The following is a 461373-nucleotide window of genomic DNA, read 5'->3' as shown; positions in this document are numbered from 1 at the left end:
GCCTGTGTGCCGGTCTTTCGCCAAATGGCGATTTTTCTTTAAAACCGCCTTCGCGTTTTTTGAAGCCGCCTTCGGTAGATCGTGGTGCAAATTTACGCTCGCCGCTTGTATCGCCGCCAAAGCTTCGTTTAGGTTTGCCCTCAAAGCTGGCTGATGAACGGGTACGTGGAGATGAGTAAGGTTTCTTTTCACCCTGTGATTCGCCGCCGAAACTTCTTTTAGGCCTTTCGTTGTCACCGGTTGTTGGCCTGCCGCTGTAAGGTTTACGCGGGCCGCCACTAAATGATTTCCTTTCGCCTGTGTTATCACCGCCGAAGTTTCTTTTTGGCCTGTCGTCGCCGTCGCTTGCAGGCCTGCCTGAGTAAGGCCTTGGCTTAGCGCCTGATCTTTTATCGCCAGATGATTCCCCGCCCCTAAAATTGCTTTTGGGCTTATCTTCACTGAACCTGTTGCTTTGGAATGTTTTTTCCGGCCTGGAAAGTATTTTTTTCTCTCCGTTTGGAGTAGCTTTACCTTTTGGGGTTGATGCTGATTTTTTTGGTCGGTCGTCGGATTTTGAACTCCTTGATGACGACTTTCCGGGTTTGTCGTCGCGACTACCTGCTGGTCTCTTAAATACCATAATTTTTTGTTTAGCGCTTTCGCAGCGTGAGGGTCAAAGTTACGCTTTTTTGCCAATTTTTATCTAAAAAGATCAAAAAAATATCGTCTTGCAAAATCGCCGTTTAAACGGTTTTAAACGCCGTTTTTGAACCAAAAACCAACTCTAAAAAAGTTAGCAAAATGGTAAGTATTTGATTATGTGATCTGTATAACCTACCTTTGCAGCACATTCTACCAAATGTATAGTTAAATGATAGGAAAAGAAATGATTAAAAAACACTTACTTACGTGCTCCGTAACACTGGTGCTGGTTCTCATTTCAGAGCTTAATATTTTCGGTACAACGATCATCGAAAAGGCTGCAAAAGCGGCAACTTTAAGCACCCGAACCTCAGATTTTATTTTTCTCAAAAGCTCAAAGGCAGTTGCTTACAACTTTGCCAATGAGGCTTTACCAGTTAATGACGCAAGGGTTACGCGTAAACTCAACAAATCGCTCAGGCAGCACGACTTTAAAAGTGTGCAGAGCAATGTATTGCACCGGAAAGCCGAGCTATGGTTTCCGATCATCGAGCCCATTTTAAAGTTTTACGGTATTCCTGAAGATTTTAAGTACATCCCCCTGGTTGAGTCGGGCCTTAAATCGGGCACATCACCAAAGGGCGCGTCGGGCTTTTGGCAATTTATGCCGGGTACAGCACGTACCTACGGACTTAGAGTAGGCCATGGCGTTGACGAGCGGAAAAACCTTCGCAAATCAACTATTGCGGCTTGCAAGTATATCAAAGAACTATACGATGAATTTAACAGCTGGACACTGGCGGCTGCAGCTTACAACAATGGCTCAATCAAATTAGCGCGTGCCATTAATAAGCAAAATGAAGATAACTACTTTCGCATGAAGCTGAACCGCGAAACCGGTTCATATGTTTACAAGCTTATTGCTATGAAAGCTATTATCGAACAGCCAAAGCAGCATGGGTATGATAATTATTTTTATATCCCGCCTGCATCACAGTTGTTAGCAATTAATTAATAGCAGGTAATCATACTGTAAATTAATTAAAAGATTACATTACGGAGCACTTTGAGGCCGGTTATCCACAGTGGATGATCGGCCTTTTTTGCTTATATTTGTAGCAAACTGTTGATGGTTTAAGCCAAAAATTTTAGGAAAGCAGCGTTTTGTAAAAATCTGGCAACTATAATAATTAGCTTCAAACAATGTCAATAAATCCATATTAATAAAGTATGAGTACAAAACCTCTTGTTGACCTGGGCGAGCAAAGTGAAGTTGAAGTTTATGGTGCCCGGGTGCATAACCTGAAAAATATAGATGTTTCGTTTCCGCGTAACCAACTGGTGGTAATTACCGGCTTAAGCGGGAGCGGCAAATCATCGCTGGCATTTGATACCATTTACGCCGAAGGCCAGCGCCGTTATATGGAAACATTTTCGGCCTACTCGCGCCAGTTTATGGGCGGTATGGAAAGGCCGGATGTGGATAAGGTATCGGGCCTGAGCCCGGTTATTGCCATTGAGCAAAAAACTACCAGCAAAAACCCGCGCTCCACTGTAGGTACTATTACCGAGATCTACGATTTTATGCGTTTGCTCTTCGCCCGCGCCGGCGATGCCTATTCTTATACCACCGGCGAAAAGATGGAGCGCATGAGCGAAGACCAGATCCTGAAAACCATCAGCGAGAAATTTGACGGGCAGCCGGTTAATATCCTGGCACCGGTGGTAAAGGCACGTAAAGGCCATTACCGCGAATTGTTCGAGTCGATCCGAAAACAAGGCTTTTTAAAAGTTTGGGTTGATGGTGCCATTGCCGATGTTGAGCCCAAAATGCAGGTTGACCGTTACAAGATCCACGATATTGATATTGTGGTTGACCGTTTGGTAGTGAGTGAAAAGGACAGCAAACGTTTATACACCTCCGTTCAGCAGGCTTTGAAAATTGCCAAAGGAATTATCCGTATTGCCGATAAGGACAATAATGTATCCTATTATAGTAAATACCTGATGGACCCGGTTTCGGGTATCTCGTATGACGAGCCTCAGCCAAATACTTTTTCGTTCAACTCGCCTTATGGTGCTTGTGAAAAATGTAACGGACTGGGTTATATTTTTGAGGTTGATGAAGCTTCGGTGATCCCTAACCCGAAACTGAGCATCATGAACGGCGGCTTAGCCCCTATTGGCGAGTACCGCGAAACATGGATTTTCCAGGTATTGAAATCGCTGGCTAAAAAATATGAGTTCTCGTTATCTACCCCTATCGAAAAACTTAACCGCGATCAGCTGGATATGATCCTGAACGGCGCACCGGAGACCTTGAGCGTTGCTGTTGAATATAACAAATGGAACGTTCAAAGCTACCAGATTACGTTTGAAGGCATCATCCGCATGCTGGAAGAGCAGCAGGAACGTCGCAATGACGAAGGCATGGACGATATGGAGAACTATCGCGTGCTCCGTACCTGTCCGGTTTGCGAAGGTGCAAGGCTCAAAAAAGAGTCGCTGCATTTTAAGGTAGATGGTAAAAATATCTTTGAGCTGGCCTGTATGGATATCAACCACCTGCAGGAGTGGTTCGATGGCCTGGAAGACCGTCTTAACGAACGCCAGAACGTCATCGCCAAAGAGATCCTGAAAGAGATCCGTGCACGTATTGTATTTTTATTAGATGTTGGCTTAAGCTATTTAACGCTCGACCGTACAGCCAAAACCCTTTCGGGCGGTGAAGCACAACGGATCAGGCTGGCCACACAAATTGGTTCGCAGCTGATGAATGTGATGTACATTTTGGATGAGCCAAGTATCGGCCTGCACCAGCGTGATAACGAGCGCCTGATCAACGCGCTTAAAAACCTTCGCGATTTGGGTAACACCGTACTGGTTGTTGAGCACGATAAAGACATGATACTGGAAGCCGACCATGTAATTGACATGGGCCCGGCCGCGGGTGTACATGGCGGGCAGGTAGTTGCCGAAGGCACTCCGGCCCAGCTAATGGAAAAACATACGCTCACTACCTCATATATCAATGGCGAACGTGAGATAGCAGTGCCCAAAAAACGCCGCGAGGGCAATGGTAAAACCCTGAGCCTGAAAAAGGCTACCGGCCATAACCTTAAAAAAGTATCGGTTGATTTCCCTTTGGGTAAACTGATCGGCATAACCGGTGTATCGGGCAGCGGTAAATCGAGCCTGATCACCGAAACTTTGTATCCAATACTTAACCATCATTTTTTCAGGGCGAAGAAACAGCCGTTGCCTTATGAAAAAATTGAGGGACTGGAGCATATTGATAAAGTAATTGAGATAGATCAAACACCAATCGGTCGTACGCCGCGTTCAAACCCGGCTACTTATACCGGGGTATTTTCGGATATCCGCAACCTGTTCGTGGCGTTACCGGAATCGAGGATCAGGGGCTATAAACCGGGTCGTTTCTCGTTTAACGTAAAGGGCGGCCGCTGCGAAACCTGCCAGGGAGCCGGCATGAAAGTAATTGAAATGAACTTTTTACCCGATGTGCAGGTGCCATGCGAAGAATGCGGTGGCAGGCGATACAACCGCGAAACGCTTGAAGTACGTTACCGCGGCAAATCCATCAGCGATGTGCTGGATATGAGCATTGAAGATGCAACCCCATTTTTTGAACATATCCCATCTATTTACCGTAAAGTAAAAACACTAAACGATGTAGGTTTGGGCTATATCACCTTAGGGCAGGCCTCAACCACGCTATCCGGCGGCGAAGCACAGCGTGTTAAGCTCGCTACCGAGCTATCCAAAAAAGATACTGGCAATACTTTTTATATCCTGGATGAGCCTACCACCGGTTTGCACTTTGAAGATATCAACGTACTATTAGGTGTACTTAACCAATTGGTTGATAAAGGCAACACCGTTTTGGTAATTGAACACAACCTTGATGTTATTAAAGTGGCCGACCATGTAATTGACCTTGGCCCCGAAGGCGGCTCGGGCGGCGGTAATATCCTGTTCTCCGGCACACCCGAAGGTTTGTGCAAAGTGAAGAATAGCTTTACAGGTAAGTTTTTGAAAAAGGAAATGGGGTTGTAAGTTTTGGTTTTATACCTTTATAAAAAGCAATCACGATGGAGATTACAACTTACACTGCCTTCAAACAGCAGCTAAAATCTTTTTTAGATAAAGTGCGAAATGATCATAAGCCTTTGATCGTGACGAGCGCCAATGCTGAAGATATTGTTGTAATATCGAAAGCTGATTATGAAAGCATGGAGGAAACCTTCTATCTTTTGAAAAGCCCCAAAAATGCAGAAAGATTACTTCTGGGTATTGAAGAATATGAAAAGGGTTTGGGCAAAGAAAGAAAACTACTTGAAGAGTGAAGATAACTTTCCAAAATCCTGCATGGGAGGATTATCTCTATTGGCAAACCACAGATAAGTCCGTTTTAAAGAAGATTAACTTCCTCATCAAAGAAATAGAACGGACTCCATATGAAGGAAGTGGAAAGCCGGAACCTTTAAAACATACTTTAACGGGCTGGTGGTCGCGCCGAATAAATCTCGAACACAGATTTAATTTACAGGGTTGAGATAGACTCGATATTTATTCTGCAATGCAGATACCATTATTAATTATATTTTCCTTTCAGTAGCTTTATCTTTTTAAATTGACTCCTCATGAAAAAAATATTACTCGCACTATTCATAGCAGGTTCGTTTGCGGCCTGTAATCAACCTAAATCAACAGACACCGCCAGCGGAATTCCGGCCAATAAAGACCTTGCCAAAGTTTTTGAAGATTATTTTCAAGATGGCTTGAAGCTTTATCCGCTAAACGCTACCTACATTGGCGACAGGCGCTATAACGACCTGTTACCTAACGACGGCTCGGCTGAGTTTTTGAAAAAAGCGCATGATTATAACTCAGTCTATCTGTCAAAAGTGAAAAACTTTGAAAGGGCAGAGTTAAATGCTGATGACCAGCTATCATACGATATTTTCACCTATGAAGTGCAACTGGCGCTTGATAATTTTAAGTACCATTTTGAGTTTATGCCTTTCAACCAGTTTTATGCCCTGCCAATTACCATGGGGCAGCTGGGTTCGGGTTCGGGCGCACAGCCTTTTAAAACGGTGGTTGATTATAACGACTGGTTGAAACGCTTATCAGCTTTCCAGGTTTGGGCAGATACTGCAATCTCTAATTTTAACAAAGGGATTAAAGCCGGCGTTGTACTGCCAAAATCATTGGTTGTTAAAATGATCCCCGAAATGCAGGATTTGGTATCAAAGGACGTAGAAAAAAGCTTGTTCTACGGTCCGGTTACCAATATGCCCAAAGATTTTTCGGATACGGATAAAAAACAACTGACCGAAGCCTATAAAAAAGCTATCGCTACCATAGTTAACCCAACCTACCAAAAACTGGCCGATTACCTAAAAAACCAGTACCTGCCGCACGCACGTGCTACTTCTGGCTTTTCATTCTTGCCAGATGGTACTGCTAAGTACACCTACCTGGTTAAACAGCAAACCACTACCGATAAAACTCCGGAAGAGATTTATCAGTTGGGCCTGAAAGAAGTTGCCCGCATCCGCGGATTAATGGACAGCATCAAAACCAGTGTAGGCTTTAAGGGCGACCTGAAGGCGTTCTTCGAATACATGAAAACCGACCCTAAGTTTACGCCTTACAAAACGCCGAAGGATGTGCTTGATGCTTTTGAAAATATCCACAAACGCATGGAGCCAAACCTGAAAAAAATGTTTAACCATGTGCCTAAAACCCCGTTCGAAATCAGGCAGACTGAAGCTTTCCGTGCGGCATCAGCCAGTGCAGAGTATAACCAGGGGTCGGCAGATGGTACCCGCCCGGGGATTTTTTATGTGCCGATACTGGATGCTACTAAGTTCAATACCACATCGGGCATGGAGTCGTTGTTTTTGCATGAGGCAATTCCAGGGCATCATTACCAGATCTCTCTAACCCAGGAAAACGCTTCATTGCCAAAATTCCGCCGCTTTGACGGCGGGGAAACAGCTTATGTGGAAGGCTGGGCACTGTATTGCGAATCATTAGGTAAAGAGCTTGGCTTATACACCGATCCGTACCAGTACATGGGCGCGTTAGGTGATGAAATCCACCGCGCTATCCGTTTAGTTGTCGACGTAGCCATCCACACCAAAGGCATGACCCGCGAACAGGCTATTAAATATATGATGGATAACGAAGCCATCAGCGAGCAAGGCGCAACTGCCGAAATTGAACGCTATATGGCTATCCCGGGCCAGGCGCTGAGCTATAAAATAGGCGCACTCAAAATCCGCGAATTGCGCATCAAATATGAAAAACAATTAGGCAGCAAATTCAATATCGCCGAATTTCATGATCAGGTGTTAAAAGACGGCGCAATGCCAATGGCGGTTTTTGAGGCTAAAATGGATGCCTGGGCTGCGAAGAAGTAAATTAAAAACTAAAAATTGTCATTTCGACCATAGGGAGAACGATCTTATAAACCCTGTACCGTCCAATTTGCAAGGTGGAGGAGATTTCTCCTTCGGTCGAAATGACAATCAGTTTTATTTTTTATCCGGGAACAATATCTTATCCAACTGCTTGCATTCTTTTTTGCTCAGCAATTCAACGGTCATGGGCACATCTGTGACAGGGCGGTCATTAGCACCTTTTTTAACGGCAGCAATACGATCTACCATATCGATACCTGAAACAACTTCGCCGAAAACGGTATAGTTTTGATCAAGGTGCGGTGAGCCTCCTACCGATTTATACCATTCGCGCTGCCATGCCGGAATTTTGCGGCCTTTAAGGCGGGTATTTTCCAATGTATCCAGTTTGCCGTCGGTAAAACGTTTGCCTTCCACAATATAAAACTGGCAGCCACTCGATTCTTTTTTAGGGTTATCATCCCGCGCGGCAGCAAGAACCCCACGTTTATGAAACAGGCTGTCGCGAAATTCGGCCGGGATGGTGTAACCCACTTCGCCATTGCCCAACTCGGCGCCGGGCGTGGCTTTTACCGGGTCTTTTGAATCCGGATCTCCCCCCTGGATCATAAAATTCTGGATCACCCGGTGAAACAGCGTACCATTATAAAATCCTTTTTTGGTAAGCTTGATAAAGTTATCGCGGTGCAAAGGCGTTTCATTATACAGGCGAAGGATACAATCCCCATATGCCGTATGGATCCGCACATACTGGTTTTTAGGTGACCCTGCAAACGCGGTACTAAGGGTTAATAAAAGAATGCTTAGGGTAAAAAGTTTCTTCATATATGACCGTTGATTATTTTTGATTTCGCTGATTGCGTTGATTTTTTTGATGAAGATAGATTAATTGTTTAAAATGTTCTAATTCCCTCCTTGGGGATCATACTGTCAATTTAAGGAGTAAAAAGCTGGGGAGTGCGCGATTCCCCTCTTGAGAGGGGCGGAGGGGTGTGTTTCTGCTTTGACAAGCTTGTAGCAGAAACACACCCCTGCCACCACTCGTTCCTCCGCGCCCCCTCTCGAGAGCAGGGCTGTTGCATTCTAATTTAATAGTTGTTTTAACCTGTTGATATCGTTGCAAACAAGCCTTTGCGCTTGTGCGAGGTTTGGGTAATCATTTATTCTAAATACATTAATAACTATGTTTCTGAACACAGAAGTATTTTCAGGCGCATTGGATGTTCTAATTCGTGAAGCGTCTTCGTTAAATGTCACGTCCTTTACCCAATGAAGACTGTTTTCTATACTCCAATGGCTTTTAATACCATGGCAGAATATTTGCGCATTACCGATTAAGCTACTGATGAAAAAGGCGTATTCTTCCCGGATACGTCCTTTTTCTTTTACCCAGCGATGCACTTTAATAAGTTGGCTTACCCCAGCCCATGTGTTACTGATTTCCTCTGTTCCCGGGTACACCCAAACTGTTCTACGTTCTATTCGCCCTTTGTTTTTCAACAACTCAACAAACTTACTACAAACCATTGCCTCGTCCGATGTAATGGTTTCGATCTTTTTGTAAAGGTTCTTTTGATTCTTCTTCACGCCTATTATATAATTGTTATCTGTATCAATAATAGCCTCTACCGTTTTTTTTGACAATGTAATGCGTCAAGTGTAAACGTTACCCCCTGTAATCCTAAACTGGAAATAAGCTGCTGAACTACAGAGATTTCACTTTGTTTTGAGTTGTCAACTAAACCATGGCCAACGACTTGATTACTCCTGCTACTATACAAGCTTACCAGGCTTACAAATCGTTGTTTGTCAAGAGAATAATCGCTCATCGTCCCTTTCATTGCCTTACCATCTATATGTAGCCATTCATTTTTAGACAAATCAATATGCTGACTGGCCCATTTATGGAAACTCTCATTTAAGCTGTTAAAGTCTAAATCTTGTATTACACGTCTTATAGTATAAAAGCTTGGAAGGCGGGCTTTATTAGGCTGAAAGAAGGCCAAAAGATCGACTTCATTCCGCTTTATAAAATCACCCATCGAACGATAGCCATGATAACCGCTCATTGTACTCATTAACACAAGCAACAGAATGAAAGTCTGGTCATGGCGCTGGCCTGCCTTTCGCCTTATATCCGGTAACTCTGATAAATACGCTAATATGCTCTTATCCATCCTAACTTTTTTGACCTCAAGTTAACTTATAATATTTAGAATGCAACAGCCCTGCTCTCGAGAGGGGATTTTTAAAACCCTGTTATCAACCCAACAAACTACTCACTAATCTCCCCCCTCCATTTCCTCAAAGTAATTTACAATGAGCGATTTCATCATCATTTCCTGCTCGAGCAGGGTATAGTTGGGGATAACTTTTATGCGTTTCCAGTGCGGCCAGCCATCCTGGTCAAGGCCTTCAAGTTCGTAAAAGCCCATCATGCTCATTAAGCGGCAGGTGGCAATATGCATCAGCTCCTCTTTTTGGCGCTTGCTGAATTTACGCGGCCCCTGGCCCAGCTCCTGCACGCCAATCAAAAAAAGCATCACCTTTATATCGGGTTTCTCGTTATCAAAATCATCAGCTATCTGCTGCTGTAGCGCATCCCATTTTTTATTGATCTCGGCAGGTGTCATAGGGTGCAAAGATAGGTTAGTTCATGGTTCATGGAGGATGGTTCATAGTAAAAAAAGCAACGTAGCCTTCCTTAGCTGTTTACTAAAGCCATGAACTATTAGCAATGAACCATGAACACCACATTATTGTTACAATGTTGCATTAGTATTCCCGTTTTAATACTTATTTTTGCGGTATTCCGTTAAAGGGATGTTGACTGTGAAAAAAAAACGCCTACATATTGTATTTGCGTGGCTGCTGCTTATCTGCTTTGTGGCTGGGCAATATATGGTTTATTCACACCAGCACGCCCTTATCAAAGGGATCACCAAACACAGCCATGTAGCCGCTGGCCAACAAACTGTTAAAGAAAAATGTTTACTGTGTGATGCCATGCACCATACCGAGGCTGTGGCCGTGAGCAATAGTTCATTTTTTACCCCTCTTGTAACTTCTGAGCATGTTTTTAAACCCGGCGATTACAATTTTGTAAGTATTGCCCTTATCCTTGCGGCAGGCAGGGCCCCTCCGATAGCTGCATAACGTTATCTTATCTTTTTCTCAAAACATGGCCGTTGCGAATAACGGTATTTATTGATTTTCTTAATCTTTTATCATGAAATTAAAGCTTATAAGCTTCATTATATTGCTGTTGGTGCAGGTTTCTGCATTTGCGGATGTTATTATTGTTAAAGGCCGGGTGGTCGACGCGCAATCAAAACAAACCCTACCGGGGGCGGTGATTACGATCCCCGAATTAAAAATATCTGCCATAACCGATCCTAATGGTGAATTTTCCTTTAAATCATTACCAAACAGAGGCAGGTTCCTGTTCTCGATAGAATATGTGGGGTATAAATCCCTTACCAAAATAGTTGATCTTTCGGCCAGCGTTCCGCTGGTTTTTGAGCTGCAGTCAAGCATTATCGAAACCCACGAAGTGGTTATTACCGGCACAGCCATCAGCGCTAATAATAAACAAAACAGCACATCAGTATCGGCTGTGGGGCGCGATGGCTTGTTAAGGCAGTCGACCAACCTCATTGATGCGCTTGCGCACCAGGTGCCGGGCATGTCGCAGATCACTACCGGCCCCTCTATTTCCAAACCGGTTATCCGGGGCTTAAGCTATAATCGTGTAGTTACATTGAGCGACGGGGTTAAACAACAAGGCCAGCAATGGGGCGATGAGCACGGTATCGAGATTGATCAATACAGCTCGGACAGAGTAGAGGTGCTTCGCGGAGCAGCTTCACTGCTATACGGATCGGACGCGCTTGGTGGTGTCATTAACCTGCTTGAGCCACTTACCCCACCCGACGGGCAGATCAAAGGTGAGTTTTTAACCAACTACTCAACCAACAACGGCCTAACCGGAACATCATTAATGCTTACCGGTAACGAAAACGGACTGGTATGGCGTGCCCGCGGCAGCTACAAAAATGCCTACTCCTTTAAAACGCCCGATTACTATTTCCCTAACTCGGGTTTTAATGAAACCGACCTGAGCGGTATGATCGGCCTTAATAAATCATGGGGTTACTCGCATATTAATCTCAGCTATTTTAAAAATAACATTGGCTTTTACGATCCGGAGCCAGATAATGGCCTCAACTTTCTACATGATGACGGTACGCCATTTACGCATGACGAATACAAAAGCCGTACGCTTGAATACCCTAAACAGGACATCCGTCACTATAAAATAAACTGGGACAACAACTTCATTACCGAAGGGGGCAATCTGAAAGTAAACCTCGGCTATCAGAAAAACCAGCGGCGCGAGCTCGACGGACCGGATCCTTCCCTGTTCTTTGATCTGAATACTTACTCGGGCGATGTAAAATATTATGTTACCGAAGCAAATGGATGGCAGCCTGTTTTTGGCGCAAGTTCGGATATTGGCCATAGTTTAAACAAAGGCTCGGAGTTTTTGATCCCGGCTTATGATACTTATGGCGTGGGCGCTTTTGCATATATCAAAAAAACCTGGGATAAAAACACCTTCAATGCCGGTATCAGGTATGATTATCGCAAAAATGAGGGCAAAGGCCTGGTTGAGGATGGCGAAACCAAATTTACCCCATTTACCAACAAGTTTTCGAACGTAAGCGGAGCGCTTGGTTATACCCATGAATTTAATGACAATCTGAATTTCAAGGCCAATGCAGGCTCAGCTTTCCGCGCGCCAAACCCGGCCGAACTTGGCTCCAACGGTGTACATGAAGGTACTTTCCGCTATGAAATAGGCAATCCTAACCTGTCGCCCGAAAGAAGTTACCAGGTTGACGCTACCCTGCAATACGATGACAAAATTGTAAGTGCCAGTTTAGGGATTTATGAAAACTACATCCACAACTATATTTATGCATCGCACAAACAAGGGGATGTTGCACAGGCCGAAGATGAAAGCGGCAGCCTGAGCCAGTTTGATGTGTACCGCTACAACCAGGTTAATGCTAACCTGTATGGCGTTGAAGGTAACTTTACCCTGCACCCGGTAAGCTTCATCCATTTTGAAAACACCTTTGGTTACACTTATGCCCGTAACAATACGCTCGACAGGCCGCTGGCATTCATCCCCGCCGGTACGCTAAAAAACACGCTGCGTTTTGAACCAACTATTAAAGGATTGAAACAATCATATATTTCGGTAGGTATTGATAACTTTTTTAACCAGTACCGTTATGATACCGCTTTTGAAACCGGCACCAAAGGCTACACGCTGTTAAATGCCGGCCTGGGTACAACGGTTAACTTTGGCAAACAACCAGTTAAACTATATGTATCAGGGAATAACCTGGCCAACATCAAGTACTACGACGCGCTTAGCCGCCTCAAACCTGGCCGTATAAGTTCGGAAGATCCGGAATTTGGTATTTATAACATGGGGCGCAACATTACCTTCGGTATTTATTTGCCATTGTCCATCAACTAATCATTAATGATGCTTCAGATAAAAAGTCCTGCCGCCCGGCGGGACTTTTTTATTTTCCCGCCCCTTCCAACTGGCGCAAGTATTATGTGACTGCCCGTGCAGGGATTACTTGTGCATTCCTGGTCCTGGATGTTGCGCGTGAGCCGCGTTAGGATTGCGGTGTAAAGCCCACAGCGTGAGTAGGGATTGCGGGCAGGAAAGGCGAGGACTTGTAACGGAAAGCCCGGCCCGTTAGCTAACGGGAACGCCCATATTATAAAATCGATCGAAAAATACACTTAATAATCAATAGCTTATAATCACCTCATTATAAGATTAACCATATCCATCTAACAAAACACTTCTTAGCGCACACCGCCTAAAATTTTGTTACTTTTGCTCATATTGCTATACTTATTTATGAGCGAAGAAAGATCACTGAACTTTATAGAGGAAATTGTTGAAGAAGATTTGGCTGCCGGTAAAAACGACAACCGTGTACTTACCCGTTTCCCGCCCGAACCAAACGGTTACCTGCATATTGGCCATGCCAAGTCAATTTGCCTTAACTTTGGTTTGGCAAAAAAATATAATGGCCTTACCAACCTCCGTTTTGACGATACCAATCCCGTTAAAGAGGATGTTGAATATGTTGACAGTATTAAGGAAGACGTAAAATGGCTTGGCTTTGATTGGGCCAACGAGCTTTACGCTTCCGATTATTTCGATCAACTGTATGCCTTCGCCGTTGAACTGATCAAAAATAACCTGGCTTATGTTGACGACAGCACAGCCGAAGAAATTGCATCGCAAAAAGGAACACCTACCGAACCAGGCACGCCAAATCAATACCGCAGCCGCTCTGTTGAAGAAAACCTGCAACTGTTTGCCGATATGAAGGATGGCAAGTATCCTGACGGCGCCAAAGTACTGCGTGCAAAGCTCGACCTTGCATCACCCAACATGCACCTGCGCGATCCGTTGATGTACCGTATTAAACATGCCCACCACCACCGCACAGGCGACAAGTGGTGCATTTACCCGATGTATGATTTCGCGCACGGGCAATCAGATGCAATTGAGGAGATCACACATTCTATCTGTACGCTGGAGTTTGTGCCCCACCGCCCGTTGTACGACTGGTTTATTGAGAAATTAAATATCTTCCCATCCAAACAATATGAGTTTGCCCGCTTAAACCTTAACTATACGGTAATGAGCAAGCGCAAGCTGCTGCAACTGGTTAATGAAAACTATGTTGATGGCTGGGATGATCCGCGCATGCCTACTATCAGCGGTTTACGTCGCCGTGGTTATACCCCTGCTTCTATCCGTGAGTTTTGCGAGCGCATCGGCGTTGCCAAACGCGAAAACATGATAGATGTTGGCCTGCTGGAGTTTTGCATCCGTGAGGACCTGAACAAAACCGCATGGCGCCGTATGGCTGTGCTTGATCCTGTTAAACTGATCCTGGATAACTATCCCGAAGGCGAAACCGAAGTGATGCATGGCGAAAACAATCCCGAAGTTGAAGGTGGCGATGGCGGCAGGGATATTCCATTTGGCCGTGAGCTGTGGATAGAGCGCGAGGACTTTATGGAAGTTGCGCCTAAAAAGTTCTTCCGTTTAGGTATCGGGCTGATGGTTCGCCTAAAAAACGCTTATATCATTAAAGGCGAAAGCATTGTTAAGGATGCTGATGGCAATATCACCGAAATTCATTGCAGCTACCTGCCCGAGTCAAAATCAGGCCATGATACCAGCGGCATCAACGTAAAAGGTACCATCCACTGGGTAAGTGTTGAACACGCTAAAACTGCAGAGGTAAGGCTGTACGATCGTTTATTCCAGGTTGAAGACCCTTCAAATGAGGATGGCGACTTTAAAGATTATATCAACCCTAACAGCCTGCATGTATTATCAACTGTATACATAGAGCCCGACCTGGTTAACGCCGAATTAGGCAAACCGGTTCAGTTTATGCGTAAAGGCTATTTCACCTTAGATAAAAACTCGACCAAAGATAAACTGGTGTTTAACCGCACAGTGACATTGAAAGACGGCTGGGGCAAAAAGTAAGCCTTTTGCCCCCCGGCCCCCTGAAGGGGGAGTTAGATAGTATAATATAAAAGCGTCATTTAGAGGTACGAAGCAATCCCCTATTTGCAGGTCTGCCCTGTATAGTTTGGGATTGCTTCGTACCTCGCAATGACGCTTCTTTTTGTTAAGCAGCTTTTAGGATCAACCCTTTTTTGTATTCGCTGCCTGGCCCCCTTGTTGGTGTTGTCACAGGTGTTCGGAAGAAAATAAAAAGTTCGGGATTGTGCGATTCCCTCCCTTGGGAGGGTGTAGGGAGGGGTTTATTCGCTTAAAACAGTTCATAAACCCCTCCCTGCCACTACACAACTCTGCCGCACCCCTCCCAAGGAGGGAATTAAAAAATGTTCCGAACACCTATGGTGGTGTCACCAAAAAGTATTCAGGCACTTGTTATAGTTGATACTACAAGAGCCGATTATATCGGAGTTATTCGCCTTTAAACTCCGCCTTCCGTTTCTCCATAAACGCGGCTACCCCTTCCTTAAAATCTTTTGTGCCGAAGCATTTGCCAAATTCGGCTATTTCGGTTTCATAGCCGTTAACGCCATCGGTATAAGCGGCATTAATGCTGCGGATGGCTGCGGCAAGTGCCAAAGGGGCACGGGATAAAATTTTATTCAGGATCTCTTCGGCTTTTATCAGTAACTCCCCGGCTGTAGTTACGTGGGTAACCAGTCCATATTGCAGGGCATCGGCCGCTGTGATCATATCGGCGGTCAGGATCATTTCCAGGGCTTTCCCTTTGCCAACCAGTTGGGCAAGACGCTGTGTGCCGCCATAGCCGGGGATCAGGCCCAATGTAACTTCCGGCAGACCCATTTTGGCGTTATCAGATGCTATACGGATATGGCAGGCCATAGCCAGTTCAAGTCCTCCGCCTAATGCAAAACCATTTACAGCGGCTATTACCGGCTTGCTGCCATTGGCTATCAGGTCAAAAACCTCGGTATGACCGGCGCGCGAAAGCTGTGTGCCCCCATTTGTATCAAGGGCCGCAAATTCGCTGATATCGGCCCCGGCAACAAATGCCTTTGGCCCGGCTCCGGTAATGATAATACCACCTATCTCCGGGTTCCGAAAAGCTTCAGAAAAAGCGCTGTGCAGTTCGGCCAGCGTATCTTTATTAAGAGCGTTCAGTTTGCTTTCGCGATTAATGGTGATTTGCTGAATGCGGCCTTTGTTTGTTATCAGTAAGTTTTGAAATTCCATGGGTATTAAAAATTACGGTGTTCATGCACCCAGCCGGTTATGTATTTAACAATATCCTGCGTGCTGGTGCCGGGAGGGAAAAGTTGGCCTACGCCAAGCTTTTGCAGCTCCAACATATCTTCATGCGGAATAATCCCCCCGCCGGTAACCAAAACATCATCCATTTTTTTCTCTTTAATGAGATTGATGATCCGCGGGAATACCGTCATGTGCGCGCCCGAGAGGATAGAGATACCAATGGCGTCAACATCCTCCTGCAGGGCTGTATTCACCACCATTTCGGGCGTTTGGCGCAACCCGGTATAAATCACTTCCATACCTGCATCGCGCAGCGAAGTAGCAATAATGCGTGCGCCGCGGTCATGGCCATCGAGCCCTACTTTGGCAACTAAAACACGGATTGGTCGGTTAAAGGTATTACTCATGAATAACCTATTGGTTTTTGTAAAAGTAATAAGAAAATTATGGAAGTTGTTTTATGTTTCTTGCGAACGAATAAAACCCTGGAGAAATATTTCATTGCGGACGATTATGGTACACGAATGCATTCAATCATCAAAAAAGGCCGGACCCCTCCATAAAGAAGAGCCCGGCAGATATAGTGATTAGGATTAGGCCAAGTTTAACGGTGCTATCTTTAAATAGAATTGCTTTAAGGTTTTTCATATTTTCAATACTTAAAAGTACTTTGAAATTCAAAGTTTATGGGTAAAAAAAATTATAGCTTTTGTTGTTTGATTAAATTTTCGAGGGCAAGGAGGTGCAATTTGAAGGCGGCCCGGCCTTTTTCGGACGCCAGGTAACGTGTATTTGGTTTGCGGCCGATGAAAGTTTTCTCTACCTGGATATATTCTTCCTTCTCCAGCGCTTTCAGGTGCGATGCCAGGTTGCCGTCGGTGAGGTCAAGCAGTTCTTTAAGGGAGTTAAAGTCGTAGCTTTCGTTGGCAACCAGTACGCTCATGATTTGCAGGCGGATGCGGTTTTCAAAGGCTTTATCAAACTGATCTAATGATATCTTCACTTATCGTATCTAAAATGCATTACTGTACCATAAATAATGTGGAGCAAGCCAAAACCAACGCTCCAAAAAATTAAGCCGTAGCCCGGCATCACAGCACACAGCAAACCTAATAAAATCTCCAATATCCCCAAGCTCATAATACCCGAATATGTATAATGACTGCCCGCAACTAATGACATACCATAAAATATCATGGTAGCTGGTGCTACAATGCCATAATAACCACGGTAAACAAGTATAATGGTAAACAAACCGCCGCTTACAAGGGGAATAGCCATGTTGATGAGCAGGCGTTTGCTGCCTGGGTTCCAAACCGACTGTCCGGTTCTTTTAGCTTTACGCACCGATAGCCAGATCCCTGTGCCAATAGAAAGCACAAGTACGGCTACTGCCACAATGAACAATTTAATGATCAGCATTTCTTCATTATAGGTATGACGTTCCCGGAGTGTGGCATACTCGCCTTGCAGCAGGTTATATCCTATACCTGCGCCAATAAACGCGTAGATGCCGGCCAATACACCTGACAGGCCACTAAGCGAAATAAACTTGGCCGAACGCTCCATCAGGTCGCGGATGGAACTTAACTCTGCGTGAATGTCTTTGTCTTTCATCAAAAGTACTTTGTTGTTCAAAGCTATATATAAGATTTGATTTTACAAGAGGGAGAGGAAGTTTTCTCAAAATTATTTAAATGCATCACGCATAGTTAACTCACCCGGTCTGCGCTTCGCTGCACCACCCTCTCTCCGGCTTCGCCGTGAAGAGGGTATAGAAAAAAGAAAATCCCTCTTTACGCTTGCGAAGAGAGGGGTGACGAACGCAGCGATGTCGGGGTGAGTCAATAACACGCTGTTTTTACTTAAATTTAATTTTCAGTATTTATTGAAAGTTTAAAATATATTGTATATTTGTTTCAGAAAACACTGAAAGTTATGAAAACGCTCAAGAACCACATGATCCTGTTTGACGCCGAATGCCCCATGTGCCGTGTTTATACCCATGCATTTGTAAAAACCGGGATGCTTGATCCTAATGGCCGCTCTGCTTACCAGGAGGCACATACGGGTACCTGCCCTGTTTATGACAGGCAGCGGGCAGTTAATGAAATTGCTTTGATCAACCTGGAAAACGGCGAGGTTACCTATGGCATTAAAAGCTTGTTCAAAATAATTGCGAATACCTGCCCCGTATTTACCCCCTTGTTTGCATTTAAGCCCTTCATCTGGCTCATGAGTAAAGCTTATGCTTTTATATCATACAATCGCCGGGTTATTATTCCCGCTGCCGAAACCGGGTTTGAATATCAGCCTACGTTTAAACTTCATTACCGTTTATTGTATTTGCTGTTTACCTGGTTCTGTACCGGTTTTATACTAACTGCTTATGCGCACCTGCTTGTTGGTGCGGTACCTTTAGGCAACCCTTACCGCGAATACCTGATCTGCGGCGGGCAGATTATTTTTCAGGGGGCCGCTATATGCAGCTTTGACCGCCGCAACCTGTGGACCTACCTCGGCAACATGATGACCATTTCTTTTGCCGGTAGTTTATTACTGCTGATAGGGTTGGCTATAAGTCACCTTTTTCAATTCGGTGCCGCCGTTTATACCCTGTATTTTATGGCTGTAGCAGGCTTGATGTTCCTGGAACACACTCGGCGTACCAAATTGCTTGGGCTTGGGTGGGTGCTCACCATTACCTGGGTAACTTACCGTATTGTTTTATTGCTGTTTATTTTAAACCTTAACTGATCATGAAACCTTATAAAAAAATTGTGCTGGCCGGCGGTAACGGTTACCTCGGTACGGTATTAGCCAAATACTACCGCGATCTGGCAGATGAAGTCATCATCCTGGCCCGCAAACAAAAACCGGTGAACGGCAATGTGCATACCGCTGTTTGGGATGGTGAAACCGAAGCCGGATGGACTGTTCACCTTGCCGGTGCCGATATGCTGATTAACCTGTGCGGCAAAAATGTAAACTGCCGCTACACCGAAAAGAATAAAAGAGAGATTATCCACTCAAGGGTTGTGCCTACCGAACTGCTGGGTAGGGTGATCAATAAAATGACGAATGCACCAAAGGTTTGGATCAATATAACATCTGCCACCATCTACCGCCATGCTGAAGACCATCCGCAGGATGAGGAAACCGGCGAAATAGGTTATGGTTTTTCTATCGATGTGTGTAATATTTGGGAAAGCACTTTCTTTAAAACGGATACGCCCCACACCCGCAAAATTGCCCTGCGCATGGGGATTGTGTTAGGCCGAAGCGACAGCGTTTTTCCAAGGTTGCTTAACCTGGTGAAGTTTGGCCTCGGTGGCAAACAGGGCGATGGGCAGCAGTACCTGGCTTGGGTACACGAGCATGACGTGGCCCGCAGCACGCAATGGCTGCTGGATCATCCCGAGCTACAGGGTGTGGTCAATTGCACGGCCCCCAATGGTGAACGAAATACCGATATGATGCATATTATTCGTAAGGCCTATGGCGCGCCGTTTGGTTTTCCTGCCCCGCAATGGCTGCTTGAAGTCGGTGCTGCGGTTATCGGCACCGAAACCGAACTGATATTAAAAAGCCGCTGGGTAGTGCCCAAACGATTATTGGATAGCGGTTTTAAATTTCAATATGAAAAAGCTGAGCACGCGGTGCATGATATTTTGAGTATCAGGGAATAGATGATTTAGTAAATTTAATAGATAGCTGCTCCCAAAGTGGAATGACAAAGCTAATAAAGATCGAAGTTTTAAAAACTAAATCTGGTTTCTATTACCTATTATAGGTGGGATAGTTTTTATACCTGTACAATCATTTTCCCTTCGTTTTCACCCTCAAATAAACCAATCAAAGCTTTGGGAAGTCTGTCAAAACCAACAAGCGGCGGCTTGTGCACTCCTGCCATTTTTAGCCCGAAGGTAGGGAAACGGAAATGTACAAAGTTTTGAGCAGCAATTTACCTGTTTTAATTGCGGGCAACTCTTCAAAACCGAAATGAAAATTGGCTTCCCGCGGTATTCCTATCGGCAGGGAAGCCAACCTGATCAAATTACTTTTCATTAGATGCCGTATTTTCCGGTGAGTGCTTTTAATTCGATGCTTTTGGCGAAAAGCGGTGTTTCCTCATGATTGTGGAGGTCTGATGCGGCCTGGCGACTGGCGGCGGCCTGCGCCAATGTAACGCCATGCTCTTTAATAAAAGCTAAAAATTCAGGGGTGGCAGTGGCGTGAATCTCGTTGGTATATTCGCAGGTATCTGCATCAATCGGAGTGGCTTTGAGTTCCCAAAGTACCTGCACGGTGCTACGGCCGCTTTTACCAAATACGTCAGACACTGATAGCATACGGCAATAATCCGGGCGATATTCTGTCGCCACATAATGCTGTATCACCATTGCATCGCCTATCATTTCCACGTTGATAGACATTGGCTCACCATCATAGGTACGGGTAAAACCGGCGGCTATGTGATTAACGGAGCATTTTTGATATTCTGCATCGGGCAGGTTGAAGAGCCAGTCGGCAATGTTTACTTTTTCAATGGGAGCGTTGATGGTAGCTTTTACTACAGAGTGAGATAACGCGTTTTCGGGAGTTTGTTGAATTTCCATGATCTTGTTGTTTAATTTGTTAAATCAAAGGTCTGCGATAAAACTTAATCGTCTAAACTCATTTTTTAGATATAGTTCATTGATAAAACCGATTATAAGATATGAATTGCCTATCTTAGATCATGGAACTTCGCCAATTGAAATACTTCATAAAAGCTGCCGAATTACAAAACTTTACCGACGCCGCAGCGGCGGTGTTTATTACCCAAAGCACGCTATCGCAACAAATTAAACAGCTGGAAGATGAATTACAGTTACCGTTGTTTGATCGTGTGGCCAAGCGCGTACGCCTTACCGAAGCGGGTAAGTCCTTTTTGCCTTATGCGCAAAAAACCGTGAGGGATGCCGAAGAAGGGCGCGATATGCTTAAAGACCTAATGAACCTGCAAAGCGGCACCCTTACCGTTGGCACCACCTACGGGCTTACAAATTTGCTTACTAAGGCTGTGTTGGATTTCAGTGCCAAATATCCCAATATCAAATTGCAGATCGGCTTCGGCACAACGCAGGACCTCCTCACGCAGTTGGAGCAGGGCAGACTGGATATGATGCTATCTTTTATGCCTGAGCAACAAACGGCTGCTATCCAATCGGAAAGGATCTTTTCATCCTGCCTTGCGCTTATCGTTCATTCAGATCATCTGCTGGCTCAAAAGAAACAGGTAAATCTAAGGCAGCTCAGCGAAATCCCTTTGTTATTGCCCTCGGCAGGATATAGTATTCGTAATTACCTTGATAGCGTATTGCTAAAACACCAGGTAGCGCCCAACGTTAAAATGGAAGTTAATGACATCCATATGCTCCTGCAACTGGTTGATACGGGCAGATGGGCCACTGTACTCATGGGCTCTTCGGCTTTTAATCATCCCAGTCTCAAAGCTATCAAGATCACCGGCGCAGGCATGGCCCGGGAAGCAACAATTGCCTGGCCAAGGAACGCCTACCGCAAACGCTCCGCATTGGCGCTGGCACAAAACCTCACAATTTATGCAACAGATTATCATGTAGACGAAAGCGATATCGCCTCGTGAATATTTTTACATTTCTCCTTCCTTCTTCTTCACTTCCTTGGTCATCTTCAAAGTCAAAAACAACAGCAGACCTAACGAAACTACGATCGCAACCCAAATCAGTGCCGTATAATCTTTTTTGGCAGGTTTAGCCGCTGCCGCATAGTTTGTATTTTTAATAACAGCCTCATGTTTAATAACCGGAGTGTTTCCACCAATACTGTCTGCAAAAAACTTAAGATCATATTCCGGTGCCTGGGCCGAGGAATCACCAACCAGTACCCGGTAGCTTTGCTTAGCTTCCAAATAGCTGATCAAATATTCGTCAGATTGCCAGGCTTTGATCTCGCCGATGCTCAGCGGTTGGTTATCGCCATTGCTGATTTCTATTAACAGGTGATTGGTTTTTGCAGCAATTAACAGATCAGGCGTTTTATCTGATGACAGTTCGGCTTCGCTCAATAGCTCTTTGCCATTTTTTACAAATTGGTAGATGGCAACGCCGCGTTTGTAATATCTCGGCGCGCTGATGTTGAGGTGCAGTTTGTTTAACTGGTAATTGTCATTCAGCTTAATATCAATAAAGGTGGTTTTATTACTATCGGCACGGATAATGTTTAACGGCGCAACAGGCGTATAACTTTGAGCTGTTGAGGCGTATTCCGTATAAATGCCGGCCTGTAAAAACTTAACAGGGTTCTTGTTTTTATCATTTACCTGGATTTTTAAATAGCGATAGTTACTCGCCGGAAAGGATAACGATTGCAGGTAAGTGCCTTCACTGTTTTGCACAGCTTCCTGCAACGGAATATCTTCCTGTATGGCAAACCACTGGTTTAAATCGTCGCTGCCCAGCAGGTTTACTTTACGTTTTACGGCGGTATTTTGCAGCCTGATCCAAAGGCGGTCGAGCACCAGGCCTGTTTTATTTTCAATAATGAAAACGGTACCGGTATCAGTCCTGGGCGTGTTGCCGATCTCCGGGAAAACAACAAAACTTTTCTGGCTTTTTTGAGGCAGACTGCCTGCCTGAATGTACGGCACAAAGTTCCCTTTAGCATCCAAAATACGAATGTCTGATAAATCGGGTTTGGCTTTCGCTACCAAATCCGGCTGTAAGCCAATCCGGTAAAAGCCGGTGCTGTCAATCTTTTGCAGCGCCGCTTTATATTTTAAATTTTTCTGTGCCGATGCGGATAATATAACTCCGCAAAGCAGCAGCGTTAAAAGCGTTAGCTTATTCATTTTTTTTAGCTTCATCATCGGCGATGGATTTTTTTGCTGTTCGCTGGTACATAAATGCCACAATAAGCAATAGTACCCCCAAACAAAAGAAAGCAGCTATTTTACCCCAAACCGGGATATTTTTAATATCGAACAAAAATAATTTTAATAAGGTAAGCGAGAACAATGTTAATGAGGCCACGCGCATTGCTTTGAGTTTATACTTCATCCCCAGCCACATCAGCGCGAAGGAAAGCAAGCCCCATAGCACAGGCAAGCCCGTTTTAACGTATACGGTTTCTATGCTATCTATAGTGTTGGTTTTGCTGAAGAACATCAGGTTGCTCATCAGGCTTACCTCTAAACTCAAAAATAAAACAACGCCGGCACTCAATACCCAGGTAAACACTTTTTTCGCGCCCTCATCCAGGGTTTGCTGGCAAAGGCGGATCACCCGGTAAAATAGTAATCCTACAAATACAGTACCTATCCAATGTGCAATGAAATGACTGGCAGCTGGTTTGCCGCCCTCAAGCATTAAATGCTGAAGGTCATAGTATTGCGGCATCAGGATCAGATAAACGGTAACGCAGGCCAGCAAGATGGCAAGTTTTACGCCATTGGCAAAGTTGATGACCTCTATTTTTGCGGATAATGTGTAATAGATGAATACGAACACAGGCGTGTAAACCATCATGTACAAGGTATTAAGCCCGCTGCCCGGATAATGGTTCAGGAGCTGGTGATTGATTTCCAGCAAACCGCTTAAAAATAAAAGTACCAATGCCGCTATTCCGAAAAGCTGCTCACTGAAGGCGGCCGCGTAGGCTTGTTTGGATTGGTCGCGTTTAACCAATATCGCAAGAAGGAACGAGCTTATAGCAGCACATAGCGTAGTAATAAAGCCTTTGTTAGCGATAATGGTTAGCGCTTCGTTGGTCATGGTATAGGTTTGGTACCAATCCATCGCCAGGCTCAGCAGCATGGCTATCCACAGCAATAATGAAGTGATTTTCATAAGCTGGATGCCCGAACGCTGGTAAAGCCAGTAAAGCAATACTGCTTCCGAAGCCCAGAAAATGGTGATGTTATTACCATGCAGCTGGATAGGGGCCGCTAACGAAATAAAGGTTAAAGTAATACCGATAAGCAGGTATAATATATTGGTATCCACCTTACGGTTGCGGAACAGGATGTATGACAGCACCAGGTTCACGACAGCCAAACTCACACAAAATAAACCACGGTACTGCTCATCATGCATCCTGGTTAACAGGTACAAACCGACAGCAAAATATAAACCGGTATTAAGAAGCAAAATGCTGAAATCGGAGGCGATGAATTTTTTGTTTTCGCGCACGTTATTGGCTATGTTGATAACAAAGTAAAGGGCGTAAAAAATGCTGGCATAAATAAAGCCGAAATGGTAGGTAGGCGGGGTAAGCGTATACAATACTGTCGAAAAAACAATCACAGTAAATCCGAACGATACAATATTAAGCACCCGCCATGCCTTGTAATAAGCAATAATGAGCAGGCCGGTATTCAATATCAACAGGTAAATAAACAAAGCATTATAATTGGCGCTGCCGTTACTAACCATGAACGGGCTTGCAAAGCCGCCAACCAAAGCAATTACGGCCAGCTCCTGCTTATCATATAACAGGGAGAGTGCCACCGCAAAAATGGTGATCACAATTAAAATAATGAACGCTGTTGTTTGGCTATTAAACAAATGAAACTGTTGATACGCCAGCGTTATGGTAAAGTAAAATACCGCTAAACCACCGCCTACCAGCACCGAGCTGAATGCCTTATAGCTATTACGAAGTGCATGCGCAACACCAATTAAAATACCACCGCAAACTATACCTATGCCTACACGGCCAACTAAGCCAATCCAATCGTTATCAATAGCGTATTTTACAAAGAACCCGATGGCCAGCACCAGGATGGCTATACCTATTTTATTGATGAGGTTTTCACCGATGAATTTCTCCAGATCGGGATGGCGCTCAAAGAAAGACGGCTTGGGCTGTAACGGTTTTGCAGGTTCAAAGTCGCGTGTTTTTATTGGGCGATTGATGATTGATAAGCTGTCTTCAATAACTTCGGGTTGCCTTTCAATAATTGGCGGCTTGGGCGGCTGAGGTTTTATTTCGGCCTCAACCGGCGGCTGTGGCTTTTCAACAGGAGACTCGGGGGTGATCGGGGTAACAGGTGCAGGGGGCGGAGCGGTTGCCGGCGCAGGCCCTTCCGCTTTTTTAACGTCCTCGTTAACTATCCGGGTTATTTTAAGCTGCTCAACAAGGCGCTTTAATTCAAATATTTTAAATTCGAGATCTCTGATCTTATTATTTAAACTGCCTTTGTGGTTCAGCATCATTATAATGACAACCACTAATAAGACAACCGCTAATACATCCATAGTTTTAGGTTTGTAAAAAATAAAGATAACGGAATTATAAAATAATCCACTATCGGGACAGATAACGGTCGGAGAAATCGTCTTTAAAATGATCAGACCTGTTAATAAATGGGTATGAAAAATTTTTACATGAATTGATTTTCAGGCTCATCACAATTATATCGAATTACACGAATTAAGATATGACAATTCGTGCAATTCGATCAATACGTAAAAATTCGTGTAGAAAATTTCTGCCTGTTTATTCAAGAACCGAAAATTGACCATGTGTTTAATAATCCGGCTTTAATTGTAATTTAGCTGTGCAGGCAATTGCCAATCACCTATAAACCAAACTACTTCATGAAGATATTTTTTAAATGCTGCTTTTTTGCGCTTTTCCTTTTTACTATAACATCCGTTTTCGGGCAAACCATCAATCCGGCGCTTTTAAAACACCAGTGGAAAGCATCCTGGATCACCGTTCCCCAGGAACCGTTAAAAGATTATGGTGTGTATTACTTCAGAAAAAATATTGAACTGGCAGCTAAACCGGCATCATTTGTAGTTCATGTTTCTGCCGATAACCGCTATAAGCTTTATGTTAACCAAACGCTGGTTTCATTAGGCCCGGCCCGGGGAGACACCTATTACTGGAACTATGAAACGGTTGATCTGGCCCCGTATCTTCAGGCAGGCAAAAACCTTATCGCCGCTGTAGTATGGAATGATGGTGATTATCGCCCCGAGGCGCAGATCTCGCTGCAAACAGGTTTCATTATGCAGGGTAACACCCCGGCCGAAGAGATCATCAACACCAATAAAACCTGGAAGTGTATCCGCGATAAATCATTTCAACCTGTAACCGGTATTGGCTGGCATCCTTATTATGTTGCAGGGCCGGGTGAAAGGATAGATTTAAACCAATCTATAAAAGATTGGAACACGACCGGGCTTGATGACAATAGTTGGAAAAACGCTATCCGTATTGACAACGGGAATCCAAAAGGAATAACCAATGCCTTTGGCTGGATGCTGGTTCCATCCTCAATACCCGCCATGGAAATGACCCTGCAAAGGATTCCCGTGTTAAGAAAAGCCGATGGCATCAGTATACCATCCTCATTCCCTGCAACCAAAACAACCATTACTATCCCGGCTAATACTTCAACTACTTTACTGCTCGATCAAACGTATTTAACCAACGCTTATTTAACGCTCAATTTCAGCAAGGGGAAAAACGCCGGTATTGGTATCACTTATACCGAATCGTTGTTTAAAAGTTTAAGCGGCCCGGAAGGCCCGGTTAAAGGGAACCGTAATGATGTAGACGGAAAGATCTTTGTTGGCAGGCGGGATAGCATCGTTTCGGATGGAGCTACGGGTAATTCATTCACCACCTTAACCTGGCGTACTTTCAGGTATGTTGAAGTAAAAATAACAACCAAAAATGAGCCCCTGGTTATTGACGATATCTACGGAACATTCACCGGGTATCCCTTTAAGCTGAATGCCAAACTGGACACGCCAAACCCCGAAATGCAGCAGATGCTGGATATTGGCTGGCGCACCGCCCGCCTTTGCGCCGGCGAAACCTATACCGATTGCCCTTATTATGAACAGTTGCAATACGTAGGCGATACCCGCATCCAGGCGCTGGTATCTTTTTATAACAGCGGCGACGACCGGCTGGTCCGCAACGCCATCAACCAGATGGATCATTCAAGGCTGGCGGAAGGGATCACGCTGAGCCGCCATCCTTCATTCTCACCCCAAATTATTTCCACCTTTTCGTTATGGTATATTGGCATGCTGCATGATTACTGGATGTACCGCCCCGATAGTTTATTTATAAAAGATAAGTTGCCGGGGATGCGCGATGTACTGAACTTTTTCAGCAAATATCAACAAACTGATGGCTCATTAAAAGATACTCCCTACTGGACATTTGTTGACTGGGTAAATGATAAAGGCTGGGATTTCGGCCAGGCGCCTAAAAGCGCCAAAGGTACATCGGCTATATTGGACATGCAGTTGATGTGGGCTTACCAACAAGCTGCCGAAATGGAAACTAAGATGGGGATGCCTGCATTTGCCGCAATGTATAAGGCCAAAGCTGCACAGTTAAAAACCGCTATTCAAAACAAATACTGGGATGCAGGCAAAAAACTTTATGCCGATACCGAGGACAAGCAATTGTTTTCGCAGCACACCAATTCCATAGCAATATTAGCCGGTATGGTAAATAACGCGACTGCGCATGACATCAGCTTAAAACTCTTGAGCGATACCACGCTCACCAGGTGTACCATCTACTTTAAATATTACCTGCACCAGGCGATGGTAAAAGGAGGCTTGGGCGATGGTTATTTAAACTGGCTTAACATATGGCGCGATAATATCAAAATGGGTTTAACCACCTGGGCCGAGATCTCCGATCTTGACCATAACCGCTCCGACTGCCATGCATGGGGAGCAAGTCCTAACATTGAATTTTATCGAACTATTTTAGGAGTGGATAGTTATGCACCCGGTTTCAGTAAAATAAAAATTGAACCGCATTTAGGGCAGATCAAAAATATTAGCGGCGAGGTACCGCATCCTAACGGAAAAGTTTATGCCAGGTATATGTTTGAAAAAGGGAAATGGAATATAAATATAACCTTGCCGCACAGTACAACTGGCGTTTTTGTATGGAAAGGAAAAACTTTTACACTTAAAACTGGTAATAACAGTTTAAGTATTTGAAAAAATTAACAGGGGTATTAACATTTTACCTTAATTGCACTGATTTTGCCACGCATAAGTAAAATACTTTTAAAAATTGGTTTGGTAAATAAAAGCAACACTAACTTTACTTTTATTGCTTTAAGGACTAAATTGATTTTATCGCATTATTTAACAATTTGATATTATTAAAATGTGATATTTATGCGCTGGGAACTAAGGGGTTCACCAAGAATAACTAACCAGCTAAATAAATTACGCTAAATGAAAAACACACCATCCCAGTTAAGAGTCCTTTCAATCGATATCGGTGGTTCGCACATTAAAGCCACTATCCTGAATAAAAAAGGGGATTTAAAAATGGAGTATGATAAAATTCCTACGCCGGCACCGGCAAATCCCGAAAACGTTATAAAAGCTATTAACACCCTCGTTAAGGATTTTCCGGCATATGATAAAATATCGGTTGGTTTTCCTGGTTATGTAAAAAACGGGGTTGTTAAAACGGCGCCCAACCTGGGTACCGATTACTGGGCAGATGTTGATTTGAGCAAAAAATTGGAAAAAGCATTAGGCAAACCTACCCAGGTAGTTAACGATGCCGACATGCAAGGGCTTGGTGTGGTAGCCGGTAAGGGCCTTGAAATGGTAATTACCCTGGGCACCGGTTTTGGTACAGCTTTGTTAATGGACGGTCATTTATTGCCACACTTTGAACTTGCCCACCTCCCGATAAAAGAAGGTATTACCTATGATAACTATATAGGTGAAAGAGCTTTAGAAAAAGAAGGCAAAGAGAAATGGAACAAACGCATGAAAAAGGTTTTCAAAATATTGAAAACTGTATTCAATTACGATACTTTATACATTGGCGGCGGCAATTCAGACGAGCTTACCTTTAAGCTTGATAAAAACATGAAGATTGTTACCAATGCCGATGGAATAAAAGGCGGCGCAAGGCTTTGGCTCAATGAAGGTGAAAGCAAAACCAAGCGCAAAATTGCAACACCTACCGAATAAATAAAACTAACACTAACTACAATACCTGATAACAAAATGGAAAACCAACAAGACATAGAAAAATTGGCGATAGATACCGTAAGGGTATTGGCAGCCGATGCTGTGCAAAAAGCAAATTCAGGCCACCCTGGTACAGCTATGGCGCTGGCACCAATGGGCCACGTTTTATGGACAAAGTTTTTAAACTACAACCCGAAAAACCCCGATTGGGCAAACCGCGACAGGTTTATCCTTTCGGCAGGCCATGCTTGTATTTTACAGTACAACTTTTTGTATTTAATGGGCTATGATCTTTCTTTAGATGATATCAAACAGTTTCGCCAGCTGAACAGCAAAACCGCCGGTCACCCGGAATATGGTTTGGCTCCGGGCATTGAAGTAACAACCGGTCCGCTGGGACAGGGCTTTGCCAATGCTGTAGGTTTTGCCATCGCACAAAAGCATCTTGCTGCGCGTTACAACAAGCCTGGCTTTGAGCTGTTCAACTACAATATTTACACTATCTGCAGCGATGGCGATTTGATGGAAGGTGTAACTTCCGAAGCTGCATCACTGGCGGGTCATTTGCAATTAGGTAACCTGATCTATTTATATGATGATAACCACATCTCTATTGAAGGCAGTACCGATATTGCTTTTAATGAAGATGTAAGCGCCCGTTTCCGTGCATATGGCTGGCATGTGCAGGACCTTACCGATGTGAACGATACCCACGCGCTGGAGCTGGCCCTCATCAATGCCAAAGCCGAAACTCAAAAACCGTCATTTATCCGCGTTCGTTCGCTGATAGCTTATGGCAGCCCTAACAAATCGGGAACTGCGGGCTCACACGGTTCTCCGCTTGGTGCCGACGAAATTAAACTGGTAAAACAGTTCTTTGGTTTCGATCCTGAAAAATCATTCAACGTATCTGACGAAGTGCTGGATTACTACCACAAAAAAGGTGCAAGAGGCGCTGCTGTTGAAGAAAAATGGAACAAATTATTTGCCGACTATAAAGCAAAATTCCCTGAATTAGCTGCCGAATACGAGGCTGCCTCCAAAGGTGAACTACCTGCCGGCTGGAAAGATAAACTGCCGGTATTTAAAGGTTCGGACCCTAAAATGGCAACTCGCCAGGCATCAGGCAAAGTATTGAACGCTATTGCCCCGGCATTGCCAAACCTGATTGGTGGCGCGGCCGACCTTGCCCCATCAACCGAAACCAACCTGAAAGAATACGATTCATTTACATCAGAAAACCGTGCAGGCCGTAACTTCCACTTCGGCATCCGTGAGCATGCCATGGGCTCTGCTTTAAATGGCATGGCTTTAACCAAAGGCCTGTTGCCTTTCGGCGCTACCTTCCTGATGTTCTCTGAATATATGCGCCCGCCAATTCGTTTGGCTGCCATCATGAAAATAAACCCGATCTTCGTTTATACACATGATAGTATTGGTTTAGGCGAGGATGGTACCACCCACCAGCCTATTGAACAATTAGCTTCATTGCGCTCGATACCAAACCTAACGGTGATCCGCCCGGCCGATGCTAACGAAAGTGCTCATGCATGGCGTGTTGCTATCGAGAAAAAAGGCGGCCCAACTGTATTGGTATTCACCCGCCAGGGCTTACCTATCCTCGACCAGGATAAATATGGCAAAGCCGAAAACCTTGAAAAAGGTGCCTATGTGCTTTCAGAAGGCAGCAAAGGCCCGGATCTGATCCTGATCGCTACCGGATCTGAAGTGGCGTTGATCATGCAGGCACAGGAAAAGCTGGAGGCTGAAGGTATTTCCACCCGTGTGGTAAGTATGCCATCATGGGAGCTGTTTGAAAAACAGGATGCGGCTTACAAAGAGTCGGTATTCCCTAAAGCAAGCAGAAAACGTTTGGCTGTTGAAATGGCATCACCAATGGGCTGGCATAAATACATCACCGATGAAGGCGATATGCTGGGCATGACCACCTTTGGTGAATCGGCCCCTGCCGAAGATTTGTACAAACACTTCGGCTTCACTGTTGATAACGTTGTTAAAAAAGCAAAAGCTCTTTTATAGACGCAAGAAATCAAGAGTCAGGAATCAAGAGTTTTCCTGGCTCTTGATTTAAAAAAATATACAAGTAAGAATCAAACGGTAAGGAAATAAGTTTTTCTTCCTGCCTCTTGGTTCTTGACTTCTTGATTCTAACCAAAATGAACTGGAACAGCAACCTGATAGATAACCTGGAGTGGGCCGATAAGATCATCAATATTGAAGGCAAACAAAAGGTAGCTGCCGAAATTGCAGCAAAAGTTAAGGATGGCGATATAATAGGTGTTGGCTCGGGTTCAACATCATACCTGGCCCTGGTGGCCATCGCCCAAAAAGTAAAAGATGAAAGGCTGAATGTAAAGGCTATCCCTACTTCGGTAGAACTTTCTATGTTTTGCGCCAAACTGGGCTTGCCGGTTACAACACTGTATGAATATAAACCCGACTGGCTATTTGACGGAGCCGATGAGGTTGACCCCGACAAAAGCCTGATCAAAGGACGCGGTGGGGCCATGTTTAAAGAAAAGTTACTTATCAGTTCAAGCGCAGTTAGCTATATTATAGTTGACGAGTCGAAAATGGTTGATAAATTAGGCTCGAAATTTCCGGTGCCTATCGAGGTTTTTCCGCAGGCATTGCCTTATGTGGAAAAGGAATTGAAAAGTTTAGGGGCTACAGAAATAGCCATAAGGCCGGCAAAAGGTAAAGACGGCCCGATAATTTCAGAAAACGGCAACCTGGTATTGGATTGCAAATTTGATGAAATTGGTAAAAGTTTCGAAAGGGATATTAAATCGATAACAGGAGTAATCGAGAGCGGTCTTTTTATCGGCTTTGATGTAAATATTATCATGGCCTCGAATAATTAGGTTTAGCCTTAAGTTCGAAGTCTTTAGTCCGAAACTTTAAAGAAAATGAGACTTTTAACTTGCTAATTCTAATTTAAGAATAAAAACCGGCATTTACTGCTAAAAACTGCAGACTTAGCCCGGAAATGTTAACAAAGTATGATATAAATCTTACAATTACTGACATTCTTATTAAGAACTTTACATAATAGACCGATTTGGTAGCAATTTTTACTACCTTCATCGCGCTTTTAACAAAATAATTAACAAACAAAAAAACAAACCCTATTATGGCAACTAATAACGTAGCGCAGATACATGGTTTCGGTCAGAGCATCTGGCTTGATTTTATTGACCGTGAGATCATTTCTTCAGGAAAGCTTAAACAATTAATTGACGTTGACGGCGTACGCGGCGTTACCTCAAACCCTGCAATTTTTGAAAAGGCTATCAGCAGCAGTTCTGATTACGATGCTGATATAGCCGCACTTAAATCTGAAAGCGATAACGAAAAGCTGTTTTTTGAAATAGCTGTTAAAGATATCCAGGCTGCTGCCGACCTGTTTAAAGGTGTTTACGAAGAATCAAACAAAGTTGATGGTTATGTGAGCCTTGAGGTTTCTCCATTTTTGGCTTTAGATACCGAAGGTACTGCCAAACAAGCCGAAGAACTTTGGAAAAAAGTTGACCGTGAAAACGTAATGATCAAGATCCCTGGTACAAAACCGGGTTTGGCCGCTATTCAGCAATCAATTGCAAAAGGTATTAACATCAACGTAACCCTGCTTTTTGGTTTAGAGCGTTACGAAGAAGTAACTGAAGCTTACATTGCAGGCCTGGAAGAGCATTTAGCCGCAGGTCATAAAATTGCCCACATTGCGTCAGTAGCCAGTTTCTTCCTGAGCCGTATTGATGTTGTTGTGGATCCTATTATCGAAGCAAAAGGCGAAAAAGAGCTGTATGGCGAGGTCGCAATCGCATCAGCTAAAAAAGCTTACGAAATTTATAAAAGGGTATTCAGCGGCGAAAGATGGCAAAAACTTGCCGATCAGGGCGCACAGCCACAGCGTTTGCTTTGGGCAAGTACCGGCAGCAAAAACCCTGCATTTAAAGATACCAAATACGTTGAGGCATTAATTGGCCCGGATACTGTTGATACCGTTCCGCTGGAAACTGTTGACGCTTTCCGTGATCATGGTGTTGCTGCAAACACGTTAGAAACCGGTTTAGATAAAGCTACCGAGATCTTAGCCAAACTACCTTCTTTGGGTATCGACCTTGCTGCTGTAACTCAGCAACTGGAAGACGAAGGTATCGAGAAATTCAACAAGCCGTTTGAAAAGCTGTTGAACGCCATCGAAACACAGAAAAATAAGTAATAAGTTCTAAGTAGAAAGTCCTGAGTTCAAGTCGGAATAGTTTTTTTTGACTTTGAACTTAAGACTCTCGACTAATAAATACTACCACCTATGGAAGTTGCTGATCTGAAGATCCTTTTTTTTGACGTGGGCGGCATTTTGCTGTCGAACGGATGGGGGCATGAAGCCCGCGAAGAAGCGGCCAAACGTTTTAACCTCGACTATGCCGAGGTTAATGCCCTGCATAATTTTATTTTTAACGTATATGAAATTGGCAACGTCACGCTTGACGAATATCTTGATACGGTGATATTTAACCACCCAAGGGATTTTGTACGCGAAGATTTTAAGGATTTTATCTATTCTACATCTGTTGAATTGCCAATGCTGCAATTCCTTAAGGATTGGAAAAAAGATTGCGGCTTCCGTATTATATCAGTGAACAATGAGGGTAAGGAGCTGAACGATTACAGGGTACGTAAATTTAAACTGCATGAGTGTTTTGATGCCTTTGTATCATCATGCGAAGTAAAAATGCGTAAACCAGATCCGGGTATCTGGCAGTTAGCTATGGGTATTGCCCAGGCGTCGCCTCAGCAATGCGTTTATTTCGACGACAGAAAAATGTTTGTTGATACCGCGCAAAAACTGGGCATCCGTTCGTTCCAGCATACCAGCCTCGAAAGCACAAAAAAAATTTTAGAAACTCTTAAAAAAGAAAACCTCAAAACAAAATGAGCGCAACAGAAAACAAATACGCCTTTGGTATGATAGGCCTGGGTGTTATGGGTCGCAGCCTGCTGCTGAACATGGCCGATCATGGCTTCGCGGTTGCCGGGCACGATAAAGATACCGGTAAAGTAGATTCATTGAACCAGGAAGCTGGTGACAGGGCCGCTAAGGGCTTTGCCGATGTTAAAGAATTTATACAGAGCCTTACCACGCCAAGGGCTATCATGATGCTGGTACCTGCCGGTAAAATTGTTGACGCTGTAATTGAGGAATTAACCCCGTTATTGGAAAAAGGCGATATCCTGATTGATGGCGGTAACTCGCACTTTACCGATACCAACCGCCGTGTTGAGGAACTGGAAGCTAAAGGCTTACACTTCTTTGGTATGGGCGTATCAGGTGGTGAAGAGGGTGCCCGTCGTGGCCCGAGCATGATGCCGGGTGGCGATAAGGATGCTTACGCTGTAATGAAACCTATTTTTGAAGCCATTGCTGCTAAAGTTAACGGCGAACCTTGTGTTACCTATATTGGCCCTGGCGCATCAGGCCACTTTGTTAAAATGGTGCACAACGGTATCGAGTACGGGATCATGCAGGTAATTGCCGAAACCTATGAGATCCTGAAAAAAGGCTTAAAGTTAGGTAACGACGAGATAGGCGACCTGTTCACTAAATGGAACGAAGGCCGTTTACAGTCATTCCTGTTAGATATCACCAAAGATATTTTCAAATACAAAGCACCGGGCACCGATCATCTGTTGTTAGATGATATTAAAGACGAAGCTAAAGCTAAAGGTACCGGTAAATGGACCTCGCAGGTGGCTATGGACCTGGTAACCCCTATACCAACCATCGATACCTCAGTATCCATGCGTGATCTTTCAAAATACAAATCACTGCGCGAAAAAGCTTCAACCCTTTACAATGACCCTATCGAGCTTGAAGGCGATAAAGAAGAGTTGTTGGTTGCTTTAGAGCAGGCTTTCTATTTTACCAGCATCGTTACTTATGCACAGGGTATGCACCTGCTTACCAAAGCATCTGAAGAGTACAAATATGATCTTCATTTAGGCGAGATTGCCAAGATCTGGAGAGGTGGCTGTATCATCCGTTCAGAATTTTTGAATGACATTTACAACGCTTACAATAAAGATCAGGCATTGCCTCACCTGTTACTTGACAGCGATATCCAGGCTCTTGTTGCCGGCACTTTACCGGGCATCAGGAAAGTATTATCGGCTACTGTTGCTGCCGGTGTTGCTGCTCCGGGCTATGCTTCGGCATTAAGCTATTTCGATGCTTTCCGCAGCGAAAGGATGCCTTCAAACCTAACCCAGGCTCAGCGCGATTACTTTGGCGCACATACTTATGAGCTTATTGGTAAAGAAGGTACTTTCCATACACAATGGGCTCCGGTAAACGATTAATTGACGCTATTAATTAAAACAAAACAATGAGCACAACAGCTAAATCAGACCCTACCATATTTATCATTTTTGGTGGAACGGGAGATTTAAACTCCCGGAAAATTGCGCCGGCCCTATATAATCTGTTTTTAGACGGATGGATGCCTAAACAATTTTCCATTATTGGTACCGGTCGTACCAAGCTTACCGACGAGCAATTCAGGGAGAACCTGTATAAAGATATCAACCAGTTTTCACGCAGCGGTAAAACCGATGATAAACAATGGGCCGAATTTGTAAAAAACGTTTATTACCAGGTATCTGACGCTACTGATTTTGAAACGTACAAAGAGTTTGGCAAACGCATTGAAAAACACAACGCCGAGTGGAAAACCAAGGCCAATGTATTGTTTTACCTTGCAGTAGCGCCTAATTTCTTCCCTATCATTGCATCAAACATATCAAAAGCTAAACTGGCCGATGATAAAAAACGTGTAAGGATCATCATTGAGAAACCATTTGGTCACGACCTGGAAACTGCAAAAGATCTGAACCAGTTATTGAAAAGCATTTTTGATGAATGCCAGATCTATCGTATTGACCATTACCTGGGTAAAGAAACTGTTCAAAATATCATGGCTTTCCGTTTTGCCAACTCCATTATGGAGCCGTTATGGAACCGGAACCATATTGAGCACGTACAAATTTCAGTTACCGAGCAGTTAGGCGTTGAAGAACGCGGCGACTACTATGATGGCTCAGGTGCAATGAGAGACATGATCCAGAACCACCTGCTGCAATTGCTTTGCCACGTAGCTATGGAACCCCCTATCAGCTTTAGCGCCGATGAGGTACGCGACCGTAAGGTTGATGTGCTGAAAGCAATGCGCAAATTTACTGCTGAAGATGTACGCAATTCGACAGTTAGGGGCCAGTACGGCAGCGGATGGATGAAAGGCAGGGAAGTACCGGGATACCGCGAGGAGCCAAAGGTTAACACCGAATCAAATACGGAAACCTTTGCCGCCATCAAGTTCTTTATTGACAACTGGCGCTGGCAGGGCGTTCCGTTCTATTTACGTACAGGTAAAAGAATGCACCAGTCATCATCGGTTATCACTATCCAGTTTAAAGATGTTCCTCACCAGATCTTCCCGGCCGAGGCAACTGAAAGCTGGCAGCAAAACAGGCTTATTATCAGCATTCAACCTGAAATGAGCATCCGTTTACAGGTTCAGGCTAAACGCCCGGGTATCGATATGGTATTAAACGCCGTTGATATGGTGTTTGATTATAAAGGTACCTACACCAATCAGGCTCCTGAAGCTTACGAAACATTGATCCTGGATACCATGATGGGAGATCAGACCCTGTTTATGCGTGGTGACCAGGTTGAGGCAGCATGGGAGCTGGTAATGCCGATACTAAACACATGGCAAAATAAAAAGAGCCTTAACTTCCCTAATTATTCGGCCGATTCATGGGGACCTGAAGCTGCAGAAGCTTTAATTGCCCGCGATGGCTATAACTGGTTTACGTTACCTGTAAACGGTAAAAAATAAGAAGCTGATGAAACTGAATATCTATAACACAGAAGGGGAGGTTTTAACCGGGCTGGCCGATCATTTTGTTACCCTGGCTACCGAAGCCATTAACAAAAACGGCAAGTTCAGTGTGGCGCTTTCGGGCGGCAGCTCACCTAAAAAATTATATGAGCTGTTAGCTTCAACAACTTATGCCGACCAGGTAAACTGGGAAAAGGTTTTCTTCTTTTTTGGCGATGAGCGCAATGTACCTCATGACCATAAGGACAGCAATTACCTGATGGCTAAAAAGGCGTTGTTTGAGCCATTAATGATCAGCCCGGCACAGATTTTCCCGGTTGAAACATCATTTGGCCCTGCCGAAGCTGCCGCTAAATACTGGGAAGTGATCTCGGCATTTTTTGACGACGATGAAGCAAGTTTTGACCTGGTATTATTAGGCCTGGGCGATAACTCGCATACCGCATCATTATTCCCTTATACGCCGGTGCTGCATGACCGCGTGCCCGGTGTAAAAGAAGTATGGCTGGACGATCAGCAGGTATGGCGCATTACCCTCAACGCACCGCTTATTAATGATGCTGCCCAAATAGCATTCTTAGTTTACGGAGCAGGTAAGGCCGAGGCTGTAAAACACATCCTGGAAGATGACGAGGATATTGAACTTTATCCGGCACAGCTTATTGATTCCATATCAGGCGAAGTAGAATGGTTCCTTGACGAACCGGCTGCTGCTGAATTGGAGAATAAAGAATAATATCTGCTATTATCTTGGCAATTAAAGGGCTTGGGCATTTGCTTAAGCCCTTTTTTGTTCGCAGGAGTGTGGGGTGGTTTTATCGCAAGTTGGACCGAAAGGCGCTATAGCTCTTAAATTAAGCCATCAGCTTGAAAAAGCATAAGTCATCCAATGCTTATATCTCCTACACAGCACCTGGGCTAAAACGAACGGGGGAGAGGAGAGATTGAGGTATAGCGTTATTTCTCCGTTAATACAGTAAACTTAAAATCAAGCGGTTCAAACAGGCGGATGAGTTCATCAATAAAGGTCTGCCCCCATTTTACATACATGAGGCCAAAGTTTTCAGAACGCTCCTGCAGGCTTTCTTTTGGGAAAAGCTCGGCTTTAACAGCGGTTAACTGCTCTAAACGTACACTATAGTTTCTCTTTTCGGCGCGGATCAGTTTCCTTTCAAGATTATCCATGGCCTTTTTAAGGCGGGCCTGTACAGCCGCAGCTGATGGTGAAAGCGTAGGGTCGATCTTATATGCGCGGAGTTTTATTTTCTCAAAAAGGCTTTCCATTTCGCGCCATTCTTCAGCAATACTCAGGTTATGGCCGCTGTGCTTTTTAATCCAGTAGGTTTGCAGGGCATCGCTTTCTTTAAACAGGTCAATGGCATCCAGGCTCATACGTTCAATCTTGGAGGCCTGCTCTTTTTTGATTACCAATGCCGAGTTGCGAAGGATCAGGATCGGGAAATCAATTTTATAATGATCAAAGTTTGATTTCAGCTCCAGCCAGTAAACCACTTCAGCACCACCACCAATATAAGCAATGTTTGGTAAAATACATTCCTGGTACAACGGCCGCATTACCACGTTAGGGCTAAAACGCTCGGGGTATTCGGCTATCTCTTTTTTCAGCTCAGCTTCGGTAAACTTAATCCCGGTGTTGAGCACCTGATAACTGGCATCTTCAAAAACTATTCGTTCGCGAAGCTGATCTTTCAGGTAAAAGAAATTGATTTCGCGTGGGTTAACCTGGATATGCACACCAAGCTCATGAAGCTTATGGTTGGTTTCGGTGATGTTTTTAAAACTATGCTGACCAATGATGTCCTGCTCCATAATTGGGGCGAACTCTTTTTTAAACTCGTGGTCATCGGCATCTATAATAACCAGGCCATACTGCCCAAACAATGAGTTAACTAAATAACGGGTGGCATCAGCCAGTTTATCAAATTTGGTATAGGCAGTTTCAACAATCCCGGCAAGGTCGGTAGCGTGGCCTTCCATGCCTAAAACACCTTTGTACTGGTTAAGTGCCTGGCGCATACTCACCGGGTCGATGCGTCCGGTAGCGCCCGAAGCCTCATACCACCAATGTACTTTTTTACCGCCAATGTTGGTGTAGTTGATCTCGGCAAAGTCATGATCCTCACTGGCCATCCAGTAAACGGGTACAAAGTTTTTATCGGGATGGGCGGTTTTCAATTGCTGCGCCAGTTTAATGGCCGTGGCAATTTTATAAAGGAAATACAGCGGCCCCGCAAAGATATTGAGCTGATGTCCGGTTGTAATGGTATACGTATTATCCTGCTTTAGCAGCTCCAGGTTCAGCCTTACCCCAACCCTCTCCGGGAGAGAGGGAGTAGTGCCATAACTACCTTCCGACTTTCCGGCTTTCCGGCTTACGGACTCTAAACACTCGTATTGTTTGGTTAAAACACGCACCAGCACTTCACGATCTGCAACTACCTTTTTGTTTTTCAAAAATTCGGCAAAACCGGCCATATCAGGGCGGTAGCCGTAAAAAGATTGCAGTTCGGGTTTATTGTCGATGTATTCGGCAACTGTGTGTGAAAAGAAACCGGTGTCTTTATAACTTATACAGGATGCGTCCATTTTTTATTCGGGTTTTGGATGCTCGGTTTCAGATTTGGCCTAAAACAAAACATCAGCAAATAAAATTAAATGCTGATGTCGAAATTAGATTATAAATCGCAAATCGCTTTACAGCAAGCTGCAAATTACTATTATTTTACAATTTGTCCATAAAGGTCAAAGTCTTCGGCGCTGTCTATCTTTACGTTAACAAAGCTGCCAACAGTAGCATAATCAACGCTGGCATCAATCAAAACTTCGTTATCAACCTCGGGCGAATCAAATTCTGTTCGGCCAACAAAGTAACCGCCATCCTTTTTATCAATCAGCACTTTGTAGATATTACCGATCTTCTCCTGGTTTTTATCGAACGAGATACCCTGTTGAATTTCCATAATGGCATCGGCACGCTCCTGTTTTACTTCTTCAGGCACATCGTCAACCAAACTATGGGCATGGGTCTTTTCTTCGTGTGAGTAAGTGAAACAGCCCAGGCGGTCGAATTTGGTATCCTCAACCCATTGCGCCATCTCTTCAAAATCCTGTTGGGTTTCGCCGGGATAACCGGTAATCAGCGTGGTACGCATCGCTATGCCCGGTACTTTATCACGGATCTCGTTTACAATGTCAATAGTTTTTTGCTTGGTAATCCCACGGCGCATCGATTTCAGCATATTATCAGTAATGTGCTGCAAAGGCATATCCAGGTATTTGCAAATGTTTTCGCGCTCGTTCATCACATCCAAAATCTCCATCGGGAAACCTGAAGGATAAGCATACTGCAGCCTGATCCACTCAATACCGTTCACATCAGATAAACGGCGAAGCAGTTCATCCAGGTTACGCTTGCCATAAAGGTCAAGACCGTAATAGGTTAAATCCTGTGCAATAAGGATCAGTTCTTCTGTGCCGTTTTTAGCAAGTTTCTTAGCATCCTCAACCAATTGCTCAATAGGCGAACTCAGGTGCTTGCCCCGCATTAAAGGAATAGCGCAAAACGAGCATGGGCGGTTGCAGCCCTCGGCAATTTTAAAATATGCAAAATGCGACGGGGTGGTTAACAAACGCTCACCTATCAGTTCATGTTTGTAGTTAGCCCCTACCGATGCCAGTAAATTCTGCAGATCATTGGTGCCAAAGTAAGCATCGACATTGGTGATCTCTGCTTCAAGCTCAGGCTTATAGCGCTCACTCAGGCAACCGGTAACAATCACCTTTCCTACCTTACCCTGCTCTTTAAGCTCGCTGTATTGCAGGATAGTATCTATCGATTCCTGCTTGGCGTTATCAATAAAGCCGCAGGTATTAATTACAATAATATCGTTTTTGCCTACCTTCCCGGCCTCATGCACCACATCAAACTGGTTGCCCTTCAACTGCCCCATCAATATCTCCGAATCGTAAATATTTTTTGAACAGCCTAATGTAACCACATTTACACGGGGTTTGGCTATCTTTTTGGGCTTATCTAACTCTTTCGTCCTCATTATCTTTTTTTGGGATTTCACCGATTTTTTAGTGATTTCGCCGATTTTTTTATTCTCTGGATTACACCGATTATTATATGATTACACCGATTTTTTCGAGTAATTTCATTGATTGCTAAATGGAGATCCTCTTTATTTCACAACTTGAATTGCCAAAGTTAATCAACAATCCGGTTTTAATTTTACTCGCTTTTAGATATGACAATACTTGGTTTGTAAATAGCACGGGCATAATTCCAGTAACTGATTTAAGTTCAACAATCACCATGTTTTCAACAAACAGATCACATCTAAACTTACCGACATATTGATCCTTAAAGAATACGTTAAATTCCCTTTCGGCTTCAAAAATTAAACCTTGTGAAGTGAGTTGATATTGCAATGCATTCGCGTAAATTTTTTCATTAAATCCGGGACCTAAAAACCGATGAACCTCATAACAACACCCAATTATCTTTTCAGTAAGCGGATCATTTTCAAACTTTCCCATCAAAAAATCAAAAAAGAATCAATCTACAATCAAAAAAAAATCGGTGTAATCATTCAATAATCGGTGTAATCCCAGAAATAAAATGCTATTGTTTAAACAATGAATCCACAAACGCCTGCCTGTCAAACAGCTGCAAGTGATCCATGCCTTCGCCTACACCTATATATTTTACCGGAATCCTGAACTGATCTGATATACCTATTACTACACCGCCTTTGGCTGTACCGTCAAGCTTGGTTAACGCCAGGGCATTTACATTGGTAGCCTCTGTAAACTGCTTGCATTGTTCAATGGCGTTTTGCCCGGTCGAGGCATCCAGTACCAGCAGTATCTCATGCGGGGCACCGGGGATCACCTTTTGCATTACGTTCTTGATCTTGGTAAGCTCGTTCATCAGGCCAACTTTATTATGCAAACGACCGGCAGTATCTATAATAGCTACATCATCGCCGTTGGCTACCGCCGAGCGAAGGGTATCATAAGCAACCGAAGCCGGGTCTGACCCCATGGCCTGGGCAACAACCTTTACGCCAACACGCTCTCCCCAAAGTTTAATCTGGTCGACTGCGGCTGCGCGGAAGGTATCGGCCGCACCTAAAACTACCTGGTTACCGGCCTGTTTTAGCTTGTGGGCCAGCTTGCCTATAGTAGTGGTTTTACCTACACCGTTAACGCCAACCACCATAATTACATATGGCTTATGGTCGCCATATTCAAAATTGCGGAAGTCGTTACTATTATTTTCGGCGAGGAGTTGCTGAATTTCATCTTTTAGCAGGGTGTTCAGCTCGTTGGTGCTTACATATTTATCACGGGCAACACGGGCCTGGATCCTGTCGATGATCTTAAGGGTGGTGCTTACGCCAACGTCTGATGTAACCAGGATCTCTTCCAGCTCATCCAACACATCATCATCAACGGTTGATTTACCGGCGATGGCTTTGGTGATCTTTGAAAAAAAGTTATCCTTGGTTTTTTCCAAACCGGTATCAAGCGCTTGCTGTTCCTGCTGCGTGTTTTCCTTTTTCTTAAAAAAATCAAATAATCCCATAGTGATCAGAATTTTCAGAATTATAGAATTTTCTGAATTTAAATATGTTTTCAGAAATATCAGATATTAATTCAAACAGCATTCTGTCAATTTATTAATTCTGTAAATTCTGATTCAGACAATCATTCAACAAAAAAAGCCCTCTCGTTAAAACAAGACGGCTTCAATATTTAAATCAAAGAGTGATTATATAGTTTTACCTGCAATTGCATCCTTAACTAAATCGTTAGGGACAATTTGCTCTTTGAATGAATAAGCACCGGTTTTAGGTGATTTATTCATGGTGATCACTTTTGAATATTCTTTGCCTTTACCTGCTACTTTCAGTGTTGCAACTACTTTCTTTGCCATGTTGTTTAATTATTGAATTAGTGAGTTAGTGAATTATTGAGTTGGCTATATCAATTTAAGACCTGACCTGCCAATCAACCCGGTCAACTAATTATTTAATCTCTTTGTGAACTGTTACTTTCCTCAAAACAGGGTTGAATTTTTTCAACTCTAATCTTTCAGTTGTATTTTTTTTGTTCTTAGTGGTGATATAGCGAGACATGCCTGGCATACCGCTTGTTTTGTGTTCGGTGCACTCTAAAATCACCTGAACCCTGTTGCCTTTTTTTGCCATTTTCTTTTTATGTTGTACGTGTCACCTCACGGCTTACGTAATTTTTTCAATTTTATTATACTGCTAAACTTGCAAGCCAACTACTAAATGTAGCCTTTTTTAACAAATTTATTGATGCAGGCGGTAATACCGTTTTTGCTGATAGTTTTTACAGCAGAAGTAGATACCTTTAAGGTAATCCATTTATCTTCTTCAGGAATATAAAACTTTTTAAGTTTCAAGTTAGGATGAAACCTGCGTTTTGTTTTAACGTTTGAGTTTGAAACGTTGTTACCTACGATAGATCCTTTTCCTGTTAGATCACAAATTCTTGACATGACAAATATTTTTAATTATCAACCCTTTATCCAAAAAGAGTTTGCAAATATCAGACTTTTAAATCAAATATTCAACAGTGATTTGAAAAATTTTCAAATTCTTTTTACTCAGTGGCATTAGAGTAAAAACAACGCTTAAAAACAGCAGCGTAAATTGGCTATAATACAATAGAAATTACCACACTAATTTTTTCGAATTAGATCGAATTACACGAATTTGAACAGAAGGGAATAATAATTCGCGTAATTCGACCTAATTGAGCTTATGTCGGGTGTTGTCACCATAGGCTTAAACAGTAATAACACAATTCAGACATCCCGCCAATCCGTTAATCCTAAAAATCATGGTTCAGAATCTGGGCGTTGCCAACGGGCCGGGCTTTCCGTTACAAGTCCTCGCCTTTCCTTCCCGCAAACTCTACACACGCTGTGGGCTTTTCACTGCAATCCCTAACGCGGCCCTCGCATCAACCCAATAATAATACCAAAATCTAAAGCCGTTATTCGCCCAATAATTACTTTTTAAAAAAATTTAAAAAGTAGCGATTTTAGTTTACACATCGCACATAAATTATTAAATTACGCCCACCATTTAAACCAGCATGAAACTGGTACGGGGCAACAAAAAACAAACAATTTAACCCCGGAACAGCTTCATCAACCAAACAACCAACCGATGAAAATTACATCATTTGAAGAGTACAAAAAAGTTTACCAGCAAAGTGTTGAGCAGCCCGAGCAATTTTGGGCCGGCATTGCCGATAATTTTTTATGGCAAAAAAAGTGGGACACCGTATTGGACTGGAACTTTAAGGAGCCTAAGATCAAATGGTTCCAGGGGGCAAAGCTCAATATTACCGAAAACTGCCTCGACCGCCATCTGGAAACCCTTGGCGATAAACCAGCCATCATCTGGGAACCAAACGATCCGGAAGAAGATCACCGGATATTAACATACCGCCAGCTGCATGATAAGGTTTGCCAGTTTGCCAACGTGCTCAAAAACAATGGTGCAAAAAAAGGTGATCGTGTTTGTATCTATATGCCAATGATCCCTGAGCTGGCTATCGCTGTTTTAGCCTGCGCCCGTATTGGTGCTATTCACTCGGTAGTGTTTGGTGGTTTTTCTGCACAATCCATTGCCGATAGGATTAATGATGCTGAATGTAATATCGTGATCACCTGCGATGGTGGTAAGCGTGGCAATAAAGAAGTGCCACTTAAAACTGTGATCGACGATGCATTGGTACAATGCCGTTCGGTGAAAAAAGTGATCGTACTTACCCGCAGCCGTACTCCGGTATCCATGATCAAAGGCCGTGATGTTTGGTGGGAAGATGAAATTAAAAAAGTTGAAACACAAGGTAACCCAAGCTGCCCTGCCGAAGTTATGGACGCCGAGGATATGCTGTTCATCCTGTACACCTCAGGCTCAACCGGTAAACCTAAAGGTGTGGTACATACCTGCGGTGGTTACATGGTTTATGCGGGCTATACTTTCGCCAATGTATTCCAATACAACCAGGGCGAGGTATATTTTTGTACTGCCGATATCGGCTGGATCACCGGGCACTCCTATATAGTATACGGCCCGCTTTCGCAGGGAGCCACTACTTTGATGTTTGAGGGTATTCCAACCTATCCTGATTGCGGCCGTTTTTGGGAGATTGTAGATAAATTTAAAGTAAACATATTATATACTGCGCCAACAGCTATCCGCTCACTGATGAGCTTCGGGTTGGACAACGTAAATAATAAAGACCTGAGCTCGCTTAAAAAATTAGGCTCTGTAGGCGAACCTATTAACGAGGAAGCATGGCATTGGTTTGATGACAACATCGGCAAAAACCGCTGCCCAATTGTTGACACCTGGTGGCAAACCGAAAATGGCGGTATCATGATTTCTCCTATCGCCGGCATTACCCCAACCAAACCGGGTTATGCTACTTTACCTTTACCGGGAGTACAACCTGTTTTGGTTGATGAAAACGGACAGGTGATTGAAGGTAACGGTGTAAGCGGCAATCTGTGTATCAAATTCCCTTGGCCGGGCATGCTGCGCACTACTTATGGTGATCATGAGCGCTGCCGCACCACTTACTTTGCTACTTACGAAAACATGTATTTCACCGGAGATGGCTGCCTGCGCGATCAGGATGGCTATTACCGCATTACCGGTCGCGTGGATGACGTGCTGAACGTATCCGGTCACCGCATCGGCACTGCCGAAGTGGAGAATGCCATCAATATGCACAGCAGCGTGGTTGAATCGGCAGTGGTTGGATATCCGCATGATATTAAAGGCCAGGGTGTTTATGCATACGTGGTTAGCCCTGATAAACATGGCGATGAAGAAATTACACGTAAGGATATCATCATGACGGTATCGCGTATCATTGGCCCGATAGCCAAGCCTGATAAGATCCAGTTTGTAACCGGCCTGCCAAAAACACGTTCGGGCAAGATCATGCGCCGCATTTTGCGCAAGATTGCTGAAGGCGATACCTCAAACCTTGGCGATACCAGTACGCTGCTCGATCCATCTGTAGTTGATGAGATTAAAGCTGGAGCATTATAAAAAACTAATTCGCATTCTTCCTGAATGCGGCCCAAACATAAAATGGGATGCCGGCCATAAGCAGTAGGAAACCATAATATACTGCCTCCTGTCCGGCTCCCGCAATAGCCCAAAGCGCATAAGCAAATGCCAGTATAGCCAATGCTATAGCTCCGGCCCAGCCTCCTGCCTTTGGGCTTTTTCGTACCCGGATAACCAGGTAAGCCGCCGCCGATAACAAATATGGGATTAAAACACTCAACAACGAAAGCAGCAGCAGGAACTTAAACTGTGCTACCAGGCCCTTGGTATAATTCATAGCCATAAACAGCGATACCATAATACTACTGATGATAATACCCATATAAGGCACACCCTTCTTATTAGTGCGGCTGAATATTGGCGGGAAAAGTTGATCTTTTGAAATGGCATAAGGCACTTGTCCCTGCAATAACGTCCACCCGTTCAGCGAACCGAAAGCGGCGATGGCAATACCTGCGCTAACCCAATAACGGGCGCTGCCGCCGTAGATGATCACCACGGTATCGGCATAAGGCGTAAGCGATTTTTGCAGTTGTGCTGCCGGGATAATGCCGATAACACTTACACTCCCCAATATATAGATAAAAGTGGTGATGAGTAGCCCAAGCATGGTTGCCCTGGCCACCGTTTTTTCGGGATTAGCTACACTGCCCGATGGTACAGTAGCGCTTTCAATGCCTATAAACGCAAACATGGTCATAGTAGCTGTTGCCTGCAGGGCGCTGACTATACCGGTACCGCTGGCGTTAAAGGGGCTGAAGTTTGCCGCCTTGATAAAAAATAAACCGCCGATAGCTACCAGCAGCAGTGGTAACACTTTTAAAATAGTGGTAACCAATTGTAGCTTGCCGCCGGTAACAACGCCCAGCGTATTTATATAAGCTAATAACCATATCGAGCACAAACCCGTACTCACCGCAATAACATTGCTGCTGCCTAATATTGGAAAAAAGGTGCTTAAGGCACTCACAAACGAGATAGTGATGGCCGCGTTGGCGCAGGCCACTGCAAGATAATATCCCCAGGCAACTAAAAAGCCAATGAAATCGCCCAGCCCGTCGCGGGTGTAGGCATATGGGCCGCCGGTGGCGTGAGGGAGAAGCTTGCTCAGGTTACTGAAAACCTTCGCCAAAAAAAATGAGCCTATCGCCGAAAATACCCAGCCCAGTAAACCAATGCTCCCGAATGATGCCATAGCCGCCGGCATCAGGAAAATGCCTGCACCTATCATATTGCCAATCACCAGCGAGGTGCTGGTCCACAGGCCTAATTTGTTTTTCTCGGACATTATTATCGGGGACTACAGATTTTCCAATGTTGTTATCCAGTTGTTAAACCGGGGGCTTTTATTCCTGATCTTTATCAAGCCAATGTTTTCGGCTAAAATTGAGCCATAAACAATTTTATTATAGCCCTTTATTAAACGATTTAACCTGTGCGATGGAGCGTTTTGAGGCGTGTCATTAATCAGTTCAGGATTAGGGTAATTAATGATGGTTTGTTCCAACTCTGTTTTGCCGATAAGCTCGTGTTGAGAAAAGTTGGCATTAAAGACTTCTATATCGTTAAATAATAATCCTTCAAATTCATGTAATTGCATGTAGGGTATAAAACGGTTGCTTATATCAACGTCGATTGCTGCGAACATGGAACTTTCAAGAAAAGTCATCTTAGCATTCTTGTCAATCATTTGTTTTGACATTCCCCATTCCGGAAAATTATGCTTGTCATGAATGCCGTAATAATCAACAAAGGTTGTTACGAAAGCTTCTTTATCCTGTAGTAAATGATTTTCTATTTGTTTCTTAAAAGCGGGCCATGGTACTATTCCACCACCTGATCTCTTAATCGTAGGAAGGTGCAGGTAAATTTCTTTTGAGTTGAAATGAGGCTGTAATACATCTTTGCAAAATTCCTGCTCGGTTTGGCCCTCACATATTATGATAATTCTTTTCATAATTGAATTATGGTTGCCCTCCCTCAAGGATATTTCTTTGCCATAGATCTCCTATTGAATAGTCTTCAAGCCAGGTTGCTAATTCTTCTTCATGTAACCTTTTAAATTCGGTTTGGCCGTTGATCTGGTCGACGGTAATAATATCCATCGCTTCAAAATGATTAATGAGATCTGACGACTGCGTTGCAACTATTACCTGGGTTCCTCTTGAGGCTGCACTTTTAATCATACCTGCCAATTTTGTGATAGCGAAAGGGTGTAAACCTAATTCAGGTTCATCGATGATTATACTTTTGCGTAATTTCGGTTGCATAAATAATGCAGTTAAAGCAATAAACCTGATTGTGCCATCAGATAAATCTGAAGCGCCATAGATAGTTGAACTATATTTATCCTGCCATTGTAATCGTATATGCCCTTCTTCATTTGCTTGTAAAAAGAAGTCGGAGAAATATGGTGCAACGCTTTGGATCATTTTAATGATACGATTGTAAATTATCATGTCATTTTGCTTTATGTGGTGCAAGAATGATGCAAGATTTCTGCCGTCTTCATAAAAAATATAAGAGCCATTTAATACGTTGCTCATTTGAGTAAATGGCGAATTCTTACCGGTTTCATGAAAGTGATATTTCTTGAAGCTATTTAAATCTTCTCTTATGTACTGTGCCCGATAACCGGTTGCTGTTTTTATTGAGGCTTCTGGTTTAAAGGAAGCAAAATCCCTGGCATCATCATTAAACCACAATAATTCTTTAGTGAAAATAAAAGTATCATCCTCACTCTGAACAGTAAATGAATAAGTATTTGTATGGTTTTTGAACGAAACCTCAGCGCTTATTTGAGATGTTATTTTACTTCCCTGATATAAGAATTTTTCGGCGCCACCATTCAACCCAATATATTCTCTAAGGCTTTGGTTGCTAACTCTATTTAAGAAGTCAAAAAATGAAATAAAGTTACTTTTGCCCGAACCGTTAGCGCCAATCAATATATTGATCGGTTTTAACTCAACTTTGGCTTCCTTGATGGATTTGTATCCCTTTATCTCAATATAGTCCATAAATACAAATTTATCATTTAAATGTTAATCGATATCAATTTACAAAACCTTATCTTTTTAATGTAGTGTTTCATTAATTCATAGTTCTATCACTCGGTTTCAGATAAAAAATAAGAACCCTACCTAAACATTTACCTGCTAAATTGCTTTTATAGCAGGACGTTGCTTTTTAAGCAATGATCCCGCATTTAGATAATCTGTTCGCATCAATAATGAAAAACAAAACAATTGCGATTGGCATTTTGCTGATCCTGTGCGCACTGTCTGTAACCAGCTTTAAAGATATCGGGAAGAAAATCATGCCGCCGGCAAAAGATACCACCAACGGCGGCTTATTCCTGCCCGGCAAATTTAAAGCGGTAGTGGTGGTTGACAGCCTGGAAGGGCGTGCGCGGCATATAGCGGTGAACACTAACGGTGATGTTTACGTAAAGCTCCGCTTCCCTGATTCTATCGGAGGCAATGTTGCCTTGCGTGATACCAATGGCGACGGCCGGGCCGATATCATTAAAAAGTTTGCCAATTATGAAGATAAAGGCCCCTATGGTACAGGTATGCGGGTACATAAAGGTTACCTGTATTTTAGTTCGGAGACCAACGTTTATCGGACAAAATTAAATCCGCAAACATTGGTGCCCGATGCACCGCTCGAATTGATTTTGCATGATGCTACTGCCCCGCACGAGCACGATGCTAAGCCGCTGGCCTTTGACAATGCCGGACATATGTATGTAGCCTTCGGCGCACCCTCAAACGCCTGCCAGGAGCAAAACAGGGTTCCAGGCTCAAAGGGAATCAAGGGCTGCCCGTTATTAAAGCAATACGGAGGCATCTGGCAGTTTGATGAGGCTAAACCTAACCAGGTACAGGCTGATGGGATCCGTTATGCTACCGGCATGCGCAGTATAGTGGCTATGGATTGGAACACTGCCGACAATTGCCTGTACGTTGTTGCTCACGGCCGGGATGACCTGCGTTTACAGTTTCCTAAAATATTCAGCGCCTGGCAAAGCGCCGTACTGCCCGCCGAAGAGTTTATTAAAGTAAAAAAAGGCACGGATGTAGGCTGGCCTTACTATTATTATGATCCTATTAAAAAGAAAAAACTCCTGAACCCCGAATACGGCGGCAATGGTGTAAAAGCCGGCAATGGTGCCCGGTATGCTCAACCTATCATGGCTTTCCCGGCGCACTGGGCACCTAATGATCTGTTTTTTTATACCGGCGATCAGTTCCCGGCAAGATATAAAAACGGCGCCTTCATCGCCTTTCACGGTTCAACCAACAGGTCCCCTTACCCGCAGGCCGGTTTTTTTGTATGTTTCGTGCCTTTTAAAAACGGCAAACCTTTTGGGCAATGGGAAATTTTTGCCGATGGATTTACCGGAAAAAACACCGTAGTGAGTGTAAGTGATGCTGTTTACCGGCCAATGGGGCTGGCCATGGGGCCTGATGGTTCGTTATACATCAGCGAAACGGAAGAAGGGAAGATCTGGAAGATTTCCTACACAGGCAATAAAGCAGGGTTCGGCAAAACCGAGCTTGCCAAAATGGAGCTTCGTAAAAAACTGCCGGCTTTCAGGTTGCCCGATGTTTTAAAAAACGACCTGCAAACCGGGATGCTTAAAGGCGGCGCTAAAATTTACAATACCTATTGTGCCAACTGTCATCAAAAAAATGGCCGTGGCGATGGTAATATGATCCCGCCGCTCAGCGGATCGGAATGGGTAACCGGCGGTAAGTTTATGGAAAAAGACCTGGCCATAAGGGTATTACTTAACGGCCTCGATGGCCCCATCAAGGTGAAAAACAGGCCTTACAACAGCGCCATGCCCAAGCATAATTTTTTAAGTGATGCAGATATCGCGGCGGTGCTTACCTATATCCGCAATAATTTTGGCAACAACAGCAGCCTGGTTACAGCGGCGGAAGTTAAAAAGGTAAGGGCAGAGAAATAACATCTCCAGGAAAAATCACCAAACCCGCATATTTTTTTTACAATTAAAAACCTACTTTAGAGTTTTTGTACTTATATATAACTATTACTGAAAGTATTAATGATAAACAATTTTCCGCTTAAAAAGCTTGTGCTGGTAGCCGGGCTTTGCTTACCTGTGTTCACTTATGCGCAGGAAGCTCCAAAAACTAAACCTAACTGGCAAAACCTTGATCTTAAAACCGATTCTGTATTTGGGATCAGTACCGAAAAAGCATACAACGAACTGTTAAAAGGTAAAAAACACGTTACCGTGCTGGTAGCCGTAATTGATGGGGGTATTGATGTTGACCATGAGGACCTTAAAAATGTGATCTGGAACAACCCGAAAGAAACTGCCGGGAATAAAAAGGATGATGACAAAAACGGCTATGCCGATGACATGCATGGCTGGGATTTTATAGGCTCGGCCAAAGGAGATGTACATTATGATAACCTGGAGCTTACCCGGCTGGTACGTATCAACAACACCCGCTTTGCCAATGTTGACAGTACCAAACTTACGGGGAAAGACCTTGCTGATTTTAAAGCATACAGCGCCATGAAAGCCGATATGGATAAGCAGGTTGCCAAAGCACAGCAAACATATACTGTTATCAATAAATTTAACACCCTGCTTGATGGGGTGCTGGCGAAGTTGGGCAACCAAAACCCAAGCCTTGATGATATTAAAAAGTTTGAGCCTAAAGACAATGGCGAAGCTTATGTTAAACGTGTACTGGAAAGCGCCCTGCCTTCGTTTAAAAATGTAGCCGAGTTCAGGGAGAAAGAGGTAAACGGCGGCTTAACCCACTTCAAAGAACAATTGGATTATCACCTCAACCTTAATTTCAATTCGAGGGATACCGTAGGTGATAACTACAATAACGCTAATGAACGTTTTTACGGCAATAATGACGTAACCGGCCCGGATGCCGATCATGGCACCCACGTTGCCGGGATCATAGGAGCGGTAAGGGACAACAACCTCGGTATTATGGGTGTGGCCAATGATGTAGCCATCATGTCGGTACGTACAGTGCCTACCGGCGATGAACGCGATAAGGATGTAGCAAATGCTATTCGTTATGCTGCAGCTAACGGCGCTAAGGTGATCAACATGAGCTTCGGCAAAAGTTATTCATACAATAAAAAAGCCGTTGATGAAGCTGTGAAATTTGCTTTAAGCAAGGATGTGTTGCTGGTACATGCCGCCGGTAATGACAACAATAACACCGAAGTTGAACTGAACGTCCCTAACCGTACTTATGACGATAAGAGCGGCGTAGCCGGTGCCTGGATAGAAGTTGGCGCGTCGGGCCCTAAAGACGATGAAACGCTGAAAGCATCTTTCTCCAATTATGGCAAAACCAGTGTTGATGTGTTTGCACCGGGCGTAGCCATCAATTCAACCACACCAAAATCAACTTACGGCGAGCACGATGGCACCAGTATGGCGGCACCGGTTGTAACCGGCCTGGCAGCGCTCATCCGTTCATATTATCCAAAATTAACGGCTGTACAGGTTAAGGAGATCATCATGAAATCGGTAGTGAAAATATCGCATAATGTAGAGATTAAAGATGGCGAGACTAAAAAAGAAGTTCCGTTTACCGATCTTTGTGTAACCGGCGGCGTTGTTAATGCTTATAACGCGCTTCAGCTGGCTGCCACTTATTAAAGATCGACCATTTTATGAAAAATATCATCCGCCGGATACCGGTATGCACTTTTCTGTTAGGTATTGTTTTCAGCTTTAACTCAAACGCTCAAACAATTGTAACCAAAGTATCAGGCGGATGGATAAAAGGTATTGAAGAAGGGCCAACCCTGGTATTTAAAGGCATTCCGTATGCCAAACCACCAGTTGGCCCTCTGCGTTTTATGCCTCCTCAGCCAACCGCCTCATGGAAGGATACGCTTGCATGCGAAAAATTTGGAAGCCCGGCATCACAGGGCGGCGGCCAGGCCGGACTAAAAGGCAGCGAAGATTGTTTGACATTGAATGTATATACACCTACAACAGCAAGGGATGCCAAACTTCCGGTGCTGGTATGGGTCCACGGAGGCTCACTTACAGGCGGCTCGGGTATGGGAATGAACGGACATGCATTTGCCGATGACGACAGCGTGGTTACTGTTACCATCAATTACCGTCTTGGTGTTTTCGGCTTCATGTATTTGGGTGATGTGAGCAAAACCTACCAATCGTCAGGAAATAATGGCCTGCTCGATCTGATCATGGCGCTAAAATGGATCAGGCAAAATATCGCGGCTATGGGCGGCGATGCTTCCAATGTCACTGTAATGGGCGAATCAGCAGGGGCCAAACTTACCAGCGCCTTACTGGCTACCCCTCAGGCTAAAGGCTATTTCAACCAGCAGATTTTAGAAAGCGGTGCTGTGCAATGCATCCGGGATTCTGTTACCGCTAAAGGCATCAGGCAGCGGCTAATGACCGAGCTGGGTGTTAGCAAACCTGCCGACCTCCTCAAAATCTCCGCCGAAAAACTTATAGCAGCACAGGCAAACATCAGCAATGGGGCACAGGGTACCAACTATTTTGGCCCGGTGATAGACGGCTCAGTTATTTTAGAGGATCCGTATCAATACATTCGTAAAAACAGAAATGACAAATTACGTTTCCTGATCGGTACCAATAAGTTTGAAAGTAAAATGTTCATGGGTTTTGATAAACGTCTCAATCACCCCGATAGCGCGGTGCTGTACGGATGGTTTGGTGATAATTACCGTTATATTTTATCAAACTTTGAAACTGAGGCTAAAAATGGCAATGCAGATAGCGCCGCCTTAAAAGTACTCACCCAATACATGTACCAGATGCACAGCTACCGGCTGGCCAACACTTTAGCGCAGGCAGGCAGCCACGTTTGGATGTACCGCTTTGATTACAAGCGCGATGGTACCGGCGCTACCCATGCCGATGAATTAGGCTATGTTTGGTTTCTACCCAAACAAAACAATTTTAATGATACGGAACTAAAACTGGCTAACCAAATACACCAAACCTGGGTAAACTTTATAAAAGGTAAAGCCCCGGGCCCGGTTAATGATAAGCCATGGCCGTATTTTGTAGCCGGCGAGAACAATATCATGGTTTTTGATACCGTTTCGGGGCCGGCGCAGCTTAGCGGTATTTATAACGATAAGACCCACCCTTCTTCCTCCTTGGTACTGAAATAATTGCCTTAACTGTTCATGGCTTATTTAAGCCGGCGTAAGTGGGTGGAAAAGAAAAAGGTGCAGGTTATGCTAAATCTGCACCTTTGACAAACTAATAGGAATACAAGCGTTATAATCCGGGCTGTATGTTTATACGAGCAACTGGCACTTATAGCCATGATCGTCAAGGATGCCCATAACCAATTGCGTTGAAATATCCGGGCCCTCTATCCTCAATACTTTATCACAATCTTCCAGGTCAAAATTTACACTGCTGTTTGTGATGTGTTTTTGAAGCAGGCCCACCAATTTTGCTGCCTGCGCCGGATCCTCAACATTTGTTTTAAAAACCTCGACCATTGAATTAATAGTTGTTTCCATTGCTGCGGTTGATTAATGTTATACATTGAGAAGGAATACTTGCACCGGCTTCGGGCTAAAACCGGTAGCTGATCCCCGATTCGACGGTAAAGCCGGTCTTTTTTAATTCGGTCAGTGGAACACGTTTGTTCAGGTCATTAAATGGTGCCCAGTTAACTTTTTGATCTTTATTATAAAGGTCAAGCTTCTGTACAAAATTGTAACCGCCACTTATTTGTACCGAAAAGTTTTTTGCCAGCTGATAATTGTAAAAGAGTGTGTTTTTATACTGCTGAACCTGTAAATAATTGGATCCCGTTTTCTTCGATAGGCGATATGATCCTCCGCCAATACCAAAATCGCTGCTGAAGCCGATGATACTTTTATCGTTGAGCTGGTACTTTAATTTTTCGGAAACGGGCAGCGTGCCGCTAAAGCTTAGTTTTTCGCTGATCTGCCACTCTATCCCAATAACCGGGAGCAGAATCGTACCAAAAAACTGCCGTGAATAACCCGCACCAATAGCGTAGGAAAAGTTTTTCGACTTGCGGATCTTGAGCATGGCAAAGCCTGAGTATAACATGTCTTCGCCCGAAACATCTTTCAGGTCGGATGATAAAGTGGGGATTGCTGATACCAGCAGCGCATACTTTGCAGAAAACGATTTTTGAAAAGTGATGGGCACCGAAATAGAATAAAAATCATTACCGCCAAACGTTTTCCCCATACCGGATAAGGTAAGCCCGCTGTAACTAACGCCGGCAAGCAAAAAATCAAGCTTTCCGTCACTGAAATTATTTATAAGCGGCACGTTAAGCGAAGCATTCACTTGCCTGATGCTCATTTTTTTATTTTTAACGGTAAACGGCGAGTAGGAGTAACCGGCATCGAATGATCCGATTTTGGGCTTAAATACAGAATCAGTATTGGTTGCCATTTTTTGCTGGGCGCCTGCAGTAAATTTAAACGAAATCAAAAAGATGACAAGATAGATCAGGGATGTTGCTTTCATAGCATTTGTGTTGTTAAGACGATTATTAAAATTTGTCTCTTAAACACGCCTGAAGCATTTTACCCTCATTGCTGTTGATGATATTTTTTTAAAAAAGTGGATTGGGGTGATCTGTAAGACAATAAGCTTCCGCAATTAAATGCTGATAGCTGATATATAATTTACCTCTGGGTATCATGTTACATTTATATAAGCGGCTATAATTATAATTGAAAGTAATGATATATTAGCGCATTGCCAAGACCATCCATGCGCCTGAAACAAAAACTACCTGTAACCTATCTGCTATTCACTTTTAACGGCCGCTTATCGAAAGGAGTTTTTTGGCTGGCTTCGCTGTTTTACTGGTGTACTTTTTATGTGCTCTATAATTTGTTATTATTTGCCATAGGTGAGGGTGCTACGTTTATACTTTATCCTTTATTATTCTGGATCATTATGGCTACTTCCATTAAGCGCCTGCATGATCAGGGCTATTCAGGCTATTGGCTGTTTGCTGTTTTAATACCCGTGCTTGGGCCGTTATGGTTATTCTGGCGATTAGGTTTCAAGAAAGGGAATTATACGACGAATCAATATGGCCCGGTACCGGGAGCGGCGCCAGATTATTTAAAAAATGACGAAGGTAAAGAGATTCCCCACCTTAAAACAGATGAGCGTATTATTGACGACGTAACCCGGCTGAATCCCGTATTGGTTAGTAAAATTGAGCGTCCAGCTTCGGTCGGGGAAACCTGCGAAATAGTAAAAAACGCTGCAGGAGCTATCTCTGTAGGCGGCGGTCGTTTTAGCATGGGTGGGCAAACAGCAAGCCCGCATAGTTTGCATATTGATATGCGCGGAATGAATAAGGTACTGGAGTTCTCGGCAACAGAGAAGCTCATTAAAGTGCAAACGGGTATCCGCTGGTGCGATATTCAGCAATATATTGATGAATATGATCTGAGCATCAAAATTATGCAAACCTATGCCAACTTTACAGTAGGTGGCGCATTGAGTGTTAATGCACATGGGCGATATATGGGTATGGGACCGGTTGTTTTATCAGTACGTTCAATTGATGTTGTATTAGCCGATGGCTCGTTAGTGCATGCTACCCATACAGAAAACCCGGAAATATTCTTTGGCGCCGTTGGCGGATATAATGGCATTGGCATTATCGTTCAGGCTGAGCTCGAGTTAGCCGATAATCTGGCCATTAAGCGAATTGATAAAAAAATGAAAGTTGAAGAATATAAGGATTACTTCTTCAAAACCATACGCGATAATCCACAGGTAGTTTTCCATAACGGGGATATTTACCCACCAAAATATACGCGTTTACGAGCTGTAAGCTGGATAGAAACCACCGAAAAACCGACAGTTAAAACCCGCCTGATGCCGTTAAAAGAATCTTATCCACTGGAGCGGTATTTCCTATGGGCTTTTACAGAAAGGCCGCTGGGTAAGCCGTACCGGGAGTTTGTGATTGACCCTTTATTGTTTAGGGGGGAAAAGATCCACTGGCGCAACTACGAAGCTGGTTATGATGTTGCCGAACTGGAGCCTAAATCACGCATCAATAGCACTTATGTATTGTTGGAATACTTTGTACCGGTTGATCGTTTTGAGGAGTTTGAACAGGCCATGGCCGAAATATTTATCCGGTTTAATGTAAATGTGTTAAATGTCTCTATCCGCCATGCCAAAGCCGATCCGGGAACCTACCTGGCCTGGGCACGGGAAGAGGTATTTGCTTTTGTAGTTTATTATAAGCAACGCACAGACCCAGCATCTAAACATGCTGTGGCTGTTTGGACACGTGAACTGGCGGATGCGGTTGCAGCTGTAAACGGTGCTTATTACTTACCTTACCAGGTACATCCAACCGCCGAACAGTTTCATAAAGCTTATCCCAACGCGCAAAAGTTATTCGACTTAAAAACCAAGCTTGATCCTGATTATAAATTTAAGAACATTTTTTGGGATACTTATTATAAACCGTTAAAACCACAAAGCAATGGCTAATACATCCGAATTTAAAGCCGTATTTAATGATACCAAATGGAGCGACGATTTTTACCGATTTTTGCAGGTGATATTCCATTTGTATCCCGAAGATAAATTCCATCACCTAATAAAAGAAGAAACCGCTGCACGCAAAACGGATGAGGAAATCTATAAATCGGTACAAAGCAAGCTGAAAAGCATCAAGCCGTTCTTATCGGAACTAACCTATGCCTTACCGGCACTTAAAAAACAAAAGAAAGAGATTACCCGGCAAACGCTGGAATTATTGGGCGGTATAAAACAGATCGACGGTTATGCCGAGATTGGTTCTACGGGCCGTTATATCAGTCAGCTGCGGAAAGAAACCAACGTTACCGGGCCGATATATTTGATAAATGACCTGGCTCCAACCAATTCACCGGGCGATATTATGGAACGCGGTCAGTTAGGTAAGCTGGGCGCTTTCGTGGATATTAATGGTTATGCCCCCATTAGCAGTTCAATTATCCCCGATGCCAGCCTGGAGGTGGTTACCTGCTATATTGGTTTACACCATTGCCCGATAGCTAAACTGGATGGGTTTGTAAAATCAATTAACCGCATCCTGCGGCCCGGCGGTTCATTTGTTATCCGCGATCATAATGTTAAAACGCCCGAGATGGCCACCTTTGTATCCCTGGTGCATACCGTGTTTAATGTTGGATTGAACGAGACCTGGGAGTTTGAAGCTAAAGACTTCAAGAACTTTAAACCGGCAGATGAATGGGCAGCAATTATAGAGCAGGCTGGTTTTAAAGATGCCGGTAAACGTATACTACAGGATAAAGATCCATCCGACAATACCTTAATGTTATTTACCAAAATACAACCATGAGAAGGCTGCGGTTACTAACATTAATTGCGCTGCTGCTGGCTATTATAACGTTTGCTGTTAAAAATAGTAAGCCTTCTACTATGCCAGCCGGGAAGGGATTGTTGGTTGATAAAGCCTGGCTGACAACCAATAGCCAAACGTTAACGCCACAGGCGGACATACGCCCGCCCGATCAAACTTTCCTGACTTACCCCGAATGGTTCCTGGTATTTAGTCCGGCTGAGCAGGCGGATTACTTTAAAACGCACACTTCAACCACATTTCCATACCTAAAGCATGTTGACCAAATGTGGGGTGGTTATGGCGTTGTGTATGATCAGATCAAAGGCAATTTCCCTTTCAATACAGGCTATCATGTGATGATATGGGTAATAGCCGGCAGTACAACAATTGAATACGGTATCAAATCATTTTACGAAACCATTGTCGGCCGGGTCACCGATACCAGCCCCAATGAAGAAATGACCGCCGAAGATAAGTTTAACGCCGGCTATGAACAGAGCTATGTGAAATTTATTGAGGCGCTGCCATGGTACGAGTATGATTTTAACCATCAGCTTAAAATGTTGTGGAGCAATACTTCCATTTCCGGTCCGCATTTACTGCGTAAACTGGAAAGGCGCTATTATCTAACCACCGAGCTATTGGTTAAAAGCAGCTATGGCTGGCTGATTGGTCTCGGCACCAAATCGGCTTATGAAACAGCCTCGTTGCAAACAACGGTGGTAATGGATAGGCTACCCGCAGGGCTGGATACCACCGGATTTTTTCATAATGTAAAAGTATTGCCAAACGGTACGGTGCTGGCTAATTTACCCCGTTACGCTGAATTTAATACAGCGGTTAATAAGCTGGCAAAAAACGGTGTTAGTTTTACTGAGATTGCCGGAAATAAAAGTGCTATTATGCTTACCATTTTAACCGATAAATCTTTAAATGTGATCGGGAATTATAAAGTATTATTTAGTCAGCCGATCTTTACCAAACCTGGTTTAAACAGGATTGCTTTAGTCACAACGGTGGGAAACCTATGCTCGCTGGTAAGCACACTAAAACTAAAACAGGTGACGATAGAGCATATTTATGACTATTAATTAATTGTTTAAAAGCCACAACTTATGAAATTTAACCTGCTAAACGCTCGATTAAATTGGACTATTGGGAACGGATCATGAAACTAAAGCTTGCAAAAGACACAGGATGTACCGCTAATTACTGAAAGGATGTTTCGCTAAAATTTTGAAAGGTCCCGCCTTTGATCTTATGCAGCCTATACCGGTGCGGGTCAAAATTGTACGCCGGCATATAACTGCCCTTTCCATTCTTTTCCCACCTTAGCGCAAATACATCTGCTCTACCTTTAAATAAGGATTTATATAAATTCAGTTGAGCATCGATCATAATTTATCGGTGTTACGATAAGTAGTATCAGGCAATGATACTGTAAGCCGTATTTCGACCACCACCTGTTTCTTTTTCTAATATCCCTTTCTCGATCAGATCCTGAATATCCCTTAATGCAGTGTCGGGGGAACTCTTTGTCATCTTAGCCCATTTAGTACTGGTTAGCTTTCCATAAAACTCATCCAATAAGGCAGTGACCATCTGCTGTTGGCGACTATTTAATATAGTTTCCCTATGCTTATCCCAAAACCGGGTTCTTTTCGCTACGGCAGATAATGTTTCCTCTGTATGGTCCATCGCATAATACAGACAATCTAAAAACCACTTCAGCCAGGGAGTAATATCCAGGCTACCCTTTTGCGTTGATTCAAGTATATGGTAATAAGCTGCTTTTTCCTTCATGATCTGAGCTGACATACTATAAAACCGTTGTGATGTCCCATCCGCACGTGCGAGCAGCATATCGGTAATAGCCCTGGCAATACGGCCATTGCCGTCGTCAAATGGATGTATGGTTACAAACCATAAATGCGCTATGGCAGCTTCCAACACGGCATCAGTATTAGACTCTGCGTTGAGCCAATTTAAAAAAATCTCCATTTCTCCAGATAGCCGCTCTGCTTCCGAAGCTTCAAAATGTATTTTTTCCTTGCCCATAGCTCCCGAAACAACCTGCATAGGTCCAGCCTCCGGGGTGCGCCAGGCCGCAACTGTAATCTTGTGCATACCACTTCTTCCGGTTGGGAATAACGCTGCATGCCAATCAAATAAGCGATCTGCTGTCAGGACATCGGTATATTTCTGAGTCGCATCCAGCATCATTTCTACTACTCCCTCCACGTTACGATCGGCAGACACAGCACCTGCTATTTCGATACCTAACCTTCGGGCTATAGAAGATCTCACCTGGTCACTATCCAATTTTTCCCCTTCTATCTCACTGGATTTAGTAACATCTAATGTCAGCGTATCTAATAATGCATTTTCCTTCAATTTAAAGCCAGCCGAACTCATCAAACCTAAAATATGCCCCTGCCGATGCCTTACTTCGCCTAAACGGATAAGTATAGCTTCAGTGTCCCATGTAAAAGATGGCCAACCCTTTAATTGATGTATATACATATCTTAGTGCTTATGCGGTAAATATATTTATTTTTCTCCGCAATTTTGCGGAATATAACTGGTTTGTTTTCCGCATAAGTAAAACATAAACACCTGCGCATAACAAAACTTTAATCGAAAAACTTAGGCTTAGCCGACAAAACACATGATCTGGTTTGAGACAAACTCTTACGCCGCTTAATTGAAACGTAAGATTGGATTGATCGCATTAGCACATAACCTTGCCAAAAGGGCTGCTTAAACCATTGTTTACCTATCTGAAAATTTGAGTATAATATCCAAAAGATCAAATCGAATATCTTTACTCTAAACATAAACAAAAAGAGGCTGCCCTTTTGAGACAGCCTCTTGATTATCAGTGGAGAATATCGGAGTCGAACCGATGACCTCTTGCATGCCATACGAAAATTAGCAAAAATAAAATAGTTGCACATAGCGTATAAATAGCTAATTATCAATAATTTAATTTAATTTATTTACTAAAATATTTGGCATTTAAACTTATCTTTCTCTACTTTTGCTTTATCAGAGCTTCATCACAACGGTTTGTAGACAGAGCTCTTGCATACATACTTGCATGCAAAAAAATACGATAAAAAAAATATAATGGACATCGTAGTAACACCTATAGTTTGGACTTATAGAACAATATTAGAAACAGACAAAAATTACACAATCGGAGAACATGAGGTTCGGATTAGAATGTGGCAAAATCGCACACCGAAATACATTTCCACCGGTTACAGTACTAATCTTGAAAACTGGGACAAGAAACACGGGATGCCTAAAAGCTCTCACCCTAAATATCTTGAGTTAGCCTCACGGATAAAAAAGATAATCGCCGATATTGATTATGAAATAAAAACTGCTGAAAAGGCCAACCGCCCAATTACTCACATAGAGATTAAGGCTAATCTTACAAACCATGTAAAGTTATCGGACGCTCCTGAAAAACCGAATAAGATTATGGCTTATGTCCAATCCATTATTGATTATTACGACTCGATGGATAACCCAGGATATTCAAACGTATTTTACAATCTTAAGCTGACTCTAAAAAAACTATTGAAGGACAAGGATAAATTGTTTCTTGCTTTTACTAAAGCGGATCATGAGGCTTACGAAAAGCAAATTTCAGGAACTTCGGAGTCTACAATGAGCCATTATTTACGCACCTATTACAGGGTTTGGAATTTGGCTCTTGCAGACGGCTTGTGCACAAAAGATCATCACCCCAAAAAGTATATCAAATTTAAAGCCTATAAGCGGATCAGAACAAAGAAGCGTTCTATTAAATCCGATTACTGGGAAAGGATCTTGAAACTTAAGCCCGCAAGAGAGACCAGAATATATCGGTCGCATCTGTTAATGCAGTTTATGTATTATGCCAGGGGCATGAATTTCAACGATATGCTTAAGCTTAAACGAGAGAATTTTGTCAATGATGGTATTGTGTATAAGCGTTCAAAAAATAAAAGGAATTACGATTTTGAGTTGCATCCTGGCGCTGTAAAAGTCATTAAGATATTTGAGACGTTTCCTGAACAATCAGATGCCGGCTATATATTCCCATTTATCATGCAAGAGCATAATACAGCGAAGAAAATAGACGTGCGCATAGACTCTGCACTTAAAGATTTTAATGAAGATTCAAAAGCTATGGCAGAGGCCGTTGGGTGGCATAAACAGTTTACATCAAACGCCCTACGACACGGATTTGCAAGCCATTTGAATGAAGCCAATGTTGACATCAAAATTATTCAGGAAGCAATGGGGCATGAAACCCAAGCGGATACGCGCATTTATCTGGCTGATCTTGAAGATAGTGTAATTACAAACGCAATTAATAATGCATTGAAATAAATTAACTAATCGATATAGGTACAACAAAAGGTCATAGGTTCGACTCCCGTCAAGGGATCGAGAAAACTTCTCTAACTCGTATAAATTCCGTGATCTGTCATTGATTCGAACTCCGGCCAGTTTATGATCAAATATGTCTACTAGGATTGGAAAGATCCAGTCAATTCAGAAACCGATTTGCATCTTGAAATTTATAAGATTTACTCATTACGCAAACTTTTGGCGGGCTTGGACATGCTGCCTTGATAGCAGTTTAGCCAACTGTCGCCAACGAAAAGGATTACGATAAAAGCTCAGGCCAATGAAATTACAACTTAAATTTTATGGATACAGTAAATTTCGATAACTATAAGTCGGTTGGCATGGTGGATATAGAATTTGAAAAACTAATATCAATTAAATTCCTAGCTTATTTTTCGGATGCTATAATTGATGTTGTTGTAACGATTGCGCGAAAACGGCGTCTTTATAGGAGAAAATTATCTTGGTGATATGATCGAAATTTTTCAAGATATTCGTAAAACGTACAATTTTGACCGACCTTCGGATGAGTTGGCGGACGTCGTTGAGTTCTATGGAGAGACTTGCAAGGAAAAAACCAGGCTGTATTTGGACGGGCGAAGTTATACGATCAGGATGTTCCCGAGTTGGACACCAACCTTTTACATTAATCTTGGCGAACCCTACCAAATGCTGGTCGGTACGCGCTCTCACGGAATTGCGCAGCAAAAAGATGTCCTGATCCTGCGCAATTCAATTGTTGAACGGTTCAATCACCCCGCAGATCATATTTACATCGTGAAATTCCATCCTGGTGGAATGGAAGGATTATTTCACATCCGGCAATCTCTGCTTGCCGACCAGGTGATCGATCTCAGCCAGGTATTGCCCTTTGAATTCCTGAACAACCTGAAATTAGCAGGTGATTTCCGTCAAAGGTGCGCTTTGATGGATAATTACCTTTTGGGCCTGGGCAGATCACACAAACAAAAGGACCATTACCTGAAGCTTGTTCGCAGTGCGATAGGCGAATACAATAGCGGCGCCATGCAACTTAGCGTATCTACAGTAGCCGAAAAAAGTTTCGTTACTTCAAAAACGATCAGCCGATATTTTAAACAGACGATCGGCGTCTCGCCGAAGGCCTACTTTTCCATGCTTCGTTCGCGCACCGCATTGGCCGGTTATGTGCAGGACAACACGCAGTTCAATCCCTACCAGTATGGCTATTTTGATCACAGCCATTTTTATAAAGATGTCTTTCGGTTTACCGGTCAAAAAATATCGGAACACCGTTTATGAAATTGTCCGTTTTTTACCTTTTTTTATTTTCACCTGGTACGGTACTTTGTATATATGAATAAGACCAGAACAACACTTCTTCTCCTGCTGTTTTTTATGCTGGCAGGGAACTATGTTAATTCCTTCGCGCAAAGCTATAAACCGGCCATTGAATGGAAAAAGTTCTTTCCCGCTGATCCGCGGCTGATTATCAAATCTGGATACCTAATTGTTCCCGAGAACCGGGAGAAACCACAGGGCAAAAAGATCAAAATGCCTTTCATATTCATCCGAAGACCTGGCCAGGATCCAAAAAAAAACATTTCCTTGTATAGCGTCGGCGGACCCGGTTATAGTACGATAGCCGGTATCGATAGCATCGGCTATGAATTTGGCTACCTAAAATTCGGTGGGACAATCATGTTCGACCAGCGTGGTACCAAAAATTCATTTCCGAGCTTGGTAAGTCCCGAGATTGACGACGCAATTCGGCAGAGTTACCGCAAGGGTTTGAACAAAGATAGCCTTGTCAATTTGGCGGCAAAAACTGCCCGCGGGCGCTTCACTAAGGCCGGCATTGATCTTTCCTGTTATAACACGTTGGAATGTGCCGAAGACATCAATGACCTGCGGCAGGCTTTAGGCCTCGACTCGTTAAACCTGATCGGTTTATCTTACAGCGGCGGGCTAATGCTGACGGTCGCCAGGAATCATCCTGAAGCCGTCAGGACATTGATCTTGAGATCCCCGCTGCCAGGTTTTGTCAATTACGAGGAGCACGCGCTCGTCAACTTTAATGAGGCATTGGAACAGGTGTTTGCCAACTGCCGGGCAGATTCTGCAAACCGGGCCTATTTAAACTTAAAAGAACGTTTCCATAAATACTTCTCAGACATCAGCGGCAAAAAGTTCACCATAAATTACTTAGAAAAAGGAAGCAGGGATAGTATCCCGGTTACTTATGATAAAAGCGACCTGCTGACGGTGATCGATGATATGCTTAGCGGCGGCGATGCGCGTGGTGCGCCAAAAGCGATGGTCGATATCATGGCCGGGAAGCATGCATCTTACATCCGTGAACTGCTGGATGGGTATTTTGCCGGCAATAGTGCTGTCGCCAGGGGCATGCGTTACTCCGTGTTTTGTTCAGAACAGGTTCAATTTGCTGATGGGCGCGTAAAACAACAGCAAAACCGCATATTACCTTGGTTGGCCGATTATCGTTATAATAATGTAAATCCTGCAATATGCAGTTGCTGGAAGGTCAAATCCGAACCGGTCAGCGTGAAGATCCCGGTCGCGTCTTCTGTTCCGGCAATTATTGTCGGCGGCGATTCAGACCCCGGCTGCAGTCTTTTCTATAACCGGCTGATCAAACGTACAATACCCAACAGCCAGCTCTTGATCCGACATAATGAAGGCCATGGCAGCGGCTTTAAGGTGGACGGCGTCGATTACCTTGAATTGTTTCTTGCGCATCCTTATCAAAAATTGGTATCGCGTTCGAAGGATCTCATCATTGAATAATGTCAGTAGCTAGTTTAATAACGTCAAATAGTCCTCTTTTATCCCGATGAAGGTGGGAGGCCTTCTTAATTCGTACGCAAAAAAAGTTAAAATAAAAGACAAGGTCTCATGTTTTTTAGTCATCAAATATCCCGTTATGTACATAATATGACCGAAGCAGTTCCATTTTTTTAAGATAAAATCCCTTAAACCAGTCTGTGTAGTCCTTAGCGATGCTGGCTGTCTGGCGACCGGAATAAAATGCCAGTTTTACGCATTCCGCTGCCTGTATACCGGACATCAAGGCCATCAAGAGCCCCTGGCCAGAGGCTGGGTCAAGGATGCCGGCGGCATCCCCGCAAAGTATGATGCCTTCATAGGCCAATTTATCGTAAAGGCGCCAGCGCATATTCCGGTGTACGGATTGGAAAGAGTTTCCTGCCACGGGCGATATCGGCCTATGCGCATTACGTAAGGTCGAGACCGTAGTCCATGTACAATACTGGTGATCCTCTGGCGCTAGCCATTGCCAACCATGCCGGGTCATATCGAACGAGGTATGCAGTTGTGAAAATACATCATCACTGATACCGCTTGTTAGCCCTGTCCAGCAGTATAGAACGGGAGAATAAAAACTTTTTTTGAGGTTCAGTATTTTTCCGGCGATCTGACTATGCCCACTGGCATCGATTAGGTATCGGGCCTGATAGGTAATACCGGCCGATACTTTTACGACCATCCGGCCACCGTTTCCTAAAGCCAGGCTGGTTATCTTTTCATTGGAAAGAGTTTCGGTTCCTGACAACAGCGCTGCGGCGATGAGACCCTTTACAAATAAGGGCTTGTCGAGATGATAGCCCTGCCACTTCCCGTGAGCGTCGGAGCCCAGAAAATTTACAGAATTTCCTGTCGCGATCCCGTCATACCTCCCGCGACAGGACGCGGCCAAAAGATTAAATGCGCCTAAGGCGTTCAGAAGCGTTTCGGCCCCTGGGTGGACACTTTCGGACGGGGTTGTTTGAAAAAGCACATCGAGCGGGTTAAGGTTGCCGGTGATCATCAGGCAACGAAGCCCTGACTGCCGGCAGCGGATCGCGGTGGCGGCGCCAGCAACACCGCCACCCGCTATAATGACATCGAATTCGTTATCCTTTACCATTGTTCCACTGAACTTCTGCCGGACTGGACTTGCCCGTTGGCGGTATGACACACCAGACGAGATCCTCTTTGGTCACCTGGCAAACGTAGATATTTTTCAGGTTCAGTAGCCGTCGTTTACTATCGGGATGTGTCCATTGATATTGGTCCGGCGTCCGCTTAAATTCATAATACGGATCGACAAATACATATAAAAAGCCCGAGCCGTTCTTGGGGAGCCTAGAGATTGTGGCCCAGGCTTTATCCTGGCCTACAAGGGTTTTCGGAATTCCGATCGCCTGCGCTCCTGTTCTCCAGTCAGCGACCTCTTCAGCACTGACCAGCCAATATTTTGAATAGCGGAACTCTTCACCTTCGATCAACTCCTTACATTTCCGAAGGCATTCTATCCTCTCTACAAGTTGGGTGCAGGTCAGTTCCCTTAACCGGGACATATTAAACCCAGGGGCACTCTTCCCGATCAGGTTCTCTACGTAATCGGCTCGACCAATATCGGTAAAATGTACTTTGAACTCATCGCCGGCACGAATTAGGAACGGTCCTTGTTCGCCGTCCCATCCGAAGGAGGGTCCCATGACTTCCGCTTCTGCCACTCCCGGGTGTTCCGGGTGGATACCGATCTCCAAATCCATTAGAGGTATGGCTGTTGGGGGGACCGTCTGGTCTAGTATATGTTTTAATTTTTTCGGTGTTGGCAGCGGTTCCAGAGACCCCTGAAAGGTGCGTGCGGCATCTGGCGAAGCTACCGGCCACATGCCATTGGCTGCAGCGCATAACTTCATGTCCTCCGGGAATGGTGAGCCCAAGCCGAAAGTAGCGAGAAAAACTCGTTTCGGATCATCACCAGAGGAATAAGTGGCCTCCCAACCGGGTGCGAAGACAAATGCGGAGGTATCAGACAAAAAGCTGTTTACGTGGTAATCCCGCATTTTTGGCTGTTTGTAGATCTCTTTTGCTTTATAGGAGGTGTTGGTTGGAGTTCCGACGCTAGATACGATTGCCAGCATGGTGTCCGACACCTCGTACTCCAGATTAGTACCTTCGCCTTTAGCGATATTATTTTGTTCGTACTCAGGTGTGTTCGTCGTTTTCCTGAAAGGGAAAGCAACGGAGTCTTCTACCGGGTCCTGGATAGCTGGGTTAGGTCCAAGACGACAATAGCTAAGGTTCTCGACACCACCTTCAAGAAAACTACTGTTTCCTCTTTCATCATAATCGGTAAGGTCATAGCTATCGGATAGCGGAAAGAAATCAGGGGCCGTTGAAAGCGAAAATGCAGGCAGTACTTTCAGTTTTTGTCCAGTGATGACAGCAGTTACGCAACCCTCGCAGATATTGTCCTCAAATAATGCGGTATTATAACCCCCTTCTTTGATCAATGCCTCAAAATCCTTAGTTTCCGCGCCCAGATTTTCCGTTGTGCTATTGGAATTGATCATTCTATTACGGATGTTAACAAACATAGGCGCATTGCGGGGGGCGCTGAAGCGCGTTGCTTTGTATTTTGGATAAATACCCTCAGTTAGCACAAAATCGGCGATATCACTAACCCTTTTGTTCAGCAACTTCAACGACGTATATCTTCGGTCCGATTTGAACCCGTCCCCACCTTTGATCTTATCAACCTGAAAGTATACGATCTTCCCATTCTGTGTGGCTTTTTTGACCAAGGGAGCTGGCACTGGACTGACCAGTACAGATGAGCCTGCTGTGCGAAGGCTGATCAATTCACCATCGCCTTGTGGAGGTTGTCCCTGGGTTACATGAGACCTGTTCGTTTTGACAAACGGAGCTTGTCCCCGCTTGAATTGCGCCGGGATAACAACACCGCCATTTCGGTCCAGTTTTTCCAATTGCTCATTGATATGGCTTTCATGGAAAACAAGATTGGCACCGCCGATCATCTCGTCGCCGTCGAATATTTTCCTGATCGGCTGAAGAAAACTTCGCTGGGTTGCAAAAGGGAATATGCCATGGTAATCCCGGCGTTCCGCGCTGTAGAGGTTCACATCCTGATACCGCAACTTTTTGGCCAAGAACAATCCATATCTTGCGGGCGTTACCGCGATACATTTATTAGCCTCTGGGTCCTGCGGTTTGTTGGTAAAGCATCGCTTCGAGGCATCATAACTTAGCTGTTGGTCTCCAATACGGGCGATACCCGTGCGTGAAAATACATGGTCGGCATAAGGGCTGTCATCTGGGGTCTTAAATGCCGGACGGTATTCGTAACTGAACATGGCCAGAACAAAGTCGTCAGGTAAGCGGTCCAGCGGATATTGGAATACGTGTTGTGCATAGATATAGTTTTCCAAGATATCTAACTGCTCAAGGCTTGGAAAGCATGATGCCGGCATTGGGCTGCCATCCAAAACGGGTTTGACACGCGGACTGGCAAGAACGTGATATAATAGGCTCATGGAAGGCCTGCCGGGTTCTATAAGGCGCATTCCTGCAAAATCATCTAAACCTGAAAAATTGTTCATATTATTCAATGGCTTGGCAAACACTGTCGCCAAAGCATCCGCTGACACATCAAAGTGAAGATTCGTTACTGAAGTCAGGTACGTATGCCAGCCTTTCGTCTTTAGCCATCCGAAAAGGTCCCAAAACTGTTTCTCAATGATCTGCGGGGCACGAGACGGCTTAAACAACTTTAAAATGGAATCATCGCTGTCAAATTCAAAAGCTACCGGAACAATTCGCTTGCCAAAAGCTGGTGTAGCAGTTGCTGACACAGCAGCTACTGCTATATATTCTATGAACTTTCTTCTTTTCATGTTATACTAACCTCGAGGTATTTATTAACGAAGATCCTCTGGCTTAATGAAGGATAGTTCCTGCGGACGAAATGTAAGTTGTTTAGATAAAGTAGAATCGCCTAAAAAACCATGAACTCCATCAATACTGCTTTGCATGATGTTAAATCCTTCTACATCATAGGGTTTATTTACGACCGGTTTAAAGAATTTTACGATAGGAATGCCGGTTATGCCATAGGACTGCAGGCTGTAATAGACCTGGGTCTTACCGCTTTCTAATTGTACGTTCGCGGCGATATAGGGAAGTTTATCGATACTTAGCCCTTTTTTCAGTTTTTTGATGAGCAGGTGATAAGAATACCCCACCCCGTAAACTTTTTCTATATTATTACACACGACGATCTTTGGCTCGACATAATAAACATTATAGCTGATCTCTTCTTTCTCCAGTTTTAAACCGCCGAAACCTGGAACACTTACGCCTGCTTGATCTTTGCCATTGTATATTTTAATAACGGTCTTATAGTTATCCAATTCCTCGCGTGTCGTAGGGCCAGTACAACTGTTCATGGGCAAACCGTTTTTCTTAAATGACGAAGCATTAGCTAGGTAAGGGAAATTTTTTAATAGCAGTTCGCCTTTGTCGGTAACAGCGCTACCGGGGACAAAGCCTTCTCCTGATTGGCAGGCGTACAAAAAAATGCTGATGCAACACAGGAATAGTGTCTTCTTCATGATAAGGTAATTAGATAGTTAATGATTGAACTTCCGGCGTTCAGGTGCCGTGCATAAATATACTACATCACCTACTGATATTCAAATAGTTAAATTAAAATAATAAAAATATTTATTGTAATAAAAAAAATCACGCTCTGAGTCGGGCAAACTCGGAGTATTCCGAAAAGTGATAAACGGAACTTTGGTCTGCCGATAGCGGCAATGGGACCGCTAGAAGGGTATTTAAAAAAAGGGATCCAGTTAATCTTTTTTATAAATTTTTAAGCAATTGTTCCATTTCCCGTTGATGTCCGGTAATAAAGCCGGCCAGCTCTTCCTGTTCATCTACACTTAATTCATTACCATCATAAATCCAGTTATCATTTTGATCGAATAAGATCCGGCCGATGAACAATTCCGCAAGCGCGTCATACAATTGATAACCGTCGCCTTTGTCCGGCAATACTCTGATCCATCGCTCTGTATTGGTTTTAGCCATTTCCGGCTGTTCTTCAAATAACTTACTTCTCATAAAACAAAAGTGAATAAAAAAATGTAAAAAAGTATAATAGAATGCTAATATTTTTAGCATAGTTTTGTAGTCCCCAAATTGATCGTCATGACAGCCGCAAAAGAAGATATCATCAATCAGCTCCGGCAGGATATCCTGCAATGGGAAGGATTCAGACCGCCGCAGCCAGGCAGCACCGGCAGTATCGGACTTGGCCCGGTCGAAAACGCTTTTCCACATGGGGTATTCCCTACAGGCGCTATCCACGAATTTGCCAGCCTGTGTCCTGAAGATACGGCGGCTTGCGGTGGCTTTGTTGCAGGATTAGTAAAAACGCTGCTTGACCAGGGTGGTGCCTGTTTATGGATCAGCTGGTCGCGGCGTATCTATCCGCCCTCACTCAAATTATTTGGTGTTGAACCGGACCGGGTGGTTTTTGTCGATGTGCCGCAAATGAAAGATGTGCTTTGGGTAACCGAGGAAGCGCTGAAATGCGAAGGAGTCGCGGCGGTGATCTGCGAAGTGAATCAAATGAGCTTTATGGAATCCCGAAGGCTTCAACTGGCCGTAGAACAAAGCCATGTAACCGGTTTTGTTATTCAAAAAGGAGCAAAGAAGTTTGGTGCGACCGCAAGTGTCGCCCGATGGCGGATAACACAAGTGCCAAGTCAATTACGTTCCGGCATGCCGGGCGTTGGCTTTCCGCGCTGGCAGGTCGACCTGCTGAAAGTAAGGAACGGCAATCCGGGAAGCTGGACAATAGAGTGGTCAGAACGAAGGTTTACGGCGATAATACCACAGGCAAGTGTAGAAACGGTGCGTCAATATGCCTAAACGTTTTGTTTCCATATGGTTCCGACATTTGTTGACCGATTGGAAGGTTATCCGTCAATCATCGCTCAAAGGGCGTCCTTTTGTTTTTGCGGAGCCTGATCACGGGCGGATGGTCATTACAGCGGCAAGCAGCGCTGCCGAAAATTTAGGAGTGAGTGAAGGTATGGTGGTAGCTGATGCCAAAGTGCTTACTCCTGATTTGCAGGTGTTTGACGGTAAACCCGGACGTAACCTTAAATTGCTTAAAGGCCTGGCGGAATGGTGCCTGCGTTATTCTCCGCTGGTGGCAGTTGACCCGCCGGACGGTTTGTTACTGGATGTTACCGGCTGCACGCATCTCAAAGGGGGCGAAAGGGAATTTTTAAAAGATATGGTAATCCGGTTAAAGGGCTTAGGTTACGACGTCCGACCGGGAATGGCCGACACTATCGGCTGCGCCTGGGGCGTAGCCCGCTGCGCTTCATCCGGTCTGATCGTGCCGGAAGCCGGGCATCGAAATGCCCTGATGCCATTGCCGCCGTCCGCACTACGCCTGCCCACTGATCTGCTTCTGAAATTACAGAACCTTGGTTTATATCAAATCAGCAGTTTTATTCATATTCCAAGAGCCGTACTGCGGCGCAGGTTTGGAAAAAATATGGTTTTAAGAATGTTACAGGCCCTCGGTCAGGAAGAAGAATTTCTGCTTCCGATGAAAGAGCCCGTTCCATATAGTGAACGGTTAAGTTGCCTGGAACCTGTCAGTACACGTACAGCTATCGAAATCGCCGTTAACAACCTGCTGGATAATATCTGTAAACGCCTTCGAAATGAGGGCCTGGGATTGAGAAAGGCGACGATAACCTATTATCGTATTGATGGTGAAAAAGGCACGATTGATATAGGCACCAATCACGCCAGCCATCACATTGAACATCTTTTCAAACTTTTCAGCCTCACTTTGGATACGGTCTCACCAGGTATGGGCATCGAACTCTTTGTGTTGGATGCCTGGCAAACAGAACCTGTAGATGCACAGCAAAAGGATCTTTGGGCCGCCAAACCGGGAGCGGACAGCAAACAAGTTGCAGAGCTCCTTGATCGCGTTGCGGGAAAGATCGGTTCTGATGGGATCCTGCGTTTTTTGCCTGATGAGCATTACTGGCCGGAGCGGAGTACAAAACCAACAAGCGACATCAAAAAAAAGCCGGAAACAGAGTGGCCTGCCGATAAACCTCTGCCCGTACAATTGCTGGCAGTGCCCGAGCCTATTAAAGCAACGGCATTAACACCCGATTACCCGCCGATATTATTTTTATATAGAGGCCGGAGGCATGAAATTAAAAAGGCAGACGGCCCCGAAAGGATTGAGCGGGAATGGTGGATCGAGCCTGGTGAACACCGTGATTATTATGTTGTCGAAGATCAGGACGGCCGGCGTTACTGGATCTTTAGATCAGGGCATTACAACGGCATACAGGAAGATCACTGGTTTTTACACGGCTTTTTCGCATGAGTTACGTCGAATTACAAGTCACGAGCAATTTCAGTTTCCGGCGCGGTGGTTCTCACCCCGAAGAACTGGTTGACCAGGCGGCTGACCTCGGCTATGACGCGATCGCAATTACCGACCGGAATACGTTTGCCGGGGTAGTTCGTGGCTATGTCGTAGCAAAAGACCGGAACATCAGGATCATACCGGCCTGTCGCCTTGACCTGCTTGACGGGCCGAGCTTACTGGCCTATCCAAAAGATAAAGATGCCTATGCCCGGTTGTCTGCTTTATTAACCTTAGGCAACCTGCGTGCAGAAAAAGAAAAATGTTTTATCTATAAAAAAGATGTCTACGAATATGCTGAAGGCAGCTATTTCATTGTTGTGCCGCCCGCGAACCTGAATCAAAGCTTTGAGTTTGAAATGGTGTTCAAAAATGATCTGCGGGAATTTCAAGCGCATTTTAAGGATGCACTCTACATTGCGGCAACAAAATATTATACCGGCGATGATGCCAAACGGTTATTTCTCCTGGCTGAATTAGGAGTGCCATTAGTCGCCACGAACGATGTTCATTATCATCATCCGTCCCGTCGTGAGCTCCAGGATGTATTGACTTGTGTAAGGGAAAAATGTACCATTTTCAATGCCGGCTATAAATTGCACAGGAATGCCGAACGGCACCTGAAAGCCAGGGAAGAAATGGAGCGATTATTCCGGAATTACCCGGAAGCCATCGAAAATGCCGCTAAGATCGCTGACGGTTGCCGGTTCGATTTGAAATCGTTGAAATACCAATACCCGCGGGAACTGACCACGGATGGCCGTACCCCGGATGAACAACTGGAGGTTTTGGCCTGGGAGGGTGCAAAGAATTATTATGGCGAAAACCTGCCGGATAAGGTAGTTAAGCAAATCAGATACGAACTGGACTTTATCAAAAAGACCGATAATGCGAATTACTTTCTGACCGTGGAAGACTATGTACGCTGGGCCCGTGAACATGGTATACTTTGCCAGGGTCGTGGCTCAGCGGCGAACTCGACTGTATGTTTCTGCCTTGGCATTACATCCGTCAACCCCGATAAATTCAATCTGCTTTTTGCCCGGTTCATGTCCGAAGCCAGGAACGAGCCGCCGGATATCGATGTTGATTTTGAACATGAAAGAAGGGAAGAAGTGATCCAATATATTTTTAACCGGTTTGGCCGTGACCGTGCTGCGATCTTACCGACCGTGACCGTTCTCCATCAGAAAGGTGCGATCCGGGATGTGGGCAGGGCCATGGGGTTGTCGATGGATACCGTTAGTCGCCTGTCCAACGCGATCTGGGAATTTACGGACGAGTGGTTTGAAGAAGGCAAACTACTGGAAATGGGGCTGAACCCGAAGGAACCGCTGATGCTGAAAGTATTGGAACTGACCTCTCAACTGATCGGGTTTCCCCGGCAATTGGGGCAGCATACAGGCGGTTTTGTGATCACCGAAGGCCAGCTGAGTGACCTTTGTCCCATCTTCAAGGCAAGAATGCAGGACCGCACCAACATCGAATGGAACAAGGATGATATCGACGCGCTTGGTTTTTTAAAGGTGGATGTCCTGGGCCTGGGCATGCTGACCTGCATTCGCAAAGCATTTGACCTGGCTAAACAGCATTACGGGTTGAACCTTACATTAGCCAATATTCCGCAGGATGATCCAAAAGTTTATGAAATGATCACAGCGGCCGATACCCTGGGCGTTTTTCAGATCGAGAGCAGGGCACAAATGTCCATGCTTCCCAGGATGAAACCCACCTGCTTTTATGATCTCGTAATAGAGGTTGCGATTGTCAGGCCCGGACCAATACAGGGAGATATGGTACATCCGTACCTGCGCCGCAGAACAGGTGAAGAAGCCGTGGATTACCCGTCGGAGGAAATCAAGGCGATATTGGAGCGAACATTGGGCGTCCCTTTGTTCCAGGAACAGGCGATGGAAATTGCTATTGTCGCTGCCGGCTTCACACCTGCCGAGGCTGACTTATTACGCCGGAGTATGGCTACATTTAAATTCAACGGGCTGGTTACCAAATTTGAACACAAGCTGATAGGCGGCATGGTGGAACGCGGGTATACCAAGGAGTTTGCGCAACGTATTTTTAAACAACTCGAAGGGTTTGGGAGTTACGGCTTCCCCGAGAGCCATGCGGCGAGTTTCGCCCTTTTGGTCTATGTTTCCTGCTGGCTCAAATATTATTACCCGGATGTGTTCGCAGCCGCGCTTTTAAACAGCCAGCCAATGGGTTTTTATCAACCGGCACAAATTGTCAGAAACGCCTCGGAACACGGCGTCAAAATTTTGGCCATAGATATTAATCTTTCTCAATGGGATAATCTATTGGAACATAAATGCGGAGATTATTATGCATTACGCCTGGGCTTTCGGCAAATCAAAGGCATCAGAGACGATGAAATAAAGATGCTGATCGCAGGACGGCAAGGAAAATACACAGCTGCAAACCAGTTATGCGAGGCAGGCGTGTCGGTCGCTACGCTTGAATTACTCGCCAATGCTGATGCTTTCCGTTCAATGGGTATGGACAGACGGCAGGCGCTTTGGGAAGTAGCTGCGCTGAAAGACCGGCCTATCGGCGCCTTTGAAGGTCAGCCCTCCGAAAGTGAGTTCGAACCACAGGTCCAATTACCCTTAATGAAGACTTCAGAGCACGTAGTACAGGATTATGCGACTACCGGTCTATCTATCAAAGGACATCCTGTAGGCTTTATACGCGACAAACTGAATTTGTTCAATGTGCTATCCTGTAAACAGTTAAGTGACTGTATCGACGGCCAAATAGTCAAAGTAGCTGGATTGGTGTTAGTACGTCAGCGGCCCGGTACGGCAGGTGGCGTTTGTTTCATTACGCTGGAGGATGAGACAGGGAACAGCAACCTGGTTGTATTCCCCCAGCTTTTTGATAAATACCGTAAAGAAATACAAAACGCCCGTCTGCTGATGGTGGAAGGCAAAATCCAAAAAACTGAAGTCGTTCACGTTATCGTTCGCCGTTGTTTTGATTACACCAGTCTTTTGAGTAAATTAACGGCTATTCAAAATGATCAGCAACCTGTTCTTACGTTATCGCGTGCAGATGAAAAAGCATCGCCATTCGTTCCGGTAGATAAACGTACGCAAGTTCGTGGGCCGGCTCCGGATGAATATTTAGATAAGGGTAGGAATTTTAGATAACTAAGTGTTTATTTAAGTTTCAATATTTAAGTACGATATGCGTTTTGCAATGGTTGACGACTTGCGAATTGAAGCACAAACCGGCTTGGCCGGGCTGTGCCCCAGATGTGCAAAGCCTGTTATTGCTAAATGCGGATCTCGAAGAATTCATCATTGGGCCCACCGCAGCATGACAAGGTGCGATAATTGGTGGGAGCCAGAAACCTATTGGCATCGCTTATGGAAAAATAAATTTCAGGCAGAATGGCAAGAGTTTATTCTTTCTGATGAACTAACTGGCGAGAAACATATTGCCGATGTCCGCACCAGTCAAGGCTACGTCGTTGAATTTCAATATTCGTCTATCGATCCAAAAGAAAGAGCCGCACGAGAAAACTTTTATCAAAACATGGTCTGGGTAGTTTACGGCATGCGGAAAAAGAAAGACTATGGCCATTTTTCCAAAGGCAAAAAGTGTTTCATTATATTGAAACCCGGCATATATCTCGTAGGATACCCACAAGGATACTTTCCATTAGATTGGCTACAGTCGTCAGTGCCGGTCATCTTTGATTTTTGCAACGTGGACGAGACCGGTGAATATAAAGAGATAGAAGAGTTACTGTATTGTTTATTTCCTGTACGTTTTGACAACTGCGCAGTTGTCGCTGAGATATCACGCAAGGCTTTTGTTAATTGTTTGATTAATGGCTCATGGCCAACAAGGATTAGGGATTACATGACTTTGCTAAATCAGGAAAAGGAAAAGAGGGTAACTGACTTCGAAAAATTACGGCCGAAGCCTGATGAAATGAATGTTGAGGGCTTTTTAAGGGATGCACAACGACATAAAAACAGAGGTTTATAAATAAATACATCTTTTTCGTTCGCTATCTATGCTTTATGTTGTATCAAGCAGCAGGATAAAGCAGTGTTTCCTCGGTATCCATATAACTCATATCAATTGGTGGCAACATATCGTAGGTTGTGGGATTTGCCTCTCGTTGTAAGTATTCTTTGGTGATAGTGCAATATTCCATTTCTTTAGACGGTACCTGTGTACGGGCAATTTCCTGCATTCTTTCAACAGATGGATTTCCAAGCAACCATTCATAAGCAACGTCATCGCTCACAACTGCCGGCATCCGCCACTTGTTATCTTTATTGTGAATTTGACGCATCAGGGCATTAGCTTTGGTCGTAGCAAAAGCGAATGTATAAACCAATTCTCCGGTTTCTTTATCCAGCACCTGATTATATAAACCAGGCATCCACCAGTATTCCTTATCTTTTATAGTCACCATATAAGGATAAGCATCCGTGGTTTTTAAAGGTTCGCCTTTCTTTCCAATTTTATTGATATGCCGGTTTTCTACCATGCCGGTGGAAAGCACCAGGCAGGTCCGTCCATTTTTAACCGCACTTGCCCACATCGAAGGTTCTCCTTTATCATTCAGGAGCATGTTTTCAGATTTGAAGTTCATTGTGGTGTATTTCCGCAAAAATAATTGCGCGTCTTCGTGCGTTTTAATACCGTAAGGCATGTAACCCCAGTGCGCCTGCACCAGTTCAAAATCTGTTTTATCGCTGTTGGCAATGGCGATGGCCGAGGGCTGGAACATGAAGCCATTATGTACGCCTACATTTAGAAAATTATACCGGCGAACTTCCTTTTCCAGGTTTTTTAATCGAATAAACTCGGCACGGGTGACTTTTTGTCCGTTGTAGTAACACATATCTGTATATTGCTTCTAAGATAACTGGCAACAAGCTTGCCGACTTCTTCAGCCAATGCTTGCCGCCCTTCAGGAATTGACGTCCAAAACTTTTTATCATCCTCGTCATGGGCAACAGTGATGATCAAGGGCAGGAGCGCGCGTTTCGAAAACTCGATACGAAATACCCGGCCTGATTTCAAATCATGTTCGGTCACAGTTGCCGGAGCTCCGTCATAAACGATATCGAATTGCTTAATTACTGACATTTGAAGTTACAAAGAATTCAGGAATAATACAATGCTAATATAGTTAGTATTTTGTGATTTCCAAACCCTTATTTACATTTTTAAATCTCGTTCCACTGTTTACTTTGATTTTTGATCACCTTCCCAATGATAAATTAACAGGGTTGTCTTTTTGATATTACACAGTAAAGCTAAAAACTGCTCAGGCCAGCGTCGATCTGCTCGCCAATTCCGCTAATATCATCCAGACTAAGCCCGGTATCGCCAACGTGAATATAGCCCCCAACTGTTTTACAAATTGTTCCGATAATGTCGTTATCTTGTTTTAATAAAAAACAGGGACCTGCGTGTCCGGCACATTCAGTTTCGATAGCTTCCATATCGCAATGCTTGTCACCGATAACACAAGAGATTTGTAGAGGGTCCATGGCTTAATCGTTAAAACTTTCAATCTTTGATACGAGTTTCTCGAACAACTCGGCCGGGAGCGGATCACCTGCGATTTGCTCCCAGTCTTCGTTATGTTCAATAACGCCAATGAAAATGCCGTCTTTTTCGATTCCGAAATGTCCCTCATTGTCCGTGATCCGGTAATGGTGTTCCGTGCCATCTACAATCTCTGAAAAAGCAATTGAATCAAACGGTTCCTTTTCTTTTATGAATTCCACGATCTGATCTTGTTCTGCACAGCTGAATGCATCGCCCGTAAACTCCCATTCCCCCACCTTGTAAAGATGAAAAGCTACTTCCCCCAATTCCTTCCCGGTCAAGTCAGTATCTGTTAATCGATAAACGCCTGTAAATTGTTTGGCCCCTGGGAGCTCTATCAGCACAGGCTCTATGGTGACGGTCTGTTTAGAGCCATCATCTTTATTGACTGTAAATGTGGTGATATTGATCATAACGATGTTTCCTATATAGCAATCCATAAGAAAAAATGTTTGTATCATATCCGTCTGACGAATATCATGCGTAACTTCGGCCTATGCATTTTGGAAGAATCGAAACAGATTTATCTAACGTTGATTATAGCTTGCCTGCTGATAGTGCCATGACTATATCTACTTTGCAAGGCTCTCAGCCCTCAAGTGGGTTTCAAGCTTATATAGGTGCGCCGAAGTGGGGTTACAAAAACTGGATTGGTACAATATTTCCCAAGGGTACGAAAGATGCGGACTTCTTAGGCAAATATGCCAGGCATTTTAATTCAATTGAGTTCAATGCTACATTTTATCAAATCCATTCTCCTGAGCGGATTTTTGCCTGGAAACAAATGGTAGAAGAAGTTCCATATTTTAAATTCTGTCCTAAATTTCCGCAAAGCATCTCTCACATACGACGGTTCCGAAACGTGGAAGAACAGACCAACGAATTTTATACCAGCATATCCGTTCTTGGTACTCACCTCGGTCCGTTGTTCCTGCAACTGCCGGATAACTTTTCGTCGAAGTTCTTATCAGAGCTGAAGACCTATTTGATAACACTGCCGGCTGAGGTACCGGTATTTGTTGAAGTACGTCATAAGAATTGGTTTATTGATAATGGGGAACGTGATAACCTGTTTAACTGTCTTAGAGAATTAAACATGGGCACAGTTATTTCCGACACCGCAGGCAGAAGAGATTGTCTTCACATGACCTTGCCAATTCCACATGCCTTTATTCGATTTGTGGATAGTGGCGATGAGCCGACCGACTTGCTGCGACTAGAGGGATGGATTAAACGTTTGAAAGAATGGAAACAACAAGGATTGCAATCCTTATACTTTTTTATCCATGCAGGTGACGCGCCGTCATTGTCATTGTACGATTATTTCATAACCAAACTCAACCAGGAACTCCAATTAAATATTCAGTTGCCAGGGGAAACGCCCCATTAACATACTATGGAAGATCAAACTCCGGTATTTAGTTTCGAAATAGAATACGCAGGCGAAACCGTAATTTGTAAAGTGATCATGCAGTCGATAAACTATGATGTGCTGTTTAACGAACGCTTTATGGCTACAATAGGGCATACCGGCGAATGGACGTGGATACAGGAATCCGGCGTGATATTGCCAGATTCAGTTATTGAAGAAATTGGCTACCGGATAGAGAGTGAATATAAATAACCTTAAAAATAGAGTCATGCCAGAAATACCGGATCTAAATATATTTAGCAGCAATCTTACTAAAAAACTTGTCGGAAAGACATTATCGTTAGTTGATATTCTGATAACCCGGCAACTTAAAGTCCCCGCCGCAGACATCAAGACGGCGTTGGAGGGCCAGCTTTTAAATAAGATAAACAGAATAGGTAAGGAGTTACGTTTTGAATTTCAAAATGGCCGTGTGTTAAGTATTCACCTGATGCTTCATGGTACTATGTTTTGGTTTGAGGGTAAAAATGAAAACAGATTTACCATCGCTGAGCTGTTATTCGATGATGGTACTGGATTGGCAATAACAGACTGGCAAAAGGCTGTCATATTAACCTTGGATCCAAAACCAGCTACGGCCCCTGACGCTTTGGCTATCCCACCCGGTTATCTGCATTCTGCTCTGTCAAAACTCTCGAAACCGATCAAAACCGTTTTAACTGAAGGCAAGACTGTTCAGGGGATTGGCAACGCCTATGTAGATGAGATCCTATATGCCGCGAGAATATCGCCCTTTTCTAAAGCGAATAAAATTCCTGAGATGAATATCGACATCCTGGTTGAGGCGATCAATACGGTCTTAGTTGATGCAGAAAATCATATCCGTCAAAATTTTCCGGATACCATCACCGAAAAAGAGCGTGATTTTCTGCAAGTACACCGGCCAAAGCAAACCTTGACGCTCAATGGTGAGGTGATTCTCAAAGCTGAATTGGATAAGCGTAAAACGTATTATGTTGAAAGTCAGCAATTTTTCGAATAATATTCTATTTTTATAAATGCTCGTAATAATTTTTACAAGAATTGGATAGCATTTCACAAAGTTCCAATTATAAGATAATTAACAGATTGGTAAATCTATGTGTCTAAACCAATCCGGATATCTTTTAAAAGATTCAGTCGTGTTTTGAACAGATGTTTACCATTTCAACATATTTTTTGGAAAGTCATCCGGTATAGATTCGAAGAAAGTTTTATTTCCCGGAGAGGTTTTTATCCTGTGGGCAATCGACCGATATATCCAACAGCGACGAAGAATAGAAAAAAATCGGAGGTCCGCCTCTTAAGAGGCGGATTTATTATCTTTGGATAAAGCCATCAATAAACCTTGTTGCTTAAGTTAATATGTCAAATCACAATAAACTGCTGGTATCTATACGCGATTATTTATCCAGGTTTCAAGTTCAGGTCAAAATTGCCACTGCAAACTCAGAGTACGACATTAATCAACATGCTGAAAATATCATTATTCCAATCCTGAATATCGCATTTGAAGCGAGGTTTCGCAATACCAACGAGACAGATAGAAAGAATGCAGAAAGCATAGATCTTGTTGACGACCAGCTCAGAAAGATAGGAATTCAGGTCACCGCAACGAATTCGCTTGAAAAAGTTAAAACGACTTTAAACAAATTTTTAAAGTCCGGTTACTCCAAACGTGTCGACCGGGTATTAATTTATATCCTAACTGAAAAGCAAAGAAGTTATTCGCAAAGCTCAATTGACAGTGTTACAAAGGGGAAAATTAAATTTGACGTTAACAGTCAAATCCTAGATGCCTCGGATCTTTACGCACTGATCAAACACTTGAATGATGTTCGCAAGTTTCAGAAAATAAACGAATTATTAGAATTGCAGTTTTCGGATTTAAAGATCGATAATGACTTTAACTACTCCGATTATGAGAGTTTTCGATTGTCATACAAAGACAAATGTTTCAATAATTTTTCCCGACTGAACTTTTTTGGGCTATCCGTGACTAAACAACGTCCCCGCGAGGTGGAATTATACGAACTTTTTGTCCCTCCTTTATTTGATTTCGGATTAAACTGGAAAAACAGTAATTCCGGAATAATTGAAATGGCTTTAACTTTTCCAGATTTATCCCTGGCAAAAGCCTTGAATGTAAATATGTTGAAGCAAGCTTTTGCAGACAATGCGAGCCGCCGTATAAAAGGAGTTTTTCCTTTAAATGATTTTCAATACAAAGGATCGTTTGGCGGTGAATTTGAATATCTTTTTAACCACGGTCAGAGACTGGTTATTTTAGGAAACCCTGGTGCCGGCAAATCTTCAATTATCAAATATGCTATTTGCAAGATTCTGGAAAATGATGAGAGAGTCTTTGAAAACAACGATATATATCGCTACCTGCCATTCCGCATTGAATTGCACAAATATAATCAGGCGAAAGTAGCTCATGGACTCAGCTTTGCAGCATTTCTTGTCAATACTTTAGCTAGCGAATATCAAACTGATATTTCTCTGGAAAGGATAATCCGTATCCTTTCTTTTTTCCCCTGCCTGATTTTCTTCGACGGTATCGACGAAATATTTGATGTACAGGACAGGATCAATGTCCGCAATGATATTGAGAATTTCACCGCGACTTATCCTGACGCATTTGTTATTGTAACTAGCCGTTATGAATCGTACGAAGAAGTTTCCTTTAATAACTTTTACGAGCTTGAAGTAAAGAATTTTAACCAAGAGCAACTCGAGGATTATGTTGGTAAATGGTACGCTTTGGAGGAAAAGGATTTCCAACGTCGAAGATCAGAAATTGCCGGTTGTGTAGCACAACTCGCATACGTCGACAATGAATTGAAATTTAACCCATTATTGCTGTCTCTCATTTTGATTCTTTATCGTAATGAACTAGAATTGCCAACCAATAAACTTAGTATTTATGAAGGCTGTACTAATACTATTGTGGATCATAGGGATGAGAAAGAAAAGAAACTAAAGTTCAACCTGCAAATCCATAATAAAACTTCCGTATTTTCTTCTATTGCTTACTGGCAATTTGATAACCCCACTAAAAGAATTAATAATACAGTCGTCCAAAAGCACATCAAACAATACCTGATGAAAAATGGAGAGATTGAAGACGAAAGCGAAGCAGAAAAAGCAGCGGTAGAGTTTCTCGATTTTGCGAAGATCCGTTCCATTTATTTCGAGAATAAGTTTACTCACAAAACTTTTCTGGAATATTTTACAGCTTACTATATTTTTAGTAAGTTTTACATCGGACAAAACCAACGGCGTTTTAACGATATCTTAGATAAAAATATAGGACTTTCGTCTTGGGCCGTGGTGCTTGAATTGCTGATCTGTAAAATTGACAGTAATTTGATCGAATCTCGTGCTATGGGTAAGATTATCGATACCCAGTTGCAAAAAAACAAGAATGATGCTTTGCTTTTTTTTCTTCAAATTTTAAAGTACTTAACAAACATCAACGAAAAAATTACTTTTAATCTCATTGTCTCCGCCATTAAATCTTGTTTTACAACTGAATTTCCGCTCAAAGAAAGCAAGATTAATCATAAGGAAGTGTTGTTCGGCCAACTAGCAAATATTTTCCGAATATCACGTTTCTCCAAAACGTTTATTAAGGCTTTTGATTCAATAGCTCAAAGCGGCGAGTTGACTATCTCCCAGCTAACAAATTTTGCATATGAAATTTCCAACCCAACTAGAAACGGAGGTCTTATCAAAATAATCAATACGAATCATACGATTGTCGAATCTCCTGAATTGTTCATAATAAGAAACTTTATAAACATCGATAGTCCGGAAAAGTATTTGGATCTGCTCAGGTTTTTTGTAAGCCGTTTCGGGACGGAGAACCTTGATAAACTCTATAAATCAGCCTTCGGGCAGCGGTTATTCTTTGGCGGTGATTCCTTCAGTTGGATAACGAGCTTTATAATTTCTACGCCGCCCGAAAATTGTTACAATCAATATCAAAAGCTGAAAAGCATAGGTTTGTCACATGCAACTATTCGACGTGGAATTAATCATAAGATGCTAACTGCGTCTATAATTGAACCCTATTCAAATTTACTTAAGGGGTTGTCTCAATCAGGTTTTCGTGATTTCATCTTAGCTTGGGTCAAACCTTTCCGTAATAAACAGCATTCGGGGAAAGAAAAGTTTTATGATGTCTTTTATCAAAAGCATAAATAATAATCTTCGCAAGATCTTTATTGGCCTGCATGAGAATGCTGATGAATTGCGGTTCGCAAATCGTAGTTCAGTCTGTGGTTCATTAATTGCCGTATTTAAATATGGCAATTGATATATTCATCTCTAATAATGTTCGGGATAATTGAAAGCGTTTACGCAATTTCAATTAAAGCAAGAAGTTTCAGTTGCTCCGAAATTTGGTTCGAATTATGTCCAGTCTGGGGACTGGAGCGGTATCCTGAGGAGCAAATACAACTGATGGGCCAGTCAGAAGGTGCCTCCGACATCCCCAATTGGCTAATAAACTTCAAAAATTATAATATCTTTAATTTTAATTCAGAAAAGAACACTAATGGATTATATCAAGAAAAGAGCAGAGAAATTCGTTAGTCACTACATAGAACATCAGGTAGATGAACATGAGAAAGTAATCAATGAAGCACAATCGGAACTATACAATATTAATAGCCCTTTAGATAAAATAACTTTCCTACGTGTGATCCTCGAAGCGAATGATAAAGAATATCGAAAGCATATTTTAGTCTGCACCAATAAAGATGAATGCCAGGTCAATTATGAACACGAGTCTATTCACTACTATTTAGCAAAAGAACTGGATGATTTGGGTATCCGTATAAACGAAGATCAGTTTACAAGAGAAGAACAGATTGCTGCGGAAGCAAAACTTGATCAAGTATTGCAGGAATTGGAAAAAATAAAAATGGGACAACAAATCATCTATGATGACCTTTCTGCTGAACTTCAGGAACTAAAAGACTTTTACATACTTGGTAAAAAGAAATGGTACCAACTTTTTTTAGGTAAGACTACGGAAATGGTGATAAGCGGCGTGATAAGTGAGACAGTATCTAAAGAACTAATTTCAGCAATGGGTGATATTGGACGTAAATTACTTCTATAATGTTAAAATACAGTCTTCCACTGAGTAACACTCTATACGTGAAAAATTTAAAGTCCTATTTACTGCTTGCGGATGATAACCTACAACGCTTTAAGGATCAGAATGATGATTTTACGGAAAGGGTGATTAAAAATGAGACGAGTAGCGATTGGCTTGATGAAGGCAGTCATCTGAACAATATTGAATGGCTTTTCGTAAATTCAATTTTTGTGACCATGTATGCCTCCTTTGAACATTTTCTCATGAAAGTGGCAAGCACTTTGGAAAGTCAACCAAACATCCATATCAAGCTAAACCATATTTCCGGCAGAGGAATTCTGGAACAATACACTAATTATCTGTCTCTGGTAGGAAGGCTAGTTAGCGCATCTCGTGAACATGCCCCCTGGGGGCGACTTGCACACTACCAAAATATCAGAAACCTTTTAGCCCATAACGGCGGGGTTATGCAGGATAATGAGGAGAAAGCTTTGGATAAACACAAAGATTTTAAGTTTTTACAGCAGGAGCAGGTAAGTATGGCCGGCAGCGTTGGTCTAATCAGGATAAGGAATAAAAAAATCCTTGAATCCTTTCTTAAGGATACTTCTCTACTAACGAACAACATTATTAAAGAATTTAATGAGAAATATCCTGCTCTATAGATACCAATCGTTAGTCGTTTTTTACTTCAGTTCGCGTTCTCTTGAAAATCAACAATTATTTATTTAAATATTGAGGGCTGACCTATTGGCTGATTGTATTACTTATTCCTGTATCGGCCGGACATTTCTTTACTAGTAAGCGACCGATAGTCAACGAAAAATGAGCAAATTAAGCTTTTGGTTTCATTGATGAAAGAGATTCATATTGAAACTTAATTTTAAAGTAGTTCCGTTATTAGTTAGAATCTGAAGATTTCCTCCCAAATCATAGTCCGCCAGGCCAGACATTAGTTTTATACCAAATGATGTTGACTTCTCTAAAAGGAAAGTATCAGGCATACCACAGCCATCATCCGTGATAATTAAACAAGCAGCATCCTCCGATGCAAATAAATTAACTTTAATTTCTCCTGCCGACTGTTTATTAAATGCGTGTTTGATCGAATTTGTAATCGCTTCATTTATGATCAATCCAATAGGAACTGCGATGCCTACATCGAAGAAAAGCGGTTCAATATTTATTGAAAAAGCTATTTTATCACCACTATCGAAACTTTGTTTTAAGTAGTCGACAAACTCTGCTATATATTCTGGCATGTAGACAGTTGTGCCAAGCTCCCCTTTGTAAAGTTTTTGATGAATTAGCGCCATCGTATAAACTCTGTGTTGGCTATCCAAGACCGCGCTTAAAGCCGTTTTGTCCTGCAATCCCGCGGATTGAGAATGCAGTAAACTAACAATTGTCTGCATGTTGTTTTTTACCCGATGATGTACTTCTTTTAAAAGCAACTTATTATCGGTATTCAATTGTTCCAATAGAGTATTCTTTGATATAATTTCTGTTTGTTTCTCGCGAAGCAGTTTAATATTACGACGCCTAAGCCGATTTCGACTATACAAAGCTGCGAGGATAATGGTCAGCAGAACGATACAAGCTATAAAATATCCCGAACGCTCCCTATCCATCAGGGCTTGTTTCTTAAGTAAAGCTATATTCTTATCTTTTTCGGCTGTTGCATACTTTAATTCCATATCCGAAATTTGTCTGGCCTTCGAAAAATTTAGAATTGTATCTTTAATCAGTTGGTAATTTCCATAGTGCTTGATGGCAGATAAATAGCGATTATTTCCCGAGTCTGTCTTGAACTTAATCAGCTCGATTTCGCTTTCGGTAACTTGATTGGTTATAAACTTCGGAATGGAATCCAGTTCGGTTATATAATGTGCGGCTTTTGTATAATTTCTTCTGCTCAGATAGAAATTTATTATGGTTAAATAGTTATTCACCTTAGTTTCTGAAATCGCGCCTATCGTTGACATATCTCCTTTCCCAAATTTCAATAATTTCAGATAGCTATTCTCAGCGTTTTTATTATTTCCAATAGCCTGGTAATAGGTCCCCAGGCTACGATAATAGAAGCTTGTATCATACCAGGTACGCAGGTCTATGTTTTTCTTATTATTTAAAAAAAAGAGGATAGCTTCTTTTTTTCGTTGTAATTTGATAAGGTCGTTCATAAACCTCCAAGTCAGCTCCCCTTGCGTTGGATAGAGTGCGAAGCTTTTTTTGAGGTAATCCAGCGCTAAACTGTATCTTCCCATCCCTTCGTAGGTAAGAGCCGCTTTAAAAAAATAATACGCTTTTTCCCATTTTGAGGTCGTAGCCGGCATGGTAGAAAAGACCTTCATTCGATACTCAAGTTCTTTAGGCAGATCCCCTCTTAAAGCGCTGGAACTAGCCAGTAAGAAATAAACTTCATGGATTTTTTGAGGACTAACCTTCTTATAAATTTGTAAAACCCTTTTTAGCTGGTTGTCAGATGAATCTAGATTCCGGATATACAAATTTGCATCTCCCATGTGTTTGAGCGCTAATGCTGCACCATAGACATCCTTTTTTGCCAGCAATATCTTTCGTTCCTCATTACTGAAAAATACGCTCCTAGACACCATTTTAGCATTGATATTCGTGCCGAATAAAAACATGGAAGAAAGCGTATTATAGGTTTTCGCCGCGTTGACTAAATCGTCACGCTTGAGATAAGGAGCAACGGCCATCTCACTAAAAGACTCACTTGTCTTCCATTCATTTTTCTTTGCATACTGAATGGCGAGCAAAATTGATGTTTGAACGATTTTTCGCTCATTCCCAGCTGCCGTACTAAGCTTGTGCGCCTTTAACAGGTATTTTATCGAACTGTCAACAAAGTGGTATGGTGCCAGATTAGCATAAAAATCACCCTTATGGATCAAAGAGTCTGTGATAATAAGCGATTTCGATATAGTCGCGTGTTTTAACTGGGCTTTACTTTGTTGAAATGAGAAACAGAAAACGGCTGTAGCTATGATATAGAAAAGCAGGACTTTTACTTTTTGAGCCGTCATATAGGGGTAATCTGTCATCACTATTAAAGGATTAGTCAAGCGCAGTACTAAATTTAGTGAAAAACGCGCATTTGACAATCGCAAATCCCTTTAAAAGTTATGCATTGCAATCAAAGTTAATACAATATTAATAAAGCTAGTAGTTGCATAGCTATAACAATGGCCTCCCGGCTTATAGAACCCCCAACGTTACCAGATATTTTGTAAATAATGACCAACCTATCTGACTCAAAAGTTTTTGACGAGAAATTTTACAGTAACACAAAAAAAACTTAACAAGGGTATTTATCATAGAAAATATCTCAGCTTGAAAAGAGTAATCGTATATTTGTTATTTATCCCTGTACTAATTACGCATCATGCCAAACATAGCATTGCTTCACGATTTTCCCGGAAAAATTCCTGTAGAAAGGGACTACATTCAAAACTGGAATATTCGTGTAGTTAATTGTAATAATCTTGTTTGTGATAATTATATCTCTCCTAACCGCAGAGATTTTTACAAAATATTATTTATAAGCCGAGGAGAAGGATTGTTCTCATTAGGAATGAACAATTACCATGTTGACCGGCCATGCATTTTCTTTATCCATCCAAACGAGATAATATCCTGGCGTAGCATATCGCCTACCCTGTCAGGCCATTATTGTCTGTTTAAGAAGAAATATGTTGATTCATATCCTACGTTGAAATACGCGATGGATAAGCATAAGCTTTTCTCAGATATTTCAAGAAGTGTGATCAACCTGGATCAATCTGCTGTAACTGCAATTGATGCACTCTATGAACAGATGCATACGCAAGTTGCAGAGGGAGGCGAATTGACAGAGGAAACATTGCAAGTTTATCTGCAATTGATCATCATTGAAAGCGTTAAATCAGCTGACATCCCTGTGCCAAATACTGTTTTGGAAGAATACCGGCACATTCATCAGTTTTTTCAATTACTGGAGACTGAAGCTTCTGACATCAATCAGGAAAGCCCAATACGTATCAAAACGGCAAAGGAATTTGCCAACCATCTTGCTTTGCATCCCAATTACTTAAACGCGTTATTAAAAAAGCACACTGGCCAGAACATTAGCACGCATATTCGGGATCGACTACTTGAGGAGAGTAAGGCTTTGCTATTACAAACGGATTGGACTTTAAACGACATCGGTTATTCGATTGGCTTTGCTGAACAGCCTAATTTTACACAATTTTTTAAAAAGAACCTAGGTATTACGCCTAGCGAATACAGGAAGAGTTATTCCTTCCAAACGTAAAACCATATATAGCACAAAAGGTAACGGCATTTTAACAATAGTTCATTACTTCTCCTTAGATGTTAATAATGAAGGGCTTTAGTTTTATTTTGTCATTTTTTAGCTCAATGCATCAGAAAGTCTTCTAACAAGTTTACCTTTGTAAATAGACAGATCTGTGTGTTATATTCAGCGTTGTAAACGTTGAATTTATTGATGATTTATTATGGCAACAACTAGTTTAGTTCCCAAAGATTTACGAACTGAAAATATAAAAACCTTAAAGCCAAGGGAGCGCATATTAAAAACAGCGTACGCGCTGTTTAATGAATTTGGTTTCAATACGGTCGGTGTTGACCGTATTGTCGCGGAGAGCGATGTGTCTAAGCGGAGTTTCTATGATCATTTTCCGTCAAAATCTGATCTGATGAGTGCCACCTTAGAGTTTCGGGATTGGCTACGTTTCTCTGATATGGAAAAACGTGTTTCAGAAGGCACACATGATCCTAAGCAGGAGATCCTGGCAATTTTTGATTCGTTAAAAGATTGGTTTGCAGAAGAGGATTTTAACGGATGCGCTTTCAATCGGGGTTTAAGTGAATTCAATATTAAAGAATCTAAACCTCTCCGCGATAAGGTCGGAGCGCATTTTGAAAAATGGAATGATTTTATCAGAACGCGCCTATTACTATTAACCACTCCCGATAAGGTTGAGATCCTTCTCCCTCAACTATTGACCTTAATCACAGGAGCGCCAATCGTAGCACAAATTTCAGGAAACGGCGATGTTGCCGCTTTAAATAAAAAAATAGCTGAACGCTTGTTGAACGAACTTTAAAATCGTTGCAGTATATTTTGCCTTCAATAACGAAATGGCATTTTACAGCAATTCAGATTTTTATAGTATCGAGAGCGTCAGCTTAAGAATATGCCGCTATTCATTAACGAAAATTGGCAAAAGAAAAAGGGGCAGAAATCAAATTTCTACCCCTTTTTCTTTCCTGGAGTTAATAATGACTTGTTAGATAGTCTTATAGCCCCGGTCTGTAATAACAGGGATTATTTTGCCAACGCCTTTTTAATTTCAGCGGCTGCATGTAACATTGCAGATTGAGTGCCCGGTACTTTAGCCAATGGGTTTAACAAACCCCAATCGTGAATCATACCATTGTAGCGGATAGAGCTAACCTTAACACCGGCTTCATCCAGCTTGCGTCCATAAGCTTCGCCTTCGTCACGCAATACGTCATTTTCCGCAGTTTCAATCACTGCTGTAGGCAACCCTTTTAATTGATCAGTTGTTGCCTGTAGAGGTGAAGCATAGATCTGGTTGCGATCCTCAAGGTTTGGAGCATAGTTATCCCAGAACCATTTCATCATATTTTTTGTAAGGAACCTGCCGGTAGCAAACTGGTTGTAAGATCCAGTCTCGAAGTTAGCATCAGTCACCGGCCATAACAACACCTGCAGTTTTAGCTCAGGGCCCTTTTTATCTTTTGCCATCAACGCAACCACAGCAGCCATGTTACCGCCTACGCTATTGCCTACTACTGCTAGTCTTTTTCCGTCTACATTTATTTCGGCACCGTGAGCAGCAACCCATTTTGTAGCACTATAAGCCTGGTTGATAGCCACAGGGTAGTGAGCTTCCGGTGACGGGGTGTAATTTACGAATACAGCAGCAGCACCTGAATTAACCACCAGGTCGTGAACTAAACGTTTGTGTGTTGGAAAATCTCCGAGTACCCAACCACCACCGTGGAAAAACATGAATACTGGTAAAACGCCTTTAGCATTGGCTGGTTTAACGATATCCAATTTTATTTGCTGTCCATCTTCTGTAATGATTTTTTCGGTAACACTGATATCGCTGTAGTCAAATTTTACTGATTCTTGTGCGCCGACCAGTACTAAGCGGGCATCTTTTGGAGAAAGCTGTTCTATCGGTTTACCTGTTCCTGAATTGAGCACGTTCAAAAATGCTTTCACATTACTTTCAATGTGTGGATCCTGGGCAGGGTCAATAGGTTGAGTTGTTTGTGCAACTGCTGCGCCGCCTAATGTTAAGGTTAGAATTACAGCTGAAATTCTGCCGGCAATAGCTGAAGTTTTCATTTTATTTAATTTTAATATATTATCCTTTATTGAACAAGACAAAATTACTGTGCATATCAAGGCCATTCAATGCACCGAATTCGTCGTGAACAGGACAATTTCCCCCGCCAGGACATACTTAAATAAAATAATATACTATACTGACTTCAATTTGAAGTCCCGGTAAAATTTAACTGATTGATGCTACCCGAATCTTTGGTTTGATATTGCAACCGGAAGTTTTGTGGCGAAGTTGCTGCATGTTTACTGAATAAGCGAATAAAATAAGAGGGATCGTCGTAACCCAGCTTATAGCCGATCTCTTTCACGCTTAAGGCAGTATGTACAAGAAGGCGTTTGGCCTCCAGGATAATACGATTTTTTATGATATCGTTAGGAGATATATTACTGTACCGGCTTATGCGTTTATTTAATGCCTTGGGCGTGATACTAAGCATATCAGCGTAGTCTGCTACGGTATGTAATTTGGTATAATGCCATTCTACCATTTGGCTAAATGAACGAGAGAATTCAACTTCCTGCCGTGCTTCTTCCGAATTGACATGATGTTCGCTTTTCCAGATCCGTGTTGAACGAATAATGATCTGTTTAAGCAATATCCTTAGCATCTCTTCCATACTACTGTCGTTTGCATCAATTTCGGCCTTTATGTCGCGAAAAGTGGCTTGCATTGTTGACGAGTTCTTTTCATCCATCAATACTTCAGGAATGTCGTAGACATTATGAAAAAGTATGCCGTCGCAGGCAACTTCTTTATCGTGAATTTCAACGCAATAAAAATCCCGGTTATAATAAAGCATCGTACCCTGGCATGTATCATCAAGCTTATGATACTGTCCTTTGTTTATAAAAAAAAGGGCGTCGCGATTGAGTTGGTATTCTTTAAAATCAATAACGGCATGGCCTCCTGCTTTGACGAACAGTATGCGGATAAATTCGGTATAGTCACCCCGCTGCATTTGAGCGGCGTAATCCTGGTGAAAATCAAGGTATCCGAATTTTTTGAATGAAAACTGTTTAAAACCTGACATAATTCTAATTTATTGTAGTCAAATTTAGTAGACAAAATCGAAGCGAAAGAATCCTGTCTTTTTCCCAATGTTATTGAATAATCCGACGGGGCAAAAAGAAAAAGAGGCCACACTGTAATCATGTTTAGCACTTTTAGTTTAATGCAATTAAGGCATTTCTGTGATAGACCTACAATCGAAGTTAAAAGCACCAATGTTGATTATGGCATAGCCTCTTTACGCTGCTGTTCTCCACGGAGTTTATCAGGCGACTAAGTTAGCGATCTGGAGCATTGGAAGACACCGCAGATTTATCCCACCAAAGCTATTCGCTAAAGGGAGCACCATTAAGGAGAGACTGAGGCTCTGGTATTATCTGCGTCAACGTACCTGAACGATGATGTTCAATACATGAACAAAAGTGAAACTTATGCGGATAAGGTTGCTTTCTGTCAAGTTCATCATGAAATAATTCGTAAAAGCTTTGCTTAAAACCTAAACGCGGATAGCGATGAACTACTTCAGCAACATCTCTCGGATCGATTTTTATTTCAGGAGGCAGCGCAACCAGATCGTAAAGAATACCGAATTGCAAAATTCGGCTTCCTTCATCCTTGTAAAGGCTAATATCAGTAGTGTGCAGGGCTATGTTATCCCAAATTTTCCATGCCCGGTCATCAGCGACGCCATGATCCAAAAGAAATTTCCGGGCAGCATGAGCGCCTTCGATCTCAAATCTATTTTCCCCTCTTCCGGCATCGGTAAAACCGAGGTCATGCAGTACTGATGATAGGAACATGAGCTCTCTATCTACCTTTGAGTTTTCTTGCTGAGCAAGGAGTTCGCCGAAGTAATAGCATCTCATCACATGGTTAAATAACATGTCGGAAGACACCGAGCGTGCAAATTCTTCGGCTTGCCGTGCAATTGCACTGTCAGGAACTATAATATCAGAAAACATAAGCTTTTAATTGTAGATACCATTTAATGGATACCTGATTAATGAAATTTAATTGTAAATGCTGTCAGAATTTTGCCGACCAAAAAGTGTTATGCTTTGTCTGTTTCCGGAATATCCCGAACAACTTCAGTCAGCTGTTGAGAACTCAGATCATAGAAGAAACCATAAAGGTTAACATGCTTTGGTATGGCAATGCTGGAGCGAAGCAGATCGATATCATATTTTATCGACTTTTCATAGTCAGAAATCACAAGGCTTTCCGGGTCAAACATTTCTGAAACGTCGACATGATAATGATCATGAAATTCTGTATTAAAATGATCTGGCGTAAACGAAGTTAGACCACAGAATGAGTGATGAACAACAACAACATTCTTCAGGCTGAATAAGTATTCCATAGCGGCAACTGATTGAATAGCATTTATTGCGCGGCCGCCACCATTAGTTTCCGTAAACAACGTCCGCGTATGGCCGATCCGGTTACCAGCTTCATCGAGGATGTTTTCGCCTGGATATACTTCATCTCCGAAATAAGCAGCGACTGCTTCCGGAATATCTGATGCCCGAGGGTCAAAGCAATAAATTACCAGTGTTTTCATAGGGATGGCCTGGTTAAATCCCTCAAAATTGTCTTGATCGAACCAGGGTTGATTCCTGAATTCGAATTGGCTAAAATCTGTCATTTTATTTTCGTTTTAAATTGTTTTTAGAACACCCTCAAAAGTACACAGATCTGTATACTTTTCAAATAAAAAGCACACCAATCTGTGTGTTTTTTAGAATTTGACCAATCTATGATAAATAGAGGATTTGTTAGAAATCTAATAGATGTTCGAGGTTTCCTTGTTTGGTGGATACAATTATGGACTGATACAAGGACTATTTAAGCTCACCAACTGAAAGATAGTTGAAATTCATAAATAGTCCTTTGATTGCGCTAAGGTGAAGTCGTGGCTATTGCCAGAACTTTGAATCAACAAATTATAAAAGAAAATGAAAGCAAAAATATGGTTCATAACCGGAGCCTCAAGAGGATTCGGTTTGGAGATCACCAAAGCGGCCATAGCAAATGGCGATAAGGTTGTAGCCACCGTGCGAAGTCAACCTGAAAAGCTGATAAGGGAAATCAGTAGTGAGAATCTGCATGTTGTTAGGCTGGATGTGACACAAGAAGACCAGGCAAAGTCGGCACTCAGACAAGCAGTGGATCATTTCGGCCACATCGATATATTAATTAACAATGCAGGCTTTGGACTTTTAGGAGCAATAGAGGAAGCAAGCGATAATGAAGTTCGTCAATCTTTTGATACAAACGTATTTGGCTTACTTAACGTAACCCGTGCGGCGTTACCCTACTTTCGCTCACAACGTTCTGGTCACATCATCAACATTTCATCTGTAGTCGGGCTTACCTCACCCTCAGGTTGGGGGCTTTATGCTGCTACTAAATTCGCAGTTGAAGGCATTACGGAAGCACTTGCTGCAGAAGTAAAGCCGCTGGGAATTCATGTAACTGCTATAGAACCCGGTTTCTTCAGAACTAACTTTTTGGATGGATCGTCGCTCAAAGCTGCTGAAGCAGTGATTGAAGATTATTCGTCAACTTCGGGTCAAATGCGGGCATTTGCTTCTCAGATTAATTACAAGCAACCAGGAGATCCGGTAAAGCTTGCGGCAGCAATTATGAACCTTGTTGATGCAGAGCAACCTCCTGTTCATCTGCCGCTTGGAAATGACACGCTGCTTTATTTTAATCAAAAAATGGAAAAGTTTAATCGGGAAATTCAAGACTGGCATTCCGTTATCACCAGCACAGATCATAATGTATAATCAAAAATTTAAAAAATAATAAAGATATGAAAACGCAAATAAAAGTATTAGTAACAGGTGCAGCCGGTAAAAGTGCGGGTGCCGCTATAGAAGAATTATTAAAAAATGGGGTTTCGGTAAAAGCATTAGTTCATAAAGCAGATGAGCGTGCGAAGAAACTCGTATCAAAAGGAGTAGAAGTGATCGTTGGGGATTTTCTGAACTTTGATGATATCGCCAATGCTATGCAAGGTGTGGACAGCGCCTATTTCTGTTTCCCAGTGTTGGTGCCTGGATTATTACAGGCGACTGCTTATTTTGCTCAAGCTGCTAAAGATGCAGGCGTAAAAACGATCGTCAATATGTCACAGATTTCTGCAAGGCGGGATTCGAAGAGCAATGCAGCACAGGATCATTGGGTCGGCGAACGCATTTTAGATATGACCGGTATACCAGTGACTCATTTAAGACCAACCTTTTTCGACGACTGGTTCCTTTACATCAGGGAAGAAATTCAACAGGAGAACTTAATTACACTTCCTTTTGGAGATGGTCGTTGGGCCCCGATTGATTCTGCGGATCTTGGTCTGGCCGTAGCCAAATTATTGGTAGACCCGAAAGATTATAGGGGAAAAACTATAAGACTTTTCGGCCCGGAAGAATATAATGTATATGAAATGAGTGAAATTCTGTCCAGTGTGCTAAACAGGAAGATAACTTATAAGCCAGTTAGCATGGAAGAGTTCACCAGTATAACTGACAAAAAAGGCGCACATCCCCATTTTATTCAACACGTAACTCACGTTGCACAGGATTGTGTGGAGGGATTGTTCAGTGGCACAAGCGATGACCTTGAGCGTATTACCGGCGCAAAACCAACCACGCTTGCGGAGTTCTTTACCGAAAAGAAAATGGCATTCTAATTCCCGTTAGAAAAACTGTTATATCAACATAGATTCTTAGTCTGTTGCTTAGAAGAAAGGCACCGAACAGTATGTTTGGCGCCTTTCTTTTTGATAACAAATGTTTTTTAGGAATTATTACCAGTAATTATAACGAAGGTTTAGGTCTAGGCTATTCGTCGAAAGGAGCGCTATTAAGCAATATTGCAGGATCGGGTATTTCAACAAACCCAGTTTTATGATAGTCGATACAGGCACAAAAGTGCATTTTGTTCGGATATGGCTTTTTTCGATCAAGTTCGTCACTTAGCAATCCATAAAAACCCTTTTTAAAATCCATCCTGGGGTGGAGGTGTACTATCTCTGCGACATCCCTGGGATCAAGTTTTATTTCTGGAGGCAGGGCTATGATATCATAGAGAATTCCAAATTGTGAACAGCGAGATGCATCGTCTTTATACAAACTGATATCTGTGGTGTGTAGTGCAATGTTATGCCAAACTTTCCAGGTAAAATCATCCGATACACCGCGATCCAAAAGAAACTTCCGGGCCGCATGAGCACCTTCTATCTCAAATCTGTTTGAGCCACCTCCTGCATGTGCAAATCCAAGGTCGTGCAACACGGCTGATAGAAACATCAGCTCATTATCTATTTTTGCATTTTCCTGCTGTGCGAAGAGCCGGCCGAAATAGTAGCAACGCATAACGTGGTGGTAAAGCATTTCACCGCATTTTTCTCTTGCGTATTCTTCGGCCTGGCGAATGATACTACTGTCTGGAATTTTAATATCTGAGAACATAAGTGTAAATTTTTAGTGTCAGGTTAAACTTCAAATTAAGGTACTAGCAAACGATATTATCGTTTAGATGAGTAGTATCAGCCATATTGTTTTAAGCCTGCGTTTCTCCAGGAACGTCCCGGACAACCTCAATCAACTGCTGAGAACTTATCTCGTAAAAGAAGCCGTAAAGATTCACATGCTTTGGAACAGCAATGTTTGAACGAAGCATTTCAATATCATATCTGATTGATTTTTCATAGTCCATAATGGCTATGCTGTTCGGATCAAATAAATTTGAAACGTCCACGTGGTAATGATCATGGAATTCCTGATTGAATAATTCAGGAGTAAGGGAAGTCAACCCACAAAACGAATGATGCACAACCACAACATTTTTAATATTGAACAGGTACTCCATAACTGCCACAGATTGTAAAGCGGACACCGCCCTTCCTCCGCCATTAGTTTCTGTAAAAAGTGTCCTGGTATGGCCAACCCGGTTTCCGGCCTCGTCAAGAATGTTTTCACCGGGATAAACTTCGTCCCCGAAGTAAGCGGCAACTGCCTCCGGAACGTCTGATGCCCGCGGATCAAAGCAATAGATTACTAAGGTTTTCATCGGGATAGCGTTATTCCATCCTTCGAAATTGTTCTGATCGAACCAGGGCTGATTCCTGAATTCAAATTGGCTGAAATTAGTCATGTGTTTTTCTTTTGATATAACTATTGAATCGAATTAACTGGATCACGTGTTCACACGTAACATTTAATTATTCAAATTTCAGGCAATTCAGATCAGTAAGATTATCAATATCAAATGAATGATGACAAATATCAAAGGTTAATAAATTGGTGCCCTGCGAATATTCATCACGTAAGCCGTGTTACCAATAAATAGTAAGAAAAGAAGCTTAGGCTAACGTCTTAAAAACAGGGCTTGAATCGAGGCTCAAGCTAGTACGGAAGCTTAATTTAACTGGTTAAAATAAGCTCAATTTAACCAGTTTTTCCTTAAAACAGCGTGATCGCATTGAAAATTTAAAGCGATCTGAAAATTACAATACCATTGTGTCCGCCAAAGCCAAATGCATTGCTCATTACTGTTGTTACAGGAAAATCAATGGTTTCCCCGATAACGATATCGAAGGAAGAAGGAATTAACGGATCAATTATTTCGGTATTTATAGTAGGTGGTATGAGATGATCCCGCATGGCGAGCAGCGATATGATAGCCTCGACCGCGCCTGCGCCACCCAATAGATGGCCAGTCATGGATTTGGTAGCACTGATCTTCGCTTTAAGCTTTTCGCCGCGGGTAAGTTTGGTCAATGCATTTATTTCCGAAAGGTCTCCTACCTGAGTTGAAGTAGCATGCATATTAATGTAATCAATCTGCGCTATTTCCAGACCAGCTTGCAGGAGCGCTTTTTCCATGGCTTTAGCAGCACCAATACCTTCAGGATGAGTAGCGGTTATGTGATATGCATCTGATGTCATTGACGCGCCGACAACCTCGCCATAGATGCGGGCTCCCCGTTTTTTGGCGTGTTCATACTCTTCCAAAACTAACGCCCCTGCGCCTTCAGCCATAACAAAGCCATCCCGATCCACATCGAAAGGCCTGGAAGCATGTATCGCATCATCATTTCGCGAAGACATTGCTTTGAGTGAGGCAAATCCTCCGACGGATGCCGGTGTCAAAGGTGCTTCAGATCCGCCGGTTACAATTACCGTAGCCTCACCTAAACGAATGTAATTATAGGCATCCATTATAGCGTTATTCGATGTTGCGCAGGCGGACACGGCTGTATAATTTATTCCCATAAAGCCATTTCGTATAGAAATTAAACCGGATGCCATATTCGCGATAAGCTTAGGCACGAAAAAAGGGCTAAAGCGGGGTGTACCGTCTCCGAGGGTATAATTCTTGACTTCTTCCTCAAATGTCTCCATGCCACCTTGTCCTGTTCCCCAGATCACACCGATCTCAAACGGGTCGGGCATTTTATCCTTAAATCCCGAATCTTTGATCGCTTCATCAGAAGCAATTAGGGCGTATTGCGTAAAAAGATCTGATCTTTTAATATCCGACCTGTCCAGGTAATTTTTAGCATCGAAGCCTTTAACTTCACATGCAATCCTAGTTTTATACAAAGAAGCATCAAAACGTGTAATCTTACCCGCTCCACTTTTTCCAGCAACTACATTCTGCCAAAATGATTGTACATCGTTGCCCAATGGGGTTACAGCACCTAAACCAGTAACCACAACTCTTTTTAAGTTCATGATTTGTCTTTTGTCAGCTTGCAAAATGCAAGCTTGCAAATGTAAAACTTTTAACTTGCATTTTGCAAGCTGATATTTTATTTTTGTCAAATGAAAAAAGGTACCCCACGTTCGGACTGTCCGCTCAGCTTGTCACTTGACATCCTTGGCGACAAGTGGACATTGATCATCATCAGAGATATGGTGATTTACGACAAGGTGTCCTATAATGAATTTCTTCAGTCAGAAGAGCGCATTGCAACGAATATCCTCGCTGACCGTTTGGATGCTCTTGAACATCATGGATTTATAACCAGAAAGGTATTTTCTGGAAACAAAGGCAAAGTGATTTGCAGTATGACAGAGAAATCCATCGACCTGATACCGATCATTATGGAGTACTATCTTTGGGGTGCAAAATACAATCCGGAAAGTAAAAAATTTTTATTGGACAAACTTAACTCGGACAAACAAGGAACGATAGCGGCATATCAGGAAAAGATACGAAAAAGGATCATGGTAGATTAATGCCCGAGTTTCATTATCCATAGAAACAAAAGCAGCACATGGCTGCAAGCATTGGAGATAAGGTATTGATTTATTAGCGGGTTAATTTTTGGTACCTGCTATGGCAGCAATTTCAATACGTGCATTTCTGGGAAGTTCGGCAACAGCAATGCAAACCCTTGCCGGGAACCTGTTTCGGAAATACCCGCTGTAGATTTTGTTAACAACTTCATAATTCTTCATACTGGTAAGATAAATTGTAACTGAAACAAGATCATCAAACTTTAAATCATTGTGTTTTAAAATAACTGCGAGATTTTCCATTGCCTGCGTGGCTTCCGCGTCAAATCCTCCAAGAGGAAATTTATTGGAAGCGGGATCAATGCCCAATTGCCCCGATATGTAAAGTGTATTGCCTAAAGCGACAGCATCTGAATAAGGACGACTTTGTTTCCCGGTTTTTAAGGAGTCTGGTGCAAATTCCAATATTTCCAGGTAATCGTTTTGTGGAGCTTTTACTGAGAAAACTTTGCTTGTAATGTTTTTTGGCTTGAATGAACTTTTTCCAGGCATTGTGCTGGAATACGAAGCAATCGGCAGCGCAAAACTGAGAAGAACTGGCAAGAGGAGATTTTTCATCGAGGTTTTATTGAAAAAGGCATAGTGCGACACGTCGTAAAAACGGGTGGCCTATGCCTTTAATATTTAAAGATTATTTACTTTTTGATACATTCTCAGCTGCCTGGAGAATAACGCTGGCAACAGCATCTGCATGTGTGATAAACACCACGTGGCTGGCTTTAATCTCAGTAACTTTTGCGCCTGCATGTTTAGCCATATTTCTTTCGATGTCCGGATTGATCGCTTTGTCTTCAGTTGCTACGATTGCATAGGCGGGTTTAGTTCTCCACGCTGCCACTGAAATTGGCGCTGAAAAACATTGTGCAAAAATTGGGCCTTGCGAAGCAGCCATAAAATCAGCATCAGCTTTGCTTAGATCCGCTGCAAATCCGGCATGGTATTTAGCTCTGTCAAAATAAACTACGCCATTAGCATCCGGAGGCAGGATACCACTTTCCGGTGCAGCAGGAAGTGAAGAAATCAATTGCCCTGCAGTTTCTCCGTTGTCAGGTATAAAAGCGGCGATGTAAACCAAACCGGCAACCTTAGGGTTTACGCCAGCTTCTGTAATTACAGCTCCACCCCATGAATGGCCTACAAGTATCACCGGGCCGTCTTGCTGATCGATGATTCTGTTGGTCGCATCAACGTCGTCTTTTAGTGAAGTCAGCGGATTTTGAACTACCGATACATGATAACCTTTTTTGGTCAGGATGTCATAAAGTTTTTTATAGCCTGAACCGTCAGCGAAAGCGCCGTGTACAAGGACCACGTTTTTAATTTGTTGAGCATTTGCGTTAGCGGTAAAACCGAATATCGCTGCCAAGGCAATTATAGCGGTGAATATTCCGCTCCTTAATTTGTTTTTCAATATTGAACTTTTCATTTTCTTTTCATGCTGATTTTTTTGATGTCTTAATCAACAATACAAAGGTGCGACGAAAGTAGCAGGCAGGGAATGGGATAATTTCCCGATATACAGTGATTATTTCCCGGCCTCCACTAGTTCCGCATTGTTCCTGAATTCGAGCGGTGGCAGCTGGGTTAGTTTTTTAAAAAAACTGCTGAAATAAGCCGGGTCTTCAAAGCCCAGTTCGTAGGTGATCTGTTTAACAGATTTGCTGGTGTAGTATAACAAGCGTTTCGCCTCTGTAAGTATTCGCTCGCGTATTACTTGCTGTGGGGTCTTTTGGTTGTATAGCGCAAAAATATTGGACAGTGTCTTTGGCGATTTATTCATGGCCATGGCATAGTAGTTTACTGAATGTTCCGACCGGAAATTCTGCTCTACCAGTAAATTAAACCTGCGGAAAATATCAAGTTTCTGATCGTTCAGTTTTGACTCCGGAACATATTCGCTTTTTGCCAGTTTGGTCACAAAAATAATCAGCCGCTTAAGCAGTATCGTAATCATTTCGCTCTGGATATTGTCCCTGGTATTCAACTCTTCGATAAATATGTTGAGCAGCAAACTCAACTTATAGTTTGCATTGTCATCCAAATCAATAAACAAGAGATCTCCCATGCCAAAAAGAAAACCTACACAACTCACCTCGGCATCATGGTCAATAATGCAATAAAATTCACGATTGAATTGCCAGGCTACAATATCGGCCGGTCGTTCAAAGCTGAACGTTTGGTCGAACATTAGAGATACAATTGTATTGTGACTAAAATCATGCTTTATGCCATCAATGGTTATGGTCTGGTGTTCACCCCGGTTCCATGCAATGGTAAAGTATTTTTTTTCTTTATCTCTCGAGTAGAAGAAGCGGTCAAAATTCGTTTCTCCGCTTAACAACAAAAGGTCGCCACCCGTTTTTCGGTCACTGATTGTCAGTTTCATAGTAATGCAATAGCGTTAATTGATTTTAAGCGTCCATAGTTTGGATGAGAAAATCAGTTCAAATATCAAAAATATACGAAGCAGACACCTATGCTTTTCAAAGATGTAATTGTAAATATCAAAGATTCTGCAAAGAAAGGGCAACGATTCAGACCTGGTTTCGAAATGGGCGGCTTGTTTGGGTATCGCCTTAACTGTACTGATAAAGTCCGTTAGGAGAGCGCGCTATAAGGGAGATGGATGGTTCTTAAGATTAAGGAATCACAGTTATATATCTGATCAACGCAAAGCATTGAAAAATTCAGAAGATAACCAAGGCATGAGGCTTCACACCTTGGTTACCATTATTATTATACAAGTTCGGTCAGGAGCTCACGTGAAAAGCCTTTTATTTCATCTTCACGTCCTTCCTTAATCAAGCGTGCCCATTCAGGGTTTGCGATCAAAGGGCGACCAATTCCGACAAGATCGAAATCCCCCCTGTCAAACCTGCGCATCAATTCATCCAGCGAGCTTGGGTCCGACGTTTCACCTCCGAATGAAGCCATAAATTCTCCGCTTAGTCCTACTGATCCAACTGTAATGGTTGGTTTTCCGGTAACTTTTTTTGTCCAGCCAGCAAAATTAAGATCAGATCCTTCGAACTCATTTTCCCAGAACCTTCTTTGCGAGCAATGAAAGATATCAATACCCGCATCAGCCAAAGGCGTTACCCATTCTTCCAGCTCCTGTGGAGTGGTGGCAAGTTTATGATCATAGGCTGCAAGTTTCCATTGAGATAAACGAATGATCATCGCGAAATCATCACCAACCTGGCGACGTACTTCGCGGATCACGTCAACGGCAAAGCGTGTTCTTTCGGTTATTGTTTTACCCCCATAAATGCCTGACCTGCTATTGGTACTATCCCAGAAAAACTGATCGAAGAGGTAGCCGTGTGCGCCATGCAGCTCTACGCAGTCAAATCCGAGGCGCTTCGCATCTGATGCTGCCTTCCCAAAGGCGGCGATAACATCGGCTACCGCCGAGTCCGACATCGCGTGACCGTTAGCAATACCTGGTGCATGAAATTCAGATGCGCCTTCAAACGGCACCGCTGGTGTCCAGCCTGATTCATGGTTATGAATGATGCCCATATGCCATATCTGCGGGCCCATCTGGCCGCCGGCACTATGTACTTTGTTAACTACGTTTTGCCATCCTGCAAGGGCAGCATCGCCATAAAAATGTGGAACATTAGGATCATTGGATGATGAAGGGCGGTCGATCACTGTGCCTTCAGAAAGAATGAGACCGACTTCTCCCGAAGCGCGACGCTCATAGTAATCTGCTACGTTTTCGCCCGGCAGACCATCTGGTGAAAAAGAACGCGTCATGGGGGCCATAACAATGCGGTTCCTAAGGTTCAGACTTTTCAGCTGAAAGGGTTGAAATAAACTGTTGTTCATGTTTTCTATTTTATTAATAATTAGCGGTGTGGCACGACAAGGCATACCACTATTGATATGGATTATTTTCTTTTGCTATTAAATGCTATTCCCAGCCGCCGCCAAGTGAACGATAGAGATCTATGACTGCTGCCGCTTCTGCACGGCGAATCGAAGCCAGTTCAAGTTCCGCGGATAAGGCATTGCTTTGCGCTGTGATAACATCGAGGTAATTGGCCATACCGTTCCGGTACATATAGCCGGCATTCCTGGTCGCGCTTTTTAAGCGGTTTACCCTTTCACTCGCAATTATTTGCTCGCTGTTTAACTTATCTATGCCGACTAGCGCATCTGAAACTTCCTGAAAAGCAGTAAGGATTGATTGACGGAACCGGTCTACAGATTGTTCCCGTTTCAGAACAGAAATATTGTATTGCGTGCGAAGTTCCCTTTTTTGCAAGAGCGGGGCCGCCACAGCGCCGTTAACGATACCGAACAAAGCGCCCGGAATACTGAACCAGTTACTTGCTTTAAGTGAATTAACACCTCCCTGGGCGGAAATCGTTATTGCCGGATACATATTAGCGCGGGCAAGGCCGATTCGGGCATTTGCGGCCTGAAGCTCCAATTCGCTGGCTTTGACATCTGGCCTTCTGCTTAACATTTCTGCGGGAAGTCCGGCACCAAAACCTGACGTTACTTTTATCTCATCCAGGGACCCTGAACGGCGAATCGATCGTGGAGGAATACCAGCTAATACGCTTAACGCATTTTCCTGTTCATTGATCGCTTTTTCAAGGCGCGGAATTAACCCTGCAGCTACCAGCTTTTGCGCCTCCGTTTGTTCAATGGCGAGCGAGGAAGCCTGGGCAGATTGATATTGAAGTTTGATGATATGCAAGGTGCTGTCATTAAGAGATAGGTTTCTTTTAGCAATTTGCAATTGTTCGTCCAGCATGAGGAGGTTATAATAGGCCGTTGCCACCGACGAAACCAATAGCGTTTTTACAGCTTTCTGAGCTTCTTTGGTTTTAAGGTATTCCGCCAGCGCTTCCCTCTTTTGATTTTTAACTTTTCCCCAGATATCGGCTTCCCAGGAAACATTCAGGGCGGCAGTATAATTGTCGAGGTTGTTGCTCCCGACAAACTTATTAGCGGTTAAACCGTTGAGACTGTTATCGGAAGGCAGGCTATTGCTGGATGCAACTACTACGCCGACCTCTGGAACTAAACCATTTTTTGCCTTTTTAAGACTTTCATTCGCGATCTCAATTTCCTTGATGGCCAGTTGTAGATCATTATTTTTCAGCAAGGCTGTATCAATAAGTGCGGCCAGCTCTGGATTAGCAAGAAATTTTTTCCATGGCAGCGAGGCAATACTGGCCGTTTGCGCAGCAGTAGTATCGTTTCGAAAAACTTGCTGTTCAATGCCGGCGGTAGATTCTGCGCTTTTAGGAACCGCACATCCTGTAAAAATGGCTAGTATAAGCGCAACGAAAGCTACTGCACTATTTTTATGGTGATTTTTCATTGGGGAATAATTAATAATTTAGGTCATCTGAAGCTGAAGCAACTTCTGTATGTTGTAAGTCGGCTTCCTTGTCATGATTTCTTGAAACCTTTTCGTGGAGGTATTGAAATATGACGAAAAGTACGGGAATGATGAAGAGCCCCAGTATTACACCACTGATCATACCGCCTGCCGCACCGTAACTGATAGAGTGGTTACCGTTTGCTGACGGCCCGGTAGCCCGCGTCATTGGAAGTATACCGGCCACAAAGGCGATTGAGGTCATGATGATCGGCCGGATACGTGCCTTTGCCGCATCAATAGCTGAATTGATCAACGTTTCACCAGCCTTTCTTCGCTGCACTGCAAATTCCACGATCAATATGGCATTCTTAGCCAAAAGGCCGATCAGCATGATCAGTGCAACCTGAACATAGATGTTGTTTTCAATGCCGGCCATGTTAATGGCAGCAAATACGCCGATCACGCCGGTAGGTATAGATAGCAATACTGAAAACGGCAGGATATAACTATTATACTGCGCAGACAACAAAAAGTATACAAAGACAAGCGACAATAGGAAAATATAGAATGATTGACCACCTGAAATAATTTCTTCACGTGTCATCCCCGAGAATTCGTATGAATAACCTGCGGGAAGCGTCTCTGCAGCGACTTGCTCTACCGCATGGATCGCGTCACCTGTACTGTAGCCTGATTTAGGATTGGCGTTGATCTGGATGGAATTATAGAGGTTGTACCTTGTTACGGCTTCTGGTCCAAGAACCGGTTTCAGTGATATCAACGAACTGATAGGTACCATTTCACCTTGTTCGTTTTTTACACTGATGTTGTCTACGGAGGATGGTGTTGCGCGATCTGTTTTGTCGGCCTGCACCATAACGCGGTAATATTTTCCAAATTTGGTAAAGTCAGATACCTGTTGACTACCATAATAAGCCTGCATGGCTTTTACCACGGCGTCTACATCAACACGAAGCTGCCCGGCCTTTTCTTCGTCTACCACCATTTCCAGCTGAGGGTAATCAGCTCGGAAGGCTGTATACGCTAAAGCGATTTCCGGGCGCTTATTCAAGGCAGCCAGGAATTTTTGAGAAATACCGGCAAACTGATCAAGTTTACCACCCGTGCGGTCCTGTAAAGCAAAATCAAGTCCGTCAACGCTGCCGAATCCGACTATGGTTGGTAACGTAAAGATAATAACGGTCGCGCCTTTGATGTCAGCCACTCTTTTGCGCATTTCGTCCATCACTGCCTCCATTCCGCCCAGTCCGTCACGTTCCTTTGTCGGAACCATGAAATCAAGGGCAGCTTCAGGACTGGTTGCCCCGGTCAGGATGTTCATGCCACTGATCTGATTTAAAACCTTGATCGCTTTCATACTCAGCAGGCGGTCATTAACTTGTTTAACTACTTCTTGAGTACGTTGCATGGAAGCTCCGGGAGGTAGCGTTATGGAAACCACCGCGATATTTTGATCCTCAGATGGGATAAAGCCAGTTCGGGTGTGGTTAACCAATATTGCTGAAATGCCAATTACTGCAACGAGGCCAAGCATCGCTACGATTTTATGCTGGACCAACCATTTCAGGCCTCTGGTATAACTACCCGTTACCCTTTCGAAACCAGCATTAAAACCGATAAAGAATCGTTGCTTAAAAGTGGTTTTCTCCATCGCATCACCGTCCTGGTGAACATTTTTAAGGAACAAGGCAGCGAGCGAGGGGCTGAGTGTCAAAGCATTGATTGCCGAGATAAAAATAGCAATGGCCAATGTAAAGGCAAATTGCTTGTAGAAAACACCTGCTGATCCTTCCATAAATCCCACCGGAAGGAAAACAGCCGCCATGACCAGCGTAATGGAAATGATCGCGGGGGTGATTTCGTGCATGGCCGCCAGCGTTGCCGGTTTGGCAGCCATTTTTGTATGCTCCATTTTAGCGTGCACGGCTTCTACAACCACGATGGCATCATCAACTACAATACCGATCGCAAGCACTAATGCAAAAAGCGTCAGCAAGTTGATGGAAAATCCGAATATGGACATAAAAAAGAATGTGCCGATAAGCGCAACAGGTACTGCAATTGCCGGTATCAGTGTTGACCGGAAATCCTGAAGAAACAAGTAAACAACGAGGAATACCAGTATGAACGCTTCGACAAGCGTATGTAATACCTGTTCAGTAGACTGATCCAGCAGGTCTTTAGAATTCCAGATGATCTGGCGGTGTATTCCTTTCGGAAAAGATTTTTCGGCCTTTTGCATGACCTTTTCGATCTCGATCAGGATAGCTCTGGCATTGGTATTCGGTAATTGGATAATCTCAAGCGTCACAGCCGGCTTGTCGTTGAAATTGGGATCACGAATCGTGGTCGTGTTGAAGGAGTCATAGGTATAAGAGCCCAGTTCAACTTTGGCAACATCTTTCAGGTGCAGCAAGGTTCCGTCACTGTTGGTACGGATCACCATATTCTCGTATCCCTTTGGATCATTGTATTTACCCTTATATTTGATCACATACTCAAATGAAACATTACTGTTGGCGCCGATCCTACCGGGAGCTGCCTCCAGGTTATGTTTTTGAATTGCCGAAGATATTTCCGATGCACTGATATGATACGCGGACATTTGAGCTGTTTTCAGCCATACGCGCATCGAGTAGTCATTATTAGCGCCGATTATGTGGGCAAGGCCAACACCCGGTATGCGTTGAATTTCAGGTAGTATATTTATGGTAGCATAGTTGGCGATAAAAGTTTTATCAAACGCGTTTTCGTTATCGGAAAACATGTTAAACGCCATGATGATACCATTCTGCGTTTTTTTGGTGGTGATGCCTGTCTGAACTACTTCCGGCGGTAATAAGCCGGTCGCTGAAGACACACGGTTCTGTACATTTACCGCGGCCTGGTCTGCATTAGTACCCAGCTTGAAATAAACATTGATTACTGCCGAACCGTCATTAGTGGCTGAAGAGCTCATGTACGACATGTTCTCGACACCATTAATAGATTCTTCCAGTGGAGGAATAACTGCGCGAAGGATGGTTTCTGCGTTAGCGCCGGGATAAAATGCCCGTACCTGAACGGTTGGTGGTGCGATATCCGGGAAGCGTTCTACGGGCAACCTTAATAGGCCCACACCACCCAGTATCACCAGGATGATAGAGACAACTGTCGCTAACACTGGCCTTTCTATAAATTTTTTCAGCATGGCTTTATTGATTATGATCTGAATAATCAGGGCAAAGCATCCCCATGCAGTGTCGAAAAGATGTCGGCACTGCCTGACAGAATGCTGTCCTTTTGTGTCTAATGATTAATTACCGGTTGTACGCGACTGTATTGTCTTTTGATGAAACAGGTTGGATTTTAGCCCCATCCTGAAGGCCTTCGACGCCTTCCAGAACGATTCTGTCACCTGATTTTAGTCCCTCTTTGATATAGAAGTTGTTTGCGGAACTACCAGAGATCGTCACGACCTGTTTGCGTACTTTGCTGCTGTCACCAACAACGTAAACAAAGCGTCTGTCCTGGATCATTGTGGTTGCTGACTGCGGAATAGCAATTACATTCCCTTCCTTAAAGGTTAAGATGATACGCCCGGTATTGCCTGAACGAAGCAAGCCGTCAGTGTTTGCGAAGGTTGCTCTGACAGAAATTGCCCCACTGTTCTTATCAAACTTTCCGTTAACCATATCGAGTTTGCCATTCACCGCATAATCCTGACCGTCTGACAAACGGAGTTTTACAGATGCAGCGCTCTTCAATTTTTCAGCGATGGTGTTTCCGGGCAGACGGCTTTTCAGGTCAGAAAATTCAGCTTCACTCAATGAGAAATAAACCCGAACGTCTTTTATGTTGGACAGGTCAGTCAATTCGTCAGCATCAGTTACCGCGAGTAAACTACCAACCTTTTTATTTAGCCGGCCAATGTAACCGGATACCGGTGCCTTTATGAGGGTATATCCAAGTTTAATTTTTGCGTCAGCGAGAATAGCTTTAGCCTGCGCTACCTTGGATCGTGCAGCATTCAGATTTGCCGAAGCCGTCTTTAGTTGCAGATCGACTACAACTTTGTTCTCCACCAGTGGCTGTACCTTATTAACTTCTATTTGTGCATTTTCTGCGGCAGCTTGTGCAGCACCAAGTTCAGCTGTAGCATTATTTACCTGTTGACGATAAACCTGATCATCGATCTGGAATAAGGGCTGTCCTTTTTGTACGAATGTGCCTTCGTCTACGAATACTTTTTCGAGGATGCCGCCGACTTGCGGCCGGATCTCAACCTCAGATTCACCTTCTATTGTTGCTGGATATTCATTCTGTGTCTCCGCGTTACCCTGGCTAACCGTGATTACGGGAAGCGACGCTGGTGCCAAGGATGTTGCTTGCGGAGTTGTAGAACATCCGACAAGCAGTGCAGCCAAAGATGCTGCTATTATCGTTGGAATTGTTTTCATGATTGTTTTTGTAATTATGTGTGTTGCTGTTTATAAATTTCCGCTGATTCAGTAATGATTTTTTTATCTTCCATTACCACATCATACCTACTTTTACTATGTAATCATACCAATTCATGATATGATGATCCCTTGGAATATAACCTGAAAGATGGTCCGGCTGGCGAGGATCTTTCTTAAAAGCATGTTCCGTTTGAGAGCCTGATTGTTCCTCGAAGAGCACGTCATCAGTTTCTATCGTTGGTATGTTGATGTCCTGATTCATTTGATTTAATTTTTGAAACATACTACTTAGTATGTTTTTAGCGCAAAAAAAAATTATTTTAGATCGTATACGAATTTTTTGAATCCTTTAAGAAACAGGCCGTATGCGCCGCTGCCGAACATTTTACCCATATTTCTTGCGCCGGCATAATTAGCCGTTATGTAAGTAGCAACCGCCTTGGGGTCGTTTGATTTATTTAATTCACCTTCTTCCTGAGCTTTAATAATCGCCGCTTCGATAGCGTCCTGCCACTCCTGGATAATACGTTTTAAAGCCGCTAAAAACGCCACATTCAACGGCGCCATTTCGTCAATCAGATTTACTGCCGGGCAACCGTAATTCACCTTAACAAAGGGAGCTTTAAATAAAAGATCTTTCATCATTTCATAAAGGTCCTTGCGAATATCACCGCTTGGATGATCAAGCGATCCACTCATGTATGGGATCAGGCCCGGATGCATAATCTCATGAATGATAGCCAGCCCCATTTCCTCTTTGTTTTTAAAATGATAAAAAAGAGCGCCCTTTGTCACAGCAGTCGTTGCGATGATCTCATCTATACTCGTAGCCTGGTAACCTTGCTTGTAGATCAGCTCGGAGGCCCGCTGTAAAATTAACATCCTTGTATCCTGTGCTTTTGACATAAAACATACTAGTTAGTATGTTGCAAATGTAAGGACGTATTTAATAAAGTAGTGTCATCGGTTTGAAATATTAATTAGCCGTGTCTTTTAAAGCAGCGCTGACAGGTCATTGAACTTAAATTATTTAACCCAAGGAGATTATTATTTATTTATCGTATGCGGTTCGTCGACATTGATCATCATAGCTATATAACAAAAGAGGCCTTTCCGGGGTTGGAAAGACCTCTTATTACATCAGGCATCATTAAAAGTCGGGATGTAATTCGACCTGGTTACAATTTAGAGACTAACTCTGCTATCCTGTTAGATATTCCTACTTCGTTGTCATACCAAGCCACTACTTTTACCATTTTATCAATGACTTTTGTCAGGGTGCCATCAACGATTGAGGAGTGCGTGTTTCCTAAAATATCTGATGAAACAAATTGCTCCTCAGTATATTCCAGGATGCCTTTCAGGGAGTTTTCCGCATAATGTTTAAAAAGGCGGTTAAGGTCGTCTACCGAAGCCTCTTTTTTCAGATTGATGGAAAGATCTACTATCGAGGCGTCGATAACAGGTACGCGGTAAGAATAGCCATCCAGTTTACCTTTCAGGTTAGGAAGTACGTCTCCAATAGCTTTTGCGGCACCTGTGGTGGTAGGAATAATGGAGTAAGAAGCTGCACGTGCCCTGCGCAGATCTTTGTGCGGAGCATCCTGTAAATTCTGATCAGCAGTGAATGCGTGGATGGTGATCATATAGCCTGATTCAATTCCGAATTCATTGTCAAGGATATGCAGGATCGGCGCAATACTTCCGGTAGTACAAGATGCCGTCGAATAAATGAGATCTTCGCTAATCAGGTCATTATTAACACCGTGCACAATTGTTTTCACCCCTCCTGTGGCAGGCGCTGTAATCAAAACTTTTTTTGCCCCGGACGTAATGTGTGCCTGTGCAGCGCTTTTGTCAGTGAAGCGCCCGGTTGATTCTATAACGACGTCAATACCAAGATCTCCCCATGGCAATTTCAGTGGATCTCTTTCGCTTAACATCAGGATTGGTTTCCCGTTAACGATGATCTTATCACTGTCAGCATTTACTTCGCCGGGAAAGCGGCCATGCGCAGTATCATATTTTAACAAGTGAACCAATGTCTTAACGTCTGTTAAGTCGTTTACGGCCACAACTTCGATATCTTTTTTGTCTTGTAGCGCTCTCAACGTCATTCTACCGATCCGGCCGAATCCATTTATTGCAATTTTCATTGTACTGTTATTGAATTTGTTATTTAATATTAATTTTTAAACGAAATCTTCTATCGAAGGAGTTGTAAGAGAGCTCCTGAAAGCCCGCCGGTAATCCGATGGAGTGATCATTAAATGCCTGAAAAATGTGCGCCGCATGGAAACCATACTACCTAATCCACATTTATCCGCAATGATTTCAATATTGGTATCCGTGTTTTCCAGATATTTGCGAGCCGTTTCAATCCTTAGCTTTTCTATGAATTTAGCCGGTGGCAAACCTGTTTGCTTATGGAAGACGCGGGTAAAGTTCCGCCTGCTCATATTCAGGTGATCAGCTATTCTCGATACGTCCATTGGCTCATGCAGATGCTCTTTAAACCAATCCTGGAGTTTACCAGCGATGTTGGTGCTTTCATACATCGGCAGCAGGTCTCCAAACTGAGCCTGATATCCTGGTCTATTTAAGTAAAAAACCAATTTCCTGGCTACCTTAATGGCCAGGTCCTTTCCATAATCTTCTTCGACCATGGCCAGGGCAAGGTCAATGCCGGAAGACACGCCTCCGGAAGTATAAATATTACCGTCGGTGGTAACGAAGGGATTGGTGTCAACTTGGACGAGCGGAAACCTCTTTCTTAATTTATCGCTAAGATCCCAATGAGTAGTCGCTTTGCGTCCGTTCAGCAAGCCGGCTTTGGCCAGGGCGAACGCGCCACCACAAACGGATCCCGTCCTGCGCGTATTACGCTCGTTAACTCCTGCCAGCCAATTAAAGAACGGCGCGTATGATTCTCCTTCAAATTCCGACAAATGGTTGCCGGCAATGATCAGCGTATCAATCGGTATTTGAAGATCCATTGCGGAATGGGTGCAGCGGATTTCCATCCCCGTGGGGGTTTTGATGATCTTGCTTTCCGTAGGGGAAACAATAGAAACATCGTAGCCTGCTTCTGTCCCGGACTCGAGTAGAAACAGGTTAGCATTAGTAAAAACGTCGGCCGGACCAGAAAAATTGATCAGCATGTTGCCGGACATGGCCACGATAACGACCTTCTTATATTTCGGATGGCAGGCATCGATTAATGACGCTGTTTTCATTTTATAAAGTTACCTACTAAAACAAATGTAGCAAAGGACATAAATGGTACACTTTGGGCCATATTAATCAATAAAAAAATGCCGTCACGCAATTCGCAACGACATTTACAATCCAACTCAAAAAATTATTATTGCTGACTGTTTAGCATATTGAACGCTTGCTGAGGGTCAGAAAAGAAGAAATCCCGGAACTGAGCGGTCATTCCTACATGGATTTCATATTGATCATTGTTGAAACCTTCGATCAGCGCTTTAGCAACATCTGCCGGAGGCATACCGTTTTTGTCGCCGCCAACTTCTTTTGAAAATTCCGTATTAACTGTAGGTGGCATGAGTTCAAATACTTTAATGTTAGAATCCTGCGCCAGTGTGTGACGTAAAGCCAATGTGTAAGAATGAACTGCAGCTTTGCTATCCGAATAGGTTGGGATAACCGACCATGGGGTAAATGCAACGATGGAGCTAACGTTTGCTATCGCAGCTTCAGCCTGGCTTTTAAGTATCGGAAGCAATTTTTCAGTTAACCTGATCAATGAAAAGTAATTTGTTTCCATTTCCTGTTTCGCTTTGTCGAACGCTCCGGCATTTTCAGAATGTTGGTAGGCAAAGGCAATACCTGCATTGTTAACCAGCACACTTAGATCCGAATATTTAGCACCTATCTCTGCTGCTAAATTGTTGATGTCATCTTCATTTGTTATATCGCATTGGATAGCAGTGGTATTGTTTAAAGATGCGGCAGCTTCTTTAAGTTTTTCAACAGACCGGCCGACAATGATGACTTTGTTGTCCTGGCTTAACAATTTAGCGGTTTCATAACCGATGCCTGATCCGCCACCGGTAATCAATATAGTCCTGTTTGAAATTTTCATGGTATTGTTATTTAATTCGAATTGAAATTTTAGGGAATTTGTATGTTAATTTATTCTTATTAATTTTACTTGCATTTTGCAAGTAAACAAAGGTATATTATTTTACTTGCATTTTGCAAGTAAAATAATTTTTTTATGAAGGGTATAAAACATCGCTCAACTTGTCCCTTGAGCTATACACTAGATTTTCTTGGCGATAAATGGTCTTTTCTGATCATCCGTGATATCATGTTGTACGGGAAATCCACCTATGGCGAATTCCTGGCTTCGGAAGAAAAAATAGCCACTAATATTCTCGGTGACCGGCTCAATATGCTCGAAGCACAGGATTTTCTAACCAAACGCGTATCCCCTGACAAAAAGAATAAGTTTATCTACAATTTAACGGAAAAAGGTATTTCCCTTGTGCCCATGGTCATGGAAATGGGCCTTTGGGGATCCCAGTATAACCCGCCCGGTCTAGCGCAGGACATTGTAGATCAATTAAAAGCAGATAAAGTCGGGACGATAGCAGCTATTCAGGAAAAACTCAGATCTGTGCTGCATAAAAACGAATGATCAAGCCTTTTTAGCTAACTGTCTTCACTTCTTTTTTGAATATGCAAGAACAGCGTGATTCGTTGAGTTACTGTGCTACCGGTCTATCATTACTGCTTTCACTATACGTTTATTCGTCGAAAGGAGCTCCTGCCAACCACGCTTTTGGATCCGGTATTTCGAGCTTGTGTCCCTGTTCGTGTGCGATGCAGGTACACATGTGGAATCGATGAGGATATGGTTGTTTGCTTTCCATTTCTTGTTTATGCATTTCGTAAAAACCATTTTTGAAGTTCAAACGCGGATAGCGAGATACGATCTCTGCCACATCTTTAGGGTCGAGACTCAGCTCAGGCGGCAACGCGATAACATCGTACAGGATGCCCAGCTGCGAAATCCGGGCTTCATCTTCCTTAAAGAGGTTGATGTCCCAGGTGTGCGCTGCAATATTAGTCCAAACTTTCCAGGTGCGGTCGTCGGTTTCCCCCCATTCTTTCAGGTATTTCCGTGCCGCGTGAGCACTTTCAACTTCGAAACGGTTCGGGCCGCGGCCATAGTCGGTAAAGCCGAGATCGTGCATTGTTGTTGAGAAAAAGATCAGCTCGCGATCTGGCTTAGAATTTTCTTTTCGTGCATACAATTCAGCGAAATAATAGCAACGCATCAGATGGTTATAAAGCATATCGTTAGATGCTGTGCGGACGAGATCGTGGGCTTGTTTGATGAGTTGGCTGTCCGGTAATTTAATGTCTGAAATCATAAATATGTTGTTTTGAATTGGTTTAAATGCAGGAATACTGTTTAGCTAAAACGAATACTATAGTAATTCTAAATGAAGCTGTAATTGAAATTGTCTTGATCAAACCAAGACTGTTTTTGGAACTCAAGTTGACCGTATGCTATCATGTTTCTCTTATTTTAAATTCATGCGATATATAAAATTTATGCTACCGAGTGATTTGAAGCCACTGATAGGATGATATCCGCGATCAGCATTCCTCTTTCACCATTTCCGTTTTCGACAGTATGGATGTATTTAAAATTCCTGTTTAGATGGTCATAGCCTAAGTCAACCAGATTAATCACAGTATCGTCAAGGCGCGTAAACAGGTTGTTTTGAATGCAAAGCAATCCGTTTCCTCCAGCGATAACGTAGTCCAGATCGTAGCCTTTAGACTGTAATTCAATTATCCTGCGAGTAATCAGGCTATTGATCTTTTTTTGTTTTGACTTTGAGATCATAGTGTCTGTATTTGGATTTCTAGTTGTTCAATCAAACAAATGTGCCATTAGTTAATATTTTGATTATTAACCAGTTGCGTATCTTCGTCTAAATTACTTCCCGACCTATCGTTAAATAATCATTATTAAAAGCGAAATAGCAGTATTGGTGGCTGGGAATAGCCTGGCACTTTAGAAGTGAAAATTGATGGTTTAGCGGGATGGAGTAGGTCAACCTGCGAAGATTAGCTCGGGTGAGAGCTATGAAGGACTATTGTTTAATAGTTTAAGTGGAGCATTTTATTTTTGAGCCCCGTGAATTTTATCACAGGGCTCGGTTTTGAGAATACTGTCGTTGCCGGCGTTTTTTCGTAAGAGGCAATTACACCTTTGCTTCTTTATGGTTTGTTGATTTTCTTCAGAGGTATTTGCAGGTTTGTGGGCCGGTTTTCAGGTTTATTAAAGGGCTTACCATCGATATGACGTGCGCCGTTAAATAACATATTTTCGAAAATAAAAATCAAATCATATTCTTTGAATGGCTCGTTAGCCGACAAACCAAAAGCCGGAACTGATTTAAGAAATACATTCTTAGATATCCCTATCGACCATGCGACCGAATCGGCAGCCGGACCTTTGTTTAGTGCCGACGTAACCTGTTCATGTAGTGGCATGATCTCGAAAGCTACATCGGCTGCATAGTCAATTTCGTATGCACCTTCCAAAATAGGATGTTGTGCGCCAATTGAGATGTGTCCGGCCATTTTCATTTCCACCAGGGGATATTGACCGTAAGGATCCGCGTAAGTGATAAATTTAAGTGTAAATTGATCGTTTGCTGGGAATGTGAATTCCCTGGTGCAGTAAAGAGGTTTAATGTCGCCGTTTTCGGATTTAACGATACCTGGCCTGATTTCAGTGCTGAGGCTTACCCATCTTCCTTCTTTAAGATTGGTTAGCAGTTGTTCAATTGACATAGGATTTATGTGTTGATGTTTGTGTTTTTAATAAAGTTGCAGCATTTATCATGTTTCTGCAAACACCCTTTCCCGCTAACAGGCATGTCTCGATTGCAAATACGGTGAACCGTTAATTCACCATCAGCTTAACTGAATATCGTTAATATCCAGCGCTTAATTTGCTGATAAGTAGCTGATTATAAGAAAATTAAAAACAATAGAAACTTATGCGATCGCTAAAAAGAAAGTTCCTTGTTTATTTTTAACAATTGGTACCTGCCTACGGACCATCAAAGTATATTTAACTGATCCATTAACTTTACGAAATTTCAGGGAAGGTAATTATGGGATTCTAAAATAAGGCCTGCCTGCCATCGGTGAAAATGGCCATGGAACGGATAAAAGAATGATCAGCAGCGCAATCGAAAAGGTTATGGCCGCGATTTTATATTTCCCTTTGTCAGTTTTCATTCTTTTGGCTTTAGCTGAGCCGATAGTTATAATTATGATGGATAGTAACATCATAGAACTATGCTCCATACTGAAAAAACGGATTTCTCTTTGATGCGCCGCGACGTGATAATTATGCCAAAAATAGCTGATCAGCGGGCTGATAAAATAAAGCCATAAACCCAAAATAAGTTGAATATGTGCTATCGTGGCCGTCCAGTGCCTTATCCTATTATCCAATACAGAATATTGCTTTTTTAACATCCAGCCGCGAAAACTACGTACGATTGCAAAGATCAGACTTGCTAACACCAGCCAGCGGAAGAACGAGTGGAATATTAGAACGATAAGATGCATCGAATTGAAATTTGACGCGAATGTAGCAAAGGAAACATACTGCATAGTATGTTTAATGTAAAAACTACTTGATCGTCAAAGTCAATTAAGGGAAAATAGCTTACGGATTTCGGGTTCTGCCAGGATATTAGCTATAAATGTCCTTTCGTCATCAATCTTTTCGTAAATCTGCTCTTCATAGAAGGTCAGGTATTTACGTTCCATCAGTTCATCTAATTGCTTGTTTTTTTTGGGCGCGATTTCGGAAATACGAGTGACCGCCTCAGCAGAAAACTGTTTTGTCTGTGGGTCTATCAAGCCGTCCTTGATGAAACCCTTTGTTTTTTTGTAGCATTTACAAGGGTTCGCTGGATTTATTAAACCACATTTATCGTCCATGAATTGAAAAAGGTCGGTCTTGGCTCTGGACAATTGCTTTCTGAAATTTTCCGCTGTCATGTTTAGCATTTGTGCCGCTACCGGACTTTTCAGATTAAAGACTGTTCCTAAGATTAGAACCATTCTTTGCTGACGATCCAGGCAAAGCAGCATGGAAGCGGTACACTTGTTCCGGAAAGCAATAATTTGATCGCTGTGTTGGCGTTGCTCCTCTGCTGACATGCTTTGATCATCATAAAGTTTATCCAAAACATCACCGAGTTCATCAAAGGAAATCATCGTTAATTCTGACTTTTTTCTTTTGCTCATCAGGAAATGATTCGTCGCAATCCGGTATAGCCAAGTCCTGAAACTGCCTTTAAATTCGAACTGACCAAGTTTTGTCAGCATGGTCATCAATATTTCCTGAGTCATATCTTGAGCATCATTGACATTTCCGATGAGCTTTAATACAACATTATAAATAAAACGTTGATGTAGTTGCACCAGATGGCCTGCCGCCTCCCGGGAGCCGCTACGTGCCTGCTCGATAAAGCGGCGCTCTTTGTTTTCGTCATAAGTTTCCGAAAATGGTGTCATCTGATATTTCCCGTATGCCAGTTTACAAAGGTAGAATTAAACTTGACTGCAATATCTTTTTGGTGGGCTTTGAAATTATCATGACTATCTCGTCGACGTCTGATAGCTTAAACTAAATATTTATTTAGTCAATAATTGAAACGAATTACCGCTTCGTGATTACATGAAATAACCGAATATCGTTAAGGCTATATCGTTTTAATTGTATAATTATTTGGTATTGAGTTACATGCACAATGGCTTAAGGTTGGAATAATTTATCTTGTCGGTACTACAGGTGATTACCGCATGGTCTCTTGTCTGGCCGTGCTTGTATCAGAGTTGTCACACTTTTTACATTCCGCATCTTACTTATAAACGTAATAAAATTATAAACATGGACAGTTTAAGGATCGCTATTAACGCCAACATTGTGGAATTTAAATCTCTCGGCAAATTTTTCAGTGAAATTTTTCCGACCAAGGAGGTACATGACGAACCTGGCTTGAAAATTATCGAGCTTCTTCCACAAAACTTATTAGAACTACATGGACCGGGTGCTTTTTCTACTCCCTTTCTTTTTTCAGAAAGTGATATAGTCATTCATTTCGGTATCGATAACCTAGACGAAGGTATCAGAATCGCAAAGAGACTGGGGTTTACTATAATTGATGAATTAACTCAAAATGAAGAATTTTACTTTCCATTCGCTTACGTTCGGATTCGCAATGGGTTTGTGCTTGGACTTTATCAAAACGTTAAGCCATGATCGATAGATATCAATTATTGAAAACTTTCAGGAAATACCTGGATGACAACATTAGCGTTACCGAACAAGACTGGAAAAAAGTCGTTGCCGCAACACAGATCATTTTGATTCCCCGTGGTAAACATTTGCTTAAAAGCGGGGAATTAAATAATAAGCAGGTTTTTATTTTGAACGGATGCCTGAGAACTTATCAGATCGGAGATACCGGCAAGGAAAATACCATGCTTTTTAAATTTGAAAACTCCTGGGCTAGTGAACACGAAAGCTTGTCATCACAAATGCCGTCCAGGTTCAATATTGAGGCAATCGAACACACCTGGGTCGCCATAATTAACGATGCTGATTTCATTTCACTTTATGAATATCTTCCCGGTTTTAAGCAACATATAAACGAGATTTTCAGAAAAGCTTTTGTGGCTTCAAATCAGCGGATCCATGCGTCCTACTTTCTCGGGGCATCAGAACGCTATTTGCAATTGCTTGCACATAACCCAGAGGTTATCCTTCGGGCGCCTCAACATATGGTTGCATCTTATCTTCAGATCAATGCAGAAACGCTGAGCCGGATAAAAAGAAAGACAACAATGAGGGCTAAACAAGCTGTTTGACGAACAAATAATTTCAATTTCTTGACTTTTTTTTATTGAGGTCAAGAAATTGTCGAAAAAGGAGCAGCGGAGGGAACGGTACATAATTTTGCAACGTTCGAATCAAACAAACGAACAATAACTATCATGTCAGCATATATTCTATTTCAACGACTTAATCAAAAAGACGCAGCGGAACTGGATTTTTACGAACAAAATATCGGGACTGCTATCGGTGATCACCCCATTGAAATTTTAGCTTACGGCACCAAGCATGAAAATCTTGAAGGACAGCCTACTGAAACAGCAAGGTTAGTGAAATTCCCATCTATGGAAGACGCTAAAAAATGGTATTACAGCGATGCTTACACCGCATTACGTGCGCATCGCACAGCAGGCGGTGATCACATGGCTGTACTGTTTGAAGGTAACGAATAATTTAAATTACCAGTTGATCATCGACTTGAAAAGCTCTCGGTTTTTCCCGGGAGCTTTTTAATTAAAAATGAACTCAGCAGAAACTTATTGTCGAAAAAGAGGGTGTGGAATCATATATATGATCATAAGATTTCTAAAAAATGAACATTGAGTTTTAGCGTCGCTAAATGGTTTTTTGCTTGTTTCCCTTTTATCCCTTAGCGCATCGTTTTTATTTTCTTGATTAAAATTTATCTATATGAAAACAAATTTCAATATCGTACTTGTTCATGGCGCATTTGGCGACGGTTCACACTGGAGATATATTATCCCGGCTTTATCCAACGCCGGCTATACCGTAAGAGCGATGCAACTTTCATTGGCTTCCTTGTCTGAAGATATCCAAAAAACGAGCGACCTGGTGAGTGCACTTAATGGCCCAACCCTTTTAGTCGGTCACTCTTACGCAGGAATGGTAATCAGTGCAGTAGGGAATCTACCAACTGTTAAAGGCATGGTGTACGTTGCAGCATTTGCTCCGGAGAAAGGGGAGTCCGTGGGAGTTTTATCCCATATCGGGGAAACACCAGAAGGTTCAACTGCTGTTGCCACAGGCCCGTCTGGGTTGCTATTTCTGGATTATGAGCGGTTTCACGAGCTTTACTGTCCGGAGGTTTCAGAAAATGAAGCCATGGTCTTGGCGTCTGCCCAAAAACCGATCTCGCAAGCGATCATCGACGGTGAGTTTGATTTTGAACCAGCATGGAAGGACAAGCCTAGTTGGTATCAGACATCTGTAAAAGATAAAATGATCATTCCGGCGACTCAGGCATTATTTATCGAAAGGATTAGGCCGATAAAAACCGTAACACTGGAGGCCGGGCATGCTACAATTATTTCTCATCATGAACTGATATCGTCCCTTATTCTTGAGGCCGCTGATTCGCTTCTCCAGGACTCCGAGCTCATGCAATAAACAATATTAACACCTGTTTTATTTTAAAGGCACTTGGTTTTAAATCAAGTGCCTTTAAAATAAATTTATATACTACGTTTGGTGAGTTCCGCATAAGAATCTATGCGGCGATCTCTAAAAAATGGCCAGTGGATACGGTAGTGCTCAGTATCATCTGTATCCACTTGCTGAACTATTACTTCTTCATTGTCAATTGAACCTTGGCGAACAATACCTCCAAAGGCGTCTGTTAACAAAGAGTTTCCGGAGAACTTTATACCAGCCTCTTCACCCACTTTGTTGGTGCTGACGATCGGAATTGCGTTAGCTACAGCATGGCCACGCACGATAGTTTGCCATCCCTGAATCTGCTCCGAACCCAGGGTCGCGTCCATATTTACTGACCAGCCAAGAGAAGTAGGGCAAATCAGGAGTTCAGCCCCCATTAGCGAAACGATTCGGGTAGCTTCAGGATACCATTGGTCCCATCCGATCAATACGCCTATGGTAGCGAACTGCGTTTTAAATACTTTATAGCCTTCATCACCCGGACTGAAATAGAATTTCTCCCGTAATTCAGCCGTGTCGGCAATATGCATTTTGCGGTATTTTCCGAGATATTTTCCGTCCGCGTCGATAACTGCTGCCGTGTTGTAATATTTGCCATTGTTGTCCAACTCAAAAAAAGAAGCAACTATCACCACCCCAAGCTCGGCCGATAACATAGACAGTGTTTGGGTCGATTGCCCAGGAACGGGCTCTGCTGCTTCAAAGTTTACTGGATCTTCGGTTTCGAGAAAATAAGCAGTTGTAAAAAGCTCTGGCAGACAGATGATCTGCGCTCCTTTTGAAGCAGCGTCACGTATCATCAGAATTGCCTTTTCAAGGTTTTCTTGTTTGTTGGCGATACATTTCATTTGTACCTGACCTATTTGAACTTTAGCCATATTTTGAAGTTTGCTGCAAAACTATGGCATTTTAAAACATACTAGGTGGTTTGTATGTAAAATTTGAAAGACATATTAGCTCTGATCGATATTAGCTTTTATTCTCTTTTACAAAAGGCATTTAGCTGAATAAACTGATATTTACTGATTAATGACAAAGAAATCCTTTGATAAGCCTGAATCATCAATATCTTTGTCGGATACCAGGCGGTATGTAAATGTCAAAAGCTCAAACAACGCGATCCGAAATATTGCAAAAAGCATTCGATCTGATTTATCGTAAGGGATATCAGGCAACGAGCGTTGATGATATTCTGGCGACTACCCAGGTGACTAAAGGTGCTTTTTACTATCACTTCAAGAACAAGGAAGAGATGGGATTGGCTACCGTCAATGAGGTTATCCACAAGGCTATACGACCATTGATCATCAAACCCCTGGAAGGAAATGAGGATTTTAGGGAGGCTATTTATGGTATGATGAAAGCGATGCTAAACGATCACACTTTCTTTAAGGTCGAATACGGTTGCCCTCTTGTAAATCTTATCGATGAGATGGCACCACTAAGCGAAGGTTTTCAGAAAACCTTAAAGTTGCAGCTTTTTGAGTGGCAAAGTGCAATCGGGCATGTTCTTAATAAGGGCATAAATGCCGGCCAGTTATCCAAAGATCACAACGCTGAACAGATCGCACTTTATATAATTGCTGGTTACAGCGGGGCCAGGAATATCGGAAAGATATACGGGAGGGAATATTACTCATCATTCCTGAATCAGTTCAAAAACTATCTCCATTCACTTAAATAATTCATTTAGCACATTACACAAAAATTCAAAGCCGACAGTGAATAGAGGTGCTTAGTGCCAAAACAGACCACCTGGTATGTTTCATAGCTCTTTAAGCTCGACTAAACTCCTGATTCACGTCAATAATAAATAATTATGATACAGAAAAACTACAAACCACTGATCTGGATATTAACACTCGTAATTAATGGTTTGATCATCATTGCTTTTTTTCTTCCAAAGCTTGAAGTGCTCAGAGGGTATAATTTTTCCCTATTGCCACTTTTTAACGCTGTTATGAATGGCTTGACATTTTTGTCATTGTTGGCCGCGCTATCAGCTATTGAAAAAAAGAATATTAAAAGGCATAAAAGTTTTGTTTTCCTTGCCTTTGCTTTTACGTCCCTTTTCCTGATTTCTTATTTATTGTACCACTTTTCGACTCCCTCTACCAAATTCGGCGGCCCCGGGTATTTGAGAGCCATTTACCTGTTCATTCTTTTAACTCATATTCCGCTTGCTATTATTATTGTTCCTTTAGCGATGGTCACCATGGGTTTCGGGTTAAACAGAAATATTCCAAAACACAGGAAAATTGCTAAATGGACCATGCCAATATGGTTATATGTTAGTCTCACGGGGGTCATTGTTTACCTGATGATATCCCCTTACTATACTCACTAAACTCTTTTTTTAAAACAAAAGGGGCGACAATAAAAATGTGCCGGGATGTTCATTGATTTATCTGACGCCGCAATTTGTATTTAATGGCTGCGCATGCTGGAGTAACTGATTGTTGTATGCCCAATAATTCGTCGACATGAGACATGCCGTAAATGTTTGAGATCTCTTTCAGAAAAATGGACGATAAATAGACTTTATTCTCGCCGTATTGAAAGTAAGTGAGCAGGTTAACATTTCTTGTTAATTTATGCCAGCTTCTAAGTTGGACCCGAGCGAAATAATCGTCTAATTGCTTGACAATAAGATTGCATTTTTCCGGCTCTGGCTGAAATTTAATGACGAGGAATAGCTGTTGGAATTTCTTGATAATGCCCTTCGATTCCTGGATTACTTCTGATAAAGCTGGCTTGATATCTGCGAAATCAGTGTTCATGTCAATCTCGGATAACCTTTCTTCCAGATGACGGTAAACGCAATATATGGACAGCAAGTGTTCATTGACGTATTCCTGGATATCGTTTGTTGCATTCAAACACACATTTTTCGCTTGGGATATCATCATGTTCAAATTTGAAAGCGATTGAATAACTGGTTCATTGATCTGATGTCATTTGCGCCATGCCGATTTTCGTGCGCGACACGATACAAGTCCGTGATTAATGCAAATAGCGTGCGATACGCCAAGTAGCTTATATACAGTTATTTATTAATTAACAACTTCTGGGTTATTACGATGGGACGTTAATTTACTGCAAGTGGTAACGAAAATGATTATCAGTAAACCCCAAGAGGAATGCTTTACCCCTTTTTCACGAATTTCGGTTAGGATAGGCTGGCTTGACTCGACTACAAATATTACCCTTTGGTAAATCTAGTTTAAAGAAGGCATTGGATTTTTAATCATATTCAGGGAATGTCACCTATCACAAAAGATGTTCTGCAACTCATCAGGTGATCGTAAAATATCGAATTGCCACTATGGTATCACAAAACCGGTGGAGTCGGTTTTATCTTTAACCCAAATAAATTTTGAAAGTATCAAACATAAGATTAAAAGCAAACCAACAATTATAATTAATCCAAATGCTTCTTTTATAGCTAGTAATGAGGCTTGCGTTTGAATTGCACTATACATGCTTTTTATAGATGAATTGACCGCGCCCTCACTTCCAAGCCCGGATTTTATGGCATTATTGTAAATGGGTTTGTAACGATCCTGTTGATAGTTATTTGCAAGATCAAGTTTTGATGCCAGTAAGTTAATATTTCGTATCGTCCGATGATAGAAGAAATTAGAGAAAAAAGATGAAAATATAACCGGCCCGATAAATTGGCGTATAGTCAGATAGTAAAACACCACTGAAAAAAACTGCAAAAAAGGAATACCGTTGGCCACGTAAATCCCAATCGCCATGTAAGACAATAGTATGGCGATACCCCTGAAAAACAGGGGAGCGAAAAAATCTGCAGAGGTTGTTTGTGTTGTAGTTAGAAAATATAGTTGTATAAAAGAAATTGTGTAACAAGTCACCGTGGCTATAATGATAATTCTAAAGTCCTGAAATCTGGTATAATACAAGTAACCTAATATTGCTGCTACTATATAGCCAGGTATCATATACAAGGAGATTTTGGTGCTTTCGATAGGATCATTTTTAACAATGATACTGATCATTGCGGTTTGTAGGTTACCTGCGCCAAAGAAAATGCCAAGAATAAACATCATCGCCAGCCCTATGGACACATTAGGATATTTAAATATTGAGAGATCAAGAAATGGTTTATCTACGATAAAAGTGCGCGCAACGACAAGTAAAAGAGATATCAGGCAAAAAATTGCAGCGACAGAAATGTCACGGGAAACAAACCAATCCTTTACCTGCCCATAGGTTAAGACATAATTTAACAGCAGCATAAATATCACGGCAAAAACCAATCCGAACCAATCGAAATTTACCAGCGTGACGCGCTTGCCGGGAAAATTGGGATGGACTAAAAAGATAATGATTAGCAATGCAAAAAACAGGGGAATATTTAGAAACAACTGACTGATTTGCCAGTTAAAAGTATTTGCCAGCCATACAAATACGATGGCAGTTAACTGTGCTATAATGAGACTTACCGGGTAGTAGACACCGTAAAGCCGATGGCGTTCTCCCTTTGGCATCAGTATCGGCAGAAGCGTTGCCAGGATTTCTAAAAGGCCGACAATCTTCAAAAAACCAGTTACAAAAGATATCATGACAAGCATAAGCGGCTGATCAGTCGTACCCAATGCAACGTTAGCCACAACAAGGCAGCTAAACACGGATATCAGGATGATCTTACTGCTGTAATGCTGTTTCAAAGACAAAACCATTGGAATTCCGCAAACCAGTCCTATCGCATAGGAATAGGAAGCCATCGTGATATCAGCAGGAATTGCGCTTAAGCTGCCTACCATATATGTTGACCCTGCACCAACAACGCCATTCGCCAAACAGATCGCGCTTAGTAAAAGGATCAAAAGAAATAAATGCAGCTTTTCATGCACCCATTCATGGAATATTTTATTTGGTTCCATTGAGGCTTAGTTAATTAATTCCACTTCTGCGTTCATTCCTGCACGGAGCAGTTCAATGTTGTTTTTTTCCGTGGTGTTGATGAAATCAATTCGTACAGGAAAGCGCTGTTGGACTTTAACAAAATTACCGGTGGAGTTGTCAACGGGGACTGCGGAGTATCTGCTGCCGGTAGCACCGGCCATGGATGTTATCCGGCCGTAAAATACCTTATTGCTGAAAGCATCTATATGAATTTTTACTTTTTCGCCTGGCGTTATCGAAGCCATTTGCGATTCAGTATAGTTTGCGGTAATCCACCGCTCGTCGCCCCTCACTATATTTACCATCGTTTGTCCCGGCTGAACGAATTGTCCTTCTTCGATAATCTTTCGTCCCACAACTCCATCATACGGTGCAGTGATTACCGTGTAGGAAAGATTTAGCATCGCATAGTCAAGTGCAGCATCTGCACGGAGAATGCCGGCCTTGGCTACGTCAATCCGCTTCCCGATTTCCTCGCTCGTGAATTTAGCACCTTGTTTGGCGTGGATAAGCGCATCATATTTAGCCCTTAGCGCATCCCTTTCAGTTTTTTGCTGGTCATATTGGAATTGCGTGATAACATCTTCCTTTAATAGGTTCGCATAGCGCCGGAAATTCACTTCGGCGTTTTCAAGTCTTGATTTGATTTCAGCAATATTGGCAGTTGAAATAGCCACGCCATTTCTTGCAACATCTTCGGTGACATTAATTACGATTTTTCCCGCTTTCGCATCCAGTACAACAGCCTCCGCCTGTTTTACCTGGATTTTATATTCGCGGTCATCTAATATTACTAACGTATCACCTTTTCTTACATGTTGATGTTCAGAAAAATTAATCGTGCGTATATAACCTTGAATCCTGGTATTAATCGGATTGATGTATGATTCTACCTGCGCATCGTTAGTGTAGACTGTTTTATCCAAGTGAAAATATGTTATTGTAGCCCATGTCAAAGCCATAAGCACAACAATAAGTGAAATGATATTGAAAAGCCAAACCCGTCTTGTCTGTTTTTTCGGTTTGGTTTCCTGTGTAACTGATTGAGGTAAGTTTTTTTCTGTTTCCATGGCTTTTGTGGTTCTGAACGGTTTATTAAAAGTTTCCGCTGGCTTTTTGTAATCTGTACCATTGGTTGATGATGTTGATCCTCGCATTGCTCAGCCGAAGTTCTGCGGCGAGTTTGGCAGTGCTCGCATCCAGAATATCCGTTATTTGCGCGAGTTGATTGATGTATTTTTTTTCAACCACCCGAAAATTATCGTCCGCTAATTCAAGACTTATCTCTAGTGTTTTATAGTCATTTTTTGCCTCCTTAAACTTCGTATACGCTGTATTTACGCCTATTTCCGTTTGTTGTTTTTGCAACTCCGACCTGGTGCGTTGTTGTGCCAGTTCCAGGTTAGCCTGCCTGATTTTGTCTTTTGCATGGTATATTGACGATATGTTGTATTGAAGTTTAATACCTGCCTGATAAGCATTGTAATAAATGTCTAACGGTTCCAGTGTAAGTAAAAACGGGCGCTGGAGTGCGTCGCCGGCATATAGCGAGAGCACCGGATATCTGGCAGACTTTTCCATTATTACGGTTTGCTCACCGATTTTTTCGTTGATTTTAGCCGCTTTCATTTCTGGTTGTTCTGCATACGCAGATTGCTGGTAATCGTATAATGTTTTTTCCGCTATAATATTATTAATAAGGGTTGTGTCAGGAGTTATATGCGTCTGTTGAGATATGCCCAATACTACACAGAGATCATTGTTAAGGATGTCGATATTGTTTTCGATATGGTCAAGGTCTAGCTTAAAATCAGCTATTTGTAACTGGTTTCTGATTAGGTCATTATGGGTAACGAGTCCTTGCTTTCGCAATTTGGTCAAATCTCCAAGCCTTCGTTGAGCCAATTGAATATTTTTGAGATATATTTTTCGTCCGTTAAAAAACTGGTAAAGTTCAAGGTATTTGCTTAAGAGAAGGATTTTAATTTCCTGTTTATCCTTCTCGTAATTGAGTGACGCGAGTTCTTCCACGAGTTTTGCGCGCTGGACATTGTGATTAATGAAGCCTCCCTTCGATAATATCTCACTTGCTCCTATAAAGTAATTATTGGATACGTGCGGCGTAGTGACATTGGAATGAAAAGAAAAATCGGGATTAAGTATCGCAATTGTGCTTAGATAACCCAAATCAGCAGACGCCCCTATTTCCGGTAGCCTGTCTGCTTTTGCAATTTCGATCCTGTTGCCGCTTATACCAATACTTTGATGAGAAACCGAAAGCAACTTCGCATTGACTTCTGTCATTTCAAACAGTTGCTCAATGGTTATCACGCGAGAGGCGGTATCCTGAGCCGAAGAATGTTGAAAGAAAAAACCGAAAATGATGAAAATTATAAAATACTTCATAAAATCTCCTTTAAGAACCTGCAGATACATTTCGTCTGCGACTCGTTTTGCTGGCACCCTGAATTGTCGCCGTTATTTTATTAAATGGAACTCGATGCCATTTTTCATGCTATTCACTTTCAAATGTTTAAATTGAGTTCATTGTAAACCTTAGTCTTAATTGCCAATGCTTTTAAGTTTCATTTCGCGGATTCTTCCAAAAGCTATTATTCTGTGAAAAGAAATGATCAGGCAGAAACATAAAATTTTAAATATCTGTGCTAGAGTGTTGCCGTGAATGAAGCTCTTTGAAGGAATAATAACACATTACATGGTCATAAAGCCTTTCTCCACATTTTTCGCGGGCGAGCACTTCTGAGGGGCGAATTATGCTAATGAGCGGAATTTTAATATCTGAAAACATGATCTTATCTTAATGTTGCTTACAACCCTTGTTGATCAGATCAAATATCAGCGTGTATTCATCGCCAGACTTATCAATTTCAAATGACTAGTGATAAATATCAAAGGTTAGTACCCAAATCTTCCTCTGTCATCAGTATTGTTCCGTTTGATATTTTCATAAAGTGAACCAGTAATTAAGTGAATAACTTTCCCAAATAATGAAGGGCTGGCTGGCAACTCTCATAAGTTTTCTGATCGGCTAAAACCGCGCACATTGGATATCAGGCTGAATTTGCCTTGACCAATCGACGGTATTTCGACTTCAGTAATGGGTGATTAACGAAATATCCTGAAGTTTTCCATCAGGTTTTTTTTTATAATATTGTTTAACAGCGCCTTATTATCCGGCACCGATTTGGTTTTAGCGATATAAACGTTAATATCATGAAAGTCACTTATTATGGGCACTCTTGCTTTTCGGTTGTGATCCAAAACAAACATTTAGTATTTGACCCTTATATTTCAGCAAATCAATTTGCGTCAGATATTGATGTTGATCAGATTAAGGCAGATTACATCTTCGTTTCTCATGCCCATTTCGATCACATTGGAGATGTTGAACGTATTGCCAACAACACAGGTGCGGTCGTCATTTCAAACTGGGAACTGACGGATTATTTCAAAAGGGAAGATCTGAAAAACGTTCGTCCAATCAACCCGGGCGGACAGTTCACGGCAGATTTCGGCACGGTAAAATGTGTTTCCTCCATTCACTCTAGTAGTCTTCCCGACGGTACTTATGGAGGAATTGCCTGTGGCTTCGTCTTTAAAAGCGCAGATGGAAATTTTTATTTCAGCGGAGACACCGGTCTTACAATGGATATGCAACTCATTACGCGATGGGCCAAGCTGGATTTCGCAGTTTTGCCAATTGGGGATGTGCTGACTATGGGGATTCAAGAAGCAATTGAGGCTTCCAGGTTTGTAGGCGTGAATAAAGTTTTGGCCGTTCATTACGACACTTTTGCAAGTATCAGAATCGATCGTCAGAAAGCAGTCGCCGAATTTGAAGCAGCGGGAATCGAACTTTTTCTGATGGAAATAGGTAGCACTATTGAATTATAAAATTTCATCCCAATTGCCGGCACTTTATTTCGTTAAAGCGATTGCCCTTGCTTTTTATAACGACCGTTCATGCTTATGTGTGATGCCCGCTTTACTTTAATATAAAACTATAAATCATAAAACAGACCGGGTAACCCGCCTGATATTATTCCATGACCAACAGAAAAACACCAAGCTTTGCCAGCCCGGATAACACGATTAAAGCCACCTCACGCTGGCTTGCATTAATGGTGATATTAACTGCTCCGCTATTATCGGTTGTTGATACCTTCATTATCAATGTAGCGATTCCCTCAATAAAAACAGGGCTTGAAGCTTCGGACGGACAATTACAACTAGTCATTGCCGGCTATCTGCTTGGATACGCTTCTTTTCTGATAACCGGGGGAAGAGCCGGGGATCATTTCGGAAGAAAAAGAGTGTTTTTTTGGGGAATGTTCGGCTTTACGCTCATTTCCTGCCTTTGCGGATTAGCGCAGACACCCCTTGAGCTCAATTTGTTCCGCTTTTTCCAAGGGGTAAGCGCCTCATTTATGATGCCTCAATCCATCGCGTTTATCCAGGTTCTTTTTACAGATCATAAGGAACGGTCAACGGCTATCGGCTATTTCGGTATTACGCTTGGGCTTGCAGCAACTTTAGGGCAGGTACTTGGTGGCTATTTATCGCAACTACATACTTTCGTTGCGGGCTGGAGACTCATATTTTTCATCAATCTACCAATTGGTTCAGCGGCGCTGGTCGCGACGCATGCGTTGCTGCCTGAAACTAAAAAAAATCACGAACAACTTTTTGATTATTCCGGCGTGGTTATTCTAACTGCAAGCCTTTTCTCCCTAATTATTCCACTAGTAGAGGGAAGGGAACACGGTTGGCCGTTATGGAGCATTGGCTTACTGCTGTTTTCCTTTGTTATTTTCGCATTATTTATCAGTGACCAGCGTCGGAAGCTGCGCAAAAAAGGCAATCCCCTTATCGATGTGACCCTTTTCAGAAACAGGCAATTTAACCTTGGATTGATTGCGGTACTTTTCCAGTATATGGCGCATACTGCATATCTTCTGATAACTGCCTTATATTTTCAAAATGGTATTGGCTATAGTTCGCTGCAATCAGGTTTGTTTTTTGCGTTATCCGGCGTCACATTCACAGCGGCGTCGCTCATCGGCTCGAAGCTGATCCCTAAGTATGGAAAGCGAATTGTGCAGTTCGGGGTAACACTTATGATCATTGGGTTTGCCGTCCAAATTATCCTTTTTAAATCAGGTGTTGATGTTTTCGTCGTTTATGGCTTACTGGCTTTTTACGGCTTTGGGAATGGTTTTGTGCTTTCTTCCCTTTTAAACATCACACTCAGAAGTGTTCCTCAAAAATTTGCGGGCGCGGCGGCCGGAGTATATAGCACTTTCCAGATGACGGCATCTGCCCTGGGGGTTAGCATAATTGGGGGGATATTCTTTTACATTGCTGAATTGCATCCGGGGCATCCGGATTTTAACCGTGCATTTGTCGCCGGTATCAGCAGTATAATTATAAGTCTTTTGTTGGTGTGGATTACCCTTGCAGTTCTCCCGGCAGTGAGCAATGGAAATACGGAGGGAAATCATCTGTCTGAATAATTTCAGAACGGTGGTACAGCAGGTTTCTATGGAAATTTGCTGTATCACCGAAGATCTTCAGGCGTAGTAATATTTAATTTCCATCGCGGTCGCTTAAGTTAAAATCCATCGGGAATCTAACAATGTTATAAAGATAGTTAGCGATCGTCGTTTCGCCGACAGCCATCATGACGTCAACTAATTGTTCCTCAGTATAGCCAGCGTCAAAGAATTTCTCAAGTTCAGCATTTTCAATATTACCGTGATTATTAACGGCCTGAGTAGTTAAGTTGATCAATGCTTGTAAACTAAGGTCGAAAGAGGCGGTCCCGTTTGCCAGCTCTTCTACCTGCTCCCGGTTAAATCCGAATTGCAGGGCAAGGGTACTGTAAGCTTTCAAAGAGTAATAACCTTGTTGAAGGTGGCTTACAGTGAGGTTAACAACTGTTTTTTGTCGGGCATTTAACGATGAATCGAAATGTTGGAGGTTTAAATAGGCTTTTACAGCGTTATCAGAATAAGCGATAGCCCTGTATAAATTTGGAACGTAGCCAAAAAGTTCATTTAAGCGTTGAAATAATGCCCGGTTTTCACTCGTCAACTGGTGGTCTTTCGGCAGACTAAATGTTTTCATAAATATTGGAACAGATGTATATGTTAATTAGCGATGCTTTCCATCAGTGCTTCGATTGAAGCAATCACCTGTGACATCCTAATCGAATCGCCACTCTTGCGCCAGATCATTAAACCGCCTTCCAATAGTGAAATGATCGCAATTGCGACTTGCTTTGGGTCTGTTTCTTTGCGAAACTCTCCTGATTTCATACCCATTTGAATAAGATCAGCCACCGTTTTTTCCTTTCTAAGAACAGCACTTATCGCCCGGTCTTTCATTAGTACGCTGATTTCATCGGTATCGGGGGAATTATATAGTAAAGAACCGCAGGCAGTAAAAAGCGGATTATCATTAACGGATTTGTGGACATTCACCAGCACCATTATTTTAGCATGAAAGCTTCTCTCGCGTTCCATCATCTTATCTACGGCACTCCGGGTTTTGGCGAAATTAAAATCAAAAACGGCCAGGGCAATTTCTTCTTTACTTGCAAAGTTTCCATAAATAGCGCCTCTAGATAACCCGGTGGTGGCTTCTATATCAGTGATCGACGTACCAGAGTATCCTTTTTTATTGAAAACATCGGACATGCTTTCAATGATATACTGTTTCGTTCGATCTGCCTTAGTGAGCTTTATTTTAGTTGAAATCATCATTCTAAGAATTAACCGTCATTAAATACAGAACGATTCCAGTTCCTTTTTTAAACTGGAAATCACAGCTTTCATTGGCCTTTGAGAATTTTTGATCCGACAAAAGAGCAAAGCCCCTTCGATCGCTGTAAACATTTTATATGCGAATTCTTCCGGCTCAAGTGTACCAGAAAACTCATGGTTGGTTTTTCCGGCTTCAAGAATTTCAATAAGCATATCTGTGTAATCATCAACTTCTTTGCGAAGTACTTTCGAAATACCAGGATTAGTGTCGTCTGCCTCGACCGAAAGGTTCATAATCGGGCATCCACCAAATACAGGCGTCCTCAGTGGTTGTTTGTGCATATCAATAAAGCGCCATATTTTTTCTTTTGCAGATCGCCCACTCTCCAAAACTTTTAACCTTGGTTCCCGATTGGTATTGAGCAAATAATCTGTGCTTGCCAATACCAGTTCCTCTTTATTCCTAAAGTGCCCGAGTAAGCAACCTCTCGTAACTTTTGCAAACGCTAAAACATCCTCGATAGATGTTCCTGCTATACCCTTCACATTGAATAAGTCAGAGGCTTTTTCAATGATTGAATGTTTTGTAGCCTCGCCTTTTTTTGTCATGAATTGACTGTTTTGTTGAACAAAAATATAACGTAGAGTCTTTTTTTTGAACATCTCAATGTCATATACAAAGTGAGCATTGTCAATCGATTGTCAATGAAGATTCGGCCGATAGAAAAAATACTACTGTTAGATTTTCTTACAATTTAACATAATAATCTGCTTATCAATTATTTAAAATTATTTAGATAGTTGTTTAATTGAAAGCTAAATGTCGTTTGCTGTTTTTTGGTTCAGCAGCAGCGTCATTGTAAACACCTGTTAAAGAGTAATCTTTGTTTAACAAAATAGTCAATGTTGACTATTTACTATTAATCATTTTTAGCTCTTGAAAAGTTGAATAATGGGAACATTAGAAAGAAAGAACAGGCAAAAAGCAGCAACCAGGCTCAGCATTTTAGACGCAGCCATGGAGATCGTCTGCCAGGAGGGTTGGCAAGCCTTGAGCATGAGAAAAATTGCGGACCTGATAGAATACACTCCGCCGGTAATCTATGAATATTTCGATAACAAAGATTCATTGTTGGCTGAGCTCAGCAGGATCGGATTTTCGAAGCTTAACCGCGTGATGAAGATTGCAGCAAAGGGTATATCGGATCCTGTACAGAAATTAGAACGAATGTGGCTCGCATACTGGGATTTTGCATTCTCTCAAAAGGAACGGTATCAGCTCATGTTCGGTGTCGGAACTTTTTGTTGCGACAAGCTCATCCAATCAGAAGTGACGGCGCCGATTTCCGAACTGGTGATGCCGGTAATCGCCAAGATGCTCGGGCAGTCGAACCAGGACGCTAGTCAAACTGAACGCAGGTATTTCGCCTGCTGGTCGCTTGTCCACGGCCTCATTTCACTGAACCTGATTAAGCGCGGCAGTTCCGAACAGTTCAACAAACGAGTATTGGTTGACGGAATTCATGGGCTGGCAATTATGGCGTCTTAAATGAGACCGTCGATCTACCACATCAAGACGGGATGACAATTATCGCTTCGCTGATTTAACGGCACAACGTTAGGTTTTTTTTATTGTAAATAATAAAACCCTGTAAATCAGATGCATAAACCATTGGCATAACTATAGAAAATACATAATGAAAATTTAAAAAAAACGATAGGAAGCGAAAATCACCAACCGCATGGCAAGAGGCGGCATCGGAACACACAAAAATTCCATCGAAAGCACTAAGAGCGGTTATGGCGGCCTGCTATTATTAAATAGAATAAAATAAAATGACCACAATAAAATATAAAAACATGAAAAAGATCCTTATTTCCACACTATTAGGCTCCGTGTTGTACGGTTGCTCTACAGCTCCAAAGCAGCAGCCTGCTTCACCGCCCTCGCTTAAGGTCGTGACAGTTCAACCACAAGAGGTGACCACTTTTCAGGAGTATCCCGCATCTGTTCAGGGTGTAGACAATGTAGATATCCGTCCGCAAGTCAGCGGGATACTTGAAGAGGTATTCGTAGACGAAGGAGCTTTCGTTAAAGAAGGCCAACCATTATTCAGAATTGACGAAAGACCATTCAGGGCAGCTTTAGGAAATGCTATTGCCAGTTTGCATGCCGCCCAAGGTGCTGCTGTAAATGCTGACCTTGAAGTGGAGAAGCTAACACCCCTTGTACAAAATAAAGTTGTATCAGATTATCAATTAAAAAATGCGAAAGCAGCTGCTGATATAGCCAGAGCAAATATTGAACAAGCGAAAGCGAACATCACGACAGCGCAGATTAATTTAAATTATACGCTGATCAAAGCGCCGGTAAGCGGTTATATCGGCCGCATGCTTAGAAAAAAAGGAAATCTGATCGGTCCAAATGATCCTGCTGCTCTTACCGCTTTATCAGATGTGCACAATGTACATGTATATTTTGCGCTTGCAGAGAAAGATTTCGTTGACTTTAAGGATCAATACCCCGGCGCGACACTCGACGATAAAATCAAGCAGCTGGCACCTGTCTCCTTGGTGCTAACTGACAGTAAAGAATTTCAGGAAAAGGGCAGGGTCGATATGATCGATGGGCAATTCGATAAAAATACAGGGGCTATCGATGTGAGGGCCATTTTTCCAAACCCGCAAGGGCTGCTTCGTGACGGGAACACAGGGAAAATCAAATTATCGCTTTTACATAAAACTGCGCTAACAATTCCTCAATCATCAACAATGGAATTGCAGGACCAGGTTTACGTATTCGCGGTCGGCGACAGCAATAAAGTCAAAAAGGTATTTATCAGCATAACTGGTAAAGCAGGTAAAGCTTATTTAGTTGGTGACGGATTAAAAGCCGGGGACCGCGTTGTCATTGAAGGCATAGGTACACTACAGGAAGGCATGATCATTCACCCGGAAGCCGCTGTAGAAAAAATTGCTGTTTTAAATAAATAACCGACTCCCAAATCTGAAAATCATGTTAAAGAATTTCATAAGTAAGCCGGTATTGGCCACCGTTGTGTCCATATTATTGCTCATACTCGGTGCGCTGGGGCTTAGCCAGCTACCCGTGCAGCAATTTCCGGAAATAGCTCCTCCCTGTGTTGCTGTGCGTGCGGTTTATCCGGGTGCAAACGCGGAAACCATTTTGAGATCAGTGACACCATCACTGGAGGAAGCCATCAATGGTGTTGAAAATATTACCTATATGTCCTCCGTCGCCAGTAACGACGGTACGCTGACCATCAGCGTATTCTTCAAACTGGGCACCAATCCGGACCAGGCAGCTGTAAATGTGCAAAACCGCGTTTCGCAGGCCACCAGTCAACTGCCTCCGGAAGTTGTTCAGCAGGGCATTGTTACCCAAAAACAGCAAAACAGCTTTATCGAAATCATTGGCCTTAATGCTGATGACAAACGATACGACCAGACTTTCCTTGACAACTATGCCTCCATCAATATCCTTCCTGAAATCAGGCGTATTGAAGGTGTCGGACAGGCTGCATTAGTTGGCGGAACTATGGATTATTCCATGCGGGTTTGGCTGAACCCCTCATTGATGCGTGTCCACAATGTTACACCGGATGAAGTGGCCGCGGCTATCCAGGACAAAAGTCTTGAAGCGGCCCCGGGGCGTTTTGGTGATCTGAGCAATGAAGTTTTTGAATATGTACTGAAATACAAAGGCAAATTAAACAAAGCTGAGGATTACGAAAATATTCCGATCAAGGGTAATTCAGACGGTTCGATCTTACGCTTGAAAGATGTAGCCAGGGTTCAGTTAGGGTCAGTTACTTATGCGTCGAATTTACGCCTCAACGGACATATAAGTGCCGGCTTGGGTATCATACAGCTTGCAGGTTCTAATTCCAACCAAATACAGATAGAGGTTGGTAAATTAATGACCGAGGTTTCAAAGAAATTCCCGAAAGGGCTTTCTTACCACCTTGTTGTTACCAATAAGCATACGTTGGATGAATCCATAAGCCAGGTTGAACATACATTGCTGGAGGCTTTTGCGCTCGTATTTATAGTAGTTTTTATCTTCCTGCAGGATTTTCGTTCAACGCTTATCCCGGCTATCGCCGTACCTGTGGCAATTGTTGCTACTTTCTTCTTTATGTACATTTTCGGTTTCACCATTAACCTCCTTACGCTTTTTGCGCTTGTGCTGGCGATTGGTATCGTAGTCGACGATGCCATAGTCGTTGTCGAGGCGGTACACTCTAAAATGGAACATGAACATCTTCCTGCGCGACAAGCTACGATAAAGGCAATGCACGAAATTACCGGTGCAATTATCTCCATCACGCTGGTTATGGCAGCAGTATTCCTGCCAGTGGGATTCATGAAGGGTTCTACAGGGTTGTTTTACAGGCAGTTTGCATTTACAATGGCTATCGCGATTGTCGTTTCTGCGGTAAACGCCTTAACCTTGAGCCCGGCCCTCGCAGCGTTGTTTCTTAAAAACCAACATATCGCAAACGATAGCGATGCCAAGAAAAAGACCTATACCCGCCGTTTCTTTAACGTATTTAATGTTGGTTTCAAGGCGGTAACAACCCGCTATACCGGTATAATTGAGTTTTTAATCAAGAGAAAGTGGATAGCGCTGGGAGGTTTGGTTATAGTCATTATTGCTACCGGCTGGATGATTAAAACGACTCCGACAGGTTTTATTCCAACCGAAGACGGGGAGCTGATATTTGTAGCGACTGCGACACCGTCCGGTACGTCACTGACCGAAACTAATGAAATCGTAAGGCAGGCAGAAAATATACTCCGCAAAGAAGAATCGGCGCTGCATGTGGTAGGCATTCCAGGGTTTAACCTTTTAACCACGTCGAACAGTCCTTCGTCGGCAGTCGTCATCCTGAGGCTAAAACAGAAAGAAGAACGAGGCAAGGTAAAGGACATCAATGAAATTATCAATAAAGTAAACGGAGAACTTAACGGCACAATAAGAGGAGCTTCGTTTTACGCATTCTCCAATCCAACGATTCCGGGCTTTAGTAATATTGAAGCAATAGATATGGAACTTCAGGACAGATCAAGCGGTCCGCTTAATATATTCTCTAATGATGCCAACAGTTTTATTGCAGAGTTAAATAAACAGCCAGCCGTAGGAGCCGCTTTTACAACCTTTAAGGCCGATTATCCGCAATATGAAATCGGCGTGGATGATGATAAGGCAACACAACTCGGAGTGAAAGTCAAGGATGTTCTGTCAGCCATCCAGGGATATTTTGGCACGATTCAAGCATCTGATTTTAATCGGTTTGGTAAATACTACCGGGTTAAGCTGCAGGCTGACGGCGAAAACAAGCGCGACTTAAGTTCGTTGAATGCCGTTTATGTCAAGAATGTTAATGGGGACATGGTGCCAGTTAATAGCCTGGTTACCTTGAAAAGAGTATTTGGCTCGGAAACGGCCTCCCGTTACAATCTTTTTAATTCTATCCAGATTAACGTTATTCCTAAGCCGGGGCACAGCAGCGGGGAGGCTATACAAGCTATCCGGGATTTGGCTGCCAAACGGCTTCCGGTCAATATCACTTATGAGTTCTCCGGACAGACTAAGGAAGAAATTACCTCAAGCGGACAATCAACCATTATTTTCATCCTCTGTCTCGTTTTTGTGTATTTTCTGTTATCGGCGCAATATGAAAGTTATATCCTGCCGCTTGCAGTTATTCTATCGATCCCAACTGGCGTGTTTGGTGTATTCGCGATGATTGGTATGAAAGGGATAGATAACAATATCTATGTTCAGGTAGCGCTGGTCATGCTCATTGGTTTACTCGCGAAAAATGCAATTCTTATCGTTGAGTTTGCCGTTCAGCGCCGTCGCACCGGGATGGGGCTCGTGCAGGCTGCCGTAGAAGCTTCGACACTCCGCTTACGCCCGATTATCATGACTTCACTCGCCTTTATTTTCGGATTGTTTCCGATGAGTATTGCGGAAGGCCCGTCCGCTCAGGGTAACCATTCTATCAGCTATGCTGCCGTTGGCGGTATGCTGGCAGGTGTTGTGCTTGGTGTACTGCTTGTTCCCGTGCTATTTGTGATTTTCCAATCCTTACAGGAAAAGCTCCGCTTAAAAATGAACATTCACCAGGATGACGATACCGAGTTTGCCCTGGCAGGAAAATTTGAAGAACCTCAATTGAAATAAAAATGAAAACGTTGAAAAAACATACATCACTGGTTGTGCTTCTAACGACTGTGGCCATTTTTGCCGGCTGTAAAGTATCAAAGGATGTGACTGTAAAGGATGTTCGGGTGCCTGAGGCCTACGCGAACACAACGACTGATACATCCAGTATTGCAAGGCTTCCCTGGGAAAAGTTTTTTAATGACCCTGAATTAAACCAGCTGATCTCCGATGCGATCAATCATAACTTCGATCTACAGGTTGCTATTAAAGATATTGATGCGGCGGCGCAGGTACTAAAGCAAAGCAAATGGAATAATGTCCCGGCTGTAAATGCCCAGGCGACTGCCAATACCAGCCGTCCATCTGATAACAGCCTGAACGGATTAAGCCTTGGGCAATATTTGAATCAGAAGCATATTGAAGATTATACGGTATCTGCTTCTCTTTCCTGGGAAGCAGACCTCTGGGGAAAGATCAGGAGCCAGAGTGCAGGGGCATTGGCAGCCTATCTTAAAACACAGGAGGCGACAAAAGCAGTACAAACCAAAATTGTTAACGATGTAGCCAAGGGTTACTATAATCTGCTGATGTTGGATGAACAACTTCAAATTGCCAGGCAAAATGTAGCATTAAACGACAGCACTTTGTCGATGATCAAGCTGCAGTACGCCGCCGGAAAAGTCACATCCCTTGCCATCCAGCAGGCTAATGCGCAGCGTCTTGAGGCTGCTGGCCTTGTTCCCCAATTTGAAGAACAGCTCAACGCCCAACAAAATGCGTTATGTATTTTAACGGGGAAGTACCCTGCTGAAATCCCTCATAAGCGCAGGCTTACCGAAGTTTCCTCCGAGGGTATCCTTGCGGCGGGTGTTCCTGCCGACCTGTTGGGCAACCGGCCCGACATTAAGCTTGCCGAACTCGATATCGAACAACAAAACGCGGCGGTCGGTTACGCGAAAGCGAGTATGTATCCCTCGCTGACTATCACAGCGCAGGGCGGGCTCGATGCCTTTAAGGCAAGTAATTGGTTCAACATTCCCTCATCCCTGTTCGGCGCTGTTACCGCTGGTTTAGCCCAGCCGCTTTTAAACCAGCGAAGGCTTAAAACAAATTACGAGGTAGCTAAAGTACGAAGAGAGCAATCGGTCATCAGGTTTAGACAGTCGGTATTGGCAGCAGTAGGGGAAGTATCAGATGATCTTGTAAAAATTAATAAGTTCCGCGAAAAACAAAATCTTGCAACAGAACGGGTAAGCACGCTTGAGCTGGCAACCAGAAATTCACAGATGCTGTTTGGCAATGGCCTGGCGACTTATCTCGAGGTAATTACGGCGCAAAGCAGCGTTTTACAAAGCCAGCTGGAACTCTCAAGCGTTAAAAAATCTGAACTTGATGCAAGGGTTGATTTATATCGGGCTGTTGGAGGTGGCTGGAGGTCTGCCCAACAGTAAATAATCAAAGATTGCCGCGCCCCGACAGACCGTTGGTTTTCTGGAAATAATGAGTGGTCATTTACACCGGTTTTAGGGGCCAACGGCAATTTTAGAAAATAAAAGAATTTTTAAATGTATAAGTTAAACCAGTTTAATGAAGAATAAAACGGTAGAATTACAAGACTGGGGACTCATAGATTTCAAATCAGCCTGGGATAAACAGGAAGAAATATTTGAAAAAACGATAAGACATAAAATAGATATGAGGCAGCTGGAACTGTCCGCTACAAATGACCCGGAAATTGCCAAACAAAATATCCAAACGTCTAATTATTTAGTTTTTTGCGAGCATCCCAATGTATATACACTTGGAAAGAGCGGCAAGGTCAACAATTTATTGCTGGATGAGGAAGGCTTACATGCGCGGAACGCCCGGTATTACCATATCAACCGCGGGGGGGATGTTACCTTCCATGGTCCGGGACAGCTTTTATGTTATCCCATCTTAGACCTGGATAATTTCTTCACAGACATTCATCTTTACCTGAGGACATTGGAGGAAGCCGTAATCAACACCCTTTCTGATTTTGGATTGTCAGCCGGCAGGTATCCTGGATTCACTGGGATTTGGTTCGATGCGGACAATGGCAATGCGCGCAAAATTGCCGCGATGGGGGTACGTTGCAGCAGGTGGGTGACCATGCATGGCCTTTCACTGAACGTCAACACAGATCTAACATATTATAATGACATCGTGGCCTGCGGGATCAGTGATAAGGCAACTACTTCTATGGAGGCTGAGTTAGGACACCGGGCAAACATACAGGATGTCCAGTCAAGCCTGACACGACACATCAGTACTCTTTTTGATATGACAATAAGCTGACCTTCGGCGAGGCCGGCGATTTTTTATAAAACTAAAAATGCGGTATGATTTGATAGACTCACTCATACCGCATTGACTTTTGAAACATTGCAGCAATCAATCAAGGAGAAATGATAATGCTGGGTCTAATAATATAGCCAGTTGCCCAGGCCTTCAATTTTCTGCTGATCATACGGCGGAATAAGATGAGATATTTCTTTGTCCGCAGGAGACATAAGTACTGACTTAGGATGCGTTAGCGTATCAAAGCCCCATTTCCCGTAATAACTGCCAATACCAGAGGCCCCCACTCCACCGAAGGGCAAGGTTTCGATATACAGATATATATTCACTTCGTTCACGCAGCCTCCGCCGAACGAAATTGAATTAAGTAATGAGGCAATCTGTTTTTCATTTGTGCTAAAAATGTAAGCAGATAGTGGTTTCGGCATTGATTTGATCTTTTTTACGACTTCAATGATATCGCTGTAAACGATCACAGGAAGAACCGGGCCGAAAACCTCATCTTCCATGATTTTATCATCCCAACTAACAGGGTATACAATTGTCGGCGCGAAATACCGGCTTTCCACATCGTAATCACCGCCGGCAACAACCTTATCCGGATCGACCAATTCGGCTAGCCGGGATACGGCATTTGTAGTCACAATCCTTGAAAGGTCCGGTGAGTTGCGGGGCTCGGTTCCGTACATGTCAATAAGCGCCTGTTTAGCTTCGGCGATAAACTCTTCTGCGATGGATTCATGTACACAAACATATCCCGGAGAGGTACACCATTGTCCACCCCAGGCGGTCGCCCCCCAGGCAACCTTTTTTGCAGCATCCTTGACATCAGCGGTCTCGTCGACGATAACTGGATTTTGCCCTCCTAATTCCAACAGCACCGGAGTAAGATTTTCCGCAGCCGCTTTCATAACAACCTTGCCGACCTTTGAACTGCCGGTAAAAAAGATATAACTAAAAGGTAACTGAAGCAGGTCAGTAATCTCCTGGCGTCCACCTGGGATTACGGTAAAAGAAGAGTCTTCAAAATATTTCGGTATCAGGTCAAGGAGCAAACGGCCCGAATAAGGTAAAGATTCGCTTGTTTTCAGGATAACCGGGTTTCCTGCCGCTATCGCGTTAATGACCGGCCGCAACGAAAGTAATAAAGGGCCGTTGGATGGACCGATGACAAGTATAACACCGAAAGGTTCTCTGTAAACCATTCCTTTGTAGCCGTTCTCTGCGAGAAATTTAGGAATAGGGGTAATTTCGACCGGTTCCATCCATGACCTCAGCTGGGCTTTGGTATTTTGAATGGAGCCTAATGTTCCTGAGGTTTCAAAAAGCTGCTCTGCGAATGAGGTCTTAAAATCTTTTCCAATAGCTTCCTGAAAGGATTTTTCATTTTCACTCAACATCCTGGCCATGCGGTCAAGCTGATCGATACGCCATTCATAGGATTTGGTTACATCGGTATTAAAATAGGCAAGTTGTTTGCCGAAGATTTCTGCAAATGGATTCATGTTTTGGTAATTAGATAGAAGTTTAAGGTGATGCCGGCCAATTGAGTACATCGTTTAACCCGGCATCAAGAGATTGAGCTTATTATTTTTTTAATCCGTTCGCTACGCGCTGGCCGTAATCTGGATCGCAAAGCGTAAAATGTTCGATCATTTTATCCTGCACCTGTTTTTCGGCTTGTTCCAGCCCACTAACAATATTGGCTATCAGGTCATCGCGTTCCCAATCTTCAAATGACCTGTATCGTTCTCCGGCCTGTGTATATACATTAGTCCGCTCTATTCTTTTACGAACGAGTTTTCCTTCATAGTAAGGTTCATGGTCCGGATAGTTTTTGGGAGCTTCTTTAAGCCCATTATTACTAGATGGTTCATAGTTAACATGGGGATTTGCCCCCGGAGCGACATCGACGCTGTAAGCCATACTACCGTCACGCTGATTGGTTGCGACCTGAACTTTCGGTGCATTAATTGGCAACTGCAAATAATTGGTTCCGACACGATAGCGTTGAGTATCGGAGTATGAAAACGTCCTGCCCTGAAGCATTTTATCGTCTGAAAAATCAAGGCCGTCTACCAGGACGCCGGTGCCAAATGCAGCTTGCTCTACCTCCGCAAAATAATTTTCCGGATTTTTGTTCAACGTCATCTTGCCGATTGGATACCATGGAAAAGTTTCCTTGGGCCATATCTTAGTATCATCCAGGGGATCAAAATCCAATTCAGGATGTTCGTCGTCTGACATGATCTGCACATAAAGTTCCCATTGTGGAAAGTTTCCTCCGGCTATAGCTTCGTAAAGATCCTGGGTCGCATGATTGAAATTTGTGGCCTGTATTTCGCTGGCCTGCTTAGAGGTAAGATTGCGGATGCCCTGAAGCGGTTCAAAGTGGTACTTTACCAATACGGCAACACCATCAGCATTTACCCATTTATACGTATTAACTCCCGAGCCCTGCATTTCACGATAATTTGCTGGTATACCCCATGGAGAGAATAGCCAGGTAATCATGTGGAGGGCCTCCGGTGAATTGCTGATAAAATCAAATTGCCTGCCGCCATTTTGAAGATTTGTTAGCGGGTCAGGTTTAAATGAGTGAATAAAATCGGGGAACTTGATAGCATCCCTGATGAAAAAGACCTTAAGATTATTGCCCACCAGATCCCAGTTTCCGTCTTCAGTATAAAACTTTACTGCAAAACCCCGCGGGTCACGAAGCGTTTCCGGTGAATGGTTTCCGTGAATTACGGTCGAAAATCGTACAAATACCGGTGTTGTTTTACCTGCTTCCTGAAAAAGTTTGGCTCTGGTGAATTTCGAGATTGGATCGTCGCCGACCATTCCATAAGACTCAAAGATGCCATGTGCCCCTGCGCCGCGCGCATGTACCACACGTTCTGGTACTCGCTCGCGATCAAAATGGGCCATCTTTTCTATAAATTGATAGTTTTCCAGGGTGGCAGGTCCACGATCGCCAAGCGTGCGTGTATTTTGATTGTCTGTTACAGGGTGTCCTTGCCTGGTAGTGAGATTCTTGTTGTTATCCATATAAAGATTTGAAAGGGTTACTTGGTATTTGTTTCGCGAATAAAATCGTTTGCAGCGGCGGCTAAAATCTCATAGCAGGAATCATTCTCCTGAACCCGGGCGTGATCGACGGGATTCTTCCCGGTCAGGTCACGGATCATTGGATTTGCCCCCCGGTCCAGCAAGAGCCTGACCAGCTCAATATGCCCGAACGTCGCCGCAAATGTCAGTGCGGTAGCCATATTCCCATTAACGGCATCTACCGCCGCACCTTCATCGAGCAGCATTTTGGAAAGTTGAGCGTACCCTTTAAAACAAGCGCCCATTAGTGCAGTGTTGCCCATGGCATCCGGAAGATCAGGGTTAGCACCTGCTTGAAGCAACACCGCTGCGGCTTCGACGTGGTTGTAGTAGGCAGCGATAATAAGTGGCGTTGAGCCCCGGGAATCAACAGCATTAACATCCGTATTGATCAGTGCCGTTTCGAGTTCATTGGTATGGTTTGCGCGTGTCGCTTCAAAAATATCCATAGTTATCAGTATATGTTTATTCGCTCCAGGGTGAATGAAGTATGCAGTCACAGAAATTTTTCCGGTGAAAGTTGGGTATCATAAATGCGCAGACATCAGCTTTGATATTGCCAAAAGTCGTTTCGGTTTTATGTTCAAACCCTTCAAAAAACTGTGGGATGATTTTCTTCTTGAAATCTGTTCTCGGAAAAGCGGTAATGATCTCTTCGCGTTGAGCGTTGCTAAGATTTTCGTAACCGTCGCCCATAACGTCGAGCCCCACGCCTGAGTAAAGCAGTGCAACTTCATTTTCCTTATGCTCCGCCACACCGATAGTTGTGTGTAAGGCAATCGCGTCCCATACTAGCTGCAATGAATCGTTCGGCAGCCCATGGCTTTTCAGGAAATTTCTTGCGGCATTGGCGCCATCAACCTCAAAACGAAGGTCTGGGCTGCTGAAAGTTTTTGTAAGGCCAAGGTCATGAAAAATGGCACTTACGTACAATAACTCAGGATCATAATCCAGGCTGTTTCGCTCACCGTTTAGTGAAGCGAACAGAAATACCCTCAATGAATGGTTGTAAATAAACTCATTGCCGTGGCTTAAAAGAAGCTCTGTGGCTTCATTGGCGATTTTGCTGTCGGGTACTTTAATACCGGCGACAGTGGGGAAGCGGTTAATTGGCATAGATGGCGTTTTTTGTTCGTTTGTTAGTTTTCTACCGTCGGCGTAATCTTGCACCCGATCAGATCAAGCCTCTCCTTTTTGGCTGAGCGATGACCATAACGGACACGTTAATAAAAGGAACGAGAGTAGTAACACCCCGACGATTTTAGTGTTATTGTTAACAGTAGAGGAAATAGTTGTACCAAATGACTTGGCATTGCAAATCAATGATTTACAATTGAGCCAGTATCAAACACAACGAAATTTCAGGAATTCATGATGGATTACAGCGATATTCAACAGGGCTGCGGAGGGTTATAAACAGTACTTAAAAACGAAAGAGGATTTAATACATGTTGCGTCGGCAGTTCAATTGAACTATTACAGTCAAGCTTGATCGTTAGTATTAACAACCACCATTTTACTGTGTCATCTATTGTTATTTTTAATGACACATTTAGTTTCGCTTCTCTTTTGATCGTGGAAGTTTTGGCTAAACCAGATAGGTCCGATTCCTTAATACGGGCGATCAGGTTTGTAGAAGCGATAGGTGTTTATCAATAGATGTATTTCCAGGCTATACCGAGTTTTTTCATTTTAGAGTTTAGCGTTGTGGCAGGAAGATTCAATATCTCAGCCGCTCCACCTTTGCCCGATACGCGCCCATTACACTTCTTCAGTGCGGCAATTATATGATCACGGTCTACTTCTTCAATTGTTCGAAAATTCCCCTGCTGAAGATCTTCGGGGGCTTCCAGGGCGATCACGTCTTCAGGGAGATCAATCCGGGAAATGACATTTGAAGGACTCAGAACAACATTTCTTTCTATGGTATGCTGTAACTCTCTGATATTTCCCGGCCAGGAATAATTCATGAGTCGCTGCATTACGGCAGTTGTAAGCTTTTTGGGTTCACTTCCCGAAAGAGCGGCATGCTGCTCCAAAAAATATGTAGTAAGCAATGGGATATCCTCTTTGCGTTCCCTGAGTGGAGAGAGTAGGATTGGAAAAACATTTAAACGGTAGAAAAGGTCCATTCTGAAGCGTCCATCTATAACGTCCTTTTGCAGATTTCTGTTGGTCGCAGCAATTACACGCACGTCAATTTTGATCGTAACGCGTCCTCCGATCCGCTCCAGCTCTTTTTCCTGGAGCACCCGTAATAGTTTCGTTTGCACTTCAAGAGGCAATTCCCCAATTTCATCAAGGAAAATTGTTCCTCCCTGTGCCTGTTCAAATTTACCAAGCCGTCGTTCGTAAGCGCCGGTAAAAGAGCCTTTTTCATGCCCAAAAAGTTCCGATTCTATGAGCATTGCCGGAATTGCAGCGCAGTTTATTTTGACCAAAGGTCTTTTCGCCCTTCCGGATAATTGATGTATGGCCTGGACGAGTCCTTCTTTGCCAACACCTGTTTCGCCGAGAATCAGTACAGTCATGTCGAAGTTGGCAACCTGAACTGCCTGATCGAGCGCCCGTAAGAGCTTAGGGCTATTTCCAATGATACTGTTAATGTTGGGAATCTTTGTTGCAAATCGATGAGTTTCGTCGTTGCTATTGTTATTTATCAATAAGCCAGAATGACCGATATTGTCGATCACCATCGCTAAGAGAGAGCGTATCGGTAGCAGCAATTCCCTATGATCAAGTGTATACATGTCGCTTTCCTTGCTGTAAAACCGTATGCTCATCCGGTATCCCGATTCCGCAATCAAGGGAACGATGATCCTTGACTTTGCACCGGAACGTTCAATTAGCATGTTTAAAAAGGCATCTTTTTTACATGAGAGTTCCAGTTCTTCCGAATTCTCTAATATGATCTGCTGATGGCTGGAATTTACACTTCTCCATTGCCTATATTCGTTTTGGTCAAGCTGAAATTCCAGTTCGACCTTCCGGCAGTCATGAGTTTCGTATTCGTCAAACCCAATCCGTTTTAAAGAAAAGAGCGAATTGTTATCGCTACTGTCAGCGTCAGTATCAATAAATATAAAATCAAACGGTATAAAGGTTTTGAAAGCCCGTGCCAGCTTAACAAGCTTTTCGCGGGTTCCGCTTTGTTCGCCAAGAATACTTGCCAGGATCGTCATTAACAGGCCCTCCTGTTTGTTAAAAAGAGCTGCCTGATGCCTGTGCTTGTACTCCGCAATATCAAGTGCGACAAGTACATCTCTTTCCCGGAACGGTTTTACAAGAAAACCATAAGGACGGGTTAGTTTAGCTTCTTCAAGCACAGCCTGGTTGGAATTGGCAGAAAGATATATAAAGGGTATATTCTCTTTTGATAGTAAAACAGCAAGATCTAACCCGGTAAGTTTGCCTTTCAAAAAGATATCGAGCAAAACGATATGCGGGCGGACTTGTTCTATATGCAAAAGAGCATGATCATAAGACTTGGCAATTCCACATACCTCGTGCCCCGCTCCCTCGAGAATTAATTTGAGGTCATTCGCCTCTATAAACTGATCTTCTACAATTAGTATTTTTAGACTCATCTTAACTGAAATACAATATTTTGGTTGCCTTTAAAACCATGTTATTTCCTGCCTTTTTTAACTGTTAAAAACAGCTATCTCAAAAGCCACCGCATGTTTAAATGATACATGCTAATTTAAGCATTAATATCCGACAATGTATCTTTCCGCATGCAGGTAGTGCAAGTTATATACCTGATTATAATAGTTTGATTATTAGCTGTTTAAATACAGATCAACAATGTGAATTAACGAAATTTCGTTAATTCATTTCATGACGTAATTGCATTTCGTTAAGCCAATCAAATACAGGCCGAAAAAGTGCTTGTTATATGACAAAATCCACTCAAAAAAGGCTTTTTTGAATGTTAAAGCGATGATTTGAATTGTTATTCTCAACGTTATGAAGGTTGGGTTCAAAGCCATATTTCGCTACTTTTTGCGGTGAGATAACGATATATAATCACGTTTTCTTTTCGTGAATTACATAAGAAACTCAATGTCAGTAATTAATAAAAGGGACTACTGTTTGACCGAAGAATGCGTATGCCTTAGACAAACTGAATGATAAACGATCAACCACAAGGCGTACCTATAATCAAAAAAATTCCTAATCATTGATTTATCATCTGATAACACACGATCAAAATGAGCAAGAAATTGAAAGTATTAATCACCGGAGCAACCGGAAAAAGCGGAAGCGCAGCAATAGACGAATTGCTTGAAATGGGAAACCCCGTAAGAGCTTTTGTACACAGCTTGGATGAACGGTCAGAAAAACTTGCCGCAAAAGGCGTGGAAGTATTCGCCGGCGACCTACACAATTTTGACGAGATCTCTGTAGCAATGAAGGGTATAGATACCGCATATTTTTGCTTTCCTGTGCTTGTGCCTGGGGTATTGGAAGCAACATCGTACTTTGCAGTAGCTGGAAAAGAAGCCGGCTTGAAAGGTATCGTTAACATGTCCCAGATTTCGGCACGCCGTGACGCTAAAAGTCATGCAGCTCAGGACCACTGGATTGGCGAACAGATTCTAAATATGACCGGAATACCTATTACTCATTTGAGGCCTACATTTTTTGACGATTGGTTCCTATATATCCGGGAGGGTATCAAAAAAGACAATAAAATCGTATTACCCTTTGGAGATGGGCGTTGGGCACCTGTCGATTCCGGAGATCTTGGCCGAGCGGTCGCAAGGATAGCTGCGGAACCGATGACCTATGCAGGAGAAATACTTAAGCTTTACGGGCCGGAAGAATATAATGTTTATGAGATGAGCGAAGTGCTTTCCAGTGTACTGGGCAGAAAGATCAAATATGAGCCTGTGAATATCGAAAGATGGGCTGAACTGGATGCCGAAAGGGGCGCCGATGATCATTTCCTTCAACATGTAACCAATGTTGCGCTGGATTGCATGGATGGTATTTTTGCCGGGACAAACGATACGCTTGGAACAATTATAGGAGATAAACCCACTACATTATCCGAATTCTTTACGACCTGGAAAGCCGCCTTCTAGTGGCCATTACAAAAATTTAAATCATCTAAGTATAAACCTTTAAAAAGCGACGATTCGTTATGTAGCGCTGTAAACCGGGTATGCAAACACGGAAGGCTGGAAACTGCTTCCGGTCTTCCAAAGTCGGCAGGGCTTTTATTGATGCCGAAGCCACAAGTCATTCTTATTAGCTAATGGCCGGGCTTTAACGCATAGGTAACACAGAAACAGGATCAATAAAGTAATCTTTGATTAAATTTCATTCCTTTTTATTTCTACCTATTTGTTTGTAATCACTTATAGATAATATAAAAGAGCTCTAACAAATGGAAATATGTTATAAATAGGTATGTCCTGACGAATTCAAGAGGGCCGGGTGGAGCAACATTCCCATTTTGAAGCTGACCAAGAGCAGGATTGATCGTATTTCCGTTGCTGATTTCAACCTGTCCTGAATCGCAGTTCATTGGGTCTGGTAATGCTGTTTGTTTTTCCATGTGTTCAGCTTCTAATTATTTGTGAAGGGATATTCATTTGGCGTGCCAAATAATAAATAGCTGATAATCAAAGCCATAATCAAGATTCTGCCCACATTGTAAAGACGGTATTTCATTTTTTAGCGAAACGACAGATTGGGAGATCACATATGCAGCCCTGCGCAGGACGTTGCCTGAATAACCGTGCGCGTCTTACCACTAGTAGTTGTAATGTATTTTATGAACCGACGGGACCGAATATTCTTACAAAATACCGTAATGAATATTCGCTAAATAACGATGTCTCGTTTGATTTTCGATTGATTGAAATTATTATTTGCTGTAAATCAAGCATTTGAATACAGGCATTGAATTTTCCTATCCGTTTTGGCTAAGACGCAATTTTTGAAATACCTGACTAATCCTATTAAGCAATGTTTATCAAGCTACCTAAAATTCTTTTAATCGGCGTTGCATTACTTCTGATCTCCTGGCAGTATCCCAGGGAAAAATGGCCCGCTGACGCAGCGAACTTCAGGCTTCAGCTGGATAAGGCCGATTCTGATACCGCACGGATTACGAAAATGATCCAGCTTGGTCTTTACTATATCTACACACCTGTAGCTGTAAAAAGAAAGCCCGACAGTGCAATGGTTCTTGCAAAGGAAGCTTTGCAGTTGAGTCTAAAAACAAATGATCATAATAAACTTGGTTTCAGTAAAGATTTTTTATCAAGGATTTATAAGTTTCGCGGGGATATGGAACAGGCAATAGAACTCGAAAAAGCCGCGATAGCAGAGTTTAAGATTAATTCGAATTGGGATGCAGTTGGCTACGGCTACAAACAACTAGCCGGTTATTATACCTATACCAATGATAAAGACCTGAGTCAAAGAATAAGTTATACCGAAACAGCGCTACTATATTACCAGCGGAGCAACAACAGGTTCAAACTGGGGGAGACTTACCAGGAATTAGGGAACTTATACGGGCTCCATTCCCAACAGTTTATCGCGATACGTTACCTGAAAGAAGGGATCGCCATGTACAATTCCATAGGCTATAAAGCTCAACAGGGTCTGTATAATATGCTCAACGAATCCTATTGCCAGGCAGGCGATTATAAGCAGGCTATTGGCTATGGCCTGAAAGCAATACAACTTTCAGAAGAGAACAATGATACGCCGGAGGAAAGAGCTGCAATATTCAACCACGTTGGCATCACATACATGCGGCTTACCCAGTTAGATAAAGCTGCTTATTATTTTCGACAGGGTCTGAGCATTGCAAAAGCCAATCATGATCAGGAATCTTACGATGTAATTGCAATAAATTTTTCAGGTGTGCTTAATGGACTTAAGAAACCTTACGAGGCGATATCCATACTCAAAACAGTTGATGCTGGTAGTGATCACGAAAAGGCAACTATCATGTATTCAAACTTCCTGAGAGCGTATATGCTTTTAAAGGACTTTAATATTGCTGCTGGTTACCTCACCCGGATAAAACAATCAATCAGCAAAATGGATAAAATGTCGGCCATGCGGGAAATCGCATATATGAACATGGTGAGTTTTTATTTTGCTAAAAACGATTTCGAAGCGGCCAGACGGGTATTGGTAGATCTGGGAAACGTTTCACGTTTCAATTTATCGACTGCGACCAAAGCCTCCAATGAACATTGGCTGTTTAAAATAGATTCCGCCGAAGGCAGATATATATCAGCCATTCGCCATAGTCAATTGGAAAAGAGGATCCAGGACACATTACTTAATGATCAAAAGAACAGAAGTATTGCAGAGTTGGAGGTTGCATATGAAACCGAGAAAAAAGCAAGAGAACTAACCCTTAAAAATCAAAGTATCCAGATACTTACCAAACGGACCCAGGTCCAGGGAGCCGACCTGCAGCAGGCAGCATTGTTAAGGAACGTAACAATTAGCGGTATCATACTGCTCGGGCTACTTTTGGCCGTTAGTTTCAGCAGATATCGGATCAAACAGCGCAACAACTTAAAATTGGTCGCGCAGCAACGCATCATTGCAAGTAAAAACACATCACTGGAAAAATTGGTAACTGAAAAAGACACTTTATTAATTGAACGTGAGTGGCTGCTAAAGGAAATCCATCATCGGGTTAAAAACAACCTGCAAATCGTCATCAGTCTGCTTAACTCGCAGACTATTTACATAGAAAACGGCGAAGCGTTAGAGGCTTTAAGGGAAAGCCAGCACCGAATGCAATCTATTTCACTAATCCACCAAAAGCTTTATCAGTCTGATAATCTGGCCCGTATCGATATGTATGAGTACATCAGTGAGCTGGTTCAGTATCTATCAGAGAGTTTCAATCTGAAGAACCAGATAGAAATCATCCAGGAAATAGAACCGATTAGCCTGGACGTTGTACAGGCTGTACCGATCGGCCTGATCCTGAATGAAGCCATTACTAATGCGATCAAATATGCGTTTCCATCTGGAACAAGGGGATCGATCTTTATCGGCCTTGACGAACCTATTCCAGGCGACCTATCCCTGATCATTTGCGATAATGGCAAAGGATTACCGGCAGATTTTGATATAGAGCGCTGCTCCACCCTTGGAATGAGTATGATTAAAGGCCTTGCAGGGCAGTTACACGGAGAGTTGAGTATCTTATCAGGAGATGGCGTAAAATTGGAACTAACCATTTTAGGATACCTGACAAAGGTTGGCCCAACAGAGTCGACGAAACTTATGGCGGACGGTGTTGCGTTATCCTGATGATAATCGACGAATTTAAAAGCCAAATAAAGATAAAAAGCGAAATGCCGCTTTTGAAAAAATGGTGTATTTTTTTACAAAGTCTTGTTTATTAGTTTTTTATAAAAATCGGCACTCTGATTGTTTCGCTCGAATAGGCGGGTGATCATAAGCGATATTTCCGATTTTACAATAAGATAATGAATGAGATTAAGCAAACTGTCGCCCTTTTATGGTTGACGATAAGGTTGATTGGGTGCGGAAAGGGTAATGTCATCGGTAATATGGTCAACAAATTGAACGAAATCAGATTTGATGTTTTTAATAGCCTGGCAGCTTCGGAATCATCACCTGTGTGGCAGTCAACGTACAGAAATATTTTGGTTGTTATAAAATTACCAAATGTTAAAAGTTTATCCGTGTTAAGTTTGACAGGTCCTCCCAGCTCAGAGCTTCTGCTGGACGGCAGTTTATGCCTGCTTGCAGTAACGGGAATTGCGGCTGGCATAGTATATATCAATGAAAGAAAGAAAAATTCAGAGATCATTAATTCGTTAAAACGGGACCTGGTAGAAAAAAATAATTCGTTGGATACAGCCAACGAAAAGAACGACTGGTTGATTAAAGAGATCCATCATCGTGTTAAAAATAACCTGCAGATTGTCATGAGCTTACTGAATACCCAGGCGGCTTATCTCGATCATCCGGAAGCCCAAAAGGCAATCCGCAATTTTCAACACAGGATGTTTGCGGTTTCACTGGTGTACAGGCGGTCCTACCAGGAAGAGAATTTGTCGCGCGTTGAAATGGCTGATTACACTTATGAACTGTTGGAATATCTGGAAGATGTATACGATAATTGTTCCAAGCAAATTGAATTTAACGTTGAATTGGTGCCATTGGATCTTGAAGTTTCGATGGCGGTCTCTTATGGACTGATATTAAATGAAGCGGTGAGCAATGTTTTTAAATATGCATTTGCAGGAAAAAAAGGCGTGAAGGTTGATTTATCGTTAATAACGACTGATGTGGGCAAATACTGTTTGTCGATTGCTGACAATGGAGTGGGTGATAATCGGCGTAAAAGTTGGCATGAAAAAAATTCATTCGGAAAGGTATTGATCGAAGGACTTGCCAGGCAGCTTGGTGGCGGGTGTGAAATGAAAGGGAAAAATGGCCTGGAGGTAGAGATCTGCGTTGCAAAAAAGATGGAAACTGCCGACGTCGCAGTGAATATAGAATAACATTAAAAGGACATGAAGGATACTATACTTATTGTTGAAGATGAATTTATTGTAGCAAATGATCTGAGTCTGATTATCAAAAAAGCCGGGTATAAAGTTTGCGGGATTGCTGCCACCGTAGACCAAGCCAGGAACTTGGTCGATAAATATAATCCGACCTGGGTTTTGCTCGATATTTTTCTTCAGGATGGGTCGAAAGGAACGGATCTTGCCCCTTATTTGACTGAACGAAAAATAGGGTTTATTTATATTTCAGCTAACGCAAACCAGCGGATATTGGAAATCGCCAAACTGACCTCACCTTACGGCTACATACTTAAGCCTTTCCGTGAGAAGGATTTGATTATCATGCTTGAAATTGCGACCGAAAAGCATCGTCAAAATATAGAATTCGAAAAGCAGCGCGAGGAAATGCTAAGAATGCAAATCAAGTCTGTCTGCGACAACGGGCACTTGCCTAAAGAACAGATAGCGATGTGGCCGTCTATTTTTCAGGCACTCATTCCATTTGATTACTTTAGGGTCAGGCTGCAGAAGAGGCAGGACAATCACTCAATTGAAGAATTCAGCTACATCCGGGAGGGTTATGACCGGTACAAGTACTGCCTGAATAACCAATTGCCAGAAAGCATGGAGTTGAATCGAAAAGACAGTGCGCTCTACAAGCCTACGGTTGCTAATGGCAAAAAAGCGGGTTATGCTAACGGAAATGAATTTCGTCAGCTTATGTTCGACGATCTGTGGGAACGTGTGCTTTGTTCTCATTTTGATTTTCAATCCAAACTTAGCTTACCACTTCTATTGACGAATGGGTATGTGGCCAGCCTGGATTTTTACAGTAAGAATCCGGACGGCTTCTCCGGCACGCACCTGTCACTGCTGCTGACCAACGAAGAAGCCATCGGGCAGCTCATTATGAATATAAAGCAGCTCTCCGGGAACGGCAGACTGGAAAATGAATCTTCAACGATAAATCCAAAATCACTTGTGTCAGCAGGTAACTTTGACGGGATTGTGGGTAATAGTCCGGAACTGTTAAAAGTACTTGATAATATATCCCTTGTAAGTCAGTCTGAGATTACGGTCCTGATCACGGGAGAAAGCGGTACAGGAAAAGAAAAAGTTGCACAAAATATCCACAAACTCTCTTCGCGGCGCCAAAAACCATTCATAACCGTAAACTGTGCTGCGTTACCACATGAATTGATAGAATCCGAGCTTTTCGGGCATGAGAAGGGCGCTTACACAGGCGCAAGTGAGAGAAGAATTGGAAAGTTCGAATTAGCAAATGGCGGAACAATTTTCTTGGATGAGATCGGTGAGATGCCCCTGGATGCACAAGTAAAGCTCCTTCGCGTACTCCAGGAAAAGGAGATTGACCACCTCGGCGGGAAGCATTCCGTAAAAGTCGATGTACGCGTCGTCGCAGCTACCAATCGGACCCTTGAAAAAGAAGTAGCTGAAGGACGATTTCGCCTCGATCTTTATTATCGGCTAAACGTTTTTCCTGTTCATATGCCTCCGCTCCGGGATCGAAAAGTGGATATACCTGCATTGTCAGCACATTTTTTGAATGTATATGCCAAAGATACTGGTAAAAAGATAAGCGGATTCAGTCAGTTTGCTCTAGATCAGTTACAAGGCTACGACTGGCCAGGCAATATTCGGGAACTGGGGCATCTCATACAACGAAGTATGATTATGACTAATGGCAAAATAATAGACAAAATTGATTTGCCTGGCAATGTGAAGGAGGATGAAAATGTTGCCAAAATTGTCGAACTAAAAACTTTAGAAGAAATGGAAACTAGCCACATTCTTGGCGTTTTGCAAAGCTGCAGAGGAAAAGTATGCGGTGCGGGTGGCGCCGCGGAGATCCTTGGACTCCCCCCAAGTACCCTCAATTCAAAAATCAAAAAACTGGGTATTAAACGCGAGTCCTATTTCAACCTTTAAATCGGGAGAGTTCACGCCACTGAAGTAGTAAAGGCGGGTAACTTTCTTTTAATATTATATATCGACCAGCTTAAATTTTCGGGCATTCAATATTACTGCACGTATTTACTGACGAAACACAGTAATAAATACTTACTCCTTTCGCGGCATTATCCGCGACGAACTGTGCGTCCATATTGTTGTCCCAATTAAAAGAATTCTTCCTTAGAAATTTTGGATAACCGGTTGCAAAAAGCTAAACAACATATGCTGGCTGCTTGCAGGATTTTGGTACCGAAGAAAAGAATAATGGTTGTCATAAGCGAAATATTAACTTATCGTAATTACTACCATATTTATACCATTAATTCAAATACTGATTGTCAGCTAATTGTGAGTATCCGCCCTTGAAAAATCAATGATATTTCGATAATAAGCGAAAAGAATAAAGCGGAACGTCGCCGGCGATCACGATTTCCCGGCTTAATACATCTCACATATGGCCATATGATCATACGAAGCAGTCATCCTGTCTAATAACGGATCATAAAAAGAGAATTTAAGAAAGACAGATCGAGACTGAAGATATCAGGGTTGGATCACGATACGCCTTTTTTGATATTCAGCCTTATAATTTTGGAAGCCAGGGTTGTGGCGGGAATTTTCAACATCTCTGCTGCTCCGCCCACGCCAGATATTTTCCCGTTAACCATTTTGAGAACAGAAACAATATGCTCCCGTTCTATTTCATCAAGCGTTTTTACATCGGCATTTTGTAAAGGCATTTCTTCTCCCTCTGCTCCTGAACCTGGTAGGTACACTTGGCTGATTACCCTGCCTTTTGTCAACAAGACACTACGTTCTACGAGGTGCTCAAGTTCCCTGACATTACCAGGCCAGTTATAGGCAATCATTTGTTTCATAACCCGGGCGGTGAAATGTCCATTGCTTACGGTCATTCGCTTGGCGTATTTCTCGGCGAAATGGTTAGCAAGCACGGGAATGTCTTCCTTCCGGTCACGCAGCGGCGGTAGACTAATGGGAAAAACATTTAAACGAAAATAAAGGTCACTCCTGAAATTACCCTGTTGGACCTCTTTCAATAAATCGCGATTCGAGGCGGCGATCACACGCACGTCTATTTTGATGGATGATCTGCCACCGATACGTTCGATCTCCTTTTCCTGTAATGCTCGGAGTAATTTGACCTGAAGAGCCATCGGTAGTTCGCCTATTTCGTCGAGAAAGATCGTGCTGTTATTTGCCAATTCAAATTTACCGATCCTTCTATCCGTAGCACCGGTAAAACTTCCCCTTTCGTGACCAAATAATTCACTTTCAATCAGATTAGGCGGCAATGCGCCGCAGTTGACCTTTACCATTATTTTCCCTTTTCTTTGGGACGTATTGTGGATGGCCCGTGCGATCAGTTCCTTTCCAGTACCAGTCTCGCCCAGGATCAGCACAGAACTGCTTGTCTTTGATACCTGGGAAACCATATAAAAAACTTCGCGCATCTGAGCGCTTGCTCCTACGATCTCACTGTAATTATAAGTTGTATGAATTTCTTCCTGAAGATATTTGTTTTGTATTTCCAGCTGGCCTTTAGAATTATTTATTTCTATTAGCTTATTCGTCAGGCGTTCGTTGGTCATAAAATTGATGACAGACGTGGATACCTGGGCTACAATACCGTTCATCAAGCCCAAGGACTGTTCTAATGTATCACCCGATTCGGCAGACAGAAAGAATACAGCACCAACCGCGACACCACCATCTGAAAAAGGAGCGGTTACGATTGACCGGATATGGTTGGCTTTCCAGTGTGCAACGTACGCGGGGAGGCGTTGACCAAGGAAATGATTGTCTATATCAAAAATGGTAATATCTTTTAACTTTTTGATACTTTCCAGGAAATGATCCGGTTCCTCACTTTCTTCAAACCCTCGCAAGCCATTGTCGTTGAGTACTTTCGAAGAGGTTTGTTTAAAAACCAAGGGTAAAAAAGATCCTGAAACCGAAGGATGGCTGTAGATCAGCCCCTCGTCAAAGAAGTTGACTTCAGCGAAAACTTTCGTTAACGCCAGTTGGAGCTGTTCCTCATTTTTTGCGGAAGAAACCGCTTTGCCAATGGCCATAAACAAACTCCGTTCATCGTCCTTTTTCCTAATCTCTTCGAGATACCTAATGTTGGTTACGGCCTTTGCGATCTGCTGTCCGGCACGTTCAAGTAATTTAAGATCAGTGTCGTTAAATCCGCCTGGCTTTTCTGAAAAGAGAAAAAGCGCCCCTTTAATATCTCCTTTGTCATGGAGCGGCATACCCATGACTTTTTTCATTTTACTGCCACGGTGTTTAGTAATGAAATCCGGCCTGGTTGGCATCTTCATCAAGTCGTTGATCATCCAGGTTGCAGGACCGTCTCCCGCAAATACATTTTTCAGGATTTTCAGATCGCCTTTCTTTGGCCTCGGGTCCAATGGTCCGTCATCCTGGCTAAATCTGTTATTGTTGTCAAAATAAGTGATATAAGGATTCAGGGGGTCTTCCTGAGGGTCGTTTAAAATAACCATCAGCCCATTAAAATCAGTCAATCCTTTCAAGCCGGAATTCAGCGCAGCGATGAGAGCTGTTTTAGTATTGGCGGCAAACAGACCATTAACTAAAGAGATAATAGCTTCATTTTCCTTAACCTTGCGCAAAGTTTCTTCCCAGTCCCGAACCATTGTAATTGCAGACGCAATATAAGGTCCGACCCGCCGCATGGTATCCATTTCCTCGTTAGATAATGCACCAGGATTTTTATAACCCCAATACATGTTTCCTATCTTACGAACACCGTCTGAGAGTGACAGGCCGACCAGCATGGTCAGGTCAGGCTCGTTACAGTTCAGCACTCGCTGTGGGATATTTTCCCACTGCCTAACCTCGTCGAGGTTCCATATAACCGGGAAGTCGTTTTTCAGTGTAACGTCAAAAAGACCGTCATAGACGGGATAAGCTGAGTCAAGCACCTTTCCAAAGGATGCATCAACTTTTTGCGCTTCGCGGGAATAATAAAAGTATGTACTGTGTGATTGTGAATCTTCGTCAACCAAATTAATAAACATCGTATCCATGCAGCTGCACTCGTTCGCGATCCGGCAAATAAAATCATTAAGTTCCTGTCTGGTACGAATTGCGAATACATTTAATTCTAAAGCACCTGCTCCCAGTGCTGGAAGTGCAAAGTTGGCTGATTTGCCAATGATCAAATCTTTATTTAATGCTCTAAGTACAGACATTGTCATAAATATGTTTAAAAGTCCCTATTGGTTCAGCGCTTATTATTCGACTAAAGTGCCATAAAATAAGTAGTTGTTTAGTAGCTGATTACATGTTAATAGTTTTTTAAACTAAACGATATTTAGTTAAAAAATGATATGAAATAATCATATGTCGTTTAAATTTACGACATTTCAGTTAGAAAAGCGGTCTCATCCATATTAAAGACAAGGGTCATACTTAACCTGACCTCCTTATTGAAAATCTCTCCGGTTATCTCAAATCCATATTCGTTTAATGAAAGCGTTGTTGTCAAACTAAACTGCGCGGACATTTTTTTACCGTTATTTTTGAATACTGCTGAAGTCACCAACAGGGTAAGCCCCCGTTGATAACCTTTGAATTGCACTATACCTGTCAACTCCTGAATCCTGCCAACACTTAAATGACACCCACGATCAGACGTAAAAGTAATAAACGGAAATTCATTCGCAGACAGGAAGCCGGGAGAAATCAGGGCTTGGTCCCATTCATCATTTAGTGTACTGACTGACCCTGTCAGAATTTGCAGGTTAATCACCGGGTCATTAAAATCTTTGCCGGTTACAATCTTTCCGTTAAACTTTTTGAAGTAGCCTTTTATTTGACCAATTTCATAAAATTTAAGGCTAAAATCAATGTAGGACAAGTCGGTGGATAATTCCCAGTGATACTTCATAGCCTTTTCTTTTATCTACGATTAATCAACCTGTTCGACAATGGCCTCGTTTTGAGTTTAAATCGCAGTTTCGTTAAAAAAAATTACCGACAGCTCATAATTTTACAAGCTAATCATTGACATTTCGATTAATTAAGCGCAGACGCTGACCCTGTAAGCGGCAGGCGTAATACTGGTGTTCTTTCTAAAAAACGAAATAAAATGAGAGGGTTCTTTGAAAGCAAGACGGTAAGCAATTTCTTTGACAGACATTTCCGTTTCGTTCAGCAAGGAAATCGCTTCTCCAATGATCTGCTTGTGGATAAACGTCAACGCGGGCCGGCCAGTGGTCTTTTTCACAATTGCGTTCAGATGATTTGGATGCACGAATAATTGTTCAGCATAAAAATTCACGAACCTGGCTTCCTCTGCCATCTCCCGCGAGCCGACGTGTCTTTTAACGTGGGACCTGAACCTGTCAATCAATGCCGGTTGCTGAGGTTCCAGTCCCGAGGCGAAAACTGATTTCGTTTGCGCAACGCGCTCGTATAACCTGCGGGTATGTGTGAGCAGTATATGGACGTATGATGCAAGCAGATCGAGGCGGTGAGAATAACGGGATTTGTATTCATCAAAAAGAATATTGCTGATATTGGCAAGTAAAACTGAATCGCCCGGGTCAATCGGATAAGATAATGGGGCTTTATTTAGAAAAAATGGAAGATCCGCAACAGGTGCAGCGAGATGGCGGTTGCGATTAAGGAAATTTTCTGTAAAAATGATGTAATAAATTTTCCTGGTGTCGTCAACCGCCACATGGTCCATATTATAATCCGGTGCAAAAAAAGAAATAGTAGGCTTTTCAAAGGCCGTACTATGCAGTGCGAGCCGTGTGATAGAATCTCTTTCCTGTACTAGAGAAAGGCAGTACAACTGGTGATGTAGCGGAAACCCCTTCTTTCTAAACCTGACCTGAAATTCAAGATCTGCCTCACGGATGTCAAAATCCGGATCCAACGGTGGCGGTACGCGATGGAAATTAAAAAATTCATTCAGTGTGCCAAATACCCGATCAGTATGGATCGAAAGCGTTTTTTGTTCAAGTATCATTTTCAAGGGTTTAGCTTTGAGGTCAACGACCTCATATTTCTGTATCCGAATCCTGTACCAATAATTATCTTATTTATTTTCAATTACTTACATGGACTTTCATGCCTAACTGTAACGAGATTTCGTTAATTCATGATAAGCTATCAGCGTCATTTGGATTTTAGATTGACGAGATGGCGCATGGTATAATAAATCTGGCAATCGTTCCATTCATGTGCTTGAATATCCTTTGATTTTTGTACCAAAGACTTTGATATTTAATATTGAATGGTGGAGATATAGCTGACCTTTAAGGTTGTGTACGGCGGCCATCGGCTAGTCTTAAAAAAACAATCTTATCTATATGGAAACAGTTACTGCGAAAAAGCCCAAGATGAAACGGAGCATTATCAGCGCAAGGTTATTTGCATCTGCATGGGCCATTGTCAGGTATATCCCAAAGTCATTTTTTGCCCCCCGGATTGACGGCCTTAATTTTTTCAAACCCGAACGGATTGCTGAATTTGTTGCACGTGTGGAGAAAGTCAGCCCTGATTCTAAACGGCAATGGGGCACGATGGAACCCGAACAGATGCTTCACCATCTTAATCTAGCTGTCGGCGCAGGGATTGGATTTTATGATCTCCCGGATGAAAGCTATCTTCTGAGCAGAACTTTCTTCCGGTGGGTACTTGTTGACTGGTTTCCGGAACAGCCGGTCGGTTTGCGTTTGCCTTTAAATTTCGTTATTAAGCCGTTTGAGCATTTCAACTTTCAGGTCGAAAAAACGCAACTGATTAAAATCATCCAGGCAGCCGGCAGTACACGTACGGCGGCTGATTGGGGACCACATCCGATGTTTGGTAAAATGTCTTACAAGGAATGGGGCAAGCTTTTAGACATTCATATCGATTATCACTTGCGACAGTTCGGGGTTTAATCCGGTAATCAACAAAATCGAGCTTGGATTATATAGAGGCCGTCTTGAAAATGATGTTGACATGGGTCCCTTTGTCGACAGCGATGTCAAGGATTCCGTCCAGATCCTCTGTCATACCTTTAATGAGGACTATGCCGAAAGAGTTGGATTGGCCAATGTCGAAGTTAGCTGGAAGTCCGACGCCATTGTCACTAACTGATAGCGAAAAAGATTTAGCATCCGGCGCGGAAAGCCGGATTTTTATTGAGTTGTTACCGTTACGGGGGAAGGCGTATTTAATCGCGTTTGTGATTGTTTCGTTAACGATCAGACCGACCGGTATCGCATATGCGATATCCAGGGAAACCGGCGATATATCAACGTCAAAGAATATCGCCGGCCCTATTTTAAAACTGCTTTTTAAATTTGAAATCAGTTCATCCAGGTAATCCGGCATGTAAATAAGTGTAGCATTATTCGATATGTAGAGTTTCTGGTGGATCAGTGACATCGCCCGCACCCGATTTTTGCTGTCCTCGATGGCATCAAGCGCAGCCTCATCCCTTAAATATCTTGGTTGTGATTGCAGCAGACTTGTAATTATTTGGAGGTTATTTTTAACCCGGTGATGAATTTCCCGCAGCAGCCATTCCTTTTCCTTTACTAAAACCTGCAGTGACGTATTTTTGCTGTCGATGAGGTCTTTCTGTTCCGTTAAAAGCCTGTTGCTTTTTTGTTTCAACATATAGCGGTTATAAAGTATGGCAAGTAAAAATAAAAGCCCGACTAAGCCGATATATGTAAAATACTTTTGCTGTTTTGCCCGTTCCAAATCTTGTTTCTGCAATTCACCTTCTTTTTCCAATAGCTCGTAATCTTTTTCTTTCTGGGCTGTTTCATACTGCACGCGCATGGCCATTAACTCCTTCAGGCGTTCGACGCGATATATCGAATCTTTATAAGCAGCAGTTTTTTGAAAACTGGCGAGAGCTTTCAAATAATTACCGGCAGCAGAATCGGATTTAAATTGCATATAGGCAATTTCCTTTTTTAGCAAAGGTGAAGCGTTATTATAGTTTGATGCCTTTTTTAAATAAGGGGCGGCATTATTATATTTTTGGCGGTCGGTATAAAATTTTGCGATCTCGTAATACGCCTGCGGGATACTGATCTCGTCGCTCAGGAAGATCTGTTTGTTTTTATCCTTAGTATAAGCTTCTATGAATCCAATCATTTGAAGGTAGAATTGTTCAGCCAGCTTGTCTGATCCAAGCCCGCTATGGCAATTAGCCAAAGCGCTCGCTTTGATCGCCTCTTCCCCGGCGTTCGCAGGGGGGCGATTTTTTACATATGCTGTAACGTATTTCAAAGCTTCTTCCGGGCGTCTTAGTTTTACCAGTCCGTCTGCGTAATACTTTACGAGTATGTAACTGAACTTCGTATCTGAACCGGCCAGTTCTAAACCAAGTTTGTAATAAACTGTGCTCTGTTTAACCTCGCCGAGTTCCCGGTAAATATTTCCGATGAGGACATCCGTAATGGCCAGGTAGCTGTTGTCATGTATTGATTGCAGGTTTTTTAAGGCCAATAATGCATAAGCCAGGGCTTGATTGAAGTTTCCCAGATCGTCGTAGGTTTCGGAGAGCGAAAGATATACATGCAGGAGATTGACTTCGCCGGCCGCTTTAAATGTTTTGATCGCCTGCAAATATATAGCAACCGCAGAGTCTAGATTGTGGCTGTAGACATGATCGCCCAGGTCAAGCATTGCTTCAGCGGCATTTTTTTTGTCACTTATAGCGGAATATAGCATTGCAGCCTGCTTAAACGACCGGGCCTTTAGTTGGTAGTTGTCATCATTCACCGGCAAATACCGGGCAAGTTCAGTCCAATATCTGGCTTCCTGTGCCCTGTCATTCAAGTCATGGTATTCGGCGATGATCTGGAAGAAAAGTTGTTTCCCATGCTCAGGATCTCCTTTTTGAAAGCTATTTTTCGCCATCAGCTCAAGTGCCTCGGCTTTCCAATATAGCGAATGTATGGATTTAGCCTCCGCTACGGCACTTTCAATGTAAGGTGTCGCATGATTCAGGTTCTCGGTTTGTTGTCCCGGTAAAAAGCTGTAGTGCTCAGCCACAACCAGTAATAACCTAATATGCTGCTCGCCGTTTACTTGTTCCAAAATCTTTTTTGCGGCATCGAGGTCTTCTTTGTCCATAGAAGCTTTACAGATCAAAAAGGATGACTCATTTCGACCTTCAGTAAATTGCAATGCGCTACAAAGCATAAATGCGTTCCGGGAATAAAACAGGCTGCTATCGAGATATCGCTCGCTACCTTTTTTCTTTCGCCAATACTTGCCGCTGATCCTGATGAGTAAGTTGGCCTTATTGGTGTCTTGCTTTAAAGTTTTGAGCCGCAAAATGTCCTGACTGGGAGACACATCTGAAAATCTCTGAACAGCTAAAGATCCCCTTGTATTCTGACATTCGCCGGTAAAGGGATGCAGCAGACAAACCAAAAGGAAAAAGATCGCCGGCAGTGTTGTATGCTTCATTGGATGGTATCTCTAGGGATTGCTGTAAATTAAATGGCGACTCGGAACCAATTCGCCGGGCTAATGTCAAATAAAGCTTAATCATGTTCAAAAAAAATGAAAACCGCCTCTACATTTTCGGGTGACGGTTTTCATTTCTTAAGGAAACAGCGGATAATTTAGATGCCTGATCACATTTCGGGAGCGTTCATTTCTATTATTTTTGAACGTCGTCATGGTCAGTGCTCAGGATAACATCATTCCATTCTGTGATTTCCTTTTGAAGGTTATCTAATTTCTGGTTGACGTAGTTGAGGGAATCCCGTCCGAGCGGAAGGTGCACGGGCGGATTGGGCGAGGCCGCAAGTTTCAGGATCGCCTGAGCTAGTTTCGCCGGGTCTCCGGGCTGCCTGTAGTTCAAAAAAGAAGCCACGCCACGCATCTGTCCAGCAGTATCGGCATAGTCCTCAATCACTGTTCTGGCACTTTGCAGGGATGAACCATCCAGGAAATTCGTACGAAAAAAACCAGGCTCTACTGCAGTAGAAAAAACGCCGAGCGGCTTAAGTTCGTGAGCCAGTGCTTCGTTGATGCCTTCTACGGCGAATTTCGTTCCGGAATACAATCCCCAGCCTCCAGTGGACGTTAGACCAACGACGGAAGACATATTGATCACATGCCCGGAGCGCTGTTCGCGGAACAACGGCAAAAATGCCCGGGTTACGTTGAGTAAGCCAAATACATTGGTCTCAAACGATGTCCTTGCTTCGCTGTCCGTTGCTTCTTCCACGGCTCCCAAAAGCCCGAATCCTGCGTTATTAACAAGAATATCAACTTTGCCAAAATGCGTCACGGCTTGATTTGCAGCCTGTTTGGCTTGTTCCTCTTTCGTCACATCAAGCACGATCACGTAAAGGTTTTCGCTATTGAGTTCATTTGCGAGCTTTTCAGGCTGGCTGCGAACGGTCGCCACCACTTTGTCACCAATCGCTAATGCAGCTTTGGCGATTTCAAAACCGAACCCCCGCGAGGCACCGGTGATAAACCATACTTTAGATTTCATTTCTTTGATTTTAGTTCTGTGCGTTTTATTGTTCTAGATGTCTTCACCTGCGCAGTCTCATTTCTAGTGGGCACTTTCGTGATTTTTGGCCCGCTCATCTGGCTGTCAGACAAGACAAATTTCCGCAGAACGTTTTTTAGGGTGCGGCAAATTTCAAAGGAAGAGTTATCAAAATCAAAGGTATCAGGTGTTCAGGACACGAAACTCAGGGCTTCTGAAATTTGGGATCGTTAATGTATGTGGTATCGGTAAGTGTTTTTAAAAAGGCTGCGATGTTGTGCTGATCTGCCGCGGATAAATCGATGCCCAACTTGCCTTTCAACCGGAGTGACTTATCAAGGTGGCTATTCGGCTTTATTCCGCTTGCGTAATGTTTAAGCACTTCTTCCAGTGAACTAAACCTGCCATCATGCATGTAGGGGGCCGTAACGGCGACATTTCTTAAAGTAGGAACTCTAAATAAACCAGCATCTTCGGCTTTGTGTGTATGATCTTTCCTTCCTGGATCACGGGAAATAAGGTCCAAACCATTGTTTTTGAAGCTTTGATCGGTAAACAACGGCTCCGTATGGCATGCGGCGCATTTTTTTTGGAATAACAAATAGCCTTTGCTTTCTTCAGCGCTCAAATATCCACCAGGTTCTTTACAAATGTATTTGTCGTACCGGGAGTTGGCAGATACCATCAAAGTTGTAAACTGGCTAATGGCTTTTACTATCCTCTCCGGACTAATCTTCCGGTCGCCGAATGCTTTTTCGAAAAGTGCCGGATAGACTTTGGTAGACTGAAGCCTGTTCGCTATTTCCCCCGGGGTACTTGCCATTTCACATGAATTGCTTATCGCATTGAGCGCGGTGGAGTCTATGGTGCTGATCCTCCCATCCCACATATAAGCATGCTGCCACGCTAAATTGAATAACGGTGGCGCATTCCGCTCCCCAATGCATCCTTTAATCCCGATACTCAATGCAGCCCCCGGATTTGCGAAGGCCGCGGCAGGCTGGTGGCAATTATTACAGGATATTGACTGGTCAAGGGAAAGCACAGGGTCATAGAAAAGAAGGCGTCCAAGCTTAAATCCATCAGGTGATACCGGATTTACACGGAGATCGACTGAAGGTTTCGGAAAACTCGCTGGTCTACTGAAGCTGATATTAACGACGGCAGTATCATAATCTATTTTGGCGGGCCGGAAATAATATGCTGACAGCGCTATTATAAGATTTACGATCGCAATGACTGCAATCACCTTAACTTTCAGATGTTTTTGATTTCCCATAAAAAAATATACCTGGTGCTGCAATTCAGGCCTTGCCATCTGGATCCAGCTAAATCCATTTTAACGTGGTTATTTAGTGCAACAAAGCGGCAAATTTATAGCAATTCAATAAAAACATACCGTATGGTATGTTTTATTTTTGTCAATTTAATTAGCGAAAATTAATTTACCCGCACCGCCATTTAACGACAGGTCGTCGAAAAAACACTTCAAAGTCAACTTAAACCACTGATTCTGTGCATACTGTGAAATGGTGCCGAATTTGACATGCCTGAATATACACCGCAATGAGTTTATCCTGCGAAAGGATTGGGTACCAATAGCAATTAGCAAAAGCGGCGTAGCATCCAGCTTAAATCAATTTAAATGAGGGCACTTGTAATTTCAGCCGCGATCACGCGTCGTGATGACGATGCACTGGGGCGGTACTTTCACGAAATCGAAAAAAAGACTGTCGTCAGCGTTACGGAAGAAGAACAACTATGCCGGCGAATCGCAAACGGAGACAAGGTTGCCTTGTCTCAACTTGTCACCGCCAATCTTCGTTTTGTCATCTCGGTAGCCAAACAATATCAAACAAGAGGGATCAGCCTTAGTGATCTGATCAGCGAAGGAAACATTGGCCTCATCCGGGCCGCAGAGCGGTTCGACCACACCAAGGGTTTTCGTTTTATCACTTATGCCGTCTGGTATATCAGGCAGGCTGTCGTCAGCGCGATCGAACAACAGACCAGGTTTATACATTTACCCTTGAATCAGGTCTCGCTAATCAATAAATATATGCAGGCCTTATCAAAATTGGAACAGTCCAGCGGATGCGGAGCTTCGGTTGGAGAAATTTCAGCAGTGCTTGGCATCGAAGAACAAAGCCTGTCGGAACTGTTGATCCAGAGCCAGGCCATAACTTCATTGGACCGGCCGCTTGTTTCAGATTCGGCCATTACACTTTGTGATCTCGTACCACAGGATGACGAATGCCCGGACGCTGCGCTATTGCGGGAATCTGTTAAAATAGAAGTTGAGGAGGCATTGAAAACTTTACCTCGTCGGGAACGGGAGGTTTTAACGCTACACTTTGGCCTTGGAGGCAATAACCCGAAAAGACTGGAAGAAATTGCAGAAATATTTAAGCTATCGGTTGAGCATACGCGAAGGATCAAAGATAAAGCATTGGAAAAGCTTCGCCTTTCTTCAGCTGGTCCCGCCTTAAAAAGCTGCTTGTCGTGAATCAGCCAGTTTGGCGATGGACCAAACTTGAATTCTACGTCTAAGCAAACCAACCGTAGCAAAGAACACACTGACCTTTGAAATTTACACTGTATTATTTGAAATTGATAAGTGGCCGAGCCTGATAATTTGAATATTTGAACAATCAAATCAAGTTCATTTTAAAAGGTCCGCCATTGATAATCGTATATAAGAGCGAAAAACGAATGGAATTTATAAAAGCGAAAATTATACTTACCGGTGCAACCGGAATGGTTGGTGAAGGGGTACTTCATGAATGCCTGAGTCATGAATCGGTGGAGAAGGTACTGCTGATCAGCAGGAAACCTACAGGCATTTCCCATCCAAAATTGGAAGAGGCCATTCAGGCGGACATGAGGGACCTACGGAACTTGTCGGAGGAAATATGTGAATATGATACCTGTTTCTACTGTATAGGTACGACATCAATGGGGAAAACAGAGGAAGAATACAAGGCAGTAACTTATCAGCTGACCATTGATTTTGCGAATGCGCTGCTAAGCGTAAATCATGAAATCACCTTTTGTTATATATCGGCGGCTGGCTCCGATCTTTCAGAACGGGGGAAAACTATGTGGGCAAGGGTCAAAGGCCGGACCGAAAACAAACTCATGGTACTCCCTTTTGCCTGTTTTTACTCTTTTCGGCCCTTAATGCTTACTCCTACACCCGGAATGAAACATACGCACGGCTTTTATAAGTTCATTTCCTGGTTTTTTCCGATAGGACGCTTACTTAAGCCTGACTGGTTCTGCACACTACGGGAACTGGGACAAGCGATGATCGCTGTCGCCCTCAACGGATACCCGCGCAGGATCATTGAGGTAAGAGATATCGCCGACATTGCAAACAGGGCAAATTCCCGGAAGTAACACCTTAAGTACACCACTATTCAACTTAAACATATCAATGATGGAAATTACAGCAGCCGTATTAACTGCGCCCAAACAAAAGTTCGAAATTGAAAATATTCAGCTTGATACTGAATTACGTCCTGAGGAAATTTTAGTAAAAATTGTGGCTACCGGTTTATGTCACACGGATATAGCCATCAGGGATCAGCATCTGCCTTTTGGCTTTCCCGGGATATTGGGACATGAAGGCGCTGGCATTGTAGTAAAGACGGGCAGCAGTGTTACGAAGGTAAAAGCGGGGAACCACGTCGTACTTGCACCTGCCAGCTGCGGAAAATGCAGTTACTGCAAATCAGGGCACCCTTCTTATTGCATTAGTTTTTTTCCGATGAACTTCGGTGGCATTCGAAATGACGGATCTTGTCCTTATCATAGTCATGACGGGACAGGCATCGCCGGGTTCTTCTTCGGACAATCCTCTTTTGCGACTTATTCCCTGGTTTCCGAGAACAACGTTGTAAAAGTACCGGAAGACGTCCAGCTGGAAATATTGGGGCCTTTGGGTTGCGGCCTGCAAACAGGCGCGGGCACGGTCCTGAATGTCCTGAAACCGTCGTCCGGAGAAAGCATTGTAATTGCAGGCGTAGGACCCGTAGGCCTGGCGGCGATCATGGCTGCCAAGGCAGCCGGATGTACATCTATCATTGCGGTAGATATTTTTGATAACCGGCTTGACCTTGCGAAAGAACTGGGTGCTACTGATACCATCAACAGCAGAGAATTGATTGTTTCAGAAGAGATCAATAACAGGCTGAGCCCCGGTGGTGTACATTACGCGGTTGATACCACAGGTCGGAATGCGGTGATAAATCAGTTGCTTGGTTCATTACGCTTTATGGGTACATGTGCTGTAGTTGGGATTTTACCGGCCGAAAAACTGGAAGTTGACAGCCAGTTTTTCACCATGGGACGTACATTGAAATATGTTATTGAAGGCGACAGCGTACCAGATATATTCATTCCACAACTCATCGAACTACATAAAAAAGGCATGTTTCCATTTGACAAACTCATCAGGTTTTATGAGTTGAACGATATAAACGCAGCGGTTGAGGACTCTGAAAAAGGTATAACCCTGAAAGCAATCGTGAGAATGCCCCAGTAAGAATGGAATATTAAATCAGTCTAAAGGCTGCTCAAATAATCATCAAGTTCTTCGGCATCATAATAGCATACGCCACGTAATTTTTTGAAAGGTATTTTACCCTGTTTTCGTAATGTTTGCAGCGTAACTTCAGACATGCCGAGCATTTTCATAACATCAGCAGTTTTGAGCCATCTCTTTTGATATTGTTTTGGTTGAAGGAGGTCCTTGATATCCGTTAGGAGCTGCTGGCGGAATTTTTCAAGATCGTCGACCGTAAGAACTTCTAAATTCATTCTATTCATAGTTAAGGATAAAAGTATACCGGACTTCCGCCGGTATACATAATTGAATGTTGATTTTGTTATCGGGTAAGCCCAGGATCTGGTTCTAGGCCGTCTTGCCGGTTGTCTCGCCGCTTCACGTTTTCTGCGATAAATTTCGACAATCCGGTTTCAGCTATAGGAGTGACCTTTGCTGATAGCTTTTTTGATATGGGGTATGTTATCAAAATATCTGTATCGTTCATCCCGTACGATCTGGCGACCGCAATCGGATCCAGCCAGATCTCGTTGGGTATTTCCAATAGAACTACGTGTTCCGGCAGCTCAAAGAGAAACTCATCGGCTTCCAGTATGCAGTGCGTTTCAGTATCGTAAAAAGTGAGATAGGCATGGCCATCGTCAGACATTTCCATGTTCCGAAGGCTGATAATGTTCCCGGACTGCGCGGTTTCTCTCAGCTCCTTCAGCCGCCAGTCGATGGTGAATTCTGTGCCTGCAAGATCTATGTAAGGTAATACTCCTGATAACCTTTTCGCTAAATCTTCACCGCCAAGATAAAACCCCCAGCCTTTTTTCTGACTGATCGCGCTTAGGGATGATTTCAGTTCGTCTGGTAATTCTCCGGGGACTGCCAGGATGATACCCGGTAACGTCAAGTCCATGATCTGATCGTTTATCTTGCCGGAGGTTTGATAACCATCGGCAAGATTGCGAAGTCCTTTGTGAAAGCGGGCCGTATAATAGCCTTCGTGCCGAGTAAGGTCATTGAAATTGATCGTGTTTTCATGGTCATCATACTGTATCAGTTTTTCCTGCAAAGTATCAATGATAAAGGGCACTGGCCCAATAGCTAAGATATGTTGATTACTGTCCATGGCTATGATTGCTTATCGTTTAACTTTTCAGCCAGGTCGATCAGGCTTTGAAAATATTCCTTGCGCATTTCGAGCAGATCGATAATCGTGTTGAAGGCGTTGCGCATTGCATTGTTACCGACACCTTTCACCCTACAACGTATTTGCAGATCTTCGGTGCTGATGATTGTGAGGTCGACGATACCGAGATAAGCCATCCATTTAGAATCGTGTATCTGATAGTCTTTGATCTGGTGATGCCCGAGCCATGTAACGGTTTGGTAAAGCAGGCCCTTACTCACCAGGAACATGTCCGGTGTAAGGATATAAACCTCTGAGCTCAATAGAAAAACATGATAGCAAAAGGCCAGCAACGTGATCCAGCTCGCGACAAGTAAAAGCGGGTGAATGACGAGCGCTCCGTAAGCTAGAATAAAAAACAATATCAGCCAGGGGCTTGTACAGATCAGCGTATACCTCACTGAAGGACGCACTGGGGCGATCCCATATGGGATTGGTTTCATTGGAATAAAATTTAAAGGGTAAATAATGATCTAGCAGGGTGCGCAAGATCTAGCGAAGGTATTTAAGCCTGTAAAAACTTAAACAAGCGATAGCTTTAAAATGAAAAGTCCCTTAGCAATCGCTGCCGGGACTTTTAACTTAAACCTTATCACAATACAGTGATGGTCACTGTAGATTATTTGCAAAGTAGTAAACCATAATATGCATCAGAAATTTCTGTTGCCGTGGGTTCTGGAACGCATATATTCGCGGAAAATGAATTCTTCCATTTGCCTTCTTTGAGCCTCACGCTTCGTCCTCACATTGTATCGCCAGAGAAAAATGCCCCAAATACCGAATGCGACGGCAAAACCTGGCCATGGATTATCTTTCATGCTCAATGCGCCGCAGAAAGCGAAGAAAGAGACAAAGCAGGTAAAGATCAGGTGAGCGAAAGTTTTCATAGCTTTAAATAGTTAAATTTACTAAATTCATTAGTAACACACAAGGCCATTTTCAATTAATTTCGTAAATCTGATTGTGCCGTCTCGCCTCCTGTACGCGGGCTCGGATAATATCAATGATATCTGATTCCGGGATACCCTGTAATCTGATCGAGTGATTTTCAGGATCGGTCGTCTTCAGGATAACGTCCATAAGTTTGAATAGTTGCTGCAGAAATGACTGAGTAACGATATAATCCTTAATACGAAACATTTCAATCTGATCAGCCCGTTTGGAAAAGACTCCGTGTTGAAGCTTAACCAGTTCCTGGGTTATGGTATAGGTGTAGCTTCGGACATAAATGAGCCGGTAACAGGCGAGACCTGCCGTGCCTGTACTGAACAGGACGAAGAACGGCGAAAGCCACCGGGCCAACCCTAAAAATACGAGCGCCATCAGTATCAGTGGTAGGCATTTTATAGATGCCCAAACGAAAGCGGGTTTTAGAATGATATTATCGGGTGCTGTCATATTTAAGTTGATTAAAATAGTTTGCTTGTTGAAGCGGTTTTCGCGTGCGTACGGCCGTCCTGGTGCTAAAAGCCTGTTCAAAGGCATTAAGCGTCAGTTGCTCCCCGTCGAAAAGCACACTGTGCCCATTATAAATGACTTTTACCTGTTGGCCAGTCCACTCTAGTTTTACACGCTTTGCTTTCAGCCCGACTGCTACGAAAATATCTGTCGCGCGGCCCATTAGGTCGGCTTCAAAGAGCAATGTAAATTTTCTTTTACCGTAATTCTCCCTGATCCAATTCAGTTGCGCTGTAGAAGGCCTGTTGCCAAGGGCCAAAAAACAAAGCTTTTCCAATTGCCGGTATTTAAGGGTGCTTAGTGCCAAAAATGCAATACAATCCATAGCTGAGCGGGCAATCAGCACTTCTACAGCGGCTCCATTCCCTGCTACCCAGATATTATGGCTTGCAGGAACAAAATGGTAGTTGAGCGCAATGATTTCCACGGCGTCGCCGTAGTCAAAGAAAGGCTGCTGGACATTGAACAAGGCCTGGATATCTAAAGGAACGCCAAGCTTTGTTAGTGTATCATTCATCGCGAGTTACCTTCCTCCTGACTGTAAAAGTTGATAAAATGCTGATCCTCCGGTTGCTGCCTGTTTATCATATCCTTGAGCGCACTTTGAAATGCAGGACTTTGTTTTGCCGCTTCTTTAGGGTCACGCTTTTTGTTAAACAGGGCATTCAGTCCCTTATACAGTACATAAGAAAGGCCACCATCGATCAATATAGACGCTACAAGTGCCAGTTTGTTCGAACGGATGCCGTGAATGTCCTTGCCTGAATAGTTAAAAGTGGTACTATCCGGTAGTTCCACCTCTTTGCCCTTGCGGTAATTTTCTTTTTGCGCGGGCGTCAGGAATTCACCGTTGACCATATCCGGGGCAAGGATCTTTTCCGTGTCGGATACAATAAACTCCCTGGTTTCTGAATCGTATTCAACAAGCAATTCTTTTTTGTTGCCTATATTATCAATAGTGATCTTCAGGAAATTCTCTACTTCTCCTGATTGAAGTAGCTGAGCCTCGTTCTCTTCCAGGAAATCCGGTGTTACCGCTTTGCGATAAACAGGATGGATCACCAGGTCCAGTTTGCCCGTCGCGTCAGGTTGCAGGGAGAGCTTGGCATCTAATGTTTGGATACGGATATTTTCAGCTTGCAGGTTATCCAACTGGAGTAAACCAGTGCGACGACCGGAAAGCAAAGCTTTCAGATCATCCACATTGAGCAGGAGTTGGCCGCCCGCGGCCAGGCCAATAGTTTCCAGATCGTCGATCGGAAGCTTATTTTCATTATAACTGATCAGGTTCATGTTAACGTTCTATTTGATAATTATTCTGTTGTTCTGCCGAATGGTCATTTTCGCGACCATGGCCCTGTTCTTCGCCGACGTTGTTACGAACTTCCAGCAGCGACTTATAGAGTCCGTCAGTAGCTTTAATAGTTTTACGGGCACCATCCATATCTTCCACTTTGATACTTTTATTTTTATAGACATCCAGCACTTTGTAGCTCGTATCCATATAGGAAATCTGGTCGCCCTTTTGAAAGTTAAGGTTCTTTTCTGCTCCTTGTTTTACTTCCCTTTTCTGTCCCAGGCCCAGTAGAAGAGATGATATCTTTTGGGCATCCCTGCTTACTTTAACAATTTCGAAAGGGGTATCCCTTAAAATCTTCTGGAAGTTGTTGGAATAAGCGGCATGCGGACCAAAATTGTGGCCGATCTTCGTTTCACCGCCAATCATCATGGCGGCTATTGCCGCGCGAATTTCTTCCCTGGCGTATTCCATAGAGCCAAACTTTCCTTCCATAGGCCTGTTTAGTCTGCTTTCGTGCCCTGTCCAATGTGCCAGTTGATGTATGGCCGCCTGCAGGTACTTCGTTTCACTTTCAAACTTTTCCTTTTCGGGCAGGAAGATTGCGTCACGTTTCTTATCATAATAAGCTTCTTCACCACCATGAATTATAACCGCTTTACTATCGGCGATCAGTTTTTCCACCCTTTTAACAGGGCTTAGGGATTGCCCCTCGTCCTGTTTTTTCAGAAATTCGGATAAGGGCGGCAGGTTATTGATCTGGGAACCGTTGAATAGGAATGCTTTAACCGTTTGCGGTTTTTCAAATTCGACAGTTCGGGTTATTGTTTTACCGTCATCATCCTTAATTTTTGCGCCTTCCGGCGTACGGACTGCCTGAATGTCGTTCGATTTTGAAAACTCAATCATGGTTCCGGTGGCACCTTTTTTAACAAGGAACCCAGCATAACTTGCTGCATCAGCAGACATCCACCTTGGATCATCATGGCCTTTCATAGCCAGTATGATCTGGTTCATGCCACTGTAACCCTTACCTGTTGTCGGATTTACCGGTGTTACAAAAGCGGGCATGCCATTATCTTTAACCGGTTTCTGGAACAGCGATGTCCCTGCTTTAAGTTCCGCCGCCAGCTTTTCTGAAAGCTGAACCGGCAGTTTTTTGAAATTGTCGCTCATTTTGTTGATTATTTAAAAATTTATATAAGAATTTCAATGGATTGATGTACCGCTGTCCGGAACGGATACTGAAGTGTAAGTGCTCCCCGGTTACACACCCGGATGAGCCGGTGATAGCGATGGGCTGACCCGCATAAACCGAATCCTGTAACCCGACCAGCAGCCGGCTCAGGTGTCCGTAAATGGATTCGACCGCTCCATGGGAAAGGTGGATATTAATGCCTAGTCGCTTATTGTTGCCTTCGGAGATAACGCGGCCATCAAGAATGGCAAACACGGTATCTTTACGGGCCTTGAGGTCTAGACCATAGTGCATGGCATAAATACCGGAGATAGGATGCATTCGAAATCCGTAGGGAGAATTGATAATAAAGTGTCTTAATGGCAGGCAGATCAGGCAGAAGTTTATCAAAATTTTCATCTGGACAAGGCATTTTCAAGTTCGATTTTTTCCGTGCGGTTAACGGTATCCAGCGCCTTATTCCAGATGCCGGGATGGTCCCGGGCTATTTCAAGTGCGCTGAAGAGATCAGAAGGAGTTCCCATATCCTGCCGCATCATGATTTTATACATGGCCTTGAAATCAGGCAGAGGCATCGATAAGCCATTTTTATTTAATTCCTGAAGTATCTCTTCTTTTTCTTTCAGCATCATCAGATCCTTTTGCCCGTAGACGGATTCTGCCCCATTTGGGAATTTGACGTAGTTCTCATCTACTGCCCTTGCATAGGTCAGTACGCCAACCTGACCCTGTTTGCCGGCCGGGTCGTTGGATACCTTCGGATTCACGAGAACCAGTGATCCGGTAATTGTTTCATTTTTCATACTTACTCATTTGAAGAATTGTTATTGAAAGGTTATCGTTCCGGCCCTGGTTCCCGTGATGGCTCGCGGTATAATGCGACCGGGGCAAGTGCGCCATCCCTGATTGCAGGATTTGCAGCTGCCAGTTTCAGAGCCTTTTTCTGTTGGGTATCCCCACCATAGGTGTTCAGTAAAGCGATATTTTCCAGTTTTCTATAATCCTGGAGGGGTAGCTTTTCTTTGTTTTCAATAAGATAGTCAAGGATTTGGTGCTCGTGTTTAACCACAAGCAACGCATCGGCCGCGTATAACCCGATTTCGCCGTCGTCGAAAACTACCCAATAATCGTCTGCAGGTGAATTGATCACGGTGACGAAACCAATCTCCCCCTGTTTGTTAATCGTGTCCTGCTGTAAATCGGGATCGATCATGACGTAGTCAGGAGTAATTGCTTTTTCTGATTTAGTGTTCATTATTTTTCCTCATGCTTGCTTTTGGCGGGATTGCAGGTTCCTGAGGTTTAAACCGCAAGACGAGCTGTTCGATCTCTTGGCTGATCCTGAAATAGTTTTGGGTCAGTTTTTCATCCCGTTTACCGCCGAAATCGTAGAATAAAGGAAGTGTCTTATAATCCTTTTCCTCTTTGGCGATTTCCTCCATATCAAGATTGATCCTGCAATGGACCGCCGAGGTCTCAAACTGCCCGGTATACTTTTCCTGTGCTTCGGCTGCGATTACACCAACCATTTCTCCGGAATTAAGGGAGGCGATTTTTCCGGCGGGAATCAGTGCTTCGAGTTTTTCGTTAAGGGAAGTCGAGGTTTTATTCCTGTCAATGGATAAACCTTCCCCCAATTGTTTGGACTTGCCAAACAGGCGCTCCAGCCAGTCCAGTGTTTCTTTATTTCGAACGGAGCCGGATAAGACATTACCGACCACGGCGGTGATGGTAGCAGCGGTATCTTTGCCATATTGCTGCTGAAATTGTGGAAGCTCCTGTAATCCGAGTAACACAGCCACTTTATTACTTCTGGCAGTTGCGATCAGGTTTTCGATACGGTGAACGAATAAAGTGGGTACCTCGTCAACGATCAGAGCGGAAGGCAGGTTACCTTTGGTATTGATCAGCTTGGTAAGCCGGTTAATCACAATGGAATAGCAGGCGGAGTTGATATTCTGGGTATTGGGATCATTTGCGAGTACAAGCATTCCGGGGTTTTCCCTAGCGGAGATTTTGAGATCAAAGTCGTCGCCGCTGAATACCCAATACGTTTCTTTTGTCGCCAGCCTGCTGATAAATATCTTCAGGGTACCGACCTGCCCCTCCAGCTGTGAAAACGCTTTGGCATGGTAAGCGGTCATAAATGGCGAAAGCAATGATTTGAGTTCAGGCTCAGATAACAGTGTTTCGAATATCTCCTCGTAGGTACGGTTCAGTAGTGCAAGTACATGCGGAAAACTGGAATATTTCCCGCCCTGGTACTTGCTCATAAAATAGATGCAGGAAGCGAGGAAGTTGATCGCTGACTGGGTAAAGAACTGGTCGCTCCCTCCGGAACGGTCCCCCTTTTTCAGGGCTTCTACCAGTGCTTCGGCGGTCTCTGCCGCGTCGGCCAGCGTCCTGATGTATTCAGCTTTCCAGGGATTAATACGTCTGCTTCTCTCAATGTCGTTCAGGTTGATGACATGGAAAGCGAAGCCATCGAGCTTTCCATGCTGTTTCGCCAGTAGATAGTGGTAATAGGCGATCTGACCGAGGTCGGGAAACTTGAAGTCATAGACACATACCGCGAATTGTTTGGCGATCAATTGCCGTATAAAAGGATTGACAATAGAAAAACTTTTGCCTGAGCCCGGTGTGCCGATGACCATCGTCGCGCGAAATCCATTACAGATATTGATCCAGCCACGATGTACTTTCCGCTTGTGGTAAAACAGCATGGGGATATTAACCGAATAGGGGGTATCGATTTTCGTAACTGGCTGCATAAAGCTTTCAGCTTCGGTATTCCACTTATCCTTCCCAAGCCCGGACTTAATGATCTTGGAAATGTTGTCCATAGACAGGCTAACCATCAGTGCCCCAACAAGGGAGGTGACCACGTAAGCAAGGTCGAACGAGCTGGTCAGGAAAAATACGGGAGGTGATGCGCGGCCCTGAAAAAAAATGCTTCCAAAAAATAATAACAGGCCAAGGCAAAGCGGCAAGACAATATGTTTCTGGGGGTCGAGTTCTGTTTCCTTTTTTGCCAGCGTACCGATGGAGACCAGGCAAATAAGTCCAAACGTTGTGAGCTTGGAGTAAACCAGTTTACTATAAATGAATATGCCTGCGATTTTATCCAGAGGCAAAATAAAAATGCCCCAGAAAGGGGCATCGTGATAAACAAAAACGGAAGCTTCCAGCAGGATACTCAGGTAGATAGCGCACTGCAAAAAACCGTGCAGTTTTTGCTGTTCTCTCGTTTCTTCCATGAGAAAAGGTTGATTGATCAAAAGGGCCACATCCGGTCGGGTGGTCCGGGCAGTATTGAGGGAAACTTATCGGCGAAGCCTTCGTTCCTAGTTGTCGTTACTATTGTCTCCCTCCTCAGCGAGAAGCTCTTCGGTTTGTGCCAGCCTCTCTTTATCGGCGATATCCCGGCTGAATTCTGCATCAAGTCTCGCCAACTAAGCTTTGATTTTTAGTCTTCCTGCAAGTAATCCGAAATCGTTTCAATGATCTCATACCGTAGAAATCGATCGTCTTCCTGCAGGCCCAGAATGAGTGGTGAGCATATCTCGAGGAGATTAGTGAGCTCATAATGTAAAATGCCATCGTTGGAAAAGTGCTGGTAGACCCCCGGAAATTCTTCTTCCAACACGAGCTTTAGGTATTTGTAAGCTATGGAATCGGTCATAAATATGAATTATTGAGGGGCATGCCTTCTTAATCAGGCAGTGTATCGGCGTTAAGGATGTCCTGATACGTAATATATAAAATGATCACCCTACCCGATAATTGTTGCTCGCTGAGCTCGACGTGGAGCACTTTATTTCCCGGGAACGACAATTTTCTAAGCACAAAGACATTCCGGTAGTTTTTTTCAAAAGAAGGAACGGGGAAAAGCACAAACTCAGGCCGGAGTTCAACTGATTGGCTGTTGGCAGCTTTGATTACCTTTTTGTCATCTACCTTGAAGCGGATATCGGCGATCCTATATCTCAGGTTTGTTTTATTGTGGTATGAAATGTCGAGAAAAAGATAATCGCCTATTGTGTAAACATAGTTTAGCTTCCCCTTCAAGCCAAATGCTTTCACCTTTTCGATTCGATGGCCCGGCCGCTTCGCTACTAGCCGCAGGGCCATTGCCTTCAGTTGGTTCTGTGAAAACCCGACACCTGCGATATCCAGTGGACGGGTATCGGCAGGCTCAATATTGACTTCAGTTACCGCACCTTTATGTCCGGGCAGCAAGCGATATTGTGCGATGAATTTTTCACCCGCTATGGTTACCACGGCGTTGTCGAATACCTTCAAAGAATCCCGTAAACGAATTCGCAAAACGTTCTTCAGGGGCAAATCACCAATAATGTTCTTGGAGGAAATGTCTACGTATTGAATCGGCTCCGGTGAGATAAAATGAATATTCAGGTTTTCGGGTAGGTAAATAACACGCAGGCTGTCCTGCGCGTAAAGTTTCGGCGATAAGCATAACGCGATAAAAAAAATGATCTTTTTCATATTAATAGGTTTTTTGCGTGTTTTGCAACGCGTCGGCGTCGATTAAATAGATGAATGAATTGTATTTGAGCCGGGCTTTATTTTTCCGGATGAGGTCGGCTATGGCGGACGAAGTGGACTGGAACACTTTGTCCAGCGAACTCATGATAAACTGGCTATTGCCGGAGCTGCCATCAATGGTAACACCCTGCACGGCATTGCCCCCGAGATCTTTGGTAAAGTCCCGGAAAGCGGACGAGGGAACGTACAAGCCAGGCAATCCGTCAAGGTCATATAGCTCCAGCTTTACCGGCAGTATTTTGCCCTCATAAAGAATGGAGCTGATGGTGAGCGAAACCCGCTGTTCTGAAAAACCGGAAATCTGCGCGAACAGGTAAGTGCCTTTTTTAACCAGGGAATTTCCAGCCTTGATATCCTCCATGAGTTTGAGGCGTAGACGTGAACCGGCGAAGCCCGTTACATTTTCATCAATGGTGGCGCTGATAAAGTTATTGGGTTTGTCCGGAAGTATAGTGTTAAAGTCTGAGGAAGGCCCTCCCGCTTTCGAAACAACCAGTTTTGGCTGAATGGCCTTCAGTTTAGCGACTTTATCGGCTGCTTCTTTTTTCTGTTTTTCCGCTTTAAAAGCCGGGTCATTTTCTTTGGTCAGGCTGTCCATAATCACCATTTGCTGCTTAAAGATTTCCATCGGATCTTTTTCTTGCTCACCGGTATGTTCAGAAACAATTTTTTTCGGCTGCCCCGGCTGCTGTTTGGCCATTTCAACAATTGCTTTGGCTTCCTGCCGGTCGTGTGACTCGGTGCTAAAGTCTGATTGGGCGACAATTGAAGGTCCGTTGAACCTGGATCTCATAGCCTGCTGGAGAGAATCAAGCGTTCGTTTTTGCAGTTCATCATTACCGGGGCGATAATCGGGGTTACTTGAATTCTCTTTAGGGATCACATTAACGGCGGTCAAGCCGTCGGCTTCCTTGAAGGTATTCCGGTAAGCATCGAGTTTATCTGCCAGTTGCCGCTTCCTGACGTCGGAGGAAACGCCACCAACACTACCGTTGAGCCCGGCCTGTTCTTTAACTTCGGTTTTAGGTTTGCTGAACCCGCTTTGCCAGACATAGAAGAACAGGCACAAAAAGGGCAGCAGGATAATGGGCAGCACATATTTGGGCTGTCTGAGGTTGATTTTCATGATTATTCGGATTTAATTTTCTTTGATGGCTTGCAGGCGGTCGAGCGCGCTATCCAGCGTCAGGCTATCACGGAAATCCAGTCGTTTTTTCCGGCCCAGGCTGTCGACAATCTTTTTGAGATCAAGGGTTTCCCTAATGCGATCCGTTGCCGCCATGATCTGGCTGAAACCATCCTGGATAGGGTTTGTTGTTTTAGAAACAATTGCGACTGCTTTTTTTTCATTCCTGAATATGGTAAATGACAGGGCAGCTGAAGTAAGTAAAAAGAGGATCATCGTTCCAAAGAGGAATTTCGGATACTTGCTGAGCAGGCATTTCCATGCGTTGCCAGCGAGCAGAAAATAAGTCCCGAACTCCCGCCTGATCTCACTATACAGGGTATCCCTTGGATCCCTGTTAGAATGAATTCTTTTCCACATTTTGTAAGTCTTTATTTTCGAGGGTTTTCCAGTTGGTGATCAGCACGCCGTGGGGATTATTATTACTACGGGGGATATCCTTCAAATAACCCTCGGTAATTAATGACCTGACAACCGTAGAGCTTCGCCGGTCAATTTTTAGTCTGCCATAGAACCGGAAATAATGTTTGGGCATGTCTAAAGTAATGGAATCCGTTTGCAGCGTAAGCACGGAACTGGATGACAGGATCGAATTAAAAAATCCATTTTCCTTGAGATCGTTATATTGCCTCATTCCGGATTCATCGACGAGGTACATGGCTTTTTTCATTTGGTACTCCATGTAATTATCATCCGGGGTGAGTGAAAAGAAAAGAGAATGAAAAAGATCGACGTGAGCCCGGTATTCCGCCGGCCTGTTCATCTGCATATCCGTTTGCCTGGCGAGGATCGGGACATTATTATCCAGTATATAAATTGTCTTCTGCGCATTTGAAACCAATTTGTAGGCATATAAACTGTTCATGGCGACGATGACCAGTGCTGCCAGGAAACTACCAGCTGCGATGAAAGTTGCCAGCCGGACCTTAGCTTCAATATTTTTTATGATCATAGCTTGTCTTGAATTGAAAAGGCCGCCTGGTTTCCCAGTACGGCCTTGGATGAAAGAGAGAAGAAAAAAGAATATTTAAAAGCTTAAAAAAAGCTGCCTGACATTCTTCTGGCCACGCCGACCACTGTTCCGGCACTGCGGCCAAAAGTCGATGTAGCTGAACTGATACCTGAGGTAGAGATGATCCAGGTCGAAATGCTTGGTACCGTGAACATACAGATCGCGCCAATGATAAATACGACGATCACGGTTCCAAAAGATAGTATACCATTGCCAGCGAACCAGGCCATTTTTTCCATGTTGGCGCTCAATCCGTTTTTTCCTACGAGTTCCTGATATTTTGATATTTCGGAAGTCATGGCATACTCCTGCATGAGCCCGCATAAATACATAATGAGATAAGCAATTCCGCTATAGAGATTCACTGATATAAAACGGGCGATCCAGGTACTGAAACTGTCCCGAAACGCAGGCAGGATACTGACGGCAACGGCGAACGGACCCAGGATGATCAAGATCGTTGAATAAATAATCTGGATCATGAAAATAATATACACGGCCAGCCGCAAAATCCAGATGCCAATCAATTCGAGTAATTGCGTAAAGAGTAATTGCATGCCTACTGTCAGCCGATTCTTCAATTCGAGTAAGGGAGATACGACCGTACTGATCCCTTGCTTAACAGTGCTGGTGACCTGGTCCCATGCCCGGCCGTACCAGGTATCGCTTTCCTTTTCCGCGACTTCCGCTTGCGCCTGGTAGGTATACATGGAGTTGGCGACAGCCAGCATCAGGTTAGCGCGGTTCAGCCGGAGGTTATTGACGACCGTCTGCTCGCTCATGAACATTTGTTCCGTTTGGTTTGCGATAAGGTCGGTCGGAAAGGCGATCATTTTAACGAAAGGCCCCCACCATAATATAATCATGGAAAGCCCGAAGGGCCTTAATAGGGGCATAATCTCCAATTGCTTGTCACCGACCATCATCTCATAGCTCTTGATGGCAAAAAATATGATCATAAAGATCGCCGAAAGAGCCTTCGCATCGGTAATGAAAAGGTCGAAGTGTGACCATTGCGAATCTTTAAGGCCTTTCAGGAAAACCATGACACCTGTTTCATAAACTCCATCTCCCTGCAGGAACTCCAGCGTTTTATCATTGTCGATCGTTTGAGCGAATAGTGTTGACGCTGTCCAGAGCAGCAGGATTAGTACGGTAAATTTCTTTTTCATTGTATATGTTGTAAAACTTTGTTTGCGATCTGGACATCCGACTGCGGTGTCCAATCAGGAACGCCGACAAGGTTGCTTTTCAATCTTTGTTGGCGGGCGGCCATATCGAGTGTTGTTTGCGCAGATGAGGTTCGGATTGCCCAAACCCCGGCAAGCTGACGGTATTCTATTAATAAGCGATGATAAGCCATGATCCTCGCACCGCGGTCCATATCTGTGGTATGGGCGGCGGAAACACGCTCCCGGAGCATATCCAGTTCATTTTTATACCAATCATATAGCCCTTCGGAAATCAATTTTGAGCTCACCTGAGGTGAGAGACCGGTTAAAATGCCTGCCGGCGTGTAGTCCAACACGGGTTTAAGTTGCTTGCTGTAATAAATCCGCCATAATGGGTCGAAATCAGCAGCAAGACCTGATTGGTTGGCGATCTCACTTAGAGCCGTATTGCGCACGGTATCGGACTGTAATTTGTATTTATTATCCGTAGCGTTCATGGCAGCAACAAGTGCCAGTCTCTGTGTCTGCGGACCGGAAGCATTTAAAGGGCGCAGGTCATTGTTATGATAATTGGGATAAAACAATCCCCAAGTCAGCCAGTAATAAGGATTAAGGTGCAGGAATCCAGGTGTTGGGGTAAACTTTTTTTGATCCCATTGGAGAAAGACCATGCGTTCCTGCTGATAGCGGATACTTTCGTCTTTGACAACGGATTGTGCGCTGCAAGGTTGCCAGAATATCAATAATATAAAGGACAGCAATATTAAAAACTTCATTGTCTGAGAAATTTAGCGTTTTGGATGATTTGGGAAACGATTGATTTGTCCTGATTAATGAATCCGGCGTATGGGTTAAGTGAAGCGATGATACCGCGCTCCTTCGCCCAGTACATGGCTTTCCATGCCCCGTAAGCCAGTCCGTCAAGGATTTGCAGTTCCTGGGTAACTTTTCGCAACAACTGGTCACGCGAATTGTAATCCGCAAGGATATTATTACCTTCTTTTAGGATATATCCGGAAACATCGCTGACGAGGGCAATGGCACGCAGCCGCATTTCAGCGGCAATTTTATCTGCAAAAGTTAGCAGGTAAGGCTCGCTTCTGGCCATGGTTAATGCCTGATTAATGTAATAAGTCATGTCTGACACAGTAAGCGCCATGTTCTTGACGGCAAGGCCATTCTTCAGCGCTGAGTTGACATTCGATAAACTCTCATAGATGATGGTTTGCACGAGAACGACTGAGCCTACATTGGTGTTAAGATCGTTGATATTCGTATTGATCTTTCCAAGGTATTGTTCATGCGTAATTTCCGCGCTGCTTCTTACTGCGGCGTTTTGCGCGACAGCTGCAGCATGCCAGGGGTCGACCACAGATCGCTGTGCAAAAACAGAAGAGATAGTTAGACAACATACCAGGATGAACAGGATTATCTTTTTCATTTCAGATATTTTGCGTTTTGAATGATGTCCTTACCGATGGTTATATCTGCATCGATAAAGTTCTGAAAGGGGTTTGCCGCCCGTAGCAGGGATGCCAGCGAAGAGTACTGCATCAGGTTTAACATATTGCCAGATAGTTCCTGGATGTTGCTCAATTCGGAAAGCACATAGTCAAACAGTACTTTGCGGTCGGATGCCTTCATTTGGTTAACGTCCCCGAGAGAAAGTGTCAGGCCCGTCACGTAGGCGATCAGGTCGTCGGCTGCAGAAGCGAACTGTAGTTCCGACTGGTAACCTAAAGTGAACATTGCAGGGTTCTTTTCAGCGAGGCCGATGATCTGAGCCTGGTTACTCACGATCCTGCTGACCATTGGTGCGGCGGAAACACCAATATCCGCTATATCGATGGCTGTTGCAAGCTTATTATACCGTTGTTGTAATTTTCGGTAGCCTACCTTCATTTTGTCAAGCAATGTAAGGTTAGCCTGTTCATTGGCCGAGGTTATTACCTGCTGGTTTTTTGCTTTTACCTGTAACTTATTTTCGGACTGCGATTGGCTGACCAACTGATGGATGCCGGGAATGTCAAGCATTTTTTGCTGTGCAAAAACTTTTACACCAAAGGCCATCATGATAGCCATAACTGATAATAGCGACTTCATGGTTTTAGGTATTTGGCGTTTGTCAATACATCATTAGCGATGCGGATATCCTGGTTTTGCCATTCTGCCCATGGGTTAAGAGAGCGGAATATGCCGTTGATCTTTGCCCAATACATCGCTCTGTCCATTCCATAGGCTATGCCGCGCAGGATGCGCATTTCCTCTGCGATATGATTGAGCAGTTTTCCCCGCTCCCCGGAATCCATCAGGTTGCCGTTGCCGCCTTTCAGTACGAACGCGCTGACATCGGCTGCGAGTGCAGCGGCCCTTACCTGGAAGTCACGGGCACCTTGCTCTGCAAACAGCAAGAGCATTGGGTCCGACTTGGCCAATTTGACCGAAGCCTGGACGTCGCTGACAATATCGGCACCGCACTCTGCGATCTCCCGGACGGTGTTGAGGTTATTGATCACGGAAGCCACCTGGCTCAGCCCCTGATAAATTTTGTTTTGCATGCTGTTGACGACCAGCAGCTGTCCGCTGACTGCGAGCTGTCCTTTTTGGATCAGGTCAAGTTTGTTATTGGTGTTGTTAAGCTGACCATTGATCGTGCTGGTGTTCATCGCGATGGCGGCAGAAACGGCCGGATCAACAACAAGCTGCTGCGCGGAAGCAACCCGGACAAAGAAAAACAAGCCAAGCCAGCATAATGACGGTTTGAGGAAGTAACAGCAAGTGGGATTTTTCATGCGTTTTTTGTTTGGTTAACATGGGTAATAAAGGAAGACAGGGACCTTCCGCTGTCTTTGAAATCAGAGATAAAAGCATCAAGTCCGTCCTGGTAGGAACCGAACCTGCTGACATAACTTTCAATGGCCGACTTCTCTGGTTTTTCTGTCGTATAGGTCAAATACTGGTGGAGCGAAACCTCCACACCATAGACTTCTCCTACCGCGCCGCGCCTGATGTAAACCTCCTTGAATCGGCCGCGCCCTTCCGTATTATCCAGCTGGTTGATAGTGAAAATCTTCCGGCGTTCCGTTTCGTTGATGGAGAGCAAGGCGGCGATGTCGTTATAATTGTCCTTGAACTTGGTTTGATCAAGCAGGCAGATCGTATCCGAATTATTAACGATACTATCTTTAACGACTGCATTACCAATGATGTCGCCGAGTTCCTGGGTAACGACGATGGCTTCACCCCAAAACTTACGCACAGTTTTATAAAGGTAAAGCAGGTAACCGGCCATTAAAGGACTCGCGATTGCCTTCCAGGCCTCTTCAACAATGAGTGTTTTGCGGCGGTCAGAACGGTAGCGCATTTTCTGGATGAACACATCCATGATGGACAGCGTAACGAGGGGAAAAAGAATTTTGGATTCCTTGATCGAGTCAATTTCATACACAATGAACCGTTCTGTAAAGAGTGATTTATCGGTTTCTTTGTTCAGAATTGTATCATATTCACCGCCTTTGTAAAACTTCTTGAGTACATATCTAAATTCATCAAAATCAAAGAGGATCTTTTCCTTGCTTTTGATTTCCGGTATTTTTTCCTGGGCGAATTCATAGAAAGAGTCAAATTTTAGTTCCCCATTCTCAGCAAAGAACTTGCTGTAATAAGCGGAGATGACATTGGCTACGACATCGCGTTCGACCGGGTTAAAAGTTCCTTCAGCTCCCTTCCAGGCCACACCGATCAGTGTACAGAGGAAGTCTTTTTTCTCTATATTATATTCCGCTTCCGTGATCCGGAAAGGGTTCATGGTGATCGGCTTCTGATCGGTGTAAGTGATATACTTACCCTGGTAATAAGCACACAGCCCACTGTAGGAGTGGCCGGTATCGACGATGACCACATCCATATTATAAAGCATATATTGCTCGATCAACCCATTCATGAAGAAACTTTTCCCGGAACCGCTGGGCCCAAGCACGAATTTGTTGCGGTTATTAATTCGGCCTGTGCGCATCGGCAGGTCAGCCGGGTCAATGCCAATTGGGATACCCTGCCTGTCGGTAAACCGGATCAGAAAATCAGATGGCTCGTCCCTGGGCAGGGATTCCTTGAAGAAAAAACAGGCGGCCGCTTCGCAGGTGGTCAGGAACAGGTCGTAAGGTTTGAGTTCGACGCTGTTGCCGGGAAGTACCGAGCGGAAAAGTTCAAGTTGATTATAGGCGTTCCTGCTGGGGATAATCCCCAATTGGAAAAGCGAACTTTCGATAAAGTTGCAAGATTTTTGCAGCGACTCTTTTGGCGCGGCGACAACGATATTAAAATGGCATTTAACCAGCAATTGGTTTTCCCGGGCAACATCTGCGAGCAGGTGGTCGATATCTTCCACGCAAATCTGGTTTGCAGGATCCGGAATGCCCGCGTGCCTTTTCCTTTTCTGCTCCAGTTTACGCAGGGCAACGACCTGGTTAGGGATCTCAATAACCTGGTTAAACACGATAACATCGCAGACGGGAACTTTGAATAAAAACGACAGGAAATCAACGGGAAAACCGCGTAGGCTTTCCTTTTCATTAAGCTCGATGTGCGTGGTGACCGTCGGCGGCAGATCGATACTGTCAATATTGATCAGGGTGATGCACCGGGCTGCTTTATCGCCAAAAACGATTTCGGTATCGGATGGCGCGATATTATTTAGCACAATATTTTGCTGCCCGAAATCAAGGCTGAGCATCTGTAGTACCAATTGATTTATGGCAGGCTCCTTTAGTGCTTTTCCCGAGGGAATGATATCCAAAACCTTACTGACAGCTTGTTTAAATTCCAGGAGTGCCCGCGCATCATAAACGTAGAAAGCACCCTTTTTAACCTGACGGGTGATGGTTAGGTAAGTGCTAACTTGTAAACATTCCCGGTCTTCGAAATGGGCGTTATACTGTTTTTGCAGATATTCTGAAGCCTGTCCGCCTTTGAAGGGAGAGGTACTAATAATATCCTGTTTCTGAATCAAGTATCCGTCGCCCAGTATCTTTACGATATTGATCAGTAGGTAGTGAAACTCTTCGTAACCGGCTTGGTAGGCGGAGTAGCGGATCACGGGGTTAACCATTTCGATAATGATCGAATACTCCCCGTTGAGACCGATCAGCAGGTCAAATTCCCCGTCGTTATCCACCCCGGCATAAGGTATGTTAAATATGGTTTTTGCGCCCATGATGGTAAAGGATTAAAACATTGGTGTTGCGGCTTTTGGCATGTAATCCGCCTTTTTGCCTGCTGGCACAATACAGCAGGCCGCCGACTGTGAAGCCGATAAGCACCATTGCCCCGAGCCACATATTGACCAGCGACATGGTGAGGGCACCGAAGACAAGGCCGGATAAAAGGGAAGCTAAGCCCCAGTAAATGTATTTCCCTTTAAAGCCTTTGAATATAAGGGGCCGTTCAAGCCCCTTATAAACAGCGAATTTTCTGGCCATTTACAGACCGAAGAATGCTTTGATGACCAGCGCGGAAACCACCAGGAAAACACACGAACCTCCCCAGCCCATGAGTTCTTTATTAATATCCTGGTCTCCCGAGTTCCATTTAGAATAAACCCGGATCGCACCGACAATGCCGACAATACCGCCGATCACTAAAGTGATGTTGGTTACAGGTGCGACATAAGTTTTAAGGGTAGTTGTGGCGGTGTTCAAGCCATTAACACCACTTTGAGCGAATACCGGCACATTCATGGCCAGCAGGACAGCTGAAGCCAGCAGTTTTTTGGTTTTGTTAAACATTATTTGGAGAAAAAAATCGAGGCAGTGATCTTTTAAAGCCGCAGGAGATGCGGCCGGGTATATGGAAAGACGGTCAGATCACGAACATCGCCTGAACAAATACGCCCCAAAGGGTAATGAAAACTCGTCGCTGATTTACGGGAGTTTGAAAAAGGATAAATGAAGACGGGAATTTTTTAGTAGCCTCCTGGCGGAGACTATGGTCGAAGCCCAAAGCGTTCAAATTCCAAATATCGCTTTGAGAAATGCACCTGCCAGCACCATGAAGAAGGCAGCAAAGAACCAGCCTGCGACATCATTATCGATGCGGTCCTTGCCCATTTGCCAGTTATGGTAGATCCTGACTGCCCCGGTAATGCCAAAGAGTGCGGCTATCACGAGCGAGAAGTCAAAGGCGGAAAAGAATGTAGATGAGAGATTTTGCTGAGCCTGTTGCATTTCCGATATGCCGGGTTGCGCCATTGCCGGTAAGGGCAAAAGGCAGCAGCCTACCATCAGGAAAGCTTTCATTTTTTAAAAGCTGACCGGCCGGATATATTCGATGGCCTCTTCGCGGGCCAGGTTGAACATTTGTTTCAAGGATACCCCACCGTGGGAAACGATGGGTGACGTTTGCGGATCAAGTAAATCTTCGATGAAAGATTTAACGGGTTCAATATGTTCTACGAAGGTAAGTTCATGCTTGCCTTCAGAGGTATCCGCTTTGCCTGCCCTTAGTCGGTCCCAAAAGATCAGGGCTGTGTAGTAAAGGATATATAAACCCGATACCCATAGCGTAAATTTTAACCAGGTCATAATTCTGTGTTTTGAATAAATTGTTTAATAATAGATTTGAGTTCCGGATGCGTGTCGAAAAGGTGCTTGACGGCGAAGGCGACGAACTTGGTTACATCAACATTGGTGGCCATTTTGAATTTATTCATTGTGTCGGCTGTTTTGCTGTCGAAACGCGTATGAACCATAGTTCGGTTTTGGCTGTTGTCGTAGGCCATGATGGCTTCCAGGATTGGTAACTGCGGCTTCTTTGATTTTTCCTTTAGCTTGCCCGCCGGTTCGGTGATTGTGGTTTTGGCCGAATCCGCAGTCGTCTTTTTCGTTCCTGGTTTTACCAGTTCTTCCCGCAGTTGATCGGCTAAGGATTTCATGGATTCCATAGGTGTTTTGCAAAGACTTGTTCGAAAATCGGGCTGATGACCGGGTAAAGTGATACCGGAGTATTGAAGGTGGTAATCCGCTGAAAGTCGATTCGGTCAGGTATGATTGCGGTAATCGTCCCGAATTTGGACAGTTGCTCGTTAACTTCGGTCATTGTTTCAAATTTTACATTGGCCTTGATCCGGTTGGGTATAAATACCACCCTTATACCGGGATTAACCTTCTTGAGCACAACCGTAAAAAGCACGGTCGATTCATAAGTAAATTCATCGTATGCGAACGGGCAGACCACCATATCAGCCGACTTGAAAACAGGGATCAACCCATCATCGTCCAGCTTTCCGGGAAGGTCGATGAGGATCGCGTCCTTTTTATTCCGGGTCAGCACATTGTGCAACATGGGATAGGTTTCCAGGCTGGCCGGCATAACGTCATAAGGTTCCGCGTTTTCCAATACTTTAGCCTTTTCGAATTTTTGGGATATGGATTGCTGATAATCCATATCGATGATAGTTACGGGCCAGGACTTATCCAGGCTCAGGTAATTCCCTGATAGGACGGTGAGCGTACTTTTGCCGACACCGCCTTTTTGATTTCCAAATAAACAGATCATAAATTGTCATGGGTTTATCCCTTATCGGGTATTAGTTCTTGCTTTTCTTTGCCTGCGGCGCTTCATGCCTAGGACTTGTTGGTCGTCAACATCGTTTGCGATAAAGACGGGACCGATATGTAGCGGCGCCACATGTTCGGATTGTGTACTTCCGTAGTCCGCTTCTTGCGCTAAAAAGTTAGTTGAACCGATCGCATGGTATGTGATCGGTTTTTCGCCGTGGAGATATTTCAAGCCGAGCACTTCACTTCCTTTAAATACTTGTCGGGTTTGATGATCGATGATGGTATAGCCATAGGGCTTTTTTCCATGGGCGCTGTGAAATACAAGCTCGATATTGTAATCCCTTTTCAGGTTAGCTACAAATCCAGGCTGCTCTTTCATCGTATTCAACAATTGTTTTAGCTCATCCGCACGTGAATCATCGATCACAAACTTTTCGATTCTGGCTACAAGCTTTTCATCATTATAATCACGTCCAATGAAACCAAGGCTTTCGAGTACCAGCTGGAATTGAGCTTTCGTAGAAAAGCGATATTTCAAGGCCTGATCATAACCCAGGACTGTGTTTAAATTATTGAGCGAGCGAACGTGTTCATAAGCGGTGCTGATCTTTTTACCATCCCTACCCACCCTGGTAGAAACAATATGTACATGGTTGTTTTCGGTATCTTTATGAAATACGATCAGGTATGGCTGGCTGCCGTACCCCATTTTTGTAAGCCAGTCAACAGCTACCTTTGTCAGTTCCTCTTTGGAGTAAGACTGACCCTTTGCGGATAATACAGCATGAAATTGAGGGTTGCCAATCCTTTTATTTCGAGCGGAAAAGACCTGAAAATAATTGATATAGTCCTGTGGCCTTAAATTCGTCAGCGCGTCAAGTGGCCCGAAGTTGGCTGCGCGCATCAGCTCGCCCTTGTTACGGTCAATTTTGTTGGTGTTGTAATTGACCCCGGCAAAGTTTCTGGATGGTTTGGGAAGAATCTTTGCAATCATGACAGGGTTAGTAACGGTGTATCTGTATGTCTCAGTAGCTGTGTAGCGGAATATCAAGGTCTGTCTCGTCCTAAAAAGTCTTTACAGTTGGGAGCTGTTAATACGATATGTTCTTTACAATAATGATACAGTCCTAACAAGGGTTTACATACTAAATGTATTAGATCCTTAAAGGGCTTTACAACATTTAACCATAGTCCTTGTCAGGCTTTACATACAGAACTTGGATGATGCAAAGTAAGTAATTAAGGTTACTCATCACAACCGATTTGATTATGTTTTTCTTTCCAATAATTTTTCCATTGCCTTGGCAGCTCTCCTTCGCTGGAATGAGCTATTTCAGGTGTCAGCATATTAATACTCATATGAGGCCTTTTGGTATTGTAGGCATCAATGATTCCTGATAGACGCAAAGCAGTTTCCTTTTTGGTACCAGGCTTGGTTTTATTCAACCATTCGGTTTTTAAAGTGCCGTTTATCCGCTCTGCTATCGCATTTTCTAATGGGTCACCATTCTCAGTCATGCTAATTTTGATATGGTAAGGCCGAAGCTTAGAGATGTATTTATCACAGCAATATTGAATGCCACGATCTGAATGATGAATAAGTTCAGCAGCTTTGTTATCAGGTAAGCCGGAAAGAGCCATTTCTAAAGCATACACGGCACCATCGGCATCCAGTTTGTTGGACAGATTCCAGCCGACGATCTTACGGGAATAAGCATCTGTGATCAATGAAAGGTACAAATAACCCTCACTGGTTACGATATATGTGATATCACTTACCCATAATTGATGTGGCCGCGTTAAAAGAATATCGCGGATAAGGTTAGGATACCTACGATACCGATGCCTTGAATCGGTTGTTACTACTTTGGTTTTGCTATGGCGTACCAGTAAATGGTTCTCCCTTAACAAATCAAAAAAAGCGTCCCGACCCATATGTATGTTTTCTCTTTTCATTGGCATACTGATCATACTTAGTAACTTACGACCTCCAATACCAGGAAGACTACTGCGTTCTTTTTGGACCATTTCAAGCACGATTTGTGATTGAGCACGGCATTTATACTCGTATTTCTGTAACTGGTAATAGGCCTGTCTGGTAAAGCCAAACAATCCGCAGAGCTTATCAATACTTAGCTCCGGACATTGTTCCTTTACTTCTTTGACTGTTTGGCTCCAGACTTTTTTCTGATGGAGATGTTAAGATCGCGTTCAGCAATATCAATCATCTTGTTTGTAGCCAAATTCGTCAGGCGCTCTCTTTCGAGGGCTGCTTCCAGTTCCAGAATACGCCGAGCCATACCTTCGGCCGTGTCCGGTAATTCCGATTTAGGTTTTTTTGGTGGATTATCCATAACGGGTGTTCTGAATTCTCCTCCAAATTTACGAACCCATTGTTGGATTGAGGCATGTCCTGGGATACCAAATTTGTCTGCAATTTGCTGTTGGGTAAGGTCGGATGTTAAATAGAGTTCGGCCACTTCACGCTTGAAATCGTCCGAATAGCGCTTTACAATTTTCATGGTTTTAATACTTTAAAATCACTCAAAACTGTAAACCTATTTCAGGACAAGACAAGATCTTTATAATCGAATAATTGCATAGCTCTGGAGCAATGTAACAGCGTTACCATGTATTTATGGATCAATGTAACTGCATACCCGGAGAGTGGCAGATCGTTACAGCGCTATATAGTCAGATCAACCTATCTGTGTAACCGGAGATCTCTATACCGACCAATCCATATAACTGAGTATCTATGTATGCACGCCCATCGATTATGCCGATATACTGATACATGGTTACACAGATCATCTGGTATTCGGATGGCCTGATCTATTATGCTATTATTTGCCCATCAGGCGAATTATCTTTCGAAGTGATATTTCGAGTTGCCGCTGAATTTTTATGTAATCATCCAAAAGGGTTTCAAAATGCTTAACAACGGTCGGGTGGAGAGTGCCCTGTAATTTAAGCACATTTGCATGCCTGGCCAACTGGTTGATGTTATTGCCTATGCGGCCCATTTCTGACCCGATTCCATCCAGGTAATTAAGGAGCTCCCGCGAGTTAGTGACTAAGTTTTTGGCATTTTCCAGAACCCTAATTCGGATTAGCTCGGTTTTGGATAAATTAAGTTCCTTCGCCAAATTCTCGAAGTTTTTAAATTCATCTTCGGTAAATCTTACGTTATGAAATTTATGACGTTTATTCCCATCTGATTTGGGTCTCCCCGTTTTCTGTTTTCGGTCAACCATAAAAAAACGAGTTGCGAGTTTTGCAAAGTCCCCCGGAGGGCAAGATTACTTTTTGTGACACAAAAAGACATCTTGCCGTTGAGGAATCAACGGAATTTTGGGTAATGCTTTTGCGCTTTACAGATCGATTATACCTTTGGATTCCCGACCGGCGAACCGTGATGTGTCATGTCACCCCGAGTATTTTAATCGATCTTTTGAGCGCCGCTCTCCCAGATGTATTCTTATCGTTCAAAAGGAACTTTCAGGTCTGAAAAGATATTCTTGTGAGCTTTTTCATCAGCGGAGATGGCTTTAAATTTCGCTTTTATTTTATCGTTGTAGTCATTGAAGCCATCGTAGAGAGGTGATCGATCAGTAGCGTACGGAAGCGCATAAATAAACTCTTTAGTGGCCAGAAAACCGGCCTTGTCCCGGTCGAAGTACACGTCGATTGAAGAAAATGCTTTGGCCTTACCAATGCCTGCTTTAAGGGCGGTGACTGAATTCAGCACGATAATGCTGTGGTCCAGCGATAAATTTTCAGTACGCCAGCTCAGGAAATTTAAGTATCCTTCAAAAATTGCGACCTTTTTGTCATTCCCTTTGATGAAAGTGATGCCCTGAGGGCCAATACAGCCTTTAAAGTATTTGTTGCGAACCTCCCAGCCATTATTTTCATTTTGCCAACCGGCAGAAAAGAAATGTTTACGGGCACCAGTATCATTTTCCACATAGTAGTAGATCTCGGATAGGAACTTTTTGCCAACGTCGAAAAGCCCTCTTCCCCGGAGATATTCCGTGATTGCCGGGTGTGTTCCCAATGGCTTCGTTTCGAGGACAATATAATGCGGTAGCTTGACCGGTAATCGTGGCCTTGAGATTTTCTCTACAGGCGGTAGACCAAGATATTGTCCATCAGCGACGGCGGTTAGCTTTTCAACTACTTCCCGGAAACCTAGATTTTTCCAATAGGCCAGGCCTAGATCAATAATATTTCCGCCTTTACGGATACCGTGATCGAACCAGACACCAAGTTCATCGTTTACGGTGAATGAGGGGTTCGTGTCATCATCCCGGATCATGCTGATATAGAACTTTTCCCTGCCGCTTTTTTTAACAGGTTCATATCCCAGCCGGGAAAGCAAATCGATAATGGAAACATTTTCTTTAAGCGCTTTGGCAGCTAAAAGTATAGACATAGTAAATAGATTTTAGTGAAACAATAGACAGGTTTCCGGCAATGCCGAATTGGACAATTACAGAACTGGGCAGTTCTCGGTACCGGCAGCGGGTATCGAACCCGATAATTCATTTCTGCCGGTATATGTGTTCGGGACTAATCACGTCGGTTTCTACAAACCGGGCTATGGGCCTGCCAATGCGCTTTCAGATTGATATGATCTCTCCTTCGCAAAATTTCCTGGTGCTAACAGGATAATGCTTCGTCCCCAGATGTCAAAGATCCAATGTTGCTCATGCTGCCGGTAGTCGTGTGCAGGATTCAAATCACCTTTTCAGTGCACTTAATTCACCTGCTATTGTGGCTATCCGGCAGCGTTGCTGAGTGTCAACAGGATCAAAATTGGGGCTTATAAAAACAGGTACTTCGGTAGCTTTCCGGTACTACCGAGAGATTTTTTTGAGGGGACAAATCGTAATCATTCCGGGGAATGTATAGCAGATTGTAGCTATTTTGGGAGATCACGCGCGAAGGAAATAAATGACTTATTTTCTTCAGTAGTTTTACGGTAGTACTGACAAATAAATATTAGACGATAAATACTGTAAAAATACCCAAATACAAAAGGCGGGTTTCCCCGCCTTGAAAATGTATGTAAAAAAACAATGTTGACTACTGTTCAAAAAACGAATATCAGGAGTTATCGGAATCTATTTTCCTAAGGATTTCCTGTTTCATCCGGTCAAGAAATCGGGTAAAGCTCAAACGTTTTCGTCCTTCAATTTCCGTGAATTTCTTTTGAATATTGCCGATGTTGATTTTTAAACTCCTTTCGAGCCAGCGAACAATTTGGTTAAGGCTCGCGTTGCCATTATTGATCTGTCCTGTAAGATGAATGCCATAAGCAAGCTCAACGACATTCGTAATATCCCCTGTCCATTTAATCTCCGGAAATCCGTCACTTTGAAAATTTTCCGCGAAACCAGGTACCCAATGCCGCGTTTTAGCAATTTGCTGCAAAATGAAATGTTGAATTCTTTCATTGGCAATGAACTGGGCAAAAAGACAACTCATTGGTGTACATCTGTAACCAATGTGATAGGGAACTTCCGGCAATGGAATCGTAAGAGGTCCCGTGTAGTTAGTAAAATATATTTTATCCAATTCCACAAAATTGTTTTTAAAATATTGGTAGTGAAAATTGTTCATCCTGAAAAAACTTTGCATAACTTTTAACTCGTCCTCATAGTACTTAACGATGTTCTCAACAGTGTGTATAGGCTCGTTGATCAGAATATTATATCGTATCCCTTCCTCAATCGGATGAGACAGTATTTCCGGGTTGATAAATTTATAAAATTGTATTTCATCTTCTTCGCTATCAAATTCCTGTTCTTTCAATGTTTCTTTTATGGTATTGATAGCTTTTGCGGCGATATGATTTGTGGCGCTCAGGCGTTCCAGAGGTGGGAGTTTTTCATCAAGATCCGAAAGTTGTTCCAGCAGATCACCCTTTAGCTTTTTAAAGATTTCATTCATAGTTACTGATGTTTTTTAGTAGTGAATATGTGTTACCGGTTAATAAATAGACATGACAATAGACTGCTTGTCGAGTGGCAAACCTGAAAAGAGCTAATAAAGAAGATTGATTATTGATTTTGCAGTTGCACCGCGCCTTCAATTCCTTCAGCTACTTGCTGGGCGGAACTGTATATTTTGGGAATCAGAGCGACAATCAGGTAAGCCTCGATAACCACCAGCATAAATGAATTGTAATCCAGCTCACCTTTATTCAACTGCCGTGCTGCAAGCGCAAAGACGATCACAACAGCCAATGTTCCTGTACATTCATACAAGAGATGTAATTTCGAAATCTTTACAGCCAGTTTCCTGGCTACGTCGAGGTTTTTACAGTGCAGGTTTTTAAATGAAGTAAAATCCAGATCGACTTTTTGGATTTGTTTAATAAGCGATCGCTCGCTGGCACCAGATAATTGTTGTAGGCGGCTTTGGTTGTAGGACGATTCTGGAAACGATTTAAATATATGGATGCCCAAGATTAGGAGTAACGCACTAAGGACTAATCCAGCAAACGGCAAAAGATAAAAGACGCCGGATAGCAATAGCAGTAAGATGCTGCCATCTGAAACAATAACACCCAAAAATGCGGAAACTGAATTTTGTATTTTCTGAATGCTGACCAACCAAATTCTAGCTAAAAATTCTGCTCGGCCACCAAGATTGGTAGAATTGCTATTTAAATGACTTGCCAGTGATTGCGAAAGTTTTTCGTTGACGCTTAAATTAATATTAATCAGTATATACTGCCGCAAAAAGGTAAACACACTCTTAAAGACGCTGATGATGAGTAACAGTACGGTAAGGCTATTTAAGATATTTCCTTTTAATAGTTCCGAGTTGCTGAGCCCACGCTGTAACAGCCATGTTAAAGTAATGCCAAACGCAGCGATGGAAACGCTCAGGAATGGCAGAACTATCAACATTCCAACCGGATAAAATCTGGTATCAATTAAAACTCTCGACGGCGAAATTCCAAAGTTTTTTAAATCGGGGGAAAGCCCGTCAAACCACAAAGTGGCCCTGGTTTGCCATTTCTTTTCGAGATCGCGCTCGGCTATGAAATGAACTTGAGTAGCTGGGTCTGCTACCAGGTATTTGAAGTGGTTCCCTTTTTTACTACTCCCGTAGCATACTTCGAAATGATCAAGGCCCATCTCATTAACGGTATGCAGGATGCAGGGCGTTGTTATACTTCTCAAAAATCCGATATCCAGTTCCACACACCTTGCAATGAGCCCACATTCAAGCGCTGTGTTCTTCAGGTCCAACAGGGAAAATGCCCCGGCGGTCAGGGAGTTAGCTTTAAGGGATTTGGCCAGCTCTCGTTTTTCTGCATAGTTCAGGATCATGGCCAAGCAGGCAAGGCCGCAATCATCTTCATGAGTTTGTCGGACAAAAGTCTTTTTGATGGTACTGATTTTTAGCATACAGGTAGATTAAGTTAACAAATAGTTTAGGCGTTTCCCGGTGAAAGAACAACCGTGCAGAATGATACAAATACAATCCAGACAAATAGTGCTGGTACATAGCTACAAACAACGATCCGGAGCGATTTGTCGTAGTTAAGCTGGGTAACCCGTTGGACGCCACGTGCCAGAATGAACCAATAAATAATCTCAAAAGCGTTTAAAGTTTGAAGCGGATAATACCAATCGGCGGGAATGGCGTCGAAAAAAGATAACGCGGAGAAGATATATACCCGGTGCCAGTCAGCAAGTGTGCCACTCGGATAATAATATTTGAACCAAATTATTTTGATTGCTGCCGGAATCAGAAAGATCAATTCCGAACGCAGGGTTATAAGGAATGTTTTAGAAAATGAGGTTTGCTGGTTTGACAGATAAAGTCCTGTATAGATGACAAGTGCAATTAGTCCAATCTTAAATGTGCTGTAAATGCAACTGGATAGATATAGATATTTTTGAAGGTTATTATATATTTCCTGCTCTTGACCTGGTATCCCGGATAAGAACTCATTTGAGTTTTCAAAGAAATTTATTGTCAGGATGTAATGGTTGGTGATACTAATCAACAAAAGGGATAACCCCAAATAGACGCTCAAACTGATAGCAATGGATGTTTTTGTCGAAATCATTACCTAAAGATTTTAGGTAAAATTCTACGATCTGCGGGCCAAGTACAATAACCACAGCTTCTAAATTATAAGTTATGGTTATAGAAAAATATAATATGTTTAATATGAGTTTTGCGACTTTAGTCAGGTTTTTATCGAACTTCCCGGTTTGCCTTGTGTTAGGAACAGCTATTCTGGTTATCAGCTTGGCTGGGTTTCATAACCGGGGATATGTTTTTCGGCTATTCCTGCATCCCGTAAGTATTATCCGGGATAGACAGTATTATCGTTTGTTTACATCGGATCTCGTTCATCATAACTTGTTCCATTTGATCTTAAATGAGGCCATGCTTTTCACTTATGGAGGTAATCTGGAAACACATTTAAACAGAAAGCTTTCGTTTGGAAGCATCAGGTTTTCTGCGATATACATTTTTAGCTGTCTTTTCGCTTCAGTCTTCGCGACAATTAGGAACCGCAGAGATTTTGGTTATTCAAGCGCAGGAGCTTCCGGAAGTATAATGGGGTGTTTATTTGGATTTACAATTCTTCAACCAGGCATGGTTGCTTTTGCTTTGCCCGTGGTAGGCAATGTCACTAACCTTTATTTTAGTTTGATCGTGATCATAGGGGTTGTGGTTTATAGACAGCGACGCAATAATGAGTTGCTTAATCATGACTTGCATTTTTTCGGAGCTTTAGGCGGTCTCGTTGGCACACTCATTTTTTGCCCGGGGATCATTAAATGGCCGGGATGACTCCCGGCCATTTTGGGGTTTACCAGATTCCCAGGCAACCCGGACCTGTCGCTGCACCGATAGCGCCGATAATGGCCCCGGCTCCGCCAAACAATCCACCAACAACAGCGGATGACACGACCTGGTAGGCGCAGGAACCGAGGGCGACTCCGCCTTTCAATTGGTCCGCAGCCTCATCAGAAAGCTCTTTCATAAGACAATAAATAATGTTTCTTCTCACTATTAAGAATTGCCTTAAAGGTCACTTTGCTTAATTTCTGAAGCTAAAACGTTAACTTGTAAAATATTACTTTTGCTTATAGGATTATTAAATACTTATCACTATGGATACGACAGGAAATAAAATACGCGTGCAAAGACAACTGAAAAACTACAGCCAGGAGTATATGGCATTCATGCTGGAAATTTCGCAGCCTGCTTATTCCAAAATTGAGAGAGGTGAAACAGATTTAAGTTTAAGACGGGTATATGAAATTGCAGAAATATTAGAGATCGATCCATTTAAATTAATGCCCCCTTCCAAGTACGGCCTGGGCATCAATTTTCTGAAAATGAAACAATCCTTTTATAAACTGCGGAAGTTTATAACGCAAAGATTTAATCAAAAACGTATTGAAGCCGAAACTTTGAATAATATTCACAGTGACAAATCAAACAACTAAAACTACTAAATTATAATATTGATTTATAGATAATTGCTAAGAGAAGTCTCAAATTTATTTTTGAAAGTTGAGAATTGGCAGTTACACCTATGGATTATATTTCTTACCAGAAACGACTGGATTATTTATTGGAACTTATCCAAAAAAATCGTTTTTTATCTATTGAATCTACAGCTAAACGTTTCGATTGCAGCACCAGAACTATCAAAAGAATGATCAATAACCTACGTGATCAGGGAAATGTCATTCAATACGATCGTCAACAAAAAAAGTATTTTGTAATCATAGAAGAAAAAAATAACTGATAAAAAAATTAATAATAAATATTTAAGTGACATTTTCTGTCACTGATGCCAGGCTAACTTTATTCCATGCTTAACACATCACCGCATGGAAGAATCAACATTAGCTCATGGAAAATTCAAATTACTTAAAGAACAGGTCACCGTTTATCCGGACTTACCTGAGCTTAAGGAATACAGTCGGTGCCTTGAAATCAGGCACATCAACTATGAAGTTAAGACTCCGCATCTTTTGATAAGGAAAGTGTGTGTAACTCAAGGTCAATGGAGGATTCATGTATCAGTGATCAAACAGGACATGCCTGAATTTCTGGCTGTCATTCTTGATTACTTGATTGCATCAAATTGTGCCTTCTCCATCCCTCAAAGCGACTACCATCACAATATGATTTTAGATGGAAGCATGGGAATAGATGAAATCGGCAAAATTGTTACTGTTTGGCCAAAGGATCCGGTTCAAGCCTTGACAATCGCACAGTACCTGATCCAAAATACGTCAAAGTTTAACGGTCCGACAATCCCAACTGCTATTCATTTGCTTAACTGTGTCTATACGTCCTTTGATGAGCAATGGGTGGGCAATCCAGTTAAGCGGAGTTACGGGCAAAAAAATGACTGGCCTTTTAAAGAGATAATTGCTTTTAAGGCGCTTAAAAATAGCAAATGGATCAGTAAAAGATATTTCAAGTTCTCCATTTTAAAAAAAGACGCAAAGGGCAATGTATATAAGGCATTTGACTTTCGAAAACTGACTGATATACAATGGTGCGTCATCAAACAAGGTAAAAAATATCAATGTGTCGATCATGCTGGCAGAGACGTAAGGGACCGGTTGGAATGGCAATTCAGAGTTCAGTCTGAATTAGCAAATCATGTTTCCGTCCCAAACGCAATCGACCTGATTTTTACGGATGATGACGCATTTCTTATTATGCAGTTTATTGAGGGCGAGTCCTATCATAATTATATTAGTTCTATCCAGCAAGGAATTATCTGGCACGATCTGGGCGATTGCCTTCAGGACAGGTTAATTGCTTTAGCGCTACAGGTTACTGATGTTATCGCGGTTATGCACAAATTCGGATATGTTCATCGGGACCTCAATCCGGTTAATTTTATTGTCACTCCGGAAGAAAAAGTATTCGCCATCGATCTTGAGCTCAGCTATAATTGCATTGATCACGAACCGGATCCATTTTTCACACTTGGAACGCCTGGTTATATGTCACCTCAACAAAGGAATGGAAAGCAGCCAGGTTTCGAAGACGACATATACGGTTTAGGAGCAATCCTGACCAGAACGCTAACTGGCTTATCTCCAATTAAATTTAATTTGGATGACCCTGAAAAACTTTTTCAAAGCATCAATCACTTTGTTCGAAATGAACGATTATCGGCTTTTATAAGTTCTTGTTTGGATACTAATCCTGAGAGACGGCCTGACTTGTCTTCGGTTAAACGCGAGTTAGAGTTTTACAGATCACTGATTCTGATCAATAAACAAAAAGATGCCTTACCCGAAGATGTGGTCGCTAAAGATGAGATTTTGCGACTTACAACACGTCTTGCAATCGACAGTTTATTCAAGCCTCCTCTATTGACAGGGCAAAGCTGGCTTTCAAAAAAAAGCATCGACTTACGAAGCCTGGCAAATAATTATAAAGGATATTATGCTTATCCCGACTTGTATCTCGGAGCGTCAGGAATAATTTATGTTTTGACGTTGGCAGAAGAGGTTGGTTACGACCTCTCTAAAATGAAATCACTTGTCACAAGGATTTATGAGCTGACAGACCATGAATATAAATTACAAGCTGACAACCAAAATATTGGTCTGTACCGGGGAATATCCGGATTCAATGTGATCACCGCCTATCTCGGAAAAAAAGCAGTAATCCCATTAAATGACGAATTATTAAATCTCATGGCGAAACGGTTTTCAATTGAGGGCCAAGGTTTGAGTTTATCGGACGGTCTCGTGGGGCAGGCATTTGCCATCATGAAATGTTCAGCTATAATCGGTCTGGCTAGTTTGCCATCAAAGGTTGCCGATATCGTTCAAGTGGTTTTAAAATCACAGGAACGGGACGGATCCTGGAAGATGGATGCTTCAGAAAGAAATCAGCCCCGAAGGAAAATGATGGGCTTTTTAAATGGCGTCTCCGGTATATGTTATTTTTTAATGATTTATGCTTTTCAACAGAATGACCCAAAAGCCAAAGATGCAGCACAACGTGGGCTTAATTGGCTTTTAAAGTCGCGGCAGAAACATAATAATATATATAATTGGCCAGTCAGCTGCGGGGGCAAAGATTTTAATCCCTGGTTTGAGTCAGGTTTTACCGGTGTCGCATTTTTATTTATCAGGGCTTTTCAACTATTTAAAGACCCAGCGTTTAAGGAAGCCGCTTGTAGCTCTTTAATGGCACACCCTTTTGAAATTACGAGCAATTATATTAGTCAAGGCACTGGGCTTGCCGGGCTTGGCGAGGTTTATCTTGAAGCTTACCGGGTGTTTCACGATGCGTACTGGCTAAAAAGAGCTGAAAAGATCGCTGACTATTTTCTGCAAATTGGCCGCTCAACTGATGATGGCACCTTGTTCTGGTTAGATGGCAATGAGGAAAATCCTGAAGCCGCCTTTATGACCGGAAATGCCGGGATAATTCATTTTCTATTGCGTTACCAGTATCCTGATAAAATTCCATTTCCATTACTAACCTTATCAAATTAAGATGAAAAAGCAATTTATTATAGATGCAGCCGTGCTGTTGTTATTGACCATGTTTTTATACGCGAGTTTCAGTAAACTTTTCGATTTTGCAGGTTTCCAAAGGGCTATGCATAAACAGCCTTTCCCTGCCTGGATTTCATCCTTATTGGTCTATTTCGTTCCAGCTGTCGAAATTGGTATATGTGTTCTCTTGCTTAGGGAAAGAACCCGAAAAACCGGTTTATGGGCTGCGGCTTTACTTATGCTTTTATTTACGGCCTATATCGCTGCTATCTTGTTGGGGTTCTTTAAAAAAATACCCTGTTCCTGCGGAGGCATAATCAACCGTTTGGGTTGGGGACAGCACCTTATATTCAATATCGCATTTTTGTTATTTGCAACAGCAGGTTTATTTCTACAATACAAGACTAAAGAAGGCATCAATAACCGAAAGCCTTTTTAAAAATATTTCACGCGCGAAATCAGGTTAAAGCTGGTCCTGTAGTAAAACCGGTATTCTTTTAATTTTTAAATACAATATCATGAAAAAGATCAAGATGGGCCTTATGGCCTTAACTGCAGTGAGCAGTATCGGCAGCGCATTTGCATTTAGCCCGGCCGCGAAGCCTAACGCATTAACTTATTATGCAGTTAGCACAGAAAATCCCGCTCAGCCAAACTCATTCTTTTGGACCACCACACAACCAGCCAGTAAGGATTGTACTGCCGGTTCTGTAGGGATTTGTACAATCGTTACAAACACCGCTCCAACCAATAACGTTGTGCCCTCAAATCATGCTTCAGAGTCTGATAAAGGGTTGTATCGTTAATTTTAAGAGGTTACCACCGATATAGGTGGTAACCTTTTTACTTTTAATCTTTCAAGACTCGCGTAAGTTTATTTATAAAATCCTCTCCGTTGTCCACACGCAAATCATTGAAATTCGGTGTAAGATGCCCTCGTTTGTCTATAATAAACATGGTCGGAAAAGATTGAATATTTAATTCCTGAATCATTGGATCGGCACTTCCTTTGCCAGAAGTATAAAAATTTGTACTTAGCGGTGAACTGTATCGATGGGAAGCGACCGATTCCAGCCATCGTTTTTTGAGTTTATCAATGGCGATCGAAAGAAACACCACATCTTTATTGTTTTTATAATTTTCTTCAATTCTGGCAAGAATCGGAGCCATTCGTGCACAGTTGCCGCAGCCAGTATACCAAAAGTCGAATACGATAACTTTTCCCAAATAACTGTTCAGATTCACTTTTTTACCATTTTGATCAGTGAGTACATAGCTAATGACATTCGCATCGTAGTACACACGCTTCAGATTAATTAAAAAGCTTCGATAGAACGGGTCTTTAGTTACCGAGATTAATCGCTTGATATATGACTCAAGATTATCTTTGGACTTGCTTTCCTGATAAACAAGGAGATATAAAGAAAGCCGAACTGCCAACTTCCCGGAATATTTCTGGTTAATATAATCGAGATATTTTGATTCACTAAATGGCTTTTGCGTAAAAAAACAAGAATCTATTGAATACTTATTATAAACATAAAAGGGAAATGCAGTTGATCTGAATTGCATTTCGGGGCTATCAGATTGGACCTTCGGAAAAAGCTCTACCCTGATTTCATGTTTTTCGTATATTTTTCTAAAAGCAACTATTGAATCAGGGGGAAGAGTACTGGCTTTTTTTAAAAGAATCGCATTTTTTTGACCTTGAACGCCATAAACTATGTTGGATTCCCATAAGTCATAAAGGTCTTTACTAAACACAGATTTATTTTTTGACAGAAAGTCTAAAGATTTTATAATGCTTGAATCTACTGCAGTCAGGTATTTATCCAAATTGCCGGTATTCAAGCGTTTTTTAAGAATATGAGTGAAGCTTTGACTAAGTTCTCGCAGGTTTTGTTCCTTGCTATATTGATTTGCATTCTTACCATAAAAATTGTATTTACCATTGTTTTCTACAAAACCCAAGGACTTTCCCTTCTCCAGGTAAATGCCTAAACCAGGCAAACTGGCACTCTTCGGAAAAATTTCGATAAGTGATATCGCCGCTTTGGTGGTAAAACTGAATTGTAATTTATTATTTACCAGAGCTACATTAAAAACTTCATACAAATGAGGAGATGGTGGTAGTTCAGGGTGTTTGTTGATTTTTATAGAAACGGTATCGTTTTTCTTGAGAGAATTGAAGATGCCATCGATTTTAATGGACTGCATCTGGGCATTGGCTGTATTTGAGAACAGGAATGACAGGATAACATAGAGAATTATATTTTTCATCTTTTTAAATTTATCGAGGGTTTTGAATAATACCTTCAAGTGATATTTCATTGTCGGGAATCGGCATCGCGTAACGGGGATCATTAGGCGGTAAGGTGTAAGTGTCGTTTCCAATGACTCGAGTCAACGTTATTGCATACTTGGGATCTTTGTTCAATCGCCGTAGATCAGTCCACCGGAGCCCTCTGAAAAGCAATTCTTTTCGGCGTTCCAATAGAATTTTGTCTATGGCTTCGTCCTGTGTTTCTGCGGTGACAGGAATAAAAGTATTGGGTTTCCAGCGTTTAATTAATAAAGTATTAAGCGTTGACATCGCATTTGTTAAGTCGTTGGTTCTTGCCAGGCATTCAGCTTTTATGAGGTATACTTCGTCGGTAGCAAGACCGCTATATTTTAAGCTGCGGATATCATAAGAGCCGACAAATCGAGGGTATTGTGTTTGGTTGCTCAATACTGTAAAAAACTTGGTTCTTCGCAGGTCATTTACATCATAAAGGGCAATAAAAGCGGGAGGGACATAATTAAATGTCCTGGAAAAGATCGAATAGTTGTTCAATGTGCTATGGTAAATATCCTCGTCCAAATACGTTTTACTGAGACCGGTTGTACTTGGCGTGGTCAGGCCATTGTAGTTAGTTAAGGCGCTGTTTTTGCTTAAACAAGCGTTGGCATAGGTTAACGCATCGGCGTAATTACCGAGGGCAAGTTCAATACGGGCCATCAGGGCATTTGCTGCAGGCTGTGAAGGCTGCGTTTTAACTTTGGGAACGACAGGAAGCAGCGGTATTGCTTGTTGTATGTCAGTGATAATTTGTTTATAGCATTCCGCTAAACTCGACCGCTTTGGTCTGAGGTTAAGATCTGAATTCAGTCTGATAGGAACCCCAGGAATGTTGCCTGCGTTTGAAGCATCATAAGGAAGTGCGAATGTTTGTACTAAATTATAATAGGAATAACCTCGATAAAACAAGGCAGCCCCTCTAACTTGATCAGCTAATCCCTTTTGTCCTGATATATCAATCTTCGGTAACGCCTCCAGTATTATATTGGAGTAGTAAATTATTGCATAGGGGTTGTCCCAATCAGGTATCTGTGTGAATGTGGCATCATAAAGGGTCTTCTGCCAGGTATAGGTATTTCGCTCAAGGTTTAGTGATAAGTTGGGATAAATAATGTCAGCTACATTGAAATCATCGGATGATATCTCTCCTAAAGCCGGATCAGCTCCGCGGTTGAAAACCGTTTCATTATTTAAAAGATTGACCAAATCAGTAAGGTTTGACGGGACTGCCAAATTTTGGTTAGGCTTTGTGCTTAAGAAATTGTCTTCCTTTTTACAGCTGCCAAGCAATGTGAGGAAGGCAGAAAGGACAACTGTGCATTTGATATAAACTAATGGTTTCATAATTAGAAGCTGGTGTTAAATCCGAAAGAAATGGTAAGTGGTGCCGGTAATGATCCTGTAAACAGATCAGGATCGAGATGGTCCTTATTTGCCCTCCAGAGTATGCCCACATTATTCAGGTAAGCAAAAAGGTTCAGGTGGTTTATCTTAAACTTACTTGTCCTGCTAAATTTCATATCGTAGGAAAGCCGGATATCCTGAAGCCTCAGGTGATCGCCCTTATCAACCAGTGCCTGGGAATAATCATAGAAAGTTTCCCGGTCGGTGTTTGCTGGAGGGAGTTGTATTGATGGAACCGAAGTTTGATTTTCGTCGCCTGGCTTTTGCCATCGCCTGGCATAATCAGCGTCCCACCCGCCATAAACAATACCCGCATAAGATATCGAGGTAGACGTACGCCTGAAATAATAATTTAGCTTGAAAATGATGTTAGCTGAAAGTGACCAGCTCTTGTACCTGAAATTGTTTCGGAGTGAACCAAAAGTAGTCGGTCGTGATGGCCCGTTATAGTATAGATCAGAAACGGTAGTTTTGCCAATAATGTTGGTGTAATCGGTGCTTGCCTGACCTTCAACATAGCCCTGCGGATCGCCTGTGTCGTGTGTTAATGGACCTGACTTAAAACTGTAAATTCCAAAAGACGGCGAACCGTTGATTGGCGTGATCGATTCTGCGCCCGCCCTCAGGTAATCTATAGTAGTATATTCACCTGAATAGTTCCTTACCTTGTCGATAACGTAGCTTAAAAGGAAGTTGGTAGACCAGGTAAAATCCGGGAGGCTAATATTCTGGGAGTTCAGGACCAGTTCAAATCCGTGCCCGGCTGTACTTGCAGTGTTGCCAAAGAAACTCGTAACGCCGGTTGACGGAGGAAGCGGAGACGGGCCAAACAAGTCGGTGCTTCGTTTGAGGAAATAATCGAAAGTGCCGGAAATAATATTATTTTTCGATGAAAAATCAACTCCAAGATTGATCATACGATCTTTTTCCCAACGCAACTCCGGGTTGCCGGGATTCGCGATCTCATTGTAGGGAAGTCCGTTGAAATACGAATTGCTGAGCTGTAATAATGTGGTAACTGCAGTAGCCGACTTGTTGATATTGGCATTATAACCGTAAGTCGTTCTGATCTTAAGATCAGGTAGCCAGTTGAGGTGATAAAATAGTTCTTTGCTTATATCCCATGCCAGCCCCGTAGAAAATAACGGAACAGCTTTATCGTTCGTTGCTACCCCGAACAGATTCGATTTATCAATCCGGCCACTTAATGATATGATATATCTCCGTTTATAGCCATACGAAGCGTTGCCAAAGTAAGATATGAAATGGTCGGTTGTTTTCGAAAAATTCTGGTTATTCGGTATTTGGGCAGTTCCCAGATCGGGATTTAAATTATAAAGGTCTGCGAAATCAATCTTAGACGTATTCGATTCGGTATCCTTGTTATAACCGTAAGCGGTTGAAGAATTACTTTTATTTATGGTGCTGTTCAATTCAGCCCCAACTATAGCCGTTATTTCATGGTCATTATGGAATAAATTGTTGTAGTTCAATTGCGCCCGCGCCTGGTACGCGTTCAGAAACGCATCAGATTTTTGCAAGATGCCACCAACGGGAATTGGGTAAGTAGTTGTTCCGTTCGGGTTAATTTGCGAATACTCATTAATCAGGTTCCTTGCATAATAGCTATCAGAACTGTAATAAATTGAATTCTGCGAATTAGCGTTTTCGAATTGATATTTTACGTCTGCGCTAAGGCCTTTAATTATTTTGTAATTGGCACCAAAGTTCAATAAGTTGTCCCTGGAAGAAATTGCGTTATCAGAAAGGCGTTGCTCGTCAAGAGGAACATAATTCCAGTTCAGGTAACCGGCCTGCTGGGCGGAGGCGATAAAATCGGAATTGTAGTTTTTTGTTGTTGAAACCGGATTTCCGTTAGCATCTTCGAATTGGGTGTAGGGATAAATATGATTGCCCATGTTGCCCCTCACGCCAATATTGTTTAGCTGGCTATTGCTGTGTTGATTCGAAATGGTGTATTTGGAACCAACACTGATCGTAAGGTTCTTTGTAGGATAAAAATTAAAGCTCGAATTGAGGGTAAACCTGTTATTTGTGTTTCCGGTTAAATTAGGGTTAAGGTGATCTTCGCCAACAGAAACATAATAGTCGTTCTTAAGACCGCCACCCCTGATATTTAAATTGTATTGCTGGTTAACAGACCTTTTGTAAAAATATTTACCCAGTCCATCCCTCGAATCGACAGTTCTTAGGCCGTTTACGAACGAATTTGCCACATCGTTGCTGATTTCACCTGAACGCTGTTTGGCAAGGATTTGCACTACCGGTGAAATAACCTGGGAAGGGTCGCTGATCTGGGAGTCGAAGTAGCCTTGATCAAAGAGCAGTTTTTCAATGTCTATATAGTCGCTTGAATTCAAAAAATTGGGATCGTAGTGTAGGTCAGGCTTTTTTGAAAAAGTAGCGTTCGCGTTTATTTCAATTCTTAATTTCTGGTTTTCTTTACCTTTTTTGGTGGTAAGCACAATCACGCCATTACCGGAGCGTACACCCCAGATCGAAGCAGCCGCCGCATCTTTCAACACAGTGATGTTCTCAATGTCGTTTGGATTGATGTTGTTTAAATCACCCTGATAAGGGAATCCATCGATAACAATCAAAGGTTGATCATTGGATAGCAACGTGCTATGTCCGCGGATGTTAATATCAGCTGTGCCGTTGGCGTTAACTGCGGTGTTTCGGTTAAACAGTAACCCAGGAACAACACCTTCCAGTTTACTTAGGATATCCGGGCCGGTTCTTCTGTTAAGCAGTTCATTATTAACTACCGCGAAGGATCCTGTTGCCCTGTCCTTTGAAATGGTCTGATAACCTGTCGATACAACGCCAACTTCTTTAATATTATTAATATTGAATCTAAGCTTAATGATTATACTGTCTTTAGAGCTGTAGAATTCAATTTCATCCGGATTGTAGCCAGTGTAGCTAACCGAGAGTTTTCCTGTTGCATTTGGGGATGAGATTGCGAAAGCGCCGTTTTTATCGGTGTGGAACAACTGGGCTGTAGATTTGATCCTGATCGTTGCACCTGGTAGCGGAGCATTGGTGGTGGAGTCGATAACCCGTCCTTTAATAAGGTAGTTAGTTTGCGAGTGCGCTTGGAAAATATGGCAAAGCGCGGCCATTACCATAAATATTATAGTTTTTTTCATAAGGGATTTGTCAGATTTTTCCTGCAAATCGATATGATTAAAGGCCTTCATGCCTGATTTGCAGGCTTTGTTACGAGAAAATGGAGGGAATTAAAAGAGAGCGGCAATCGGACTAACTAATTAACTGATCTTAATACCGATTGCCGTCTCGCGTCATTATTCGGGAGGGGATATTAAAAGCAGCCAGGAATGTACGGGGAGTTTATTCATGCCGTTCTCCTTTCTGCTTGTTTGAGTTGATTGATTGATGTTCCAGGTAGGCCGCGGCGACAAAATCGCCCAACTGGTCGAAGAATTGGGCTACTTCCTCATCGGAAATTTCCGCATTGATCTTACAGTCCTTAATGGCCCAACATTGAAAAAACTTCCAAAACATAAACCTCGCCGACTCCGGCGAATGTTTGGCAAAGAAGCTCTCCATTACCTTTTTAAAAGGTAATCCCGGATAAGGTTGAATGTTATGATAAACCGCTTCCATGCAATCTTTGATTTTGCAAGTCGGTCCTACAGAAAAACCATAGGCGTGGACTCAACTTATCGACTTAAGGCACGTGAGAAGAGCCCACCCAACGATAAGCGAGCCCACACCTATGGTATAGGATATGGGCCGTCACTTACGTCTCGGAGGGTTGAAATTTCTCACGTTTCTAAGTCGAGACAAAGCGAATGCTTCAGTTTAATTCAAGAAGTATCGCAAAACAAATATAATAATCTTTTTGAATTGCGGAAGAATATTACCGCATTTTGATGAAAATATTAATTCATTTTGAGTCTGATATTTACAGCAAAGCATTGAAAAGTAATTACGACCACTTGAAAGAAGGTTTTGGAACAAATTTGAAAAAGATCCGAAATGCTAAAAAGCTTTCGCTAAGAGCGCTTGCGGCTAAATGTGATCTTGACGATAGTCAAATCTCAAAAATTGAGAATGCTACATGGGATGTTCAACTATCGACAATTTTTGAACTTGCAAAGGGTTTGGAAGTCGAACCAAAGGAATTACTAGACTTTAAAATTTAAGGTTTAATTGGATAGTCGTAATTGACTTTCAGCTTCTGGTAATCGTAAGCATTATCCTTATCAATCTCCGCTAGTTCATTATATAATTTATTTGCTTTTTCTTTATAAGTGTTGAACAAAACCCGGCGCTCATTTATTTGTTTTACAGTAAATTTATAAGATTCATCTCCACCAAACCGGTAAGCCAAATCCTTGTAAACCTGGGCCCGTAAAACTTTTAGTTTAAAATCCTGCATCTTTAAAGAAATAGCTTTATCAATCAAATTGGCCGCGCGCTGTAAATTTTCCAAAGCGCCTTTTTCGGTCGGTGCCGGCTTCGCTAATTGTTCATTAAAACAATCTAAGAGAAGCGCCCGATAAAATAAACTGGTAGTATCATTCGGATTAGCTTCAAGTTGCTTTTTGAGGCTATCGGTTATTAGCGCGTATTTTTCCTGCTTTGGGATTAGACTGCCGTCATTGATCATTACTTTACCGCTAATTATCCTGGTTGGTATTTGACAGAGAGCCAGCTCTCCGTAAACTATCAATAAGGAAATTATTGCAATAGACTTAAGGACGATTTTCATAGGTTATTTTTAAAAACTAATATACAAAAGGCTAAAATTGATTTACCTCATAAAATTATAACCCTGAGTTATAAAGCATGAATAATTTGCAGTTTAATACCTAAATAAATCAGCGCCCATAACACAATCAGCGCAATAGCAAAATACCATTGTTTGCCTTTTTTGGCTTGGGAGTAAGCCATTGGAGCTTCAGCTGATTGACGGACTTCCCATTGTCGTTTTAATTTTGACATCTTCTTAATTCATAATTGGTGGCATAATACTAAGCATAATAGCGGTATTTACACTCACATTCAGGCAAATATACTAAGTGGTGGGATACTCTCCACCACTTTTGAAGTAAAAAACGACAATTTTCGCTGTACTAATCAGAACGATGCTAAGCGAACAACATAAGGAAACTCTTATTAAATTTGGAAAACATCTCCAAGCGCTTCGCAAAAAACAAAACCTATCTCTGCGGAAACTCGCACTTAATTGCAACATCGATCACGCTGACATTAAAAAGTATGAGAACGGTGAATATAATCTTACTCTAATATCTCTTACTGAATTGGCGAAGGGGCTGAATGTGCCCCTTAAGGAACTGATGGATTACTAAGTATTTTGCCGGTACTCACCTTGCCAAGGTCAGATGAAAAAACACACCGTATCCGGCACAAAACAAGCGCGTGCAAGTACGTGAGCAGGTGCCACAAGGTACTTTTCACAGCGGAAGTAATGTCAAATAGCTGCTTTGAATTAAGTCAATACACCTAAAAATAGTCAAGCAGCGTGGTCAAAAATGAATTTGCAATCTCGAAATTTTCGTTTTGTTGATCAATGAGTTGTATATCCTTAATTCCATGAAATAAATTATTACGGTATCTATAAACTATAATGACTAATGCCAATATAACTTGGTTTGGCTTTGCCACTCCGCCTAAAAGTACATCGTTTACCAGCTGTTGTCTATCATTTGCCCGGAAGTTTAAATGAGCAAAGCGATGATTTACATTTCCGTTTTCGGTGTAACGGCTCTTGAAATAGTCAAGGTGTGTTTGAAACTTAGCTATATCAATTTTTTTAACTGATATTTCATTTTCCGCGCGGTCAATCGTAAAGTTGTTATTGCAAACATATCGCTCAAAAATATTCCAGATTAACGAAAAGTCTTTTATACTCTCAATCTCTGCTTCCTTAAAATTGGTGCCGAATCGATTATTTATCCAATTGATCATATAGATTGTTAATTTTTAAAGCCATATTTTCTTTCACGATATTGAAATGCTACTTCACCACCTTCAAGAATATCACAAACATGTTCACGAATACCCATTTGGTTTAGTATACCATCTTGGTTAGAGTCTTTAAAAGTGTTTTCAAGCGAACCGGAAGCGTACTCAAATTGATATTTTTCGTTAGTCTTACCTTTATCTTGTCCGTTCTGATTCGCAATAATAACCTGTTCAGCGTCAGTAGATACTACCAGGTTTGCATTATGGGTGACTAAAATAATTTGTCTTTTAATCTTTTTTTCCTTTATAAAAGCATTAAGATCATTGTAAATAGTCCTATTGTCAAGATTATCTTCTGGTTGATCTATTAGGATTGGATGTTCAGCATTACTTAAATGTAATATGATTTGCATCAAAACAAGCCCTCTCTTACCTGGCGACATTTGCAGAATATCATCGCCATTGTAAAGAATATTGTATTTAAACTTAAAGTTGTCCTTAAGCAGTTGAGAAATTGCTTGCTTCGGGCCGAATCCTGCTTTGAACTTTATATTGTTTTTCTCATGAAACCACACCTTTTCATAAATAGCCTTTAGGTTTGACTGATGCGTGCCTTCTTCGTAAACATATTCATTACTGGCATTAAAACTGTTTCCAAAGATTACGTTAAAATTAGACCGTCCATCGAGCAAGCTACAAAAGCCATTTTGAAATGAAGGTAAGTCGATTTCCAAATTTACATCAAGCTTTAAATCCGTTCCGATCTTGGCTAATTCTGGCTTCTTAATTTCATTTAAAATTTCCTGATAAGATTTAAATACATTATCCGAATTATTTAAAATTTGTTCTTTCTTCAACTTTCCTGCATCAGCAATTTTTTGCATTTGCTTTGCTTTTTCATCCAGTGACTTGATCTTATTCTGATCTTGCTCCATTCGTTGATTCAAAGTCTTCAGCTGCTCTTGGCTTTTTATTTTTGTATTAAATGGTTCAAATTCCTTTTCGATGCCTGCCAATGCTTCAACTTTTCTATTGATAATCTTTCGTATGTCCGCTTTTATTGATACATATTTTGCTTCAATTAATTTAAAAGCATCTTCACTCGTTTTTTTGTCCAATTCTTTGTTGGTTGAAACAAATTTTGTAGCAGATATATCTCCATCAAAATCTGCTTCATTAATTGCGAAGTTGTCAATCGTGTCGTTAGCATCAGTTTTAAGTTGCACAATCGTCTCAAGATAATCGTCGACTGTTCCGAGATAATTATTTAGCCGTTCAAGATTATTACCTGATATTTGTTTCCTCTTTACCAGACGTTCATATTGCTTCACCTCGATGTCTGAAAAACCTGATTTACTTTTAAGATCTGAAATGTCCTTTTGTATCGAAGCAATATTTGAAGTAATAGCTGTTTTGTCCCCTATAGCTTTATGCTCCTTGTGGGCTTGCTGATAATTTTCCTTTATGATAAAAATTTCATTTATATCATTGGCAATTTCTAAGTTTAGATTTTGGATGATTTCAGTTTTATCCTCATAAAAGGTCTTGAAATTGGGGTTCTGTAGTAATATGCTTTCTATCAATTCACCTAATTTCTTTTCGCCTTTTTGTTCTGCCAGATGGTTGATATACATCTGCGGAACGTAGGTAATTTGCCGCGTTCTTGTGTCTGGATCTGCTGACAGCAGGTCTATATGGCCATCTTTCCAATGAACCTCAAAATCAAAATCAGAAAGCCTTGACTTCAAATCGTATTCTTTCTCACCAACAATGCCTAACTTCTCTTTTACCTGAACAGGATCGACAGTTTTAGCAGTATGAAATAACAGTAAAGATTTACCTGATGATTTTCCACCGATAATTACGTTCAAATTAGGGTTGAGTTCAATAACATCATTACCAAAAAAATCATCTTTTACGCCAACAAATCTCACTTTATCTAAAACATTATAATCCGTTTTAGTGTCAGGTCGTATGTCCCGGATGATTATACGAGTATCCGGCTCATGTACAATTTGCTTGAGGCCATTAAATGTTGGATCTGCTTTAATCCAGGTGAAACACTTACCAATTCTATCTTTAATAGAGATGTTAGTGGAATTATAATGAGCATCACTACAATCAAGCAGAAGATTATTAACCAATTGTTCTGTTAGCTTTTTCTTTGCATTATGGCAAGCTTCAACAGTCTCCGAGGATATAAATACGAGATCAACCTTGTTTATTACGTCTTTCTTTTCAGCTATACTTTGGTCACTCCATGAAAGGCTTTCCCATTCTGTTTTTCCTATGGCAGTTAATGATTTGCCTTTTAGATAAGTATTTTCTTTAAGTACCTTGAAAATATCTTCCTCATCCAAGTTTAAATTGTTAAAGCCCTCCTGCAAATCGCTGCCGTACTTTGCTAATTGCTCAGGAGATACACTTTGTTTTATTGCGGCGCCTAAATCTTCTAGACTTTCCTTAGTTACAACACCGTTCCATCGTATTCCATTGATACCAGGAGTAAGGTGGTATTTAGAGGTTAAGCTGTTTAGAAACTGGCTTTCAATTATTTCAGGAGTCAGTTCGTCTGAAAATATTACATGAAAATTTATTCTTTTAAAATCTTTATGCCCGGCAAACTTTTTCACCCGAAATTCGACGACTGGTAATATAGTCTGAATGTTTTTTAACCGGCCAGCTCGACGATATTCCAAGATTTTTTTGTAGCCATCAATAAATAGATAATCATTAATACCTATCACCTGAAATTCTTCGGGGAGATCTTCTAAGTCTTTGATGAAATTTTCCCACTTTTCATCAATAGTAGTTCCGGTAAAACCTTCGACGAGAGAATATGGTGTGTGGACGTGTAAATCCCATTTTCTCCATTCTGACCCTTTTGGAAATTTTCTATTGTTAGCGCTCATTGATAAGGTTTATAGAATGCCTTTCTACAGGCTATTCAAATATTTAACATTAATGATACTTATAAAAGTATAAAAAAACAATAACCTTAAATAATGCTTTACAGAAGTTAGGATGTTTGTATCTTGTATTAGATAACTTCGGCTACACTACAATCTTTTACGATGCGAATTGAAGATTTTGATCCAGACTGTTTTGAACCAAATTACGAGGAACGAACTTACCCGGTGAGAGGTAAAATTATTGCTCATTTTGCAATGTTTGAGAAAGACATTGAGGCGTTGCTTGCGGCCGAATTTGCAGGAGATGGTGTTGACAGGCGGAAAATGCAAAACATTGTGTTTGACAGAATGACTTTTGAAGCTAAAAGAACTTCTGTAAAAACTATCCTCTTGAACCGCGCAATAGATGAAGGTTTTGAACCTTCGAAGAAAAAAGGTCATCCATATAAGAAACTAATGGATGAACTGACTTATTTAAACTCGATTAGAAATCAATTTGCTCATTACCCTACGACACAAGCCACAAACAATCTTGAATATAGTTATGCAATCGGGCTAATGGAATACCGGGATAGTCCAAACTACAAGTGGTTTACGGTTGAGGAAATTGATTCCATTATCAAAAGGATTCAATCGGCTAAAGAAGAAATTTTAAATCTTACTAAGCCGAAGCTAAAAACAAATAGTGCCTTGTCAAAGTAAGTTTGATGAATTAAAATTATTGGCTTAATTTCTATCAGGTATTATCTGGTTTTGGTGTCCCTTTCATTTTTTCGAGCCATCGACTGAACCTGCCAGAGCGGTCATCTGCGGCGAAAAACCCATTTCCTTCTATGTGCATGGTTTTGCATTCAGTGGTCGCTAAGGACACTTGACCTATTGTATCTACAACAATTAAATGAGAATTTACCAGGTGTTTTAAAAAACTATCACTAACAAAATTTTCATCGTCTTTCCCGAAGATACTTTTGATCTCTCGATTATTTATACTACCGATATTAATCAAGTACATTATCAAAGCATATTCCTGAAAACTTAACTTTACCGGTTCCCAATCTTTGATCACGATTTCTTGCTCAAGTCGTTCTTTGCTGGTGGAAACGTATTCAATGTTCCATGCTTGTATGCCATCAACATTTACCATATTAGCAAGAAAAAGAGTGTTTAGACCATCAATTTCCAAATCTTCCCCAAAGATATCAGATGTGATATTAAACCTATAAGTAAGACGTGTCCAGATGACTTCTAAGAGGTGAACCATTGGTTTTTTAGGATGTGAAAAGTAAAAAGCCCACTGTCCATCGATCATAGGTCCAACATAAGGTTGTGCATTTCCTTTTATTAAACTAATCCCTTCATTAATAATTAAGTTTGGAAAAATCAATGGCGAATAACCGTGTTTCATCTCATCTACCGTCGAAAGGTTGTCTGAAACAAAATCGTAAACTCCCTGCCTCAGTCCATGTTCGGTTTTATAACCCTCATAGCTTATTACGATTCTAATTGGCATAGCTGCCTCCAATGCCAGCATATGAAATACTTGTTCTTCCGTTTTGTCGGCAAAATCTGTCCTCAACTTTTGCCTATCAACAATATCTTTATTACAAATTTGAAGAAACGAATTTCGCCAAAGGTGTTGAGTATATGTGGGACACTGATCCCATTCTGAAATGTCGTAAACGTCTTTTAGGTTTTCATAAGCACTTGATAATTGCTGTTTGTTTAAGGTTTTTTTTACTTGAATAACGGCGATTACTTGATCGGGAGAAACTTTATATCTCCGCGTCCGTCCAATTCGCTTAGCTTCACCTTCAATCAACATCACATCCATTTCCTTGGAGTATACACCCACAGGGTTTTCAATAAACGATCCCGTTACAACATTTAAATTAAGTCCATCAAAAAAGCTCCTTTGGATTATTTCGGCCGTTAGCTCCTCATACATATCGCCTATGGTAACGCGATGCGGAATATCTTCTTTTGATAGCATTTCTCTCTCGGCTTTCACGAGTGCTTCTAAAAGCTCCGCAATATTATTAATCATGTGAAAATTGATTTAAGTTAGGTTGATTTTTAGATTCAATAACCGAGCAATTCAATCAAGTTCTTACCAAATTTCAATAGGATGGTAAATTCCAAGGTTAATTGATTTATAAAATTACAACATGTAATTTTATTTTTTTGTCTATAAATCTCCCTTATTATCCGCAAATTTTTGAAAAGTTTTGCAACGGGCTCCCACTTCGCCTCAAAGTGCATAAAAGCCTAACAGTCGTCAGTTTTTTTTAAAATGAATTATAGTTCGGTCTTATTTCCTCCTACCTTTAGGGTAATGAATAACAACCTTAATCTTAACAACCAGAGCAACTCCAACCCGCTATTGCAATTAGGTGTAGCAGCATTGGGTCTTTATGCTTTAAATAAGCTAATCTCTGCCCCTCATGACACTGTGAACTACACGCTTTGGTACCGTAATCGCCTCGTATACCACGGCATTTGCTATGCCGACCGCATGAAAGCGCGCTTGAACGAACATGAACTAAGGGGGATAATTTATGACGAATATGATTATGACCATGCCAAACCCAGGGAGCGAGCGGCGATATTAGAAAAGAAGCTGATCCGAAGAGACCGTCCGAAATACAACTATCAGCATAATTATTAAAGAATGCTCTGCGTTTCGCCATCGTCTTATGCTTTGGCGAAACACAGTACCGATTAGCAATTCATATTGTCAACTTTTTCTGGTTGACCTGAAACATCAAAACCAGACACAAGAGAATACATATGACATCCCAATCTTTTGAACAGAAAAGCCTGTATTTCGTTAAAGCGGGCCGCGAAAGCAAGCCACTTTAATGAAAGTCAGGCCATCATTCCGCCGCCCGGCCTGTTGCGGACGAAGGTAGCAAGTGGCTGGGCGGCGCATTTTTTCGGGAGTACTCCAAAGAAATGATCGAATGCGGGGCATCTCTGCCCCCATTCGATCAACATTTATGCTGTATTCAGTTCACTTTTAAAGGTTCCTTCCGGAAGTCCTGCCGACTCGGTCGGGTTTTTCGTGGTTGGTAATAATGATCCTATTGCCCTGCATCCGATAGGTAAATGCTCCATTGGACAGAAGGCTTCTGCGCCGTATCTCTACGCCTTCATCATCCCATTTAAAATCTGGCAAGCCATTAATGCGCTGAACCAATTCACTATTCGACACGCCTCTGAATTTGCGTTTGGTATATAGTTCGGTTTCAGTTTCCAGTTTTTTGAGATAAGAGATATAACGACCGGTTAGGTCGATACCCTTTTTAAAGGCATCTTTGCTGCAGCTATAATGTTCCTCATAAAATGTAATGCGTTCAGCTTGCAGGTCTATTTCATAGCGGTAGGTCGCATTGATCCGCTGTTCGTGCAATGTGCAATGTTCGGCAAGCAAAGCCAGTTCTTTTTCAGGATGTTTAAAAGATAAAAGCGGTAGAATTACTTGCTCTACAAAATAGCCCTGTTCGGGTGCGCTGCTGCTTTCGGCAACACCTTGCAGCAGATTACCGTCTGACAAAGTGATATGAAGATTGGAACGTGTCATGTTTGATCGTTTTAAAGGTTTGTATCTTGTAATTCGGTTGGGTTTCGCGTTGAATCCTTTGGGATATAGTTTAGCATCCTGCCTGTGATGTTGTCATGATGTGAAATACTTGTGTAACCTTGCCTTTCAATATCCCATAAATGGCTGCTCATTACCACCTGGACATAAGCTTCGCCCTGTCCGGTAAAGCGTTTTGGTTTGCGGTATTTTTGGGCAAACTCGTGGACATCATTACAATCTGTTACGGCTTCCGCTATTACCCATTTAGGTATTTTTTTATTTGTTTCCATCTGCTATGGTTTTAAAATGAGGGGGATTGCTCCCCCAGATGATTATTAGTTTAGCTCAAAGCATTCGCACCGTCTTTGGCATAGCCGAGGCAGAGGTCAAATGCAGCTTGTGTGCGTAACTGACCTGTACCACCGATGATGGATTTCACTTTGGCTTCATCGTCCTTGTATTCCTTGACGTTTTGGAAATAGCCAGTGATGGCATTGTATGCACCGAACAAAGTGCCTTTGGTGGTTTCAGTCTGTTGGGTCGGGCTTGCCATAGCGTACATAAATGCGTTATCGCAGATGTTTTTGAACACGGTCGAAAGTTCTTCACCTGTTTTGAGGCTCTTTAAAACATCCTTGCTTGGTGCCATTGCCTGTTGAATGAGTTTCATTACCTCCTTGTCGGTAATGCGTACTTTAGACCATTGATTAAAAATACCGTCCAGTTCATCGGCCATTTTGTTAGAGATACCCATAACCTTGTGGGCTTCCTTCAGCCTGTCCTCAACATTGGCGGTATGCCTGATCTTGATCGTATTGGAGCTGTTACGGAGCGCAGCCCCGAGGGTATTCTGGCAAACGATCCTTACCGGGGTGAACGCTGCGGTGATACTGCCCGATCCATCGTGCGAAGTGGTCAGGAAAAGATATTTCTCAATAAAATCGTCGCTGCCTACTTTGATATAGCCGGGTAATTTGGCGGTGATAAAGATGCGTTCACCGTTTCCTAAAGCCCCCGCGGTTTCGTATTGCATTCCGTCGCCGCTAACGATGGCATCAAAAAAGCTGAATGCATCAGTGTTTTGTACGATACTGTAGTCGTTGCCCACCACGCCCAAAACGGTATTGTTATCGGTGCGTACGGTAGCAAATCGGTTTGCGATATGCTGTTCATCAGACGATAACCCTTTAGGGTCGTAGGCGAATAAGGGCCATTTTTCCACCTGAAAGTCAAGTCCTGCGAACTGCAATGCTTCCTTACTTGTAGGGTATTCTTCTACGATCTGCCCTAATCCGTGCCATGCTTTTTCCTTTACGCTGAAAAAACTGCGTTTGCCTGTTTGCTCGTTAAAATTGATGTTGTGTGCCATGATGTTAATTTTTAGATGAATAAATTTTGTTTCGCTTTCCTTTCCTCGCCGTGACTTTTGGGATGATTTTTTTCAAAAGAAAAAGGGAAAAAAGAAAGCAAATCGAAACGCCTGTCCGGAAAAGAAAGGAAACGGAATAAGTGCCGCAGGCTGAAGGAATGAGGAACGAATGACTGAATTATGCCGTAGTCTTTCTTTAACCAAAAAACTACTACGGGCGTGATTTTAGCTGCGCTTTTTACCCGTTTCGACTTAAAAAAAATAGATGATTAATGAAAAAATGCCATTGAACCGATAAGGATAGCAATGGAAATCCTTTTTAAGAAAGATTGTAATGGATAGCCTGGGCCGAAGGTAACGGCATATTTTCTCTTAATAAGCCATTACAAGGAGGAGTAAAATTTTGCGCCATTTAATTATCTTGCATGGAGCCATTTACGAGCAAAAAAAACAAAATTAAGATGACTGACCAGGTTATAGCCCAGATTGTCAAGGCCATGAATAGGCCGGACAAAACAATATTTATTGCCGAACAACCGATAGCTACAAACGTGCATTATGGCCTGGTTTGGGATGATCTCAACTATAAGCGACCAGGTGATATTTCGCCAAAGCAGTTTTATTTTATAGGGAACGGAAAAGGAAAGTATATTGGTGCAGTTTACGATATGATAGGTGATCTCCATTGGTATATCGAACCGCGCAGCAGGAAAAAGGGCTATTTAGGAAAAGCATTGAAAGAAGCCATTCTACCTCATCTGTCACGCAGCCGCAGAAAGCAAAGGATTACGATAGAAAAGGACATGATCGGAGCGTTGAATTTTGAAGCGTCGCTCCGTGTCGCAAAAAAATCAGGCTTCAGACTGAAAGGAAAAGAGGCTGATAAGATCGAGTTAACGCAGAATCTAATTCCTTATAAAAAAATCCCGATGGCTATCAAAAACGAGGGGATGGAATTTCAAAGAATGGTTGAACTAAAACTAAAAATGAGCGATGTAGTTCAGAATTTGTGGAACATTCAAGCAGAGCTGGAGGCAAAGCTGGGGAGAACATACTATACACGCCAATTGGCTGGATTTGTAAAGGAACTTAGCGGTTACCGACGTTTAAAATTGGACGATGCTTTATATGACTTTAATGAGACACAAGCTCGCAGAGCGCGCGTCTTACAGGCTAAGTCCTAGTCATTGCGTTGATTCTTATCCCTGCAAATAATTCGACTTGAGCATTGATGGGCCATATTTTCTCGTGATTAAATTAAATCGTGTTTTTTTCTTTATTTCACAACCAAAACCTTTACATATTATCATGAAAAGAATAGGTAGTTACAGAACAATTAAAACACTTGGAAAAGGCGGCAATGGAATAGTTTATGAAGTCGCTTTGGGAAAAGACAGATTTGCCTTAAAAACATTAAAAGACTTTTCTAGAACTTCATCATACGCGAGATTTAGCGATGAGATAGCGGCATTAAAGCAGCTGGGACCTATTCCTGGCGTAGTGACTCTGCTGGATGCATACATTCCCGAAAATCCACGCAAACAGGATTTACCCTATTACACTATGCCTATTGGTATCCCCTTTGAAAAAAAGTTAGCGGGGAAAGATGATGAGCATTTGTTTAAAGCATTTCTAAAAATCGCCAAAGCCGTTGCGGATTTGCACGAAAAGGGATTTACTCATCGGGATATCAAACCGAATAATATGATGTTTATAGGAGAGGATCCTGTAATTACAGATTTTGGGTTAGTCAGTTTCCCGGATAAAACCCCGCGATCGGGTAATAACGAGAAGATTGGTCCGGCGTGGACCATAGCGCCTGAAATGCAGCGTACATCATCTACCGCTGAATTCAAGAAAGCAGATGTTTATTCAATGGCGAAAACGCTCTGGATATTAATTACCCGTAAACCCTTCGGCTTTGAAGGCCAGTATATCCCCAAAAGCAATATCTCCCTTGAAAACTTTGTCGAATTGATGATCAATAAAATGACAAATGCTGGTCAGTTTTATTACCACTCAACAGTTATTTTGGATCTATTGCTTAAAGAATCTACTGATAATGATCCGGCAAAGCGACCCACCGCTCAGGAATTCCATGATCTTTTAGAACTCTGGCTAAGCTCAAACGATAATTTTAAAGTGCGAAATCCTTTTGAGTGGGAGGACGCTTTAAACGCCATATTTCCACACGGTATACCCATTCATTGTGAATGGACCGATCCGTGGCAGATACTAAAGGTATTGGAAGTGCTAACAAATTATGACAACCTGAATCATTTTTTCTTTCCTACCGGTGGTGGCGATGATATGGAAAGTATACAGTATAACGAAGTAAGCGAAATATTCATTTTGAATGGCGATGATCTGATAAAAATTGAGAAACTGATATTTAAAAGCCTAGGTAATGCGGAGTGGTCATATTTTCGGATAGTAATCGCAGAAACGGAGCCATACACCAAAAAACATGAAGATGGAGAAGAAGAATATATTGCAGACCATAATTTCCAGTTTGCCGGCTTACTTTACGATGAGGAAGGTGAGATTAATCGCGAGGTAGAAGGGGTACAGGTACGAAGATTTTTAAAGGGCAGCTTCATTGTTGTCCAGAAAACTTCGGGTATAAACAAATTACGCGGATATTACAAAGGAGAATTCATGGACGGTTACACAAAATTTCATGATAAATTTTCGTACGATGAATATCACGAAGCGTTAGGATTAGTGATGTGATCCGGCATAACAGTTGATTCAAATTATTGCAAACAATCAGACTCATTTTCTGGGTAGTCAAACGAATTTATTATGGAATTCATCGGCGAAGGAGCAATCTGGACGGTCAATAAATTAGATAATCAAAATGAAATTTTCAGAATTCCGAAAGGCGTTTCTGATTCGACGATTGAAAAGTTCATCATTAACCACCGGATCATTAAAGAACTCGGGCTGCCCACGCTGAAAAAAGTTGAAAAAAGATCTATAGGTGGCATTTCGGGAATTGTATGTGAAAATCTTAACACATCGGAGGATAAAATTTATGTGTCTCCAAACAGCCTTTATTCAGAGTCTCAGCAATTGGCGTATGCATTAAATAAAGGCGTTTTAACGCATAAGGAACGTTTGGAATCCCTTGCCGAAGAATTCAGGTATCGAAATAAAATCGCGGAACTTACTAATTTCCGTGAATTTCTTATAACGATGGGCGGGGAACTTGCACTCGCGTCTAGAAAAAATGTCCTGATAGAATTTGATAGTTACTTTTTTGGAACTCAAAAGCATGAGACTATAAGCGCGCTTGAATACAAGATTGCCGATCTGGATCATATTTTCATTAATGAAGACTTGGACTATTCTGAATTATTTGATAGGAATTGTTCAGAGTTCAAAAGAGCTATGTCCGGATTCATAAAATATTTCGTTTCCTATCCCAATGATGACGATTACAAGGATCAGTTAAATAGGGCTTAGCTAGCTTCTTTATAAAAAGGGCGTTAATTTTTCTGAGAAAGCAATCGGGAAATCCGCGCTATTGGGTCTTCGAAAACAGTTGAGTTTCGGCAGCCTAAATTCCGGATTCAGACAACACTTCAATTTTCTCACGCAGTCGCGTCTGTAATTGGGCAATTGCTTTGTTGCGGTTTCCCCTAAATTGGGCAATCATTTTTTCCATACCGCCAGTATGTCCAAACAATGCGCCCCACTGCGTGAGGTCTGCCATTACGGGAACTAAAGAAATCGCCTTTTCAGTCAGGTAATAAGGTCTGTTCCAGTGTCGCTGCTGATTATCTCCTTTAGAAATAAAACCATTTTGTGTCAGTTTGACCAGGCGGTCGCGTGCAATATTGGTCGCGATCTTCTCATTCGAATTGAGGAATTCCGAATAAGTGTGCTTATCGAAAAACATAATATCCCTCAGGATCAGCAGTGACCATTTGTCACCAAAGAGGTCGAGTGCGTAACTTATTGGACAGTCAGATCTTAATATAGCTTCCATTCAATTGATGCTTGAATATGCAATATTTGTTATTGCATATCGCAATAACAAAGCTAATAATAAGTAACCTGGGTGCGGCAATATTTCGGTTATAATTCACGATCGCGCGAATTCGTCACGCAGCACGAAAATCCATTCTCATACCCAGTGCCACCTGTTAACTTCTTACAATCGAGATAGCGAAAAGCTTTCGCATATTAACGAGATAACGTTTAGAAATTCGGTCGATTTCTAATAACTAATTGATTTTTAAATACCTGTGCCCTGGTATGATCTTCGCAAACCCATATATGCTGATGATAATTAAATCAGAGTAATTAATTCACTTAACACCCATCACGAATATGAAAATCACATTAACAGCAGGCACTGAATTATTTTACAAAAACTGGGGGCATAGGCTACCTATCGTCTTTCATTACAGCTGATCACTGTTGGAAGGACGACCGAAATATGGCGATGTTTTTTTAAAGAAAGCCTCTTAAATTATAGCCCATAACAGAAGAAGTAATTGCCGTTCCACACAAACTGCTCGGGTAATCACAATGCAGCTGACGTTGTAGAATTTATAGAAAGCGCTTGATTTAAGAAATAAGGTCCGCGTAGGGCGATCAACATGTGTCGGCAAGGTTTATCCGCTATACTGCGAATGTAACAAGGATTGGGTATTGGAAGCCGCGACGATCAAAACAGATTTGCCTGACTTTTTAACTCTTAATTACATAGCGCGTACATCCACTTTTAAACATGTTAGCCAATACAGGCTAACGATTTACAATCAAAATAATCAGACATGAACCACATCATCAAAATGCTGAAAACTAAGACGATATTATCCTTTATCGCGGCGTATTTCCTGCTGGCCGGTAACCTGCAAGCCCAGGGGCTGCACCAGACCGCTAAAACAAAGTTTTTAACTGTAAACGGAATAAAATATGCCTACCGCACTTACGGGCAGAAATCCGGACTTCCTTTGGTTTTACTTCCGCACTTCGTGGGAACGATGGACGACTGGGATCCTTCGCTGACCAACGAACTGGCCAAAACGCACCTAGTGGTTATTTTTGACAATAAAGGCGTCGGCGGTTCCGGCGGTGAAACGCCGTCAAGCATTACACAAATGTCAGAAGATGCGGTGGCCTTTATCAAAGCACTTGGATATCAGAAAGTCGATCTGCTTGGTTTCTCCATGGGCGGTTTTATCGGTCAGCAGATTGCCATCGATCATCCCGGACTTTTGCGAAGGCTGATTCTTTCAGGTACAGCGCCTCGCGGAGGGGATATTGCTGATAATACGCCGGTCATCGAAAATAAAGAAAAGAAGACAGCTGAACAGATGCGCGAGTTTTTGTTCTTTACAGGTACAGATAATGGAATTAAGGAAAGTAAAGCCTTTTGGAAACGCATTCAGGAACGCAAAGTAGACCGTGATCCGGACACCAAAGTTCCAGCCATATTGGCTCAGAATAAAGCGATTCAGGACTATACAGCTGAAAAAGATGCGAGTTTCAACGCCATAAAGAAAATTACGATCCCGGTGCTGATAGTTAACGGAGCCCATGATAGAATGGATCCTCCTTCCAATTCACTGGTAATGGTGACACACATGCCAAATGCTAAAATGATCATTTATCCGGATGCCGGCCACGGTAGCTTGTTTCAGTACAGCCAGGATTTTGCCAAACAGGTTAATAGCTTTTTGAAATAATCCGATTTAAATATCGTCCCTCCCGTAAGGAGAGGGACGATATTTAAATCAAGTTGCTTATCCCGAATACAACACAGGTTATCAGCCTAAGGATCCTTTGAATGCATTTGATAACTTTCCCCAAATCACCGTAACAGACTCTATAATATTTTAATCGGTGGAAAACCCCTTTTATCTCACTTATTCGTCATAAATGGCGCAGAGTAGTGCTGAATAAATACTAATTGGTATCTTTGGTTATTGCAAATAGCAATATCCAAAATTCTTACAGGGAACCTTGTGAGAGTAGCAATAAAAGCGAATGACCTGTTGTTTGCTGCTTGTTTTAGCAGTGTTGTTTTGATTTTGTGTTGATGATTTAAATTGTGTTTCATTGCCGGTCATCGCTTTTATTGTTTGGAATGCTAAATGTATCAGAGGCATTTTTTCATTTGTCTAAACGAAAGCCTTAACAATTTTTGACACGATCATGGTCGCAGATGGAACCTCAGATGAGCCAATTTTAGGTAACCAATTGGAGCCCGATCGGTGGTCCGATTGTTATTCAGTTTATCTCCATGAGTATGCTCGGCGTAAGATCAATGATGAGGATCTGGTCAAAGACTTGGTCCAGGATACCTTTCTGACAGCCATTGAGCAGATCCCGACTTTTTCAAACCGCAGTAGTGAAAAGACCTGGCTAACCGGGATTTTAAAGATTAAAATATTTTTAGTTTACAGGAAAAAAGCAAATGAACGCGTAGTCTTAAGCGACTCGCTGAAAAATGTTGCGATAAAGGAACACGAAGATAATAGCGCGGAGGAATATAAAAGAAGCAGCGTGGTTTATGCAGATGAGCAATTCGATAAAGAAGAGTTTATGGCGGTACTTTGCAAGGGTGTAAAAAAGATACCCGGTGTCTGGCGTGAGGTTTTTATTCTAAAATATATAGAAGAGCAAAAAGCGGCGGAAATTTGCCACGCGCTAAACTTAAGTGATACCCAATACTGGATGATCTGTCACCGGCTGCGGGTAAATTTGAAAGCCTATTTAGTGAAGACAGGATTTGAGGGATGGTCTATCTAGCCGGAATACTTTCGAGGTATTGCTGAACGGACCAGGAGGTCAGGTGGTAACCGCCACATAGTTGACATTCATAAGCACGGATCGGTTTGATATGATCGTGATCATCGTTTCGGATTTTTTGTAAAGCTGCTTTGGCTGCTTTTTCTGAATGATACACAACTTTACTGCATTCCAATATTAGTTCCGGACTCTGAGCTGAACCATTTTGACGGGATTCAATTGCGGAGAGGTTTCGTTCCACATATTCGTAGAGTTCGAAATCTGACTTGTTTTTCTTTTGGAGAATATTCAATAAATAAGCTGGAGGCACGCGACATAATGCCGTAAACCTATATTTGCCTTTGGAAAGTATCGTTTGATCTGTATACATTCTCAAAAAAGATTAATGAGAGCACTTTCCTCTAATTTAGTAAACCTTGACCGGATTTTAAAGTTAGGTTATCAGGGCCTTTTTTAAGTTGTAAATTATGTCGCAAGAAAATCTTAGTCATTTCGTGAAAGCACAGCAGGGCATTTACCAGAATGCATTAAAAGAAATCAAGGGTGGCAGAAAGCGAAGCCACTGGATGTGGTTTATTTTTCCGCAGATCGATGGCCTGGGTTTTTCAGAGATGTCGAAGCGTTATAGTATACAAGATATCAGGGAGGCTGAAGCTTATCTGGCTCACCCAATATTGGGTGTAAGGTTGATTGCAATTAGTCGGGAACTGCTCAACCTGTCCGGATCGGATGCAAGGATAATTTTTGGTTCACCGGATGATATGAAACTACGTTCCTCGATGACATTATTCAGCTGTATTCCCGGGTCTGATGAAGTATTCGGTCTTGTACTGAAGAAGTTTTTCGACGGTAATAAGGATCCACATACCCTCGCTTTATTAAAATAGATAGAATTTTTTAAGCAGCACATTGAGCCATAATGCTAAGGATAAATTGGGGTTTTTCTATGTCGTTCGAATTTTAAACGCTAACACTATTCCTTTTTTTTATGTTTGCAATAAAAGATCATTCCATAATCTATGTCAAGAGCCGAAACAACCCGCTCATACATATTGCAAAAGTCATTTGACTTGATTTATCAGAAGGGATACCAGGCAACGAGCATCGATGAAATTATCGCCACGACCCAGGTGACCAAGGGGGCCTTTTTCTATCATTTTAAGAATAAAGAAGAGATGGGCCTAGCCTTGATTAACGAACTTATGTATCCGCACATGATCCCGTTGCTAGGCAATCATTTAAAGAAACCGGGAGATGTTCGCACCAATATTTATAAGATGATGAAAGGCCTTTTGTTTGAAAATGATTTTTTCAAAGTTGAGTACGGTTGCCCTACGGTGAACTTGATAGAAGAAATGGCTCCTCAAAATGAAGCTTTTCGAAAAGCGCTGACCCGGGTAATTGTACTATGGCAAACGGAAATTGAGATGGCAATCATCAAAGCTCAGGAACATGATCTATTAAACAAAGACTTGGTCCCCGGAAAGATTTCGCAATATGTTACTGCCAGTTATGCCGGTGCGCGGTATATGGGGAAAATGTTCGGAAAATCATCCTACACTGTGTTTTTGCAGGAGTTTAAAAGGTATTTGAACAATTTAAATTAACAAACTCAAACCCGAGTAGACATAAAAAAGGGGCCGAAGCCCCTTTTTCAAATTAACTTAACTGACTATTCATCGGGTAGAAGATTTTTAGGGTTTTAATGCCACAGGCATCAGTAGTACCCGGACATAGTTCTTTTCATTTAAATACGTTTGTGCATCTTTTTGTATCTGCTCTGTTGTCAGCTCGTCCAACATCGTCTGGTAAGTTAAAACAGATTTAGGGTCTAAGTTTTCCTGGTACTTAAATGATAGGTTTGTCAACCAATATTCGTTCGTCATTTTACTTCTGCTATTCTGGACTTTGTTTTCCTTTACAGATTTTAACAGGTCATCTTTAGAGGGCCCATTATTTTTCAATTTGGTGATCTCGTCCCAGACTGCGGCTATCAACGACAAGGAGTTTTCGGGCGCGCAGGTGAAATTGATTGAAAAGGCATATTGTTGTTTCGGGCTATGTTTGAGGCTTATGGAGATTCTTGGAGAATATACACCGCCTTCTTTTTCCCGTAATCTCTCCAATAGTCTGAAATTCAAAATGTCGTTCAGCGCCTGAAGTCGCATGTTATTGACGGGATTATACTCATAATCGCCGTCAAGGAAGAGTTGAACCGTTGTCATATTTTCTATCCCGGCGTAGACTGTTCGTTGAATAACACCTTTCGGGATTTGATTATTCAGGTCAAGGGCTTGCTCACCGCGATTAGTGGCAGGCAGGCTGCCCAGATATTTTTCCAGTAGCGGAGTGATTGTTTCAGGTTGAAAGTTTCCTACAAATGTGAACGTAAATGCTGAGGCATCGCTGAACCTGTCTTTATAGGTGTTGATACATTTATCTAGGTCCAGTTTATCGATATCTTCCGATGATATGGATTTAGACCTTGGATTGTGATTAGAAAGAACGGCGCTCAATGTGTCAAAATAAGCTTTTTGGGGACTATTTTGTGATGCGATTAGATTTGCCTTTAATTTATCTTTGAACGCTTTAAAGACCTGCTCATCCTTCCGAGGAGAAGTCATGTAAAGGCGGATAGTTCTAAGCGCAATTTCCAGATCGGTCACACTTGTAGAACCGGAAATCTTCGCTGCGCGCTCTTCGATAGCCGGGACCACGAATATCTGCTTGCCATTAAGTTCAGCCCGTAACTGAGCTGGCGTTGAATTGCCCAGCCCCGATTGCATAACGATACCAGGGGCGAGAGAGGCGGAAAGAAAATCCTGATCGGGCAACACTGAACTCCCTCCGTTTCCAATGCCTGTAAACAGGACCTGATCGTTCTTGAATTCAGTTGGTTTTAATATAACCTTGAGTCCGTTGCTCAAAGTAAGTAATGTAACATTCAATTCCGGTATACTGCTTTTCGCGATCACTTTACCTCCTGCAATTTCCTGTGCAGAAGATATGGAAGCGCCTTGACTAACAACCTGCGAAGAATTAACTTTTGCGTTACTCTTGGCGGCTTCAGTTAGCCAGGAATCCACCTGCTGCTCACTGGGCAGTTTTGCCTTTAGTGTTGAAGGCGCAGTAATAATGACATCACGATCTTTTCCGCTTGTAATTTCAGTTGCAAACGTTTTGATATCGTTATTACTAATGGTTTTTAAGAGTTCATTTGTTAATTTGCTCTCTTCTTCAATACCCGGACTAGCCTCATTATCCAAAAAGAGTCTAGTATATTCCTGTGCATAAGATTGGGATGGGTTCTTATTAGCCTCTTTAAGTGCGGCCTGAATAGCTGCCTGATAATTTGCTTTAGCCATTTCAAACTCTGACTCTTTGAAGCCCTGCCCGTTTATCTCACTGATAACCGACCAAAATGCTTTTATTCCATCGCCGAGCTTGTCGTCATTAACGGTTATGTTGGCCTGAAAGGCATCCAGGTCACCAATAAATGGGCTGTATTGAGCCGATGCCGAATTATAGTTACCTGAATTCTCCGTACCTATATCCTGCAATCTATAACCAAGCATTTGATTAAACAGGTCATTAACTATATGGAACTTGAAGTCGCTTTTACTGATCAGCTTATGATGAGGGTATTTGAAAATAATTTGAAGAGTTGTTTGCGGCTGCTCATCATCTGTAACCGCTAAAAAACGCTTTTGACCATTTAAAGGAATCTTGTAATCGGTTCTGATCTTTTCTTTTGAAGGGTTTTTAAGGTCACCGAAAAGCTGTTCGATCATTCGCTTGGTTTGGTTGACATCAACATCCCCTACGACAATTACGGCCTGAAGATCCGGCCGGTACCAGTCTCTGAAAAAAGATCGAAGTGTATCATGGTTGAATCCTTTAAGAACCTGTTCCAGCCCAATAGGCATACGGCTGCTGTACCTGGAATTATTGGCCAATATAGGAAATACCTTTTCGTTAATACGGCTGCTGACTCCTGCGCGTTGACGTTTTTCCTCTAATATTACACCTCTTTCCTGATCTATTTCCTTACCGTCCAGTAATGCTCCCTGTGCCCAGTCGCGCAGGACCTGTAATCCATCCTTCAACATTCCCGGCTGGTCAATAGGTAGCGGTAATTGGTATATGGTTTCGTCAAAAGAAGTAACCGCATTGAGATCTGCACCGAACCTTACACCAGCTTTCTGCAAAAAATTGACCAATGTTTCATGCGGATAGTGGGTAGTGCCGTTGAAATTCATGTGTTCCATAAAGTGGGCCAGTCCTTGCTGATTATCCGTTTCCAGTACAGAACCCACCTTATTGACAAGCGACAGGTATGCACGGCCTTTTTCGTAATCATTTTTTCTTATAATGTAAGTAAGGCCATTGGCCAGTTTGCCGGTAATCACGGCTTTGTCCAGGGGCAATTGCTGAGCTTTGACAGCGCTGCTCAATCCTGCAACCAGGTAAAGCAACCCCGTATAAAACCATTTATTTGATTTCATCATTAGTTTTTTGTCGATGTCTGTTGTTTGTTAATGTCCCTTTAGGGTGAATACAATACTCTTATAATTATCAGCGACTACTGTGCCGGCACCATCTTTTATTGTAAATGCAATTGCATAGTTGTCGATGCCGTTGAATCTTTCGGGAATTATCGTTATTGGAACAAAACCCTCTGTGGTTCCGGCTTTTATAATAATCTTATTCTCTATCAGGGAGTAAGCATCTGCAGGGAGTGCTTTGTAGTTAATCGGTTGTGACTGGTTATATGCGGCTATTAAAGAATCGTTCGCGGCAAATGTTACCGCAATATCCTTATCGGGGGGGGCCTGATAAGAATACCTCGCATAAATACGAATTGTTTTTACGCCGAAAGCACTATCCAATATCGGCGGAGCGAAAGCTCCCCTCGCCGGAAAATTAGATTTGGGATTAATAATAACGGGCTTAATACCGGAATAGTCGAACTTAACATTGCTCTTCAGGCAACCCGAAAATAGGATGGCGATCGCCAGTATGGGAATGTATATCTTCATATTTTCTATTTTAAATTAGTGATCAGTTGCATTACGGAACTTGGAAGTTGTTTTGAACAATCCGTTACTCGTAGCTACGCTCAGCGTGGGTTTTATGGATTTATCGTTGGCCCCGATGTTAGTAAACGGGACATATTCCCGGACTATTTTAATCCCGGAGAGGCTGTCCAGCTTAAGAGGAACTATATCTACCCGGGCTGCCAATGTGCTTGTGGTAATAGTTTTGGTTAATTTAGTACCTGCACTATTGGCTGGGGCTATGATGTTTTTTTGGCAAGCGGACAGTAGTTGAACAGCAAGCAATAAAAAAAGGAGCTTTTTCATATTTATTACGTTTTGTAATTATAAATCAGATATCAGGATATTTTAGTTTTTGATAACCTTCGATTGAATGATGTCAATTCCTCAGGTATGCGAACTATCTCGGTTAATGCTTCAAACTAATTAGGCATCCACCATATTTTTCCTGTGAACATATTGATTTGACCTTGCGCATTTACGTTAACAGGATTTCTTTGATATTCACCATGAGGGTAAAGCAAACGGATTGGAAGCGTATTGCTCACCCTGGATGGATCGACACTGAGAGGAACATCTGGAAAACGCCCGTTACGACGATAATCTGTCCAGGTTTCAAGCGGGGCTATTCCGTTCAATCCAAGGTATTTTTGAAACATGATCAATTTATATTTGTCGGGCGCATCCGCCCAGCTCACTTGCGGGTTTGCCTTGCTTACTTCTAAATCATACCATTGATTGAAAGCCGCGTCGGACGCGGCTGTTATTAAACTGTTTTGTCCCACATTTAACCATCTGAAAGTCTCGCGGACAGCATCTTTATATGCGTCTTCGGCGGAACCCGGAAGCCAACCGCGGTAAATAGCCTCTGCTTGCAAAAATCGACTTTCAATGCTGGTCAGGATCCAATTGCTCATGTCATTGCCCTTAATTATTCCCGAAGAGAATGGTGTCGTTACCCCTGTGTTACGTGAACCTCCGACTGCTGATAGGTTAGCATAATTTTGATAAGGATACTGAACACTATTGATTACCAAACCCAATTGACTCCCGCGGAAATTTTGATTACCGGGCTGAGGAAAAGGTTCTGCTGCTCCCGCCGGAATAGGCGCGTCAATGGTACTGTAATAGAACCCTAATCTGGGATCGTCGTTGGCTTTGAGCAGATTCATCGCATACACATTAGCATGCGCGAAGTTTATACTGGAAACACCATTTAACACATCTCCTCCTCTAAAACCGCCAAGGGTATTGCTGCTTGAATAGAGGCCGTAATAAACAGATACTTTATTATTAACACCGTATCCCGGGTTTTCGGCAGCGTCAACGGTCAGAAAGCCTGAGCTTTCGTTTTTAATGATGGCGATCTGCTGCGAAATATAACTTTCTCGTCCTGGGAGATTGGCCTGATGAATCAGCAGCCTCAATTTGACCGTATTAATGAACTGAAGCCATTTCAGTCGGTCGCCGTGGAAAACGATGTCAGCATTCGTAATATTTGTGTTCTTGGCGATTTCCGCATTTTTGATCAGTGAACTGGCCGTCGTAAGCTGATTCATTAGATCCTCGTATATCGACTGTCCCGAATCATATTTTGGAAAAAGTATCGTGGAATTATAAGCTTCGCTGTAAGGCATATTGTTTATTTCGTCAACTGCCATACTCCAGGTTAGCGCTCTCATTACCTTAGATATTCCCTGATAAAAATATTGACCAAGCCTTTCTGATTTTTGATCCAGGTAGATAATTTCCGCTGGTGGGGTGCGCGATGTTTCCACGTTGTTATACGTTAGAAATGGCTGTCCTGGCGAAACTAATGTCGGGCTCCAATACCCCATCCACATGTTAAGATTGTCAAAGTCATCAGTCTCAAGAGCGACCTGATTCATGATTGGCGGCAGTATAACTTCGGGCGTCGCAGAACTATCTGTTAATTCTCGCGGATTATAGTTTACATCTAGGTATTTTTTACACCCAAACTGGGTGATTATTAGACTTAATGATATGAATAAAATCAATAAGCGGATAGATTTATGTATCATAATTCGTTTATTTTTTTTGTTAAAAATTGGCACCTACCGCAATCCCAAAAAGCCTTGAACCCGGAAGCGTATTTGGGTCGGAACCGGCACCTGATGTATTGCTTACACTAGATGTTGTACGTCCACCGATTGCTGTGATAGAAGTGTTATTGTTCTTAGCTGCGGGGCCATTAACTTGCGTAGGGTCTCCATGTATGTTCGACGAGGGATAAAACGAGAATAAATCCCTCCCATAAATGCTTATGGATAAGCCCTTGATGAATTTCCCGCTGACTGGCAGTTCGTATTGTAATGCTACTTCTCTTATCTTCCAGTAAGCCGCGTTGGTTAAACCATGCCTGGTAACATTCGAAAACCTGGTAAATAGATCTTGTCCGATATTGGAAACAGCGACATTTGTATTGGGTATATAGTGGCCTGGGCGATCCTGTATGACCGAATTTGGGAATACGAATTTCTCTCGATTATTTAATAACGTAAGCGGATCAGCGCCGCTGGCAATGTTCTGGGTATTGAACAAATGGTCATTTCCGCCGGAGTAGTTTGCAAGTGCTGAGAGGTTGAACCTTTTCCACGAAACATTTAAGTTTAAAGAGCCTGTATAAATCGGTAAGGTACGGCCCTCTGCTTTCGGATTTTGATAGTCAACCGAAGGTAAGCCGGTGCTTGCATCAACAACCACTCTACCCTGGGGGTCCCTGATCCAATCGTAAATAGCAAATTCGTAAGCACTGTGGCCAACGCTGGCATAGTAAGTAACGCCGCTGGTAGGGTCAGACGTTTGGAACCTGCCATTATATATGCTTGATACCTTGAGTACTTTGTTGTTATTGATCGCCAGGTATCCTTTTAGCCCTACCTTAAAATCCCCAAAGTCAACAAGTGGATTAAAGTTAAGGTCAAATTCCCAACCGGTATTTTGAAATTTTCCTGCGTTGTCAAAAGTTGGGTAGCCGCTTAGCCAGGAATTCGCAACTTGCAATATCACACCGTCGTTTACCTGATGGTAATAAGACGCGTCAATTTGTACCCTGTTTTTAAGTAAGCCGACGTTAATACCATATTCCTGTGAAAATACTTTTTCGGGCTTTATATTCGGATTAGGGTTGACGATCGTAAATCCGTAGCCAAGCAATGTTGATGAGTTCGAGGGGGGAGCTCCTCCAAATCCAAGCAACGCACCGGAAGAAGAATTTGTGGTATATGGATAAGGAAGAACCAGCGATAATATGCGTTCACTTTGCTGAGGCTCAATATTCATATTGGCTGTACTTGATAGGGATGATCGTAGCTGCATTGCTGACAGCCAATCTTGCTCGGCCAGATAAGGAATTATTTTTTTCAGGAGGATAGATGAATTGGCGCTGATATACAAATCTTTACCTCTTGCGATTTCAGCCCGCCTCGAGTCCCACTCGTTTCTTCCTGTAAATTCCAGAAATATTTTATCCTTATAGCCCAACGACGTAGTACCGAGTGCGGAGATACTTCGTTGTAATGTCGTTCCTTCTTCCCCTTTTATCGTGTTTTTGACAAAAGCAAGATTGTAGACAGGTACAACGAGAGAAGCATCTGTAAAAAGCCCTTTATTATAATTTTGTCTTAATGTGCTTCCGATATTCCAACGAATGACAAAATCTCCAGTGGTATGCAAACCACTTAAAAGGAAATCATTATTTATGGAGCTATAGCTGAGCATTTCATCCTGGACATGTGGATCAATGTCGACGTACTTTTGTGCATTGACCCTCGCATAGTTCGCGAACTTCAGTCCTGTGGAGGTTTTTTTACTTATTATGTCTGCATAATTGATTCCAATCACATTTTTTGCAGACAACCATTGGGCAATTTTCAGGTTAACAGTAATGTTTCCGGCCACTGAATTATTCTGCTTTTTTTCGCGGGCTATCGCCAATCTCTGATAGGGACTAATAAAGTTCCAGTAATTATCTGGTTGCGCCCAATGACTATTAACATAATCTTTATAATCTAGTAAAGGGATAAACGTTGGCATGGTCAGGACTTCGGCGGTGACATCCTGCAACGATTTATTTACGTCGGTTCGTGAATAGTTCACGTTAAAGAGTACGTTTAGCGCGGAATTAATTTTCCGCGAGGTAGATAATAATACCGTAGCCTGTTTGTTTTTATCTCCGGGCAATAATCCCTTCTGATCTAGGTAACCTAAGCCTAGATAAAACGAACTGTTCCGTTCGCCGCTGGCGAGCGATAGGTTATACCGTTGATTTTGTGCGACATTAAAGAACTTTTTGTAATCATCACGTGGGATGTAGGGAACCTTTTGATAATTACCCTTTTCATCTGGATACCCGATGGACACTATCCTGCCATCGTAAGCGGGGCCCCAGTTGCTTGCCACCTGACCTCCGCTGAAATTAATGTCATTTCCCAAGCCAAAAATATCTTGTCTGTTTAAATGACTGAAATCAAGCTTGTTAAAAGATAGATTTGTGCGGAAATTTATGGCTGTTTCGCCTGATTTACCTTTTTTAGTAGTGATAATGATCACGCCGTTAACGCCCTCCGGCCCATATAGCGCGGTGCCGTTAGCACCTTTTAGAACGGTAACATCTTCTACATCAGATGGATTTAGATTATTGATGAAATCAGCTACCCGGCTGGCAGCTTCATTATCTGATCCAAAAGATAGCGGGGCCCCATTTAAAACAAAAAGCGGTGAGTTATTGCTGTTTTCGCCAAATGAACGGATGCCGCGCAGAAGCACTTTGATCTGTGGAGTCATAGCGGAGTTTTGAACATCAATATTAAGCCCCGAGATCTTACCGATGATGCCGTTCAAAATGTTTCCGCTATTGGCTTTGTTTATTTCAGCACCGGAAACTGTGGCCACGGAATAACCCAGTTCTTTTTTATTTCGCTCTATCCCATAAGCGGTCGTTACCTTCACTTCATCTAATTTTGTTGATGAAAGCTGAAGTGTAATGTGGTCGTCCACCTGTTTAGCCATAAGTTCTTTTGAGGCATAACCGACATAGGAAATAGTTAAAACGGCATCGGCATTGACATTGGAAAGATAAAACCTTCCGTCAGTATCCGTTAACGTTGCTAAGCTAACGCCTTTGGTTTTGATGGTCGCTCCGCTTAACGGCTCACCTTTATCATTTAATACCCGACCGTGGACGTTAATCCAAACTTGCCGAGAACTCGCGTTTACAGCGGGAGTCTGATCTGTTTTACCCTTGATCATTACTGTGTTATCCTGAACCGCATAATCTAAAGGTTGCCCCGCAAAACAAATTGATAAAGCCTTTTGCAGAGAGACATTTCGCAGGCTTATGTCGAATGGATGTGCCCTCGCTACATCCTGTTCGGTAAATATGACATCATATCCACTTTGTTTGCGAATTTGATTTAAGGCGTTTTGCAATGTTATCTTCTTACCAACCAATGTAATTTGTGCGCGGCTGGCGGCACTGACGTTGATAAGGAAAGTGATCAGCAGGAATGTTGTTATTTTCATTACTCTCAGCAATTGAGCGGAAAATGCAGCAGGCGGACCGCATCTGGATAAGTCACTTATTTTCATTAATTTTGACAGTTTGGTTATTGTTAATAGCAATTTCACAAGAGTTTTAATGACAGTTCCAAACATGAGCGGGGGTAGGTCGAAGCACTCCCGCTTACTTTAATAGTTGATGGCCCTTAGGGGTTGATAAGCTATTTCTGGAAACTGTTGATCGGAGAAGTATTAGTTGATCACGGTTATCCTCCTTCCTTCAACTTTAAAATGTACGCCGGATGCAAAACTTATTTTATTTAGGGTTTTCGATATATCATCAAACCTGCTCACTGAACCGGTAATGTTTTTTTGGAATACATCTCCCTGGTAGATCACCTCGATATTATACCACCTGACCAGCTTACGCATTACCGCGTGTAAATTCTCGCTTTGAAAAATGAATTTTCCATTTTTCCAGGCAATAGCAGCTTCAGCATCGGTGCGTTTAACTATTATTGCTCCTGATTGATCAAGGTTCGATTGTTCGTCAGGATTTATGATAAGGTTGTTATTGATCTTTACAGCCCCTTCTAATAAAGTTGTCGTGATAACCGGCTCATCCTTGTAAGCATTCATATTGAATTTTGTGCCGATATCTTCAGTAACCTGATTTCTTGAAATGACTTTGAATGGGTGTAATTTATCATGGCATACCTCGAAGTAACCTTCCCCCTCTAATTTTACAATTCGCTCTTTGCCTTTAAATTGCACGGGAAAAACCAAAGAAGATTCTGCATTTAACCATACTTTGGTTCCGTCAGATAAGGTTATGGGGAACGGCGACTGCTCGCCCCGACCTGTGACCAGTTTGTTAAATATTTCAGGTGAACTGGTTTTAGCATTGACGGAATAAGCGATACCGTTAATACCCTTAGCCTGGAGCACCACTTTGCCTTGTGTTGCTAGATTGCCTTTAAGTTTTGGGGAGAGGATGATATGCTGGCCATTCGCTAAGATGAGTGTGGCCTGAGCATGCCCGGGCTTGACGATGCTTGCTTGTGTTAATGATTCTTTTGATGAACCACTCTGGTAAAGGAAATATCCACCGGTGGATAACATAACCAGCACGGACGCGGCCGCGGCGATCCTGGCCAATAATTTGATCGGGGAACTATTTTTAGCATCGATCCTTTTCCATACCCTTTTGTTCGCTGCTTCTATCGAGTTATTATCCGGTGCAGGAGCGAAAAATTCAGAGCTATTGTACCACCCTTCAACGATCGAACGTTCGTCTTCGGTCGCTATCCCGGCATTATATTTTCTAAGAAGTTTCTTTGCGTCGCTTTCTTTCATTACCGTTAATAACTATCTAACATTAAGACAAGAAGCGAATAGGTCGGGGGCAAAAAACTTTACATAAATTTCAAACTATATTAATACTGTTATGGTGGCTGGATTTCGTGCTTCTGCAGACTTGCGGTTCAACCTTTCGGATCACACCAGGTGAAAGAAAATCATTAGAAAGACAAACAGGCCAAGCCGTTGGCGCAAGACTTTTAAAGTGCGTTTCATGACCGATTTGACGGCTTGTTCCGACATTTCGAGGCGTTCACCGATCTCTTTATAACTAAGATATTCGTGTCGGCTCATCTGAAAAATAATGCGCATTTGTTCAGGTAATGAATTTATTTCTTTTTCTATCATCTGTCGCAATTCGCTTTCCCGTAGTTTCTCATCTGCATATTTGTGATCAGTTTCGGAGTAATCAGCAAGGGAACACATGTACCGCTGGTTGACCTTCCGGCGCTCAATAAGATTAAGTACCCTGTTGCGCACTGAGGTGTATAGATAAGACGATAGATTTTCCGAAACCCTTAGAGAAGGTTGTTTTTCCCATAGACTGGCAAAGAGCTCTTGGATCAGGTCACTTGCTTCGTCTTCGTCTCCAAGCTTACGATAGGCATGAACATACAAAAGCCCAAAGAACCGGGCATAGATTTCGGCAAATGCATCTTTGTCGCCATTTTGTAGTAAATGAACTAATTCGTGATCGGAAAGGGTGCTATACGTCGACAAAATGTTCCGGGTATACTTTTAGTATTAAATTAATAGCGGGTGAAAAAGAGGTTATCGTAATATCGCTACGCTTAGCAGGCGATATTAAAACAGCCACTGCTAAAATTAAAGAATTTTCCGTTAAAGGGCTAGATTAACGTGCGATTTATCGAAAAAAAAACATACTAAATGGTATTTGTGAAATGTTTTTTCATCTGTGAAGTAACATTAAAGTAGCCTTTGTGGATAAATTGGGAGATAAATAAAAGGTCCATTAATTAATTCGCCGTTTTTAATCTTTTAATAAAATACCATTAAGTATGTAATGGAATTGGATTCTACATTTCAGAAATTCTAAAAAAGAAGCTTTAAAAAGTGTTTTGCGCAATGATATCAAATTTTTAAGAGCCGCGAAATGCGAACGAACATGCTGCAATCCACAATTGACAAAATATATTAGGAAGATTGAAATGTTAAACGGGTATTAACTATTTTCAGCATTTCGTGTTAAGATGAAGTTCAGCGACGAAAAGAAATAATAATTTATAAAATGCCATCAATCTATCTTGAAAATGAAAATCTGTTAATTCACCCATTTCGGCCGGACGATCTCCAACGCTACGATGAACTGGTATCAGAAGTTTTCGCGATACTTTCAGACGAAGACACATTGAAATATATCCCCGAAAAACGACTGCTCTCAATAAGTCATGCGGAGAACTGGTTGCAGGGTACGATAATAAATTTTCATTCCGGACGGAACAGGGTTCACTTTATCACTTCCAAAAAAAATGGGAGGCTGATCGGGCTGATCGACATCATTCCTCCTGCAGTAGCCAGAGAATATTATACCCTATCGCGGTATCCTTTTTTTATTGAGTTTTACCTAAAAGGCTCAGCAAAAGGGAAAGCTGTGATGACAAATTTACTCCCACTGGTTATAGCGTATTTAAAAGCGGAAGGAATTGAAAATGTCGCTGCCGTAGTAAACCGGAGAAATTATGCAGCGAGTAAGGTTTTGAGGCGGTCCGGATTTATATTTCAGTCCGGGTTCGATCCAAACCAGGATCTATACGCTATGACGTTGTTATCAGAAAAGCCTGCCGCTTAATAACTTGAAAAAAGTAATTTCGTCTTGCACAGGGAATAAGTCGAATACGAACTCCCTTTACTGACTTCTGATTTGGGTGTCACGTTTGCTATGGCTGCTTTTTCCTATCCTAAGCTCTGTCTTTCTATCGCGATCTTTTTTAAAGAATATTTCTAAAACATCACCATTATCAAGCGTTCGGATTTCGCGGAAGAAAAAAGTGTTAATTATTTGATCTGTGGTAAACCCGCGTATTTTCTCATTCACATTTATGTAATATCTTGCATTATATCTTTTCCTTTCGGCTTCATCTAAAACGGGAAATTCTCGATTGGTCTGATCAGCAATAAATGGAATAAAATCATCGAATGAAAATTCGTTGATGTCCTCCATTTCCGAAAAATCGCAATCAACTTCTTCAAATACAAATAATAAAAAGACCATTTCTGTGACGGTGAGCTGAAATGGGTTTACATATTTATATATTCTGTATAATGTTTTAATTGTTGGAATTATCTCGTGAAAGAGCCAATCCTTGAACAAGGATCTGACAAGATACGTAATGTCCGTATTTACTTTTTGAAAATCAGGGATGCAAATTTCAGGGAATGCTTCGCCAAGTACAAACCTTTTAATAAGAACTGGAGTTTCATTTCGTAACAATTCTTCAAATTCTACGCCACTATAGACTTTCGTTTTCGAAATCTTGGCATTTTTTCCGTGCTCCTTTATTTTTCTCCGCTTTTCATTAGTTACTCGTCCTCCACAAATCACTATAAAATGGTTCGGAGAATAGCCGTTATTGATAATTTTATCAATGTCATCGGTAACCTTCTTCACGGAAATATCCCTATAGTTGGCACATTGGTAACAATAACTTTCGCCTGATAGCATGCCCCAAATATCCCGACCTCCGTCTGCTCCGGTCTCGCCAAGCCATTCTAATGTTGTCCAATCCTGAGTCCGAAGGAGAAATGCAAATACAAGCCGCTCAAATTCAGTTGAGCTACGGTCTTCAAAATGGATTCTGTGAACGCTTTGTTCCATATATCAAATGTCAAGGAGGGAATAAATATCTAATGTCTTTTATTTATCGAATAAGTTAATTAGAATATGGTTCATATTGACATCTAAATTATTCCTGCGATGAATTATGGTGAATTTTCTGATTTCAGAATATGGTAATTCGTTCGCTTCAGTCAGGCTTATTAATGGAAATTGAAAGGCATTTGATCTTACATAGTTTCTATAATTGGTATAAAATGTTCCAAAGTTAACGACGTTGGCATACACTAAGATGTAATTGTTGACTAAACCATTAGCATCATAAGTGAATATTTTGTCTATGTGTTGTTTAATGTAATCCTTCTGAACCGAGGTTAAATTCATTGCCTCTATGATGCTAATGGGATTGTGATTATAATCCTCTACAAGGATATCGACTTCTCCGGCGGACTTACCGGTTTGAGATCTACTTCTTCTTGTTTGATCCTTGATTAAAAAACCAGAGCTCTCCAACAAACTAGCAATCATAGTATTTCTATCGTCTTCTGAATAATTTCCATAGTAAATACGCATAGACTGAAGCTGAAGGCAGCTACGAATCAAAGCGTCATTTAATTGTACTGTAGAAGGTTTCTGGAGAATTTCAAATACCTTAAAGAGTTTGGCTCCCTCACTTAAATCATCGTTGGAGGTCAACAGGTTATTTATCGTATCAATACTAACCAAGGGAAATATCTTTGCAAGTTCAAATTTCAAACTATCAATGGATGCTTTTTTTTTTAAGTCACCAGTTGAAAGCTCAATGATTTTTTTCAAAAAAGAAGCTTCTTCGCTAGTCTCATCTAATTCCCCCAATCTTGCAGAAATTCTAGATTTTTCCGCTGAAAAGTTTAGAGAAAAAAAGGGTAAGAAAAATGAGTCATCAAGTTTTTCAATAAATGATGTGGTAAGTGTACTCAAGGACAACCTGCTCTTTATTTCTTGATTCTGAATACTTGAATATTGAAAAAATAGATTTGTTAGATTATGTCTGAAGTCTAACCACGAGGAAGGGGTTTGCTGTGAAATTTCTAATAGTCCATATAGAACCCTATAAAAACCTACATAAAATGGGGCATCTACGAAACTGAACGCATAACTTTCTCGTTGGAAAAGTAGACTGGCAAGTTCTTTCAATTTGTTTGAAAGAGATGCAGTCACTTTTTTAATTACGTCAATTGTTAATTCTACTATTTTGGTAAATACAACAGCATCAATCCTGTTTTCAATTAATTGGCTTGCTGAGTGAAAGTCAGATTTGCTTTTTTCCAACGAAAATAATGAATATTCCAACTCTGAAGCGAGCAATCCCTTTTGCAAATTGATCAATCCTAAGTGGAAAAGCGCCTCCGCCGATAATTCAGCCTCATCCTCTTTTGAGTATGCTGTAAAAATGGTTTCTATTTCATCGGGATCTTGTTCGTATAGGTAGTAAAGTGATTTTACTCTATTGACGGTTAATAGCAAGTTCGTTCCTTCCCAATCGTCAAGTAATATCCCCAAAGCTTGCCTAGGCTTGATAGAATTTAAGAAGACCAAATCCATGAGGCGATCGATTGCTTGCTTTTTTATATATACATTTTCAGCAGAATCGGAAATAATGCTTGACAGAAAGGTTTTTAAATCTTTCTTACTGACATTGCTTATTTCGGCGAAAAAATCTTCTGCCAAAAAAGTAATTTTCTCCGGAAGAATCAATACAGCAAATCGTTCTAAAATGTCGGACATCAGAATACAAATGATTGCGCTGGAAATACATTCTGATTTTTTACCGTATTTTCAAGACTTCGTTCCGCCGTACCAATCAATATTTGTAGGCTATCACCAAAACGAGATTCTAACTCTTTTATCAGTCTGGATAATCCTTCTAGGTAGTTTTTGTCCCCTTCTTCTTTACCAGGACTGTCTATCATTAAAAACCTGGAATGCCGTCCATAATTATATTCAATGTCAAGCTGGATCAAACTTAGATAAAACGCAAGCTTAGCCCGTAGTTGCTCACCTTCGGCAATTTCCGAAAATGAAAGAAAATCGCCATCTTGCTTATACTTTATATCGAAACGGTCATTAATATTAATTTCTGTTATTCTTAAACCGAGAGACTGTGCTTCTGCAGTCATGAGGTCAGCTAATTTTCGAAGTACTGTTTGCCCTTCATCATATCTGATTTTATTGAGGCTGGCAATTGCTTTGGTAAAAAGTTGAATCTTCTTTTCGATTTTTTGGTCACCGATTGGTTCTGGTTCTTCATTAAGCTGCGAAATCCTAAAATTCAATACTGCTTTTTTGTTTAACATTTCGGTTTTTGTTTCATTTGAAGAAGCAAATTTTTTACGTTCCTCCGAAATTGCGTTTTGTAATTCATTTAATCGCGAATTGATCTCTTTGACGTCTCGCAAACCTCCATATTGTTGTTCACGTTTTATAATGTCGTTATAATATTCAACTGATTTGCTTTGAACCATTAAGTATTCGGATTCTAATTCACCGATACCATTTTCAAGGCTTTCTTTTAACTTCTCCAATTCAACCAGCTTGCTTTCAAGATTTCCAGTGTCTACCTCTGGTTCATCTTTAGAAATGTCGTCTGTACATAATGCGCAGGTATGAGCAGATGCCGCCTTGGTTTTCTTGTCTTTACTAACAGGATGGCTACAGCTTGGACAAGTTTTCACCTCTAGATTAGAGAAGAAAACACCGATTTCCAGATATTCTTTGACGTCTGAATATTGTTTTTCGGTTTTGATCGCTTCTTTTCGAAGCCGTCTTATTTCATCATCTATAAATTGTTTACGGCGATCGATTATATCCTTGTTTTTTCTGGCTTCCTGAAGGCTATTGTTTACAGCAACCCTTTTCGTGTTTTCTTCATCAATATCTTTAACAAGTCCCTCGTATTCAAGAACCAAAGCGTTGACGTTGGAAGTTTGTTTTTCGGCTATAGCAAGCTCTTCTAATTGCTGATCCAAATCTGTAAGTTCCCTTTGGAGTTCCGTTTTCTTTGATTGTTTTTCAGTACTTTCCCTACTTAAAAAAGATTGTTGCTTTCCTTTTTGGTGCAGTAATTTGTCTTTTCCTACTGTTAATTTATTAATGGACGACGTCAAATATAGTCCAAGTAGCATCTGAAAAACTTTAGTTCCTTGGGCCCCGTACATCAATTCATTAGTATCCTTAGACTCTAAGAAAATTGATTTAAAGTAAGTCAACCAGCTGGCCCCCGCTTCGATCAAGTCATCGCTTTCTTTAACGGGGGATTTTTGAGTCCAACGGAGCGAATAGTAATCAAACTGATGAAAAAAGAAATCTTTCAATTGCCTTTGCAGTTCATCTTTTGACGTGGCTAAGAAAAGACGATCATCCAAATGTTCATCGTCGGCCGGATATATTCTTATTTCTTTGTTATAAAAGGAAGCCTGTATGGGTTTTTTTTCTTTATTAATATAAACCGAATATTTTTTCTCGTTGATGCTGAAGACCAAGAGAATGTGCTGAAGCCATTTTGAGATATTCGGCTTAAGGCTATCGTCGCCTGTAAGTCCAAATTTTATGATCTTAAAAATACTGGATTTGCCTCTTAAGTTATCCGCAATCCACATATTTACACCTGAATATATTTCCTGACTGTAGTTAATTAGTTGATCGGAATATTCTTGCTTCTCTTCGGTGACTTTCTTTCCGGAAAAGGCAATATAGTTGACTTCTAATCTTTTACCTGTTGATAAAGGGGTGTCCTTATCCAATTCTGTTCCGAGGTCGAGCAAGGATTTGATTTCTGATTGGTGAAAGTCTTCAGCAAAATCTTTATGAATTTCCGAGATAAAGTTATTGTAATTAAAATTCATAATCGTTCGTTGAATATTTTGTAATAGTCTTTTGCCACTGTTTCTGAAATTTCCCCTATGAAGTTTTTAAATGAGGTATTTCTGTATTCCTCAATTTTATATTGAGATACTTTGAGTTGAGAACCCAATAGCGTCCCGAAATATTTCTTGATTAATTCACATCTCTTGATATACCAGTTTAAGGAAGGTAATGCTTTAATAGACTCCTCAGTTTTTTCGATAGCATATTCAGTAATAAAATACTGCTTCTCGATATTTTTTAGATCGGTGTTCTTCTTACTACTGAAACCGATAAAATTGATACTTTGAAGAAATAAAATGACATCATCTATGTCTTCATAGGCGCCAAAAAAAAAGCGCTCCATTTCCAAACGTCTGAGTTGGGGTTCGGAGTCTGCATAAATTCCTTTAACTAACTTTTGGATTTCAGAACGTTTAGACAGTTCATTTTCAGCAATCACCAGAAGTTCGTGGGCGAGATAATCAGGGTTTCTAATCAAAAAATCTATCTTTTGAATTCTGACTTCGCTTTTGAAAACCCTTTTAAATTCAGGGTGTTCACTTGATGAATAATTCTCACTAAAATAAAATAAGATTAAAAAAATCCTCAACCTATCTTTATAGGTTCTTACCCGTTCTTCTAAGCTCATGAGTGTAAAAAGTGATAAATGGCCTAAGCATTAATTAAGTGACCTTATAGGAAGCCAAATAATTAATAAGTATGAATGTAGATATTATTTCGAATAAATGAAATTATTTGAACCGGAAAATGCCGTAGAATTCTTGATGTAAAAAAAACTGATTAATCTGATGTTTACAGATTAATCAGTTTTTGAATTATGTCTGATTGGGTTATAACTTGCTTGTTTCAGGCATTAACACCAACCTGATATAGTTTTTGCGATCCAGGTATTTGCCCGCCAGCTCCTTGATATCTGTAACGGATATTTTGGCCAATACTTCGTTGTAATATTGATCTGATCGAGGGGTTCGCCGTTTTGAAGTTGACCGCTCAGATATCCGAGCTTTTCCCTTCTGTAAAATTAAGAAGATGGTGTTTTTTAGGAAAATTAGTTAAAAAAAGCTACGCTTTACCGCTGACTTGATTTTAAGATAATATTGTCAGGTTAATCAATTGACATTTCGATAGCAATATCTACTTTAAAGGTTAAACTAAGTATCGTCCCATTTTTGCTTTCAAAAAACATCGTTCCTCCTAAATCATCAACTAGCCCCTGAATCAATATCATTCCAAATGATTGCGGGTTTCCTATTTTAAAACCATCTGGCAAACCTTGGCCATTGTCTGAAACGTACAAGTTTATTTCATTGGAATTCGCAGAAGATAATTTGATAGTGATTCGATCTTGATTGGAGTAGGGAAAGGCATATTTAATAGCGTTTGTGATTAACTCGTTTAGAATTAAACCAATCGGGAGTGCCTGGGACACATCTAAAACAAAAGGCATTACGTCGATATCAAATACGATTTGCTGTCCTGTTTTGTAACAATCTCTCAAATTTCGAACCAGTTCATCAATGTACTCTGGCATGTACACGTTCGATTTATTGTCTGTTTTATAAAGTTTCTGATGGATCAGAGACATTGCAATTACGCGGTTTTGGCTATCATGAATTGCGTCGAGCGCCGTAGTGTCAGTAATATGCCTAGCCTGCAGACGCAACAACCCGGTAATCATGTGAAGATTATTTTTTACCCGGTGGTGGATTTCTTTTAATAACCACTCGTTATCCTTGAGTAACTTCGCAAGCACCCTGTTTTTATTAGATACCGTTCTTTCTCTTTCCTGAAGCAACTTTACATTACGTTGCTTTAATAAATACCGGTTGTACAAAACTCCCAGAAGCACAAGTAGAAGAATTATTCCCGCGGTACTTAATCGTATCAATAGTTGCCTTTTTTCCGATTCCGATTTTTCAACCAGCGACTGCTTTTCGAGAAGTTGAATATTTTTGTCTTTTTTGTCACTTTCAAAACGCACCATCATTTCTGCAATTTGTTTACTTTTTGTCGCAGAAAACATGGAATCGGTTGACATTTTATATTGCTGAAAGTTCTTTAAGGCTGCTAAATAATTGCCCGATGCAGAGTCAATTTTAAACTCAATAAATTTAATCTGATTCAATACAATTGGGCTCACCAGATTTTTTCTGTGATTAATCATCAGGTTCAAAAAATGTTTAGCTTTTTCAAATTGCTTTGTTGAAAGATAGAAATCACATACTCTTTTGATGTCCAATAATCGGGATTCGTCCGGGTTTCGGCCGTGCTGATAATCTGTTTCGGATTCGCGGTTCATCCGTAGGAAATAAAACTCCGCGTTTTTATTTTGCCTGAGTGCTTCGTAACAGCTGGCAAAGCATAGATCTACCCTGTATTTCCCCAAGTTATCCTCTGGAACAAGTGTCGAATGTGTTTTCACGTATGCTAAGGCCTCATTTGCTTTATCTTGTCGGATGAGACCCTGCACTATTTGTTCAAGTACCACGAAATATTCGTAATCTTTTGGCTTAACATAATTCAGGCATTTTTTCAAATAATATACACTGTTGTCATACATAAGTAACCTGGTGTAGGTTCCCGCCAGTTTAAAATAATATAGGATTGCATCAGCCGTATCTCCACTGGATTCCATGGATTTTACGGTCTCTATGCGGTAAAATAATTCATTTTTTAAATCGGCTTTTAGCGCATATACCGATGCCAGCAGATAATAGGTTTCGTATAGCTTTTTATAATTTAAGGCGCGGTATTTAGCCAAAACATCAAGTAATTCATTTTGTGCCTGATCCAATTTTCCTTCATTAAGATGTACATCTGCTATCATTTTAAGGGCTTCGGACTCTTTGAATTTATTGTTCAGCTGGTGATATAATAACGCCCCATGTTTAATGTAATCTATTTTCTTTTTCGAGCCGGAAGGAGAGTCAATTGGTAAATTGTCTGCAAGCTCAATCCAATTATCAGCTTCTGTGAGAATATCTCTTTCGGCGTGATAGTAGCTGATCACTTTCATGAAGTTTTCTTCGCCCTTGTCGAAATCAAGTTTATTCAGTGAGCAAAGCGCTTTAAGCTTGGTACATTCCATCTGCCATTTTAGAGAATGTATCTGAGTGCTTTGGGTTAAAGCTAATTGGTAGCAAAGCAAAGCGGAATCGACATATTTATTCGAATTGAAACTGTGTTCAAGGTAAAACCTCCCAAAATCGAGTAAATGTTTGATAGCAGTGGAATCTGGGGAACCTTGTGAGAGTTGGCGGATAGCTTTAGCATTAGGCTCTTGTGATAACTGTTGGGCATAGGCACCAATCACAAACAATAACGTCAAATAGCAGCTGACCAAAGTGCGTTTGAAAACCATATTTGTTAGCGTTAGAGTTTAAACAAATATAACACTTGTAGGCCTTAGTTCATGATAACCAATGGACTTGATTGTTTCAATATGATTTAAAAGGGAGCGATAAAAAGGTGGCAAGGGTTTATATCTTTTTATTAAAGGTTTTTAATGACGGATAACGAAATATTAAAGGCGTATTCAAGCAGCAGGTTATTTCTATTTTTATTAAGGAGAAGTTCTTAAGCGGCAATTTAGATGATTATCTCAGCTTAAATGGATAAGCTGATTTTAGCTAACTGATTTCTGCGCCACAATTGATACCTACATGTAGGGATCTTCCCAAGTGTTTAAGAATAGGTAGCGTTCAGTGGCTTGATTTTTCCTTCCGCACTCCGGCTAAATGCGGAAACCTCTTCAGCAGCATGCTCATTTGCCCAGGCTTCCATAGCAGATAGCGCCGGTCCTAATGCTTTTCCTTTTTCAGAAATACGATAATTTACTTCTGGTGGAAAACCATTCTTTTCTTCTCTGATAATAAGGCCGTCGGCTTCCATCTGTTTCAGGTGATCTAACAAAACTTTCTTGGCCACTTTAGGGATAATTCGCCACAACTCGGTGAAACGCAATTCCGGATTATGAAATAAATGGTATAAGATAATGGGTTTCCACTTACCTGATAACGTATTTAGAGTAATATGAAGTCCGCAATGTTTAAATTCTTTGTATTCCATGGTTACTAAAGAGTGAACAGGTTACCCATTGGTAACCTTCTTGGGCTTGATGTCAGATAGCTACATCTTTGCAAACATCAAAATTAGCTCTTTAATATGAACGTACAACTTTTGCGACACGCAACCCTTACTATAACTGCTCACAGTAAAGTCATTTTAGTTGATCCAATGCTAGCTCCTGCAGGTACATATGATCCATGGCCCTCAAAAGGTGGTAGTTTACGTAACCCGTTAGTCGATTTGCCGATTGATCAGGAGAAGTTATTAGAACTTATAAAAATAACCGACGCCGTGTTAATTACGCATGCACAGCATCTGGATCACTGGGATGCCACTGCGATAGAACTCCTTTCAAAAAACGCAGTAATTTTTTGCCAACCCGTAGATGCGGAGAATATCCGATCCGCTGGTTTCGCGCAAGTAACGCCAATTGATAAGGAATTGATTTGGAATAGCATTAGAATTAGTCGCACGGATGGCCAACATGGCGTTGGTGAAATCGGCGAACAAATGGGCAAGGTATCAGGATATGTGATTGATGACACCGAAGAACGTTTGTATATAGCAGGGGATACAATTTGGTGCCAAGAGGTAGAAGATGCATTAAAAAGTTTTACGCCAACTCATGTTATTGTGAATGGAGGTGCCGCTCAATTTCTAACTGGAGGACCTATTGTAATGACAGTAGAAGATGTTATAACTGTTTGTAACTATGCGCCTCAAGCGAATATTTACGTGGTTCATCTTGAATCGGTCAATCATTCTACAGAAACTAGAAAATATACTAAAGCCGTGATACAAGAAGCAAGTCTGAACGACCGGTGTTTTGTACCAAATGACGGCGACTGGTTATTTTAACATTTATGAAAAGTCCGGTACTAAATGTTACCGGACTTTTCATGATGACATCCACTGTGCCTTAAGTGGTTTTTGTGTACTTGTTGTAAAACTTACCCAAGTGCCATGCCTTCCCTTAATTGAACGAACCAGTTACTCCTCGATATCGTAGCGATAAGGTTCAAAATTTCCCAGCTTTTTAACAGTTTGCAACAAAAAACAATGTCCTGAAAATGGTATTGGAAAAACGTGAATACCGTTTGGTGTAAAAAATTAATATTTCTGCGCACGTTATTTAAACCAGCGCAGGATAAGAATGTAACTTTAATTTAACATATGTATTAAATCAAATAATATGGATTAGATTTGTTATCACAGATTTCAAATGCGGAAATATCAATTGCCCATCTTTACAGACCATCATTTGCTTTCGCTTTTACGCGAACGGGATGATTTCAACGCATTTGAAGAGATTTATCAACGCTATTGGCGGAAATTACTGGATTCAGCTTTTCAACGCCTAAAGTCGAAAGAAGCTGCGGAAGAAGTTGTTCAGGAAGTGATGGTCAGTCTGTTTTTAAAACGCCATGAATTGGTTATTACCAGCAGTCTTGAAGCATGGCTGAAAACAGCATTAAAGTATAAAGTATTCAATATTTACCGGTCACAACAGGTACATCTCGCGCATCTGGACGAAATCATAAGACAAAAACAAATCTCACCGCTCAGACCGGATGAAGAAATGATACTGAAAGAAATACGGGACAAAATTAAGTCGGCCGCTTTGAAATTACCCGATAAGTGCAGAGAGGCTTTCCTATTAAGTCGGTTTGAGCATTTGTCCCAGCAGGAAATAGCTGACCGGATGGGAATTTCAGTGAGTACTGTTAAAAAACACCTTACGCGGGCGTTCGCTTATCTTAGAAGCGAACTGCGTGAAAATCAAATAGACCTGTTGGCAATCTGCTTTTTTGTGGTCTTCGCGGGGCAGTTATAGTTTTTTTCAAAAAAAAAGATTTTCCATTAGCACCTGCCTGCCATTTAAGTGACTTAGGTTAAAAGACCTTAATGAACGATCCTCAGCGCAGAATCTTAGACCTGCTCGAAAAATTTCATAATGGAACTGCCGATACAGAAGAACTCGGTGAATTAGACCGTTGGTATGCGTCTTTTGACAATGATCCTAAGCTCACCGCAGGATATTCCAAAGAAAAGCTTACTGCTACAAGAGAAGGCATGCTTCGTAATATACGCAAGTCTACTGAGACTGATGTTTACGTACCAAAGAAACGCAAGATGTTATCGAGGAATGGGTTAATTTCGATTGCTGCCGTCTCGGTTATCGTTGCTGCCTTTTTTGTGTACAGGACCGCGCCTGTACTCAACGAAACATCCTCAAAATTGGATGTTATGCCTGGCAAGGACGTAGCTATTCTTACACTTTCGACAGGAAAACAAATTGATCTTAACCTTGCCAAAAATGGTCGGATATATTCGGATAAAGGTTTGGACATTATTAAAGAGTCAAACGGGGTACTTCGGTATCGTTCAAAACCAACTCCTGGACATGATAGTCAGGAAATGAATACACTCACGACACCATCCGGCGGCCAATTCAAGGTCGTTCTTGCCGACGGTACTAAGATTTGGCTTAATGCAATGTCTTCCCTGACTTATCCCTCCAGGTTTTCAGGTCATAAAAGGCCGGTATCACTGACCGGTGAAGCCTATTTCGAGGTCGCAAGAAACAAAGAAAAACCGTTTGACGTCAATACTGTAAATGAGCGTGTAGAAGTACTTGGCACCCATTTCAACATCAGCGCTTACACCGATGAGCGCTCGCAAAGAACTACCCTTCTGGAGGGCTCGGTACGCGTTACGGCGAAACGCCAGATTGCTCAGGTTACTATCAAACCGGGGCAACAAGCGGAAGGTACTGCGGGGAGCTTAAAAATTACGAATGTGGATGCCAATGCAACAGCAAGCTGGAAAGATGGGGTCTTTATATTCAATCATACCGAGACCCATACTCTGATGCGACAGCTATCACGCTGGTACAACATTGATGTCGTTTACCAGGGCGACATCAAAGAGCGGACGTTCTCAGGATCAATTGACCGTTCCTATACGCTACTCCAGGTTCTCGATGTGCTCAAGATCAGCAAAGTGAATTTTAAAATTGAAAGGCCAAATGGAGCGAATAACCGCAGCCGGCTTACATTAATACCATAACCATCCTATAAAGTATAAACCCAAAACAAGTGCCTATGAGAAAATAATATGCGACACATTCAAGGGAAAAAAGGAAGCCGGGGCGTGATTGGAACCCATCCCCGGCTATGTCTGGGCTTCCCCACTAGCCTGGCAATTGCCAGAATTCGACAGAGATTTTTATGTATCAAATTAAACCCAAACGTACAAAAGTATGAATTTAAACATTCGTGCGGTACCAGTCTTTTGCTTGCGACGTACCGTACTTAAATTTTTGATGGTAATGAAACTCATTATTTTAATGATCACCATCGCCTGTTTACAAGTGTCAGCCAAAAGCTATGCACAAAAAGTAACGCTTGATGCCAGAAACAAACCCATAACAGAAGTCTTTACACAAATACAAAAAGAAACTGGTTATCGGTTCTTCTGGGAAGACGGGGATGATATTTCAGGCATTAAGTTATCGGTTAAGATCGAAAACGAACCACTCAATGCTGCTTTGGATAAAGTTTTTGAGGGTTTGTCTTTTAATTATACTATCTCTAACAAAACAATTGTTGTACAAAAGAAAACAGCTTCACTGTTCGATAACATTCGTTCAATTTTCAGCTTAATCAACTTTCATATTAAAGTGGTGGATGACAAAGGTCAGTCCCTGCCCGGAGCCACCATCAGCCTTAAGGGTAAGAATTATGAAAAAGGCGCCATTTCCGACGCTAATGGCGATTTTACATTTGAGCGTATTCCCGAAGGCAATTATAATGTTGTCATTACGATGATCGGAGCAGCTCGTTTTGAGCGAACTTTAACTATCGATGGGGATCACAGGGAGCTTACCGCAACCTTGGGTACCTTGTCAGCGAGCCTGAGCGAAGTCGTGGTCGTAGGTTATGGCACCCAGCAAAAAGCAAACGTTACAAGCTCCGTAGAAACCGTTTCAAGCAAAGAAATCGTGAATCGTCCGGTTCCATCGGTACTTAATATCTTACAGGGTGAAGCAGCTGGCCTTAATATCCAGCAGACTGATGGAAATCCAGGGTATGGTTCAACTTCTATTGACATTCGTGGGAACAGCACCATATCGAATAACCCGGTCTTGTACATTGTGGACGGCATGGCCGTTAACGGAATTGATTACCTTAATCCAAATGACATTGAATCAATTAGTATTTTAAAGGATGCATCTGCAACCGCTATTTATGGAGCGAGAGCCTCCGGTGGAGTACTGCTGGTAACAACTAAAAAGGGCAAACTAAACAGCAAGCCTATCGTACAATACAGCTCCATATTTGGCTATCAGCGTCCGGCAAGATTACCCAAATTTGTCGATGCCCCGCAGTTTGTGGACCTTTACAACCAGGCGCAGTTAAATGATAATCCCGGCGCACAGGTTAAATTCACACCTGATCTGGTGCAGAAATACAAGTCAGGTGAGCTTCCAAGTACCAACTGGCTGCCATATATATTACATAATCAGGCTTTACAAAATCAGCAAAACCTGAGCGTTGCCGGCGGATCCAGCACTGCTGATTATTTTGTATCAGGTGGCTATCTCAACCAGGGAGGCCTGATTAAAAATGTTGATTATAAGCGATATAGCACAAGAGCCAACGTAAATGTGCAGGTTTCAAAACGATTGAAACTGGGTATAAATACTGTATTGACGAAAGAGGACAAACAACAGCCTTCCTATGGTATCGGCAGTGCACTTCAATGGTCGTATATAGTTCCGGTTACGGAATATCCCTACACCAAAGAAGGACATGACCGCTCTTATCGGGGTGGCGATCAGCCTAATGATATTATGACCAAAGCGGGCGTACAGAACGAGACCCTGAATACGATCAATACCAATTTCCTGGCCGAGTTCAAGATTACTGATGACTTGTTACTGAATGGTACTTATGGTTATAATTATACGAGCAGCTTCTTGTCCGGCTTTAATAATAAATATCCTTTATATAATGACGACGAGCAAATTGTCACTTACAACAACAACCCGAACAGCGCTTATAAGGCTAACTATTCAAGGGCACACCCGACAACATTGATTACCCTGAATTACAGCAAGGCATTCGGTAAGCATAATATCAAGGCGCTGGCAGGCTATTCTCAGGAGCAGGATCGCTACGATTACAATAGCATCACGCGCTATGGATTTTTGAATAATTCACTTGACCAGATCGACGCCGGCTCATCGGATCCAACCCTGACGAATGTATCTGGTAATGCAACTTCTTACGCGATCCGTTCTTGGTTCGGTCGCGTGAATTACAATTTTGACGGCAAATATCTTGTCGAAGCCAACGCCCGTTACGATGGCACTTCCGTGTTTCAAAAGAAGAAATACGGCTTCTTTCCCTCGGTATCCACAGGCTGGATAGCTTCTGAAGAGAATTTTTTCAAGCCTTTGGCAGCTACCATCAATTTCCTGAAAATAAGGGCTTCATTGGGCCAGGTGGGCAACCAGAATGCCGGCGGGCTATATCCGTATGCGAATACGATTGCCCAGGACAAATATGTGCTGAACAAGGCCGCTTCAACTACCACTTACTACAATAATTCACCGAACCCTGATCTGACATGGGAAGTAAAAACCACGATTAATCTTGGATTAGATCTAACCTTGCTTAAACACCTGGATGTGAATATTGATGTATTCAGGGATAAGACAACCGGCATATTGCTGGCACCGCCGGTTCCGTTGACCTACGGCATTGATGGTCCGCAACAAAATGTGGGAAGCCTACGTAATCAGGGTTTCGAGATTAACGTAGCGTATAAAAACAATATCGGCAATTTCAACTACCGTGCCGCTATTAACTTCTCGGATTCCCGTAACAAGATTCTTAGCTTGGGTGGAGCACCCGAACAATTAGGTGATAACCCGCTCCTTGTTGGTCAGTCCCGCTGGATATGGTATGGACTGCAGGCGGAAGGTCTGTTTCAATCCAAAGACGATATCGCTAACCACGCCACACAGGACCCAAGGGATATTCCAGGCGACATCAAGTACAAAGACGTGAACGGCGATGGCAAAATTACTCCGGACGACCGCACCGTTCTTGGGCAGGCAACACCTCATTATCGTTATGGCATCAGTCTTGGCGCCAGTTATAAGGGTTTCGATGTTTCCGTGCTGATGCAGGGTGTTTTCAGTAATTTACTTCGTGTTCAGGGCGGTGCTCAGGTTCCTTTTTTCTTTAACGGTGATGGCAATATTCTGCAATCTCAACTGGATTATTGGTCTCCGTCAAATCCAAATGCCCGGTATCCCGTACTTCGGACTGATCAGTCTATCAATAATGGCCAGTTCAATAGCTGGTGGCTTTTCAAAGCGGCTTATATGCGCTTCAAAAACGCCCAGATTGGTTATACGTTTGCCGATAAACTAACTAAGCGATTGGGGATCAGTTCCGCAAGATTCTTTTTAACCGGCGATAATTTATTCCTGATAACCAGCAAGAATTTCCCGAAAAACCTCGACCCGGAGATAGCCAACTTCGGAGACGGATCAAATTATCCCCAGGTACGTAATCTCAGCCTTGGTTTAAATGTAACCTTCTGACCATTGGATGTATAATTATTGAAGAAAAGATCATGAAAAATAAAAGATATTCTATAATAACAGCTTTCGTTGCCATAGTAGTAGCTGTTGGCTTGGCGGGATGCAAAAAAGACTTGCTCGATCAGCACCCACTCAATCAGATCACGGACGAAACCTATTGGCAGACGCCAGATGACGCGACAATGTTCGCAACACGCATGTACACCTACATGCCGCAGGATAACTTTGTTTATTACGAGGGCATGAGCGATAACGGTATCAGCAACGATCCCACGACTCGGCGATTTGGCAACAGCACACAGGACCCAACTGTTAGCAGTAAAGAATGGAGTTATGAACCGATGCGCCAGGCGTTCAGTTTTTTTGCCAATGTCGACAAGGTTCCGGATATGGATCCAACGCTCAAAAAACGGCTTACTGCCGAGGTGAAATTTGTGCTGGCTTACCGATATTTCATTATGACCACGCTTTACGGAGATATACCTTTTGTAAACAGTCTGATCACAGACCCGACAAAGGCAGATATCCCCAAAACCCCGAAAGCTGATATTATGAAAGCTGAACTGCAATGGCTCGATGAAGCAGCGGCTGACCTCCCGCTGAGTTATACCGGCGCTGATCTGGGACGGGCTACCAAAGGGGCAGCGTTGGCATTAAAATCCCGTATCTATTTGTACGCCGGAGATTATCCGAATGCAGCGGCGGCGGCAAAAACAGTTATGGACCTAAACATTTATAAGCTTTACCCTAACTACTTCGATTTTTTCCAGAAAGACGGCGATTATTCGTCTGAGGATATCTGGTCATTCGGCTACACGTTGTCTGTTCATCAAAACAGCCTGCGGGATATCTTAGGATCACAGGCCTTAATGAATGGACGAAACATACTTGACCCTACATCTGAATTGGTTAACGACTATGAAAGCAAGGATGGCTACTATCCCTATACAAAGGATCCTTCCTACATAACTACTGATCCTTTTAATAACAGAGATCCTCGCCTGAGACAAACAGTGCTATGTCCAGGAGATATTTATAAGTACCCATATTTTCCAAACACCAACCAATACGACCCATTCAACAACCAGGGCGACCGTATTGGAGGTGACCTTGGATCAAGGTCGGGATATTCCTGGTGTAAAAATGTGGACCGTTATGACTATGTGCGTTCAGGCGTTAATAATTGGAAAGCATTTCATTTCGCGGAAATACTCCTGAATTTTGCCGAAGCTCAAAATGAGGTTGGCGGGCCTACCGCTGATGTGATATCAGCACTTGATCAAATCCGCACAAGAGCGGGAATGCCAACAATCGTCCGGACCTTCAGTATAAATGGATTGGCTTTAAGTCAAACTAACATGCGCAACTTCATTCGCCATGAGCGACGAATTGAATTGGCAGGGGAAGGCCTGCGTTATTTCGACGTTCTACGTTGGAAAATCGGAGAACAGGTTTTGCAGGGGCCAATCTATACCGTTGATGCGTCTGCCGGTATAACCAATATCAGCACGACTAACGGACATATTAATAAATATCCTAAAACTGTTATAGAGCAGCGTTTCTTTAACAATGCTAAATTCTACGTTTGGCCCATACCTCAACGGGCGATAGATGATTCAAAGGGAATATTAACACAAAATCCGCTTTGGAAATAAAAATTAAGGGCGGCGCATAGCTGCCCATAATTAAACCCATTAATTCAAACAATAACATCAACAATGAAAATCAAAGTTCTTTTAAATAGCTGTTTCCTGTTAATCACGCAACTGGGTGTGGTAACTGCTTTCGCTCAAACTTCGAAACAGCCCTTAAATCAGTTGCAGCAATCTTTTGTAGATCTAAAATTTGGCATGTTCATTCACTTTAACATTCCGACATATTTTAACCAGGATTGGCCTGATCCGGAAGCATCGCCTTCAGCTTTCAACCCTACAAAACTTGACGCTGATCAATGGGCAAAAGCGGCCAAGTCCGCAAATATGACCTATGGATGCCTAACCACCAAACACCATAGTGGATTTTGCATTTGGGACACCAAATCCACCGGTTATAACGTAATGCATAGCCCTTATAAAAAAGATGTGGTTAGGCAGTTTGTAAACGCTTTTCGGGCAAATGGATTGAAGGTAATGCTATATTACTCTATTTTGGATACGCATCATAAGCTTCGTCCAAATGAAATTAAGCCTTCGCACATTGAAATGGTTAAAAAGCAGTTGACAGAGCTGCTGACAAATTATGGCCAGATAGAAGCCATTATTATTGATGGTTGGGATGCGCCGTGGTCAAGGATTTCTTATGATGATGTTCCGTTTGAGCAGATTTATAAGTTAGTAAAATCACTACAGCCTAACTGTATACTAATGGATCTGAACGGCGCGAAATATCCTAAAGATGGTCTTTATTACACCGATATCAAGACTTACGAAATGGGCGCCGGACAACGCATGTCGAAGGACATTAATCAAATGCCTTCTCTGGCTTGTCTGCCGTTGCAATCATCATGGTTCTGGAAAACTGATTTTCTGACAACACCGGTAAAGGAACCGGCAAAACTGGTTGAAGAAACGCTTATCCCGCTCAATAAAGCAAACTGTAATTTTATCTTAAATGTTGCCCCAAATCGTGATGGCTTATTTGATGACAACGCTATAGCGGCGTTAAAAGAAATAGGTAAGCTCTGGCATAATGATGGCTCGAAATCAGACTTTAAACCAACTGGAGCGCCGATCATGGCTTCGAACTTAGCCAAACATCAGCCGGCAAATTCAAGCTGGAGTGATGATATGAACATTATGGACTTTGCAAATGATGACGATTTCGGCTCCTCCTGGCAGTCGAATCCCGAAGTTAAAAATCCTTGGTATGAAGTTGATTTCAGGACGCCCCAAACCTTTAACGAGATAGTAATCTTTGAGCATAAAGCAAACATCAAAAAGTATAAGCTGGAGTATTTTGCAAATAATAAATGGAATACTTTGTTTGATGGAGAAAAAGACGAAAGGATTAAGCTGCACCGGTTCAATGCGGTAAAAGGTGAAAAAGTCAGGGTGCAGATCGGTAGCTCTGATTCTGCACCCTCTATCGCTGAATTCGGGGTTTATCTTGAACCAGCCTCTCTATAGCGTTATTTGTTTATATAACAAAGGGACGGTCATACTAATTAAACATACCAAAGGAACGCCAATTGTGGCGTTCTTTTGGTAAAGGGACCATTTAATTGAATTTAGCCAAATTGGCGATTTTCATCATTTTGTTTTTGATTCTGATTTGAATTAGAAATACTTGGTATTCTTTACGATTCGTCAAGCGTCATAAAAATAAAACCTGTACGTGTGATATAAATACTTGTCGTTGGAAAAATAAAGAGCGACAAAAACAAAGGATAAGTGCTCGTGAAATATTTAAAATCAGTCATGGGAAGGGAAGGTTCATTGTCGATTTTAACTCTTTATAACCGCTTTCTGCTTTATCATAGCTTTATCAGAAATAAAAAAGGGCTTTACAAAATTTTGTAAAGCCCTGATTATCAAGCGTGGAGAATATCGGAGTCGAACCGATGACCTCTTGCATGCCATGCAAGCGCTCTAGCCAGCTGAGCTAATCCCCCGTGGTGGGCTGCAAATATAGAATTTTGTGAATTAAAATGAAATTCTATTGTTATTTATTTTACCTAATCCTGCCTCAGCGCCTTTATACATCATCTTGTTTTATTTAAACTTAAAATATAAATGTACCAGGCTTGATCCCTAAAGACGTTTACAGGTGAGGAACTAAATGAAAAAGCTTATAAAAAAGTAAAGCCCCTGATGGGCAGGGGCCTTTACTAACCAATTATAAACCTAAATTATGAGAAGACTATTTTATGTGTTGTGCTATCTTTAGCATGGTGTAAAAGTAACACTAAGTTTTGATATTCGGAAAATATTTTTTGTAATTATTTTGTAAGTTTTATCAATTACACTATAGACCGATATCTTATTGTCAAAAATAAGAATAAAACATTAATAATTTACTAATTTTTTTAAAATTACTTGACAACAATCACAACCACATTCATTTCTAAACAAAAAAGACAAAATTTCAGTTGTAAAGTTTACAAAAATTTAATTTTAAATAGTTTTTAAAGTAAAATCAGGATTTAAACCGAACTTAAAATTGAATTTTAAAGCATTTTTCGCTTTTAAAGTAATTCAACAGTCAATTTTTCCATAGAAAACTATAAAATACTCCTCTTTTTCTGCCTTAATGTTGTTTTTAGCTCTTTAAAGAACGATTGTTTGCTAAAACAATTTACGTCATAAACGCAATTACATGATAAAAATTACTTTACAAAGGCTTTTTTTTAAAGATGCTTTAACACTTTTGCAGCAAAAATATACTGCCTTTTAAAATATGTCATCTACACATACCGCAAAACAACATCCGCATCTTACGCCATTAACCTTATGGATCATGACCATAGCTACAGGGTTGGTGGTAGCAAACATATATTACAACCAACCATTACTGGCCGATATGGCACACTCTTTTGGCGTAAGCGATAAAAAAGCGCAGCAAATATCGCTTTTTACACAAATTGGCTATGCTACAGGCTTATTATTTATAGTACCGCTGGCCGATATGCTTAAGCGTAAACGCCTTATTTTGATAGATTTTGTGCTCATGATCATATCGTTAATAGCCAGCGCCATGGCGCCTTCCGTAACTATACTTATGATAGCGGGGTTTTTGGTGGGTGTATCATCAATTATTCCGCAATTGCTGATCCCTATGGCAGCACATCTGGCTAAACCGCAGGAACGGGGGAAGAAGATTGGCTTTGTAATGAGCGGCTTATTAATCGGTATTTTACTGTCACGCACATTAAGCGGTTTTATAGGCGAGCATTTCGGCTGGCGAAGCATGTTTTATATAGCTGCCGGGTTGATGCTGCTCATCTGGTTCATGATATTTTTGTTTTTGCCCGAAATTGAACCCGATTATAAAGGCAATTACGGCAATTTGATGAAATCATTGATCCATTTAGTAAAAACCCAGCCTAAATTAAGGCTGGCGGCTTTCAGAGGGGCTTTATGCTTTGCCGGTTTCAGCGCATTTTGGACAACACTGGTATTCCTGTTAAAACAGCCGCAGTTTAATGAAGGCAGCGCCGCTGCGGGCATGTTTGGCCTGGTTGGTGCTTTCGGCGCGGTGGCTGTTGGCTTTATGGGCCGCCTGAGCGATAAAATGGACGCATACAAACTATCAATTTATACACTTTCGCTTATCCTGATCTCTTTTATCGTATTCTACTTTTCGAGCCACAGTATAATCGGGCTCATTATCGGGGTTATCCTTTTGGATATGGGTGTGCAGGCTACGCATATTTCCAACCAGTCTATCATTTTTGCATTGATCCCGGAAGCCCGTAACCGTATCAATACAGTGTACATGGTGTCTTATTTTATAGGCGGGGCCTTAGGCACGTTCTTCGCCAGTTTGGTTTGGAAAAACTACGAGTGGAACGGCGTGTGTGCTATTGGAGCTGCCTTATCAGTAATAGTGATCATAGTGCATTTGTTAAACTACAAAAAATCGTCCGCTACTGTTACTGATGTTCGATAACGTATACCCTGTTTATTTGCTCTAAATGCTTGTCTGCGTTAAATTGATCTAAAAAAGTAAAAATTTTTTCTGAAAAAACACTACTGGATTACAGCCATTTACATTTTATAGTAAAATAAATCTGAACTTTTAATGACTTTTTTTGCCTTTCGACAAAGTTTGGCATTGATTTAGATTGTTACTTATCAAACGCAGTTGTTATGAAAGCAAAAAACAAAGCGGTTAACCCTGAAGAAGAGAAAGAGTGGGAAAACCCAGTGGAACCGACAAAAACTTCAGACCCACGCGATGAGGAGCAAATATTAAGGCAGTATAAAGAAGCTAAACGCCGCCACGATAACCTCAGCGAGAACGAAGACGAAAAAAAGAAAGACTAAACAAAGACATTAAAACATCAAAAACCTACAACATGAAAACGCAAAAACAAACATCAACTACCAAACTAATAGCAACTTTTGATAACGCACTTAAAAACATCATCATGAGCGACTTAAAAGCTATCAAAACTAAAACGCCCTATTTAACACCGGCAGCTTAAACTAAACATAAAACTACATCACCTACACTACATCTACCTATGAAAGCATATAAACCAACACCCGCAATAACTAAATTACTTGCACGCTTTGATGCCGAATTACTGGAACTATTGAGGGCAGATTTAAAAAACTACAGGGCTAAAACCCAGTTCATGAGCAACAACAAGCAGGTAGCAGCACAGCAAACGCTGTCTGCCGCTTGATCAATATATATCTACATCTACCTATCGAATACTAACATCACCTATGAAAACGTGGAGCCCTGCAAAAAAACAGGGCTCTATTTTTTTGCAGTAAGCCGGGCAATTAATGCTATGTTAAGTTTGTATAATATTAAATAACAATATGTTAACACTTTAGTCATCTAAAGGAAATGCCTGAAACGGTTATTTGGAATAAAGCGGCGGGCGAAACATATTCGCCGGTCATAAAAAAAGTTTTATGCATTTTTCAATCCCCGCGGTTATTCTCCCCTTCCTTGGCCAGGTGGATCTGAGCAGTTCCCTGCTCACTGTTTTTATTCTCTGTATACTGGCAGTTATCGGTTTTGAGTTCGTGAACGGTTTTCATGATACTGCCAATGCAGTAGCTACAGTTATTTATACTAAGGCCCTGCGTCCGGTTTATGCTATTCCGTGGTCAGGCTTCTGGAACTTTTTAGGTGTTTGCCTTGGCGGGGTTACCGTAGCTATGGGTATTTTAAAACTGGTACCATTAGATACACTGATGACTTTGCCTGTGAGTGTTGGGGCCTGCCTGGTGCTTGCCGTATTGCTGGCCTCTATTGTATGGAACCTGGGCACCTGGTACCTTGGCATCCCCTGCTCAAGTTCGCATACCATGATAGGTGCCATGATTGGCGGCGGACTTGCCTTTACCTTTTATTACAACGGTCCGGGCGTAAACTGGAGCAAAGCCGGCGAAATAGGCTCATCGCTCATACTTTCGCCAATAATAGGTTTCGGTGCGGCTGCCCTGCTGATGCTGTTCCTGAAACATGTAACCAAATCACACGCGTTGTTTCATATTCCCAGTGGTGAAAACGACAGGCCGCCAATACACATTCGTCTTTTGCTGGTAACCACCTGTACGCTGGTAAGCTTTTTCCATGGCAGTAATGACGGGCAAAAAGGCGTGGGCTTGTTCATGCTCATACTGATCGCTTTTTTACCAGCCCGCTTTGCGGTAAACCACGCTGTGCCCGATGCCAAAGTTTTATCGGCCCTGAACCAAACGGAGCAGGTTATTAATCAGCAGTTTGCAAACAATAGCGAAAAGAAACCTGTTTTAACTGAACTGACTGCCGCTATTGATCAAACCAAAGCATCACTGGCCGAAAAAAATGAAAAAGAGGTAGCAAAAACTTACCGTTACCGTAAACAGGTTGAAGGGGTTATAAAAGATATAAGGGCTGTGATTAAAGATCCGCGGGTAAACCTGGAATCTAAAGATAAAGAGGCGCTTACCTCGGCAGCCAACGAACTTGAGCTTGTAACGGATTTTGCGCCGGTATGGGTTATCGCCATTATATCGCTTTCCCTTGGTGTTGGGACTATGGTAGGCTGGAAAAGGATTGTAGTTACTATTGGCGAAAAGATAGGCAACGAGCATTTGAATTATGCCCAGGGTGCAACATCCGAGATAGTGGCGGCATCAACCATTGGCTTAAGTACAGGATTCGGATTGCCGGTGAGTACAACGCATGTACTATCGAGCGGGATAGCCGGGGCCATGGTTGCATCGGGCGGAAAAGGAAATTTAAATAACGGCACGCTTAAAAACATCGCTTTAGCCTGGGTGCTTACTTTGCCGGTTGCGATAACTTTAGCATTTTTATTATTCATGCTTTTTCATTTGTTTATATAATACGTTAAAATGAAGCAGATACTGGTAGCCACCGATTTTTCAAAATGCGCCGCGAACGCAATGGCTTATGCTATGGAACTGGCAAACATATTAGGCCGCGAAGTTTGCGCTATACATGCCATACACCCCACCGAAGGGATCAACAACAGCACTTATAACGCCATCTTTATTGAAGATTACTATAATAATAAACGTGAGGCCTTAAAAGAATGGGTAAGTGTTTATACCAAAGATGACAAGTATAAAAACGTTAAGGTAACTACCCTTTGTGATGTAGGCTTTTTAAAAACAGTAATAACCCGGTATGTTGATAAACATGAGGTTGAGTTACTGGTGATGGGCATTATGGGCGCTACCGGCATCAGCGGCATAGTGGGCAGTAACGCCAGTATGGTAGTAACCAAAATAAAGGTACCTACGCTTATCATACCCCTGGAAAGCAAGTTTGAAAACGTGCCAATGATAACCCTGGCTACCGATTTTGAAACCCGCCTTTCTGCCGTTGACGTTAACGCTTTAAATGAAATGATCAAAGCATTTGGCTCGGCTAAAATGCAGGTGCTGTATGTGGCCGAAAAAACTGATACCGAACAGGTGCAGGTTTGGGAGGCCCGGCTGCGCGACCTGATCAGGCATACCGATCTGGAATTTAATTATATCCAGGATAGCAGCGCATTAAACGGGATCATGAACTTTATTCAGTCGCACGAAACGGATATGCTTTGCCTGGTTAAGCATCATCACAATATAGTATACCGTTTGTTTACACGTAGTACTGTTAACCAGGTGATGAATAAATCGGTAAAGGCGATATTAATTTTACACGAGTAAAGCTAAAGGCCTGATGCATAAAGCCAAAAGCTGATTGCCCGGGAGTAACCAATTAGATTAATTAATAAACTTTATATAAATACAATATGGACCAGGTTAATTATCCTATAGTAATAATTGTAGTTATTGCGGTTATTATATTATTGATATGGATCATCAGGCGTAACCAGAAAGATGAAAAAAAGCTGGAAAAGGATATTATTCAATCCGAGCTGAAGCCGGAAGAGAATGATGATAAAGAAATAGAATCCTGAGAAGTTGTTCAAAAGAGGATTGGCGAAATAGCATCATGCTCCAGCGTCATTGCGAGGCACGAAGCAATCGCGAACTATACAGAGCGGCTCTGCTTATAGGGGATTGCTTCGTGCCTCGCAATGGCGTGATCGTAAGCTATTGATTATTAAGTGTATTTTTCGATCAATTTTATAACATGGGCGTTCCCGTTAGCTAACGGGCCGGGCTTTCCGTTCCAAGTCCTCGCTTTGCCTACCCACAAAGCTTACCCGCGCTGTGGGCTTTCCTCTACAATCCCTAACGCGGCCTGCACACCACCCCTAAAATATATTTTACACGTCATCACATTTTTTTTCAGGGTTTCCCTGATGGTTACTCGTGACGTTTCTTTAAAGAGTTCCTATTTTACTTTGCTTTTTTGCTTCCTGAGTAAATTTAACAATTAACCCGGCCGTTTTAGCCGATGCTCCGGGTTGTCCCATGCGTACATCAAGCTCATCATAGTTATCAAGCATGGTTTGGCGATAGGCTGCATTATTGACAATCAGATTTAACTCTTCGCTTATCTTGTTAGCCGTACATTCTTCCTGGATCAGTTCTTTTACCACAGCTTTATCCATGATCAGGTTTACCAGCGAGATAAATTTGAGTTTTACCAGCACACGGGCAATAGCGATAGTTAATTTTCCTCCTTTGTAAACCACTACCTGCGGTACATTAAACAGTGCCGTTTCAAGCGTTGCAGTGCCGGAAGCCACAATAGCCGCATGCGCTTGATTTAACAGGTCATAAGTAGCGTTAAATACAATGGGGATCTCCGCCCCGTTTAAATAAGGTGCGTAGTAATTAGCCTGAAAGGCGGGGGCCCCGGCAATTACAAACTGATATTCGGAGAAATTAATCGATGCCTCGATCATATCCGGCAATAATCTGCTGATCTCCTGTTTTCGGCTGCCGGGTAACAGCGCTATAATTTTCTTTTCGGTAAGATTATTTTTTTGCAGGAAATCAGGATCTGGATTAAACGCCGAAACGGCATCAAGCAATGGGTTACCTACGTAATCAACCTTCATCCCCCATTCTTTATAGAACGCCACTTCGAAAGGGAGGATGCAAAAAAGGTGGTCAACAATGCGTTTGATCTTGAGCACCCGCTTCTGGTTCCAGGCCCAAACCTTGGGCGAAATATAATAGCAAACCAAAAGGCCCTGTGCTTTGGCGTACTCAGCTATTTTGAGGTTAAAGCCGGGAAAATCTATCAATATCAGCACATCGGGTTGATAGGCCGAAATATCCTGCTTGCACGACTTCATATTTTTGAGGATAGTTTGCAAGTTGGCAATCACTTCCACAAAACCCATAAAGGCCATATCGGCGTAGTGCTTTACCAGTGTACCACCTTCGGCCTGCATCAGGTCGCCGCCAAAAAAACGAAAAGCGGCCTGTGGGTCAAGCGCTTTGAGGGCTTTCATTAAATTAGCCCCGTGCAAATCGCCGGAGGCCTCGCCGGCTACCAGGTAATATTTCATTATCAGGATTGCAGTTTAAAAATGAATATAGCCAGCATAAACAAAAAAGATATCATAGCAATGCCATTCCCGGTTTTATCGGCCCCTTTGCCGTAAAAATAACGGATGATGAACAGGTTAATGGCAAACGCTGTAAAGTATGGGATGCCTGGCTTGTGCATAAATACCACCTGATTTTTAAACAGGAACCAAAAAACAAAAAGCGTTATTCCCGGCAGTATAGCGCCCAGTAATAAACCCGTGGATATATTGTTTTTACTAAGCATGCTTATACGTTGAACTTCCAGTTGTTTAAATAAGGGATAACGTGGTGTGCAGTCATATCAAACTGCACCGGCACAACCGAAGCATAACCCTGTTCCAAAGCCCAAACATCGGTGTCCTCACCGCCATCGTTCAATTGAAAAACACCAGTGAGCCAGTAATAAGGCCTTTTATGCGGATCAACACGCTCATCAAATTCTTCGGCCCATTTGGCTGCTGCCTGCCTGCAAATTTTAATGCCTTTAATATGTTTGGTGTTGGGGAAGTTTACGTTCAATAAGCTGGCCTGCGGTAAACCGTTGGCCAAAACCTGCAAAGCCAATTCTTTTACAAACTTAATACAGGGCTCAAAATCGGCCTGTAAGGTATAATCATCCAACGAAAATCCTATCGATGGGATCCCCTCGATAGCGCCTTCAACAGCTGCCGACATGGTACCTGAATACAACACATTGATGGAATTATTTAAACCATGATTGATCCCCGAAACGCAAAGATCAGGCTTTTGGCCTTTAAAAATCTTGTTAACAGCCAGCTTTACACAATCAACCGGTGTACCCGAACAGCGATACATTTCAATCCCTTCATAAATGTCAACCTGGTCAAGCCGTAAAGGTTTGCCAATCGTAATGGCATGCCCCATACCCGATTGCGGGCTATCCGGAGCAACTACTACAACGCGGCCAATTTCGGCCATGGCATCCATCAGGGCTTTGATACCCGGCGCGGTAATACCATCGTCATTTACAACAAGTATGGTTGGTTTGGTAACTTTCATCAGGCAAAGTTAACAATCCTCAACAATGTAGTTGGGTAATAATAGATAGGGAGGGTTGTTGTAAAACTAAATTTCGTAATTTCGGGTTTCAACGTAAAGCATGAGTAAGATACTTATAAGAAATTTCGGACCTGTAAAATCTGGTTATAAATCCACTGATGGCTGGATGGATATACGCAAAGTCACAGTCTTTATTGGTAATCAGGGTTCAGGAAAAAGTACAGTAGCTAAATTGATTGCGACATTTAGTTGGATCGAAAAAGCGCTTGTAAGGGGTGAATTAAAGGAGAGGGATGCAGTACGTGATGGCTATCTAATCAATCGCTGCAAATATCAGAATATTGAAGATTATTTCAAGGAAAATACACACATAGAATATAGCGGCAATGCTATGCATTATGTTTATCGTGAAGGCAAGAGCTTCATAAACTGGACAGACAACAGTCAATACTTTCTACCAAAGATCATGTATGTACCCGCTGAACGCAATTTTATTAGCGCTGTACGAAACATCAGGAATTTAAAAGGGCTTCCGGGAACTATTTATACATTTTCGGACGAATTTATAAAAGCCGCTGAAAATTTAAGGGATATGGTGGAGTTACCGATTAATAACGTACGATTTGAATATCAGCGGCTCAATCAATCGCCATCAATTGTCGGCACAGATTATAAGCTTCGCCTTTCCAGGGCTTCCAGTGGCTTTCAGTCACTGGTCCCTCTTTTTATCGTCACCAAATACCTAACCGAAATAATTATTAACCCTAATAATATTGAAGAGAATAATGAAGTGAGTTTAAAGGAAGAGCAAAAAATCAGGCAAGAGATTGATCGAATCATGTCAAATCCTAATTTATCCGGCCCCGTAAAAGACATTTATTTGGAGCGCCTTTCTTCTCGATTTCGCTATTCATCTTTTTTAAATATCGTCGAAGAACCCGAACAAAATCTTTTTCCAACATCGCAACAACAAATTCTTTATAGTTTACTTCATTATAATAATCTCCACGATCACAATGGCCTGGTTATGACTACTCACAGTCCTTATTTGATCAATTATCTTACTTTGGCGGTAAAAGCGGATTTTTTAAAGAAGAACATAAAGCACCAACAACAATTGAAGGAACTGGAATTGATTGTTCCCTTATCATCAACAATTAAAGAAGGCGATCTTGCTATTTACGAGCTTGATGAGTTGAACGGCACCATAACAGAATTAGAAAGCTATAAGGGGATGCCTTCTGACGAAAATAAGTTGAATGAAGAATTGGGTGAAAGTAATGAATTGTATGCCCGTTTACTTGAATTGCAACAAGGCATATGAATGTAGATTTCTTCCCGGCTCAATGCCAAACCTCTTCTAAATTAAAGATTTTTGGGATCTGTGATGACCCATCTCCTGCTACAAACCCTGCCTATATCGACGAAAAAAATGGTGCTAAATGGATTGCAGTTGTTGAAAATGACTATCTATCTGAAGTTATATTCACCGCTGTTGATCATTGCATCCCATTCCCTCCAAGGCCTGATGGAAAAGAATCAAAACGATGTGATGGCTTCCTGACCTACGGCGACACTATTGCATTTATCGAATTGAAAGAGCGTGACCAAGATGGAAGTGAATGGGTTAAAGACGCCGAAAAACAGTTATTAACAGCAATTGAACTGTTTGAAAAGACGGACGATGCAGAGGAGTATCCCATAAAAAAAGCCTACATCGCAAACAGTGAACGCCCACGTTTTAGAGAAAGTCAAACAAGGAGAATGGAGAACTTTTTAGATACAACCGGCTATGTATTGCGGATAGAGGCAAGGATCAAGATAGCATGAGTGGTTTAGATTGGGGGCTTTTCTATTTCTTCCAATAAAAAAGCCCCGTTCCCGGAGCTTTTCAATCTTTATAAACTATTGATCCACTTCACCAGCTCATCGCGGGTTTTGCCCGTTTTTTTCTGAAGCTTGCCAAGTGTTTCATCGTCTTTGCCTTCCTGCCAGGCAAGGTCGTCGTCGGTAAGGTCGCCGTAAGCTTGTTTGATTTTCCCTTTCAGCTCGTTCCATCCGCCTTTAATTTCTAATTTATCCATGATGTTTTTTATTTAGATGTATCAGGGTAACGAATGGGACGGGAGGATGGTTTTAAAAGAAGCGGCAGGAAGTCAAAAGTCAGGACTCAAGAAAAAGAAGAATGGAAGAGGATGTAGAGAACGGTTTAAGCTTTCACCTATTTTCCTTCTTTCTTAAAATCTTCGTACGAATGTTTTATGTACTGAACAATATCATAATCGCTCCAGCTTCGTACCTGTTGTATTGAAGGCCAATATTTGATCACAAAAATTCCGGCTTGTGTGTCATTGAGCGGAGTATTATTTTGAACAATCCGCTCATTAAACCGCATGTTTATCTCCTGCCCTTCAAGATCACGTACCGCCGCTTTTTTAAATCTCCTTGCATTGATCACCTCGCTTTTAAAGTTCTCGTAAATAAAGGTCATTGGCTTAAGGAAGAGATAATAATAATGAGGCGTCCCGGTATAAAATACCCCTTTGCTTCTATAAATATGCTGGGTTTCGGCGAGGTCTTTTTTCAACGAGTTTTCTTTTATCACAACTTCTTTTAGACCTATTATTTTATTCAAGAATGCTATTGTTGTGTGTGAATCATCAGCTATAACTTCCGTTGTTTCATAAAGATCATTTGAAAGCTCCAGTGTATCTCCCGGATTGGCCGTTATTTTGAACTCGCCAATATCGTTAGTTATTGTACGGCTTTGCGTACGTTTGTTAACAATTTTAATATTTGCCAAACGTTTGTTTGACCCGTTTTCGCAAATAATACCATCTGTTAATACTGTATTTTGAGCAAAAGCCATCCCCAAAAAAACCGATAAAAGCACCGACAGCAATACCCTTTTCATAAGAGGCTCATAGTTAATTACTACAATATCCTATTAAAAACGCACTGTTAAAAGCTTATATGGCTAATTTAACTATAATTAACAAGTTAATTCCCGTTGACAAAGTGAGCTATTTCCACATTCAGCGCTTTTCTTCCCTTATCATCTCCCAGCGAAAAGCCCCGTTTCCGGAGCTTTTCAATCTTTATAAACTATTGATCCACTTCACCAGCTCATCGCGGGTTTTGCCCGTTTTTTTCTGAAGCTTGCCAAGTGTTTCATCGTCTTTACCTTCCTGCCAGGCAAGGTCATCGTCGGTAAGGTCGCCGTAAGCTTGTTTTATTTTCCCTTTCAGCTCGTTCCATCCGCCTTTAATTTCTAATTTATCCATGATGTTTTTATTTATTAGATGTATCAGGATAACGGATGAGGAGGAAAGATGGTTTGAAGAATGTTTGATTTATATAGAAGCTAAAAGCAGAATGCCAAAGCTAAAAGCTCTTTAAAACCTCAACCCCAACCCGGCATCGTCATTCAATATATATTTACCCTCACTAAATTCAGGCATCAGATACGGGTTATTGCTTACTAAAAAAGGGCCATCGAGGTCAACCCAATCAGCTTGCGGGGCAAGGGCCAAACCTGCAAGGGCGGCACAGCTGGTTTCGGTCATACAGCCTATCATGATCTTCAGGTCAAGCTCGCGGGCTTTATCAATCATCTGTTTGGCTTCATACATACCTGCCGATTTCATGAGCTTAATGTTGATCCCGGTATAAACGCCATTGGCTTTCTCTACATCTTCAAAACGCTGAACAGCTTCATCGCCGATGATGGGGATAGGACTGCGTTCGGTGAGCCAGGCATTACTGTCGGGATCGGTTTTGAGCATGGGCTGTTCTATCAATTGCACGCCTTGCTCGTGCAGCCAATAGGTCATATCAAGACTTTGCTGCAGGTCTGTCCAGCCCTGGTTGGCATCTACGTAAAGCGGCACATCGGTAACAGAGCGGATAGTAGTAATCAGTTCTTTATCCGTATCGCGGCCCAGCTTTACTTTGATCACTTTAAAACCTTCGGCCTCTTTTACCTTTTTGATGATCATTTCGGGCGTATCAATGCCGATAGTAAAACTGGTAACAGGCATCAGCACCGGCTTACTGCCCAAAAGCTGCCAACAAGGTTGTTGTTTCAACTTACCGTCAAGGTCATGCAGGGCGATATCGATAGCAGCTTTGATGGCGGGGTTACCTGCAGCAATGCTATCGAGGTAATTGATGACCGCTCCAAAATCAAAAGGATAGCTGAACCGGCCGATATCAACCTTACTCAAAAATTCGGTAGCACTTTGATGGCTTTCGCCCATATAAGGCACCATTGAGGCCTCGCCGTAACCGGTTTTACCTTCGTGACTGATCTGCACCAGCATAACCGGGGTAGAGGTACGCGAAAATTTGGCTATTGTAAAAGCATGCTTCAGCTGAAGCTCGTAGGGTTGATATGTCAGTTCCATGTTAAAAACCAAAGCTAAAATTTTAGTATGAAAATCGTGCTTATCTTTGCGGCCATGCCGGCACAAATTTATTCACCGTTCACCAATTTCAATTTCAGCAACAATAAATGTTTCCTTACGGGGCAAACCCTTAATTCGCCCGGGGAGCAGGTCCAGGTATTTCCGCAATGGCTCATGAGCCGTTACGAACTGGAAGACAAGCCTTTTAAACTGCTTGACGAAAGTATGGCAACTTATAAAGACCTGAAGCTGCCTTGCACCGCTGAAGTTAACGAGTTATACCTTGAACCGCTTGAAAACGAAATTGCCGCGGCATTTGATATTGGCTACGAGGGCGTAAAAGCTTTGAATGAAGACAAACTGTTCCTGTGGGCGGGCAAATTACTTTACGGAATAATTTTTAACGAGATCCAGGCCGGTATTAAACTGCAGCATTCGCAGGGCGAGGAATTTAATATCTCTCAATCCATCATCCATAAATTCAACAACCTGCACATGATGCTGCAAAGCCTTAACCTGCCTGTTGAATTTGATGGCTTTAAGCCATACAGCCTCGTTTTATTTAAGGTTGAGAATGCAGAGAACGTTTTTGGCTACCGAGATGAGATCAATACGCTTACGTTTTCATTGCGCATCAAAGATTTTGGCTTGATCATTTGCCTGCAGGATAATGGCGCCAATGCCCGTTACCATAAAGATGCCCTGGATAAAATTGCAGGTCACACCCTACACCCTATCCAGTTTGAAGAACTGAACGCCAGGTTCTTTTATTCGGCCTATTTGTTTAACCGCCTGCCCGAATATGATATTTTCAATATAGGCGAAACTATATCATTGGAAGCCTTGCCCCTTCGTGGCACGAGCAGCAAACCCCTGTTTGATGATTGGATGAACAAAACCTACGGACAGGTACTGGAAAACTTCTGGAAAAATTGGGGGTTCCTGCTGTTAGAGATCATCAAGAACCCCGAAAAACCCATGAGCTTTTTATTTAATGCTGATGGTGAGTTTAAAAATTTAGATGAGCTGGGGCTTCAGAAATAATTTTATTGATAAAATACATCAGCACCTCGTGGTGAAACACAATAGTAATCATAAGCCCGCTTATCGCACCGAAAAAGTGCGCATCATGATTAATTTGATCGCGCGAGTATTTTGACGCAAAATGGCAGTACACCAGGTATAAAATACCGAATGCCCAAAACCATATCCCAAAAGGGAAAGGCAAAATGAATATCTTATTCCACGGGTCATACAAAATTGTACTGAAAATTACTGCGCTTACCGCACCCGATGCACCAAGGCTATAGTAATTGTAATCGTTTTTATGCTTGACCACAGTAGGCATATCGCTAAGAATGAGGCTTAATACATACAATATGCCGAACTGAGCATGCCCAATAACCGGTTCAAGCCCAAAAGCGAAAAAGTAATACGACAGCATATTGAAAAACAAGTGCATCCAATCGCGGTGAATAAGCCCGCTGGTGATGATGGTGTGAATATCCTTTCCGCGCGAAACGGTATAAGGGTGCAGCATCATGCGGCCATAAAGGTTATTGTTTGAAAAAGCTAAAATTGATGTTAAGATGGTTATTGCAAAAATGATGCTGGCCACAGGGGCCGTGTGAATAATTTCCATTTATTTAAGGTCGAGTTTGGTATTAGTTAAAAGCCTGCCAACAGGATAGCGCATAAAAGTTTTTTCAAAATATGGCGAATTGCGGTAAACAAACATCAGTTGCGCTTCGGCATTTTTGGCCAGCTGCGGGTCTTTCGCTTTAGCGTCGTCCAGTTTTTGTTTAATTGACGGATCTTTTTTAAGCAGATCGGCAGCGATATCCTCAAAAACATAATCCGAAAAATATTCCTTTTCGCCCAGCACCGAATCAAAAAAGTTCCACGCAAAAAATGAATCAACACCCTGCGGTTCCAGCGTTTCCACGATATAACGGTTTATTGGCTGATTAGTATATACCACGTAATCGCCGCTGTAAAATTTAACCGGCATATCAACCGGGTTCAGCTTTACGCCGGTATGCAGATAATGCCCTTCAAAAGGCCGTGCCGGGGTTTTCAGATCGGCGATGTAATACATTTGCAGGTTAAGCGTAGTGTCATGTGCCAGCTGCTTCATTTGCACACCATTCAGCTTAAACAAATCAATCACTTTGCCCCAGGCCTGCGGAATTACATAGGCAACCGGCTTATCGGCGGTGGCCGTAATTTTATAGGTGTTAAAATATTTTATGGTTTTGGTATAGGGCTTGTTACGGTCATAATACAGCCTTGGCAACCCGCTTACCCCGCTGGTTTTATAGCCGGCTTCATAACCTTTAAAGGTGATGGTATCAACCTTGATGTTATCAACCGCCCAGCTTAAAGCAAAGGTTTTTTGCTGCGTTATTTCCTCATCGGCCCTGCGTTTCAGTTCGCCTATCAGTTTGGCATCGCGCTGGTTAATTTCAATCAGGTGCTGCATAAAATCATAAGTGGCATACACGCGCTTATCAAAAGGTTTGAGCATGTGTGTTTCTGTAATATAGCTGATGATGTTATGCTGAGCGGTAAAACCGGTAGCAAAGCGCGGGGTTTCCAAAAAGCTTACTATGCCCGAATCAGGCAAACCTTCTTCACCTGCACCATAAGGGATCATCTCGTACCCGCTCTTTTTCATTTTATCGTACAGGTACGGGGTAAGCGTTTTGGTAGTATACCCGGCCAGGATGGGGTTTTGCTTTTCTTTTTGCGTTTCAATAAGCGTCATTACGTACTGGTAATCGGCGCCATCACTGGTATGGTTATCTAAAAAGATCTCGGGCTTCCAGGCAGTGAGGATCTGCGTAAAAGCCAGAGCGTTTCGGCTATCGGCTTTAATAAAATCGCGGTTAAGATCAAGGTTGCGATAGTTACCCCTGAAACCATATGCCGATGGGCCGTTCTGGCTTACACGGCTCTGCCCGCGGTTAAGGTTGCCGTCGATATTATACAGGGCAATCAGGCAGATCACTACATCTTTAGGAAGTGTTTTGTTTTTCAGCATATCGCGCACCAGCATCATGCTTGCATCAATGCCCTCCGGCTCGCCGGGATGAATGCCGTTATTGATAAGCAGCACCCTTTTGTTTTGCTTTTTGATAGTAGCCGGGTCAAACACCTTATCTTTTGAAAGTACCACAAGTGTTAATGGTTTGCCAACGTCGGTGGTGCCATAGTTGATCAGCCTCATTTGCTGCGGATACAGTTTGTTAAGCTTTTGATAGTAATCAATTACCTGGGCGTAGGTAGCAGTGTAATTTTTATCCTTACTTAGCTCAAACGGGGTAAGCTGGGCTTTGGCGGATAAGGCAACGAAACAGGCAATCAGGGCAGCGAAAACTATCTTCATGTGTAAATACGTTGCTCAAATATAGTTTAAGAATGCCAATTAGGCGTGCAGGTACACAATAATATTACTGATCGGGCATGGTACCCCAACCATCAAACTCACAATCGAATTTATATCCAAGGTTACACATCTGGCTAATCCATGCTGCTACCACGGCATCTTTCATTTTTACTTTGGTTGTCCATCCGGTAATAATGAAGAGCTTTTTATCCCCTTCAGAAACGCCGTATTTTACCTGGTAATTTAAACTGGATAGTTCCTGTGCAAATGCTCCGGCTTTTTGATGTGTATTGGTATAAAAGAAAAACTCAAGCATCAGTTCTCTGTCTTCGTCAACATTTAACTCCCGGAGCTTTTCCATAAGTTCCGGCAGCATATTAAGCTGTATTGCCGATTTTTCCCCGAACGCCTCTGCCGATACAAATTGTCCGTTATCCCTTTTACCGAAAAAACTGAATAGGCCCATGAGGATACTATGTTTTGCTTATAATGCAGCTATCTCCGCCTGCACTTTTTTCGGCAAACTTTTAACCACTTCATTATAGGAGTGATCAATCATTTCGCAGAGCTGTTTGCGGGTGAGGGAGCCGTTCATTTGCACGGTGTTCCACATTTTTTTATTCATGTGATAGCCCGGCTGCACTTCAGGGTGGCGTTCGCGGAGTTCAACAGCCCATTCAGGGTCGCATTTAACATTGAACCTGTCACCTGTTTGTAAGCCGGTTAATAGAAATATCTTTTCGGCAATTTTAAAAACAAGGGTATCTTCGCCAAAAGGGAAGCCTTCAGTGGCCCCCGGTTTTTGTAAACAATAATCACGCAGCTCTTCTATATTCATTATCTGAAGTTTCGGACCAGCTTGGTATAGGATACCGTATTGCCAAAATTATATTTAAACCCTATACTATATTGAACAAACTGGTCGGGCGCGTTGTTTTTAAATTTTTGAGGGTTGTCATTGTACCCGTCAAGTCCTTCGCCAAAAGCATAGCTGTGCTGAACGCCAAGGGTTATAGTATAACCTACCTGATCGTAATCATCATAAATTTTAAATTCATAACCAAACCTTAGTGGTATCATCAGGTTAATGCTTTTATCTTTTCCCTGAAAACCTTCAGTTACACCCACCGCACCATGGTTTTCATATCCCGGCGGGTTTGAACGCTGTACAAAAGTCATCTTGTTTTTTATAGCACCGATACCCGAGCCTATATAAAAGTTTTTAAGCACGTTTAAAACACTACTATTATCGTAATCAATAATTTCGCCCATTTGCAGATCAGCACGAAGGGCAAGTGCTAAGAAACTATTTTTTGATTTACGGCCAAATTGATCTACATCAGGGGTAAGCCCTCCGCCTTCAATTGTGCCAAAATGAAAATCGAGGGCTATCGGCACATACGGGCTGTAGTTATACGTTAAGTTAAGTGTGCCGCCCGGGTGCCAAACCTGCTTTTTAAGGTCATCATGACCGCGTGCGTAATTGACACCTCCGCCAAACCCCCATTCATAATAGTTGTAACCACTTTGGGCTTTGGCCATAAACGAGGCGCAAGCCAAAACAAAAAGTAGAAAATATTTTTTCAATGTATAATTTTAATCAATATTTACAATTGCAGGCAGTGTAAACCGCCGCCTAAATTTTCACTAATATAGAAGCTTTATATGAATTTCAGCTCATTCATTAAGTTCACAGTAGCCGAACGCTTTTTGCGTTATGTTACCATTGATACGCAATCAGACCCCTCTTCGGTTTCATTTCCGTCAACAGAAAAGCAAAAAGATCTTGGCCGGCTGCTGGTTGATGAACTGCTGGCTATTGGCGTAGCCGATGCGCATTTGGATGAGTATGGCTATGTTTATGCTACTATTCCGTCAAATACCGATAAAAAGATACCTGTAATTTGCTTCTGCTCGCATATGGATACCGCTCCCGATTGCAGCGGAAAGAATGTAAAACCTTTAGTACATAAAAATTACCAGGGACAGGATTTAATATTGCCCGATGATCACACCCAGGTGATCCGCATGGCCGAGCATGACGACCTGAAAAACCAGCTTGGCAACGATGTAATAACAGCCAGCGGCACAACCCTGCTCGGCGCAGACAATAAAGCCGGCGTAGCCGAAATTATGGATGCCTGCTACCAGCTTATCAACCATCCCGAAATAAAACATGGCGATATCCGGATCCTGTTTACGCCCGACGAGGAAGTCGGCCACGGTGTCGACCATGTGGATATTGCCAAGCTGGGCGCTTTTGCTGCTTACACGATGGATGGCGAAAGCGCGGGTAATATGGAGAATGAAACCTTTTCGGCAGATGGGGCCAGGCTTACCATTAATGGAGTAAGCTCCCATCCGGGGTTTGCAAAGGGCAAAATGGAAAGCGCCATTAAAATTGCAGGGCAAATTATTGCCGCCCTGCCTGATGAACTTTCGCCGGAGTATACCGAAGGTATGGAGGGATTTGTACACCCGGTAGGTATAGAAGGCCATGTGGAAACCGCTTCTATCGATTTTATTATCCGGGATTTTGATGAAGCCAAACTTGCAGGTCATGTTGAGGTTATCCGCCAAACTGCTGCTGGGGTATTAACGAAATTTCCCGGTTCAACGTTTGATATTGCCGTGAGCCAGCAATACCGCAATATGAAGGGTGTGCTCGACCAGCATCCGCAAATTGTTGATTATGCCATGGAGGCTATTAACCGCACAGGTTTAACTGCTAAGTTGTGCAGTATCCGCGGCGGTACTGATGGTTCAAGGCTGTCGTTTATGGGCTTGCCTTGTCCAAATATCTTTGCGGGCGAACATGCTTTTCATAGCCGGCACGAGTGGGTATCAGTACAGGATATGCAGAAAGCAGTCGAAACTATTTTACACCTGTGTATGATCTGGGAGGAAAGAAGTTAGTATAAAGTCGATAGCCCTTAGTCTTAAGTTCGAAGTCAGAAGTCCATTTTTTGACTTAGAACTTAAGACTACGACTTTGTCAAAACAATTAACACGAAACTAAATTTGAAGATGTATACAATACGTACAGCCACTGTAAATGATGTGGAAACCATCCGGGATATTGCCGATAAAACATGGTGGGTAACCTATGGCCCCATCCTCGAACACGAACAAATAGCTTTTATGCTGGGCGGGATCTATTCAGCAGACAAGATCAGCGAACAGATTAGGGAAAATCAGCAAACTTATTTATTACTGGAGGAAGAAAGCAATCCGGTGGCATTTGCAGCCTACTCTCCGCGCGAGGAAAATCCGGAGGTTTATAAGCTGCACAAGCTATACTGCCTGCCCGAAACCCAGGGCAAAGGCTACGGAAAAGTACTGATTAACGAGGTGGCCCAAAAAACTAAAGATGCCGGTAAACAAACGCTGGAACTTAACGTGAACAGGCATAACAACGCCAAGTCGTTTTATGAAAAAATGGGGTTTACAATAGCTTATGAAGAGGATATAGCCATTGGTAAATACTGGATGAACGATTATGTAATGAGGAAGGAATTATAAGTGATAATTATTTGGCGGAAAGGGTTTTTAAAAGCTCTTTTGCGGGTACAGCTTTGAAGCTGCCGTCTTTATCTCCTATGATGAGGCTTTCATCATTGGCTGCGGCTGTTTCAACCAGTTTACGGTTCGCCCTTTTCATGCCCTCAAGCACTTTTGCCTCTAACTCATCCATACCCATTTTTTGTGCATTAGTTGTCATTTGCTTTTGATTAAATTAAAGATAGTCAAACTTCCTGGTCTTAATATAATCTCGCAAAGGCGCTAAGCCGCTAAGAAAGCCCCTTTGCGTCTTCGCGTCTTTGCGAGAAAGAATTTTGATTTGGCATAGCAGATGTTCCTTACTCAGGATGACAAAGCTGCCATTTCACCCGCATCATCCTTAAACCTAACATACATATGCTTATCCATCACCTCGCCATTTTTAATAACTGATCTTTGTAGCACAGCCTCTTTCACATAGCCTGCTTTTTCAAGCACCCGTATGGATGCCGTGTTTTTATTATAAACACCGGCTTCTAAGCGTAATAAGGAAAAATGTTCAAAGGCATAAGTGGTTACCAGTTTTACTGCTGCAGTTGCTACGCCTTTTCCCCAATGTTCTTCGCCAAGCCAATAGCCTATTTCGGCGGCTATGCGGCTTTCATCAGTAAAAAGTTCAACACCTATGCCGCCGCAGGCTTCCCCATTAACTACTATGGCAAAGTTGGTTAAAGGTTGCTGATTTTGGGCCAGGTTTACCCAAAACAGGGCATCCTCCATGGTATAGGGATACGGGAACCTGTCGCGCAAAAAAGCTGATACTTTTGGGTTATCCGCATGCTTTTGAAGTGATGCTTCATCGCCCGGTTGCCATGCCCTCAATAAAAATCCGTTGCCCTGTAGTTCCATTTTGTAACAATAAAATGCTTAAAAATAACAATCATTAGCCAAACTGTTAAATTGCATGCTTTTATTGAGATATGAAAAAACTGTTAGGCTTATTGTTCCTGATCCCGGCAACGGGCGCCTTTGCCCAAAAGCTGGATACCCTTACCATCGAAAAAATTATGCGCGACCCTAAATGGATCGGGGTTTCGCCCTCCAATATCCGCTGGGCTAACGATAGTAAAAAGATCTGGTTTAAATGGGATGATGATGCTTCGGGCGATACCCGGTTATATTCAGTTAGCCCCGGCGATAACAGGGTACAAAAAGTTAGTATCGCCGAACAGCGCGATCTGGCAGCCGATAACGGCGGGTGGAACAAAAAACATAGCCAAAAGGTATTCAGTAAAAACGGCGATTTATTTTTATACGATGTAAAAGCTAACAAAACCAGCCGGTTAACTAACACTGTAGCGCAGGAAGACAGCCCGGTTTTCAGCGGCGATGAAACAAAGATCATTTATAAAGAAGATAATAACCTTTTCTCCATTAATCTGAATAGCGGCAGCCTGGTACAGCTAACCAATTTTGTGCGGGCAGCAAGCGATAAAAAAAGTAAGGATAAACCCAACGGGCAGGAGCAATGGCTCAAAAAACAACAGCTTGAGTTGTTTGAGATCATCAAAAAAGAAGCGAAGGACAATAAAAAGGATTCGACAGAAACAGCATTGCTTAAGCCCGACAAACTGAAAGAGATAGCCTTTGGTGATAAAAGACTGAGCGCTGTACAGATCAGTCCGGATGGCAGGTTTATCACCTATCGCCTTACCAAACGTGCCGATGGTGTGCAAAATGCTGTTGTGCCCAACTATGTTACCGCATCGGGCTTTACCGAGGATATTCCTAACCGTTCAAAAGTTGGCCGTCCGTCGTCAACATCTGAAACTTTCATTTACGATAAGCGCCGTGAGGCTGTTTACCCGGTCATTACCTCAGAGATCCCCGGCATTAAAGACCTGCCCGACTATTTAAAAGATTATCCTGAAGAATTAAAAGCCAGTCAAAAGGAAAACGCCGACAGGCAGGTAAACATCGACGGCGTTTTATGGAACCAAAGCGGCAGCAACGCGGTGGTCATTATCTCGGCACAGGATAATAAGGATTGCTGGATCATGCATTTAGACCCGGTAACCGGTAAATTAAGCCTGCTCGACCGCCAGCGCGACGAAGCATGGATTGGCGGCCCCGGCATTGATGATCCCGGAAACGCAGGCTTTATCGACGATACTCATTTTTATTACCAGAGCGAGACCAGCGGCTACTCGCATATTTATGTGGTTGATGTAACCAGCGGAACTAAAAAACAACTTACCAGCGGCAAGTGGGAGGTGCAAACCTTGCAATTAAGCCAGGATAAAAAGACGTTTTATTTTACCGCCAACATTGACCATCCGGGTATTACCCATTTTTACAGGATCCCGGTTAGCGGTGGTGCCCCGGTTAAAATTACCGGCATGAAGGGCGGCAACGAAGTTTCACTTTCGCCCGATGAAAAATGGCTGGCTATCCGCTATTCTTATTCAAACAGGCCCTGGGAGTTATATATCCAGGCTAATAAACCCGGTGCAAAAGCGGTAAAAGTAACCAATTCAGTTTCGGCCGAATACCTATCGTACCCCTGGCGCGATCCGGAGATCATCAGCTTTAAAAACCGTTACGGTACTGATGTTTATGCCCGGTTGTATCAGCCTAAAAAGCAGGATCCTGCAAAGCCTGCGGTCGTCTTTGTGCACGGTGCCGGATACCTGCAAAATGTTACTTATTCATGGAGTTACTACTTCCGCGAATACATGTTCAACAATATGCTGGCCGATAATGGTTATACTGTTCTGGATATCGACTATACTGCAAGTGCCGGTTACGGCAGGGATTTTCGCACCGGTATTTACCGTCATATGGGCGGCAAAGATCTTAGCGACCAGGTGGACGGCGTAAAGCTATTGGTGGAAAAATATGGCGTTAACCCCAGGCATGTTGGTTTGTACGGCGGCTCGTACGGTGGCTTCATCACGCTGATGGGCATGTTTACCGAGCCGGATGTTTTCGCAGCAGGCGGTGCCATCCGTTCCGTTACCGACTGGGCACATTATAACCACGAGTACACCTCAAATATCCTCAACGAGCCATTTACTGATGAGCAGGCTTATCGCAAAAGCTCGCCAATTTATTTTGCCAACGGTTTAAAAGGCAACCTGCTCATGCTGCATGGTATGATAGATCAGAATGTGAACTACCAGGATATTATCCGCCTAACCCAAAAACTGATAGAGCTGCACAAAGAAAATTGGGAACTGGCCTCGTACCCTGTAGAAGACCACGGCTTTGAACAGCCCAGCAGTTGGACGGATGAGTATAAGCGGATTTATAAATTGTTTGAGGGTACGTTAAAGAAATAAGTTCGCGAGTGTAAGAAGTAAAAAGATGAAAAAATACCTGCCAGTTTGTTTTTTGCTGATGAGTTTGTTCAGCTGCACGGAAACATCAACCAAAACATCAGTAACCATAAGCCCCATTAATAACGGAAAAGCCCTGCAAATTACCGGATTCGATCCGGCTATTATTAACGAGATCAGTCGTGATTCATCGGCCAAGGCCTGGGAAACACTCATGGCCGTTTACCGCATGCCTGCCGATACCAGCATGCGAAACCTGCAGCCCGCACAGCCGGGGCGTTATACCGTTCATAACAACATAGTTGTTTTTACACCAGATACAGCCTTCAGCGCACAACAAACGTATTTTTTTCGTTACTATGATTTTAGTGCAGGTGGCACATTGACCGATTTGATAAAAAGCCGCAGCAAACCCGGAACGCTGCACTATACAGATTTGATTTTTAAGCAATAAACTACCTTGATGCTTGAAAATTTAATAATTTTGATTATATTTGCAACCGTTAATAAAAGAGGGGGCAATTAGTCCCCTCTTTTATTTTATCAATCAAAATTATTCTGTCAAAAACACCGGTGGGTAATGAATATTGAAAAAAGGGTAAAAGAACTGGTAGAAGAGAAGATAGCAGATAAGCCAAACCTGTTTATAGTGGATATTAAAATGCACTCGAACGGGAAGCTGATCATCCTGCTTGACGGCGATAACGGTATCGGTATTGATGAATGTGTACAGGTAAGCAGGCATGTAGGTTTCCACCTGGAAGAGGAAAACGTGATTGAAACGGCTTATAACCTGGAGGTTTCATCGCCGGGTATCGATTTCCCGCTATCGTCGCCAAGGCAATACGCCAAAAATGTTGGCCGTAACCTGGGCATTAAAATGAAAGATGGCACTAAGCGCGAAGGCACATTGACCGGCCTTACAGAGGATGCCATCACCATTGAAGAAAAAGTAAAAGAAAAAGGGAAAAAAGCGCAGGTTATTGAAAGCGTTATCCCAATGGACCAAATAACAGAAACAAAGGTTTTAATATCATTTAAGTAAAAAATGAGCAATATTAATTTAATTGATTCTTTTCAGGAATTTAAAGATTTCAAGAACATTGACCGCCCTACCATGATGAGCGTTCTGGAAGACGTTTTCAGGAGCATGATCAGGAAAAAGTACGGTACGGACGAAAATTGCGACGTAATTGTGAACACCGACAACGGTGACTTAGAGATCTGGCGCACACGTAAAGTTATGGAAGATGGCTTTAGCGAAGATGACGACCTGGAGATAGAACTTGCCGAAGCACACCTGTATGACGCCGACCTTGAAGTTGGTGATGATTATATTGAACAGATCACTTTAGAAAGCTTTGGCCGCCGTGCTATTTTAGCCGCCCGCCAAACGCTAGTATCAAAAATCCTGGAATTAGAGAAAGACGAGATCTTCAAAAAATATAAAGACCGCGTAGGCGAAATTGTTACCGGCGAGGTTTACCAGGTTTGGAAAAAAGAAACGCTGGTATTGGATGACGAAGGTAACGAGCTGTTGCTGCCAAAAACTGAGCAGATCCCGGCCGACTACTTTAAAAAAGGCGACAGCGTTAAAGCTGTTGTATCAAAGGTAGATATGCTGAACAGCAACCCTAAGATCATCATTTCACGTACAGCGCCCGAGTTTTTACAGCGTTTGTTTGAGCTTGAAGTACCGGAAATTTTTGATGGCTTAATTACCATCAAGAAAATTGTACGCGAACCGGGCGAGCGTGCTAAAGTTGCCGTTGAATCGTATGACGACCGTATCGATCCGGTTGGCGCCTGCGTAGGTATGAAAGGTTCACGGATCCACGGTATAGTACGTGAGTTAAAAAATGAAAATATCGACGTTATTAACTTTACCAACAACGTTCAGTTATATATTCAGCGTGCGTTATCACCTGCCAAAATCACTTCTATTAAATTAGATGATGAGAAAAAAACAGCTGCTGTGTATTTAAAACCCGACCAGGTATCATTAGCTATTGGCAGGGGCGGGCACAACATTAAGCTGGCAGGGAAATTGACAGGCTACGAAATTGATGTTTACCGTGAAGCTGATGAGCATGACGAGGATGTGGACATTGAAGAATTTTCTGACGAGATTGAAGGCTGGATCATTGATGAATTTAAACGTATTGGTTTAGATACAGCAAAATCAGTGCTGGCCTTAACCGTTGGAGAATTGGTAAAACGTACCGATTTAGAGGAAGAAACAGTAAAAGAAGTGCTATCAATATTGAATGCGGAGTTTGAATAAGCGGAATAAGCAAAATTAAAATCGTATTTTTGCACTAAATAAGCAGAGAAAGTAATATTAAATGTCAGAAGACAAATCCATAAAATTAATTAAAGCAGTAAAAGAACTGAACATTGGCATGGGTACCCTTGTCGATTATTTAGCTACCAAAGGATACAAGGTTGACAAGCATCCTATGGCCAAGCTGGATAATGACATGTACAATGCCCTGTTAAAGGAATTTGCTGTTGACAAAAGTATTAAGGAGGAAGCTAAGCAGATCAGTATCGGAAAGATAAGGAAAGAAGAGCCTGCTGCACAGTTTCCTGAAAAGCCGGTTGAGAACCGCCGTTCGCGCGATTTTGAGAACGAAGAGATACTGATCAAAAACACAGGGCACTTTGCACAGCCGCAGGTTGAAAAACCAAAACCGGCCGAGCCTGCTCCGGCAGCACAAGCCCCTGCACGTTCTGATGAGCGCAATGACGTATTACCTGGTGTTAAGGTAGTTGGAAAAATTGACCTTAACAACCTGAATGCTAAGCCACAGCCACAGGCGGAGAAGCCTGAGGAAAAACCAGTGGAAGTTGTTAAACAACCCGAGCCAGTTGCACAGGCACCTGCGCCAACACCGGCCCCGGCGCCTGCCGAGCCAAAAGCTGAAGCGCCAGCGCCAGTAGCTCCTGCCGCGCCCGAACCACCAAAGGTTGAGGCACCAAAACCGGCAGCCCCTGTTGCACCGCCGGTTGCCGAAGCGCCTAAAGCTGAAGAGCCAAAAGCGCCTGTTGTTGAAAAAGCACCGGTTGCAACACCTCCGGCTGCTCCCGAAACTCCGGCTGCACCGGCAGCTGATGAAAGCCAGGAGCCGGATGTGATCCGCGCTAAAGCTGAGCGTTTAACAGGGCCAAACATTATTGGTAAGATCCAGTTGCCGGTTAACGCCCCAAAACGCAACCCGGTAGCTTCATCATCAAATTCAAATAATAACTCGGCCGATCATAAACGCAAACGTAAGCGTAAAGATAACCAGGGCAATCCGCAGCAAGGCGGTGGTGGTGGTAACCATCCGCATGGCCAGCAAGGCGGTGGTGGTAATCATCCGCAACAAGGCCAGCAGCCAGGTGGTGGTGGTACCATTAACCCTAACCGCCCGGATTTCAGGAACCGTACACACGGTGCACCCGGAAACAGCGGACCAGGCCAGGGCCAGGGTGGTCATGGCGGTGGTAACCGTCCGGATTTCAGGAACAACCGTAATACCCATGTTCCTCAAAACAGCGGCCCTAAAGAAGAACCTTCAGAAAAGGATATACAAGACCAGATCAAGGCTACACTTGCACGCTTAAGCGGCGCAGGTAAGTCGGGCAAGTTTGCGCAGCGTGCTAAATTCCGTCGTCAAAAACGTGATGATGTTGCTGCAAGTGCCGAAGAGCTGGCAATGGAACAGGAACTTCAATCAAAAGTATTGAAGGTTACCGAGTTCGTAACTGCAAACGAGCTGGCAAGTATGATGGATGTATCTGTAACGCAGATCATTTCAACCTGTATGAGCCTGGGGATGTTCGTTTCCATTAACCAAAGGCTTGATGCCGAAACACTTTCAATTGTGGCCGATGAATTTGGCTACCAGGTTGAATTTGTGAAACCGCAGGATGAGGAAGCCAACCTTGACCAGATTGATGATCCGGCCGACCTGGTAACACGTGCACCAATCGTAACCATCATGGGCCACGTTGACCACGGTAAAACCTCATTGCTCGACTTTATACGTAAAACCAACGTAATAGGCGGCGAAGCGGGTGGTATAACCCAGCATATTGGTGCTTACGAAGTAACATTACCTGATAATAAAGGAAAGATCACCTTCCTGGATACACCGGGTCACGAAGCGTTTACCGCGATGCGTGCCAGGGGTGCACAGGTTACAGATATTGTAATTATAGTGATAGCTGCCGATGACAGCGTGATGCCGCAAACCCGCGAGGCCATAAACCACGCACAGGCTGCAGGCGCACCAATCATCTTCGCCTTTAACAAAATTGATAAGCCGGGCGCCAATGCCGATAAAGTAAGGGAACAACTTTCGGCCATGAATATTTTGGTTGAAGAGTGGGGCGGTAAATACCAGTCGCAGGAAATTTCGGCCAAAACCGGCTTAAATGTCGATCTGCTATTGGAAAAAGTATTACTTGAGGCCGAACTGCTTGAACTGAAAGCTAACCCTAACAAACGTGCCGTAGGTACTGTTATTGAGGCAGCTTTAGATAAAGGTCGTGGTATTGTTACCACCATCCTGGTACAGGCAGGCCGCTTAAAAGTAGGTGATCCGATACTGGCAGGCTGCTACAGCGGTCGTGTAAAAGCGTTAACCAATGAGCGTGGCCAGCGTGTGGATTCGGCAGGGCCTTCAACACCGGTACAGGTATTGGGTATGCAGGGTGCACCAACAGCAGGCGATAAGTTCAACGCGCTTGAAAGTGAAGTTGAAGCACGTGAAATTGCCAACAAACGCTTACAATTACAACGTGAACAGGGCTTACGTACACAAAAACACATCACGCTTGATGAGATCGGCCGCCGTTTGGCAGTGGGTAACTTCAAGGAGCTTAACATCATTGTTAAAGGTGACGTGGATGGTTCTATCGAGGCCTTGTCAGATTCATTACTGAAACTGTCAACCGAGCAGATCCAGGTGAACATCATATCGAAAGCGGTAGGTCAGATCTCCGAATCAGACGTATTATTAGCATCGGCATCTGATGCAATCATCATTGGTTTCCAGGTACGCCCTTCAGGCGGTGCCCGTAAACTGGCCGAAGCCGAGCAGATCGATATCAGGCTGTACTCGATCATCTACGACGCGATCAACGAGATCAAAGCGGCGATGGAGGGTATGCTTGCACCAACCTTTGAAGAGAAGATCGTGGCTAACGTTGAGATCCGCGAAACCTTCAAGATCAGCAAGGTGGGTACTATTGCAGGTTGTATGGTACTTGACGGTAAAATTAACCGTAACAGCAAGATCCGTATCATCCGCGATGGTGTGGTGATCTACACCGGCGAACTGGCCTCACTGAAACGCTTTAAAGACGATGTGAAAGAAGTAAACGCAGGTTACGAGTGCGGTTTGAACATCAACAACTTTAACAACATTGAAGTAGGCGACATTGTTGAAGCTTACGAAAACGTAGAAGTTAAACGCAAGCTGTAATTAAATAGCTTTTAAATATTGAAGGGCTTATCTGGAGAAGGGTAAGCCCTTTTTTGTTGGGCATTATTGATCGGAAGAAGACTTACGAAGTTTTTTAAACTTCGTAAGTCTTGGTTCAGGAACTGGTGAACTGATCGAAGTTACGCTATCGCTAAGCTTTGATCAGTAAGGAATTATACTTAATTTGTTTAAGGATTTAAGCCACAAAAGCAATCAGAAGGATGTGGGCAACGCCAAGCAAATACATACCAAAGTAGGACCAATAATCCGACAATGGCAGCGGAAGCAGTTGCTACAAAAAGTCGCTTATCACTCTTTAGAATTCGACTAGCCATCTCATCTTCTAATTTTGCTTTGCGTTCATACCCAATGTAAACCCATCCATCAAAAGTTATTCTGTACATGAATTGTTGTGGATGAATTTGGGACTTGCTTATTAGGCCATCTTTTTCAAGTTTTTCAAGTATAAGTGGTAACTCTTTTTTTTCTGAATTATTTGCGCACTTGTCATAAAATACATCAATTGGCGGCCTTTCTAAAAATCTATTTTCATACTTTATAAAAAATAGAACTTTATCAAGTTTTTGAATAGGATTCAAGTCTGATGGCATAAGCAAAGAAGTTAATGGTTTGGCCTTTCAAGTTAACTAAAGTTTGGTGATTAGTGGGGGCATTTTATTGTTCAATATTTATGGAAGATAATTATGGGTCGTAACAGGAACTGGTCGAAGTTTAGCGATAGCGTAACTTCGTCCTAAAATGGGTTAAGCTTTCAGCTTAATTTGCTTCTCTTTTTATAAGTCATGAAAAGAGAATTAATACCGTCAGTGTATAAAGCGCACAAACAGCATGCTTTCTTTATTTCAGGTTGAAGTTACCGGCAATATTTTGTCAGTGTTCAATTTTCAAAAACAGGGTGTTCAACTTTTGGAAACGAAATTTCGCAATCTATTGATTATCAGCGACAATTTGTTCATCGTGGTTTATTTGAGATTTTAAAAAATTATAAGTACCTGATTATCAATTGTGAATTTTTAAGAAAAAACGCCAGCCGTTCACACTTTAAAAGTGTGAACAGCAACGCGGGAATAGCATTGACCGGGGCTGTACGATTGCAAAGACTATATACAGCATTTCCACATGCAATGTAACTCCGGCCAGTTATCCTTAACAATTCAACCCCATGTAACAACTTTGTTAACACAATATATACTCAATTTTAATTTATAATAAATAGGTTTGTTACTAACTGATCTTATAATTTATTGTATATGAAATTAAAACTACTCTTTTCGTGTTTAATCACGGCGGGTATCGCAGTACCCGCATTTGCGCAGGAACCTGTTGATGCTGCAATGGTTCAAAAAATCAGGGAAGAAGGCCTCAACCATTCAAAAGTAATGGAAACGGCTTTTTACCTTACAGATGTTTCGGGGCCAAGGCTTGCCAACTCTCCCGGCTTAAAGCGCGCTCAAAACTGGGCTGTTAATCAGCTTAAAACCTGGGGCATGGCCAACTCTAAATTGGAAGCCTGGGGTAAATTTGGCAAAGGCTGGGAAGTTCAAAAAAACTATGCAGCTATCATGGTTCCCTACTATCACGCTATTATCGCCATCCCTAAAGCATGGACACCGGGCACAAATGGCTTGATCAAAGGCCAAGTAATGATGATCAAAGCCGATTCGGCAGCCGAGCTTGAGCAATACAAAGGTAAGCTGGCCGGCAAGATCGTAATATTTGATACCAAAGCCCCTGCAGAACGTACCTGGAAAGTGGATGCCGCCCGTTATACTGATGAGGAACTTACCGAAATGGCCAATGCGAAAGCTACGCCCGCCGGCCCGCGCAGGAACGCTGTTGACCCAAACGCAGCTCAAATGGCTGCATTCCGTAAGCTACGCGCTTTCAGGGCGGCACTAAGCCAATTTTTAGTTGACGAAAAAGCCGGGCTGGTATTAAGCCAGGGCCGTGGTACCGATGGTACGGTATTTACTACCAATGGTGCTTCATATGCCGATACCGCCAGGGCGGTAGCTCCCGAACTTGAAACAAGCAGCGAAGATTACCAGCGCATTTTACGCCTTATAAAAGGCGGCCAGCCAGTACAACTGGAAGCCGATATCAAAACCCAATTCATTACCGACGACCTGCAGGGTTATGACGTAGTTGCTGAAATTCCCGGAACGGATAAAAAACTGAAAGACCAGGTAGTAATGCTTGGCGGCCACCTTGATTCATGGCATGCCGCTACCGGTGCTACCGATAATGCAGCAGGCAGCGCAGTAATGCTGGAGGCCATGCGTATTTTAAAAGCGATTAACTTTAAACCCAAGCGCACCATTCGCATCGCCTTATGGAGTTCGGAAGAGCAGGGCTTATTTGGTTCGCGCGGATATGTAGCCAATCATTTTGGCGATCCTAAAACAATGGAACTTAAGCCCGAACAGGCAAAGCTTTCGGCCTATTACAACCTGGATAATGGCACAGGCAAAATCCGCGGAATATATTTGCAGGGCGATTCGGCAGCAGCACCTATCTTTAAAGCCTGGCTTGAACCTTTTAAAGATCTTGGGGCTACCACGCTTACCATCCGCAACACCGGTGGTACCGATCACCTTTCATTTGACGCGGTGGGCATTCCGGGCTTCCAGTTTATCCAGGATGCCATTGATTACGGTTCACGCACCCACCACAGTAATCAGGACACTTATGACCGCCTTATTGAAGACGATCTGAAACAAGCCGCTACAATTGTTGCTTCATTTGTTTACCATACAGCACAACGCGCCGAAATGATTCCGCGCAAGGAGTTACCAAAGCCACAACCGGCAAGGTAAAACTGTTACGATATTTATAGTAGAAAGCGATGCTCCCCGGCATCGCTTTTTTTGTTTTCTCTTTATATTATTGTTCATCCAGCCTGGACTTAGTGTACCCATAGTTTGAACCAATACGTGTGAAAAACACTTTGTTATTCGCTTATTTTCCTTAAATAGAGCGGTCTGCAGGCAGTTAATTTCCATAAACCATTTTAATAAATTAATTTTGTATGTTTAATGAGCCTATTTATAAAACCCCAAAAACCAGGGAAATCAACAGACGAAGAACTACTTAGTGATTATCGCGCAAGCGGTAACCTAACAGTTTTGGGCAGCTTATATGAAAGATATATGCCCCTTGTTTATGGCGTTTGCCTTAAATATCTGAAGGATGAGGAACTGGCTAAAGACGCGGTAATGGGCATTTTTGAGGAACTGGTTGATAAGGTTAAAAAGCATGAGATTAACCAGTTCAGGAGTTGGGTTTATGTACTTGGGCGTAATTATTGCTTGATGCAGCTACGGAGCGGTAAAAAGATGGAGTTGGTTAATTTAGATGAAGTTGTGGAATTTACCTCCTTTTTGCATCCTGATGATAATAACAGGGAAGAGGCTTTGAAAGCTTTGGAACACTGCATAGCAGGGTTAACCGGCGGACAAAAACAAAGTATCGACCTGTTTTATTTAAAAGAGAAGTGTTATAAAGAAATTGCCGGGATAACAGGGTATACTTTAAATGAGGTAAAAAGTTATATCCAGAACGGTAAGAGGAATTTGAAAATTTGCCTCGAACGGAACAGTGCATAGTAAAAAGGCAAATATATTGCAAATACAGAAGTATCTCAACGGAGAGCTTGATGCCCGCGCTATGCATAAACTGGAGATGGAGGCATTAAACGACCCTTTTTTGATGGATGCATTGGAAGGATATGAAAACATGGGGACAAGTCAGCAATTAAACCTTGGCGACCTTACAGCGAGGCTACAGCAACGTACAGGAGAAAATAAAGGCCGTGTTATACCATGGACTGTTTGGCCAATTGCGGCTTCGGTTCTAATTGCATTAAGTTTAGGTGGGCTTTATCTTAACAAGACGTCTAAACCCGAATTGCAGAGCAATAATGTTGCAGAAAACAGAAATTCCACGCCGCCTCTGGCTGCCGCTGCCGATACCATTAAAACGGCGGATACGGTTAAAAAAGCAAATACAAATCAGCCTGGAACAGTGCAGGCGCCTTCAATTGCTGTAACTAAAAAATCCCGAAGAATAAAGCAGTCGGCGGATGCCCTCTATCAGCAGGAAATCTCGGCTGCCGACAACAAAACGGCTTCAAATGAGGTTGCGCCTCCTGTGGGCAGCACTACTTTAGCAGAGCCGGCAGCTCCGCCCCCTGTTGCTAAAGATAAAGTTGTTTTGAAAGAAGAAGGCAATTTAAGTGAACGAATAGTAGCAGGATACACAGCACCAATTGCCAAAAAAGACACGGTAAGCTCGGATGTGATAGCGTTAAGAGCGAATACTACCGTAGCTAAATCAAAAACCCCACTGCAATTTAAATTGCCCGGAAAGGTTGACGGTGTTACATCTTCACCAGTAACTGTTTTTGGCGGCAGTAAAGCAGCTGCACAATCATTATACATTGCCGGCACCATTATTTCGAGGGATGACGGTTCGCCTTTAATTGGCGCGGCAATCAGGATCAAAGGTACCAACCGGAGCACGGTAACAGATGTAAACGGCAAATTTGCGCTAAGTTCGCCAGGCGATAAAGCCACGCTTGATGTGGTTTATATTGGCTATGAACCACGACAGATTAGCGCCACGCGCGGCGACAGCGTTAAAGTTGCACTTAAGCCAGATTCACATGCACTTAGTGAGGTGGTGGTAAGTAGCCCGAAAAGAGACGATGACAACAGTGAGGTAAGTGTCACGGCGGCACATCCGCAACTGGGCTGGGGCAGTCTGAAAAAATATTTACAAACTAATGCTGTACTGCCTGATGGTACCGCCGGTACGGTGACTGTAACCTTTACTGTATTTCCGAGTGGTATAACCGACGAGTTCAACATTAAAAAAGGCCTGAACGAGGCGGCCGATCAAAAAGCTATCGAGCTTATTAAAAATGGACCCTCGTGGGTTGGCAGTACTAACAACAAACCCGAGGTTGTTACTGTAAAGGTGAAATTCCAAAAGTAGAAATAAAGTCAGTAAAAAAGGCTGTATCGGTTTTACCCAACACAGCCTTTTTTAGATCTTTTTCTTTTTTACTTATTGTCCGGTAGTTTTCTTCTTATCAGCAAAAGCGAATACTTTTTGCAATAAAGGCGTTGTACGCGCACCAAGATTTTGACGAATGTTAAGCTCTTCTTTAGCTATCTCTACAAACAAGCCGTCGATGGCTTTTTGAGTTACATAATCGCTGATATCGGGATTAAGCTTTGATACAAACGGAACTTTATTGTAAGCCTGGGCTGCATCAGTATAGTATTTGGTAGCATTCACCTTGTTTAAGCTTCCCTGGATAACAGGTTTGAATTGCAGGCTTAATTTTGCAGTAGTAGTACGTTTAAAGTATTGTGTTGCCGCATCCTGGCTGCCCAATAAAATATTGGTAACATCCTGCAGGGTCATTTGCTTAATAGCATCAACAAAAATAGGCTTTGCTTGCTTTGCAGCGTCTTCGGCTGCGCGGTTAAGCGAAAGGATCACGTTATCGCAAAGGCTGTTTAAGCCAAGTCCGCGCAAAGTTTTCTCGGCTTTTTGAGCTTCGGGCGGGAAAAGGATCTTGATAGCGGCATTGCCAAAAAAACCATTAAGTGCCGATAATTGATCTGAGCTTTTACCGGTGCCTATTTCAAGGGCCTGTTTTAAACCGTTGCCAATTTCAAGCGATGTTGGTGTTCCCTGGTTTTGAATGGTGGCGTTGGCTACCTGGTTGAGCGTATCGCAACTGGTTAATGTAATAAAAGCTATTAAAGCGGGGATAATAAGTAGTCTTGTTTTCATAGTAAGTAAAGCTAACAAAATTACTGCCGGTTTGTTTATGCAAAGAAATGTAACAATGCAAATACACCGGCGGCTATCAGGGCCGAAATAGGGATGGTAATGATCCATGCCCAAACCAGGTTAATGGTTACGCCCCAGCGTACGGCCGATACACGTTTGGTTAAACCTACGCCGATAATTGAACCGGTAATAGTATGCGTTGTTGAAACCGGGATGCCAAAACGCTCGGTAATAAATAACGTAATAGCGCCCGCAGTTTCGGCGCTTACGCCTTCAAGCGGGGTTACCTTGGTTATTTTTGAGCCCATGGTTTTAACAATTTTCCAACCGCCCGACATGGTGCCTGCGGCAATAGCAGAGTAACAAGCTAAAGGGATCCACTCCGGCATTACCGAACCGGGCTTTATCACCTTTGCAGCAATGAGGGTTACATATAGAATACCCATTACCTTTTGCGCATCGTTACCGCCGTGGGCAAAACTTAATGCGGCGGATGAAACCAGCTGCATACGTTTAAACCAGCGTTCGGCGGTGGCCGGCCTTGCAGCTTTGCACAGGTGTAGTATTAATATGGTTACAACATAAGCTATAATTAAACCAATAAATGGGGCTAATACGATATAAGCAATGATTTTAAGCACGTATTGCATTTCAACAGCATGCAGGGCGTTAGCACCCATGTAAAGTGCGTTGGTCATACCGGCACCGGCAAAGCCCCCTATAAGGGTATGCGACGAGCTTGAAGGGATGCCGAACCACCATGTAAACAGGTTCCAGGTGATGGCGGCTACTAAACCAGCCAGGATCACGTGCAGGGTAACATAATGCTCCAATACGATTTTAGATACAGTATTGGCCACCTTATGATCTTTTATAAAAAAGTAAGCTGCAAAGTTGAATACCGCAGCCATTAACACTGCCTGAAACGGTGTCAATACTTTGGTAGATACAATGGTAGCTATAGAGTTTGCGGCATCATGAAAGCCATTGGTGTAATCAAACAACAGGGCGAGTACAACAATAACTACAAGTAGGGAAGTAACCATTTAGCTGGGGATAAGATTTACTTAAGCGTTTTTAACTAAGATTGACTCCATAACGTTAGCTGCGTCTTCGCACATATCGGTAGCGGTTTCAAGGGCGGCTAATATTTCTTTGTATTTAATCAGGCGGATAGCATCTTTCTCATACAGAAACAAGTCGGCTACAGCGCGGTCAAAAACATAATCAGCCTGGTTTTCAACACTGTTTATCCTAATGCATGAATCGGCTATATTGCGCACATTCCTAAGGTCTTTCAATTCTTTTACAGCTTTTTCCAAATCAATACTGGCCTGCAGTATCAGGTCAGATAGTTTACGGATATGCTCATTCAAATCATCTATCCTGTACAGGCTCATGCGGTTTGCCGCACCCTGGATATAATCAGCCACATCATCAATAGCTGTTGCAAGGGCATGAATATCTTCACGATCAAAAGGCGTGATGAAGTTTTTGCCAAGCTCCAGGTAAATCTGGTGAGTATATTCGTCGCCTTTGTTTTCAAGCTTGTCAATCTGTTTATATAAATCCTCGCGGGTTGCAGGGTTATTTGAGTTAACTGCCTCAACCAGTATTGTTGCCATGGCTACAACATTGGCCGCGGCTTGTTCAAACAGCGGGAAAAATATTTTTTTATCCTTGGGTACAAAATACTGGAATATACTGTTTAGCGACATAGTGATTTGAAATTGGTGTAAAGGTACAGTTAGTATGTTAAATTATTGTTAACTTTTTAGCACGGGTAAATTCGGAAAAGGAATAGTTTGCTTAGCCCTTGCCAATGTAAAACCAAAGGTTGAGCCCAGCCCTTCGGTACTGCGCACATTGATAGTTTGCTGGTGGGCTTCAATAATATGCTTAACAATGGCCAACCCCAACCCGGAGCCGCCGATTTGCCTTGAACGGCTGCTGTCTGTACGGAAAAAACGCTCAAACAACCTTGGCAAAAACTTTTCTTCAATGCCTATGCCATCATCGGTAACTTCAACCAAAACCTGGTCGTGCAGTACAAAAAGGCTTACCGAGGTGCTGCCCTCTTCTTTACCGTACTTAAACGAGTTATCTATCAGGTTCACGAGCACCTGTCTTATTTTTTCCCTGTCGGCATTAACCACAATAGGCTCATCATATTTTTGCTTAAATATAAGTTTGATGTGGTATTGCTTGCCCTTGATCTCTAATGATTCAAAAACCTCCTTGATCAGGTCGTTGATCTTGAATTTGGTGTAATTGATAGGCATCTCGCCCGATTCAAGTTTGGAAATTTCATCAAGGTCTTTGATCAGGTAGCTTAGCCGGTCAACATTTTTTGAAGCTTTTTCCAAAAACTGGCGGGCCATTTCTTTATCGTCAAAATCATCATCCTGTAAGGCCTCTATATAGCCTTGTATAGCAAATAACGGGGTTTTAAACTCATGCGAGATATTGGATAAAAAATCGCGGCGAAATTTTTCCTGTTTGCGGAGTTCGTCTATCTCGGTCTTTTTTTGCTTGGCCCATTCTTTTACTTCCTGCTCCACATCGGCAATAGGATTGGCGCTTACATGTTCGCCAAGAGCGTCCCTGAGGTCGCGGCCCAATTTCAGGTTATGGATCAGTTTATAAATTAGCTTAATACGGGAGTAGATGTATTTTTCGATGAGGTAGTAAAAAACGAAGTAACTTACTCCAAGGGCTACCGAAAAAGTAACCATTACATCGTACCATTTATGCTGAAAATAAAAGTTAACTGCCGAGAGCGTAATTGCCACGCCAAGTGAGGTTGTTAAAACCAGTACACGCAAATTCATAGCGTAAAGCTACGATTTATAGATGATTAACTCCCATCTGAATGGCCAGCGCCATGTTAATTTAAAGTTATCAATTTGTGCCTTTTTTAATAAAGCTAACAATTCGTGTCTTTTAAAACCCCGCTTAACCGAAAGTGGTCCATCATTTTGCGCCATAGCATTACGGGTAAAAACATGGGTTATAAACACTATGGCATGGTATAAAAGCCAGTGACGATGCAGGTCGGTAATGATAATTCCTTTTTGTGCCGAGGCCTGCATATTTTGAATAAGCTTAACCCAGCGTTCATCATCAAAATGGTGGGTGAACAGGCTGCAAATGATCACATCAGCCGGTTTAATGAGGTATGCCTGGTCAATAACATCACTTTGGGTAAAATTAATATTGCTATAATCCATGGCCTGTTGCCGGGCATAGTTAACCGCTGCCGGCGCTGCATCAACTCCATTTAAAGTAAGATGCATTTGTTGACCTTTTGCCCATTTGGCAATAGCAATCAGTGTATCTCCTCCTCCGCAGCCCCAATCGCTTATGGAATAACCATTCTGAATGGGAAGCTTTTTTAAGGAGCTGAGAATGTGTTTATGACCACCAAACAGTGCGTTCATTTTTCCCAAACCTTCAAGCACGGGGTTTATTTCGACTGGTGGCAGATCAAAATCATCCATGATCTCCGGGGTATCCGCACGGTAACTTAAATCGGGCATATAATACAATACGCTTGAACTATGCAAATGGTTGGCCGTGGGTTTTACTTATCAGGTATTGGGCCACCGACGGCAGGTGATTGAGCGTATTTAAAGTAAGGGCTGTCATGTTATCATTGCCAAACAAGCGCTGCAACTGTCTGCCAACCCAAAGCCTTTGCGCAAATTGCTTATTCCAGCTTTGAGTATAATCCTGTTCAAGGTTATTCCGCTTTTCAAAAGTAAAGCTGCCAGGTTTATAGTGTGTGATAATTTTTTCGGAAAGAATTTTGGCCGAATGGATGGCCATGGTCATTCCGTTGCCGCAAAGCGGGGCTATCATCCCGGCGGTGTCCCCGCTCATGAGGATATGGTTATCTACAGGTGCTTTTTTCTCAAAGGAGATTTCATTGATCACTTCCGGTTTATCCAGTAAAAATTTAGCATTACGAAAAATCTCATCAAGGTAAGGGTTCTTGCGGATCACATTCTCTTCCAAAGCTTGCAGCGATCCATATTTACGAAGGTCATCGCGATGGGCCATATAGCACATGCAATACCTGTCGCCATCAGTTTTACTTACACCGCAATAGCCGTTTTTATAATTATTAAGCTGGATCAAATCTTGCGGGAAATCCATCTGCAAATGGAATTTTACGGCAAGATAAGGGCTCCTTTTATAAAAGAACGGTCGTTTAAGTTTCTGATCGAGATTGGAACGTTTGCCGAACGAGCCGATAGCCAGCGGGGCGGTTAATGTTTCGCCGGGAGTTATCACCTCAAACTGTTCTCTGGCAAATTGGATATCCTCTACCCGGGTACCGACCAAAACCTTAACCCCTTCGGCAAGGGCTTTTTGGTATAGGAAATTATCAAAGGTGAACCTGCTTAGGCCAAAGCCGCCCAGGTCAAGCTTTTGCGAAAGTTTGGTTCCGGAAGCTGCGGTTACTTCCAACCGGTTGATCCGGGCAACATTGAGCTGGTTAAGATCAATATCAAGAGATGAAAGAAAGGGGATAACCTCGTTAGAGATATACTCGCCGCAAACGCGGTGCATGGGGTAGGTCTTTTTTTCGATAACTGTAACCTTCAACCCGGCGCGGTTGAGCAATATGGCGTTGAATAATCCGGCCAGACCCCCGCCAATTACTATTACATCGCTCATGGCTTAGTGCATTTCAAGTATCATCCCCTCAACGGTTAAGCCCGGACCGAAGGCAAAACTCAATATTTTTTTATCAACCAAATTACCCGCTTTCAGCATCTTATCCAGTACAAATAAGATTGTGGCCGACGACATGTTGCCGTATTCCTGCAAAACCTGGTAAGCAAAGGCGTTGCTTTCTTCGGGAAGTTCCAAAGCATCTTCAACAGCTTCTAAAATAGTACGCCCGCCGGGATGAACGGCATACGCTGTAATATCATCTAATTCAGTTTTGGCCTTTTGTAAAAACCGCCGGGTAAGGGCTTTGATATGTTTTTTAATTTGTTTGGATACTTTGGAGGTAAGCTTCATTTCAAAGCCGGTATTGCCCACATACCAGCCCATCTCATTGCGGGCTTCGGCAACAAATTCTGAATAGAAATTTTTAAGCGAAAAGTATTTGCCACTACCTAAACGGTTGGCCGTATTTTCGACGAGAACAGCAGCAGCACCATCTGAAAATAGCGAATTAGCAACCCAGTTATCCAGCGTATTCACTTTTTGAAAGTGCAGGGTACAAAGTTCCACGCTTACTACAAGCACTTTAGCATCGGCATCGGCCCGGCAAATATAGTCGGCCACTTTGAGGCCGTTTATAGCGCCGTAACAACCCATAAAGTTAATGCAGGTGCGTTCGGTATCGCAGTTTAGCTGTAACCTGTCGACCAGTTCTATATCAATGCCTGGTGCGTGCATGCCGGTGCAGCTGATGGTTACCAGGTGTGTGATACTCCCGGTAATGTCATCGCCAAAATTTTGGAGACAGTTTCTGGCTGCATCTACCGCTATAGCAATGGCTTCCTTTTCGTAGAGTTTTAAACGTTTTTGCGTATCAGGGAATGGTTCGAGCCCGGCCGATTGTTCAAAAAAAGTAAAATCGGCAGGGTCACGGTAGCCAAAATCAGGGATTACCGAATAGCGGTAGTCAATTCCCGAATGGTCATAAATTCCTTTTAGCCGCGCGGCATTCGTTGCATCCAAACCAAAGGCATTAGCCATAAAATGGTAAATATCCTGTTGGGCAATACGATTGACGGGATTTGCTATCCCGATAGCACTGATGCAACTCTCCATTAAAAATAATTAAACCGGTTTTATTTGCTGATCTCCGCCTCAACCAAAACGTTGGCCTCATTTGAAAGGATCAAATTTTTGCCGCCGATGCCAAAATCTGTCCGCAATATCATGAAGCTTCCTTTCAGTTGAGCCGCGTTACCTGATTCGGTATACGTAAAAGGTATTTCAATCAACTTTGTTTTATCTCTAATAGTTACGTTAAAATTGCCGGTATAGTTGCTCCCGCTTTTACGTTTAAATGAAACAGATTTCATCGTGATTTTCGGATACTTAGCTACATCAAAATAATCCTCACTTTTAAGATGGTTATCGCGGCTTTCGTTATCGCTGTTCACCGTACTTGAAGCAACGGATGCCTCAATAGAGCTACCTGCCAAATCGTTGGGTTTAAACCTGATATCGGCCTGTAAGCCACTGAAGGTACCAGCCACATTAAAGCCGAGGTTTTTGATCTTAAAGCTGATATCTGATTTGGTTACCGTTTGCGCGAAGCCGGCTGTTGCCGCGAAAATTAAAAGTGCTGCTATATAAATTTTCTTTATCATGTTACATTAACGTTGTTTCCAAACATAATAATTTATGCGGTACAATTTTTTACATTAAAGGTTGTAAGTTTATAACGTTACCGGGGCAACTATACGTTGCTTTTGAGAGTATTTACCAACAAACAGCAACAATGAAATTGAAACAATTTATCCCTACCCGGTCGGCATTGGCACATTTGCGGTTTGTTTTTTCTGTTTTTTTGCTGCCAGTGTACCTGTTTGCTTTTAGCCAGGCCGATGCGGTAAAAACATCAACAGCCTTGCTCGTATTTTTCATCTGGCATTTTCTCGCTTTCCCTGCCAGCAACGGCTACAACAGTTACTTTGATAAGGATGAGGATAGTATTGCCCTGTTAGCCAAACCGCCTGAGGTAGATATCAGCCTGTATTATTTTTCTATTTTGCTGGAAGCGATTGCCTTTTTGCTCGGCTTTATCATTAGCTGGGAATTTGCCTTCGCGGTGCTTATTTATGGCATTATGTCAAAGCTGTACAGTCATCCGGCTACCCGCTTAAAAAAATACCCCATCATCAGTTTTTTAACGGTGTTTATTTTCCAGGGATGTTTTATTTATTATACCACTTACACCGCGCTAACAGGAACGAGTCTGTTTGGTCATTGGGATTTGGGACTGATTATTCCGGGGGCTATCAGTTCCTGTTTGATCGGGGCTTCATACCCGCTAACCCAGGTTTATCAGCATGAAGAAGATGGCAGACGCGGCGATAAAACGCTGAGCATTATCTTGGGTTACAAAGGCTCTTTTATATTTTCAAGTGTGCTGTTTGCCACAGGGATAGCCCTTTCCTACTGGTACTGGCACCTGGCCGGCATGATGCTTAACTTTTACTTTTTCCTGGTATGCGCTTCCCCGATATTTTTCTTCTTCAATTATTGGTTTTATAAAGTGGGGCAATCAACAACCAATGCTAATTTTAAAAACGCTATGCGTATGAATTTCATTAGTTCGGGTTGTATGCTGATTTATTTTGGTGTGCTGGCGGTGTTTAGTTGAACCCCAAAATTGTCATTTCGACGAGGAACGAGGAGAAATCTTGTACGCCCTGCCTGCGGACTTGCAGGCCGCCGATCTGTCGCTTGTATAAGATCGTATGCATGAATTAGTTAAAGAAGAGTTCTTGAAAAAAAGGTTGTAGATTAAAGTGAAAACTAAGAACAAACACTTTAAATCAAGAACTCATGAAACAAGTTACACAATTAGATTTTAGCGGACAAAAGATTTTTGCAGGCATAGATGTTCATAAAAAGTCATGGAAGGTGAATATCCGGAGTGAGCAGATGGAACTGAAGACGTTTTCGCAAAATCCATCGGCAGAAGAATTAAGTGCTTACCTGAAGCGCAATTACCCTTTAGCGGATTATCATGTTGTTTACGAGGCAGGCTTTTGTGGTTTCTTCCATCAGCGGAAATTTAACGAGGCGGGGATTAACTGCATCGTGGTTAACCCGGCTGATGTTCCGACTACAGGCAAGGAAAAGCAACGCAAATCAGACCTTGTAGATTGCCGGAAATTGGGTCAGGCCTTGAGTAAAGGTCAGCTCACTGGTATTTTTATTCCCGGCATTGAACAACAGGATGACAGGGATATCATCCGCACTTATAATCAGATGGTAAAAGACCAGACGCGTTATAAAAACAGGATCCGGGGATGGCTTAACTTCCAGGGGATAACATTCGGTGAATCAGAGAGCCGGTATTGGTCTAATGTTTTTACCCGTTGGCTTAAAGAACTGTCACTGAATCCATCGGCGAGGACAGCACTTGACCTGAAGCTACAGGGCTACCAGCAGGCCCGGGATATGGTGCTGGCTGCAACCAGGCAAGTTCGCATCCTGTCCAAACAGGAACGGTATAAGAAAAGAATAACCCTGATCCGGACAATTCCAGGCGTGGGTGAGATCACCGCTTTATGGTTTGTAACAGAGGTGGGAGATGTTAACCGGTTTAAATCACTTGACGCTTTATGCGATTATGTTGGCCTTGTGCCAAATACTCACAGTACCGGGGACAAGGAAAAAGTATCAGGCCTGACCAGAAGGGCCAATCACCAGCTCAGGGAAAAACTTATTGAAGCCAGTTGGACAGCTATACGTACCGATCCGGCTATGACAATGGCATTTAACGATTATTGCAAGCGGATGAAAAAGAATAATGCCATCATCAGGATAGCTAAAAAAATCCTCAACCGGATCCGTTATGTGATGAAGAACGAGGCTCCGTATGTAATAGCTGTAGTGCAATAATATAGAACTAATAATGCAGGATAAAACAATCTGTTTTGTTATCTGATGATAAACCGGAATGAGAAATCCGCAGCCCTTTTGAGGTGTCTGCTTGTATAAGACTACGGTTATCATTTTATCTAATAATTTAAACGCGATGCTGCGGCCCGTTATGGTGTCCGCTTATAGGAGATTGATTGTTGTTTATCGATGCATTAACATCACTAAAAGTCGGTGAAGGTTTTCTTAGCCATGGGCGAAAAAGATAGACAATAAAAAAGTCTCCTGTTACAGAGACTTCTTTTATCTAATTCGGCGGATCATATTGCTGGCAGGTTGCTCCTCAGCAGAGCCTGTTTCCTCTTCTGATCTGCAAAGGAAAGTTAAGAAAACATGGCAACGCTTTGCTTAATTATTTATAAATTATAACTTTATAAAAAATCTATTAACCCAATTCTGGAATATCAGCCTTGCTTTAGATTATTTTCATCATAGGAGATTTCTCACTCGCCCCAGCGCTCAGGCCCTCCCTGCTCAGTCGAAATGACAATTTTGTTGTAGTTTCGTAATCTGAAAATCGCAGGTAAATCCGAAATTGAACGTCCGAAATCCCACATGAAAATAATTACATATAACGTTAACGGCATCCGTTCGGCAATAAATAAAGGTTGGCTGGCCTGGCTGCAGGCTACTGATGCTGATGTTGTTTGTTTGCAGGAAATTAAAGCAACACCCGATGTACTGACCGATCTGGGTTTAGTAGATCAGATGGGATATCAACACTATTGGTTCCCGGCCGAAAAGAAGGGCTATAGCGGCACCGCCATTTTTACCAAAATATTGCCCAAACATATTGAATACGGCTGCGGTATCCCCGATTTTGACCGTGAAGGCCGCTGCATCCGTGTTGATTTCGACGAGGTATCTGTGATGAGTGTTTATTTCCCATCAGGCTCAAGCGGTGATGACCGGCAGGTTTTTAAATACCGTTTTTTAGATGAGTTTGGCAAGTACCTTACCCTGCTTAAAGTAGAACACCCTAACCTGGTGGTTTGCGGCGATTATAACATTTGTCACCGCCCTATAGATATCCATAACCCCAAATCAAACGCCAATTCATCGGGCTTTTTACCGGAGGAACGCGAATGGATGGAGAACTTTATTGAAGGCGGATTTATAGATACCTTCCGCCACCTGAACAAAGAACCGCATAATTACACCTGGTGGAGTTTCCGTGCCGGCTCCCGTGGTAAAAATTTGGGCTGGCGTATCGATTATACTATGGCCAGCACCCCGCTCGAAGATAAGATCCGTCGCGCTGCGATATTGCCCGAGGCTAAGCACTCTGATCATTGCCCTGTATTGCTGGAGCTGGAGTTTTAAGCCGTTTTATTGAAAAAAAATCGTCATTGCGAGGTACGAAGCAATCCTCGATTAGCAGGTCCGCCTGTATAGTTTGGGATTGCTTCGTACCTCGCAATGACGCGTGTATAGGGCTTTTTAAAGCGTTTCTTTCCTATTTAGGCCCGTAGGTAACCACCGGCACTATCATTTCTTCTAACGAGATCCCTCCGTGCTGGAAGGTTTCATTATAAAAGTTAACAAAATGATTGTAGTTGTTCGGGTATACAAAATAGCTGTCTTCCTTGGCAAAAACAAAGCTTGAGCTAATGTGCAGCCTTGGCAGCATGGCATCATGCGGGTTGCGGATGTGGAAAACCTCTTTGGCATTATAGTTAAGGTTTTTGCCTTGTTTATAACGCAGGTTGGTGTTTGTATTCCTGTCGCCTACAATTTTGCTCGGATTTTTTACGCGGATGGTTCCGTGATCGGTAGTGATCACTACCCGTACCTGTTTTTGAGCTAAGAATTTCAACAGATCAAACAGTGGTGAGTGCTCAAACCACGACAGGGTTAATGAACGGTAAGCAGCATCGTCACTTGCCAGCTCGCGGATCATCTGCATATCCGTACGGGCATGCGACAGCATATCCACAAAGTTATACACCACCACATTAAGCTCATTGTTCATGAGGTTGTTAACCGACTCGTTCAGTGCACGGCCCTCGTCAATGTTCAGGATCTTGTGGTATGAGTGTTTGCAATCCTTGCGCAGCACACGCTTCAGATGATCAGCTAAAAAGTCGGCTTCGTATAAATTCTTACCGCCTTCATCCTCGTCGTTTTGCCACATAGAAGGGTAACGGCGTTCCATATCCAAAGGCATCAGCCCCGAAAAAATGGAGTTACGGGCATATTGTGTTGCTGTTGGCAGGATACTATAATAGGTGTCTTCTTCCTCCAGTCTGAAATATTCGGAGATAATAGGGTTGATGATCTTGAACTGATCATACCGCAGGTTGTCGATCAAAATGAAAAACAAGGGGCCTTTGCCATCCAGCTTAGGGAATACCTTCTTTTTAAATAATTGCGGCGATGAAGTTGGCGCCAGGTCGGGGTTTTTGATCCAGTTCAAATAGTTGCGCTCCACAAACTTGCAAAACTGCATATTGGCTTCGGCCTTTTGCAGCGTCAGGATCTCGTGCATACCGGCATCTTCCAGCTTTTCGAGCTCAAGCTCCCAGTAGATCAATTTTTTGTAAACATCAACCCATTCCTGGTGGCTCAGGTTTTCGTTAAGTGTCATGCCCAGCGTCCGGAAATCCATCTGGTAGGCCATGGTGGTTTTTTCGGTAACGAGGCGCTTGTTTTCGGTCAGTTTTTTTATAGTAAGCAGGATTTGCTTAGGGTGTACCGGCTTAATCAGGTAGTCGTCTATCTTCGACCCGATGGCATCTTCCATCAGGTACTCTTCCTCATTTTTGGTGATCAGCACAATGGGTACATCATTGTTGATGTTCTTAATCTGCTGCAGCGTTTCCAGGCCGGTAAGGCCGGGCATGTTCTCATCCAGGAAAACCAGGTCGAAATAATTGCTCTTAAACGAGTCGACAGCGTCGTAGCCATTGGTAACAGTGGTTACTTTATAGCCCTTTTCGCCCAGGAAAAGTATATGTGGTCTTAGCAGGTCAATTTCGTCATCGGCCCATAAAATGGTGGTGTCTTGCATAGTATGTATATTAAAGTTTCTGAATCAGAATTTTCAGGATTTGAAAATTTTCAGAATGATTCAGTATAAGGTTAAACGCTGTTCAAATATCGGTTTTTTGCCCCGGCATTCTGCAAATTCTAAAACTCTGTAAATTTTGATTCAGACAATTCTGATTCAGATTGTAAACCCCAAATAGATGCTTTTGTTGTTATTCAGTAAAGGTATTAACAAAATTTAACAAACCTGACGCGCTTATTTTACCTTTGTTTTACATTTTTGCAATTATTAGAAGCAACATTGAATAAAAAGAAAATAATTAACGACCCCGTTTATGGTTTTATCAGTATCCCTACCGAACTGATCTTTGACCTTATATCCCATCCATACTTTCAGCGGTTGCGTTATATCAAACAGTTGGGCATGACCCACCTGGTATATCCCGGCGCTTTGCATACCCGTTTTCATCACGCTTTGGGTGCCATGTACCTGATGGATACAGCACTTGAAACCCTCCGAAACAAAGGCCATCAAATTTCTGCCGAAGAGGAAGAAGCCGTTACCATTGCTATTTTACTGCATGATATAGGCCACGGGCCGTTTTCGCACGCCCTGGAAAACACCATTATTGACGGCATAGCACATGAGGATATTTCATCATTGCTGATGAATAAGCTTAATGCCCGGTTTGAGGGTAAGCTTAGCATGGCCATCGATATTTTTAATGACACCTATCCGCGTAAGTTCCTGCACCAGCTGGTATCCAGTCAGCTGGATATGGACAGGCTGGATTACCTTAACCGCGACAGTTTCTTCACCGGAGTATCTGAAGGGGTGATCAGCTCAGAACGGATCATTAAAATGCTCAATGTTAAAGACGATCATGTAGTTGTTGACGAAAAAGGTATTTACTCGATAGAAAAATTTTTGATAGCCCGCCGCCTCATGTACTGGCAGGTTTATCTGCATAAAACAGTAATAGCGGGCGAAGAGGTATTGACCAAGATCTTCAGGCGTGGCCGCGAGCTGATTTCACAGGGCGAAGAATTGTTTGCCACCCCGGCCCTGCTGCATTTTTTAAAGAACCGCATCAGCCGGGATGCTTTCATGAACGAAGACCGTCACCTGGAAACTTTTGCCTGTTTGGATGATACCGATATTATGGCATCAGTAAAAGTGTGGGCCTATCATCCCGACCTGGTGCTTTCACAACTTTGCAAAAACCTGGTACAACGCAGCCTTTTCAGGGTTGATATCACCAATGAATGCCCCGATGAAGCTTTTGTTGAAAGCCTCCGCCAAAAGGCGATGGAAAAGTATGGTATTAGTTATGAAGATGCCGCGGCTTACTTTGTATTTACCACCTCCATCCGCAATAATGCATACAACCAGAACGATGGTAACATTTGCATATTGATGAAGAACGGCGCGGTAAAGGATATTGCTGCCGCCAGTGATAACTCAAACCTGGTAGCTTTGGCTAAAACGGTTAAGAAACACATATTGTGTTATAATAAGGAGTTATTGAATCAGGAAGCCGTTTAAGGTTGACCGCCAGTGACGTAGCAGATGCATGTAATGCGTCTGCTACGTGCAAATTAAGGAAGCTAAGCACCTTGAAAAGTAGGCTTGTCCTGCGGAAGACGCATGTGATGCGTCTCTACATAAAAATGGTTTAAACAAAATTTAAAACAAACCAGGTACACACTTGCGACAAATGAAGAAATAGTGAAAATGAAACGCTTTGACAGTCAAAACTTTTTAACGCGTGTTCATAACTCATTAATAATTTGTTGCTTCAATTTTAACATTTAAATTTGCCCGATGCAATTTACCGCTCATGATATAAGTTTACTGCTCAACGGAACTGTTGAGGGCGATCCTTCAGCAACTGTTAGTCAGCTTGCCAAGATAGAGGAAGCCGGTGCCGGCAGTCTTTCTTTTTTGGCCAACCCCAAGTATGAGCAGTTTCTGTATACCACCAACGCTTCAATTGTTATCGTTAATAATGATCAGCAGTTAACGGGCCCGGTAAAGGCTACGCTCATCAGGGTTGAAAACGCCTACAGCGCGTTCACTGTCCTGCTTAATAAATACAACACCTTCAGGCTGGATAAAAAAGGAATTGAACAACCCAGCTTTATCCACCCCACAGCGCAGGTAGGTTCGGGCGTTTATATCGGCGCTTTTGCCTACATCGGCCAAAATGTAACAATCGGTGATAATTGTAAGATCTATCCCAACGTTAATGTTGGCGACAATGTAAGCCTGGGCAATAATGTAACCCTGTTTGCAGGAGCTACGGTTTACTTTGATTGTGTTATCGGGAATAATGTGATAGTGCATTCCGGTGCTGTAATAGGCAGCGATGGCTTTGGCTTTGCACCTAACCCTGATGGTACCTACACCAAAATTGCACAAATTGGTAACGTAATATTGGAGGATGATGTTGAAGTGGGTTCAAATACTACTATTGACAGGGCCACCATGGGATCGACCATTATCCGCAAAGGTGCTAAGATCGATAACCTGGTGCAGATTGCCCATAATGTTGAAGTTGGCGCACATACAGTTATTGCAGGCCAGGCGGGAATTTCTGGGAGCACCAAAATAGGCGCAAGGGTTGTGATTGGCGGCCAGGTTGGTTTCGCCGGTCACCTCAATATAGCCAACGGGTCACAGTTTTCGGCGCAAACAGGCATAAACCGTTCTATTACAGAAGAGGGTAAGGTATGGGGCGGTTCGCCAAATATGCCATATAAAGACTACCTTCGTGCCCACGCAAAGTTGCGTAGCCTACCCGAGCTTGACCGCAAGGTATACGAGCTTGAAAAATTGATTGAAGAACTACGTAAAGGCGGCGCAAACGCATAGCGCCGGCCGGTAATTATAAATATGAACGTTAAACAAAGAACTATTAAAGCGCCGGTTTCGGTATCAGGAACAGGCTTGCACACCGGACAAAGCGTTACAATGACCTTTAATCCCGCTCCTGAAAACCACGGTTATAAATTCAGGAGGGTTGATATTCCCGGTGCGCCAATTATTGATGCCGATGTTGATAACGTAAGCGATACCTCACGCGGAACATCTATCAGCCAGAACGGTGCTACGGTAAATACTGTTGAGCACGTACTGGCCGCTTTGGTTGGGTTGGAAGTTGATAACCTGCTGATTGATCTTGATGGGCCTGAAACGCCAATTATGGATGGCAGCTCGATACAGTTTGTTGACGTTATAACCGAAACCGGGCTTGTTGAGCAGGATGCCGATCGTGAGTACTATCATATTCCCTATAATATTCATTACTCTGAACCTGAGCGTAAGGTTGAAATGGTTGCCATGCCGCTAGATGACTATCGTTTTACCTGTATGGTCGACTATAACTCGCAGGTGCTGGGCAGCCAGCATGCCAGTATCTCAACCATTGGCGAGTTTAAAAAGGAAATTGCTTCATGCCGTACCTTCTGCTTTTTGCATGAGCTGGAAATGTTGCTAAAACATGACCTCATTAAAGGCGGCGACCTGAACAATGCCATCGTGGTTGTTGATAAGGATGTTGATGAAGAAGAACTTAATCACCTGGCCAAGCTGTTTAACCGCAAGGATATCAGCGTTGCGCCGCAGGGCATTTTAAATAACATTGAACTTCGCCATCAAAATGAGCCGGCACGCCACAAGCTGCTGGATATGATAGGCGATTTAGCGCTGGTTGGTGTGCCGCTTAAAGGGCATATCATGGCAGCAAGGCCTGGCCACGCTGCCAATGTTGCCTTTGCTAAAAAGATCAAAGCTTTAATTAAGAAAGAGAAAAGCCGCAAACAGGTAAAAACTTACGACCTGAATGCCAAGCCGCTTTTTGACACGGTTGATATCATGGGCATGCTGCCCCATCGTCAACCTTTCCTGATGATCGACAAGATCCTGGAGCTTACCAAAAGTCATGTTGTAGGGTGCAAAAACGTAACCATTAACGAGGAATTTTTTAAGGGCCACTTCCCGGGTGCGCCAATCTTCCCCGGCGTATTGCAGATTGAAGGCATGGTGCAAACAGGAGGCATCCTGGTGTTAAACACGGTTCCGGACCCGCAAAATTATCTTACCCTGTTCCTTAAAATTGAGAACGCCCGCTTTAAAAGCAAGGTAGTTCCCGGCGATACCATTATTTATATCTGCGACCTTATTGCCCCCATCCGCCGTGGCATAGCTACCATGAAAGGTATAGGTATGGTGGGCGACCGTGTTGTTGTTGAGGCCGAACTGATGGCTCAAATTGTAAAAGTAAAAGAATCTGAAGCATGATCCAGCCATTAGCATACATACATCCACAGGCAAAAATTGCCGATAACGTGGTAATTGAACCTTTCGTTACCATCCATAAGGATGTTGAAATTGGCGAAGGTACCTGGATCGGCTCCAACTCCGTAATTATGGATGGTGCCCGCATAGGTAAAAACTGCCGGATTTTCCCGGGCGCCGTGGTATCTGCACCGCCGCAGGATTTGAAATATAAAGGCGAGCAAAGCACTGTATCTATAGGCGATAACACCACCATACGTGAGTGCGTTACGCTAAACCGCGGTACCGCGCTTGATAAAAACACCACCACCATCGGCAGCAACTGTTTGCTGATGGCTTATGTGCATGTAGCGCATGATTGTGTTATCGGCGATAATGTGATTGTTGCCAATGCTGTTCAGCTGGCGGGCCACATAACGGTTTATGATTACGCATTCATCGGCGGCTCATCGGCCGTACACCAGTTTGTTGAAATTGGTGCGCATAGTATGATCTCTGGCGGTTCACTGGTACGTAAAGACGTTCCTCCGTTCACCAAGGCAGGCCGTGAGCCATTATCATACGTGGGTATCAACTCGGTAGGCTTACGCCGCAGGGGGTTCTCTGCTGCTACTATAGCCGAAATCCAGGAGATTTACAGGATCATATTCCTTAAAAAATATAACGTAACCAAAGCGCTTGATATCATTGAGGCCGAGTTTACCCCAAGTGTAGAACGCGATGAGATCATCAACTTCCTGCAAAACTCGCAACGTGGTATCATGAAAGGGTTTGGGAATACCTAAATGGTTGATGGGTTATAGTTCATGGTTCATAGCCGGGTGCTTGTCTGTTTCTATTGCATGAACCATAAGCTATAAATCAGGTTCACCGGCCATGAACTATGAACCATCAACTATAAGCTACAAATCAGGTTCTTCGGCCATGAACTATGAACCATCAACCATAAGCTATTTATGATCATCACCCTTCAAAACATCGGCCGCCGCTTTAACCGCGACTGGATTTTCAGGGGCGTGGATTATACCTTTACTTCCGGCGAATCATATGCTATCCTGGGCCCCAATGGTTCCGGGAAATCAACCTTACTGCAGGTTTTAAACGGGAGCCTCTCGCCCTCAACAGGTAAAATTGAATTTGTTAACGATGGCAATCCGGTTGAAATAGATACCGTTTTTACTCATTTAAGCCTTGCTGCCCCCTATCTTGAACTGATAGAAGAGTTTACGATGAGCGAGATGATTGATTTTCATTTCAAATTCAAGAGCTTTAAACCGGGGATGGATAAAGCCCAGCTGATCGATCTGCTCAATCTGCCTAAAAGTGCCAACAAGCTTATTAAATACTTTTCGTCGGGCATGAAACAGCGCCTCAAACTTGCTCTTGCTTTTTGCGCCGATACCCCCATGCTCATGCTGGATGAACCAACCTCCAACCTGGATACGCAGGGTGTCGACTGGTACTTGAGCCTCGTACAACAATTCGCCGAAGGCCGGCTTACCATAGTATGCTCCAATCAGGAGCATGAGTATGGTTTTTGCAATCACAGGCTGAGTATTGTGGATTATAAAGTTTAGGACCAAACATATAGAAAAGGCGTCATTGCGAGGCACGAAGCAATCCCCGATTAGCAGGTCGGCCCTGTATAGTTTGGGATTGCTTCGTGCCTCGCAATGACGTTTATAGATATAGTATTTCTATCAGGAAATCTTATATCTATTTTATACATAGTTCTTTAAACGGCTGCTATGGCCAGAAAATCTCAAATCTAACATCTCAAATCTCAAATCAAATTCCTAAGTTTGCGCCTCAATATTATTTTATGGCTAAGGCATCAGATGTTAAAAATGGAAATGTACTTCGCTTCAACGGCGAATTAGTTCAGGTTGAGGAGTTTTTACACCGTACCCCGGGCAACTTACGCGCGTTTTACCAGGCCCGTATGCGCAACGTTAAATCAGGCAAACTGGTTGAATACCGTTTCCGTACCGATGAAGAGGTTGACATAGCCCGCGTTGAAACCAATGATTATCAATACCTGTATGATGAAGGCGATTCATTAGTAGTAATGGACAACACCACATACGATCAGCATAACGTACCAAAGGCATTATTTGGCCCGGCAGTTAAATTTTTAAAGGAAGGCATGAACGTAATTGTTGCCTTCGAAAGCGACGAGCCTATCATGGGTTCTATCCCGGGTTCGGCCGAGCTGGAAATTACCTACACCGAACCGGCCGTTAAAGGCGATACCTCAAGCGGTGCTTTGAAAAATGCCACCGTTGAAACCGGCGCAGAGATCCGTGTACCGTTATTCATCAACATTGGCGATAAAGTTAAAGTTGATACCGCTACCGGCGCTTACGTTGAGCGTGTGAAAGGTTAGCCCCCCGGCCCTCTAAAGGGGGAGGAATAGATATAAACAAGGAAGAGGTTTCGTTTGCACGAAACCTCTTCCTTGTTTTATCCCCACCCATGTCGTACTTTTTTCGGGATTACTATACAGGGGATTAAAACTTATCATGTATATACGTCATGATCCTTACCATTTCATCCCTTATTTCGCGGGCTGGCCGGGTAAAGTTGTTGTTCATGAATGCAAAAGCCAGGCGTTTGCCTTTGCGGGTAACTATATAGCCGCTTTGGTTGTGATTGTTGCTTAACGAGCCCGTTTTTGCCCAAACAAAGGGCTGCCCGTTATCGGTTTTATAGGCGCTTTTAATTGTACCCGCTACGCCGCCTATCGGCATCATGCTATGTAACAGGTTTTCATCTTTTACCTCATCGTGAATTTTGAGCAGCAGGGCCACAAGATCCCTGGGGGTAAACAAATTATAGCGCGACAGTCCCGAGCCATCAACCCATTGCGGCACATCGGGCAAATCATTCAAAAAATGTGTTTTTGAGTAATTGATCACCGAATCGGTATTGAGGGTATTAAACTTTACTGACGAGCACACCAGCAGTAATTGTTCGGCAATAAAGTTATCGCTCGGCTGCAGCATCCGCCGGTAAACGGAATCGGCATTGGTATTATAAACAACCCGGGCATCGGCAGTTATGGGTTCCTGTAATAAGGATACCTGTTTTTTGAGGGTATCCTGTAACAGGGCCATGGTAAGCTGCAGGCTTGTTTTCCATGGGATTTCCTGTTTGTAGTTTTTAGGGACCTCCCCGGCAGGGTACACAAAATTATTGCTGATAAAATCGCGCTTAACTTTAAACTGATTCGGGCGATAATTAACATCGGCATTTAAAAACCGTTTTAAATATTGGGGTTTTACCTGCATATTGCCGTCATCATCAGCGTAAAGCCGGGCAACGTTATCTTCAATGGGCAGGGCGGTTATTTCGGCCTGGTAATAATCATTGTAATCGTCCCAGCCCCATCCTGCACCAAAAAACTCGCCGGTATAGTTACCGGGCGAATAAAAAAGGTGTTTACCACTGCCCTTCAAAAAATTAAGCCCGTTTACCCCTTTCAAATCGCTGTGCAAAAAGGAGGGGTCGCCGGTGCCCCAAAATATCAGCGAATCACCGCGGGTTTGGTAACGCAATGCCGGGATAGAATCGCCAAGCATTTTCAAACAGGTATAAAAAGTAAAAAGCTTAGTATTGGATGCCGGTGTAAAGTATTTATCGGCATTTAATTCATATATCATTTTATGCTCGTCCAGATCATAAAGAGCGAACCCGGTAAAATGATCATTAACAACCTGCGAATGCTTAAACAGCTTTTTAACCTTTCGTTTTTTTATTGAACGCGCATAAATAGTATCACAACAAAGGGATAAAACACAAACAATTAACAGAAATGAAATTGTTGACTTTCGCATAATAAAATAATTATTTAACAAATAAATCTCGTAAATTTAATATACCAACTATAACCACTTTGTTACACAAGTTATATTATAATTTACGCCATCCGGGAGCATTGTGGCTGGCATTTGTGTTAACATTTTGCCTTACAACCACAGCCCGGGCCCAGTACTTTGATCTTGATGTGCACAAAAAAAAGGTGAATATTCCGTTTAAGCTGGAACGTAACCTGATGATCATTCAACTCAAGATCAACCACAAAGGGCCCTTTAACTTTATATTGGATACCGGCGTAGGCCTCATGATCATAACCGATCCTAAATTAGCCGATTCCATCAGTATTCCTAATAAACGTACATTAAAAATCCCGGGACTTGGCGAAGGGGAAGATTCTGAAGCTTATGTAACCTCAACGTTAGATGTCGCCATACCCGGGCTGGTTAGCTACGATGTTGCCGCCGCCATACTAAAAAAAGATATCTTTAACCTTTCGGGTTATGCAGGCATGCCCATTCATGGTTTGTTAGGCTACGAGTTTTTTAATAACCTGGCTGTAAAGATCAGTTTCCAGGACAGCGTAGTTACCGTTTGCAGGCCCAAAGACCTTAAACCTTTCAGAAAAGCAAATAAGATCCATATGTCTGTTGAAGACAGGAAGGCCTACGTAGATGCCCGGGTTATCATGCCGGGCATAGCGCCTATCAACGCCAAACTGGTTGTTGACCTTGGGGCCGGGCACCCGGTATCAATTGAACGCTACATCAAAACCTATGGCCTTCCGCAAAAATTCATTGCGTCGGCTAACCTTGGTATCGGTTTAAACGGGCCAATAAACGGCTTTATAAGCCGGATGGACGAATTTAATTTAGGTAAGTTCAGGCTGAAAAAGGTATTAGCATCATTTCCTGATGATGGCAACAACCAAATCAACCTGTCGGTGAAGCGCGATGGAAACCTCGGCGTAGGGATCTTAAAGCGGTTTACCGTTATTCTTGATTATCCGGATAGTGCCATGTATTTAAAACCCGGCTCAACCTATAACGATCCGTTTGAGCATGACATGAGCGGCCTTGAGTATTATGCCGCGGGCGATCACCTGGACAGGATCGTTATCAGCCGCGTAGAGCCCGGTTCGGCAGCCGATGAAATTGGCCTTGAGCGCGACGACGAAATAATATCGGTAAATTTTAAACCCGTTTCAAGAATGAACCTACAGGATATTGATGAATTATTCAAATCAAAGGATGACAGGAGCCTGCTGCTGGAGGTATACCATGATAAACGGGTTGATAAAGTTGTGTTAACATTAAAACGCAGGATATAATTAATAATACGTGTAAATTTATTATTGATAAAACGCTTTATCGTTAAAAAAAGCATTGTTTTTTATATAAGTTTACGGTTTAAACTATTTTTAATAAATGAAAAAACATTCGTTGCCGGGTATTTACTTGCGCGGCTCAGTACTGGCACTTGCGGTTTTGGCAGGCTCTTGCGCTGCCAGGAAGCAGGCTGCAAACCAAAGCCTTACCCTAAAAACCACTACTACACCAGGCGGAACCGTTGCAACAGCAACAACCGGAACCCCCAAAAAGGAAGGTATTAAAAAGTTTAGCGACCTTATCCCCGCTAAAACAAAGGCTGATAGCGGCCTTTTTAATACTTATAAAGTTGATGGCAAATACTACTACGAAATACCCGATTCATTAATTAACCGCGAAATGCTGGTGGTTACCCGTTTTGTAAAAACACCGGGCGGCCTTAAAACATTTGGCCAGCAGTATGGCGGCGAAGAAATTAACAACCAGGTTTGGAAGTGGGAAAAGCACGATAAACAGATATTTATCAGGGTACCCAGCTATTCGTTACGTGCCGATAGTACCAGCGATATGTACCAATCGGTAAAAAACTCAAACCTTGATGCCATACTGGCGTCTTTTGAGGTAAAAGCCTTTAATAAAGACACTACCGGTGTTTTAATTGATGTTACCGATTTTTACAACGGCGATATTGCCGCTATTGGTTTATCTGATGATATCAAAAAAGCTTATAAAACCATGGGAGTTGATAACTCACGTTCGTATATCGACACCATTAAAAGCTTCCCGATAAACGTTGAAGCGCGTACACTAAAAACCTACCGCGCCGGCGAGTCGCCAACTGATAACAGTAATGCAGCCATTACATTTGAGTTGAATACCTCAATGCTTTTGCTGCCCAAAATCCCGATGAAAGCACGGATCATGGATCCGCGCGTAGGCTTTTTTGGCCAGCGCCAAACAGATTACGGCACCAATGCACAGAAAGCCCTGGTTACCGCCTATATCCACCGCTGGAAATTAGAGCCTAAAGATCCAATTGCTTATGCAAAGGGCGAGCTGGTTGAACCTAAAAAACAAATTGTATTTTACATTGACCCGGCCACACCTAAAAAGTGGGTGCCCTATTTAATACAGGGCGTAAACGACTGGCAAAAAGCCTTTGAAGCTGCCGGTTTTAAAAATGCTATAACCGCCAAAGAAGCACCAACAGCAAAACAGGACCCGCAGTTTAGCACCGAGGATGCCCGCTACAGCGTGATCAGGTATTTTGCATCGGATGTTGAAAACGCCTACGGCCCTCACGTGGCCGATCCGCGCAGCGGCGAGATCCTGGAAAGCCATGTTGGCTGGTACCACAACGTGATGCAGCTATTGCGCGATTGGTACCTGATCCAAACAGCAGCGGTAAACCCCAAAGCCCGCCACGCCCAATTTGCCGACGATCAAATGGGCGAACTGATCCGTTTTGTATCATCGCATGAAGTTGGCCATACATTAGGGTTACCGCACAACTTTGGCTCAAGCTACGCTTACCCGGTTGATTCATTGCGCTCAAAAACCTTCACCGATAAACATGGTACCGCACCATCCATTATGGATTATGCCCGTTTTAACTACATTGCCCAACCCGGCGATGGCGTTACGCACCTGTACCCACAAATTGGCGAATATGATAACTGGGCCATAAAATGGGGGTATACCTGGTTCCCCGGTAATAAAACCCCGGAGCAGGAAAAGGAAATATTAGCCGTATGGACCAATAAAAACGCGGGTAACCCGGTTTATTATTTCGGCCGCCAGGGCACCTCTATCGACCCACGCCTGCAAAATGAAGATCTGGGCGATAACGCTATGAAGGCCGGCGCCTATGGCATTGCCAACCTGAAACGGATTTTGCCAAACCTCGAAAAATGGTCGTACAAAAAAGACGAGGACTATGGTGATCTTAATGAACTATACAATGAGGTTTTAGGCCAGTATTACCGTTACATGGGGCATGTTACCACCAACATTGGCGGCATGAACGAAAACTTTAAAACCTATGATCAAAAAGGCGCGGTTTATGATTTTGTGAGTAAAGACCGCCAGCACGAAGCCGCTTTATTTTTAAACCAGCAATTATACGCAACACCGCTATGGCTCATTAACAAAGCAGAATTGGCCAAGTTTGATAACGGCGTTATGATAAACCGGATTAAGGCGATGCAGGTTTCATTGTTAGGTAATGAGCTAAACCCCTCAAGGCTGGCACGGATGTATGACAATGAAGCCAAAAACGGCGCTAATGCCTATACCGTTGCGCAGTTATTAACCGATTTACATAGGGGCGTATTCGGTACAACCAAACCCGACGGCTACCAGCGTAACCTGCAAAGGGGCTATATCGAAAACCTGAAGAACCTGTTAAATACCGATGCAAGCTTTGGGTTCCCGGGTGTATCAAGTGCGCAGCTGGCAAGCTGGGGTTTTACTCCCATCAACATTGCATTGTCTGATATCAGGCCGATGGTGCGTGCCGAACTAAAGAAAATTGATACCGGCCTGCCAAAAGGCGGCGACGCCATAACAGCAGCTCATTATGCCGACCTTCACCTTAGGATAAAGGAAGCCCTTAATCCAACAAGGCCGGTTGTAAATATTGCAGGGGGAATGGTTAGGGGCATAAACACCACTAACCAGGATATACTGAATGAAAAAACAGGAAGTATGAACTGCTGGCCACGTACCAATGTTGAAAACTAATTTGGCACATCCCTTAAAATCCTTCTTAAATCCTGCCCTATTTGTAGGGTGGGATTTTTCATTTATGGATCTATTTTAACAAAACGCCGATGACTTAAAACAATTAATGCGGCAGGGAGTAAAAAGGCCCGCGCTTATTTAAGCTGGCTTATATTTTCAAAAAAGGCAACCTGCAAATCAAGCAGCGACTTCACATTTATTTTTTCGCCGTAAGCATCAAAGCATAAAAATTTTGTTAACTCGGGCCTGTTTTTCTTCGATTTTTCGAAAAAATTAAAGGTTTCAAAAAAATAATGATTGGTTGTAATATGGCTTTTACTGTTTGTTTGCGATGTATTCAGCCTAAAACCGATCGTATCGATCCATTTGTGCACTTTCGTGTGCAGCGAGTTTCCAATATTGTTCATAGGTTAATGTTTGGTTAAGTATTACGAAATACTGTGCCACAATGTTACTATCATATAAATTCATTTTAAACAATAGTTTATTTCTTGTGTGGATTATTAACGCATCAATAGCATTACTGGTATCCGTTGCAATAATTTTTGAAACTAATTATCCACAAAACCCGTAATAATCCATACAACTCTATTAAACTTTAAAGACGGCTTCCTGATCGGATCGTTTCTGCAAGTGTGGATTAATTCACCCGGCTATCCAATGCTTTTATTGGCTCTAAACTGAATATGCCAATCTGACAGCGCCACTTTTCGGATTGTATTTGACTGACTGATCTTTATAACAACCACAAGGCCGGAATCCCGGCCTTTTTCATTTAATAATCTGTAACAATAATATGATTGATAGGCTTTTATAGGCCTGATGTGTAACAATAATATATTGATAGGGCTTTATGTATATTTTAAGTTGAACATTTGCAGTTTAATTACGTCTATTACTCACAAATACAACAATTGCACGCTGAAAAAACATTTATGAAACCCCTACTTCTTATCTTGAGTTTTATCTTTTTATTTGCCTTTGGTTCCTACGCCCAAACGGGGCGGGAAGTAAAGGGAACTGTTGTTGATTCAACGAAGCTTTCATTGCCCGGCAGCAGTGTTAAACTGGTTTCAAACGGCGGCGACAGTACCATAGCTATCGCCGATGCAACCGGTAAGTTTTCGTTCCCGGTAGTAAAGGGCAACAAACTAACCCTTACTATTTCGTCAATCGGTTTTACAGCAATAAAAAAACACTACTCGCTTGATGCCGGCACCCAACCGGTTGATCTTGGCGCTATAGTTTTAAAAACAGAGACCAATATGCTTAACCAGGTTACCATTGTAGGTGTTAACCCGGTGATATTAAAAGAAGATACTACCGAATATAAAGTAAGCGCGTATCCTGTACGCGAAAATGCCCCCGTTGAAGATGTGTTAAAAAAACTGCCTGGCGTTGATGTGGATAAAAACGGAAACGTAACAGCACAGGGAAAATCGGTTACCAAGGTAAGGGTAAACGGAAAGGATTTTTTTGGGGGCGATGTTAAAACCGCAACTCAAAACCTGCCTGCCGATGTGGTAGAAAGCATCCAGGTAATTGATGATTACGGCGACCAGGCTAACCTTACCGGCATTAAAACCGGCGAGCCGGATAAGATCCTGAACATTACCATTCGTAAGGATAAGAACCATGGCTATTTTGGCCAGGCGACAGCCGGCGACGGCGAGGACTTTTTACCTAAAGACCAGGGCATAGCCAATGCCAACCGTTATATAGGCGATCTGAAGTTTTTTAACTTCAATAACGAGCAGCAGATAGCCGTATTGGGAACGATTAACAATACCAACGTAAATACGTTTACTTACGGCAGTGCAACCTCGGGCGGCGGCGGAGGGGGTGGTTTTGGCGGTGGTGGTGGCGGCAGGGGTAATGCCCTGCGTGGCTCAAGCGGATCAACCACAAGCGCTAACGGTACTACTAAAGCGCATTCGATAGGCGCTAACTTTCGCGATCAATGGGGTAAAACGCTATCTGTTTACGGAAGCTACAGCTATACGGATAATACCACCAATACTGTTAGTTCTTCCATTCAAACCAATAACAATCAGTCTCCAACTGTAAGTACGCAAAAAAGCAACCAAACAGACAACCCGATCAACCACCGCTTTAACTTTAACCTGGAGTGGAAACCAGATACTATTAATTACTTAAAGGTTGTACCAAACTTCACCTATTCAAGCACCAATACCGATGCTAACGAATCAGTATCATCAACTATCGGCGGCATAACCCATCCATCATATACCTCGCTATCGCATAGCGATGGCACAACACCAGGTTACGGTATTAATGCCTTGTATAACCACCGCTTTAACGGGCATGGCCGCAACCTGAGTATTAACCTTAGCGCTAATACATCAAAAACATCGCAGTTTGATAATCCAACCTATGATTATGCCGATGGCGCGCCGGTACAGGCGCCTGCCAATCAGCAAACATATACCGATAGCCGGATAACCAGTTTTGGTACAAACATCTCGTACCTTGAACCAATAAGTAAAAGGGGATACCTGGAGTTAAATTATGCCTTTAACCGCTCAAACACTACCAGCGACCGGGAGACGGATACACTTAGTACCGCCAATACATATGACCATTACGACAGGTTGAGCAACAACTACAAATATAACTTTACCACCAACCGCGTTGGCCTCAACTATCGCTTTATCGAAAAGAAATACAACGTTACTTTGGGTATTGGCGTACAGCCCGCTGCATTAAACGGCCTGAACCTTAAAAACGATTCGGCAACCCATGTAACTACGTTTAATGTGATCCCAACCGCTCGTTTCAGCTATAATTTTTCGAGGGGGAAAGCTTTAAACTTCCTGTATAACGGATCAAGCAACCAGCCAACATTTAGCCAGCTGCAGCCGGTTATTGATTTTACAAACGCGCTTTACCCGGTACAGGGTAACCCCAACCTGAAGCCCGAGTTTGCCAATAATTTTTCATTGAGATATAATAATTTCAGTTTCCAAACCGGCAATATTTTCTTTACCAATTTCAACTTTACCGCAACACAAAATAAAATAGTACAATACACCATAACCTATCCCCGGGCATTTAGCCCAGCCGCTTTAGCAGCAAACCCATCGTTAAAAAACTTTGAAGGGACCAATCTAACCAATTATTTAAATGCAGGTGGGTACTACTCAGGCGGTGCAAATGTGGTGTATGCCAAGCCATGGGCCCAGCGTAAATTTACCCTGCAATTTAACGGTGCGTTAACTTACACCAACGGTGTCGCTTTCTCTGATAGCGTTACTGCTGATAACGTACTGGCATCAGCAGCTCCATTAAAAAACATAGCTAAAAACCTCAACTTTACCCCGGGTTTAAAATTCAGGGTAAGTATTGTTGATGTTATTGATGCAGAAGCCAGCAGCAGCTATGGCATCAACAAAACAACCAACTCTATCCATACTGAGATTATTGATGGCAGCTCAAACTTCCGTACGCTGACTTTAGGCTTAGCCGGCAAAAACTATTTCTGGAAGGACTGGACATTGAGCTACGATTTTACCCGTACGGTAAATTATGGCTATGCCGCCGCCCTTAATGTTAAAAACCCTAATATCCTGAATACCTACGTTGAGCGCAGGTTTTTGAAAGACCACCGTGCTACTATCCGCTTAGCAGCGTACGATCTGTTTAATCAAAATACTGGTTTTACATCGGTTGTTAATGGCAACATTACCACGCAATCTAATGTGAACAGGCTTGGCCGTTATTACTTGTTAAGCTTTACATTCCGCCTGCAAAAATTTGCCGGCAAAGCCCCAACACAAGAGCCTGGCCAGCGTAGGTTTAACCGCGATGGCGGCGGTCCGGGTGGCCCTGGCGGTGGCCCAGGAGGAGGCCCCGGCGGTCCGGGTTCTTTCTAACGGAATATGTACCTGATTTATATAAAAGCGGAATGCACAGAGCTTAAAGCCATAACTTTGTTTATCGATATTATTAATTGCTTTATGTGAAATCAATTAATAGACTCTATCTAAAACATCAAAGGGGCTGTATCATAATATGATGCAGCCCCTTTAGCTTTAATATAAAACAGTCTGTTTTGATTCTAAGAAGCTGTTAAAAACGGTTAAATAAAACTGCTATATCCCGCTCGTCATTGCGAGTATCCATCAGGAATCCCTGAAAAAAAATGAGATGACGTGCTTCGCGGTTAATGAAAGATATTTGCCATTGAAAACAGGGCAAATTACACACCCCGTATAACCCTTGGGGTCCTTAGGAACCCGCTTGCGAGTTTGGGACTGTCACTTTTTGCAAGAAACATTAAAGGGAACCACCAGCTGGCCGGCTGGTGGTTTACCACGCTTTTAAGCTTAGACTTTTTAAAGCGACAGAGTTTGCCCGGTTTTTATAACAAAAAATATGGGCAAAGCTAATCAAAACAAAAACAGGAAAAAGGCGGGAGCGCCGGTTGGTTCAAAAAAGATGTCTCAGTTCGGTGTTCTTTATCCCAGGTCAGCCGGGATCGATGTAGGCAGCATGTTGATGGTTGTGTCCTATACCGATGCCCGGGATCAGATCCAGCTGGAAGAGTTTAACAGTTTTACCTCCAGTCTATATGAATTAGCGGACCTGTTGCAAAGGGAAAAGGTAGAGATCGTAACGATGGAATCAACAGCCACTTATTGGATGCCCCTGCACAGTATCCTTGAATCCAGAGGGATGAAGGTGGTGATGATCAATCCGAGCCATTACCGAAATGTATCGGCACGAAAAACGGACATTAATGATGCCGGGTGGCTGCATCAGCTGCTTACTCATGGTCTTTTACGGGAATCTCATATAGCCCCTGCCTGTTACCAGGACCTCAGGCAGTACATTCATGAAAGGCAGATCTGCCAGGATCAGAAAAGCGATACGCTCAACAGGATCCAAAACATCCTGACTAAAATGAATATCAAGTTCCAGCACCTGATCAGCGATATTGAAGGCGTATCAGGAATAAAGCTATTGCGGCTGATTTGTTCAGGGATATCAGACCCTGAAGAACTGCTTTGCAGTATCGATCATAAACGGCTGAAAGCAGGCAGGGAGGAGTTACTGCGTTCTCTTGAGGGCGACTACCGGGACAGCCTGATCCATATCCTTAGAGGCAGCCTGAAAGCCTATGACTTTTTAAAAGATCAGATGCTTTATTATGAGGAGCATATCGAACAAACGCTTAAGCTATTGGCGCCGGAGATCAAAAGTTCAAAGAAACAGGGCATGGTCCGCAAGAATCAATACCATATCAACCTGAAGGATTATTTATTGGCCATATTAGGGGTTGACCTGACAGCGGTAGAAGGACTGGACGAGATCGGCCTGTTAACGATCCTGGCCGTAACCGGGCCGGATATGGGCAAATGGCCCACCGCCGGTCATTTCACAAGTTGGTTAAACCTGTCGCCTCGACCCAAAATAACAGGAGGCAAACTGGTGGGCTATGAAAAACGGATCACCCACAATCCGGCAACACAAGCTTTCCGGCTGGCCGCCAATTGTCTCTGGCAAAGTAAAGGTCCTCTGGGACAGCAATACCGGAAGTTGGCTGCAACCAAAGGGAAGGCCAAAGCTATAAAGGCAGTGGCAAGGAAAATAGCGGTTATCTTCTATAAGATGGTGCTCAAACAGGAAGCCTACGACAGCAGCAAAGTTCAGCAGGATGTTGAGCTACAAAAGGCAAGAAAGATCGCTCGTCTGCGAAAAGAAGCGCAAAAACTTGGCCTTACTCTTCAAAATGCAGCTTGATTATGAAATACTTACATGCACGTCATTATAAGGTACGGAGCAATCCCCTACTTTACAGGGCGGATTTGCATAGCCCCTCTGCCTATTGGGGATTGCTCCGTACCTCGCAATGACGGCTTCTATATGTTTTTAAACAGTCTCTAAGGTAAGCAGCCTATCTGGGGCCGTATTGCAACTCGTAAGGAATTGGCGTTATCTCCTTTTTGGCGATATTATCAGGGGTTACGTATACAAAATCAAGCTTGCGGCCGCCTTCCTTTTGAAAGTACTCTATCCGCAAGGGGTAAAAACCTTTTTTAAGCGGGGCGATGTATGACCGTTGTATATCTGCATCGTGCAAACCATCAAGATCGATGATAAGCTTGTCATTAAGGTATACTTTGCAGCCATCATCTGATCCTAATCCCAAAATGTAATAACCATCCTGCTTAACTTCAAATTGCCCGTCCATTACTACGCCGAAATTGTTTTGGCGGGGAAGTTTATTGATATCAAATGTGCTATCGGCTGTGCCCTCTTTAACAGGTTTTAACGCCTTAAAGTCGGGCAGTTTATCCCACTGGCCTTCGTAATAGGCATAATGAAAACCGCCCGGCTTGTAGCTTTTTTTGAGCGGTTTTGCGGGCAGGAAGGAGCCCTCCCTGAAATCGCCACTGGTGCTCTTGTCAAATTTAGCGCGGCCGGCAATTTGCCGCAGGGTAACTTTTGCAGGGCCCGATAATTCTATTTCGCGTTTTGCAAACGGCGATGTTGCCAATGGCTGTGAGCCATCGAACGTATAATGCACTTTTGTTGTATCATTGAAATACCAGATTTTTATCGGCTTATTCTTTAGCACAATCCCGGCGGAGGGATGAAACTCAAGCGGCTTACCGCCGTAGTCGTTATAGGTAAATCTCAGGCCATCATAAAAGTTCTTCAGCCGTACAGTACCATGCGATTCGGCGGGGTAAGCTTTTACCACCCATTCAAAACCTGCCGGAGCATCTTTTTTCAGCAGGCTGTCCATTGCATTAATTTTCATTTCTTTCATGCCCCGTCCCTCCCGGCCGCCGATATAAAGCGCTTTTACCTTGCCTGCAAGCGAAGGTAATTTTTCTTTAGCTTGTTTAAGCATAACGCCATTATCCCACCAATAGCTGGGGTCGCCGGCAATATAATTATTGAAAAGCTGCGGCTCGTTCAATAAAGCATAGGTAACAAACACGCCGCCGAAAGAGTGGCCGAAAAGTGTATTATCACCATCGGCAGGATATGTTTTATCGATATAGGGGATCAACTCCTCTTTAAAAAACTTTAGAAATTTGTCAGCCCCGCCCGATGTTTTATTCCCGTTATTATGGGTCGGCAAAAAATCTCTATCACGATCAACATTTAGCACCCCGACAATTATCATTGGCGGCATGGTGTGCTCATCGGAGATAAAATGCTGGATATCGCGCCCTAATTTTATATTCCAGTCGTCAATAATATACAATACATCATATTTGCTTGCCGAACCGGCTTTATAGCCATCGGGCAGTATTACCTGGATGATGCGTTTTTCATTTAATACTGCCGAATTGATGGAGTCGCGTTTACCTGGCATGTCCTGTGCCCCTGAGCGTCCTGACAAGCTAAATATTAGTGCAACAGTAAGGGATAGAAAAAGGTAGGTACTGGTCTTCATAATGAGGGAGGGTTTGATTACCGGTAAGACTATCCCTTGATAAAGATAGTTACAACAAAACCAGCAAAAAACAGGGCCTGTCCCTTTTTAATTTGATACAGCTTCTTTTTTCCGACACTTATTTAGTGCTTAACTTATTAAACTTGACACTGTAGGTAACCATAAAATATCGCTTCAATGTATTATTCTGTACATCGTTAACCGAATTGGTGTTAATGTAACGGTACACGCTCACGTTTTGATTAAAGAGATCATAAACGGAAAGCTTCAATTCCCCGCGGTCTTTTTTAAGCATTTGCAGGGCCAGGGACGAACTCACTACGTTAACCCCTTTTTTAAAGCCTGCCGCAACCTGGCTGTTATAATTAAACTCCTGCCTGGTTTCCCAAACAATTTTTTTAGGGAACCTCACTATCAGGCTATTGCTTACACTACAGGTGCCAACGTTTACATTCCTGAAATCGTCATAATGATATTTGGTTTTTGACTGGTTAAATCCAAAACCTGTAAATAGTTCTACCTTATCTTTCCAGTTAGCGTTTATGTTTTCACGTACTCCATATGTAAAGGTATTTTGCCAGCCTTCCACGTCATTTAGAAGGTTAAAGCTTTGGTAATAATTGCCGTAAAAACTGGTTGAGGAATTAAGCTGCCAGTCTTTGTTCGTTTTAACTCTGTTAAAAATCCCCACCGAAAAATTATAGTTCGGCCTGCCGTCGCGGTTAACAGTTGTGTTAGTCTGCGCCCCGTCTGAGCGAATGGTTTGTTGCGTAACGGCCATGTTTTTTTGCGAGTATACACTGCCGTTTGAGTAAATACCAAATTGACTATTTTCCCAATACTTAAAAAAGTTATAATTATAGTTGTTACTTATACTGGGTACCAGGTTAGGGTTACCTGTATAACTGTACAAGGGGCTGTAAACTATCGTAATGGGCTGCAGGCTTGATATCCCCGGCTGATTAACCCGGCGTTCGTAATTAAGCGATATTCCATAAGCTTCGATACGGATAGTTGGCAGCAGAAAAAAATAATTCTGAACAAGCCTGCTGGTTACGAAGTTGTTATTGATTTGCTGCCATTGCGTATTAAGCCCCGCTATGATCTGCGTTTTTTTATTAAGCTGATAGGTATGTTTTCTGTCCACTGATCGCGTTTAAGGTTGGAGCTCTGATTGGTGATTAGCGAATCAAAGCCGCCTGTTTTGCGGTCGTAGGTGAAAACCTGGTCGCTGGTTTTGTTATATATGCCCGATGTGGTGATATCAACAAAAAGCTTTTTGGTTAATGGGTATCGGTAGCTGAAATCGAGATTGCCCGAAGCATTGTTTGATGTACGTACCGACAACCGTTGCAGGCTGTCGGATAGTTCGGGGCGTTGGTAATTAACCACATCATTATTATTGAAATTGTTATTATGATTAGGGCTGATGCTCAGGTTATGCGATATGGTGAACGACTCCTTGCTTTTGTTTCTGGAACGTTTATGAAAATAAAAGCTTTGGTTAAACTGTGTTGAATGGCCATCACCCCATGAATTGGATACCGACTGGTTTACCGGCATATCAAAATTGTTTGACGTGTTGCCGCTTGATGTAGCAGTATTGCTATTGGAGTTATAATTTAACGACGGGTTATAGCGCAGGTTCCGGATGGTGTCGGGCTTCCACTCCACAAGACCACTTAAAGTGTGTACATAGTTGTTAGAGATTCTACTGTTTGTGGATCGGGTTAACAGCGTAGTATCCTTCAGAAACTGCTGTTGAAAATTGGCCGACTCGTTTACATTATTACGCTGCGTATAAAAGTACTGCAGGTTGAGCTTTAGTTTCTCGCCATAATTTTGGTTGATGTTAAAGCCTCCCGAGGTGATCTTTTCAATACCGCCGCCCCAGTTTCGACCACCGTTAAAGGAGGTATTACCCCCGCTGCGGTCAAAACCACCCTGCGCATTGAGGTCCTCGCGCGAAAAGGCAGTATGGTTAAGGTTATTGCTCAACCCGATAAGACTTACCTGCAACGTATCCCGAAACATATTGAACAGCCCGCCGGCTTCATACCTGTCGCGCGAGCCCACACCACCGAATACCTTGCCAAAAATGCTCTTTTTAATTGCCTTTTTGAGTTTGATGTTAATGATCTTCTGTACCTGGGTTTCGCTCACGAGGTGATCGGGGTCATTCTCCCGGTCGTCATAAACCTGTACCTGGGCAACAATGGCCGCGTCCAAATTTTTGGTGGCAATCTTGGGGTCGGAGCCAAAAAACTGTTTGCCATCTATCAATAGCTTGCTCACCTGTTTTCCGTTAACGGTGATGGAACCATCGCCATCTATTTGTACGCCGGGAAGCTTTTTTAGCAATTCCTCAACGGCGGCATTGGGCCGGGTTTTGAAGGCCGCGGCATCAAACTCGATAGTGTCCTTTTTCATTTTGACAGGGATCCGTTCTGCACGCACCACAACTTCGTTAAGCATCTTACTGTTGAGGGTAACGTTGCCCAGATCAATTACATCGCCTTTTTTAAAATTAAAATTGTGGATATAGCTTTGATACCCGGCATAGGAAATAACCAGGCGGACCTGTTTATCAACAGGGAGGCGCTGTAATTCAAAATCTCCATTCTTTTTACTGAGTGAATAAGCTATAAGCGAGGTATCTTTCAGGTCGACAACGGCAACGGTACTCAATTCAAGAGGCTGCTTATTCAGGGAGTCGGTGACTTTACCTTTTATTGTGGCCTTTTGGGCAAAGGACCCCAAAAACAGGCATAACAGTATTAACGAAAGAAGGATTGTTTTCATCCTGGTTTAGGTGCAGACAGGTAAGGTTAATTATTGTGTTATAGGTGATGTAGGGCCGCGGTACTTGGGGAAACTTAAATCATGAGGTAGTTATAGGGTTTAGATGTTAGCGCGTTGGTTAATTTTTTTGTTGATAACTGCGTGTTCGACAAATATCAACCTTAAACGTTTAAAGCATAAATAAAGCTCCTCTGCTTAACCACTACACGCATAACCCCCGCACGGCAGCATCATATGCTATAAATGTGCTCTAATAACATGAAATCAGTATAAATATTGCTTAATATACTCCGAAAATGGGGCTTATTTTGATATTGTAACATTGGTTTTACCAAAGCTCCTTTTCACAGGGCCTTTGAAGAATAAAATTATTTCTTTCACGGTATCGTTTTTTTGCGATATAAATATCAAACAAAATTAATGAGTGCAAATACGATAAAAATCAAACGTAACCGCAATAAAATTTTGCCAATCCCGTTTTTAAACTAATATTGTGCAAGTAATATTATTTTGTACCGAATTAATTACCTAAAACCATAACATTATGAAAGCAGCAGAAACCTACAAATCCATTTATGTAACGTTTTACAGGTGGACTGTTAAAAACTTTGGTCACGGCGGATTGCCAAAAGCCAACGCTCTTTTTGGAGCGAGCTTTTTGATGATCATTTTGCTGGCCATTTTAGTAAGTATTGCACAGTTATTTTTAAACGCCGGCTGGTTTCAGCTAAGCCCGATATCCGGCTTAATAATATTACTGGGCGCTACAGGTGCATTTGTGCTTAACTATTTTGTATTGCTGAACAGCCGCTATTTTAAAAAGGTTAATGCCGCGTTTGCACGCATCAGCAAACACAACCCCAACACATGGTCAATAATGCTGATGATTTGTGTGATAGTTTCCTGCACTATGCTGCTGGTTGTTTGCCAGGCAGGAACATTTTTAAGATGAGATTAAACAATGTGATTATAAGAAGGCCCGCCGGTACCGGCGGGTTTTTTTGTTTTATATAGTGGCACTTTATCACCTCATCAAAATTCTATATCTTTCGCTTCAATTAAACTTTTATCACAGTGTTGGTTAAAACTTTTGGAAGCGCGGTTTATGGGATACAAGCTATTACCATAACAGTTGAGGTGAATATAGCATCGGGTACCAAGTATTTTATTGTAGGCCTGCCCGATGTAGCTGTTAAAGAAAGCTATTTCAGGATAGAATCGGCACTGAAAAACTGCGGTTTCAGAATGCCCCGCCAACAGGTGGTGGTTAATATGGCTCCTGCCGATATCAAAAAGGAGGGTTCATCATATGACCTTACCATCGCCACCGGTGTACTGGCGGCATCCGGCCAGATAGAACCCGAAACACTTGATAAATTTATCATCATGGGCGAGCTTTCGCTTGATGGGAGCCTGCAGCCAATAAAAGGGGCTTTGCCCATAGCTATACAAGCCCGTAAAGATGGCTTTAAAGGTTTTATCCTCCCTAAACAAAACGCCCGCGAAGCAGCCATTGTAAACGACCTTGAAGTTTATGGTGTTGAAAGCATTAAAGACGTTGTTGGCTTTTTCAACGGTACCTCCGAGCTTAAGCCCGAAATAGTAAACACCCGTGAAGAATTTTATGACAGCCTCTGCAATTACGATAGCGATTTCAGCGAGGTAAAAGGCCAGGAAAACATCAAGCGCGCATTAGAGATTGCTGCAGCGGGCGGCCATAATGTGATACTGATCGGTCCGCCGGGAGCCGGTAAAACTATGCTGGCCCGGAGGCTGCCATCTATTTTACCGCCATTGAGTTTATATGAATCATTAGAGACCACCAAAATCCATTCAGTGGCCGGCAAACTTGCCGCCGCCGATGCGCTGGTAACCATTCGCCCGTTCAGGAGCCCTCACCATACCATCAGCGATGTAGCTTTAGTAGGAGGGGGAAGCAATCCTGCCCCCGGTGAAATTTCTTTGGCACATAACGGCGTTTTGTTTTTAGATGAACTGCCTGAGTTTAAACGCAGCGCGCTTGAAGTAATGCGCCAGCCGTTGGAAGAACGCCGGGTAACCATATCGCGGGCTAAATTTACGGTTGACTATCCCAGCAGCTTCATGTTGGTGGCAAGTATGAACCCATGCCCCTGCGGATATTATAATCACCCGGAAAAAGAATGCATCTGCCCGCCTGGCATGGTACAAAAATACCTTAGTAAAATTTCGGGCCCGCTGCTGGACAGGATTGACCTGCACGTGGAAGTAACACCTGTTAATTTCAGCGAGCTGTCGTCTGACCGGCCGGCCGAAAAAAGCGAGCTCATCCGTGAGCGGGTGATCAGGGCAAGGGAAATCCAGGTGGAGCGTTTCGGCAACCGTCCCGATCTGCATGCCAACGCCCAGATGAGCCCGCAAATGGTTCGCGACCAGTGCAAGATCAACGCAGCCGGTCAAACCCTGCTCAAAAAAGCCATGGAAAAACTTGGCCTCTCGGCAAGGGCTTATGACCGCATTCTTAAAGTATCACGTACTATCGCTGATCTTTCCGGGAGTGAGGAAATTAAGCTGGAGCATTTGGCGGAGGCTATTCATTTCAGGAGTTTGGATAGAGAGGGTTGGGCAGGGTAGGCCAACTCGAAACAAAACCTATTCGCATAGAGGATCCAAGGTTCCAACTTGAGCATCAAGATATCAGTCAATAATATGGAAGTAGCAACAATTATTACGTCTAATAAAGAGGTCATCCGACTATTTGACACATTTATATTTTCGTTCCCAATATTTCGACTTGGTCTTAAGGACTATGACACAGCATATTTTACAAACATTCAAAATAGTAAAGACAAGCTATTCTATCATTTCATACTGGATGATGTTGAAGATGAATTCAGCTATAATTATAAGGAAGCTGAAATTACATTCATTAAAAATTTCTTTGGCGAAAGGGAGTTTTACATGATTGATTTATCTTACAAGATGGAATCAACTTTACATAAGCTGTTTAAAGATTTTAAAGAACATCTAATGAAGCGAAATAAAAGCTTAATCTCAGATATCTTAATTAGTCATCCTTTTGCCGGAGCGCAGGTTTTTGAACATACTTATTAATTGGGTCCTGTGGTTGATTCTTGATCGAGATTACAATATAAGGTTGGCCCGGGTATACAAAAATTCTATAATGGGGACTTTTAATATTTTAAAAACAGAAATAAAGTGTGAAAACTGCGGTCAGGTACGCCCGGTTGATATTCAATTTTGTTTTGGCGATACTTGGCAGCTTGTATATCAGATGGGCGAAAAACTGATTTGGGGAGGGAATGACATTGGTAAAGCCAATCTGAATATCGTTAATGTTTATGGGTATGGAGGAGATAACGTCTGCCCTCATTGCAATAAATTTTTTGAAGAAGAACAATTTGATATAAGAATAGAACGCGACTTTATAACGGCTGTATCTGTTATGAAAGACTATAAAAGATACCAGGAGAAGGGAGATGATGAGTATTACGAAGTAACTGATTAATTTACACTGAATAGAAAAACCTTAAAATATGTACACCGACATTGACCAGCAATCGTTTGATATTGATTGGTATTTAACCAACGGACAAGAAATCGCCTTTATGACATCCGCTGGTACTTGTTTACCGCGGTCTATTGCGGAATCAGCCCAAAACAATAAGGTATTGCAGGAATACTTTCAGGACTTGCCATATACAACCGAATTTTTTATTAACCCAGATTTGGAGAACATCATTAATTCAGAGGCAGATGAGCAGTATCTATCGTCTTTTATAAACATGGCAATGAAAGGCCTTTATGCTTTCGACAAAACAAACTTAGGTGTTTTCAATGATCCGAATTATCATTTAGTGGCAACGCCGGTTACTCCGCTAAATGTAAATTTATTGCCGGCTGAGATCGCAAACATCATTATGAAAACCAGGTTAAATGGCCCGATGAGTTTAACGTTTAATATTTCTATTTTAAAATGACAACCAAACCTTTACTACTTATCACTATCGCGGCTTTAACAATTTTTTCAAGCTCCTGTAAAACCTATTACATGCCTGTTGGCACTTTCCTGGAACAGGTGCCAACCCTGGAGACGGTAAATTTAAGACCGGTTACCGCCCAGGACCCTCTTGGGTATAAGCATACCTATAGTGTTTATCCTATTGATTCGATTAAATGTTTCGATAAAGACGGAACTCCTTATAAGTTAAAGAACGGGCCATCTATTGAAATACGTTTTACAGATATCAATGGCAGGCGATCAACCTTTTACTTCGACCGGACCTGGGTTATCCAGGATTCTGTGATCGGTATCCAGTCAAGGATTCTTTCACTGAAAAAAGCAATACCGGTAAGTACCATTAAAACAATTGAAGTACAGGATGGTCACAAAAAATACAGGTATGTTAATTAGAACAAAAATGTTCTTATTCCAATAGCAAGATTAACACGACAAAAGTAGCCGTAGCAGCATACTCTCCTACATATTTGTGCAAGGAAGGCACATCAAGGTGATTAATTTTCGTATTTAATTACGGTTCCGTTTGCTAACTTTATTATAATTCTGTTCATATTATAACCCGTACGCGAAACCTTAAACAATTATGAAGAAGTTATTACTCACCCCCAATGCCTGGATCCTGTTTGCCGGCCTTGTTAGCTTTTTATCTTTCAGCGCAAATGCGCAACACAACAGCAGTAGTAATACGAAACCTGCTAATATAGCGAGAACGCAGCAGAAACGAGCGGATATATACCTGGCCGGATATTCAATGCCAGATGGGAAAACACCGGTTGCAACCTATCTTAAAAACGGTGTAGCGGTATTGCTGGCCAATACGCAAAGCCAATCGGAAATTGTATCGCTGGTTGTAGTTGGTAATGATGTTTATGCAGCAGGCATGCATAACGGGCAGGCGGTGTATTGGAAAAACAACACAGAAGTACAGCTTTCCAACACCAGCGGTACGGGGACTAAAGGATATGCTAATGACATGGTTATAGACAATAGGAACGGTGATGTTTATGTAGTTGGGTATGAGCGGTTCTACAGTTCATCCGGTGACTTGGCCAGGTGTTGGAAAAATGGAAAGCCGGTACCGCTCAATGTTATTGGCGGATCAAATGCGAGATCTGTTGCCATTGATTACAAAACGGGAGATGTTTACATTGCCGGTTTTGATTCTGATCCCCAGGTTAAAAACGACACCAAGTATTGGAAAAATGGAGAGCCCGTAAAAATAATTAACGATCCTTTGCCCGTAAGAGCGGCATCTATCCGTATATTGAACAATAATCTTTATATCGTTGGCCAGTACGTCGAACCAGGAGGGCACCGCGTTGCTTATTGGTGTGGCGATAAAGGCACCGTTTCCTTAACCGCCCCAAGTTCGGATGCCAGGGCCACTGCCATTGCTGTTTCAGGTAAGAACGTGTATGTGGCTGGATGGGAAAATGGGTTTGCAAAATATTGGAAAAATGACGTGCCTACTGTGCTTGCCAGACTGGCGGGTTCGGGCTCGGACCCTTATAAGATAGCCGTAGACGGTGACGATGTATACGTAGCCGGTTTGGGACAACTTGATGGCAGTATAGGGATGCGCTACTGGAAGAACGGTCAATTAGCGGGAACGGTTAATCTGTTTATAAACGATATTGTTGTTGCAAGGCAAGGGGATAATTTAGTTAAAAATGTAAAATCTACGCCTGCCGTTAAAGATAAGCAACCTGTCATTTCTGAACCTCCTCCTGCACCAGTAGCCTTAACTCCTAAAGAGGAAGCCGAGAAGTTTTTAGCCGAAAACAAAAAGAAACCCGGCATTATTACCACAGCCAGTGGTTTGCAGTATGAAATAATAAGCCAGGGAACAGGGCCAAAGCCTTTGGCAACAGATAATGTGAAATTCAATTTCCAAAGGACCGCTATGGTGGGTAGAGAATCTAAAGAAACATCCAATAGCCATTCGCCGCTCAACAAAATAATTCGTGATTTACTTCCAGGCTTGGCCGAGGGCATACAATTGATGAGCGTAGGTAGCAAATACAGATTATTTCTCCCTCCTAAGCTCGGTTTAAACAGCCCTTCGCCCGATTATCCTGCAGGGTCTGTTATACTTATTTGGGAGATAGAATTGCTGGAGATACTAAAATAACTCATCCTGTACCTGAAAAACTAAGCACTTATTAGCAGCCTGCGTTGGCGCGTGCGAAAGAGGTAAAATTGGGTTGAAAAGGGCATAATTGATTTCTCCCGCTGAGAATTCAATACAGTATCTGAGGGCAGAGGTTTGTTAAATGTCTGTCCTCACCGGTAAATCCACCGTTCTCATATCTTTTTTAACATTGTAAACGCGTTAAGCCCTTACCGCTGCGCTGTGCGAATATCGCTACCCCAAAAAAATTATATATGGTGCTATGGCTTCCATTTGAGGCTTAATAACGGCAATACAAAACCATTCCATTGCCGGCGAAGCCGGGGTTGATACCCGGCGCGGGCAAATTGGATTATGCAGCTTAGCAGTTTACCTGCAACTTTAAGCCATACGGCCAACCGTACTATTATTAAATAGCGCAGTTAACTTAAAAGAAGCATGGCCCGCGGTTGCTGCCAATTGGAAATTTGTTAACCCTGCCATGTACATGATCGCAATGCGTATGATCACGATACATTTTTTGATGTGATGGCGGGCAGTTTACCTGTAATGGTTGGGTAGTTTCAGTCTTATCAGGCTGACAAACTATCGTAGCTTGTTTTTTCATAACGACTTCTTCCTATGTTAGGTGACATTGATAATTGGTATAATAAATTTAACTATAAAAACAGTTATTTACAATAGCTTTTATCAGAAAAATAATATTAAAAAATTTAGGGGTTAAAATCACTTTTCTGGCGCAAGTATGAAGGGCGGGAATGGGGGCTAAGGCTACTTGTGACATCTATTACGCTGAATGCAGGTTATTAAAAAAACAGCCGGGGCAAATAATATATACTCCGGCTGTTTAAATAAATATAGCGTAACTGCATTTACTTACCTTTCCAAAACTGCAGGTAATACAGGTTGTATCCGCCGTTGTTGGCCAGCACTTTTATTTTGTTGCTGCCGGCCTTTAAAACAATATTTTTAACAGCAACATCCCGCCATTTTTTTAGCCCGCCGGTGTTGGGTACCGCCACTTCTTTTGCCTGCGCCGTATTATTAACCAATATAGATAGCTTGGCATCATCGGTAGCGGATGCCACTTTGAGGCTTACGGAGTATACGCCCGGAGTTTTGACCTGTATAGTGTACTGTGTCCATTCGTTCGTTTCAATATGGTCAACATAGTAGCTGTCATATTGGGTCGAATCTTTACTGATATCAACGCCGTCGTTCCTGTAAACATGCCCCTTGTTGCCAACACCCGGTTTGCCCGATGTATGATAATCGGCTGTATCAGTATCAAAATAAGCGTATCCATTGCGGCCCAGGTCATAATCAACAGCATTGATCACTGTGCCGTTGCCTATTTTATTGGCTTTAAACGGTTTGGTAACTGTTGTATGGGGCTGCCTGAAAATAGCGTCGATCACATCGTGATGGATAATGGTATTTTCCAATTTAGCGTAAGTAGCCAGCTCAAGGGTGCCGCTATACGTGTTGCTCTCGTTAGGTTTATGCCTGCCGGTGTTCAGGTACCGGCTCACATCATCATAGTTCAGATTTGAACGGATTTCCATCGGGTTGTTGATACCCAATTTTTTTAAAGGCCATAATGACCAGCCTATGTTATTTTTCTCTAATAAGCCGAGGGCTTCGGTAAGCCAGGTATTTGAGTTTTCACCGGTTTCGCCCAGCCATACCGGGATATTATATTGATCGCGTGTTTTTACAATATGATCAACAGATTTTTGATCGTTAAAATTCCAGTATTTATGAAAACTCAGCACCATGTTTTTATCCCATTGGGGTAAAATACCATTATAATTATTGCCCCAGCCGTTACCTTCAATAATAATGATATGTTTTTTATCTACCTCGCGGATGGCTGCGGTAATATCAACCATTAATTTTCTTAACGGCCCGTTGGTTTTTTCCTTAAGGCCGTTTTTATCATTTTGAGGATCGTCAAAACCCCAGTTCGGCTCGTTGATGATATCGTAAGCACCAATGTTAGGCTCGTCTTTATAACGTTCGGCCAACTTGCGCCAAAGGGCAATGGTTTTTTGCTTATTAGCCTCGCTGTCCCAAAGCGATGGTTTGTCCGGGTCACGGTCGGAGATGTTAAGGTCGTTGCCTTGTCCGCCGGGGGCGGCATGCAGGTCAAGGATCAGGTACATGTGATTTGCTTTACACCAGGCCAGCAGATCGTCGGTCATTTTAAACCCTTTATCCAGCCATGTGTTTTTACCAGCCACCGGCTCCTTTTCAACAGGCAAAGTATACAGATTATAATGCATTGGCAGGCGGATAGAATTAAATCCCCAGCGTTTCATCGAATCCACATCAATTTTACGGGTATTGTTGGCCAGCCAGGTATCATAAAACTCCTTAGTTTCGGCCGGGCCCATCAATTCTTCCAGCCGCTCACGGATCCGATATTGACGGCTGTCTTTATTGATGTGCAGCATATAGCCTTCCTGCAGCATCCATCCACCTAAACCCATACCGCGCAGCAGTATATTCCGGCCCTTTTCATCAACTATTTTTTTACCGTCGGCTTTTAAAAAGCCTGTTTGCGCATTGCTTTGCAGCGAGATACACAGAACAGCCACCACGGTTAGCAGGGTTTTAATCCCTGAATTTACTTTTATATTTTTTATTAACGATGTTAACATGTTGTTGTACGTTTAAATTTTATCTGAACCGGTTTTTACTACCAGATATATGTTCCAACCGAACCTTTATCAAGTTTAACCGCCAATATTTTTCCCTGGTATTTGATGTTGAAATCCTGCGCGCTATCGCCGGTGTTGGCTACAATAAGCACTTTTTTGCCATCGGGGGTTTTGAAAGCTACGTTAGGTAAAGTATCCATATTGTTTGATGCAATACGTACCGAACCGGGACGTACAAATTTGGAAGCGTGGGCAACTGAATAATAAGCGATGTTTTTCTTTACCTCGTTTTTATCAATGGTAACGGCGCCCTGGCATGAGGGACATCCGCCCCGGTCGGTATACGGCTTATATTCAGGGTCGGCGGCAAGGTTCCATTCCAGTACATTGCGGCTCCAGTTACGGGTTGCGCCAATAATAAGGCTTTTTACCGGCCAGGCAATGTTGATAGTACTTTGATTTTCGGGCTCAACGGTCATCTGCTCGGTAAAGTAAATGTTTTTATCGGGGTGTGCGTTGTGCACGTCGGTAAGGGCCGAGATGTCTCCGCCATACAGGTGAAAGCCCGAGCCATCCACATATTTACGGGCAGCAGGGTCGTTCAATATCGAGATAGGGTAGTCGGGCCTGTCGGCATTATGATCGTAAACAATGATCTTTGTTTTGATACCTGCTGCCTTAAACGCGGGACCAAGATTGTTTTTGATAAAATCGGCTTCGTCGGGCGCAACCATCAGTAAACTGGGGTTATTCCCGGGGTGCAATGGCTCGTTCTGAATAGTGATGGCATCGATGTTGATCCCGTTGGCCTTCATCCCCTGGATATATTTAACCAGGTATTGAGCATACACCGGGTAACAATCGGGTTTTAAACGGCCACCACGGGTATCGTTATTAGTTTTCATCCAGGCCGGGGGCGACCATGGCGAGCCCAGGATCTTGATTGCCGGGTTTATAGCCAATATCTGTTTCATTACCGGGATCACGTCAGCCTTATCCGGGCCGAGGTCAAAATGTTTTAGCGTTGGGTCTGTCTGCCCTTTGGGCATATCGTCATAAGAGAATACTTTCTCATTCAGATCGGACGCGCCAATGCTCAGCCTTAAATAACTTATGCCAATATCATTCCCTGTAACTGCAAACAGATTTTTAAGCAACGCAGCCCTGCTATCGGCGCTCATGCGGATGATATGCATGGCACTGCCTCCGGTTAATGCAAATCCAAATCCATCTATCGGTTGGTAGTGCTCCTTATCATCAACAGTAATAGTAGTGCCGCCGGCATCGCTGGTCTTAAAAGCAAGGGGCCCTTTTTGCTGCTCAAAAAGTACCGACCTGTCGGCCTTGGTAAGCCATAAGCTTGCCTTTGTTTGTGCGTGTATTGCGGCCGCAGGAGCAAGCAGCATGGCGCCCAATAAAATTGGTTTGATTTGCGTGTTCATGAAACAGAATTTACAGGTGTATTTGTTGGTATAGCAGGATTTAATAAGGCTGTTAAAATTGGATAGGTAAAAATATTACTGTTTTTAATAAAACGCAGTAATTAATCGGTTACAAAACCAATTATTAGATTTTGTAGTAGTTAAGAAGTGGTTGATACATGCATTAATTTAAATCAAGGCGATATAAAACCTTGTTTAAACGCGCAAATTTAATTTACAATTTAAAACATTTGTTTTTATGAAAAGATATCTATAAATTCACGTACAACTATCCCATGAATACTCCATCTAAAAAAATTGTCATATTTGATGACGACGAGGACATCCTTTCTATTTGCAGTTATATTTTAGAAGAACAAGGGTGGGAAGTGTACACCTTTAGCGACTGCAATAACATTATTGAAAAAGTTTCGGGCATTTTGCCTGATGTGATCATGATGGATAACTGGATCCCGGATTCGGGCGGGATCATTGCCACACAAACCCTCAAAAAAACCGAGGGCCTTAAAGAAATACCGGTAATTTATTTTTCCGCAAACAGCGATATCCAGATCCTGGCCAATCATGCCGGCGCCCAAAGCTATTTAGCCAAACCATTTGATCTGGAAGACCTGGAAAAGGTGATCAACCGGGTGATAGCGGCGTAGGTTAGGGAAAGTTTGCGAAGAAAAAAGCGCGGGAAAGTGCGATTCCCCTCTTGAGAGAGCATAGCCGTTAACTTAAGGAAGAAAAAGCGCGGAATTGTGCGATTCCCCTCTTGAGAGGGGCGGAGGGGTGTGTTTCTGCTTTGATAAGCTTGTAGCGGAAACACACCCCTGCTACCACCCTTGCCTATCGCGCCCCCTCTCAAGAGGAATTAAAAGTCTTTTAATTATTTTTTCTCCTCAAACGATGCCAGCAGGTTTATATTCGGATCTATCTTAACATCAGCAGGTTTAGCTTTAACCTTGAACTTTGCCGTTGTCGATTTCTCTTTTACCGGCACGTTCAGCAACTGTCCGTCAACAGAAACCTCTAACATCAAATTGTAAATATATTCCTGGCTCTGGGTTACATTTATAGCGATGGTGCTGTCTTTTTCATCGTACTTCCACCTAACAGCCAAATGTGGATGCCCGGCTGTGCGCAGCCATTGCGTAAAAAATGATTTCAGGTCCTTCCCGCTGCCTTGCTCCATTACCCGCCTCAGATCATCAGTATTGGCATTGCTGCCCTGGTACCTGGAATAATAGTTTCTCACCCCTTTCCAAAAAACATCATCGCCCAATTTGCGCCTCAGCATATGCAGCACCCAACCTCCCTTTTCGTAACTGTTGGCATTAAGCAGCTGCATATATTTTGTTTTAACAGCGGTATCAACCACGGGGGTTAAACGCTCTTTTTCAAAATCCAGCACTTTTTTACGCTGGCCAATAAGACGGGCTTTTAAGGTATCGGCCCCATATTTATTTTCGAGATAAAGATTGGTCATATAAGTGGCAAAGCCTTCGCTTAACCATAGGTGACCAAAGCTTTTTTCGCTTGCACCATCGCCAAACCACTGGTGGGCAATTTCATGCGCCATTAATTCTTCTATCTCCGGACTTTTAACCGATTCTTCAAAGTAAAATATAGCACTGGCATTTTCCATCCCGCCAAAAATGGTTTTCGACTGCACATTCGCTAATTTTTCATAGCTGTAAGGGCCAACATTTTTTATAAAGTAGGGGAGAATATTTTTGGCTACTGCATAGCTTTTAAACCCAACCTCTTTACTTTCAGGAAAAACATAGGTAAAAACCGGGATCCCGTTAACATCGCCCGGGCGATCAACTGCAAACTCAGCTACGCCTATAACCATTACCTTGGTAGGCAGCGCAACGGTTTCAACCCAATGGGTAAGCTTCAGCTTTCCGTCGAGTTGCTTTTCTTCGGTTTGCAAGCCGTTTGATACTACCTGGTAGTGATCGGGCGCGGTTACAATAAAATCAACCGTGGCTTTGTCGGCAATATTATCAACGCAGGGCAGCCAGTTATGGGCCCGGTTAGGCCAGTTATCACCAAAAAAAGTACGGTGCCCAAACGCATTGGTCGAGATGATCAGCCCATCGGCCGGGATGCCGCTGTAGCTTATCGTATAATCGCGGGTGTTACCTTTATAGGCGCGGGTATTAATCTTTAGTTGTTCATCACCCTGGGTAAACTTTACCGGCTTCCCGTTTTCGGTTACTGCCGATACCTGCATCCCTTTACCTTCCGCGTTCTTTTTTACCAGGTCGAGGCTAAACCCTTCTGCACCATTCAGGAACTTTATTGAAACCGTTGCCTTTCCTTCTATATTATTATCAGCATCGTTGAGTTTAATATCAAACGTATAATGTTTAACATCAATCTGCGACCCGGGAACCTGGGCAAATACCGGCATCGAAAAAAGGGCCGGTAACAATAAAAGAACCAAAAATATCCTGCGCATAACTTTCCGTCGGTTTGTGATGTACTGCAACAAAGCTAATAAAAACAAGCCTTTATAAACACCGCCGAAGTGCGCGCATATTATATTTTTTTAACGTTGCTAAAACGTTACATTAACCCCTGTAGTGAACAAAAAGTAAAGTCCGTTCATTTTGGTATTTGTTACATAATCAACCTGGTTAAACGGCTTGATGAGGTAGGGCGTAAAGAGGATCTGCCACTTGTTGATAGCATAGGTTAAAGGCAGCGACCCGCTGAAAGCAAGCAGCTTATATTGCCTTACCTCGCGCTGATTTTGCTGCGTTACCGTTTGCGTTATAATAGTTTGTTTTGGCTGATTGGGAAACAGGATATTAATAGGCGTTTGTTGCTGGGGCTGTTCTATCGAGCGGGTAACCTGCGATTCGGTATAATAAGTTTGGTAGAACGATTGTGTACCGGCATAAAGCGTAACGGTAGGGGTAATTTTTAACCCGCTTTTTTTATCTGCACCCGTTTTCAAAGCAAAAATCTCCTTTGATAATTCAGCTGTATTAACAACGTCGTTGCTGTTGTTTTTATTAAACCTATAGCTGATGCCCGCGGTAAATTTTACAATATCCTCCGGATTGGCATACAGTTGCCCATCAAGCGTAGCATTAAATGAAGAAAGTATAATGGGGCTACTTTTGGTGATAAAATATTTAGTGCCCGATATATTGCCTCCATAGTAACGTTTTGCATCAAACGCGAAAACATAGCCTGGCGTAACGCTAAGGCCCTCGGTGCCTGATTTGGAGCCATTAAGATCAAAATAGCCGATAGCACTTACAAAAAAGCCCTGCTTGCTAACCAATGTAACAGAGGGCAGTAGCACCGGGACACTGCTTTCATCGCGCCGGCCGGCGTAGGTTAGGTTTGAAAGATATTGCAAACCCGCATTTACAAACAATTCTTTTGTTTTTGCCGCGGTGTCAGGTTTTTGCTGGGCATAAACCGCAGGGCCGGCCAGAGCCAGCAGCAGGATAAGTTTAAGTTTTTTCATGGCTAATGTGCTGATTAAAAAAGTGCGGATAATCAAAAAGGCCGGTACCGGCCTTTTTGATTTAATGTATGTTAAATGCTATTACTGTTTGGCAGCACTCAGTTTGGCTGAACCCTTGCCCGAAGTTTTAACAGTAACGCTTTTCTTTCCCGCCTTTACAGCAGTACTTGAGGCGCTGCTATTTGAGAAGCCGGCATTTAGCTTTTTAGGACCCACTGCCGCATTACCTGTGCTGTTCAGGTTACCGGAAGAGGTCACACTTACATTTTTGCTAACAGTATTTACGCCATTACCGGCGGCAACGGCAGTTTTACCTGCTGTTGTGGTTGCGCCTGCCCTTAAAGCGGCAGCATTGCTGCTTACTTTTTCGGTAGTGCTGGCAGCAGCCCCTTCGGTTGTGATTAATGCTTTTTCGCCTGTTGCTGTTACTCCTGCTGCATTCACAGTACCGGCAGCTGAGGTATTGCTGCTAACACCGACCTGTGCAGCTGTTGTACCTGCGGTAGCATTTACGGTTGAGGCAACGTTGCTGTTAACATTAGCAGCTTCATTTGCGGCAACGCCTGCTACGGCCTGGTTGGTGGTAGCCTGGGTTTGTGCGGCTGTCCGCGCTGCTACATTTTGAGCCTGTGTTGCAGCCTGGTTGGTTACGGTTGAGGTTGTGTTAACCGCTTTTTGCGCTATAGATGCAGCATTCACAGTTGGTGTAGCTACCCGCGTAGCTATTTTCGTTGCGGTAGTTGCTCCAAGATTAACCTGGGCCGAACCAACTTTAAAAGCAAATAATGCAGCGGTCAACAAAACGGGTTTAATTAAATTTTTCATGATTAGTTTTTTAGTTCATTAATAGGAGAGGGATGCTAAGCGCAGACCCTCATCTGTTCTCCCTACTTAAATCAAAGCAAGTGCCATTGCACAGTAAATGACATTTTAATGACCTATCACCTCAAAAAGTGTGAAATTGTGTATAATAATATACACATATGTTCATTTTGTCCGTCAGCAAAGGAGCAAAAAAAACGCCCCTTGCTTTTGGCAAGAGACGTCTTTTTATCTGGTTTATTAAGCCATTACATCTTCGGCATCCGGCGCATCATGTTGGCCATGGCTGCGGGGTTGCTCATTTGCTTCATCACCTTTTTCATATCATCAAACTGCTTCATGAGGCGGTTAACTTCCTGTAAATCGGTGCCCGAACCTTTGGCGATACGGTTACGGCGGCTTTGATTGATGGTTTCAGGATTGGCTTTTTCAAACGGGGTCATAGATTGGATAATGGCTTCTATCGCTTTAAACGCATTATCATCAACCTCAACATCCTTCATCATTTTGCCTACGCCGGGAATCATGCCCATCAGATCTTTCATGTTACCCATTTTTTTGATCTGCTGGATCTGGCCGTAAAAGTCGTTAAAGTCGAACTTATTTTTGCGGATCTTCTTTTGTAGTTCGGCCGCTTCTTTCTCGTCAAACTGCTGCTGGGCGCGTTCAACCAATGATACCACATCGCCCATGCCCAGGATCCTTGATGCCATACGATCAGGGTGGAAAACGTCAAGCGCTTCCATCTTCTCGCCGGTACCAATAAATTTGATAGGCTTATTAACAACCGATTTGATTGATAATGCCGCACCACCACGGGTATCGCCATCCAGCTTGGTTAATACCACGCCGGTAAAGTCAAGGCGGTCGTTGAACACTTTAGCAGTATTTACAGCATCCTGGCCGGTCATGGAGTCAACCACAAACAATATCTCATGTGGCTTTACGGCATCTTTTACCTGCTCAATCTCCACCATCATCGCTTCGTCAATAGCTAAACGGCCGGCGGTGTCAATGATCACCACGTTATTCCCGTTTTGCTTAGCCTGTGCTATCCCTTCGCGGGCAATAGCTACCGGGTCTTTCGAGTCGCGGTTGGCATAAACAGGAATACCTATCTGCTGGCCCAAAACCTCCAGCTGATCGATAGCCGCAGGGCGGTAAATATCATCAGCAACCAGTAATGGTTTTTTGTTGCGTTGTGTTTTTAAGTAATTGGCAAGCTTACCGGTAAAGGTTGTTTTACCCGCACCGTTCAAACCGGCAATCAGGATGATGGTTGGTGTAGCCGGAAAACTCAGATCGGCTGTGGTACCGCCCATCAGTTCGGTAAGCTCATCGTTCATGAGCTTGGTAAGCAACTGGCCCGGCGAAATAGATGTTAATACATTATTACCAAGCGCTTTTTGCCTAACATCATCAGTAAATGCTTTGGCTGTTTTATAGTTAACGTCGGCATCAAGAAGGGCCTTGCGGATCTCCTTCATGGTTTCGGCCACGTTTATTTCAGTAATAGTTCCCTGACCCTTCAGGACCTTGAACGCCCTGTCGAGTTTATCCGAAAGATTTTCAAACATTATGATAAAAAACTTTAATCTTTTTTATAAGGATACAAAGGTATGATTTTGAACTATATTAAATAATTACTTAGCAGATTAACCTGGGAAATTGCTTTTAAAAACAAAATAATGCAGGAGGCGCCTACCGAGCCCGGGATATTTTTGTGCAGTTTGTAGAAAAATGGAGCACATGTATTGGCTCCCACGGAGCCTCCTTTTTAAAGCAATTTCTCTGGCAGATTAACTTGTATTCCATTCTAAGTTTATATAAAAAAAACAGGCCTCATATTTATGAAGCCTGCCAATGTTATAATATTTTTTAAATCTATTACGGGAACCGGTATAACATTCCCAACCCGATCCCCTCATAACCCTGCGCACTGTCGGATGTATGTTTATCATACAACAGCGTTCCGTTAACTGTTGCACTGATAAGCCTGTTAACCTTGGCAGTAAGCACTAAGTCCACACGGTGAGTGATAAATTTTGGCGATTGGGCGTATGGAATGAATAACGCGTAACGTGTATTTAGGTGGATGTTTTTTGCGATATCCTTATCAAACAGGGCAACAACCTGGAACGCCAGATCGTTTTTTACAGTATGGCCAACTGGTACACCATAATTATCCTGTTGTTTTTGATGGATTATAGTATCCAAAACAAAGGTTTGTCGGGCTGTACCGGTACCTAAACGTAAATCAAAATAACTGGTTGGCTTGTACTCAAAACCGACGGATTCGGTTAAATAGCCCGGCGACATGAAATTGGAGATATATTGCTGCGTAAATGTTCCGTTTCCGTTATCAATATAATTAAAGCCCTTATCAAATTGCGACTCAAAGGTTAAAGCACCGAAAAAATACCAGTGTGTTGAAATCTGCGAGGCTAATTTATTATCAAAGTAAATCCGGTCCTGCGTTTTGCGTTTGCCCTGCCCTTTGTTTTTTGATACGCCGTAGGTAAGGTTAAGCTCGGATACATAACTGAACGGGGCCTTGTTGTATTCGGTATGGTAAATAAAGTTTGAGCCTAATGCTACCGCACTTACGCCACCCGCTGCATAATTACTGCTAAATGCCGACTGGCTAAAGTTCAGGCCAAAGGTGATTATCTTTTTCCAGTAATTTACTTTATAATCAAGCATGGTTACGGGCACCATTTCGCGCTGGATCTGTATGGGGCGAACACGGGTGGGGATGGCGTTTTTGCGGGAATTTATCCGGTATTTATTAAGTACCGCAGTGTCTATTTTAACACTATCTTTTTTCAGGGTATCGGTTTGTGCTTTGACTGATAAAACACACGTGACTGATAATGCGAGTATTAGTAATCCCGGTTTTGTTTTTAACATAGTAAACAAATTAAAGCAAAAATCTCCTTTTTTACCTACAATAAACAAAAATGTTGCTCTTGGGTTTAGTCTCGTTAACGGCTTTCGGACAAAAATATTGGAATTTTTGGATATTAAAATGAATCTTGTATTAAGGTTTATCTGCCTTATTCGCGGCCAAGATCTTTCTTGCTGTCATCGGGCGTAACAAGCGGAGTAAGGGAATACGGCCGTTTTTTATATTTCAAAAAACGGTTGAGGTTGGTTTTAATGGAGGCAATAAATTCATAGTCGCTTGCCGTTTTCACCAAATAGTAGCCCGGACGGTACCGTAACATAAAATCGGTAAGCTGCTGATCCTTTAAGTTGGTTATTGCACCAATATAGGTACGGTTAAAACGATAATCAATAACGTTTTGCTGGTAATCTTTTTCAATAGTTTCGCGCAGGCGGGCGGCATTGCGGCCGCTGCGGCTCAAGGAATTGTAAAGCGCATCAATGCTTAAACCTGCTCCTCCCGGCCCAAAGCTCAGCAGGTCCTTGTTATTAAGCGGCCCGAAGATCCTGGTATAATCGTTTTTAGTTGCTGCCAGCCGTTTTTGCGGGTTAAGCAGGGTATCACGCACAATAACTTCCTTAAGCTGGATAGCCATGCGTTTCATATATATGGCCAGCGATTCCGCATTTTGAACCTTTAAAGTATCGGGATGATGGTCTGATTTTGTAAAAACGAGCACATCGCCGGGCTGGGCCTCTATTTTAAATTCGCCTTTAAAGGTATTGTAAATGGATTTGCCGGTGGTGATATTCTGAACGTTTACTTTGGCTATGCGGTCTTTGCTGTCTTTATCAAACACAACCCCATCAACAGTTTTTTGCTGGGCAAAAACCTTTGCTGCGGGCAGGGCAAAACATATCAGAAGGATCCACAATTTCATTGAGGAGCCAAAAATACGTGTTGCGCGGCGGGTGATCATACAATTTAACAACAATTAACCTTTCGAGGACAGAGCCAAGATATCAGGAGTCAAGATACAAGACCAATTCGAAGATAGTTGATCTCTTTCTATCTTGATTCTTGGCTCTTGCTGTCTTACCTCTGATTCTACTTAACAACTACAAGCTTCTGGCCAATTTTTATGCCGTTGTCGCTCATGCTGTTCAACGCTTTAAGGTCGTCGACAGTTATTCCAAAACGTTTGGATATGTTGTATAGTGTATCGCCCTGTTTTACGGTGTAGATCTTATCGTCGGGCGGGGTTTTGGAAAGGGTGTCCTGAACGGGTTTGCCAATGCTATCATTGATCTGTGATAACACACGGTCTTCCCGTTTAATTTTGGCAATCTCGCCTTCGGGGCGGTCATACTGATCAAGGTTATATTTTACAATGATATTGATCAGCAGCTGCGGATATTTAGGGTTTGTGGCATAGCCTGCCTTTTTCAATCCATAGGCCCAGCCTTCGTAATCATTTTTATCCAGTTCAAAAAGTTTAGCGTAATTTTTACGTTTTAAAAACGCCGAGTGGTCACGGAAGGAATCTTCCGGGTTATCATAAACGCGAAAGCAATCGTTCACGTTATCATCATCCTTATAATAACTTTTGCCGGTCCAGTCGCTGGTACATTTTATGCCGAAGTGGTTGTTGGCGTATTTGGCCAGGTCACTATTGCCCGCACCCGATTCAAATAAGCCCTGCGCCAGGGTGATACTGGCCGGGATGCCATACTGGTTCATTTCCTGGATAGCTATGGCCTTAAAACGGTCAATATACTCTAATGAATTGTATGAGCGGTAATTGGCAATAGCATCCTTATTTGCCTTTTGGATATTGCTGTTATTGCGTTTGGCATCGCGGTTTGATACTGTAGTGGTTTTTTTACGGGCAGAGCATGAACTGAAGCATACTACAGCAATGAACAAGTATATAATTTTTCGCATCAGGCTTAAATCTTATTATGAGGCATATAAATAGGGGCCAAATTAAGATTTATAAATTTAATTATTGTTGCTGAGCATCTGCTAACTGCGTTTGGGTTGCAGGGTTTTCATCCAGATCATTCAGGTTATACTTGTTAATAATGCCCAAAACCTGTGAAGCCCATTTACGGCTGCTGGCATAACCGGCATGCTGAATGCCCTTTGCCCAGCCTTTGTAATCATAGTGGGTAAGCGCATCGGCCAGGTGGCTAAACTGTTTGCGTTCGGTCATGATGCGGGCAAAATCCTGGAATGAATCAAAAACCGAATCGTAACGTTTGTATGAGCTTCGAACTTTTTTGTTGTGTTTAATAAAAACTACACTGCCTCCGCCTTTTACTCCAAACTGGTTATTAAGGTTTTGTGCTATGGTGCTGTTGCCGCAGCCCGATTCGTGCATGGCTACACCTAAAACGATGCTTGCCGGAATCCCGGTTTCGTGCATGATCTTAATGGCATCATCTTTGAATTTTTCAATGTAAGATTGTGAGGTATTTTTCTGTGCTGAAGCAGCTAATGTTGAAATCAACAGTGTTGTAATCAGTAAGATTTTCTTCATAATTTATTTTTTTCTGATAACCAGCAGCCCGTCGCGTACCGGCAGGATCAATTTTTCTATCCTGCTATCAACAGCTATCTGGTCATTTAGTTTGCGGATTCCTTCAGTATCGGCATCTTTTTCGGCGCCGTACACCTTTCCTTTCCACAAAACGTTATCAATTATTATTAATCCTCCGGATCTGACTTTGTCAAAAACTAATTCAAAGTAAGTATAATTATTCTTTTTATCGGCATCTATAAACACCAAATCAAAAACATCTTCCTGTAAATCAGCAATAATGTCCTCTGCCGGCCCAAAATGCAGCTTTATTTTATTTTCAACATTTGTTAGTTTAAGGTGTGAAGTGATGATCTCCTCCATTTCGCGGTTAACTTCAATGGTGTGGAGGATGCCGCCTTCGGCCAAACCTTCGGCCAGGCAAATAGCCGAGTAGCCTGTGTAGGTACCTATCTCCAGGATGCGCTTAGGCTGCACCATTTTGCTCAAAAAACTAAGCAAACGGCCCTGGTAATGTCCCGATAGCATGTTAGGTTTTAACACCTTGATATGCGTTTCGCGGTTGAGCTTTTGCAGCACTTCCGGCTCCGGGTCGCAATGGTCATCTAAGTAAGCCAGTAAGGCATTAGGGAGAATATCCATGGCGGCAAAGATAAACAAAAATTTGAACCTTGATTTTTAGGATTTTAGGATGGCCTTGATAGAGGGTTGAACCATGGCGCGCTTGATCAGAGAATTTCCTGATGTTGGGCTTGGAATTTAAAAATGATGTTATACTTTTAACTTCATTTAAACCTTAGCATGAAACATAAAGAACTAACCGAGAAGATAATTGGTTGCGCTATGCGTGTGCATAATACCTGGGTAATGGCTTCCAGGAACTAATTTATCAGCGCGCATTAGCTTTGGAATTAGCAAAAGCTGATTTGAAATTTGCCCAGGAACTCGAGATGATCATCTATTATGATGGGGTTGACATAGGAAAACGTCGAGTAGATTTTTTTGTTGAAGGATCGATCATGGTAGAAATAAAAGCCATCATATTACTTGACGATGTACACTTAGCACAAGCCATGAATTATCTTGAAGCCTATAAAATGGAAATAGGCCTGCTAATAAACTTCGGATCAAAAAGCTTACAATTTAAACGTGTCCACAACAACAATCTCTTAATTTGAAGCAGATATCACGCAATCCTCTAATCAGGAAAATCAAGGTTCAACCCTCTATCAAGGCAATCCTCTAATCAAGCGCATCATGGTTCAAATCTTTCTTTCCATCCAGCTCTGCAACAATATCACTGCCGATATCGTATCCACCAACTCCTTATTTTGCCGGTGTTTCTTGTTCATGCCACTTTGAGCGATAGTTGCCGATGCCATTTTTGAGGTAAAACGCTCATCAACCATTTCAATAGGCACTTCCGGAAATGTTTTCTTTAACAGGTTTACAAAGCCTTTTACGTGAATAGCCGATTGCGAGGGGGTATTGTCCATCTGCTTTGGTTCGCCTACAATGAAGCGCTCCACCTGTTCAGTTTGCAGGTATTTTTTTAAAAACTCGATGATATTATTGGGGTGGATATTATCAAGCCCGGTAGCGATGATCTGCAAAGGGTCGGTAACTGCTATGCCGATACGCTTGGTGCCATAATCAAATGCCATTATTCTCATTTGGTAAAGATATGAGATGTGAGATATGAGATACGAGATTTTTTGATTGGTTGGCCTTTTCTTTACTTTCAACATATAACCATACTGTAAAGTATTCGCTTTCCCGATTTATCCTGTCTCAAATCTCACATCTCATATCTCACATCTAAAATCTAATTACTATTTTGCACCAAATGCAGTTTAAAGAAATAGTAGGACAGGCAGCAACCAAGCAACGATTGCTTAACACGGTGACTGAGAACCGGGTAAGCCATGCGCAATTATTTTTAGGCCCCGAGGGTTCGGGCAGCCTCGCGCTTGCTGTTGCCTACGCCCAGTACCTATCCTGCGAAGATAAACAGCCTGATGATTCATGCGGCGTATGTTCTTCCTGCCGGAAATACCAGAAACTGATGCATCCGGACTTGCATTTTTCCTACCCTTTCTTTGCAAAACATAAGGATGATACGGCCCTTACTTTTATTGAGCAATGGCGCGGGGCTTTAACTACCAATCCATATTTAAGCCTGGATATCTGGCGCGGATACCTCGATGCCGAAAACAAACAGGCCAACATCAATATCGCCGAATGCCACCAGATCATCAAGAAATTAAGCTTTAAGCCGTTTGAATCGGAATATAAGATCCTGATCCTTTGGTTGCCCGAATACCTGGATAAAGAGGGGAATGCACTGTTAAAAATTATTGAAGAACCCCAGCCCAATACGCTCTTCTTATTAGTAGCCCAAAACCAGGATCAGATCCTGAATACCATATTATCGCGTACGCAACTGGTGAAAATACCGATGCTTGAGTACGATGAAATTAAAGAACATTTAATAAATACCCATCACCAAACAGAAGAGGCGGCTGCCGAAATTGCTTATTTAAGCAACGGCAACATGACCGAGGCGCTGGCTATGCTGCAGCAGGATAACAAAAGCTACCATGAGCTGTTTGTACAATGGCTACGGTATTGCTTTGGCAATAAGGGCATTGAGGTAATGGCCTTTGTGGAGCAGTTTGCCAAAATGGGGCGCGAAAACCAAAAAAACTTTTTGCGTTACGGTACCAGCTTTATCCGCGAATGCTGTTTACTGATTGCGGGGGCGGGTAGCCTGGTACATTTACCGGCAAAGGAACTGGATACGGCTCAAAAAATGAGCGGCGTGCTAAGTATTGGCAAATCGCAAATGATTATTGAAGAGCTTGAAAAAGCGCATTATCATGTGGAGCGAAACGCTAATCCTAAAATCTTATTTTTAGATGTATCTTTACAAATTATTAAAATACTAATTAATAAAAATGTCCCTGCGGGGAATCAATATATGCCAAGTTAATTATGGGATGTGGAAGTTGCTCAACAGGTGGCGGATGTTCGCCTGCGGGCTGCAAAAGTAACGGCAGTTGCCTTACTAATGGTTGCAGCAAATTAGATGTTTACGATTGGCTGTCGCACATGGACATGCCTACTAACTATAAGCCTTTCCAGGTTATTGAAGTTAAGTTTAAAGGCTCGCGCAAGGAGTTTTATTTAAACAACGATAATATTTACCTCGAAGCCGGCGAACTGGTTGCCGTTGAAGCTACCACAGGTGGCTATGATATCGGCCATGTTTCGCTTACCGGCGAACTGGTGCGGATGCAAATGGTAAAACGCCATGTAAAGGAAGCCGATGTAGTTAAAAAGATCTACCGTAAAGCAACCATTGCCGATGTAGACAAGTGGAAAGCTGCAAAGGATATGGAATGGGAAACCATGCACAAATCGCGCAAGCTGGCACTTGATCTTAACCTGAGCATGAAGCTGAGCGACGTGGATTACCAGGGCGATAAAACCAAGGCCACCTTTTATTATACGGCCGAAGGCCGCGTTGATTTCAGGGAACTGATCAAGAAAATGGCCGAAACCTTCCGCATCCGTATTGAGATGAGGCAGATAGGCATGAGGCAGGAAGCAAGCCGTTTAGGCGGGATAGGCTCATGCGGTCGTGAGCTGTGCTGTTCAACCTGGCTTACCGATTTTAAAACCGTATCTACTTCGGCCGCCCGTTATCAAAACCTTTCGCTAAATACATTGAAACTTGCCGGCCAGTGCGGTAAGCTGAAATGCTGCCTTAACTATGAGCTGGATACTTACATGGATGCCTTAAAATACATCCCTGATAATGTAAACGTGCTTAAAACCCAAAAAGGGGATGCCCGCCTGCAAAAAACCGATATCTTTAAAAAACTGATGTGGTTTAGCTACCCCGGCGAAGAATCATGGGTTCCGTTGCCTATAAAAAAGGTTAAAGAGATCCAGCAGCAAAATAAAGATGGCGTGATCCCTGAAGACCTTGGCGAAATTGTTGAAGTTGAAACACCTGTAGCAAAAGCACTCGATTACGAAAACGTAGTTGGCCAGGACAGCCTTACCCGCCTCGACGAGCGCCGCAATAACAATAAAAAGAAGAACAAAAACCGCAATAAAAACCAAAAACCCGGAGGCCAGGTACAAGCCGAAGGCAAACCTGCCAATCAGCAGCCTCAGCAGGGATTTGGTAATCCGCAGGAAAAACCGGCCCAGCAGCCGCGTCCTGAAGGAAGCCGTCAGCCACAAAATAACAGGCCACAGGGTAACAGGCCTCCGCAGCAAAACAAACCCCAGGGAGAGGGCAGACCACCGGGTGAAGCCAAACCTCAAAGAGAACCAAGGCCACAGGGTGAACAAAGGCCGCAAGGCGAGGGAAAACCACAGGGTGAAGGAAGCGGTAATAACAACAGGCGCCGCAGGCCAAACCGCCCAAACCGGAATAATAATAACAACAATAATCAACAGGCAAAACCTGAATGAAACGGGCTTTAAATATCATTTACCCGGCAGCATTGTTTTTGGTAACCATGCTTGCCGGGTCCTGTACCGATCCTAACAGCATCATTGATACCAACACCGAAATTGCCGACCATAACTGGTCGTACGTTAACCGCGTAAACTTTGATGTTAAAGTTGATGATGAAAAGGCAGCCTACAACCAATACCTCAATTTACGGGTAACCGGCAATTATAAATACTCCAATATTTTCGTGCTGGTTTACCAGATTACCCCCGATAAAAAAACACATACTACGCGTTTTGAAGTAAAGCTGGCCAACCCGGATGGTGAATGGCTGGGCAAAGGATCGGGTAATTTATACAGTTACCAGGTACTGCTGCGTAAAAATTATCACTTCCCGGCAAAAGGTGTTTACCGTTTTCAAATTGAACAAAACATGCGTGATAACCCCCTGCATGAGATCAGCGACGTAGGTTTACGGGTAGAGAAGGCACAGTAATTTATACTAAGGGATATCATAAGTTACTGTAACCGAGCCGTGTGTAACCACTTCCCTGTCGGTATCCTGTACCACTATTTTATCATTATCGTAAATTCTGTAGGTTACGGTATTGGATACGTCTGATGTGACAAGCAGGGTTACCTGGTCGTTTTGATTCAATGTAGCTGTATAGCTATATGATGATCCTTTTTCAACAGCTTTCGCATCAACAATTTTGGGGCTGCTATCCGTCGTTTTATATTCGGATAATGAAACATTAAACGCATCGGCGCCCGATACCGTAACTTTTATAGTATGGGGTTGCGGTGGCTGTTCCGTGCTCTTTTTTGAGCACGAGGCTAACAGTATGCTTATTAGTATTCCGTAAATCAGCTGCTTCATAATTGGTTTTATTTGTGAATATCCTTAATTTATGCCAGCGAACAAAATCCTAATCATAAAACTGAACCACATCATTCACGTTAAACCATAAATATCATCAATGAAAAAATTCATCATCCTTACCTTTATAGCAGCTTCAATAGCTTTTACTTCATGTCACAGCAGCGATAAAAATACCACCCGTCAAAACGATACAAGCGCAGCTAAAGGCAACCCTGCCGATTCAACCAAAACGATGACACTCCGCGATAGCGTGTCAACATCTAATTCGTCGGATAGCACTACGCTTGGCGCTGATACCGATTCGGCTGTGCATCCGGTGCATTAACACTTGCCGATTGGATTATATTTTTTTGTTATTGTATAATTAAACCTATAATCTGTTATTCAGTCTACATTTGCGAACATCGATTTTTGTAGCCTTTAACATTTATATCTACATTAAATGAAATACCTAAACCTATTTTTACTTATCATAAAATTTCCCTTATTATTATCGGCGCAACCCAATAATACTATTGCAACACCTCGGGTTGACGAGCGGGTAGAATTGTTGGGCATTGTGTTTCGTTTAGCTGGTAATGAAGAGTACAATACAACCGACAACGTTAAATACGTAGCAGATATCCACCGCCATTTTGATAAATTTATTGATCATCCGCTCATTAAATATGCCCGTGAACTAAGGGACAGTATCGGCATTAGTTACGATGCCGTGATGTCAATGACAGTTCACCTTAAAGAACCACCTGTTTTAGATCCGGTTGTCCCTTTTTCAGTCTCCCTGCCCGACAAAAGATGGAACCAGGAAAGCGCTACAAAATTTACAGCCCTGTTAAAGCAGTTTTATAAAGACGCAGACTTCGCTGCATTTTTCCAGGCTCACTTATCCGATTATAGTGTCGCTGAAAGCCGCTTTAATATTCTGTTTAAAAAACTGGATGTAAACTGGTACTATAAATTTTACGGTAAAGCCCCGGCCGAAAATTTCAATATCATAATAGGGCTTGGAAATGGCGGCGGAAATTACGGTCCGCACGTTAATTTAAACGATCAAACCAAAAAGGTATACGCCATTATTGGCTCTGGCACCTTTGATGAGCAAGGTGCACCTACTTATGATGGCGAATCTTATCTGCCCACGTTGATCCACGAATTTAACCATTCATTTATCAATTACCTTACAGATAAGTACGAACAACAACTAAGAGGAGCAGGTACGCTCATCTACGAAAAGGAAAGTACAAAAATGCGGAAACTGGCTTATGGCGATTGGAAAACCATGATGAACGAAGCTTTGGTAAGGGCATCGGTGATCAGTTACCTGAAAACTCATAATACTGATACATTGGTGGCCGAACAGGAGTTGAAGCAGCAATTGGCCAGAGGCTTTGCTTGGATGCGACCATTAGTTAATCTATTGGGCAAATATCAATTACAAAGAAAAAGCTATCCCACACTTGAAAGTTTTATGCCCGTTATTGTTGACTTTTACAATAAGTTAGTACCGCACATAGGTTTTTATGATGCCGACTATCGACAACATTGCGCCCGGGTTATCGCGGTGAGGCCTTTCAAAAACAATGATACCACGGTAAGTAATAAAACAACCGAGATCATATTTGATTTTGATAAAAAACTGGATGGTATAAGGTATTTTTTTGGGCCGGGAGCAAAGGGAAAAGACCATTATCCTAAACCTGTAAAATTTACTTTTACAAATGATAATAAAAGTATAATTATGCAGGTAGAACTGAAACCCAACACCGAATACCAGATAAATATTGCCGGTAGTATGATGCGGACAAGCGATGGTTATGGCGTACAAAACTATACTTTGAGTTTTAAAACAGGAGCTATTGTTCTTCCCTAACTCGTTTATTTTATTTGTTTAATTTATTAGTATTTGTTGTTTTTAATACTTTACTTTGCTAATATTTTTATCAAATAAATGACTGATATCATATTAGTAATTGTATCCCTGATCATCCTGCTGATAGCTGTTTTTTTATTTCTGAAAAAGCCAAAAGCGGTCGAGCTAATCTCTGCGGATGAGTTAAACAAACTCCGTTCTGAGCATGACCTGCTTAAAATTTCATTGGCCAAATCCGAAGAAAAAGCAAGTGGGTTAACCACTGAAAAAGAGAGTATTACTGCTTTTCTGAAGGAAGAAAAGAACCGCCTTATCGACGAACTTTTATACGAGCGTACCCAGCTGGCCCAGGCCAATCAATCCTTGGAAAGCGCCCGCGCTTATTATAAATCACAGCAGGAGAAACTGCAGGAACAAAAAGCAGAGATAGAGCAGGTCCGCACGCAATTTCAGCGCGAATTTGAAAATGTTGCCGAAAAACTGCTTAAAGAAAAATCAAAAGAATTTACTGACATCAACCGAAGCAATTTGGATGTTATCCTCACGCCACTAAAGGAAAACCTGAAGGCATTTGAGGATAAAGTAGAAAAGGTTTATAACATGGAAGCGGCCGAGCGGAACACCCTGAAAGGTGTGATCACCCAGCTGATGGACCTCAACAAACAGATCAGCGACGAGGCCCAAAACCTAACCAAAGCACTTAAGGGTGATAACAAAAAACAAGGCAATTGGGGCGAGGTAATTTTGGAGCGGGTATTAGAGCGTTCAGGCCTTGTTAAAGATCAGGAATACCGCATCCAGGCCGCGATGCAGGCTACCGACGGTACAAGATATCAACCTGACGTAATCATCGATCTGCCCGATGAAAAACACCTGATTATCGATTCCAAAGTTTCACTCATTGCTTATGAAAAACTGGTAAATGCCGATACCGAGGACGACCGAAAACTATTTGCCAAAACCCATGTCGAATCTATCCGCGGGCATGTTGCCGGTCTTTCTGCCAAAAAATATCATGATTTATATAAGATCAATTCGCCGGATTTTGTGTTGCTTTTTGTGCCGATAGAATCCTCTTTCAGTATAGCGGTACAGCTGGATGGCGAACTGTTTAATTATGCCTGGGACAGGAAAGTGGTGATCGTTAGTCCATCGACGTTACTGGCTACGCTGCGCACCATTGCCAGTATGTGGAAACAGGAACGCCAAAACCGTAACGTATTGGAAATAGCCCGTTTAAGCGGCGACATGTACGATAAATTTGTTGGCTTTTTAGGCGATATGGATAGTATCGGTAAAAACATTCACCAAACGCAATCGGCCTATAACAATGCTGTCAATAAACTATCAGAGGGTAGGGGCAACCTTACTACTACCGCCGAAAAAATTAAAAAATTAGGGGCCAAAGCAGATAAGCAGATAGATATTAAATATCTTAGCGAAGATTAAAACCAAATCTATATCACAATAAAATGAAAACAAATCTATTATTATCGGCTGTAATTATATGTCTCATTTCTTGCTCAAATAGCAAACTAAAAAATGATCTTGATAAAGACGATTTAAAAGGACCTATCTCTAAATTTACTGAAACTGAATTCTCCGCATCCGAAAAATTTGGCGAAGCCCACAAGGAGAAACAACAATATCTTATTTCTTCAAAATACAATAAGGATGGCAATATGACCAATCAAGAAGTGTTGTCCACTTTAGATAGTTCAGCAGCAGACCATACTATATATGAGATGCAATACAACGATAAAGGGCAGAAAATATCCATTAAAAATATAAAAAAATCGAAACCACATGGATTTTATAAATACACAGCCGATGGCTTGTTAAGCGAATACGACATTTTTGATGATAACGGTGCTTTATTCGGGAAAACAATCTTTACCTACACAGATAACCTTATTTCGAGCGAAACAACATATAACAAAACGGGCGAAATTGATAGAAAAATAGTATATAAACGAAATAATAAAGGATTAGTTGAAGAACTATCTGAGTATGATTCAAGCGGCACCATCAAGAATAAAACAACACAGACATACAATGCAGATAATTTGGTAGAAAAAGTTATCTCTGATTCAGATGGTTATAAATTCGTTAGCACTTTTAAATATTTCAATAAAGACGAAAAAGGGAACTTTTTGAAAATAGTAAGGTATGATAAAACGGACAAGCCGCTGGAGATCATAGAAAGAAAAATAGAATATTACTAAAAATAACTTACTTTCTAAATCTACTATCACTTGTCCATTCTATGCAAGTTTGGACAAATAATGCCAATTATTTTATCTATTACTATTTTTTCTGTTAAACCACCAATCTGCCTGTTTGGTAAACATCAGCGCCCATCCCCACAACTCAACAATGATTTCGGCGAAGGTTAAAATGATGAGGTAAACCGGCATTTGGATAGCCTTTTTTGCAACCGAGCTGTCGTGCAAAACCCCAAAACTATACAATAACGATGATCCCAGAAAAAATACATTCAACAGTATCAAAACCGAAAGAATAATCCTTGCCCATTTTTTTCCTTCTCCGGTAACGAAGATCAAAAATCCAACAGCAAATAATATAAACAAGATGGCCGAAAAATTAAAACCATCCAGGTAATTATTGAGCGTTTGGATCAGCAAGCCCAGGTAAAGCAATAAAATCCCCTTTACAAAAATCACCGGTGGCTTACCGTCGGGATGATTGTTGAGGTAAAATTTATCAAACGCACCCTGTAACATTATTCAGCTTTTTTAAACGCGTTCCAGCCCTGGGCTTTCAATTCATGTACAGTACCGCTTTTGGTGATCAGGTTACAACCGGCCGATGGCTCGGTGATGTAGCCAATGATCGTGATATCCATTTTAAACTTGATCTTATCATAATCGGCCTGCTTAACGGTGAACAACAATTCGTAATCTTCTCCACCGCTCAGCGCACAAATAGTGGGGTCGAGGTTAAATTCGCGGGCAGTTTCAAAAGTCATCGGGTCGAGCGGAATTTTTTCTTCGTACAGGTTACAGCCTTTGTTGCTCTGCTTGCAGATGTGTAATAATTCCGAAGCCAAACCGTCGGATACATCGATCATCGCGGTTGGTTTTACCTCGATACTTTTCAGCAATTCCACCACATCACGACGGGCTTCGGGTTTTAACTGGCGCTCAACAATGTAATCTTTCCCTTCCAGATCCGGCTGAATATTAGGGTTTTCCATATAAATCAGCTTTTCGCGCTCAAGCAACTGTAAACCGGTATAAGCACCGCCCAGGTCACCAGATACGCAGATCAAATCACCTTCCTCAGCACCATCGCGGTATACGATATCAGCTTCATCAGCATAGCCGATAGAGGTTACGCTGATCACCAGTCCTTGTTTTGATGAAGTGGTATCACCTCCAATCAGGTCTACATTATATTTTTCACAGGCGATATAAATCCCCTGGTAAAGCTCCTCAATGGCTTCGAGCGGAAATTTACTCGACATGCCTATAGACACAGTAACCTGCGATGCTATGCCGTTCATCGCATAAATATCACTTAGGTTTACCTGTATAGCTTTGTAACCCAAGTGTTTAAGCGGCGTATACGCCAAATCAAAATGGATCCCTTCCAACAGCATATCGGTACTTACCAGCACTTTTTTACCGGCAAAATCAAGTACGGCTGCATCATCGCCAACCCCCTTTTTTGAGCTTTCGTTGCTGAGCTTGATATTTTTTGTGAGGTGACCGATAAGGCCAAATTCGCCAAGCTCCTCTAAATTGGTTCTATCCTGATTTTCAAACATATTAGCCACTCTAAATCTCCCCTAAAGGGGTGACTTTTAAATTTATATATTTACACTTTTCGGGCCGCAACCCGGTTTTACATCTTCCGCCGAAGGCGGGAAAATTTTTTTACAATTTAGGTTTACATAACCACCCAAATTTGCTCACCTCCAAAAACGGACGACAAATATATCGACTCCTGCTTCCCTTCGGCTTTTATACTTTTTAACAACAATGTGGATAACTCCATTTTCAGGGCCGCAATCTTTGGCCATTATATCCGCCTTTGGCGGAAAAATTTTTTAAGATTTTCAGCCTTTCAAGCGCTTCGGAGGCATTTTATCCTAAAAACACCTTCAATCCCGGCCTCTCCGGTTTTCCACATTTACCCGGTTTATAAGTTTCAAATCCAAGCCATTTCGCCAACAAAAAATCGGTGAAATCACCCTAATCAGTGAAATCCCAAAACTATAATCCCAACTGTGCCGAAATTTCCAGCATCCGTTCAATTGGCTTTACTGCTTTTTCAATGATATGATCCGGTACAGTTATCTCGGGCATCTCATTTTTTAAACACAGGTACAATTTTTCCAGTGTGTTACGCTTCATGTGCGGGCAATCGTTGCAAGCACAATTATTGTTTGGCGGCGCCGGAATAAATATTTTATCCGGGTTTTCCTTTTGCATCTGGTGTAAAATACCTGCCTCTGTTGCTACTATAAATTCCTTATCCTGGTGACTGCCGGCATATTTTAAAATTCCGGTTGTTGAACCAATATAGTCGGCCATTTCCAGTATAACATCCTCGCATTCAGGGTGTGCCAATAATTTAGCCCCCGGGTGCCTTTCCTTCAGCTTAGTGATCTTTTCTCTCGAAAAAATCTCGTGAACCATACAGGCCCCATTCCACAATACCAGGTCACGTCCTGTTTTTTTGGCTACATACGCGCCAAGATTTTTATCGGGCCCGAAGATGATCTTCTGATCCTTAGGCAGGCTCTCCACAATCTGTACCGCGTTGCTCGATGTGCAAACAATATCGCTTAAAGCTTTCAGTTCGGCTGTGCAGTTTACATAAGTGATCACCAGGTGATCAGGGTAGTTTTCCTTAAATTTTTTAAACAAATGTGGCGGACAACTATCTGCTAATGAACATCCTGCCTTTACGTCTGGCAGTAAAACCTTCTTTGTTGGCGACAGGATCTTAGCTGTTTCGGCCATGAAATGCACACCTGCAAAAACAATAATGTCGGCATCCGTTTTAGCGGCTTGTTGAGATAATCCCAAACTATCGCCAATGTAATCGGCAATATCCTGTATATCCCCATCCTGGTAGTAATGCGCCAGGATCACCGCGTTCTTTTGCTTTTTTAATTTTTCAATTTCAGCGAAAAGATCAAGCGTCGGATCAATTTCTTCATCCACGTATCCTTTCAGATTTATTTCTTCGAAGGTATTCATTTCCACAATTCAATTAATAACAACTACTTTTTAAATAAAATAAAACTATTGTTTATTAGGGTGTTGGTAATGTGCAAAAGTCGGAGTAATTTTTCTTTTTAAAATTAGTTTTTACAATTTATTAACACATATAAACACTTTTCCACTATTCAGCTTACTGATTTTTAGATATGTATGACAATCAATTTTTATTTGAAAAAGTTTTATGTTAATATTTTCAGGGTTTACAAAATGTTAGCTTTATGACTAAAGTGTCGTAAAAGTCGCTCAAAAAATATTGATATTCGGCATGAGAAAGCGAGTTATACACACTGTAAACTATTTTTCACTTTTTGTTTACATAAACTTAACAGGTTTTACAGCTGTTATTAACATTAGTACTACTTTTACACACATTTCGTATAATATATGACTCGAACTGTTGATTTCCTTGTAGTGGGTTCAGGCATTGCCGGATTAAGCTTCGCGCTCAAAGCAGCCAAGCATGGTAAGGTTCTGATAGTTACAAAATCGAACGAAGACGAATCCAACACCAAATATGCCCAGGGAGGCGTTGCGGTGGTTGTGGATAAAAAAGAAGATTCTTTTGAAAAACATATCCAGGACACCTTAATAAGTGGTGATGGGCTTTGCGACCATGAAGTTGTTGAAGCTGTTGTTAAGGAGGGCCCCGAGCGGATCAATGAAATAATTGATTACGGAACCAATTTCGATAAGACAAACGAAGGTGTTTATGACCTGGCCAAAGAGGGTGGGCATTCAGAGTTTCGCGTATTACATTATAAAGATGTAACTGGCTGGGAAATAGAGCGTTCGCTATTGGAGGAAATTCATAAAAACCCTAATATTGAGATACTTACGCATTATTTTGCAGTTGATTTGATCACTCAGCACCATTTGGGCGAGCTGGTAGGTAAATCAAGTACCGATATTACCTGTTTTGGGATTTACGCCTTTAATACCGAAACCAAGATTGTAGAGAAAATCTTATCTAAAGTGACGGTGATGGCGGCAGGTGGGGCGGGACATATTTATGCAGTTACTACTAACCCAACCATTGCCACCGGTGATGGCATTGCCATGGTATATCGTGCTAAAGGTAAAGTACGTAATATGGAGTTCATGCAATTCCATCCAACAGCATTATATAACCCGGGCGAGTATCCGTCATTTTTAATATCTGAAGCCGTGCGCGGTTTTGGCGGCGTTTTGAAACGTACCAACGGCGAGGAATTTATGCACGAATATGATGAGCGTAAATCATTAGCGCCCCGTGATATTACTGCAAGGGCTATTGATGCCGAGATCAAAAAATCGGGTGAAGATTTTGTTTATTTAGATGTAAGGCACCGCAGTAAAAAAGATATCCTGAACCATTTTCCTAATATTTATGCTAAATGTTTGGAGATTGGGATTGATATGACCAAGGATATGATCCCCGTTGCGCCTGCCTGTCATTATATGTGTGGCGGTATTTTGGTTGATCATGTTGGCCAGTCATCTATATTAAGGTTGTATGCCTGCGGCGAATGTTCATCAACAGGTCTGCATGGTGCTAATCGTTTGGCTTCAAATTCTCTATTGGAGGCTTTGGTTTTCGCGCATAGAATCTATGAGGATGCAATCAAGAGCTTCGAAAATAATGTGATCCCTGATAATATCCCGGATTGGGATGAGAAGGGTGTACAGCTGTCAAACGAAGACATCCTGGTTACCCACAACGTGCGCGAAATGCAGAAGCTGATGAATGACTATGTGGGAATTGTACGTTCAGATTTCAGGTTGGAAAGAGCTTTGCGCAGGTTAAAGTTGTTGTACGAGGAAACGGAAGATTTTTATAAAAAAACAAAGCTTTCTGTTAAACTATGCGAGCTGCGTAACCTGATCCAGGTATCGTTTATTGTAGTAAAATCGGCCATGTTACGTAAAGAAAGCAGGGGATTACATTATACTACTGATTATCCGGAGCATGCTGAGCAGGTGCAGGATACGGTGTTTTAATAATAAAAATGACAGCCACGTCATTGCGAGGTACGAAGCAATCCCAAGCTATACAGAGGAACTTGCATAGCTACTCTGCTTATTTGGGATTGCTTCGTACCTCGCAATGACGATTGTTTAAGAAAATTTTTAAGTGAGCGAAAAACGGGATTCGAACCCGCGGCCTTCAGTTTGGGAAACTGACGCTCTACCGACTGAGCTATTTTCGCTTATATAGCATTCAAACATAAAGAAAATTATTTAAATCGCTAATTCACTAAATCAATAATTCACTAATTGATTAAGCCATGCCGTTAATACTACCTGTTAAAGATAAAAGCCCGGTTTGGGGCAATGATTGTTTTATTGCCGAAAATTGTACCATAGTAGGGGATGTGGTAATGGGCGATAATTGTTCTGTATGGTTTAATGCCGTGATCCGGGGCGATGTACATTATATTAAAATTGGTAATAATACTAATGTCCAGGATGGTGCCGTTATTCATGCTACTTATTTAAAAGCGCCAACAAACATTGGTAGTAATGTATCTATAGGGCATAATGCGCTCGTACACGGCTGTACTTTGCATGACCATACTTTGGTAGGGATGGGCGCTATTGTAATGGATCACGCGGTTGTAAACGAGTTTGTGATCATTGCTGCAGGTGCTGTAGTGTTGGAAAATACGATATGTGAGTCGGGCTATTTATATGCCGGCATCCCTGCAAAAAAAATAAAGCCCCTTACCGATGAGCAAAGGGCTATGTTGAAGCAGCTGCCTCAAAATTACATCATGTATTCGGGCTGGTTTAAGGAGTAACCTTTTCTTTGGGGATCGTGACCGGTTCTTCAGCTTCCCAGTTCGGCCTTAGGGTAATGAGTTTTTCATTTAGCCAGATATTTTCGGGTTGTCGCTTCAATCTTACGTTCCCGCTATCCCATTTGCCGTTTTTATTTTCATCGTAAATGATCCTCACGTAGTATTTGGCGGCCAGGATCCCTTTGTACACCAATGAAGTACTTTTGGTGATCGGATCACTTTGAATCAGTTTCTTGTCTTCACTCAGCAACTCAACTACATATGCTTTAGCCGTGTCGGGCACAGTTAGTTTTACTGTGAGCTGGCTATAATTATCCAGCTTGTTGATCTGGAATTTTTTTGAAAGGCGTTTGTTTTTATCGCCATAAATATCCGTCAATGCGCCTTCATTAAGTATCAATTCATATTTGCTGGTTTCGCGCCACCGATATTTTAAATTGAGCAGTTTATAGTTCCCTGTATCTTTTTGTAAAGTATAATCGCTTGTAGCAACCGAATCTTCGTTCAATGTAATTTGAGATTGATCGAAGTTTTCGATAGGGATACTTGCGGTAATTACAAGGTTACCCCCTGGCTTCAATTTGCTGTCGTTACCAATATTGTAGGCTGCTGTTACCGTGCGGGTAAAGCTTTCGTTTTTACGCTTTAATTGATAGATAGTATCAATGGGCTTACCCTTGTCAAATATCGCAACACGTACCGAGTCAAAGTTCATATTACGTAAATAAACAGAGGCGGTATCTTTTGTACGCGAAAATGATACCTGTTTCCTGTTATCTACATCCGATGGGTAAATAATTTTGATGGCAGGTTGCGTTAAGCCTTTATTAAACACCAACAGTAATTTTCCATCGCTGTCAAAACGTTTTTCGGATACCCTGAATTTTTCCGGATCCTGCTTGAACAGGTTGAGCTGAATGTTTGAGGTATCGGCTCTTAAATGAATCGGCTTTTTGAGAAATGCGATCAGTTCATCATCACGGTTAAAAATTTTATCCGGGCTTGCTTCTTTTAATGCATAAATGCGATAGTCGTCTTCACGCAAATTATTTAAAGCGAAATTTCCCGATGAATCGGTGAGGGCGAAAATAGATGGCTTCTTTTTTCCGAAGAGTGTGTCCTGCTTTACCGGGAAAATAAATACCAGTACATCTTTTTCTTTTTCCTGGGTGAGGGTATTAGTCACCGACCCGGTAATACTCAGGGAGTCGATGTGGTTACCTGTCGAAAAAACGTAAGTGAAATTTTTCAGGATGTTACTTTCATTAACGTCTTGTATCGACTTTCCAAAATTAATAACATAGGTAGTATTTTTTTGAAGAGTATCTTTAAACTCAACTTTTAATTTTCTTTTGTTTGATGAGTACTCCGGTTGCTTTTCCATAGCCGGGCTCATGCTGATCTCCTGGTAAGCATTGGTGAGTTTGATAAACTCATCAAATTCCAGGTCGATTTGTTTGGCCGCAAAATTACGGGTTTTATTTCCAGGAATTGCCTTCACCAATTTGGGCGGAGTCTGGTCGCGCGGCCCTCCTTGCGGTGGTTGTTGGGCTGCGCATCCAAAAATGAATAAAACGATAAAAATCAGTATTGAATTTTTGGTAAAAATGGCCGTTTTTGTATTTAACATAGTTTTTAGGCGATATAAGCGATTTTTATGTTTTTATGAGAAGTACTATTAAAAATTAAAAATAATTGATTTTAAAGGACTTTTTATAATTAATTAATTATCAGATATTTACGTGTTATCTCGATACATGAACCATCAAAACTGAAATATCAGATGGTGAAACGCCTGAAATTCGTGAGGCCTGGCCTAAAGTGCGTGGTTTTATCCTCATCAATTTTTCGCGTGCTTCTTTGGATAGCGATACCAAAGTATGATAATCAAAATTTGGATTGATCTCGCGGTCTTCCATTTTTTTCATCCGGTCAACTATCTCCATTTCCTTGATGAAATAACTCTCATATTTGATTTTTATTTCAGCCTGTTCAATAGTTTCTTTATCATAGGATGATAATAATTCGGCTAAAGCGGTATCGGCAGTTTTCAAGTCATTGAAACCAACCTGGGGCCTGCTTAACAAATTAAACAGTTTGGTACTTTGAGCAAGCGCGCTCGTACCTAATTCTTCCATCAGGCTGTTTACTGATGATGGATCAATAGATTTACTTTTGGTATAAGCTACAATATCATCAGAATTTTTTATTTTCTGATTTACCTTTTCTAAACGCTCATCGCTGATCAATCCTAATTCATGACCCATAGGAGAGAGCCTGATATCGGCATTATCCTGGCGCAATAGCAAGCGGTGTTCGGCCCTTGAGGTGAACATGCGGTATGGTTCTTCGGTGCCTTTAGTTACCAGGTCATCGATCAAAACACCGATGTATGACTCTGATCTTTTCAGGATCAGTTCATATTTATCGTTAATTTTTTGGTGTGCATTGATCCCCGCGATGAAACCTTGTGAGGCTGCTTCTTCATATCCTGTAGTACCATTGATCTGCCCGGCGAAGTAAAGGTTGCTGATCTGTTTAGTTTCTAAGGTTAAACCTAATTGTGTAGGAGGGAAGAAATCGTACTCAATAGCATAACCAGGTCTGAACATTTTTGCCTTTTCAAAGCCCGGTATTTTGGTGAGCGCTTTGTACTGTACATCTTCAGGCAGTGAGGTAGAAAAACCGTTAACATAGATCTCGACTGTATTTAATCCTTCCGGTTCAACAAAAATCTGGTGACGGTCCCGCTCTGCAAAACGGTTAATTTTATCTTCAATTGAGGGGCAATAACGCGGACCTAAACCTTTGATCCGGCCGGTAAACATCGGCGATTTTTCAAAGCCTTCTTTCAAAGTTTCGTGTACATCGGTATTAGTATAGGTAATCCAGCAGCAGCGTTGTTCTTCAATAAAAGGTACATCAGTAAAAGAAAATTTTCCTCTTACCGGGTCGCCCCATTGCTCTTCCATTAGGGTGTAGTTAAGGCTGCGGCCATCCACACGGGGTGGGGTGCCGGTTTTCATCCTGCCTGCTTCAAAGCCTAATTCAACCAATTGTTCGGTTAAACCGGTGGCAGCTTTTTCGCCTGTACGGCCTCCGCCAAATCTTTTTTCGCCTATATGGATTAGTCCGTTTAAAAAAGTGCCGTTGGTTAATACCACAGCATCCGCTTCAATTTCGATACCTATAGAGGTACGCACTCCTGCAATTGTATTGTTTTTTACCAGAAGGGAGGTAACTGTATCCTGCCAAAAATCAACATTTGGGGTACGTTCTAATGCTAAGCGCCATTCTTCGGCAAACCTCATGCGGTCGCTTTGAGCACGTGGGCTCCACATTGCCGGACCTTTTGATTGATTAAGCATCCTGAACTGGATGGATGTTTTGTCAGTTATAATGCCCGAATATCCACCTAAAGCATCTATCTCACGCACTATTTGCCCCTTGGCAACGCCGCCCATTGCGGGGTTGCAGCTCATCTGTGCAATGGTGCCCATATTCATGGTTATCAGTAAAACTGACGAACCTAAGTTAGCAGCGGCAGCAGCAGCTTCACAGCCTGCGTGCCCGGCACCTACTACTATTACATTATATTTCTTAAACATTTTATCCTCCTTGTTCCCTTCGGGCAGGTCTTGAGTCGTAAGTTTTAAGTCTAAAGTTGACTTATTGCGGGTTCAATTCAAGATCTGTTTCCTTGTGGAACGTTAATTTAAATTCTTAGTCTCGGGTTTTAAGGCTTAATATATAAGCTTAAAATTTCGATAAATTAAAGTTCCACGTGGAACTTTAATTTTATTTTATGCTGATATTTCCTCCGTAAGTGACTTTCCACTTACTGCTTGGAATTTCAGACTTAGCTACAAAATTACCTCAATTAAGCAGATGTTCCACGTGGAACCCTGAATAATGATATTAAAGCTACAAAACCCCAAACGCCTTCCAATACCACAAAAGGGTAAAAGCTTACCATGTATGATGCATAGCAGCATGTACCTGCGCCTATAAGATTTAAAAGGCTGTAAAGCTTGCTTTCAGTAGGTAGTTTCTTAGTTAAATTTAACAGAAATGCTATTAAAAGTATAATTACCCCTACTGATGCTATAATATCTGATACTTTCATTATCCTTCGTTTAGCTCGGTTAGTTCCATCCAACGGGCGCTTTTATCGTCCAGTTGTTTGTTTAAAACCTCAATTTGTTTTAGTATTTCATCAAGCCTTTTAGGGTCGATACCGGAAGCGTTTAATTGTTCGTTTTTATCCTTGATATTAGCTTCAATGGCGTTGATCTCGCCTTCAATCCCTTCCAATTCCTTTGTTTCCTTGAAGCTTAATTTGCTTTTTTTAACTGCCGGGGTTTGCGTTTGCACTGCGGGAGCTGGTTTTTTAGCTTGTTGTTTCGCTTCTTCCAGTTCGAGCCTGTATGATGAATAGTTGCCATTAAAGATGCGTACATGGCCTTTTTCTTCCATAATGAAAAGCTGGTCTGTTAGCTTATCTAACAGGTACCTGTCGTGCGATACCATCATCAATACACCGCCGTAGTTGGTTAAAAACTCTTCCAATACGTTTAATGTATCGATATCCAGATCGTTGGTAGGCTCATCCAGGATCAGGAAGTTAGGGTTCTTCATCAGGATGCTCATCAATTGCAGGCGTTTCTTTTCACCACCGCTTAGTTTTGATATAAAACCATATTGCTTGGCAGGAGGGAAGAGGAACAGGGTGAGCAGGGCAGAGGCCGAAATGGTTTTACCATCGGCCATGGTGATAAACTCTGCAACGTTCTTTACAATATCAATTACACGTTCGTCTTCTTTAAACGTGATGCCTGCCTGGTGAAAGTACCCTATTACAGTGGTTTCGCCTTTTACTACGGTTCCCTGATCAGGTTGCAGCGCGCCGGTTATGATATTAAGCAGCGTAGATTTACCGCTGCCATTTTTACCGGCCAAACCTATCCTGTCGCCTTTTTTAAATATATAACTGAAGTTATTGATGTAGGTGTTACCGTTAAACGATTTGTAGAGGTGATCCATTTCCATGATCTTGTTGCCCTGGCGCGCTGTTTTAACGCTTAGTTCAACTTTGTCGCGGATCCCGCCGTTCTTTGTTTTTTCTTCCAGATCATAATAGGCATCAATGCGTGCTTTTGATTTGGTACCGCGGGCCTGGGGCTGGCGGCGCATCCATTCCAACTCTTTCCTTAACAGGTTTGAGTTTTTTTGGAAAGAAGCTTCATCCGCTGCTTCACGCTCGGCTTTCTTTTCAAGGTAATAACCGTAGCTGCCGTTGTACGGTTGAATCTTACCGCGATCAATCTCTAAAATCTCGTTACATACATTATCCAGGAAATACCTGTCGTGCGTAACCATGAGTATAGTTTTGTTGCCTTCGGTCAGTAATTTCTCCAGCCATTCTATCGTATCAATATCCAGGTGGTTAGTAGGCTCATCCAAAATATAAACTTCAGGGTCTTCAATAAGCAGCTTGGCTAAGGCCAAGCGTTTCTTTTGTCCGCCCGATAGGGTAGTGATATGCTGATTAAGATGATGGATATCTAACCGGCCTAAAATCGTTTTGATCTTATATTCATATTCCCAGGCGTCAACCTCGCTCATCTCTTCCATGATCTTTTCAATGGCTTTGGTGTTTTCCGGATCGTTCTCCATCAGTTCCTCGTACCTGCGGATGAGTTGCTGCTGCACATCATCGGCATGGAAAATATAATCGCTGATGGTAACCGCGTTTTTAAAGTTTGGATCCTGTTCCAGGTAACCCATGTTAAGGTCGCGGGCTTGCACTACTTTACCTTCGGTTGGTTTTATAGTACCGCCTAATATTTTTAAAAGGGTTGATTTGCCGGCACCATTAACGCCTACAAGTGCAACCTTACGGCCGCGATTAATACCTATGGTTACATTTTTAAATAACCAGTTGTCATGAAATTGATGGCCAAGGTTCTCGGCAGAAAGATAAGTACTCACGATAGTTGTTTTATTTTATCCGACTCGTATATAAATACACCAGCCGCGTTTTTTATTGATTGTTTATACATGGCCCTGGCAACTGCAGATGCCTCAATGCTTTGATATTTTTTCCATCTGCCAAAAAGCAGCGGATTTATAACCTTCATTAAGCCGTTTACAAACTTTTCCATTGGCCTGCTTTCCTGCCTGTCGCCGGCTAAAAAAGATGGCCTGTAAATATGAACAGTGGAAATGCCTGCAGCTGTTATATCGGCCTCGGTTTCTCCTTTAGTTTTGGTATAGAAGTTAACACCATTTATGTCGGCCCCTATCGACGATACCAAATGATATTGCTCAACTCCGTTTTGCCTGGCTAATTGCGCCAGTAATAACGGATAATCATGATCTATCTTGCGATAGACAGCCAAATCAGGCGTTTTCTTTTTTGTCGATCCCAAGCAACAAAACAAAGCGTGGCCGGTCAGCTCATTTTTGTATGTTTCGGGCTGTTCAAAGTCAATAACAAGCTGTGTTAATTTATGATGCTGAAGTGGCAGCTTTTTTCTGACCAGGATTAAAACTTCATCATAATAGGCTTGTTCCAATAAAATTTGCAGGAGATGACTGCCAATAAGTCCGCTTGAGCCTGCAATTACAGCTTTTTTGGCCATTGCTTATTGATTTTCCGCAAAAATACGCATAATTAAATTGTGGAATGAATATTGTGTGTTTAAACATATAATTATAAAGTAACATGAAAACAATATTTTATCCCGAAGCAGAACGCGGACATAATGATATCGGCTGGTTAAAAGCAAACTTTTCCTTCAGCTTTGCTTCCTATTATAATCCCGAAAAAATGAATTTTGGTGCATTGCGCGTATTAAATGATGATATTATTGCCGCTGGCCGTGGTTTTGGCAGCCACCCGCATGATAATATGGAGATCATCACTATACCTTTAAGCGGCGGACTGGAACATAAAGACAGTATGGGCAATACTGGTGTGGTAAAAGCAGGAGAGGTACAGGTTATGTCGGCCGGTACCGGTGTATATCACTCAGAATACAATGCATCGCATAAAGAAGCGGCAAATACACTGCAGATCTGGCTTTTTCCTAAAGAAAGGAATATCCAGCCACGTTATGACCAGATGAGTTTTAAAGACCGTTTTAAATTAAATGAGCTCACTACGCTGATCTCGCCGCGAAAAAGTGAAGACACCCTTTGGATAAACCAGGATGCCACATTTTCGATAGGGGAGTTTGAAGCGGGGCAAACAATAAATTATGATATTAAAACCAAAGGCAATGGCGCTTACGTGTTTGTGTTGGATGGAGCGGCTAAAATAAACAACCAGGTTTTAAACAAAAAAGATGCACTGGGCGTTTATGATACAAGTTCACTTACAATTATAGCCGAAGAGCCATCCCGTTTCCTGATCATTGACGTACCGATGTCATAATCAGTACTTACCTGAGTCCATAAAGTGAATATTATTGAAAGTTCAAAAACAATTGAGCATTGCTTTGTTGTTGTTTACTATTATTTATGATTCACTGATGGAAGCACAGCAGGAACTAAGCGGATGGAGGAAATGGCTGGAAGGCATGGGCGACTATGTATTGTTCTTCACACGTTTTTTCCGCAATATATTTACCGGCGGCTTTGAATGGTCGGAGTTTGTAAGGCAATGCTATGAAATAGGCTACCGGTCTATGATGCTGGTGGGTATTACCTCCTTTATTATGGGGCTGGTGCTTATTTTGCAGCTCAGGCCATCGCTGGTTGAGCTTGGTGCCGAGAGTATGCTGCCTAAAACCCTTTCGGTATCACTGGTACGTGAAATAGGGCCTGTGATCACCGCTATCATCTGTGCAGGCAAAATAGCTTCAAGCATTGGCGCCGAGTTGGGCAGTATGAAAGTTACCGAACAGATTGATGCTATGGAAGTATCAGGTGCAAACCCCGTCCAATACCTGGTGGTAACACGTATACTGGCCACCAGCTTTATGATTCCGCTGCTAACCGTTATAGGCGATGCTATAGGGCTTTTTGGCGGCTTCCTGGCACTCAACTTTACTGATAGTATCAGCTTTTCCCTTTACTTCAATAAATGTATAGCCTCGCTCGATTTTACCGACTTTCTTCCGGCTGTTGCTAAAACGGTGCTTTTTGGATTTGCGGTTGGTTTTGTGGGATGTTATAAAGGTTATCACTCGGATAAGGGCACGGAGAGTGTAGGCGTAGCCGCAAACTCGGCCGTGGTAACTGCCTCATTGTGGATTTTTATTATTGATGCCATAGCCGTTCAGATCACCAGTTTGTTATTTTATAAATAAGATGAAAGAAACAAACCAGCATACTGAAGCCGAAAAGGAACCATCGACCCAAAAAGAAGAAGTGGTGATCCGTGCCAGGGGGATAAAAAAATCCTTTGGTAAAAAGCAGGTGCTTAAAGATATCAGTTTCGACCTGAAAAAGGGTGAGAATATTGTAGTGTTGGGAAAATCGGGGCAGGGTAAATCGGTTACCATACAATGCGTTGTAGGTATGTTACAGCCCGATGGCGGTAGCCTGGAAGTATTTGGTGAAGATGTTACCACGATGGACGATGATGAGCTTAAACAGCTTAGGATAAAGATTGGTTTCCTTTTTCAGGGAGGCGCGCTGTATGATTCCATGACGGTAAGGGATAACCTGGAGTTTCCGCTTACAAGGGTATTGAAGCTGAAAGACCAGAAAGAAATTAATAAAAAGGTTGAAGGGGTATTGGATGCCGTGGGTTTGCTTGATGCCATAGATAAAATGCCGTCAGATCTGTCGGGCGGGATGCGGAAGAGGGTAGGTCTGGCCCGTACATTGATCGTTAACCCCGAAATTATGTTGTATGATGAACCTACCACCGGGCTTGATCCAATAACATCCCGCGAGATCAGTGAGTTGATCAACCGGCTGCAACGCAAGTATGAAATATCATCCGTTATTATTACCCACGATATGGAGTGTGCCCGCATTACGGCCGACCGGATCCTGGTAATGGATGATGGTAAATATATAGCCGAGGGCTCGTATAAAGAGCTCGAAAAATCGGACAATGAAATGGTCAGATCATTTTTTAACGTACAAGCATGAAAACCACATCCTCGCAAAAAATAAAAATAGGCCTGTTCACCTTTTTAGGGTTAGCAGTGCTGTTGGTGGCTATATTTTTAATAGGCAACCAAAAAAGCCTGTTCAACTCAACCTTTCATGTGTACGGACGGTTTAAAAATGTGAGCGGCCTGCAGGTGGGCAACAATGTACGCTTTGCCGGTATTAACGTGGGAGTGGTACAATCTATTAATATAGTGACCGATAGTTCGGTACGGGTTGACCTTACGCTGAATAAAAGCGTTAAAAAGTTTATCAAGAAAGATTCAAAGTTAAGCATAGGCAGCGATGGTTTGATGGGAGATAAGTTGGTTGTAATAGCACCCGGCGGTATTATAAGTCATGAAGAGATAGAAGATGGCGGCAAATTAAGTTCGATAAATCCGGTTGATGTGGACAGGATCATCAATAAGCTTACCCGTGTAGCCGACAATGCAGAATCGCTAACAGAAAACTTAACTGGCATTGTTGCCAAAATCAACAAGGGACAGGGAAGCATAGGCCGTTTGCTGAACAGCGATAAAATGGCCCGCGACCTGGAAGGAACCGTTAAACAAGCTCAAACCACTATCAAAACTGTTCATTCTACAACCAATACCCTTAATGAAGATTTAACCGCTGCTCAACACAACTTTTTATTAAGGGGATTCTTCAACAAAAAAAAGAAACGCGAACAACAAAGGCAGGATAGTATTAAAAAGGCCCGGGAGCAGATTAAAGAAGATAAAGAAAAAGCTGCTAAAGAAGCTCAGAAACAAAAGGAAAAAGCTGCTAAGGAGGCAGCAGATAAGCAGAAGGAAAATAATTAACTTATTGATAATAAGATAGTTAATTTAATATCACTATTGCAATGACATGGTGAAGGTGTCATTTTAATATTCAGCTTATATTTTGAAGTTAGGTTAATAACCGTCGGCGTATAATCAGTACTGTCCCTGTCGGCATTGATGTTATTTTCAAAAATTACCGCTTACAAGTGCCAGTATTTAAAAGAAAGATAAATACTTAATTCATGTCCATCTAATTGGTTGTTGCACCAATGTGCCACGTGGAACCTTTTCGGCGGGCTATAGTTACGTTAGCTATTAACCGGCCTCCTGCTCGATGTATAAATAAGTTAATTAACTGTAATACAAATTATTAAAAAAAATATGAAGCCGAACGCCGGCGATTTTGGAATAATTAAAAAGAGACCCTCAACCCACCAAACACCCTAAATCCATTCCTGTACGCCCCGTTCATCTGCGTTTTGTCCACCTCGCCGCTGTTGAGATAAAGTTCATCAGTACCATTACCGGTTTGCCAATGCAGGTATCCGGCCCCGGCCTGAATAGCTACGCATTTGGTAATGGCGTAACCCAATGCACCATTCATATTTAACCCATATCCATTGGCATGGTGACGATAGCTAACCGGGTGCTGAAAAGTGGTGATGAGGTTCCAGTTGCCCCGGGCATTATAACTTACCTGGTTGTAGCTGACATCGGCATTAAACTTCAGTTTTTTAATCAATTTTAAAGATGCAATGGCTTTAATGAATACGCCTTTCCATTTGGTTTGGTAGCTGCTGTTTAAGCCCGGAAAACGGTTATCACTATTGTATAAATAAAGCGATTGCCGGCTATCGGTATAGCCTGCGTAAGGGCTAAAGCTAAATCGTTCATTATCAATCAATTTATAGCCTGCTCCAAGGGCCCAGCCTTGCGTATATCCTTTACCCGCATCAAAAGTTTCGTTGTAAGTATTATTGCTGCGGTTATCGGCGCTGTAATCAGCATCATTTACCTTACCAGAAGTTATGAACTGCCGGGTATAATCGGCATAAAAAGAAAAATTTTGGTATAAGTTCCACTGTAATGAAGCAGCAACACTTTGTCCGCCGAGCTTTGTCCATTTCAGCTCCGAAAAAACGTTGGGGTTTTGTCCGTTACTATTACCGGCTATCGACCAGTGAAAATTTTCGCACTGATAACCATCGGTGATATTAAACTCCAATTTGCTCCCGCCCGATTGGGCATATAATGTACGCAGGCCTGTCATCAGCCATAAAAAGCAAAAGGCGGTAAATTTTTTCATGGGTAGATTAGATCAAAAAGGAAGCCTGCCCCTATAAAAAGGGCAGGCTAAATATATCATTTTAAATTATTGGTTTACGCCAAAAGCTTCCCAGCCCGATGCCGTAGTGCGGGTACAGGTCATGGGTTGCGTACCGTTTTCACTTGAGATGAATTTGCCATTATTGCCCCTGAAGGTAACTTTACCATCAGTAGTGGCGACCCAGTCAAATTTTTCCCAGTCGCCTATGGTAGTGCGGTTACAGGTAATAGCCTGTGTACCGTTTTCGCTGCTCACATATTTGCTCATGCTCCTTAAAGCAACTTTACCACCTCCGGCATCAACTACAGTAAATTGCTCCCATGCCGATGCTGTAGCACGGTTACAATTCATGGCTTGCGTACCGTTTTCACCGCTAACATATTGGTTATTAAAACCTTTTAAAGTAATGGTTTGGCCTATTGGAGGTGTGGTACCGCTGCCCGACAGGTCATAAACCCTTACATAATCAACCACCATGTTGCATGGTAATGCGCCATCGTTAATGGTATTACCAGGTAAATCGCCGCCGATAGCCAGGTTAAGGATAATAAAGAACGGATTATGAAATGCGCCGGTATTGTTGATATTATTGGCAATATTACCGGTTACATACAGCGTATTATCCACATACCAGCGAATAGAATTGGTATCCCACTCAACCGCGTAGGTATGAAAACCTGTTGGCGTTGTGGTAGTGCTGCCGCCGTATTGTACATGACCGCCGTTGTTGTACCAATGCATAGTGCCCAAAATGGTATTGGAGGTGTTAACCTGCTCCATAATGTCAATTTCGCCGCATTGCGGCCAGTTTACAGTACCAATGTTTGCGCCCAGCATCCAGAACGCCGGCCATGTACCTTGTACTGCCGGCAGCTTAATGCTTGCCTCAATACGACCGTAAGTAGGCTGGAATTTACCTGCTGTAGTCAATTTGGCTGATGTATAGGGCTGGCCTCCAACAGTTTGCTTTCGGGCAGTAATGGTAAGGAAACCGCCTGATACCGTGGCGTTTGCCGATTGGTAATATTCTTTTTCGTTATTAACACCGGGGTTGCCGTTATCAATGTTCCAGTTGTTGGTGTTAACGCTGGTGCCGTTAAACTCATCGCTCCAGAGTAGGGTACCTGCTCTTGGTGTGGTGCTTGAACTACCCGATTGTTCGTCGCCTGTTTTAATGGCGGGTGACGTTTTGTTCAGGTCCTTGCTGCACGACGAAATTAAAAGCATTAATGCCGATGCAGTAGCGGCACTCTTCGCAAAATTTAAAAGTTGTTTCATAATGATAGTATTGGTAAATAATTAATTGGTTTCGGAAGTAATTATTGGTTCACGCCAAAAGCTTCCCAGCCCGATGCTGTTGCACGGGTACAGGTCATGGCTTGTGTGCCGTTTTCGCTCGATATGAATTTGCCGTTATTGCCCCTGAGGGTAACTTTGCCGTCGGTTGTGGGGACCCAGTCAAATTTTTCCCAGTCGCCAAAGGTTGTGCGGTTGCAGGTTATGGCCTGTGTTCCGTTTTCTGACGATACATATTTATTCATGGCTTTCAGAGCTATTTTGCCTGCGCCTGCATCAACCACGGTAAATTGTTCCCAGGCCGATGCGGTAGGACGGTTACAGTTCATGGCCTGCGTGCCGTTTTCGCTGCTTACGTACAGGTTATTAAAGCCTTTGAGAGTGATAGTTGAACCGATGGGCGGCCCTGATGCTGAACTTTGAGTGCCGGTCCATTTAAAGGTTGCAACTGCACCGGCTGCCAGCGTGTAGGTAAATGATTCCGCGCCCCATTTTACTTTGAAGCTGGTGCTTGATGAACCATTATTTAGTGCGATAAGCACCTTGCTGCCGTCGGAGTTTTTGAATGCCACGTTTTGGATACTGCCCGATAAATTGGAGGCAATCCGCACAGCTCCCGGCCGTACAAAACGCGATGCATGGCCGATAATGTAATAACCAACATTGCGGGTAATAGAAGTACCGCTAACAGTGATCCCGCCCAAACAGGTACTGCAACCGCCCGGTGTATGCGGGTTGTTGTTTGGATCGGCAGCAAGGTTCCACTCTAAAACGTTGCGGCTCCAGTTGCGGGTAGCACCAATAATGAGCGTGTTAACATGCCATGACAAATCGCCGCCAAAATTGCTTGGGGCACCTACCCATTGTTCGGTGAAATAAACGTTTTTATTTGGATAGGCGTTATGCACATCGGTTAGCGAGCTGATATTGCCCGCATACAGGTGAAAGGCCGAGCCGTCTACATAAGGATTAGCGCCACCATCTGCCAGTACAGTTTCAGGATAATCAATCCTGTCGGTATTGTGGTCATAGGCAATGATCCTGGTTTGAAAACCTGCCGCCCGGATCTGCGGGCCGAGGTTGTTTTTAATAAAATTGGCCTGCTCATTCGGCTGCATCACCATACTTGGGTTATTGTACGGGTTAAGCGGTTCATTTTGAGGGGTAATGGCATCAATGGTAATTCCCTGGGCCTGCATGGCCTGCAGATATTTTACAAAATAGTGGGCGTAAGCATCATAATAACCTGCTGCCGTATTGAGACTGCCGCCGGTATAGCCGTTATTGCCTGTGGTGTTCACCTTCATCCAGGTAGGGGCAGTCCACGGGGTAGCTATGATTTTGATGGATGGGTTTATGGCGATGATCTTTTTCAGAATGGGGAGCAGGTCCTGGTTTTCGGCACTGATGCTGAAATTGTTCATGTTAAAGTCGCCGGCGGTTTGGTTGTAGGTAAAGTCGCTTGAACTTAGATCGGAAGCACCGATGCTGATCCGGATATAGCTGATCCCGATTTGGCCTGCAGCCGTACCAAAAAGCTCGTTAAGCACATTAGTTTGGTTAGCGCCGAGGCCGTTAAGCAGCCCGGCACTGCCCCCGGTTAAGGTAAAGCCGAAACCGTCTATCCCCTGGTAGGTTTGGTTTTCGTCTACCGTAATGGTTGTTGCATTAGTACCGGCATCGGCAGCAAAATTAAAACTGGTTTGCGCCTGTAAAAGCTGTGATTGATCGGCAGTGGTAACCCAGGCGTTCACTACTTCATTTGCGGCCCGGGCCACGGTGCCGCTTGTTTTTTGATCAGGAGCTTCGTTGTTGTTTACATTCTTTTTACAGGAGTAAAAAGCAGCGGTGGAAAGCAGGGTGAGGACTGCGAACCGCTTTAACTGGTAATTGATTTTCATTGAGTTGTTTATTTAGTTGATTGATATTCAAAAAAATATAACATAAACCCCTATACAGCAATTCAATATTTGTAACAATATTTAACTGTTGCTTAAGAATATCAAAGTATTGTTCAGGGCAAATACGCCCCTCCGATACTGTTTTCCATGAATAGGGATTACATGTAGCTTAAAATTGGCAGTACAAATCTACAGTAATTTAAACGGATTAATCAAGAAAAATGTTCGTAATTAATTGATTTATAATGCATTATGTATAATTCAATACGCTTGCATCACAGTGTTTAAAAGGGCAAAAATTAGTTTAAGTGGCCTGTGCAACGTTTCTGTTGCAATGAAATTTTTTTTGTGATACGCTTGCTTCACAATTAATTTTAAGGAAAAAGAGAGGGAGTAATAGCGAAGGCTATATATGCGCAGGTATATTTAGCCTTGAATAGATCTGTAAACTTTTTTAGGACGGTACCGTTAGAGGTTGGGGTATCGTATTAATTTTAATTTTGCAGAAGGCACAAGTCATCATCCCTCGTGCCAGCCGCACAAGACTTGCGCCAAAAAGGGGGTGTATCGTCCTAAAATAAGTTTACAGTTTAATTGATTAATCCTGCTATAGGTTTACATTATTGATTAGTCCTAAAATAGGTTTACAGATTGACATTTTTTGAATTATAATAACTTTTCCAATTTCGCTGTACAGATAGGTTATTTTGATGTACGATCTCAGGTGTAAGCATATTGCAACTCATGTGAGGCCTTAGCTTATTATAAGTGTTTACAGACTTAGCTAAAAGTTCCATAACCTGGTTTTTATCATTAAGTATATGATGTTCCAGGTACTCCTGTTTCATTATTCCATTTATCCGTTCCGCTACTGCGTTCTCTAAAGGGTCTCCGTTTTCGGTCATGCTGATGATTATTTCATTGTCCTGTAATAGCTTTACATAATCATAGCTACAGTACTGAACACCTCTGTCTGAATGATGTATTAAGCCAGTCAAAGGCTGGTCACTTTCTTTAATGGCCATTTGTAAAGCACTAAGTGTGTGAACTGCATCCAGTGTATCAGCGGCATGATAGCCGACGATCTTTTTACTATAGGCATCCGTTATAAAACTGATATAAACGAATCCCTTCTTTGTCCTGTAGTAAGTGATATCTGACACCCATATTTCGTTCACTTTAGTCGGAATAATTTCTCTTATGCAATTAGGATATTTTCTTAGCCAATGAAAAGATTGAGTAGTATGTATGCGCCGCCTTTTCTTTCTAACTAACAAGTAGTGAGCAGCAAGCAGATCAAAAAGCGCATCCCTGCCCATTTTTATCCGGTGCTCAAGCAAAAAAGGCTGCAGCAAAACATAGAGTTTTTTACCGCCAATAATCGGATGTATGGCCCTTATTGCCCGGACCTCATTTAATAATATTTCCTGCTCAAAGCTTATCGCTTCTGTCTCCCAAAAATGCTGGTAATAGGCCTGCCGGGTAACTCCAAGTAAACAACAGCACTTCACCAGGCTCATCCCAGGGTAGCTGTCTTTAATCTCACGGATTACTTGGTATCGGACTTTTTTCGGATATTGATCTTAAGATCTCTTTCGGCCACTTCTATCATTTTACGATAAAGCTCCTTCTCCAGCAATGCATCTTCAAGTTGCTTTTTTAATAACTTAATTGATGCGCTGTTTTCGGCCGGGACATCCTGATCTTTCTTGGTTGGCATATCATTCGAAGATACATAAATTGTTTTCTTCATCTCCAATCCGAATGATTTGAGCCAAAACGCAATACGGCTATTGCCTAATTTGTATTTCCTTTCAATCGTTGTTCGGCTTTCCTGACCTTCTAAATATTCTTGACAAACTTTACGCTTAAACTCCTCGCTGTACTGGCTTTGCCATTTGCTGCCATACACTTTTGAATATCTTTCCATTTTTGTTTACTGTTGTGTAAACCTATTTTAGGACAAGACAGGGTATCGTATTAATTTTAATTTTTGCATAAGGCACAAGTCATCATCCCTCGTGCCAGCCGCACAAGACTTGCGCCAAAAAGGTAATAGCGAAGGCTATATATGCGCAGGTATATTTAGGCTTGAATAGATTTAAAACGGCGATATTATCGTTTAGTGAATGCTATTTTTATGCCCATCAAAATAAAAGCTATGGCCGAGAATTTATTAAGCCAGGTGCTAATGGAAGGATTTGAACGGATTTTGGACGAAAACGCGCCTGAAAAAAAAGTGAGCATCATAAACCACAACAAGGTTATCAATGCGTAGATGCTTCCCAGGAAAATAAATGGTGTGGCGGTGCTGATATAAGCCGGTTTAATAAACTGCGGAAAAAATGCCAGGAAAAAGATAGCTACTTTGGGGTTAAGCACATTTGTGAACACGGCAGACAGATATGTTTTTTTAACAGAAGTCTGCAGGGCCGGCCCTGCAGATTTCACAATGCTCTCTTTTGAAAAAAGCTTAGCGATGCCAAGATAAACCAGGTACGCAGCGCCGCAAAATTTAACAAAGCTAAACGCCATAGCCGATTGGGATAATAGCAACGACAAACCAAATGCAGCCAGGGTAGTGTGTACCAACACACCGGTAGTTATCCCCAATGTTGCATAAATACCAGATTTATGTCCTTGTGCTATTGATTTATTCAGGATAAAAATAGTATCGATGCCTGGTGAAATAATGAACAGGAAAGATGCGATCAAAAAAGCCGTTAAGTTAATGATACCCATACGGCAAAAGTAAGAAAATCAGGCCTGATTTCAGGAATTAAACAGGACATCATCAGGGAAACCGCTTTTAAATAATTGTGGTTATTAGAAGAAATCGCAGAGAGAAATTTTCACACAAATTACCTTGCCTGTATGCCACAATTAATCGAATTAAAATTCTTTCTATATTAAACATTCGTGTAATTCGGAAAAATTAGTGTGTAAAAATTTCGCTTATCCGCTTTTAATTCTTCTACAATGTTTTAACCGCGATTTCCCCGAAGACACCAGGCTACTTATTGACTGAAGAGGACACCTGGAGTAACATTATCCATGAAAAGCTTTTACGGCATCTTATCTTTCAATTCCTTTTCCTTCTCATCTTCTTCATTCCTTAAACGCCGCTTCTCCTGCCGTACTTCTTTTCGTGTCCGGCCGCCGGTAGTATCAACGGCGTCAATCTTTATTTTGTATTCAGCTTTTAGTGCCTCTATCTGGGCTTTGAGCTGGTCTTTGATAGATTGCTCTTTTTGTTTCAATTTTTCTTCGGCCTTTTCTTCGGTGGTATCTTTTTTACCAAAAAGGCGCTGGAAAAAGTTAGGCTTTTTTACCGGCTCTTCAATAACAGGTAAAATGCCGTCGTCGTCTGCCCCGCCCTGTTTCATCAGGCTATCGGCAGTAGCAGTATCAACAGGGGCAATCTGGCGGCGCAGGCCTTCTCTTAACCGTACTTCGTAAAATCCATAGGCGTTGGTATCGCGGGCGGTATATCCCTTCATAGCCATCAGTTTACCAATCAGGTTAAAATAACCATGCAGTCCCGGTCGTAAGGTACCATCAGGCTGAAAAGCGTACAAACCGCCTTTAGGGTAGGGGACAATGCTGGCCAGGTAAATACTTTCGCCAAGGCTAAGTTCGGACGGCGATTTGCCAAAGTAATAATGCGCGGCCTCACCAATACCGTAAATATTGCGGCCCCATTCAATAATATTAAAGTAAACCTCCAGCATCCTGTCTTTGGTCATGATGCGGTTATTTTCAATAAGCCATACAATCAGGATCTCCTCTATTTTGCGCGACAGGGTTTTCTCCCGGCTCAGGTAGGCGTTTTTAACCAGCTGCTGCGATATACCGCTGCCGCCGCGTTTATATTTCTTGGTTTTAAAATCAGTAACTATTGATTTGCGAATGGCCTCCATTACAAAACCATGATTGGTATAAAAAGATGGATCTTCGGCTGTCATTACCGCATTTCTCAAATTGGGCGAGATCTGCTGCAGCGGAGTAAACTCCGGGTTTTCGGGGCCTATCAGGTGTGGGGCCATTGGTTTGCCCTTTTCATATGGTGTATATACAAAGGGGCTGTTAAGCCTGGTTAAATCGGTACGTCCAAATTTCAGGATCCGGAAGTTATCTTTATCCATGCCCGAATCAAATATCAAATCGTCGGGCTTTGATGAATCCATGTAAAAATTCATGTGGTAATTCAACTTGCCGGCAACCTGGATGCCGTCAAGCGCATCAAACATCCCCGTAGGGAACGAATCGAAAATATCAGCCGCATTAAGCCAGCCGGTATTGAGTTTCAGCTCATAAATTTTTACCGGGTTAAGCGTGTATTTAATGTATGGGTGCGCGGTTAATTTTTTTATATGGATGAGCGAAGTACTATCGATAGATATGTAATTAGTGCCTACTTTAACATCGGCATCAATAGCGGCCGCGGGGAGTACAATATCGGTAGACGAAATGCCCGGATGGCGAATAAGCAGGTTTTTAACCGACCATGAGCCGGAGATCCTGGTTTCCCCGCTGCTGTGATCTTCCTCGGTCAGTTTAGTTTGCAGGGTATCAAAATTAAGCTTCAGGTTAAATTTCTTTTCGATGATAGGCAGTTCCACTTTTTGATGGTTATCGGCATAAAGCATTACGTCGATATCCTTATCCGAAGGGTGCATTTTGCCGGCAAAATGCCAGGTGGCTTCCCCATCATTAACCTTTATGGTCGAGCTCAGCTGCCCGTCTTTGATCAGGGCTGTTTGCGCTAAAAGTTTGAGCTGGTCGGTATCGCTCTTAAAACTGATCATGAAGTTATGGAGCGATAAGTTATCCGGGATCTTATAAAGCAATTGGTTGATCAGGTTATCGGCAAGATGGCTCAAATCGGCTTTGGTATCGGTGGCTGTCGAATCCTTTTTCTTTTTGAAAAGGGAATCGAAATTCTTAACGCCGTTTTTATTAACAAGGCTAATGAAGCCATCCTGCAATACCACATCTGATAGTTTTACCTCACCAAGCACCAGCGGCATTATCCTTACACTTACCACAAAGTTTTTGATGTTCAGCAAACTATCGCGGCCATCCGGTACGATGCTGATATCCGAGAATGAAACGGTGCTGAGGCCCGTAAACTTTGCCGATCCTATTTTTACATCTAAATTATAATCCCTCTTTGCTTTTAATTTAGCTTTGTCAATGGCTTTTTCGAGCAGGGCCCCGCGTTTTGAGTAGGCAACATATCCGCCGGTAAGCAGAATAAGAATTAAGGGAACGAGAATGTATGCGGCTATGCGTATATATTTAGGATTAAGGCGCTTCATTTGTTAATTTTATCCAAAACTAAACTAAATCTTATCCCCTGCAAACGGTTGTTTTTGCAAATTGTTTCCTGATAAACTCAATCAACGACCTGTTTTCATAAATTTGCCTCATATTATGACAATTACTAAAGAACAAGTTTTACAGGCACTGGGCAATGTTGAAGAGCCGGATTTGAAAAAAGACCTGGTTACGCTCAACATGATCCAGGATATTCATATCGATGGCAACAACGTGAGCTTCTCGGTGATCCTGACCACACCGGCATGCCCGCTCAAGGCCATGATTGAGAATGCCTGCCGTAATGCTATCCTGCATTTTGTAAGCAAAGAGGCCGTTATTAATATTAACATGACCTCGCGTGTTACTTCGCAAAAAAACACCGGGGTTCCGGGCGTAAAAAATATCATTGCCGTAGCTTCGGGCAAAGGAGGCGTTGGTAAATCAACCGTGGCGGCAAACCTGGCTTTAGGTTTGGCAAAATCAGGGGCTAAAGTGGGGATGATCGATGCCGATATTTACGGGCCTTCGGTACCTATCATGTTCGGTTTAGAGGGCGCACGTCCAATGGCCAGCCAGGTTGACGGCAAGACCCGGATTGAGCCGATTGAGAAATATGGCATTAAATTGCTATCTATCGGTTTCTTTACCGACCCTAACCAGCCGGTGCCATGGCGCGGGCCTATGGTATCAACCGCTGTAAAACAACTGTTCAATGATGCTGACTGGGGCGAGCTGGATTACCTGGTGATCGACCTGCCTCCGGGCACCGGCGATATCCACATCACGGTAACGCAAAGCTTCCCGGTAACGGGTGCTGTAATTGTTACCACGCCGCAAAACGTGGCGCTTGCCGATGCAAAGAAGGGTATTGGTATGTTTATGATGCCTGCTATTAATGTGCCTATACTGGGCGTGGTTGAAAACATGTCGTACTTTACACCGGCCGAGCTGCCCGAAAACAAGTATTACATATTTGGTAAAGGAGGGGGCCAAAAACTGGCGGCGCAGCTTGATGTTCCGTTTTTGGGCGAGATCCCGTTGATTAAAGGCATCAGTGATTCGGGCGATGCGGGCAAGCCAACCGTGCTTGAAGAAGACGGCCCTATGACTGCTGCTTTTGTGAAGATGGCCGAGCGTGTTGCCCAGCAGGTGGCCATATCAAATGCCAAAGCATTGAGTGCAGAAAATATTGTAAATAATTAATAACTTTACATAACGTTATAAATTAATAAAAATGAGTTTATTAAATCAGGTTGAAGCAGCTTTAGATACTATCCGTCCGTATTTGGAGGCTGATGGGGGGAATGTTTCTGTTGAGGAGATAACTCCTGAAGGTGTTGTTAAATTAAAGCTATTGGGATCATGCGGATCATGCCCAATGAGCATCATGACCCTTAAAGCCGGTATTGAGCAGGCCATTAAAAAAGCTGTGCCCGAAGTTACCGCTATTGAGGCCATAAACCTAACGGACATTGATGACCCTAATGCCGTGCTTCCCGAAAATTTAAGGTAGTTGTTAAGTAATGTTAAATCCCCGGTTCAATTAGGGGATATGACTTATTTTTGATGAAGTTTAAAAACTATTTTAGCCCTCGCAGCGTAATATATGTTGAGCTAAGTAGTTAATGGTTTTATGAAATATTTATTTGGTTTACTGCTGTTATTTGTTTCAATGGGCGCTTTTGCACAAAGCAAAGACCGCCCCGTTGTGCAGTTTACAGGCATCACACATAATGCCGATAGCGTAAAGATCACTATCCCTTATGTAACCATTACCAATACTTCGGCACATAACATTATCAACGTATCAAACTACAAAGGGTATTTTTCGTTTGTAGTACATGAGCGTGATACCTTGCGGTTTACCTGTGTTGGCTATGCCCCGGTTACTGTGGTTATCCCATCCAATTTGCCAAATGAAAGTTATACTACCCAGGTATCCCTGAAAGCGCAGATCATCAACCTGCCTACATTTCACGTGTTTCCATGGGCCACTACCGATGAGTTTAAAAAAGATTTCCTGGCTATAAAGCTTGCTGATGACGATTTGGAGATTGCCCGCAAAAACATCAGCAAGGCAACCCTTTCAGCGCTGTACAATACTTTACCCCGCGATGCCCAGGAAATACAATCGGCCAATGCGCAGGCTATGCACACCAGCATCCTTAATTCGCATTCCCTTACTCCCAATCCATTGTTAAACCCGCTGGCATGGGGTAGCCTCATCAAATCGATATCTGACGGGGATAAGAGCAGTAAGTAATTAAGATTTTATTAATCGTTTGGGCTGAACCACTATCGTTGTTGCTTCGCTGCCATTGTTTGTGTTGTCACCATAGGTGTTCGGAACATTTTTAATTCCCTCCTTGGGGAGGGGTGCGGCAGAGTTGTGTAATGGCAGGGAGGGGTTTATGCGTCATTAAAGCAGATAAGTCTGTCGTCGAAACCCCTCCTTACACCCTCCCAGAGGCTACGGTGTGTACACATCTTTTAAATAAAAGAAAATGTCATTTCGATTGAGCAGGGGTGGGCTAAGAAGTGGGGCGAAAGAGAAATCTTCTACATTAGGCTCTACAATCATACTTATAAAAGCAGGGCGTAGAAGATTTCTCCTCACCCCCTGCGCGCGAATTCTCCCACCAGGTTCGTTCGAAATGACATTTTTTTCAATTATTGATAGAATTTAAAAGATGTGTACACACAGTAGCTCCCAAGGGAGGGAATCGCACAATCCCGCACTTTTTTATTTCTCCCGAACACCTGTGGTGTTGTCACCAACAATCCTAATATTCTTTTATGCCGATAAAAACACATGATGACGTGGCCTCATTCACAAGTTCGTTATTACTGGGCGTAAAGTTGTTGGTGACAACACCAACAACGGCCGGAGATAGGAGTGGTAAGTAATTAAGATTTTATTATTTCGCTTTTTGTGAACATTCTGCCATTGTTACTTAGCTATTGAACCGGATAAAAATGGTTCTTTATTTCCTTTACAAAACTTTCGGCCACATCTTTATTGATCATAGCCTTTGCTTGTTTGCTCGAATAATTTCCGGTCATAGAAACATGGCCCATGGTGGTAAGCTGCACCGGAACTTTTGATCGGATATCAGTTAGGGCTCCGACGGCAGTATAATCAATTGATTTATAAAGAGGCACCCATAAGGCTCCAGTTTCTAACGAATTTACAGTGATGACAATTGGCTTGGTTTTACTAATTTCTTTGTAAAGAGTATCCTTTTTAAGTAACACAATTATAGATAGATCGCCGCGGTTTCCTTTTCCATCTTTTGTTGAATATTTTTTAACCTCTTCCGGCCAGCTTGCTATAGTGCTGTAACTTGATTCTGTTTTATTATAACTAAACGTTGTATTCTTGAATACGACAATGATCAGAAGCAATCCAATTGCTATAAAAAGTGTTTTTTTACTGGATTTCATAGTAAACGAGGTTTAGATAAAGGTTTTTTGTGTATTGGATAGTACGTAACAGAAATTGTTACAGGGCCGGGTGTAGTAAATGGCTTTTAGAAAAGGTTTAGCTGAAAGCATGTTTGGCCGGTCACAACAACTGAAAAATTTTAATATCCAAGCAGTTCCTCAAAATTCATCACCTCTCCATCAAATGCTTCCAACTCCTGCAAATTATGACTTACAATAATTGTTGTGGCACCCAGTTGCCTAATTAGCGGCTTAAGTTCTTCCATCAGTAAAGTTTTCATCTTACTGTCCAGCGCAGAAAATGGCTCATCCATCAAAAGCAGCTTGGGTTTGATGGCCAGCGCCCTTAAAATGGCCAGGCGCTGTTGTTGCCCGCCAGATAAGTGATCGGGTTTGTGAGTGGTAAAGTTATCCAATTGTCCCAACTGCAGTAGCTGTTTTATCCAGTCAGCATCATTCGTTGCATATTCCAGGTGCTGTTGCACCGTCATGTTTGGGAACAGGGCGTAGTTTTGAAATACGAAGCCGACGCGTCTTTTTTGCGGCGATAAATTGATCTGTTGTTCATCATTAAACCAGGTAACACCGTCCGCTGTGATCTTCCCTTTTTGGGGCAATGACAGACCGGCTATCATTTTAAGCAGTGTAGTTTTTCCGGATCCCGAAGGCCCTAAAATTTTGGTAATACTGCCGGAAACAAACAGCCGTTTTATCTTCAGCAATTGTCCGCCATGATAGGCTTTCAGTTTTACTTCAATATCGATGCTGATCATGCTAAAGGGCCTTTCGCCTGGTATTTATTGAACATAAAAACAGCTATCACCAACACAAAAGTGATGGAAAATAAAATAAGCGAATAGTTGTTGGCCGAGGCATAGTCCATCTTCTCTACCGAATCGTACACCGCGATGGACGCCACTCTTGTAACGCCGGGGATATTACCGCCAATCATGAGCACAACGCCAAACTCGCCCAGGGTATGGGCAAAGGTTAAAACCGCGGCGGTTAATAATGATGGTTTGATATTGGGCAGTAATACATATCGGAAAGTTTGCCATTCGGTTTTACCCAATGTGTAGGATGCTTCGGCTAATGAACCCGGCAACTGTTGCAGAGCAGATTTTACCGGCCCAACCATAAATGGCATACTATAAATTACCGAGGCGAGGATCAATCCCGGAAAGGAAAAAACCAGTTGTACGTCAAAAGTATCATGCAGCCATTTCCCTAAACCATGCTGCGGACTAAAAGCCAGTAGCAAATAAAACCCGAGTACCGATGGCGGCAACACCAAAGGCATGGTAATAATTGCCTCGATAATGATCTTAAAAAACGACCTTCCCCTTGAAAGCCACCACGCAAATGGCAGCCCGGCAAGCAGCAGCAAAAGCGTAGTAATACCTGCTAATTTTAATGTGAGCCATATGGGCGATAGGTCCATCGATAAAAATACAAATTATTGCACCCTATAACCATAGGCTCTAAAAATACTTTTAGCTGCCGGGCTTAAAATGTACCGGTAAAACTTTCCGGCCGCAGGATTATCCGCACCATGTTTCAGGATCACGATGCCCTGCAGTATCGGGTCGTAAGTTTTGGGGTCGATGATCTTATAAAATAGCGGTGTTTTATCTCCTAATTCTTTTACCAGCGATTGAGTTGTGAAACCAATATCGGCCACACCTGTGGTAATGTAAGTATTTACCTGCGATATGCTTTCGCCGTAAACGATCTTCGGTTTGGCATCATCCAAAACCCCTTTATCCTGTAGTGATTGTTCTGCGGCTTTACCGTATGGCGCAATAGCAGGGTTGGCTACAGCTATTTTTTTTACCCGGGCCGACAGCAGCAGGCGTTCCCAGTTTTCAAAACCTATGTTTTGCGTACTGCAAATGATCAGGCTGCCGGAAGCGTATACTACCGGCTTTTCCTTGGCGAAACCATTTTTAAACAAAGTTTCCGGAAAGCCCATATCAGCCGATAAAAACACATCAAATGGAGCTCCATTGCTGATCTGCGCTACCAGCTTGCCCGATGAACCAATAACGGCGTCAATAGTGATACCTGTTTTTTGCTTAAAATCTTTTTGTAAAACTTCCATTACCGGCTGCAGGTTGGCAGCGGCCGCAACCCGGATATTCTGGGCATTGACGGTTAAACTTGCTGTAAACAGCAGGGCTGATAAAAAGAATATGCTTTTTATTAGCCTGGTATTGTAATGTTCGCTTTGCATAGGTTTTATAGTTTTTGGCTTGCGGGCAACAGTTTTGTTTTGGTATTGAAGCACATCATTATTTTTAAAAAGCGATGTTTTGATACCACCAACACTACAAATATACGCTTGTTATAGCCATTCCCGGTTCATATATTAGTCATGTTCAGCCATCAAACAACCCCATTTAATAAAGCTGTCAATCCCTGTATGCCCTGGTTTAAAAGTACTCCTGATGAGAATAATTTGTTCGCCCCATTTATCGCTATTGCATGGGTGTTTTTAGCCGGCAATATTTAAAAATGGATAAAAAAATCGCCTTACACGCTTTGCCAGGCGGCCCGGTGGCTGCTCATGGATGGTAATTCCTATATATTAACAACAAATAGCTAAAAATTAACATTTTAAATAACTGTATAATGTACTTTTAATAGGAATAGAAAAATAAAAATATTATAATTGTATCCGGCCTGACGCTAACCAAACAACCATTTCTTTCGCGCCTGTAGTGAAACCACCATTACAGGTGCGGAATACATCCATTTCCCGAGCCTATGTTTAAACTTTTACTGAGATCTTTTATCGGTATTATGATGCTTTGCTTATGCTTTTCAACAGGCATAGCGCAAACTGCGGTTCAAATAAACGACAAGGTAAACCAGCACATTTTTGAGTATAAGCAAATAGTTTATTTTGAGGATACAACCGGGAAAATTGGCCTCGACGGTGTTCAGGCGGCTTATTTAGCAGGCAAATTCGCGGCTAACCAGGAACCTACCCCGGTTACCCGTCATAACAATTCGGCTTATTGGTACCGCATAAAAATTGGCAAGGCCAATGCCACCACCAACAACTGGATCCTGGAGTTTTTTGATCAAACTATTGACAGCATTACCGTTTATTCACCCCTTAAACGTACTTACCGGGCAATATCGCTTGGCAGCCGCCGCCCTTTTGCTGCGCGCTTTTACAAACACAAAAACTTTAGCTTTAATATCAACAGCAATCAGGGACCCGATGATGTTTATTATATCCGCATCCGTTCGGGGCATTCGGTTAATGTGATCATGGTATTGCGCACCGTAAGCCGCTTTATTGGTTATGCGCTTGATGAATATTTTTTCTTTGGTGTTTTTTATGGGATGATCCTGGTTTTTGGGCTGTACAATTTCATGATGTTCATAGCCATGCGCCAGGTGCAATACCTGTATTACATCATTTATAACCTTAGTATCGGCCTTTATGAAATGTGTGCCGATGGTATAGCTTACCAGTATATCTGGCCTAACTATCCCGGCTGGAACAATTATGCCTATGGTATCGCCCTGTTCTCGGCCAGTATTTTTGCCATCCTTTTTGCACAAAGCCTGCTCAATTTAAAAGTTAATGCCCCGCGCTTAAATAAAGTGATCAAAGGGGTGATCATTTTCAGGTGCATTTATTTCCTGGCCTGCCTTACCATTAATATGGCCTGGTTTAATTACAAGATCATCGAGTTTTTGCCGCTGTGCATTTCTTTTTATGCGGGGTGCTATGTATTGATAAAAGGGTATAAGCCGGCACGGTTCTTTGTTATCGGATATACGTTTTTACTTACCGGCTTTGTGATTAAAAGCTGCATAGCACTAAATATCTGGTGGCTGCCCGTTACCGAGTTTGATTATTACAGCCTGAGTGTTTGTTTTATTATGGAGATGCTGTTCATCTCTTTTGCTATAGGCGATAAGGTACGCATCCTGAAAAAAGAAAAGGATATTGCCCAGCAGGATATTATAGCCCAGATGAAACAAAACGAAGAACTGAAAGATACCCTGAACCGCAGCCTTGAAGCCCAGGTACAGGAACGCACCCGCGAGCTGGTTGAAAAATCGTCGATGATAGCCGAGCAAAACGAGGAGCTTAAATCGGTTAATGAACTTTTGCAGCAACAGGCCGAAGAGATCTCGCGCATGAATGTGCTGCTCGAAAAAGATAACATCATCCTGCATAATGATATTGAAAAGGTTACCCACGATAGGGTGATGCTTACCGAAGTTGACTTTGAAGAGTTTAGCCGTATTTATCCCGACAGGGAAACCTGTTTCAAATTCCTGTCCGACCTGAAATGGGAACATGGCTATGCCTGCCGCAAATGTGCCAATACCCATTATGGCAGCGGGCACCTCCCTTACAGCCGCCGGTGTTCAAAATGTGGGTATGAGGAGTCGGTGATAGCTTATACGATATTGCAAAATACCCGGATCCCCATCAACAAAGCTTTTTATATGATCTTCCTGATGTATTCGACCAAGGGCAAGATCTCATCACATAAACTTTCCGAAATTCTTTCTATCCGTCAAAGCACCTGCTGGGCTTACAGCTCGCGCATTAAAAAAGTAATGGAGCAGCGAAAAAAAGAGATCAAAAACGCGGGAAATAAAGGGTGGAGTAAATTAGTGATTGACATGAATGCCTAACAGGAGCATAAAGTCAGGCAAAATTCCCCACGTGTGTATGTAACGATACCCCGAAGACAAAATATTCATTTCCATTTTAACCGGAATAATTATCTGTTTACAATTGCATGGCTAAACATACATGTTTAAACATTTATATTTGTTTCAACAATTGAAATAATCATGTCATTAGTAGAGAAATTACAATGGAGATCGGCCGTTAAGAAATTCGATCCCAGCAAAAAAATAAGCGCCGAACAATTAGAGGCATTAAAAACAGCCATCCAGTTAGCACCATCATCATTAGGCCTGCAATCGTATAAAGTGATTGTTGTACAGGATGCAGAGACAAGGAAAAAATTACGTGCGGTTGGGTACGACCAGGCGCAGATCACCGATTCATCGGCTTTGTTTGTATTTGCTTCATTGACCAATCTTGATGAGGATTTTGGTAAAAAATTCATTGACCTTGTTGCTTCAACCCGCAGTATTGCCCGTGAAAACCTTGCCGGTTATGAGCAAATGGTATTAGGTACCCTGGCCAGCCGTACAGATGAGCAAAAAGTTGAATGGTCGCACAAACAGGCATATATTGCTTTGGGCGTTTTATTGGCTGAAGCTGCTGAGATTGGGGTAGACGCGGGTCCAATGGAAGGTTTTGACGCAGCTAAATTTGACGAGATCCTGGGCTTGAAAGAAAAAGGATTAACTACCACCGTAATTGCCGCGGTAGGTTTCCGTGCCGAAGACGATGCTTACAGCAAAATGATAAAAGTGCGCAGACCGCAAAGTGAGCTTTTTATTGAGGCTTAAGTTTTAGGTTGATTAAGTGAATGGTTGATTTGGTGAGTAGTTATTGGTATACAGAAAATCAACCACTCACCAAATCAACTATTCACTACTCACCAGCCGACGACTTCCTGATAAACAATTTTGATTTTAATACATGTTGCTTTTTAGGAGCCGAGCCGTTGTTTTCGAGCACATCGAATAATAAAGTTGCTGCCTTTACGCCCATTTCGTAAGCTGGTTGTGTTATGGTTGAAAGGGGGGGAGAAAGGAGTGGGGCTACCCTGAGACTTGAAAAGCTAATCACCTTCAGATCGTTGGGTATCGAAATGCCGAGATCATTACAAACATAGTAAGTAGCAAAAGCCAGGCGTTCAACCGAACTAAAAATGCCATCGGGCTTAATTTCCTGCAAGGCCTTTTTCAGGATCTTATAATTTTCCTTTTCATCGTTACTGCAATCAATAACAAGGGTATCATCAAAGGTTACCTTATGTTTGGCCAGCGCATCCATATAACCCTGCATCCGCACTTTACCTATCGAAATACTTTTGTTAACCACCAGGTAAGCTACTTTTTTGCAGCCGGTTTTAATAAGATGTTCGGTTGCTGCAAAGCTGCTGTCATAGTCGTTAGTAGTTACTTTGGCTGCCTCAATATCCTCATAAACGCGGTCGAAAAAAACAACAGGCACATGCTTTTTTTCCAGCTGGCGCAGATAATTGTGGTCACTGGCTTCGCCGGATACCGACATGATGATGCCATCAGCCTTGCCATTGTTGAGATAATTCACAAACGATACTTCCTTTTCAAAAACGTCGTCGGTACGGTAAAGTAAAATGTAGAACCCTTTTTTACGGGCAACCTCTTCAATGCCATTGATAGCCTGCGAAAAAAAATCGTTAGCTATTTCGGGAACAATAACAGCCAGGGTTTTGGTCTTTTTATCGCGGAGGTTGCTGGCATAATGGTTGGGCAAATAGTTATGTTGCTTGGCGTAGGCTAAAATCCGCTCTTTGGTATCTTTATTAATATCAGTGTTTCCATTAAAAGCCCTCGATATGGTTGATGTGGAGATATTGAGTTCCTTTGCCAGTTTTTTGATATTGATATTGTCCATTTTCGCTCGCTAAATCTATTTCCTATAGGCCAAATGTAATAAAACAGATTTATTGTGTTTAACCATTGAGGCTATAATTGTTAAATATCATTACAAAAGAGAGCTATATCAGGACACTGTTTCGGCTCAGGCCATAGAGACTTAACTGTAAGTTAATCAGTGGCATGCACTTTGCATAAACAATAGTACAGAAAGCAGGACATGGTTTATGGCAAAGCGGATTTTGATAGTTGATGATAACGAGCTGATGATAGAGGTAATGACCTACATCTTACTCGGCAAAGGGTACGAAGTAGCCTCGTCAACCCATATCCATGAAATTTTCAGGACTATAAAAGCATGCCACCCCGACCTGGTGATCCTGGATATTGTTAATAAAAGCATGGATGGGCGTGAGCTGTGCCGGCTCATTAAATTGAACAGGGCCACTAAAAATCTTCGTGTAATTGTTTGCTCCGAAAATGAAGAAACCGAAGCACTGGAACCACAAAAAGGAGCGCCGGACGATGTTTTGCACAAGCCATTTGGCATGAACAACCTTATCCGTAAGGTTCAGTTACAGCTGGCGGCCTGATTAAGTATGCAAAATAATGATCTGTAAATTAGCCTGTTAAAGTAGAAATTGGCATTGCCTGCCACCTGTTGTTGCTTTTGTAACATGGGATACGTATGTTTACCGTAGAGAAGATAAAGATGGGATTGCCACTAAGAATAACTTTTAACGATACCGATCACGTGTATCAAATTAATACCTCGCCAATTACCCCAACCACCAGCGAACTTGAGATCCTGTTAAACGGCGAGAAAATAATCCTTCAAAAAGACGCACGCCGTGTATGGGTACAAAAAGGCGAAGGCCCGGTAATTGACCCCGAATTTGCACAGGCATTGGGACGCTCGGTTGCTTTGCGGTTTAGGATGTAAGCAAAATATAATTAATGTCATTTCGACGAACAGCGTAAGGAATAGTAGGGGGAGGAGAAATCTTCTACACCCTGCTTTTACAGGTATGGTTGTAGAATTGGATGTAGAAGATTTCTCTTTCGCACCTCCTTTCAGCCCGTTTTTGCTCTGTCTATCGACATTTGCCGGAAGCCTTACATCAATCCCAACATCACAATCCCCATCACAATCATTAATCCATCTTCAATAATGGTAACCGTGCTCATGGGCAGGTTAAACACCGCGCCAAGACAAGCGCAACGGATCTTCCTTTTGTTGAAAACACTTTGCATTACCCCGATCAGGCTTATAGTCATTACCACAACCATTATAACGTTAATTATAAATGGTGCAATATTAAGCGCAAAGGCAAGGCCTAAACCCAGTTCAACAAAAACATAAACGTAGCCCCATCCGCGCCAGCGTTTGGCTACCACATCATACATACTGTAACTATCGGCAAAGCCGGCAATATCCAGCAGTTTAAAAAAGGAGAACACCAGGAAAAATCCGCTCATAAAAATCCGCATCATGGTCATAACGTTAAAAGCAGCAGTATAGCCCGCAATGAATGAAGCCGCCAGCAGATAGCCGAATATCAGCAGGATGGGTTTGTAGGTTTGCACCCATGTGCGGTTTTCTGTATCATCAACTACATTCATGCTGTGATGATGTACCTCTGCTTCGCTAAGCTGATATTTGGGATAAGCGGCAAGGGCTTGCTGAAGATCGGCTGTTGATACATGTTTTTTCATGGTAATATCGGCAGTGCCTTCTGCCAATGAAATATCAATTTTTTCAACGTTGGGAACCTGTTGTAATAAGCCTTGCACTTTAGCCAGGCAGCCGGTACAGGTCATGCCGGAGATGTTATATGTGTGTGTCATGATAATTTTTATTTGCTGATACAAAATTACCATGAGCAGGCAGGGGAGCTGTTACAGTATTATGGTTATGATTTATAAGATTTACAGTTTGACACGAATGCTCGGCAAGCCGGCCACAATTTGATCGAATTGCACGAATTTTTAGGAGCTACATTATTCGTGTAATTCGCCTTAATTCGAATAATTAGTGTATTAAATATCTTCCAGGTTCGTGCGTTTACTGCCCTGCAATGCCTTAAAGGCAGAGGGGGTCATCCCCGTTACCTGTTTAAACTGGCTGGATAGATGGGCAACACTGCTATAGCTTAATTGAAAAGCAATTTCGGAAAGACTGAGTTCATTATAAACCAGCAGCTCCTTCACTTTTTCAATTCGCTGGGCTATGTAGTATTTTTCGATGGTTGAGCCTTCCACAGCCGAAAACAGGTTGCTCAGGTACCCATAATCGTAATTAAGCTTTGAAGTAAGCAGCGCCGAAAGCTTTAAGGGTGATTGCGCTTCGGTATAATGAACATGCTCAATGATGAGGGTTTTGATCTGTTCAATAATACGGCTCTTTTGATTGTCAATGAGTTCAAAACCAAGGGCATTTAACGATGTTTCCAATTGTTTAAGCTGGGCCGGAGTGGGGTCTTCTTTAACCTCCACCTCGCCAAGATCAACGGAAACAGGCTGTAACCCGGCTTTTTCCAGCTCGGTTTTTACCATTATTTTGCAGCGGCTGCAAACCATGTTTTTTATGTACAGCTTCATGGCTGCAAAACTACTGTTTTAATAATTCTTAAAAACATCGTGATTCCTATCAAAAAGGGAATAGCACAAAACGGCATGTTTTGTAGTCTCAACTTCCTTTTTTCCTTATTTAACGATTGTTAGCCCTCGCCCAACTAATTATAATGTTTATTATCGGGGATTGTAGTTTTCTTTGTATTGCAAACCGAATGGCTATGAAAACCAACAGAAAACCCTTGTATCAACGAAAAGCATTCCTTATCATCCTGATCTTATTTGCCGGTTTTTTGAGTATCCAGTTTGTGCGACCGGATATTTCCAATCCGCCGGTAACAGGCGACCTGGAAGCCCCGGCCGATGTTAAGGCCATTATTCAACGTGCCTGTTATGATTGCCATTCTAACAACACCAATTTGAGGTGGTACGATAAAATTGTTCCGGTTTACTGGGGGGTAGCATCTCATATCAAACAGGGCAGGGCCGATCTTAATTTTTCCGAATGGAACAAACTTGCCCCGGCCGATCAGAAAGGCAAACTCTGGGAATCGGTAAATCAAATAATAGCCGGGGCAATGCCTTTGCCGGGTTATACAGCAGTTCATGCCGGGGCAAAAGTATCAGCAGACGATCTTGCTGTTTTGAAGAACTATCTTGCAGGTATGGTACATAGCAAACCCGCTGATACCGCAACAATCAATGCTGCAAACAAACAATATGAAGGCTGGCAAAAAAACAAAACAGCAGTAAGTAAATTGCCAACAGCAGCTAACGGCATCTCTTACATCCCCGATTATAAAAACTGGCAGCCCATCAGTACAACCGAGCGCTTTGATAATAATACCCTGCGCGTAATCTTCGGTAATGATATTGCAGTGAAAGCGATCAAAGAAAACAAGATCCACCCCTGGCCAAACGGCGCCATATTTGCCAAAGTAGCCTGGGCGCAACTCCAGGATAAGGACGGAACCACCCATACCGGCGAATTTAAACAGGTTGAATACATGATTAAAGACGATAAAAAATATGCGTCAACCTATGGCTGGGGCTGGGCGAGGTTCAAGACACCGAAAATGGTTCCATATGGCGGGGCCAATGTGATGTTTACCACAGAATGTATGAATTGCCACAAGCCTATGGCTGCCGAAGATTTTGTATTTACCCAGCCCATTAAACACTAACCCATGAAAGCATTACATAGTTTAATAGCAGCCTGTATATTAATATTGGCAGCTTGCTCCGATAATAAGCCGGTTGAGTTATACAACACGAAAGCCGCGCTGCCATCATCCCCTAAATATAACCTGGACGGGCTCAAGGTAATTACCTCATTTGTTAACAAAACCAAAGGAACGGCCTCAACACTTTATGGTAATGACCTGGCTTTGAAATCGGCAATTGATGGAAACAAAACAGTTGGCGCCAATGAAGTATTTACATTGGTAACCTGGAAGCAACAGGAAGACGATCATTGGTTTGGCGCGAAAATCCCGTCGGATGTTGAATCGGTTGAGGTGCTTAAAACAGCATCATCCGGTAATGGCGTTGCTGTTAATTATGAGCAACTCAATGGGAAAGGGCTGGTGGCTAAAACTGATACCGTGGGACAGGCAGAAAGAATTAAATATATTTTAGGGCAAAAACCCTCGGTTTTACCCTAATCCATTTCGCGAACGCTAAAATGGATTAAGCACCAGGATCATAACAACTGAATCACCTGATCGGGCGGTAAAACAGTTATACCGGCATTCTTGAAATCTTTTAAGTTTCGGGTTACGATAAAATCAATATCAGCTACCGAGTTTGCTGCAAATATTTGAATAGCATCTTCAAAGTCTTTATGTTGAGATAACAGGCTTTTTTTAATAATAGCACTATCAATGGAGATCAGCTCAATAAAATCTAATAAAGAATGGAGGAGTTCCCTTAATTCTTTTTCTCCAATATGTTTTTTTAACAAATAATGTGTAGTTGCATAGGAGTGAGATGAGGTAAAGAGCCTGATCTGCTTCTTTTCTGCCAAATCAAAGATTTCTATAGCAAACTTACTAAATGGTGGCCTGTCCGCAAGAAGATCAATTAGGATATTGGTATCAACAAATACCTGTTTCATAAATGTTTGCTTTCAAAATAGGCACTTAGTTCTTTTCTCTCGTCAAAGTCAGCCGGGAGCTTAACCGCTCCAGCCAGTTTCTTTAGCTTAGGGGATATCTGTTGCGGTTCCTGATGTTCGTCGGTAAGTGTTTCCAAATACGTTTCAATTAATTCGGAGAGGCTTCTTCCTGTTTGTCTGGCGTACGACTTTGCTTTTTTAATGACTTCAGCCTCTACTGTAAGCGTTAATTTTGTTGTCATTGCACGTGTGTTTAAAATAAAGATACGTATTTGCTTTTAAATATAAAAGCTTATATGTCATGATAACTATGGTAGTCGACTCATCCAGGACGGCATCGCTTAGCTGTATGAAAACAAAAACGGCGTTATGTTTATCATAGCGCCGCTTTTATAATTTTAAGCAATATCAATTTCAGTTCGATCGCCATCTTGCGGGGGCACCTCGAGTGTTTTTACGGGTTCAAGCCCGGTTGCGTAGCCAAACAGGCGGCGCTCTTTAATTATGGTTGCAACTTCGGGTGGTACAAACTCTTCCCAGCCGTCGGCGCCCATTTTTATCAGTTGCAGCACATTATCTGTTTCAACGTTGAGGTTGTTTTCGTTATAATGCCTGATATCTTCTATCTTATTGTTGGCTATCAGGTAGCGGTACAAGTCTATCAGGTGCGGCGGCAGGTAAAAACGCAGGCAATTCCAGATCACGCCATCGCGCAGGGTAGGGTAAATAAACAGTTTTACCTTACGGCTAAACAGCGTAGCGAACGACTCCAAAATGCCGCCCGGCAAATCTTTATAATGCTCTTCAGAGAAGATGTACTCCAGGTTAGGGAAGCCAAGCACCACGCCCATTTTAAGCTTGGTGATCTTTGAAAGATAGGCTACCAGTTTATAATACTCGTGAAAGTTGGAGATCATTACCGTTTGGCCTAATGAGCCAAGGATATCTACACGGTCGAGAAAGTCCTTCTCGTCGATATCGGCATTGATATCGGCGTTACGTTCTTTAAGGGCCTGGAGGGTAAGTTCGGTAACAACAACAACATTGTCCTTATCAACATCCGATTCCTGCAAAAACTGCTTAACACCGGTGTTCAGCATGTCCATATGTACATTGATAACCGGACGGAAACGGCCGCGTACCATTACGATATGCTTTTTGTATAAAACCTCAGATGGCTGCAGGTTTTTACCGTCGGGCCCGAACAGCGCTGCATCCGAAAATCCGTATTTTACCAGGTGAAGGCTCATCAGCCTGTTATCTACCTTGGTAAAGTTTGGCCCTTCAAAGCGGATCATGTCTATCTGGATCCTGTCGCGCGAGAGGTTATCCATCAGCGAAAGCAGGAAAACCGGTGGAATCTCATTATAATAAAAGCAGGCGTACATCAGGTTTACACCCAATATCCCTACGGCCTGTTGCTGCAGGTTGTTATCGTTGTCCAGCAACTTAACGTGGATCACTACATCGTTGTACTGCCCGTTCGGCTCTAATTGAAAGCGTACGCCCATCCAGCCGTGGCCCTCGTTGGTTTTATTGTAGTTGAGGGCCGATATGGTATCTGCAAAAGCAAAAAAAGTTGAGGTATCACCACGCTGCGCACCAAGCCGCTCAATGATCAGGCCATATTCATGACCAAGCATGGCCATCAGTCGCGGTTCGCTTACATAACGGCGGGTTTGCTGTACCCCATAAATGGCATCTGAAAAAAGCATGTCATAGGCCGACATGGTTTTGGCTATGGTACCGGATGATGCCCCGGCTTTAAAAAAGTTTGCTGCTACGTCCTGTCCTGCACCTATTTCGGCAAATGAGCCATAAATTTCGGGGTTAAGATTAATGGCCAGCGCTTTTTGTTTGGTCCCAATATCTTTATTGTGAATGGCGTTCATACCCATTAAATTATTATAGTTTACTGTTACCAGTAGTATAACCTTGCTAAGAAGACCTAAAATTACACTTTTTTAAGCGAAGGCGTATTAAGAATGTATTACAAAATAAGCATGGGCACGTTTTATTACATTCAAAAAATAAATTAATGTGTTTTTGACAGATATTCCGGCTTGATAATCAAGACCATCCGATTAAGGCCCCGGTAAAAAAATAAAACGAAAAACTTGCGTAGTTAAATGACTACATTTATATTTGTAGTCAAATAGCTACACGATGAATTTAAGACGAGATGTATTTCAAGCCATAGCCGACCCAACCCGAAGGGCCATCCTTTTGCTGGTTGCCACGCAAGCCATGACGGCCGGGGTAATAGCTTCAAATTTTGACACTGCCAGGCCTACCGTTTCCAAACACCTGCAAATACTTACCGAGTGCGAGCTGCTTAAACAGGAGCAAAACGGCAGGGAAATCTATTATCATATTAATGCAGAAAAAATGAAAGATGTGGCCGACTTCATTGAACCATTCCGCGCAATGTGGGAAGACAGGTTCAACAAATTAGAAACCATAATGAAAAACTATAAAGGCAAATAACATGGAACAAAAAACAAAAATTGATGCCGAAAACGGTAAACAGGATTTAACTATTACAAGAGCATTTGACTTACCGGTCGAACTGCTTTTTAAAGCCTATATGGAGCCCGAAATTGTTGAACAATGGATGGGGACAAAAGTGCTGAAGCTTGAAAATAAAAAGCACGGCAGCTGGCAATTTGAAACAAAAGATCCGCAGGGAAATGTGGTATTCAAAGCCAATGGAACTATTCATGAGTTTATCCCCGGGCAAAAGATCACCCGCACGTTTGAAATGGATAATGCACCTTTTGATGTGCAGCTGGAGTTCCTGGAATTTGAAAAACTAACCGATGATACCAGCAAGCTCAATATGCATGTGGTTTACCGGACGCCCGAACTGAGGGACCGGATGCTGAAGTTGCCTTTTGCCTACGGTATAAACATGGCACATAACCGCCTGCAGGAAGTATTAAACAAATTGAAATAAAGGTATATCATGAAGCGGAATAAAATTATCTATTGGATTGCTACCATCTGGCTTGCTTTGGGGATGCTTTCGACCGGAATGGTACAGTTATTGAAAGCGAAATCAGGGGCAGGGGGGGCCGATAGCGTTGCTCATTTGGGCTATCCCGGTTATTTCCTGACGATATTGGGTGTTTGGAAAGTTTTGGGCGTTATTGCAGTGCTGATCCCTAAATTTCCGGTGGTAAAGGAATGGGCTTATGCGGGCTTTTTCTTTGCTATGTCGGGTGCTATTTTTTCGCATATTGCAGCGGGCAGTGCTTTGACTGAGATATTTCCCGCGCTGCTATTACTGGTACTTACTGTAATATCATGGTATTTCAGGCCTGCCGAAAGAAAAGTAACTTCGGGAAACCAATAAATGAACGATATGAACCCCAGGGTTGATTTTTATTTTAATAAAGCTGAAAAGTGGCAGGAAGAAATAGAGCAGTTGAGATCTGTTGTTCTTGATTGCGGCTTGACCGAAGAATTGAAGTGGGGCTGTCCCTGTTACACCTTTAGGGAAAGTAACATTGTTTTAATCCATGTATTTAAGGAATACTGTGCGCTTTTGTTTTTCAAAGGCGCATTGTTAAGTGATACGCACCAGATCCTGATCCAGCAAACAGAAAATGTGCAGGCTGCCCGACAGGTTAGGTTCACCCATATGGATGAGATAACCGAACAAAGGAATATCTTGAAAGCCTATATTTATGAAGCTGTTGAAATAGAAAAAGCCGGCTTAAAAGTAAATTTAAAAAAGACCGAAGAATTTACCGTTGCCCGGGAGTTTCAGCACAAGTTAGATACGATACCCGCCCTGAAAACCGCGTTTGAAGCATTAACGCCGGGGCGGCAAAAAGCATATCTCCTTCATTTTTCCCAACCCAAACAAGCCTCAACCCGCGAGGCAAGAGTTGAAAAATGGATGCCGCAGATTCTTAACGGAAAGGGTTTGAATGATTAGTAATACAGCCCGTTTTGAAGAAGAAAAAGCGGAGGCCTGTGCGATTCCCCTCTTGAGAGCAGGGCTGTTGCATTCTAATTTAATAGTTGTTTCAACCTGTTGATATCGTTGCAAACAAGCCTTTGCGCTTGTGCGAGGTTTGGGTAATCATTTATTCTAAATACATTAATAACTATGTTTCTGAACACAGAAGTATTTTCAGGCGCATTGGATGTTCTAATTCGTGAAGCGTCTTCGTTAAATGTCACGTCCTTTACCCAATGAAGACTGTTTTCTATACTCCAATGGCTTTTAATACCATGGCAGAATATTTGCGCATTACCGATTAAGCTACTGATGAAAAAGGCGTATTCTTCCCGGATACGTCCTTTTTCTTTTACCCAGCGATGCACTTTAATAAGTTGGCTTACCCCAGCCCATGTGTTACTGATTTCCTCTGTTCCCGGGTACACCCAAACTGTTCTACGTTCTATTCGCCCTTTGTTTTTCAACAACTCAACAAACTTACTACAAACCATTGCCTCGTCCGATGTAATGGTTTCGATCTTTTTGTAAAGGTTCTTTTGATTCTTCTTCACACCTATTATATAATTGTTATCTGTATCAATAATAGCCTCTACCGTTTTTTTTGACAATGTAATGCGTCAAGTGTAAACGTTACCCCCTGTAATCCTAAACTGGAAATAAGCTGCTGAACTACAGAGATTTCACTTTGTTTTGAGTTGTCAACTAAACCATGGCCAACGACTTGATTACTCCTGCTACTATACAAGCTTACCAGGCTTACAAATCGTTGTTTGTCAAGAGAATAATCGCTCATCGTCCCTTTCATTGCCTTACCATCTATATGTAGCCATTCATTTTTAGACAAATCAATATGCTGACTGGCCCATTTATGGAAACTCTCATTTAAGCTGTTAAAGTCTAAATCTTGTATTACACGTCTTATAGTATAAAAGCTTGGAAGGCGGGCTTTATTAGGCTGAAAGAAGGCCAAAAGATCGACTTCATTCCGCTTTATAAAATCACCCATCGAACGATAGCCATGATAACCGCTCATTGTACTCATTAACACAAGCAACAGAATGAAAGTCTGGTCATGGCGCTGGCCTGCCTTTCGCCTTATATCCGGTAACTCTGATAAATACGCTAATATGCTCTTATCCATCCTAACTTTTTTGACCTCAAGTTAACTTATAATATTTAGAATGCAACAGCCCTGCTCTTGAGAGGGGTGTAGGGGTGTGTTTCTGCTTTGAAAAGGCAATCGCATAAACACACCCCTGCCACCGCGCTGTCCTACGCGCCCCTCTCAAGAGGGGAATTGAAAAATTACCTAAAAACCAATAAACAATAATCTGCAATAATATGAAGCTATCAACAGAACAACAGAAAGAACTCCTCGGTATATTGAAATTACGTTTTGAGAAAAACATGAACCGCCACATCGGTATTGAATGGGCCGGGGTACAGGCAAAACTGGAAGCTAATACCGAAAAGCTATGGCCGCTCAATGAAATGGAAATAACCGGCGGAGAACCCGATGTTGTTGCTTACGATAAAAATACCGGCGAATATATTTTTTTCGACTGTGCTGCAGAAAGCCCCAAAGGCCGCAGAAGTGTTTGCTACGATCATGAAGCACTGGAAGCCAGGAAAGAACATAAGCCCGGAAACAGTGCTGTTGAAATGGCACATGATATGGGTATTGAACTTTTAAATGAAGAACAATACCGCGAATTGCAAAAGCTTGGAACGTTTGATACCAAAACCTCAAGCTGGATAAAAACCCCTGCCGGTATCAGGAAGCTTGGCGGCGCCATTTTTGCCGATTTTCGCTATGGTACTATCTTCATTTACCACAACGGTGCCGAATCATATTATGCCGCCAGGGGATTTAGAGGCGCTTTAAGGGTTTGAGTTTTTCTTTTGCACCTGTTTGTCTGTGTGTTTTTAAGTAACCTTTTGTGACATTAATTGTTATGCATGGGCTAATTTAATGCATAACATATGGCGGCAGAGCATACAACATTAATTGTAAGTGCATTTTCAGGACTTGCCGGCGCTTTGATATCCCAGGCGTTAACCGGCTTGTTCGCCTATTTGGGCGATAAGCGAAAGGCCGATATAGATCTTAAAAAACGGTACCGGAGTAAGCAGGTTGAAATAGCCGAGAGCTATTACTATGTTACCGGCGAAACCATGTCCATCCTGAAGAAAAGCGTTCAGCTGTGGAAAGGCAGGAACATCCCTCACAGCGAAGCCAGCTACAGATCAATGACCGAAAGTTTAAAGGAAGCCGATGCCCAGCTCAAGAAAATGAATGTGGATAACTGGAGGCACAACCTGATTGGTCTTTACTTTAGCGTTTCGCTGGCATACGATGAACTTATCGCAGCAAATAATAAATCGCATGAGTTGTACCTTAAGGTTTTAGATATAGCCGATAAAATAAGAAGCGCTGATAATGAGGAAGACAGGGAAAGATATTTTGGTCAGTACAGCCTTGGCATTTTTGATTTGTGCAGCCAGTATGATGCTGTTTACGAGATTTTGGCGGGGGATATGGGTAAGGTAAAGGCGGAGTTATTAAAGAGTTTTGAGTTAGGAAATTAAGGTAGTTACTTATTTGAGTTGGGTTTTCCATCTATCGTATCGCTCACATGGACTACAGACATGCTGCATTTTGTCAATGCTTCCCGAACCCTTTCAAGTTCTGCTTTCATCGCATCTAAATGCGAATTATACTCTGTTTCCAGCTGTTGAATAGCTTCAATGATCCGTCGCTCTCCGGCTAATAATATATCATATTCTGTTGGCTTCATACTGATTTGTGCTTCATGGCCGCGAATGCCTGATATTTGATATTCGCATTTTATAGGTTTTTATAGATTGGTATAACTATACATGTCATCTGCCATGATGTGATTAGGTTGCGGCATGTTTAACAAATGAAAACTTTTAGATATCAATATCAAAACAGAATCGACCATTGGCGTAAATGTGTCGACGAATGTTTTGCCGTTGGTGCCTTGGCGCTTAACCTGCCAAGGTTTAGCGGTGGTGTGGCTCTGACCTAAATGGCTTAAGCTTATTTTAGTTCGAAGTTACGTTACGCTAAACCTTGACCAGGGATATTAGGTGAGCGAAAATTATACTGCATTTTAACACTTATTTTTATAGAAAAATCAATATCGGATGAAATCCTTAACAGACTTTGAAGCGTCATTGAATTTAGAAGCACCCATTAGCGGGTTCTCTGCGCAATTAAAAAGCCTTTGGTATGACGGCAAAGGCGATTGGCATCAGGCACATGCACAGGTCGATCATTTACAGGATCAGGCGTCGGCCTGGGTACATGCTTACCTGCACCGTAAAGAAGGGGATCTCGGGAATGCCGATTACTGGTATGGCAAAGCACGGCAAAGCCGGCCAAATCTATCCTTGAGAGAGGAATGGGAGCGTTTGGTATTGCACTTTCTCAGATCAGATACGCTCAACAAATGACTTTTATTACCTGAGCTGCTCACTTAAACCCACGATGATACCTTCAGGACCGCGTATATAGGCCAGCCTATACGTATCCCCGTATTGCACCACCTCGCCAACAAGTTCGGCACCCTGAGCAAGCAGTTGGGTAACTACCTCATCGAGGTCATCGACGGCAAGCATAATGCGGCGGATCCCGAGTTCGTTCACCGGAAGCTTCTCCGGGCCGGTTCTGATGGCTTCGGGCGTGTGGAACTTATCCAGCTCGATCCGCCCGTGACCGTCCGGAGTGCGCATCAGCGCGAGGGTGGCACGGACGTTCTGGAGGTTAATGAGACTATCTACGGATGGGCCCGCGACGGTTGTTTCGCCTTCCAGCTCAAACCCGAGTTCGAGAAAGAAAGCTTTAGCAGCTTCGAGGTCGTCGACAACGATGAGGACGTTGTCCATTCTTAGTAATTTGCTTTTTGACATTGTTTACTTCCTTATATTTCTAAACCCACGATCTTTGATAAAGATAGAAACTCAAAAGAGCATATCCGCCAGGCAAAACCGCCTCTCAAATATGCTCTTTCAAATAGTTTCCTAAGTCGGGATGGCGGGATGATTATCCGGCCGCTTAAATCTATAATATTCAGTACGTTATATCGAAAACAAGCAGGAACGGGCACCGAATAGGGTACATATAATGTGCTTTTGTTTGGTGGCATTCGAAGCCTGTTTACGCGTATAAGTAATAGTCAATGAACTTTGTTATCCAAATATAATGAATGTTTTGCAATTAAAAGTTTGTTTTATTTAGGGTGATGTAACCATTACTCTGCCATTCACTGCTGTCATGATACAGGTTCTTATACAAGAAGATAAACAACCTACACCAGCAAAGTGCCAAACTTAATGATTGGTCCAAATCAATAATGACAGTTTGAACTAACAACAGCTTTGATACACGTATTCATTTTCCAGGTAATTACATTCTAAATGAGCGCCTAAGTTAAAAAGAGGCTGTCTAAATTTTTTGAGACGGCCTCTTTTATTTCAGGGGTATTTTTAGTAACTTAAAGGCATGGGAGGCAAAGTAGTCTTTAAGGAGTATGATCCAGGCAAGTTAACTTTTTTACCTTATAAACTGGAAGAATTGGTACCGGCAGGTCATCCGGTCCGGATTGTTAAACAGGTAGTTGATATGGTAGATGTCAAACCACTTAATCGCAAGTATAAAGGCGGTGGGGCATCGAGTTTTCATCCGCGACTGATGCTGAAGCTCTTAGTATATGGTTATCTGACCAATACCAATTCCTCGCGTAAACTGGAAGAGCAGGCAGCTCAGAACGTGCACTTCATGTGGCTTTTGGGGATGAAAAAGCCCGACCATAATACCATCAACCGTTTTCGCAGCGAGAAGCTGTCAGGAGTTTAAAGCTGATCTTCTCACAGGTCGTCTTATTATTACAGCAGGAAGGCATCGTATCTCTTAAAAAGGCGGTGTTTACCGACGGCACTAAGATAGAATCGGCAGCGAATCGTTATACTTTTGTGTGGGGCAAAAGCATCAAAGTGAATAAAGATAAGGTGAAAGCCAACTGGATGAACTATGGGGTTATGCGCAAAGTACTGCTTCTGAAGAACTCAAAGACACCACACCGCCCGAGTATGACGAGATCAATCCGGAGAAAGTGAAGGAGACGATTGCAAAGATCAATGCGACATTGGACGATAAGGAAGATGTAGACAAGAAAGTAAAGCAAAAGCTAAACTACGCAAAGAGACACTGGCCGGAAAACCTTCAGAAATTTGATGAGCAAGAAAACCTGTTAGGCGAACGTAATAATTATAGCAAGACCGATCCGGATGCAACGTTCATGCGGATGAAGGAAGACCATATGCTGAACGGATAGCTTAAACCAGCCTATAACTTGCAGATATCCAAGAAGAAACATTTTATTCTTAACTATACCCTGCATCAGAGTTCTACCGATTACGGGACCCTGCCCTCACATGTTGAACAGTATGAAACCCTTTACAACACGCTTCCCAATGTCCTTGTAGCCGATGCCGGCTACGGTTCGGATGAGAACTATGGTATGCTGTAGGAAAAAAGTATTGAAGCATATATCAAGTACAATACGTTTGACAAAGAACAGAAGGAAGGCATTAAAGCGTTCAGTAACGACAGCTTGCACTACAATGAACAGGGGAACTACCTGGTCTGCCCGATGGGACAGCGAATGGTACATGGCGGCGATAGGCAGCGTGTCACAGCCTCCGGTTTTATACAGATCATCAGCCGTTATCAGGCACAAAGCTGTGATCGCTGCCCGATGAGCGGTGTATGTCACAAGGCAGACGGCAATCGGATTGTTGAGGTGAACCACAGCCTTCGGGCGCATAAGCTGGCCGCAAAAGAAAGGTTGAATACAGAGCAAGGGATCAAATATCGAAAACGGCGACCAGCAGACGTTGAATCGGTATTCGCACAACTGAAGCAAAATCATGGCTTCAGGCGCTTCCTGCTGAAAGGAATGTCCAAAACCGAAGTCGAAATTGGCTTACTTTCCATTGCACATAACCTCAGAAAGTGGAAAGCCTGAGAAAACAGGCTTTTTCGATTTATTAACGGCTCAAATCAATCAAAACTCTCAAACAGGACGGTGACAGACATCGATAACAATAAATTACAAAATCTATAGCCAATAAAAAAAACGCCTCATAAGTGACTTAGGAGACGGGCCTCTTTTTAAAGTTTTCCATGTGGTGTGTTTTTATTAATATTGATTATCAGATCATTAACTTAATAACGCCCCCATTGATACACCACCAAACCGTTATGCAAAAACCCCCGAATGAAAGGCACATCCGGGAGTTACATATTCATTACTTAGCATGGCTTAGCTTTAGTCAGTTGCTATACTATCCTATAGTCCGGCAAAAAGAGGTAAGACGAAGTCACTTATTTAACTCGTTTTTACTATTGATTCTCTTGACAAGACCATAAAACTTTTCAGCAAAATCGGAGCCAAATTGTTCAATTAAGAAAGTTTTATCCACGATTTCCAATTTCTGATTTGTATGATGATTGGTGTAGTAAATGAGATCAATAACCTGTAATCCAATCCGCATATGTTCACCACCCCATTCGGAGGTTATTGTTGCTTTAACTTCGGCAAAAAGTTCCGCCAAATTACTTACTAATAAATAATCGCCCAAGGCCGGGAGCTTACATGTACTTAAATCAACACCATTAATAAATGAAACACCATTTAATTCGGCACGAGTAAAGTCAACATTTTTCATCAGATTGGGAAAATCATTAGGGTTTATTTTTTTTTCGAAGAACGTTTGTTTTTCAAAATGAGAGGTGATTCCCCTGAAAATAGTCGAACAGAGTTTTCCGGTGAATGCGCAGTCTTCGAAACGGCTGCCATCAAAATTTACTTCAGTTAGATTGCAGTTCTTAAATACGCAATCTTTAAATAAAGGAAAACTATAGTAAGTTTTGTTAAATTTTGATTCTTTAAATTTGACATCTTCAAAAGAGCCGGAATTCACCTCAAGCCGGCCACCTAATAAACTGTTTTGAAAATCTGTTTTCTCTATGTCAGACAATTTCATAGAACAAGCCCAAAATTTTAAATAATTAGCTTTGGTATTAAGCATCTTAATATTTTCGAATTCGCATCTTATCCACGTTGTATAACTCAAATCACTGAAGGAGAAATCAATATTCTTCAATTTCACATCTTTAAATTCCAAAATATTCTCATTTTCTTTTATTGAGTAATTTAAAATAGAGTACTGTTTAATTTGAGGTTCTGAAAGTTTAATTCCCCTCAAATCCCATCTTCCATCAATTTTTTCTGCGCATTCATCAAAAGATGTATGTTTTTGCAAGCATCTGATTATGGTTTTCAGCTTTTTCTCTCCTTCGATGGTAGTCCATCTGTCTTTGATTTCCTTTATATTCATTTGTTTTAACTACTTGTATAAAACCGGTACCCCTTCCCCAAATCCGACATATTTGGTTACGTGCCCCTCCCAGGAACCGGCAGTTGTTACATCCCACCAAACTCCTTTTAATAATCCCTTTCCAACAAAGTCCGGTCCAAAAGTAAATCGCGGTGTAATATCTACCAACTTATTAAGAAGAAATTTGTTAGATGCGGCTTCTTTTACTGCTGCATCAACGGCATTCCCCCTCATCATCTCAAGGCTCACTTTTCCTGTGGCTACAGCTGCTGCCTGACGTGTTGATAATACAGCGGTTGCAGCGGCCTCCTTAGTTAGATTTTCTAATGTTGATGTTACTACTGCTTTTACTGCAACTTTAGCAATTGAAGTAACCACCGCTTTAACCAAAAACACATCGGAAATAGCCAATGCCGTATGAAAAGCGCCTGTCCAATAATTCCCATTTTGAAAGTCATCAACAGCGGCTCTTCCATTTCCCCAAACAGGTATTAAACTTTCTAACGTTCCGGGCTGCCCCACACTGGCCGCCTTATTCTCCGAAGGTGGTTCTTTTATCTTGATAAAATCTTGTGAGAATGCACCAGATACATCGTTAATTGGGATCGAATTTCCCTTTGAATCGGTGGAATAAAAAGCTCCGGTCACTACATACATACCCGTATTGCCATATTGGTCTTGACCCGGCGATGTGTTGTAAATTTGTGCCTGTACTATTTGACCGTTTGTATCGGATCCAGAATGTGACTGATTGCCATAATTTGTAGTATTCCATTGCGCTTCTATTTGTGCCCAAACATCCGGGGCAAACCCTGGATTTGGGCCAATGCCTCCCGGAGCGGCCCCAGACGGGTCATTCATCCCAACCGGGTCGTTAAAGGTAAAGTTATATGGTGTCCAGCCTGCATAACTATCAACCATAGGATCAATGCTGTTAAAGCGCCCAATTTGCGGGTCATATTCTCGCTCCGGAGTGCTGTAGCTGTTTTCAAAGCCGAGATCATCCTGCAACTCGCTGCCACCGTTAAACAATTGTTTGTTGGCCGTTGTTGATTGGGCGGTACGCACCGCGATGCCTTGCATGGTCATGCCGAAGGGATAATATTCGTTTTCCTGGGTTATAGCGGCAGCGCCGCTGCCGTTATCCCGAAAGCTTACACGCGTATTACCCAGATGGTCTTTTATGAAATATTCGTAAGTAAATGCGGTGGCAGTGGTGTTTGACAATACGCGCCCTTCAGCTGTATTGAAATAGGTAAGCGTCCTGGAGCCTGCCCCAACTGTGGTATAAACAAAGCCGTCCAGGTAATCATAAGTATTAAGGGCAACATGGCTTGAATTATACAACACCTTGCGTATCCTGTTTCCGGAGGCATCATACGTATACTCTACGGAGCCGGTACCGGTTAGTACTTTGCTTACTTTATTTAAATCGTTGTATGTAATGGTTTCGCCTTTATTAACGTCAGTTGTAAGATTGCCATTATTATCGTAGCTATACTGAACCGCGCTGTTTATCGTACCGTTATAGCCCATAGCGTTACTCGATAAATCGGCCACGCTGGCCAGTTGGTTACTTACATTGCTGTTTTTATAGGTATAGGAAAGGTTATCCAATAATGTAAACGCGCTTGCACCAGATGCATAGGTATTACGCGTTAAGGATAGTATATTACCATTATTGTCATAACCACCTATAGTTTCGTTATAACCACCCGTTTCGGCGTTCCAGGCCGATCCGCTATTTGCAACATATTGCGCGTTAGTTAGCCTGTCGGCGGCATCATAAGTAAAGGTATAACTGCGCTCCCTTACCGGGTTGGTCGAACTTGAAAACTGGTCATTAGCCTTCCATTTTATTTCGGATATTTTGCCGTTGTATTTGGGGGTATTGCTTAAACCCGTAGCATCGGCCTGGTTGTACAAAATACTTATCCCAAACAGGTCGTTGGTATCGCTGTTGGTTAATCCGCCGTCCGGCGTTAAAGTACTGTTATTAATGCTGGTTAACCACCCCCTTATGTTATAACGGTAATCAACGGTTTGTAAGTAAGTACTGCCGGTGACCAAGCCCAGCTTTTTATCTTTTAGCTGCCCCAGTTCGTTATATTCGTACTTTGCTATAACCTGGTCGGTTGCCCCCGCGTTTATATTTGCGGCTACCTGGGTAATCCTGTCCATTATATCGTAACTCACCTTATGAATTACCGTAGTGGCGCTTAATGATTTTACCTGTTTGGTTTGGGTAATGTGCCCGCTGTAAAGGTCAATGGCGTTGCTGGTAATGTCAAGTGCACTTTGGTTAACCAGGTTGTTGGTTTGTTTTTGTATCGGATTACCAAACTGATCATAAAATATAGCTTGCTTGATCCAGCCTCCGGCGTTTCCGGCCGTAGTGATCACTCGGCTCATAGTTCCGGTAAGCAGGCTACTATTATCTGCGACGGCAGTTGTTGCAAAACCTGAAGCGTTAGGGTTCACGTACTGGTTAACTGGGGTGCCGGTATTATTAAAATCATAGTCATCGTAATAGTTTACCTGAAGTACATCTGCATCAACGATATTTGAGGGGAAACTCCGGTTGCTAAACCCATAGGTGGTACCTGCCTGTCGTTTTTCAGAGGCAAACGTAGAAACATTATCATAAGTCAGCCCATCCAGGTAGTTTTGAAGTATTTGCTGATTGGTACTTCCGGTGGCTCCCGGCGGGGCACTATACCGATAGAGGCCAGACATAATCGTCCGGTTTGCCGCATCGTATTTTACATAATACCAGGTATCTGTAGCATAAGCACTGCGCAGACGGCCATCCTGCGTAAGTACTAGGCGGTTATTGCTGTCGTAAACCATGTATTCGGGCCCGGCGCCAGGGGCTTGTTTAGCAACCAGCCTGCCTTTTGCATCATAGGTGTAGCTCGTTGTCCAGGCATTAATAAAAGCTGCGTTAAACGCGGGCGGTGACGCCCCGTAAATTCTTTTTACGCCCTCCGGCGACACCTGGTATAAAACGTTTCCCAGGTCATCACATATAATAATTGATTCGAGCCATGAATTGGAACCTGCCTGCACTTTTTTTGATACCAGCTGCCCAAGCTTATTGCTAAAAGTTAATACATGGTTGCCGTTTTCGTCGGTAATATCACTTACCGACAACTGTCCTGCACCATAATACGTACCCGTTGGCCCGGCGCTGTTCCATATCCTGATGTTATCGGCAGCCGTGTTTAACCGCGATGCAGTTTTAAGGCTGTGGCCGGTACCTGTTTGCCAGGCCGCGCCAGGTGCACCGGTTTCCAGTACCCTTTGCAATGGTGAGTTATCATAAACCGTACCTGCAAAAGGAGCGTTATCAGTTGCTATTTGCTGGCCGGTAACCTGGTAAAAGGCGTTTTGCGCGGCTATTGCGTTAACCTGTAACGAGCCATTGCCGGTAGTAGCGGTATAAGGCAAATACTGCAGCGGCTGGCGTCCGTACTGGTCATAAGCCATTAGCTGTACCATGTCTTTATGAAGGGGGCTGCCCTGCATGCTAATACGTTGTATGGGCCTGCCCAAGCCATCCAGGTATGATACTATTGTTTGTGCGTTTACGCCGGGCTGTATCTGGGTTGGAAGGGTAACACCGGATACTTTTACCATATCCTGTCGCACAGTATTATTTATCAGCAGGCTTTGATCGTCAGGCTTTTGATCCTGTGCTGCTATATTAACATAAAAAGCTGTATAAGTTGTGTTTGGCGTAAACGAAAATCCCGGGCTTAGGGTAACACTATGATAAGCCTCATAGGATGTCCCCTGGTAGCTCGATACGTTAGCATCAATAACCCGTGTTACGGTTTGCCCATAGCTGCTGCTATTAAAAGCGGCAATCAACATAACCAAACACAAATTTCTGTAAAATTTTAAACTAATCATGATGGCAGGTTTTTGATTATAGCGGACAGTTAGGGGCTATGTAAAGTATTGATGAGGTTTGTACAGCGGCCTTTTGCAGCCCCTGGGGCACCATAGTACATCGCAGCGTGTAGGATTGGCTCGACCTTGCAGGCCCATATTGGTTACCCGCTACCATTACTGTTATGGTATTTGAGGTACCCGGCAATGTTATCCAGGTGTTCGGTGCGTTGGCATAAGCCATTTCCCATAGAAACTGGTTGGTATAACTTCCGTTAACAGTGGCTGTGTATATATTTGTACCCAATGGGCTGCTGCCGGGACCTAAATCGCCATATCCTAAAACTTGCTGGCTACACAAGTTATAAGCTACTATACCGGTAGTATGTAAGGCAAAAGCAAGTTGTTGCATAACCGTTATGGTTTGTGTAGATGTTACCGTACCATATAGGTTGCTGGTTACGGTAAGTTTAACGGTATAAACACCCGCCGAGGTGTAAGTATGAGACGGGCTTAAGCCTCCATTTGAGAGCGTAGTGCCATCGCCAAAATCCCAGTTCCTAACAATTCCGGCAGGTTCACACGGGTCTGCGGGGCCAGATAGAAAATCAACCGGGGTACTGGCATTTACGGTGGCCGGCCGATAGAGAAACTCGACTCCACCTGCTACCTTTACATCGTAAACAAAGGCTGCATTCAGCAAATACGCGCTTCGATAGCTATATGTTAACTGCTTTAATATGTTTTGATTTTGATCTGTAACCGTAGTAGGCCTTCCCAATGCATCATATGTATAAAAGGTAGTGTTGCCATGGGGATCGGTATCGGCTATTTTTAATTTGTTTTGATAACCGGTTAAAGTGGCCGGCGCTAATTCTGGGTGAAAAAGCATATCATCAACAATAAGCGGAAGATTGCCGGTTTGTACACTGATGCTGAAAGTTGCATTTAAATTAGTAACCGGTATCCTGACACGATAATAAGACCAAACGCCGGTAACATTGGTATAGTTTATGATGCCGTTGCTGGTGTGGCTGCCATCGTTTAAGGTGATGCTTATGGTGCCGGCAACGGTGGTTGGGTTTTTGACCCAGCACGAAAACGAATAGTAATCACCGGCTCCCTTATTAACCGAACTTTTTGAAAATAAATAATTAGGCGCAACAGATAAACCATAGCCTATCCTGCCCGGAACTGAAGTGAAGCTGGAGTTGTAAGCTTCGTCGAAGCTATGAAGTTTGGTCATTACAGGAAGGTCGTCGTCAAAATTGGAGTAAAGTACCTGGCTTGCTAACGCGTTCTTGATATTTGCTATGGGCTTTACTCCAGAGATATCATACAATGTAGTGATTGCCTGTTGATGTCCGTCATCTGCTGAAACGGGCCTGCCCAACGTGCTGTATTCTGATACATTGCTATTTATCTGGTAACGCGAATCGGATTGAAACTGATTGTTAGTAATTGCCGATTCCACAAAATTAGCCAAAGGTATGTTTGTTTTCAGACTAAGTGATTGGGAGGGTAAAACGGGAGTTAAAAAACTTGCCGTTTGCATCGGAAGTATCGGTTTGGCTATCGAAAATATATTATATTTATTTAATTGCCCGCCGGTCACCATTTCGCTTTGGCCTGGTTTTGTTATTGATGTTATTTTTTCTATCACGGCGCTATTTATGTATGCATTTTTCAAAGCTAAAATGCCTGCAGTAACCGGATCCGTAGCAGCGGTAAGGGTATAATCCTGTATGTATTTATATTTCGTTTTATAGGTTGTAAAATTAATCCCGTCGTTACTGGCCATCGTTTGTGTGCTGCTTAATAACCTATGATTTGGGCTGTTATAGAAGTTATCTGTTTCAATAGTTGTAAAAGCAGTAAAATTGGTACCCGGATCATATGTTTTTTCTATGGCAATTGTTTGATACTTAGTCATTGCCCCGAACAAACGGTACTTTCCGTAAGCAAAGGCCTTTGTATTGATGTCGCCTGAGTTATAGGTAAAATAATCATAGCTTACTCCGTAAATACTTACCGGAGCTGTGGCCTGATAAATAGGGGAGTATTGATAATCTACCCGCTTTACCAATTGGCCTGTTTCATTAAAAACTTGCGTATTTTGTAATAAGCCTCTTTCAAAATTATAATTAGGATTGGCAGGAAATGGAAAGGAATAGTATCCGTCGGCCATCAGTCCCTTAGTCATGCAGGCTCCTGAAGAAGGGTTGGTGGTAGTAGCATATTGTGAGTATGCAGCTTGCCATTGATTTGGGGCGCTATATTCTGATGATGAAGTTTGCCCATACATGGCCGGAGTAGTATATTGGTTAACTATTTTACCATTTCCTGTTTGGCTCTCGGTCCCTGACTGATATAGCACATCAGCTGCGTCAAAATCATAGGGGTTTAAATCATGATCTGACCGTGCCGTGAAAAAACGGGCCTGGCTTGGCTGGTCTGCGTACTCGCTAATGGTATGTACAGTCCCGTTAGGTTCTGTATAAACAGGTACAGGAAAGGCAAACTGCGGTCGGTTTAACAATAGGCCGCTTGTATATGTGTAGTTTTTTATAATATCATTGGCAGTATTAATACCATCATGAAGTGTAACTGTTTTTACCCGGACACCTCCGCCCAAAAATGTTTGATTGGCCCTGGTATCAAAATACTGATTAGCTTCATAATCAATTTTAACACTGCCGCCTGTAGGATAAATAATGCGGCGTAAAGATCCGGCTGTAATTGCATTAGGATTCACAGTGCGGTCAGCTCCGGGCGAAAGGTAATTATAAGTGCCCGAATAACCTGGTATTGGTTGTAATCTGTATCTTTCCTGTGGTGGTTCATTGGGATACATATATAACCTTGGTACCAGTGATGTAGCCTTGTTGGCGTTAAAATAGCCCCAATAATCCTGCTCATTGCCTTTTGGCGACGTTAATGATGTAGAACTGCCCAATGTGGTACCCCAATATTCAAATTCATATGGCGGACTTATTGTGCAACCGCTTGAATATGGGCGGATGGATTGTAAAAAAATGTACCCCCCGGTATTAATACTATTTAAAGAGATTGTTTTAGGAGGAGTATTTGGTACTATAATTTGAAAACCCGTCAGTGATGAGCCTTGATAGTTGAAATTTATGGTTTCGTATCCGGGATTTGCTCCGGGATAGTTAGTTACCTGTTCTGATATACTCGATAGCGTTTTAGTGTTCACTATTGCCCGCGTGTAAAATAGTTTTTTTTTGAGTATGGTATCTTGTGTACTGCCATTAGGCGCAAGATATATAGCTGTTGACGGCGGATTGGTAAGTACGCTGTCTACAGGTACTTGCTGATTATAGCTCAACAGAACAGCGCCGCCTGATGGTGAATTTATAGTGCTTAAGCTCCAGACTGTTGTATATGATACCGGCTGCGCGTATTTAATTAATTTATCTCTTAAATAATACACTGTATTAGCATTCCCCTCGGGGCTTACGGACTCGGTTACCGTAGTAGTTGGTGTAAATGTATACTGAAAGCCATTATTTGCAGTAATTGTGAAAGCTGTAATTGCACCGTTTGTAGCATATGTAGCCTGAATTTTTAAGTCCTGATAAGGTAGCATTTGAATAGCTTTATTATTATCAAACATAAACCGACCCGAATAACTTCCAAAACTAAAGCTGAATAGATCTGGCTGTGTATCCGTTTTGTTGTTGGCCAGCGAATTCAGGATATTGTAGTTGGCAACGTCTCCGCTGCAATCGGCCCGGCTTTGCGGCGTAAAATTAATCACACTGGCGGCGAAGGTATCATAAAGCCAACCTTTGCGCGTATCACTACCCGTACCCTGGTAATCATCGGGCAGACTTTTTACAGCGCGGGTTATTTTTGCGCCCGCGTTCAGGCTCCATCCAACGCCTATATTGTACTCATCATTACCGTACGGCAGTGATGGCTTTACACCCGGTGTATAATATAAACTTATAGGAATGGATACGTCTCCGTTTTTAATTTCATAAATTGGAATGTTTACATTGGGTGCGCCGGTTTGCATATTTACGGGGACCCCCAGTTGAGCATAGCTATAGCTATGAATAATAAAGCTCAATAAAATAATATAAAATATTTTTCTCATTTTGAGGTATGGTTCAGTGGGTGCTTATTGTTTTAGGTTATTGGCGCTAATGATAGCTTCCAATTTTTTTTCGAGTTTATCTGTCTTGTTTTCTTGTCCCTTTAACTGCTTTTCCTTCTCAATCAAATACAAAGTCAGTTCCTCCACTTTCTTCATTAACAACTTATTCATTTCCCCCAGATTCAACCCTTCTTTAGCAATTTGTTGTTCTGATGGTATTTCTGGTAAATGTTGGTTTTGATCGATGTAGGCTTTTACTTCTGACAGGGATGGTAGTTGGTAATCTTTTTTGAAAACATAGTCCGGCCAGGCAGAATTAAGTTTTACGGTCATGGAGGTTGCGATAGCGCTGCCATTTACTGCGAACTTATATCCCTTAGCGTCATATGTATTAAGGGCGATGTTTCCATTGGCATCGGTAATCATCACGGGATTTACATTGGGAGTTATATTAGTACCAACTGGTGTTTGTTGAACTATTGTTTGAAGTTGGAGGGAGTTTCCCTGAAGCATACAGGATTTAATAGAAAAAGAAGCATAATCAGCTGTGACCGTGATATAAATATCTGTATTACCATTTGGATTAGAATAAGCTTTGATAGCAAAGTGATCGGCTCCACTTCCACTAGTAACCTGATTAATAGCCAATGCGTCCCTATTACCTACATAATAGGTAGTAACACCCAAAGTAGAGGCCGTCCACCCACCGCCAAGTATGTCTATCTGGAGTTTGGCATAATTGCCTAAATTAATAGGCGGTAAACTACCCACTAAATAATAGTAATATTGGTTCGAAGTTACAATCTCTTTGGAGTATTGTCCGTATGTAACTATAGGTACTACAATTAGTAATAGTAGTGTCAATTTTAAGGTTTTTAGTTTGCTATTCATTGGTTTTGTATAGTTGTGATTCCAGTTTTTCAATTCGTTTATTTTGTTCAATTAAGTACAGGGTTAATTCTTCTACCTTCTTCATCAACAACTTATTCATCTCACCCAGATTCAAGCCTTCTTTAGCTATTTGTTGTTCTGGTGGAATATCTGGTAAATGTTGGTTTTGATCGATATATGCTTTTACTTTAGACAATGATGGCAATTGATAATCCTTTTTGAAAACATAATCAGGCCATGCAGAGTTAAGTTTCACTGTCATGGAAGTGGCAATGGCGCTGCCGTTCACCGCAAGTTTATATCCTTTAGGATCGGTAGTCCCTATACCAACGTTTCCATTAACGTATAATTTATCAGCGGTCGACCATGCAGGTGGGTCATATCCGATACCTATTCCCGTTCCATTCACCTGTAGTACTTTTCCGCTTTCAGTACTATTCAAGTCAATGAATCTAAAGTTTGTCGCATAAGCAGGTGTTCCCCAAGTACCCTGATAAAACATTTTCAAGCCGGTTGTTTGATTGACATCATATTGATTGAATATATGTAGTTTGGCAGCTGGGGCGTTTGTGCTGATTCCTACACTACCTGCAAAATAACCTTGGCCATCCGCGCGCACACTAAAATTAATGGTGCCGTTGGTCAAACCATCGTAGTAATAGTTTGCCGATCCAATCGGTTGATCTGTCCAGGCTCTGAATATGCCCGCACCTGGGTAAGCATAAGTTGACCCAAGTTGGTGTCCGGTGAAAAATGATTGACCGATAGAGGTTTGTGCGACGATTTTGGTATTGTTGTTTAACGCGTCATTGGCATCAACGGTGACCGTTTTGGTTTGTGCATTTGCAAAATGCATACTACTTAAAGCTACCAACGTCAGGAGTAAAGTTTTTTTCATCTATCTATTTGATTTGTTTTTTAAGTCCTTATTTTGTTTTTGCAGATCTTTGATCTCTTCCTTCATTTCAATCATGTACAAAGTCAGCTCCTCCACTTTCTTCATCAACAATTTATTCATCTCACCCATATCAAGACCATTCTTCATCATTTCCTGTTCCGATGGTATTTCCGGTAAGTGCTGATTTTGATCGATGTAAACTTTCACTTCACTTAGTGGCTTTAGCTGATAGTCTTTTTTGAATACATAGTCTGGCCAGTTGGCTTGTAATTTAACAGTAACGGATTCCGCGATGATTCCCCCACCAACGGCTAATTTATTATTGCCTGTATTACCTGTAGTCAGTCCAATCATGAGCCGCCCGTCCCCGGTAAGCCACATCAACTGATTTTCTGTACCACTATTGGAATGGTTGTAAAATGCAAAGCCGCCTGGTGAACCACCACCCTGATTGGAGATGAAATCTGTTTCACCAGCACCACCTGTTCTGTTCCATCCAATCAGCACTTTGCCTGTATTCTCCAGGAAACTAAGTGGAACTGTTCCGTTTCTGTTATCAAGATTAGCATCATTGCCAGCCACGACGAATTTCCCGGCTACTTCAAGGTTGGCATTTGGATTACTTGTCCCAATACCAACATTACCTTTATTGATGGTCAGGTAAGTTTTTGCAGAATTACCCCAAGATTGGATATCCAAAGTAGGGTCTCTTTCCCACCAGGTCAGGGTATTTGTTTGTGGGGTCATAAAGGAACCATCTATAGAAACACCATCATGCAACCTGGCCGTAGTAAAGTCACTTCCCGCAGCGTTCCTGACCAACCATAAATTATTCTGAACATTATTGGCTGCTGAACCTCCAATGGAACTAAGCAGCAGGTTATTCTTGGCAACGCTTCCTAATGCACTGGCCTGATAGACCGCAAACTTTGCAGAAAAGCTACTGCCTCCGATAGCGACATTCCCGCTAAGATTATAATAAGTATTGGTGGTTCCGCTTATGGCCCACTGGGCATAGGAGAAATTACAAACAAATAATAAGGTAATAATGGTTAAGGTTAATTTTTTCATGGTTATATGAAGAGGCTTAAATTATGAGGCAATATTATTTTAGTATATCGGATTAAATCTCGGTATTCATTTAGGCGAAAACACGCACTTTACGTGATTCAGGATATTCAGGCACAGAGTCTTATGAGGGATTTAAAAAGGCTGATTTCATGCGATAGTGATAAGGTTTTTAAGTTTCGGTTAAGCTGACTTTTCGTGTATAATATACAATTAAAACCAGCTTAAATATATATACTTTATTTACAATAACAAATAGGAATACATATTTATTCTTTCGATTAAATATTTACAAACAATTGCCTTAAAGCATGCAAATTTGAATCAATTAGCATCCGTTTACAACGTAAGGTTAACACCAAGGCAGATATTACTGAAATTAACAAGCGCTTGAACCAGCCTGCAAAATTCCGAAAAGGAATTGCATCCATAACGGATATGGCTCAATTCGAGCCCTTTGTTTCGATAAAGGAGGTTAGCCGTGACGAGCCTTTGCGCGTTTCATTGATTAACTACCATAATTATCAAGTTAACGAAGCCATATCCGGTACATTCCTGGAGTTTTGCAGGAGTAAACAAATAGCTATACAAAAAGCTAATTACTCGCCGGAGCTCATAATTTTCAGGCTTAGTAATATTACACAAGATTCATTCGAGGAAATAAAGGACTTTGAGGCGTTGGAAACGATCACTCAGATGCCAAAATATTCGATGAGTTTAGATGAGCTGACTCCAATAAAAGACGAACCGCAAATTAAGATTAAAGAGCCACAAAAGATCGAACCTACCCGGTTGTTGGGGTACTCGATTCGGGAATAAAAGATATACCCCACTTAAAACCATGGATATTAACCGACCGTTTTTTGAAGATTCCTGCCGTAGAATTGATCCTACTCACGGCACATTTGTATCAAGTATCGTTTTGTACGGCGATGAGTTTCAAAACGAAGATTACATTGGGGCTGATGGTTGTTACCTGTTTGACGCTACCGTATTTCCGGATCTAAAAAAAGAATCCATTGAGGAGTTTGAACTGGTCGAGCACATCAGGGAGGCTATGGTGGGGATAGTTAAAAGATCAACCTATTCTTGATGCGGTACTTTAATCAGCTGTGCGGTAGTATCGACCGTACGTTCCTACTTTTAAACACTATCCGCCTGAGTACAAAAGCGATTATTTAAACGAAGCTTTCGCAACTGTGCTTGATGATTGATTGTGTATACCACCCCGGATTATTGGATTTACGGACATCATCACCAGAATATTCCAGAATTTAAAATAGGCCATACCAAAATGCTGACAAATCAATTTGGCTACGTTCAACACAATGAAAATCTAAACTATAGTAATGCTAAGTTTATCGAATTATAGCAATAATTGGTTCCTGCTACTATCTTCAATAGCACAAAATAACTTAATGTGATTTTCTTAGCAATAAAAAACGTACTAAAACACACGCAAACTGTTAGACCTATGTTAGATCCAACAAAAAAGGACTTAGATTTTTCAATCATAAGTCCTTGATTTTCAAGTCGGGATGGCGGGATTCGAACCCACGACCTCCAGCACCCCATGCTGGCGCGATACCGGGCTACGCTACATCCCGATTAAATATAGCCGGATTGCAAATATAATTGTTGTTGCTATAATTCAAAATGCAAATGCCCTTTTGAAGACTTCTACTTTAATAAGATTATGGTTGCAGGCAAAAAACGTCTAATAAGAAGATTTCATTCTAAGTAGTCCCGCTATTTCTTAATAATCTTTATCTGATTCGCTGTTACACACGGGCTCCGCCACTATTCGTTACCTCGCATGTCGGGTAGCGTCCGGCATATTTACTCAATGTCAGGATAGGTCATAAAAGATGAAATCGTATGGAATTTCTTTATGGTTCGGGTATTCGCTCCTGATTGTTATTGCTTATAGCATACTATCTGCATTAAAACAAATTTAGTGTTTTGATTTTCGGACAAATCTGTCACGGTCTTCATAATTGGCTTTGTAAATAAGCCACAGGTTAAGTTGGTTTCTCTAAAGTTTATAATTGAAATGTTTTATACTAATAGGTAATATTTTCTTTACATATTATAAACTTTAGATATAATTTCAATATTTGTTCAAAACCTGACCTCGTAACATGAAATATCTTAAACTTAAATCTTTTCCTAAAGTCTTGTACCCAATCGCTATTGTGTCTGCGATTATGCTATCCGTAAATAGTTGTAAAAAAGACAGCGACGGAGATTCCGCCCATCAAATAAGCGACCCGGCGATTGTTCAGGCTAAGGCCTGGTATGAAAATGCATTCCCGGCGAATAGCAAAATGGGAGTTCAGTCAATACAAAATAGTTCGGACGTTAGTCAGCTAATAAGACCAGCATGGCAGAATGGGAGTACCTACCTGCGTGCAGGACAGCAAGTCCTCGAAATCCCGATTGATCCGAATGTAGAGTATCATGCTGAACTGAAAAACATGAATTCTGGAAAGGTCACCGAGCAGTCCAAAAGCCGCAGTTCCTTCTTATTATTAAAAAACGGAGAAAGCTACGATGCTTATGTGATGACTGTGATCGCAGACCCAGCTTATTTAAAAAATGACCTGAGCAAACTTGATCGGAACAGGTACAATAAGCGCGACAGTGATTTTTCCGGAACAGTTTTATACAGTACCCCGAAAGGCAAATTTATAAGCGGTTGGTTTTATAAGAATGGCCGAATTCTCAAAGCTATGTCAACCACTTCTGGTCCATCATCTCACAAGGGTAGCCAGGCTGTTCAAAGCGTACAAACTAATAAATTACAGCAGGATTGTACTGACTGGTATCAGATATCGGAGGTAAACGGAGAGGTCGTAGACGTTAAATATTTAGGAGCGACTTGTGATTGGGTAGATGGGGGCGGAGATGGGGGAGCACCATCAGGTTCCACAGGGAGTGGTAACGGCAGCGGCGGCAGCAATCCACCAAGTCAGCCTTGCCCGGGAACGAATGCTACCAAATTACAAGTGCAATCGACCGGTGACCGTTTAATCCTTGATAAAAATGTACAGCAGCCTCCAGGCGATGGCGATGGAACTTTCCCTCCGCCAACATATCCACCGGATCCACCGGCTTCTCCATGTGTAGTGCCGCCCCCACCAGTGCTTTTTACAGTGAGAACAGATAGCCTGGCGAAGTATTTTCCATGTGCTACTAAATTGATTATTGATCAATTGGCAAGTATCGGCGTATATACCAATCTGGTGTCTCCATTTATAACATCGCAAAGGCCTGACCTGGTTTGGCAAAACGCTAACCTTGACTGGGCCGTTTCTAAGCCAAATAGTACTGAGTTAACCTATAAACTTGGGCAAACCCAGCCTCAGTCTTCCGGTATCGGTCAAAGCGCGACAATCACATTAAACACAAAGATGCTTCAAAATAGTTCGAGGTTATTAATTGCTGCAACAATCATCCATGAAACCATGCATGCTTATATCAACTACGGACTATCGACTGCCCAGGATAATGCATCCCAGGGATATACCGATTTTACAAACAACAACTGGCTTTTATCTATAGATCAATGGTGTACACTCGATGGTTTGCCTGCCAATTATAGCAACCATCTGGTCATGCTGACTAATTACTTTGATCAGGCGGTCGGTGCCTTGAAAACATGGGATAAATCGGCTCATACGGACGCAGAATATGCCAGTGCAATGTTATATGGCTTAAATACTTCCGATCCATCAGCAACGGCGACAGAAACAGCTACTTTACAACAGGCGTATGATGCTATTAAAACAAAATACTCGCTAACAGATGCGCAGTTAAATAGTTTTTATAACAGTTCTTTGAACTCAAGTGATAAATTACCCGGAAATTGCAACTGATTGACTTATGAAATACTTTTTGATCGTAATACTTTGCCTTAACATTTATAGCGCTTCTGCTCAAAAGGTAGCCAACAATATCGATACGGTTTATTATTTGCTGGATACCGCCAATACAACGCTGAAAGATAGGATGTGGGATGTCGGGATAGAATCACAGTATAAATACTTTACTGTCAAATGCCCATGTCTCAAATACAATAACGAACCAACTTTTGTATATAATTTAAAGGATTCAGGCCAGAGTATTAATAATGCTTCACTATCAAAGATCAGGATGGTCAGTCTTCCCACGCTGATCGATTTTGCGAAAAAAACAACAGATCTCACTGCTCAAACGCTATATGTATTCTATATAATAGAGATAGGGAAGGGCAATGAGTACATTGTGCACAAAACAAGATTGTTAACTCCGCGAAAAAGAGAGGCCAGTGTAGATTTTGAAAATGTAACACCAATGCCGGATAAAAAACGCAGGAATAAATAATGATATTTTAGTGATGATGACATGAAGCTGCAAATTATAACTACGCGGTTAAATGAATTAATGAGGCGCTGAACAACATGCGGAAGACTTAGCGCTTTAAACGGATTGAAGTGAAAGCGCCAGGCTGATTAAAGCGTGACGTTTGCTGATAATAAGCTTTATCTATTTACGCTTAAGCTGTTTCTTTATCTTTGTAGGCTACACTAAAGGTACTATTTATGATGGAATATGCTGTTAGTATTCTCTCCATAGTTCGCATGACTGTTACTTAAACAGGCTCTATCCCGTTCAATAAACTGACAAGATCTTGTCAGTGTTCAATTTTTAAAAACCGGGTGTTCAACGTTTAAAAATGAAAATTCATAACTCATTGATTTCCAGGGCTTCTTTGTTTAGGTCGGCTTTTAATACATTTTGGCCAAAATGCAAGTGGCTGGCAATCAGTGGTGTTTTTTATGGAAAGATGGCGGGTGTTCACACTTTTAAAAATTGAACACTTGTAAACCGGCCCGGGAACGGAACCTCTAAAGCACAATCACTTCTTCACTACGGTTCGGTATGGGTAAGTGCAAACGTCCCGGATAGTTTTTCGGGCGTTCTCTGCTCGTTATATTGAACCTTAGCTGTCGATTTTATCTCCCTGGGCCGGCCGCTGTTTAATGGGTTAATGAAATAGCTCATTGAAAAATCGGCGCCGGTTTTAAATGACCTTTCAATGGCATCTATAACCGCCTGGCGATGCCGGGGATCAACAACAATAATAGCCTCATTTAAAATTGGTTTTGTGTTTTCAGGAAACCCGTGGACTTGTAATCCATATTCAGAAAGCGTAAGCTCCCGGCTGCTAAAATCCAGCGACCAATCCCACTGGCTTTGATTGCCAGCTATTGGTAATTCAAGGGGAGCCGATATTTCAGATAATTGATCATTTAGCCCGCCGGCCATTTCTTCATTTAAAGTAGTGTTTGTTTCGTGTAAGGTGTTTTTATCGGCAATATCTGCAACGGGCGCAATAAGCTCATCTTTTTCACCCGGTATATTTCCGGTTAAGGGCAGCTTATAACTTTTCTTTCGGCGGGTTAAAAAAATGTTGATATATAGAAGGCAAAATATGGTAACATAAAATAAAATATTTTGCCAAACGCCGCCTACACTAAAATAGTTCAATATGGGGGTATTGAGTTGGTTCGGAATCATGATAGGATGGCGGCTAAATTAACGCAAGGTAATAATTAACTATACGCTTAACAATCCGTGAAAACACCCTTTTTTATGTTAATTTATATTGCGGCAATTAACCCGAGGTTAATTTTATACAGAAATTTTAAATAAATAATCGTACTTGTTATTTGCGGGCCAAATCCTGGTTTTTCTCGCTAAAGTCGAAATTTTTGCTCCGCTGTTTTAGCAGAGAAATTTCTGCAGGTACAGATATAATTTTTGGCTAAAAAAGCAGTTCTATATTTTACTGTAAACCTTTTAAATTATTGGCGGGGCCTTTAAATCAGCGTTATTTTAATATCTGCGGGTATGGCAACGCACCATCTGTATGTAAAAAAGCATTTGCCGGGTTATCATGGTTATAATTGCTGTGCTAAATGATAATTGTGTGCCGTTTATGAACCGGGGTATCCTTGTTATTTTATTGACTGCTATGTATCTTGTTAGCGCGCTTAATAAATTATGAACAGGTCATTTATATATAGCTTAAAAGTTTGGTTGCTGATGGTGATCATAGCGCCATTACTGCATCTTGTACTGTCATGGTTTATTATCGAGAACCCTGAAATAAGCCTTATCGAAGAGATCCGGAAAGACTATATCATTTTTGCAGATATAGTACTGCTGGTTACTATTCCCTTTGCCTTTGTATTTTGGGTTGCCGTATACTCTTTATCAAAAAAAAGAGCTCCGTTTTATATAAAACAGGTTTTAACCACAGGGATACTTATAATTACCACGCTCCCTTTTTTTGAATTACTTTTTGAAAAAAACGTTTCGGCGGTATCTTCCATAGCAGTAATTATATTCCCATATTCAATTACCGGGATAGCCGGCATCTGGCTGCATAAGCTCGAACCCGCAGAGGTTGAGGAGGAGGAAACAGTTGAGGAACAGGAGTAGGATTGTCCCGGGTTTTTCCTATCGTCATTGTTTAAAGCCAGGTGTTACCCAATAAAGTGCGGGAATCAACTTTTATTGTCATAAACAATTAACATTTTATTATTATTGCTTTAATTTTTAACTTAAACCAACGCGTATTATATATAATACATGGCTTTTGCGTTTAATAAAGCATGTGTATTTAATGTTTTTCCACCTGTAGTATGGCCTCGACAGAAAATTATGAACTTTTGCTTGGCAAAATCAATACTTTCACCCGGAAGTATTATTTCAATAATTTTCTGCGCGGATTAATATTTTTAGGTGCCGGCCTTTTCACAGCTTACGTGGTTATAACACTGAGCGAATATTTCGGCAATTTCAGCATCCTGCTGCGTACCATCCTTTTTTACTTCTTTATCCTGCTCAATACGGTGCTTATTTGCTGGCTGGTTTTACCATCATTATTGGCCTGGCTTAAACTGGGCAAAACCTTAACGCATGATGAAGCGGCCGAAATTATAGGCAAACATTTTAACGATGTTCATGATAAGCTGCTCAATACCCTGCAGCTTAAAAAACTGGCTGCCGAAGATGAAAGTCATCGTGCGCTTATCGAAGCCAGTATCGATCAAAAGATAGAAGCGCTTAAACCTGTAAGTTTTCCATCGGCCATCAACCTTAAAGAAAATACCAAATATTTAAAATGGGCGCTTGGTCCGCTGGGGGTAATTATCATTATTGCTTTGGCGGCGCCTTCTGTATTAACCGAAAGCACTAAAAGGCTGATCAGGCATAACGAATATTTTGTGCCTGCGGCCCCGTTTAAATTTGTTGTATTGAACAAAACGCTTTCGGTTGTTCAGGGCAATGATTTAAAGCTCGACCTTAAGCTGGAAGGCGATAAGCTACCGGCAGATGTTTATGTTGAAATGGGCGAGAACACGTTCAAACTTGATAAGGATAACATCAGCCGTTTTCATTACCAGTTTAGCAACCTGCAGCAAAATACCCGTTTTAAATTATCAGGAAATGGGTTCAGTTCTGCTGTTTACGAAATTAAAGTAAACCAGAAACCGGCACTGCTTCATTTTGATGTTGAATTGAATTATCCGGCCTACCTCCATAAAAAAAATGAAAAGCTGCTTAACGCCGGAGATTTGACCATCCCTGCCGGCACAACGGTGAACTGGCAATTGCATACCCAGTATGCCAGCGCCCTTATGTTTGATATGAACGGCCAAAGTCATCCCGCCGTGCAAAACGGAGCAGACGTATTTGAACACAGCGAGAGGGTGCTGAAAAATTCAATCTATAAACTTTTGCCGGTTAACGCGCAGGTGAACTATAGCGATTCGGCCACTTACCGCATCAGTGTTGTTACCGACGAAGCGCCTTCTATCTCTGTTGATGAAAAGCCGGATTCGGTAAGCATGAAAGCGTTTTATTTTAACGGGAAGATCCAGGACGATCATGGCTTTTCGTCGCTTACATTTCATTACAGTATTGAAGCCGCAGGTAACAGCAAAGCCAAAGAGTTTACCAAAAAGGTTAATGCCGACCTGGCTCAAACGCAGGCCGATTTCTTTTACTACTGGAACCTAAAGGAAATGGGCATCAACCCAGGCGACCATGTAAGCTATTATTTTGAGGTTGCCGATAACGACGAAGTGACCGGCCGCAAAACAGCCCGTACTGCAAAACATACACTAAATGTACCTGACAGCAAGGAGATTAACCAACAGTTAAACGCCGGATCAAAAGCAATAAAAGAAAAAATGGCTTCGGCTATTAAGCTGGCCGGGCAGGTTGAACGTGACGCGCAAAAGTTAAACCAAAACCTGCTGAACAAAAACACGCTCTCATTTGATGAGAAAAAGCAAGTGGAAGACCTGATGCAAAAACGGAAGGACCTGGAAGACCTGGTGAAAGACATCCAGGCCGATAACAAAAAGAATTTATACAACCGGCAGGAAAACCAGCAGCAAACCGAGGAGATCAAGGCTAAGCAAAAGCAAATAGAGGACCTGTTTAATAACGTGCTTGATCAAAAAACAAAAGAGCTGCTGCAAAACCTGCAGCAATTGTTAAACGAGCAACAAAAGGACGCTACCCGCGATGAATTATCCAAAATGCAAATGGATAATAAATCATTAAAAAAGGAATTGGACAGGGTATTGGAATTGTATAAGAAGTTGGAATTTGAACAAAAGCTCAATCAAAACCTCGATCAGTTGAATAAACTGGCCGGTGAGCAGCAGAAACTATCTGATCAAACCAAACAACCGGGTGCCGATCAGAAGAACCTGCAGCAACAGCAGGATAAACTGAAACAGGACTTTCAGGATGTGAAGAAAGGGTTTGATGAGCTGCAGAAGGCCAATGACCAGTCCGAACGTAAATCTGACTATCAAAATCCCGAAAAAGAAACCAAAGATATTGAGCAGCAGATGGATCAAAGCGCGGGCGATCTGCAAAAAAAGGATAATTCAAAAGCTTCAAAATCGCAGCAGCAGGCAGCAAAGCAAATGAAAGAGCTTGCCGCCAAAATGCAAAAGGATAACGACGAAGGCGAATCAAAAGAGAATGCCGTTGATGCGCAGCAGCTAAGGGAATTGTTAAAGAGTTTGGTTAACAGCTCGTTTAACCAGGAAAAGTTAATGCAAACGCTCAAAAACACCAACCCTACAGATCCATCGTATGTTACTTTATCGCAAAGCCAAAAAGATATCAAAGACAACCTGAAAACAGCCGAAGACAGTTTGTATGCCCTCAGCAGGAGGATACCACAAATCCAATCGACAGTGAATAAGGAGATTGCCGGTATCAACGACCATATTGACCAGGCCCTTGAATTTTTGGGCGACAGGCGCACATTGGAAGCAAACCGCAACCAGCAATACGCCATGACATCCATGAATAACCTTGCCCTGATGCTGAGCGAAGCCCTTGAGCAAATGCAAAAAATGATGAACAAAGGCGGTAAGGGGGGCAAGGGCAAACAGCAGTCGATATCGCAGCTGGCAAAAATGCAGCAGCAGCTCAATCAGAATATGCAAAAGGCCCGTGAGCAGATGCAGCAGGGAAACCAAGGCAAAAGCCAGCAAGGTAATAATGGTAATATGAGCGAGCAGTTTGCTAAAATGGCACGCCAACAGCAGATGATAAGGCAGGCTTTGCAGCAAATTGACAGGGACGAAAATAAAGACGGGACAGGTGGATTGGGCAATTTGGATAAAATTTCGAAAGAAATGGAACAAACCGAACGTGATCTCGTAAACAGGAAGATTACAGATGATGCGCTGAAAAGGCAGCAGCAAATACAAACCCGGTTATTGGAGGCCGAAAAGGCCGAGCAGCAACGCGAACAGGATCAGCAAAGAGAGAGTAATGCGGGTAAGGATTTGCCGCCGGGATATATAAAGGCACTGCAGGGGTACCAGCAACAAAAAGCAAAACAAACGGAGCAGATCAGAACGGTATCTCCGGCACTTAATTTGTATTATAAACAAAAAATAAAATCTTACTTTGATCAACTTAATGCCAAATAATATGGAAGAGGCAAATGTTCAAACCAGCGAGCTATACACGTTGCAGCTGCCGTCAAACCCGGAGAGCATAACGTTGCTTGAGCAGCTGATAGAAGAAATTGCTGATAAATATCATGTTGAGGAAGACACTTTTGCCAACATGATGACTTGTCTTAACGAAGCGGTTATTAACGCCATTATGCACGGGAACAAGCAGGACGAGACTAAAAAGGTGATTGTTAACGCCGAAGTTGAACCCAAGCGTATTATCTGGACTGTTACCGATGAAGGCCCGGGCTTTGACTATAATAACCTTGCCGACCCCACGGCTCCCGAAAACCTCGAGAACCTGACCGGGCGCGGCGTGTTTATCATCAAGCACCTTGCCGATCAATGCATTTTTAATGCATCAGGTAATGAAATTGAACTTCACTTTAAAATCTGATGCCCACTATTAATTTTTTTGAAGAAGACACAACCTTTAAGCCAAAACAAAAAGCGCAGTTAAGACAGTGGATCAGGGATACAATAGTTGCCGAGGGCTTTAAACTGAAAGAGCTTAATTATATTTTTTGCTCAGATGCCTACCTGCTGCAAATAAATCAGCAATATCTTGATCATGATACTTTTACTGATATCGTAACTTTTGATAATTCGGAAGTAGAGGGGGATATTGTTGGCGATATTTTTATTTCGATTGACCGCATCCGTGAAAACGGCGCCAAATTTAAAACCGGAGAAACCGATGAGCTGCACCGCGTAATTATTCATGGGGCCCTGCACCTTTTGGGCTACACGGATAAAAGTGTTGTTACAAAACAAAAAATGACACAAAAAGAAGATGAGTACTTAGCTAAAAGAAATTTTTAGCCTTACTTTTATACTGGATTATTAAAAATCAATTGTAAAAACCATGAAAACACTGGCACTCATCATCGCCTTATTATTTGCCGCTGCACCTTCTTCAGTATATGATTTTAAACTGAAAACTATTGATGGCAAAGATTTTAGCCTTGCTAAATACAAAGGCAGAAAAGTATTGATTGTAAATACGGCTTCAAAATGCGGCTTCACCAAACAATATGCCGATCTGGAAAAGCTATCTGAGCAATACAAAGGTAAGCTGGTTGTAGTAGGCTTCCCGGCCAATAACTTTGGCGGCCAGGAGCCGGGCACTAACCAGGACATCAAAACCTTTTGTAAAGAAAACTTCAACGTAAAATTCCCGATGAGCGGCAAGGTAAGCGTTTTAGGTTTGGATATCGATCCGTTATTCCAATACCTGACAACTGCCCCCAACCCTGATTTTACCGGCGATATCAAATGGAACTTTGAAAAATTCCTGATAGACGAAAATGGTAAGCTGATCCACCGTTTCAGGTCGCAAACCACTCCATTATCTGAGGATATCACAAAGTATTTAAACTAAGGTTTTGCCTTTTAAGGCATAGCGTACCGACGGTAGTGCCGGTTAACAAGATAGTTTTGAATAAAGTAAAAGGGTAAATGACCAATTGGTTGTTTCCCCTTTTTTGTTAAAAACAGGATTGATCTTTTAGGCGGGCGTTTGTAAATTGTGCAGAGGGGAATGACAGGGGCTAACGCAGCCAGGGAGCGGCTAATTTATAGTAATGATAAGGTTTAGGCATTAAAACCACTAAAGAGGGAAGTTAATTTAAACATAGCCTTTTAGTTTCTTTATGTCGCTAAATTAGCCTTAACCATTAAGCGCTGCAATACTGAAAAAGTAGTATATCAAATTGCGCGGAATTTATTAATCGCTTCTACTTTGTTTTGTACCTGCAGCTTGATGTAGGTATTGCGAATGTGTTTTTTAACGGTACCGGTAGTAATTTCAAGGCGATCGGCAATTTCTTTGTACTGGAGGCCGCGCGCCAGGTGGTTAAGTACTTCAACCTCGCGCTCTGTGAGGTTTTCGGCGGCAACAGTAGCCGGTTTTGCAGCAGCAGTATTAAATGATGCGATGACCCTGCGTGAGATATAGGCGCTCATGGGCGAACCGCCGGCCGCGATTTCGGTAATGGCATTCCTGATCTCATCGGCCGATGATTCTTTGAGCATATAGCCTGTTGCGCCGCTCTTTAGCGATTCAAAAATATTGGTATTGTCGTCGTTGATGGTACACATCAAAAATTCGGCATCCGGGAGCAGGGGCTTGGCCCGCCGTATAAATTCAATGCCCGACATGCCTTCAAGGTTTATGTCAACGATAAAAATATCGGGTTTAAGCTCGTTTATCTTTTTTAATACGGCTTCGGCATTAGCGTATGAGCCCATCAAACTTACGCCGCTCATATCATGAATAATCTGTTCCAGCCCGCGCCGGTAATGTAAATTATCCTCTAACAAAATTATCTGGAGCATGCTTACGGTCAATATAAAATGCTAATTTCCTAAATTATGCCGGCTTTCTTTATACCTATTATGGGGTAGTTTAAAGGTTTAGTTTAAGGCTGATGGATGTTCCTTTGCCCGGGGCAGTATCAATTTTTAGTTCGGCATTCAATCTTTTTGCACGTGCGTAAATATTACGGATCCCCATGGTTTCGTGTTTACGAACGTCGGGGTCAAAGCCCCGGCCGTCGTCACGGATACTGATCTGCAGCCGGTTTTTGTAAAGGTTGATTTCCAGAAATGCGTTTTGGGCCTTTGAATGTTTGACAATATTATTTAAAACCTCTTTCACAAGGAGGTATACCTGGCGCCTTTTTTCGCCGCTGATGGTAGCCCCGGTTTCGCTAACCGAGGCATTTACATGAAGGTCGGTCTTGCTGTATTCAAATATTTTAACGGCTTGTTTATGAATAAAACCGGCCAGGTTGCTCACCTCGTCATTTTCAGCATCGAGGCTCCAGATAATCAGCCGCATTTGGGTAGCTATATCTGTAATAGCTTCATGAATGGCATCAATCTCCTTAAAAGCAGGCTGATCGGCTACTTTTTGGCTCAGTAATTCAGTTCGCAGCTTAATGCCGGAGATGCTTGCCCCCAAATCATCATGCACCTCACTGCTGATGCGCTGGCGTTCACGCTGCAGGGCAAGGGCATTTTCATAGTCCTTTTTTTGCAGGCCGATGATGGACTGATAATATTTTTGTACCAGCAAAAAAACGATGATTATGGCACATAGAACAGCCACAATCTGCAGCCATAGCTGCTGGTACCATAAAGGTATAACGGCAAATTTAAAAATGAGCGGGGGGCTTAACTGGTTAAAGCGATCGGCAGCCACCGCTTCCAGTTCATAGTTTCCGGGGGGGAGCAGGTCGAACCGTTTTTCGCCGGATGGAGCAGTGCTCCAATTTTTGTCGACACCCCTGAGCCTGAAGCGGTATTGTATTTTACCCATGCTTTTGTAGGATAGGGCAACACAGTTAAATACAACGGGCCGGCCGTAAGTAAAGCTGTTTTGAGTTCCGGGTATTCCGTCATTAATCAATACCGGCCTGGGCAGGCCCGTATTCCCTAAATTTTGAGTAACAGCTATGCCCTGATCGGTGGCTATATAGTAATCATGGCCATTCTGTACTACATCGGCAACGTTATCTGAGGGGAGCCCGTTACTGGTATTGAGCAAGCTTATGCGGTAATTGTGATAATTATTACTGAAGCTGATAATGCTTACGCCATTTGCGGTACAGGCCCATAGTGTATTGGCATCTGTCCATACCAGTTTACGGATGTCGGCGGAAGATATAGCCGGTACGTTGAATTGAACAATTTTTTCGCCTTCCAGCAAAAACACTCCCTGGGCTTCAGTACCTATTGCACATACTTCATTATTTGATGCCAGGCATTTAACAATATTTATCCCTTTATCAGCCAGTATCCTGACATAGGCAATATCCTTAGTGGCGGGTGTAAACTTGTATAACCCATAAAGTGAACCTACCAGCATGTTGTTTTTATACCGGGTAAGAGATGTTAATCTTAAATTTTCAAATGCATAGCCTTGCGTACGTTTGAGCTGACCTGACGATACAAGAACGGAATTTTGTGAAATAAAGCACACTTCTTTATCGGGCCGTTGAGCAATTCCTTTTATAGGGCCAATGAAGTATTTTACAGGGTGCCATGATAACGGGTTGCTATTGGACACATCTAACCCGAATAAGCCGTTATCGGTACCAATCATGAGCCTGTTGCCAGTAATTGTGACCAGGCTGGTTATCCGGTTAAAATCAGACCTGTCCTGCTTTATAGTTATGCTGCCTAATGGCGGAATTGGGTTTACACCGAGTTTTATGTAATTAAGTACACTTAAAACATGCCCGGTAAAAAGATAGCCCCCGGCAATGCCCAGTTTTAAAACATCCTCATTTGTCAGCCCGCTTTCTTTGTTAATAACTTTTACTTCGGGATTGGTACTTAAAAAAAAGCCTTTGTCATAACTGCCAAACCATATATTATTTTCACGGTCAATAACCGTAGCAGTAGTGATGTTATTGTTAAGATAATTTTTCCGTTCGCCGGTAAGATAGTTTATAATGTATGTCCCCTGCTTTACCGTTGTAACGGCAACAGTATTTTTACCGGTTGGGTAAACTGAAGTTACATTGCCGGTAAAATAGATTTTATTGAGCGGGGTAATCCCGCTTTTTTGATACTGGTAAACCTTTACCCATTCCTTGGTTATCAATAACAAATGATTTTGCTGTATAGCTAATCGGTAAGGTTTGGTATTGTTTTTGGCTGTTTGATAGCTTAGCTGCCCGCCCGAAAGCTCTTTTTCGAGCATGTTAAGGTCGTTTTCAGATAGGATAAGCTCTTCTCCGCCAGAACCATAAACATACCCGCCTAAATGCTGGATACTATGTCTTCCCGATTTTAACTCATCAAAATGATATACCTTGGTACTAAGGGCGTAATTTACGCAAAGCTCGTTATACCTGTTAAAAAAGAAATTGGCAAAAGGCAATACCCATATTTTTTGCGGCGAATTAAGCTTATGTATAAGTCCGTCTTCATAGTAACAGAACCGGTAGTTGTTACAGTAAAAAAAAATCCGGTGGTAGTTATCCTCTGCTATCCGGAAACACTCATTGCTTTCAAGCCCATCGGTCGATGTAAAGTTTTTAAAGTGCTGACCATCAAACCTGCTCACGCCTTTATCCGTGGCTATCCAGATAAAGCCCCTGCTGTCCTGCATTAAATAATTAACCCTTGAACTGGGCAGGCCATCAGGTGCATTATAGTTTTTCAGGTAAACTACCTGGTAGGGAGTGCTGGCGTATACGCCCGAAAATAAAAATTGAGTTAATATTAAAAGTTTAAAAAAAAAGCTTTTTAACGGCATTTTATTATTGGTATCAATTTTAACATCGCTGCCTTTTTAACATATACAATGATACGGTGTATGGCTTTGTGCAATTATATCACCTGATAAATATAAAAAGAAATGCTATTGTAATTAATATCCATCTAAATATAAGCAGCCCCGCTTGTAAACATTTATTATATAAGTATCCGGGCTTATGCCTGGCACACGCAGTATGTGTGTATCCTGGCCGTTCTGATTGTGGGGATAACACCAGCCCCTGCTTAAGCTATTTTCAGTAGCAGTTATTTTTTGTAAATAAAACGGTCTCTAATTTTATGGCAGTGGCTAAAGTGATGAGGCAATACAAATCTTTAGTTAAAGCAAAACTTTTTCTATCTTTGGTTCATCAACGAATGATAACAACAAACATTAAATATGGCACAGGGGACAACCTCAAACCCCTTATCCCGGCATTTCTTGTCTCGGAGCTTTTTTTTAATGATCCACCAGTCTTTCTTTTTTGCTAATCAAAACCAGTTGTTGTGCAACTGTATTTGAGTTTTTTCCAACACCATTTCCAAACAATTTAATTCAATGCGGACAATTGCATGAGTCATCGTGTTTGCCCGATCTATCTTATTTTAGCAAAAAATGAAAAAAACACTTATTCTATTACATATAGCCGTAATTCTGGCTGGTTTTACCGGCGTATTTGGGAAGCTAATCTCTTTAAATGAATATTTACTCACCTGTTACCGTACGCTGTTTTCTTTTTTATTCCTGGTCGTTGTTGTGTGGGTCAAAAAGCCACAATTTAATTATTCGTGGGGCAGCATCAGGGAAATGGGCAATGCGGGGCTACTGATAGCTTTTCACTGGGTGTTTTTTTATGCCAGCATCAAATATTCCAACGTTTCTGTGGGCGTAGTTTGTTATTGCCTTACCAGTTTTTTTACAGCATTCCTGGCCCCGCTTGTTAACAAAAAACCGTTTAATTTAACCGAGTTACTATTAAGTATGCTTACGCTGGCCGGTATCGGTTTGATCTTTCATTTTGATACCTCATTCAGAACGGGGATCATACTTGGTGTAATATCATCTTTCCTGGCATCACTTTATACCATCTTTAATGAACGCCTGGTTAAAAAGTATGACGCAACCGTTATGAACCTGTATCAAATGCTGGCCGGATCTGTTGCGCTAATACTGGCCTCACCGCTATATCTTTATTTCTTTCCTTCAAAAACGATAGTACCAGGCACATTGGATATATTTTATTTGCTGCTTTTATCGCTTTTTTGCACGGTTGGGCTTTATGTTTTGGTGGCCGAGGTTTTGAAGAAAATGTCTGCCTTTACGGTTAACCTAACCTTTAACCTGGAGCCTGTTTACAGCATTCTGCTGGCAATGATCTTATTCAATGAATCCCGGCAGCTTAATTTATCCTTTTACGCAGGCCTGTTGATCATCATCATATCGGTGATTATGCAGGCTGGGTTAAGCCGGCGGAAAAGAATGGGAGAAAGCTTGTCATAGTTAAGCTATAGGTGTAGAATCCAAACTTACGAAGTTTAAAAAACTTCGTAAGTCTTCAATTGCTTTAGTCCCTTCGGCTTAATAGCGAAACTGGCGTTATTGTTTATTGCAGGTTCAGCCCTGCTCAGAAACCCTCGCTGCCGCCAGTGCCGGCAAATCCATATTGCCATCCTGTTTAATAAGGTTAAGTTTATGTTTGGTGATGATCCATTTGCCATTGGTTTCAATAAGCTCTGTATCATAAGTGCCTTCAACAATCCAACACTCATCGCCAATAAAATGCTCGGCTTTGCCGTAATAGTGTACCAGCGCTACCGATCCGTTTTGCATTACATAAAAATCGGCCAGTTGATGATGCGTTTTGTCGAAACCGGGCAAAAAGCCGCGCCATGCGGTGATGATATCTCCGGATGATACAAGGCTTGCCGGGTTTCCCGTCATGGAGCTATAATCAAGCTCAACATTTTCGGCAAGTGCATTTTTAACTTTGGTCCAGTCGCGTTCATCGGCTCCGCTGAACAAGGCTGTTACGGTTTCAATTATTTGATCTTTCATTGGTTCGGCGTAGATGTTTGTAGCCAAATATCAATTATCTGGCTCATTTTACATATTAACAACAATCTTTTATATAAACTTGTACTGTTAATGGTTGTTTTCCCAAAACAGCCCCACCATAAAACATGAGTCAGGATTTTTATCAACATATTTTTGCTAAACAGCAAAACCTGGAGGCCGTGCCTTCAAACAGGGAAATTACGGCCTGGGCGCTAAAAGTGATCCATTTGCTGTATCCCGAGCAAACAGGGCAACTGTATGCCTCTGTTGAAGAGCTGAAGAGTGAATTTGTAAGGCTTGAGAACGAACTGTGCGAAATTATGCATGCCACTAAGGCCTGCAGCAATTGCGATACCTCAAAGCTGGCCAAAAAATTTTTTGAAAGCCTTCCAGAGTTGTTCCGCATCCTGAATACCGATATCCAGGCCATTTTTAACGGCGATCCAGCTGCCCGCAGTGAATTTGAGGTGATCCGTACCTATCCCGGATTTTACGCCATTTCGCTTTACCGCGTGGCGCATAGCCTTTATATTGATGATATACCCTTGTTGCCGAGGATCCTTACCGAATACGCACATTCAAAGACAGGGATAGATATTCATCCTGCTGCCAAAATAGACGAGTATTTCTACATAGATCATGGCACCGGTATTGTTATTGGCGAAAGCTGCAAGATAGGCAAGCATGTGAAGCTGTACCAGGGTGTTACTTTAGGCGCTTTAAGTGTAGATAAAAGCATGGCCAATACCAAGCGGCACCCAACCGTTGAAGATAATGTAGTGATTTATTCGGGCGCTACCATTTTGGGAGGGGAAACCATAATTGGCCATAACAGTGTGGTGGGAGGGAACGTTTGGCTCACCAAAAGCCTGCCGCCAAACTCAAGGGTATATCATACCCCTAATCACCGGATCCTGAAAAGGCTGAGCATTAAACTGTTTGGCGAAAGAAAATAGAACATTTACCTAATAAAATAGATATGGCTTCATTGATAGACCTGATAGGCAACACGCCTATGGTAGAAATTAAAAAGCTGAACCCCAATCCCAAAGTGCAGATCTTCGCCAAGCTGGAAGGAAATAATCCCGGAGGCAGCGTAAAAGACCGTGCTTCGCTCAACATGATCAGGAGCGCCATTGAACGCGGAGATATAAAGCCGGGCACAAAACTGATTGAAGCTACCAGCGGCAATACAGGCATAGCGCTGGCTATGATTGCAAGGCTGTTTGATTTAGAGATAGAGCTGGTGATGCCATCTAACTCCACCCGCGAGCGTACGCTTACCATGGAAGCATTTGGCGCCAAAGTAACCTTGCTTGAAGGGATAGAGCTTTGCCGTGATTATGCTGAAGAAAAGGCCGCCACCGGCGAATATTTTTTGTTAAATCAGTTTGCCAACCCGGATAACTACATGGCCCACGTAAAAACAACCGGCCCGGAAATCTGGCGTGATACCGCGGGCAAGATCACCCATTTTGTGAGCGCTATGGGCACTACAGGTACCATCATGGGCTGTTCGAGATATTTTAAGGAACAAAACCCGGATATTCAGATTGTGGGCTGCCAGCCGGTTGAAGGCTCTTCCATCCCTGGCATCCGCAGATGGCCGGAGGAGTACCTGCCCAAGATTTTTGATGCCAAACGGGTTGACAGGGTAATGGATATTTCGCAGGAAGAAGCCACTCAAATGGCGCGTCAGATGGCTAAAGTAGAAGGCGTATTTGCGGGCATGAGCAGCGGCGGCGCACTATCTGCGGCAATAAGGCTTGCACAGGAACTGGAAGAGGGCATTATCGTTTTTATTTGCTGTGACCGGGGCGACAGGTATTTGAGCAGTGAATTGTTTGGGTAAGAGAACCGTTAAAACTTGCGCTCATCCATGATGAGCGTAAGTTTATCATTTAATCCAATCCCGGAGGCTGTGTCTCCACAGCCGGTTGCCGGCTCGCCCGACTACAACACTTCCAACTTTTTCAACTCTTCTTCCAGCGCCTCTGCCGAAGTAAAGTGAACGCTTTTGATCCCCATCTTTTCTGCCGCTAAAATATTACGGTAATTGTCATCAATAAATAAAGCCTCATCAGCATTTACCTGGTAACGATCAAGCAGGGTTTGGTAAAAGGCCGGAGTGGGTTTACGCATTTTTTCGGTACCGGATACCACAATGCCATCAAACCAGCCTAAAAAATCAAAACGCTCCCGGGCCATCGGAAAAGTTTCTGCCGACCAGTTGGTCAATGCGTAAATTTTGTATTTACCGCTTTCCTTTAACTGTTTGAAAATCTCCACCGTGCCGTGAAATGGCTCGCCAAGCATCTCTATCCAGCGGGAATAAAAAGCGCGGATATTGGCTTCATGCTCCGGAAACTGGGCGACAAGCAGATCTGTGCCCTCCTGTAAGGATCGGCCGGCGTCCTGTTCCTCGTTCCAGTCGGAAGTACAGATATTCGCTAAAAAATCTTTCATTTCCTGTTCATCGGTAAACAGGCTGCGGTACATATAATGCGGGTTCCAGTCGATTAGAACGGCACCCAGATCGAATATTATAGTGTTGATCATTGGTGTTAAAACTTAAAGCGAATAAACACTTTAAATTTTAATTAGTAAATTAGATTATTAAATAGTTAATGATGCTAACGAAAGAAGAAGTGCTAAAAACAGTTAATGATTTGCCTGGCGAATTTAGCTTTGATGAAATATTAGACCGGTTAATGTTGTTGAATAAAATTGACGTTGGTATTGAACAATCAAATAACGGTGAAACACTGTCTGCAGAGGAAGCTAAAGAAAGCTTGGCTAAATGGTTGAAATAAACTGGACTAAGCAGGCTATTAAGGATATTGACAATATAGCCGAATTTATAGCTAAAGACTCTGTTCATTACGCTCAGATACAGGTTCAACGATTGCTATTAAGCGTTAAGCCTTTAGAGAAATTTCCAAGAAGAGGTAAAGTTGTTCCCGAAAAACAAGATCCTTTAATAAGAGAAGTATTGGTAGGGAGTTACCGGGTGATTTATAGAATTATAAACAAAACCCGGATTGATGTACTTACTGTTCATCACAGCAAACGACTGCTTAAAAATAACCCTGCTTTTAAACCCCAATAATCATTTCTTTTTTGCGTGGGTTTCATGAACCTCGGCCCTGGTAACTACCGAATCTTTCAGGAAAACAACAAGTGTTTGGGTATAAACTAATGTGCCCTTGCTGTACTGCCTGTCCAGATCATACACCATGCTATCCTTACTACTTAATTGCGGACGGTGCAGCAAATGAATCACTTTTTGATATTTAAGACCATTGAGTTGCTTGCTGGCTATCAGATCTTCAACCATGCCCGGGCGGTAGGCAAAGGTAATGCCGTCGCCATCATCCCATTTATCACGGTCAAACTTTTGCTTGCGGCTGCAGGCGGTTAGGCAAACTGCCAAAAGGCAGGGAAATATCAATGAGGTTTTGTTGAGCATTTTTTGTTTCGGTATTGAAGCTAAACCCGTCATTGCGGGTACGAAGCAATCGCGAACTATACAGAGCGGACCTGTTAATCGGGGATTGCTCCGTATCTCGCAATGACGTGATGGATATTGAAAATTCCAGCATCTAAAAATACTGAAATTAATCTACTGCTAAAAGGTAGCCTTTAAAATCGGCGAAATCTTTACTGATGGCTACCGCCAGTTTGGTTTTTGATTCCAGTTCTTTTACCTGTTCAGGCACTTCAATTTTAGCCGCAACTTCATCGCTGAAAACGTCCGGGAATTTACAAGGATGTGCTGTTGAAAGGAATATTCCGGCTGTATCAATAGCGGCATGATCTTGTTTGTAATCAGTCAGGGCCTGCCAGGCTATTGCTGTATGCGGACAAACCACATAGCCATAATTATCAAACACCCAGTTAAGGGCTTTTACAGTTTCCTCATCATCATATTTAAAACCCACAACCAGTTCCTTCAAGGCTTCGGTGTCGTTTTTAAACAGATCGGCAATACGTACCCAGTTGCTTGGGTTGCCCACATCCATAGCGTTTGAAAGCGTAGCTACAGATGGTTTCGGCTGATAAACACCGGTTTTTAAAAATTCGGGCACGGTATCGTTGGCGTTAGTAGCTGCAATAAATTTTTCGACAGGTAAGCCCATTTTCCAGGCTAACAAGCCGGCGCCAATATTGCCGAAGTTACCGCTCGGTACCGAGAACACACCCTTTTTAATCCCTTGCCTTAATAGCTGCGCATATGCATTGAAGTAATAAAAGGTTTGCGGCACCAAACGTGCTATGTTGATTGAATTAGCCGAGGTAAGGCGGAATTTGCCGTTCAGTTCAGCATCAACAAAAGCTTGTTTTACCAGGGCCTGGCAATCGTCAAAGGTACCGTCAACTTCCAGTGCACGGATGTTTTGGCCGTTGGTGGTGAGCTGCTGCTCCTGCACACCGCTTACCTTGCCTTTGGGATAAAGGATGGTAACACGGGTATTAGGAACGCCTAAGAAGCCAAGGGCCACCGCGCCGCCGGTATCACCGCTGGTAGCAACCAATACGTCCAGCTGTTTTTCGCCGGGCTCAAGGAAATAGCTCATTACGCGGCTCATGAAACGTGCGCCAAAATCTTTGAATGCAAGTGATGGGCCGTGGAAAAGTTCGAGCACGTAAACATTGTCTTCTAACTTTACGATGGGAGCCGGGAAATTAATGGCATCATCTATCAAAGCTTTCAGATCAGCTTCGGGAATAGAATCGCCAAGCAGGTTTTGCGCTACTTTAAAAGCGATTTCGGGCAGGGTATATTGATCAAGGTTGTTGATGAAGTCATCATCCAGGCGTGGGATGTTATAAGGCATGTAAAGGCCTTTATCCTGCGGCATGCTGTTAAAAACCGCCTCTTTGAACGATACTTCAGATAGGGTATTATTGGTACTGTAGAGTTTCATTTTGATTTCGGAATTCGGATGTTCGATTTCGGATTTATTTTATTTGTGGATTTCTCCATCCCGTCATTGCGAGGTACGAAGCAATCGCGAACTATACAGGGCGGACCTGCTTATCGGGGATTGCTTCGTACCTCGCAATGACGGGATGGTTTAAATACTCTCCCTTTAGGGGAGGGTTTGGGAGGGGCGACACTTATCCCAAAACCTTCGGCCCCGCGTCATTTATAGTTGATACGTAACTATTCGAGCCGATTTTTAGCCCTGTTAAATGCTGCTGTAACTTTTGGGTGATGGCACGGGCGGTTGCTTCATCCCTGGTAAAAGCAAAAACCGATGGCCCTGAACCTGAAATGCCAAAGCTTACTGCGCCAAGCTCCATTGCCATTTCGCGCATTTTATAAAAATCGGGGATCAGCATGGAGCGTACAGGTTCAACCAGTACATCTTTCATACTCCGGCCAATGAGGTCGATATCCTGCATAAATAAACCGCTTACCAGTCCGGCGATATTGCCCCATTGGGTTACGGCATCCTTCATCTGGATGTTTTTGCGGATGATCTGCCGGGCTTCGCGGGTTGGTACATCAACATCAGGGAATACGATGGCGCACCACAGGTTTTTAGGGTGCGGCAGCCTTACTACATCAAGCGGCTCATAACTGCGGATCAATACAAAACCACCAAAAAGGGCAGGGGCTACGTTATCGGCATGGCCATGACCGCAAGCCATTTCCTCGCCCTTCATGGCAAAAGGAAGCAACTTTATCGGGTCAGAATCATCGCCCAACAAAGTTTTGATGGCAAACAAACCAGCAACGGTACTGGCCGAGCTTGAACCAAGGCCGCTGCCGATAGGCATTTTTTTGTGCAGCTCGATATCCAGGCCAATATCTGTACGACCAACACTTTGTAAATAGTACTGAACGCTTACACTCACAGTATTCTTTGCCGGATCAAGCGGCAGGCGACCATCATCGCCTGTAATTTTGCTGATGGTGATGCCCGGTTTTCCAGTCAGGCGCATGATAACCTCGTCGCCCGGTTCATCAACCGCAAAGCCGAGCACATCAAAGCCACAAACCACGTTGGCAACGGTTGCGGGTGCGAAAACGTGGATGCTGTCGCGCCCCCCGCCTCCGCCAGCTGGCGGAGAAGCCAGAGGTGTAGGTACTAATTCTTGTAATTTATTATCTTCCATTATTTAAAATATCAAACTATAATATGTCGCTTTTAGGCGAGGGCTGTGCGATTCCCCTCTTGAGAGGGGTGGAGGGGTGTGTTTCGCTTTGCTATTCTTAGCATAGAAACACACCCCAGCTAATACTCTTATCCGCCGCGCCCCCTCTCAAGAGGGGATTTTTAAACTAATTCGCTCCTACGTTTATTAAATCAGCAAATACGCCTGCGGCGGTTACTTCAGCACCTGCGCCGGGGCCTTTTACAACCAGCGGGCGCTCACGGTACCTGTCGGTAGTGAAGGATATGATGTTATCACTGCCCGACAGCATGTAGAACGGATGGTTTTCATCAACCATTTGCAGGGTGATAGTTACCTTACCATCTTCCAGTTTGCCAATGTAGCGCAATACCTTGCCGTCTTTTTCGGCGGCATCTTTTAGTTTGGCAAAATGCGTGTCTTCGGTTTTTAATGTTGCGTAAAAATCCTCAACGGTTTTGGCTTCAAGGCTTGCTTTTGGCAATACACTTGCTATTTCGACATCGGCTTCTTCCATCGCATAACCGGCATCGCGGGCAAGGATGAGCATTTTGCGCATGAAATCCTTACCGCTCAGGTCATCACGCGGATCGGGTTCGGTATAGCCTTTTTCCTGGGCTTCTTTTACCACATCGTGGAAGTTGGCATCACCCTTAAAGTTGTTAAATATGAACGATATTGTACCCGAAAGTATGGCTTCGATGCGCTGCACCCTGTCGCCGCTGTTCATCAGGTTTTTTAGGGTGTTGATGATGGGCAAACCAGCACCAACGTTGGTTTCGTAAAAGAAATCGACACCATGTGCGCGGGCGGTATCTTTAAACATACGGTATTGCTGATAGCTGCCCGAGTTGCCTATTTTATTACAGGTGATCACCGAGATATTGGCTTTAAAAACCTCCTCGTAAAAACCGATAGGAACAGGACTTGCAGTATTATCAATAAATACACAGTTGGGCAGGTTCATCTCCTTCATGCGGTTGATAAAGCCCTGCAGGTCCGCCTCGTACGGCGACGATTGAATATCATCCTGCCAGGTATCCAAAGAGATGCCATCGCTGTTGAATGTCATTTTGCGGGTATTGCTGATACCGGCTATTTTAACCTGGATGCCATTGTTGTCTTTAAGGTAATCGCTGTGGGCATTTAATTGATTAAACAGTGTTTTGCCGATGTTGCCTGTACCCAAACAAAATGCATGCAGGGTTTTGGTGAGCTGTACAAAGAAGGCATCATGCACAGCGTTCAGTGCTTTAGATAGATCATTTGCAGAGATGATCACCGAGATATTATACTCTGATGAGCCTTGTGCTATAGCCCTTACGTTAACCCCGTTACGGCCCAGCGCATGGAATAATTTGCCCGACATGCCCGGGGTTTGTTTCATGTTTTCGCCTACTATAGCCAGGATAGCAAGATTTTTTTCGATGACCAAATGCTCCAGTTTTTTAGCGGCAAGCTCCAGCTCAAACTCCTGTTCGATGACTTGTTTGGCCCGTTCGGTATCCTGCGGCTGAACAGCGAAGGTGATGCTATGCTCTGATGACGACTGGGTGATCAGGATCACGTTGATCTGCTCGCGGGCAAGCAAGGAGAACAAGCGGCCGCTAAAGCCCGATTTGCCTACCATGCCGCTGCCCTCTAAATTAAGGATGCTGATATTGTTAATAGATGAGATCCCTTTGATTGGCAGGGTAGAGGCCTTGCAATCATGACGGATCACGGTACCTTCAAACTCCGGCTCAAAGGTGTTTTTGATCACGATAGGGATCTTCTTTAAAAATGCGGGGATCATGGTTGGCGGATAGATCACTTTGGCGCCGAAGTAGGAAAGTTCCATAGCTTCGGTATAAGTAAGCTCGGTTAAGGAGAACGCTTTTTTCACCATGCGGGGATCGGCAGTCATCATGCCGTTAACATCCGTCCAGATCTGAACCTCCTGGGCATTTAACGCCGCGCCGAATATGGCTGCGGTATAATCAGAACCGCCGCGACCTAAAGTTGTGGTTTGTCCGGCATCATTACCTGCAATAAAGCCGGTAACAATGAGTGTTTTGCCTTTGTTTTCGGCGTAGAGGCCTTGTATCAGTCGTTCGGTTAGCTCGGTATTTACTTTGGCGTTGCCGAAAGCACTATCGGTTTTAATCACATCGGCAGCATCAACAAAAAGTACATCGCCAAAATGCTGTGCGGCAATTTTGCTCACCATCAGGGTTGAGCAGCGCTCGCCGAAGGCCAGCACCTGGTCGCGGGTTTTAGGGGTAAGCTCACGGAGGGTAAGTACGCCCTGCAGCAATTCTTCCAGTTGGTTGAAGTGAATTTTTAAACGGGTGAGGGCGGGGTTCTGGTTCTGCACGTCAAGCAAAGCCTTCACCACATCAAAGTGGCGTTTTTCCAGCTCGGCAAGCCCGGCGGTAAAATCAATACCGTTGGCTGCGTCTTCGGCCATGGCCGAGAGCAGGTTGGTTACACCGCCCATGGCTGATAACACCACTACCGGTTTTTCTTCATTTTTTACTTCATCCTTAAGGATGCTTAACAGGGTTTGGATGCTGCTCACAGATCCGACGGAAGTGCCTCCGAATTTTAAAACTTTCATTTATGGGTTTAGTATCAAGCTATAACAAAAAAGCCTTCCTCTTTGCGGAGGAAGGCTTTCATCTGGTTTTCATTTTATGTTTTTACACCATACGATTATCTTCCTCCGAGGTTTATGCCGGTGGTAATAATAGTGGTAATAATGGTGTTGTTAATTGTCATATATAATGTCTGTAAAGTAAGTAGATTATTTTTGAATACGCAAGGATTATTTTAATTTATTCACGAATGCTTGGTTAGCGCAGATAATTAAGACGAATTACACGAATTAATTTATTCACGAATGCCAAGTGATAGGGAAATGATTAGATCAAATTATACAAATCGTGTCGTGCTTAACTATAATTTGTGTAATTCGATTTAATTTCAAATATCATGCAATGTATTCGTATTCAATATAAATTCGTTCAACCCCAAAAAAATTAGTGTCAAAATTAATTTGTTACTTTTGAACCTTGATAATATGCAGGGACTAATAACAAAATCAACCGGAAGCTGGTACCAGGTACAAACACCCGATGGGCAAAGGATAGACTGCCGCATCAAAGGGAAGTTCCGTATTAAAGGCATCACCACAACCAATCCTATCGCCGTTGGCGATATAGTTGATTTTGAAATGGAACCCGACCGTGAAGACGGTGTGATCACCAACCTGCAACAGCGTAAAAATTACATCATCCGCAAAGCAATCAACCTCAGCAAGCAGGCGCAGATCATTGCTGCCAATCTTGACCAGGCCATACTGGTGGTTACCCTTGCCTCGCCCCGTACCTCCCTCGGTTTTATCGACCGCTTTTTGGTTACTGCCGAAGCCTATGATATTCCTGCAAGACTTGTATTTAACAAACTCGATCTTTTCAGTGATGAAGGCCTCGAGGTGTTGGCCGATTATAAAGCCATTTATGAAGATATCGGCTATCCCTGTTTTGAAGTTTCGGCTATTGAAGGCACCAATATCAGCCAGGTGCAGGATCTGTTGAAAGATAAAGTTACCCTGTTCTCCGGCCACTCAGGCGTGGGCAAATCAAGCCTGATCAATGCGCTGTTGCCCGAACTGGACTTACGCACACACATGGTATCCGACTGGAGTGATAAGGGTATGCACACCACCACCTTTGCCGAAATGTTTGAACTGCCACAGGGCGGCTTCATCATCGACACCCCCGGCATTCGTGAATTAGGCGTTATCGACATAGAAAAGCAGGAGCTCGGCCATTTCTTCCCCGAAATGCGCGAACGCATGCACGATTGCCGTTTTAACAACTGCCGCCACATCAATGAACCCGGTTGTGCCGTGCTTGAAGCTTTGGAAGAAGGCGAGATAACCCTATCCCGCTATGAAAGCTACCTGAGCATTTATCACGGGAACGATACAAGGGCTTAGTTAGAGACGCGCAAGACAGCAAGAATAAAGAGACAAGAAAAAACTCAAGTTTTGTCATTTCGATAGAGCAGAGGTGGTTCGTGTGTCGGTGCGAAAGAGAACTTATGCGCCATGTAAACCGCTCTGTATAGTTAGCTCAGTATGATGCATAAGATTTCTCCCGATGGTCGAAATGACAAATTTTATTGATACGCTTACTTCTTCGCCGCCTCCCTTACCAGCACATCAACGATAGCCTGTTTATTTGGCAGATACTTATTACACAAAAACAAGCCGCCTTTACCTGTTGCTGTGTTAAAGAATAAATAAGTACCCACACCGGGATCATCACCGTCATGGCCTATGGTGCCGTTGGTATATAAATTCCAGAAGATGCCTTTGTTGCGGTAGGTTAAGTTGATATTTTTAGGCGGATGCTCTTTGCTGAACTGCGGAGTGAACATAGCCTGGTATGATGCTTCGGTCAGCAGTTTTTTATCGTGTTTGCTAATCGCTATTAAATATTTGCTCAAATCTTCGGGTGAGGTTTTTAACCCGCCATCAGGGTAGGTAACCAGGTCGTATAATGGGAACCGGTTCTTTAGGTCGAGATATAAATATGCGTGGTTTTTTAAATCCACATCCTGGATATGCCAGCCTGAATGATCCATTTTTAATGGCTTCAGGATATACTTTTGGGTAAACTGTGCATAAGAAAGGCCCGATTTTAGTTCGATGAGATAAGCCGCCAGTGCCGAACCGGTATTAGAATATGAGGAAACGCTTCCAGCCGGGCCTTCACCAAAATTAGCCTTGCTGTAATATTGGCCTTGCGGCGATAAATAATTATAGAAGAACTGGGCCAAAGTAGTATCCTTTAGCTTATCACCAAACCCCATCTGGTTTAGGATTTTTATCGAAACGCTGTCATAAGCCCTTAGTTTAGGATAAAAATGATAGCAGTAATGATATACCTCAGGGTTATCAACAATCCCCGATGAATGGTTGGTTAACTGGCGAATGGTTATTTTTCCGTTGGGGTCATTAGGATTAGTCACTTTGAAGGGCAGAACATCATTGATATCGGTTTCTAACGTAAAGTACTTTAACTCGATAGCTTTCATCAATGCAACAGCAATAACAGTTTTACTAACCGAACCAATGTTTTGAATTGTATTGGCCGAGTAGGGGGCCTGGTTAGCTACATCTGCATAACCAAAACTATGGGAATAAGTCACTTTATTACCATTGGTCATGATCACGTACATACCGGGCAGGCTGTCTTGCGTAAAAGCCTGCTGTAATTTCAGGGTTAAAGAATCTGGTTGGGTTTGCGCCTGGATACCGTTGGTTAGCAGGGCAAAAGTTAGCACACAAAGAAGTGTTTTCAAGGTTTTATAGGTTTTCATATGTCTATATTACAACAAACAGAATATAAACCCCTATTGATCAATGAACATTATTTTATGCTTTGATATAATAGCTGCGAACAGGTAATGGGATTCAATAAAAAAGGCCTTGTGAATAACACAAGGCCCAATATCTATTCGCCTAAAGCGGTTTTGAAATCATCGAGTAAATCGTCGAGGTCTTCAATGCCGATCGACAGGCGGATCATGCTTTCGGGGATGCCCATTTCGGCGCGGCGCTCGGCACCAAGCTCAAAGAAAATGGTTTGTGCCACCGGGATAGCCAGTGTGCGGGTATCGCCAAGGTTGCTTGATTTTACAACCAGTTTCAGTTTGTTTAAAAATGCCAGGCAGTCGATGCTTTCATCAAGCTCGATGCTCATTAGGCCGCCGTAACGTGTAAACAGCTCACCGGCCAATGCATGCTGCGGGTGCGATTCAACGCCCGGGTAAAATACTTTTTTAACTTTTGGGTGATTATCGAAATATTTAGCCAGTGCCAACGCATTGCTGCAGGCACGGTCAAGGCGCAGGGCCAGTGTTTCGGCACCAACAGATATGGTATGTGCAGCCTCGGGTGATAAAGTGCCGCCGGCATCGCGCAAACCTTTCTTGCGGATCTGGGTCATGCCCAGGTTCTCTGGTTTTACCACTGCCTTAAATCCGGGGAAAATGTTTGGATAGTTTGTCCAATTAAACAAACCGGTATTGGTAACCGCGCCGCCAAGGGCATTGCCATGGCCGCCGATATATTTGGTTAGTGAATTGATTACCAAGCTTGCCTTAACGTTAACCGGGTTAAACAGGTATGGCGAGGTCATGGTATTATCAACCACGTATAAAATGCCTTTTTCTTCGCACAGGTCGCCAATGTTTTTAAGGTCGGCAATTTGCGTAGCCGGGTTGGCAATGGTTTCAACAAACACCATGCGGGTGTTTTCCTTTACTGCAGCGCGCACGTTATCAACATTGGTGGCGTCGACAAAATCAATGCTGATACCCATATCAATAAATGTTTGGAAAATGCTGCGGCTGTTACCGAACAGGAACGAGCTGGCTACAATATGATCGGTACCCTTAATAAGCGCCATTACTGTTGCCGAAATTGCCGCCATGCCGGTTGAGAAAGCAATGGTGGATACACCATGTTCCATTTGGGTTACCTTTTGCTCCAGCGCGGTAATGGTAGGGTTACCCTGGCGCGAATAAGCGTAACCGCTTTTTTTGTTCTGGAAAATGTCAACCAGGTCCTGCACGTCATCATGCCCGTAGGTTACAGAGGTGTGGATGGGTTTATGTAATGAACCATGCTCGGGTTTACCAAGCCGGTCGGCATGTAATATGGTGGTAGTGAAGCCTTTTTTGGTACTCATTTTAAATCCTATTAATTAGATATACATAATAGCGGTTGCGAACTTAATTAATTACGAACTAATTACACGAATGGAATTAACACTAATTGCACTAATGATAACGAATTGACACGAATATTGATAGGCCACTAATACTTATATGGCGTTTGCAATTTGAGCGAATTACACGAATTAACTTATCTATAGAGAATAAGATTAGTGAAATTCGCCTAAATTGTGACCGATATCAAAAGAAATTCGTGTAAAAATTATGAGGGCTGTACTACAACGCGTTACCCAGGCAAGCTGCACAGTGGATGGAAAGATAACCGGTGAAATAGGTGCCGGATTTTTGGTGTTATTAGGAATTGAGGATGCCGATACCGCCGAAGACCTGCAATGGCTGGCCAATAAAATTACAGGCATGCGTGTTTTTGGCGATGAGAACGGCCTCATGAACAAAGCCCTTGCCGATATTGACGGAGAGATACTATTGATTTCGCAGTTTACGTTGTTTGCTCAAACCAAAAAAGGAAACCGCCCGTCGTTTTTACGCGCAGCTAAGCCGGATAAAGCTATTCCGATGTATGAGCAAATGGTACAAACGCTTGGAACTTTAACCGGCAAAAAAGTGGCCACAGGCATTTTTGGTGCTGATATGAAAATCAATTTATTGAATGACGGGCCGGTAACGATAATAATGGATACGAAAGATAGAGATAATCATTAACAAGGGTATGTTTAAAAATGCCCGTCATTCTTCGCTCTTGCTACCCATAATAATTAAAAAAGTCGTCATCCCGAACTTGTTTCGGGAACTCACAGGACAAGCCGCATGATGTATACTTAGCAAGTGAGGTGCTGAAACAAGTTCAGCATGACGGATGGTGGAAATGTCATTTCGCCTTCAGAGGCTTCGGATTTAAACGTAATTAACTTATTTAATTATTACCTCAAACCCTCTTCAATCCTCGCCTGCAAATTGGCTTTAAAAGCATCATCTAATTTCAACTCATTCTTCAGCGAATCATGAAAAAGCTGCTGCACCATATCATTAATAGCACGGCTTTGTTTGTCATATAATACGCACATGCCGCAGCCTGCCAGGTGAATGCGCAGCTCAATTTCCTCGCGGAAGCTAAGCCGTTTAAGCTGCTTTTTTTCGATGAGGAAAGTAGCCTGTTTACAGTTATATATAATTTTTTTTAAGTAGCTCATTTTAATTTAATTCCAGTTTTTTTGAAGGCAAGCCCTCAGGTTAACTTTTGCCCGGTGAATGATAACCCAGAAGTTGGCCTGGGTAACATGCAGTTCGGTGCAAATATTTTCGGTAGCCGCATCGTCTATGTGTTTCATGGTAAATACCGCGTTCCACAGGGCCGGCAGCTTTTGCAGGCATTTCTGCAGGATGCCGTTCAACTCTTTTTTTAACAAAGGGTCCTGATCGTCCATCCCGGCAATTGGCTGAGGAGCATACTCCGCTTTCCAGTGACCGTTATCTTCCTCAAAAAAATCATCCTGCTCCTGAGCTGCTTTATTGGCCGAAGCTATAGCCAAACCAGATGACTTTTTGCGGTATACATCAATGATCTTATTTTTAAGGATGGCGGTAAGCCACGTTCGTTCGGTGCTTTTGCCCTCAAACCTGTCCACTTTTTCAAGGGCTGCCAAAAAGGTTTCCTGCACCAGGTCTTTAGCCGTATCCTCATCATTGATGCGCACAATGGCGTACATATACAGGTAATCGGCATAGGCGGCAACCCATTTATGTGGGTTTAATACATTAGTTTCGGTTAACATGAAATGCGGTAATACTAATACAATTACAGGTTTAGTCGGGCACAGAGCTTAATCCTTACAAAATAAATTCAAAATAACTGATATTTTAAATGGGGTTTTTTTCCTATGACTAAGTTACGTTACATTGGTTGATAATGAGCTTATTATACCGATATTTATATCAGTCAAAAAAAAGAAAATTTATTGTAAGGTTATCCCCGTAAACCCGACAAAGCAGTAAAAACGTAGATCATTTAATCTGAATAAAATGAGAGGGATCAAAGCATTAGCACTTGTGCCGTTTTTAATAGGTGCTATAATTATTTCGGCCGCTTTTACTAATTGTAAAAATACCGCAAAGGGTTATAGTAAAGCATCCCTGGGTGAAGGAAAAGGCTTCGCTTTGGTAGAATTGTTTACTTCTGAAGGCTGTTCAAGCTGCCCGCCTGCCGATGAACTGGTTGCCAAAGTTCAAAAAGAAGTTGGTGATAAGCCCGTTTATATTTTAGCCTACCATGTTGATTACTGGAACCGCCTTGGCTGGAAAGACGTTTTCAGCAGTGCCGATTATTCAAAACGGCAAAATGAATACGCACGATGGTTAAACCTGCCGCAGGTTTACACGCCGCAAATTGTGGTTAATGGCAAAACGGAGTTTGTAGGTTCGCAGGAGGAACGTTTGCGCAGCGCTATTAAAGATGGTTTGCAAGGAAGCGGCAGTGTTCAATTAAACCTGAATGTTACCCGTAGCACAAATAATATGGCTTCGATACAATATAAAGTTGAAGGCAATACCGGGAACGCACATAGTGTGATATCATTGGCATTGGTTCAAAAACAAGCCGTTGTAAAAGTTGAACGAGGTGAAAATGGCGGCCGCACATTGGCCCACGCTCAAATTGTACGAAACCTGCAAACCCTGACTTTAAACAGAAGCAATGGCAGTACAGCTATTACTTTACCTGCAGCGTTTGAGGCCAGGGGATGGGAGGTAATAGGTTTTGTACAAAACGCAGAAAATGGAGCTGTCTTAGGCGCGTCAAAAGCATCCTTCAAGATATCGGCAGATGTTGTGCAACAAAATAAAAACAGACAATAGTTGTGTTGAATGGCATTAAGAGCATTTAAATGAAAATAATTAAAGAGAAACACTCCCTGTTAATGCGCTGGACGCATTGGGTAAACTTTCCCATCCTCACCATCATGATCTGGAGCGGCTTACTCATTTACTGGGCAAATGATACTTATACGTTTACGCTCTTCGGCGTTACTTTTATTCGTTTCTTTCCGCAGGGTTTTTATGATGCGCTGCACATTCCCCGGCGCCTGGCCGAGGGCATGGCCTTTCACTTTTTGTTTATGTGGTTTTTTGCGCTGAACGGCTTTCTGTATGTTGCATATACCATTATATCGGGCAGGTGGCGGGAGCTGGTGCCAAACCGGCACTCGTTTAAAGAGGCCTGGCTGGTGGTTTTGCATGACCTGCATATCCGCAAAATGGCGCCTCCTCAAAATAAGTATAATGCGGCCCAGCGGATTGCCTATACGGCCATCATTGTTATGGGCTTTGGCTCGCTGATAACCGGGTTGGCTATTTACAAACCGGTACAGTTTAATTATTTAGTCTGGCTCTGCGGCGGGTACCACCTGGCCCGGATCTGGCATTTTGTGCTCACTATTGGCTATGTGCTGTTTTTCCTGGTGCATGTTGTACAGGTAGTACTTGCCGGCTGGAACAATTTCAGATCGGTTATTTCGGGGTTTGAGGTGATTGATGAAAAACCACAGCCCGCTATTCAAATTCAAAGCGATGAAACTAACGAAAAAGCTAAGTAAGGTTTTCAGTAAAAATAAAGGCCCCAAAAAGGAGCTTACTGTTGAGCAGAAGATAACCCGCCGCAATTTTATCTCTTTCGGCAGTTTCCTTGTATTGGGAAGTGCAGCTTATGGCGGATGGCGATGGCTTTATACATCACCCGAGGAGGTTCCGGGTATCACCGGAGAGGCACACAAGCCATTACGTGCTGTGCTCAATGCCAATGAAAAGGTGGTACGTCAGTTATACAGTAATAAGAACCTGGTAAAAACCTATCCAAAGGAAATGGCAGCAAAAGTAGTGCGGCATAACAGCGATATTGGTTCGGAGGGATTGGTTGATGTGGATACCTGGAAATTGTCGGTCAAAAAAAGCAGCGGCGAGGTGCTGAACATCGGTATCGACGAAATAAGAAAGCTTCCTAAAACAGAGATCATTTATGATTTTAAATGCGTAGAGGGTTGGGATCAGATCTCGCATTGGGGCGGCGTAAAATTCAGTGATTTTATTACACACTTTAAGCTCGACGCAGAGACGGAATTTGGATACGTAGGCATGGAAACCCCCGACGAAAAATATTACGTTGGCCTTGATATGCCCAGTGCTATGCACCCGCAAACCCTGCTGGCTTACGAGGTAAATGAAAAGCCCTTGCCGCCAAAACATGGCGCCCCGTTAAGGCTTATTATCCCGGTAAAATATGGAATTAAGAATTTAAAGCGAATAGGGAGCATCAACTTCAGCAATAACCGCCCCCGCGATTACTGGGCTGAGCAGGGGTATGATTATTATGCAGGGTTGTAAATATTGAGGTTGAGAACAGTGTTATATGTAAGGTAATATTTGCATATTGCACTAAATGCCGGCCAATAAACTACCACTTTCCAAACAGCTTGCTTATGCCTGCGGAATGATAGGGTGGAGCATCATGACCAATCTTATCATTGTGATGCTGCCTTACTTTTACCTGCCGCCAAGCAATGCAGGGCTTACTACGCTGGTCCCGCAATTATTACTTTTTGGCCTGTTCAATATCATGTCTGTGATCACAGCATCCGGGCGATTGGTGGATGCTTTTTTTGATCCTTTTATTGCCTCGCTAAGTGATAAAAGCGAAAACCGCCGCGGGCGGCGCATCCCTTTTATGCAATGGGCTGTTTTGCCTGCCGCTTTATTTTGCGGATTAACCTTTTATCCCATGGTAAAGGGCGAAAGTATCCATAACGCTTACTGGCTTACCTTTACGCTCATCTGTTTTTTTATGGGCGCTACGGCCTATATTATCCCGTACAACGCGCTGCTGCCGGAGCTTACCCGCACAGGCAGCGAACGGGTTAAGCTTTCATCATTACAACAGGTAGGTTTTGTGATAGGGATTATCCTATCGGCCATGGTCAATAACTTTGCCGACTGGGTTGAGCGCTTTGCCGGTATCCCCAATCGCGATACTGCCGTACAGTACACCATTTGGGCGCTGGCCGTATTTGCCGGGCTGGTAATGCTGGTGCCCGTATTCGCCATTGACGAAAAGCGGTATTCAAACGGTCACCCATCGCACTTATCGCTGTTGCCTGCTATTAAAAAAACCTTTCAAAACCGTAATTTCAAATATTACCTGATATCTGATTTTTCGTACTATATGGCATTAAGCATCATATCAAGCGGCTTACTGTTTTTTTTAAAGTCGCTGTTAAACCTGCCCGAATCTATGGGCGGACAGCTTATGGCTACGATGGTACTGGTATCACTGCTGTTTTATCCGCTGGTTAATTACCTGTCGCAAAAGATCGGCAAAAAACCAATTGTGCTTTTTTCGTTCGGGTTACTGAGCTTGATTTTTGTGGCGATATTTTTCCTGGGCAAACTTCCATTTACACCGCAGGTGCAAATTTATACGCTGGTTATCAGTGCGTCGTTTCCGCTGGCCTCGCTGGGTATTTTGCCCAATGCTATACTTGCCGAAATAGCCCAGAACGATGCCAAACGCACAGGCGAAAACCGGGAGGGTATGTTCTTTGCAGTTAAATACCTGTTTGTAAAACTCGGCCAAACACTGGGCATTGCATTGTTCGCGTTTTTAACCATTTACGGAAAAGATCCGGGCAACGATTATGGACTGCGCCTGAATGGCATTTGCGGTTGTGTGCTTTGTTTGCTGGCTTTTGTTTTCTTTAGCCGGTTCAGGGAGCGCAGGAATAGGGACAAAAAGAGAGTCGCCCGTCGTTGAGCTTCAAATCCCGCCGGACCTTTAAAGACAGGTAATGTGCCGCTGTGGGGCCTGAGGCGGCTGTTTATCGGTTTGGGCTTCAGCAACACAAGCAAAAAGAAGAGAAGCCATCAAAATGACTATGAGGTATTTGATTATGACTGAACTCATTTTCCCTTTACGTTAAATGTATTATAAATACTATTTGCCCTTATAAAATAAAAAGGCCTGCAATTTGTTTTAAATGCAGGCCTTCAGATATCAGTGTAAAAGCAATATTACACGAGGTTCTTTTTAATATAGCTGATGCTTTGTGCAATGCTGTTGAACGGATCGCCGGGGCAAACATCCTGCTCAACAAAAAAGTATTTCAAGCCCGATTTTTTGGCCTGGGTAAAGATCTTTTTAAAGTCGATAACGCCGTTGCCAACTTCGGTAAATTTCTTTTCAGGGGTTTTATCCATATCCTTAACATGCCATAACGGGAAACGGCCCGGATGCTTGTTGATAAGCGCGATAGGGTCCTGGTTGGCCTTGGTTACCCAGTAAAGGTCCATTTCCATTTTTACCATGTCCTTATCGGTGTTTTCCAACAGGATCTCGTACGGGTATTTGCCGTTTTCCTGTATAAATTCAAAATCGTGGTTGTGGTAGCAAAGCTGGATGCCCGCGCCTTTACAGGTTTCGCCGGCTATATCAAGCATGTTGGCCACGTTTTTATAATGGTCCAGATTGCCGCGTTCTGATTGCGACAAGTATGCGCAAACCATATATTGCACACCGGCTTCGGCAGCATCATCAACCGCTTTTTTCCAGTCGTTCATGATGGTACCTTTCTGGTGTTCGCCGTTAACCAGCTCCTCGCCTAAACGGTAATGCGCGCTTGGCATAATGAGGCCGTTTTGTTTTAAAACATTTGCAAAATCGCCGGGGCGCATGCCATAAAATAATTCGGTACCGGTATAAGTTGCGCCTTCAACAGAGGTGAAGCCTGTTTTAGCAACTTTTGCCAATGCAGCAACCGGGTCGGCAGCCATAGCATCACGTACAGTATATAATTGTAAGCCTATATATTTTTTATCATATGCAAACAAATTAGGAGCCGTCAACAGGCCTGCTGAAAGTAGCGCCGAAGTTTTTAGGAAAGATCGTCTGGTAGTCATTGGTTTATGATTTTTATGATTGGTTGTGTAAATATAACGCATTAAAAATGCCAAAACAAAGACCGAAATTACGTGGATTGGTTTAATGCAGCGATATGGTATTGTAATTTTTACAAGCGTAGTTAAATATTTATAAAAGCATACCAAAAGAAAAAGCCGCTGTGCGGCGGCTCCTCATATGTTTTGGATAACGTATTATCTTCCTTTTTTAATGTTGGGGAACTTCATTTTATAATCCACATCAACCATGCCTTTTGAAATATCGTTAAGCTTCTTTTCGATAAGACGCTTACGCAACGGGCTTAGTTTATCGGTAAACAGTTTGCCTTCAATATGATCGTATTCGTGCTGGATAACACGCGCGGCCATTCCCTTAAAAGTTTCTTCATGATGTTTCCACTCGGCATCATAGTATGACATGCGCACAACCGGCTTGCGGTATACATCCTCACGAATATCCGGAATGCTCAGGCAGCCTTCGTTAAAACCCCATTCCTCACCGGTTTCTTCCAGTATAGTGGCATTGATGAATGCTTTTTTGAAATCCTTCAGCTCCGGCTCATCATCATCAAAAGGGGTAGCATCAACTACAAATAAACGCATTGACATACCCACCTGCGGCGCTGCCAGGCCAACACCACGGGCCGCATACATGGTTTCAAACATATTATCAACCAGTTCTTTTATATGCGGATACTCGTCGGGCTCAATAGCTGTTGCTTTCTTTCTTAAAACAGGATCACCGTAGGCAATGATAGGGTATTTCATCCTGCAAAAATAAAGGATTATTGCTTAGGCTCAAATAGCAAAGTGATCAAGCGGTTATTATCAAAAATTTCATTGCTGATGGCCAGCAATTGTTCGGCACTTACCTGGTTAATTTTACCAAAGATCTCTTCGAGTGTGTCAACGCGGTTAAAATCAACCATGCTTTTGGCCATGGCAATAATGAGGCTCATGCGGTTTTCTTCGGCTAATGCTATCTGCCCGATAAATTTTTGCCGCGCCTGGTGCAACTGCAATGTGCCCAGCTTTTGTTCGCGTAGCTTTTTTAGCTCTTTATGAACCAGTTTTGAAGCTTTGTTCGCTTTTTCGGTATCGGTACCAAAGTAAATAGAGAAGATGCCGGTATCAGTTAAAGGGGTATAATTTGATTCGACAGTATATGCTATGCCATGTTTTTCCCTGATCTCGAGGTTAAGCCGGCTGCTCATACCAACCCCGCCCAACAGGTTGTTAAGCAATAATAAGCCCCATTTATGCTCGTGCGATGACGAATAAGCCTGTGTACCTATAATGCAATGTGTTTGCGAGATTGGTTTATTAACAACGTGGATCCCACCAGGGCCTTGCACGGGCTTTACCCGGTTTTTTTGAAGCTCATTTAAAGGCACATGGCCGAAATACTTTTCAGACATAGCCACCAGTTTCCTGAATTCATAATTGCCATGTACGGCGAAGATCATTTCGGTAGTATTATAGTTTGCCGCTATAAACCCCCGGATATCATCCCCGTTAAGCCTGCCAACGGTTTCGGGCGTCCCTAAAATGTTTTGCCCCATGGGGTGTCCCTTAAAAAGCAATTCTTCAAAATCATCCTGTATGGCTTCTTCGGGCTGGTCAAGATAGGAAGCTATCTCATCTAAAATAACACCGCGCTCTTTCTCCTGCTCATCATCCGGGAAAGTGGAATGAAATAATATATCCTCAAAAAGATCCATGGTGCGGTCAAGGTGCTGGTTAAGCAACGATGCGTGGATGCAGGTATATTCTTTAGTGGTATAAGCGTTAAGATCGGCGCCAACAAGCTCAAGCCTGTTGAGGATCTGGCTGGTGTTACGGCGTTCGGTTTCTTTAAACAGCAGGTGCTCAATAAAATGGGCAAGGCCTTCCTGGCCCGGCACTTCATCGCGCGAACCCGCGTTTACAATAAAGCAGCAATGTGTAATTGCCGATGGCCAATGCTTGTACAGGATGCGGATACCATTGGGCAAAGTATAAAGTTGATAGTCAATCATTCGGCTGCAAAGATAAGCTTATATGTCACAATTATTTTTCATGCTATTGTAAGTGATTAATAGTATTTTAGGCGCTTAAAATCAAATTTCGCCGGGGTTAAATGTAAACGGCGGAACTATACTACCTTTAAAAACGAACTAAACCAAATGACAAAACAAATAGCCGACCTGGAATTTGAGATACTGATAACTGCCGAAAAGATTGAAGAGCGGGTGAAAGCCATTGGCGTACAATTAAATGAGGACTATAACAATAGTATACCGGTTTTTATAGGGGTACTCAGCGGCAGCTTTCTTTTTATAGCCGACCTGATCAAACAGGTGAGCATTCCCTGCGAAATTAACTTCACCAAATTAGCTTCATATTATGGCGGCGTCTCCAGTTCGCTAAAAATACGGGAAGATATTGATTTAACGGTTGATATTAAAGGCCGTGATGTACTTATTATTGAAGATATTGTTGATACGGGTAATACGGCTCACTATCTGATTGAAAAATTGAAAGAAAGGGAGCCTGCTTCATTGGGGGTATGCTCATTATTGGTAAAGCCTGCTTCCCTGCAAAAAAAAATAGAAGAGCTTAAGTATGTGGGCTTTGAAATTGAAAACGAATTTGTAGTAGGTTATGGCCTCGATTATAAAGAACTGGGACGTAACTTAAAGGATATTTATAAAAAGGTAGGGTAAACATAGGTCTGTTTTTAACAACCAACATGTTGCCGTGAGGGCACGGCAACGGGGGGATAATAATATAACAAACAATAAAAGCTATCGGGAAACCTGGTAGCTTTTATCGTTTAACAGTGCCTCTGATAAGCGACAAACCCTTCCCCGGTTGTCGTGTCTCCACGACAACATGCCAGATAAACTATATTCCAAACTGCTATCGTTTCTCCAAATTCTTGTTAAGTTTATTTAATGGAATTTGATGAAATCTATTTTTATACCGCTACAATTAACAACTGGATCCCGCTGCTTCAATCCGATAAATTCAAACACATCGTATTAAATAGCCTGATCTATTTGGTTAAACAGAAAAAGATAGAGATTTATGGGTTTGTAATTATGCCCAATCACATTCATCTGATTTGGTCGGGATCAAAAATGAATGGTAAGGAGAAGCCTTTCGCCAGCTTTATGAGTTTACCGGGCATCAGTTTTTAGACGAACTGCGAGCGACAGATGAGCAGCTACTGGCAAAGTTCAAAACTGATTTGAGAAATCGAAATTACCTGTTTTGGCAAACCAATTCGTTGCCGATAAAAGTGTTCGACCGAAAAATGTTAGAACAAAAGTTGGATTATATCCACCTCAACCCCTTACAGGCGCATTGGAATTTAACCGATGATCCTAATAGTTATTATTTTTCGTCGTGTTCGTTTTATGAGCAGGAGGATAAAAAGTTCGATTGGTTAACGCATTATATGGATGCGATGTGATTTGTATGTTGCCGTGGGGACACGGCAACCAAGGGTATTTCCCGGGGTTTGTATCTTCACAAACCCCGTTTCCATTTCTCCCCGTTGGCGTGTCCTCACGCCAACTTTTTTCACCCACGTCTTATCAGAAGCATATGTTGCCGTGGGGACACGGCAACGGGGTAATAAAATACTATCGTCCCGGTTGGCGTGTCTCCTCGCCAACGCCTCTGTTATATTGT

The 461373-nt window shown here is 42.6% G+C and carries 417 protein-coding genes, 3 tRNA genes and 4 pseudogenes (1 of these 424 only partly in view); 186 read left to right on the top strand and 238 right to left on the bottom strand.

Annotation, left to right across the window (positions count from 1 at the left end; all coding sequences use genetic code 11):
* Positions 1–622, bottom strand: the 5' end (the start) of a protein-coding gene (locus SNE26_RS24920) for a pseudouridine synthase (RefSeq protein WP_321556566.1). It extends 800 nt beyond the left edge of the window; 622 of the gene's 1422 nt are visible here — the first part of the coding sequence; the start codon lies at positions 620–622; the stop codon falls past the left edge of the window.
* A gap of 231 nt (positions 623–853) precedes the next feature.
* On the opposite strand from SNE26_RS24920, the gene SNE26_RS24915 reads away from it, so the two are divergent.
* The 5 genes from SNE26_RS24915 (at position 854) to SNE26_RS24895 (ending at position 7076) form a co-directional block, all read left to right on the top strand.
* Positions 854–1639 carry a lytic transglycosylase domain-containing protein gene (locus tag SNE26_RS24915; protein ID WP_321556565.1) on the top strand — a complete coding sequence of 262 codons (786 nt, stop codon included), beginning with the start codon at positions 854–856 and terminating at the stop codon, positions 1637–1639.
* Between the two features lie 215 nt (positions 1640–1854).
* A complete protein-coding gene (gene uvrA / locus SNE26_RS24910; RefSeq protein WP_090532550.1) occupies positions 1855–4701 on the top strand; it encodes an excinuclease ABC subunit UvrA in 2847 nt (948 codons plus the stop codon).
* 35 nt (positions 4702–4736) lie between these two features.
* Positions 4737–4991, top strand: coding sequence for a type II toxin-antitoxin system prevent-host-death family antitoxin (locus SNE26_RS24905; protein ID WP_321556564.1), 255 nt, complete (start codon positions 4737–4739; stop codon positions 4989–4991).
* Positions 4988–5200, top strand: coding sequence for a Txe/YoeB family addiction module toxin (locus SNE26_RS24900; protein WP_321556563.1), 213 nt, complete (start codon positions 4988–4990; stop codon positions 5198–5200). The genes SNE26_RS24905 and SNE26_RS24900 overlap by 4 nt, the downstream gene beginning before the upstream one ends.
* An 88-nt stretch (positions 5201–5288) precedes the next feature.
* Positions 5289–7076, top strand: a complete 1788-nt coding sequence (locus SNE26_RS24895) for a DUF885 domain-containing protein (protein ID WP_321556562.1) — start codon at positions 5289–5291, stop codon at positions 7074–7076.
* Positions 7077–7190: 114 nt separating this feature from the next.
* On the opposite strand, the gene SNE26_RS24890 is transcribed toward SNE26_RS24895, so the two are convergent.
* From SNE26_RS24890 to SNE26_RS24880, 3 genes and pseudogenes are all read right to left on the bottom strand, one after another.
* The gene (locus SNE26_RS24890) at positions 7191–7901 is read right to left on the bottom strand and encodes a peptidylprolyl isomerase (RefSeq protein ID WP_321556561.1); all 711 of its coding nucleotides are present in this window, start codon (positions 7899–7901) and stop codon (positions 7191–7193) included.
* Positions 7902–8159: 258 nt separating this feature from the next.
* Positions 8160–9253 (bottom strand): annotated as a pseudogene (locus tag SNE26_RS24885) (ISAs1 family transposase).
* A gap of 105 nt (positions 9254–9358) precedes the next feature.
* Positions 9359–9709: a hypothetical protein gene (locus SNE26_RS24880; protein ID WP_321556560.1), complete on the bottom strand. Its 351-nt coding sequence runs from the start codon at positions 9707–9709 to the stop codon at positions 9359–9361.
* A 199-nt stretch (positions 9710–9908) separates the two neighbouring features.
* On the opposite strand from SNE26_RS24880, the gene SNE26_RS24875 reads away from it, so the two are divergent.
* From SNE26_RS24875 to SNE26_RS24865, 3 genes are all read left to right on the top strand, one after another.
* The gene (locus SNE26_RS24875) at positions 9909–10232 is read left to right on the top strand and encodes a hypothetical protein (RefSeq protein ID WP_321556559.1); all 324 of its coding nucleotides are present in this window, start codon (positions 9909–9911) and stop codon (positions 10230–10232) included.
* A gap of 73 nt (positions 10233–10305) precedes the next feature.
* Complete coding sequence (locus SNE26_RS24870; RefSeq protein ID WP_321556558.1) at positions 10306–12627, top strand: TonB-dependent receptor; 2322 nt, start codon at positions 10306–10308, stop codon at positions 12625–12627.
* Positions 12628–13026: 399 nt separating this feature from the next.
* Positions 13027–14685, top strand: a complete 1659-nt coding sequence (locus SNE26_RS24865) for a glutamine--tRNA ligase/YqeY domain fusion protein (protein WP_321556557.1) — start codon at positions 13027–13029, stop codon at positions 14683–14685.
* Positions 14686–15132: 447 nt separating this feature from the next.
* Here the strand turns inward: SNE26_RS24865 and SNE26_RS24860 are convergent, their stop codons facing one another.
* The 4 genes from SNE26_RS24860 to SNE26_RS24845 all read right to left on the bottom strand — a co-directional run bounded on the left by SNE26_RS24860 (position 15133) and on the right by SNE26_RS24845 (position 17550).
* Positions 15133–15915, bottom strand: a complete 783-nt coding sequence (locus SNE26_RS24860; RefSeq protein WP_321556556.1) for an enoyl-CoA hydratase-related protein — start codon at positions 15913–15915, stop codon at positions 15133–15135.
* A 5-nt stretch (positions 15916–15920) separates the two neighbouring features.
* A complete protein-coding gene (locus tag SNE26_RS24855; protein ID WP_321556555.1) occupies positions 15921–16340 on the bottom strand; it encodes a cobalamin B12-binding domain-containing protein in 420 nt (139 codons plus the stop codon).
* A 293-nt stretch (positions 16341–16633) separates the two neighbouring features.
* Entirely contained in the window at positions 16634–16936 is a 303-nt protein-coding gene (locus SNE26_RS24850) for a transcriptional regulator (RefSeq protein ID WP_274985983.1), read from the bottom strand.
* On the bottom strand, positions 16933–17550 hold the full coding sequence (locus SNE26_RS24845) for a hypothetical protein (RefSeq protein ID WP_321556554.1): 618 nt from the start codon (positions 17548–17550) through the stop codon (positions 16933–16935). The genes SNE26_RS24850 and SNE26_RS24845 overlap by 4 nt, the downstream gene beginning before the upstream one ends.
* A 321-nt stretch (positions 17551–17871) precedes the next feature.
* Here SNE26_RS24845 and SNE26_RS24840 point away from each other — a divergent pair, with 321 nt between their 5' ends.
* On the top strand, positions 17872–18690 hold the full coding sequence (locus SNE26_RS24840) for a DUF393 domain-containing protein (protein WP_321556553.1): 819 nt from the start codon (positions 17872–17874) through the stop codon (positions 18688–18690).
* A gap of 2 nt (positions 18691–18692) precedes the next feature.
* Positions 18693–19622 carry a TIGR01777 family oxidoreductase gene (locus tag SNE26_RS24835; protein ID WP_321556552.1) on the top strand — a complete coding sequence of 310 codons (930 nt, stop codon included), beginning with the start codon at positions 18693–18695 and terminating at the stop codon, positions 19620–19622.
* Positions 19623–19848: 226 nt separating this feature from the next.
* Here the strand turns inward: SNE26_RS24835 and SNE26_RS24830 are convergent, their stop codons facing one another.
* Both SNE26_RS24830 and SNE26_RS24825 read right to left on the bottom strand, forming a co-directional pair.
* Entirely contained in the window at positions 19849–20001 is a 153-nt protein-coding gene (locus SNE26_RS24830) for a hypothetical protein (protein WP_321556551.1), read from the bottom strand.
* Positions 20001–20552, bottom strand: coding sequence for a hypothetical protein (locus SNE26_RS24825; protein WP_321556550.1), 552 nt, complete (start codon positions 20550–20552; stop codon positions 20001–20003). Before SNE26_RS24825 ends, SNE26_RS24830 begins: the two co-directional genes overlap by 1 nt.
* Before the next feature lie 122 nt (positions 20553–20674).
* Here SNE26_RS24825 and SNE26_RS24820 point away from each other — a divergent pair, with 122 nt between their 5' ends.
* The gene (locus SNE26_RS24820; RefSeq protein WP_321556549.1) at positions 20675–21583 is read left to right on the top strand and encodes a LysR substrate-binding domain-containing protein; all 909 of its coding nucleotides are present in this window, start codon (positions 20675–20677) and stop codon (positions 21581–21583) included.
* Positions 21584–21589: 6 nt separating this feature from the next.
* On the opposite strand, the gene SNE26_RS24815 is transcribed toward SNE26_RS24820, so the two are convergent.
* Together SNE26_RS24815 and SNE26_RS24810 are read right to left on the bottom strand one after the other, a co-directional pair.
* Complete coding sequence (locus tag SNE26_RS24815; protein ID WP_321556548.1) at positions 21590–22807, bottom strand: hypothetical protein; 1218 nt, start codon at positions 22805–22807, stop codon at positions 21590–21592.
* Positions 22800–25214: a DUF2339 domain-containing protein gene (locus tag SNE26_RS24810; protein ID WP_321556547.1), complete on the bottom strand. Its 2415-nt coding sequence runs from the start codon at positions 25212–25214 to the stop codon at positions 22800–22802. Before SNE26_RS24810 ends, SNE26_RS24815 begins: the two co-directional genes overlap by 8 nt.
* Before the next feature lie 342 nt (positions 25215–25556).
* Between SNE26_RS24810 and SNE26_RS24805 the strand changes: the two genes are divergently transcribed.
* From SNE26_RS24805 to pgl, 9 genes are all read left to right on the top strand, one after another.
* Positions 25557–27941 carry an alpha-L-rhamnosidase C-terminal domain-containing protein gene (locus SNE26_RS24805; RefSeq protein ID WP_321556546.1) on the top strand — a complete coding sequence of 795 codons (2385 nt, stop codon included), beginning with the start codon at positions 25557–25559 and terminating at the stop codon, positions 27939–27941.
* A gap of 243 nt (positions 27942–28184) precedes the next feature.
* Positions 28185–28940, top strand: coding sequence for an ROK family protein (locus SNE26_RS24800; RefSeq protein ID WP_321556545.1), 756 nt, complete (start codon positions 28185–28187; stop codon positions 28938–28940).
* A gap of 36 nt (positions 28941–28976) precedes the next feature.
* The gene (gene tkt, locus SNE26_RS24795; protein WP_321556544.1) at positions 28977–30980 is read left to right on the top strand and encodes a transketolase; all 2004 of its coding nucleotides are present in this window, start codon (positions 28977–28979) and stop codon (positions 30978–30980) included.
* Positions 30981–31117: 137 nt separating this feature from the next.
* The gene (rpiA, locus tag SNE26_RS24790) at positions 31118–31825 is read left to right on the top strand and encodes a ribose 5-phosphate isomerase A (protein WP_321556543.1); all 708 of its coding nucleotides are present in this window, start codon (positions 31118–31120) and stop codon (positions 31823–31825) included.
* A 269-nt stretch (positions 31826–32094) separates the two neighbouring features.
* Entirely contained in the window at positions 32095–33183 is a 1089-nt protein-coding gene (tal, locus tag SNE26_RS24785) for a transaldolase (RefSeq protein WP_321556542.1), read from the top strand.
* A 90-nt stretch (positions 33184–33273) separates the two neighbouring features.
* Entirely contained in the window at positions 33274–33900 is a 627-nt protein-coding gene (locus tag SNE26_RS24780) for an HAD-IA family hydrolase (RefSeq protein WP_321556541.1), read from the top strand.
* Positions 33897–35321 carry an NADP-dependent phosphogluconate dehydrogenase gene (gene gndA, locus SNE26_RS24775; RefSeq protein WP_321556540.1) on the top strand — a complete coding sequence of 475 codons (1425 nt, stop codon included), beginning with the start codon at positions 33897–33899 and terminating at the stop codon, positions 35319–35321. Before SNE26_RS24780 ends, gndA begins: the two co-directional genes overlap by 4 nt.
* A 26-nt stretch (positions 35322–35347) precedes the next feature.
* Positions 35348–36862: a glucose-6-phosphate dehydrogenase gene (zwf, locus tag SNE26_RS24770; RefSeq protein WP_321556539.1), complete on the top strand. Its 1515-nt coding sequence runs from the start codon at positions 35348–35350 to the stop codon at positions 36860–36862.
* 7 nt (positions 36863–36869) lie between these two features.
* Positions 36870–37601 (top strand): 6-phosphogluconolactonase, encoded by a 732-nt coding sequence (gene pgl / locus SNE26_RS24765; RefSeq protein WP_321556538.1) that lies wholly within the window; start codon positions 36870–36872, stop codon positions 37599–37601.
* 221 nt (positions 37602–37822) lie between these two features.
* Here pgl and bshC read toward each other — a convergent pair whose 3' ends face one another.
* From bshC to rpmB, 7 genes are all read right to left on the bottom strand, one after another.
* Positions 37823–39472 (bottom strand): bacillithiol biosynthesis cysteine-adding enzyme BshC, encoded by a 1650-nt coding sequence (gene bshC / locus SNE26_RS24760; RefSeq protein ID WP_321556537.1) that lies wholly within the window; start codon positions 39470–39472, stop codon positions 37823–37825.
* 131 nt (positions 39473–39603) lie between these two features.
* Entirely contained in the window at positions 39604–40938 is a 1335-nt protein-coding gene (gene rimO / locus SNE26_RS24755; RefSeq protein WP_321556536.1) for a 30S ribosomal protein S12 methylthiotransferase RimO, read from the bottom strand.
* Between the two features lie 115 nt (positions 40939–41053).
* Positions 41054–41428 carry a GxxExxY protein gene (locus SNE26_RS24750; RefSeq protein ID WP_321556535.1) on the bottom strand — a complete coding sequence of 125 codons (375 nt, stop codon included), beginning with the start codon at positions 41426–41428 and terminating at the stop codon, positions 41054–41056.
* 85 nt (positions 41429–41513) lie between these two features.
* Positions 41514–42479 carry a signal recognition particle-docking protein FtsY gene (ftsY, locus tag SNE26_RS24745; RefSeq protein ID WP_321556534.1) on the bottom strand — a complete coding sequence of 322 codons (966 nt, stop codon included), beginning with the start codon at positions 42477–42479 and terminating at the stop codon, positions 41514–41516.
* A 186-nt stretch (positions 42480–42665) separates the two neighbouring features.
* Positions 42666–42830, bottom strand: a complete 165-nt coding sequence (locus SNE26_RS24740) for a DUF4295 domain-containing protein (protein ID WP_090532298.1) — start codon at positions 42828–42830, stop codon at positions 42666–42668.
* A gap of 91 nt (positions 42831–42921) precedes the next feature.
* A complete protein-coding gene (rpmG, locus tag SNE26_RS24735) occupies positions 42922–43104 on the bottom strand; it encodes a 50S ribosomal protein L33 (protein WP_022830075.1) in 183 nt (60 codons plus the stop codon).
* A gap of 83 nt (positions 43105–43187) precedes the next feature.
* Positions 43188–43421 (bottom strand): 50S ribosomal protein L28, encoded by a 234-nt coding sequence (gene rpmB, locus SNE26_RS24730; RefSeq protein WP_022830076.1) that lies wholly within the window; start codon positions 43419–43421, stop codon positions 43188–43190.
* Between the two features lie 676 nt (positions 43422–44097).
* On the opposite strand from rpmB, the gene acs reads away from it, so the two are divergent.
* Entirely contained in the window at positions 44098–45999 is a 1902-nt protein-coding gene (acs, locus tag SNE26_RS24725) for an acetate--CoA ligase (protein WP_321556533.1), read from the top strand.
* Between the two features lie 4 nt (positions 46000–46003).
* Here the strand turns inward: acs and SNE26_RS24720 are convergent, their stop codons facing one another.
* The 3 genes from SNE26_RS24720 to SNE26_RS24710 are packed head-to-tail and all read right to left on the bottom strand — an operon-like array spanning position 46004 to position 49040.
* Complete coding sequence (locus SNE26_RS24720) at positions 46004–47308, bottom strand: amino acid permease (protein WP_321556532.1); 1305 nt, start codon at positions 47306–47308, stop codon at positions 46004–46006.
* A 12-nt stretch (positions 47309–47320) separates the two neighbouring features.
* Positions 47321–47977 carry a DUF4276 family protein gene (locus SNE26_RS24715; protein ID WP_321556531.1) on the bottom strand — a complete coding sequence of 219 codons (657 nt, stop codon included), beginning with the start codon at positions 47975–47977 and terminating at the stop codon, positions 47321–47323.
* Between the two features lie 7 nt (positions 47978–47984).
* Positions 47985–49040, bottom strand: coding sequence for an AAA family ATPase (locus tag SNE26_RS24710; RefSeq protein ID WP_321556530.1), 1056 nt, complete (start codon positions 49038–49040; stop codon positions 47985–47987).
* 212 nt (positions 49041–49252) lie between these two features.
* On the opposite strand from SNE26_RS24710, the gene SNE26_RS24705 reads away from it, so the two are divergent.
* From SNE26_RS24705 to SNE26_RS24695, 3 genes are all read left to right on the top strand, one after another.
* On the top strand, positions 49253–50998 hold the full coding sequence (locus tag SNE26_RS24705; protein WP_321556529.1) for a c-type cytochrome: 1746 nt from the start codon (positions 49253–49255) through the stop codon (positions 50996–50998).
* A 99-nt stretch (positions 50999–51097) separates the two neighbouring features.
* Positions 51098–52696: a S8 family peptidase gene (locus tag SNE26_RS24700; protein WP_321556528.1), complete on the top strand. Its 1599-nt coding sequence runs from the start codon at positions 51098–51100 to the stop codon at positions 52694–52696.
* 14 nt (positions 52697–52710) lie between these two features.
* Positions 52711–54219 carry a carboxylesterase family protein gene (locus SNE26_RS24695; protein ID WP_321556527.1) on the top strand — a complete coding sequence of 503 codons (1509 nt, stop codon included), beginning with the start codon at positions 52711–52713 and terminating at the stop codon, positions 54217–54219.
* A 129-nt stretch (positions 54220–54348) separates the two neighbouring features.
* On the opposite strand, the gene SNE26_RS24690 is transcribed toward SNE26_RS24695, so the two are convergent.
* Together SNE26_RS24690 and SNE26_RS24685 are read right to left on the bottom strand one after the other, a co-directional pair.
* Positions 54349–54579: a hypothetical protein gene (locus tag SNE26_RS24690; RefSeq protein WP_321556526.1), complete on the bottom strand. Its 231-nt coding sequence runs from the start codon at positions 54577–54579 to the stop codon at positions 54349–54351.
* 55 nt (positions 54580–54634) lie between these two features.
* Complete coding sequence (locus SNE26_RS24685) at positions 54635–55570, bottom strand: DUF6268 family outer membrane beta-barrel protein (RefSeq protein WP_321556525.1); 936 nt, start codon at positions 55568–55570, stop codon at positions 54635–54637.
* A gap of 249 nt (positions 55571–55819) precedes the next feature.
* On the opposite strand from SNE26_RS24685, the gene SNE26_RS24680 reads away from it, so the two are divergent.
* From SNE26_RS24680 to SNE26_RS24670, 3 genes are read left to right on the top strand one after another with little or no spacing between them, the layout of a single operon-like run.
* Positions 55820–57577 (top strand): FAD-binding protein, encoded by a 1758-nt coding sequence (locus SNE26_RS24680; RefSeq protein ID WP_321556524.1) that lies wholly within the window; start codon positions 55820–55822, stop codon positions 57575–57577.
* The gene (locus SNE26_RS24675) at positions 57570–58433 is read left to right on the top strand and encodes a methyltransferase domain-containing protein (protein ID WP_321556523.1); all 864 of its coding nucleotides are present in this window, start codon (positions 57570–57572) and stop codon (positions 58431–58433) included. Before SNE26_RS24680 ends, SNE26_RS24675 begins: the two co-directional genes overlap by 8 nt.
* Complete coding sequence (locus SNE26_RS24670) at positions 58430–59527, top strand: hypothetical protein (protein ID WP_321556522.1); 1098 nt, start codon at positions 58430–58432, stop codon at positions 59525–59527. The genes SNE26_RS24675 and SNE26_RS24670 overlap by 4 nt, the downstream gene beginning before the upstream one ends.
* A gap of 118 nt (positions 59528–59645) precedes the next feature.
* Here the strand turns inward: SNE26_RS24670 and SNE26_RS29585 are convergent, their stop codons facing one another.
* A complete protein-coding gene (locus SNE26_RS29585; RefSeq protein WP_373695586.1) occupies positions 59646–59834 on the bottom strand; it encodes a hypothetical protein in 189 nt (62 codons plus the stop codon).
* A gap of 27 nt (positions 59835–59861) precedes the next feature.
* Complete coding sequence (locus tag SNE26_RS24665) at positions 59862–60959, bottom strand: Fic family protein (protein ID WP_321556521.1); 1098 nt, start codon at positions 60957–60959, stop codon at positions 59862–59864.
* A 606-nt stretch (positions 60960–61565) separates the two neighbouring features.
* On the opposite strand from SNE26_RS24665, the gene SNE26_RS24660 reads away from it, so the two are divergent.
* The 3 genes from SNE26_RS24660 (at position 61566) to SNE26_RS24650 (ending at position 65630) form a co-directional block, all read left to right on the top strand.
* Positions 61566–62822, top strand: coding sequence for a tyrosine-type recombinase/integrase (locus SNE26_RS24660; RefSeq protein WP_321556520.1), 1257 nt, complete (start codon positions 61566–61568; stop codon positions 62820–62822).
* A 492-nt stretch (positions 62823–63314) separates the two neighbouring features.
* The gene (locus tag SNE26_RS24655; protein ID WP_321556519.1) at positions 63315–64124 is read left to right on the top strand and encodes a hypothetical protein; all 810 of its coding nucleotides are present in this window, start codon (positions 63315–63317) and stop codon (positions 64122–64124) included.
* Between the two features lie 54 nt (positions 64125–64178).
* Positions 64179–65630: an alpha/beta fold hydrolase gene (locus SNE26_RS24650; protein ID WP_321556518.1), complete on the top strand. Its 1452-nt coding sequence runs from the start codon at positions 64179–64181 to the stop codon at positions 65628–65630.
* Between the two features lie 115 nt (positions 65631–65745).
* Here the strand turns inward: SNE26_RS24650 and SNE26_RS24645 are convergent, their stop codons facing one another.
* From SNE26_RS24645 to SNE26_RS24630, 4 genes are all read right to left on the bottom strand, one after another.
* Positions 65746–66768 carry a tryptophan 7-halogenase gene (locus SNE26_RS24645; protein WP_321556517.1) on the bottom strand — a complete coding sequence of 341 codons (1023 nt, stop codon included), beginning with the start codon at positions 66766–66768 and terminating at the stop codon, positions 65746–65748.
* On the bottom strand, positions 66755–69547 hold the full coding sequence (locus SNE26_RS24640) for a hypothetical protein (RefSeq protein WP_321556516.1): 2793 nt from the start codon (positions 69545–69547) through the stop codon (positions 66755–66757). Before SNE26_RS24640 ends, SNE26_RS24645 begins: the two co-directional genes overlap by 14 nt.
* 24 nt (positions 69548–69571) lie before the next feature.
* The gene (locus SNE26_RS24635; RefSeq protein WP_321556515.1) at positions 69572–70264 is read right to left on the bottom strand and encodes a hypothetical protein; all 693 of its coding nucleotides are present in this window, start codon (positions 70262–70264) and stop codon (positions 69572–69574) included.
* Positions 70265–70517: 253 nt separating this feature from the next.
* A complete protein-coding gene (locus tag SNE26_RS24630) occupies positions 70518–70778 on the bottom strand; it encodes a hypothetical protein (protein ID WP_321556514.1) in 261 nt (86 codons plus the stop codon).
* Positions 70779–70865: 87 nt separating this feature from the next.
* Between SNE26_RS24630 and SNE26_RS24625 the strand changes: the two genes are divergently transcribed.
* From SNE26_RS24625 to SNE26_RS24610, 4 genes are read left to right on the top strand one after another with little or no spacing between them, the layout of a single operon-like run.
* Positions 70866–71591 carry an Error-prone repair protein ImuA gene (locus SNE26_RS24625; protein ID WP_321556513.1) on the top strand — a complete coding sequence of 242 codons (726 nt, stop codon included), beginning with the start codon at positions 70866–70868 and terminating at the stop codon, positions 71589–71591.
* Positions 71584–73086, top strand: coding sequence for a DNA polymerase Y family protein (locus tag SNE26_RS24620; protein ID WP_321556512.1), 1503 nt, complete (start codon positions 71584–71586; stop codon positions 73084–73086). Before SNE26_RS24625 ends, SNE26_RS24620 begins: the two co-directional genes overlap by 8 nt.
* Positions 73083–76295, top strand: a complete 3213-nt coding sequence (locus SNE26_RS24615; protein WP_321556511.1) for an error-prone DNA polymerase — start codon at positions 73083–73085, stop codon at positions 76293–76295. The genes SNE26_RS24620 and SNE26_RS24615 overlap by 4 nt, the downstream gene beginning before the upstream one ends.
* A gap of 37 nt (positions 76296–76332) precedes the next feature.
* On the top strand, positions 76333–77142 hold the full coding sequence (locus tag SNE26_RS24610; RefSeq protein ID WP_321556510.1) for a competence protein CoiA family protein: 810 nt from the start codon (positions 76333–76335) through the stop codon (positions 77140–77142).
* A gap of 43 nt (positions 77143–77185) precedes the next feature.
* On the opposite strand, the gene SNE26_RS24605 is transcribed toward SNE26_RS24610, so the two are convergent.
* The 4 genes from SNE26_RS24605 to SNE26_RS24590 all read right to left on the bottom strand — a co-directional run bounded on the left by SNE26_RS24605 (position 77186) and on the right by SNE26_RS24590 (position 79139).
* Positions 77186–78010 carry an SOS response-associated peptidase family protein gene (locus SNE26_RS24605; protein WP_321556509.1) on the bottom strand — a complete coding sequence of 275 codons (825 nt, stop codon included), beginning with the start codon at positions 78008–78010 and terminating at the stop codon, positions 77186–77188.
* The gene (locus tag SNE26_RS24600) at positions 77959–78258 is read right to left on the bottom strand and encodes a hypothetical protein (protein ID WP_321556508.1); all 300 of its coding nucleotides are present in this window, start codon (positions 78256–78258) and stop codon (positions 77959–77961) included. Before SNE26_RS24600 ends, SNE26_RS24605 begins: the two co-directional genes overlap by 52 nt.
* Before the next feature lie 170 nt (positions 78259–78428).
* Positions 78429–78617 (bottom strand): hypothetical protein, encoded by a 189-nt coding sequence (locus SNE26_RS24595; protein WP_321556507.1) that lies wholly within the window; start codon positions 78615–78617, stop codon positions 78429–78431.
* A 51-nt stretch (positions 78618–78668) separates the two neighbouring features.
* Positions 78669–79139 (bottom strand): hypothetical protein, encoded by a 471-nt coding sequence (locus SNE26_RS24590; RefSeq protein WP_321556506.1) that lies wholly within the window; start codon positions 79137–79139, stop codon positions 78669–78671.
* 83 nt (positions 79140–79222) lie between these two features.
* Here SNE26_RS24590 and SNE26_RS24585 point away from each other — a divergent pair, with 83 nt between their 5' ends.
* The 6 genes from SNE26_RS24585 (at position 79223) to SNE26_RS24560 (ending at position 85915) form a co-directional block, all read left to right on the top strand.
* A complete protein-coding gene (locus tag SNE26_RS24585; RefSeq protein WP_321556505.1) occupies positions 79223–80116 on the top strand; it encodes a DUF72 domain-containing protein in 894 nt (297 codons plus the stop codon).
* A 6-nt stretch (positions 80117–80122) separates the two neighbouring features.
* Positions 80123–80350 carry a hypothetical protein gene (locus tag SNE26_RS24580; protein WP_321556504.1) on the top strand — a complete coding sequence of 76 codons (228 nt, stop codon included), beginning with the start codon at positions 80123–80125 and terminating at the stop codon, positions 80348–80350.
* Positions 80351–80366: 16 nt separating this feature from the next.
* The gene (locus SNE26_RS24575; protein ID WP_321556503.1) at positions 80367–81140 is read left to right on the top strand and encodes a DNA-formamidopyrimidine glycosylase family protein; all 774 of its coding nucleotides are present in this window, start codon (positions 80367–80369) and stop codon (positions 81138–81140) included.
* Positions 81141–81502: 362 nt separating this feature from the next.
* Positions 81503–84349: an SMEK domain-containing protein gene (locus SNE26_RS24570; RefSeq protein ID WP_321556502.1), complete on the top strand. Its 2847-nt coding sequence runs from the start codon at positions 81503–81505 to the stop codon at positions 84347–84349.
* A 352-nt stretch (positions 84350–84701) separates the two neighbouring features.
* A complete protein-coding gene (locus tag SNE26_RS24565) occupies positions 84702–85271 on the top strand; it encodes a hypothetical protein (protein WP_321556501.1) in 570 nt (189 codons plus the stop codon).
* Between the two features lie 38 nt (positions 85272–85309).
* Positions 85310–85915, top strand: coding sequence for a hypothetical protein (locus SNE26_RS24560; RefSeq protein WP_321556500.1), 606 nt, complete (start codon positions 85310–85312; stop codon positions 85913–85915).
* Between the two features lie 183 nt (positions 85916–86098).
* Here the strand turns inward: SNE26_RS24560 and SNE26_RS24555 are convergent, their stop codons facing one another.
* On the bottom strand, positions 86099–88378 hold the full coding sequence (locus tag SNE26_RS24555) for a sensor histidine kinase (RefSeq protein ID WP_321556499.1): 2280 nt from the start codon (positions 88376–88378) through the stop codon (positions 86099–86101).
* 281 nt (positions 88379–88659) lie between these two features.
* Here SNE26_RS24555 and SNE26_RS24550 point away from each other — a divergent pair, with 281 nt between their 5' ends.
* Together SNE26_RS24550 and SNE26_RS24545 are read left to right on the top strand one after the other, a co-directional pair.
* Positions 88660–89568, top strand: coding sequence for an AraC family transcriptional regulator (locus SNE26_RS24550; RefSeq protein WP_321556498.1), 909 nt, complete (start codon positions 88660–88662; stop codon positions 89566–89568).
* A 205-nt stretch (positions 89569–89773) separates the two neighbouring features.
* Positions 89774–90385: a TetR/AcrR family transcriptional regulator gene (locus tag SNE26_RS24545; protein WP_321556497.1), complete on the top strand. Its 612-nt coding sequence runs from the start codon at positions 89774–89776 to the stop codon at positions 90383–90385.
* A gap of 221 nt (positions 90386–90606) precedes the next feature.
* On the opposite strand, the gene SNE26_RS24540 is transcribed toward SNE26_RS24545, so the two are convergent.
* The 4 genes from SNE26_RS24540 to SNE26_RS24525 form a co-directional block, all read right to left on the bottom strand.
* Entirely contained in the window at positions 90607–91662 is a 1056-nt protein-coding gene (locus tag SNE26_RS24540) for an alpha/beta hydrolase (protein WP_321556496.1), read from the bottom strand.
* 146 nt (positions 91663–91808) lie between these two features.
* Positions 91809–92693, bottom strand: coding sequence for a helix-turn-helix transcriptional regulator (locus SNE26_RS24535; RefSeq protein ID WP_321556495.1), 885 nt, complete (start codon positions 92691–92693; stop codon positions 91809–91811).
* A 304-nt stretch (positions 92694–92997) separates the two neighbouring features.
* Positions 92998–93633 carry an HD domain-containing protein gene (locus SNE26_RS24530; protein ID WP_321556494.1) on the bottom strand — a complete coding sequence of 212 codons (636 nt, stop codon included), beginning with the start codon at positions 93631–93633 and terminating at the stop codon, positions 92998–93000.
* 89 nt (positions 93634–93722) lie between these two features.
* A complete protein-coding gene (locus SNE26_RS24525) occupies positions 93723–94232 on the bottom strand; it encodes a hypothetical protein (RefSeq protein WP_321556493.1) in 510 nt (169 codons plus the stop codon).
* A 394-nt stretch (positions 94233–94626) separates the two neighbouring features.
* Here SNE26_RS24525 and SNE26_RS24520 point away from each other — a divergent pair, with 394 nt between their 5' ends.
* A complete protein-coding gene (locus tag SNE26_RS24520; protein WP_321556492.1) occupies positions 94627–95463 on the top strand; it encodes an oxidoreductase in 837 nt (278 codons plus the stop codon).
* A 26-nt stretch (positions 95464–95489) separates the two neighbouring features.
* Positions 95490–96365, top strand: a complete 876-nt coding sequence (locus tag SNE26_RS24515) for an NmrA family NAD(P)-binding protein (RefSeq protein ID WP_321556491.1) — start codon at positions 95490–95492, stop codon at positions 96363–96365.
* 151 nt (positions 96366–96516) lie between these two features.
* Here SNE26_RS24515 and SNE26_RS24510 read toward each other — a convergent pair whose 3' ends face one another.
* The 3 genes from SNE26_RS24510 to fabF form a co-directional block, all read right to left on the bottom strand.
* A complete protein-coding gene (locus SNE26_RS24510) occupies positions 96517–97146 on the bottom strand; it encodes an HD domain-containing protein (RefSeq protein ID WP_321556490.1) in 630 nt (209 codons plus the stop codon).
* Positions 97147–97237: 91 nt separating this feature from the next.
* A complete protein-coding gene (locus SNE26_RS24505; protein ID WP_321556489.1) occupies positions 97238–97831 on the bottom strand; it encodes a hypothetical protein in 594 nt (197 codons plus the stop codon).
* Between the two features lie 335 nt (positions 97832–98166).
* Positions 98167–99414, bottom strand: coding sequence for a beta-ketoacyl-ACP synthase II (fabF, locus tag SNE26_RS24500; protein WP_321560056.1), 1248 nt, complete (start codon positions 99412–99414; stop codon positions 98167–98169).
* A gap of 90 nt (positions 99415–99504) precedes the next feature.
* Between fabF and SNE26_RS24495 the strand changes: the two genes are divergently transcribed.
* Entirely contained in the window at positions 99505–99921 is a 417-nt protein-coding gene (locus SNE26_RS24495) for a helix-turn-helix domain-containing protein (protein WP_321556488.1), read from the top strand.
* Positions 99922–100002: 81 nt separating this feature from the next.
* On the opposite strand, the gene SNE26_RS24490 is transcribed toward SNE26_RS24495, so the two are convergent.
* The 12 genes from SNE26_RS24490 to SNE26_RS24435 form a co-directional block, all read right to left on the bottom strand.
* Positions 100003–100539 carry a Rid family detoxifying hydrolase gene (locus tag SNE26_RS24490; RefSeq protein WP_321556487.1) on the bottom strand — a complete coding sequence of 179 codons (537 nt, stop codon included), beginning with the start codon at positions 100537–100539 and terminating at the stop codon, positions 100003–100005.
* Between the two features lie 73 nt (positions 100540–100612).
* Positions 100613–101407 (bottom strand): alpha/beta hydrolase, encoded by a 795-nt coding sequence (locus SNE26_RS24485; RefSeq protein ID WP_321556486.1) that lies wholly within the window; start codon positions 101405–101407, stop codon positions 100613–100615.
* Between the two features lie 99 nt (positions 101408–101506).
* Positions 101507–102367, bottom strand: a complete 861-nt coding sequence (locus SNE26_RS24480; RefSeq protein WP_321556485.1) for a helix-turn-helix domain-containing protein — start codon at positions 102365–102367, stop codon at positions 101507–101509.
* A gap of 350 nt (positions 102368–102717) precedes the next feature.
* Positions 102718–103815, bottom strand: a complete 1098-nt coding sequence (locus tag SNE26_RS24475) for an NADH:flavin oxidoreductase (protein ID WP_321556484.1) — start codon at positions 103813–103815, stop codon at positions 102718–102720.
* Between the two features lie 85 nt (positions 103816–103900).
* Positions 103901–105325 carry an efflux transporter outer membrane subunit gene (locus tag SNE26_RS24470; protein WP_321556483.1) on the bottom strand — a complete coding sequence of 475 codons (1425 nt, stop codon included), beginning with the start codon at positions 105323–105325 and terminating at the stop codon, positions 103901–103903.
* 10 nt (positions 105326–105335) lie between these two features.
* On the bottom strand, positions 105336–108539 hold the full coding sequence (locus SNE26_RS24465; protein ID WP_321556482.1) for an efflux RND transporter permease subunit: 3204 nt from the start codon (positions 108537–108539) through the stop codon (positions 105336–105338).
* Between the two features lie 109 nt (positions 108540–108648).
* On the bottom strand, positions 108649–109788 hold the full coding sequence (locus SNE26_RS24460; protein WP_321556481.1) for an efflux RND transporter periplasmic adaptor subunit: 1140 nt from the start codon (positions 109786–109788) through the stop codon (positions 108649–108651).
* A 73-nt stretch (positions 109789–109861) separates the two neighbouring features.
* Positions 109862–110053 (bottom strand): hypothetical protein, encoded by a 192-nt coding sequence (locus SNE26_RS24455; RefSeq protein WP_321556480.1) that lies wholly within the window; start codon positions 110051–110053, stop codon positions 109862–109864.
* Between the two features lie 53 nt (positions 110054–110106).
* Positions 110107–110697: a TetR/AcrR family transcriptional regulator gene (locus tag SNE26_RS24450; protein ID WP_321556479.1), complete on the bottom strand. Its 591-nt coding sequence runs from the start codon at positions 110695–110697 to the stop codon at positions 110107–110109.
* A gap of 272 nt (positions 110698–110969) precedes the next feature.
* Entirely contained in the window at positions 110970–111947 is a 978-nt protein-coding gene (gene gap / locus SNE26_RS24445; protein ID WP_321556478.1) for a type I glyceraldehyde-3-phosphate dehydrogenase, read from the bottom strand.
* A gap of 36 nt (positions 111948–111983) precedes the next feature.
* A complete protein-coding gene (locus tag SNE26_RS24440) occupies positions 111984–113027 on the bottom strand; it encodes a GlxA family transcriptional regulator (protein ID WP_321556477.1) in 1044 nt (347 codons plus the stop codon).
* 128 nt (positions 113028–113155) lie between these two features.
* Positions 113156–113899 carry an SDR family NAD(P)-dependent oxidoreductase gene (locus SNE26_RS24435; RefSeq protein WP_321556476.1) on the bottom strand — a complete coding sequence of 248 codons (744 nt, stop codon included), beginning with the start codon at positions 113897–113899 and terminating at the stop codon, positions 113156–113158.
* A gap of 168 nt (positions 113900–114067) precedes the next feature.
* Here SNE26_RS24435 and SNE26_RS24430 point away from each other — a divergent pair, with 168 nt between their 5' ends.
* Positions 114068–114457, top strand: a complete 390-nt coding sequence (locus SNE26_RS24430) for a helix-turn-helix domain-containing protein (RefSeq protein WP_321556475.1) — start codon at positions 114068–114070, stop codon at positions 114455–114457.
* Between the two features lie 109 nt (positions 114458–114566).
* Here the strand turns inward: SNE26_RS24430 and SNE26_RS24425 are convergent, their stop codons facing one another.
* The 5 genes from SNE26_RS24425 to SNE26_RS24405 all read right to left on the bottom strand — a co-directional run bounded on the left by SNE26_RS24425 (position 114567) and on the right by SNE26_RS24405 (position 118380).
* Positions 114567–115196 (bottom strand): HD domain-containing protein, encoded by a 630-nt coding sequence (locus SNE26_RS24425; protein ID WP_321556474.1) that lies wholly within the window; start codon positions 115194–115196, stop codon positions 114567–114569.
* Between the two features lie 182 nt (positions 115197–115378).
* Positions 115379–115678: a hypothetical protein gene (locus SNE26_RS24420; RefSeq protein ID WP_321556473.1), complete on the bottom strand. Its 300-nt coding sequence runs from the start codon at positions 115676–115678 to the stop codon at positions 115379–115381.
* 377 nt (positions 115679–116055) lie between these two features.
* The gene (locus tag SNE26_RS24415; RefSeq protein ID WP_321556472.1) at positions 116056–116634 is read right to left on the bottom strand and encodes a hypothetical protein; all 579 of its coding nucleotides are present in this window, start codon (positions 116632–116634) and stop codon (positions 116056–116058) included.
* Positions 116635–116958: 324 nt separating this feature from the next.
* Positions 116959–117468, bottom strand: a complete 510-nt coding sequence (locus SNE26_RS24410) for a hypothetical protein (protein ID WP_321556471.1) — start codon at positions 117466–117468, stop codon at positions 116959–116961.
* Positions 117469–117504: 36 nt separating this feature from the next.
* Positions 117505–118380, bottom strand: a complete 876-nt coding sequence (locus SNE26_RS24405) for an RNA polymerase sigma factor (protein WP_321556470.1) — start codon at positions 118378–118380, stop codon at positions 117505–117507.
* Between the two features lie 376 nt (positions 118381–118756).
* On the opposite strand from SNE26_RS24405, the gene SNE26_RS24400 reads away from it, so the two are divergent.
* The 4 genes from SNE26_RS24400 to SNE26_RS24385 all read left to right on the top strand — a co-directional run bounded on the left by SNE26_RS24400 (position 118757) and on the right by SNE26_RS24385 (position 121108).
* Positions 118757–119128 (top strand): hypothetical protein, encoded by a 372-nt coding sequence (locus SNE26_RS24400; protein WP_321556469.1) that lies wholly within the window; start codon positions 118757–118759, stop codon positions 119126–119128.
* Positions 119125–119736: a Crp/Fnr family transcriptional regulator gene (locus tag SNE26_RS24395; RefSeq protein ID WP_321556468.1), complete on the top strand. Its 612-nt coding sequence runs from the start codon at positions 119125–119127 to the stop codon at positions 119734–119736. Before SNE26_RS24400 ends, SNE26_RS24395 begins: the two co-directional genes overlap by 4 nt.
* 126 nt (positions 119737–119862) lie before the next feature.
* On the top strand, positions 119863–120153 hold the full coding sequence (locus tag SNE26_RS24390) for a DUF1330 domain-containing protein (RefSeq protein WP_321556467.1): 291 nt from the start codon (positions 119863–119865) through the stop codon (positions 120151–120153).
* A gap of 238 nt (positions 120154–120391) precedes the next feature.
* The gene (locus tag SNE26_RS24385; protein WP_321556466.1) at positions 120392–121108 is read left to right on the top strand and encodes an alpha/beta hydrolase; all 717 of its coding nucleotides are present in this window, start codon (positions 120392–120394) and stop codon (positions 121106–121108) included.
* Positions 121109–121173: 65 nt separating this feature from the next.
* Here the strand turns inward: SNE26_RS24385 and SNE26_RS24380 are convergent, their stop codons facing one another.
* Entirely contained in the window at positions 121174–122034 is an 861-nt protein-coding gene (locus SNE26_RS24380) for a carbon-nitrogen hydrolase (protein WP_321556465.1), read from the bottom strand.
* 218 nt (positions 122035–122252) lie between these two features.
* On the opposite strand from SNE26_RS24380, the gene SNE26_RS24375 reads away from it, so the two are divergent.
* Both SNE26_RS24375 and SNE26_RS24370 read left to right on the top strand, forming a co-directional pair.
* The gene (locus tag SNE26_RS24375) at positions 122253–122840 is read left to right on the top strand and encodes a TetR/AcrR family transcriptional regulator (RefSeq protein ID WP_321556464.1); all 588 of its coding nucleotides are present in this window, start codon (positions 122253–122255) and stop codon (positions 122838–122840) included.
* A 192-nt stretch (positions 122841–123032) separates the two neighbouring features.
* Positions 123033–123503, top strand: coding sequence for a DUF420 domain-containing protein (locus tag SNE26_RS24370; protein ID WP_321556463.1), 471 nt, complete (start codon positions 123033–123035; stop codon positions 123501–123503).
* Between the two features lie 49 nt (positions 123504–123552).
* Here SNE26_RS24370 and SNE26_RS24365 read toward each other — a convergent pair whose 3' ends face one another.
* The 4 genes from SNE26_RS24365 to SNE26_RS24350 form a co-directional block, all read right to left on the bottom strand.
* Entirely contained in the window at positions 123553–123936 is a 384-nt protein-coding gene (locus SNE26_RS24365; protein ID WP_321556462.1) for a hypothetical protein, read from the bottom strand.
* Positions 123937–124479: 543 nt separating this feature from the next.
* Positions 124480–126066 carry a hypothetical protein gene (locus tag SNE26_RS24360; protein WP_321556461.1) on the bottom strand — a complete coding sequence of 529 codons (1587 nt, stop codon included), beginning with the start codon at positions 126064–126066 and terminating at the stop codon, positions 124480–124482.
* A 6-nt stretch (positions 126067–126072) separates the two neighbouring features.
* Complete coding sequence (locus tag SNE26_RS24355; RefSeq protein ID WP_321556460.1) at positions 126073–127158, bottom strand: HlyD family secretion protein; 1086 nt, start codon at positions 127156–127158, stop codon at positions 126073–126075.
* 25 nt (positions 127159–127183) lie between these two features.
* A complete protein-coding gene (locus SNE26_RS24350; RefSeq protein WP_321556459.1) occupies positions 127184–128494 on the bottom strand; it encodes a TolC family protein in 1311 nt (436 codons plus the stop codon).
* An 828-nt stretch (positions 128495–129322) separates the two neighbouring features.
* Between SNE26_RS24350 and SNE26_RS24345 the strand changes: the two genes are divergently transcribed.
* Positions 129323–130003, top strand: coding sequence for a metal-dependent hydrolase (locus SNE26_RS24345; RefSeq protein ID WP_321556458.1), 681 nt, complete (start codon positions 129323–129325; stop codon positions 130001–130003).
* A gap of 152 nt (positions 130004–130155) precedes the next feature.
* Positions 130156–131622 (top strand): MFS transporter, encoded by a 1467-nt coding sequence (locus SNE26_RS24340; RefSeq protein WP_321556457.1) that lies wholly within the window; start codon positions 130156–130158, stop codon positions 131620–131622.
* A gap of 73 nt (positions 131623–131695) precedes the next feature.
* Here the strand turns inward: SNE26_RS24340 and SNE26_RS24335 are convergent, their stop codons facing one another.
* From SNE26_RS24335 to SNE26_RS24325, 3 genes are read right to left on the bottom strand one after another with little or no spacing between them, the layout of a single operon-like run.
* A complete protein-coding gene (locus tag SNE26_RS24335) occupies positions 131696–132235 on the bottom strand; it encodes a carboxymuconolactone decarboxylase family protein (RefSeq protein ID WP_321556456.1) in 540 nt (179 codons plus the stop codon).
* 23 nt (positions 132236–132258) lie between these two features.
* Positions 132259–132873: a TetR/AcrR family transcriptional regulator gene (locus SNE26_RS24330; protein ID WP_321556455.1), complete on the bottom strand. Its 615-nt coding sequence runs from the start codon at positions 132871–132873 to the stop codon at positions 132259–132261.
* An 18-nt stretch (positions 132874–132891) separates the two neighbouring features.
* Positions 132892–133536 carry a TetR/AcrR family transcriptional regulator gene (locus tag SNE26_RS24325; RefSeq protein WP_321556454.1) on the bottom strand — a complete coding sequence of 215 codons (645 nt, stop codon included), beginning with the start codon at positions 133534–133536 and terminating at the stop codon, positions 132892–132894.
* A gap of 289 nt (positions 133537–133825) precedes the next feature.
* Here SNE26_RS24325 and SNE26_RS24320 point away from each other — a divergent pair, with 289 nt between their 5' ends.
* The 5 genes from SNE26_RS24320 (at position 133826) to lipB (ending at position 141388) form a co-directional block, all read left to right on the top strand.
* Positions 133826–134422: a TetR/AcrR family transcriptional regulator gene (locus SNE26_RS24320; RefSeq protein ID WP_321556453.1), complete on the top strand. Its 597-nt coding sequence runs from the start codon at positions 133826–133828 to the stop codon at positions 134420–134422.
* 311 nt (positions 134423–134733) lie between these two features.
* On the top strand, positions 134734–135867 hold the full coding sequence (locus SNE26_RS24315; RefSeq protein ID WP_321556452.1) for an efflux RND transporter periplasmic adaptor subunit: 1134 nt from the start codon (positions 134734–134736) through the stop codon (positions 135865–135867).
* Positions 135868–135889: 22 nt separating this feature from the next.
* Entirely contained in the window at positions 135890–139087 is a 3198-nt protein-coding gene (locus SNE26_RS24310) for an efflux RND transporter permease subunit (protein ID WP_321556451.1), read from the top strand.
* Between the two features lie 2 nt (positions 139088–139089).
* A complete protein-coding gene (locus SNE26_RS24305) occupies positions 139090–140520 on the top strand; it encodes an efflux transporter outer membrane subunit (RefSeq protein ID WP_321556450.1) in 1431 nt (476 codons plus the stop codon).
* A gap of 136 nt (positions 140521–140656) precedes the next feature.
* Positions 140657–141388 (top strand): lipoyl(octanoyl) transferase LipB, encoded by a 732-nt coding sequence (gene lipB, locus SNE26_RS24300; RefSeq protein WP_321556449.1) that lies wholly within the window; start codon positions 140657–140659, stop codon positions 141386–141388.
* Positions 141389–141513: 125 nt separating this feature from the next.
* Here the strand turns inward: lipB and SNE26_RS24295 are convergent, their stop codons facing one another.
* The 5 genes and pseudogenes from SNE26_RS24295 to SNE26_RS24275 all read right to left on the bottom strand — a co-directional run bounded on the left by SNE26_RS24295 (position 141514) and on the right by SNE26_RS24275 (position 148089).
* Entirely contained in the window at positions 141514–142896 is a 1383-nt protein-coding gene (locus SNE26_RS24295; protein WP_321556448.1) for an aldehyde dehydrogenase family protein, read from the bottom strand.
* A gap of 85 nt (positions 142897–142981) precedes the next feature.
* A pseudogene (locus SNE26_RS24290) lies at positions 142982–144424 on the bottom strand (catalase); the annotation flags it as partial.
* A 35-nt stretch (positions 144425–144459) separates the two neighbouring features.
* Positions 144460–144951 carry an ankyrin repeat domain-containing protein gene (locus SNE26_RS24285; RefSeq protein ID WP_321556447.1) on the bottom strand — a complete coding sequence of 164 codons (492 nt, stop codon included), beginning with the start codon at positions 144949–144951 and terminating at the stop codon, positions 144460–144462.
* Between the two features lie 16 nt (positions 144952–144967).
* The gene (locus SNE26_RS24280; protein ID WP_321556446.1) at positions 144968–145618 is read right to left on the bottom strand and encodes an HD domain-containing protein; all 651 of its coding nucleotides are present in this window, start codon (positions 145616–145618) and stop codon (positions 144968–144970) included.
* Positions 145619–146154: 536 nt separating this feature from the next.
* Positions 146155–148089: a sigma 54-interacting response regulator gene (locus tag SNE26_RS24275; protein ID WP_321556445.1), complete on the bottom strand. Its 1935-nt coding sequence runs from the start codon at positions 148087–148089 to the stop codon at positions 146155–146157.
* A gap of 627 nt (positions 148090–148716) precedes the next feature.
* Between SNE26_RS24275 and SNE26_RS24270 the strand changes: the two genes are divergently transcribed.
* The 4 genes from SNE26_RS24270 to SNE26_RS24255 all read left to right on the top strand — a co-directional run bounded on the left by SNE26_RS24270 (position 148717) and on the right by SNE26_RS24255 (position 155988).
* Complete coding sequence (locus SNE26_RS24270; protein ID WP_321556444.1) at positions 148717–149592, top strand: NmrA family NAD(P)-binding protein; 876 nt, start codon at positions 148717–148719, stop codon at positions 149590–149592.
* Positions 149593–150481: 889 nt separating this feature from the next.
* Positions 150482–152809, top strand: a complete 2328-nt coding sequence (locus SNE26_RS24265) for a histidine kinase dimerization/phosphoacceptor domain -containing protein (protein WP_321556443.1) — start codon at positions 150482–150484, stop codon at positions 152807–152809.
* A gap of 179 nt (positions 152810–152988) precedes the next feature.
* Positions 152989–154032 (top strand): sensor histidine kinase, encoded by a 1044-nt coding sequence (locus tag SNE26_RS24260; protein ID WP_321556442.1) that lies wholly within the window; start codon positions 152989–152991, stop codon positions 154030–154032.
* Positions 154033–154044: 12 nt separating this feature from the next.
* Entirely contained in the window at positions 154045–155988 is a 1944-nt protein-coding gene (locus SNE26_RS24255) for a sigma-54-dependent Fis family transcriptional regulator (RefSeq protein ID WP_321556441.1), read from the top strand.
* Positions 155989–156566: 578 nt separating this feature from the next.
* Here the strand turns inward: SNE26_RS24255 and SNE26_RS24250 are convergent.
* The 3 genes from SNE26_RS24250 to SNE26_RS24240 all read right to left on the bottom strand — a co-directional run bounded on the left by SNE26_RS24250 (position 156567) and on the right by SNE26_RS24240 (position 161038).
* Positions 156567–159251, bottom strand: a complete 2685-nt coding sequence (locus SNE26_RS24250) for a sigma 54-interacting transcriptional regulator (RefSeq protein WP_321556440.1) — start codon at positions 159249–159251, stop codon at positions 156567–156569.
* A 164-nt stretch (positions 159252–159415) separates the two neighbouring features.
* Positions 159416–159949: a YceI family protein gene (locus SNE26_RS24245; RefSeq protein WP_321556439.1), complete on the bottom strand. Its 534-nt coding sequence runs from the start codon at positions 159947–159949 to the stop codon at positions 159416–159418.
* Between the two features lie 132 nt (positions 159950–160081).
* Positions 160082–161038 (bottom strand): helix-turn-helix domain-containing protein, encoded by a 957-nt coding sequence (locus SNE26_RS24240; protein WP_321556438.1) that lies wholly within the window; start codon positions 161036–161038, stop codon positions 160082–160084.
* 343 nt (positions 161039–161381) lie between these two features.
* Between SNE26_RS24240 and SNE26_RS24235 the strand changes: the two genes are divergently transcribed.
* A complete protein-coding gene (locus tag SNE26_RS24235; RefSeq protein WP_321556437.1) occupies positions 161382–161957 on the top strand; it encodes a DUF1569 domain-containing protein in 576 nt (191 codons plus the stop codon).
* Between the two features lie 28 nt (positions 161958–161985).
* On the opposite strand, the gene SNE26_RS24230 is transcribed toward SNE26_RS24235, so the two are convergent.
* The 3 genes from SNE26_RS24230 to SNE26_RS24220 form a co-directional block, all read right to left on the bottom strand.
* Complete coding sequence (locus tag SNE26_RS24230) at positions 161986–164493, bottom strand: sensor histidine kinase (RefSeq protein ID WP_321556436.1); 2508 nt, start codon at positions 164491–164493, stop codon at positions 161986–161988.
* Positions 164494–164689: 196 nt separating this feature from the next.
* Positions 164690–165535 (bottom strand): oxidoreductase, encoded by an 846-nt coding sequence (locus SNE26_RS24225; protein WP_321556435.1) that lies wholly within the window; start codon positions 165533–165535, stop codon positions 164690–164692.
* Positions 165536–165740: 205 nt separating this feature from the next.
* A complete protein-coding gene (locus tag SNE26_RS24220) occupies positions 165741–166814 on the bottom strand; it encodes a cytochrome c peroxidase (RefSeq protein WP_321556434.1) in 1074 nt (357 codons plus the stop codon).
* A gap of 366 nt (positions 166815–167180) precedes the next feature.
* Between SNE26_RS24220 and SNE26_RS24215 the strand changes: the two genes are divergently transcribed.
* The 3 genes from SNE26_RS24215 (at position 167181) to SNE26_RS24205 (ending at position 170081) form a co-directional block, all read left to right on the top strand.
* On the top strand, positions 167181–168041 hold the full coding sequence (locus tag SNE26_RS24215) for an RNA polymerase sigma factor RpoD/SigA (protein ID WP_321556433.1): 861 nt from the start codon (positions 167181–167183) through the stop codon (positions 168039–168041).
* Between the two features lie 206 nt (positions 168042–168247).
* Entirely contained in the window at positions 168248–168934 is a 687-nt protein-coding gene (locus tag SNE26_RS24210) for an NAD-dependent epimerase/dehydratase family protein (RefSeq protein ID WP_321556432.1), read from the top strand.
* Between the two features lie 37 nt (positions 168935–168971).
* Entirely contained in the window at positions 168972–170081 is a 1110-nt protein-coding gene (locus SNE26_RS24205) for an NAD(P)-dependent alcohol dehydrogenase (RefSeq protein WP_321556431.1), read from the top strand.
* 20 nt (positions 170082–170101) lie between these two features.
* Here SNE26_RS24205 and SNE26_RS24200 read toward each other — a convergent pair whose 3' ends face one another.
* The 36 genes from SNE26_RS24200 to SNE26_RS24025 form a co-directional block, all read right to left on the bottom strand.
* Positions 170102–170356, bottom strand: coding sequence for a helix-turn-helix domain-containing protein (locus tag SNE26_RS24200; RefSeq protein ID WP_321556430.1), 255 nt, complete (start codon positions 170354–170356; stop codon positions 170102–170104).
* A 68-nt stretch (positions 170357–170424) separates the two neighbouring features.
* Positions 170425–171219, bottom strand: a complete 795-nt coding sequence (locus SNE26_RS24195; protein ID WP_321556429.1) for a hypothetical protein — start codon at positions 171217–171219, stop codon at positions 170425–170427.
* A 2-nt stretch (positions 171220–171221) separates the two neighbouring features.
* Positions 171222–171542: a hypothetical protein gene (locus SNE26_RS24190; protein ID WP_321556428.1), complete on the bottom strand. Its 321-nt coding sequence runs from the start codon at positions 171540–171542 to the stop codon at positions 171222–171224.
* Between the two features lie 387 nt (positions 171543–171929).
* Entirely contained in the window at positions 171930–172166 is a 237-nt protein-coding gene (locus SNE26_RS24185; protein ID WP_321556427.1) for a hypothetical protein, read from the bottom strand.
* Positions 172167–172218: 52 nt separating this feature from the next.
* Positions 172219–172677: a PH domain-containing protein gene (locus tag SNE26_RS24180; RefSeq protein ID WP_321556426.1), complete on the bottom strand. Its 459-nt coding sequence runs from the start codon at positions 172675–172677 to the stop codon at positions 172219–172221.
* Positions 172661–173254, bottom strand: coding sequence for a hypothetical protein (locus SNE26_RS24175; protein WP_321556425.1), 594 nt, complete (start codon positions 173252–173254; stop codon positions 172661–172663). Before SNE26_RS24175 ends, SNE26_RS24180 begins: the two co-directional genes overlap by 17 nt.
* Entirely contained in the window at positions 173251–174030 is a 780-nt protein-coding gene (locus SNE26_RS24170; protein ID WP_321556424.1) for a DUF4099 domain-containing protein, read from the bottom strand. Before SNE26_RS24170 ends, SNE26_RS24175 begins: the two co-directional genes overlap by 4 nt.
* 1 nt (position 174031) lies before the next feature.
* On the bottom strand, positions 174032–175210 hold the full coding sequence (locus SNE26_RS24165) for a zincin-like metallopeptidase domain-containing protein (protein ID WP_321556423.1): 1179 nt from the start codon (positions 175208–175210) through the stop codon (positions 174032–174034).
* Positions 175149–175631 carry a M23 family metallopeptidase gene (locus SNE26_RS24160; protein ID WP_321556422.1) on the bottom strand — a complete coding sequence of 161 codons (483 nt, stop codon included), beginning with the start codon at positions 175629–175631 and terminating at the stop codon, positions 175149–175151. Before SNE26_RS24160 ends, SNE26_RS24165 begins: the two co-directional genes overlap by 62 nt.
* Positions 175628–176035: a hypothetical protein gene (locus SNE26_RS24155; protein WP_321556421.1), complete on the bottom strand. Its 408-nt coding sequence runs from the start codon at positions 176033–176035 to the stop codon at positions 175628–175630. The genes SNE26_RS24160 and SNE26_RS24155 overlap by 4 nt, the downstream gene beginning before the upstream one ends.
* Before the next feature lie 32 nt (positions 176036–176067).
* Positions 176068–176487 (bottom strand): hypothetical protein, encoded by a 420-nt coding sequence (locus SNE26_RS24150; protein ID WP_321556420.1) that lies wholly within the window; start codon positions 176485–176487, stop codon positions 176068–176070.
* The gene (locus SNE26_RS24145) at positions 176477–178489 is read right to left on the bottom strand and encodes a type IV secretion system DNA-binding domain-containing protein (RefSeq protein ID WP_321556419.1); all 2013 of its coding nucleotides are present in this window, start codon (positions 178487–178489) and stop codon (positions 176477–176479) included. Before SNE26_RS24145 ends, SNE26_RS24150 begins: the two co-directional genes overlap by 11 nt.
* A gap of 454 nt (positions 178490–178943) precedes the next feature.
* Positions 178944–179738, bottom strand: coding sequence for a DUF4138 domain-containing protein (locus tag SNE26_RS24140; RefSeq protein ID WP_321556418.1), 795 nt, complete (start codon positions 179736–179738; stop codon positions 178944–178946).
* A gap of 1 nt (position 179739) precedes the next feature.
* Entirely contained in the window at positions 179740–180924 is a 1185-nt protein-coding gene (traM, locus tag SNE26_RS24135) for a conjugative transposon protein TraM (RefSeq protein ID WP_321556417.1), read from the bottom strand.
* Positions 180925–180936: 12 nt separating this feature from the next.
* The gene (locus SNE26_RS24130) at positions 180937–181344 is read right to left on the bottom strand and encodes a hypothetical protein (RefSeq protein ID WP_321556416.1); all 408 of its coding nucleotides are present in this window, start codon (positions 181342–181344) and stop codon (positions 180937–180939) included.
* A complete protein-coding gene (gene traK / locus SNE26_RS24125; RefSeq protein ID WP_321556415.1) occupies positions 181322–181936 on the bottom strand; it encodes a conjugative transposon protein TraK in 615 nt (204 codons plus the stop codon). The genes SNE26_RS24130 and traK overlap by 23 nt, the downstream gene beginning before the upstream one ends.
* 83 nt (positions 181937–182019) lie before the next feature.
* A complete protein-coding gene (locus SNE26_RS24120) occupies positions 182020–183168 on the bottom strand; it encodes a plasmid transfer protein (RefSeq protein ID WP_321556414.1) in 1149 nt (382 codons plus the stop codon).
* On the bottom strand, positions 183165–183944 hold the full coding sequence (locus SNE26_RS24115; RefSeq protein WP_321556413.1) for a hypothetical protein: 780 nt from the start codon (positions 183942–183944) through the stop codon (positions 183165–183167). Before SNE26_RS24115 ends, SNE26_RS24120 begins: the two co-directional genes overlap by 4 nt.
* Positions 183941–184609 (bottom strand): hypothetical protein, encoded by a 669-nt coding sequence (locus SNE26_RS24110; RefSeq protein WP_321556412.1) that lies wholly within the window; start codon positions 184607–184609, stop codon positions 183941–183943. The genes SNE26_RS24115 and SNE26_RS24110 overlap by 4 nt, the downstream gene beginning before the upstream one ends.
* Complete coding sequence (locus SNE26_RS24105) at positions 184606–185271, bottom strand: hypothetical protein (RefSeq protein WP_321556411.1); 666 nt, start codon at positions 185269–185271, stop codon at positions 184606–184608. The genes SNE26_RS24110 and SNE26_RS24105 overlap by 4 nt, the downstream gene beginning before the upstream one ends.
* Positions 185268–185960 carry a hypothetical protein gene (locus SNE26_RS24100; protein WP_321556410.1) on the bottom strand — a complete coding sequence of 231 codons (693 nt, stop codon included), beginning with the start codon at positions 185958–185960 and terminating at the stop codon, positions 185268–185270. Before SNE26_RS24100 ends, SNE26_RS24105 begins: the two co-directional genes overlap by 4 nt.
* Positions 185957–188380 carry a TraG family conjugative transposon ATPase gene (locus SNE26_RS24095; protein ID WP_321556409.1) on the bottom strand — a complete coding sequence of 808 codons (2424 nt, stop codon included), beginning with the start codon at positions 188378–188380 and terminating at the stop codon, positions 185957–185959. The genes SNE26_RS24100 and SNE26_RS24095 overlap by 4 nt, the downstream gene beginning before the upstream one ends.
* Positions 188358–188645 (bottom strand): plasmid transfer protein, encoded by a 288-nt coding sequence (locus tag SNE26_RS24090; RefSeq protein ID WP_321556408.1) that lies wholly within the window; start codon positions 188643–188645, stop codon positions 188358–188360. Before SNE26_RS24090 ends, SNE26_RS24095 begins: the two co-directional genes overlap by 23 nt.
* On the bottom strand, positions 188646–188951 hold the full coding sequence (locus tag SNE26_RS24085) for a DUF4134 domain-containing protein (protein ID WP_321556407.1): 306 nt from the start codon (positions 188949–188951) through the stop codon (positions 188646–188648).
* Between the two features lie 219 nt (positions 188952–189170).
* Positions 189171–189461, bottom strand: a complete 291-nt coding sequence (locus SNE26_RS24080) for a DUF4134 family protein (protein ID WP_321556406.1) — start codon at positions 189459–189461, stop codon at positions 189171–189173.
* A 3-nt stretch (positions 189462–189464) separates the two neighbouring features.
* The gene (locus SNE26_RS24075; protein WP_321556405.1) at positions 189465–189746 is read right to left on the bottom strand and encodes a hypothetical protein; all 282 of its coding nucleotides are present in this window, start codon (positions 189744–189746) and stop codon (positions 189465–189467) included.
* Positions 189743–190096, bottom strand: coding sequence for a hypothetical protein (locus tag SNE26_RS24070; RefSeq protein WP_321556404.1), 354 nt, complete (start codon positions 190094–190096; stop codon positions 189743–189745). The genes SNE26_RS24075 and SNE26_RS24070 overlap by 4 nt, the downstream gene beginning before the upstream one ends.
* Positions 190093–190719, bottom strand: a complete 627-nt coding sequence (locus SNE26_RS24065; protein WP_321556403.1) for a ParA family protein — start codon at positions 190717–190719, stop codon at positions 190093–190095. Before SNE26_RS24065 ends, SNE26_RS24070 begins: the two co-directional genes overlap by 4 nt.
* Before the next feature lie 21 nt (positions 190720–190740).
* Complete coding sequence (locus SNE26_RS24060; protein ID WP_321556402.1) at positions 190741–191718, bottom strand: relaxase/mobilization nuclease domain-containing protein; 978 nt, start codon at positions 191716–191718, stop codon at positions 190741–190743.
* Positions 191719–191969: 251 nt separating this feature from the next.
* Entirely contained in the window at positions 191970–192836 is an 867-nt protein-coding gene (locus SNE26_RS24055; RefSeq protein ID WP_321556401.1) for an IS3 family transposase, read from the bottom strand.
* A 41-nt stretch (positions 192837–192877) separates the two neighbouring features.
* Entirely contained in the window at positions 192878–193246 is a 369-nt protein-coding gene (locus SNE26_RS24050; RefSeq protein WP_321556400.1) for a transposase, read from the bottom strand.
* A gap of 324 nt (positions 193247–193570) precedes the next feature.
* A complete protein-coding gene (gene mobC, locus SNE26_RS29580; RefSeq protein ID WP_373695585.1) occupies positions 193571–193981 on the bottom strand; it encodes a plasmid mobilization relaxosome protein MobC in 411 nt (136 codons plus the stop codon).
* Positions 193982–194205: 224 nt separating this feature from the next.
* Positions 194206–195162, bottom strand: a complete 957-nt coding sequence (locus SNE26_RS24040; protein ID WP_321556399.1) for a hypothetical protein — start codon at positions 195160–195162, stop codon at positions 194206–194208.
* Between the two features lie 674 nt (positions 195163–195836).
* A complete protein-coding gene (locus tag SNE26_RS24035) occupies positions 195837–196682 on the bottom strand; it encodes an RteC domain-containing protein (RefSeq protein WP_321556398.1) in 846 nt (281 codons plus the stop codon).
* Between the two features lie 110 nt (positions 196683–196792).
* Positions 196793–198151, bottom strand: coding sequence for a cysteine peptidase family C39 domain-containing protein (locus tag SNE26_RS24030; RefSeq protein WP_321556397.1), 1359 nt, complete (start codon positions 198149–198151; stop codon positions 196793–196795).
* Positions 198152–198177: 26 nt separating this feature from the next.
* Positions 198178–198819, bottom strand: coding sequence for a hypothetical protein (locus SNE26_RS24025; protein WP_321556396.1), 642 nt, complete (start codon positions 198817–198819; stop codon positions 198178–198180).
* Between the two features lie 74 nt (positions 198820–198893).
* Here SNE26_RS24025 and SNE26_RS24020 point away from each other — a divergent pair, with 74 nt between their 5' ends.
* Complete coding sequence (locus SNE26_RS24020; RefSeq protein ID WP_321556395.1) at positions 198894–199556, top strand: rhomboid family intramembrane serine protease; 663 nt, start codon at positions 198894–198896, stop codon at positions 199554–199556.
* 19 nt (positions 199557–199575) lie between these two features.
* Here SNE26_RS24020 and SNE26_RS24015 read toward each other — a convergent pair whose 3' ends face one another.
* Complete coding sequence (locus tag SNE26_RS24015) at positions 199576–199716, bottom strand: hypothetical protein (protein ID WP_321556394.1); 141 nt, start codon at positions 199714–199716, stop codon at positions 199576–199578.
* A 163-nt stretch (positions 199717–199879) separates the two neighbouring features.
* On the opposite strand from SNE26_RS24015, the gene SNE26_RS24010 reads away from it, so the two are divergent.
* The 5 genes from SNE26_RS24010 (at position 199880) to SNE26_RS23995 (ending at position 204063) form a co-directional block, all read left to right on the top strand.
* Entirely contained in the window at positions 199880–200218 is a 339-nt protein-coding gene (locus SNE26_RS24010; RefSeq protein WP_321556393.1) for a helix-turn-helix transcriptional regulator, read from the top strand.
* An 89-nt stretch (positions 200219–200307) separates the two neighbouring features.
* Positions 200308–200523 (top strand): DeoR family transcriptional regulator, encoded by a 216-nt coding sequence (locus SNE26_RS29575; protein ID WP_373695606.1) that lies wholly within the window; start codon positions 200308–200310, stop codon positions 200521–200523.
* Between the two features lie 85 nt (positions 200524–200608).
* Entirely contained in the window at positions 200609–203254 is a 2646-nt protein-coding gene (locus SNE26_RS24005) for a lanthionine synthetase LanC family protein (protein WP_321556392.1), read from the top strand.
* A 1-nt stretch (position 203255) separates the two neighbouring features.
* The gene (locus SNE26_RS24000; RefSeq protein ID WP_321556391.1) at positions 203256–203696 is read left to right on the top strand and encodes a MauE/DoxX family redox-associated membrane protein; all 441 of its coding nucleotides are present in this window, start codon (positions 203256–203258) and stop codon (positions 203694–203696) included.
* Between the two features lie 79 nt (positions 203697–203775).
* Positions 203776–204063: a DUF6520 family protein gene (locus SNE26_RS23995; RefSeq protein ID WP_321556390.1), complete on the top strand. Its 288-nt coding sequence runs from the start codon at positions 203776–203778 to the stop codon at positions 204061–204063.
* A gap of 43 nt (positions 204064–204106) precedes the next feature.
* On the opposite strand, the gene SNE26_RS23990 is transcribed toward SNE26_RS23995, so the two are convergent.
* From SNE26_RS23990 to SNE26_RS23975, 4 genes are all read right to left on the bottom strand, one after another.
* Complete coding sequence (locus SNE26_RS23990) at positions 204107–205537, bottom strand: TlpA disulfide reductase family protein (RefSeq protein WP_321556389.1); 1431 nt, start codon at positions 205535–205537, stop codon at positions 204107–204109.
* Between the two features lie 10 nt (positions 205538–205547).
* Complete coding sequence (locus SNE26_RS23985; RefSeq protein ID WP_321556388.1) at positions 205548–206942, bottom strand: RagB/SusD family nutrient uptake outer membrane protein; 1395 nt, start codon at positions 206940–206942, stop codon at positions 205548–205550.
* A gap of 2 nt (positions 206943–206944) precedes the next feature.
* Positions 206945–210175, bottom strand: coding sequence for a SusC/RagA family TonB-linked outer membrane protein (locus SNE26_RS23980; RefSeq protein WP_321556387.1), 3231 nt, complete (start codon positions 210173–210175; stop codon positions 206945–206947).
* 202 nt (positions 210176–210377) lie between these two features.
* Positions 210378–210653, bottom strand: a complete 276-nt coding sequence (locus SNE26_RS23975) for a hypothetical protein (protein ID WP_321556386.1) — start codon at positions 210651–210653, stop codon at positions 210378–210380.
* 269 nt (positions 210654–210922) lie between these two features.
* On the opposite strand from SNE26_RS23975, the gene SNE26_RS23970 reads away from it, so the two are divergent.
* Positions 210923–211195 carry a helix-turn-helix transcriptional regulator gene (locus SNE26_RS23970; RefSeq protein ID WP_321556385.1) on the top strand — a complete coding sequence of 91 codons (273 nt, stop codon included), beginning with the start codon at positions 210923–210925 and terminating at the stop codon, positions 211193–211195.
* Here the strand turns inward: SNE26_RS23970 and SNE26_RS23965 are convergent.
* Both SNE26_RS23965 and SNE26_RS23960 read right to left on the bottom strand, forming a co-directional pair.
* Complete coding sequence (locus SNE26_RS23965; RefSeq protein WP_321556384.1) at positions 211192–211764, bottom strand: hypothetical protein; 573 nt, start codon at positions 211762–211764, stop codon at positions 211192–211194. The two genes, SNE26_RS23970 and SNE26_RS23965, sit on opposite strands and share 4 nt — an antisense overlap.
* Before the next feature lie 68 nt (positions 211765–211832).
* Positions 211833–211997 carry a hypothetical protein gene (locus SNE26_RS23960; RefSeq protein ID WP_321556383.1) on the bottom strand — a complete coding sequence of 55 codons (165 nt, stop codon included), beginning with the start codon at positions 211995–211997 and terminating at the stop codon, positions 211833–211835.
* 143 nt (positions 211998–212140) lie between these two features.
* Here SNE26_RS23960 and SNE26_RS23955 point away from each other — a divergent pair, with 143 nt between their 5' ends.
* Positions 212141–212365: a helix-turn-helix transcriptional regulator gene (locus tag SNE26_RS23955; protein ID WP_321556382.1), complete on the top strand. Its 225-nt coding sequence runs from the start codon at positions 212141–212143 to the stop codon at positions 212363–212365.
* A 154-nt stretch (positions 212366–212519) separates the two neighbouring features.
* Here the strand turns inward: SNE26_RS23955 and SNE26_RS23950 are convergent, their stop codons facing one another.
* Both SNE26_RS23950 and SNE26_RS23945 read right to left on the bottom strand, forming a co-directional pair.
* Complete coding sequence (locus SNE26_RS23950) at positions 212520–212984, bottom strand: hypothetical protein (protein WP_321556381.1); 465 nt, start codon at positions 212982–212984, stop codon at positions 212520–212522.
* Positions 212985–212992: 8 nt separating this feature from the next.
* Positions 212993–215893 carry a TrlF family AAA-like ATPase gene (locus SNE26_RS23945; protein WP_321556380.1) on the bottom strand — a complete coding sequence of 967 codons (2901 nt, stop codon included), beginning with the start codon at positions 215891–215893 and terminating at the stop codon, positions 212993–212995.
* A gap of 162 nt (positions 215894–216055) precedes the next feature.
* On the opposite strand from SNE26_RS23945, the gene SNE26_RS23940 reads away from it, so the two are divergent.
* Positions 216056–216595, top strand: coding sequence for a hypothetical protein (locus SNE26_RS23940; RefSeq protein ID WP_321556379.1), 540 nt, complete (start codon positions 216056–216058; stop codon positions 216593–216595).
* A 34-nt stretch (positions 216596–216629) separates the two neighbouring features.
* Here SNE26_RS23940 and SNE26_RS23935 read toward each other — a convergent pair whose 3' ends face one another.
* Positions 216630–217937 (bottom strand): DUF6602 domain-containing protein, encoded by a 1308-nt coding sequence (locus tag SNE26_RS23935; protein WP_321556378.1) that lies wholly within the window; start codon positions 217935–217937, stop codon positions 216630–216632.
* 288 nt (positions 217938–218225) lie between these two features.
* On the opposite strand from SNE26_RS23935, the gene SNE26_RS23930 reads away from it, so the two are divergent.
* Positions 218226–218558 carry a hypothetical protein gene (locus tag SNE26_RS23930; RefSeq protein WP_321556377.1) on the top strand — a complete coding sequence of 111 codons (333 nt, stop codon included), beginning with the start codon at positions 218226–218228 and terminating at the stop codon, positions 218556–218558.
* Between the two features lie 351 nt (positions 218559–218909).
* Here the strand turns inward: SNE26_RS23930 and SNE26_RS23925 are convergent, their stop codons facing one another.
* Genes SNE26_RS23925 through SNE26_RS23915 form a run of 3 tightly spaced genes read right to left on the bottom strand, consistent with a single transcriptional unit; the run spans position 218910 to position 220842 of the window.
* The gene (locus SNE26_RS23925) at positions 218910–219473 is read right to left on the bottom strand and encodes a hypothetical protein (protein ID WP_321556376.1); all 564 of its coding nucleotides are present in this window, start codon (positions 219471–219473) and stop codon (positions 218910–218912) included.
* A gap of 11 nt (positions 219474–219484) precedes the next feature.
* Positions 219485–219763 (bottom strand): hypothetical protein, encoded by a 279-nt coding sequence (locus SNE26_RS23920; protein WP_321556375.1) that lies wholly within the window; start codon positions 219761–219763, stop codon positions 219485–219487.
* Positions 219764–219813: 50 nt separating this feature from the next.
* Positions 219814–220842, bottom strand: coding sequence for a DUF932 domain-containing protein (locus SNE26_RS23915; RefSeq protein ID WP_321556374.1), 1029 nt, complete (start codon positions 220840–220842; stop codon positions 219814–219816).
* A 425-nt stretch (positions 220843–221267) separates the two neighbouring features.
* On the opposite strand from SNE26_RS23915, the gene SNE26_RS23910 reads away from it, so the two are divergent.
* The 3 genes from SNE26_RS23910 to SNE26_RS23900 all read left to right on the top strand — a co-directional run bounded on the left by SNE26_RS23910 (position 221268) and on the right by SNE26_RS23900 (position 224310).
* A complete protein-coding gene (locus SNE26_RS23910) occupies positions 221268–222026 on the top strand; it encodes a GNAT family protein (protein WP_321556373.1) in 759 nt (252 codons plus the stop codon).
* A gap of 124 nt (positions 222027–222150) precedes the next feature.
* Entirely contained in the window at positions 222151–223575 is a 1425-nt protein-coding gene (locus tag SNE26_RS23905) for a protein kinase (protein ID WP_321556372.1), read from the top strand.
* A gap of 72 nt (positions 223576–223647) precedes the next feature.
* Positions 223648–224310, top strand: a complete 663-nt coding sequence (locus SNE26_RS23900; protein WP_321556371.1) for a hypothetical protein — start codon at positions 223648–223650, stop codon at positions 224308–224310.
* A 94-nt stretch (positions 224311–224404) separates the two neighbouring features.
* On the opposite strand, the gene SNE26_RS23895 is transcribed toward SNE26_RS23900, so the two are convergent.
* A complete protein-coding gene (locus SNE26_RS23895) occupies positions 224405–224836 on the bottom strand; it encodes a helix-turn-helix domain-containing protein (RefSeq protein WP_321556370.1) in 432 nt (143 codons plus the stop codon).
* 793 nt (positions 224837–225629) lie between these two features.
* On the opposite strand from SNE26_RS23895, the gene SNE26_RS23890 reads away from it, so the two are divergent.
* Both SNE26_RS23890 and SNE26_RS23885 read left to right on the top strand, forming a co-directional pair.
* Positions 225630–226544, top strand: coding sequence for an alpha/beta hydrolase (locus SNE26_RS23890; RefSeq protein WP_321556369.1), 915 nt, complete (start codon positions 225630–225632; stop codon positions 226542–226544).
* Positions 226545–227013: 469 nt separating this feature from the next.
* Positions 227014–227610: a sigma-70 family RNA polymerase sigma factor gene (locus SNE26_RS23885; RefSeq protein ID WP_321556368.1), complete on the top strand. Its 597-nt coding sequence runs from the start codon at positions 227014–227016 to the stop codon at positions 227608–227610.
* On the opposite strand, the gene SNE26_RS23880 is transcribed toward SNE26_RS23885, so the two are convergent.
* On the bottom strand, positions 227603–227980 hold the full coding sequence (locus SNE26_RS23880; RefSeq protein ID WP_321556367.1) for a hypothetical protein: 378 nt from the start codon (positions 227978–227980) through the stop codon (positions 227603–227605). The two genes, SNE26_RS23885 and SNE26_RS23880, sit on opposite strands and share 8 nt — an antisense overlap.
* Positions 227981–228077: 97 nt before the next feature.
* On the opposite strand from SNE26_RS23880, the gene SNE26_RS23875 reads away from it, so the two are divergent.
* Together SNE26_RS23875 and SNE26_RS23870 are read left to right on the top strand one after the other, a co-directional pair.
* Complete coding sequence (locus tag SNE26_RS23875; protein ID WP_321556366.1) at positions 228078–228497, top strand: DUF1810 domain-containing protein; 420 nt, start codon at positions 228078–228080, stop codon at positions 228495–228497.
* Positions 228498–228629: 132 nt separating this feature from the next.
* A complete protein-coding gene (locus tag SNE26_RS23870) occupies positions 228630–229217 on the top strand; it encodes a TetR/AcrR family transcriptional regulator (RefSeq protein ID WP_321556365.1) in 588 nt (195 codons plus the stop codon).
* 87 nt (positions 229218–229304) lie between these two features.
* Here the strand turns inward: SNE26_RS23870 and SNE26_RS23865 are convergent, their stop codons facing one another.
* The 7 genes from SNE26_RS23865 to SNE26_RS23835 all read right to left on the bottom strand — a co-directional run bounded on the left by SNE26_RS23865 (position 229305) and on the right by SNE26_RS23835 (position 240266).
* Positions 229305–232118, bottom strand: coding sequence for an insulinase family protein (locus tag SNE26_RS23865; protein ID WP_321556364.1), 2814 nt, complete (start codon positions 232116–232118; stop codon positions 229305–229307).
* Positions 232119–232145: 27 nt separating this feature from the next.
* Positions 232146–232649, bottom strand: coding sequence for a DUF1735 domain-containing protein (locus SNE26_RS23860; protein WP_321556363.1), 504 nt, complete (start codon positions 232647–232649; stop codon positions 232146–232148).
* A 15-nt stretch (positions 232650–232664) separates the two neighbouring features.
* Complete coding sequence (locus SNE26_RS23855; protein WP_321556362.1) at positions 232665–232973, bottom strand: hypothetical protein; 309 nt, start codon at positions 232971–232973, stop codon at positions 232665–232667.
* A 116-nt stretch (positions 232974–233089) separates the two neighbouring features.
* On the bottom strand, positions 233090–234709 hold the full coding sequence (locus tag SNE26_RS23850) for a SusD/RagB family nutrient-binding outer membrane lipoprotein (protein WP_321556361.1): 1620 nt from the start codon (positions 234707–234709) through the stop codon (positions 233090–233092).
* A 19-nt stretch (positions 234710–234728) separates the two neighbouring features.
* Positions 234729–238277, bottom strand: coding sequence for a SusC/RagA family TonB-linked outer membrane protein (locus SNE26_RS23845; protein WP_321556360.1), 3549 nt, complete (start codon positions 238275–238277; stop codon positions 234729–234731).
* 162 nt (positions 238278–238439) lie between these two features.
* Entirely contained in the window at positions 238440–239543 is a 1104-nt protein-coding gene (locus tag SNE26_RS23840; RefSeq protein WP_321556359.1) for a FecR domain-containing protein, read from the bottom strand.
* A gap of 141 nt (positions 239544–239684) precedes the next feature.
* Complete coding sequence (locus SNE26_RS23835) at positions 239685–240266, bottom strand: RNA polymerase sigma-70 factor (protein ID WP_321556358.1); 582 nt, start codon at positions 240264–240266, stop codon at positions 239685–239687.
* A gap of 529 nt (positions 240267–240795) precedes the next feature.
* On the opposite strand from SNE26_RS23835, the gene SNE26_RS23830 reads away from it, so the two are divergent.
* Complete coding sequence (locus SNE26_RS23830) at positions 240796–241356, top strand: GNAT family N-acetyltransferase (RefSeq protein WP_321556357.1); 561 nt, start codon at positions 240796–240798, stop codon at positions 241354–241356.
* A gap of 57 nt (positions 241357–241413) precedes the next feature.
* Here SNE26_RS23830 and SNE26_RS23825 read toward each other — a convergent pair whose 3' ends face one another.
* The 6 genes from SNE26_RS23825 to SNE26_RS23800 all read right to left on the bottom strand — a co-directional run bounded on the left by SNE26_RS23825 (position 241414) and on the right by SNE26_RS23800 (position 250314).
* A complete protein-coding gene (locus tag SNE26_RS23825; protein WP_321556356.1) occupies positions 241414–242382 on the bottom strand; it encodes a hypothetical protein in 969 nt (322 codons plus the stop codon).
* Between the two features lie 39 nt (positions 242383–242421).
* Positions 242422–244107 carry a hypothetical protein gene (locus SNE26_RS23820; protein WP_321556355.1) on the bottom strand — a complete coding sequence of 562 codons (1686 nt, stop codon included), beginning with the start codon at positions 244105–244107 and terminating at the stop codon, positions 242422–242424.
* Positions 244107–246224, bottom strand: coding sequence for a hypothetical protein (locus SNE26_RS23815; protein WP_321556354.1), 2118 nt, complete (start codon positions 246222–246224; stop codon positions 244107–244109). Before SNE26_RS23815 ends, SNE26_RS23820 begins: the two co-directional genes overlap by 1 nt.
* A complete protein-coding gene (locus SNE26_RS23810; RefSeq protein ID WP_321556353.1) occupies positions 246221–246874 on the bottom strand; it encodes a hypothetical protein in 654 nt (217 codons plus the stop codon). The genes SNE26_RS23815 and SNE26_RS23810 overlap by 4 nt, the downstream gene beginning before the upstream one ends.
* Positions 246875–247351: 477 nt before the next feature.
* Positions 247352–249607 carry a sensor histidine kinase gene (locus SNE26_RS23805; protein WP_321556352.1) on the bottom strand — a complete coding sequence of 752 codons (2256 nt, stop codon included), beginning with the start codon at positions 249605–249607 and terminating at the stop codon, positions 247352–247354.
* Between the two features lie 323 nt (positions 249608–249930).
* A complete protein-coding gene (locus SNE26_RS23800; protein ID WP_321556351.1) occupies positions 249931–250314 on the bottom strand; it encodes a helix-turn-helix domain-containing protein in 384 nt (127 codons plus the stop codon).
* Between the two features lie 96 nt (positions 250315–250410).
* On the opposite strand from SNE26_RS23800, the gene SNE26_RS23795 reads away from it, so the two are divergent.
* The 6 genes from SNE26_RS23795 to SNE26_RS23770 all read left to right on the top strand — a co-directional run bounded on the left by SNE26_RS23795 (position 250411) and on the right by SNE26_RS23770 (position 260058).
* A complete protein-coding gene (locus SNE26_RS23795; RefSeq protein WP_321556350.1) occupies positions 250411–251172 on the top strand; it encodes an MBL fold metallo-hydrolase in 762 nt (253 codons plus the stop codon).
* A gap of 364 nt (positions 251173–251536) precedes the next feature.
* Positions 251537–252148, top strand: coding sequence for an RNA polymerase sigma-70 factor (locus tag SNE26_RS23790; RefSeq protein ID WP_321556349.1), 612 nt, complete (start codon positions 251537–251539; stop codon positions 252146–252148).
* 71 nt (positions 252149–252219) lie between these two features.
* Positions 252220–253383 (top strand): FecR domain-containing protein, encoded by a 1164-nt coding sequence (locus SNE26_RS23785; RefSeq protein WP_321556348.1) that lies wholly within the window; start codon positions 252220–252222, stop codon positions 253381–253383.
* 262 nt (positions 253384–253645) lie between these two features.
* Positions 253646–256933, top strand: coding sequence for a TonB-dependent receptor (locus SNE26_RS23780; RefSeq protein ID WP_321556347.1), 3288 nt, complete (start codon positions 253646–253648; stop codon positions 256931–256933).
* Positions 256934–256965: 32 nt separating this feature from the next.
* Entirely contained in the window at positions 256966–258588 is a 1623-nt protein-coding gene (locus tag SNE26_RS23775; protein ID WP_321556346.1) for a RagB/SusD family nutrient uptake outer membrane protein, read from the top strand.
* A gap of 63 nt (positions 258589–258651) precedes the next feature.
* Entirely contained in the window at positions 258652–260058 is a 1407-nt protein-coding gene (locus SNE26_RS23770) for an alpha-L-fucosidase (RefSeq protein WP_321556345.1), read from the top strand.
* 411 nt (positions 260059–260469) lie between these two features.
* Here SNE26_RS23770 and SNE26_RS23765 read toward each other — a convergent pair.
* Positions 260470–260543: transfer RNA gene (locus SNE26_RS23765), tRNA-Ala, on the bottom strand.
* Positions 260544–261328: 785 nt separating this feature from the next.
* Here SNE26_RS23765 and SNE26_RS23760 point away from each other — a divergent pair.
* The 7 genes from SNE26_RS23760 (at position 261329) to SNE26_RS23730 (ending at position 266030) form a co-directional block, all read left to right on the top strand.
* Positions 261329–262540 (top strand): MFS transporter, encoded by a 1212-nt coding sequence (locus SNE26_RS23760; RefSeq protein ID WP_321556344.1) that lies wholly within the window; start codon positions 261329–261331, stop codon positions 262538–262540.
* A 200-nt stretch (positions 262541–262740) separates the two neighbouring features.
* The gene (locus SNE26_RS23755; protein ID WP_321556343.1) at positions 262741–262917 is read left to right on the top strand and encodes a hypothetical protein; all 177 of its coding nucleotides are present in this window, start codon (positions 262741–262743) and stop codon (positions 262915–262917) included.
* A gap of 32 nt (positions 262918–262949) precedes the next feature.
* Positions 262950–263078, top strand: a complete 129-nt coding sequence (locus tag SNE26_RS23750; protein WP_321556342.1) for a hypothetical protein — start codon at positions 262950–262952, stop codon at positions 263076–263078.
* Between the two features lie 39 nt (positions 263079–263117).
* Complete coding sequence (locus SNE26_RS23745; RefSeq protein WP_321556341.1) at positions 263118–263282, top strand: hypothetical protein; 165 nt, start codon at positions 263118–263120, stop codon at positions 263280–263282.
* Between the two features lie 238 nt (positions 263283–263520).
* Positions 263521–264945 (top strand): inorganic phosphate transporter, encoded by a 1425-nt coding sequence (locus SNE26_RS23740; protein ID WP_321556340.1) that lies wholly within the window; start codon positions 263521–263523, stop codon positions 264943–264945.
* Between the two features lie 9 nt (positions 264946–264954).
* Complete coding sequence (locus tag SNE26_RS23735) at positions 264955–265776, top strand: universal stress protein (RefSeq protein WP_321556339.1); 822 nt, start codon at positions 264955–264957, stop codon at positions 265774–265776.
* Positions 265777–265862: 86 nt separating this feature from the next.
* Positions 265863–266030, top strand: coding sequence for a hypothetical protein (locus SNE26_RS23730; protein ID WP_321556338.1), 168 nt, complete (start codon positions 265863–265865; stop codon positions 266028–266030).
* A 369-nt stretch (positions 266031–266399) separates the two neighbouring features.
* Here SNE26_RS23730 and lpxB read toward each other — a convergent pair whose 3' ends face one another.
* The 3 genes from lpxB to surE are packed head-to-tail and all read right to left on the bottom strand — an operon-like array spanning position 266400 to position 268581.
* On the bottom strand, positions 266400–267539 hold the full coding sequence (lpxB, locus tag SNE26_RS23725; RefSeq protein WP_321556337.1) for a lipid-A-disaccharide synthase: 1140 nt from the start codon (positions 267537–267539) through the stop codon (positions 266400–266402).
* Between the two features lie 2 nt (positions 267540–267541).
* Positions 267542–267805, bottom strand: coding sequence for a hypothetical protein (locus SNE26_RS23720; RefSeq protein ID WP_321556336.1), 264 nt, complete (start codon positions 267803–267805; stop codon positions 267542–267544).
* Between the two features lie 2 nt (positions 267806–267807).
* Positions 267808–268581, bottom strand: a complete 774-nt coding sequence (surE, locus tag SNE26_RS23715) for a 5'/3'-nucleotidase SurE (RefSeq protein WP_121232695.1) — start codon at positions 268579–268581, stop codon at positions 267808–267810.
* 100 nt (positions 268582–268681) lie between these two features.
* Between surE and SNE26_RS23710 the strand changes: the two genes are divergently transcribed.
* On the top strand, positions 268682–269905 hold the full coding sequence (locus SNE26_RS23710; protein WP_321556335.1) for an ATP-binding protein: 1224 nt from the start codon (positions 268682–268684) through the stop codon (positions 269903–269905).
* Complete coding sequence (locus tag SNE26_RS23705; RefSeq protein ID WP_321556334.1) at positions 269902–270411, top strand: hypothetical protein; 510 nt, start codon at positions 269902–269904, stop codon at positions 270409–270411. Before SNE26_RS23710 ends, SNE26_RS23705 begins: the two co-directional genes overlap by 4 nt.
* Positions 270412–270479: 68 nt before the next feature.
* Here SNE26_RS23705 and SNE26_RS23700 read toward each other — a convergent pair whose 3' ends face one another.
* From SNE26_RS23700 to SNE26_RS23685, 4 genes are all read right to left on the bottom strand, one after another.
* Positions 270480–270665, bottom strand: a complete 186-nt coding sequence (locus SNE26_RS23700) for a CsbD family protein (RefSeq protein ID WP_091169309.1) — start codon at positions 270663–270665, stop codon at positions 270480–270482.
* Between the two features lie 137 nt (positions 270666–270802).
* Positions 270803–271495: a hypothetical protein gene (locus tag SNE26_RS23695; RefSeq protein ID WP_321556333.1), complete on the bottom strand. Its 693-nt coding sequence runs from the start codon at positions 271493–271495 to the stop codon at positions 270803–270805.
* A 184-nt stretch (positions 271496–271679) separates the two neighbouring features.
* Entirely contained in the window at positions 271680–271865 is a 186-nt protein-coding gene (locus tag SNE26_RS23690) for a CsbD family protein (RefSeq protein WP_091169309.1), read from the bottom strand.
* 111 nt (positions 271866–271976) lie between these two features.
* Positions 271977–272987, bottom strand: coding sequence for a dipeptide epimerase (locus SNE26_RS23685; RefSeq protein ID WP_321556332.1), 1011 nt, complete (start codon positions 272985–272987; stop codon positions 271977–271979).
* A gap of 27 nt (positions 272988–273014) precedes the next feature.
* Between SNE26_RS23685 and SNE26_RS23680 the strand changes: the two genes are divergently transcribed.
* Complete coding sequence (locus tag SNE26_RS23680; RefSeq protein ID WP_321556331.1) at positions 273015–274031, top strand: hypothetical protein; 1017 nt, start codon at positions 273015–273017, stop codon at positions 274029–274031.
* Here the strand turns inward: SNE26_RS23680 and SNE26_RS23675 are convergent.
* The 5 genes from SNE26_RS23675 to SNE26_RS23655 all read right to left on the bottom strand — a co-directional run bounded on the left by SNE26_RS23675 (position 273997) and on the right by SNE26_RS23655 (position 277962).
* Positions 273997–274629 (bottom strand): rhomboid family intramembrane serine protease, encoded by a 633-nt coding sequence (locus SNE26_RS23675; RefSeq protein ID WP_321556330.1) that lies wholly within the window; start codon positions 274627–274629, stop codon positions 273997–273999. The two genes, SNE26_RS23680 and SNE26_RS23675, sit on opposite strands and share 35 nt — an antisense overlap.
* Entirely contained in the window at positions 274630–276375 is a 1746-nt protein-coding gene (locus tag SNE26_RS23670; RefSeq protein WP_321556329.1) for a M14 family zinc carboxypeptidase, read from the bottom strand. It abuts the gene before it with no gap.
* Between the two features lie 64 nt (positions 276376–276439).
* A complete protein-coding gene (locus tag SNE26_RS23665) occupies positions 276440–276841 on the bottom strand; it encodes a ribonuclease E inhibitor RraB (RefSeq protein ID WP_321556328.1) in 402 nt (133 codons plus the stop codon).
* 18 nt (positions 276842–276859) lie between these two features.
* Positions 276860–277213 carry an MmcQ/YjbR family DNA-binding protein gene (locus tag SNE26_RS23660; protein WP_321556327.1) on the bottom strand — a complete coding sequence of 118 codons (354 nt, stop codon included), beginning with the start codon at positions 277211–277213 and terminating at the stop codon, positions 276860–276862.
* Complete coding sequence (locus tag SNE26_RS23655) at positions 277213–277962, bottom strand: hypothetical protein (RefSeq protein WP_321556326.1); 750 nt, start codon at positions 277960–277962, stop codon at positions 277213–277215. Before SNE26_RS23655 ends, SNE26_RS23660 begins: the two co-directional genes overlap by 1 nt.
* Positions 277963–278040: 78 nt before the next feature.
* On the opposite strand from SNE26_RS23655, the gene pepT reads away from it, so the two are divergent.
* On the top strand, positions 278041–279291 hold the full coding sequence (pepT, locus tag SNE26_RS23650; RefSeq protein WP_321556325.1) for a peptidase T: 1251 nt from the start codon (positions 278041–278043) through the stop codon (positions 279289–279291).
* Positions 279292–279402: 111 nt separating this feature from the next.
* Positions 279403–279897, top strand: coding sequence for a GNAT family N-acetyltransferase (locus SNE26_RS23645; RefSeq protein ID WP_321556324.1), 495 nt, complete (start codon positions 279403–279405; stop codon positions 279895–279897).
* Positions 279898–279904: 7 nt separating this feature from the next.
* On the opposite strand, the gene SNE26_RS23640 is transcribed toward SNE26_RS23645, so the two are convergent.
* Both SNE26_RS23640 and SNE26_RS23635 read right to left on the bottom strand, forming a co-directional pair.
* Positions 279905–280096, bottom strand: coding sequence for a hypothetical protein (locus SNE26_RS23640; RefSeq protein WP_321556323.1), 192 nt, complete (start codon positions 280094–280096; stop codon positions 279905–279907).
* Positions 280097–280239: 143 nt separating this feature from the next.
* Positions 280240–280785 carry a GNAT family protein gene (locus SNE26_RS23635; protein WP_321556322.1) on the bottom strand — a complete coding sequence of 182 codons (546 nt, stop codon included), beginning with the start codon at positions 280783–280785 and terminating at the stop codon, positions 280240–280242.
* 71 nt (positions 280786–280856) lie between these two features.
* Here SNE26_RS23635 and SNE26_RS23630 point away from each other — a divergent pair, with 71 nt between their 5' ends.
* The 5 genes from SNE26_RS23630 to infB all read left to right on the top strand — a co-directional run bounded on the left by SNE26_RS23630 (position 280857) and on the right by infB (position 288688).
* Positions 280857–283217: a prolyl oligopeptidase family serine peptidase gene (locus SNE26_RS23630; RefSeq protein WP_321556321.1), complete on the top strand. Its 2361-nt coding sequence runs from the start codon at positions 280857–280859 to the stop codon at positions 283215–283217.
* Positions 283218–283242: 25 nt separating this feature from the next.
* The gene (locus SNE26_RS23625) at positions 283243–283668 is read left to right on the top strand and encodes a hypothetical protein (protein WP_321556320.1); all 426 of its coding nucleotides are present in this window, start codon (positions 283243–283245) and stop codon (positions 283666–283668) included.
* Between the two features lie 126 nt (positions 283669–283794).
* Complete coding sequence (gene rimP, locus SNE26_RS23620; protein ID WP_321556319.1) at positions 283795–284259, top strand: ribosome assembly cofactor RimP; 465 nt, start codon at positions 283795–283797, stop codon at positions 284257–284259.
* A 3-nt stretch (positions 284260–284262) separates the two neighbouring features.
* A complete protein-coding gene (gene nusA, locus SNE26_RS23615; protein WP_090532515.1) occupies positions 284263–285498 on the top strand; it encodes a transcription termination factor NusA in 1236 nt (411 codons plus the stop codon).
* A 61-nt stretch (positions 285499–285559) separates the two neighbouring features.
* Positions 285560–288688, top strand: coding sequence for a translation initiation factor IF-2 (gene infB, locus SNE26_RS23610; RefSeq protein ID WP_321556318.1), 3129 nt, complete (start codon positions 285560–285562; stop codon positions 288686–288688).
* Between the two features lie 188 nt (positions 288689–288876).
* Here the strand turns inward: infB and SNE26_RS23605 are convergent, their stop codons facing one another.
* On the bottom strand, positions 288877–289299 hold the full coding sequence (locus tag SNE26_RS23605; RefSeq protein WP_321556317.1) for a hypothetical protein: 423 nt from the start codon (positions 289297–289299) through the stop codon (positions 288877–288879).
* Positions 289300–289959: 660 nt separating this feature from the next.
* Here SNE26_RS23605 and SNE26_RS23600 point away from each other — a divergent pair.
* The 3 genes from SNE26_RS23600 to SNE26_RS23590 all read left to right on the top strand — a co-directional run bounded on the left by SNE26_RS23600 (position 289960) and on the right by SNE26_RS23590 (position 293704).
* A complete protein-coding gene (locus SNE26_RS23600) occupies positions 289960–291525 on the top strand; it encodes a M20/M25/M40 family metallo-hydrolase (protein WP_321556316.1) in 1566 nt (521 codons plus the stop codon).
* Between the two features lie 219 nt (positions 291526–291744).
* Positions 291745–292314 carry a sigma-70 family RNA polymerase sigma factor gene (locus SNE26_RS23595; RefSeq protein WP_321556315.1) on the top strand — a complete coding sequence of 190 codons (570 nt, stop codon included), beginning with the start codon at positions 291745–291747 and terminating at the stop codon, positions 292312–292314.
* Positions 292315–292330: 16 nt separating this feature from the next.
* A complete protein-coding gene (locus SNE26_RS23590; protein WP_321556314.1) occupies positions 292331–293704 on the top strand; it encodes a carboxypeptidase-like regulatory domain-containing protein in 1374 nt (457 codons plus the stop codon).
* A 72-nt stretch (positions 293705–293776) separates the two neighbouring features.
* Here SNE26_RS23590 and SNE26_RS23585 read toward each other — a convergent pair whose 3' ends face one another.
* From SNE26_RS23585 to SNE26_RS23550, 8 genes are read right to left on the bottom strand one after another with little or no spacing between them, the layout of a single operon-like run.
* A complete protein-coding gene (locus SNE26_RS23585) occupies positions 293777–294514 on the bottom strand; it encodes a DUF4197 domain-containing protein (protein ID WP_321556313.1) in 738 nt (245 codons plus the stop codon).
* Positions 294515–294549: 35 nt separating this feature from the next.
* Positions 294550–295560, bottom strand: a complete 1011-nt coding sequence (locus SNE26_RS23580; RefSeq protein WP_321556312.1) for an inorganic phosphate transporter — start codon at positions 295558–295560, stop codon at positions 294550–294552.
* 21 nt (positions 295561–295581) lie between these two features.
* Positions 295582–296232: a DUF47 domain-containing protein gene (locus SNE26_RS23575; protein ID WP_274985938.1), complete on the bottom strand. Its 651-nt coding sequence runs from the start codon at positions 296230–296232 to the stop codon at positions 295582–295584.
* 48 nt (positions 296233–296280) lie between these two features.
* The gene (locus SNE26_RS23570; protein ID WP_091169237.1) at positions 296281–297345 is read right to left on the bottom strand and encodes a cell wall metabolism sensor histidine kinase WalK; all 1065 of its coding nucleotides are present in this window, start codon (positions 297343–297345) and stop codon (positions 296281–296283) included.
* A 9-nt stretch (positions 297346–297354) separates the two neighbouring features.
* Positions 297355–298053, bottom strand: a complete 699-nt coding sequence (locus tag SNE26_RS23565; protein WP_321556311.1) for a methyltransferase domain-containing protein — start codon at positions 298051–298053, stop codon at positions 297355–297357.
* Positions 298054–298072: 19 nt separating this feature from the next.
* A complete protein-coding gene (locus SNE26_RS23560; RefSeq protein WP_321556310.1) occupies positions 298073–299197 on the bottom strand; it encodes an NAD(P)/FAD-dependent oxidoreductase in 1125 nt (374 codons plus the stop codon).
* A 3-nt stretch (positions 299198–299200) separates the two neighbouring features.
* Complete coding sequence (locus SNE26_RS23555; RefSeq protein WP_321556309.1) at positions 299201–300310, bottom strand: type III polyketide synthase; 1110 nt, start codon at positions 300308–300310, stop codon at positions 299201–299203.
* 20 nt (positions 300311–300330) lie between these two features.
* Positions 300331–300858 (bottom strand): YceI family protein, encoded by a 528-nt coding sequence (locus SNE26_RS23550; protein WP_321556308.1) that lies wholly within the window; start codon positions 300856–300858, stop codon positions 300331–300333.
* Between the two features lie 131 nt (positions 300859–300989).
* On the opposite strand from SNE26_RS23550, the gene SNE26_RS23545 reads away from it, so the two are divergent.
* The 3 genes from SNE26_RS23545 (at position 300990) to SNE26_RS23535 (ending at position 304486) form a co-directional block, all read left to right on the top strand.
* Positions 300990–301874, top strand: a complete 885-nt coding sequence (locus tag SNE26_RS23545) for a UbiA family prenyltransferase (protein WP_321556307.1) — start codon at positions 300990–300992, stop codon at positions 301872–301874.
* 185 nt (positions 301875–302059) lie between these two features.
* The gene (locus tag SNE26_RS23540; protein WP_321555889.1) at positions 302060–303124 is read left to right on the top strand and encodes an IS110 family transposase; all 1065 of its coding nucleotides are present in this window, start codon (positions 302060–302062) and stop codon (positions 303122–303124) included.
* A gap of 594 nt (positions 303125–303718) precedes the next feature.
* On the top strand, positions 303719–304486 hold the full coding sequence (locus SNE26_RS23535) for an exodeoxyribonuclease III (protein WP_321556306.1): 768 nt from the start codon (positions 303719–303721) through the stop codon (positions 304484–304486).
* 133 nt (positions 304487–304619) lie between these two features.
* On the opposite strand, the gene SNE26_RS23530 is transcribed toward SNE26_RS23535, so the two are convergent.
* Complete coding sequence (locus SNE26_RS23530; RefSeq protein ID WP_321556305.1) at positions 304620–306173, bottom strand: bifunctional response regulator/alkaline phosphatase family protein; 1554 nt, start codon at positions 306171–306173, stop codon at positions 304620–304622.
* A gap of 279 nt (positions 306174–306452) precedes the next feature.
* Between SNE26_RS23530 and SNE26_RS23525 the strand changes: the two genes are divergently transcribed.
* The 6 genes from SNE26_RS23525 to efp all read left to right on the top strand — a co-directional run bounded on the left by SNE26_RS23525 (position 306453) and on the right by efp (position 312837).
* On the top strand, positions 306453–307697 hold the full coding sequence (locus SNE26_RS23525) for an HD domain-containing protein (RefSeq protein WP_321560054.1): 1245 nt from the start codon (positions 306453–306455) through the stop codon (positions 307695–307697).
* Positions 307698–307976: 279 nt separating this feature from the next.
* A complete protein-coding gene (lpxD, locus tag SNE26_RS23520) occupies positions 307977–309026 on the top strand; it encodes a UDP-3-O-(3-hydroxymyristoyl)glucosamine N-acyltransferase (protein WP_321556304.1) in 1050 nt (349 codons plus the stop codon).
* A gap of 21 nt (positions 309027–309047) precedes the next feature.
* Complete coding sequence (locus SNE26_RS23515; protein ID WP_321556303.1) at positions 309048–310454, top strand: bifunctional UDP-3-O-[3-hydroxymyristoyl] N-acetylglucosamine deacetylase/3-hydroxyacyl-ACP dehydratase; 1407 nt, start codon at positions 309048–309050, stop codon at positions 310452–310454.
* Positions 310451–311236, top strand: a complete 786-nt coding sequence (lpxA, locus tag SNE26_RS23510; RefSeq protein WP_321556302.1) for an acyl-ACP--UDP-N-acetylglucosamine O-acyltransferase — start codon at positions 310451–310453, stop codon at positions 311234–311236. The genes SNE26_RS23515 and lpxA overlap by 4 nt, the downstream gene beginning before the upstream one ends.
* A gap of 171 nt (positions 311237–311407) precedes the next feature.
* Positions 311408–312028: an ABC transporter ATP-binding protein gene (locus SNE26_RS23505; RefSeq protein WP_321556301.1), complete on the top strand. Its 621-nt coding sequence runs from the start codon at positions 311408–311410 to the stop codon at positions 312026–312028.
* Between the two features lie 245 nt (positions 312029–312273).
* Positions 312274–312837 carry an elongation factor P gene (efp, locus tag SNE26_RS23500; protein ID WP_090532660.1) on the top strand — a complete coding sequence of 188 codons (564 nt, stop codon included), beginning with the start codon at positions 312274–312276 and terminating at the stop codon, positions 312835–312837.
* 124 nt (positions 312838–312961) lie between these two features.
* On the opposite strand, the gene SNE26_RS23495 is transcribed toward efp, so the two are convergent.
* Positions 312962–314287: a D-alanyl-D-alanine carboxypeptidase gene (locus tag SNE26_RS23495; protein ID WP_321556300.1), complete on the bottom strand. Its 1326-nt coding sequence runs from the start codon at positions 314285–314287 to the stop codon at positions 312962–312964.
* Between the two features lie 59 nt (positions 314288–314346).
* On the opposite strand from SNE26_RS23495, the gene SNE26_RS23490 reads away from it, so the two are divergent.
* Together SNE26_RS23490 and SNE26_RS23485 are read left to right on the top strand one after the other, a co-directional pair.
* Positions 314347–315597 (top strand): aspartyl protease family protein, encoded by a 1251-nt coding sequence (locus SNE26_RS23490; RefSeq protein ID WP_321556299.1) that lies wholly within the window; start codon positions 314347–314349, stop codon positions 315595–315597.
* A 97-nt stretch (positions 315598–315694) separates the two neighbouring features.
* Positions 315695–318337 (top strand): zinc-dependent metalloprotease, encoded by a 2643-nt coding sequence (locus SNE26_RS23485; RefSeq protein WP_321556298.1) that lies wholly within the window; start codon positions 315695–315697, stop codon positions 318335–318337.
* A 134-nt stretch (positions 318338–318471) separates the two neighbouring features.
* Here the strand turns inward: SNE26_RS23485 and SNE26_RS23480 are convergent, their stop codons facing one another.
* The gene (locus SNE26_RS23480; RefSeq protein WP_321556297.1) at positions 318472–318744 is read right to left on the bottom strand and encodes a hypothetical protein; all 273 of its coding nucleotides are present in this window, start codon (positions 318742–318744) and stop codon (positions 318472–318474) included.
* Between the two features lie 528 nt (positions 318745–319272).
* Between SNE26_RS23480 and SNE26_RS23475 the strand changes: the two genes are divergently transcribed.
* Both SNE26_RS23475 and SNE26_RS23470 read left to right on the top strand, forming a co-directional pair.
* Positions 319273–322230 carry an outer membrane beta-barrel protein gene (locus SNE26_RS23475; protein ID WP_321556296.1) on the top strand — a complete coding sequence of 986 codons (2958 nt, stop codon included), beginning with the start codon at positions 319273–319275 and terminating at the stop codon, positions 322228–322230.
* Between the two features lie 502 nt (positions 322231–322732).
* Entirely contained in the window at positions 322733–324100 is a 1368-nt protein-coding gene (locus tag SNE26_RS23470; RefSeq protein ID WP_321554711.1) for an IS110 family transposase, read from the top strand.
* A gap of 154 nt (positions 324101–324254) precedes the next feature.
* On the opposite strand, the gene SNE26_RS23465 is transcribed toward SNE26_RS23470, so the two are convergent.
* The 3 genes from SNE26_RS23465 to SNE26_RS23455 form a co-directional block, all read right to left on the bottom strand.
* Positions 324255–325769, bottom strand: coding sequence for a PA14 domain-containing protein (locus SNE26_RS23465; protein ID WP_321556295.1), 1515 nt, complete (start codon positions 325767–325769; stop codon positions 324255–324257).
* Between the two features lie 118 nt (positions 325770–325887).
* Positions 325888–326916, bottom strand: coding sequence for an outer membrane beta-barrel protein (locus SNE26_RS23460; RefSeq protein WP_321556294.1), 1029 nt, complete (start codon positions 326914–326916; stop codon positions 325888–325890).
* On the bottom strand, positions 326868–328571 hold the full coding sequence (locus SNE26_RS23455) for a carboxypeptidase regulatory-like domain-containing protein (RefSeq protein WP_321556293.1): 1704 nt from the start codon (positions 328569–328571) through the stop codon (positions 326868–326870). Before SNE26_RS23455 ends, SNE26_RS23460 begins: the two co-directional genes overlap by 49 nt.
* 544 nt (positions 328572–329115) lie before the next feature.
* Here SNE26_RS23455 and SNE26_RS23450 point away from each other — a divergent pair.
* From SNE26_RS23450 to SNE26_RS23420, 7 genes are all read left to right on the top strand, one after another.
* Complete coding sequence (locus tag SNE26_RS23450; RefSeq protein ID WP_321556292.1) at positions 329116–329523, top strand: hypothetical protein; 408 nt, start codon at positions 329116–329118, stop codon at positions 329521–329523.
* A 122-nt stretch (positions 329524–329645) separates the two neighbouring features.
* Entirely contained in the window at positions 329646–331184 is a 1539-nt protein-coding gene (locus SNE26_RS23445) for a YifB family Mg chelatase-like AAA ATPase (RefSeq protein ID WP_321556291.1), read from the top strand.
* A gap of 75 nt (positions 331185–331259) precedes the next feature.
* The gene (locus SNE26_RS23440) at positions 331260–331664 is read left to right on the top strand and encodes a hypothetical protein (RefSeq protein ID WP_321556290.1); all 405 of its coding nucleotides are present in this window, start codon (positions 331260–331262) and stop codon (positions 331662–331664) included.
* Between the two features lie 70 nt (positions 331665–331734).
* Positions 331735–332079: a hypothetical protein gene (locus SNE26_RS23435; RefSeq protein WP_321556289.1), complete on the top strand. Its 345-nt coding sequence runs from the start codon at positions 331735–331737 to the stop codon at positions 332077–332079.
* A 28-nt stretch (positions 332080–332107) separates the two neighbouring features.
* On the top strand, positions 332108–332551 hold the full coding sequence (locus SNE26_RS23430) for a hypothetical protein (RefSeq protein WP_321556288.1): 444 nt from the start codon (positions 332108–332110) through the stop codon (positions 332549–332551).
* Positions 332548–332985 carry a hypothetical protein gene (locus SNE26_RS23425; protein WP_321556287.1) on the top strand — a complete coding sequence of 146 codons (438 nt, stop codon included), beginning with the start codon at positions 332548–332550 and terminating at the stop codon, positions 332983–332985. Before SNE26_RS23430 ends, SNE26_RS23425 begins: the two co-directional genes overlap by 4 nt.
* A 190-nt stretch (positions 332986–333175) precedes the next feature.
* Positions 333176–334723, top strand: coding sequence for an FKBP-type peptidyl-prolyl cis-trans isomerase N-terminal domain-containing protein (locus tag SNE26_RS23420; RefSeq protein ID WP_321556286.1), 1548 nt, complete (start codon positions 333176–333178; stop codon positions 334721–334723).
* A gap of 427 nt (positions 334724–335150) precedes the next feature.
* On the opposite strand, the gene SNE26_RS23415 is transcribed toward SNE26_RS23420, so the two are convergent.
* The 3 genes from SNE26_RS23415 to SNE26_RS23405 form a co-directional block, all read right to left on the bottom strand.
* Entirely contained in the window at positions 335151–335330 is a 180-nt protein-coding gene (locus SNE26_RS23415) for a hypothetical protein (protein ID WP_129571758.1), read from the bottom strand.
* A gap of 265 nt (positions 335331–335595) precedes the next feature.
* The gene (locus SNE26_RS23410; protein WP_321556285.1) at positions 335596–337386 is read right to left on the bottom strand and encodes a cellulase family glycosylhydrolase; all 1791 of its coding nucleotides are present in this window, start codon (positions 337384–337386) and stop codon (positions 335596–335598) included.
* 38 nt (positions 337387–337424) lie between these two features.
* Entirely contained in the window at positions 337425–338828 is a 1404-nt protein-coding gene (locus SNE26_RS23405) for a glycoside hydrolase family 30 beta sandwich domain-containing protein (RefSeq protein ID WP_321556284.1), read from the bottom strand.
* Positions 338829–339103: 275 nt separating this feature from the next.
* On the opposite strand from SNE26_RS23405, the gene SNE26_RS23400 reads away from it, so the two are divergent.
* On the top strand, positions 339104–339475 hold the full coding sequence (locus SNE26_RS23400) for a response regulator (protein ID WP_321556283.1): 372 nt from the start codon (positions 339104–339106) through the stop codon (positions 339473–339475).
* A gap of 224 nt (positions 339476–339699) precedes the next feature.
* Here the strand turns inward: SNE26_RS23400 and SNE26_RS23395 are convergent, their stop codons facing one another.
* From SNE26_RS23395 to SNE26_RS23355, 9 genes are all read right to left on the bottom strand, one after another.
* Entirely contained in the window at positions 339700–341280 is a 1581-nt protein-coding gene (locus SNE26_RS23395) for a M1 family metallopeptidase (protein ID WP_321556282.1), read from the bottom strand.
* A gap of 99 nt (positions 341281–341379) precedes the next feature.
* Positions 341380–342303, bottom strand: a complete 924-nt coding sequence (locus SNE26_RS23390; RefSeq protein WP_321556281.1) for a hypothetical protein — start codon at positions 342301–342303, stop codon at positions 341380–341382.
* Positions 342304–342384: 81 nt separating this feature from the next.
* On the bottom strand, positions 342385–343128 hold the full coding sequence (locus SNE26_RS23385) for a hypothetical protein (protein WP_321556280.1): 744 nt from the start codon (positions 343126–343128) through the stop codon (positions 342385–342387).
* Between the two features lie 245 nt (positions 343129–343373).
* Complete coding sequence (gene ffh, locus SNE26_RS23380; protein WP_243484401.1) at positions 343374–344702, bottom strand: signal recognition particle protein; 1329 nt, start codon at positions 344700–344702, stop codon at positions 343374–343376.
* Positions 344703–345012: 310 nt separating this feature from the next.
* On the bottom strand, positions 345013–346035 hold the full coding sequence (locus SNE26_RS23375; RefSeq protein WP_321556279.1) for a DUF3078 domain-containing protein: 1023 nt from the start codon (positions 346033–346035) through the stop codon (positions 345013–345015).
* Between the two features lie 146 nt (positions 346036–346181).
* Positions 346182–346991 carry a hypothetical protein gene (locus SNE26_RS23370; protein ID WP_321556278.1) on the bottom strand — a complete coding sequence of 270 codons (810 nt, stop codon included), beginning with the start codon at positions 346989–346991 and terminating at the stop codon, positions 346182–346184.
* 128 nt (positions 346992–347119) lie between these two features.
* Positions 347120–347956: a glucosaminidase domain-containing protein gene (locus tag SNE26_RS23365; RefSeq protein ID WP_321556277.1), complete on the bottom strand. Its 837-nt coding sequence runs from the start codon at positions 347954–347956 to the stop codon at positions 347120–347122.
* Positions 347957–348017: 61 nt separating this feature from the next.
* Positions 348018–348554 (bottom strand): glucosaminidase domain-containing protein, encoded by a 537-nt coding sequence (locus tag SNE26_RS23360; protein ID WP_321556276.1) that lies wholly within the window; start codon positions 348552–348554, stop codon positions 348018–348020.
* A 3-nt stretch (positions 348555–348557) separates the two neighbouring features.
* On the bottom strand, positions 348558–349196 hold the full coding sequence (locus tag SNE26_RS23355) for an O-methyltransferase (RefSeq protein WP_321556275.1): 639 nt from the start codon (positions 349194–349196) through the stop codon (positions 348558–348560).
* A 263-nt stretch (positions 349197–349459) separates the two neighbouring features.
* On the opposite strand from SNE26_RS23355, the gene SNE26_RS23350 reads away from it, so the two are divergent.
* Positions 349460–349732: a GxxExxY protein gene (locus tag SNE26_RS23350; RefSeq protein WP_321556274.1), complete on the top strand. Its 273-nt coding sequence runs from the start codon at positions 349460–349462 to the stop codon at positions 349730–349732.
* 84 nt (positions 349733–349816) lie between these two features.
* On the opposite strand, the gene ruvX is transcribed toward SNE26_RS23350, so the two are convergent.
* Positions 349817–350227 (bottom strand): Holliday junction resolvase RuvX, encoded by a 411-nt coding sequence (ruvX, locus tag SNE26_RS23345; protein WP_321556273.1) that lies wholly within the window; start codon positions 350225–350227, stop codon positions 349817–349819.
* 173 nt (positions 350228–350400) lie between these two features.
* On the opposite strand from ruvX, the gene SNE26_RS23340 reads away from it, so the two are divergent.
* From SNE26_RS23340 to SNE26_RS23330, 3 genes are read left to right on the top strand one after another with little or no spacing between them, the layout of a single operon-like run.
* Entirely contained in the window at positions 350401–351546 is a 1146-nt protein-coding gene (locus SNE26_RS23340; RefSeq protein ID WP_321556272.1) for a hypothetical protein, read from the top strand.
* Positions 351547–351548: 2 nt separating this feature from the next.
* Positions 351549–353042: a regulatory iron-sulfur-containing complex subunit RicT gene (gene ricT, locus SNE26_RS23335; RefSeq protein WP_321556271.1), complete on the top strand. Its 1494-nt coding sequence runs from the start codon at positions 351549–351551 to the stop codon at positions 353040–353042.
* Positions 353039–353521, top strand: coding sequence for a gliding motility lipoprotein GldH (locus SNE26_RS23330; protein WP_321556270.1), 483 nt, complete (start codon positions 353039–353041; stop codon positions 353519–353521). Before ricT ends, SNE26_RS23330 begins: the two co-directional genes overlap by 4 nt.
* Before the next feature lie 6 nt (positions 353522–353527).
* Here SNE26_RS23330 and SNE26_RS23325 read toward each other — a convergent pair whose 3' ends face one another.
* Entirely contained in the window at positions 353528–353905 is a 378-nt protein-coding gene (locus SNE26_RS23325) for a hypothetical protein (RefSeq protein ID WP_321556269.1), read from the bottom strand.
* A gap of 100 nt (positions 353906–354005) precedes the next feature.
* Between SNE26_RS23325 and SNE26_RS23320 the strand changes: the two genes are divergently transcribed.
* The 4 genes from SNE26_RS23320 (at position 354006) to SNE26_RS23305 (ending at position 358003) form a co-directional block, all read left to right on the top strand.
* On the top strand, positions 354006–354233 hold the full coding sequence (locus tag SNE26_RS23320) for a hypothetical protein (protein WP_321556268.1): 228 nt from the start codon (positions 354006–354008) through the stop codon (positions 354231–354233).
* Between the two features lie 117 nt (positions 354234–354350).
* Positions 354351–355778, top strand: a complete 1428-nt coding sequence (locus tag SNE26_RS23315; RefSeq protein WP_321556267.1) for a DUF4932 domain-containing protein — start codon at positions 354351–354353, stop codon at positions 355776–355778.
* 78 nt (positions 355779–355856) lie between these two features.
* The gene (gene rmuC / locus SNE26_RS23310) at positions 355857–357227 is read left to right on the top strand and encodes a DNA recombination protein RmuC (RefSeq protein ID WP_321556266.1); all 1371 of its coding nucleotides are present in this window, start codon (positions 355857–355859) and stop codon (positions 357225–357227) included.
* A 23-nt stretch (positions 357228–357250) separates the two neighbouring features.
* Positions 357251–358003: a hypothetical protein gene (locus SNE26_RS23305; protein WP_321556265.1), complete on the top strand. Its 753-nt coding sequence runs from the start codon at positions 357251–357253 to the stop codon at positions 358001–358003.
* Between the two features lie 72 nt (positions 358004–358075).
* Here SNE26_RS23305 and SNE26_RS23300 read toward each other — a convergent pair whose 3' ends face one another.
* The 3 genes from SNE26_RS23300 to nadA form a co-directional block, all read right to left on the bottom strand.
* Positions 358076–358522 (bottom strand): hypothetical protein, encoded by a 447-nt coding sequence (locus tag SNE26_RS23300; protein ID WP_321556264.1) that lies wholly within the window; start codon positions 358520–358522, stop codon positions 358076–358078.
* Positions 358522–359568, bottom strand: a complete 1047-nt coding sequence (thiL, locus tag SNE26_RS23295; protein ID WP_321556263.1) for a thiamine-phosphate kinase — start codon at positions 359566–359568, stop codon at positions 358522–358524. Before thiL ends, SNE26_RS23300 begins: the two co-directional genes overlap by 1 nt.
* Before the next feature lie 448 nt (positions 359569–360016).
* Entirely contained in the window at positions 360017–361009 is a 993-nt protein-coding gene (gene nadA, locus SNE26_RS23290; RefSeq protein ID WP_321556262.1) for a quinolinate synthase NadA, read from the bottom strand.
* Positions 361010–361417: 408 nt separating this feature from the next.
* Here nadA and nadB point away from each other — a divergent pair, with 408 nt between their 5' ends.
* Positions 361418–363010 (top strand): L-aspartate oxidase, encoded by a 1593-nt coding sequence (nadB, locus tag SNE26_RS23285; protein WP_321556261.1) that lies wholly within the window; start codon positions 361418–361420, stop codon positions 363008–363010.
* A gap of 136 nt (positions 363011–363146) precedes the next feature.
* Here nadB and SNE26_RS23280 read toward each other — a convergent pair.
* Positions 363147–363219, bottom strand: a tRNA-Gly gene (locus SNE26_RS23280).
* Positions 363220–363297: 78 nt separating this feature from the next.
* On the opposite strand from SNE26_RS23280, the gene SNE26_RS23275 reads away from it, so the two are divergent.
* Positions 363298–363810 carry a gamma carbonic anhydrase family protein gene (locus SNE26_RS23275; RefSeq protein ID WP_321556260.1) on the top strand — a complete coding sequence of 171 codons (513 nt, stop codon included), beginning with the start codon at positions 363298–363300 and terminating at the stop codon, positions 363808–363810.
* Here the strand turns inward: SNE26_RS23275 and SNE26_RS23270 are convergent.
* The 5 genes from SNE26_RS23270 to SNE26_RS23250 form a co-directional block, all read right to left on the bottom strand.
* On the bottom strand, positions 363800–365440 hold the full coding sequence (locus SNE26_RS23270; RefSeq protein ID WP_321556259.1) for an Ig-like domain-containing protein: 1641 nt from the start codon (positions 365438–365440) through the stop codon (positions 363800–363802). The two genes, SNE26_RS23275 and SNE26_RS23270, sit on opposite strands and share 11 nt — an antisense overlap.
* A gap of 115 nt (positions 365441–365555) precedes the next feature.
* Positions 365556–367418, bottom strand: coding sequence for a tRNA uridine-5-carboxymethylaminomethyl(34) synthesis enzyme MnmG (gene mnmG / locus SNE26_RS23265; RefSeq protein ID WP_321556258.1), 1863 nt, complete (start codon positions 367416–367418; stop codon positions 365556–365558).
* A gap of 272 nt (positions 367419–367690) precedes the next feature.
* Positions 367691–367936, bottom strand: coding sequence for a hypothetical protein (locus tag SNE26_RS23260; protein ID WP_321556257.1), 246 nt, complete (start codon positions 367934–367936; stop codon positions 367691–367693).
* Complete coding sequence (locus SNE26_RS23255) at positions 367936–369801, bottom strand: ABC-F family ATP-binding cassette domain-containing protein (protein ID WP_321556256.1); 1866 nt, start codon at positions 369799–369801, stop codon at positions 367936–367938. The genes SNE26_RS23260 and SNE26_RS23255 overlap by 1 nt, the downstream gene beginning before the upstream one ends.
* A complete protein-coding gene (locus SNE26_RS23250) occupies positions 369798–370454 on the bottom strand; it encodes an oxidoreductase (protein ID WP_321556255.1) in 657 nt (218 codons plus the stop codon). Before SNE26_RS23250 ends, SNE26_RS23255 begins: the two co-directional genes overlap by 4 nt.
* 83 nt (positions 370455–370537) lie before the next feature.
* On the opposite strand from SNE26_RS23250, the gene SNE26_RS23245 reads away from it, so the two are divergent.
* The 4 genes from SNE26_RS23245 to SNE26_RS23230 are packed head-to-tail and all read left to right on the top strand — an operon-like array spanning position 370538 to position 373745.
* A complete protein-coding gene (locus tag SNE26_RS23245; RefSeq protein ID WP_321556254.1) occupies positions 370538–371248 on the top strand; it encodes a pirin family protein in 711 nt (236 codons plus the stop codon).
* 34 nt (positions 371249–371282) lie between these two features.
* On the top strand, positions 371283–372125 hold the full coding sequence (locus tag SNE26_RS23240) for an ABC transporter permease (RefSeq protein WP_321556253.1): 843 nt from the start codon (positions 371283–371285) through the stop codon (positions 372123–372125).
* 1 nt (position 372126) lies between these two features.
* Positions 372127–372918: an ATP-binding cassette domain-containing protein gene (locus SNE26_RS23235; RefSeq protein WP_321556252.1), complete on the top strand. Its 792-nt coding sequence runs from the start codon at positions 372127–372129 to the stop codon at positions 372916–372918.
* A complete protein-coding gene (locus SNE26_RS23230; protein ID WP_321556251.1) occupies positions 372915–373745 on the top strand; it encodes an MlaD family protein in 831 nt (276 codons plus the stop codon). Before SNE26_RS23235 ends, SNE26_RS23230 begins: the two co-directional genes overlap by 4 nt.
* A gap of 373 nt (positions 373746–374118) precedes the next feature.
* On the opposite strand, the gene SNE26_RS23225 is transcribed toward SNE26_RS23230, so the two are convergent.
* From SNE26_RS23225 to SNE26_RS23195, 7 genes are all read right to left on the bottom strand, one after another.
* Positions 374119–375012, bottom strand: a complete 894-nt coding sequence (locus tag SNE26_RS23225) for a hypothetical protein (RefSeq protein ID WP_321556250.1) — start codon at positions 375010–375012, stop codon at positions 374119–374121.
* Between the two features lie 66 nt (positions 375013–375078).
* A complete protein-coding gene (locus SNE26_RS23220) occupies positions 375079–376311 on the bottom strand; it encodes a family 16 glycosylhydrolase (RefSeq protein WP_321556249.1) in 1233 nt (410 codons plus the stop codon).
* A 41-nt stretch (positions 376312–376352) separates the two neighbouring features.
* Positions 376353–378230: a glycoside hydrolase family 30 beta sandwich domain-containing protein gene (locus tag SNE26_RS23215; protein WP_321556248.1), complete on the bottom strand. Its 1878-nt coding sequence runs from the start codon at positions 378228–378230 to the stop codon at positions 376353–376355.
* 644 nt (positions 378231–378874) lie between these two features.
* The gene (locus SNE26_RS23210; RefSeq protein WP_321554928.1) at positions 378875–379750 is read right to left on the bottom strand and encodes an IS3 family transposase; all 876 of its coding nucleotides are present in this window, start codon (positions 379748–379750) and stop codon (positions 378875–378877) included.
* Between the two features lie 29 nt (positions 379751–379779).
* On the bottom strand, positions 379780–380160 hold the full coding sequence (locus SNE26_RS23205) for a hypothetical protein (protein ID WP_321554927.1): 381 nt from the start codon (positions 380158–380160) through the stop codon (positions 379780–379782).
* Positions 380161–380345: 185 nt separating this feature from the next.
* Complete coding sequence (locus SNE26_RS23200; RefSeq protein ID WP_321556247.1) at positions 380346–380972, bottom strand: LysE family translocator; 627 nt, start codon at positions 380970–380972, stop codon at positions 380346–380348.
* Between the two features lie 323 nt (positions 380973–381295).
* Complete coding sequence (locus SNE26_RS23195; RefSeq protein ID WP_321556246.1) at positions 381296–383551, bottom strand: transglycosylase domain-containing protein; 2256 nt, start codon at positions 383549–383551, stop codon at positions 381296–381298.
* A 115-nt stretch (positions 383552–383666) separates the two neighbouring features.
* Here SNE26_RS23195 and SNE26_RS23190 point away from each other — a divergent pair, with 115 nt between their 5' ends.
* From SNE26_RS23190 to SNE26_RS23180, 3 genes are all read left to right on the top strand, one after another.
* Positions 383667–384755 carry an Mrp/NBP35 family ATP-binding protein gene (locus tag SNE26_RS23190; RefSeq protein ID WP_321556245.1) on the top strand — a complete coding sequence of 363 codons (1089 nt, stop codon included), beginning with the start codon at positions 383667–383669 and terminating at the stop codon, positions 384753–384755.
* A gap of 31 nt (positions 384756–384786) precedes the next feature.
* Complete coding sequence (locus SNE26_RS23185; protein ID WP_112568188.1) at positions 384787–385065, top strand: NifU family protein; 279 nt, start codon at positions 384787–384789, stop codon at positions 385063–385065.
* A 120-nt stretch (positions 385066–385185) separates the two neighbouring features.
* Complete coding sequence (locus SNE26_RS23180; RefSeq protein ID WP_091174856.1) at positions 385186–385815, top strand: hypothetical protein; 630 nt, start codon at positions 385186–385188, stop codon at positions 385813–385815.
* Positions 385816–386510: 695 nt separating this feature from the next.
* Here SNE26_RS23180 and SNE26_RS23175 read toward each other — a convergent pair.
* The 4 genes from SNE26_RS23175 to modA all read right to left on the bottom strand — a co-directional run bounded on the left by SNE26_RS23175 (position 386511) and on the right by modA (position 389229).
* Positions 386511–386996, bottom strand: a complete 486-nt coding sequence (locus SNE26_RS23175) for a hypothetical protein (protein ID WP_321556244.1) — start codon at positions 386994–386996, stop codon at positions 386511–386513.
* Between the two features lie 140 nt (positions 386997–387136).
* On the bottom strand, positions 387137–387769 hold the full coding sequence (locus tag SNE26_RS23170; RefSeq protein WP_321556243.1) for an ATP-binding cassette domain-containing protein: 633 nt from the start codon (positions 387767–387769) through the stop codon (positions 387137–387139).
* Positions 387766–388437: a molybdate ABC transporter permease subunit gene (gene modB / locus SNE26_RS23165; protein WP_321556242.1), complete on the bottom strand. Its 672-nt coding sequence runs from the start codon at positions 388435–388437 to the stop codon at positions 387766–387768. Before modB ends, SNE26_RS23170 begins: the two co-directional genes overlap by 4 nt.
* A gap of 15 nt (positions 388438–388452) precedes the next feature.
* Positions 388453–389229, bottom strand: coding sequence for a molybdate ABC transporter substrate-binding protein (modA, locus tag SNE26_RS23160; protein ID WP_321556241.1), 777 nt, complete (start codon positions 389227–389229; stop codon positions 388453–388455).
* Positions 389230–389762: 533 nt separating this feature from the next.
* On the opposite strand from modA, the gene SNE26_RS23155 reads away from it, so the two are divergent.
* On the top strand, positions 389763–391664 hold the full coding sequence (locus tag SNE26_RS23155) for a 7TM diverse intracellular signaling domain-containing protein (RefSeq protein WP_321556240.1): 1902 nt from the start codon (positions 389763–389765) through the stop codon (positions 391662–391664).
* A gap of 162 nt (positions 391665–391826) precedes the next feature.
* Positions 391827–392456 carry an NAD(P)H-dependent oxidoreductase gene (locus SNE26_RS23150; protein WP_321556239.1) on the top strand — a complete coding sequence of 210 codons (630 nt, stop codon included), beginning with the start codon at positions 391827–391829 and terminating at the stop codon, positions 392454–392456.
* Positions 392457–392541: 85 nt separating this feature from the next.
* Here SNE26_RS23150 and SNE26_RS23145 read toward each other — a convergent pair whose 3' ends face one another.
* Positions 392542–393552: a LacI family DNA-binding transcriptional regulator gene (locus tag SNE26_RS23145; RefSeq protein WP_321556238.1), complete on the bottom strand. Its 1011-nt coding sequence runs from the start codon at positions 393550–393552 to the stop codon at positions 392542–392544.
* Positions 393553–393760: 208 nt separating this feature from the next.
* Between SNE26_RS23145 and SNE26_RS23140 the strand changes: the two genes are divergently transcribed.
* Together SNE26_RS23140 and SNE26_RS23135 are read left to right on the top strand one after the other, a co-directional pair.
* Positions 393761–394126 (top strand): response regulator, encoded by a 366-nt coding sequence (locus SNE26_RS23140; protein WP_321556237.1) that lies wholly within the window; start codon positions 393761–393763, stop codon positions 394124–394126.
* A 95-nt stretch (positions 394127–394221) separates the two neighbouring features.
* Positions 394222–394476 (top strand): hypothetical protein, encoded by a 255-nt coding sequence (locus SNE26_RS23135; RefSeq protein WP_223266306.1) that lies wholly within the window; start codon positions 394222–394224, stop codon positions 394474–394476.
* Between the two features lie 173 nt (positions 394477–394649).
* Here SNE26_RS23135 and SNE26_RS23130 read toward each other — a convergent pair whose 3' ends face one another.
* The gene (locus SNE26_RS23130) at positions 394650–395381 is read right to left on the bottom strand and encodes a MauE/DoxX family redox-associated membrane protein (RefSeq protein WP_321556236.1); all 732 of its coding nucleotides are present in this window, start codon (positions 395379–395381) and stop codon (positions 394650–394652) included.
* Between the two features lie 192 nt (positions 395382–395573).
* The gene (locus tag SNE26_RS23125) at positions 395574–396134 is read right to left on the bottom strand and encodes an AraC family transcriptional regulator (protein ID WP_321556235.1); all 561 of its coding nucleotides are present in this window, start codon (positions 396132–396134) and stop codon (positions 395574–395576) included.
* Between the two features lie 194 nt (positions 396135–396328).
* Between SNE26_RS23125 and SNE26_RS23120 the strand changes: the two genes are divergently transcribed.
* Positions 396329–397291, top strand: coding sequence for a heme-binding domain-containing protein (locus SNE26_RS23120; RefSeq protein WP_321556234.1), 963 nt, complete (start codon positions 396329–396331; stop codon positions 397289–397291).
* Positions 397292–397294: 3 nt separating this feature from the next.
* Positions 397295–397771, top strand: coding sequence for a hypothetical protein (locus tag SNE26_RS23115; protein WP_321556233.1), 477 nt, complete (start codon positions 397295–397297; stop codon positions 397769–397771).
* A gap of 38 nt (positions 397772–397809) precedes the next feature.
* Here SNE26_RS23115 and SNE26_RS23110 read toward each other — a convergent pair whose 3' ends face one another.
* The 3 genes from SNE26_RS23110 to SNE26_RS23100 form a co-directional block, all read right to left on the bottom strand.
* Entirely contained in the window at positions 397810–398223 is a 414-nt protein-coding gene (locus SNE26_RS23110) for a PIN domain-containing protein (RefSeq protein WP_321556232.1), read from the bottom strand.
* Positions 398220–398465, bottom strand: a complete 246-nt coding sequence (locus tag SNE26_RS23105) for a DUF6364 family protein (protein ID WP_321556231.1) — start codon at positions 398463–398465, stop codon at positions 398220–398222. The genes SNE26_RS23110 and SNE26_RS23105 overlap by 4 nt, the downstream gene beginning before the upstream one ends.
* 156 nt (positions 398466–398621) lie before the next feature.
* On the bottom strand, positions 398622–400115 hold the full coding sequence (locus tag SNE26_RS23100; protein ID WP_321556230.1) for a TonB-dependent receptor: 1494 nt from the start codon (positions 400113–400115) through the stop codon (positions 398622–398624).
* Between the two features lie 274 nt (positions 400116–400389).
* On the opposite strand from SNE26_RS23100, the gene SNE26_RS23095 reads away from it, so the two are divergent.
* The 4 genes from SNE26_RS23095 to SNE26_RS23080 are packed head-to-tail and all read left to right on the top strand — an operon-like array spanning position 400390 to position 402166.
* Complete coding sequence (locus tag SNE26_RS23095; protein ID WP_090532792.1) at positions 400390–400710, top strand: helix-turn-helix transcriptional regulator; 321 nt, start codon at positions 400390–400392, stop codon at positions 400708–400710.
* Position 400711: 1 nt separating this feature from the next.
* Positions 400712–401179, top strand: coding sequence for an SRPBCC domain-containing protein (locus SNE26_RS23090; protein ID WP_321556229.1), 468 nt, complete (start codon positions 400712–400714; stop codon positions 401177–401179).
* 9 nt (positions 401180–401188) lie between these two features.
* Complete coding sequence (locus SNE26_RS23085; protein WP_321556228.1) at positions 401189–401578, top strand: DoxX family protein; 390 nt, start codon at positions 401189–401191, stop codon at positions 401576–401578.
* Positions 401579–402166: a YdeI family protein gene (locus SNE26_RS23080; protein ID WP_321556227.1), complete on the top strand. Its 588-nt coding sequence runs from the start codon at positions 401579–401581 to the stop codon at positions 402164–402166.
* A gap of 74 nt (positions 402167–402240) precedes the next feature.
* Here the strand turns inward: SNE26_RS23080 and SNE26_RS23075 are convergent.
* A pseudogene (locus SNE26_RS23075) lies at positions 402241–403334 on the bottom strand (ISAs1 family transposase).
* Between the two features lie 200 nt (positions 403335–403534).
* On the opposite strand from SNE26_RS23075, the gene SNE26_RS23070 reads away from it, so the two are divergent.
* Together SNE26_RS23070 and SNE26_RS23065 are read left to right on the top strand one after the other, a co-directional pair.
* On the top strand, positions 403535–404086 hold the full coding sequence (locus SNE26_RS23070) for a DUF4256 domain-containing protein (protein ID WP_321556226.1): 552 nt from the start codon (positions 403535–403537) through the stop codon (positions 404084–404086).
* Positions 404087–404176: 90 nt separating this feature from the next.
* A complete protein-coding gene (locus SNE26_RS23065; RefSeq protein WP_321556225.1) occupies positions 404177–404782 on the top strand; it encodes a hypothetical protein in 606 nt (201 codons plus the stop codon).
* Between the two features lie 5 nt (positions 404783–404787).
* Here the strand turns inward: SNE26_RS23065 and SNE26_RS23060 are convergent, their stop codons facing one another.
* Positions 404788–404991 (bottom strand): hypothetical protein, encoded by a 204-nt coding sequence (locus SNE26_RS23060; protein ID WP_321556224.1) that lies wholly within the window; start codon positions 404989–404991, stop codon positions 404788–404790.
* Positions 404992–405364: 373 nt separating this feature from the next.
* On the opposite strand from SNE26_RS23060, the gene SNE26_RS23055 reads away from it, so the two are divergent.
* The gene (locus SNE26_RS23055) at positions 405365–405673 is read left to right on the top strand and encodes a hypothetical protein (protein ID WP_321556223.1); all 309 of its coding nucleotides are present in this window, start codon (positions 405365–405367) and stop codon (positions 405671–405673) included.
* A 6-nt stretch (positions 405674–405679) separates the two neighbouring features.
* Here SNE26_RS23055 and SNE26_RS23050 read toward each other — a convergent pair whose 3' ends face one another.
* Positions 405680–406129, bottom strand: a complete 450-nt coding sequence (locus SNE26_RS23050; protein ID WP_321556222.1) for a VOC family protein — start codon at positions 406127–406129, stop codon at positions 405680–405682.
* 592 nt (positions 406130–406721) lie between these two features.
* On the opposite strand from SNE26_RS23050, the pseudogene SNE26_RS23045 reads away from it, so the two are divergent.
* Positions 406722–408246 (top strand): annotated as a pseudogene (locus SNE26_RS23045) (IS1182 family transposase).
* A 355-nt stretch (positions 408247–408601) separates the two neighbouring features.
* Here SNE26_RS23045 and SNE26_RS23040 read toward each other — a convergent pair.
* The 6 genes from SNE26_RS23040 to SNE26_RS23015 are packed head-to-tail and all read right to left on the bottom strand — an operon-like array spanning position 408602 to position 420498.
* Positions 408602–409621, bottom strand: coding sequence for a pentapeptide repeat-containing protein (locus SNE26_RS23040; RefSeq protein WP_321556221.1), 1020 nt, complete (start codon positions 409619–409621; stop codon positions 408602–408604).
* A gap of 9 nt (positions 409622–409630) precedes the next feature.
* Positions 409631–413536, bottom strand: a complete 3906-nt coding sequence (locus tag SNE26_RS23035) for a DUF6443 domain-containing protein (RefSeq protein WP_321556220.1) — start codon at positions 413534–413536, stop codon at positions 409631–409633.
* A 16-nt stretch (positions 413537–413552) separates the two neighbouring features.
* Entirely contained in the window at positions 413553–417638 is a 4086-nt protein-coding gene (locus SNE26_RS23030) for a PKD domain-containing protein (protein ID WP_321556219.1), read from the bottom strand.
* A 24-nt stretch (positions 417639–417662) separates the two neighbouring features.
* Positions 417663–418529 carry a hypothetical protein gene (locus SNE26_RS23025; protein WP_321556218.1) on the bottom strand — a complete coding sequence of 289 codons (867 nt, stop codon included), beginning with the start codon at positions 418527–418529 and terminating at the stop codon, positions 417663–417665.
* Positions 418522–419427 carry a hypothetical protein gene (locus SNE26_RS23020; RefSeq protein WP_321556217.1) on the bottom strand — a complete coding sequence of 302 codons (906 nt, stop codon included), beginning with the start codon at positions 419425–419427 and terminating at the stop codon, positions 418522–418524. Before SNE26_RS23020 ends, SNE26_RS23025 begins: the two co-directional genes overlap by 8 nt.
* Positions 419428–420498, bottom strand: coding sequence for a hypothetical protein (locus SNE26_RS23015; protein ID WP_321556216.1), 1071 nt, complete (start codon positions 420496–420498; stop codon positions 419428–419430).
* 435 nt (positions 420499–420933) lie between these two features.
* Between SNE26_RS23015 and SNE26_RS23010 the strand changes: the two genes are divergently transcribed.
* Positions 420934–421314: a hypothetical protein gene (locus SNE26_RS23010; protein ID WP_321556215.1), complete on the top strand. Its 381-nt coding sequence runs from the start codon at positions 420934–420936 to the stop codon at positions 421312–421314.
* Positions 421315–421336: 22 nt separating this feature from the next.
* Positions 421337–421588, top strand: a complete 252-nt coding sequence (locus SNE26_RS23005) for a hypothetical protein (protein WP_321556214.1) — start codon at positions 421337–421339, stop codon at positions 421586–421588.
* 440 nt (positions 421589–422028) lie between these two features.
* Here SNE26_RS23005 and SNE26_RS23000 read toward each other — a convergent pair.
* A tRNA-Pro gene (locus SNE26_RS23000) sits at positions 422029–422102 on the bottom strand.
* A gap of 534 nt (positions 422103–422636) precedes the next feature.
* Between SNE26_RS23000 and SNE26_RS22995 the strand changes: the two genes are divergently transcribed.
* Both SNE26_RS22995 and SNE26_RS22990 read left to right on the top strand, forming a co-directional pair.
* The gene (locus tag SNE26_RS22995) at positions 422637–424373 is read left to right on the top strand and encodes a hypothetical protein (RefSeq protein ID WP_321556213.1); all 1737 of its coding nucleotides are present in this window, start codon (positions 422637–422639) and stop codon (positions 424371–424373) included.
* Positions 424374–424380: 7 nt separating this feature from the next.
* Entirely contained in the window at positions 424381–424860 is a 480-nt protein-coding gene (locus SNE26_RS22990) for a hypothetical protein (RefSeq protein WP_321556212.1), read from the top strand.
* Positions 424861–425406: 546 nt separating this feature from the next.
* On the opposite strand, the gene SNE26_RS22985 is transcribed toward SNE26_RS22990, so the two are convergent.
* The gene (locus tag SNE26_RS22985; RefSeq protein ID WP_321556211.1) at positions 425407–426057 is read right to left on the bottom strand and encodes a hypothetical protein; all 651 of its coding nucleotides are present in this window, start codon (positions 426055–426057) and stop codon (positions 425407–425409) included.
* Positions 426058–426543: 486 nt separating this feature from the next.
* Between SNE26_RS22985 and SNE26_RS22980 the strand changes: the two genes are divergently transcribed.
* The 5 genes from SNE26_RS22980 to SNE26_RS22960 all read left to right on the top strand — a co-directional run bounded on the left by SNE26_RS22980 (position 426544) and on the right by SNE26_RS22960 (position 431922).
* The gene (locus SNE26_RS22980) at positions 426544–426984 is read left to right on the top strand and encodes a hypothetical protein (protein WP_321556210.1); all 441 of its coding nucleotides are present in this window, start codon (positions 426544–426546) and stop codon (positions 426982–426984) included.
* Positions 426985–427187: 203 nt separating this feature from the next.
* Entirely contained in the window at positions 427188–430514 is a 3327-nt protein-coding gene (locus tag SNE26_RS22975) for a DUF4175 family protein (RefSeq protein WP_321556209.1), read from the top strand.
* A 1-nt stretch (position 430515) separates the two neighbouring features.
* Entirely contained in the window at positions 430516–430938 is a 423-nt protein-coding gene (locus SNE26_RS22970; RefSeq protein ID WP_321556208.1) for an ATP-binding protein, read from the top strand.
* On the top strand, positions 430938–431363 hold the full coding sequence (gene ybeY / locus SNE26_RS22965) for an rRNA maturation RNase YbeY (protein ID WP_321556207.1): 426 nt from the start codon (positions 430938–430940) through the stop codon (positions 431361–431363). Before SNE26_RS22970 ends, ybeY begins: the two co-directional genes overlap by 1 nt.
* 43 nt (positions 431364–431406) lie before the next feature.
* A complete protein-coding gene (locus tag SNE26_RS22960) occupies positions 431407–431922 on the top strand; it encodes a glutathione peroxidase (RefSeq protein WP_321556206.1) in 516 nt (171 codons plus the stop codon).
* A gap of 326 nt (positions 431923–432248) precedes the next feature.
* On the opposite strand, the gene SNE26_RS22955 is transcribed toward SNE26_RS22960, so the two are convergent.
* Together SNE26_RS22955 and SNE26_RS22950 are read right to left on the bottom strand one after the other, a co-directional pair.
* Positions 432249–432878: a response regulator transcription factor gene (locus SNE26_RS22955; RefSeq protein ID WP_321556205.1), complete on the bottom strand. Its 630-nt coding sequence runs from the start codon at positions 432876–432878 to the stop codon at positions 432249–432251.
* Between the two features lie 70 nt (positions 432879–432948).
* Positions 432949–435810 (bottom strand): histidine kinase, encoded by a 2862-nt coding sequence (locus tag SNE26_RS22950; RefSeq protein WP_321556204.1) that lies wholly within the window; start codon positions 435808–435810, stop codon positions 432949–432951.
* Positions 435811–436425: 615 nt separating this feature from the next.
* On the opposite strand from SNE26_RS22950, the gene SNE26_RS22945 reads away from it, so the two are divergent.
* Positions 436426–437310: a DMT family transporter gene (locus SNE26_RS22945; RefSeq protein ID WP_321556203.1), complete on the top strand. Its 885-nt coding sequence runs from the start codon at positions 436426–436428 to the stop codon at positions 437308–437310.
* Positions 437311–437424: 114 nt separating this feature from the next.
* Here the strand turns inward: SNE26_RS22945 and SNE26_RS22940 are convergent, their stop codons facing one another.
* Positions 437425–437865, bottom strand: coding sequence for a nuclear transport factor 2 family protein (locus SNE26_RS22940; protein WP_321556202.1), 441 nt, complete (start codon positions 437863–437865; stop codon positions 437425–437427).
* Positions 437866–437990: 125 nt separating this feature from the next.
* On the opposite strand from SNE26_RS22940, the gene epsC reads away from it, so the two are divergent.
* Both epsC and cysM read left to right on the top strand, forming a co-directional pair.
* Entirely contained in the window at positions 437991–438821 is an 831-nt protein-coding gene (gene epsC, locus SNE26_RS22935; RefSeq protein ID WP_321556201.1) for a serine O-acetyltransferase EpsC, read from the top strand.
* Positions 438822–438844: 23 nt separating this feature from the next.
* Positions 438845–439717 carry a cysteine synthase CysM gene (gene cysM / locus SNE26_RS22930; RefSeq protein ID WP_321556200.1) on the top strand — a complete coding sequence of 291 codons (873 nt, stop codon included), beginning with the start codon at positions 438845–438847 and terminating at the stop codon, positions 439715–439717.
* 101 nt (positions 439718–439818) lie between these two features.
* Here cysM and SNE26_RS22925 read toward each other — a convergent pair whose 3' ends face one another.
* The gene (locus SNE26_RS22925; RefSeq protein ID WP_321556199.1) at positions 439819–440424 is read right to left on the bottom strand and encodes an HAD family phosphatase; all 606 of its coding nucleotides are present in this window, start codon (positions 440422–440424) and stop codon (positions 439819–439821) included.
* Positions 440425–440492: 68 nt separating this feature from the next.
* Here SNE26_RS22925 and SNE26_RS22920 point away from each other — a divergent pair, with 68 nt between their 5' ends.
* Together SNE26_RS22920 and SNE26_RS22915 are read left to right on the top strand one after the other, a co-directional pair.
* Positions 440493–440678 (top strand): hypothetical protein, encoded by a 186-nt coding sequence (locus SNE26_RS22920; RefSeq protein WP_321556198.1) that lies wholly within the window; start codon positions 440493–440495, stop codon positions 440676–440678.
* A complete protein-coding gene (locus SNE26_RS22915; RefSeq protein ID WP_321556197.1) occupies positions 440666–440974 on the top strand; it encodes a type II toxin-antitoxin system RelE/ParE family toxin in 309 nt (102 codons plus the stop codon). The genes SNE26_RS22920 and SNE26_RS22915 overlap by 13 nt, the downstream gene beginning before the upstream one ends.
* Here SNE26_RS22915 and SNE26_RS22910 read toward each other — a convergent pair whose 3' ends face one another.
* The 4 genes from SNE26_RS22910 to thrA all read right to left on the bottom strand — a co-directional run bounded on the left by SNE26_RS22910 (position 440975) and on the right by thrA (position 446608).
* Positions 440975–441334, bottom strand: coding sequence for a hypothetical protein (locus SNE26_RS22910; protein WP_321556196.1), 360 nt, complete (start codon positions 441332–441334; stop codon positions 440975–440977). It abuts the gene before it with no gap.
* A gap of 148 nt (positions 441335–441482) precedes the next feature.
* On the bottom strand, positions 441483–442793 hold the full coding sequence (gene thrC / locus SNE26_RS22905) for a threonine synthase (RefSeq protein WP_321556195.1): 1311 nt from the start codon (positions 442791–442793) through the stop codon (positions 441483–441485).
* A gap of 193 nt (positions 442794–442986) precedes the next feature.
* Positions 442987–443991 (bottom strand): homoserine kinase, encoded by a 1005-nt coding sequence (locus SNE26_RS22900; RefSeq protein WP_321556194.1) that lies wholly within the window; start codon positions 443989–443991, stop codon positions 442987–442989.
* A 166-nt stretch (positions 443992–444157) separates the two neighbouring features.
* Positions 444158–446608 carry a bifunctional aspartate kinase/homoserine dehydrogenase I gene (gene thrA, locus SNE26_RS22895; RefSeq protein ID WP_321556193.1) on the bottom strand — a complete coding sequence of 817 codons (2451 nt, stop codon included), beginning with the start codon at positions 446606–446608 and terminating at the stop codon, positions 444158–444160.
* Positions 446609–447070: 462 nt separating this feature from the next.
* Between thrA and rsgA the strand changes: the two genes are divergently transcribed.
* Entirely contained in the window at positions 447071–447991 is a 921-nt protein-coding gene (gene rsgA, locus SNE26_RS22890) for a ribosome small subunit-dependent GTPase A (RefSeq protein WP_321556192.1), read from the top strand.
* 194 nt (positions 447992–448185) lie between these two features.
* Here the strand turns inward: rsgA and SNE26_RS22885 are convergent, their stop codons facing one another.
* Both SNE26_RS22885 and SNE26_RS22880 read right to left on the bottom strand, forming a co-directional pair.
* Positions 448186–449379, bottom strand: a complete 1194-nt coding sequence (locus SNE26_RS22885; protein WP_321556191.1) for a serine hydrolase domain-containing protein — start codon at positions 449377–449379, stop codon at positions 448186–448188.
* Positions 449380–449513: 134 nt separating this feature from the next.
* Complete coding sequence (locus SNE26_RS22880) at positions 449514–450752, bottom strand: cystathionine gamma-synthase family protein (RefSeq protein WP_321556190.1); 1239 nt, start codon at positions 450750–450752, stop codon at positions 449514–449516.
* 250 nt (positions 450753–451002) lie between these two features.
* On the opposite strand from SNE26_RS22880, the gene dtd reads away from it, so the two are divergent.
* The gene (gene dtd, locus SNE26_RS22875; protein ID WP_321556189.1) at positions 451003–451461 is read left to right on the top strand and encodes a D-aminoacyl-tRNA deacylase; all 459 of its coding nucleotides are present in this window, start codon (positions 451003–451005) and stop codon (positions 451459–451461) included.
* Between the two features lie 218 nt (positions 451462–451679).
* Here dtd and SNE26_RS22870 read toward each other — a convergent pair whose 3' ends face one another.
* Both SNE26_RS22870 and SNE26_RS22865 read right to left on the bottom strand, forming a co-directional pair.
* Complete coding sequence (locus SNE26_RS22870; RefSeq protein ID WP_321556188.1) at positions 451680–451949, bottom strand: hypothetical protein; 270 nt, start codon at positions 451947–451949, stop codon at positions 451680–451682.
* A gap of 6 nt (positions 451950–451955) precedes the next feature.
* Positions 451956–452531 carry a sigma-70 family RNA polymerase sigma factor gene (locus SNE26_RS22865; protein WP_321556187.1) on the bottom strand — a complete coding sequence of 192 codons (576 nt, stop codon included), beginning with the start codon at positions 452529–452531 and terminating at the stop codon, positions 451956–451958.
* Positions 452532–452778: 247 nt separating this feature from the next.
* On the opposite strand from SNE26_RS22865, the gene SNE26_RS22860 reads away from it, so the two are divergent.
* Genes SNE26_RS22860 through SNE26_RS22845 form a run of 4 tightly spaced genes read left to right on the top strand, consistent with a single transcriptional unit; the run spans position 452779 to position 456553 of the window.
* On the top strand, positions 452779–453609 hold the full coding sequence (locus tag SNE26_RS22860; RefSeq protein ID WP_321556186.1) for a DUF1223 domain-containing protein: 831 nt from the start codon (positions 452779–452781) through the stop codon (positions 453607–453609).
* 29 nt (positions 453610–453638) lie between these two features.
* Positions 453639–454346 carry a cytochrome b/b6 domain-containing protein gene (locus tag SNE26_RS22855; protein WP_321556185.1) on the top strand — a complete coding sequence of 236 codons (708 nt, stop codon included), beginning with the start codon at positions 453639–453641 and terminating at the stop codon, positions 454344–454346.
* On the top strand, positions 454321–455130 hold the full coding sequence (locus SNE26_RS22850) for a molybdopterin-dependent oxidoreductase (RefSeq protein ID WP_321556184.1): 810 nt from the start codon (positions 454321–454323) through the stop codon (positions 455128–455130). Before SNE26_RS22855 ends, SNE26_RS22850 begins: the two co-directional genes overlap by 26 nt.
* Positions 455131–455185: 55 nt before the next feature.
* On the top strand, positions 455186–456553 hold the full coding sequence (locus tag SNE26_RS22845; RefSeq protein ID WP_321556183.1) for an MFS transporter: 1368 nt from the start codon (positions 455186–455188) through the stop codon (positions 456551–456553).
* A gap of 257 nt (positions 456554–456810) precedes the next feature.
* Here SNE26_RS22845 and SNE26_RS22840 read toward each other — a convergent pair whose 3' ends face one another.
* The 3 genes from SNE26_RS22840 to SNE26_RS22830 all read right to left on the bottom strand — a co-directional run bounded on the left by SNE26_RS22840 (position 456811) and on the right by SNE26_RS22830 (position 459710).
* Positions 456811–457695, bottom strand: a complete 885-nt coding sequence (locus tag SNE26_RS22840; protein WP_321556182.1) for a sugar phosphate isomerase/epimerase — start codon at positions 457693–457695, stop codon at positions 456811–456813.
* 195 nt (positions 457696–457890) lie between these two features.
* Positions 457891–458463: a peptide deformylase gene (def, locus tag SNE26_RS22835; RefSeq protein ID WP_321556181.1), complete on the bottom strand. Its 573-nt coding sequence runs from the start codon at positions 458461–458463 to the stop codon at positions 457891–457893.
* Between the two features lie 17 nt (positions 458464–458480).
* Entirely contained in the window at positions 458481–459710 is a 1230-nt protein-coding gene (locus SNE26_RS22830) for a pitrilysin family protein (RefSeq protein ID WP_321560053.1), read from the bottom strand.
* Positions 459711–459860: 150 nt separating this feature from the next.
* On the opposite strand from SNE26_RS22830, the gene hpt reads away from it, so the two are divergent.
* From hpt to SNE26_RS22815, 3 genes are all read left to right on the top strand, one after another.
* Positions 459861–460400, top strand: a complete 540-nt coding sequence (hpt, locus tag SNE26_RS22825; RefSeq protein ID WP_321556180.1) for a hypoxanthine phosphoribosyltransferase — start codon at positions 459861–459863, stop codon at positions 460398–460400.
* Between the two features lie 231 nt (positions 460401–460631).
* Positions 460632–460877, top strand: a complete 246-nt coding sequence (locus SNE26_RS22820) for a transposase (protein WP_321556179.1) — start codon at positions 460632–460634, stop codon at positions 460875–460877.
* Positions 460878–460927: 50 nt separating this feature from the next.
* A complete protein-coding gene (locus SNE26_RS22815; RefSeq protein WP_321556178.1) occupies positions 460928–461152 on the top strand; it encodes a hypothetical protein in 225 nt (74 codons plus the stop codon).
* The last annotated feature ends 221 nt before the right edge of the window (positions 461153–461373 follow it).

The sequence above is a fragment of the Mucilaginibacter sp. cycad4 genome, from assembly GCF_034263275.1.
Classification (GTDB): Bacteria; Bacteroidota; Bacteroidia; order Sphingobacteriales; family Sphingobacteriaceae; genus Mucilaginibacter.
The sequence above is the reverse complement of the archived record's forward strand: the minus strand, read 5'-3'. Positions and strand labels throughout refer to the sequence as shown.

Coding starts and splice junctions, on each gene's coding strand:
- SNE26_RS24915 (WP_321556565.1), top strand. CDS start 854: ATGATAGGAAAAGAAATGATTAAAAAACACTTACTTACGTGCTCCGTA.
- uvrA (WP_090532550.1), top strand. CDS start 1,855: ATGAGTACAAAACCTCTTGTTGACCTGGGCGAGCAAAGTGAAGTTGAA.
- SNE26_RS24905 (WP_321556564.1), top strand. CDS start 4,737: ATGGAGATTACAACTTACACTGCCTTCAAACAGCAGCTAAAATCTTTT.
- SNE26_RS24895 (WP_321556562.1), top strand. CDS start 5,289: ATGAAAAAAATATTACTCGCACTATTCATAGCAGGTTCGTTTGCGGCC.
- SNE26_RS24890 (WP_321556561.1), bottom strand. CDS start 7,901: ATGAAGAAACTTTTTACCCTAAGCATTCTTTTATTAACCCTTAGTACC.
- SNE26_RS24880 (WP_321556560.1), bottom strand. CDS start 9,709: ATGACACCTGCCGAGATCAATAAAAAATGGGATGCGCTACAGCAGCAG.
- SNE26_RS24870 (WP_321556558.1), top strand. CDS start 10,306: ATGAAATTAAAGCTTATAAGCTTCATTATATTGCTGTTGGTGCAGGTT.
- SNE26_RS24865 (WP_321556557.1), top strand. CDS start 13,027: ATGAGCGAAGAAAGATCACTGAACTTTATAGAGGAAATTGTTGAAGAA.
- SNE26_RS24860 (WP_321556556.1), bottom strand. CDS start 15,915: ATGGAATTTCAAAACTTACTGATAACAAACAAAGGCCGCATTCAGCAA.
- SNE26_RS24855 (WP_321556555.1), bottom strand. CDS start 16,340: ATGAGTAATACCTTTAACCGACCAATCCGTGTTTTAGTTGCCAAAGTA.
- SNE26_RS24845 (WP_321556554.1), bottom strand. CDS start 17,550: ATGAAAGACAAAGACATTCACGCAGAGTTAAGTTCCATCCGCGACCTG.
- SNE26_RS24840 (WP_321556553.1), top strand. CDS start 17,872: ATGAAAACGCTCAAGAACCACATGATCCTGTTTGACGCCGAATGCCCC.
- SNE26_RS24835 (WP_321556552.1), top strand. CDS start 18,693: ATGAAACCTTATAAAAAAATTGTGCTGGCCGGCGGTAACGGTTACCTC.
- SNE26_RS24830 (WP_321556551.1), bottom strand. CDS start 20,001: ATGAAAAGTAATTTGATCAGGTTGGCTTCCCTGCCGATAGGAATACCG.
- SNE26_RS24825 (WP_321556550.1), bottom strand. CDS start 20,552: ATGGAAATTCAACAAACTCCCGAAAACGCGTTATCTCACTCTGTAGTA.
- SNE26_RS24820 (WP_321556549.1), top strand. CDS start 20,675: ATGGAACTTCGCCAATTGAAATACTTCATAAAAGCTGCCGAATTACAA.
- SNE26_RS24815 (WP_321556548.1), bottom strand. CDS start 22,807: ATGAATAAGCTAACGCTTTTAACGCTGCTGCTTTGCGGAGTTATATTA.
- SNE26_RS24810 (WP_321556547.1), bottom strand. CDS start 25,214: ATGGATGTATTAGCGGTTGTCTTATTAGTGGTTGTCATTATAATGATG.
- SNE26_RS24805 (WP_321556546.1), top strand. CDS start 25,557: ATGAAGATATTTTTTAAATGCTGCTTTTTTGCGCTTTTCCTTTTTACT.
- SNE26_RS24800 (WP_321556545.1), top strand. CDS start 28,185: ATGAAAAACACACCATCCCAGTTAAGAGTCCTTTCAATCGATATCGGT.
- tkt (WP_321556544.1), top strand. CDS start 28,977: ATGGAAAACCAACAAGACATAGAAAAATTGGCGATAGATACCGTAAGG.
- rpiA (WP_321556543.1), top strand. CDS start 31,118: ATGAACTGGAACAGCAACCTGATAGATAACCTGGAGTGGGCCGATAAG.
- tal (WP_321556542.1), top strand. CDS start 32,095: ATGGCAACTAATAACGTAGCGCAGATACATGGTTTCGGTCAGAGCATC.
- SNE26_RS24780 (WP_321556541.1), top strand. CDS start 33,274: ATGGAAGTTGCTGATCTGAAGATCCTTTTTTTTGACGTGGGCGGCATT.
- gndA (WP_321556540.1), top strand. CDS start 33,897: ATGAGCGCAACAGAAAACAAATACGCCTTTGGTATGATAGGCCTGGGT.
- zwf (WP_321556539.1), top strand. CDS start 35,348: ATGAGCACAACAGCTAAATCAGACCCTACCATATTTATCATTTTTGGT.
- pgl (WP_321556538.1), top strand. CDS start 36,870: ATGAAACTGAATATCTATAACACAGAAGGGGAGGTTTTAACCGGGCTG.
- bshC (WP_321556537.1), bottom strand. CDS start 39,472: ATGGACGCATCCTGTATAAGTTATAAAGACACCGGTTTCTTTTCACAC.
- rimO (WP_321556536.1), bottom strand. CDS start 40,938: ATGAGGACGAAAGAGTTAGATAAGCCCAAAAAGATAGCCAAACCCCGT.
- SNE26_RS24750 (WP_321556535.1), bottom strand. CDS start 41,428: ATGGGAAAGTTTGAAAATGATCCGCTTACTGAAAAGATAATTGGGTGT.
- ftsY (WP_321556534.1), bottom strand. CDS start 42,479: ATGGGATTATTTGATTTTTTTAAGAAAAAGGAAAACACGCAGCAGGAA.
- SNE26_RS24740 (WP_090532298.1), bottom strand. CDS start 42,830: ATGGCAAAGAAAGTAGTTGCAACACTGAAAGTAGCAGGTAAAGGCAAA.
- rpmG (WP_022830075.1), bottom strand. CDS start 43,104: ATGGCAAAAAAAGGCAACAGGGTTCAGGTGATTTTAGAGTGCACCGAA.
- rpmB (WP_022830076.1), bottom strand. CDS start 43,421: ATGTCAAGAATTTGTGATCTAACAGGAAAAGGATCTATCGTAGGTAAC.
- acs (WP_321556533.1), top strand. CDS start 44,098: ATGAAAATTACATCATTTGAAGAGTACAAAAAAGTTTACCAGCAAAGT.
- SNE26_RS24720 (WP_321556532.1), bottom strand. CDS start 47,308: ATGTCCGAGAAAAACAAATTAGGCCTGTGGACCAGCACCTCGCTGGTG.
- SNE26_RS24715 (WP_321556531.1), bottom strand. CDS start 47,977: ATGAAAAGAATTATCATAATATGTGAGGGCCAAACCGAGCAGGAATTT.
- SNE26_RS24710 (WP_321556530.1), bottom strand. CDS start 49,040: ATGGACTATATTGAGATAAAGGGATACAAATCCATCAAGGAAGCCAAA.
- SNE26_RS24705 (WP_321556529.1), top strand. CDS start 49,253: ATGAAAAACAAAACAATTGCGATTGGCATTTTGCTGATCCTGTGCGCA.
- SNE26_RS24700 (WP_321556528.1), top strand. CDS start 51,098: ATGATAAACAATTTTCCGCTTAAAAAGCTTGTGCTGGTAGCCGGGCTT.
- SNE26_RS24695 (WP_321556527.1), top strand. CDS start 52,711: ATGAAAAATATCATCCGCCGGATACCGGTATGCACTTTTCTGTTAGGT.
- SNE26_RS24690 (WP_321556526.1), bottom strand. CDS start 54,579: ATGGAAACAACTATTAATTCAATGGTCGAGGTTTTTAAAACAAATGTT.
- SNE26_RS24685 (WP_321556525.1), bottom strand. CDS start 55,570: ATGAAAGCAACATCCCTGATCTATCTTGTCATCTTTTTGATTTCGTTT.
- SNE26_RS24680 (WP_321556524.1), top strand. CDS start 55,820: ATGCGCCTGAAACAAAAACTACCTGTAACCTATCTGCTATTCACTTTT.
- SNE26_RS24675 (WP_321556523.1), top strand. CDS start 57,570: ATGGCTAATACATCCGAATTTAAAGCCGTATTTAATGATACCAAATGG.
- SNE26_RS24670 (WP_321556522.1), top strand. CDS start 58,430: ATGAGAAGGCTGCGGTTACTAACATTAATTGCGCTGCTGCTGGCTATT.
- SNE26_RS29585 (WP_373695586.1), bottom strand. CDS start 59,834: ATGATCGATGCTCAACTGAATTTATATAAATCCTTATTTAAAGGTAGA.
- SNE26_RS24665 (WP_321556521.1), bottom strand. CDS start 60,959: ATGTATATACATCAATTAAAGGGTTGGCCATCTTTTACATGGGACACT.
- SNE26_RS24660 (WP_321556520.1), top strand. CDS start 61,566: ATGGACATCGTAGTAACACCTATAGTTTGGACTTATAGAACAATATTA.
- SNE26_RS24655 (WP_321556519.1), top strand. CDS start 63,315: ATGATCGAAATTTTTCAAGATATTCGTAAAACGTACAATTTTGACCGA.
- SNE26_RS24650 (WP_321556518.1), top strand. CDS start 64,179: ATGAATAAGACCAGAACAACACTTCTTCTCCTGCTGTTTTTTATGCTG.
- SNE26_RS24645 (WP_321556517.1), bottom strand. CDS start 66,768: ATGGTAAAGGATAACGAATTCGATGTCATTATAGCGGGTGGCGGTGTT.
- SNE26_RS24640 (WP_321556516.1), bottom strand. CDS start 69,547: ATGAAAAGAAGAAAGTTCATAGAATATATAGCAGTAGCTGCTGTGTCA.
- SNE26_RS24635 (WP_321556515.1), bottom strand. CDS start 70,264: ATGAAGAAGACACTATTCCTGTGTTGCATCAGCATTTTTTTGTACGCC.
- SNE26_RS24630 (WP_321556514.1), bottom strand. CDS start 70,778: ATGAGAAGTAAGTTATTTGAAGAACAGCCGGAAATGGCTAAAACCAAT.
- SNE26_RS24625 (WP_321556513.1), top strand. CDS start 70,866: ATGACAGCCGCAAAAGAAGATATCATCAATCAGCTCCGGCAGGATATC.
- SNE26_RS24620 (WP_321556512.1), top strand. CDS start 71,584: ATGCCTAAACGTTTTGTTTCCATATGGTTCCGACATTTGTTGACCGAT.
- SNE26_RS24615 (WP_321556511.1), top strand. CDS start 73,083: ATGAGTTACGTCGAATTACAAGTCACGAGCAATTTCAGTTTCCGGCGC.
- SNE26_RS24610 (WP_321556510.1), top strand. CDS start 76,333: ATGCGTTTTGCAATGGTTGACGACTTGCGAATTGAAGCACAAACCGGC.
- SNE26_RS24605 (WP_321556509.1), bottom strand. CDS start 78,010: ATGTGTTACTACAACGGACAAAAAGTCACCCGTGCCGAGTTTATTCGA.
- SNE26_RS24600 (WP_321556508.1), bottom strand. CDS start 78,258: ATGTCAGTAATTAAGCAATTCGATATCGTTTATGACGGAGCTCCGGCA.
- SNE26_RS24595 (WP_321556507.1), bottom strand. CDS start 78,617: ATGGAAGCTATCGAAACTGAATGTGCCGGACACGCAGGTCCCTGTTTT.
- SNE26_RS24590 (WP_321556506.1), bottom strand. CDS start 79,139: ATGATCAATATCACCACATTTACAGTCAATAAAGATGATGGCTCTAAA.
- SNE26_RS24585 (WP_321556505.1), top strand. CDS start 79,223: ATGCATTTTGGAAGAATCGAAACAGATTTATCTAACGTTGATTATAGC.
- SNE26_RS24580 (WP_321556504.1), top strand. CDS start 80,123: ATGGAAGATCAAACTCCGGTATTTAGTTTCGAAATAGAATACGCAGGC.
- SNE26_RS24575 (WP_321556503.1), top strand. CDS start 80,367: ATGCCAGAAATACCGGATCTAAATATATTTAGCAGCAATCTTACTAAA.
- SNE26_RS24570 (WP_321556502.1), top strand. CDS start 81,503: ATGTCAAATCACAATAAACTGCTGGTATCTATACGCGATTATTTATCC.
- SNE26_RS24565 (WP_321556501.1), top strand. CDS start 84,702: ATGGATTATATCAAGAAAAGAGCAGAGAAATTCGTTAGTCACTACATA.
- SNE26_RS24550 (WP_321556498.1), top strand. CDS start 88,660: ATGCCAAACATAGCATTGCTTCACGATTTTCCCGGAAAAATTCCTGTA.
- SNE26_RS24545 (WP_321556497.1), top strand. CDS start 89,774: ATGGCAACAACTAGTTTAGTTCCCAAAGATTTACGAACTGAAAATATA.
- SNE26_RS24540 (WP_321556496.1), bottom strand. CDS start 91,662: ATGAAAACTTCAGCTATTGCCGGCAGAATTTCAGCTGTAATTCTAACC.
- SNE26_RS24535 (WP_321556495.1), bottom strand. CDS start 92,693: ATGTCAGGTTTTAAACAGTTTTCATTCAAAAAATTCGGATACCTTGAT.
- SNE26_RS24530 (WP_321556494.1), bottom strand. CDS start 93,633: ATGTTTTCTGATATTATAGTTCCTGACAGTGCAATTGCACGGCAAGCC.
- SNE26_RS24525 (WP_321556493.1), bottom strand. CDS start 94,232: ATGAAAACACTGGTAATTTATTGCTTTGACCCTCGGGCATCAGATATT.
- SNE26_RS24520 (WP_321556492.1), top strand. CDS start 94,627: ATGAAAGCAAAAATATGGTTCATAACCGGAGCCTCAAGAGGATTCGGT.
- SNE26_RS24515 (WP_321556491.1), top strand. CDS start 95,490: ATGAAAACGCAAATAAAAGTATTAGTAACAGGTGCAGCCGGTAAAAGT.
- SNE26_RS24510 (WP_321556490.1), bottom strand. CDS start 97,146: ATGTTCTCAGATATTAAAATTCCAGACAGTAGTATCATTCGCCAGGCC.
- SNE26_RS24505 (WP_321556489.1), bottom strand. CDS start 97,831: ATGACTAATTTCAGCCAATTTGAATTCAGGAATCAGCCCTGGTTCGAT.
- fabF (WP_321560056.1), bottom strand. CDS start 99,414: ATGAACTTAAAAAGAGTTGTGGTTACTGGTTTAGGTGCTGTAACCCCA.
- SNE26_RS24495 (WP_321556488.1), top strand. CDS start 99,505: ATGAAAAAAGGTACCCCACGTTCGGACTGTCCGCTCAGCTTGTCACTT.
- SNE26_RS24490 (WP_321556487.1), bottom strand. CDS start 100,539: ATGAAAAATCTCCTCTTGCCAGTTCTTCTCAGTTTTGCGCTGCCGATT.
- SNE26_RS24485 (WP_321556486.1), bottom strand. CDS start 101,407: ATGAAAAGTTCAATATTGAAAAACAAATTAAGGAGCGGAATATTCACC.
- SNE26_RS24480 (WP_321556485.1), bottom strand. CDS start 102,367: ATGAAACTGACAATCAGTGACCGAAAAACGGGTGGCGACCTTTTGTTG.
- SNE26_RS24475 (WP_321556484.1), bottom strand. CDS start 103,815: ATGAACAACAGTTTATTTCAACCCTTTCAGCTGAAAAGTCTGAACCTT.
- SNE26_RS24470 (WP_321556483.1), bottom strand. CDS start 105,325: ATGAAAAATCACCATAAAAATAGTGCAGTAGCTTTCGTTGCGCTTATA.
- SNE26_RS24465 (WP_321556482.1), bottom strand. CDS start 108,539: ATGCTGAAAAAATTTATAGAAAGGCCAGTGTTAGCGACAGTTGTCTCT.
- SNE26_RS24460 (WP_321556481.1), bottom strand. CDS start 109,788: ATGAAAACAATTCCAACGATAATAGCAGCATCTTTGGCTGCACTGCTT.
- SNE26_RS24455 (WP_321556480.1), bottom strand. CDS start 110,053: ATGAATCAGGACATCAACATACCAACGATAGAAACTGATGACGTGCTC.
- SNE26_RS24450 (WP_321556479.1), bottom strand. CDS start 110,697: ATGTCAAAAGCACAGGATACAAGGATGTTAATTTTACAGCGGGCCTCC.
- gap (WP_321556478.1), bottom strand. CDS start 111,947: ATGAAAATTGCAATAAATGGATTCGGCCGGATCGGTAGAATGACGTTG.
- SNE26_RS24440 (WP_321556477.1), bottom strand. CDS start 113,027: ATGAAAACAGCGTCATTAATCGATGCCTGCCATCCGAAATATAAGAAG.
- SNE26_RS24435 (WP_321556476.1), bottom strand. CDS start 113,899: ATGAAAATTTCAAACAGGACTATATTGATTACCGGTGGCGGATCAGGC.
- SNE26_RS24425 (WP_321556474.1), bottom strand. CDS start 115,196: ATGATTTCAGACATTAAATTACCGGACAGCCAACTCATCAAACAAGCC.
- SNE26_RS24420 (WP_321556473.1), bottom strand. CDS start 115,678: ATGATCTCAAAGTCAAAACAAAAAAAGATCAATAGCCTGATTACTCGC.
- SNE26_RS24415 (WP_321556472.1), bottom strand. CDS start 116,634: ATGTCAATTGAACAACTGCTAACCAATCTTAAAGAAGGAAGATGGGTA.
- SNE26_RS24410 (WP_321556471.1), bottom strand. CDS start 117,468: ATGCAGTATGTTTCCTTTGCTACATTCGCGTCAAATTTCAATTCGATG.
- SNE26_RS24405 (WP_321556470.1), bottom strand. CDS start 118,380: ATGACACCATTTTCGGAAACTTATGACGAAAACAAAGAGCGCCGCTTT.
- SNE26_RS24400 (WP_321556469.1), top strand. CDS start 118,757: ATGGACAGTTTAAGGATCGCTATTAACGCCAACATTGTGGAATTTAAA.
- SNE26_RS24395 (WP_321556468.1), top strand. CDS start 119,125: ATGATCGATAGATATCAATTATTGAAAACTTTCAGGAAATACCTGGAT.
- SNE26_RS24390 (WP_321556467.1), top strand. CDS start 119,863: ATGTCAGCATATATTCTATTTCAACGACTTAATCAAAAAGACGCAGCG.
- SNE26_RS24385 (WP_321556466.1), top strand. CDS start 120,392: ATGAAAACAAATTTCAATATCGTACTTGTTCATGGCGCATTTGGCGAC.
- SNE26_RS24380 (WP_321556465.1), bottom strand. CDS start 122,034: ATGGCTAAAGTTCAAATAGGTCAGGTACAAATGAAATGTATCGCCAAC.
- SNE26_RS24375 (WP_321556464.1), top strand. CDS start 122,253: ATGTCAAAAGCTCAAACAACGCGATCCGAAATATTGCAAAAAGCATTC.
- SNE26_RS24365 (WP_321556462.1), bottom strand. CDS start 123,936: ATGAACACTGATTTCGCAGATATCAAGCCAGCTTTATCAGAAGTAATC.
- SNE26_RS24360 (WP_321556461.1), bottom strand. CDS start 126,066: ATGGAACCAAATAAAATATTCCATGAATGGGTGCATGAAAAGCTGCAT.
- SNE26_RS24355 (WP_321556460.1), bottom strand. CDS start 127,158: ATGGAAACAGAAAAAAACTTACCTCAATCAGTTACACAGGAAACCAAA.
- SNE26_RS24350 (WP_321556459.1), bottom strand. CDS start 128,494: ATGAAGTATTTTATAATTTTCATCATTTTCGGTTTTTTCTTTCAACAT.
- SNE26_RS24345 (WP_321556458.1), top strand. CDS start 129,323: ATGAAAGTCACTTATTATGGGCACTCTTGCTTTTCGGTTGTGATCCAA.
- SNE26_RS24340 (WP_321556457.1), top strand. CDS start 130,156: ATGACCAACAGAAAAACACCAAGCTTTGCCAGCCCGGATAACACGATT.
- SNE26_RS24335 (WP_321556456.1), bottom strand. CDS start 132,235: ATGAAAACATTTAGTCTGCCGAAAGACCACCAGTTGACGAGTGAAAAC.
- SNE26_RS24330 (WP_321556455.1), bottom strand. CDS start 132,873: ATGATGATTTCAACTAAAATAAAGCTCACTAAGGCAGATCGAACGAAA.
- SNE26_RS24325 (WP_321556454.1), bottom strand. CDS start 133,536: ATGTTCAAAAAAAAGACTCTACGTTATATTTTTGTTCAACAAAACAGT.
- SNE26_RS24320 (WP_321556453.1), top strand. CDS start 133,826: ATGGGAACATTAGAAAGAAAGAACAGGCAAAAAGCAGCAACCAGGCTC.
- SNE26_RS24315 (WP_321556452.1), top strand. CDS start 134,734: ATGAAAAAGATCCTTATTTCCACACTATTAGGCTCCGTGTTGTACGGT.
- SNE26_RS24310 (WP_321556451.1), top strand. CDS start 135,890: ATGTTAAAGAATTTCATAAGTAAGCCGGTATTGGCCACCGTTGTGTCC.
- SNE26_RS24305 (WP_321556450.1), top strand. CDS start 139,090: ATGAAAACGTTGAAAAAACATACATCACTGGTTGTGCTTCTAACGACT.
- lipB (WP_321556449.1), top strand. CDS start 140,657: ATGAAGAATAAAACGGTAGAATTACAAGACTGGGGACTCATAGATTTC.
- SNE26_RS24295 (WP_321556448.1), bottom strand. CDS start 142,896: ATGAATCCATTTGCAGAAATCTTCGGCAAACAACTTGCCTATTTTAAT.
- SNE26_RS24285 (WP_321556447.1), bottom strand. CDS start 144,951: ATGGATATTTTTGAAGCGACACGCGCAAACCATACCAATGAACTCGAA.
- SNE26_RS24280 (WP_321556446.1), bottom strand. CDS start 145,618: ATGCCAATTAACCGCTTCCCCACTGTCGCCGGTATTAAAGTACCCGAC.
- SNE26_RS24275 (WP_321556445.1), bottom strand. CDS start 148,089: ATGAGTCTAAAAATACTAATTGTAGAAGATCAGTTTATAGAGGCGAAT.
- SNE26_RS24270 (WP_321556444.1), top strand. CDS start 148,717: ATGAGCAAGAAATTGAAAGTATTAATCACCGGAGCAACCGGAAAAAGC.
- SNE26_RS24265 (WP_321556443.1), top strand. CDS start 150,482: ATGTTTATCAAGCTACCTAAAATTCTTTTAATCGGCGTTGCATTACTT.
- SNE26_RS24260 (WP_321556442.1), top strand. CDS start 152,989: ATGAATGAGATTAAGCAAACTGTCGCCCTTTTATGGTTGACGATAAGG.
- SNE26_RS24255 (WP_321556441.1), top strand. CDS start 154,045: ATGAAGGATACTATACTTATTGTTGAAGATGAATTTATTGTAGCAAAT.
- SNE26_RS24250 (WP_321556440.1), bottom strand. CDS start 159,251: ATGTCTGTACTTAGAGCATTAAATAAAGATTTGATCATTGGCAAATCA.
- SNE26_RS24245 (WP_321556439.1), bottom strand. CDS start 159,949: ATGAAGTATCACTGGGAATTATCCACCGACTTGTCCTACATTGATTTT.
- SNE26_RS24240 (WP_321556438.1), bottom strand. CDS start 161,038: ATGATACTTGAACAAAAAACGCTTTCGATCCATACTGATCGGGTATTT.
- SNE26_RS24235 (WP_321556437.1), top strand. CDS start 161,382: ATGGAAACAGTTACTGCGAAAAAGCCCAAGATGAAACGGAGCATTATC.
- SNE26_RS24230 (WP_321556436.1), bottom strand. CDS start 164,493: ATGAAGCATACAACACTGCCGGCGATCTTTTTCCTTTTGGTTTGTCTG.
- SNE26_RS24225 (WP_321556435.1), bottom strand. CDS start 165,535: ATGAAATCTAAAGTATGGTTTATCACCGGTGCCTCGCGGGGGTTCGGT.
- SNE26_RS24220 (WP_321556434.1), bottom strand. CDS start 166,814: ATGGGAAATCAAAAACATCTGAAAGTTAAGGTGATTGCAGTCATTGCG.
- SNE26_RS24215 (WP_321556433.1), top strand. CDS start 167,181: ATGAGGGCACTTGTAATTTCAGCCGCGATCACGCGTCGTGATGACGAT.
- SNE26_RS24210 (WP_321556432.1), top strand. CDS start 168,248: ATGGAATTTATAAAAGCGAAAATTATACTTACCGGTGCAACCGGAATG.
- SNE26_RS24205 (WP_321556431.1), top strand. CDS start 168,972: ATGATGGAAATTACAGCAGCCGTATTAACTGCGCCCAAACAAAAGTTC.
- SNE26_RS24200 (WP_321556430.1), bottom strand. CDS start 170,356: ATGAATTTAGAAGTTCTTACGGTCGACGATCTTGAAAAATTCCGCCAG.
- SNE26_RS24195 (WP_321556429.1), bottom strand. CDS start 171,219: ATGGACAGTAATCAACATATCTTAGCTATTGGGCCAGTGCCCTTTATC.
- SNE26_RS24185 (WP_321556427.1), bottom strand. CDS start 172,166: ATGAAAACTTTCGCTCACCTGATCTTTACCTGCTTTGTCTCTTTCTTC.
- SNE26_RS24180 (WP_321556426.1), bottom strand. CDS start 172,677: ATGACAGCACCCGATAATATCATTCTAAAACCCGCTTTCGTTTGGGCA.
- SNE26_RS24175 (WP_321556425.1), bottom strand. CDS start 173,254: ATGAATGATACACTAACAAAGCTTGGCGTTCCTTTAGATATCCAGGCC.
- SNE26_RS24170 (WP_321556424.1), bottom strand. CDS start 174,030: ATGAACCTGATCAGTTATAATGAAAATAAGCTTCCGATCGACGATCTG.
- SNE26_RS24165 (WP_321556423.1), bottom strand. CDS start 175,210: ATGAGCGACAATTTCAAAAAACTGCCGGTTCAGCTTTCAGAAAAGCTG.
- SNE26_RS24160 (WP_321556422.1), bottom strand. CDS start 175,631: ATGAAAATTTTGATAAACTTCTGCCTGATCTGCCTGCCATTAAGACAC.
- SNE26_RS24155 (WP_321556421.1), bottom strand. CDS start 176,035: ATGAAAAATGAAACAATTACCGGATCACTGGTTCTCGTGAATCCGAAG.
- SNE26_RS24150 (WP_321556420.1), bottom strand. CDS start 176,487: ATGAACACTAAATCAGAAAAAGCAATTACTCCTGACTACGTCATGATC.
- SNE26_RS24145 (WP_321556419.1), bottom strand. CDS start 178,489: ATGGAAGAAACGAGAGAACAGCAAAAACTGCACGGTTTTTTGCAGTGC.
- SNE26_RS24140 (WP_321556418.1), bottom strand. CDS start 179,738: ATGAAAAAGATCATTTTTTTTATCGCGTTATGCTTATCGCCGAAACTT.
- traM (WP_321556417.1), bottom strand. CDS start 180,924: ATGAAAATCAACCTCAGACAGCCCAAATATGTGCTGCCCATTATCCTG.
- SNE26_RS24130 (WP_321556416.1), bottom strand. CDS start 181,344: ATGTGGAAAAGAATTCATTCTAACAGGGATCCAAGGGATACCCTGTAT.
- traK (WP_321556415.1), bottom strand. CDS start 181,936: ATGATCATAAAAAATATTGAAGCTAAGGTCCGGCTGGCAACTTTCATC.
- SNE26_RS24120 (WP_321556414.1), bottom strand. CDS start 183,168: ATGAAAAAGAAATTTACCGTACTAATCCTGCTGCTCTGGACAGCGTCA.
- SNE26_RS24115 (WP_321556413.1), bottom strand. CDS start 183,944: ATGAAGTTTTTAATATTGCTGTCCTTTATATTATTGATATTCTGGCAA.
- SNE26_RS24110 (WP_321556412.1), bottom strand. CDS start 184,609: ATGAAAAAGATAATCCTGTTCATCCTGGTATGTTGTCTAACTATCTCT.
- SNE26_RS24105 (WP_321556411.1), bottom strand. CDS start 185,271: ATGAAGTCGCTATTATCAGTTATGGCTATCATGATGGCCTTTGGTGTA.
- SNE26_RS24100 (WP_321556410.1), bottom strand. CDS start 185,960: ATGAAAAATCCCACTTGCTGTTACTTCCTCAAACCGTCATTATGCTGG.
- SNE26_RS24095 (WP_321556409.1), bottom strand. CDS start 188,380: ATGGGCGCAAAAACCATATTTAACATACCTTATGCCGGGGTGGATAAC.
- SNE26_RS24090 (WP_321556408.1), bottom strand. CDS start 188,645: ATGGCCAGAAAATTCGCTGTTTATAAGGGGCTTGAACGGCCCCTTATA.
- SNE26_RS24085 (WP_321556407.1), bottom strand. CDS start 188,951: ATGTTTAACAAAACCAAAAAACTGCTGGCTTCAGCTGTCCTGCTGGCC.
- SNE26_RS24080 (WP_321556406.1), bottom strand. CDS start 189,461: ATGAAAGCTTTCCTGATGGTAGGCTGCTGCCTTTTGCCCTTACCGGCA.
- SNE26_RS24075 (WP_321556405.1), bottom strand. CDS start 189,746: ATGACCTGGTTAAAATTTACGCTATGGGTATCGGGTTTATATATCCTT.
- SNE26_RS24070 (WP_321556404.1), bottom strand. CDS start 190,096: ATGAAATCCTTAGCCGATCAACTGCGGGAAGAACTGGTAAAACCAGGA.
- SNE26_RS24065 (WP_321556403.1), bottom strand. CDS start 190,719: ATGATCTGTTTATTTGGAAATCAAAAAGGCGGTGTCGGCAAAAGTACG.
- SNE26_RS24060 (WP_321556402.1), bottom strand. CDS start 191,718: ATGATTGCAAAGATTCTTCCCAAACCATCCAGAAACTTTGCCGGGGTC.
- SNE26_RS24050 (WP_321556400.1), bottom strand. CDS start 193,246: ATGAAAATTGTAAAGCGCTATTCGGACGATTTCAAGCGTGAAGTGGCC.
- mobC (WP_373695585.1), bottom strand. CDS start 193,981: ATGGTTGACCGAAAACAGAAAACGGGGAGACCCAAATCAGATGGGAAT.
- SNE26_RS24040 (WP_321556399.1), bottom strand. CDS start 195,162: ATGTCTATACTTTTAGCTGCCAAAGCGCTTAAAGAAAATGTTTCCATT.
- SNE26_RS24035 (WP_321556398.1), bottom strand. CDS start 196,682: ATGAATGAAATCTTTAAAAAGCTAAAGGGTGATCTGCTGGAACAACTT.
- SNE26_RS24030 (WP_321556397.1), bottom strand. CDS start 198,151: ATGCTAAAAATCAGTACCATCAAAAAGACTTTTGTCCGACAAACTCAT.
- SNE26_RS24025 (WP_321556396.1), bottom strand. CDS start 198,819: ATGATTTCGACAAAAACATCCATTGCTATCAGTTTGAGCGTCTATTTG.
- SNE26_RS24020 (WP_321556395.1), top strand. CDS start 198,894: ATGGTTATAGAAAAATATAATATGTTTAATATGAGTTTTGCGACTTTA.
- SNE26_RS24010 (WP_321556393.1), top strand. CDS start 199,880: ATGGATACGACAGGAAATAAAATACGCGTGCAAAGACAACTGAAAAAC.
- SNE26_RS29575 (WP_373695606.1), top strand. CDS start 200,308: ATGGATTATATTTCTTACCAGAAACGACTGGATTATTTATTGGAACTT.
- SNE26_RS24005 (WP_321556392.1), top strand. CDS start 200,609: ATGGAAGAATCAACATTAGCTCATGGAAAATTCAAATTACTTAAAGAA.
- SNE26_RS24000 (WP_321556391.1), top strand. CDS start 203,256: ATGAAAAAGCAATTTATTATAGATGCAGCCGTGCTGTTGTTATTGACC.
- SNE26_RS23995 (WP_321556390.1), top strand. CDS start 203,776: ATGAAAAAGATCAAGATGGGCCTTATGGCCTTAACTGCAGTGAGCAGT.
- SNE26_RS23990 (WP_321556389.1), bottom strand. CDS start 205,537: ATGAAAAATATAATTCTCTATGTTATCCTGTCATTCCTGTTCTCAAAT.
- SNE26_RS23985 (WP_321556388.1), bottom strand. CDS start 206,942: ATGAAACCATTAGTTTATATCAAATGCACAGTTGTCCTTTCTGCCTTC.
- SNE26_RS23980 (WP_321556387.1), bottom strand. CDS start 210,175: ATGAAAAAAACTATAATATTTATGGTAATGGCCGCGCTTTGCCATATT.
- SNE26_RS23975 (WP_321556386.1), bottom strand. CDS start 210,653: ATGGAAGCGGTTTATCATAACATTCAACCTTATCCGGGATTACCTTTT.
- SNE26_RS23970 (WP_321556385.1), top strand. CDS start 210,923: ATGAAAATATTAATTCATTTTGAGTCTGATATTTACAGCAAAGCATTG.
- SNE26_RS23965 (WP_321556384.1), bottom strand. CDS start 211,764: ATGAAAATCGTCCTTAAGTCTATTGCAATAATTTCCTTATTGATAGTT.
- SNE26_RS23960 (WP_321556383.1), bottom strand. CDS start 211,997: ATGTCAAAATTAAAACGACAATGGGAAGTCCGTCAATCAGCTGAAGCT.
- SNE26_RS23955 (WP_321556382.1), top strand. CDS start 212,141: ATGCTAAGCGAACAACATAAGGAAACTCTTATTAAATTTGGAAAACAT.
- SNE26_RS23950 (WP_321556381.1), bottom strand. CDS start 212,984: ATGATCAATTGGATAAATAATCGATTCGGCACCAATTTTAAGGAAGCA.
- SNE26_RS23945 (WP_321556380.1), bottom strand. CDS start 215,893: ATGAGCGCTAACAATAGAAAATTTCCAAAAGGGTCAGAATGGAGAAAA.
- SNE26_RS23940 (WP_321556379.1), top strand. CDS start 216,056: ATGCGAATTGAAGATTTTGATCCAGACTGTTTTGAACCAAATTACGAG.
- SNE26_RS23935 (WP_321556378.1), bottom strand. CDS start 217,937: ATGATTAATAATATTGCGGAGCTTTTAGAAGCACTCGTGAAAGCCGAG.
- SNE26_RS23930 (WP_321556377.1), top strand. CDS start 218,226: ATGAATAACAACCTTAATCTTAACAACCAGAGCAACTCCAACCCGCTA.
- SNE26_RS23925 (WP_321556376.1), bottom strand. CDS start 219,473: ATGACACGTTCCAATCTTCATATCACTTTGTCAGACGGTAATCTGCTG.
- SNE26_RS23920 (WP_321556375.1), bottom strand. CDS start 219,763: ATGGAAACAAATAAAAAAATACCTAAATGGGTAATAGCGGAAGCCGTA.
- SNE26_RS23915 (WP_321556374.1), bottom strand. CDS start 220,842: ATGGCACACAACATCAATTTTAACGAGCAAACAGGCAAACGCAGTTTT.
- SNE26_RS23910 (WP_321556373.1), top strand. CDS start 221,268: ATGGAGCCATTTACGAGCAAAAAAAACAAAATTAAGATGACTGACCAG.
- SNE26_RS23905 (WP_321556372.1), top strand. CDS start 222,151: ATGAAAAGAATAGGTAGTTACAGAACAATTAAAACACTTGGAAAAGGC.
- SNE26_RS23900 (WP_321556371.1), top strand. CDS start 223,648: ATGGAATTCATCGGCGAAGGAGCAATCTGGACGGTCAATAAATTAGAT.
- SNE26_RS23895 (WP_321556370.1), bottom strand. CDS start 224,836: ATGGAAGCTATATTAAGATCTGACTGTCCAATAAGTTACGCACTCGAC.
- SNE26_RS23890 (WP_321556369.1), top strand. CDS start 225,630: ATGAACCACATCATCAAAATGCTGAAAACTAAGACGATATTATCCTTT.
- SNE26_RS23885 (WP_321556368.1), top strand. CDS start 227,014: ATGGTCGCAGATGGAACCTCAGATGAGCCAATTTTAGGTAACCAATTG.
- SNE26_RS23880 (WP_321556367.1), bottom strand. CDS start 227,980: ATGTATACAGATCAAACGATACTTTCCAAAGGCAAATATAGGTTTACG.
- SNE26_RS23875 (WP_321556366.1), top strand. CDS start 228,078: ATGTCGCAAGAAAATCTTAGTCATTTCGTGAAAGCACAGCAGGGCATT.
- SNE26_RS23870 (WP_321556365.1), top strand. CDS start 228,630: ATGTCAAGAGCCGAAACAACCCGCTCATACATATTGCAAAAGTCATTT.
- SNE26_RS23865 (WP_321556364.1), bottom strand. CDS start 232,118: ATGATGAAATCAAATAAATGGTTTTATACGGGGTTGCTTTACCTGGTT.
- SNE26_RS23860 (WP_321556363.1), bottom strand. CDS start 232,649: ATGAAGATATACATTCCCATACTGGCGATCGCCATCCTATTTTCGGGT.
- SNE26_RS23855 (WP_321556362.1), bottom strand. CDS start 232,973: ATGAAAAAGCTCCTTTTTTTATTGCTTGCTGTTCAACTACTGTCCGCT.
- SNE26_RS23850 (WP_321556361.1), bottom strand. CDS start 234,709: ATGATACATAAATCTATCCGCTTATTGATTTTATTCATATCATTAAGT.
- SNE26_RS23845 (WP_321556360.1), bottom strand. CDS start 238,277: ATGAAAATAAGTGACTTATCCAGATGCGGTCCGCCTGCTGCATTTTCC.
- SNE26_RS23840 (WP_321556359.1), bottom strand. CDS start 239,543: ATGAAAGAAAGCGACGCAAAGAAACTTCTTAGAAAATATAATGCCGGG.
- SNE26_RS23830 (WP_321556357.1), top strand. CDS start 240,796: ATGCCATCAATCTATCTTGAAAATGAAAATCTGTTAATTCACCCATTT.
- SNE26_RS23825 (WP_321556356.1), bottom strand. CDS start 242,382: ATGGAACAAAGCGTTCACAGAATCCATTTTGAAGACCGTAGCTCAACT.
- SNE26_RS23820 (WP_321556355.1), bottom strand. CDS start 244,107: ATGTCCGACATTTTAGAACGATTTGCTGTATTGATTCTTCCGGAGAAA.
- SNE26_RS23815 (WP_321556354.1), bottom strand. CDS start 246,224: ATGAATTTTAATTACAATAACTTTATCTCGGAAATTCATAAAGATTTT.
- SNE26_RS23810 (WP_321556353.1), bottom strand. CDS start 246,874: ATGAGCTTAGAAGAACGGGTAAGAACCTATAAAGATAGGTTGAGGATT.
- SNE26_RS23805 (WP_321556352.1), bottom strand. CDS start 249,607: ATGGTTTTCAAACGCACTTTGGTCAGCTGCTATTTGACGTTATTGTTT.
- SNE26_RS23800 (WP_321556351.1), bottom strand. CDS start 250,314: ATGGAATACAAAGAATTTAAACATTGCGGACTTCATATTACTCTAAAT.
- SNE26_RS23795 (WP_321556350.1), top strand. CDS start 250,411: ATGAACGTACAACTTTTGCGACACGCAACCCTTACTATAACTGCTCAC.
- SNE26_RS23790 (WP_321556349.1), top strand. CDS start 251,537: ATGCGGAAATATCAATTGCCCATCTTTACAGACCATCATTTGCTTTCG.
- SNE26_RS23785 (WP_321556348.1), top strand. CDS start 252,220: ATGAACGATCCTCAGCGCAGAATCTTAGACCTGCTCGAAAAATTTCAT.
- SNE26_RS23780 (WP_321556347.1), top strand. CDS start 253,646: ATGAAACTCATTATTTTAATGATCACCATCGCCTGTTTACAAGTGTCA.
- SNE26_RS23775 (WP_321556346.1), top strand. CDS start 256,966: ATGAAAAATAAAAGATATTCTATAATAACAGCTTTCGTTGCCATAGTA.
- SNE26_RS23770 (WP_321556345.1), top strand. CDS start 258,652: ATGAAAATCAAAGTTCTTTTAAATAGCTGTTTCCTGTTAATCACGCAA.
- SNE26_RS23760 (WP_321556344.1), top strand. CDS start 261,329: ATGTCATCTACACATACCGCAAAACAACATCCGCATCTTACGCCATTA.
- SNE26_RS23755 (WP_321556343.1), top strand. CDS start 262,741: ATGAAAGCAAAAAACAAAGCGGTTAACCCTGAAGAAGAGAAAGAGTGG.
- SNE26_RS23750 (WP_321556342.1), top strand. CDS start 262,950: ATGAAAACGCAAAAACAAACATCAACTACCAAACTAATAGCAACTTTT.
- SNE26_RS23745 (WP_321556341.1), top strand. CDS start 263,118: ATGAAAGCATATAAACCAACACCCGCAATAACTAAATTACTTGCACGC.
- SNE26_RS23740 (WP_321556340.1), top strand. CDS start 263,521: ATGCATTTTTCAATCCCCGCGGTTATTCTCCCCTTCCTTGGCCAGGTG.
- SNE26_RS23735 (WP_321556339.1), top strand. CDS start 264,955: ATGAAGCAGATACTGGTAGCCACCGATTTTTCAAAATGCGCCGCGAAC.
- SNE26_RS23730 (WP_321556338.1), top strand. CDS start 265,863: ATGGACCAGGTTAATTATCCTATAGTAATAATTGTAGTTATTGCGGTT.
- lpxB (WP_321556337.1), bottom strand. CDS start 267,539: ATGAAATATTACCTGGTAGCCGGCGAGGCCTCCGGCGATTTGCACGGG.
- SNE26_RS23720 (WP_321556336.1), bottom strand. CDS start 267,805: ATGCTTAGTAAAAACAATATATCCACGGGTTTATTACTGGGCGCTATA.
- surE (WP_121232695.1), bottom strand. CDS start 268,581: ATGAAAGTTACCAAACCAACCATACTTGTTGTAAATGACGATGGTATT.
- SNE26_RS23710 (WP_321556335.1), top strand. CDS start 268,682: ATGAGTAAGATACTTATAAGAAATTTCGGACCTGTAAAATCTGGTTAT.
- SNE26_RS23705 (WP_321556334.1), top strand. CDS start 269,902: ATGAATGTAGATTTCTTCCCGGCTCAATGCCAAACCTCTTCTAAATTA.
- SNE26_RS23700 (WP_091169309.1), bottom strand. CDS start 270,665: ATGGATAAATTAGAAATTAAAGGCGGATGGAACGAGCTGAAAGGGAAA.
- SNE26_RS23695 (WP_321556333.1), bottom strand. CDS start 271,495: ATGAAAAGGGTATTGCTGTCGGTGCTTTTATCGGTTTTTTTGGGGATG.
- SNE26_RS23690 (WP_091169309.1), bottom strand. CDS start 271,865: ATGGATAAATTAGAAATTAAAGGCGGATGGAACGAGCTGAAAGGGAAA.
- SNE26_RS23685 (WP_321556332.1), bottom strand. CDS start 272,987: ATGGAACTGACATATCAACCCTACGAGCTTCAGCTGAAGCATGCTTTT.
- SNE26_RS23680 (WP_321556331.1), top strand. CDS start 273,015: ATGAAAATCGTGCTTATCTTTGCGGCCATGCCGGCACAAATTTATTCA.
- SNE26_RS23675 (WP_321556330.1), bottom strand. CDS start 274,629: ATGGAAATTATTCACACGGCCCCTGTGGCCAGCATCATTTTTGCAATA.
- SNE26_RS23670 (WP_321556329.1), bottom strand. CDS start 276,375: ATGAAGATAGTTTTCGCTGCCCTGATTGCCTGTTTCGTTGCCTTATCC.
- SNE26_RS23665 (WP_321556328.1), bottom strand. CDS start 276,841: ATGGGCCTATTCAGTTTTTTCGGTAAAAGGGATAACGGACAATTTGTA.
- SNE26_RS23660 (WP_321556327.1), bottom strand. CDS start 277,213: ATGAATATAGAAGAGCTGCGTGATTATTGTTTACAAAAACCGGGGGCC.
- pepT (WP_321556325.1), top strand. CDS start 278,041: ATGAATTTCAGCTCATTCATTAAGTTCACAGTAGCCGAACGCTTTTTG.
- SNE26_RS23645 (WP_321556324.1), top strand. CDS start 279,403: ATGTATACAATACGTACAGCCACTGTAAATGATGTGGAAACCATCCGG.
- SNE26_RS23640 (WP_321556323.1), bottom strand. CDS start 280,096: ATGACAACTAATGCACAAAAAATGGGTATGGATGAGTTAGAGGCAAAA.
- SNE26_RS23635 (WP_321556322.1), bottom strand. CDS start 280,785: ATGGAACTACAGGGCAACGGATTTTTATTGAGGGCATGGCAACCGGGC.
- SNE26_RS23630 (WP_321556321.1), top strand. CDS start 280,857: ATGAAAAAACTGTTAGGCTTATTGTTCCTGATCCCGGCAACGGGCGCC.
- SNE26_RS23625 (WP_321556320.1), top strand. CDS start 283,243: ATGAAAAAATACCTGCCAGTTTGTTTTTTGCTGATGAGTTTGTTCAGC.
- rimP (WP_321556319.1), top strand. CDS start 283,795: ATGAATATTGAAAAAAGGGTAAAAGAACTGGTAGAAGAGAAGATAGCA.
- nusA (WP_090532515.1), top strand. CDS start 284,263: ATGAGCAATATTAATTTAATTGATTCTTTTCAGGAATTTAAAGATTTC.
- infB (WP_321556318.1), top strand. CDS start 285,560: ATGTCAGAAGACAAATCCATAAAATTAATTAAAGCAGTAAAAGAACTG.
- SNE26_RS23605 (WP_321556317.1), bottom strand. CDS start 289,299: ATGCCATCAGACTTGAATCCTATTCAAAAACTTGATAAAGTTCTATTT.
- SNE26_RS23600 (WP_321556316.1), top strand. CDS start 289,960: ATGAAATTAAAACTACTCTTTTCGTGTTTAATCACGGCGGGTATCGCA.
- SNE26_RS23595 (WP_321556315.1), top strand. CDS start 291,745: ATGAGCCTATTTATAAAACCCCAAAAACCAGGGAAATCAACAGACGAA.
- SNE26_RS23585 (WP_321556313.1), bottom strand. CDS start 294,514: ATGAAAACAAGACTACTTATTATCCCCGCTTTAATAGCTTTTATTACA.
- SNE26_RS23580 (WP_321556312.1), bottom strand. CDS start 295,560: ATGGTTACTTCCCTACTTGTAGTTATTGTTGTACTCGCCCTGTTGTTT.
- SNE26_RS23575 (WP_274985938.1), bottom strand. CDS start 296,232: ATGTCGCTAAACAGTATATTCCAGTATTTTGTACCCAAGGATAAAAAA.
- SNE26_RS23570 (WP_091169237.1), bottom strand. CDS start 297,345: ATGAATTTGCGTGTACTGGTTTTAACAACCTCACTTGGCGTGGCAATT.
- SNE26_RS23565 (WP_321556311.1), bottom strand. CDS start 298,053: ATGCCCGATTTAAGTTACCGTGCGGATACCCCGGAGATCATGGATGAT.
- SNE26_RS23560 (WP_321556310.1), bottom strand. CDS start 299,197: ATGAGCGATGTAATAGTAATTGGCGGGGGTCTGGCCGGATTATTCAAC.
- SNE26_RS23555 (WP_321556309.1), bottom strand. CDS start 300,310: ATGGAGAGTTGCATCAGTGCTATCGGGATAGCAAATCCCGTCAATCGT.
- SNE26_RS23550 (WP_321556308.1), bottom strand. CDS start 300,858: ATGATAAAGAAAATTTATATAGCAGCACTTTTAATTTTCGCGGCAACA.
- SNE26_RS23545 (WP_321556307.1), top strand. CDS start 300,990: ATGAAATTGAAACAATTTATCCCTACCCGGTCGGCATTGGCACATTTG.
- SNE26_RS23540 (WP_321555889.1), top strand. CDS start 302,060: ATGAAACAAGTTACACAATTAGATTTTAGCGGACAAAAGATTTTTGCA.
- SNE26_RS23535 (WP_321556306.1), top strand. CDS start 303,719: ATGAAAATAATTACATATAACGTTAACGGCATCCGTTCGGCAATAAAT.
- SNE26_RS23530 (WP_321556305.1), bottom strand. CDS start 306,173: ATGCAAGACACCACCATTTTATGGGCCGATGACGAAATTGACCTGCTA.
- lpxD (WP_321556304.1), top strand. CDS start 307,977: ATGCAATTTACCGCTCATGATATAAGTTTACTGCTCAACGGAACTGTT.
- SNE26_RS23515 (WP_321556303.1), top strand. CDS start 309,048: ATGAACGTTAAACAAAGAACTATTAAAGCGCCGGTTTCGGTATCAGGA.
- lpxA (WP_321556302.1), top strand. CDS start 310,451: ATGATCCAGCCATTAGCATACATACATCCACAGGCAAAAATTGCCGAT.
- SNE26_RS23505 (WP_321556301.1), top strand. CDS start 311,408: ATGATCATCACCCTTCAAAACATCGGCCGCCGCTTTAACCGCGACTGG.
- efp (WP_090532660.1), top strand. CDS start 312,274: ATGGCTAAGGCATCAGATGTTAAAAATGGAAATGTACTTCGCTTCAAC.
- SNE26_RS23495 (WP_321556300.1), bottom strand. CDS start 314,287: ATGCGAAAGTCAACAATTTCATTTCTGTTAATTGTTTGTGTTTTATCC.
- SNE26_RS23485 (WP_321556298.1), top strand. CDS start 315,695: ATGAAAAAACATTCGTTGCCGGGTATTTACTTGCGCGGCTCAGTACTG.
- SNE26_RS23480 (WP_321556297.1), bottom strand. CDS start 318,744: ATGAACAATATTGGAAACTCGCTGCACACGAAAGTGCACAAATGGATC.
- SNE26_RS23475 (WP_321556296.1), top strand. CDS start 319,273: ATGAAACCCCTACTTCTTATCTTGAGTTTTATCTTTTTATTTGCCTTT.
- SNE26_RS23470 (WP_321554711.1), top strand. CDS start 322,733: ATGGGCAAAGCTAATCAAAACAAAAACAGGAAAAAGGCGGGAGCGCCG.
- SNE26_RS23465 (WP_321556295.1), bottom strand. CDS start 325,769: ATGAAGACCAGTACCTACCTTTTTCTATCCCTTACTGTTGCACTAATA.
- SNE26_RS23455 (WP_321556293.1), bottom strand. CDS start 328,571: ATGAAAACAATCCTTCTTTCGTTAATACTGTTATGCCTGTTTTTGGGG.
- SNE26_RS23450 (WP_321556292.1), top strand. CDS start 329,116: ATGAAAGCAGCAGAAACCTACAAATCCATTTATGTAACGTTTTACAGG.
- SNE26_RS23440 (WP_321556290.1), top strand. CDS start 331,260: ATGGAAGTAGCAACAATTATTACGTCTAATAAAGAGGTCATCCGACTA.
- SNE26_RS23435 (WP_321556289.1), top strand. CDS start 331,735: ATGGGGACTTTTAATATTTTAAAAACAGAAATAAAGTGTGAAAACTGC.
- SNE26_RS23430 (WP_321556288.1), top strand. CDS start 332,108: ATGTACACCGACATTGACCAGCAATCGTTTGATATTGATTGGTATTTA.
- SNE26_RS23425 (WP_321556287.1), top strand. CDS start 332,548: ATGACAACCAAACCTTTACTACTTATCACTATCGCGGCTTTAACAATT.
- SNE26_RS23420 (WP_321556286.1), top strand. CDS start 333,176: ATGAAGAAGTTATTACTCACCCCCAATGCCTGGATCCTGTTTGCCGGC.
- SNE26_RS23415 (WP_129571758.1), bottom strand. CDS start 335,330: ATGAAAAAACAAGCTACGATAGTTTGTCAGCCTGATAAGACTGAAACT.
- SNE26_RS23410 (WP_321556285.1), bottom strand. CDS start 337,386: ATGTTAACATCGTTAATAAAAAATATAAAAGTAAATTCAGGGATTAAA.
- SNE26_RS23405 (WP_321556284.1), bottom strand. CDS start 338,828: ATGAACACGCAAATCAAACCAATTTTATTGGGCGCCATGCTGCTTGCT.
- SNE26_RS23400 (WP_321556283.1), top strand. CDS start 339,104: ATGAATACTCCATCTAAAAAAATTGTCATATTTGATGACGACGAGGAC.
- SNE26_RS23395 (WP_321556282.1), bottom strand. CDS start 341,280: ATGCGCAGGATATTTTTGGTTCTTTTATTGTTACCGGCCCTTTTTTCG.
- SNE26_RS23390 (WP_321556281.1), bottom strand. CDS start 342,303: ATGAAAAAACTTAAACTTATCCTGCTGCTGGCTCTGGCCGGCCCTGCG.
- SNE26_RS23385 (WP_321556280.1), bottom strand. CDS start 343,128: ATGAAAAATTTAATTAAACCCGTTTTGTTGACCGCTGCATTATTTGCT.
- ffh (WP_243484401.1), bottom strand. CDS start 344,702: ATGTTTGAAAATCTTTCGGATAAACTCGACAGGGCGTTCAAGGTCCTG.
- SNE26_RS23375 (WP_321556279.1), bottom strand. CDS start 346,035: ATGTTAAAAACAAAACCGGGATTACTAATACTCGCATTATCAGTCACG.
- SNE26_RS23370 (WP_321556278.1), bottom strand. CDS start 346,991: ATGATCACCCGCCGCGCAACACGTATTTTTGGCTCCTCAATGAAATTG.
- SNE26_RS23365 (WP_321556277.1), bottom strand. CDS start 347,956: ATGCGAAAAATTATATACTTGTTCATTGCTGTAGTATGCTTCAGTTCA.
- SNE26_RS23360 (WP_321556276.1), bottom strand. CDS start 348,554: ATGAAGAAAATCTTACTGATTACAACACTGTTGATTTCAACATTAGCT.
- SNE26_RS23355 (WP_321556275.1), bottom strand. CDS start 349,196: ATGGATATTCTCCCTAATGCCTTACTGGCTTACTTAGATGACCATTGC.
- ruvX (WP_321556273.1), bottom strand. CDS start 350,227: ATGAGAATAATGGCATTTGATTATGGCACCAAGCGTATCGGCATAGCA.
- SNE26_RS23340 (WP_321556272.1), top strand. CDS start 350,401: ATGCAGTTTAAAGAAATAGTAGGACAGGCAGCAACCAAGCAACGATTG.
- ricT (WP_321556271.1), top strand. CDS start 351,549: ATGGGATGTGGAAGTTGCTCAACAGGTGGCGGATGTTCGCCTGCGGGC.
- SNE26_RS23330 (WP_321556270.1), top strand. CDS start 353,039: ATGAAACGGGCTTTAAATATCATTTACCCGGCAGCATTGTTTTTGGTA.
- SNE26_RS23325 (WP_321556269.1), bottom strand. CDS start 353,905: ATGAAGCAGCTGATTTACGGAATACTAATAAGCATACTGTTAGCCTCG.
- SNE26_RS23320 (WP_321556268.1), top strand. CDS start 354,006: ATGAAAAAATTCATCATCCTTACCTTTATAGCAGCTTCAATAGCTTTT.
- SNE26_RS23315 (WP_321556267.1), top strand. CDS start 354,351: ATGAAATACCTAAACCTATTTTTACTTATCATAAAATTTCCCTTATTA.
- rmuC (WP_321556266.1), top strand. CDS start 355,857: ATGACTGATATCATATTAGTAATTGTATCCCTGATCATCCTGCTGATA.
- SNE26_RS23305 (WP_321556265.1), top strand. CDS start 357,251: ATGAAAACAAATCTATTATTATCGGCTGTAATTATATGTCTCATTTCT.
- SNE26_RS23300 (WP_321556264.1), bottom strand. CDS start 358,522: ATGTTACAGGGTGCGTTTGATAAATTTTACCTCAACAATCATCCCGAC.
- thiL (WP_321556263.1), bottom strand. CDS start 359,568: ATGTTTGAAAATCAGGATAGAACCAATTTAGAGGAGCTTGGCGAATTT.
- nadA (WP_321556262.1), bottom strand. CDS start 361,009: ATGAATACCTTCGAAGAAATAAATCTGAAAGGATACGTGGATGAAGAA.
- nadB (WP_321556261.1), top strand. CDS start 361,418: ATGACTCGAACTGTTGATTTCCTTGTAGTGGGTTCAGGCATTGCCGGA.
- SNE26_RS23275 (WP_321556260.1), top strand. CDS start 363,298: ATGCCGTTAATACTACCTGTTAAAGATAAAAGCCCGGTTTGGGGCAAT.
- SNE26_RS23270 (WP_321556259.1), bottom strand. CDS start 365,440: ATGTTAAATACAAAAACGGCCATTTTTACCAAAAATTCAATACTGATT.
- mnmG (WP_321556258.1), bottom strand. CDS start 367,418: ATGTTTAAGAAATATAATGTAATAGTAGTAGGTGCCGGGCACGCAGGC.
- SNE26_RS23260 (WP_321556257.1), bottom strand. CDS start 367,936: ATGAAAGTATCAGATATTATAGCATCAGTAGGGGTAATTATACTTTTA.
- SNE26_RS23250 (WP_321556255.1), bottom strand. CDS start 370,454: ATGGCCAAAAAAGCTGTAATTGCAGGCTCAAGCGGACTTATTGGCAGT.
- SNE26_RS23245 (WP_321556254.1), top strand. CDS start 370,538: ATGAAAACAATATTTTATCCCGAAGCAGAACGCGGACATAATGATATC.
- SNE26_RS23235 (WP_321556252.1), top strand. CDS start 372,127: ATGAAAGAAACAAACCAGCATACTGAAGCCGAAAAGGAACCATCGACC.
- SNE26_RS23230 (WP_321556251.1), top strand. CDS start 372,915: ATGAAAACCACATCCTCGCAAAAAATAAAAATAGGCCTGTTCACCTTT.
- SNE26_RS23225 (WP_321556250.1), bottom strand. CDS start 375,012: ATGAAAAAATTTACCGCCTTTTGCTTTTTATGGCTGATGACAGGCCTG.
- SNE26_RS23220 (WP_321556249.1), bottom strand. CDS start 376,311: ATGAAACAACTTTTAAATTTTGCGAAGAGTGCCGCTACTGCATCGGCA.
- SNE26_RS23215 (WP_321556248.1), bottom strand. CDS start 378,230: ATGAAAATCAATTACCAGTTAAAGCGGTTCGCAGTCCTCACCCTGCTT.
- SNE26_RS23210 (WP_321554928.1), bottom strand. CDS start 379,750: ATGAGCCTGGTGAAGTGCTGTTGTTTACTTGGAGTTACCCGGCAGGCC.
- SNE26_RS23205 (WP_321554927.1), bottom strand. CDS start 380,160: ATGGAAAGATATTCAAAAGTGTATGGCAGCAAATGGCAAAGCCAGTAC.
- SNE26_RS23200 (WP_321556247.1), bottom strand. CDS start 380,972: ATGGGTATCATTAACTTAACGGCTTTTTTGATCGCATCTTTCCTGTTC.
- SNE26_RS23195 (WP_321556246.1), bottom strand. CDS start 383,551: ATGAAGCGCCTTAATCCTAAATATATACGCATAGCCGCATACATTCTC.
- SNE26_RS23190 (WP_321556245.1), top strand. CDS start 383,667: ATGACAATTACTAAAGAACAAGTTTTACAGGCACTGGGCAATGTTGAA.
- SNE26_RS23185 (WP_112568188.1), top strand. CDS start 384,787: ATGAGTTTATTAAATCAGGTTGAAGCAGCTTTAGATACTATCCGTCCG.
- SNE26_RS23180 (WP_091174856.1), top strand. CDS start 385,186: ATGAAATATTTATTTGGTTTACTGCTGTTATTTGTTTCAATGGGCGCT.
- SNE26_RS23175 (WP_321556244.1), bottom strand. CDS start 386,996: ATGAAATCCAGTAAAAAAACACTTTTTATAGCAATTGGATTGCTTCTG.
- SNE26_RS23170 (WP_321556243.1), bottom strand. CDS start 387,769: ATGATCAGCATCGATATTGAAGTAAAACTGAAAGCCTATCATGGCGGA.
- modB (WP_321556242.1), bottom strand. CDS start 388,437: ATGGACCTATCGCCCATATGGCTCACATTAAAATTAGCAGGTATTACT.
- modA (WP_321556241.1), bottom strand. CDS start 389,229: ATGCAAAGCGAACATTACAATACCAGGCTAATAAAAAGCATATTCTTT.
- SNE26_RS23155 (WP_321556240.1), top strand. CDS start 389,763: ATGTTTAAACTTTTACTGAGATCTTTTATCGGTATTATGATGCTTTGC.
- SNE26_RS23150 (WP_321556239.1), top strand. CDS start 391,827: ATGTCATTAGTAGAGAAATTACAATGGAGATCGGCCGTTAAGAAATTC.
- SNE26_RS23145 (WP_321556238.1), bottom strand. CDS start 393,552: ATGGACAATATCAATATCAAAAAACTGGCAAAGGAACTCAATATCTCC.
- SNE26_RS23140 (WP_321556237.1), top strand. CDS start 393,761: ATGGCAAAGCGGATTTTGATAGTTGATGATAACGAGCTGATGATAGAG.
- SNE26_RS23135 (WP_223266306.1), top strand. CDS start 394,222: ATGTTTACCGTAGAGAAGATAAAGATGGGATTGCCACTAAGAATAACT.
- SNE26_RS23130 (WP_321556236.1), bottom strand. CDS start 395,381: ATGACACACACATATAACATCTCCGGCATGACCTGTACCGGCTGCCTG.
- SNE26_RS23125 (WP_321556235.1), bottom strand. CDS start 396,134: ATGAAGCTGTACATAAAAAACATGGTTTGCAGCCGCTGCAAAATAATG.
- SNE26_RS23120 (WP_321556234.1), top strand. CDS start 396,329: ATGAAAACCAACAGAAAACCCTTGTATCAACGAAAAGCATTCCTTATC.
- SNE26_RS23115 (WP_321556233.1), top strand. CDS start 397,295: ATGAAAGCATTACATAGTTTAATAGCAGCCTGTATATTAATATTGGCA.
- SNE26_RS23110 (WP_321556232.1), bottom strand. CDS start 398,223: ATGAAACAGGTATTTGTTGATACCAATATCCTAATTGATCTTCTTGCG.
- SNE26_RS23105 (WP_321556231.1), bottom strand. CDS start 398,465: ATGACAACAAAATTAACGCTTACAGTAGAGGCTGAAGTCATTAAAAAA.
- SNE26_RS23100 (WP_321556230.1), bottom strand. CDS start 400,115: ATGAACGCCATTCACAATAAAGATATTGGGACCAAACAAAAAGCGCTG.
- SNE26_RS23095 (WP_090532792.1), top strand. CDS start 400,390: ATGAATTTAAGACGAGATGTATTTCAAGCCATAGCCGACCCAACCCGA.
- SNE26_RS23090 (WP_321556229.1), top strand. CDS start 400,712: ATGGAACAAAAAACAAAAATTGATGCCGAAAACGGTAAACAGGATTTA.
- SNE26_RS23085 (WP_321556228.1), top strand. CDS start 401,189: ATGAAGCGGAATAAAATTATCTATTGGATTGCTACCATCTGGCTTGCT.
- SNE26_RS23080 (WP_321556227.1), top strand. CDS start 401,579: ATGAACGATATGAACCCCAGGGTTGATTTTTATTTTAATAAAGCTGAA.
- SNE26_RS23070 (WP_321556226.1), top strand. CDS start 403,535: ATGAAGCTATCAACAGAACAACAGAAAGAACTCCTCGGTATATTGAAA.
- SNE26_RS23065 (WP_321556225.1), top strand. CDS start 404,177: ATGGCGGCAGAGCATACAACATTAATTGTAAGTGCATTTTCAGGACTT.
- SNE26_RS23060 (WP_321556224.1), bottom strand. CDS start 404,991: ATGAAGCCAACAGAATATGATATATTATTAGCCGGAGAGCGACGGATC.
- SNE26_RS23055 (WP_321556223.1), top strand. CDS start 405,365: ATGAAATCCTTAACAGACTTTGAAGCGTCATTGAATTTAGAAGCACCC.
- SNE26_RS23050 (WP_321556222.1), bottom strand. CDS start 406,129: ATGTCAAAAAGCAAATTACTAAGAATGGACAACGTCCTCATCGTTGTC.
- SNE26_RS23040 (WP_321556221.1), bottom strand. CDS start 409,621: ATGAATATAAAGGAAATCAAAGACAGATGGACTACCATCGAAGGAGAG.
- SNE26_RS23035 (WP_321556220.1), bottom strand. CDS start 413,536: ATGATTAGTTTAAAATTTTACAGAAATTTGTGTTTGGTTATGTTGATT.
- SNE26_RS23030 (WP_321556219.1), bottom strand. CDS start 417,638: ATGAGAAAAATATTTTATATTATTTTATTGAGCTTTATTATTCATAGC.
- SNE26_RS23025 (WP_321556218.1), bottom strand. CDS start 418,529: ATGAATAGCAAACTAAAAACCTTAAAATTGACACTACTATTACTAATT.
- SNE26_RS23020 (WP_321556217.1), bottom strand. CDS start 419,427: ATGAAAAAAACTTTACTCCTGACGTTGGTAGCTTTAAGTAGTATGCAT.
- SNE26_RS23015 (WP_321556216.1), bottom strand. CDS start 420,498: ATGAAAAAATTAACCTTAACCATTATTACCTTATTATTTGTTTGTAAT.
- SNE26_RS23010 (WP_321556215.1), top strand. CDS start 420,934: ATGGCTCAATTCGAGCCCTTTGTTTCGATAAAGGAGGTTAGCCGTGAC.
- SNE26_RS23005 (WP_321556214.1), top strand. CDS start 421,337: ATGGATATTAACCGACCGTTTTTTGAAGATTCCTGCCGTAGAATTGAT.
- SNE26_RS22995 (WP_321556213.1), top strand. CDS start 422,637: ATGAAATATCTTAAACTTAAATCTTTTCCTAAAGTCTTGTACCCAATC.
- SNE26_RS22990 (WP_321556212.1), top strand. CDS start 424,381: ATGAAATACTTTTTGATCGTAATACTTTGCCTTAACATTTATAGCGCT.
- SNE26_RS22985 (WP_321556211.1), bottom strand. CDS start 426,057: ATGATTCCGAACCAACTCAATACCCCCATATTGAACTATTTTAGTGTA.
- SNE26_RS22980 (WP_321556210.1), top strand. CDS start 426,544: ATGAACAGGTCATTTATATATAGCTTAAAAGTTTGGTTGCTGATGGTG.
- SNE26_RS22975 (WP_321556209.1), top strand. CDS start 427,188: ATGGCCTCGACAGAAAATTATGAACTTTTGCTTGGCAAAATCAATACT.
- SNE26_RS22970 (WP_321556208.1), top strand. CDS start 430,516: ATGGAAGAGGCAAATGTTCAAACCAGCGAGCTATACACGTTGCAGCTG.
- ybeY (WP_321556207.1), top strand. CDS start 430,938: ATGCCCACTATTAATTTTTTTGAAGAAGACACAACCTTTAAGCCAAAA.
- SNE26_RS22960 (WP_321556206.1), top strand. CDS start 431,407: ATGAAAACACTGGCACTCATCATCGCCTTATTATTTGCCGCTGCACCT.
- SNE26_RS22955 (WP_321556205.1), bottom strand. CDS start 432,878: ATGCTCCAGATAATTTTGTTAGAGGATAATTTACATTACCGGCGCGGG.
- SNE26_RS22950 (WP_321556204.1), bottom strand. CDS start 435,810: ATGCCGTTAAAAAGCTTTTTTTTTAAACTTTTAATATTAACTCAATTT.
- SNE26_RS22945 (WP_321556203.1), top strand. CDS start 436,426: ATGAAAAAAACACTTATTCTATTACATATAGCCGTAATTCTGGCTGGT.
- SNE26_RS22940 (WP_321556202.1), bottom strand. CDS start 437,865: ATGAAAGATCAAATAATTGAAACCGTAACAGCCTTGTTCAGCGGAGCC.
- epsC (WP_321556201.1), top strand. CDS start 437,991: ATGAGTCAGGATTTTTATCAACATATTTTTGCTAAACAGCAAAACCTG.
- cysM (WP_321556200.1), top strand. CDS start 438,845: ATGGCTTCATTGATAGACCTGATAGGCAACACGCCTATGGTAGAAATT.
- SNE26_RS22925 (WP_321556199.1), bottom strand. CDS start 440,424: ATGATCAACACTATAATATTCGATCTGGGTGCCGTTCTAATCGACTGG.
- SNE26_RS22920 (WP_321556198.1), top strand. CDS start 440,493: ATGATGCTAACGAAAGAAGAAGTGCTAAAAACAGTTAATGATTTGCCT.
- SNE26_RS22915 (WP_321556197.1), top strand. CDS start 440,666: ATGGTTGAAATAAACTGGACTAAGCAGGCTATTAAGGATATTGACAAT.
- SNE26_RS22910 (WP_321556196.1), bottom strand. CDS start 441,334: ATGCTCAACAAAACCTCATTGATATTTCCCTGCCTTTTGGCAGTTTGC.
- thrC (WP_321556195.1), bottom strand. CDS start 442,793: ATGAAACTCTACAGTACCAATAATACCCTATCTGAAGTATCGTTCAAA.
- SNE26_RS22900 (WP_321556194.1), bottom strand. CDS start 443,991: ATGGAAGATAATAAATTACAAGAATTAGTACCTACACCTCTGGCTTCT.
- thrA (WP_321556193.1), bottom strand. CDS start 446,608: ATGAAAGTTTTAAAATTCGGAGGCACTTCCGTCGGATCTGTGAGCAGC.
- rsgA (WP_321556192.1), top strand. CDS start 447,071: ATGCAGGGACTAATAACAAAATCAACCGGAAGCTGGTACCAGGTACAA.
- SNE26_RS22885 (WP_321556191.1), bottom strand. CDS start 449,379: ATGAAAACCTATAAAACCTTGAAAACACTTCTTTGTGTGCTAACTTTT.
- SNE26_RS22880 (WP_321556190.1), bottom strand. CDS start 450,752: ATGAGTACCAAAAAAGGCTTCACTACCACCATATTACATGCCGACCGG.
- dtd (WP_321556189.1), top strand. CDS start 451,003: ATGAGGGCTGTACTACAACGCGTTACCCAGGCAAGCTGCACAGTGGAT.
- SNE26_RS22870 (WP_321556188.1), bottom strand. CDS start 451,949: ATGAGCTACTTAAAAAAAATTATATATAACTGTAAACAGGCTACTTTC.
- SNE26_RS22865 (WP_321556187.1), bottom strand. CDS start 452,531: ATGTTAACCGAAACTAATGTATTAAACCCACATAAATGGGTTGCCGCC.
- SNE26_RS22860 (WP_321556186.1), top strand. CDS start 452,779: ATGAGAGGGATCAAAGCATTAGCACTTGTGCCGTTTTTAATAGGTGCT.
- SNE26_RS22855 (WP_321556185.1), top strand. CDS start 453,639: ATGAAAATAATTAAAGAGAAACACTCCCTGTTAATGCGCTGGACGCAT.
- SNE26_RS22850 (WP_321556184.1), top strand. CDS start 454,321: ATGAAACTAACGAAAAAGCTAAGTAAGGTTTTCAGTAAAAATAAAGGC.
- SNE26_RS22845 (WP_321556183.1), top strand. CDS start 455,186: ATGCCGGCCAATAAACTACCACTTTCCAAACAGCTTGCTTATGCCTGC.
- SNE26_RS22840 (WP_321556182.1), bottom strand. CDS start 457,695: ATGACTACCAGACGATCTTTCCTAAAAACTTCGGCGCTACTTTCAGCA.
- def (WP_321556181.1), bottom strand. CDS start 458,463: ATGAAATACCCTATCATTGCCTACGGTGATCCTGTTTTAAGAAAGAAA.
- hpt (WP_321556180.1), top strand. CDS start 459,861: ATGACAAAACAAATAGCCGACCTGGAATTTGAGATACTGATAACTGCC.
- SNE26_RS22820 (WP_321556179.1), top strand. CDS start 460,632: ATGGAATTTGATGAAATCTATTTTTATACCGCTACAATTAACAACTGG.